Origin of the sequence: Gemmatimonas groenlandica, assembly GCF_013004105.1 — a bacterium.
GTDB lineage: Bacteria > Gemmatimonadota > Gemmatimonadetes > Gemmatimonadales > Gemmatimonadaceae > Gemmatimonas > Gemmatimonas groenlandica.
In genome coordinates this window covers 1,038,086-1,499,458 of sequence record NZ_CP053085.1, presented here as the reverse complement: position 1 = coordinate 1,499,458, position 461,373 = coordinate 1,038,086, and the positions used below count along the sequence as shown (strand labels likewise).

Genomic DNA, 461,373 nt, shown 5'->3' with positions numbered 1-461,373 from the left:
CCTCGAGGAGAACTACCGCTCCACGCCGAACATCCTTGCCCTCGCCAACGCCGTCATCGCCGAGAACACGGAGCGGCGGGGCAAGACACTGCGCGCCACGCGTCCGGCCGGCGAAACGGTCACGCTCGTGGAAACGCTCGACGAGCGCGACGAAGCCGACTTTATCGCCGACACGATCACGGCGCGTATGTCGCGCTCCGATCTTTCGCGGCGTGATTGCGCGGTGCTCTATCGCACCAACGCGCAAAGCCGCGCCATTGAAGACTCGTTCCGCCGTCGCAATATCCCGTATCGTCTCGTCGGAGCCGTGCGATTCTACGATCGTCGCGAAATCCGTGACATCATGGCGTACCTGAAGCTCGTGGCGAATCCGGCCGACGACGAGGCATTCCGCCGTGCCGTGAACGTGCCCAAGCGCGGCCTCGGCGATGCGACCATCACGCTGCTGGTCGAGCGGGCGCAACGGGAAGGCGTCCCCTTGCTCACCATCGCATCACGCATCGATGTCGTGGCCGAACTACGCCCCGCGGCGCGGACCGCGCTGGCCGATTTCGTGTCGCTCGTGCAGCGCCTGCGCACTGCCGCTGTCGATTCCGCCGTCGATGAGCTGCTTCGCGATCTGGCCGCCTCGATCAAGTACGCCGACCACCTGCGCGCCGAGGGGCCCGAAGGGCAGGAGCGCATCGAGAACGTGCGCGAACTGATCGCCGGTGCCGCTGAAGTCGTGGCCGATGAGGGCGGTGAAGTCGGACTCACGCCGCTCGATCACTTCCTGCAGTCGTCAACGCTGGTGGCCGGGATCGACAAGCTCGACCCGAATGCCGACGCCGTTACCTGCATGACGATGCACAACGCGAAGGGACTCGAGTTCCCGCTCGTGTTCGTATCGGGTCTCGAGGATGGGTTGTTTCCTCTGGCGCGTGCCGCCGAGGATCCGAGTCAGCTCGAAGAAGAACGTCGACTGTTCTACGTGGGCATCACGCGCGCCGAGACGAAGCTGTACCTCACCTGCGCCGAGCAGCGTCGGCGGAATGGCGAGATGATGTTCTCCATGCCCTCGCGCTTTCTCAAACAGGTCACGATCTCGCTGGCGGAACGTCAGAAGACGGCGCGCGCCAAGACCGAAGGACGCGGTGGCTTCGCGTCCATCGGCGGCACGCAGTCCTCACGCGACAGCGACGATTCGTGGGGACGCAGCAGCTACAGTGCGGGCGGCGGCGGCGCCAAACGTCCGGCCAGTCAGTATGGCAGCGCGTCGTACGGTGCCGGCAGCACCGCATTCGGCAAGAGTGCCGGGTCCTTCTCGACGCCGGCTCGACGCGACCGCCCCACCGAGCCGGAGGACGAGTCGCAGGATGCGCCCCTGTTCGCGGTCGGCGAGAAGGTGCGCCACGCGAAGTTCGGGTCGGGCACCATTGCCGAGCTCACGGGCAGCGGGCGCGACTTGAAGGTGCGTATTGATTTCGAGGACGAAGAGATCGGTCGAAAGACACTGGTGCTGGCGCAGGCCAAACTTGAACGCGGGTGGGAGTAGGTGTCCGTCACCAACGATGATGTGCTGCACGTGGCGCAACTGGCGCGCTTGGCAATCGACGACGCGCGGCTCCCCGGGCTCGTCGCTGAATTGAACGGCATCCTGCGGCATATCGATGCGCTGCAGCAGGCTCCCATTCCCGCCGACCTCGGTGCGCGAGCGGTCGACGGAATGCCGCTCCGCGACGACGACAGACCGTCGGTCGCGTTACAGCGCGCACGGGAGGCCTTCGCGCCAGCCACGCGTGACGGATTTTTTCTGGTGCCGCGGCTCGCCACCCACGGCGATGCCGGCGCCTCGTCCGAGGGTGACGCATGAGCGCGGAGTCGCTGAAGGCGCACTCCGTCGAATCGGCGTGGGCGCAATACGACGCGGTTGATGCTGGACCGACCGGATTGAACGCGTTCCTTTCCGTGGACCGTGATGGGTCGATGGCTGCCGCGAAGCTCGTGGCCAACGCCGTGTCCTCGCCAGCAGACGGCGGCGATATCGCGGGAGTTCCCGTCGCGATCAAGGACAATCTCGCCACCCTCACGCTGCCGACCACGTGCGGCTCGCGCATTCTCGAGGGGTATGTCAGTCCTTTCGAGGCAACCGCCGTCAGGAAGCTGCGAGACGCCGGTGCCATCGTGATCGGCAAGACGAACATGGATGAATTCGCCATGGGATCGTCCACCGAGAATAGCGCGTACGGGCCCACCAGGAATCCCGTCGATCGCTCGCGCGTGCCTGGCGGTTCCTCCGGTGGCTCGGCCGCCGCCGTCGCGGCGGGCGTGGTCCGTCTCGCGCTTGGCTCCGAAACCGGTGGCTCCGTTCGCCAACCGGCGGCGTTTTGCGGGATCGTCGGGGTGAAGCCCACGTACGGACGCGTCAGTCGTTTCGGCTTGGTCGCCTACGCATCGTCACTCGACCACGTCGGCGTGCTCGCACAGAACGTGTTCGATGCGGCACTCGGGGTCGAGATCATCGCCGGACACGATCCGTACGATGCTACGAGCTCGGCGCGTCCCGTGCCAGCGTTGCGGCAGTCTGCCGTGATTGCTGACCGCTCGCAGCCGCTCGCCGGCCTCGTGGTTGGTCGACCGGTCGAGTACTTCACCGATGCGCTCGATCCGCGTATTCGCGCGCACTGCGACGCGGCATGCGAACGCTTGCGGTCGCTCGGCGCCGAAGTGCGTGACGTCTCCTTGCCGCACACGTCGCTCGCGATTCCCGTGTACTACGTGCTCGCCCCGGCGGAGGCGTCCAGCAATCTCGCGCGCTACGATGGCGTGCGTTACGGGCAGCGTGCCGTGGCCGACGGGCTCCGCGAGATGTACGAACGCACGCGGTCGGGTGGTTTTGGAGCCGAAGTCACGCGCCGTATTCTGCTCGGCACCTACGTGCTCAGTGCGGGCTACTACGACGCCTACTATCGCCGCGCGCAGACCGTGCGCACGCTCATCACGCAGGATTTCGAACGCGTCTTCGCCGAGGGGGTGCACGTGCTCTTCACACCCACCGCGCCAACGCCGGCGTTCCGCATCGGCGAGGTGTCCGATCCGTACGACATGTATCTCAGCGACATCTACACCGTGACGGCCAATCTCGCTGGTATCCCGGCGATGTCGCAGCCCATCGGCCTCGTCGATGGCCTTCCCGTTGGTGGTCAGTTCATGGCGGCGCGTTTCGATGAGGCCACCATGTTCAAGGCGGCGGCCGCGCTCGAGCATGCGATGGCTCAGGAGGGCGGCGCATGAGCACTGCATCGCCAAGCACCGGCGCGCCCATCGACTGGGAGCTCGTGATCGGACTCGAAGTACACTGCCAGCTCAAGACACGAAGCAAGATCTTTTGCGGCTGTGCAACGTCATTCGGCGAGGCACCCAACACGAATACCTGTCCGGTCTGCCTCGGCTTGCCAGGCGCGTTGCCGGTGTTGAACGCGCACGCCGTTGAACTCGCTACGCGCGCGTCACTCGCGCTCGGCTGCACCGTGCACAACACCTCGGTGTTCGCGCGCAAGAACTATTTCTATCCCGACTTGCCCAAGGGCTATCAGATCTCGCAATTCGATTTACCTATCGCGACCGGTGGCACCATTGTCGTCGATGACACCGCCACGCCTCCTCGCGCGATCCGCGTGCATCGCGTGCACATGGAAGAGGATGCGGGAAAGTCGGTGCACGATCGCTTCCGCGACGCGACCGCGATCGATTTGAATCGCGCCGGCACGCCGCTGATCGAAATCGTGTCGGAGCCGGAGATTCACTCGGCGGCCGATGCGGTGAGTTATCTCCGCCGCCTCAAGCAGATCCTCGAGTACACCGAAGTCTCCGACGCGAACATGGAGGAAGGCTCGCTCCGCGTGGACGTGAACATCTCCATACGACCGCGCGGCGTGGAGACACTCGGCACCAAGACTGAAGTCAAAAACCTCAATTCGTTCTCGTCCGCTGAGCGCGCCGTCGAAGTGGAGTTTGCGCGGCAGCGAGCCATTCTCGAGAGTGGTGGTCGCGTCGAGCAGCAGACGTTGCTGTACGACGAGAAACGCAATCAGGTGCGCTCCGCGCGCAGCAAGGAAGGTAGCCACGACTACCGCTACTTCCCGGAGCCGGATCTTCCGCCGCTCGTGTTGGTCGACGAGTTCGTGCAGCGTCAGCGCGAGGCCCTTCCGGAGTTGCCGGCCGCCAAGCGCGATCGCTTTGCCACGCAGTACGGACTTGGCGCGGCCGACGTCGATCAGCTCATCGGGAACCGCACCTTGGCGGTTCGCTTCGAAGCCGTCGCCTCGGCGGCCGGTGATGCGCGCCGCGCGGCTAACTGGATGCTGGGACCTGTGCTGGCGGCGGTGAACGCGTCCGGTGGGTCGCTGCTCGACCATGCCGTCGATCCGGACCGACTTGGTGCGCTCATCAAACTCGAAGCGCGGGGCGACGTCTCGAACACGGCCGCCCGACAGATCTTCACGCTGATGGAGCGGGAATCGACCGAGCCGCTGGCGATCGCGACGCGCGATGGCCTGTTGAAAGTCTCTGACGACTCCGCGCTCGTGGCGTGGATTGACGAAGTCTTTGCCGAATCACCCACCGAGGCCGCGCGCTTCATGGCTGGCGAGCGCAAACTGCAAGGCGTGCTGGTCGGTCAGGTCATGAAGAAGTCGAAGGGCTCAGCCGACCCGAAGAAAGTCAATCAGCTGCTGGCCGCTCGCGCGGAGTAAACAGTGGCGCTGACAGCGAGGCGGCATGCCGGAGATCAGACACCGGCATGCCGAACATGCGATCCGCTTCGAGCGCGGCGCGGACATCGCCGCCTTCGCGCTTGGCCTGGCGGCGTACCTTCTTCGCGTCGCGCAGTGGTCCGTCGCCCGACGGATCGAAGCGAAAGGCATCGCTGGTGTCCCAGCGATTGAGCAGGTCGACGATGTAGTCGAACGAGCGCGCCATGTAGCGACCGACTTCGGCGTCACTCAAGTCCCAGCGACTCTTCTCGGAGACGAGCTGGAAGATGCGCTGCCACGAGTCCGTGTCGGTCACATACACCATACCGCGAAAGATGCGACGGTTGGTGGGCGTGCCGAAAAGCGTCGGGCTGAGAATGCGGTCCAGGTGCTGGTCCGCCGACGAGTGGTCAACCGACAAGAGCTCGCGCGCTCGACGTGGCCATGGATCGCCGAGATGCGTGTCGATCCGGCTCTCCCAGTAGCTGTGACCCAGGGCGGTGGTACTCGATGTCACTGCAAGCTGTCGCGGTACGAAGAAGTTGTGTGCAACCACATCGGCGGCTAGATGCGCGAGATACCCCAGGCCGAACGCGCGCAACGCGGCTGGCTCGGCATCGTCATGAATCTCGAGTCCGACACGCCACGAATGACAATGGCGTCCCACTTCGGCGTACTTCTTGGCGATGCTGGTGTCGGCGGCGATGGACCCGTACAGAAAATCCGTGGGGTAGGCAGCCAACAGCTCGGCGATGTGTGATGGCACGAGCGACAGATTTCGAAGGAGTGCGTCGCCCAGAAACACATGGGTTCCCGGCGTCCACGCCCAAGCATCCGTCGGGAAAAGAATCAGCGCGACGAACACGGCGAGTCCCCCGGCGATCCAAGCGCGTTGGCAGAAGCGCACGGATCGCTCAGGCTTCGTCGTCGTCGGCATCCACAGGGAATGGAGCACGTCGCGGTCGCGGGTGGCTCAACCCCGCAGTCATTTCGCCCGCGCCGACGCGAACGCCGCGAATCGCCGAGACGGCCGACAGCGCGGTGTCTTCCAACTCATCCTGCAGCACATCCAGCACCGCATTCACGTCGTCCACGCGCCGAGCCGTCCGGTCGGCCGCATCGAGCAGCTGCTCGCTCAGTGCTTCCGCCGCACCGGTGACGCGCTCTACATCAGTCCGCAGCATCGAGACGACTTCGCGGGCGTCGCCGACGATGGCGGTCGCGCTCGCCAGCAACGGCTTCGTCTCCGTCGACAGGCGATCGACCGTCTCGTTGAACTTACGCACCCCGGCGCGCATCGAGAGGATCAGCAGAATCGTGGCGATCAGTACGCCGATGCCGAGAAGCAGCACGATGATCTGGAGAACACCACTCGTCCAGTCCAGCATGCCACGCTCGGGGATCGTGCGGGCGATGATGGTGTCCGGGAACGCGGCGGCCTGCAGAAGCCGCGCAGGCAACGCACTGACAAAGGTCATGATGATGATCTAAGGGTTTCCGGCAGGGTCGGGAAGGGGGGCGTGCGTGAGGCTTTCGCGGCTGCTATCCTTCCGATCGCCCGACCGCTCCGCCCAATCGCCGCGCCTAACCCCGAGTGCATGTCCGCCGTCCAGTTCATTGTCGAAGGGGGTCAGCGTATCAGCGGCTCGATCCGTCCAGCAGGCAATAAGAATGCCGCTCTGCCGATCGTCGCTGCCACACTGCTGACCGACCAGCCGGTTCAGCTGCATAACGTGCCTCGAATCCGCGATATCGAGACGCTCGTCGAACTCGTGCGCACCACGGGAGCGGAGTGCGAATGGAACGGGCCGAACTCCCTGCGTGTGCACGCGAAATCGGTGCAAGCGGCCGATCTCGATCCGCAGATGTGCGCGCGGATCCGCGCCTCGATCCTGCTCGCCGCACCACTGCTCGCGCGTTGCGGTACGGTCACGCTGTCTCCCCCCGGCGGAGACGTCATCGGTCGTCGCCGACTCGATACGCACTTCCACGTGCTGCAGGCGCTCGGGGCCGAGTACGAACTGGGCGAGCGATTCCGCTTTACCGCCAAGGCGCTCACTGGCGCCGACGTGTTTCTTGACGAGCCGAGCGTCACGGCCACGGAGAACGCCCTGATGGCGGCCGTTGCGGCGAAGGGACGTACGATCCTCCGCAATGCAGCCAGCGAGCCGCATGTGCAAGACCTCGCACGCTTTCTCGTCGCACTCGGCGCGCGCATCGAGGGGATCGGATCGAATGTCTACACCATCGAAGGCGGCCTGCCACTCGGTAGTGCGACGCATGAGATCGGTCCCGACCATATCGAAGTCGGCTCGTTCATCGGCCTCGCCGCGGTGACCCGCTCGGAGATTCGAATCGAACGCGCGGGCGTCGAACATCTCCGCAGCACGCTGATGGGCTTCGAGCGTCTCGGCATTTCGTGCATCATTGACGGCGACGACCTGATCGTACCCGCCGAACAGTCGCGCGTGATCCAGAGCGACCTCGGTGGACATGTGCCGAAGCTCGAAGATCAGCCGTGGCCCGCGTTTCCCGCTGATGTCATGTCCATCGCCATTGTTACGGCGACACAATGCGAAGGCATGATCCTCATGCACGAAAAGATGTTCGAGTCGCGCCTGTATTTCACCGACAAGCTCGTGAGTATGGGGGCCCGCATCGTGCTGTGCGATCCGCATCGCGCCATCGTGTCCGGGCCCACCAAGCTGCGCGGCAGCACGGTGGAGTCGCCCGACATCCGGGCCGGGATGGCCATGTTGCTGGCGGCCCTCTGCGCCGACGGCACGAGCGTCATCAACAACGCGCAGCAGATCGAGCGCGGCTACGAGCGGATCGAGGAGCGGCTCGGTGCTCTTGGTGCCCGCATCCGTCGCGTCGAGCTGAGTGCGCGCTGAGTCGGGGACAACGATGAGCCTCGCGCCGCTCGGATCGGCCGAATCGGTTCCGGATATGCCCGACGGTGTGTTGGCATGGACAACGACGCGCGCCGACGGCTCGTTCGGCATGGGTTCCCAAGAGCCGGTCGCTGACGTGATGGAGCGGTGGGCGCGTCTGCAGGAGGATCTCGCCTCGCTCCGCATCGACCGACTCGCCACGGCCCATCAGGTCCACGGGGCGGTCGTAGAGCGGCACGATGGCAGCTGGCGAGGATGGCTGCGACTCCGCGGCGTGGACGGGCACGTCACGAACACCCCCGGTACCGCGCTGGCCGTCACGATCGCCGATTGCACTCCGGTATTCGTGGCGCACCCCCGCGGTGCGGTGGCGGCGCTGCATGCCGGCTGGCGGGGAACGGCCGCCCGGATCCTGGACGTGGGGCTCGACGCCCTCACCGCAATGGGGTATCCGGCCGATGAGTGCGTGGTGCACCTCGGTCCGTCGATTTGCGGTGCCTGCTACGAGGTGGGATCTGAGGTCTTGAGCGCGGTGTACGGCATCCCGGCAACGGGAAAAGGACAGCTCGACGTGCGGGAGGTGCTGCGCGAGCAGGCTCGCCGGCGAGGGGTCCAGCAGATTTCCGCCAGTGCCGCCTGCACACGGTGCCACGCCGACCGCTTCTTCAGCCACCGCGGCGGAGATCCGGGTCGGCAGTTAGGCGTCATTGCGCTCCAGTCATCTTGACCTTGTAGGGGGTGGGGCGTAGGTTGCGAGTCTACGTAGTAACTCCTTCGTGACTTTCGCCCGCCTAGCGCGGGTGGGTGAAGTGTGGGGATGGTCCCCACACTTTTTTGTTCTTCGGTGTTTGGTTTTTTTCTGGTTCTTACTGGAGATGTGCAGGTGGGCGAGATCGTCGAACCCATTGTCGCACAAGAGCTTGACACGCTTGGTTTCGATTTGGTCGAGCTGCGGCGCGGGGGCTCACGCTCTCGTCCCGTACTCGAGATCCGGATCGACCGGCGCGACGGCACGAAGGTGACGATCGAAGACTGTGCCAAGGCATCCCGTGCGGTGGAAGCGCGACTGGAAGCCCAGGCGTTGGTTGGAGAGCAGTATGTATTGGAAGTTTCTTCGCCTGGCGCAGACCGGCCGTTGAAAACCGCTGCAGATTGGCGCCGATTCGTCGGACGCCGAGCAACGGTAACGAGCGGCGCGCTGGCGGGGGGTAAACAGGAAGTCGAGATCCTTGCGCTGGATGGCGAGGAAGGCGCCGAAGTCGCGCTGGTGCGTGACCCGAAGGGTCGGGAGTTCCAACTCCCGCTCGTCGAGGTCACCCAAGCGCGATTGGCGTTTCACTGGAAACGATAGGGGAGACGGATGGCCGGATCAGCGGAAATTCTCGCAGCATTCCGTGAACTGTCGAATCTGAAGCAGATCACGCGCGAGGAGCTGCACGGGCTTCTCCAGGACGGCATTCATGCCGCTCTGGCTAAGAAGCACGGGGCCAACGTGCAGGCAGAAGTCGAGATCAACGAGGAGAAGGGCGCTATCCGCATCGTGCTGCTCAAGACGGTGGTGGAAGAAGTGACCGACGCCGCTCGTGAAGTCCCGCTTGAAGAGGCACGGTTCATGGACCCCGAGTTCCAGATCGGGGACGTGATGGAAATCGAGGTCGACTTCAATGAATTCGGCCGCACCGCCGTGCAAGCCGCCAAACAGCGCATCGTGCAGCGTGTACGCGAAGGTGAGCGTACGCGTATCCGCGATGAGTTCGCCGGCCGCGTCGGAGATCTCCTCTCCGGTGAAGTGCAACAGATCGAGCGCGGCAAGCTCGTCGTCATGCTCAACAAGTTCCGCGAAGCGGAAGCGATCATTCCGTATCGCGAGCAGAACCATCGCGAGCACTACCATCAGGGTGAGCCCGTCAGAGCGGTCCTCAAGCGAGTCGAAGACACGCCGAAGGGTCCGCGTCTGATTCTGAGCCGCTCTGATGCGCTGTTCGTGCAGGCGCTCTTCAAGCTCGAGGTGCCCGAGATTCAGCAGGGCATCGTGGAAATCAAGGCGGCCGCGCGTGAAGTCGGCAGCCGTACCAAGATTGCCGTCACCTCCCGTGATGACGCAGTCGATCCGGTCGGCGCGTGCGTCGGCCTCAAGGGATCGCGCGTCCAGGCGGTCGTCAACGAACTGGGCGGCGAGCGCATCGACATTGTGCCCTGGTCGCCCGATCCGGAACGCTTTGCCAAGCTGGCGCTCGCGCCGGCCCGTGTGGCACGCGTGTTCAGTGACGCGATGTCGCGGACGATTCAGGCGGTCGTGGACGAAGACCAGCTGTCGCTGGCGATCGGCCGCAACGGCCAGAACGTGCGTCTCGCCTCTGAACTCACGGGATGGAAGATCGATCTGTACTCGAGCCGTGAGTGGATGGAGAAGGGCGGAGAAGCGCCGCTGTTCGCACCGCTCCCCGAGGAAGAAGAAGCAGATGTGCCGCTGAACGAGATCGAAGGGCTCGAAATCGGAACGGTCGCCGTCCTGGCAGAAGCTGGCCTGACGACGCTCAACGACATTCTCGATCTCGATCGCGATGATCTCCTGCGTTTGCCTGGTATCGCTCCCGAAGAGGCCGATCGGATCATGGCCATCATCGACGAGCTCACCACGGAAGACGAAGGCGAAGCTGGGAGTTCTAGCGAGTGAGTGATGAACCCCGCGAAGTGCCGACGCTCGACGATGCCGTACGCCGAAAGGTACTCGGACTGATCGGGCTCGGCGCGCGCGGCCGGCTCATCGTGGTGGGCGCCGAACGCGTCGCCATTGAAGCAGGAAAGGGGAAAGTGGTGCTGGCGGTGGTCGCGAGCGATGTCTCGCGGCATTCGCTGGAGAAGGTCGTGCCGGTCCTTCGGGCCCGTCGCATCGAAACGTTGGAGTGGCCGAGTGCGGCCGAGCTGGGCGGTGCTGTCGGGCGGGATACGACAGCGGCGATCGGGATAGTAGATCAAGCGCTGGCGCGCGGTATCCGTAGCGCCGTGGCCGGGGCAACCCCGGCAGGCGACGCGACGCGCGTTTCGCGTTAGGAGGACGGGTTGAGCAAGCTTCGTGTGCATGACATGGCGGGTGAGTTCGGTATCTCGGCTGACGAGGTTATCGCGCTGCTGCGCCAGATGGATGTTCCAGTTCGCAGCCATTTGTCGCTGCTGACCGACGATCAGGTTTCCCGTATTCGCGCCCGATGGGAGCGCGAAAAGCGCGTGCGCGCCGAAAAAGCGCAGCCCGCACCGGCTGCCGCACCGCGGCGCCGTCGCACGGGAGCCGCGGCTGCACCCGATGCTCCGATTCCGGTGGTCGAGGCCGAAGCGCCCGCCCCGGCGGTTCGTCGCCGTCGCGCGGCTGAGGTCGATGTGCATGCGCTCGACGCCCATGCGGGTGACGTTCCCGCCGGTGATGTCCCGCATGCGGACACGCATCACGCCGAAGCGCCTCGTGAAGAAGACGCGCACCCGGTAGAAGCGAAGGCCGAGGTAACCCCGCCGTCAGTCGCTGCGCCCGTCGAAGCGCCCGTCGAACCGGCGCCCGAGGTCCGTGCGGACATCGAACACGTGTCGGTCGAGCGCGCGGCCGAGCTCAAGGCGGCCGCGGCCGCCGAGCCCGCTCCAGTGCAAGCGGAAGCGCCCGTCGTCGAAGTGGCCGCCGCCAAGCCGAAGCCCAAGCCTGTCGCCTTCGAGCGTAGGGATGCGGCTCCGGCCCAGCGTCCTGCGCCACTGTCGACGCCCCAGCCGGCACCGGTCGCCGAGCGTCCGGCCGTCGTCACCCCAGCCGCCGCTGCGGTGTCCGCGACGCCAACGGCCGCGACTCCCGTCGCTTCCGACGCGCCGGCCGCACCGTCCGCGCCGTTGCCCGCAGATCGTCCGCGTCCGCGTCCCGTCGTGCCCGGTGCTCCGCGCCCCGGCCGCATGGGCGGGTCGCCGAATTTTGGTGGTGCTCGTCCGATCGCCTCCGCCGCTCCCGGTGGTGGACTCGGTCAGGGACAGCGTCGTGATGACCGACGTCCCGGTGGCCCGCAGGGCGGTCAGGGTGGCGCGCCCGGTGGTCAGGGTGGTCAGCCTGGTCAGGGCACGCAAGGCACGGGTATGGCCGCGAGCGCGCAGAGTCAGCAGCGCCGTGGCAAGAAGGGCAAGCGCGGCGCCGTCGATCAGGAAGCCGTGTCGGCCAATATCACGAAGACGATGACCGCCATGCGCGGCGCGGGAACGCGCGGCCGCGGTGGACGTCGATTCGGTGCCGACATGCGCGCCGAGATGGAGGAGCAGCGCGTTGCCGCGGTGGAGAAGGAACGAAAGACCGTCCGCGTCAACGAGTTTATTACGGTGTCCGAACTCGCCAAGATCCTTGGCGTTTCCGCGACACAGATCGTCGGCTTCGCGTTCAAGACGCTCGGGCTGATGGTTACGATCAACCAGCGACTCGACTTCGATCAGATCGAGCTGATTGCCGGTGAATTCGGCTTCCAGGCCGTGAAGGAAAGCGATTACGCCGCCGATCTGCAGGAAGAGCAAGTGATAGACGCGCCGGAAGACCTCCGTCCGCGCCCGCCCGTCGTCACGATCATGGGTCACGTCGACCATGGTAAGACGTCGTTGCTCGACTACATCCGGAAAGCCAACGTGGTCGCTGGCGAAGCCGGCGGCATCACGCAGCACATCGGTGCCTATCACGTGGAGGTCGCCAACAAGCGCCTCATCACGTTCCTCGACACCCCGGGTCACGAAGCGTTTACCGCCATGCGTGCCCGTGGTGCTCAGGTCACCGACATCGTCGTCATCGTCATCGCGGCCGACGACCAGGTCATGCCACAAACCGTCGAAGCGATCTCGCATGCGAAGAGCGCCGGCGTCCCGATCATCATTGCCATCAATAAGGTCGACCTTCCCACGGCGCAGATTGCCAAGGTGAAGCAGGATCTGCTGCAGCACGAAGTCGTGCTCGAAGAATTCGGCGGAACGGTGCTGCATTCCGAGATCTCGGCCAAGAAGGGAACGGGTGTCGACGAGCTGCTCGATCAGATCCTGCTGCAGGCGGACATTCTCGAACTCAAGGCCAATCCGTCGCGTCGTGCGGTCGGGTCGGTGGTCGAAGCTCAGCTCGACCAGGGTAAGGGACCGGTTGCGACCGTGCTCGTACAGAACGGCACGCTCAAGGTCGGTGACGACTACATCTGCGGTATCTACTCCGGTCGCGTGCGTGCCATGCTCGACGAGCGTGGCAAGCCGGTGAAGTCGGCCGGTCCCGCGATCCCGGTGCAGATTCTGGGTCTCAGCGGTGTGCCGATGGCGGGCGATCAGCTGCTCGTGGTCGAAGATGCGTCCGAAGCGCGCGATATCGCGCAGCGTCGCGAACGTCTCGATCGCGAAGCGAAGAGCCGCCGCAGCACGCGTGGATTGGTGTCGCTCGAAGACTTCATGTCGCAGACCAGCGCCGGCCAGAAGCGTTCGTTGCGATTGGTCATCAAGGCTGACCAGGGCGGTCCGGCGGAAGCGCTGGCCGATGCTCTCGGTCAGCTCTCCAACCCCGAAGTGCAGGTGGAAATCCTGCACCGCGGTGTCGGTGCGATCGCCGAGACGGACATCCTGCTCGCGAAGGCGTCGGGAGCCATCATCATCGGCTTCCACGTCCGACCGGACAACAACGCCCGCGCGGCAGCCGAGCGCGAAGGCGTGGACATCAAGCTCTATCGTATCATCTACGAGGCCGTGGCCGACGTGAAGGCCGCCCTCGAAGGCATGCTGCGACCGGAGTCGCGCGAAGTGGTGTACGGCGAAGCCGAGGTGCGCGAAACGTTCAAGGTCGCGCGTATCGGCACGATCGCCGGCTGCATCGTGCGCTCGGGCAACATGAACCGGAAGGGACGTATGCGCGTCATCCGGGACGGCGTCGAGATCTACGACGGCGGCATCGCGTCACTGCGTCGCTTCAAGGACGATGTGAACGAGGTGAAGGAAGGCTACGAGTGCGGTATCGGCATCGAGAACTTCAACGACGTCAAGATCGGCGACGTCTTCGAATGCTACCGCACGGAAGAAGTGGCTCGTACTCTCGACCAGGCTGCAAAGTCCTGAGGAGGCAGTATGGGCGAACCGCGGCGACCTGACCGCGTTGCCGAATCGATTCGCGAACAAGTGGCGACCTTCCTTGCCGAAGGCGCCAAGGATCCGCGAATTCGTGGCTTCGTCACCGTGACCGCGGTGGAGATGACACGCGACCTTCGGCACGCCAACGTGTTCGTGAGCGTGATGGGAGACGAGGCGGCTATCAAGGCCACCTTCGAAGGACTTGGCAGCGTCGCGTCGCACCTGCGTTCCATGCTGGGGAAGACGCTGCGCTTGCGGAACGCGCCGGAGATTCATTTCAAGGCCGACGAGAGCATTGCGCATGCCTCGCGCATCGAACAGCTCTTGGCACAGATTCGCACCGATCGCGATGCCGTGGCCACCGAGGCCGTGGACGCTGCGGTCGACGACGCGGCGGGAAACAGTGACGCGGCGGCCGGGGAAGACACCGGCCCGCCGGATTCATTGCAAGCGAACACATGACCACGACCCGCTCGGCGTGAAGGTGCGCTGAGGCGGGCGTGGGCGCGATGCCATGATCACGTCAGGATTGCTCTATGTCGACAAGCCGGCGGGAATGACCTCGCACGATGTCGTCAGTGTCGTGCGACGCGCGGCCCGCTCCAAGCGGGTCGGGCATGCCGGCACGCTCGACCCGTTCGCCACAGGGCTACTCGTGTTGGCGGTCAATTCTGCCACGCGCCTGCTGCCGTATGTCGTAGGCGAGCCGAAAGTGTACGACGCGGTGATTCGCTTCGGGTTCGAAACGGACACCGACGATCGCACCGGTGACGTCACCCGGGAAGCGATGTCCCCCCCCGCCGAACTGCTCGCCGATGCCGGGGCATCGCCACTATGCGATGCGATCGCCGCGCTCACCGGCCGGGTGGCACAGGTGCCGCCCGCCTTCTCCGCCAAGCACGTCAACGGCGAACGCGCCTACGCCATGGCACGACGCGGGGAAGTGGTTGAGCTACCGCCCGTCGAGGTGCATGTCCTCGGGTGGGAGTGGCTCGCGAGCACGCCGGATTCGCTCACCGTACGCATCACCTGCGGTGGCGGGACGTACATCCGCGCGCTCGCCCGTGATCTTGGGCGCGCGCTCGGCAGCGCCGCGCACTGTGAGAGTCTACGGCGCATGGCGAGCGGCGCCGCGCACGTCGCCGATGCCACCACGCTCGAGCAGCTCGAGCCGGGAAGTATTCTCGAGGGCCGCGTGCTGTTACGCTCACCATTGTCGGCCCTCGGCGCGATCGCGCATGAATCTCTCGACGAACCGGGCCTGGCCGCGCTGCGCGTGGGCCGCCGGATTCCGGCGATGAAGCCTGGCGAGCGAGGGGCGCTGCTCTGGCATGACACGGTCGTCGCCATCGCCGAGCGCGTCAGCGGAGACTGGTGGCAGCCGCGTGTCGTCATGCTCGGTGACGAGGCGTCGGCATGAGCTCCGTGTGGTCCGATCCGGTCGGCCTGCCGATCGGCGATTCGGGCGCCGTTATTACAGTTGGCACGTTCGACGGCGTACATCGCGGGCATCATGATGTCCTGGCACGACTCGCCGCCTTGGCGGCCGAGACCGACCGACCCAGCGTCGTGGTCACGTTTGAACCGCATCCGCTCGAAGTGGTGCGCCCGTCAGCCGCTCCGCCGCTGCTCACGCTGCACGACGAAAAGCTCGAAATGTTCGCGCAGTCCGGTGTGTCGTACGTCGCCGTGCTCCCGTTCACACCCACGCTGGCGTCGTATGAAGCGGAGCAGTTCGTCGATGCGGTGCTCCGCGAGCGGTTTCGGGTGGCCGAGCTGCTTGTCGGACATGACCACGGATTCGGACGCGGGCGCCTTGGCGACATCGACGTGCTGCAAGCGCTCGGCGCCTCGCGCGGGTTTGGCGTGACGGTGTTGCCGCCGGTGCACGCCCCCGACGGACAGGCCATTTCGTCCACCGCCATCCGAACGGCGATCCTGGAGGGCGATCTGCGCGCGGCCGCCGCGGGGCTCGGGCGCCCGTACAGCATCGCGGGCACGGTGATTCGGGGCGATCAGCGCGGACGACTGCTCGGCTATCCCACGCTCAATCTGCAACCCCCGTCGACTCGGAAGCTGCTTCCTCCCGACGGCGTGTACGCCGTTCGGGTGCAGACGCCGCAGGGACCGTTCAGCGGCATGCTCAATCTTGGGCCGCGCCCGACCTTCGGGGATGCATCGCGACGGATCGAGACCCATGTCTTCGACGCGGCGCACGACTGGTACGGTGCTCCTATCCGGATCGACCTGATGGCACGAATTCGGGACACGCGGTCGTTCGACGGAATCGAGGCCCTGCGCGCGCAGTTGGCCCGCGACGAGTCCGCAGCGCGCGAGACTCTGCAGGGACTGGCTACCGCCACGACGTCTGGACCCCTAAGTTAAGAGGCTAGGCGCATTTTGCGCCGTTTCTCGCGTCTCTCTTCCTGACGCGCTGACATTACCTCTGGCCACCGGCATCGATGGCGAACCTGAAGTACCGCATCCTGCTCATCGTAGGACTCTTCGCGGCCTCCGCGTGGGCCCTCTTTCCGCGCACCGTTGTCGAACGGGTCAAGCGCGATGGCGTTTTCGTTTACGACACCGTGCGTCGCGTGCCGCTCAAGCGAGGTCTCGACCTCCAGGGCGGTATGCACCTCACGCTCGAGGTCGACGAGTCCAAGCAGGCGGTCGCCAACAAGTCTGAGGCGCTCGATCGTGCACTCAAGGTCGTGCGGCAGCGTATCGACGAGTTTGGCGTGTCCGAGCCCGTGGTGCAGAAGGCCGGCACTGAGCGCATCATCGTAGAACTTCCCGGCATCGACGACGCGGAACGCGCGCAGGACGTCGTGCAGAAGTCCGCATTCCTCGAGTTCCAGATCACAGACAAGACGCAGGCGTTCGAGAAGGTCATGCCGCGCTTCGACGAGATCGCCAAGAACGCTGGTCTCTCCACTGCCTCTCAAGCCAAGGCCTCGGGAGACACGACCAAGAAGGTCGGTGTCACTTCGTTGCTCACGCAGAAGTCTGATTCCTCCAAGGACTCGACGGGCAAGGCAGTGGCGACCACGGGAGCAGATTCCGCCGCGACGACGCCGGCTGCCGTGACCGGAGGCTTGTTCAGCAGCAGCGTGCAGGCCGGACAGATCCCGGGTCAGTACATCGTGCCGGAGGCGTCGTATGCCGCCATCGAGCGTGCGTTGGCCTTGCCGGCTATTCAGGGCGCCATGCCGCCGGGCAAGGTGATGCGCTGGGGCGTGGATTCACTCGTGTCTGGTACGCAGCGCTTCTTTGCACTGTATGTGCTCGACTCGCGTCCGATCATCACGGGTGAAGTGCTGACCGACGCGCGTCCGTCCACCGATCCGGTGGAAGGCAACGTCGTTCAATTCACGCTGAACAACGAAGGCGCCCGTCGCTTCAAGGTCGAGACCGGCAAACATGTGAAGGACAACATGGCCATCGTGCTCGACCAACGCGTCGTCACCGCGCCGGTGCTCAACAGCGCCATCGGCCGGAATGGTCAGATCACGCTCGGCGGCGGTACGCTGCAGTCCGCGCAGGATCTCGCGCTCGTGCTGCGCGCTGGTGCGCTGCCAGTGCCGCTCAAGGTGGCGGAAGTGCGCAGCATCGGTGCCAGCCTTGGTGCCGACTCGATCAACAAGGGCGCACTGTCGCTGGCCGTCGCGTTCCTCCTGATCGTCGTCATTCTCGTTGGCTATTATCGCTTCTCCGGTATGCTCGCGGTCGCCGCGCTGGTGCTGTATCTCGTGTACACGCTCGCGGTGCTGGCCGGCTTCAATGCGGTGCTCACGTTGCCCGGTCTCGCCGGCTTTGTGCTCTCCATCGGTATTGCGGTCGATGCCAACGTGCTGATCTTCGAGCGCATTCGCGAAGAACTCGATCACGGCAAGTCCAACCGACTGGCCATTGACGAGGGCTTCCGCCATGCGCTCAGCGCGATCGTCGACACCTCGGCGACCACGATTCTCTCGGGTATGGTGCTGTATCAGTACGGCACCGGGCCTGTGCGCGGCTTTGCTGTCACGCTCATCGCGGGCCTCGTGGCCTCGCTGTTCACGGCGATCTTCGTGAGCAAGACCTTCTTCATGATCTGGCTCAGCCGCACGCGCGGCAACCAGACGCTGAGTATCTGAGGACGCCATGCTGCGAATCTTTCACAACACCAAGTTCGAGTTCGTCAAGCATTGGCGTATGGCGGCCGGCCTCACGATCGCGTTCATCGTAGCGGGCCTCGTCACCTTCGGTATTACCGGCGGTGTGAACTACGGCATCGAGTTCACCGGTGGTACGCTGATGCAGGTTCAGTTCAAGCAAGCCCCGGATGTTGCCGTCGTGCGCAGCACGCTCGACAAGGCCGGAATCACGGGCAGCGAAATTCAGCAGTACGGCACGAACACCGAGTACACGATCCGTGCCCGCGATGAGAAGCAGGTCGAAGCGCAGGCCGCAGGCGCCGAGGGCATCTCCAAGTCGATCGCGTCCGCGCTCGACCAGCAGTTCGGTGCCGGGAACGTGACTATCGTGCGCACCGAGGCGGTCGGACCGAAGGTCGGTAGCGAACTGCGCTCGGGTGCGTTTACGGCCATGATCATCGCGTCCCTCTTCACGCTCATCTACCTCGCCATTCGGTTCGATTGGCGTTTCGGTGCTGCTGCCGTGTTGTCCACGGCACACGATATCCTGGTGACGTTTGCATTCATCAAGATGTTCAACATCGAAGTGTCGCTGACGGTCGTGGCGGCTATTCTCACGCTGCTCGGATACTCGGCCAACGACACGATCATCATCTTCGATCGTGTGCGTGAAGACCTGAAGAAGCGCATCAAGGGCGAGTCGTTGGCGAAGGTGCTTGATCGGGCGATCAATGAGACGTTGCCACGCTCGATCATGACGCACGCGACGACGCTGGCCTCCACGTTGGCGTTGCTCTTCATTGCAGGCGAAGTGATCCGACCGTTTGCCATGGTGATGGCGTTCGGTGTATTCGTCGCCACTTTCTCGTCCATCTATGTCGCCGGTCCTTTGCTCCTGTGGATCGAGTCGAAGTATCCGCGTACCTCGTCCGACTCGACCAGTCGGGCGGTGAACGCGGGCAACGACAATTCGGGCGATACGCGTTCGCGAAAGGCGGAGCGTCTGGCCGCCCGGTAAAGCGCATGACCGTCTTCTCCGACAGTCATGTGCATCTGGCCGATCCCGCGTTCGCTGATGAAGCGGACGCGGTGATCCAGCGGGCCCGCGCAGAAGGTGCGCGGGCCCTTGTCTGTATTGGTGAGTCAGCTGCCACGGCGCTTCGTGCCCGGCGTCTTGCTGAGCGCCATGCGGGTTTTGTCTTCTTCACCGCCGGCGTCCATCCTCATGATGCCGCTGGCTGGGACGATGCCACCGACGCGCCAGCCATTCGTGATGCCGTCGCTCACGGAGCGGTCGCCGTCGGCGAGTGCGGTCTCGACACGCATTACGATCACTCGCCTCGTGCACAACAGAGATACGCGCTCGACGCCCAACTCGCGCTCGCCGAGGAGTTGCACAAGCCGATCGTGCTGCACACCCGGGAGGCGGAAGCAGATACCGCTGAATTCCTGAAGAGGGCCGACGCCGTGCGGGTGCGGGGCGTACTCCACTGCTACACCGGTTCGGTGACGCTGGCAGAGGCCGCACTCTCGGTCGGATGGTTTGTGTCGTTCAGCGGCATCATCACGTTCAGGAGCTGGACCGACGAGGCGCTGCTTCGGTTGGTGCCGAACGACCGGCTGCTCGTGGAGTCCGATGCGCCCTATCTTGCACCAGTGCCGCACCGTGGAAAGCGCAACGAATCGGCGTTTGTGCGTCTGACGTTGGCCCGGCTGGCCGATGTCCGGGGGCAGAATGTCGACGAACTCGGCTGGCAGACGCTGCGTAATACGAAAGAACTGTTCGACCTGCCGGATGCCGTGTTAGCGGCCGCGCCCACGTCGACCTCGTTAACTCATTCCTGATCACCTTCCAGCGCATTACCAACATGTCCATCGAGACGCTGCACACTGACCATGCACCGAAAGCGATCGGCCCGTACGCACAGGCGGTTCGCGCAAATGGTTTCCTCTTTACGGCCGGTCAGATCCCGCTCGATCCCGTTTCGATGGAAATCGAGACCGGTGACGTCACTGCGCAGACCGAGCGCGTGCTCTCGAATCTGTCTGCCGTGTTGAACGAGGCCGGAGTGACCTGGAGCGACGTGGTAAAGACCACCGTCTTCCTGAAGTCCATGGACGACTTCGTCGCGATGAATACCGTGTACGCGCGCGTGCTCGGCGATGCCCGTCCGGCGCGCTCCACGGTGGCCGTGGCCGGGCTCCCTCGAAACGTGAGCGTCGAGATCGAACTCGTCGCGGCTCTCCCCGCGCGCTGAGGAGTATCAGAGACATGCTCCGCCTGATTCCGCGCGCGCTGTTGGTACTGGCTCTAGTGGCGCCCGTTGGCGCGCCTCTGGCGGCGCAGCAGCGCGACTCGGTGACGGCGAAGCCTGTTCCTGCGCCGATCATCAAGCCGGCGGCGCCGATCTCCCCGCTCACCCAGCGCGGCCGATTCACGCCACCGCTCACGCCAAAGCGGGCGTTCCTCTACTCGTCGCTGTTGCCTGGCTTCGGGCAATCGCGCCTCGATCGCGGTACGTCCGGTGCGCTGTTCGCCAGTATCGAACTCGCGGCGATTGTGATGATGCGGCGCAGTCAGATGGATCTGCGGGAAGCGCGTCGATACCAGATCGACACCTTGCCGGCCCAGTATCTTGTCTCTGGCGATTCAGTCATCAAGAATGGCGTGTTCACCAATGGGTTCACGCGCGATCTGGTGAGAACACGGCGCCTGCACGTTGAAGATTGGATCGCCGTCGTCGCCTTCAATCACCTGTTTGCCGGCGCTGACGCGTTCGTCGCGGCGCAGCTCTGGGACGTGCCGATAGAGTTGTCCGCGTACCCGCGCCCGTCGGGCGCGGTGTTCGCCGTGACCGTTCGATTTTAGTTCGCATGGAATCGTCGCGTGGGGCGCCGATCGGGATGTTCGATTCGGGACTGGGCGGTCTCACCGTCGCGAACGCCCTCATGCGTCGACTGCCCACCGAATCTCTGCTCTATTTCGGTGATACGGCGCGCGTCCCGTATGGTCCGAAGAGTCCGGAGACTGTGCGACGCTACGCTCTGCAGATCGGAGAATGGCTGGTTGAGCAAGGCGTGAAGTGCATCGTCGTGGCCTGTAACACCGCGACCGCTCACGCGCTCGAGGCGCTGCAAGTGTCCTTGTCTGTGCCGGTGATCGGCGTGGTGGATCCGGGAGCGCGCGCCGCCGTGCGCGCAAGCCGCATCGGACCGATCGGCGTCATCGGCACGAGTGGCACAATCGCGTCGGGCGCCTACGCCAAGGCGATCGAAGCGCAGTCGGCGAATGCTCGGGTGCTGTCGGCCGCCTGCCCGCTCTTCGTTCCACTCGTTGAAGAAGGATTAGTAGACCACCAGGCGACACGACTCATTGCCCACGACTACCTGGCGCCAATGCGCGAGGCCCAGGTCGACACCCTTGTCCTTGGATGTACCCACTACCCGCTGCTGTCCACCGTGATCGCCGCCGAGATGGGGCAGGGAGTGCAATTGATCGACAGCGCCGAGGAAACGGCGGCGGAACTCGAGCAGATGCTCATCGATCGCGAGCTGCTGCGCGACCCAGATGATGCGCGCGGCCACGAACCCACCCACCGCTTCGTGGCCTCAGATGCGCCGCAGCACTTCCTCGCGCTCGGCGGTCGCTTCCTCGACGTTCCGCTCACCGCTGTGGAGTACCACGTCTTCACCTGAGTCGCGCCACGCGCGCAGCGAGATTCGATCGCTCTCGATGAGCAGATACTGTTGATCGAGATACCACGCACCGGCGTTCGCATACCAACCGGCCCCCGCGCGCCGCAGCATCGGCACGTGCGAGTGGCCGTGGATCACGAGGTTCGGGCCGTCGGGTGCGGATAACGAACGCGTCCCGACAGCCAGCAGGCCACGACCTTCGTCGCCCGCGCGACGCGTACGGCTGGTATGCGATGAGGCGAGCGCAACGCGTGACGCGAGATTGGGATGCAGCATGCCGAAGGCCCGGATCGCCAACGGATGACGAAGGACGCGACGGAGTCGACGATACGGCGCGTCCTCGACCTCGCGAAGGCCGTCCCCGTGGACGAGTTCGGCCCGCCATGGCCCGATCGACCCGATCCAGGGCTGCAGCGTGTACTGTGCACCTGTTTCGGCCATGAGCGCATCGCCGCCCCAGCAATCATGGTTGCCGCCGATCCATAGCACCGGAACCCCGACATCGTGGAGATCGGCCAGCGCCGCCAGCACGCGGAATCCGGTGCGAGGCATAGCGTGGCGCCAGGCGAACCAGAAATCGAACATGTCGCCCATGATCACCAGCGAGCGGGCGCGCGACGGCATGTCTCGCAGCAGACGCAGCAAGGCACGCTCAGCGTCCTTCGAAGCAACGCCGAGGTGCGCGTCGCCGAGAACCAGTGTCGGGGTATTGAGCACGGTGGCAGTCTAACCATTCCCGGACGGCCCCACAAACGCACGGGATCGCCGCGGAGCGGCAAACGCCTGGCGGCAAACGCCTGGCGGCTAACGCGCGGCGACGCTTGGCGGCCGTGCAGGGCAGGGTCATCTTCCCAATTCCCGATTTCCCCGGCCAGTGCCGGTGTCCCCAATGGCCGCTCTCGTGTCCGATACGATTTCCGAACTGCGCGTGCGATACGCGGAAACCGACCAGATGGGCGTCGTCTATCACGCCAACTACCTGGTGTGGTGCGAACTTGGCCGTACTGACTTCATACGCGCATTGGGAAAGTCATACGCCGAACTCGAACGCGACGGAGTGCTGCTGGCCGTCTCCGACGCGACCATGCGCTTTCACGCGTCGGCGAGATACGATGATCCGATCCGCGTGCACACGCGGCTCACGTCGGCCGGGTCACGCGGGCTCGCCTTTTCCTATCGCGTGATGCGCGCTGACACCGAGACGCTGCTGGTATCCGCGACGACGTCGCTGGTCTCCATCGACAAGACCGGGCGTTTGGCGGCCATGCCACGTGATATCCGCACTGTACTCGAGGCGGCGGTCACGCCGGCTGACCATGCACAGTAGACACGCGCTCGATCGGCGACGGATTGCCGCCCTCATCGTCGGCGTCGGCTTGACTGCCGCCGGATGTGCGAGCACCAGTGCCGGTGGCCGTAGTGGTATCGGTGCGGGTACCGTGCGCATGACGGCGCTCGACGTGCGCCACGATGCGCGGCTCATGGCAATGCTCGATGTCCGTCGGGCGGACACGCTGCTGGTCGATACGTTGCTGGTCGACGCCGACCGCGATCGCCGCGCCCGTACGGCCCTCGCGATCGGCCAGCTGCGCATGCGTGCGCGATTCCCGCAACTGCGTCGATTGCTCACCGATGGCGATACGCTCATCGCCGCCAACGCGGCCTTCGCACTCGGCGTGGCAAAGGATACGCAGGCGGTCGCCGCGCTGGCCCGCGCCATCGGTGGTGCGCCGGATCCCGTTGCACGAGAGGCGGCATGGGCCTTGGGCGAGATCGGCGAATCGTCCCGCACCGTGCTTTCCGTCGCACTTGGGGATGGACTTGTAACGCCGTTGCGGGCGAGCTCCGCGTCGCTGCGCAACGCCTCCGTCCGTGCGGCACTGGTCCTCGCCACGGTCAAGCTGCGTCCCGCGCCGATAGCGCTTGTCGTGCCCTGGCTCGCCGACACGTCGGCCGAGGTCGTGCGGTCTGCGTCGTACGTCGTCGGACGGTTGCGAGCGCCGGCCGGCGTGCGGGCCCTTTTGGCCGTGCGCGGCCATGCCGATGATGAAGTGCGGCAGTATGTCGCACGCGCGTTGACGCGGACCACCGTAGGAGATTCGCTCGCCGTGCCGGCCCGCGAGGCATTGAACGCGTTCTTGCGGGACGCTGATTGGCGGGTACGCGCGAACGCGGCCGGTAGCGTGTCGACGTTCGGCGCGTCGGCGCTCGATGCCGTGCAGATTGGCCTCGCCGACTCGGTCGCCAATGTGCGCATCGTGGCGTCTGATAGTCTGTCGGTCGTCTTCGGTCGAGACACCGTGCGATGGCGACGCGCGTGGGAGCGCGACACGCTGCTCGCCGTTCGTCGGCTGATGCTCGCGCATCTGCGTCGTGTCGCGCTGCCGATTTTTGATGCCGAGGTCACGACATGGGAACGACGCGCCGACTGGCGATATCGCATGGCCGCGCTCGAGCACCGTGCGCGCGTCGGCGATTCGGATCGCGTGCTCGCGGCCGAGGCGTTCAGTGCCGATGCCGAGCCGCGAGTCCGCAGCGCCGCGCTGCAGCGCGTCGCGAACATTTCCGACGGTAGCTTGGCGGCACGCGTTCGCGTACTCGCTGAACGGGCCAGCGCCGATCGGGATTCGATCGTCCGCGTCATTGGACAGCGGCTCCTCGCACCGCGGGATACGGCGGTACGCGCGCCGCGACGCGCCACGCCGGATTCGCTCGTGGCGCGACCACTGGTGGAGTACGAGCGTCTGGTCCGCCAGTGGGGCGCCGCTGGTAGCCGTCAGCCCGTGGCCGTGATCGAGACGGACTACGGCGTCGTCACGCTGCAACTCTTCGGACGCGAAGCACCCTTGGTCGTCGAGGCGTTCGTCCGGTTGGCCCAGGAGGGCTTCTACCGGAACGCCGTCTTTCATCGCGTGGTACCCAACTTCGTGGTGCAGGACGGCGACGCGCGTGGTGACGGTACCGGTGGGGCAGGATTCACCCTTCGAGAGAGCTTTTCCCGCCAACGTCACGAGCGCGGCTGTCTTGGGCTTGCGACGTCCGGGCCCGATACCGGCGGAAGCCAGTATTACCTCTGCCACGCCAGCCAGCCGCATCTCGACGGCGCGTACACGGTGTTCGGAACGGTGCTCTCCGGCTTCGACGTCATGGATCGCATCGTGCAAGGTGATCGCATGGTGCGCATCCGCATTCGGTGATCCGCCCCACGCTTCGACTACACGCAATCATGGCCGAACGAGTCCGTTTCGCGATTTGCTCCCGGACCGCCACCGCGGCGATCGCCGTCGTCTCGACGTTACTCGTCGCGTGTGCTCCCGCCGCGCGTCCCCTCGTCGGCTCGCCGACGCGAGCCATCCTGCCACCGACGAACATGGCGGCCGGGTCCCAGATTCTCCGCTTCACCTGGACCTACAAGGACGAAACGTTCGAAGCGAACGGTGACGGAGCCGTTCGGGCGCAGGCACCGGACCGGGCCCGACTCGACTTCTTCCTCAAGAACGGCATGGCCGGCGGGTACGCGATCCTGCTTGGCGACTCGTTGTTCGTGCCGGGGGTCGATCTGGTGAAGCGCCTCCTGCCGCCGGTGCCGCTCCTGTGGTCGAGCCTGGGGCGCTTGGCGTTGCCGCCGGTCCCGGACACGACCGCCCGCGTCGACGGCGATACGCTGCGTGCCGATCTCGGCGTGTTGAGGGGGCGCGATGCCTCTGGGGCCGACGGGCGGGCCTGGCGTCTCGCCTTCGGCGGCACCACTCTAGCCCGGGTCGAACGCATTGAAGACGGCAAGGTCATCGAGTGGATGTCGCGTCGACGTGGAGCCAACGGCCAGTGGCAACTGCAGTATGTTCATGAACGAGGCAAGCGGCGTCTGGCCATTGCCGTGACCGATACCACGACTGTCGAGGCATTCGATGACGCCATATGGCGCCGTCCGTAGGATCGCACGCGCCGCGCGGAGTGCGGTGGCTCTGCTGCTGGCGGCGTCGCTGGTGGGAGGCTGCTACGGGTTCTCTGGCGGCGGCGGACTCCCCAAACAGCTGAAGACCGTCGCCATCGAGCCGTTCGACAACCAAACGGCCGTGCCCGAGTTGCAGCGCGAAGTCTTCGAGCAGCTGCGCGCTGCGCTGCGCGATCGCCTGAACCTGCGCGAAGCACCGGTGGCCCGAGCTGATGTCGTCGTACGCGGTACACTGGTGAAGTACGACGTCGACTTGCCGGCCGGTGTCAGCGCCGATGGCCGACAGACCACGTCGACGCGGCGACGGCTCATCGTCGTGCTCGATGTCGAGATCATCGATCAGACCACGGGTCGCACGCTCCTGACCAAGAAGGGGCTGCAGCGTGAGGGACAGTACGCGGAAGGTGGCGAGGCCGCGGGACGCAAGAACGCGCTCGAAAGCCTGATCTCTGACCTTGTGGAAGGAGTGCAATCGCAATGGTGACGCGCGATGCCCCTCGGTTCCCGTCGTCGAAAGTCATGACGCTCGAGGCAGCCGCCAGCTGGCGGCGCACCGTTCGCGGCGCCGTCGTCTTCACCAACGGCGTGTTCGACCTACTGCATCCGGGCCACGTCGACGTGCTCGACCGTGCGCGTCGCGAGGGCGCGGCGTTGATCGTCGGCGTCAACAGCGACGCCTCGGTGAAGCGCCTCAAAGGCGATGAGCGTCCGATTCGTACGTCGAGCGAGCGCGCCATCGTGTTGGCGGGACTCGAGGCGGTCGACGCCGTTGTGCTCTTCGAAGACGACACCCCGATCGAACTCGTGCGAACCCTCGAGCCCGACGTCATCGTGAAGGGCGGGGACTATTCGCCGGAAACAATCGTTGGCGCGGATCTCGTGACCGAGCGCGGTGGACGCGTGGTGGTCATTCCGCTCGTCGACGGACACTCCACCACTTCTACCATCGAGAAATTGCGTGGCTGACGCTGCCGTGAACGGAACAGATGCAACGAGTGACGAGCGCCCGCTGCTTGCCGCGCGGGTTGGACGCGCCAACGACGAAATGCGATCGGTTCGCTTGGAGCGTGGGGCCGTGCCCTACGCGGAAGGCTCGTGCCTGGTGTCCTTTGGCGAAACGCGCGTGTTGTGTGCGGCGTCCGTGGAGACCGGCGTGCCCGGTTGGCGCCGTGGGTCGGGGGAAGGTTGGGTGACGGCCGAGTACTCGATGTTGCCGCGTGCGACCAAGACGCGCTCGTCGCGTGAACGGCAGCAGGTCGGGGGACGCACGCAGGAGATTCAGCGTCTCGTGGGCCGCAGCGTCCGTGCGATGCTCGATGACTTCCGGTTTGGCGAGTTCACGGTGAAGGTCGACTGCGATGTTCTGCAGGCCGATGGCGGCACGCGGACGGCGGCGATAACCGGCGCCTGTGTGGCGGTGCAGGATGCGTTCACGTGGATGGTGCAGACTGGTCGTATTCCGGCCTCTCCCGTGCGCCGACGCGTGGCGGCCATCAGCATCGGCCTCGTGGACGATCAACCGCGTCTGGATCTCGACTACGAGGAAGACGTGCGTGCCGGCGTCGATATGAACGTGGTGATGAGCAGCGAAGGTCGCTTCGTCGAGGTACAGGGCACGGGTGAGCACGGCACGTTTGCGCGGGAGCAACTGGACGCGCTGCTGTCGATCGCGGTTCGCGGTATCGAGCGCCTCGATGCGATGCAGCTACTCGTGCTGGGCGAGCCGTTCCCGCAGCCACGGTGAGCTCGGCAACGCCGTCGCCGTCGTCGGTGGGCGACGGTGTACTCGACACGCGCCTCGTCCTCGCGACGCGCAGTGCAGGGAAGCTGAAAGAACTGGTGCCGCTCATGGCGGTCGTCGATCTGACGGTCATCACGCTGGCCGATCTCGGCCTGCCGGAATCGCCGGATGAGGATGCGCTCGAAGTGTTCGACACCTTCGAAGCGAACGCGTTGGCGAAGGCCCGCTACTTCGCGCAGCTCACGGGCGCGATCGTGCTGGCCGACGACTCAGGGCTCGCGGTGGACGCGTTGGGCGGACGGCCGGGCGTTTACAGCAAGCGATGGTCTGGTCGGACGGACCTCGCGGGCGTTGCCCTCGATGCGGCCAACAACGCGTTCCTGCAGGAGGCGCTGCGCGTCGCGCAGGCGGAAACCGTCGGTGACACCTCACCGTCAGCGCCATCGTCACGGCGGGCGCGGTATGTGTGCGCGGCGGCGTGCGTGTGGCGCGACGGCACGCACTGGCGCGAGGCCGTGGTGCGTGGAGAGACGTCAGGTACGCTGCTCGCTGCGCCGCGCGGCACCGGCGGGTTCGGATATGATCCGTACTTTCTGTCCGATGATCTGGGGGCGACGTTCGCGGAGGTTGCACGAGACGCGAAAGCGCGTGTCAGTCATCGCGGCCGTGCGTTCACCGCATTGCTGCAGGTCGACGCGGTGCGCGCGCACTTTGTGCACGTTTCGCGACTCGTATCGGAAGATGGTCGTCGCTGAGGTGCGCAGGACGTTGGCGTTCGCGTTGCGAGCGTGTACTGTGTTGGTGTGATGCGCGCAGGAAGTCGCAACGGATTTGCGAGCCCCCGTTGACCTCGGCGCATCAGCGGGATAACATACGCGGCCGTTGATCTGCGGGGCGTAGCGTAGCCCGGTATCGCGCCTGCTTTGGGAGCAGGAGGTCGCCGGTTCGAATCCGGCCGCCCCGATCTCGTGGTAGGATGTGTTAGATGTGGCGGATCCGATGTGGATCCATGTTCGGGACCCCGCGAGGGGGACCAGCGGCAACGCAGGCGCCAGTAGCTCAGATGGATAGAGCGGCAGCCTTCTAAGCTGTTGGTCGGGGGTTCGAGTCCCTCCTGGCGCGTCATGTCGATGTTGCGAGCGGTAGGCTGTTCTGGACCGCACCCTTAGCTCAATGGTAGAGCAGCTGACTCTTAATCAGTAGGTTCTAGGTTCGAGTCCTAGAGGGTGCACTTTTGATGAGCCCGGTGTTATACTGCCGGTGTGGAGTTGGGCGGAATGTCGCAGTCGTTCGATGTTGGTATCGAACGCGTTCCGAGGTTCGGCGCAGTGAAGCTCTCTGAGTCTCACTGTCGTTGTCAGGCTGGTTGGTACTTGGTTTGTTGGTTGCTGGTGGTGTTGTCTGGCAGGCTCCTATGCGAGCCGTGCGCTACACGCTCATCGTTGCATCGACCGAACACGAGTTCTCTTCTGGATGCTGCCGGGTTTTCGACCCGGACCTCCCCGATGCTGAAAAGCGTCGGTCTGCGGCGGCCGCTCTCAGCGGCCGCTTTTTGTTGTCGGTCACTGACGGTCCGCTGAGCGCCAGATAGGTCGGCGAGCGGTTGGGCTGAACGGACTAAAATTGGGGGTTGCGGAATGCGCAGCGAAATCGCATACTTGCGACCCCGCAGTACAAACGGAATCAGTTCGCTGAACGCCGTTGCTGGGAGGAAAGCCGGAGATTGTGCTGTTGTCGGCGCACACAGATTGCGCGACGCGGGCGAGAAAACGGGGTTGACTTTCGGTTCGCTGCATGGTACTGTTGGAGGCTGCCACCTAAACCGTGGCAAACACAAAAAAGGTAACTGACGCAGCCGCAAGCGGTTGCGATCATATAGCAGGGAAGTAGCATCGCTGTTTGACAATCGAAGTTCGAGATCGATGGATGTGCGGGACGGTATCACTGACCTGCGGCTTCTTCAGGGCTGCAGCGAGATATCAAATCTGTTGATTAGTAAGTGATTCGGCGCTGGATCGACTTCGGTCGGTCGCGCTGATGAGCCACTCAAGATTCTACTTAGATTCTTATCTATTGGAGAGTTTGATCCTGGCTCAGGACGAACGCTGGCGGCGTGCTTAACACATGCAAGTCAAGGGGATCCGCAAGGGTAACCGGCGAACGGGTGCGTAACACGTGAGCAATCTGCCTAGATGTGGGGGATAGCCGGCCCAACGGCCGGGTAATACCGCATACGCTCACTACCTGGCATCGGGTGGTGAGGAAACTTTCGAGGCATCTAGAGGAGCTCGCGGCCTATCAGCTAGTTGGTGGGGTAACGGCCTACCAAGGCGGTGACGGGTAGCTGGTCTGAGAGGATGGCCAGCCACATTGGGACTGAGATACGGCCCAGACTCCTACGGGAGGCAGCAGTGGGGGGAATATTGCGCAATGGCCGAAAGGCTGACGCAGCGACGCCGCGTGGGGGATGAAGCATTTCGGTGTGTAAACCCCTGTTGCTCGGGACACAAGCCTTTTCGAGGGCTCTGACGGTACCGAGTGAGGAAGCACCGGCTAACTCCGTGCCAGCAGCCGCGGTAATACGGAGGGTGCGAGCGTTGTCCGGAATCACTGGGCGTAAAGGGCGCGTAGGCGGTCTGCTAAGCGTGTGGTGAAAGCTCGGGGCTCAACCCCGAGTCGGCCATGCGAACTGGTGGACTAGAGCACTGTAGAGGCAGGTGGAATTCCGGGTGTAGCGGTGGAATGCGTAGAGATCCGGAAGAACACCGGTGGCGAAGGCGGCCTGCTGGGCAGTAGCTGACGCTGAGGCGCGATAGCGTGGGGAGCAAACAGGATTAGATACCCTGGTAGTCCACGCCGTAAACGATGGGTACTAGGTGCTTGGGGGAGCGACCCCCCGAGTGCCGGCGCTAACGCATTAAGTACCCCGCCTGGGGAGTACGACCGCAAGGTTGAAACTCAAAGGAATTGACGGGGGCCCGCACAAGCGGTGGAGCATGTGGTTTAATTCGACGCAACGCGAAGAACCTTACCCAGGCTTGACATGTATGAGAAAGCCTCTGGAAACAGGGGCCCCTCTTCGGAGCTCATGCACAGGTGCTGCATGGCTGTCGTCAGCTCGTGTCGTGAGATGTTGGGTTAAGTCCCGCAACGAGCGCAACCCTTGTCTCTAGTTACCAGCGCGTCATGGCGGGGACTCTAGAGAGACTGCCGGTGCCAAACCGGAGGAAGGTGGGGGACGACGTCAAGTCATCATGGTCCTTACGTCTGGGGCTACACACGTGCTACAATGGCAGGTACAGAGGGCTGCGAAGCGGCAACGCGGAGCCAATCCCCAAAGCCTGCCTCAGTTCGGATTGTCGTCTGCAACTCGACGGCATGAAGCTGGAATCGCTAGTAATCGTGGATCAGCGACGCCACGGTGAATACGTTCCCGGGCCTTGTACACACCGCCCGTCACGCCATGGAAGCTGTGAGCGCCCGAAGTCGGTGCCGGAACCCGCAGGGGCCAAGCCGCCTAAGGCGAGCGCAGTGACTGGGGCGAAGTCGTAACAAGGTAGCCGTAGGGGAACCTGCGGCTGGATCACCTCCTTTCTGGAGTGATGAGTAGGTCGGTGGTGCGGGGGATCCCTTCGGGGCAACCCGGCGCCATGGCAGACTGAAAGTCCCAGATATATCGCCCGTTCTGCACATCCTCGATCTCGAATTCGATTGTTGACCGCCGCTCTTCGGAGTGACGGTCTCTAGCGGTGTCTGCGCTATTTGACAACGGAAGTGGGAAGTGATCGTGGGTACTACAGATTCCAGCGGATCTCGTGCGCGCAAGCGGGCGAGCCGGGACGAATCTGCTAGGACGAAGAACCTCAGTGAGGCGGCGACGTTTCGAGGTCTGGGCCCGCAAGGGTGCAGATCGCGTGATGTTTCAGCTTTACGAGTTTTAAAGCGTATGGTTTGCCTGACCAGATGGGAAAGAGTCAAGCGAACGAAGGTATGTGGGGGATGCCTGGGCACATAGAGGCGATGAAGGCCGCGGTAAGCTGCGATAAGCTTGGGGGAGCGGCACACACGCATTGATCCCAAGATGGCCGAATGGGGAAACCCGGCCGGACGCGAGTCCGGTCACCGCGCAAGCGGAGCAAACCAGGGGAACTGAAACATCTAAGTACCCTGAGGAAGAGAAATCAAACGAGATGCCCCGAGTAGTGGCGAGCGAAACGGGTACAGGCCAAACCGGTCTCCTTGTGGGACCGGGGTTGTAGGACCTACGGACGCACACAGCGACGTCAGTCGAAGTCCTCTGGAACGGGGCGCCATAGACGGTGATAGCCCGGTAGGCGAAGATCATGCACTGTGTGTAGTAGAGTTCCTGAGTAACGCCCGACCCGAGTAATCGGGCGTGAAGCCGGGGGGACCACCCTCCAAGCCTAAAGACTCCTATGTGACCGATAGTGGACGAGTACCGTGAGGGACAGGTGAAAAGCACCCCTGTGCGGGGAGTGAAAGAGATCCTGAAACCACATACCTACAAGCGGTAGGAGGCTGGGCATCGCAAGGTGTCACGGCTGACTGCGTGCCTTTTGCATTATGATCCGGCGAGTTACTCCTCAGATGCGAGGCTAAGCTGCTCAGCAGCGGAGCCAGAGCGAAAGCGAGTCCTGTAACGAGGGCGCATGAGTATCTGGGGGTACGACCCGAAACCAGGGCGATCTACCCATGAGCAGGGTGAAGCTGAGGTAACACTTAGTGGAGGCCCGAACCGGTATGGGTTGAAAACCATTCGGATGACTTGTGGGTAGGGGTGAAAGGCCAATCAAGCCTGGAGATAGCTGGTTCTCCCCGAAATCTATTGAGGTAGAGCCTCGAGGCGTGTCAGCAGGGGGTAGAGCGACTGGAAGGGCGCGGGGGGTCGTAGACCCTACCAACCCCTACCAAACTCCGAATACCTGTCTGATGGACCTCGGGAGGCAGTCGCTGAGCGATAATGTCCAGCGGCGAGAGGGAAAGAACCCAGAACCACAGCTAAGGCCCCGAAGTGGCTGCTGAGTATAGCGAAGGATGTCGTCGTGCAGAGACAACTGGGAGGTTGGCTTAGAAGCAGCCATTCCTTGAAAGAGTGCGTAATAGCTCACCAGTCCAGCGTGATGGCGCCGAGAATGGTCGGGATTAAGCAGCCCGCCGAAGCTTGGTCTTCAGACTTTGTCTGAGGGGTAGGGGAGCGTTCCCTGTGCGTTGAAGTGGGGGTGGAAACCAACCCATGGAGCGAAGGGAAGTGAGGATGCCGGATTAAGTACGCGCAAATGCGGGTGAGAACCCCGCACACCGTAAACCCAAGGATTCCTGCGCCATGGCAATCAGCGCAGGGTGAGGCGGACCCTAAGGCGAGGCCCCAAAGGCGTAGTCGATGGATAGCCGGTCAAAATTCCGGCCCCGTCTTGTAGTCGTTGAAGCATCCAGGGACCCTGGAACGAAGCGCGAGCGGCTTTGTGGATGGCCGTTCAAGGGCGTAGGCGCAAGCCGAGACCTGAGTACGAGGCTGCAGGGCAACCTAAGGCCAAGTCGTGTGGAGTCGGCAGGCAAGAAAAGCTGGGTGGGGAGACTATGAGATGTCCGTACCGTAAACCGACACAGGTGGGTTAGGCGAGTAGCCTCAGGTGAACGAGTGAAACGTGGTCAAGGAACTCGGCATAATGATCCCGTAACTTCGGAAGAAGGGATGCCCCCTTTGGTTGCCAGACTTGCTCTGGTTGCTCGAGGAGGCCGCAGAGAATCGGCTCAAGCGACTGTTTAGCAAAAACACAGGTGCGTGCCAAGCCGCGTAAGGCGCCGTATACGCACTGACGCCTGCCCGGTGCCGGAAGGTTAAGGGGAGAGGTTAGCCGCAAGGCGAAGCTTTGAGCCGAAGCCCCGGTAAACGGCGGCCGTAACTATAACGGTCCTAAGGTAGCGAAATTCCTTGTCGGGTAAGTTCCGACCTGCACGAATGGCGTAACGACTTGAGCACTGTCTCGACCACGCGCTCGGCGAAATAGCAGTCTCGGTGAGGATTCCGAGTCCCCGCGACAGGACAAAAAGACCCCATGCACCTTTACTGCAGCTTGTCATTGGCGATTGTATAGGACTGTGTAGCATAGGTGGGAGCCGGTGAGTCGGGGGCGCTAGCCCTCGAGGAGGCACCAGTGAAATACCACCCTGTGCTGTATGATCGCCTCACCGCGGTAGGCAAACCCTATCCGGGACCGTGGCAGGTGGGCAGTTTGACTGGGGCGGTCGCCTCCGAAAGAGTAACGGAGGCGCGCGAAGGTTGGCTCAGCGCGGTCGGTAATCGCGCCTATAGAGTGTAACGGCAGAAGCCAGCCTGACGGTGAGACCGACGGGTCGAACCGAGACGAAAGTCGGCCGTAGTGATCCGGTAGCCCGGTGTGGATCGGCTATCGCGCAACGGATAAAAGGTACGCTGGGGATAACAGGCTTATCGCGCCCGAGAGTTCACATCGACGGCGCGCGGTTTGGCACCTCGATGTCGGCTTGTCACATCCTGGGGCTGGAGAAGGTCCCAAGGGTCCGGCTGTTCGCCGGTTAAAGTGGCACATGAGCTGGGTTCAGAACGTCGTGAGACAGTTCGGTCTGTATCCGTCGTGGGCGTTGGAGAATTGAGGGGAGCGGACTTTAGTACGAGAGGACCGAGTCGGACGATCCGCTCGTGTCCCGGCTGTGGCGCCAGCTGCAACGCCGGGTAGCGATGATCGGTGGCGATAACCGCTGAAAGCATCTAAGTGGGAAGCGCCCCCCAAGATGAATTCTCCCTGGAGCCTTGAGCTCCCTAAAGGGCCGGAGGAGACTACTCCGTCGATAGGCAGCACGTGGAAGCGCCGCGAGGCGTTCCGAGCGCAGCTGTCCTAATCGCCCGTGCGGCTTGACTCCCCCCTGGTTGTTTCAGGGGACCAAGCAACACCAAACAGAATTCGCAAAGCATGCGTACGTCAGGGTCGCCTCGCTTCGGCGACGGCCCACCCAAGATCACTTCCCGATCCGTTTGTCAACGCGCGCGACGCCCTCAGGCGACCGCGGAGCCTTGAAAATCGATGGACCTGTAGGACCGATTTCGCACGCAAGTGCGCACAGAAATCGCTGGCATCTAGAGCGCTTGGGCCACACCCGTTCCCATCCCGAACACGGTCGTTAAGCCAAGCAGCGCCGATGGTACTCCGGTCGAGAGACCGCGGGAGAGTAGGCCGATGCCGGCACCTTGTGAAGCCCCCGTCACCGATCCTCACGGATTCCGGTGGCGGGGGCTTCTGTGTATCACTACCCTTCACTCCCAAGTCGTATTCACCCGAACCTGAGTTCATGACACGGGCTGGTATCGTTACGGTCGCCGGATTCCCCAATGCCGGCAAATCCACCCTGCTCAACCGACTCGTCGGTGAGAAGCTCGCGATCACGTCGAGCAAGGCGCAGAGTACTCGCCACCGCATCCTCGGGCTGCGGACCGAGAATGACACGCAGATGGTCATTCTCGACACGCCTGGTCTGCTCGAACCGAAAGACACCCTGCATAGCGCGATGCGCAATGCGGCGCTCGCCGCGGTGCGCGACGCCGATGTGCTCGTGCATGTCGTCGATGCCACGGCCACCATTCCCGCCGACTTCGCCACCGCGGCCGGTCTCGAGCGCGCACCGCGCGCCAAGGTGCTGCTCGCACTCAATAAAATCGACTTGATCGACGAGCCGAAAAAGTTTGCGCTGCTCGAGCACTATCCCGAGGCCGTACTGCTGTCGGCACACACGGGTGATGGCATGGATCGATTGGTCAACGCCATCACGGAGCGACTGCCCGAGAGTCCGTACCTGTACCCGGCCGATGAACTCTCCACGCAACCGGTGAAGTTCTTCTGTGCCGAGTTCGTGCGCGAAACCGCGCTCGAACAACTCGGTGACGAATTGCCCCATGCGCTCGCGTGTGAAATTGAGGAGTTCCGCGAGGGCTCTACTCCGCTGTACATTCGGGCAGTGTTGCACGTCGAACGCGACAGCCAGAAACGGATTGTGATCGGAGCCAACGGACAGCAGATCAAGAAGCTTGGCCGCGTAGCGCGCGAGAAAATCGAGCGCTTCGTCGGGCAGCCCGTGTATCTCGATCTGTGGGTGAAGGTGCTCCCGAACTGGCGTCGGAATCGCAATGCCGTGTTGCGCCTGGGGTACGGCGACCCGAACGAAAAGACGTGAGACGCGGTCGGCCGTGGATCGAGCGGTGTGTACGTGCGCTTGCCGTCGTCGCGGTCAGCGCGAGCGCCGCGACGTCGGCGCACGCGCAGAATGGTGGCCTATTTCTGTTGGTGCCGTTCGGCGCGCACGCCGTAGCGCAAGGTGAAGCGGTCGTCGCCGATTCCACCTTGGGTACGGAAGCGATGTGGTGGAATGCCGCCGCCCTCGCGCGCATCGGCAAGAAAGAACTGGCCGTGCACCACTCGCAGACGCTGATCGCCACCAGCGACATGCTGACATTTGCGATCCCATCGCGCGTTCTCGGGACCGTGGCAGCATCGGCGTATTTGGTGAACTACGGCGACCAGGCGGCGACGGACCCCGTCAATGGCACCGAGATCGGCACGATCACGAATCGGAACTACCAACTCGCGCTCTCGTACGCGACACCCGTCGGGAAACGATTGAGCGCTGGCGTGACGTACAAGTTCATCATGCTGCGATTCCAGTGCACGGGCATTTGCGGCAACGTGCCGGTCATCTCGGGCTCCACGAGCGCCCTGGATCTGGGCGCACAGTATGTGCTGCCCACGAGTCTCCCGATCACGATCGGCGCGTCGGTGCGCAATCTTGGCCCCGCGTTGCAGGTGAAGGATGCCGAGCAGGCGGATCCGCTTCCTCGCATCATTCAGGTTGGCGGCATGGCACGAGTGCCGGTGCAGTCTCTCACCGCGGCCGGGGCATCGCTCGATGTCACCTTGGACGTGCAGAGCGCCGCCGCCCTGAACGGGGCCGCCGGTGGAGTTGGTGTCGTTCTGGGGTATCGGGATGTCGCGTTCCTTCGCGGGGGCTACAAGCTGCAGCCTGGCGACGCCAAGGGGCCGTCCATCGGCTTCGGCTTTCAACGTGGTGGCTTTGCGCTCGATCTTGCTCGTCGGTTCGATGCGGCATCGTCGCAGCTCGGAGAGCCACCCACGTACATTTCGCTGCGGGCCCGCTTCTGATGCGTCGCCGAATCCGCATCGCGGCGAGCGGTCTGTATGTGTGCCTCACCGCATCCGTCGCGCTGGCGCAAGGCGGGACACCGGTGGCCCTCCGCGTGGCCGTGGCGCCACCGACGGCACGCGCGGACAGCGCCGCCATTCCCGCCGCCGTCAGTCAGGCCTGGCGTCCGGCCTCGGGAGCTCGAGCGCCGTGGTGGGCGCCGGTCCTCTCGGGTGTGGTGCCCGGTGCCGGTCAGTTCGCGATGGGACAGCAGCGCAGCGTGGGTTATCTCGTGGCCGAAGGCTATCTCATCCTGCAGCAGGTCCGCGCGCGACGGGACGCCAATCGGGATCGCGATGCGTATCGCGCCTTGGCATTTGAGGTCGCCAGACAGCCGTTCGGGGGCGAGCGCCCGCGCGGCAGCTGGGACTATTACGAGTCGATGGAGAAGTACCTCGAGAGCGGTGCCTTCGATCGTATTCCCGGTGGTAGCATTGATCCCGAAACCGACGAATCGACCTACAATGGGGCGCGTTGGCTGCTGGCGCGCGAAACGTACTGGCTCAATCCGGCCGTCGCACCTGCCGTCGGCAGTGCGGAGTACCAGCGAGCGCTCGCGTTCTACCAGTCGCGGGCGGTGCCGGCCGCGTTTCAGTGGAGCTGGCGCGACGCGCAGCTCCAGCGAGATGTCTACGCACAAACCATTGCCAGCGCGAACCGGAGTGTACAGCGCGCGGTGAACTACGTCGGACTGATCGGGGCCAATCACTTGGTCAGCCTGATCGACGCGTATGTCAGCGTCCGCGTGCGACGCTTTGGGGGCGCCGGCGTGGTCGGAATGAGCATGGAGAGCATTCACACCGTCGTCGAACCGGTGGGTGACCCTCGCGATGGGCGGCGTCAGCTGCGAACCGCCATTCGTCTCGTCCCCGAGCGCCGCTAGACAGCCTTTTCGGCTCGGGGCCCGCCGTCATCTTCGTTTTGTGACGGTTGATGTGACCGCCGACACATCGTGGCGAACGGGATGAGGTGATCGTCCTTTCTTGAGCGAGGTTCCACACTTCCGCTCGCTCCGAGGGGCTTCCGCCCACCCTCACTCCCGATCCACGCTTCGACGATGACCACACCCGGCTTCAACGAGCACGTCGCGGTTCACCTGACCCTCGGTCAGGATGAACCGTCGTGGTTGACCGCGTGGTGGGTATCGTCAGGCATTCCTCTGCAGCAGACCGCCGATGCCGCGGGCGTCTGCCCCCAGGCGATGAAGTCGCGTCCCAGACTCATCCTGATCGACGCGCGTGGCGATGCCGACTGGGAGGCGCTCGCGGTCGGCACGTGCCGTCGCCTCAAGCGCGATGCCTACACCGCGATCGTCCCGGTACTTGTGATCGTCTCGGCGGGACGCTTCGCCGAGGCGTTCGACGCTGATGCGGACGAGGTGCTTCGTGCCGACGTCAGCGATCAGGAGGCGACGGCGCGACTGTCAGCCATGCTGCGACGCAGCGATCGCGACACCGACGTCCATCCGTCCACCCGGCTACCAGGCACGCGGGAAATCGAAGCGGAACTGAGCCGGCGCGTGGCGTCCGGGGAGAAATTTGCGGCCTGCTACGCCGACCTGGACCACTTCAAGGAATTCAACGACCGTTACGGCTACCATCACGGTGACCAGGTGATCCGGCTGCTGGCGCGGATTCTCCACGACGTGGTGAAGGGCCTGTGTGTCGAGGACGGCTTCGTCGGCCACATCGGTGGTGACGACTTCCTCTACACCATCCCGCTCGCGGCCGTCCCCCGGGTGTGCGACGAAGTGATCCGCGTATTTGACGAACTCATTCCGTGGCAGTATTCCGAGCAGGACCGTCGTGTGGGATATTTCTTCGGCAAGGATCGGCGCGGCCAGTTGCATCGGGTTCCGCTGATGACGCTCTCGGTCGGCGTCGTCACCAATCAGCGCCGGCATTTTACACGGGGCATCGAGGTCAGCGAGTTGGCGACGGAAATGAAGAGTTACGCGAAGACACTGTCAGGTTCCGTCTGGGCGGTTGATCGTCGGCGGGATGAACCCGTGGCTCCGGTGTCTGCCGGGGCGTCCATCGACGCGCTTCGTGCGCGTCAGGGCATTCGCAGTGTAGGGGGCGTCTGATGACGGTGTCGTGTCCGGACTGCAAGTCGGTCTTTCGCGTCGATCCGGCGAAGGTCCCAGCCACGGGTGTGCGCGCGCGCTGCTCCGTGTGTGGGGGCGTGATTGCCATCGGCGGCGGGACGTTGCCGGTGTCGGTGACGCCCGCGTCGTCCAGCGCCGCGGTCGCCCCGTTCGGAAATGGGCAATCGCGCCTGACGCCGATTGCTACGACTCCGGCGACTGCTCCGTTGCCCCAGACGGCCAGCGTCATGACGCCGCCCGCGCCGGCAACGGTGCCCGCCGCCTACCAGCCGGCGGGCGCGTCAACGGCGACGTCAACGGCCACCTTCACGCCGGCGACGACGACTCCGCTGTCGTCGCCGGCCACCGCGACGCCGGCACTCGGGAAACGTCCGATCAATCCGTTCTTGCGCGCGGATCCGGCGCAGCGCGCCCGTCGTCTCGCTCGGGCTCTCGTCTCCGATTTGGTGGCGTATCATCCGCAGAAGCGCGACGAGGGACTGCGCGACGGGACCTTACGTCAGCTCTTTCGCGAAGAGATCAAGAAGAGCTACGAGGAATACGTCGAGCAGGTCGGCCGGGACGTCGCCGAGCACTCGCCGTACTTTCAGGAAGCGCTCAACGAGATACTCGCGGGCGGCCGCCGTCTCTTCTGATACTGCCGCTGGAAGCCAGTGCCGTCTCCGGGTACCTTCCATGTCACTCGAATGCTGGTAACAGCTGGTGACACTACGGGCCGCTCTCCTGCGCGGAGGGCGGCCTGCGTCGTATCTGGAGGCACGGCATGCAGGACGGAGAGCGGCTGAAGGTCTTGACACGGTCGGAAGAGCGGCTCGTGGACATGCGGAGGTATCTTTGACGTCGACGCCAAGCGCTCGACGCTGAACGCGTATGAGAATGAGATGTCCGATGGCGCCTTCTGGAACGATCAGGAGCATGCGCGGGACATCGTACAGCAGGTCAAGGTGCTCAAGGGCTGGATCGAGCCGATTGACTCGCTGAGCGCACGTATCGAATCGGCGCGCGAAATCGATGAATTGCTCGCGCTCGAGCCGGACGCTGCGATGTCCAAGGACCTTGACGCGGAGACCGAGCGCATTGTCGAGGAGCTCGACGCGTTCGAGCTCAAGTCGCTGCTACGCGGGCGCGATGACTTCCGCGATGCGCAGATCGAAATCAGCGCTGGCGCCGGCGGTACCGAGGCGCAGGACTGGGCGGAGATGATCATGCGCATGTACACGCGCTGGGCCGAGCGCAAAGGCTTCGAGCTCGAGATGCTCGACCTCAGCGAGGGTGAAGAGGCGGGCATCAAGGGCGCGGTGATCGAGATCAAGGGCCAGTACGCGTATGGTTTCCTGCGTCCGGAGTCGGGTGTGCATCGCCTTGTCCGCATCTCGCCCTTCGACTCGCAGGCGCGGCGTCATACGAGCTTCGCGTCGGTGTTCGTGTATCCGGTCGTGAACGAAGAGATCAACATCGAGATCCGCGACGAAGATCTCCGCATCGATGTGTATCGCGCCTCGGGTGCCGGCGGACAGCACGTCAACAAGACGTCGTCGGCGGTGCGCATCACGCACATGCCGACCGGTATCGTCTGCGCCTCGCAGGCCGAGCGCTCGCAGTTCAAGAACAAGGCGACCGCGATGAAACAGCTCAAGAACAAGCTGTATCAGCGCGAGTCCGACAAGCTCGCCGCCGCCAAGGCCCTCCTCGATGCCGACAAGCAGGACGTGTCGTTCGGCAGCCAGATCCGCAGCTACGTCTTTCAACCGTACACGATGGTCAACGATCACCGCACCGAACTCAAGATCGCCGATGTTCAGAAGGTCATGGACGGCGGGATCGATCCGTTCATCCAAGCCTACTTGAAGCAGGAAAGCGAAGAGCAGGCGGAGGGGCGCCCGCTGTGAGCGACGATCTGAATTTCCTGATGAAGGCGCGTCGCGACAAGCTCGACGCGTTACGCGCGGCGGGCACCGAACCCTTCGCGTACTCGTTCGACCGCTCGCACACCGCCACCGAGGCCGTCGCCGCACTCGGCGCGTCCGACGAGGGCCCCGAGGTGACGGTGGCCGGTCGACTCACCTCGTGGCGGAGCCAGGGCAAGACGGCGTTCGCGCACTTGGCCGATATGGACGGTCGGGTGCAGCTGTACTTCCGGCGTGACGAGATCGGGGAAGACGCCTGGACGCAGCTCAACGCCTGGGACCTCGGTGACTGGGTCGGGGTACGCGGCTCGATGATGCGTACGAAGACCGGCGAAGCCACCGTGAAGGTGAAGGAGGCCACGCTGCTCTCGAAGTCGCTGCGGCCGCTGCCGTTCGGCAAGGAGCAGATGGTCGACGGGCAGATGGTGCGCTACTCTGGGTTCTCCGATACCGAACAGCGGGCGCGTCAACGGTATGCCGACCTCGCGGTGCATCCTGAGGTGCGCGCGCTGTTCCGTGCGCGCTCGGTGCTCACGCGCAGCATCCGCGCGCATCTCGACGGGTTGAACTATCTCGAAGTGGAAACGCCCGTGCTGCAGCCGCTGTACGGCGGCGCCTCTGCGCGTCCGTTCATCACGCACCACAACACGCTCGACATGCCGCTGTATCTGCGCATCGCGGACGAGCTGTATCTGAAGCGTTTGATCGTGGGTGGCTTCGAGCGGGTGTACGAGATCGGCCATGATTTCCGCAACGAGGGCATCGACCGGACGCACAATCCGGAGTTCACGATGCTCGAGTTCTACGAAGCGTTCGCCGATTACACCACGATGATGGAGCGTGTGGAAACGCTCATGGTGGCCGCCGCCGATGCGATCCGCTCGATTCCGATCGTGGGCGACAAAGTCCCGGTGCTGGTGACGCCGTTCCCGCGCATCGAATGGGTGCCCTCGCTGTCGCAGGCGGCCGGCATTGATGTGATGGCGGCCGACGACGCCACGCTTCGCCAGGCGGCCGAGCGAATTGGCGTGCAGAAGGTGGCGACGCTGAGCCGGCCGAAAGTGCTCGACGAGATGTTCCAGGAACTGGTGGAGTCGAAGATCGATACTCCCACCTTCGTCGTCGACTATCCGATCGAGCTCTCACCGCTGGCGAAGCCCAAGCGCGGCGGGCCGGCTGGTCTGACCGAGCGCTTCGAGCTCTTTGCGCGCGGTAAGGAACTGGCCAACGCATTCTCCGAGCTGAACGATCCGATCGATCAGCGTGAACGGTTCGAGGCGCAGGCGCGCTTGCGCGACGCCGGTGACGATGAGGCGTCGGGCGTGGATGACGATTACCTGCGCGCGATGGAATACGGCATGCCCCCCACCGGCGGAGTCGGCATCGGCATCGATCGCCTGTTCATGTATCTCACGGATACGCAGAACATCCGCGACGTGATCCTGTTCCCCACCATGCGCCCCGAGTGATCATTTCGTGACTGGCCTCGAGTTGTCGATCGCGTGGCGCTACCTGCGCAGTCGCCGCGGGTCGCGCCTCCTATCGCTGATCAGCGTGATCGCCATCGGCGGTGTGCTGGTCGGCGTCAGTGCGCTGATCGTCATCATGGGCGTGATGAACGGATTGCAGCGCGATCTTCGCGAGAAGATTCTCGTGGGCAGTCCTGACGTACACGTGTTGCCGTACGGCGACGGCATGCGCATGACCAACTGGCGCGACACGCGCGAGGCGGTCGCGGCGACGCCTGGCGTCGTGCGGGCGGCGCCATTTGTCAGCACGCAGGGCATGGTCCGCAACCTGTCCGGTTACATGACCGGCACACAGGTGATGGGCATCCAGGCCGACGGCGTCGCGGGAGCTGACGTCACCACGATTCGATCGCACGCGATCCTCGGCGACTTCCGGTTCACGCGTGACAGTGTGTCATTGCCGGGCGCGGTCCTCGGCAAGCTGTTGGCCTCGAAGCTGAATGCGTTTCCCGGCGACACGATCGTCTTGGTGGGCGCGGCGGGGCTCGATATGAACGCCAGCACGGGCGCGATCATTCCCCGTCTCGACAGTGCGGTCGTCTCGGGCGTCTTCGAAACCGGCATGTATGAGTACGACAACGCGTACCTGTATCTCGAGCTGGCGGCGGCGCAGCGATTTTCCGGACTCGGCGACGACGTGACCGGCATCGAGGTGCGCGCCGCCGATCGGTGGCAGGCGCCGGCGGTAGCCGATTCGCTCCGTGCGAACCTCAAGGCTCCCGTGCGCGCTATCGATTGGCAGGAGCAGAACCGCTCGCTCTTCCAGGCGCTCAAGCTCGAGCGGCTCGGCATGGGTGTCATCCTGCTGCTCATCGTGGTCGTCGCCGCGTTCAACATCGTCAGCACGCTCACGATGGTCGTATCCGACAAGACGCGTGAGATTGGTATTCTCCGGGCGATGGGTATGCCGGCCAAGTCGATCCGTCGGATCTTTCTGTATCAGGGAATCGTTGTAGGAGCAGTAGGTACGGGAGGTGGCGTCGCGATCGGGCTCTTCCTGTCGCTACTGCTCGAGAAGTACCAGCTGATTTCCCTTGATCCGTCGGTGTATTTCATCGATCACCTACCTGTCGCCATTCAGTTTCCCGATGTGCTGCTGATCATCGTGTCGAGCCTCGTCATCACGGCGCTCGCGACATTGTATCCGGCGGCGCAGGCGGCCCGGTTGTACCCCGTCGACGCGATTCGCCATGAGTGAGCCGCTGTCGTTGGACGAAGCATCCATCGGTGGCGTGCCGGTCGGCGAACCGCTTGTGGTCCACGCCGTGGGACTCGTCAAGGAGTTCCTCGGCGGAGACGGCGGCGTGATCAGGATCCTCGACGAGGTCTCCATCACCGTCAAGCGGGGCGAGATGGTCGCCGTGGTCGGCGCCAGCGGGGCGGGCAAGAGCACGCTGTTGCACGTCCTCGGCGCGCTCGAGCGGCCGTCGGCGGGTCGTATCGACCTCGCCGGACACAGTGTCGGTGGGCTCGACGACGAGGCCGTTGCCAAGCTCAGGAACCGTGCGGTCGGGTTCGTGTTTCAGTTTCATCATCTCCTCCGCGAGTTCTCGGCGTTGGAGAATGTGATGATGCCGCTGCGGATTGCCGGTGTGGCCGACCGTATTGCGCAGCAGCGGGCCGAGCATCTGCTGGAGCGCGTTGGGCTCACGGCGCGTCGACATCATCGCCCCGGCGCGATGTCGGGCGGCGAGCAGCAGCGCACCGCAGTGGCGCGCGCGCTAGCTGCCGAGCCCGCGCTGCTTCTGGCCGACGAGCCCAGCGGCAATCTGGATCTACATAACGCCGAGCGGCTCCACGACTTGTTTTCGGAGTTGGCTCGTGATCTCTCGTTGGGTCTGGTCGTAGTGACCCACAATCAGTCGCTGGCTGCCCGAGCCGATCGGGCGCTATTGTTGGAAGGAGGACGGTTGGTGGTGACGAACGGTCTCGGGACGGAGGGCTGATGATCTGCGACAACTGCAAAGAGCGCGACGCCGTCGTGAATCTCACGCGCATCGTGGACAACGCGGTCACGCAGCTCCATCTCTGCGAGAAGTGTGCGGCGGAGAAGGGGGTCGAGACCACCGTCGCGGTGGCCCAGCACCCGCTCGGAGATATTTTGCAGGCCGTGCAGCAGCAGGCGTCCACCACCAGTGAGGACGCCGCCGCGTGTTCGTTCTGCGGGGCCACCGCGCGCGATTTCCGCGCAACCGGTCGTCTGGGCTGCCCGCATTGCTACGACGCCATGGAGAAGAGCCTGCGCGAGCTGCTGCGGCGACTGCATGGTAGCTCCCGGCATGTGGGACAGCGCTACGACGCGCCCGTCACCCACGTCGCGACGCCCAAGCCCGATTCGATCCATGATCTGCGCGATCGTCTGCAGCGCGCGGTTGACACGGAACAGTTCGAACTGGCCGCCGAGTTGCGCGACCGCATCAAGGTGATCGAATGACGCCCCCCCGACCGGCTCTCGATCTGTCGCTCCTGCCCGATGGTGGGGTGCGCTGGCTCGACGCGTCCGGCCCGAACTCGGACATCGTGATTTCGACCCGAATGCGGCTGGCGCGCAACGTGTCGGGGTATGCGTTCACCGGTCGCGCCCGTGACGGTGAGCGACTGCGGATGCTGGCTCAGGTTCGCGATGCCCTCGGCGCCGTTCCTTCGCTCAGCGGGAGCTTGCTGGTGCGACTCGAGGAGCTGGCCACGGTCGACCGGCAGTTGCTGCACGAGCGCCATCTGGTCAGCAAGGAGCTGGCCGGACTCGATCCGCAGCATCCGATCCGATCCGGCGCTGCCGTGTTTCTCGGCGAGTCGGTCGGTCTGCTGGTGAATGAGGAGGACCATCTCCGACTGCAGTCCCTTCGGTCGGGATTCGCGGTACCCCAGGCCTTCGAGTCGGTGCACCGGCTGGATCAGGAACTCGGCTCGCAGGTGCCGTTTGCCTTTCACCGGGAGTTCGGCTTCCTGACGGCCTGTCCGACCAACGCCGGAACGGGTCTACGGGCCTCGGTCCTGATTCACCTGCCCGGCCTGGTGCTGACCAAGGAGATCGGGAAGGTGCTGTCCGGGCTGCAGCAGATGGGGCTGACCTATCGCGGATTGTACGGCGAAGGCAGCGAAGTGGTCGGGAATTTCTTTCAGCTGTCGAACCAGACGACACTGGGGCGGTCGGAAGAAGAACTGCAGGACCTTCTGGTCCGCGTCGTACGCCACGTGATCGAACGCGAGGAGGAAGCGCGACGTGTCCTCGTCCGCGACGCGGGCTATATTATCGAGGACAAGTTGTGGCGCGCCTATGGGACGCTGCGGTATGCCCGCAGTCTGACCTTCGACGAGGCCATGAACTACCTGAGTGGAGTACGTCTGGCGGTTGGCCTGAAACTGATCACTGGGCTCAGTGTATACACACTCAACAAGCTCCTGATCTTTGCCCAGTCGGCGCATCTTGCTCATCTCGAGCAACGTACGTTGACGGAAAGCGAGACCAATCTGGCGCGCGCCAAATACGTGCGGCAGGTATTGGTGAGCGAAGGCGGCGGCGTCGAATGATCCGCTTCCCTACGACCCTGAGGGGACGATGAACGGCTACAACTTCACCGAGCGGGTGCGGAAGGTTCTCGCGATGGCACGCGAGGAAGCGGCACGTCTGCATCACGAGTATGTGGGCACCGAGCATATCCTGCTCGGCCTGATCCGCGAGGGTGAGGGCGTTGCGGCGGCGGTGCTGCAAAACCTCAACGTGGATCTCGACGACGTTACCCAGAAAATCGAGGACACCGTCAAGAAGGGGAAAGCGGCTCAGGCCACCGGACCTGATCTGCCGTATACCTCACGCGCCAAGAAGGTGCTCGAGCTCGCGATGGCGGAAGCCCGCGATCTCAATCACAGCTATGTCGGTACCGAACACCTGTTGCTTGGCCTCCTTCGTGAAGAGAAGGGGATCGCCGCGCAGGTGTTGACTGACGCGGGCGTCAATCTCGAAGCGGCGCGCACGGAAACGCTGCGTCTGCTCGGCACGGAAATGCCACAGGGTGGGCAAGCGCCGCAGGCCGAGAAGGCCGGCAGCGTGCCGCCGTCCGCGGCGCCGGCGAAGGGTGACAAGAAGTCGAAGACGCCGGCCCTCGATCATTTCTGCCGCGACCTCACGCAGCTTGCTGCGGAAGGACAGCTCGATCCCACGATCGGACGCGCGAAGGAAATCGAGCGGGTCATGGAAGTGCTGACGCGCCGGAAGAAGAACAACCCGGTGCTGATCGGCGAACCCGGTGTGGGCAAGACGGCCATCGTGGAAGGACTGGCGCAACTCATCGCCAATGGCGATTGCCCGGATTCCCTCCGCGACAACCGTGTGCTGTCGCTCGACATGGCGGCGGTCATCGCGGGCACGAAGTACCGTGGCCAGTTCGAGGAGCGCCTCAAGGCGGTCATGAACGAGATCGCGCAGAACAAGCAGGTCATTCTGTTCATCGACGAGCTGCACACGCTCGTGGGTGCCGGTGCGGCCGAAGGCGCGATCGACGCCAGCAACATGCTGAAGCCGGCGCTCGCGCGCGGCGAACTGCAGTGCGTCGGTGCCTCTACGCTCAACGAGTATCGCAAGTACATCGAGAAGGACGGAGCGCTCGAGCGTCGATTCCAGACGGTCGTGGTCGAGCCGCCCTCGATCGACGAGACCGTGCAGATTCTGCAGGGGCTTCGCAAGAAGTACGAAGACCATCACCGCGTGAACATCCCCGACGAGACGCTGCTCGCCGCGGCCAAGCTGTCGGAGCGCTACATCACCGATCGCTTCCTGCCGGACAAGGCGATCGACGTGATCGACGAGGCGGGCGCGCGGGCTCGACTGGCGGCTCAGGTCCCACCGGCCGAGGTGGCGGAGCTCAAGGAACAGCTGGAAGCGATCAACGCCGACAAGGAAGCGGCGGTGCGCGATCAGAATTTCGAGCGGGCGGCTTCGTTGCGCGACAACGAGCGTGATCTGCAGGCGCAGATCCGTCGCAAGCAGGAGGACTGGGAGCAGCGGCGTCAGTCGCATCGCCCCACGCTGGGTGAGGAGGAGATCGCCTTCATCGTGAGTCGCTGGACGGGCATTCCCGTCACGCGTCTCCAGGAAGCCGAAACGTCCCGTCTGCTCCGGATGGAAGACGAGCTGCACCAGTCGGTGGTCGGTCAGGACGAGGCCATCAAGGCGCTGGCCCGCTCTATCCGCCGCAGCCGCGCCGGTTTGAAGGATCCGCGTCGTCCGATCGGCTCGTTCATCTTCTCGGGGCCCACGGGCGTCGGTAAGACCGAGCTGGCGCGGTCCCTCGCGAAGTTCCTGTTTGCCGATACGTCGGCCCTGATCCGCGTCGACATGAGCGAGTACATGGAAAAGTTCTCCGTGTCGCGGCTCATTGGTGCGCCGCCGGGGTACGTGGGCTACGAAGACTCCGGGACGCTCACGAAGGCCGTGCGTCGCAAGCCGTACTCGGTGGTCCTCCTCGACGAAATCGAGAAGGCGCACCCGGACGTGTTCAACATCCTGCTGCAGGTGCTCGATGAGGGTCACCTCACCGACAATTACGGCCGGGTAATCGACTTCAAGAACACCGTCGTCATCATGACGTCGAACGTGGGCGCGAAGGATATTACGCGGGGCAAGTCGCTGGGCTTTGCCGGCAACGATGCGCGCGGGGATTTCGAGCGCATTTCGGAGAAGGTGAAGGAGGAGATGGGGCGGGTGTTCAACCCCGAATTCCTCAATCGTCTCGACGACGTGATCGTGTTCCACCCGCTCGGGAAGGAGCACATTTCGAAGATCGTGTCGATCCTGTTCGCCGACGTGCAGAAGCGTCTGGCCGAGGAGGAGATCACGATCAAGCTGACCGACGCGGCGACCGAATTCTTGGTCGACCACGGGCACGACGAGCACTACGGCGCTCGTCCGCTCAAGCGGGCGATTCAGCGGTACATCGAGGATCCGCTGTCCGAGAAGATCCTGCTGGGCGAGTTCTCCAAGGGGGATGAGATCGAAGTCGCGGTCTCGACCACGGAGAAGGAGAAACTGGAGTTCCGCGTCCTGTCCCCTACGCCTCAGGCGTAACGCAGGATCAGCGGCGGCCGGACCCATGGGGTCCGGCCGCTTGCCGTTTCGGTGTATATTCAAAGGTTATGCTGAAGAGCGTCCCCCAAAGAACGGCCCGGTTGGTGTTGGCCGGTATCGCCCTGTGTGCGTCTGCGGTAGCCCCTCGTGCGGCGGCCGCCCAAGACGTGACGGGGCGCTGTGCGTCTCCCGACTCCATTGCGATCCGTGGCAACACGCGAACGCCTGATGCGCGAATCCGTGGCGAGATGGGCCTCACGCCTGGGACGCCACTCAACTTCCCGTCGATTCAGCGCTCCATGAAGGGGCTGTACGCGCTGAACCTCTTCGACGATGTCCAGCTGCTCTGCGATCTCGAGAGCGTGCCGGAAAAGGTGCTGACCGTCATTCAGGTACGGGAGCGCGCGATCCTTGGTGAAATCAAGGTCGTGGGCCCGAAGAACGTCTCTGAGCGGTCGGTCCGTGACAAGATCGACCTGCTAATCGGCCGCCCGATCGATCCCATGATGCTCGCCAAGGCGCGGGCACGCATCGACTCCACGTACGAGGCGGCTGGGTACTACCTCGCGCGTGTCACGATCGATTCCGTGAAAATGGACGACGATCGCATTGGCATCACCTACACGGTCGACGAGGGTCGCCGCTTGGCGATCGCCGGCATCGACATCGTGGGCAATACGTCGGTGAAGGAAAAGCAGGTCGTGTCGGCGATGAAGACCAAGCCCGAAGGGTTCTGGTGGTTCCGCAAGGGCGAATTCGACGAAGACAAGTACGTCGGGGACCTCGGCGAGCGGATCCCGGCGCTGTTTTCGCGACTGGGCCACGTCGACATGCGCATCTCGAAGGACACGCTGATCGTCGATCGCGAGAAGGGAAAAGGACTGGTGCAGATCGGGATCGAGGAAGGGCCGCGCTATCGCATCGGCACCTTCGAAGTGGCGGGTAATCGCCGCTTTCCCACGGAAGACTTGAAGAAGTTTTATCCGTTCGAAGGCAATGACCCCACGCTGACGCAACGCGTGAAAGGTTTGATCAAGCGTGAAGCCGCGGCGCCTGAAGGCATCTTCGATCAGCACAAGTGGGACGATGCCATCGAAAAGGTGAACGCCGAGTACCGCAACAACGGCTATCTCTACGCGCGCATCAATCCCGTGCTCGAGCGTACGGTCGAGGGGCCGGATTCAATTCCGACCGTGAACCTGCGTTGGGAAATCGACGAAAAGAATCCGGCGATTGTGAACCGCATCGAGATTCTCGGGAACGACTTCACCGCCGACGACTGCATTCGCCGCCAGATCTTCCTGGTGCCGGGTGGCGTGTTCAATCAGGCCGCGTTGATCCGCAGCTATCAGAGCATCGGCAACATGAACTTCTTCGAGTCGCCGATGCCGTTCCCGGATTACCGTCCGGTGAATGATCAGGGCGACGTCGACATCGTGTTCCGTGTGAAGGAGAAGCGGACCGGCTCGATCAATTTCGGCGCGTCGATGGGGCAGGGCGGCGTTGGATTTGGTGGCTTCATCGGTCTCGAGCAGCCCAACCTTTTCGGTCTGTGCAAGCAGGGCAAGCTGAACTGGCAGTACGGGCGTTTCTTCAACGACTTCACGGCCACCTATACTGACCCAGCGCTGCGCGGCTCCCGCGTGTCGGGCGCGATCAGTGCCTATCGTACGCAGTCCCGCTTCATCGTTGGCAACCTCGGTCAGAATATCCGCACCGGTTCGCAGCTGCGATTCGGTTTGCCTGTGCCGTGGTCTTACTTCTCGACCATGGCCGTGTCGTACAATGGTGAATCGGCCACGTTTACCTCGGGCACGATTCAGAACACCTGTACCAAGAACTGCTTCCGCTCGAACTTGGGCCTGGAGTACACGTACGACACGCGCATCGACCTGCCCTTCGCGACGGGCGGATCGATGCGGACGGTGACGGCGGACTTCAGCGGCGGTCCTCTGGGCGGCACGGTGAACTTTCAGCGCGTCACCACGGAAATGCGCGCATACACCCTGCTTGGGCAGCTCGGTGGAACGAACCCGGGTTCGCAGCCTATCAAGTTTACGATGGGCCTCACGGCGCGCGCCGGCAGCCTGTTCGGCAACTCGGGGCCGTTCTTCTTCCAGCAGCAGTTTGCGGTCGGCGGCGTGATGTTCGGCCAGCAGTTGCGTGGCTACCCGGAGTTCTCGATTACCCCGGTCGGGTTCAATCCGAATACGGATCAGTACCGCTCCGATCCGGCGTCGTTCGGTAACGCCTTCATGACGCTCACCGGCGAGGTCGGCATCCGGTTCAACCAGATGTTCTACCTCAACGCCTTTACAGACGCTGGCAACAACTGGGCGTCGGCGCGGCAGATCAACCCCACCCGGCTCTTCCGTTCCGCTGGATTCGGGGTATCTACCGTTACGCCGCTGGGGCCGCTTGGATTGGATATGGCGTATGGCTTTGATCGCACCACGCTGGACCTGGTAACCGGACGTATCCGGCCCGATCCCAAGTGGCAGTTCCACTTCCGACTTGGTCAGCTCTTCTAAACTCAGGACATTCTATGCGTCTTTCCTCGTTCGTTGGCGCTTGCGCCTTGGTGCTCGGCGTTCCCGCCCTGGCTTCCGCTCAGGGGCAGAAGTTCGCCTACGTGAATTCTGCGGCCATCCTGCAGTCCGCCCCGGGCCGTACCGAAGCCGAGGCCCAGTTCGACAAGGACATGACGTCCATGCGCGCGGCCGTGCAGAAGCTCTCCGATTCGCTGAACACCCTGCAGGAAGTGTATGCGAAAGAAGAAGTGTCGTTGTCGCCGGCCGCGAAGGAGGCTCGCCTGAAGACGCTTCGTGAGAAGCAGGCGGACTATCAGGATCGCGTGCAGAAGATGCAGGAGCAGGCGCAGGCGCGTGAAGCCGAGCTCATGCAGCCGATCATGGACAACGTGCGCAAGGTGCTCGACGACATCCGCGCTGAAGGCGGTTTCGCCTTCATCTTCGACGTGGCGGCGGGTTCGCTGATCGTCTCGGCCGACAAGAATCTCGACATCACGGATCGCGTCGTGTCAAAGCTCCGCCTGGCCGCACCGCGCGCTGCGCCGGCCGCCGCGAAGCCGGCACCCGCTGGTCCGACGAGCGCTCCGGCAGGCCTGAACACCAAGAAGCCGCCCACGGCGTGATCGCCGCAGTGAGCGGCGGCTCCAAGGACCCGCAGGCAGGCGGCGGTGATGGGCGAGAGCCCATCACCGCCGCTGCCGTTGCGGCGCAGGTGGGTGGCGTGCTCGTCGGCGACGGGTCGATCGAAGTGCGGGGTATTGCCCCCCTCGACCGGGCAGGCCCCAACGAGCTGAGCTTTTTGTCGCATCTCCGGTACGGTCAGTGGTTCGCCACTTCACGGGCTGGCGTGGTGCTGATTTCCCCCGAGCTGGCCGAGCTGGCGGGCACGCCGTCGACCCGCATCGTCGTGGCCAAACCGGTCGACGCCATGGTCGCGTTGCTGGCGCGTTTTCATCGCAAGGAGCCGCGCGCCCAAGGAGTACACTCGTCCGCCGTCATAGCGAACGATGTACGGCTTGGCGAAGGCGTGACGATCGATCCATTCGTCGTCATCGGCGAAGGGGTGGTGATCGGTGATGGGAGCTGGATCAGCGCCCACGCCATGATCGGGGCCGGATCGGTGCTTGGCAGGGACGTGCGGGTGCACTCCACCGCGGTCGTGTATCCGTTCACGGAGCTGGGCGACCGCGTGACGTTGCACGCCGGCGCTCGGGTTGGACGCGAGGGCTTCGGCTTTGTGCCGCAGGCGAACGGCGTGGTGCGCATTCCTCACGCCGGGCGCTGCATTCTCGAACATGACGTCGAGGTGGGCGCGAACAGCTGCATCGACCGCGGGAGCGTGGATGACACGATCATCGGAGCCGGCACCAAGATCGACAACCTGGTGCAGATCGCGCACAACGTCCGCGTTGGACGCGGCTGCTTCCTCGCGTCACAGGCCGGCGTAGCGGGTTCCACGCGCATCGGCGACGGCGTGCAGATCGGGGGGCAGGTCGGCATCGGGGGACACGTGACCATCGGCGCAAAGGCGAATTTGGCTGGCGGTGCCGGTGTGATTGGCAATGTCCCGGCCGGCGAGACGTGGTCGGGGTATCCGGCGCGCGCCCACCGGGATCACCTGCGCGCGTCGGCAGCGATTGCCCGCTTGGCCAAGATCGTGCGCCCCCTCGAGCAACTGGTCTCGAAGCCGTTCTCTTCGAGCGACGGAGAGAGCCGCGCCAACAGCCGCGCCGACAGCCGCGCCGACAGCGCGCCTGACGAGAGCGGCACATGATCGCGAAAGCCGGAAAGACGCCTGGCGCAGTCACCGGCTCCGCATCCGAGCCGGCAGGGCAGCGGCGCACGATCGGGGCGGAGGCCGTCGTGGAAGGCATCGGTCTTCACCTCGGACAGCCGTGTCGTCTCACCTTCCGGCCTGCCCGGACGGGAAGCGGGATTGTGTTTCTGCGGACCGATATCGCCGGCGCTGCGCCGATCCCGGCGCGTGTCGAGATCGCGGTGGACGCCGAGCGTCGTACGCAGCTCGGGAGCGGTCCGGAAGCGCTGCACACCGTGGAGCATGTGCTGGCCGCGGTGGGTGCCCTCGCGATCGACGACCTCGAGATCGGCATGGACGGCCCCGAGCCGCCGATCATGGACGGCAGTGCCGCTCCGTTTCTGGAGGCGTTGCGCGGAGCCGGACTGGTCGCCAACGGCGGTCGCCCGGAATGGCTGGTGCTGCGGAAAACAATTCGGGTGGTCGACGGGGATTCGGTCTACGAGGCGCGCCCGTGCATGGGCCTCTCGCTCGACGTGACGATCGATTTTCCGCACCCGCTTATCGGCACGCAGCGCACGCAGTGCATGGTCACGGCCGACAGCTTTACGCGCGAACTCGCGTCGGCGCGCACCTTCGGATTCACGCACGAAGTGGACGCGCTGCGTTCGAAAGGATTGATTCAAGGAGCATCCACCGCCAACGCGGTGGTGCTCGACGCGGATGGCGTGGTCGATACCACGCTTCGCTGGCCCGATGAATTCTCCCGGCACAAGGCGCTCGATTGTGTCGGTGATCTCGTTCTCGCTGGTGCGCGCGTTCGCGCGCACATCATCGCTCACAAACCGAGTCACCGGGGTACGGTCGCCCTGGTGCGCGCGCTCGTGCAACACGCTGTCCGGGAGCCCGCCGTGTATTCCATCGAAGATATCATGCAGGTGCTTCCCCACCGGTATCCGTTCCTCCTCGTCGATCGCATTCTGGAGATCGAGGAAGGGAAGCGGATCGTGGGACTGAAGAACGTGACGATCAACGAACCGTTTTTCCAGGGACATTTTCCGGGACATCCGATCATGCCCGGTGTCCTCATCATCGAGTCGATGGCGCAGGTAGGCGGCATGCTCCTCATGCGCACCATCGCCGACCCATCGAGCAAAGTCGTGTACTTTCTGTCGCTCGACAACGTGAAGTTCCGCCGTCCGGTGAAGCCGGGCGATCAGCTGCGGATCGAAATGGAAGTGCTGCAGATCCGTGGGACGATGTGCAAGATGCGTGGCGTCGCGACCGTGGACGGTCAGGTCGTGACCGAGGCGGACATGGCCGCGATGGTCCGCGATCGATGACTGCGCGTATTCATCCGACGGCACTCGTCGATGCGTCGGCGCAGCTCGGCGAGGATGTAGAGGTCGGACCGTGGGCGATCATCGGTCCGCAGTGCACCATCGGCAACGGCACGCACGTGGCCGCGCGCGCGACGCTCGAGCGCAACGTGCGGCTCGGTGAGCGCGTGCAGATCGGCATCGGCGCGATCCTCGGTGGTGACCCGCAGGATCTCAAGTATCGTGGTGAGGAGACGTGGGTCGACATCGGCGATGAGACGTCGGTGCGCGAGTACGCGACGATCAATCGCGGCACGGCCCACTCGGTCACCACGAGCGTCGGTCGCAACTGCTTCCTGATGAGCTACGTGCACCTGGCGCACGATTGTCATATCGGCGACAACGTGATCATCTCCAACGGCACGCAGCTGGCCGGTCACGTGACCGTCGAGGACAAGGCGACGATCTCCGGCCTGTGCGCGGTGCACCAGTTCTCGCGCATCGGCCGTCACGCGTTCATCGGCGGATGTTCACGCGTGGCGCAGGATGTGCCGCCATTCGTTCGTGCCGTGGGCAATCCGATCAAGCTGTTCGGACTGAATTCGGTGGGACTGCGCCGGACGGGTTTCGACGAGGACGTGGTCCGTGAGCTCAAGCGGGCCTATCGCTTCTGCTTCCGCTCCGATCTCAATCTCGGACAGGGTGTCGAGAAGGCGCGCGCCGAGCTGTCGATGCTCCCTGACGTACAGCACTTTCTCGATTTCATCGAAGCGAGCCAGCGAGGCGTTGGATTCTGAGAACCACGACCATGACTCCGGAGTCGCGCGCCTTCTCGAAGAGCGACGCGCCGCGCGTCGGTGTAGTTGGCGCCGGTGGTTTGGGCGTGCACCATGTGCGCATTCTTCGCGATCTGTGCGGCGATCGGTTCGCTGGATTTGTCGATGAGAATCCAGGACGTGCGGCCGAAGTGGCCACGCAGCATGGCGTGCGCGTGTATCCGTCGTTGTCGGCGATGCTCGACGATGTCGATGCGGTATCGATCGTCGTGCCCACCACGGCGCATCATGCCGTGGCGTCGGCGGCGCTCGATCGCGGCAAGCACGTCTTCGTCGAGAAGCCGTTCACCGTCACGCTCGCGGAAGCGGATGATCTGCTGGTGCGGGCGCGAGCAGCTGGCGTGTTGCTGCAGGTCGGCCACGTGGAGCGGTTCAATCGCGCGGTGCGCGCGGCGATGCCGTTTGTCGACGGGCCGCGATTCATCGAGAGTGACCGCCTCGCGCCGTTCAATCCACGCGGGTCTGATGTGGCCGTCGTGCTCGACCTGATGATCCACGACCTCGACCTCGTGCACACGCTCGTGGGGCTTCGCGTCTCCGATGTTCAGGCCATGGGCATGCCGGTGCTCACGCCGCAGATCGACATTGCCAACGCGCGTCTCACCTTCGCGAACGGTGCCGTGGCGAACATCACGGCGAGCCGCGTGTCCCGTGAGCGGTTGCGGAAGCTCCGTATTTTCCAGCGCAGTGGGTACATCTCGCTGGATCTCGCGGCGGGTACTGGCGAGTTCTTTCGATTGCGCGGGGATTTCGATCCGATGCTCCTCGCTCGCGCGCCACGTGCGCTCGAGGAGTTTGTGGAGCGGGTGCCTCTCGATGCACCGGATGGTGAGCCGCTGGTGCTCGAGCTGTCGCAGTTCCTCGGTGCCATTGCGGGCCGCAATCCCGTGGCCGTCACGGGCGAGGAGGGACGTGAAGCCCTCGAGGCAGCCCTCCGCATCGTGACGGCGATCGAAGCGGCGCAGCAAGTCATGCGTGCCTCCGACGAGTCAGCGCGTGCGTGAGATTCTGTTCGTCGTCGGCGAGGCGTCCGGCGATTTGCACGCGGGAAAGGTGGCGGAAGCTCTACACGCCATGTCGCCTGATCTAAAGCTGGTTGGTATCGGCGGCGGTCACATGCGCGCTGCCGGTGTCGAGATCATCGAGGATGTCGAGAATCTGGCGGTGATGGGGTTTGCCGAGGTCATTCGACACATCCCCAAGCACTACGCCTTGCTCGGCCGATTGCGTGAGCGCATCGAGAGTGGAAGCGTCGCGCTGGTAGTGTTGCTCGACTATCCCGGCTTCAATCTCAAGGTTGCTGACGTCGCGAAGAAAGCCGGGGTGCCGGTGCTGTACTACATCACACCGCAGGTGTGGGCGTGGGGAGCCGGCCGCTTGCCGAAGCTGGCGCGAGTGGTCAGCAAGGCGGCGTCGATCCTCCCGTTTGAAGAGGCGCTGCTGCGCCGGCATGGCGTGGATGCGACGTTTGTGGGTCATCCGCTGCTCGATCGCGCCCAGTCGTTGCCGACGCAGTCCGCCGCGCGCGCGGCACTGGGACTTCCCACCGATGGACCGATCCTCGCGGTGTTTCCCGGGTCTCGTCGTGCAGAGCTGGCACGCCACCTGAAGCCGTTCATGGACACGGCCACGCTATTGCAGTCGCGCATTCCGGGCCTGCATGTGGTCGTGAGCGTAGCGCCGACGGTGCAGATCAGCGCAGCGGATTGTCCGTTCCCACGCGTGCATGGCGCGTCGTTCAATGTGCTGCGCGCCGCGACCGCTGGTCTCTTGAAGAGCGGGACCACCACGCTCGAGGCGGCGGTGGCGGGACTCCCGCATGTGATCGGCTATCGCACCAGTGCGATCACTTATGCCATCGCGCGTCGCGTCGTGAAGATTCCGCACATCGGACTCGTGAATGTGGTCGCGCACCGCGAAGTGTCCCGAGAGTTCGTGCAGGACGCGTTCGAGCCGAGTCGGGTGGCTGATGCGCTCATGCCGTTGCTCGACGTGCACAGTGCGATACGTGCGGAAGCGGAGGCCGGACTGAGCGAAGTGCGCGGCATGCTGGGCACGCCCGGCGCGTCCGAGCGCGTGGCGAACATGATTCGCGAGCTCGTCGACGCCAGGCCGGCCTGATGTCGAGGAACGTATGAGTGCGCAGACGGAGCGAAACGTGCCGGAGCGCGAGCCGGCCGCTCCACGTACGTCGGCGGCCGCCTTCGACTGGCGGACACGCCTCGCGATCACTATCGGCACGTGGGTGCTGTACGCACTCGGCGCGACGTGGCGTGTGAAGGTGCACGGGCGGCAGGCACTGCTCGATCGCACGCCGGAGAGTTCGCGCGTGGTCTTGACGCTCTGGCACGGACAGATGCTGCCGATCCTGTGGGCGCATCGGCAGCCCACGGGCGTGATGATCAGTGAGCACAAAGATGGCGAGATCATCGCGCGCATCGTGGGAACATTTGGTTTCTTCGGCGTCCGCGGATCCTCGTCACGCGGCGGCACGCGGGCGTTGCTCGAAGCGGTGCAGGTACTCAAGCGTGGTGCCGACATGGCGATCACGCCCGATGGCCCACGAGGACCGCGGCACAGCTTCGCCCCGGGTGCACTGGTGCTCGCGCATCGCGCGGGAGCGCCGGTGGTGTCGCTCGTCGCGCATGTCGATCGGAAGTGGAAGTTGCGGAGCTGGGATGCGTTCGAGATTCCGAAGCCATTTGCGCGCGTGACGATCGAGTACGGAGAGCCGGTGATGCTGGACGACGCAGACGTGCGTGCCGTCGCGGCGCGAACCGACGAGTTCGCGCAGCGGATGCGCGACGCGGTTGCGCGCGTGGAAATGCTGGCCGCCACCGCGACAAACATCTGACACGATGAGCCGACGAAGCAGCGGGCGCGCCTTCGTGTCGTACGTCTGGAGTGCTGACGCGATTGGCGCGCGCCTCGTGCGCACCGCCGTGACGCCGCTCAGTTGGGTCTTCGGCGCGATCGTGGCGCGGCGCAATGCGAAGTTCGATGCCCGCGTGCGCAACAACGCGATCGCCGCCGCCGCGCTACCCGCGATGTCAGTGGGCAATCTTACCGTTGGTGGTACTGGCAAGACACCGATTGCCTCGTGGTTTGTCGCGCGCTTGAAGGCTGGTGGTGCATCGCCAGCATTGGTGCTGCGAGGCTACGGCGACGACGAGTGGCGCGTACACGGATTGCTGACGCCGGGCGTGCCGGTGGTGGTCGCGCCCGAGCGAGCCGTTGGGCTCGTGACGGCACGAAGCAAGCACTGCGATTGCGCCGTGCTGGACGATGCCTTTCAGCATCGTCAGGTGGCGCGCGTCGTGGACGTGGTGCTCGTGAGCGCCGATGCATGGAGCGAACGCGTTCGCCTCTTACCGAGCGGACCGTATCGCGAACCACTCGGGAGCCTGAAGCGCGCGTCCGTGGCGATCATTACGGTCAAGGCCGCCGCCGCGGAGCGCGTGCACGCCGTGCGGGAGGCGATTCGCGCGGCAGCACCGGGTGTACCGATCGCGCAGGTACGGTTGGCGCCGGGTACCATCCGCTTGGCCGCCACGATTGCCGGCGGGAACGGTGGCCCACGCGGCCTACAGCACGACCTGACGTGGCTTCGGGGACGAAGACTCTTGCTGGTCAGTGCGATCGCCGACCCCGACGCGTTTCGGCGTCAAATGGAGGCTGCAGGGGCCGTGGTCGTGCGTCACGCGGTGTATCCGGACCATCACGATTTCGGAGCCGGCGACCTTACGGAGATCGTGGCACAGGCAGATCCCTCAGTAGAGGTGCTCTGTACCCTCAAAGATGCCGTCAAACTGGTACCGCTCTGGCCTCGCGCCGGAGCCGCGCTTTGGTATGTTTCCCAGACTGTGGTGGTCGAGCAAGGCGCCGAGATACTGGATCAGGCTATAGCCCGAGTATTGGCGGCGCGCAGGGCCATCACTCCCACCGCCGGCTGAGTCCGGCCTAAAATACCTGGCGAAATGGCTATCGACCTCCTCCGCCTGCCGACGGACAGTATCGTCCGCCCGGACAAGGACAGGTTCCTGAACGAAGAGAATCCGTTCGAAGCGATGATGTCTCGCTTCGACCGTGCCGCCGAGCTGCTCGATCTCGAGCCCGGCATCTACAAGATTCTTCGAAATCCTGAAAAGCAACTGATCGTTTCGGTACCCGTGCAGCTCGACAACGGGGACGTGGAAGTGTTTACCGGCTACCGCGTGCTGTACAACACCTCGCGTGGCCCCGCCAAGGGCGGTATCCGCTTCGACCTGAAGGTCACGCTCGAGGAGGTGAAGGCGCTCGCGGCGTGGATGACTTGGAAGTGCGCCGTGGTGAATCTGCCATTCGGTGGTGCCAAAGGCGGCGTGATCTGCGACCCGCTCACGATGAGCGTCGGTGAACTCGAGCGCGTGACGCGCCGCTACACCAAGGGCATCATCTCCCTGCTCGGCCCAGACACCGACGTCCCAGCGCCGGATGTGAACACGAACGAGCGCGTGATGGCGTGGGTGATGGACACCTACTCGATGCATGTGGGTCGCACCGAGAATGCCGTCGTGACTGGCAAGCCGATCGAAATGGGCGGCTCGCAGGGTCGCCGTGAAGCCACCGGTCGTGGCTGTATGCTCGTGACGCGCGAAGCGCTCGATCACCTCGGACTGCCTATGAAGGGAGCGACGGTGGCCGTGCAGGGCTTCGGCAACGTCGGCTCTACCGCTGCCAAGCTGATGGCGACCGAGGGCTGCAAGATCGTCGGCATCGGCGATCGGGCCGGCTCGTTCTACAACGCGAAAGGCATCGATGTCGACGCCGCCATCGCATATGTGCAGAAGCATCGCTCGCTGGAGGGCTTCACCGGCGCCGAGCTGATCGACGCGGATACGCTGCTCACCCTCGACGTGGACGTGTTGGTGCCGGCCGCGCTGGAAAACGTCATTACCACCAAGAACGCGGCCCGTATCCGCGCCAAGGTGATCTGCGAAGGCGCCAACGGTCCGACGACGGCCGCCGCCGATCCGATTCTCGACGAGAAGGGCATCTTCGTGATTCCGGACATTCTGGCCAACGCGGGCGGCGTGACGGTATCGTACTTCGAGTGGGTGCAGGATCGCATGGGCTATTTCTGGTCCGAGGCCGATGTGAACGAGCGTCTGGGCGGCATCATGACGCGAAGCTTCCAAGATGTCCTCTCGCTCTCGAAGCAGCATCGGGTGAACATGCGGACGGCCGCGTACATGTTGTCGATCAGCCGCGTGGCCACCGTGCATCGTCTACGTGGCATTTACGCGTGAGTGTTGACGCCGTGCCGGATGCGGCGCCATGCGGATCTCGCTGCTGGTAATCGGCCGGCCCCGTGACGCGGGGCTGGCCGACGCCATTCGGGACTACGAAACGCGAGCGGCGCGCTACTGGCCGCTCGACGTCGTTGAGGTCAAAGAGGAATCCGGGCGGGGGCTGACGCCGAAGATCGTGATGGATCGGGAAGCCGATCGCATGGCCGAGCGCATCCCGACCGACGCGCAGATCGTCGCGTGCGATCCGGGAGGGGAATCGATGGACTCTTCCCGATTCGCCGGCTGGCTCCAGGACCAGCGGGAACAGGCGCGTAGTGTGGCCTTCGTGATCGGCGGTGCGCACGGTCTCGGCGAGTCCGTCCGCGGTCGCGCGGCCCGACGGTTATCGTTGGCTCCATGGACGTTGCCGCATGAGGTAGCGCGGCTGGTGCTCTCGGAGCAATTGTACCGGGCGGGCACCATCATTCGAGGCGAACCGTACCACAAGTGAGCAGAGGGCGTGACTGTCCGTGAACCAGTTCCGATGTCGGTAGACGGCGTGATCATTCGCACGGCCCCGCTGGGCGGCAGCACGCTCTCTCAGGCGGTGCAGCGCGGCGATGTCGGTGCGGAGTGGTATTCCCATCGGCCCAGTTCGCCGGAAGCGTGGCGCGCGCATGCGCTGCAGGTGCGTGCCTCACTCGACGGCTTCGACTGGCTTACGACGCTCGCCCCGGCCTTCGCGGCCACGGGAGCCGCCGCCGACCGGCTGGCGCAGGCCGCTGCTCGTGGCGTGGTCGTTACCACCGGGCAGCAGCCCGGCCTGTTCGGCGGGCCGGCATATACATGGAGCAAGGCGCTGAGTGCGCTGTCGTTGGCGGACGAATTGTCGGCGGCGATCGATATGCCCGTGGCACCCGTGTTCTGGGCAGCGACCGATGACGCCGATTGGATGGAGGCCGCCGTCACCCATGTCGCCACCGCGCGCGGTCTTCAATCGCTGTCGCTCGCGGGGCAACCGACGGAAGGCGTCGCGATGGCCGACGTACCGCTCGGCGACCTGACGGCTGCCAGAGCTGCGCTTGCGAGCGCCTGTGGCTCGGCTGCGCAGGCGAGCGTGCTGGATGCCGTCGATGCGGCGTATGTGCCGCACGCTACCGTCGGCGCCGCGTACGCGCAGCTGCTACGGTCACTGCTCGAGCCGCTCGGTATCGCGGTCCTCGATGCGTCGCATCCGGCGTTTCGCGTGGCGTCGGATCGCTTCCTCCGTCATGCGCTCACGGCTGCCGGGGCGGTCTCGGAGGCGTTATCAGCCCGCACGCAGGCGATCGTGACCGCTGGCTATGCGCCGCAAGTCGATGTCATCGACGGCCTGTCCTTGGTGTTTCACACAGGCTTGGTGTCGAGCGGCGAAGGCGTGCAACGCGTGCGGGTGCGCGTGCCCGTCGCAGAGGCTGCCACCGTTGCCCGTGAAGCAGAACCCGGTACGCTCGGCGCGAACGTGCTCTTGCGTCCGGTGTTGGAGCGCTCGCTGCTCCCCACACTGACGTATCTCGCGGGACCGGGTGAGCTGGCGTACTTCGCACAGGTGTCACCGATCGCGTCAGCGCTTGGCGCACCGGCGCCGGTCGCGTCGCCCCGTTGGGCGGGCGAGGTCGTCGACGGCGACGCCTATCGTGCCCTCGATCGGCTTGGATTGTCCGAGACCGTGCTTCGGGATCCGCACGCCGCCGAACAGCAGGTCGCACAGCGTCTGCTCGACGACGGAATCAGCGACACGCTCGAGCGGCTCCGCGTGGCCATCGATGCGCAGCTCCGCGCCTTGCGTGACAGTGTCGACGGTGCTGGCTCGCCGGTCAGCCACGACGTCATTGCCGGACTGTCGCGCGATCTCACGCACCGAATCGACACGTTCGAACACCGCGTGCTGGGCGGCGTGAAGCGCAACGAAGTCGAAGCGATGCGCGAGCTCGCCTACGTGAGGGCGTCGCTTCGTCCGATGGGGAAGTCTCCCGAGCGCGTGCTCAACCTGCTGCCCTACCTTGCGCGATTCGGTGTCGGTCTGTTGCTCCGCCTTCGCGACGCTTCGCAAGCGCACGCGCAGTCGCTCGTGCATGGAACACGCGGCGAATCATGAGTGACGCCGGGGGCGGACGCTCCGCGTTCGTCGTTGGTGCGGGCATCCTGATCAGTCGCGTCGTCGGGCTCCTGCGGAATACCGCATTCGCGTACTACTTCGGATCAGGCGCGGCCTCTGACGCGTACAACGCGGCGTTCAAGATCCCGAATGCCGTGCGGAACCTGCTGGGTGAGGGCACGTTGTCCGCGTCGTTCGTCCCGGTGTACAGCCGAATGCTCGTGCGCGACGACCCTCGGGCGGCCAAGGCGCTGGCGAACGCCGTTCTCGGCTTACTCCTCGTGGCCGTGTCGCTGCTGACGCTGGCCGGTATCGCGGCGGCCCCGATCCTGACCACCGTGCTCGCGCCCGGCTTCGATTCTGCGACACAGGTGCTGACCACGCGCCTTACGCGCGTGCTCTTTCCGATGACCGGCTTGATGGTGCTGAGCGGCTGGTGCCTCGGCATTCAGAACTCGCACCGGCGGTTCTTCTGGTCGTACGCCAGTGCGGCGCTCTGGTCGATTGCCCAGATCGCGCTATTGCTGGTCGGGGGCAAGCGCGCCCCGGATGCGATGACACTCGCCTATTGGTTGGCGTGGGCCACGCTCGGTGGCGCGGTCCTGCAGATCGCCGCGCAGTTGCCCGAGGTGCTCCGTCTTGTCGGATCGATCCGTCCAACGTTGGATCGTTCGGCCGAAGGCGTGATGCAGACGCTCCGTAATATTCTGCCGGTCGTGACAGCGCTTGGCGTTGTGCAGATTTCGTCATTCATCGACCTGCAGATTGCCTCATTTCTGCCGCGTGGCGCCGCCACCAACATGTCGTACGCGAACACCCTGGCCATGTTGCCGGTGTCGCTCTTTGGTGTGTCGGTTGCCGCGGCGGCGTTGCCGGAGTTCGCTCGTGACAGTGGAACGCTCGCGCATGAGGCGCTACTCGATCGCCTCCGTGGTGGGTGGCAGCGCATTCTGTTCTACATCGTTCCAAGCGCGGTCGTGTTCATTACGCTTGGCGACTACTGCGTCGGAATCCTCTATCGCGCCGGGCGGTTCGGCGCGGCCGAACAGCAGTCGGTGCATTGGGTACTCGCCGCGTACGCCGTCGGACTCGTGAGCTTCGGATCCGTGAAGCTGCTCGGATCGGCATACTACGCGCTGCAGGACTACCGTACGCCACTGCGTGCGTCGATCGCGAGCATCGTGGTGTCGGCTGCCGTGTCGATCGGCATCGCGGTCCCGATGCGTTCACTGCCCATGGCCGCCGCGGGTATCGCGCTTGGCTCGGCGATGGGATCGTACGTCAACTTGGCGATCCTGTCGCGTGGTCTACGACAGCGACTCGGTACGCTCTACACACCCGCTATGTGGCAGGGGACGCGTCGGATCGTGTTCGCCTCGTTGACGGCTGGCCTTCTGTCGGCGCTGCTCCGCCTGGCTCAGGAGCGTTGGTTCCCCGGCGTGCATCCGCGGTTGGTTGGCCTGCCCGTGCTCGCGGGATTCGGCGCGACGTATCTGGTGGTCGCCTGGATGATGGGCTCCGCTGAAGCGGCGCGTTGGCTTCGCCTTCCTGTGCGTAAGGCACGCGCATGAGTGCCGACCACGATCAGCGACTCAGCGATGCGCTGCTGGTGCCCGAGGATGACTGGACCAGCGCCGCGATTGCGCGCGGTATGCCGGCCAGTGTCGCGCAGAAGTTGCCGCACCTTCCGGAGTCGCCCGGCGTGTATCTGTGGAAGGATGCCGAGGGGCAGGTGCTGTACGTGGGCAAGGCGAAGCGCCTGCGCTCCCGCGTGAAGAGCTATTGGGCGCAGGACCACTTGAGCAGTCCGAAGACACGCGGATTGATGCGCAAGGTCCGGGCACTCGATACGATCGTCGTGCCGAGCGAAGCACACGCGTTGATTCTTGAAGCAACGCTTATCAAGGAGTATCACCCGCGCTTCAACATCGCACTCCGCGACGACAAGTCGTATCCGTACATCAAGGTCACAGTACAGGAGCCGTTCCCGCGCGTCATCGTGACGCGCCGGCTGCAGGACGATGGTGCCCGGTACTTCGGACCGTACACCGACGTCGGCTCGATGCGTCGTGCGCTGAACGTGGTCAAGCGGATCTTCACCGTGCGGTCCTGTCACTACAACTTGCCGAAGGAAGCGCCCGAACGCCCGTGTCTCGACTATTTCATCAAGCGTTGTCAGGCACCGTGCGTCGGCTATCAGTCCACGGACGACTATCGCGCGATGATCGACGAAGTCGTGTGGTTTCTCGACGGCCGCACGAGTGATGTCGTGCGCCACGTGCGTGAGCGCATGATGGACGCATCGGAGCGACTGGACTTCGAGCGCGCCGGCGAGCTCCGCGACGCGTTGCGCCATCTCGAGAAGATGGAGGAGCCGACGGTCGTGCTCGAAGTCGAGGGCGGCGACCGCGATGTGGTCGGCTATGCGCGCGACGGTGAAGATGCGTGCGTCGTGATCATGCGCATCCGCGGCGGCAAGCTGCTCGCTCGCGATCACCGCCTGGTGGAGCACGCGGAGGACGAGGAAGATGGCGCCGTGCTCGGCGCGTGCCTGGCGCAGTGGTATCGCACAGCGGAGGCGCGCGCGGCGGATTTGCTGGTGCCCTTCGACTTCGAGGACCGTGAGTCACTCGAAGCATCCCTCGACGGCACAAAGATCCGGATCCCACAGCGCGGTCCGCGTCGCGCGCTCGTCGATCTCGCCGACAAGAATGCGCAGCACTTGCTCGAGGAGTTCAAGCTGGCCGCACTCGAGGCGGATGAACGCGCTGTCGATCCCGTCTACGAACTGCAGCGGGAGCTGGGTCTGCCCCGCTTGCCGCGGTCGCTGATTTGCTTCGACATCTCGCACGCCCAGGGCACCGATGTGGTGGCGAGCGCCGTCTGGTTCGAGAACGGACGCCCCAAGCGGGCGGAGTATCGCAAGTTCAAGATCGCAATCTTCGAAGGCAACGACGACTTCAAGTCGATGCATGAAGTCGTCACGCGCTACTTCACGCGCCGCGTGACCGAGGAGTTGGCGCTGCCCGATCTGGCGGTGATCGACGGTGGAAAGGGGCAGCTCGGCGCCGCGCGCGCCGCGCTCGATGCGCTGGGGATCACCTCGATCGGTTTGATCAGTCTGGCCAAACGCGACGAGGAGATTTTTCTGCCCGGTCGCAGCGATCCTGTGCGTCTGCCGCGTCGCTCGCCGGCGCTGCGCATGCTGCAACAGGCCCGCGATGAAGCCCACCGATTTGCCATCACGTTTCAGCGACAGAAGCGTGCGGCGCGTACGATCACGTCGGAGCTGTTGAAGATACCCGGCGTTGGTCCCACGAAGCGCCGGGCCCTGCTCACGGCTTTCGGCAGCGTGCAGGGGGTTCGCGAGGCCACGATCGCGCAGATCGCGGCTGTACCGGGCTTTGGCCCCGGTTCGGCGGCGCGGCTGCTGTCCGCGCTGGGCGTTCCCTCAGTTGAATCTCCGTCGGATATTCCCAGCGATCCGACTTCTGACGTTCCTCTCGACTCGACCTTCGAATGACTCCTGCGTCCTGGACTCTGCGCTGCTCCGCCTGCGACACGGCGGCTGAACGCGATCGCGCCTCCGTCTGCGGTGCGTGTGGACAGCCCCTCTTCGCGCGGTACGCGCCCGTGCCGAAAGGGACCCCTCTGGCTGATCGCTGGGATGCCTGGCGCTATGCGCCGTTCATGCCGCTCGAGGTCGGAGAGGTGCCCGTGTCGCTCGGTGAGGGCCTGACGCCCATGATTGAGTCTCCCGCGCTGGCTGCCGCGACCGGTGTGCGCCGACTCTGGATCAAGGACGAATCGCAAAATCCAACCGTATCGTTCAAGGCCCGCGGCATGAGCGCTGCCGTGACGCGCGCCAAGGCCCAGGGCTATCCTGGCCTCGTGGTGCCAACGGCGGGCAACGCCGGTGCGGCCCTCGCCGCCTACGGCGCAGCGGCCGGACTGCCCGTCCGCGTGTTCGCGCCACGGACCACGCCGCGACCCATTCTCGACACCATCGAGGCGCTTGGGGCGACGCTTGTGCGAATCGAGGGACACATCGGTGACGCCGGCAAGCTCGCGATCGCGTACGCGGCTGAATCGGGCTATTTCAACGTGTCGACGCTTCGTGAGCCGTACCGTGTGGAAGGCATGAAGACGATGGGCTTCGAAATGGCGGAGCAGCTAGGCTGGCGATTGCCGGATGCGTTGGTGTATCCCACCGGGGGCGGGGAAGGGACCATCGGCATTTGGAAGGCCATCAACGAGCTCATGGCTGGCGGATGGCTTCCCGAAGGGGCCAAGCAGCCTCGCTACGTCGTCGCGCAGGCGGCGGGGTGTGCGCCGATTGCCCGCGCCTTCGCGGCCCATGAGGATCGGGCTACGCCGTGGGTTGATCCGGTGACCTATGCCAGCGGGCTTCGGGTGCCGTCGCCACTCGGCGACCGTCTCTTGCTTCGTGTGCTGCGCGAGACGAACGGCATCGCCGACACGGCGTCCGAGGAGGCGATCCGCGACTGGACATTGCGCTTGGCTACGGCGACCGGCATCGATGCCGCCCCCGAGGGCGGCTGCGCGCTGTCCGTACTGCACGATGCGGTGACGGCGGGCACACTCTCGGCCGATGCCGAGGTTGTGGTGTTCAATACCGGCAGCGGCGCGTCGTACCGCGCCTGATCGCGTTCGACACCTATACTTCCCGCGGGCGATCAATTGCACGTGGGACGAGGCGTGCCGTGAACCTGCGCGCGCATCGGGGTACAACGACGGAGTAGTTATCTATGCACTTACGAGGAGAGCAGTGATGAAGGCTCGGATGTGGACAGCGGCAGTGGGCGCGGTGGTCATCAGCGCTGGGATGCCGATGGCGTCGGGCGCGCAAGGCGCGTGCGAAATCAACGACAGCAGCCCGTTCCAGGTGAATGGGGCGAAGCAATACGTGATCGCCGCCGCGGCCGCCAAGCGCGCCGACGAAGTGCCTAAGCACTTGCAGAACGCGATTCGCGTACTCACCGACGACCCGTCGAAGATCAAGAACGAAGCCGGTCGCCAGTGGATGCTGCTGCGCGCGTATGCGCAGTGGTTGCAGCGCGAGAACGCGAGCCTCGTGATGAAGCGCGGCGACGTGGGCTTCACCCAGAATCCGGCCGGCACGCAGAATCTGCTGCTCGGCCTGGATTCGGCCGCGACGGCGATCGAGTCGATGCTGCCGCAGTGCAAGGAGAAAGTGCGCCCCTATCGCGCACAGTTCTTCGGGGAGATACTCAACAAGGCCATCGCGGCCATGTCCGCTGAGCAGAACGATTCGGCGGCGTATTTCGCCAACCTGTCGCTGCAAGTTGCCGGCACGGATCCGCGCCCGTGGAACGTACTGTCTTCGGTGTACCAGAAGCAGAACAAAATCGACAGCGCGATGATCGCGATGGAGAAGGTGATTGCCCTTTCCGGTTCCGATACGCTGTATGCGCGGGTCAAGCAGCAGAGCCGCTACAATCTGGCGGTCATCAGCCTGACGCGGGCCGAGGCGGAAGCTGCGGGCGAAAAGAAGGACGCCGAGATCAAGACGGCTCGTGCGCTGCTGGAAGCATATCTGAAGGACACGCCGGGCGACGCGAACGCGGCGCAGGCCCTTGGCCGGGCGGTTCGCCTTTCCGGTGACACCGCCGCTGTCTCGGCCATCTTCGCCGATATGCTGAATGCGCCGGACAAGTTTTCGGCCGACCAGCTGTTCGAGGCGGCCTCCAACGCCGCAGCCACGGGTCACGACGCGGATGCATCGAAGCTGTTCGAGAACGGGCTCAAGAAGAATCCGTATCACCGGCTGGCGCTGCTCAACTACGCCAACGTGCTCTTCACGCTCAAGGACACCGAGCGCATGGCACCGGTGGTGTCGCGTCTCGTGGAAGTGGATCCCAATTACGACCGTGGCTCTCGGCTCATGGCTGGGCTCTGGCAGCTGAAGGCCCGCGCGGAGTCCGACGCCGCCAAGAAGAAGACGGCCAACGACTCAGTGCTGTTCTATCTCGACAAGCAGACGAAGACGAATCCCCGGGTCGACATCACGCTTGCCCAGAAGTCGGGGAACGCGTATTCGGTGCAGGGCACCGTCAACAACGAAGGCAGCGCGTCGGCCTCGTGGACGATGAAGCTGGAGCTGCTCAATGTCGCCGGCGCGGTCGTGGCGACGAAGGATGTGGCGATCGGACCGGTCGATGCAGGTGGAAATACGACCTTCTCGGTGAAGCTCGATGCGCCGAAAGCGGTCGCGTATCGCTATGCGCCGCTCAAGTAAGTCCATGTTCTAAATTGACTTCGGGCATCACAGTTCGTATATTTTCTCAAGTGGGCGGCAGCGCGTCGGTTGCCGCCCCTTGTCATCCGGGGGAAGGCCTTTGGGCTTCTTCCCCCGTTTTCGTCCCGGGTCATGGTTCGCGTCACACGTGTGCAGCCGGGGAGCATTGCCGACGAGATCGGCATCGTTCCTGGCACTGAACTCCTCGCCGTCAACGAACGGCCGTTGGAAGACTTCCTCGATTGGGAGTTCCTGACGGCCGATGAGGCGTTCATTGTGTCGGCCCGGCTACCGGATGGCTCCGAAGTCGAATACGACATCGAGCGCGAAGGCGGAGAACCGATGGGTGTGGAGCTCGCGCCGCCCACGGTGCGTCGCTGCGCCAACCGCTGCGAGTTCTGTTTCATCGAGGGCCTCCCCAAGGGCCTCCGAAAGGGACTCTACATCCGCGACGACGATTACCGTCTGTCCTTCGCCTACGGCAACTTTGCGACGTTGTCGAACGTGAAGGAGAAGGACATTGCGCGCATTCTCGAGTACCGCCTGTCGCCGCTGTACGTGTCGGTTCATGCGACGCCATGGGAAGCGCGAAAGGTGCTTCTCAACAACCCGCGTGTCCCGAACATTGTGGACCAGCTGACACGGCTGGCCGAGGGCGGCATCCAGTTCCATGGGCAGATGGTCATCGTGCCGGGCCTGAACGATGGCGACGTGCTCGAGCAGTCGCTCACCGACCTCTGGAACCTCGGCGACGCCGTCATGTCCGTGGCGCTCGTGCCCGTCGGCGTGACCCAGTTCTCGCACCTGTACAACGGCAAGTCGATGGACGCGGCAAACGCGCGTCGGTTGCTCGAAACAGTGCACCGGTGGGAAGAGCGCGGTTTGGCCGAGCGTGGCGACCGTTGGGTGTTTGGTTCTGATGAGCTGTACCTGCTGTCTGACGAACCGCTCCCCGACATGGAGCACTACGGCGACTTCTCGCAGATCGAGAATGGCGTCGGCGCGGTCACGTCATTGCGGGCCCGCGTGCGCGACGGACTGTCGCAGTTGCCTCGCCTCGACGGAAAGAAGATCGGAATCGTGACGGGTGTCTCCATGACGCCGTTGATGCCCGAGTTGCTCGACCTGCTGCGTGAAGCCACCGGCGCCGAGTTCTCGCTCATCACGATGGAGAACTCATTGTTCGGTCCGACGACGACCACCGCCGGATTGCTGGTGGGCGCCGATATTCGGAAAGCGCTTGCCGACCGGCACGATCTCGATCTCGCGCTCATCCCCGCCGAGTGCATCAACGACGATGGGCTCTTCCTCGACGAAGAGTCGTTCGTGGCGGTGCGAGAATCGCTGCCGATGCCGGTATATCCTTCGTACGATTTCATAGACGCGCTGGTCCCGGAAGGTGACGCGGCGTTCCAACCAGCCGCATGAGTCTTCCAGTCATAGCCATCGTCGGACGTCCCAATGTCGGGAAGTCCCATCTCTTCAATCGTATCGTCGGCGAAGCGTCCGCGATCGTCAGCGAGGAAGCGGGCACGACCCGCGACCGCCATTTCGGCCAGGCCGATTGGGCCGGCCACCACTTCTGGCTGGTGGATACCGGTGGACTCGTCGAAGATTCGAACGAGCCTATGGACGTCGCCATCCGCAAGCAGGTCATGCAGGCGATCGATGAAGCCGATCTCCTGATGCTCGTCGTGGATGCCAAGGTCGGCGTGCATCCCAGTGATGCGCGCTTGGTCGACATTCTGCGTCTCGCCAAGAAGCCGTGGGTGCTCGTCGCCAATAAGGTCGATGATCCCAACAGCGCCGACTTCTACGATTTCTATCGCCTCGGCGTGACCGACGTGTATCCGGTGTCCGCGGCCAACGGTAAGGGCTCGGGCGACCTGCTCGACGCGGTCGTCGCGGCCATTCCCGAAACGGACGAAGTGCCGTCGGAAGCGGTGCGTATCGCCGTGATCGGCCGGCCGAACGTGGGCAAGTCGTCGTTCGTGAACAAGCTGCTTGGTGAGGAGCGTCTGGTGGTGAACGATGAATCGGGCACGACGCGCGATTCGATCGATGCGCCGATGCGCTACCACGATCAAGATATCATCTTCGTCGATACCGCCGGTTTGCGGCGACAGTCGAAGATCGACGATGGTATCGAGTTCTACTCGGCGCTGCGTAGCCGGCGTGCGATCGACTCGTCGGACGTGTGCATCCTGATGGTCGATGCCACGGAGGGCCTGCAGAATCAGGATCTCAAGATCGCCACCTTGGCGTGGGAAGCCGGGCGCGGTTTGATCATGGTGATCAACAAGTGGGATCTGTACGCCGACAAGACCGACAAGAGCTCGGCCAAGTTCCGGAAGGACGCCGTGGAGAAGGTGCCGTATCTCGGCTTCGTGCCCTTCCTGTTCACGTCGGCGCTCACGGGACAGCGCGTGAACAAGGTGCTCGACATGGCGTTGGAAGTGCAGGAACAGCGCACGCGCCGCATCTCCACGTCGCAGGTCAACGATGCGCTGCAGGAGATCATCGCCAAGCTGCAACCGCCCCAGGCGGCGGGTCGCGAAGTGAAGCTGAATTATGCCACGCAGGTGGAGACGTCTCCGCCGACGTTCGCGTTCTTCGGCAATCATCCTGAGCTGATTCCCGAGAACTACATCCGGTACATCCACAACCAGTTGCGTGAGAAGTGGGGATTCACGGGCTCGCCGATGCGCATCATCATGCGGAGCAAGCGCGAGTCGTGAGTTCCATGATCGCTCAGGTCGCGGCGCTGTTGGCCGCGTACGTCATTGGCTCATTTCCCACAGCGTACCTCGTGGGAAAGGCCAACGGAGTCGATCTACGGACGGTCGGCTCGGGCAACCTGGGTGCGACGAATGTGTTTCGCACGCTTGGGTGGAAGTGGGGGCTGCTCGTGTACATCGTGGACGGTCTCAAGGGCGCGCTGCCCGTGCTGCTGCTGCCCGGCGCGATCGGCGTGGCCACAGGATGGCCGTGGGGCGCAGCGTTTGGCCTGTTGGCCATTCTGGGGCACGTGCGCCCGGTGTTTCTGATGGGCAAAGGTGGCGGGAAGGGCGTGGCGACGGCGAGCGGCGTCTTCATCGCGCTCGCACCCATTCCCGCGCTCTGTGCCATCGTCGGTTTCGCCATCGCGGTGGCCATGACGCGATATGTCTCGCTCGGATCACTGGTCGGTGCCGTCGTCCTCCCTGTGGCGTTGTTGCTGCAGCAGCGGGAAGTCACGCCGCTGGTGTTGCTCAGTGCGGCGGTCGGCGCCTTTGTTTTCTGGACCCATCGCGAGAATATCGGTCGCCTTCGGCGCGGCGAAGAACGTCGCGTCGGTTCGAGCTCGTCGTCTTCCGCTGGAGGTCGCGCGTCGTGACGCATCCACTTAGCTGCGCCGTGATCGGTGGCGGTGCGTGGGGAACGGCGATCGCCGATCGTCTCGTCCGCAACGGGCATCGAGTTACGATCTGGGCGCGTGAGCAGGACGTGGTCGAGGCGATCAACGCCCGTCACGAGAATCCGCGATTCCTGCCGAACGTCGCGCTCGCACCGGGGCTCACCGCCAGCAGCGACATTGGTGTCGCGCTGCGGGATGCCGGTCTGGTGGTCTACGCCGCGCCGTCACATGTGCTGCGTGCCGTCGTGGCGTCCTGCGCCGGTTCGATCGCGCCGGGGGCCGTGCTGTCGGTCGCCACCAAGGGCATCGAGCGGGAGACGCTGGCCCTGATGACGGATGTCGTGGCGCAGGAAGCTATCGGTCATGCGGTCGTGGCGGTGAGTGGGCCGAGCTTTGCGGCCGAAGTGGCGCAGGGGCAGCCGACCGCCGTCGTCGCCGCGTGTGCGTCGCATGACGCGGCCAAGTTGGTGCAGGCCGCAATGAGCGCGGCCGCCTTCCGTGTGTACACCAGCGACGACGTGGTTGGTGTGGAACTCGGTGGCGCGCTCAAGAACGTCATGGCGGTCGCGACGGGCATCCTCGATGGGTTGGGACTCGGCTACAATCCACGCGCGGCGTTGATGACCCGAGGTCTGGCAGAGATGACGCGCCTTGGCGTGTCGCTCGGCGCGCGCGCGGAAACGTTTGCCGGTCTCGCGGGGTTGGGCGATCTCGTGCTCACCTGCACGGGCGCCCTCTCACGTAATCGCGCGCTCGGCGTGGCGATCGGGCAGGGGCAGTCGCTTGATGAGGCTCTAGCCGGGAAGGACAGTGTGGCTGAGGGCGTGCTCAACGCGCAGAGCGCGAAGGCGCTCGCCGACCGTGCCGGCGTCGAGATGCCGATCATCGATGCGACATATCGTATCCTGTTCGAAGGACAGGCCCCGCGTGAAGCGGTGACGGAATTGATGGCGCGCGAACTGCGCGCGGAGCGCGACTGACGTGGCAGCGCCCCGCGGCGAGCCGATTCAGGAGTTCTACTCCATTGGTGAGGTCTGTTCACTCACCGATCTCAAGCCGCACGTCCTGCGATACTGGGAGAGCCAGTTCAAGCTGCTCAATCCCGCCAAGAATCGGAGCGGCAACCGCGTCTACGCTCGTCGCGAGGTCGAGCTGATTCTTCTTGTGAAGCACCTCCTGTACACCGAGAAGTATACGATCGACGGCGCCCGTCAAAAGCTTGATGAGCACCGGAAAGGCGGCTCGTTGCGACCCGCCGCTCGTGCGGCACTCGAAGTCGAAGCGCTCGAGAGTATCGAGCGCGATCTCGCGGAGTTGCAGGCGATTCTCGACGATCGGCCGGTACCCCGTCCTCGCTAAGGCGCCATCCGCTAAGGCGCCATCCGCTCAGGCGCGATTCGCTCAGGCGGATGCTGCCCACTTTCCGCTCTTTGTCTTTCACCCGATCCAATGCGCATTCTCCTCAGTAACGACGATGGCATTCTCGCCAAGGGGTTGGGCGTGCTCGAGCAGGCCTGCCTCCCGCTTGGCGAGCTCAGTGTCGTGGCTCCCGATCGTGAACAGAGCGCGACGAGCCATTCGCTCACCCTGCATCATCCGTTGCGACCCGTGCAACTCGGCGCGCGTCGCTGGCAGGTAGACGGTACGCCGACCGATTGTGTGATGCTCGCCTGCGAGGCGCTGCTCGATGCGCGGCCGGACTACGTGATCAGCGGAATCAATCACGGCCCGAACATGGGCGAAGATGTGCTCTACAGCGGCACCGTGGCGGCAGCGATGGAGGGCCTCGCCCTTGGTATTCCGTCGATCGCGGTCTCGTTCGCCGGCAGTGTGCTACGCGCCGATGCGCTGCTCGAGACGCAGGTCGATGTGCTGCGCGACCTGCTGAAGCACTTGATGTCGCTCACGTCGTTTCCGCGCGAAACGCTCTTGAACGTGAACTTGCCGAACGTGGCCGGCGACCAGATCAAAGGCGTGCGCCTCACTCGCCTTGGCCGTCGCGTGTTCAGCGATTCCATCACGAAGATGAAGGACCCGTGGGGTCGCGAAATCCTTTGGATCGGCGGTGGCAGCGTGGCGTGGAGTGGTCCGGAGGATTCGGATTTTCGCGCCGTCCACGATGGCTTTATCTCGGTGACCCCGTTGCACCTCGACCTCACGCACCGCGATGTGCTCGATACGGCGACGGATTGGTGGCGTCCTCTGTAGAGCCGGAGTTCCGCGGCGCACGTCGACGACTCGTCGAGGCGCTCCAAGATAAGGGTATTCGCGACCTCGCCGTGCTGCGTGCGATCGATCAGGTGCCACGGCATTTGTTCGTACCGCCCACGGTGCGCCATCGCGCGTACGAGGATTCGGCGTTGCCGATCGGCAGCGGACAGACCATCTCGCAGCCGTACGTGCACGCGCGCGCACTCGAGCAGTTGATGCTCACGGGAAAGGAGAAGGTGCTCGAGATCGGCACCGGGTCCGGGTATCAGACGGCCCTGCTGTCGGAGCTGGCGGCGCAGGTGTTCTCGATCGAGCGCTTTCCGGCACTTCTCGACAAGACGCGACCGATTCTGCAGCAAGCCAACGTGCGTAACGTCTCGATCCTGCTGGGTGACGGCACGCTCGGCTGGCGTGAGTATGGTCCGTATGACGGAATCGTCGTCAGCGCCGGCGCGCCTCATGTTCCGCCTGCGTTGGAGGAACAGCTGGCCGAAGGCGGACGCATGCTGGTTCCGATCGGTGACAGGGACGAACAGATGCTGACGCTGTTCATAAAGCGGAACGGAAAGCTGGAAGGTCGTGACATCGTTCCGGTCCGCTTCGTCCCCTTGATTGGGGCCGGTGGTTGGCCGGCCTGACGGACCCGGCAGCCGCGCGCGTTTGCGCTCGACTGCTCCGCAGCGCATCTTCGCCACTCACGGCCTGACCACGCTATGTCCACATCTGACTCGTCTCCATCCAATAGCGCGGACCTGCGCTCGATGCACGCGCCGTACGCGTTTCCGCAAACGGCGAGCGCGTCGGGCAGCCATACATCGAACGTGGCGCGCGTGAAAGTCGGTCCGTACGTGCCGGCGCCGTGGCGCGGAAAACCAGCGCTGAGCGGAACGCCGCTGTCGGTCACGCCGCTGTCGGTCACGCCGCTGTCGGTTACGCCGCTGTCGGTTGTGGCGATGCCCGTGTCGGAGATGCCGCCGTCGTATCCGACGCCGGCCTACTTTACGCCGCTCGGGTCGCGCTCGCAGGATGATTTCGTGACGCCGGCGTTCGACCTGCCGGCCATTGTTGACGAAACCGAAGGCTTGGCAGCCGTGTCCTTCGCCGAACCGGTGGAGTCGTCGCTGCCGGAGACGTCATCGCTCCCCTGGATCGACGCGTTTCTTTCGTCGACGCCGGCGATGCCGATGCGAGTGGTCGATGAGCCGGTCGCGTCATTCACACCTCCCTCATCGGAGACCATTGTCGACGAGGCGGTCGCCGCCATCGAATGGCCGATGACGGCCCCCGCTCCTGAGGCGCCGACGCCATCGGATGCATGGGCCCTCGACGAAGCTGCAGAACAGATGCGAGCCATCGCCGACGAACTGCGCGACCACGAGGGAATCGCAGGTGGATTGGGCGAGGCTGCACGGTTGTTCGACGCGTCACCATCGCCGGACCCGCTGCCGGCCTGGAGCGACGATGACATGATTGACATCATGCCGGTTCAACAGGAGCGCGCCGCTACGCCGAACCGTGCGCCGACACCGGCGTCGAACAGCGCGCTCGAACCGTGGGCTGATCGGGCGCGTCGAGCCGGCGACGAAAGCGCCGAGGCGGCGGCCCGCGCGCTCGAGCTGCTTGCCCGGCGTGTTCGCGATGGCGAGATCTCACTGGCCGGCTACGAGCCTCGTCTCGGTGACGCCGCCGCTCTGGCCGCGGCACTCGCCGCCCTGCTGGGCGTCCGTCGGTAATGGCGCTGGCGGTTCGCCGCTATCGGGTGGAAGGGGAAGTGCAGGGCGTTGGCTTCCGATGGTACGTGCGCGAGCACGCTCGTGCGCTTGGGCTCGCTGGGTGGGTGCGTAATGAGCCCGATGGCGCCGTGGTGCTCGTGGCGCATGGGGAGGAAGCGAGTCTGGACACGCTGGAACGCGGACTCAAAATCGGTCCACGGAACTCGACGGTCAGCGACGTGGTTCGCCGGGAGCTCACCAGCTTCGACGCCGTGGGTCTACCCACGCCGTTCGCGATCGAGCGATAAGCGGCGGTCTGCGATAGTTTGGCACGCATGACTGCCATACTCACCGAACGATTGTCAGCCACACTCCGAGATGTCCCGGACTTTCCGAGCCCAGGCATCCTTTTCAAGGACATCACTCCAGTGCTCGCCGATCCGGCGCTGATGCGCGACGTGATCACGGCGATGCTCGCGCCTCTTCGCGGCTCCGGCGTTACACATGTGGTCGGCGTGGAGAGTCGTGGCTTCCTGTTCGGCGTGCCGATGGCGCTGCAGCTCGATGTGCCGTTCGCGCCAGCGCGCAAACCCGGCAAGCTGCCCTGGAAAACGGCGCGTGAGTCGTACGATCTGGAATACCGGAGCGACGTGCTGGAAATGCATACGGACGCCGTCGGGGCAGGTGCGCGCGTGCTGGTGGTCGACGACGTCCTCGCTACCGGCGGAACCGCTGCGGCGACCTGCCGACTGATCGAGCGGCTCGGCGGTTCGGTCGTTGGCGTTTCAGTGCTGGTCGAGCTCGGTTTCCTTCACGGTCGGGCGAAACTCCCGGATCGCGCCGTGCACGCAGTGGTGACATTCTAAGCACAAGAACCGACGGGCAGACTTGAGCGCGGTGCACCGATCGGCGAGATTCGCATCGACCGCGCGGCGGACACTCCGTGCGGTGCCGTCCCCGTAGCTCAGTTGGATAGAGCGGAAGTTTCCTAAACTTCAGGCCGCAGGTTCGATCCCTGCCGGGGACACCTTCTCGAGTGCAATCCGCACGCCCCCATACACTCCGGGAGCATGCGGCACTATGTTATAAGGCTATCTTCGTCCGTTTCGTTCTTCGCCCCTCATCGCTGGTCTTCCGCATGGCCCAGTCGTCCCGTTCCGCGTCGTCCTCCTCGAGCCTCTCCGACGATCCGATGGAGAAGCTTGGCGACTGGTTCCAGTCGAACAGCCGTCCGATCGGCATGGCAGTTGGCGGCGTCGCCGTGGCTGCGCTCGCAATTTTCGGCTACCGCAGCTATTCGTCGGGCCAGAACGCGAAGGCGTCAACGGCACTGTATGCTGCCCAGGCTCCGATGGCGCAGGGCAAGCTGGACGAGGCCACGAAGGCGCTCGACAAGGTGGCCAAGGGCTATTCGGGTACGGCTTCGGGCCAGCAGGCCTCGCTACTGCTGGCGCAAACGCAGTTCGAGCAGAAGAAGTACGCCGAGGGTATTGCGTCGCTCGAAAAGTCGGTTGGCAGCGCCAGTGCAGACTTTAAGGCGTCGATGGAATCGATGATCGCGGTCGGCTACGAGCTTCAGGGTAAGCTGGCCGACGCGGCGACGCACTACGGCAAGGCTTCGGCGGCGGCGAAGTTCGAGAACGACAAGAACAGCTATAAGGCGTCTGAAGCACGCAGTCTCATGGCCGCCGGCAAGAATGCCGAAGCCAAAACGATTTGGGAGGCCTTGGCGAAGTCGGACAGTCCGGCCGCTCAGGAAGCCAACGTCCGCCTTGGCGAGCTGGCCGGAGCCGTTAAGAACTGAGCGACTGTGGATGAAGCACCGTAGCGCTGATTTGTGAGGAAGTGAGCGGCGGCGGTCCGGAGCGATTCCGGGTCGCCGTTTTTGCATGGAGACGGTCCACACCGACGAATACGACATCAACGCGTCCAGAACACGTCCGAATAGCATCAGTCTGTGGGAAAGGGCGGCATCTACATATGCGCATAATACATGTTATGTAAACCATTGTTGGTGGATAACTGTGGGAAAAGATTTGGGGATTTCTCCATCACGCTGTGGATGAATGCGGTAAACCCTTCCAGATATGTGCGTTAGCCTTTCTCTGCACATCTGGCTCGGCAGTCAAAGCTCACGAACCGTAAAGCTGTCCACCTTCCCACATGGTTTGTGTGATATGGACCGCATGAGCTCGCGCCAACAGCGCAAACTGGCCAGCTCGCCGCACAGAGGCGCGGCGGCCGCTCAGATCGAGTCGATTACGCCGCGGAATACCACGCGGCCCTCACCACGAAGCGTTGGTCGGAAGCCCGACTCCGTCGCCGTCAGACGCACCTCGAGATCGCGGCCGGAGCTGGTGCGCATCGCCACCGTCGATGGCGCAACGAGCCCCCACGCGGTCAGCAGCACCGCCGTCGCGACGGCTCCGGTGCCACAGGCCAAGGTCTCGCCCTCCACGCCGCGCTCAAACGTGCGATACCGCCACTGGCCGCCTACCATCGGCGAGACCCAATTCACATTCGCCCCCGCCGGGCCCGACGCCTGATGCCGGCGCAGTAGCGGCCCGCGACCTTCCACATCCACCGCATCGGCGTCGGCGCACAGGATCACGAGATGCGGAATGCCGGCGATGGCGAAGCCGATACGCTCTTCACCGACGACCAGGTCGATCGGCATGGCAGGTCGGATCCCGCTGACCGGCTGCAGATCGATCTCGGGAAGCCCGTCGCCGACGCGGCTGGCAATGAGGCCGGCCGGCGTGGTGAGCGTCATTCCCGAATCTGCGGCAAGGCCCAGCATGGCCGACATGGACGTCGAGCAGAGCGTCGCGTTTCCGCAGAGATCGGCCGGCGTTCCATCACTGTTGAAGTAATGAATCCGCACATCCGCCTCGGGACGCGCCGGTTCGAGAACGACAATGCCATCGGCTCCTATACCGTTGTGCCTATTGCAGATAGACTGTATCACCTCAGGTGATGTCACACGTTCGAGTGGCACATCACGGCCGTCGAAAAACACGAAATCATTACCCGATCCCGTCATCTTCGCGAAGGGAATTCCGCGTAACGTCGACAAGGGCGCGGTCACGCGTTCCCCGTAATGGCCCACCAGCGGAGGCGCCACACCATCCAAATAGCTTCACGAACGATACGCTTGGACATCTTCGACTCGCCTTCCGTGCGATCGTGGAAGACGATAGGAATCTCAGCAATGCGAAATCCCCGCTTCCAGGCCCTGAAACTCATCTCGATCTGAAAGGCGTATCCGTTGGACCGGACCTGATCGAGCGGGATCGCCATCAGCACTTCGCGCCGAAAGCACTTGAAGCCGCCCGTCGCGTCGCCCAACCGCAGGCCGGTCACCGCGCGCGCATAGATGTTCGCGCCGTACGACAACATGAGCCGCGTCATCGGCCAATTGACGACCGTCACCTTGCCGTCGCGATAGCGGGACCCAAGCACCAAATCGGTGTCGCGGATCGCGGCCAGGAACTCAGGGAGATGCCCGGGATCGTGGGAAAAGTCGGCATCCATCTCGAAGATGAAGGCGTAGTCGCGCTCGAGCGCCCACTTGAACCCGGCCAGATACGCACGGCCGAGTCCCTCCTTCCCTGCCCGATGCAGCACATGCACACGTGGATCGGCCGCGGCCAGCTGATCGGCGAGCTGACCGGTGCCATCAGGAGAATTGTCGTCAACCACCAACACATCGAGCCGCGAGTCCTGCGCGAGGATCAGCGGTACGATGCGGGTGACATTCTCGCTCTCGTTGTACGTCGGGACGATCACGAGGGCGCGCTCGCCCAGCGCGAGTGAACCACGCGCCGGAGTCGGAATTCGGGTCACGTGGGTCGCCTCACGCCGCGAGAACGTTGGCCGGTGCGTCGGCCTTTCGATCGAGCGCGAACCCGATAATCCACCAGAGCAACGCCGCGCCAAGTGCCAGCAAAGTCAACAACTTCCCCGTGTGATATGGTGCGCTGTCGAAGCGGAGCTGCACGGACTTCGCGCCCGTCGGCAGCTCGACGCCGATAAGTGTATAGTCGGCCCGGGCGATCGTGGCAGGTTTGCCATCCACCGTCGCCGTCCAACCCGGATAGTAATTCTCGGAGACAAGCAAAGCGCTGCCGGCTGGCGCAGGTCCGCCCAGTATGATGTCGATCGCCCCTGCCTGATACTTCGTAATCTCGACGCCGAACGGTACAGGGTCAGGCAACGGCGAGTTCACCGGTTTAGCCTGTATGGTCGAAGTCGTATCGAAGATTGCGACGCGCTTTACGTCGAACAACGGGTTGAGCACCGTCGCCTTCGTCGTCGGATCGTCGAGCTTCACGATCAGAGGTGCAACCCACGCGGCCGGGTGATCACCGGGAAGCTCGTAAAGATAGGTCATCGTGCCCGCCGCGTTGCGCACAGGGCCGGCGGCCAACTTCGCCCCTTGGAAGGGCAAACCGGGCGTGTTGGTGTAAAAAAACCGCGCGTTGGTGAGCGACCAGAAGTTGGGATTGGCGATGGACTGGAAACCATCGCTCTTTCCGTAGAGCTCCTGATAGCGGCCGATCTCGTTACCGTGGTATCCGAGGACTCCGCGGATGCCATGGTGCATCAGCGCATCACCCAGAACAAACGGATCATGCGGCGCCATGTTGTCGCCGAGGGGAATGGCAATAACACGGGTCGGTTCTGTTTGCGACTTGAGGAACCGGATGATGTCGTCTTCCGCGTAGAGCTGCTCGGCGCGAGCCGAAAACGTCCAGTAGTGTCGCTCCACACTCCAGAGGTCGAGAGCGACCAACGCGGCAAGCAGCCAGCCGGCTAACGCTGCCTTCAGTGCGCCGCGCGCAACCGCGAGCATCAGCCCGACCAGTGCCAGAACGGCGACGGCCGATCGCCAGGCGCCGCCGACGACGGAGGCTGCGTTGGCTTCGATAAGCTCACCGCGCGCGTCGCCGAGGAGCGACATCGCGACGTTGGTAAAGGCTCCGGTTGTGGCAAGGACTCCGACGAGAAGGGCAAAGCTTCCCCAGCCGATGGCGTACCGGCTCGTACCCTTTCCCGCGAGCAGCCGCTCAGCGCCGAACGCCGCCAGGACCGCACAGGAAAAGGCCGTGACATACAGAATCGTGCTCGGCGCACGGAAGAACTTGGAGCCGGGGACGACGGCGTAGACCAGCTGATAGAATGGCGTGTTGCCGCCCCACGCCCAGACGAGGGAGACGATCAGCGCACCGAGCCAGAACCAGGCGTGCGAGCGATTCCGGTTTGCCAGCCCGCCGCCGAACGCAAAGAGGGCAAGCACAAGCACCGTCGCACCGATGTACTCACTGTGGAAGTGGATGCCGTTGCGTCCCCAGTACTTTTCGAGAATGCCCGAGAACTGCGGCAGGTACATGTTGATTGTCTCCTCGAGAGGAAACGAGAAGCTGGTCGCGTAGTCGTAGCCCTTTCCGCCGGCGCGTGGGGACCATGGCACGTACTCCTGAACTGGGAGATACTGCACCGCGCCGATCACCGCGCCGAGGACGACGGCCCCGAGCGCCAGCGCCAATCGTGTTAGGGGCCGCGACGGACTCGCGTCTCGCCCCGGTGCCGAAGACTCGGCCGGGAGACTCCACGGTCGAAGCGCGAGGAACAGGGCGTAGCCACCGCAGGTGAGCAGCATGTACTGCAGCAACTGCGGATGTGGCGACAGCACTGCGAGACCGACGATCAAGGCCAGCAGTCCCCAGGCGCCGCGCCGACCATCGCGCAGGCCGCGCACCAGCGCCCAGAGCGCGGCCGGCAACAACGCACTGACGAACAGCTTTCCATCGTGCCCCGGTGACGCGTACGACGCGACCGCCCCGCTGAGCAGATAGGCGATACCACCCACGACGGCGCTTTGAAACCGGACACCGGCTGCCCGCAGGAATCCCACCGTGAAGACGCCGGCCAAGAGCATGTGGAGCACAAAGCCCCAGGTCATCGCGATATCGGTCGGGAGCACCAATCGCAAGAGGAACGTCGGATAGAAGATGTCGCCGTGCATGGCCGCGACATACGGCATGCCGCCGAACTGGTATGGATTCCATTGCGGGAATCCTTGTCCGTCGCGCAGCGCGCGTGCCGCGAACTCCCGGAACGAATAGCCCGCGATATACTGATCCGAATTCGGATTGACGAGAAAGGCCCCGCCGAGCGCCGGCCACGCCAGCAGCATCGTCGCGATGACGCAGACGAGCGCCGCCCAAGCGAGCGGAAAGCGAGGTGCCGGGGGCGCTACATTCGTCGCGTCAGTGCGGGCCATCGGGAAGACTGGAAGGGTGATCGGTGAGCGCGTTCCAAGCGGAAGCGCTCACTTCGCCTGCTGCAAGGCAGCGCGCTGCGAGGCGGGGAGGAAGAACAGGCTGACGAGCCCCGGCAGCACCTCGAGCACCGTGAGCCAAACCCGAGACGTGACCCCGAGGATCACGGCGTCCCCCTGCCCTGCGGCGCTCACACCGACCAGAAATACGGTCAGTGCCGCCTCGCGGAATCCCAGTCCTCCTGGAGAGAACAGCACGAGATAGCCGATGAGGTAGGACGCGGTGAATACTGCGATAAATAGGGCTGGATCGCTACTGATCCGCGGCGTCACGCCGCGGGAGAAGAGGGCAAACGCCATCCCATACCCCAACCACGACGCGGCGTTCATGGCGGCTGCCGTCCAAAGCGTCCTCGCCGATAATTGCTTGCTGGCCAGTGGCACGCCGCGTTTGGCCGCGAACCAGGCGAGCACCGGCGGCAGCAGACGCGGCAGCGCCAACACACCGGCGATGAACACGAAGGTCGCGACCATCGCGCCGGTGCGGAAACCGGGATACACCGTGTCGAGTCCCTCGGCACCCATGATCACGGCGACGCCAAACCCGGCACCGATGTTGAGCAGTGTTCCGAGCACGGCCGCACCAGCCGCCGCCGTTCCCGAGACGCCTTCGCGCGCCGCCAACACGCTCAGGGCGCCAACCGACCACACTTTACCGGGAATCCACCGACCAAGATTGGCGATCGTCCAGATGCGCGCGGCCGCGGGATACGACAGTTCGCCTCCCCATCCGCGCAGCAGTACGCGCCAGCTCTGAATCAGCAGCGAGTACACCGCCAGGACCGTGGCGCTGGCCGCCGCCACCCAGCGCCACTCCACGCGGAGGTCTCGCGCCGACGCGCGCATCTCCGTCCACTGACCGTGCAGCGCCCAGGCGATAAAACTGCCAGTGAGCAGCAGCAAGAGGACCTTGAGCGCGGGATGACGCAACACGCCGCGCTCACGCCACGTCCCCGACTGCGTCATCGCGCGGCCTGTCGGTAAAGCGTCAGGTAGCGATCGGCCACACTCGCTGGCGAAAAGCGCTCCAGCATTTGATGCCGCGCGGACATGCCGAGTGTTCGAGCAGTCGTCTCGTCGGCAAGCAAGCGGGCCAGCGCCACGCCGAGCGCCTGAGAATCGCCCACGGTCACCAACGTGCCACCGTGTTCGGGACGTACCACGTCGAGCAGACCACCGTCGGCATACGCGACGACGGGTGTGCCGCACAGCTGGGCCTCGACGGCCACCAGGCCAAGCCCTTCTTCGCGCGACGGGATGGCGAGGGCACACGCGCCTTGATACAGTGGCACCAGTGCCGGCTGTGGAAGGGCACCGTACCAGCGTACGCGATCTGCGAGACCGAGCGCCGCGGCACGCGCCTTCAACGCATCGGCCTCTGGCCCGTCCCCGACGACGTCGAGCGTCGTCGGTTCGCTATCGCGCTGCGCGTCGTACGCGCGCATCGCGGGCGATATCATGGCGTCGAGCAAGTCCGCGAGTCCCTTCTGCGCGTTGAGACGCCCCACAAAAAGGATCCCACTTCGCGCGGACGAGCTGTCTGCTGGCGGAGCGAAGTGTCGCGCATCGACCGGCATCGGTGACACTGCAATCGTCGCGTCGGGTGCGATACGGCGCGCGGTGTCAGCCAGCCAACCAGAGACCGCCGTACACATCGCCGCTTGGCCGAGTACGGCGCGCATGACGGGATGCGCCGGCGCGGTTCGCTGCGCCAGACGCACGTCCGATCCGTGCATCGTGATCACCAACGGCGGATCACCCGCACGTCGTGCATGCCAGAGTGCAAGGGCTGACGGGAACCACCAATGCGCATGCACGATATCGTACGGCGCGCCAGCTCGCGCCGCCGCATCGAGCTGCGCGCGAACCGCACGGCGGAGTGCGCGCAACATCCCCAGCAGCGCCATCTTTCCGCCCCACGATGCCATGACCTGTTCGGCCATGTTGCCAGCATAGGCGAGCGTCATCCGCGCATCGCTGGCGTAGCGCACGCGCCGGATACGCACACCTTCAAGTGTGCCGTCATCCGCCAGTCCGGCAGCACCCGGTGCAATGATGTCGACCGTCGCACCGGCCGACTGCAACGCCACCGCGAGTCGCAGGACGAACGAACCGGCCGCGTCGCCGTCAAAGCGCGGCACATTGTGTGTGACAAACAGCACGCGCGCGGCGCGAGGCACCGAAGCGCCGACCGTCAGCGGTGGTCGCGATCGACGCCGGCGGTCACGCTTGGCGTGACGTCGTCGGCATCCTCGTCGTGCTGCGCGCTCGCGAGCTCGCCGAGTTCGCGCCGCAACTCTCGCACCTCGGAGCGCTGCTGCGCGATTTGCTCACCAAGCAAACCAGTGGCAAAGAAGATCGAGCCGAGCATGAGACATGTCTGAATCACCGTCCACACCCAACGCTGGCCCTGTCCGGTCATGGCCAACCACACGAGCGCGCCAAGTCCCGACAGTACGCCCAAGGCAAACAGCGCCACACCGAGCATGCCGAACGCGAGCAGCGGCTTCTGGCCGAACTTGAGTTCGAACCACACCGCGAGCATGTCGAGCACGCCGATCGGGATGCGCGACAAGCCGAACTTCGACCGGCCGGAATGACGCGCATACAGCGGCACCGGGACTTCGGTGACCGTGAATCCCTGCGCCGCCGCCATGACGATCATGTACCGATGGAAATCGGGGCGCATCGGTAGTGCCGCCATGATTTCGCGACGATACGCCTTCACGTTGTTCAGGTCACGCACCGGCACGTGAAAGAGCGTGCGACTGAGCTTGTTGTAGATGCCCGAGACGAAAGCCTTCTCGTACTTCCCTTGCTTGTATCCCGTGACCATGTCCGACTCACCGGCCAGAATGGGGTTCACCAGGCGCGGGATATCCTCGGGCTTGAACTGCAGATCGGCCGGATAGAACACCAGCACGCGCCCGTGCGACTGGAGATAACCGGTGCGGAGTGCTTCGGCGATACCGCGCTGCGCGCGGTGGCGCACCGGCCGCAGGAACGGATACGACGCGCGAAGTTCCTGCAAGAGCGCCCAGCTTCCGTCGGTCGATCCGTCATCGACGACCACGACCTCGTAGCGGGCGGACTCGTTTCGGAAGGTCGCCTCACACAGCTCGAGGAAGAGCGCGAGATTGCCTGCCTCGTCTTTTGCGGGCACGAGAACGCTGACGTCGACGACAGAAGTCGCCGTCGACTGGGAGACGCGCCGAAGCGGACGAGCGGAGACGGCCATTCGGAATGAGAGAGGAGATCGCGTTCAGTCGCGCGCGGTCAGACGCGCTTTCGCATGCGGGCGGGCAGCACGCCGAGTTGGTCACGGTACTTGGCGACCGTACGGCGCGCAATCTGCACACCCGTCTGCTGCAGGATCTCGACGATGGCCTGATCGGTGAGCGGACTCTTGGTATCCTCGCCCGACACCAGCTTCTGAATCTGATCCTTGATCCCGCGCGCCGACACGTCGTCGCCATCGCTGGTGGCGAGCCCTGACGAGAAGAAGAACTTGAGCGGCAGCACCCCGCGCGGCGTCTGCACGAACTTCTCGTTGGTGACGCGACTGACGGTCGATTCATGCATGCCCACCGCTTCTGCCACTTCACGCAGCGTCAGCGGACGCAGCGCCTGTACACCACGCTCGAAGAAGTCACGCTGCCGATCGACGATGTAGTGCATGACCTTCAGCATCGTCTGACGACGCTGCTCGATGGCCTGAATCATCCAGTTCGCCGAGTTCAGCTTGCTGGCGATGAAGTCCTTGCTCTCGGTATCGAACTTCTTCTTGTCGCGGGCGATCTCCTGATAGGCACGCGACAGCTTGAGCCGCGGCAGATTCCCGTCGTTCAGGAAGATGTGATACGCCTGATCGATCTTGTCGACAACGAGATCGGGAATGATGTAGTTGTCGCCGCCGGCGCTGTAGCGCAGGCCGGGCTTCGGATCGAGCTTCGCGATTTCGTCGGCGGCGCTTTGCACTTCCTGCGCGCTGATGCCGAACCGCTTGGAGAGCTCGCTCCACCGATGGGAGATCAGCTCTTCGAACGATTCCTCGACGAGCCGATACGCCATCGAATCCCGATGGCCGGCCGCACGCAGCTGCAGCAGCAGGCATTCGCGAAGATCACGTGCGCCGACACCCGGCGGATCGAGCTCCTGAATGATCTTCAGCATCGCCTGCATTTCGTCATCGCTGAACGGCGTGACCTCGGCGTCGCGCTCTTCCGCTTCCGCCGCGAGCCATTCGTTCACGCCACGCTGGATGACTTCCAGCGGACAGGCGAGATAGCCGTCGTCAGAAATATTGCCCACGAATTCGTCCGCCAGGATGGCTTCGCGCGGCGACATCTCGATCAACGACAACTGTTCCGTGAGATGATCCGACAGATGCTTCGTGTCGACCGTGACCGGCTCGTACCACTCGCGCTGCTCGTGCTCTTCCCGCTGACCGCCCGTCTCGAAGCCGTCGAGGAGCACGGCCTCCCAGTCGACGTCATCGTCCCCCGTCTTCTCCGGCTCGGACTCGACGGCGGTTTCCGGTTCGGCCAGGTCCTCTGCCTCCGGCACTTCGTCCGCGTCGGCCGATTCGTCGTCCTCGTCCTCGGGCTCGACGAGATCGAGGAACGGATTCGTGAGGAGCTCCTGCTTAAGGTGCTGCTGCAAGTCGAGCAGGGGCATGTATAGCAAATCCATCGCCTGATACAGGCGTGGATTGACTTTGAGCTCCTGCCGGAGTCCGGTGCTCTGTTGGAGACCTGGCCTCATGACGTTACCACCTCTTCATCAGCTTCAGCGAAGCGCGCTCGGAGTCGCGCAGTAAGCGTCGGCCCCAGGTAGATCTCCGCCACCGTATCGTCGAACACTAGTTCACGAACGGTGCCCGAGACTTTCACCTGCCCATCGAACATGATGTACGCCCGATCCACAATGTCCAGCGTCTGTTCAACATTGTGGTCACTGATGAGCACGCCGATACCCCGATGGCGCAGTCCCGCCACGATCGTCTGGATGTCGTGAACCGCAATCGGGTCGACACCGGCAAACGGCTCGTCGAGCATCATGAATTTCGGCTGCGTGACCAGGGCTCGTGTAATCTCCAGACGACGACGCTCACCACCGGAAAGCTGGAAGGCGCGGCTACTCCGGAGATGCTTGATACTGAGTTCGTCGAGCAACGTTTCCAGGCGTTCCTTCCGCTCAGCCGCCGAGAGCGGCAACGTCTCGAGGATCGCGAGAATGTTCTGCTCGACGGTCAGCTTTCGGAAGATGGACGGCTCCTGCGAGAGGTAACCGATACCCTGGCGCGCTCGCTGGTACATCGGCATGCCGGTAATGTCCTGCCCATCGAGCTTGATGCGTCCAGACTGCGGTTCGATGAGGCCGACCAGCATGTAGAAGGTGGTCGTCTTACCCGCGCCGTTGGGGCCGAGGAGTCCAACGATCTCGCCCTGCGCGACATTCAATGCGACGTCGTTCACGACGCGACGGCCGCGGTAGGCCTTGATCAGCCCCTCCGCGCTGAGCACCGAGTCGCCGGTGACGGGCAGAGTGGCGCCCGTGGTGGGCGTACGGCCAACTCGCGGAAACTCGCCGGTCGCCTTCAACTGACGTGCGAGCTCGGCGCGATGCGCACGCAGTGCCGTCCACAGTGCCGGTGAGACTTGGACCGTGGACTCCGGCGACCCCAGGCCATTCGCCGGAACCTCCAACACCCCACCCGCCGCCAACCGTGGCAAGATCGCCGACGCCAGATGCGCGCGGACTTCGTCCATCGGAAGCCGCGGACCGTCGGCGTGTTGCTCGATGTATCGGCTCGCGATGGCGTGAAGGGCCGCTGAGCCGTGCGCGTCTGCCGCCTCGATAACCGCGCCGAGGGCCGACGCCATCGATCGGTCGCCGTGCACGACGCGATCGACCAGCGCGAGGGTTTCCTCGAGCGACGACGGCGTGGGCGAAGCGGAATCGGTCATGACGGTCGGCGAGAGATGGTGACGACGGCGGCGGACATCGGGGCGTACATCGGAGCCGGAGGCTCGGGCAGCGGGGCAACGGGGGCGAGGGGGGGCTTCTTGGCGGGTGGCTTCCGAACGGTGCTGTCGGCAAGACTGTCCGGAGCCGGTTCGAGATACAGTCCCGACGCGGAGGAATCTACTCGAACATCCCGCACAGAGCCCGTATCGAACTGCACGAAGATGCGCTGACCGCGCACGTAGTTGAGGGCCGGCGGTGCCGTCGGTCCCTTCTTCGAGGCAATCTGAAAAAGCGAACTGGCGTTCCCGAACGCGCGGATCTCCTTGATTCGGGTCTGCTTGCTCGTGTCGGCCGCCACCTGCGCCGTGTCGAAGTAGGCGAAGAGGCTGTCACCGCGAAGCATGTCACGATCGGCCGACTTGATCTTGAGCGTGTCCGCAACTCCCTTCGCCACCGCCCCGCCGATTGCGCGTACTTCCCGCGGACGCTGGTCGGTCAGCACGATACGCATCGAGTCGGCCTCGACATCCTGCTGCGGTGTCTTGGCGCGTGCGCGCCCTTTGCCGAAGGCGTACGCTTCGTCGATCTTCTGCTCCTTGAGGCGCAGATCGATACGCTCGGCGTTGATTACCAGGTCCTTGTTGGTGGCGGTGGCGCTGTGCAGCGCGAATACCCGATCGAGCTTCTTGTCGGTGGTGAACAGGTCGATCGTGTCCCCATTCAGCGTGAACGCCTGCGCCGTATCCAGGCTGCGAATACGAGCGGCGCGCACGAGCCGCGCCAGCTGGGTGGTCTTGTTGTAAGCCAGCGAATCCGAACGCCCGATGATCTTCTCGCGGGTGATGATGACATCGCCCCAACCGAGCACGAGGGTGTCGCCGACATCTTCAAACCGATCCGCCGTCACGACGGTGGGCTGCCCCGGCTTGCCCGTGCTGTCCTTCTCGATGAGTTGAGCGGTTGGCCGGTTTGGTGCGACCAGCTTGGCGACAGGACGCCCCGGCATGACCCGGTAGTACTCGATGTTCGGCCCGCTGAACGTGCTGCCGGACGCCAGCTGCGTAGCCACCACGCCGCCGTCGGCAAACAACCGTCCTTCCCGCGTGAAGTAGGTGGCGTGGGCAGCCGTCACCCGCAGCTTATTCGGCTCCTCGTACACCACGTTGCCGTACATGTTGACGATGCCGGCGGACTCGAACTGTTCGGCACTGTCGGCGCTGATCCGGTTGTTCTCACCCTGACAACGACCGACGAAGCCACCGCCGATGAAGGTGTTCGCCGTGCTGTCGGGAAGCCGCGTGTACAGCAAGCGGGTTTCCGGCGGACTATCGGCGAAATCCAACACGCAGTTTCGCGACGTGCCGGAAGACACCGCCTTCTTGGCGGGACGCGACTTGGCGGCCGCCAGACTGTCTCGACGAGCCGTCGCAAGCGCCGAGCTATCGCGCGTCGCGGCGCTGTCCTTTGCCGCCGCCTTCGCAAGCACCGCGAGCGAGTCGGCGCGCATCGAATCGGCACGCACCGAATCCGCGCGTGCGCCGGACCGGCGGGCGCTGTCGGACACGGCCGCCGTCGTGCCGGGGGTGACCGACGTCGCACCACGGCGCGCCCCGCGGCAACCGGCGAAAATCGCCAGCAGCGAGACCGTGCCGAGCACGGTGATGGCGCGAATGCGCGAACGTCGAGGAGTCACGCGTTACTTGGTGGGAATCTTGACGGGCGCGAGGCCCTTGCAGTTGCGGAGACAGCGGAACTTCGTGAGCTGCGGATCCGACTCGAATCCAAGGCCCGTGAAGGTACGCGACGGCTCGTTGAGGACGAACGTGCTGTCGGTGAAGATCTGATTGCGGACCTGATCGTACACGAGCTGCTGGGACGACAGCCGTTTTCCATCATCGCGAACGACCACGACGTCACCGCGCGCGTCGAGGCGGGAGAGTCGCAAGTTGTACGTGCCAGCCTTCGCCGTGAGCACGCCATCCCTGATACCCACCGACGTGTAAAACGTGACGTTCACCCGGCGCAGCTCCATCCGCGTGGCATCGTCATACGACAGCGCAGTGTCGGCGAGTAGCACACCCTTCGAAATGCCTTGGTCGGTCAAGAACGTGCGAAAGCCAAAGATGATCTGATCCGCCGAGTCGGGAATAGCGGATTTCGTGGCCTTGGTCTTGACCTGCGTCTTGCCCTTCGCGTTCGGACAGGCGGCGGCAGACAGCACCAGCGCGCTGAGTCCCAATGCGGCAACGGTGCGCCACTTCATGCCGCGCCCGCACGCATCAGGTCGTGCAGATGCACGATCCCGACGAGACCTTCGTGCTCATTCAGCACTGGCATCGCCATGATGCCATGCGTCTCCATACGGTGCACCACAGCACTCCCCAGTTCATGATCGTGCGCCATCCGCGGCGTGGTCGTCATCACCGACGCGACGGGCACGGACAACACGTCCGTATGGCGCTCCAGCAAGCGCGTCAGGTCGCCTGCGGTGACGACCCCCAACACGCGATCATGTTCCACGACCACGGCGATTCCGCGGCGTTCGGCGAGCAAGACGATGGCCTCGCGCATGGTCGCGGTGCGGTCGAGCACCGGTAGGTCCGACGACACCATGACATCGGCTACCCGAGTGAGCAACCGCCGACCGAGCGATCCCCCCGGATGAAACCGGGCGAAATCCTCGGCGCGAAAGCCCTTCTCTTCCATCAGCGCGACGGCCAGCGCGTCGCCCAGCGCCATCGTGACCGTGGTGCTCGTAGTTGGTGCGAGGTCATGCGGGCACGCCTCCTCGCGGACGCCAAGGTCCAGCGTGACGTCGGCGTGTCGCGACAAGCGTGACGCGCGGTCGGCGGTTATCGCGATCATGCGGACACCGAGCCGCGAAAGCGCATCGATGAGGCCGAGCAATTCCTGACTCTCACCACTCTTCGAGATCAGAATGGCGACGTCGTCCGTGCCAACGATACCGAGATCGCCGTGCACACTTTCCACCGGATGCAGAAACATCGCCGGCGAGCCCGTGGACGTGAAGGTCGCGGCCATCTTGCGGCCGACCAAGCCGGACTTTCCGACGCCGGCAATGATGACGCGTCCGCGGCACGCGGCCAACAGCTGTACGGCACGTGCAAAATCGTCTCCCAGCGTACGCTCGACGTCGGTCAAGGCGGCCGCTTCGAGATTCAACACGCGTCGACCGCGCTCGACGATCAGTTCAGCAGTCATGGGAGCGCGTCCTCACGCGCGTCATCTGGTGTCGCTGCGGGAACACTGCGACTGGCGACATAGCGTTCCACGGCGTCAGTCCACTCCCCTCGAGCGAGCAGCAGTGCCTCCGCAAACTCACGCACGGCGCCATGTCCCCCGGGCGCGTGCAATTGCAGTTGCGCCACGCGTCGTACCTCGGCAACCGCATTGCCTACGGCAACGGGAAGTCCAACGCGACGGAGCACCGAGAGATCGGGGAGGTCGTCGCCGACGAACGCCACTTCATCGAGTGTACAGCCGAAATCGCTGACGATCTTCGTGAGCGCCGTCAGCTTGCGAGCTTCCGGGTCTTGCACGACTGCATCGACCCGAAGCTCTCGTGCCCGCTGCGCGACGCTGTCCGACACGCGACCGGTAATGATGACGACCTTGACGCCGCAGTCGCGGAGCATCTGGATGCCGAGGCCGTCCTGAATGTCATAGCGCTTCAGCTCGAACGGCACGTTGATGCCGCCTGACGTCGCCGCACCGAGATACACACCACCGTCGGTCAGCACACCGTCCACGTCGAGTCCGACCAGCCGAATGCGGCGCGCGAGCGTCGGCGCGATGCGGGGCGAATCGACGACGAGCGGAGGGAGCACATCGACCGCGGACGGAGACGCATCGACCATCACGAACGCACGCGATCCCAGATGTCGACCACGCGCGACATCAGGTCCGCCATCTGATCGAGACGCAGCATGTTTGGTCCATCGCTCGGCGCGTGATCCGGATCCGGATGCGTCTCGATGAACAGCCCCTGCGCGCCCGCGGCGATCGCGGCCAGCGTGAGCGGTGGAATAAACTCACGCGCACCGCCACTCGTGCCGCCGGCGCCTTGTCCGGGCCGCTGCACGCTGTGCGTCGCGTCGAAGATCACCGGGACATCGCACGACTCGCGCATACGCGCGAAACTGCGCATATCCACCACCAGATCACCATACCCGAAGAACGTGCCGCGTTCGGTGACAGCCAACGCGCCCGATGCCACTGCCGCGAGCGCCGCGCCCGCTTCCACCTTGCGCACCGCGCCGCGCATGCCCTCGGGATGCATCCACTGCCCCTTCTTTACGTTCACCGCCTTTCCCGTGGCGCCGGCGGCCAGGAGCAGGTCGGTCTGCCGACAGAGAAATGCCGGGATCTGCAACACATCCACGACCTCAGCGGCGATGGCGCACTGCGACGCTTCGTGCACATCGGTGAGGATGGGCAGCCCTGTCGCAGCCCGGACCCGTTCGAGCGCTGCCAGTCCCGCCTCGAGCCCCGGTCCGCGAACCCCATCGACATTCGAGCGATTCGCCTTGTCAAAGCTGGCCTTGAAAATGACGCCTCCCGGCACATGCTCGGCCAATCGCGCCAGCGCTTCGCCGACGCGCAAGTTGAGCGTGTCGTCCTCGAGCTGGCAGGGGCCGGCAATGAGGAAGAGACGGTCGGCCGGAAAAAGCGACGGAGTCATGGGTGCGTGGTCGTCGGTCACTGATTCACGTGCGCCAGTGATGGCTGCGCCGGCTGTTGCTGCGCATGGTGGTAGCGCTCGGCCGCCGCGACGAAGCCGGCGAATAGCGGATGCGGACGCAGCGGTCGCGACTGCAACTCGGGATGGAACTGACAGCCGATGAAATACGGATGTCCAGGAAGCTCAATCATTTCCACGAGCGAGTCGTCGGGAGACAGACCGCTCAAGCGCATCCCGTGCTCGATCAACGAATCGCGGTAGCGGTTCGACACTTCGTAGCGATGACGGTGACGCTCGCTGACTTCCGGCTGTCCGTAGACTTCGGCCGCCTTCGATCCGCGCTGTAAGCGGCACGGATACGCACCGAGACGCATGGTGCCGCCCATATCGGTCACGTCGCGCTGCGAGTCCATCAACGAGATCACCGGATCACTGCACTCCGGCGCGAACTCGCTGGAGTGACTGTCCTCGAGCTTCAACACGTTGCGCGCGAACTCGATAATGGCCACCTGCATGCCGAGACAGATCCCGAAGAACGGAATCGACAGTTCGCGCGCCGCCCGAATGGCCTCGACCATCCCTTCCACCCCGCGCACGCCGAACCCTCCCGGTACGAGCAGGCCGTGATAGTTCGACAGAATCTCTCGTGCCCGCTCGGATGACGTGAAGAGGTCACTCGAGGTCCAGGCGAGGTCGACGCCGACATCGTTCGCGATGCCGCCGTGTATGAGCGCTTCCTGCACGCTCTTGTAGCTGTCGATGTAGTCGGTGTACTTGCCGACGACACAGATCTTCACACGCGTGTGCGGCTTTGTGATGTGCTGCACCATCGTGCGCCAGTTCGTGAGATCAGGCGTCGGCGCCGTCAGGCGCAGCCGCTCCATCACACGCTCAGCGAACCCCTGCTGTTCGAACGACAACGGGATCTCATAGATCGTCGGCACGTCGGGGCTCTCGATCACCGCACCGAAATCGACGTTGCAGAAGAGCGCAATCTTGCGCTTCACATCGTCCTGCAACGGCTTCTCGCTGCGGCAGATCAGGAAGTCCGGCTGGATACCGATCTCCATGAGCTCGCGCACTGAATGCTGCGTGGGCTTGGTCTTCACTTCACCCGCGGCCGCGATGTACGGAACGAGCGTGAGGTGCACGAAGAGCGCGTTCTCCTTGCCGACTTCGCGACGGAACTGTCGGATCGCCTCGAGGAACGGCAGCGATTCGATGTCACCGACCGTGCCGCCGACTTCGACCAGCACGACGTCGTTGCCCGGCGCGATCCGCTTTACTGCGCCCTTGATCTCATCGGTGATGTGCGGAATCACCTGCACCGTGGAACCGAGGTACTCTCCCCGACGCTCCTTGGTGATCACGTTGGAGTAGATGCGTCCCGTCGTGATATTGTTCGCTTGTGACAGCGGTCGGTCGAGAAAGCGTTCGTAGTGTCCGAGATCGAGGTCGGTCTCGGCGCCGTCGTCCGTGACGAAGACTTCGCCATGTTGGAACGGCGACATGGTGCCCGGGTCGACGTTCAGATACGGATCGAGCTTCATCATCGTCACGCGAAATCCGCGCTCGACGAGCAACCGACCAAGCGACGCGGCCGCGATTCCCTTCCCCAGCGACGACACGACGCCACCGGTCACGAAGATGTACTTCGGCGTGGTCGTCTGGTTCGCGTTCGTGTTCTTGGTGGTCATCAGCGGATTCTCGCGCAGGTGGGACAAGGGAACTGTCGCGTCAGGTGCGTCACGACAGCGTATCTGTTTGGAAAGCGTGCCAGCGCAGGTTCGCGCGTTCAAGATCGTCTTCGGTATCGATACCACCTTCGGCCGCAGGCACGTCGGCCACGCCGATCGCGAGACCGTGGGCGAGCGGGCGCAGCTGTTCGAGACGTTCGACGAGTTCCAGCGGATGCGGCGCCCAGCCGACCCACGACCGCAGGGCTTCGCGCGTGTACGCGTACACACCGACGTGCTGACGGGCCAGCGCCTGCTGCGCCCCGGCGTCGGCCGGGTCGCGCAAGTACGGAATAGGTGCTCGCGAAAAATAGAGGGCGAGGCCGTCATCGCCACGCACGACTTTCACGATGTCGGGTTTGGAGATCGACGACACCGGAATGGGGACTGCCGCCGTCCCGATCGGCGCCCGACCGTCGGTTACGATCGAGACGGCGCCGGCCAACGCTGCACGCGACACGAACGGCTCGTCGCCCTGGACGTTCAGCACCACCGTGAATTGGGCGAATTCCGGCCGGGCGGCGACTTCGGCCACCCGGTCGGTGCCACTCGGATGGTCGTCCCGCGTCATGACCACGGGGATGCCACGCGATTCGCAGGCGGCGAGGACCTCAGGGTGGTCCGTAGCCACGATGATCTGGTCGGCGACGGCGAGCGCGGCGACACGCTCGAAGACCCGGACGATGAGCGGCTCGCCGGCGAGGAGGCGAAGCGGCTTGCGGGGAAGGCGGGTCGCGCCAAGGCGCGCCGGGATCACCGCGAGTACTGACATTGTCCTGTTGGACTGGGCGTGGTTGCAGCAAATTTCACGCCAGTTAAGATACGCAGTTTGGCGCCTGAAGGCAAACAGGTCGTCGTTTCACTCTTTCGTTCCCTGCATGCCGACGACCTGGTGGTGGATCGCGTTCAACGCAATGGTGCTCGCCCTGCTGGCGATCGACCTCGGCGTATTCAACCGGAAGGCGCACGCGGTGAGCGTCCGAGAGGCTCTGGGATGGAGCGCGGTCTGGATCTCCCTAGCCGTGGGCTTCGGGCTCTGGATCGGGTCGTCGCTGGGCCGCCCGTCGATGCTGGAGTTCTTCGCCGGATACCTGATCGAGCAGGCGCTGTCCGTGGACAACCTGTTCGTGTTCATCCTGATCTTCGGCTACTTCCGCATTCCCGCTGAGCTGCAGCACCGCGTGCTCTTCTGGGGCATCATTGGCGCGCTCTTCATGCGCGGGGCCATGATCGGCGCGGGCGCCGTCCTCATCGCCCAGTTCCACTGGATCATCTACGTGTTCGGCGCGTTCCTGGTGTACACGGGGGCGAAGATGGCCTTCGGTGGTGAGAGCGAGATCGAGCCGGAGTCGAACCCCGTCATCCGAGTCGTGCGGCGCTTTCTCCCGATCACCACGAAGTTCCATGGTGAGCACTTCTTCGTGCGCGAGCGCATCGACGGGAAGGCAGCCAGGCTGGTCGCGACGCCCCTCTTCGTAGTGCTCGCGCTCGTCGAAACCACCGATGTGGTGTTCGCGGTCGATTCCATTCCCGCCATTTTCGGCGTCACGCGGAATCCATTTCTCGTGTACACGTCGAATGTGTTCGCGATTCTTGGCCTGAGGTCGCTCTACTTCGTGCTTGCCGGCGTGATCGGCAAGTTTCATCTCCTCAAGTACGGCTTGGCGCTCGTGCTTGCCTTCGTCGGCACGAAGATGCTCCTCTCGGAGATCTGGCCGCTGAGCATCGGTATCTCACTTGGCGTCGTCGGGACGCTGCTCGTGGGCAGTGTGCTGCTGTCCCTGGTGATCACGCCGAAGGAATCGACCGAGCAGGCCGCCGCCAAGGCCGACGCGCCTTAGACCGACGCCGCCCGGAACGCGCGCGACATCGCGAGGAAATTCACCAGCAGGTCGCGACCGTGCTCGGTGAGAATCGACTCGGGATGAAACTGTACGCCCCAGACGGGATGCGTGCGATGCTGCAGGGCATGAATTTCGGTCGCGTCGTCGACCGCGACGGCGGTCACTTGCAACTCGGCCGGCAGCGTCACGCGCTCGACGATGAGGGAGTGATAGCGCATCACGCCGACAGGCGATGGAATGCCGGCAAAGAGACGGGTCCCGTCGTGTACGAGCTTCGACATCTTGCCGTGCATGACCCGGTTGGCCCGCTTGACGACACCACCGTATGCCTCGCCGATCGCCTGGTGTCCGAGGCATACACCGAGCAGCGGAATCTCGCCGCCGTAACGACGGATCACGTCAACCGAGATACCCGCCTCGCGCGGCGAGCAGGGCCCGGGCGAAACGACGATGGCATCGGGTGCCATGTCGCCCACCTGATCGACCGTGAGTGCGTCGTTGCGGTGCACCTCGAGCGTTTCGCCGAGCTCGCCGAAGTATTGCACGAGGTTGTACGTGAACGAATCGTAGTTGTCGATGACGAGCAGCATGGACGTCGAGGTCAGGGACGCGGGTGGAACTGGCGGTGCACACTTCGAAGATACTCGCGATCCACGTGCGTGTAGATCTGGGTCGTGGCGATATCGGCATGGCCGAGCATCTCCTGCACCGCGCGGAGATCGGCCCCCCCCTCCAGCAGGTGGGTCGCGAAGGAGTGCCGCAGCGTGTGCGGGGACACAGGCTTCTCGATACCGGCCATCGTGACGTACTTGCGGAGGATTTTCCACGCGCCCATCCGGGTGAGCGGCTTCCCTTGTCCGTTGAGAAACAGGACGCCCTTTCCTTCGCCGCGCTCCAGCACCGGACGCAGTTCACGGACGTACACCGCAACGGCACCGATCGCGGAGCGGCCGATGGGCACGAGGCGCTCCTTGCTGCCCTTACCCAGCACGCGCACCAAGCCCTCGTCGAGCAGGACGTCCTTGAGCGCCAGCCCGATCCATTCGGACACGCGGAGGCCGGCGCCATAGGCCAACTCGAGCATCGCGCGGTCCCGGAACGCAAGCCGCTCGTCGAGGCCGGGCGCGGCCAGGAGCTTCAAGACGTCCTCGACAGTGAGCACTTCCGGCAGCGTCCGGAATCGCGCCGGCGTGTCGAGTCGCTCGGTCGGGTCGTGCGTTACCAGTCCTTCGGCCAGCATGATGCGGAACCAGGTGCGCAACGCCGAGATGTTCCGGCGGATCGACGTGCCGGCGAGCCCGAGATCCTTCAAGTGGTACACGAATTCACGCAGCGATCCTGGCGTGATCTCGGTCGCTTTGGTGATGCCCTGCTCGCGCATGAACGCCGCACAACGTATCACGTCACGACGATAGGCTTCGATCGTGCGCGGCGACGCCCTTTCCTCGAGGGCAAGCGCATCCTCGAACGCGAGGAGGTGGAATCCTCGACGCAGGGACTGCTCTTCAGGCGAGGGGGTCGGTACAGAAGCCGTCACGGTCGACTGCTCCGCCGTCGCCACCAGATGACCGCGATGGCCAGGACGACGATCGCCGCAGCGACCAGGCCGACCGTCCGTTGCTGTGCCGCGATCCGCGCCAGCAGGGCGTCGGCATTCGCACCAGCGCGAAAGGCCAGGACGCATACCAGTCCATACCACGCACCGGACGCCAGCGACATCGCGAGCAGGGCTCGCACGGCACCTATTCCCATCGCGCCGGCCAGCGGCGGCACCACGGCCCGTACACCAGGAAGAAAGCGGCTCACGATGACGGCCAGCACTCCCTGCGACTTGAAACGCTCGGTGACGCGTTGGGTCGCTCCCGCCGGAAACAGCGAAGGAAAACGCTGCATCAGCCAGGGGAGTCCGAAGTGATGCCCAAGCCCGTACATCATCATGGCGCCACCGATATTTCCGATCATCGTCGCGGTCCAGACGCCGACGGCGCTGCCATTTCCGCGCGCTGCCACGAAGGCACCGAGCGCGATGACGGTATCGGCCGGCAGCGGCGGAAAGATGTTTTCCGCGAAGGCCGCGAGTACGAGCGCGCCGTAGAGCAGCGGCTCCGGCAGCGACGAGAGCCAGGCGAGGATGTCGGTCATTCACCCACCCGTTGCATGGGTGATGCCGGAATCGTGGGGCAGATCAGCGATACGGCAGGACGGTCGCGGTGACCATCACGGCCAGCCCTTCCTCCCGCCCGATCCATCCCATGGACTCATTGGTCTTGCCCTTCACGAACACATCGATGTCGGTGACGTCGAGCAGTTCGGCGAGCCGCGCCCTGATGGCGGCACGATGCGGACCGATCTTGGGACGCTGCGTCACCACGGTGATGTCGACATTGCCGACGCGCCAGCCGGCGTCGTGAAGCCGCGCCACGGCCGCGGATAACATCACGGTGGAATCCTTGCCCTTGTTGGCCGCGTCGGTATCAGGAAACATCTCCCCGATGTCCCCGAGTGCCGCCGCACCGAGCAGCGCGTCGGTCACGGCATGGCAGATGGCGTCGCCATCTGAGTGACCGGCGCAATGCATGTCGGCCGGAATATCGATACCGCCCAGACGCATCGGTCCACCCTCGCCGAATCGGTGCGAATCGTAGCCGATGCCCACGCGCAGGGGCAGCGCCGTGCTCACGCCGCCACCGTCGCGTGCGCCTGTGCACCACTGGCAATCAGCGTGTAGTCCTGGCGGCGCCGGGCCGGCGTGAAACCGGCGTCACGGATCAAGCGATCGAGCTCCTCGACCGTCGTGCGATGTGTGGTGTTGGCCGCAGAGACGACATTCTCCTCGATCATCAGCGAGCCAAAATCGTTGCAGCCGTAGTTGAGCGCCATCTGCCCGACCTTCATACCCATCGTGACCCAGCTCGACTGCAGATTCGGCACGTTGTCGAGCACGATGCGGGACATCGCCACCGTCCGCAGGTACGTGACCGCGTCGGTCTTGGGCATGTGCGACATCGACGGCGTGTTCTCCGGCTGCAGCGGCCACGTGATGAAGGCCGTGAAGCCGCCGGTACGCGCCTGCAGATCGCGCACGCGCTGCAGATGCTCGATGCGCTCGGCGAGTGTTTCCCCGATGCCGTACATCATCGTCACCGAGGTCTTCATGCCCTCGTTGTGCGCGAGCTCCATGATCTCGAGCCAGCGGTCGGCGCCCGCCTTCTTGGGCGCCACGATGTCACGGACGCGCTGCACGAGGATCTCACCACCACCGCCGGGAATCGAATCGAGACCGGCGGCCTTGAGCTCGCGAATCACGTCGCGCGCCTCCATCCGGAAACGCGTCGCGAAGAAATCGACTTCGCTGGGCGAGAACCCGTGGATGTGAATCGGATGATGCTGCTTGATGTAGCGCATCAGGTCCAGATACCACTCGAACGGGATGTACGGATTATGCCCGCCCTGAATCAGGATCTGCACACCGCCGAGCGCCTTGGTTTCCTCGATCTTCTCGCCGATCTGCTCGAAGGACAGGGTGTACCCTTCCCCGTTCTTCGGCCGACGATAAAAGGCGCAGAATCCGCAGTCTGCCACACAGACGTTCGTGTAGTTGATGTTGCGGTCGACGATGTATGTGACCACGCCATGAGGATGCTTCGCCTGACGCACGCGATCGGCTTCCATGCCGAGTTCGAGCAACGGAGCGTTGGTATAGAAATCGAGAAGGTCACGCATAGATGATTCTCTTGCGACCGGCAGCACACAGGAAGTCGATCATGCAGCCGGCAGAAAGGCGAGCGTGCCATCAGGCACGCGCCCAGCCAGTACGAGTCGACGGAAGAATTCGGTGAGACCCGCGAGGTGCGGGTACGACAAGCGGTAATCCAGTCCCGAGAAGTACTCGGCACAGACTTCGCGCGACACGCCGGTAGCCAGGGCCGCCTGCGCCGACAGCTGATCGATGTGTGTCAGACCCCAGTCGCGCGATGCGATCAAGGATGCGTGCGCGGAGAGCGCCTCATGCACCGGTGCGCGACGCTGCGCGACCCAGACGGCAAAGACGAATGGGAGTCCGGTCCACGATTTCCACACACCGCCCAGATCCTCGCGAAACGGATAGCGCACGGCCCACGCGCCGCCACGATTTGCCTGATCGAAGAGCTTGAGCGCGGCGTCCCCGATGACCAAGCGCGCCTCATGCGGCTCATCTTCGAAGCGCTCGACATCCACCAACTCGGCGTCGCCAAGCACGAACTCGGGGCGGCAACGCCACACGTTCTCGAACAACAGCTCAAGCAGTGCGACGGATGTCATGGAGCTTCGACTCACGATCACTTTGCGTCCACCGAGCTCCGCAGGCGGACGCTTGCTGAACAGCATCACGCTTCGCACCGGGCCGTCGCTCGTGATACCGAGCTCCGGCAGCAGCAGATAGCGCTTCGCATCGCGCGCATATTCAACGGCGGACACCACGCTCACATCGAGCTCGCCGTCGGCCATCAACCGGTTGAGCACGGTGGGGATGCCCGTGATCAGACTCCCGTCGAGCGGCACGATCCCACGATCGATCGCGCCGTAGACGGGGAAGCAGTTGATATACGGGATGCGCCCGACGCGCAGCATCTCGCTCAGCCCACCGCGCCAGCGAGCGGCTCGGTCGACGCGTCTGTCGCGCCGGTGTCGTCGGGCTCGAACTCGCGCAGCACGCGATAGAACGAGTCACGTTCGGCCGGAACCTTGCCCGCGCCGCGAATGAGTCCGAGCAACTGCGGCAGCGTCATGCCCTGGGGCGTGTGCGCGCCGACCGCGTGATAGATCTTCTCGCGCACGACGGTGCCCTCGATATCGTTTACGCCGAAATGCAGAGAGATCTGAGACACCGGCGTCGACACCATGATCCAGTGCGACTTGATGTGCTCGAAGTTGTCGAGGAAGAGTCGCCCAACCGCGAGGTTACGCAGATCGTCGAAGCCGGTGGTGGAGGTGCCTTCGCGGCCAAGCGTCTTCCCGAGTTCATTATCGTCGGGGTGGTACGCGAGCGGGATGTAGGCGAGAAAGCCGCCGGTCTCATCCTGCAGTTCACGCAGCATGTTGAGGTGCTGCATGCGATCCTCGATCGTTTCCACGTGCCCGTACAACATCGTGCAGTTCGAGCGGATACCGAGCTTGTGCGCGGTGCGATGCACGTCGATGTAGTCGGCCCCGCCGAGCTTCTTATCCGCGATCACGTCGCGGACAGCGGCACTGAACGTCTCCGCGCCGCCGCCCGGCATCGTGTCGAGGCCAGCCTCACGCAACGCGATCAGCACGTCTTCGCGGCTCATCTTCTCGATACGCGCGATGTGCGCGATCTCGACGGCGGTGAGCGCCTTGATGTGCACCTGCGGGTGCCGCTCCTTGAGCGCACGGAACATCGTCTGGTAGTACTCGAGGCCCGCCTCCATATCGAGGCCGCCGACGATGTGGAACTCCCGGGTGATCGAACCGTCGGCGCGATCAGATTCGGCGAGCACCTGCTCGATGCTGTACCGATAGGCCCCCTCTTCCTTGGGCAGTCGCGCATACCCGCAGAACACGCACGTCTTGCGCAGCACGCAGACGTTGGTGGGGTTGATGTGCTGATTCGACGCGAACGTGACGCGGTCACCGTGACGGGCACGGTTGGCCGCGTCGGCCATGGCGCCCACACCCAGCAGATCGGGCGAGCGGAACAGGGTGACTCCATCGGCGATGGACAGACGCTCACCAGCGCGCAGCTTCTCCCCGATAGGGCGCAGCGCGGGATCGCGGAGTCGATCGAGATCGAACGGAATAGAGACAGGCATCAGGGCGTACTCGGGCAAGTGCGCGAACCATTCGCGCAGACCTTCACCTCGATGAACGCCCCGACCGGCCTAGTCGTGCCACCGTCGGAGTGCAATCGAGACGTTATGACCGCCGAAACCCGAGCTGTTCGAAATCGCGACATTTACCGCCCGCGCCCGCGGCGTGTTCGGCGTGTAGTCGAGAACGCACTCAGGATCCGGAGTCGCGTAGTTAATCGTGGGTGGAACCATGCTGTCGCGCATCGCCAGGGCGCAGGCGATGAACTCCACCGAGCCAGCCGCGCCGAGCATGTGTCCGGTGGCCGACTTGGTGGAACTGATCGACAGCACGCGCGCGTGGTCGCCGAACACCGCCTGGATGCCCTTGGACTCGTTGGGATCGTTCAGCGGCGTGGACGTGCCGTGTGCGTTGATGTAGTCGACATCCGTGGGCGCGAGCCCACCGTCCTTCAACGCGCCACGCATGGCTCGCTGCAGTCCCTCGTGCGCTTCCGGCTGCCCCGTGAGGTGATAGGCATCGCCTGTAGCGCGATAGCCAACGATCTCGCCGTAAATGCGCGCACCGCGGCGCCGAGCGTGCTCGAGTTCCTCGAGCACGACGACTCCCGACCCTTCGCCCATCACGAAGCCATCGCGATCCTTGTCGAACGGACGCGACGCCGTGGCTGGCGAATCGTTGCGCGTAGAGAGGGCGCCCATGTTGGCGAAACCACCGATCGACATCGGCGTGACGGCCGCTTCGGATCCGCCGGCGAACATCACGTCGGCATCACCATACTGGATGATCCGGAACGCATCGCCGATCGCGTGCGCGCTCGAGGCACAGGCGGAAACGGTGGCGTAATTCGGGCCCTTCGCCTGCAGGCGCATCGACACGATGCCCGCGGCGATGTCGCCGATGAACATCGGAATGAAGAACGGCGAAATCTTGCTGGGACCCAGTGTGCGGTAGACATCGTGCTGGTCTTCGAAGCTCCGAATACCGCCGATACCACTGCCTATGATGACGCCCATCATTTCCGGGTCAATGCCACCCGGAGCGATGCCCGCGTCAGCCGCCGCCTGCACCGACGCCGCGACGGCGTACTGCGCATAGACGTCCGCGCGCTTCGCTTCCTTGCGATCCATGTACGAGAGCGGGTCGAACTGCTTGACCTCGCACGCGAACCGCACGGAATACTTGGACGCATCGAACTTCGTGATGTCAGCGCCCCCGGACACTCCAGAGAGCAAAGACTGCCAGGTCGTCGCCACGTCGTTGCCGACAGGCGTAACGGCACCAAGCCCCGTAACGACGACCCGCCGCCGCATTAGCCTGCGACCTTCGCCTCAAGGTAGGCAACCGCGTCGCCGACCGTGCGGAGCTTCTCGGCATCCTCATCGGGGATGTCGATGTTGAATTCCTTCTCGAACTCCATGACCAGTTCGACGATGTCGAGCGAGTCGGCGCCGAGGTCTTCGATGAAGCTCGCCTCGGGCGTGAGCTTTTCGCGCTCCACTCCGAGCTCCTTTTCGATGATATCCTTGATCTTCGACGCGTGATCCGACATAGGAACGATCCTCTGGGATGTTGGAGTAGTTGAGAGTGGGGAACTTAGCCATACAAGGGCGTCGCTGGGAGGGCTTGACGGCAAGAACCGCAAAGTCTGTCCCGAGCAACCGCGACCCTACATGACCATACCGCCGTCCACCACGAACACCTGACCGGTCACATAACTGGTCAAGTCTGAAGCGAGCACAGCCACCATGCTCGCGATGTCCTCGGCGCTGCCGAGGCGCTCGAGCGGAATGCCCGCACTGAGCGCAGTGCGCGCCTCCGGTGTCATCGCCGCCGTCATATCGGTGTCGATGAAGCCGGGGGCCACCACATTCGCCAGAATGTTCCGCGATGCCAGCTCCTTGGCGATCGACTTGGTCATGCCGATCAAGCCCGCCTTGCTCGCCGCGTAATTCGCCTGCCCCTTGTTGCCGATCAAGCCGACCACGCTGGCGACGTTGATGATGCGACCGTAGCGGCGCTTCATCATGCCGCGTGAAGCGGCACGGCAGGTTGCGAAGGCTCCACGCAGATTCGCGTTGATCACGGCGTCCCAATCGTCGTCCTTCAGGCGGATCAGCAGATTGTCGCGCGTCAGACCGGCGTTGTTGACCAGAATGTCCAGCTGTCCGAAGTCCTTTTCGACCGCGTCGACGAGCGCGATGGCCTGCGCCGTCTCCGACACGTCGGCCGCGTACCCGCGCGTTTCGACACCGGTTTGGGCCGCTATTTCCTGCGCGGCGGCGTCGGCGCGGGCCTGATCACGTCCGGTCACCGCCACGCGAGCGCCGGCCGACGCCAAGGTACCCGCGATAGCGCGACCAATGCCGCGGGTGGAACCGGTCACCAGCGCCACGCGCCCGGTCAGGTCGATGCGAAGTCCGCTCATGAAACCGTCGTAAGATTGCAGTTCGTCAACGTCAGGCGGGCACGCTGGCGAGGCTCAGCAACTTTTCGACCTCGGCAACGGTCCCGCACGAGAGAGTTTTCACCGACGGGGCGAGACGTCGCAGCAGCCCGGTGAGCACCGCACCGCTACCGATTTCGACGAACGTGGCGTCGGGGTACTGCTCCACGAGCCGGCGACTGACGCGCGTCCACTGGACCGGCGCAGTGAGCTGCTGCACCAAAAGATCGCAAGCGGCGCTCGCCGACGTGACGGGCGACGCGTTGACGTTGGCCACGACCGGCACCTGCGGATCATTCCACGATTCCGCACGGAGGGCATCGCTGAGTCCCGCGACGGCCGGCTCCATGAGCGGCGAGTGGAAGGCACCGCTTACCGGCAGCGGGAGACAACGCTTGGCGCCGGCTTCTTTGGCCAGCTCCATGGCGCGCGCGACTCCGGAGACCTCACCGGAAATCACGACCTGTTCATCGCTGTTGTAATTGGCCGGCACGACGAGCCCGCGCTCGGCGGTGGCCTGTCGGCAGATGTCGTCGATGGGCGATGTAAGCGCGCCCAAGATCGCGGCCATGGCACCGGGCCGGGCGACCCCCTGCTCGTACATGAGCGTGCCGCGCCGTCGCACGATGCGCGCCGCGGCGGCGACGTCGATGGCACCGGCTAGATGGTAGGCCGAGAACTCGCCCAGCGAGTGACCAGCCGCCGCACGCACGTGGGGGCCGATCGCACTCTTCACGACGGCCCACACCGCGGCGCTGTGCGCCAGCAGTGCTGGTTGGGCGTTCAGAGTGCGGGTGAGCTCGTCCGCCGGCCCTGCAAAGGCGAGTGTGGAGATGGACGCCGCGACGGCGTCGTCGACCGCATCAAACACCTCGCGGGCGACCGGGAAGGCGTCGGCGAGATCCTTGCCCATGCCCACCTTCTGCGACCCCTGACCCGGCAGCAGCAGCACGTATTCCATGTCGTTCCGGATATCGAGTTCGGAGTGCGTGCCGCTCAGAAGCGAGCGACCAGCGATCCCCACGTGAAGCCGGCACCGAAGGCCGCGAAGAGCACGGTCGATCCGTCTTTTACGCGCCCTTGCTCTACCGCATCGCTGAGCGCGATCGGGATCGAGGCCGCCGACGTATTGCCGAAGCGATCGACGTTGACGAACACCTTGTCCATCGAAATACCGGCGTGCTTGGCAGTCGCCTCGATGATGCGCACGTTGGCCTGATGCGGAATGAGCAGATCGACGTCAGCCGCCGTGAGGCGCGCGCTGTCGAGCGCGCGATCGGTGGCTTCGGCCATCGATCGCACGGCGTGCTTGAACACTTCTCGGCCGGCCATGCGTACATAGTGCCGCTTCTGCTCGAATACTTCGGGCGAGAACGGCTCCGCGCCGCCGCCGGCCGGACGCCACAGCAGTTCGGCGAGCGCGCCATCAGAGCGCATAAACGAGGACAGCACGCCCTTGGTACTTCCCCGCTCCTTGTTGCGGCGCAGCACGGTCGCACCGGCGCCATCCGCAAACAAAATGCAGGTATTCCGATCGGTCCAATCGACGATCGTGCTGAGCTTCTCGGCGCCGATCACGAGTACCGTGTCGGCCGATCCGCTCGCGATGAGCGACTCGCCCATGATTGCGCCGTACAGCCAGCCCGAGCAGGCGGCCGAGATGTCGAAGGCCGCCGCCCGCGTGCATCCGAGCGCCGTTTGAATCTCGACCGCCGTTGCCGGCAGTAAGTGATCGGGAGAGGCAGTGCCGAGGATGATGACATCGATCTCGCCCGGCTGCACGCCAGCGCGCGCCATGGCCATACGCGACGCATCGGCGGAGAGCGACGTCAGCGTCTCGCCGTCTTTGGCAATGTGACGCTGCTTGATGCCGGTCCGATCGACGATCCACTCATCATTCGTTTCGAGCCCCATCGCTGCGATGTCAGCGTTGGTCATGATGTTCTTCGGCACGGCGTGACCCGTGCCGGCGATGTAGGCAATCGGACGCTTCATGCGGCGTTCCCGGACGTAGTAGGCATGGTATCAGAGAGCCGACGACCGATCTCGTCGGTCATGCCCGACTCGTAGGCGCGCAGCGCGACCATGATGGCGTTCTCCATCGCGCGTGGCGAACTCTTGCCGTGCGAAATGATGCTGACGCCCCGCACACCAAGCAGCGGTGCCCCACCCTGCTCGTCGACGTCGAGCTGCGTGAGCGAGCGGGCGATTTCGCGAGCGTCGAGCGCGGCAACTTTCGCAACCATCCCGATAAGCATGGGTCCGATACTCTCGTAGAACTTGAGCAGCACGTTCCCCGTGAAGCCATCGCAGACCACGACGTCGATGACGCCGCGATCGCAGCGTCCATTGGGAATGTCACGTCCCTCGACGTTGCCGAGGAAGTTCAGTCCTGAGGCGAGGAGTCGCTGATGCGCGTCTTTCACGGCGGCATTGCCCTTCTCGGGCTCTTCCCCGACGGAGAGGAGACCGACCGCCGGATTGTCGCGGCCGAGGAGCGCACGCGCGTAGACGGTGCCGATGCGCGCGAACTGCACCAATTCCTCTGGCGAGCAATCCATGTTGGCGCCAGAATCGAGCACCAGGATGGGATCTTTCGCGGTCGGGAAGATGGTACCGATGGCCGGGCGCGTCAGTCCCGTGTGCAATTTCAGGTGCACGAGCGAGGCGGCCATTTGCGCGCCGGTGTTGCCGGCCGAGACGAAGCCGTGCGCGTGACCATCGGCGACACGCTTGATGCCGACGACCATGGAGCTGTTCGTCTTGCCGCGGAGGGCAACGGACGGCTTGTCGGTCATGGCAATAACGTCAGGCGCCTCGACGATCGCGATTCGATCACGGACGCGCGCCAGCGGGGCGAAATCGCCGCGCAACAGCGCGTCGAGTTCCGCCTCGATGACCGAGGTCTGCCCTACGAGTTCGATGTAATGCTGCGGGGGCAGCGCTCCAAGCGCTTGGAGTGCGCCAGCGATGGGGGCCCGGGGGGCAAAGTCACCCCCCATGGCATCCACGGCGATGCGCGCCAAACTTACGCTTCCTGCGCAGTTACCCGCTGCTCACCCGCATAAAACCCACACTCGTTGCACACGCGGTGCGGGCGCTTCATCGTGCCGCACTGCGGGCACGACTGAATGACGATGGCGGGCGCGACCTTATGAGTGTTGCGGGCGCGCTTCCGCCGCTTAGATGTGCGGCGCTTCGGTACGGCCATGGGACTCTGACCTGAACGTTCGAGACGAGAAGAACCGTTTAGGCGTCGGAGCCACGCAGATCGCGCAGTCCGGCCCAACGGGGATCAGTTGTTGGAGCACACGTGCATGCCCCTGTATTGCGATCGGCACCACAGGTCGCGCAGAAGCCAAGACAATCTTCCCGACAGAGCGCGAATGCCGGAACGGCCAACAGCCATTCCTCGCGCACCGCCGGACGGATATCGAGCTCTCGCGCCCCAGCGGGGATCGGAAACACGTCCTGTTCGTCTGCGTCATCGAGACCCGACTCCGCAAACAACATATGCACGTCTTCCGATACAGCGACCGTCACTTCGGACAGGCAACGCCTGCACTCGGTGACTGCCGCCCCTTCCAGCCGGCCGCTGAGATAAAAGCGACCGTGACCTGCAGCAGAGAGTCGGCCGGTTACGTGTACACCGGCACCAGCCGGGCGCGTGTCGTCCGCCTCCCACACCGGATCCGATGTGTCGAGCACTCCGTCCACGCTCTCCGCACGGGCTTCCAGACTCCGGATGTCAAAGCACAGCATAGCCGTGTAACGTAGAGCGGGAGCCCCTCAGACACAAGGGCTCCCGCTCCCTTTTCCCACCCGAGTCGGTACGTCCAAGTAACGCGCCGACCGTGAGTTAGCCGATCACGCTGTTCAGCTCGCGAGGACGTCCGTGCCGGCAAAGAAGAACGCCGCTTCGATCGCGGCATTCTCGTCGGAGTCGGACGCATGAATCGCGTTCCGTCCCTTCGATTCGGCGTACAGCTTCCGCACCGTACCCTCAGCCGCCTCGGCCGGGTCGGTGGCGCCGATCACGGTGCGGAGCGTGGCCACCGCGTCGTCGCGCTCGAGCACGAGCGGCATGCACGGACCGCTGGTCATGAATTCGACGAGCTCGCCAAAGAAGCCGCGCTCGCGGTGGACGCCATAGAACTCACCCGCCTGCGCAGTGGTGAGGTGCATGACGCGCGCTGCCTTGATGGTGAAGCCCGACTTCTCGAGCAGCGCGATGATGAGGCCGGCCTTGCCATTGGCGAAGGCGTCCGGCTTGACGATGGTAAGAGTGCGACGACCAGCCATGTGTCAGGATCCGATCAATTTGCGAACGATGTCCCCGCGCGTGAGAAAACCGACTAATCGGTCATCCTTCACGACAGGTACCCGGTCGACGTCCTTGTTGAGCATCAGGGACGCCACCTCGGCGAGCGGCTGCTCAGGCGCCACACACAGGACCTGACGGGTCATGATGTCGCGCACCGTGCGCCGCGCCGCGGCTGGCGGCTGGAGTGCGTTGACACCCCCGGCGCGCGGAAGATAATGGCTCAGGAGATCCCGCAAGAGCTCACGTTCACTCAACATGCCGATGACCCGGTTCGATTCGTCCACCACGGGGAGCCCGCCGAGTCCGGCCCGCAGCATCTCGAGCACGGCGCTCCGGAGCGGTGCTTCGGGTCCGACGGTCCGCGGACGCTCAGACATCAACTCCCGGACAGTCAGTTGGGCCGGAAGCTCCTTCCCGGTGAACTGGGCGAGCGCCACCAGCTGCGCCGGGGTCTCCGCGGCCAGCGCCGCGGCCACGGTCGCGGGATTGGACAGCACGCGGACGAGCGCGCTGACCACCTGGAGATGCCGCGCCATCTGCCTCGGCGGCGCGCACACCAGCACCACGAGGCGTGCCCGCTGTAGTTCGTTGTCGTCGAGCACGCGCACTACATCCTTGGGGGCGACGCCGATGGACACCACCAGGTCCCGAACGGCATCGGTGCGGTAGTGCAGAACGAAGGCGCGGTCCGCGAGCCCCACGATGTCCTCGCTCCGGGCCTCCTCGATCCGCTCGCGCAGCAGGTCGGCATTGGAGAGCGCCCCGCTCTCGTCCAGCGATACGCAGAGGGCTTCCGCCGCATCGGCCACGGTTCCCGCCGTGAGCGGCATGATGACGCGCGAGGCGACGAGGAGATCGGCGAGGCGTTGGGGCGTGATTGGCATAGGTGGAATCTGCGCCCGCGCGGGCGCGCCACGCAGGGGGGCGCGCACAAGAAAGCGGGGCGGATCACGACGCTCGTGATCCACCCCGCTCCGAACCATACGGCTGGCCCGATTACGCCAGACGCGCCTTGATCAGGTCGACGAAGTCCACCGGGCGCTGGGCCACGCCCATCCCGGCAGCCAGGAACGACTCGATCTTCTCGGCAGCCGTGCCTTCCGATCCAGAGATGATCGCACCGGCGTGCCCCATACGACGGCCCGGCGGAGCCGTCTGACCGGCAATGAAACCGACCACCGGCTTCTTCATATGCGCCTTGATGAACGCGGCAGCCTCCTGCTCGTCGGTGCCGCCGATCTCACCCATCATCGCAATGGCCTTGGTCTGCGGATCCGCCTCGAATGCCGCGAGGCAATCGATGAAGTTCGTGCCGTTGATCGGATCGCCGCCGATACCGACGCACGAGCTCTGGCCGATGCCGGCCTTCGTGAGCTGGTTGACGATTTCGTAGGTCAGCGTGCCGGAGCGGCTGACGACGCCGACGTTGCCCGGCATGCAGATACGACCCGGAATGATGCCGACCTTCGACTGGCCTGGCGTGATGAGCCCCGGGCAGTTCGGGCCGATCAAACGCGCGCCGTGTTCCTTCACGTACGGATACACCTTGGTCATGTCCAGCACGGGCACGCCTTCGGTGATGCAGACGATGAGCTTCACGCCCGCCGCCGCCGCTTCCATCATCGCATCGGCCGCGAACATCGGCGGCACATAGATGACGGAGGTGTTCGCGCCGGTAGCCTGCACGGCGTCATAGACCGTATCGAAGATGGGCACGGTGCCTTCGAACGTCTGACCACCCTTGCCCGGTGTCACACCGGCCACGACCTGTGTGCCGTACTCGATCATCTGTTTGGCATGGAACGAGCCGTCACGGCCCGTGATGCCCTGCACGATCAGCTTGGTGCCGTTGTCGATGAAGATGCTCACGCGGCACCTCCCTTCGTCGCAAGTTCCACCGCACGCTGCACGGCGGCATCCATGTCGTTCGACGCCGAGAAGCCGTTGTCCTGCAGGATCTTCACGGCAATCTCCTCGTTGGTGCCGGTGAGACGGATCACGATAGGCACCTTGAGCGGATTCGCCTTGGTCGCCGTGACGATGCCGTTGGCCACGTCATCGGTGCGCGTAATGCCGCCGAAAATGTTGAACAGAATGCACTTCACGTTCGGATCGGACGTGATGATGCGCAGCGCGTTCACGACCTTCTCCGGGTTCGACGAACCGCCAATGTCGAGGAAGTTGGCCGGATCACCGCCGTAGTGCTTCACCAAGTCCATCGTGGCCATGGCCAGGCCGGCGCCGTTCACGACGCAGCCGACGTTTCCATCGAGCTTGATGAACGTGAGGTTCGAATTGCGCGCATCGACTTCGCTCGGCGCTTCTGACGATTCGTCGCGCAACGCGGCGATATCGGGGCGGCGATCGAGCTCGTTGTCATCGATGACCATCTTGCCGTCGACCGCAATCAGTTCGCCCGTCGGCGTCAGCACGAGCGGATTGATCTCAGCGAGCGAGCAGCCGGCGTTCATGAACGCCGTGTACAGCTGCTGCATGATCTTCGCGGCCTGACGCGCGAGCTTGACGTCCTTGAACAGGAAGAAGCCCATGCGCATCGCCTCGAACGACAACAGGCCATACCGTGTGTCGACCGGGTGATACAGGATCAGCTCCGGCGTGCTGGCCGCCACTTCTTCGATGTCGATACCGCCGGCCGCGCTCACCATGAACACCGGCTTCTTGGTCGCCCGGTCGACGATGATACCGACGTACGCTTCAGAGCCGATGTCGGCCGCAACGGTCACGAGGACCTTCTCGACGACGAGATCCTTGATCGTCATACCGAGAATGGCAGTCGCTTTCTCCTTCGCCGCTTCTGGCGTCGGGCAGAACTTCACGCCGCCGGCCTTACCGCGGCCACCAGCATGCACCTGCGCCTTCACCATCACCGCTGCGCCATAGCGCTGCGCGATGGCTTCCGCCTGTTCCGGCGTCGTAGCGATCTCGCCGGGCGGGATCGGCACGCCGGCCGCCCGCAACAGCTCTTTCGCCTGATACTCGTGTAGGTTCACGCGTTCTCCGAATCGAGGAATGTCAGCGGTTCAATGCTAGGTGGTCGTGTCCGACGACAGCAGCCCGCCTGTCGCGCGAAGCGCGCCCGTACGTGCCAGGCACCGTGAACCGGCGATGCCCACCACGGCCGCGTTCATTGCGGCGGTCGTTCCAATACGCGGCCCAGACTATCAAACGCTGCACCGAACTTTGCCCAATCGCCACGTCGAAGTGCTTCGCGCATGGCGGAGTACCAGCGGCGGGCCGCATCCGACGACCCGCCCTCGTCTCCTGAGCCTGCCGTCGGCGCCAGCGGCATCGGGATATCGCCCATCCGTCCCAATGCTTCGACCAATGTGCTGCCGACTCCGAGGCGCACGCCGTCGGAGGCCACGAGGCGGGCGATGATGGCGCTGCCTTCCGCGCGATTCCAGAGCAGAGGCTGCACCAGTAGCGGTCCGGTCGGCGTCATCACCGTGGTGACCCGCCCGGCGCGAATACGCGGTTCACGGCGGGTGCCGTCCGGCATCGTGTTGCGAGCGCTGTCGAGCGCCGCCTGCATTCGCTCGGTCACCGCTCGCCACCGCTGCCGGGGGACCGTGGTCGAGTCCCACCAGGTCTGCCGAGAGATACCGCCGCTCACGGTCACGACACCGCCGATCTGGTCCCCCCCATCAAGGAGCGGCACGCTCCACGCGACCAGTCGTTCGCTGTCGTTGCCGATCCAGTGCGGCGGTGGGGTGCCGCCGACCAGCGCACTATCCGGCAGCTGTCGGAGCACCGTTCCCTCGAGTCGGGAGCCAAAGCGCGCAAACGTCTTGATCTGCGCCACGGCGCTCTCACTTGCCGGCGGTAGCTGCGCCACGAGTGCCGGAGGTAATTCGCCCGGCGTCGCGAACAGCGACGGCAGCCGTGTTATCCACGTCCGTGTCCGGGCGTCCGGCCGGGGTGCTGCCACGAGCCGGACACGTCCAGTGGACGCCTCGACGACGGCGGTCGCGGCGAGGCGGAAATAGCTGTACACGCCCGTCGCCAGCTGCCATTGCTGACTCAGCGGATAGCGATCCGACGCGCTGTACAGCTGTAGCGTCCAGTACAGGCGCCCCTCGTGAACGATCGGTAAGACGTCGTTTCCCTGCACGAAAATCGGCGCAAGACGCTCCACCCGCTCGCGCACATCGCGATGCGTCACGAGCAACGGCTCCACGGCGACGGTGTCCACATTGAGCAACGAGAGGTCGCGGAGCGCCCACGCGTGCGCGATCCGCGCACGCAACGAGGCCAACGATACGCCGCGCACTCCACGGGCGTGTTCGGCATCGATCAGCCGTGCGCCGCGCAGGCCGGGGCCGACAAGCGGCTCGTCGCCGGCGTAGTCGTCGGACGTTTGCGCGAACTCGACCTGGCTGTCACGCACGGTCGGCTTCGTGGCGTCGACCGCCGACACCAGCCAGCCCTCGGAGCTGCCGACGGGTCGACGCACGACGAGCGCGGTGGTACGATCGCCTACGACGGTCCATCCCAATGGCGAGACGTCGACCATCGGCTGATCGGAAGGCGCCTCGTCGCGCGCCTCGCCCTCGGGCGCACGGGACGCCGGCATGGCGCTCGCCAGCGTGCCACGATCCCACAAACTGAGTCGCGTCGGCAGGGCAGCACGGTCCACACGCGTCAGCAACGCCGCACCGCTATCGCGATGCACAACCCGCATGCCCTCGACGTCGAATGCGCGTCGGCTGTACAGCGCGCGGGACGCGAAGTAGTCGAGATCGCGGGTGGCGGGATTACCGAGGAGACTCGTGCGACTCAGCACGGCGGGTGCGGCGTGCCGCAAGCCCAGCGCGGCAATCAAGATCGCGGTGAGCGTGAGAAACGCAGCACGCAGCTGACCGACCCAACCTGTCCGAAACACGACGAGCGCGGCGAGGGCGCTGCCAAACGACAGGAGGTAGTCCATCCGCAACGTGACCCGATGATCGACCTTGAGGAACATTCCGTCAGGCCCACTGCCCTGTCGCAGCAGGTCGAAGGCATCGAGACGGTAGCTCCAAGCCAACAGTAGCAGGACGACGGCACCCAACACGCTGAGGTGACGCCGCACGTGCGTCGACGCAGCCACGCGACGGCCTTCCATGCGAAGACTTCGCGTCAGAGCGTAGAGCACGACGACCAACGCCGTCATCGACACGACGCTCACGAGCGACCAGAGGTAGAGCGTCTCTTCGATTGGCAACCAATACAAGTAGAAGCCGAGATCGCGCCCCAGCACACCTTCGATCTCGCCGAACGGCAGTCCGTGGCGCAAAAGCGCGAGATCCACCCAGTTGGTGAGCGGAACCGCGAGCACGCCACCGACCAGAATCGCCAGGACCACCGTCACAGCGAGCAGCCGCTGTCCCGAGATCATCGCGGTGAGTTCGAGATTCGCTACGCGTGACGGCACGGCGACCGCCACAATCGTCCGGCGTACCGCGTGCAAGTTGGCAAATGCGAACAGCGTACCGACGACCCAGGCCCCGCCCTGCAGGATCGCGGTGTCGATGACCTGCTCCCAGAACAGTGCGGCTAGACCCATCGCGGTGAACCACGCGTGGTCGACGAGCAGCGCCGTGACCGCGCGCCCCAGCAGGAGCAGCGCGGCGGCGATCGCCAGACCCAGAACCAGCCCGCTGCGGGCGCCCATCTCAGCGACCCCTTCGCGCGATCAGAGCGAAACGCCCTGAGTGTGCAGCCATCCTTCCATCGTGTCGCGGATCTCGGCCAATCGTTCGGCCGAGCTGGCTTCGAATCGCGCGACGATCACCGGTTGCGTGTTCGAGGCGCGCAGAAGTCCCCAGCCGTCACCGAACAGTACGCGAACGCCGTCCACGTCGATCACCTCGTGGGTGGCCTTGAAATGCGCGGCCGCCCGGGCGACGATCGCGAACTTGGATTCTTCGTCGGTATCGATGCGCAGCTCCGGCGTGGACACGAACGGCGGAACATCGGCCAGCAGCTCATCGATGCGCGTGCCGGAATCGGCGATGATGCGCAGCAATCTTGCGGCCGCGTACAAGGCGTCATCGTGTCCGTAGAAGCTCTCGGTGAAGAACATGTGCCCTGACATCTCACCGGCGATGGGCGCATGCATCTCCTTCATCTTATCCTTGATGAGAGAGTGACCCGTCTTCCACATGACGGGTATGCCACCGGCCTTCTCAATGCCGTCCATCAACGCCTGCGAGCACTTCACATCGAAGATGATCGGCTGACCGGCACCGGTGCGGGCAAGGACGTCCCGCGCGTAGAGAATGAGAATATGATCGCCCCAGATGATGCGACCGTCGCGATCAACGACGCCGATGCGATCGGCGTCGCCATCGAAGGCCACGCCGATCTCGGCGCCACTCGCCTTCACTGCCGAAATGCAGTCCTCGAGGTTCTCGGGAACCGTCGGATCGGGGTGATGATTGGGGAACGTTCCATCACTTTCGGTGAACAGACCGATCCCGTCGATACCGAGCGCGGTCATCAGCTGCGGCGCGACCAGTGCAGCCGCTCCGTTGCCACAGTCGTACACGACCTTCAGCGTCGATCCGTCGGGGCGCGTGATCCGACCGACCCGCGTCGCGATGTCGCTGACGTAGCGGTCGATGACCGGAACATGTCGCACCGTACCGGCGCCGGACGGAAAGGCGCCGCCGGTGATCAGCCGGTACAGCACCTGGATCTCTTCACCATGCAGCGATCCTGTGCCGACGCACATCTTGAAGCCGTTGTACTCAGGCGGATTGTGCGAACCGGTAATCTGGATGCCGCCGACCACGGGCTCGTGATGCAGCGTCCAATACAACAGCGGTGTCGGGACCACGCCCACGTCCACAACATCGACACCGCACTCGGTGAGTCCGCGCACGAGCGCGTCGCGCAGCGCATCGCCACTCGGCCGGTTATCGCGTCCGACCGCTACGGCGCCCGTGATGCCGTTGGCGTCGAGATAGGCCGCGTAGCCGCGTCCGAGTCCGTAGGCCACTTCTTCAGTGAGGTCGGTACCCACGATGCCGCGGACGTCGTACTGCCGGAAGATCGTCTGACTGATGGACATTATCGTAGAGTGACGAAAGTCGGGGAAGAAATCACGCCGTGCGCAACGACGGCACTCAACGGACGAGGCTCGCAGCCTGCAGTCGTGGTGCGCCGTTCGTCGTCGGCACGCCGGCGGACGCGGCGGTCCCCGGGAGTGCGCGACGGGCGAGTTCGATCATGGGGGTGGGATAGACGCCGAGCGCGAGCAACAGCACACAGGTAATGGTGATCAGCGATTGCGCCATCGGAATGGTGGACGGCACGGGCTGACCTTCGGGACGCGGGCGCATGAACATCGCCGAGATGACGGACAGATAATACGCCGCCGAGACAACACTGCTGAGTACCACGATGACCGCGAGAATAGTCTGCGGCGTCGAGGCCTGCAATGCGGCTTGCAGGAGATACCACTTGGCGAAGAAGCCCATGCCACCGACCAGCGGCATGCCCATGAATGCGAGCAGGAACACCGCCATCGAGACCGCAAGCCACGGTCGGACCAACCACAGGCCGGCGATATCGTCGAGCGTGGGCGACCGGTCGCGCCCAGCATTGATGATGATCAGCACGCCGAAGGCACCCATCGTGGCCAACGTGTAGGACACGGCATAGAAGACCAGCGCCGTCGTGCCAGCGGTCGAGGCCACCACGATCGTGACGAGGAGGTAGCCAGCGTGCGCGACGCTGGAGTACGCGAGCAATCGCACCAGATTCTTCTGCGACAGTGCGAACACGTTGCCCGCGACCATCGTCACCACCGCGAGCCACCACATCGCGGAGTGCCAGCGTGCAGCGGCACCCGGCATCGCTTCGATCATCACCCGTGCGAAGACGGCGAAGGCCGCGGTCTTCACGCAAGCCGACATGAACGCCGTGATCGGCAACGGCGCGCCGTCATAGACGTCGGGCGTCCACAGATGAAACGGAGCGGCCGCGACTTTGAACCCAAAGCCGACGAGCAGGAGACCGATACCGACGATGAACATCGGCCCGAGGCTCTGCTGCGTTGAGACCCACTGCGCGATGTCCACCAGGCGCGTACTGCCCGTTGCCCCGTAGATCAGCGCGATGCCATACAGCAGGAATGCGGAGGACACCGATCCGAGCAAGAAATACTTCACCGCCGCCTCGGCGCCGCGAGCGCTACGACGGTTCACTCCGGCGAGCACGTAGATGGCGAGGGACATCAACTCGATGCCGAGGAACACGAACATCAGATCGCGCGCCGCGGCGAGGACCATCATGCCCGTCGCCGCCAGCAACATGAGTACGGGTACTTCCGGACTGAACGCAGCACTCCTGTGGTGCTCGGCGTCGAGCAAGATGAGCGATAGCACCGTGCCGAGCAGAATCACGAGATCGATCGCCCAGCGGAAGCCGTCGCCGGCAATGCGCTGATCGGGCGTGCCATTCACGCCATCTCCCCACGCGATCATCACGACGAGGCCGACGAGCAGACAGAGCACCACGCCGAAACGGGTCAGTGTACTGGTCTTCTCGGCCCCTTCCGCCATGGCCGCCTCGTTGCTCTGCGGATTCCAGACCGTCGCCAGCAGCAGGACCATCGCGCCGGCGGCGAGCAGAAGTTCAGGGGCCAGCGCGCGGAAGAGCGCGCCGGCCGAAAGGGTAGCGCCCATCAGCGGACCACGGAGACGTTGGGGAGCGAAGTCGCGGCATTCGGACCGAAGCGCACCGACTCGATGATGTTCTGTGAGGCGCCCTCGATACGCTGCAGCATCGGCTGCGGCGACACGCCGAGGTAGATGATCGCGATGGCGAACGCCGCCATCACCACGCGCTCGCGGCCGGTGAAGTCGGTCAGCGCTCCATTCTTGGCGGTGTCGATCCGTTCGAACAGGACGCGCTGCAGCGCTCGAAGACCGTACGCCGCCGCGAAGATCACGCCGCTGGTCGCAATCACTGCGAGTACCGGGCGCTCCGCGTACGTGCCGATCAGCACGAGGAACTCGCCGACGAATCCGTTGGTGCCGGGCAAGCCGATGGTGGACAGCATCACCAGCGTCAGCATGACGCTGAACATGGGGACGACTCGGGCGATTCCACCGAAGCCCGTCATGTCGGTGGTGCCGCGACGGTCCTCGAGCATGCCGACCAGCAGGAAGAGCGCCGTAGTGGAGATACCGCTATTGACGATGCTCAGTACAGCCCCTTGCACAGCCTGCTGCGTGAGAGCGAAGCAGCCGAGCATGATGAAGCCGAGGTGGCTGATCGAGCTGTACGACACCATGCGCTTCATGTCGCGCTGCGACATGGCGAGCAGCGCGCCATAGACAATCGCGATCACCGACAGCACCAGGATCGTTCCACGCACCGTCGGTTCCATGGCGGCGGCGGGAAAGAGCGGAATGGCAAATCGAAGGATGGCGTAGGCGCCGACTTTGATGCCGAGGGTGACGGCGGCAAAGGTCGGCGCAGCACCTTGCGCATCCGGCAACCATGTGTGGAACGGCACCAGCGCCGATTTCACCGCGAATGCGAGGAAGAACGCGCCGAACATCCACAGCTGTGCGCGCGGGGTGAGCGCGAGTCCCATGAGCTGATCGATATGGAACGACGTGCCACCGCCCAACGTCCACAGGGCCAGTATCGCCACCAGCATCAGCAGCGAGCCGACCAGCGTGAACAGCACATACCGCAGGCCGGCACGCGATTGCCCCGCCGCGCCCCAGACGCCGATGAGGAAATACGTGGGAATCAACATCAGCTCCCACGCGAGATAGAAGGCGAGGAGGTCGAGCGTAACGAACACGCCGATCAGTCCTGTGGTGAGCAACAGCGCGAGGGCGCCGAACGCCGGCGTGCGCACGCGTACGTTGTTCCACGACCCGAGCAACGCGAGCGGCAGGACGATCGCCGTCATGACGACCATGGGCAGCGAGAGTCCATCGACGCCAAGACTGATGGTGGCACCGATGTCGGTCAGCCACGGCAGGTCTACGCGCGCCTGCCATCCTGTCGTGGACGGATCGTAGGTCGCCCACAGCACGAGGCTGAGCAGCGCTTCGATGGACAGCGCAGCGAGCGTGAGTGTGCGGGCGTCCGGCCCGCCACTCGGCGCTTCAGTGCCGTCCTCGTTGCGCGACATGTCGCGCCCACCGAAGCGCACCAGTAACGCCGCCGCCATGGGCCAGAGCAGCATGGCCGGCAGCACCCACTGCGAGGCGCCGATTGAGAGAAGAAAATCGCGCATCGGTCAGCTCAGGGTGAGGGCAGCCAGAATCGCGAGCGCACCGGCGGCCAACAGCCAGGCGTATTTTCCCACGTCTCCATCCTGCAACTTGCTGCCCACGAGGGCTGCGGTTCGCGACAACATCGATCCGCCGGCGCTGAACGTGCGATCCACGCCCGTTTCCACGCCTCGCGTGAGCACCACATTGGCGAATGCGGAAATCGGTCGCACGATGATCGCGTCCACCAATCCATCCACGTGGTACGCACGCGCGAGGAGGCTGTCATCAACCGGCGAGTGCGCCTTGTCGGCGATCGGCTTTCGGTAGCGCAGTAGCGCAATCGCGATACCGACCACAGCGACCGTGGTGGCCACCGCGACCAGCAACGTCTCCGTTCGATGGTCGAGATGGCCGGTACCCGCCAGCCGGGTGGCACTGCTTCCAGTCACCGGCTCGAGCCAGCGTTCAAGAATGCCGACCGGGCCGAGCGGGATAAGAGCCGGAAGATTGAGCCAGCCGCCGATCACCGTCAGGGCACCGAGCACCAGCACCGGTGCGGTCATGATAGCGGGCGCCTCGTGCAGCATCTCCTGCTCCGCCTCTCCCGTACGGCTGTTGCCGTAGAAGGCGAGCAGTAGCATGCGCGTCATATAGACCGCTGTGAGCAGCGCCGTCAGCACACCGATGCCGTACGCGAGGTACAGCACGGTGCTGCCGGGAATGCCGAGCAACGAGGCGCTGGCGAGCGGGCTACCGTGCGCGCGCGCGAACACCGACGCGAGGATCTCGTCCTTCGAGAAGAATCCGGCCAGCGGTGGAATTCCCGCGATCGCCAGCGTGGCGAGGGTCATCGCGGCGGCAGTCGCTGGCATGTACTTGGCCAGGCCACCCATGTTGCGCAGATCCTGCGGGTCGTCATCGCGATGCGTGTGGTGATACGCGTGGTGCATGGCGTGAATCACCGAGCCGGCGCCGAGAAACAGCAGCGCCTTGAAGAATGCATGCGTGACGAGATGAAACACGCCGGCGGTGTACGCACCGCTGCCCACACCGACGAACATGTACCCCAGCTGCGATACCGTGGAGTACGCCAGCACCTTCTTGATATCCCACTGACGCAGCGCGATCGTGGCGGCGAAGAGCGCGGTGAGCGCGCCAACGGCCGTGATCACCAGCGACGCTTCCGGAGCACCGGAGAAGATCGGAGCGGCGCGCGCGACGAGATACACACCGGCGGTCACCATGGTGGCGGCGTGGATCAGCGCCGACACCGGCGTCGGACCGGCCATGGCGTCGGGAAGCCAGATGTACAGCGGCAGCTGCGCACTCTTCCCCGCGCAGCCGATGAACAGAAACAGCGCAATCGCCAGCACTACCGGGGTACCGGCCATGCCACCAAGTGCCGCGTGCGCTCCGATGAAGTCGAGCTTCTGCGTGGTGACCCAGATCAAGAACATGGCGACGAGGAATCCGAAGTCGCCAACGCGATTCACCACGAACGCCTTCTTGCCCGCTTCGGCATTCGCCTTGTCGCTGAACCAGAATCCGATCAGCAGGTACGACGCAAGACCGACACCCTCCCAGCCCACGAAGAGCACCGGGTAACTCGCGCCCAGCACCAGCACCAGCATGAAGGCCACAAACAGATTGAGATACGCGAAGTATCGCGCGTAGCTCGCATCGTCGCGCATGTAGCCGATGGAAAAGAGATGGATCAGCGAACCGACGCCGGTGATCACCAGCACCATCAGGATCGACAGCTGGTCAAGCTGGAGGCTCCAGTCGACCACCAGATTGCCGACCGGCATCCACTGCCCATAGCGCACGATGTGCAGCGCCTGCTCAGGAGCACGCTGCATGTCGAGGAACAGCGCGACGGCGATGCCGAACGCGGCCAGAATCACGCCCGGACCAATCAGGGTGACGAGCGGGTGGCGCGCGCTGGTCGCCGTGTCGCCGTCCGGCCGCCTGCCGAAGAACGCGATCGATCCGTTGGCCAGAAAGCCAAGGATCGGCAACAGGATGAGCGCGCCAAGCATGGTCGGGATCATCCGCGAAGTGTCCGGAGCGAGGACAAATCCACCGTTCCAAAATGCCGGTACACCGAGATGAGAATCGCCAGTCCCACGGCCGCTTCTGCCGCCGCGATCGTCATGACCATGACCACGAAGACGTGACCCGTCACGTTGTGCATCTTGGCGAGCGCCACGAAGCTGAGGTTCACCGCGTTGAGCATCAGCTCGGCGCACATGAACAAGATGATCGCGTTTCGGCGGGTCAGCACGCCGACCACACCGATCACGAACAGAATCGCCGACACGATAAGCGCTTCGGAGATCATAGTCGCACCCGCTTCTTGGCGAGGAGGACGGCGCCGACGACCGCCACCAGCAATACGAGACTGGTCAGTTCGAACGCCACGAGGTAATCGGTAAAGAGCGAAGCGGCGACATTCTCCACGACGTTGTCGATCTCGGGTGCCAGCGCCACGCGCGGAATCTTCTGCCGCTGAACAACCAGCAGATTTGCCAGCAACGCCAGCCCGACGGCGCCGGCCCCGAGGCGTGAGCCCAGGGACCGGATGTCGGAGATACCGCTGCGACCAAGGTTGAGCAGCATGACCACGAAAACGAACACGACCATGATGGCGCCGGCGTAGACGAGCACCTGTATCACGCCGACGAACGGCGCATCAAGCATCACGTACAGTCCAGCCAGTGCGAACATCACGTTCACCAGCCACAGCGCGGCCGGCACCGGATTCTTGCGCGTGACGAACAGCAACGCCGACGCGATCGCGAGCAGCGAAAACAGGTAAAACTGAAATTCGTAGAAACCGTTCATTCGCCCTTCGGATCGGCGGGGTCCCAGAGCTCGCTCACCGGATGGGTCTGCGCCATCAGGCGCTCGAGGTCGTACACGAACGACGCGCGATCGAACTCCGCGTTCTCGTAGTGACGACCCAGATGGATCGCCTCTTCGGGGCACACTTCCTGGCAGAATCCACAGAAGATGCAGCGGAACTCATCGATCTCGAACACGAGCGGATATCGATTGCCCTGCTCATCCTCACCGGGCGTGAGCTTGATGCAGTTGGCCGGACAGACCGTGGGGCACAGGCCACAGGCGACGCATTTCGCCTTGCCGTCTTCCGTGGTGAGCATGCGATGCGTGCCGCGCCAGCGCGGCGACAGATCCCACTTCGTCTCGGGGTACTGCATCGTGACCTTGTGGGGATCCACAAGGTGCTTGAGCGTGGTGGCCATGCCTTTCAGCGTCGCCCGCACGTAACTCACGCGCTCAAGAGGCCGATTCATGACCTTCACACCAATGGCCATCAGTCGCCTCCTTCAGCGATCAACGTGGTTGCAACGGGCAGCGCCGTCAGCGACGCCGACAACGCGGGCGCGCTCACCGGCGCTCGCTGCGAAGCGAGCTGGCGACGCGACAGATCGAGCCCACGCGCGCGCAATCGCTCGAGATCGGTCGGACCAACGCGCGCGCTCGACGGACTGATCAACTTGCCCTTATCGAGCCAGGCGAGCAGTACGGCGATGATCACGATGTTCATGCCGAGCAGCGCCAGCGAGAACATCGGTCCGCGAGCGACGCCGAGCATATCGAGGCCCAACGTGGCGGCCGCGATCACCACGATGTAACCCAGGGCGATCGGCAGCATCACACTCCAGCCGAGCGACATGAGCTGATCGTAGCGGAAGCGCGGGACCGTCCAGCGCACCCACATGAAGACGAACAGGAAGAAACCGGTCTTAATCGCGAACATCGACATGGTAGCCAGCGTCTTCAGCGCGCTGTAGGCGCCGACATTGTCCCACTGGGTAAACGGGATGTCCCAGCCACCGAAGAACAACGTGGCTGTGAGACCGCTCACGGTCGCCATGTTCGCATACTCGGCGATGAAGAACATCGAAAACTTCATGCCGCTGTACTCGGTATGGTATCCGGCCACCAACTCGGACTCCGCTTCCGGCAAGTCGAACGGCAAGCGGTTCGTCTCGGCGAACGCCGCCACCAGAAACGTGAACCACGCCACGGTGAGTGACAGCACGTTCCAGCCCATGTGCGACTGCTGCTGCACGATGGTGGTGAGCGACACGTTGCCGGCGAGCAGGATGACCGGGATCGTCGACATGCCCATCGCGATTTCGTACGAAATCATCTGCGCGCTCGAGCGCAGTCCGCCTAGCAGCGCGTACTTGTTGTTCGACGACCAGCCGGCGAGCACGATGCCGTACACGCCAAGCGACGAGATGGCGAGCGTGAAAAGAAATCCGACGGGCAGCGGAGCGACGGCCATATCGATGAGCCCCCACGGCGTCGGCAGCGAGGAGGCGATCGGCAGCACCGCCCATGTGAGCATCGCAGGAATGAAGGCCAGCGCGGGCGCAATGAGAAAGAGCCAGCGATCGGCAGCGGCCGGGTTCGTTTCTTCCTTCATGAAATTCTTGATGCCGTCAGCGACGGGCTGCAGGATGCCGCCTGGCCCTGCCCGGTTCGGACCACGCCGATCCTGAAACCACGCCGCGAGCTTACGCTCAGCGAGCGTCAACAGCGCTACGCCAAGCATGTACAGTCCGAACACCACGACGATCTTGATGGCGCTGGCGAGTACATACGTGCCGATCGCCTTCGGCTGCTGCTGCGGATCGGCCGTCGGAAACCAGCTCACGACATCGAGCAACGGCACGAGCGAAGGACTGATCACGCCGTCACCTCGGCGGTGTCGGCCGGCGTGCCCGACTCGACCAGGGGGAGTCCGCGAAGTCCGAGGGCCTCATAGTCCAATCCGGCGAATGACGCATGTGTGGCAGCAAGGGCCGCGAACACCTCGGCCGGCATAAAGAAGCGTCCGTCGCCACCGACCGCGGCAAGCAGGTCAGCGAGCACGTACCACGTGGGACGCGCCACACCGGGTGCGGCCTTGGCCTGCAGGAAGCGCTGGACGCGTCCCCGCAGGTTCGTCAGCGTGCCCTCTTCTTCCACGATGTTCGTTATGGGCAACACGACCACCGCGCGCGCTTCGAGCGACGCCGGCAGTGCCGTGCCCACGTACACGATCGACGATGCCCGGTCGAGGTCTGCCGAGCCGATCCCGTCGAGTTGATCACCGACGATCAGCAATGCGTCACCGTCGCCCAGCGACGATCCCACGGCCTCGGTTTCGGTGAACCCGAGCAGGCGAGCCGCGGTGGCGTTCGCCGCACGCTCGTTCCGCAGCGCGAGATCCGGCGCTCCAGGGAGCGGCGCTTCGACGCCACGCTCAAGGCGAAACACCCCGGCACCATCGACGGCGACGAGCATGCGCTCCAACAGGAACAACGCTTCGTTCGAAAGATTGGGTGACGCGAGCACAACGAGTCGACGTCCCGATAGCGCGCGCGCCGCACTGGCGATCGCGTCGTCCCACTCGGCGATCGCCAGCGCGTTCCCGCGACGTACGAGCGGCTGATCGGCGCGATCCCGTCGATTGAACTCGCGATACCCCTGACGGCCAACTTCGCACATGTAATACTGGTTGACCTGATCATTGGCGCGCGGCTTGAGGCGCACCACCACGTTGTCGCGCGTCTCCGCGACGGCGTTGCACCCCTGACTACAGCCCGTGCAGACGGTGGGTGCGCGATCAAGCTCCCACGCCCGCGCGCGATTCAGGAAGTCCTTCGAGAGCAGCGCCCCGACGGGGCAGAGATCGACAACGTTGCCGGCCCACGGATTCGTGAGATCATGCCCTTCAGCCTTGCCGATGAACGCGCGATCGCCACGCTCGGAGACGTTCAGCACCGGCTCCTGCGCCACATCCGACATGAAGCGGACGCAGCGCGTGCACAGAATGCAGCGATTCTGCACGTATAACACATCGCCGCCGAAATCCTCGACCGGGTTGAAACGCTTCGGCTCACGGTAGCGGGAGTCGGCGCGTCCTTCGGCAAACGTGTAGTCCTGCAATTCGCATTCGCCGGCCTGGTCGCAGATCGGACAGTCGAGCGGATGATTGATGAGCAGGAACTCGAGCACTCCCTTGCGGGCCTCGAGCGCCTTCGGGGAGTGCACGTGCACGACCTGCCCTTCCCCGACCGACGTGGCGCACGCCGGCGCCAGCTTCGGAAACTTTTCGACTTCGACGAGGCACATGCGACACACGCCAGCCACCGGGAGTCCCGGATGGTAGCAATAGTGCGGAATGAGCACGCCGGCGGTCTTGGCCGCTTCAAGAATCGACATGCCGTCCGGCACGGTGACCGGGCGGCCCTCGATCGTGAGCGACACCATCTTCACATCAGCCATCAGTTCCTCACGCGGCGGAGGCGCGGAACGCCCCCGGTACGGTGACCACCGACTTGTTCGCGGCGATCTTCGCCTCGAATTCGTGTCGGAACTTCTTGAGACCGGACATCACGGGCGTCGCGCAGGAATCGCTCAACACACAGATCGTCTTGCCGCTCATGCCGTCAGAAATGGCGACCAGCGTATCGAGATCCTCGGCCGTGCCTTGCCCGTCGCGGATGCGCTCCATGATGCGCGTGATCCACGCCGTTCCCTCGCGGCACTGCGTGCACTGGGCGCAGCTCTCGTGCGCGTAGAACCGGGTGAGGCGCGCGATCTGGCGCACCATGTCCTGTCGATCGTCGAAGACGATCACGCCGCCGGAGCCCAGCATGGTCCCAGCCGCGACCATTCCTTCATAGTCCATAACCGCGCCTTCCGCCTCCTCACGCGTGAGGATCGGCACCGACGAACCGCCGGGAATCACGGCCTTGATCTCACGACCTTCGAGCGGGCCACCGCAGAGATCGTATAGAAAATCCTTGAACGGAAACCCGAGCGCTACTTCGTAGTTGCCCGGACGGCTGATGTTGCCGCACACCGAGAACAGCTTGGTGCCGATGCTCTTGGGATTGTCCGGACGTCCAAACTGCTTGTACCACTCGGCGCCGTTCTTGATGATGTACGGGACCGTGGCGAGCGTCTCGACGTTGTTGATCGTCGTCGGCTTGCCAAAGAGTCCGGCCACCGCGGGGAATGGCGGCTTGATCCGCGGATTGCCGCGCCGCCCCTCCAGCGAGTTCATGAGCGCCGTTTCCTCGCCGCAGATGTACGCGCCGGCACCACGATGCACGTGCACATCGACGTGCTTGCCAGAGCCCATCGCATTCGGACCGAGTATACCGGCCGCATATGCCTCTTCGACGGCCGCGCACACGCGTGCGTACGGCTCGGTGAATTCACCGCGGATGTAGATGTATGCGGTCTGCGCGTAGATCGTATGCGCGGCAAGCGCGACGCCCTCCACGAGCCCGTGCGGGGTCCAGCGCATGATCTCGCGATCCTTGAACGTGCCCGGCTCCGATTCGTCCGCGTTGCAGCAGAGGTAGTGCGTCTTGCCGTCGGGCTTCATGAACGACCACTTCATGCCCGTGGGGAAACCGGCACCGCCACGGCCACGCAGCCCGGAGTCTTTCACGACGGTCTGCAATTCCTGCGGATCGGTATTCAGCGCCTTTTCGAGCGCCTCGTATCCCCCGCGCGCGCGCCAGCCCGAAAGGGTGCGTGCCTCGGGATCACCGAAGTACTTCGACAGGATTGGCGTCTCACGCGGATGCGACGGATGCGGGTACCCCATTACTTCAGCTCCGACAGAATCCGCGGCACCGACTCCGGCGTCACCGATTCCACAAAATCGTTGTTGATCATGATCGGCGTGGCGAAACCGCAGGCGCCAAGGCACTCGACCTCGATCACGGTGAAGCGGCCATCGGAGCTGGTGAGTCCGAGGTCTCCGCATCCCGTGTGTTCGAGCAGCGACTTCACCACGTCTTCGGCGCCGCACACGTTGCACGGCGTCGTGGTGCACACCTGAATGAAGTGGCGTCCAACCGGATGCTGGTGGTACATCGTATAGAAGCTGACGACCCCCTTCACGTACGCCGGCGTGATGTCGAGCGCAGCGGCGACTTCTTCGATACCACCCTCGCTCACCCAGCCACGGGCGTCCTGTAGCATCCACAAAGCCGGCAGCAACGCGGCCTGTTTGGTGGGATAGCGCGACAGGATACGATCGAGTTCGACGCGCGTGTCTCCGACGAAAACCGGCATATGCGGCTCGTCGTGGTGCGTGCCATGCGGCGGGGCCGCGACAAGCGCGCCGCCGCTGGCTGAAGGGCCATGACTCACCGGTCGATCTCTCCCATCACGATGTCGATGCTGGCGTTGATCGCAATCACGTCCGACAGCAAATGGCCTTCCACCATCTTCGGAATCGCCGACAGATTCACGAACGAGGGCGGACGGATTCGCCAACGCACAGGCTTCGACGTGCCGTCGCTGACCATGTAGTAGCCCTTCTCGCCTTTCGGACTTTCCACCGGTACGTAGCATTCGCCGGCCGGCGGACGCGGGCCTTCCATCACGAGCTTGAAGTGATGGATCATCGACTCCATCTCGCTCGTCGCCTTATGCTTGGGCGGTAGGATGAGACGCGGATCGTTGATGTTCACCGGGCCATCAGGCAAACGCTGGAGCGCCTGCTCGAGAATGCGCACACTCTGACGCATCTCTTCCACGCGCACGAGGAAGCGATCGTACACGTCGCCCGCGGTGCCCACGACCACGTCGAAGTCGTACGTCTCGTAGTCGAGATACGGGAAGTCCTTGCGCACATCGTACGCGACACCCGAGGCGCGAAGCATTGGGCCGGAGAGCCCGGCGTTCACCGCCTCCTGCGCGCTCATCGCCCCCAGTCCAACGGTGCGTCCAGCCCAGATCGCATTGGTCTCGAGCATGCGCACCGATTCCTCCAGCGTCTTCGGGAAGCCGCGGAGAAATGCCCGCAGTCCGTCGAGCCAGCCGTCGGGAATGTCGGCCGCCATGCCACCAACGCGCGTCGCGGTGGTGGTCAGGCGGGCACCGACCCACCCCTCGAGCAGGTTGTACACGTTCTCGCGTTCCTGGTACAACCACAGGAACGGTGTGAACGCGCCGAGGTCGACGGACGTCGTGCCCAGCCACACCAAATGCGAAATGATACGCGACAGCTCCATGAGGATGACGCGCAGCACTTTGCAGCGATCGGTCATCCCCACGCCGAACAGTCGCTCGGCGCCAAGGACAAACGCGACGTTGTTGCCCGGCGAGTTGAGATAGTCCTCGCGGTCCGTCCACGGGATGATCTGGTTGTACTGGCGGTACTCACCGATCTTCTCGAATCCGCAGTGCAGATAGCCGATGTGCGGAATGCAACGCACCACAGTTTCGCCATCGAGTTCGAGCACGAGGCGCAACACACCGTGTGTGGCGGGATGCTGCGGGCCGATGTTGATCAGCATGTGGTCGGAGTCCATCTCGGGCTCCGGAACCATCACCGGTGTCTCGAGCGCGACCGCCCTGCCACCTTGTGCGACCAGCGGCGCGCGCAACGGCATCCCGTTCGCATCGAGTCCGCTGGTGCCGAGTGCGACCTCAATCGTACGGCGTGAACTCATTCGCCCACCTCGTCATTGAGGTCGGTGACGTGGTTGACATCGTGCCGTTCCGCGCGCTCAGCGAGTCGGCGCTTCATGTCTTCCGGTAACGAATCGAAGGCATCGGCGATGGAAAGCTCTTCCATGGAATAGCGCGCTTCCGGATCGGCGGCGAGCGCCTGCTTGAGCTGTTCGGCGCGACTGAACCGGCCCCGCAACGGAAAGTCTTTGCGGAGCGGATGGCCTTCCTTGTACGTCTCCCACATCAGGAGACGCCGCAGATCCGGATGACCATCGAAGCGAATGCCGAACATGTCAAAGCACTCGCGCTCGAGCCAATCCGCTCCGCTGTAGATGTCCATGATCGACGCGACGGACAACGTCGCGCGCTTCACGAGTTCGACCTTGAGCCGCAGAAATCGACGATGGGCGAGCGCACGCAGATGCCACACCACCTCCATCGGACGATCGGCGTCGCGATACTCGACCGCCGTCACGTCGACCAGATAGTCGTAGCGTTCGCTCGGCTCGTCGTGCAGCCAGCGCACGATGTCATGCAGCGCCTCGTTCGTGACGAACACCGTGGTCTCGCCCCACGTGACCTCGGTGCGCACGACGGCGGCGCCGAACCGCGTGACGAGCGCCGCGGCGGTCGGATTCACCGGACCTCCACGATGCGCAATATTCGTGGGCGTGATCGGTGCGCCGTTGGCGTCGGACGCAATCGCGGCCTGCAGCGCCACGGAGGGCGTGCTGGGCTCGACCGCCGGAACGATCGGCGCGGTCACGGCGCCGACCGGGTCTGATGCACCGAGTTGCCGAACGGCTCCGAGAGTTCATCGATGCGCGACGGCGGAATGTAGAGCTGGCTCTCGGTGTCGGGGACGATCTCCACGTGACGCGTGGTGTCCTTCATGCGATCCTGCATCACCTTCTTCTGCAGCATCATGATGCCGTAAATGAGCGCTTCCGGACGCGGCGGACAGCCCGGCACATACACGTCGACCGGAATGATCGTGTCGATGCCCTGCACCACGGCGTAGTTGTCGAACATGCCGCCCGTGGATGCGCACGCGCCCATGGAGATGACCCACTTCGGCTGCGGCATCTGCTGGTAGATACGACGAATCACCGGCGCGAGCTTGAGTGGCACGCGACCGGCACACAGCAGCACGTCGGCCTGTCGCGGCGAGTAGCTGAGTCGCTCCATGCCGAAGCGCGCGAGGTCGAAGCGGCTCGCGGCGGTCGCCATGAACTCGATGGCGCAGCAGGCCGTACCGAAAGGCATAGGCCAGAGCGAGCCAGCACGTGCCCAGTTCACCAGGAAATCGAGACGGGTTGTGATCCAGCCATCCTGCGCGCCGGGATCGACCTGTACGAGGCGGTTATCCGCGGGCGAGATCAATCCCACGTGAGCGCTCCCTTCTTCCAGACATAGACGAAGCCGACGACGAGAATGGCCGCGAACACGAGCATCTCCCCAAGGCCGAAGAACGATAGCTGCCCGACCGGACATGCCCCGGCAACCATCGGGACGTGGCAAGAGAGCTGCCGGTAATAGACGCCCCATGGGATCATGAACACCGTCTCGATATCGAAGACGATGAAGAGCATGGCGACGAGATAGAACTTCACCGAAACGCGTTCACGCGCATCACCGAGCGGGCTCATACCGGATTCGTACGGCTGCGACTTCACCATCGTGGGTTGCGGCCGCACCGTGAGATGCGCGATGCCGAGAATCAGCACCGCGTTGATGATCACGAAGCCCAACAGAAGCAGAACCGGGAGATAGTTTCGTAGCATCGCAGGTGCGAACGGATGGCCGCGCCAAGGCGCGTCCTTTGCTCGTGAAAGAATTCACAATGCAGCATGCGGAAGCTACCAGAAGGACCGCCCGCGCTCAACTGCAAGTCGCACCCCGACTTGGACGAACTAACCGACTAAGCCAGTTTGGCCTGTCGCGCTTCGCGTCCGTATTTTCCGCGGCAGTTTCGACTATGTTTCGCGCCGATCGTGCGCTGCGGAGAGGACCGGGTGGTCCTATCCGGCACGGCTCACCCTCTTCCCTCCCGCCTCATGGGGCTCTGCTCTGACCGCTGGATCACGCGTATGGCGCGTGAGCACGGCATGATCGAACCGTTCGAAGACCGTCAGGTCCGCGAAGGCGTCATTTCCTATGGCGTCAGCTCCTACGGCTACGACATGCGTGTCGCCCGGGAGTTCAAGATCTTCACGAACGTGCTCAGCTCGATCGTCGATCCGAAGGCCTTCGACCCGAAGAGCTTTGTCGAGTTCGAGGGCGACGTCTGCATCGTGCCGCCGAATTCCTTTGCGCTGGCCCGCAGCGTGGAGTACTTCCGCATTCCGCGCAATGTGCTCACGCTCACCGTCGGCAAGAGCACCTACGCCCGTTGCGGCATTATCACGAACGTGACGCCCTTCGAACCCGAGTGGGAAGGCTACGTCACGCTCGAGATTTCGAACACGACCCCGCTTCCGGCGAAGATCTACGCCAACGAAGGCATCGCACAGGTGGTCTTCTTCACGGGGGACGAGCCGCCCGAGGTGTCGTACGGTGACAAGAAAGGCAAGTATCAGGGGCAGCACGGCGTCACACTGCCGCGCATCTGAGCTGACAGGGCTGGGCGGTGGCTGACTTCGCGACGGACTCAGCCGCCGCCGTAGATGTATCGGCAGCCCCGATCCTGCGCCTGCTGTAGCGTCACGATCATGGCTGGCACGACGTCGATGCCGGGTAGGAGACTCGCCCGCGCCTCGTCCGCGAAGGCCGTCCGCAGCGTGGCATCCCCTCGCTGCGCCTCCGGTAGGAAGCGCTGTCCGGACGCGCGGATGGAATTATTGCAGGCCAGAATGATCACGCCGCGCGCGACAAGCTGTGCCACGAGAGCGATGTTTGCGTTCCGCGAGCCAGGCATCTGAAGCGTCTCGCCGATCGGATACTTCCCCCAGAGCACATCATTGAACAGCAGACCGATGGCTCGGCCGTTCAAGCCCACAACCACGCTACTGTCGGCATCGGTGAGGCCATACGCGCTCTTCTGCGTATCGAGAAAGGTCTGCGCCCAGCGCAACGCGATGCCGTCACTCGCCAGGTGCGAATGAAACACCACGCGGTGCTTGCCCTTCAGACGTGAGATCCACGGATCATCCGTCGCCGCGAGCAAAGGAGCACCGGGTGCGAGCGGCCGCTCGAGCGCGTCAGCAGAACGAGGAGCCGCGAAACCGAGCGCGGCACCGACCGTCACCACACGCGAAAGGAACGTGCGACGACCCGAGGTCGAGGGAGTGTCGTGCGTCATAGCAGTGCTCAGCGACGAGAGAGGAGTGAATCGGGAGAAACCCGACGAGCCAAGAGCGGACGATCCGGCGGCATCGGCTTTCCGGCCGCCGCCGCTGCGGTCGTCGCGTACGCCACGTCGACCGGCGGGTCCCCCTTCGGCCAGTCGCGCTCCTTGCCGGGATGATCCTGGCGCGGCCGCGTCAACACGAACGCGGCGATGTCGGCGGCTTCCTGCGCGGTGAGCGTGTCCGCGTGATCGAACGGCATGTTATGGCGAATGAATGTGGCGAGCGTATACTGCCGCGCCATGCCGGCGCCGATGGCGTAGCTCTCACTTCCCCACACCGCTGGCGCCGCCATCGCAGGCACCCCCGCCCCGCCGGCACCGTGGCAGCGGGCACACTGCCCCGCGTAGCCGATGTCGCCGCGCGCCGCGACCCCAACCAGCTTCACGGAATCGACTGGCGCCGGACGAGGTGACGACCGCATCGTCTCGAGATACGCCAACATGTCACGCATGTCCTGACCGTCTTCCGGCAGCATGCGCCCCGCCAAGCTGCGCGCGATGCACTCGTTCACGCGACGCGCCAACGTTTCTTCATAGCCGGGACGTGCGCGATAACGCGGATACCGCGCGGCGGTCCCCTGCCACGACATCGCGGTCGGCCGTGTGCCGTTGTCGAGATGGCAGCTTACGCAGCGCAGCGCATTGCCGCTGTGCTCCGGCAGCGAGTCGCGAAAAGCCGTCACCAGCGCGAGGCCGCGTTCCGCGTTGCCTGCGGTGGGAGCCGGAGCGTGCTCGGCGCACCCGATCAGGAGCGGCGTCAGCAGCAACGAGACGATCGAGCGAAAAAGAGAGGGAGCTCGCATACTCCAACATACGACAAAAATCGGGGGCGCGTTGCCGAAGCGACGCCCCCCCGATCTCGCAGCCACTCAGACCCAAATCGATCAGCTGGCGCTAGCCGCCTTGGGCTCCTGCCGCTTGGCGCTCGCCACGAGATAGTCTCGATTCATCTTCTTGATCACGTCGATACTGATCTCCTTCGGGCACGCTTCCTGACACTCACCGACCAGCGTGCAGTGTCCGAAGCCCTCGATATCCATCTGCTCGACCATGGCCAGCGCGCGCGTGTCACGCTCAGGCTGCCCCTGCGGCAACATGCCGAGGTGCGTGATCTTGGCCCCGGTGAACAGCGATGCCGACGCGTTCGGGCACGCGGCCACGCAGGCGCCGCAACCAATACAAGCCGCGGCGTCCATGGCCTCCTCGACCGTGTCCTTGCCGATCAGAATCGAGTTGGCATCACGCGCGCCGCCGGTATTCACCGACACGTATCCGCCCGCCTGAATGATGCGGTCGAACGATCCGCGATTCACTACCAGATCCTTCACGATCGGAAACGCCGATGCGCGCCATGGCTCGACCGTGATGATGTCACCGTCCTTGAAGGCACGCATGTGCAACTGACACGTAGCCGCACCGGCCCATGGCCCATGCGCCTGCCCGTTGATCATCATCGAGCACGAACCGCAAATGCCTTCGCGGCAATCGTGAGCGAAGGCGACCGGCACCTTCCCTTCCGTCGTGAGCTGCTCGTTGAGCAGATCGAACATCTCGAGGAACGACATGTCCGCGCTGACACCATCGAGAGTGTACGTCTCGAGCTTGCCCGGAGCCTGCGAGGCCGGCTGACGCCAGACGTTCAGTGTGAGCTTCATTACTTGTAGCTCCGGGTGGAGAGGTGCACGTTCTCGTACACCAAGGGTTCCTTGTTGAGAATCGGCGCGTTGCCTTCGCCCGCGAATTCCCAGGCGGCCACGTAGGCAAAGTCGTCGTCGTTTCGCTTCGCCTCGCCAGCGTCCTGGTATTCGACGCGGAAGTGACCGCCGCACGATTCTTCGCGGGCCAGTGCATCGCGGCACATCAACTCACCGAGCTCGATGAAGTCCGCCACGCGTCCGGCGTTCTCCAGCGCCTGATTCAAATTATCGCCACTGCCCGGCACGTTCAGGTTGCTCCAGAACTCCGCCTTGAGCGCCGGGATAAGCTCCAGCGCCTTGGTCAGTCCCTCTTTGGTGCGCGCCATGCCGCAGTACTCCCACATGATCTTGCCCAGTTCCTTGTGGAAGGAGTCGACCGAGCGCTTACCCTTGATGTCGAGGAAGCGCTTGGTCTGCGCGCGCACCGACTCTTCCGCCGCCTTGAACTCGGCGTGCGTGTTATCGACCTTGGCCAGCTTCGTACCGGCGATGTAATCACCGATCGTGTAGGGCAATACGAAGTAGCCATCGGCCAGTCCTTGCATGAGCGCGGATGCACCGAGACGGTTCGCGCCGTGATCGGAGAAGTTCGCCTCGCCGGCGACATGCAGGCCGGGGATGCTGCTCATGAGGTTGTAGTCCACCCACAGGCCACCCATCGTGTAGTGCACAGCCGGATAGATACGCATCGGCCGCTCATACGGATTCTCATCCGTGATGCGCTGGTACATGTCGAACAGATTGCCGTACCGTTCGGCAATCGTGTTCTTGCCAAGCCGCTTGATGGCATCGGCGAAGTCGAGATACACGCCGAGGCCGCCCGGGCCAACGCCACGGCCATCGTCGCACGCTTCCTTGGCGGCACGCGACGAAATGTCACGCGGCGCGAGGTTGCCGAAGCTCGGATACTTGCGTTCGAGGAAGTAGTCCCGCTCCGCCTCTGGGATCGCCGAGGGCTCGCGATTGTCGCCGCGCTTGATCGGCACCCACACGCGGCCGTCATTCCGGAGCGATTCTGACATGAGCGTCAGCTTCGACTGGTGATCGCCGCTGACCGGGATGCACGTCGGATGAATCTGCGTGTAGCACGGGTTGGCGAATGCCGCACCCTTCTTGTACGCGCGCCACGTCGCTGTCGTGTTCGAGAGCATGGCGTTCGTGCTGAGGTAGAACACGTTGCCGTACCCGCCCGTGGCGAGCACCACGGCATCGGCCGCATGCGACGTGATCTTGCCGGTGAGCAGGTTACGCGTCACGATACCGCGTGCATGCCCGTCGACGACGACGACATCGAGCATTTCCTCGAACGTGTGCATCTCCACGCCCTTGAGCGACACCTGACGCTCGAGCGCCGAGTACGCACCGAGCAGCAGCTGCTGACCAGTTTGACCACGGGCGTAGAACGTACGCGAGACCTGGGCACCGCCGAAGGAGCGGTTGGCCAGCAGACCGCCGTACTCACGCGCGAACGGCACACCCTGGGCAACGCACTGATCGATGATGTTCACCGACAGCTGCGCGAGGCGATACACATTGGCTTCACGGGCGCGGAAGTCGCCGCCCTTGATCGTGTCGTAGAACAGCCGACGAATGGAATCGCCGTCGTTCTGATAGTTCTTGGCGGCGTTAATACCACCCTGCGCGGCGATCGAGTGCGCGCGGCGCGGCGTGTCGTGGTACACGAAGCACGACACCTTGTACCCGAGCTCCGACATGGTGGCCGCCGCCGACGCACCGGCGAGGCCGGCACCGACCACGATCACGCTGTGGCGTCGCTTGTTGGCCGGGTTCACCAACTTCATCGAGAAACGATGCTGGTCCCACTTTTCCTGGAGGGGACCGCTCGGAATCTTCGCGTTCAGGTCGAGCATATCAGTGGGTCTCCGCAGCGGGCGTCGCCAGCGCAGTGGCCGCCGACGATTCGGCAAGCGGTGGTGCCGGCGCAAACTTGCCGAGCACGGCGGCAATCGGGATGATCATGAAACCGGCGGCGACGATGATCGCGATGGCCAGCGCCACGCGACGCTTCAGCGGATGTGCCGACGGTCGGGCTACACCCAGCGTGCGCACGACGGCCCAGCTGCCGTGATACAAGTGCAAGCCGAGCGCGGCCATCGCCAGGACATAGAACGCCGCCATCAGCGGATTCGACAATAGGATGCGTACGTTGTTGTACGGATCGAGGTGTGTGAAGTCCGGATGAATCGCGCCGATCGTGAGCTGCAGCAGGTGCGCTACAATGAAGACCAGCAGCAACACGCCGCCCCAACGGATCGTGCGCGCGGCGAACGTGGTGACCTGCGGACGGCGATCCGCGTACCCTTCCGGGCGGGCGGCGCGCGACAGCATCGTGAGCTGGTACGCGGCCACCGCATGGAGAACCACCGCGGCAATGAGCGCCACACGAACCGCCCAGAGCAACGGCATGCTCGTGCGCAGCAGGAGCGCGTAGTGATACATGGCCTCCTGCCCCTTGAACATGAGCAGATTGCCGGACATGTGGCCAATGACGAACAGGATCCCGATGATCCCGGTCACCGCCATCACGATCTTCTTGCCGATCGTGCTTTGCCAGAAACGCGAGAGAACGTACATAGGCTGGGTCAGAAGAAGAAACCGGCGCGTTCACCGTGGTGATCGCGCCGGTCCCGTCAGAATCAGAGGGAGATCACGGACATCGGCTCGCGCACAGCTTGTGCGGAGCGTTCGAGTGCGGCGCGCTCGTCGTCGGTAAGGTCGATTTCGAGGATCTTCTCGAGACCGTTGCAACCGAGCTTGCAAGGCACGCCGAGGAACAGACCCGACAAGCCATACTCACCTTCGAGCCACGCGGCACACGGCAAGATGCGCTTGCGATCATGCACGATCGCTTCGACCATCTCCACAGCACCCGACGACGGCGCATAGTACGCCGAGCCCGTCTTCAGATACTTCACGATCTCGGCGCCGCCATCGCGCGCGCGCTGCACGATCGCGTCGAGCTGCTCGCGCGGCATCAGCTGCGTGACCGGGATGCCGCTGATCGTGGTGTAGGAAATGAGCGGCACCATCGTGTCGCCGTGTCCGCCAAGCACCATCGCTTGAATGTCACGCACCGACACATCGAGCGCTTCGGCGATGAACGACCGGTAGCGCGCCGTGTCGAGCACGCCGGCCATGCCGATCACGCGCTCGCGCGGGAAGCCCGTCACCTGCTTCGCGACGTAGCACATCACGTCGAGCGGGTTCGAGACCACGATGACGATGGCGTTCGGCGACGTGGCCTTGATCTGCTCAGACACCGACTTCACGATGCCCGCGTTCGTGTTCAGCAGGTCGTCACGCGACATCCCCGGCTTGCGGGCGATACCAGCGGTGATGACGACGATGTCCGATCCGGCGGTTTCCTCGTAGCCGTTCGTGCCAATGACGCGCGTATCGAATCCTTCGACGGGCGCCGACTCCCACTGGTCGAGTCCTTTGCCCTGCGGGATGCCGTCGACGACGTCGACCATCACCACCGTGCGTCCAAGCGACTTCTCGGCGATGCGTTGCGCCGTCGTGGCGCCGACATTGCCCGCGCCAACGACCGTGATCTTATTGACCATGTTGTGCCGGTTCTCCGAACGGGTGTCCGAGCGAAGTGAAATGATGCGGAGGGCGAAGCGCGAGCTAAATCGCGGTTAGACGGTTAGTCACACATCGTCGCTGCGAAGAGGACAGCAATCGCAACATAGAGGGCTGCACCGACGCGAGCAACACGAGCGGCCACGCTGATACCGAGAATGCCCGCCGAGCGGTTAGCCGCCGACCTGACTGAGCGCCCGCAGACCGCCTACGCGCATCTGGAGGAGCTCGTGGGCCTTTGGCTTCTCGGCCAACGCCTGGAGAAACAAAGGCGCGAGCGGCGTACCGCTGCGGATCGCATCGCGCAGCAGAACTTCATGGTCGCCGAACAAACAGGTGCGTAGTCTCCCGTCGGCCGTGAGGCGCACGCGGTTGCACCGCTCGCAGTACGTGTGTGTCATCGGCGTGATCACGCCAACGGTGCCGGCCGCGTCGGGATAGCGGTAGTAGACCGCCGGTCCGTTCCCGCGCGCCGGTCCGGAATCCGGCTGCAACGCGTCGACGGCACGAATGCGGGCGAGCACCTCATCCGTCGGGACCACGTGATCGAAGGTCAGCTCGCGCAATTCCCCCACCGGCATGAGCTCGATGAAGCGCACGTGCCAAGGATTCTCGCGGGTCAGCGCCGCAAAGTCGGCGATCTCGTCGTCATTGATCCCACGCATCACGACGACATTGATCTTGATCGGTCCAAGTCCTGCGTCCTGCGCGGCCTTGGCCGATGCGACCAAATCGAAGTGGAGATCGCGACGCGCGATCTTGACCACACGATCGGGACGCAGCGAGTCGGCGCTGATGTTGACGCGATCGAGACCCGCGTCAGCCAGTTCAGCGGCCATCGTCGGCAGCTTTACGCCGTTGGTGGAGAGCGCGATATCCTCGATCCCCGGGATGTCGCGTAACATGCGTACCAGCGTGGCAAGTTGCGGTCGGATCGTGGGTTCGCCGCCCGTAATGCGAAGCCGTCGCAACCCCATGGGCGCGAGCTGCCGCACCACATCGGCGATCTCCTCGTAGCGCAAAATCTCCGTTTTCGGCAGCCACGGGAGTCCTTCCAGCGGCATGCAGTACTGGCAGCGGAAGTTGCAGCGATCGGTGACGGATATGCGCAGATACTCGATCTTCCGACCGAACTGATCATGCGACTCACCGAGCACGGGCGTCGGCATAACGGGTGCGCTCATGCGCGCACCTTCGTCGGATCGATCCACTCGCGATCACCGCTCACGTAGTGCTCGCGCTTCCAGATCGGTACGCGCTGCTTGAGCGCTTCGATCACGTCGCGTGCTCCGTCCATCGCTTGCGCGCGATGCGCGTGCGCTGCGACGATCGCGACGCTTGCCTCACCGATCTCGAGCGTACCGACCCGGTGCTCAACCACCAACCGCAGGCCGGCGGTACGCGCGCACGTTTCTTCCGCGATTGCCCGTAGCTCCGACTCCGCCATGGGCGCGTAGGCCTCGTACTCCATACCGCTTACCGGTCGTCCGTCGTTCAGATCACGCACGGTGCCCAGGAACATCGACACGGCGCCGACACCCGGCGCCTGCGCGCGCGACAACAGCGCTCCCACATCGATCGGCGTCGTGACGATCGCCACATGCAACACACCATGCGCAGACATCGTCATCCTCCCGCCACCGGTGGGATCAGCGCGATCTCATCGCCGACCTGCACGGCCGAGTCTTCGCGCACCCAGGTGCGATTCACGGCAACTAATGGCGCCGCCGGCAGCCGATCCCCACCGGGCATCGTTCGGATGACGCGCACGAGGTCGGCCACTTGGCAGGGCGCCTCGAGAGGTACCTCGAGGCGACGGGCGCCAAAAGCGTCGGCATACGAAGCGAACAGCAGGACGGGAATGCTCATGTCGTGTACAAGATAGCCCTCGGTACCGCGTTCGGTTCCGTGAAACTACACAAACAGCAGCGCCCCGCTCGCGTGACGCGCGGCGGGGCGTTGCATGGCGATGCGATCGTGCGACGACGGCGAGTTACGCCTCGTTCATCTCGTCGCCTTCTTCGTCCTCGAGCATGCTCTCGTCCACGCCGGCCACCATCGCCCGCAGCTCCTTGCTCGGCTTGAAGACTGGGACAGGACGCGCTGACACCTCGACGGGGGAGCCGGTGCGCGGATTTCGCGCCATCCGCGTCTTGCGCTGCCTGATCTTGAACGTGCCGAAACCACGCACTTCGATATTTTTTTGCTCCTGAAGGGCTTCCTTGATCGCGTCAAGAAAGGCGTCAACCACCCGCGCACAATCCTTCTTAGAGATGGTCGGTCCGGCCGTCCGCGCGATACGCGCCGTGACGTTCTCAACCAGATCGGCTTTCGTCATGGACTCTACCAAGGGGTCGACGTGCCGTCCCAGTGTCGGGAGCTGCTGGCACGCATCGAAGATCAAGCGAAGGAAGCGAACGTATGACCTTAGTGCTTATCAGTCAAGCGTTTGGGTCACTTCACTGACGACGATTTCTAAGGGCCTCGAGAAACCGATCGAACAGGGGGACCGCATCGTGTGGTCCCGGCGCCGCCTCAGGATGGTACTGCACCGCGAAGATCGGCAGCGTCCGGTGACGCAACCCTTCGACGGTGCCATCGTTGAGGTTGACGTGGGTAATCGCGAGATCCGGTGCCCCCTCGACTCCCTCGACTGAACCCACCACGGCGAAGCCGTGGTTCTGCGAGGTGATGAGCACCTTGCCGGTTTCCAGATCCTTGACCGGCTGGTTTCCCCCCCGGTGTCCGAACGGCATCTTCTCGGTGCGTGCCCCGAAAGACAAACCGATCAGCTGATGACCGAGACAGATACCGAACATGGGCGTCTTGGTCGCCGCGATCTCACGAATCGCTGCCGGCGCGTAGATCACCGCGTCCGGATCCCCCGGACCGTTGGACAGGAACACCCCGTCCGGGTTCATCGCGAGCACGCGGTCGGCTGGGGTATCCGACGGCACCACGGTCACACGGCAGTCGTGTGCCTCGAACAAGCGCAGAATATTTCGCTTGATCCCATAGTCATAGGCCACGACGTGATAGGTGGCGTCGGGTTTCCCCCAGGAGTAGACCTCCCGGGTAGACACCACCGTCGCCAGATCGAGCCCTTCCATACTCGGGCAGCCTTCCAGCACCGCCAGCGCTTCGCGGGACGGCGTGTCACCAACCCCGATGACGCCACGCATGACTCCGGCGGAACGGAGATGCTTGGTGAGGCGACGCGTGTCGACCTCGGTCAGCACCGGTACCTGATGCTCCTCGAGCCATTCGCGCAGGCCGCCGGTGGCGCGCCAGTTCGAGTAGGTCGGCGAGAGCTCACGAACCACGACGCCCGCGACCTGGGGCTTCGCCGATTCGGGATCTTCGGTGTTCACGCCGTAATTGCCGATCTGCGGAGCCGTCAGCACGACCGTCTGTCCGCGATACGAGGGGTCGGTGAAGACCTCCTGGTAGCCGGTCATGTTCGTAGTGAAAACCACTTCCGCCACGGTGGGCGCTGTCGGTCCGACGAGTCGGCCGAGAAAAAGGGTTCCGTCCTCGAGGAGGAGGAACCCCTTGGGAGGCAACGTGCTCACGCGTCGGTTACGGCTGCTTGGCGGGTGCCGCCGGCGCGGCCGGAGCGGCGGGCTGCTGCGTCAGCGGCGCGGCGGGAGCGGCACCGCCAGCGGGCGCGGACGACGGCGCGCTCGGCGTCGCCAGCTTGTCGAGCACCGACTTGGGCGACGTGCCACGCGAGGACATGATCTGCAGAATGAACGCGAGGCCGAGGAACAGGCCACCACACCACCAGCTCGCCTTCGTGAGCAGGTTGCCCGCCTGACGCGTGCCGATTACGGAGTCAGACGACGAGCTGGCCCCGCCAAAGCTGGCCGCCAACCCACCGCCCTTACCGGACTGAAGGAGCACGGCGATCGCCAGAATGATCGCGTCGAGGATGAGCAGAGTCAGCAGGAACGTGTACATGTCACGAAGCCGGAATCGAGTGCGTTCTGAGTGCGCGAAAGTCGCGCCAGCCTTCAAACATGGCTGAGGAAATGTGCCGAGGCAAGTCCTTCCCCACCCAACAGTTGCGACGAATTGGGTAGGTAGTGGGAAAGACTCAGCTACGAACGATGCTCGCCCAACTGTCGGCGTCGAGCGACGCACCGCCCACGAGAAGCCCATCAACATCCGCTGCCGACAACAGCGTCGCCGCGTTCCCTCGGTTTACCGACCCGCCGTACAGAATGGGAACGCCCGCTGCCGCCTTCTCTCCCAAGCGACTGCCAAGTGCGGCGCGGAGCACACTGTGAATGGCGCTGGCGTCCTCAGGGGTGGCCGTCCGCCCGGTACCGATGGCCCACACTGGCTCATACGCGAGCATGATCCCAGCCGCCTGACTGTCGTCGAGCTCGGCGAGACCCGCGGTCAACTGACGTTCGACGACCGACGCCGTAGCCCCCGCTTCGCGCTCTTCCAGTGTTTCGCCGACGCAGAGCATCGGGACGAGACGCGCCTGGCAGATCAACGCCATCTTCTTGGTCGTCATCTCGTCCGTTTCGCCGAAGACGTGCCGACGCTCGGAGTGACCGACCAGCACCACGCGAGCGCCCACATCACGTGCCATCAGCACCGAGTTTTCGCCGGTGAACGCGCCCTGCGCCTCGGAGTGGACGTTCTGCACGCCCACCCAGATGTCCGGTCGCTCGCGCAGACCATCCACGACCGTCGTCACCGTGATGGCCGAGGGAAAGAAGACCAGCGTGCGGTCGTTCATCTTCGGCGCCTGCGCGAGGAAGCGCTGGAGAAACGCTTTCGCGTCGGTCGGGCCGTGATTCAGCTTCCAGTTGGCGGCGATGACGGGCTTGTGATGCATGAGCGGTAGAAGACCGATGAAGTGTGAAGTAGGGGAGGCGCGCGAATCGCGGATCGGAGATCAGCGAAGGTCGAGCGCGGAGACGCCAGGCAGGTCCTTCCCCTCGAGGAACTCGAGCGAGGCGCCGCCACCCGTCGACACATGCGACATCTTCGACTCGAGCCCGGCTTCGGCGACGGCAGCGGCGGAATCGCCACCGCCAATGATCGTGGTCGCCCCATGATCGGTGGCCACCGCCATCGCCCGCGCCACCGCGAAGGTACCCGCGTCGAACGGCGGCTTCTCGAACACGCCCATCGGTCCATTCCAGAGCACCGTGCGCGCCGACTCGATCAAGGCGCGGTACTGTGCGACGCTGGCCGGGCCGATGTCGAACATAGCCTCGCCGGCCGGAATGGACTCACGACCGACCACGCGCGCGTCGCTTCCCGCGTCCATCGACGGCGCGATCATCGCATCGACCGGCAGCACCAGCTTGTCACCAGCTCGCGCCAGCAAGTCCTTCGCCATCTCGAGTCGATCAGGCTCGACCAGCGAGTTGCCGGTTTCGCAGCCCATCGCGCGAAAGAACGTGCAGGCCATCGCGCCGCCGATCAGCAGGTGGTCGACCTTCGGAAGCAGCGCCTCCACCACGTCGATCTTCCCCGAAATCTTGGAACCGCCGAGAATGGCCACGAACGGACGTGCCGGCGCCGCGAGCGCGCCGCCGAGATAGGCGAGCTCCCGCTCCATCAACAAACCTGCAACCGCAGGCCGGCAGTACTTCGCCACGCCGGCGGTGCTCGCGTGCGCGCGATGCGCCGCACCGAACGCGTCGTTCACGTACAGATCGCCCAACTCGGCAAGCTGCTGCGAAAGCGCGTCATCGTTCTTCTCCTCGCCGGCGAGGAAGCGGGTATTCTCCAGCAACAGGACTTCCCCGTCGGCAAGCGCATGTGTCGCCGCGACGGCAGCCGCACCGATCGTCTCGCCGAGAAAGTGTACGGGGCGCGGGAGCAATTGCTTCAGCCGAGTAGCAACGGGGGCCAGTGAATACTTGGCCTCCGGCGCTCCCTTGGGCCGTCCGAAGTGCGCCAGCAACACCACCTTCGCACCCTGATCGAGCAGGGTCGTGATCGTGGGCAGCGCGGCCGTGATACGGGTGTCGTCGCTGACCGCACCGGCCTCGTCGAGCGGCACGTTGAAGTCGACGCGCACGAGGGCGCGCTTGCCAGCAAGGTCGGCAGCGGAAAGATCGCGAATGGTGCGAGTCGTCATGGCGGGAAATTACGACGGAAGTGATGTCGCGAGCGAACGGCCCAGCGACGCACGAGCCCCGGCACGCAGGCACCGGGGCTCGTGAACGAACACGCGAACAGGTTGAACGAACGACCGCGTGCGAACGCCCGGAGCGCTTAGAGGCGAGCGCCGACGAAGCGAAGCATGTCGACGCATCGCGACGAGTAGCCCCACTCGTTGTCGTACCAGCCGGAGATCTTCACGAGCGTGCCGTCGATGACGATCGTGCTGAGCGCGTCAAGTGTGCACGAATGCGGATCGCCGACATAATCGATGGAGACCAGCGGCACCTCGCTGTAGCCCACGATGCCAACAAGGGAGGTCTCCGAGGCGCTCCTGAACGCCGCATTGACTTCTTCCTTCGTGACCTTGCGCTCGACGACGCACGTGAGGTCGGTGAGCGAGACATCGGGCGTCGGCACGCGCACGGCGATACCATCGATCTTGCCCTTCACTTCCGGAATCACGAGCGACGTGGCCTTGGCGGCACCCGTCGTCGTCGGGATCATCGACACGGCGGCTGCACGGGCGCGACGCAAGTCCTTGTGCGGAAGATCGAGGATGGACTGATCGTTCGTGTAGCTGTGGATCGTCACCATCGATCCGTGCACAAAGCCGAAATTGTCACGGATGATCTTGACCATCGGCACGAGACAGTTGGTCGTGCACGACGCATTGGAGATGATGTGATGCGACGCCGGATCGTACTTGTCGCTGTTCACACCCATCACGATCGTGATGTCTTCGTTCGTGGCCGGTGCCGAAATGATGACCTTCTTGGCGCCCGCGTCCATGTGCTTCTTGGCATCGGCGGCCACCGTGAAGCGGCCGGTCGATTCGAGGACGATGTCGACGCCCATTTCGCCCCAGCCAAGCTTGGCCGGGTCGCGCTCGGCCAGAATGCGGATACGATCACCGTCGATCGTGATGCTCTCGGCATCATGACTGACCTCGCCGTCGTAGCGCCCGTGCACCGAGTCATACTTGAAGAGGTGCGCCAACGTGGCGGTGTCAGTGAGGTCGTTGATGGCAACGAAGTCGAGGTCAGCGACGCCCTGCTGCTTGGCGGCGCGAAGCACCTGGCGGCCGATGCGGCCGAAGCCGTTGATGCCTACGCGAATAGCCATTCGTGTCAGTTCCGGAGGAAGTCGTAGTCAGAAACGGCACGGTCGCCCGGTTCAGGCGCACGTCCGAACGTCACACAGGAGATGATGCGCGCGCCGCCGTCCGCCAGAGCCTGAGCGCACGCGTTGATCGTCGCCGCCGTGGTGATCACATCGTCAACCAGCACGATGTGTGCCCCCCGGAGACGCGTATGGGCGCGACCTACCGCCACGAACGCACCGGAAACGTTGCTTGCCCTCTCCAACGGTGTCAACCGCACCTGCGATCTGGTGTTGCGATTGCGCTCGAGCACGTCGGTCCACACTGGTATCCGCCATTCGTCGGACAGGGCACTGGCGAGTCGTTCCGCCTGATTGTAGCCGCGTTCACGCTGTCGGGTGATCGAGAGCGGCACAGGTACGAGCGCCGAGCGCTCGCGCACCACATCCGGCGGCCATTCCAGACGGGCCATGCGTCGGGCCATCGGCTTCGCGACGGCGTGCCATCCGTCGTACTTGAGCGCGTGGACCAGCGCCGCGCCCGTCCCTTCGTCCATACGGCACACGGAGCGCACGGCACGGATGGTCGGCGCCAGCCGGCTGCACCAACGGCACGGCGGGATCACACCCGAGGGGCTGGCCTCGACCGGCAACGGCATCGACGGCGACAGGCGAGGCTGCCCGCAACGTCCGCACTGGGGCCAACTGAGGCGCACCACCCGGGCCAGGCACGCCTGACAGACGATGCCATCGGCGTCTGCGCGGTGCAACGAACGGCAAATGGCGCAGGCCGACGGCAGCAGCAGGTCCACCATGCCCTGCGCCGTCTCTCGCGCCACACGTGCGACCGCCGCGAACCGGCGTTCGGGACGGCGCCGCGGTTCGTCACGGCCCGTCATGGACTGCCATGGGTCGGTGGTGCGGCGTCGAGCGCCCCCCACATCGTCTCACGCGGAGCCGGTACGTCGAACCACGTTTCGAAAGCCGAGGCCCCCTGCTCCACGAGCATGCGGAGCCCGTCTTCGGCACGATGTCCGGCCTCGCGGACGGCGGCGATCCACGGCGTGAGTCCGCGTCGATACACCAGATCGAAGACGGCACAGCGAGCAGGCAGGAATGCGACCGGCATCGGAAGCGCGTCGTCGCGCAGGCCGATCGGCGTCGCATTGATGACCAGGCCCGCACGGCGAACGACTCGCTCGATCGCGTCGGGCGGCACGATCTCGGCGGGAATGGATAGGCGTTCCGACAAAGCGTGCGCACGCGCGGTGGTCCGGGCCACAATCGTGAGGCGGTGATAGCCCAGGGAGTGGAGCGCAACCAATGTCGCCGCCGCCGACCCACCGGCGCCGAGAAGCACGACGGATGTGTCACCTGCCGCGGAGCTGTCCACCGGGAGGAGCGCACGAATCGTGGCGGCCGCGCCGTCGACATCGGTGTTATGGCCGATGAGATCGCCCTGCTCCGTCCAGAACGTATTCACGGCGCCGGTTCGAAGCGCGACTGGCGTGCACCTCGCGACCAGCGCGGTCGCCGCTTCTTTGTGCGGGATCGTGATGTTCCCGCCTGCCCCCTCCGCCGCGAGTCGTCTCAGCGCGTCGGCCAGCCCATCGGGCGCGACGTCCTCCCGGTCGTACACGAGGGGAATAGCCGTCTCGAGCAACGCCGCGTTCTGGAAGACCGGTGAGAGCGAGTGCGCCACCGGGTGACCGAGGATGACCAGACGCGACGGGCGCTCCGCCGCACGGACCACGCGCTCCTGACGATGCTCCGTCACGGGCAACGACTCAGTGCGCGCTGCGGGAACGATCAGCGACGATCCGATCGAGCACGGGGCCGATGGCTTGCTCGAGCTCCACGAACGTGGCACGGTACACGTCGAGGTCACCACCGAACGGATCACTTACCGGACGAGGCGTGCCACCGGAGAAGTCGGTCAGGAGCCACGATCGGCCCGTGCCGCCAAGCGCCTCCGCCCGATCGAGATGATGCGGGCCCATGGTGAGAATGAGCTGCGCGCCGCTCACGAGTTCTTGCGCGAGCGGGCGCGATCGATGATCGCCGAGATCGATGCCATGCTCGAGCGCGACCAACAGCGCGCCGTCGGACGCCGGCGCATCGGCCCACGCACTGGTGCCGGCGCTTCCCACCGTGAGATCCGTGATGCCACGATCGGCAATCATCCGCCGCGCGATTGCCTCGGCGAGCGGACTGCGACAGGTATTACCGGTACAGACGAAGAGCAGATGCATGCGTAGCGCGCCCCTCGGCGTTTGCTAGGTATCGCCCACGAGATCCGGCACGCATTCACGCAACTGGATCGCTGTCAGTACTCCAGGGCGGATCACACGAGCGCGACGGCCGGTGCAATCCACCACCGTAGACGAGCGCGACGGCGCCAGCCGACCCCCGTCGAGCACGTGCAGCAGTCCGCGATGAATTGCGTCGGGCCACTGCTGTACAATTTCAGCGGCCGTCATCGCCGGCGGAACCCCGGGTCGATTCGCGCTCGTACTCGTGATCGGCTCGCCGTAGGCTGCGAGGAGGCGCTGCAGCCCGACGTGCGGCGTCCACCGTACCGCCACACCACCCTCCGGTCCGCGTAAGCGCGGCGACACGCGCTGATCGCCCCCGCGGAGCACCAGCGTGAGCGGTCCAGGCCAAAAACGAGCCGCCAACGTCGAGGCATAAGTCGGCAGATGTAGATCGAGTCGCGCAATCTGCGCCGGATCGTTGATGAGCAGCAGGAATGGCTTTCCCGGCGGCCGACCCTTCAGCTGCACCAGCGCTTCGACGGACTCGTGGTCGACGGCCGTTCCGAAGCCGTATACGGTCTCGGTCGGGTACGCGAGGACGCGCCGTTCGCTGAGGTGCACAATCGCATCACGTAGCGCCCCCTCGACCTCGACAGGAGACCAGAAGGGCACGGTGAGCGCCTCACGATGCACCGACACGGCCGCCTACTCCGGCAGCAGGCTGAGAGCGTCGGCGCGAGCGAAATCGACGTCCTCGGTGATCTTCATGCCGCGTTCGCTACCACGTACCACAACGACGGGTAACCCGAGGCGCTCACACAGCCCGGCGTCGTCGGTCGCCCCGACGCCATCGCGCCGCGCCGCGATGTGCGCCTGCTCGAGCATCGTACGCGGAAACGCCTGCGGTGTTTGCGCGCGCCACAGATTCGTGCGATCCACCGTGCGTACGATGCGGCCGTCGGCGTCGACTTCCTTCAGCGTATCGACCACGGGAAGCGCCGCTACGGCGCCGTGCCCTTTGCGAGCTTCGGCGATCACCCGGTCGATCGTGGCATCCGTCACCAGCGGTCGCGCCGCATCGTGGACAACGGCGATGACCACCTCCTCGGGGAGATCTTCGAGTCCGTTCACGACGCTTTCGTGCCGCTCGCGACCGCCCACCGATACCAACAACCGGTCCACATCGCACTGGAACAGCCACGGCGGCGGATCGGCCGCGTACGCCTTCGGCAGCACCACCACGACGATCGCCACATCGGGGCGCGCCATGAACGACTGCACACTGTGCAGCAGCGCCGGCTTTCCCGCCACCCAACGGAACTGCTTGAGCTCCGCACTGCCCGTGCGCGAGCCTGAGCCACCGGCCACGATCACCACGCCGACGTCACGAACGACACCATCATGTGCGATGGCCTCGTCGCCTCGTGACGTGATCACTGGCGGCGGAATCACGCGGCGCGGCGCTGCTGGCGACTCACTCATGTTGCATCCTTACCGACCGTTTTTTGTAGCACATCCGCCAACGTCCGCACGCCAACCAGCGTGATGTCACCCGGCACACGTCGCGGGATCGCACGGTCCGAGAGATAGGCACGCGTCATACCGAGCTTTGCCGCTTCGGCCAGGCGCCGCTCAACCTGCGACACCGGACGCACTTCGCCTCCCAGCCCGACTTCGCCGAGGAAGATGGCCTGCGCCGGGAGCGGCTTGTCGACCACGCTCGAGGCAATGGCGGCCACGATGGCAAGATCCACGCTTGGCTCCTGCACGCGCATACCGCCGACGATGTTGCAGAACACGTCGAGATGCGCACACGAAAAGCCGCCACGCTTGTCGAGCACGGCCAGCAGCAGTGCCAGTCGGCGCGCGTCGATGCCGTTCGCGACGCGTTGCGGTGTACCGAACCCGGCCCGCGCAGCGAGCGCCTGCACTTCCACGAGCACTGGTCGCGTGCCTTCCATGAGAGCGCAGACCGCACTTCCGCTGGCCACGTCACGTCGATCGCCGAGAAAGAGTGCCGACGGATTCTCCACGGGAATCAGTCCCGTGCCAACCATGCGGAACACGCCGATCTCGTCGACCGAGCCGAAGCGATTCTTCGTGGCGCGCAGCACGCGATGATCGAGCGTCCCATCGCCTTCGAAGTACAGCACGGTGTCGACGATGTGCTCGAGCGTTTTCGGACCGGCAATCCCGCCGCCCTTGGTCACGTGACCGATCACGAACACGGCCGTCCCTGTGTCCTTCGCAAAGCGCATGAGACGCGCAGCGCACTCGCGTACCTGTCCCACGTTGCCCGGTGCGCCTTCGAGCAGCTCGGTGTGCACAGTCTGAATCGAGTCGACGATCAGCACACTGATGCGCCGACCGTCGGCCGCCGGCTGCGATGCCGTGGCGAGAATCGTTTCGAGTGACGTTTCCGTGAGCAGCGCGACCGACGATGCGTCCTCTGCCAACCGATCAGCGCGCAGTCGCACCTGCAGCGCGCTCTCTTCGCCGGACACGTACAATGTGGCCAGTCCGGCGTTCTCAAGTCGAGCGGCCACCTGCAGCAGCAGCGTGCTCTTGCCGATACCGGGCTCGCCGCCCACAAGCACCATGCTGCCGGGCACAAGGCCACCACCAAGCACGAAATCGAACTCGTTGAGCTGCGTGGTCCAGCGCGGCGTATCTGCCGCCGTAACTCGACCGAGGGTGACCGTCGCGGCGGCGATGCCGGGCACACTCCGCGCTGCCGTGCGCTTGCTGGTCGGCGCGTTGGAGACCATCTCTTCGCCGAGGGTATTCCACGCGTCACAGCTCTCGCAGCGTCCCGCCCACTTGGGAAACTCCGCGCCGCATTCGGTGCAACGATAGACCGTCTTCGCCTTAGCCATTACCGCGAAATCAGAAGGGCGTCCCGCCGAAATCATCGGCGCCCTTCACCAGCTTCGGTCCGCCGAAATCCGACTTCGGTCCACCAAAATCGTTGGGCGCTTGCCGGGCCGAAAAGTTGTCGAAACGCGTGTACTGCTTGTGGAAGTACAATCGCGCGCTGCCGATCGGACCGTTACGCTGCTTGCCGATGATGATCTCCGCACGTCCCTCGAGGTCCGGATCCTTGAGTCGGCCATTCTCGTCGCGCTCAGCGTACACTTCCTGCCGGAAGATGAACATGATGACGTCGGCGTCCTGCTCGATGGCGCCGGACTCACGAAGGTCGGAGAGCTGCGGACGTCCCTTGTCATCACCGGTGCGTTGCTCCGGCGCACGCGACAGCTGCGACAGCGCCACCACCGGCACGCCGAGTTCCTTCGCGAGCGCCTTGAGGCCGCGCGAGATCTGGGAGACTTCCTGCTGTCGGTTCTCGACACCGGCAGGCCCCGTCATGAGCTGCAAGTAGTCGACGATGATGAGCCCGAGGTCGTGTTCGGACTTGAGTCGCCGCGCCTTGGCGCGCATGTCGAGCAGGGTGATGCCGGGCGTGTCGTCAATGAAGATGGGCGCATGGCTCAGGATACCAGCGGCCTGCGCCAAACGTGGCATCGATTCGTCGAGCGCCCTACCGCCTTTACGCAACGCCTGCGCGTCGATGAGCGCCTCCGAGGCGAGCATACGCTGCACGAGCGACTCCTTGCTCATTTCGAGCGAGAAGAACGCCACCGGCACCTTGGCCGTTATGGCAGCGTGCTGTGCGATGTTGAGCGTGAAGGCGGTCTTACCCATGGACGGACGCGCGGCCACGATCACGAGGTCTGCCGGCTGAAAACCGGAGGTCATGAAATCGAGTTCATTGAACCCGCTCGGCACACCGGTGATGGCCGCCTCGCGTTGCGCGAGCAGCTCCAACTTCTCCATCGCCGGCCAGAGCAGCTCCTTGATGCGCGAGAAGCCGGTCCGTTCTCTCGTTTGGCTCAACGAAAAGATGCGTGATTCCGCCGAGTCGAGCAGATCCGACGCAGCCGTGCGTCCTTCGAAGGCCTCCGATACGATTTCGGTCGACACTTCGATGAGTCGGCGCAGCAGGGCGCGCTCTTTGACGATGCGCGCATGATACTCCACGTTCGCGACCGTCGGCACGGCATCGAGCAGAAATCCGAGATACTCGCGGCCACCGGCGTGTTCGAGTTCACCGCGGCGCTCCAGTTCATCGGCGAGCGTGAGCGGATCGATGACGCCGCCGCGCTCCGTTATCGAGATCATGGCGCGGAAGAGGCGACGATGTCCCTCGCGGTAGAACATCGTGTCGTCGACATGCTCCGCCGCACGCATCACGGCGTCGGCGTCGAGCAACATGGCGCCGAGCACGGCCTGCTCGGCCTCCTCAGACCAGGGGGGCCGGCGTTCCTTGAACGGATCGCGCGGGGCCGGGGTGGCAGTATTGGGGACGACGAGACTGGTCATGGAGCGGTTGAGTCCGCGCTGGCAGCGCGCGATGCATCGAGAATGCGACGGGCGAGCTTCACATCGTCCCACGTGGGACGCTTCCACGCTTCGTTGCGCAGCAACGCCGCCGGATGGTACGTGACGATGAGCGGGACGCCGTGAAACCGGTGTATGCGGCCCCGCAGCGCACCGATACCGGTGGTGGTCTGCAGGAGCGTCTGCGCCGCGAATCGACCGAGCGCCAGGATGACGCGCGGGCGCACGAGTTCGATCTGTCGCAGCAGGTACGGCTGGCACGCGATGACTTCATCCGGCAGCGGATCGCGATTGCCTGGCGGCCGATGCTTCAGCACGTTGCAGATGAAGACGTCCTCGCGCGACAGCTGAATCGCCCCAAGAATCTTGGTCAGCAACTGGCCGGCCTCGCCGACGAATGGCCGACCTTGTTCATCTTCGTTTGCTCCCGGCGCTTCGCCCACGCAGAGCAGTTCGGCCTGTGGATTTCCTTCGCCCGGTACGTGATGCTTGGCTGACTTGTACAGCGCGCAGCGCGTGCAGCTGGCCACGTGCTGGGCGATCTCCTCGAGGGTGGGCAGACTGGCCACCTCGGGTGCCGCATCGATCACACGCAGTCGGCCGGCTTCGATCCCGAGTGGGAGTTCAAGCGCCGACAACCACACCGGCAGATCTTTCACCGGCGTATCGGCCATCGTCGTGTTCGCGGCCGGAACTGGATTGGTTGCTCCGGCACCAGCCCCAGCAGCAGTCGCGGCAGACGTCGTCGGCACGATTGGGGGCGGAGCCAACGCATCACTTGGCCGCATTGCGCCGGCATTGCGCAACGCCTCACGCCAGTCGGTCGTCGCGCCTCGATCGAAGCGCACGCCGGGCTCGGGCGGCGGCGCGACCGGCGCCGACGGCAGATCACTCGGCGCTTCGGGCGGTGGCGCGTCGGCGTCCCGCTCGACCGGTGTCCGCACTTTCGATTTTGTAGCCGGCGCTGCAGGCGCGTCGGCAATCTTCGGCGCGGACGACTTCGCGCCGACCATCTTCATCACGTCCTCGACGGAGAGGCTATCCAGCACGAGCTCAGACTCGCCCAGCTCACGGCGCTGCTCGAGATACCGGCGGAGACGATCCTTAGCGTCCATGCAGCAGCACCTCAACGCGGTCGAGAATCTGATCCGCTACCTGCGTTTTGCTTTGCAGCGGAAGCTGTTCTTCGCGTCCGTCCGCGTGCACGATCGTCACACGATTCGTATCAACGCCAAAACCGGCACCGTCTTCGAGCGCGTCATTGGCGACGATGAAGTCGAGCCCCTTGTCGACCAGTTTGCGACGCGCCTCGACCCGGGCATCGCCCGTTTCGAGGGCGAAACCCACGGTCACGCAGGACGCTGGGCGCGACTCTCGGGTTGTGGCGAGAATATCATCGGTGCGCACGAGCGCGAGTGCATCGCCAGCGTCTGCCTTCTTGATCTTGGTGCTTGCCGGCAACGCCGCGGTAAAATCCGCAGGAGCTGCGGCCATGACGAGCGCGGCAGCGCCAGGCAGCGCCTGCGACACGGCGTCACGCATCTGCGACGTCGTCTCGACGGTGATGATTCGTAAACCAGGAGGCGTGGCGACATCGAGTGGGCCAGCAATCAGCGTAACATCGGCACCGCGTCGCCATGCCGCAGCGGCAATCGCCACGCCCATTTTTCCGCTACTCCGATTCGAAAGAAAGCGCACCGGATCGAGGGGCTCACGCGTCGGACCGGCCGTGACGACGATGGAGCGACCTTCCAGCACCGTCGGCGGCTCGAGCAATCGCGCGCAGTACGCCACAATGGTCTCGGGTTCCGGCATGCGGCCGGGGCCACTGCCCTCGCCGACCGCGAGCGCGCCGTTGTCGGGATCGAGCACGTGGTATCCAATTTCCCGCGCCGCGTCAGCGTTGCGCCGCACCTGGGGATGCGCCCACATGCGATCGTTCATCGCCGGAACGAGCAGCGCCGGTGCGCTCGTCGCAAGCAAGCAGGCCGACAGCAGATCATCAGCGTGCCCACCGACCGCGCGCGCGAGAAAATCAGCGGTCGCTGGTGCCACGACCACGAGCTGCGCCGCGCGGGCGAGCTTAATGTGATCGAGCGCATGCCCCGGCGCGATGAGCGCGGTGTGCACCGGCCGGCCGGTGAGGGCCTCGAACGTGATTGCGCCGATGAACTCCGATGCCGCGCGCGTGAGCACCACGTCGACCTCGGCACCAGCCTGCGTCAGCAGGCGCGCCAGCCACGCGGCCTTGTAGGACGCGATGCCGCCGGTGACCCCGAGCAGAATGCGCTGACGGTCGAAAGGACGCACAGGAGCAGGCGAGGGCGCTGAGGGGAGAGAAAAGGCGCCGCGCCGGGACGATCGTCACGGCGCGGCGCGGGGTCCAGCAAGCGGTGTGAACTCAGCCCGGACGTCGGCGCGGCACCACGCGATACTCGATCTCACCGTGAGCGAGCTCTTCGAGCGCGCGCGTCGTCAGCTTCTTTTCGTGCGCCGAGCGATCGCGGGGGAATTCGTTGAGCACGCGCGCGAACTTCGCCGCGATGAGCACGCTCAGATACTTGTTGGCCGCGTGCTTCGACACGTCGGACGGAGTAAAAACCTGCATGCGTCAGTCGCCCTTGCTGAAAACGTGAATTTCCTGTTCGAGCTGCGCGATGAGCGCCTCGACCTGCGCCTCGACTTCATCTACCCGGTCGTGCCGCAGTCCTTCCGCATCGATAATTGCGCTGACCTGATCGACCGCCCGCTCGAGATCATCGTTCACCACCACGTAGTGGTAGCGCCCGACTTCTCCCAACTCCGCACGGGCGTTCCGCAGGCGTACGAGCAACCGCTCACGATTCTCGCTTTTCCGCGCCGAGAGCCGTGACTTCAGCACCTCGCCCGACGGCGGCAACACGAAGATCAGCACCGTATCGGGAAACGCGATGTGGAACTGTCGTGCCCCCTGAACGTCGATGTCCATCAGGACATGCTGCCCGCCACTCAGCACCCGCTGAATTTCGGATCGCATCGTTCCGTAGAAATTGCCGTGCACTTCAGCCCACTCCGCGAATTCGCCCGCATCGCGCGCGGCCGCAAACGCTTCGAGACTGATAAAGCGGTAGTCGCGTCCGTCCACCTCACCATCCCGTGGAGCACGCGTCGTACAGCTAACAGAATAACCCACATCGGCCCGCCGCTCCAGCACGCGACGCGCAATTGTGGTTTTTCCACCCCCGGAGGGGGCGGACAGGATGACCGGAAATGGGCTCACTCGAGGTTCTCGACCTGCTCCCGGATACGCTCCAGCTCTTCCTTCACGCCCACCACGTCGTGAAGGATCGTGGCATCGGCCGCCTTGCTGCCGGTGGTATTCGCCTCCCGGAGCATTTCCTGAAGGAGAAAGCCCAAGCGCTTGCCCACCGGTTCCCCGCCCGCGTCCGCGTCGGCCAGAACGCCGTGAAACGCGGTGATGTGCGACCGAAACCGATCGAGCTCTTCGCTCACATCCATGCGATCGGCCAGAATGGCGATCTCCTGCGCCAAACGGACCTCGTCCACGGCCAGCCCATCGGCCAGCTCCTTCACGGCGGCCCGAAGGCGATCCCGCTGGGCCAGCAGGCGTTCGGGCGCCCGGAGCGCAATGCGCTGCAACGCCGCGTCCACCAGATCCAACCGCTCCCGCAAGACCGCCGCGAGCCGCGCGCCCTCCTCGGCTCGGGCGCGCCCCAGGTGGTCGAGCGCCCGGTCCACGACGGCGATGAGGTCCGCCACGGTGCCGGTGTCCTCCTCCTCGCGCGGCGCCGACATGACGTCAGGCATCCGCAACACCGTGGCGAGATCGATGCCCCCGGAGAGTCCGTGCCGATCGTGCAGATCGCGCAGCTGCGAGACGACCGCGGCGAACCGCTCGTCGTCGATGGCGATGGCCTGGGTGGCCAGTCGCTCGCTCCGAGCGGTCAACGTCACGTGCCCGCGACTGACCTTGAGGCGCATCGCCTCGCGCACCTCGGTTTCCCAGCGCCCATAGGCGCCCGGCAACTTGATGCTGGGCGAGAAGAAGCGATGGTTGACCGTGCGCACTTCGACCAGCACCCGGGAGGTGCCGACTGTGCCTTCCGCCTGGCCGAAGCCCGTCATTGAACGAATCATGCGATCGGCAATGAAACGCGCACGTCCGAGTAGGTCAACCGCATCAGTTCCAGAACTCCCAACGCACGCCGTACATCTGCACGGCAGGCGGCATGGTAATGCCGCGAATCTGCTCGTACGCACCGCCGGTCAGGTTGCGGTACTGGTAGAACAGTGTCGCGCGCTGGATGCGCAGTTCGAGCAAGCCGGTCATGACATTCGCGCGCTCGGTGATGCGCACATCAGGCGTACTGCTGCCGGCCTCCGTGCCGTAGAAGAACGGCACGCCGTCGCGCAACTCATGCCAGATTCGCGCGTTGATCGAGAACTCACCACGAGGGAATCGGCGGCGCCAATCGCTGATCAACGCGATCTCCGTACGCACGTGCAGCTGCGGCCGATTGTACTGCGATCCATCCCATCGAATCGCCTGCACATCGAGGCGCACGTCTTTGTAGAGACGACCGGCGGCCGAGGCCAGGACACCCTGAGCATCGACCGACGACACGAGCGCCGCGGGCGTGCCCAAAATGACTGGCGACTCGAAGCGATTGGCGTTGTCCCGGATGACGCCGCCGCCGATCCACAGTCGGCCGACCTTGAGCGCGGCCTCGGCCCGCAACGTGTTTCCACTCACGCGACCGGTCGCCGAGTCCGGGGTGCGTGTGCTCTGCGCGCCGGTGAGGATCAGCCACGAAAACGGCTGCGCACGGGCCGACAAATCGATGCGACGCGTGGAGTCCGCCCCATTCTCTTCGGCGAATGCACCGATCGCGTAGCGTGAGCCACCCAGTCGACCACGTACCGCGGGCGCATGGAATGCCGTGCCGTCGATCGGTCGCACGCGATCCGTCATCGACACCGACCAGCGCGACGTGCGATACCCTGCCGCCAACAGCTGCTGCGTGCGCCCACGAATCGTGTCCGTTACGACGGCGGGCGTCGAGTCGGTTTCCGCAACCGCTTCGCCGATTCCTTCGAGGCGAGTGCGCACGACGCCGATGATCGCCTGTGACCAGAACCCGCGCAGCGTGTCGCCGTATCCGACGCGCAGATACGCATCCCGACGCGAGCCCTTGTACGCCAGCAGGTCGGTGAATCCTTCGCGCGCCGTGTGCGGATCGCGTTCACGCGCGCTGGCGTTCGCGAACAGATCGACGCTGACGCGACGCTTCGACCAGCCGATGCGCGCCATGAATCCCTGCACCGTTCCGTCACCGCGTCCGGCCGAGCTCTCCGCGCCCGTAAACGCATTGACGCGTCCACTCTGCGTCGCCACCTGCTGTCCACCGAGCTGTAGGAGCACGCCGTTGCGCCATCGGCGGGCGAAGAGCCCGCGGAACGCGTTGGTGTTCAGGTCACCCGTGAAGATGTCGGCCCGTGTATATGGCGTCGTGCGCTCGACGGTCCACGTGCGCATCCAGACGCGCACCTCGCCGGCCGCTCGCTCCACGACCAACTCATCAAGTGTCCACAACGGCACATCGGTGAGATCGATCGTGCCGCCATTGCGCGGCTCGATCGCATCCATCTCGACGCCGTCGACGAACAGACGGAGCCGCCGCGTGTCTCCGGCGAAAGAGGCGGCGTGCACACCGGCGATCCAGCCGCTGCGATACGTCGTGACGCCCGGTACCCGATCGAGGAGATCCGCCAGGTTCACGGCGCCCGACGAGAGAATCTCCTCACGCGAAAAGCGCAGTCTCGGCGACGTCTCGAAATCGTCCGGTCGCTCGAAGCGCGCAAGCGGCGCCTTGATCGTGTCGCCCGCGATCGCGCGTTTGATGCTATCCGTACGCGCGACCTCACGCCGGAAAACCGCCGAGTCGCTGGCAATCGTGCGCTTGGGCAGCGTGTCCACACCGGGCGGCGGTGGCACGGGCACCGATACTCGTACCGTGTCCTTCCGCACCGAGTCGGGACGAACCTGTGCCGACGCGAACGCCGGCACCGCGATGGCCACCAGCAGGCTGGCGGCCATAAGCCGAACGTGGCGGATCACCGACGCGCGCGCGCCCGTACGATTTCGACGAACGTGCCCACGGGCGTACCCGTCGGTCCCTTCGGAATCCAACCGAGATCGACCTGCGAATAGGCCGTACCAGCAACGTCGAGGTGCACCCACGGATAACCGTCCACGAATTCCTGCAGGAAGAGAGCAGCGGTAATGGCGCCCGCCGCGCGGCCGCCCGTGTTCTTCAGGTCGGCCACATCGGATTTGATCTGCTCCTTGTACTCATCCCACAACGGAAGGGGCCATCCGGGTTCACCCGCGGCCGATCCGGCGGCCAGGACTTCGTCGACCGCCGACTGGTCTTTGCCGAAGACACCCACGGCATTCGCGCCCAGACCGATCACGATGGCTCCCGTGAGCGTCGCCGCATCGATCGCGATCGCCGGGTTAAAGCGCTTGGCGAACACCAACAGGTCGGCCAGCACGAGGCGGCCTTCCGCGTCGGTGTTGATGATCTCGATCGTTTTACCGTTCGAGGCCCGCACCACGTCACCCGGCTTCACGGCCGTTCCGGACGGCATGTTGGTGGTCGATCCGATGATGCCCACCACGTTGACGGGCAGCTTGAGACGACCGATGGCTTCCATCGCGCCCATTACACCGCCGGCGCCCGACATGTCGAACTTCATCCATTCCATCTCCGGCGCCGGCTTGATGGAGATGCCACCGGTGTCGAAGCAGAGTCCCTTGCCGATCAGCACCACCGGCTGCTGATCCGGCGCGCCACCCCGGTACTCCAGCGCGACGAGGCGCGGCTCCTCCGGCGTCCCCTGCGCGACGCACAGAAAGGATCCCATCTTCTCTTGCTCCATCTCGGCGCGTCCCAGCACCGTGATGGTCATCCCATGCCGCGCGGCGATATCGCGGCCCACTTCCACGAACGTCTCGGGCGTGCACACGTTGCCGGGCATCATGCCGAGCCGCTTGGCGATCGCCTGCCCCTCAGCCACCGCGGCGCCGGCCGCGAAGCCCGCCCGCACCGCATCGGTGTCGGCCCCGAGCACCGTGACCGACTCCAGTCGCGCCCGCCGATCCTTCTCGGGCGGCTGAGTCTGCAGATCGGGATAGGCCCAGCTACCAGCGGCCGCCCCAAGCGCGAGCCCTTCGGAGGCATCGGCGTCACCGTTCGCGCCAGCGAGCACGATGTGCATGGCGCCCGTTCCCAGCTTACCCGCTTGGCGGGCCGCGATAGCCGCAGCACGCCGCGCCACGGCACGCGTCAGCGGTGCCGATCCGCGCCCGACCAGCAGAACGCGCTGGGCGCCGGTGTCGCCACCAACGAACAGCATGGTCTCATCGCGTCCGCCACGGAAATCGCGTCGGGCGATCGACCGCTGAATCGCGCCAGCCAACGGCGTGTCGACCGCGCGTAGGGCGTCGTCGAGTGACGGGTCCTGAGACAGCACGATCGCCAACAACGGCGAGTCGACCGAGGCCGGAGCGGCGTGACTGAGCTGGAGCGAAAAAGGCATGGACGCAATCGGCGCAGAGGGGGGTGGCGATACCGCATCGTCGCGGATCACCCATGAGTCGTGGGGCGTGCACCATCAGAAGACGGGAAGCTAGGCATTCACCGGCGGGCGCGGCAAGCGAGGCGAGCGGCCACCAGCAACGAATGACGCCCGGAACACAGAACGCCCGGCTTTCCGAGAGGAAAACCGGGCGTTCCATGCAGCAACAACTGGGGCGGTAGGAGTCGAACCTACAACCGCTCGATTAACAGTCGAGTGCTCTGCCATTGAGCTACACCCCATCAACCCAGTACCAGCCCAACACGGACAATATCGACTCCAGCGACGGCCAAAGGCAATGCTTGGTCTGGAAGATTCTTCGCCCAGCGGAGAAGACTCCGAAGGGGCTTTGTCAACAGTCAAACGACGCCAAACCGTCACGCTTGCGGGATTAATCGCAAAAGTGTAGTCTGGACTCGGTTCGAACGCTGGCTGTCTCAGGCGTATGTCTTGTCGGTCGGGGGCTCGGACCCCGACAGTCGAAGGCGCTTTTCACCGATGCGCGTGCTCACGCGCATCGGCGGAGGGCGCTTTTTGCATTTCCGCTGCGCTCACCACGAGAAAGCACGCATGCCCAGAGCAAGTCGACAGAATGGCGGGAGCCAGACATTACTGGCGGATGATTCCGAAGTGCCTGAACAGGCGCTCGAGGCCGAGCGCGACGTCATCGTCGCCAATGGTCCAATCGCCGCGGCGCGCCGGAGAAGAGACCGCGTCGAGCCGACGGATGTTGCGCAGCTCGATCGTCGCATGCTGCTGCTCGCATTACAGAGCATGCGAAACGGCGATTTCTCGGTGCAGCTACCCGGCGACTGGACCGGACTGAACGGGAAGATCGCTGACGCGTTCAACGACATCGTGCTCCAGAACCAACGGATGGCGAGCGAGCTCCAGCGCGTGGGTGAAGTGGTTGGCATTCAGGGCAAGACGCGAGAGCGGGCCAAGTTCGATCAGTCGCGCGGGTCGTGGGGCGAGATGGAGACCTCCGTAAACACCCTCATCGACGACCTGCTCCGCCCCACCATCGAAGTCACCGGCGCCATCGCCGCGGTGGCACGCGGGCATCTGACGCAGACGATTCGACTGGATGTTGAAGGTCGCCCGCTCGAAGGCGAATTCCTGCGCTCCGCGACCATCGTAAACACGATGATCCAGCAGCTCGGCGTGTTCACCTCTGAGGTCACGCGCGTGGCGCGCGAAGTTGGTTCCGATGGAAAGCTGGGCGGTCAGGCACAAGTGCCGGGCGTAAGCGGTGTGTGGAAGGATCTCACCGACTCGGTGAATTCCATGGCGTCGAACCTCACGGCGCAGGTTCGCAATATTTCCGAGGTGACCATCGCCGTGGCCAGCGGCGACCTGTCGCGTAAGATCACGGTAGATGTGCGCGGCGAGATCCTGCAGCTGAAGGAAGCGATCAACACGATGGTTGATCAGCTGCGATCGTTCGCCTCCGAAGTCACTCGTGTGGCCCGCGAGGTGGGCACCGAAGGTAAGCTCGGTGGACAGGCGGTGGTCCCCGGTGTGGCTGGCACCTGGAAAGACCTCACCGACTCCGTGAACGCCATGGCCGGAAACCTGACGGCCCAGGTCCGCAACATCGCCGAGGTCACAACGGCTGTGGCCCGCGGCGACCTCTCTCGCAAAATCACGGTCAATGTGAGCGGCGAAATCCTGGCGCTCAAGGACACCATCAACACGATGGTGGACCAGCTCAACGCGTTCGCCGGCGAAGTGACGCGCGTCGCGCGCGAAGTCGGCACCGAAGGCAAACTCGGCGGCGTCGCCGACGTACCCGGCGTGGGCGGTACATGGAAAGACGTCACAGATAACGTCAACTTCATGACGTCAAATCTCACGGCGCAAGTGCGAAACATCGCCGAGGTGGCCACGGCTATTGCCCGAGGTGACCTCTCGAAGAAGATCACGGTTAGCGTGTCCGGCGAGATTCTGCAGTTGAAGGAAACGCTCAATACGATGGTGGACCAGCTCAATGGATTCGCGTCAGAAGTCACGCGCGTGGCGCGCGAAGTCGGAACCGAAGGTCGATTGGGCGGACAGGCAGCAGTGCCCGGTGTTGCCGGCACGTGGAAGGACCTCACGGACAACGTGAACCTGTTGGCGGCCAATCTCACGACGCAAGTGCGCAACATCGCCGAGGTCACGACCGCGGTGGCGCGCGGCGACCTCTCGCGAAAGATCACGGTTGACGTGAAAGGTGAAGTGCTCGAGCTCAAGGTCACCATCAATACCATGGTAGACCAGCTCAACGCATTTGCCGCTGAAGTCACTCGCGTGGCACGTGAGGTCGGTACCGAAGGAAAGCTCGGTGGACAGGCGCAAGTACCCGGTGTCGCCGGCACGTGGAAAGACCTCACGGACTCTGTGAATTCGATGGCGTCAAATTTGACAGGTCAGGTTCGTAATATCGTAGAAGTCGCCACCGCCGTAGCGCGAGGTGACCTGTCACGAAAGATCACGGTCGATGTGAAGGGCGAGATTCTCGAGCTCAAGGACACGCTGAACACGATGGTCGACCAGCTCAACGCCTTCGCGTCGGAAGTCACGCGTGTGGCCCGCGAAGTCGGCACCGATGGTCGCCTTGGCGGACAAGCACTCGTACCGGGAGTGGGCGGTACCTGGAAGGACCTCACCGACTCCGTGAACTTCATGGCGTCGAATCTCACCGCGCAGGTGCGCAACATTGCCGAAGTAGCGACGGCTATCGCAAACGGTGACTTGTCGAAGAAGATCACCGTCGACGTGAGCGGTGAAATCCTCGAGTTGAAGAACACGCTGAACACGATGGTCGATCAACTCAATGCCTTCGCCTCCGAAGTGACGCGCGTGGCGCGTGAAGTCGGTACTGAGGGGAAGCTCGGTGGACAGGCCCAAGTACCAGGTGTGGCCGGCACGTGGAAGGGACTCACGGACAACGTGAACTTCATGGCCGGTAATCTCACGGCGCAGGTTCGGAATATCGCCGAGGTCACGACGGCCGTCGCACGCGGTGACCTGTCGCGTAAAATCACCGTGAACGTGTCAGGCGAGATCCTGGAGCTCAAGAACACCATCAACACGATGGTCGATCAGCTGAACGGATTCGCCGGTGAAGTGACGCGTGTCGCGCGCGAAGTCGGTACCGAAGGAAAGCTTGGCGGACAAGCCGAGGTGCCCGGTGTTGCGGGAACGTGGAAGGATCTCACCGACTCCGTGAACTCCATGGCCTCCAACCTCACCGCACAAGTTCGAAATATTGCCGAAGTCGCAACCGCCATCGCCAACGGCGACCTGTCAAAGAAGATCACCGTAGACGTCCGCGGCGAGCTGTTGAACCTCAAGGAAACGCTGAACAAGATGGTGGAGCAGCTGCGATCGTTCGCGGCTGAAGTCACGCGCGTTGCGCGCGAGGTCGGTACGGACGGCAAGCTCGGTGGCCAGGCGAACGTGACCGGCGTAGCGGGAACGTGGAAGGATCTCACCGACAACGTGAATCTGCTGGCCGCCAACCTCACCACGCAGGTGCGAAACATCGCCGAAGTCACAACCGCCGTGGCCCGAGGTGACCTGTCTCGCAAGATCACCGTGCAGGTGAAAGGCGAGATCCTCGAGCTCAAGCTGACCATCAATACGATGGTGGATCAGCTGAATGCCTTCGCGGCCGAAGTAACACGTGTGGCGAAAGAGGTCGGCACGGAGGGCAAGCTGGGCGGACAGGCGCAGGTGCCTGGCGTTGCTGGTACGTGGAAGGATCTCACCGACAACGTGAACGTGATGGCGGTGAACCTGACCGAGCAGGTGCGCGGTATCGTGAAGGTGGTGACCGCCGTGGCCAATGGCGACCTCAAGCCGAAGCTCACCGTGAATGCCAAAGGTGAGGTGGCGGCTCTCGCGGAAACCATCAACGACATGACCGGTACGCTGGCCACCTTTGCTGACCAGGTCACCACGGTCGCGCGCGAGGTGGGCGTAGAAGGCCGACTGGGCGGACAGGCCAATGTGCCTGGTGCCGCCGGTACGTGGAAAGACCTGACGGGCAATGTGAATCTGCTGGCCGCGAACCTGACGACACAGGTGCGCGCGATCGCCGAAGTCGCCACCGCTGTGACGCAAGGCGATCTCACGCGATCGATTCAGGTCGAAGCACGCGGTGAGGTGTCGGAGCTGAAGGACAATATCAATACCATGATTGACAATCTTCGCCTGACAACGGAGCGAAACACCGAAGAAGACTGGCTCAAGACCAACCTCGCGCGCTTCACCGGCATGCTACAGGGCCAGCGTGACTTGAGTACGGTGGGTGCGCTGTTGCTCTCCGAACTGGTGCCGCTCGTGAATGGTCAGCAAGGCGTCATCTACCAAGTCGGTACCGGCGACGACGCCACCGCACTCTCGCTCCTGGCGTCATACGCGAACGCGCACGTGGACGGCTATCCCGATCGACTGCCGCTTGGCGGATCGTTCCTTGGCCAATGCGCGCAGGACAAGCGCTTCATTCTCGTGACGGATATCCCGGTTGAAACGGTACGGATCGGCACCGTCTTCCTGGACGCGCTGCCCAAAAGCCTTGTCGTTTTTCCCGTGGTCTTCGAGGGGGAAATCAAGGCGGTGCTCGGACTGGCATCGCTGGGAGACTTTGCACCGGCACACTTGTCGTTCCTTGAACAGCTGACGACGAGTATCGGCATCGTGCTCAATAGCATCGAGGCCACGATGCAAACAGAAAACTTGCTGAAGCAGTCGCAGCAGCTCGCAACCGAACTGCAAACACAGCAACGCGAACTGCAGCAAACGAATGAGCAGCTTGCGCAAAAGGCACAACAGTTGGCCGAGCAGAACGCCGAGGTCGAACGCAAGAACCAGGAAATCGAGCAGGCTCGTCGCGCCGTGGAAGAGAAGGCCACGGAACTGGCGCTTACCTCGAAGTACAAGTCTGAGTTCCTGGCCAACATGTCGCACGAACTACGCACGCCGCTCAACAGCATTCTGATCCTTGGCCAACAACTTGGCGAAAACTCGGAAGGCAATCTACTGCCGAAACAGGTCGAATTTGCGCGCACTATCCACGGCGCTGGTACCGACCTGCTCAATCTGATCACGGACATTCTTGATCTGTCCAAGATCGAATCGGGTACGGTCACCGTAGTAGCCGAGGAAGTCGCGCTGCAGAATCTTATGGAAGCGGTGGCCCGACCGTTCCGCCACGAGGCCGACAACAGAAAGCTTGTCCTCGACGTTGAGGTCGCCGACGAAGTGTCCACCGATTCACTGCCCAACATCGTCACCGACGCGAAGCGATTGCAGCAGGTGCTCAAGAATCTGCTATCGAACGCCTTCAAGTTTACCGAACAAGGAGCCGTACGCCTTTCCGTGGCACCCGTGACCTCCGGGTGGTCGACCGATCATCCAGTACTGAGTCGCGCCTCCGGTGTCATGGCGTTCTCGGTGTCTGACACCGGCATTGGCATCCCGCTCGAGAAGCAGCGTATCATTTTCGAGGCGTTTCAGCAGGCCGACGCCGGTACGAGCCGTAAATACGGCGGCACGGGTCTCGGCCTTGCCATCAGTCGCGAGCTGGCCGCGTTGTTGGGCGGTGAGATTCAGCTACGCAGTACAGTTGGGGTGGGAAGCACATTCACACTCTTCCTGCCGCTCGCGTACGTCGGTCCGACCTCGACGATGTCACCAGCGCCGTCGATGCATGCCCAGCGAGTGCATAGCGCAGAGTTCGCCGCGCTCGGCGCGGGCAACGGTGCCGGTCGGGGAGCCGAACGGATGGTTACCCAGCTCCCTGATGATCGCGACAACATCCTCGCGGGCGATACCGTGCTGTTGGTCGTCGAGGATGATCCGCACTACGCACGAATCCTGCTCGACCAAGGAAGACTTCACGGCTTCAAGGTTCTGGTGGCGATGCGCGGAGCCGATGCACTGGTGCTGGCGCGTACCTTCCGGCCTACGGCCATCACGCTCGACGTGTTCCTCCCCGACATGCTCGGGTGGAGCGTATTGAATCAACTCAAGCAAGATCCATCGCTTCGCCATATCCCCGTGCAGATGGTCACGCTCGATGAGGACCGGCAACACGGCCTCGCACGCGGTGCGTTCAGCTTTCTTACCAAGCCGACGAGTACCAGCGGACTTGATGTCGCCTTTGCGCGCATCAAGGAATTCGCGGAGCCACGGCATCGCCGACTACTGGTGATCGAAGACAACCCTGGAGAGGCCCTCAGCATCCGCGAGTTACTAGGCCACGAAGACCTGGAGATACAGATAGCCGAATCAGGGCGAGATGCGCTGCAACGACTACGCGCCGAATCATTCGACTGTGCAGTGCTGGACCTACGCCTCCCGGATATGTCTGGATTCGCCGTGCTCGAACACATCCGCGATGATGCCCGCCTGGCGGACCTGCCCGTCGTCGTATTTACCGGTCAAGAACTGTCGCCCGACGAAGATGCCCGACTGCACACGCTGGCACGCAGCGTAGTTGTAAAGGGCGTCGAGTCGCCAGAGCGCCTGCTCGACGAGACCGCACTGTTTCTGCACCGTATTGTCGGCGATCTCCCGCCGGAAAAGCAGAGGATGCTGGATCGCCTGCATCGTTCCGACGATGATCTGATCGGCAAAAAGGTGCTCGTCGTCGATGATGACGTGCGCAACATCTTTGCGCTGAGCAGCGTGCTCGAGCGCCGTGGCATGCAGGTGTTGACGGCCGGGACTGGCTACGAGGCCATCGCGATTCTCGAGCGCACGCACGATGTCTCCATCGTGCTCATGGACATCATGATGCCGGAGATGGATGGGTATCAGACCATGCAGGCCATCCGTCACAAGCCCGAGATGCGTCGGCTTCCGATCGTGGCGCTGACGGCGAAAGCCATGAAGGGTGATCGGGAGAAGTGTTTGGAAGCGGGTGCGTCCGACTATCTGGCCAAGCCCGTGAACACCGAGCAGTTGCTATCGGCATTGCGACTCTGGCTCCACCGCTGATGACCATGACGCCGACCGCCGTTCCACCGACATCCGCGTCGAGTTCATTAGACCCGGTCAGCATCCTGCTGGTGGATGACCAGCCGGGGAAGTTGCTCACGTACGAGGCGATGTTGGAGTCGCTTGGCGAGCACTTGCTCAAGGCCAACTCGGGCCGGGCCGCACTCGACCTGCTGCTCAAGCATGACGTCACGTTGATTCTGATGGATGTCAGTATGCCCGATCTGGACGGCTTCGAGCTGGCCGGGATCATTCGCGATCATCCTCGCTATTCAAAAACCGCAATCATCTTCGTATCGGCGGTGCATCTCACCGACATCGATCAGCTGAAGGGCTATGAATCAGGTGCTGTCGACTACGTCTCGGTGCCGGTCGTACCCGAACTGTTGCGGGCCAAGGTGCGCGTGTTCACGGAACTGTATCGGAAGACACGTGAATCGGAACGCCTCACGCGGGAGCTCGAGCAGCGCGTGCTCGAACGCACGGCGGAGCTCGAGGCGGCCATGACACGTCAAGTCGAGCTCACCACGCAATTACGCGACGCCGATCGCAAGAAGGATGAGTTCCTCGCACTGCTGGCGCACGAGCTTCGAAACCCGTTGGCGCCGGTGCAGAACGCGGTGAGCATCATGCAATACAAGCAGATCGAAGACGCGGAGCTGCGCTGGTGCCGCGATGTCATTGAGCGTCAGTCGCATCAACTGGCGCGTTTAGTCGATGACCTCCTCGATGTGTCGCGCATTACGCACGGGAAGATCGTGCTGCGACCCGAAGAGGTAGACCTCTCGGCGCTGGTTACAAGTGCAGTGGAAACCTGTCGACCGCAAATCGACGCGCACCATCATCAGTTGCACGTATCGATGCCCAAGAGACCAGTGCGATTGCTCGGTGATCCGACGCGACTCACGCAGGTTATCGCCAACCTGCTCAATAACGCGGCCAAATATCAGCTTCCGTACGGGGTCATTGACATCGTTGTTGAGCGGGTTGGAGATCGCGCGCAACTGCACGTTCGTGATCGAGGCGTCGGCATGACGCCCGTCACGATCGAATCAATTTTCGAGTTGTTTGCTCAGGGCGAACGTTCCGTGGAACGCTCGCAGGGTGGACTTGGTGTCGGCTTGTCCTTGGTGCGTACGCTGGTGGAGCTCCACGGCGGGACGGTTCGTGCACGTAGCGACGGGCTGGGTATGGGCAGCGAATTCACGATCGAGCTTCCGGCCATCACCACCGGCGTACGGGTAGTCCAACGCGGCCAAACGGCGCTGGCCGATGGTGCAGCTCCGCGCGGGGCACGCGTGCTCATCGTCGATGATAATCGCGACTCCGCAGAAAGCATGGCAGCATTGCTCACGCTGCATGGTCATCACGTGCGCGTGGCTTACGATGGCGAGACGGGGCTGGAAATGATCGACCAGGAGACGCCCGATGTGATGTTGCTCGATATCGGACTCCCGGGCATGGATGGCTACGAGGTGTGTCGCCGAACGCGCGCGCGAGGCCTTGCCGACGTGCAAATCATCGCCATGTCGGGGTTCGGCCAGGATCAAGACGTTCGTCGGTCGCGCGAGGTTGGCTTCGATGCGCACACCGTCAAGCCACTGAAGATCGCGATCCTGCTGGACATTTTGCGCTCGAGGAAATCTCCGGCGGCGCTGGCCATTCCCAATACGTGATCCGCTTAATCCCGCACACTTGCCACGTAACCCACCAACGATGCCCAGACCGAGGGTCGAACTCGGAAGCCCTTGCGGGCGCGGGATTTTGAGTCCCGTGCGTCTGCCAGTTCCGCCATCTGGGCGTACACCATCCCTGCCCGGCTAAGTGTACACGGTTAGCGAAAGCGACGCCACGGGGGGCGATTATATCGGCGGTGGAGTCCCGCGTCGCCGGTAGCCGCGACTGTCAGGCGGGCCGGACGTCGAATCGTCCATACCCATGCGTCGACGCTGCAGGTCCTGCATGCCCCGGCGCAGCTCATCCTGCAGCCCGAAGTAGCGCGCCCGCTGCGTCGGCGACAGGAACTTCGCCAGATCGCGTTGCTCGGACTCCATTAAATCCAGCTTTCGACGCTCCAAGCGAGGCATCTGGTCGAGCAGTTCTCCGACCCTGGACTCGTTCGCCTTGTCGCCGGCTTTCATCTCCTCGCGCAGTGAGGTCCGCAGGACGAACTCCTCACGACGCAACACGCGCCGCGATTCCTCCGCGCGTGAGGCCACCTCGCGCAGCTTGACCTGCTGATCGTCGGTGAGACGCAGACGCGCCTTGACGATCGCATCAATGCGTTCCTTGAAGCGCTTCTCAAGGACCTCGCGCTGCTGATCATTCATGCGAGACGCGCCCGCGCGATCGTTCGCGCGAGGCGGCATGCCCTGCGCGAACGCCACGTCGGGCGAACCGCTCATCGCGACAAGTGCGACGGCGACCAGCCAACGGCATCGCGGCGAAATCATGGTGCGGAACCTCCAGAAGTCGAAACAACAGGCAACGTCGGCAACGGCTCGGCCGAGCTGGTACCATCCCATTTCTCGAGGCGATCGAGCATGCGTTGCAGCTCAGCCTCGGAGTAATCACCGAGATCGCCATACGAGACCGAGACCTTTGTGTCGCGACCAGCGGTGCCGATGTTCGAGGGCGAATCCAGTACCGCCACCGTCGCCGCGGGCAGCGTCGCCGACGCCGGCGTCCGCGCCAAGGCACTCTCGGCAGCTTCCGCCAACTGGGCGTCGCTCGAGCGGGCGCCGGTGAGACTGGTCGGGCTGCTCCGCGAGACGATCAGCGAGGTGCCACCGACGACCATCACCCCGACCGCCGCCGCAACCTGCCACACCGAGGACGACCAGCGACGTCGCGGACGCGACACGATGGCGGCCGCTGTTGCTCGCGACGAGGTGGACTCCGTCGACGCATCGCTGGACGAGCGGACGAGTCTCAACGTCGGCGTAGGCCGCGGCAGATTCGCCACGATTTTCGCAACGTCGACCGTCACGGCCGTTGGGCGAACCGCGCGCGCCAGGCGCAACAGGGCGATGTCGTCGCGACACGGGTCGCAGATCGACAGGTGCTGCTCCACCAATGCCGCGGCGGTCGCATCGAGCGACGCCGACACATAGTCGGGTAACAGGTCCTGCATCTCCGGTGTCCGGCACTCAGTCATCGAGAAACTCCTTCACGGCTCGCATCGCGTTGTGGTAGTGCACCCGGGCGGCGCCCTCGGAACTGTCGAGGATCTCCGCGATTTCCTTGTAACTCCGCCCTTCCTGCACACGCAGCGTGAACACCTCACGCTGCATGCGTGTCAATCGACCGATCGCCGACGCCATCCGCTGCGCCGCTTCGTCAGCCACCAAGGCGTCGAGCGCGTCGTACTCGGTGGCCGCATGACCGTCGTCTACCTCGACCTCGCGTCCCCGTCTGGCCGTCGATCGTCGCCGATCGATGACGAGACGACGTTCGATGGTGAACAGCCACGTGCGAAGCGAACTATCCGACCGAAACGAGCCGAGCGCCGAAAATGCCCTGATGAACGTGTCCTGCACCAACTCGTCGACATCCTCCTCGACCCCCAAACGGACCGCGAAGCGCGCCAGAGCGCCCGCGTGCCGTTCGACTATCGCCGTGGCGGCCCGCTCGTCACCCGCTATCCACTGCGCAATGAGGGCGCTATCGACGGACGCGTCATCGGTCTGTTCGGCTTGGATCATACGCTTCGACCTATTGGACGACGCCCGGCGGGTATCGTTAAGGCCGTGGCACGCCATTGACCTGACGAGGTCGGGCACCGCAGCTTGGCCGCCGGAGCGGTTCGGGCTGGGACTCGGGCAACGACGACGCGACAGGGAGAGCAGACATGCATATACCAGACATCATCGCCCATCGCGGCTCGTCACGCGAGTGCCTCGAGAACACTCTCGCCGCCTTCACCCGTGCCCTCGAACAGCAGGCGGACGGCATCGAGCTCGACGTACACGGCACGGCCGACGGCCACGTGGTCGTGCACCACGACCCGGTGCTCACCCTCGAGCGGGGTGGCGACGCCGGGGGCGCCGCCGCGATCCGAGAGCTGACCCTGCCTGAGCTCCGCCGCGCACAGCTTCGCGGCGGGCATCCGGTACCGCTGCTCGACGACGTGCTCGCGCTGGTCGGGACGAAGGCCACGGTCTACATCGAGGTGAAGGCCCCGCGCATCGAGGCGGCGGTCGCCGCCCTGCTCGACCGCCACCCCACCGTGCGAACGGCGGTGCATTCGTTCGACCACCGCATTCCCGCGGCGGTCCGGATGATTCGTCCGACGACCGAAATCGGGTTCTTGTCCGACTCGTATCTCATTGACCCGGCCGGCATGCTTCGCCCCACCGCGCCGGGCGCACTCTGGCAATACACCCATCTCATCGACGAAGCGCTCGTGATCTCGGCTCACGAACGCGGGACCAAGGTCATCGCGTGGACCGAGAACGATCCGGTGCGCGCGCATCTGCTCGCGTCATGGGGCGTGGATGGCCTTTGCACCGATGTGCCAGCGACCATCCGGGCGGCGTTCTATCCCTGAGTATCCGTCGGCGGCGCGGACTGCTGCACAGGCGGCTGCACGGGGGCCGTCGGCACCGATCCGGCGGCCGTGTCAGCCTCCGTCGTGCCGTTGGCGGCGCGCGCCGCGGCCAGCTCAGTCTCAAGGCGACGTGCCTCGGCATCCAGCGCCCGCATGGCCGCGATGAGCCGCTCGCGCGCATCGGCGGCGAGCTCACCGCCTGCATCAGCGGCACGGAACACAGCGTAGCCGAGCGCCTCGGCCGCCTTATCAGTCTGTTCGCGGGCGCGATAGGCGTCGAGGCGCAGCTTGCCCTCGTCGAAGACGTCCTGCGCGGCCTTGCCGGCCTTATCGATCCCCTGCTTGACCTTATCCCAGATCGCCATGACTCGCTTCTCCGCAAAGTGTGAGTGATGCAGAGAACCTACGTGAAGCGACGCGGAGAAGTTACGCCGGAGAACGCAAGAAGCCCCCGCGAGGCGGAGGCTTCCTGAATACAACGAACGCGCGGTGAGGCTCAGGCCTCGACCACTTCCTCGACGATCATCTCGACGAACTCGACGGGAAGCACGCTGATCTTGTACTTCTTCTTGTTGTGGTGCTGGAACTGCACGACGCCATCGACGAGCGAGTAGATCGTGTAGTCCGTGCCCATGCCGACATTGCTGCCGGGATGCCACTTCGTACCGCACTGACGCGCGATGATGTTGCCAGCCGTTACGAACTCACCACCGTACTTCTTAATGCCGCGAAACTTCGGATTCGAATCGCGACCGTTGCGTGATGAGCCGACGCCTTTCTTATGTGCCATTGCTCTTACTCCGGAAAAGGAGGCGCGACAGTGAGGCGCGCCGCCGGCGATCAGCCGAGGGTGATTTCGTTAATGCGGACTTCCGTGAACTTCTGCCGATGACCCTGCTTGCGGGCATAGTTCTTACGGCGCTTGAACTTGAAGACGATGATCTTGTCTTCGAGGCCGTGCTTCACGATCTCGCCGGTGACCTTGGCACCGCTGAGCGTGGGCACGCCCATGCGGACACCGGTGCCGTCGTTGCCGATAAGGACGTCGTTGAACTCGACGGCCGTGCCGGCATCGCCCAGCAACGAGGGAATCCTGAGGGACTTGCCCGGCTCGGCACGGAACTGCTTGCCGCCGGTGCGAATGATCGCGTAGCTCATGGCTCTATCTGTTAAATCGTATTCTGCAGGCTTCAAACGTAGCCTTAAAGCTTATCCGGCTTCGCTTTAGCTGTCAAGCGCCTGAGACCAGCCTCAGGCGCATGTGGGAACGTGAGTTTTTGGCCGGTTTCAGGCCAGGGCGTACTGCTGCGTGACGTCCCGCTGGGCGCCCCGCATAACGAGCTTCATTTCATCCGGTCGGAGCAAAGGATCGTCCCGCAGCTCGATCGGGAATCCGGCCAGCTTCTCCAAGCGCTTCACGAAGTCGTGTTCCTGCTCGAGCACGTGAAGGGCGACCTCCGGATGGAGCCGGAGGATCACCGGCTCGCGGCGTCCCTCCGCCGACATACGGCGCACGGCCCGCTCCGTCCGCCGGACGATCGTTTCGGGCGTGAACACACGACCGGTTCCGCTGCAGGTAGGGCACGACTCGGTCATGCTTTGCCAGTGGCTCTGCCGCACGCGCTGGCGCGTCATCTCCACCAGGCCCAGGTCGGAGACCGCATGCGCCTTGGTACGGGCGCGATCTCGACCGAGGTGCGTACGCAGCTCGTGAATCACCTTGTCGCGATTCCCCTGCGTTTCCATATCGATGAAATCACAGACGATGATGCCGCCAACGTCGCGCAACCGGAGCTGACGGGCAATTTCACGTGCCGCCTCGGTGTTCGTCTTGAACACCGTCTTCTCGGGGTCACGCTTGCCCGTGTAGCGACCGGAATTCACGTCGATCGAGACGAGCGCCTCGGTCGGCTCGATGATCAGGTAGCCGCCACTCGGCAGGTCACAGCGCCGCTTGAAGATATCGCGGATTTCCGTTTCGATATCCGCCTTGTCGAACAACGGCACCGTATCCTCGTACAGCTTGACGCGCTCGACGAGCTCGGGGGCGATTCCCGTGAGATACTCCGTGATCTCGTTGAAGACCTGACGGGAGTCGACGGTCACGCCCTCGACCTTCGCACTGAACAGATCGCGCACGAGACCGCGGGTCACGTTCGTCTCGCGGTGTACCAGCGCGGGCGCCCGAGTGAACTGCGTTTTCCGCTTGATCCGCTTCCAGTTGTTGATGAGGGTGTTGAGCTCACGCTCGAACACTTCCTTGGTCGCGTCTTCCGAGACGGTGCGGATGATGACCCCGCCCACATCATCGGGCAGCATCTCGGAGACCATCGCCCGCAGGCGCTGTCGCTCGGAACGCTCGTCGATCTTTCGGCTGACGCCGACCTTGGACGCGAACGGCATGTACACCAGGAACCGACCGGCGAGAGAGACCTGTGCGGTCACACGCGGGCCCTTGGTCGAAATCGGTTCCTTTGTGATTTGCACGAGGATGTCTTGGCCGCGCTTCAGGAGGTCCTGAATGGGGCGGACTTCGCGGCGACCGCGGCGACCACCGCCGGCGCTCCCGCCACCGGCATCCTCGCCGGCCTCGTCCTCGTCATCATCTTCGTCGTCGGCCACCGGCGCATCCTCCACCACCACGTCGGCGGCGTGCAGGAATGCGGACTTTTCGGTGCCGATGTTCACGAAGGCGGCCTGAATACCGGGGAGCACGGCTTCGACCTTCCCGAGATACACATCGCCAACCATGCGACGCGCATCGGGTCGATCCACCAGCAACTCCACCAACTGGCCGTCCTCGAGAATAGCGACGCGCGTCTCGCGCGGCGTCGCGTTCACCAGGATTTCTCGCTTCATTCTGACGTGCCGCGCGCCTCGGCGGTGGCGACCCCACTGGACCGATGCGGCGACGAACACGGTGATCGAACAGAGGCTGCCCGAGCGCGCCAGAAGGCGGCGACACGGACGACGTCACGGGGCTCCCCCAGCCAGCACGACTGATCGGACGGGCGACTCGCGCCCGAATACCGCGGACCGTCCCGCGCTTCGATAGCGGCGGGAGGCGCAGGCCTCAGGACAAACGCGATTGCCCGCGATCGACACACGGGGTGTGTCGTGCGGTGGGACGTGTGGAAGGCGTCGGATGGCTGCACGCTGGCGCCGATCCGCCCCCACCACAAACGCAAACGGCCCGTGAGTCGCACGGGCCGCCGGCGCCGGAAGCGACGGCTACGGAAACTGCGGGGTCCTGCCAAAACGAACTACCAAGGAAGAGTACACGGGACCGAACGTCTCCCGCAATACACCCAGGGCGGTCCGTCCCGGTGACTCAGTCCATCAGTCCCTTCAGCAGGTGCCTCGCGATCACCATACGCTGGATCTCGCTCGTCCCTTCGCCGATTTCGCAGATCTTCGCATCGCGCATGTAGCGCTCAACGGGATAGTCCTTCGTGTAGCCGTACCCGCCGTGGATCTGGATAGCCTTGATCGTGGCTCGCATCGCCAGTTCCGAGCAGAACAGCTTGGCCATCGCGGCTTCCTTGCCAAACGGCTTGCCCTGCTGGGCCAGCCACGCCGCGTGATAAACCAGATGGCGGCCGGCTTCGATCTCCGTCGCCATGTCGGACAGCTGGAACTGGATGCCCTGAAACGTGGCAATGGCCGCCCCGAACTGCTTGCGGACCGACGCGTACTTGAGCGACTCCTCGAGTGCTCCCTGCGCAATGCCGATCGAGAGCGAAGCGATCCCGATACGTCCGGCATCGAGCGTCTTCATGAAGTTGATGAAGCCGAGGCCCTCGGTGCCCAACAGATTCTCCGCCGGCACTTCGACGTTGTCGAACAACAGTTCCCGCGTGTCGGACGCGCGCCATCCGAGCTTGTTTTCCTTCTTGCCCGACGTGAAGCCCTTCATCGGCTTCAACGAGTCGTCGTGACCGACGCCTAGCACACGGCACTGCTCGAGATCGCAGCTCTCCTTGTTCAGGATGAAGGACGAGATGCCCTTCGTGCCCTTGGACGGGTCGGTCACCGCGGTGACGACGAACACCTCACCGACACCGGCATGCGTGATGAACCGCTTGGAGCCGTTCAGCAGGTAGTAGCCGTCCTTCTTCTCCGCCGTCGTACGCGTGCCGCCGGCATCGCTTCCGGCGCTCTCTTCGGTGAGACCGAAGCCGCCAAGGACCTTGCCGCTGGCCAGCAGCGGCACGTACTGCGCGATCTGCGCCGGCGTACCAAAATTCACGATGGGCGAGGTGCCCAGCGTCGTGTGCGCGCTGATCGTGATGGAATGCGAGGCGCACACTTTCGCGAGCTCCTCGATCGCGATCATGAAGCTGATCGTATCGAATCCGGCACCACCGACATCCTCGGACCACGGAATACCGAGGAGTCCGAGATCACCCATGGCCTTCACATTCACCCAGGGGAACGTCGAGTCCTCATCGTGTTGCGAGGCGACGGGGGCAACCTGCTCTCGCGCAAAACTGCGGACCATGTCGCGCACGGCGAGATGCTGCTCGTTGAAATAAAGACTATCGTCCATGGAAGACGTCGAGGTCAGAGCGGGCGGGACCGGCCACGATCGGACTGCTTCGTGCTGGCCGGTGGAAGGACTTCAGTGGTGCCCAAGCAACGATCGCAGGCAGCGCACTGGGAGCGCACTTCGGGGTCTCCGAAATAGCGCAGGACGAACGCTCTTCGGCAATAGCGCGTCTGCGCATATCGCTGCATTGCATCGAGACGGTTCAGATCGGATCTGCGCCGCCGATCGATCGCCGTCCACTCGACCGGCAGCCAGTCCGCGCGCTTCGCGCGCGGATCGAGGCGCACAGCTGCCCCCGTTCGCGTCCACGTGACGAACTGCTGCGCTGCCAGCCGCTCCAAAACAGGGACGAGCGCCATCGATCCACCGAGCCCTCGAGATAGCCGGTCGAGGTCAATGGTCGCACCGAGCTCCAGTTTGCTGCCGACCGCACGCCACAGCGCCCGGAGCACTTCCCGATCGAACGCGCGGTCGCCCGTGAGCTCGCCGATGATCCGTTCCGGAGATGCGAGGAGCCGGACGGAGACGCGACCCATAGGTGCCGCCTCGGCTTTGCAGGCGCCGGCTTTGATCAGTACGCGAAGGGCCGCCCCGACTTTGCGCTCGCCTAGTGACGCCGGCGCCCGCTTCGCCAGCTCGTCAACGGTGAATGCGACAAGTCCGTGCCGGTCGACGAGCGATCGCAGCATCCGCCATGTGCGCTCAATGACGGATCGCTCCGGGTGTGCACTGCCGATGAAGAATTCGTGCGTGAAGCGATCGGGATATGCGTGGAGCAACACGCACGTACTCGGCTCGCCGTCGCGACCGGCACGTCCCGCTTCCTGATAATACGCCTCGAGAGAGCCGGGCATGGAGTGATGAACGACCAGGCGGACATCCGGCTTGTCGATGCCCATACCGAACGCACTGGTGGCCACGATCACGCGGGCGCGCTCCTGCATGAAGGCATCCTGCGCGCGCTGGCGCAGCGCGTCATCCAATCCGGCGTGATAGGCGACGGCGCGGATTCGACCGCGCACCAAGACCGACGTCACGCGTTCCACCGCCTTGCGCGTGGGTGCGTACACGATCGCGGGCGCGTCGAAGGTGCGAAGCAGACGGATCGCTGCTCGGTCCTTATCGGGCTGCGTGCGCACCGGTGTCACGTAATACGTGAGATTAGTACGATCGAAACCGGCCACGACCACCTCGACGTCACGGAGCGCGAGTTGACGCACGATGTCCCTCCGGACATCGGGTGTGGCGGTTGCTGTGAGGGCAACGGTTTGCGGTGTACCCAGTCGCTCGCGAATCAGGCCGATTCGCCGATAGCTCGGCCGGAAGTCGTGTCCCCATTCGCTGATGCAGTGCGCTTCGTCGACGGCCAGCAGTTGCACGCCGACCTCCACGAGTTGCTGCAGCACGCGGCCGGCCTCCAGTCGCTCGGGCGCGAGATAGAGCAATTTGAGCGAGCCGTCGCGCGCCCGCGCCATACGGTCCGCGACCTCGCTCACGCTCAGCGTGCTATTGATGAACGCCGCCGACACGCCTTTGCGCTGGAGCGCATCGACCTGATCCTTCATCAGCGAGATCAGCGGCGAGATCACCACCGTCAGTCCGTTTCGGACGAGCGCGGGCACCTGATAGCAGAGTGACTTGCCACCGCCGGTCGGGAGTACGAGCAGCGCATCGCGACCGGAGACCACCGACTGCACCGCACGGATCTGCGGCGGCCGGAAATCCGGATAGCCAAACGTCTCACGCAGCGTGACGCGGGCGAGTTCCAGCGTGCCGTAACCGGCTGATGTGGTGCGTGCGATCGGCATGCCGCACGCTAGCGCATCCCTCCGTCGCGCACGTCATCCAAAGAACGCGCGCGTCATCACGCCAACGCCAACTACTTCTCGTCGGTCGGAATGCGCTTGTTGGTCTCGTACAGCATGTATGCGATGAACAACCACACCAGCACGCTCAGCACTTTGAACGCGCCACGCCCCGTACGTTCAGTCTGGAAGGCCGTAACGGCGTCGATCCCGGCGAGGATCGCCAGCCCGATCGGCAGCAGCGGCATGAGAGTGCGAAACAGTCGCTTCATGTCAGACGGCCCTCGCAAAATGCCCGCGTGTAAACGCGCCGTCGAGCAGGCGGCGGGTCGCGGTCATCTCCGGCAAGACGTTGCCGGCAAGCGCATCGAGCATGTCGCGATAGGCACGAACAATCTGTTGCACGGGATCACCAGGAACGTTGAAGACCATCTGATAGCCGCGCACGCCCTGTGCCCAGAGGTCCGGCAGATACTCAGATCCATCGATGGGGCGCGAATGCAGCAGTCGGTTGCGGCACGCCGAGTCGGTGGCCACCGCGAAGGTGTAACCGGCTGGATCGGTCAACGACACGTTGGTGTGCTTTTGCACGCAGAGATCGCGGCACGTGGTCGGCTCGCGATCGAACGCCGCCGACAGGACGCAATGCTCGATGGTCATGCCCTCAGTACGCCCGTAGACGAGCACGTCGAAATTGCGGCCGCGCCACGGGTCGGTGAGCTGCCCGAGTTCCTCGGTCGTCAGCTCGATCGACGCAACCAGTCGCGACGCCCCGAGCTCGAACAGCAGCTGTGCCGTGTGCTGGTTGAACACGTTCGTCGCGTAATCGGCGATGACATCTCGCCCTGCCCCACCAAACTCGGCGAGCAGGCCCAGATGGCCGGTCAGCAGCGGCAGGTCGAGTGCCAGCCACTTCTCAAGTCGCTTGCGTTCCTCGGGGCGCACGATCGTTGGCGTGCGGAGACGCAGCGTAACGCCAGCCGCGGCGAGTTCCTCGCGTAGCGCGTGCACGCGGGCGAGAGGTGGCGTGGGATGGCGTAAGAACGGATCCAGCACGATCTCCGTTGCGCCACCCGCGGCGGCCTCGCGCGCGGTGTCGAGATCGCACACGATGGCACGCAGCGCAAAGGACGCGTCGGTGACCGCCGACGGGATCGACGACGCAACCGTGTCGACCACCTCGGCGATGCGCGCTTCACGCACCGCCACATCACTCTGACGCGCCCAGCCGAGTTGCTCTTCGAGCTGCGCGACCGCGTCCTGACGGATGCGATTCAGTTCGCTTACCGGCAGGAACAGTCCGTCGGCCAAACCGGCCACGTCAACCGTTCCCAGCTTGAAGGCCGTGCCTCCCAGTCGTCCGAGCTGTTCACGAAGCTGCGGCACATCGAGCGCACGTTTGCTGGCGACGCTCAGCGGGACTTCGCCACGCACCGTGACTTCCATCTCGCCGGAATTCCAGATCGTCTTGAGCGGGCCGCCGCTGTGCCCGAACACACGCACATCAATACGCAGGGCACCGACACGCTCGGGCACCGCTACGCTGGCGAACGATTCCTGTGCCTGCCGAAGCAGGGTGGCATCGCTCGTGCGCACGACGCGCCATCCGTCGGGCACCCGCGATCGTGCGGCGCTCAACCGTACGCTCACGACCTGTCGATGGGTACCATTGCGCGTCCACACGTGCCGAACATTCTGCACCGAGCCGCCCATCGTGGCCGACGATGTCAGCTCCGGCGATTCGAAGCCGAGACCATCACCGACCGCGATCGCGTGCGTAGTCTCGACGATCAGTTCCGCGCCCTCATGGCCGACCACCTTACCGATGGGCAATCCGCGATTGTCCGGCTGCGTGCGCGTGATGTACTCCCGTCCCTCGCGTCCGCCGTACATACCGCCGGTGTTGCCGCGGCTGAAGATCTGCACGAGGGGCTCGACTTCCTCGATCGACGGCGCCAGTTCGCGTTCGCCACGCGCCAGCGCATCGAGCCACCCGCGATAGGCCTTCGTGACGGTCGCGACGTATTCCGGCTTCTTCTTTCGCCCTTCGACTTTGAGGCAGCCGATCCCGAGTTCAGCGAGTTGCTCAAGGTGATCATGTGCCGCGAGATCCTTCGCCGAGATGAGGTACCCGCTGTCGAGCGTGGCGCCGGTCGCTTCGTCGGTGAGCGTGTAGTCCTTGCGGCACGACTGCGCGCATGAGCCCCGGTTCGCCGAGCGTTCGCTGATCATACCGGACATGAAGCACTGGCCGGAGTACGAAATGCAGAGCGCACCGTGCACGAACGTTTCGAGGCCGAGTTCCGGTACCGCTTGCCGGATCGCCCGAATGTCCTCGAGCGTGTTTTCGCGCGCCAGTACGACGCGTTCCACGCCGAGGCGCTGCATGACCCGCGCGCCGGCGGCGTCGTGCACCGTCATCTGCGTCGAGCCGTGCACCTCGAGCTGCGGATAAACCTGTTGGATGAGCCGCACCACGCCCAGATCCTGCACGATGGCCGCATCGATCCCGCGGTCGACGCATTCGCCGAGATAGGCGAGGGCCTCCCCGAGCTCCTCGGGCTTGATGAGCACGTTGAACGTGAGGTACACCCGGGCGCCGCGAGCATGCGCGATCGCGCAGGCGAGTGCGAGCTCATCCAGCGAGAGCTGGGCGCCCTCATCGCGGGCATTGTACATCGAGGCGCCCAGATAGACCGCGTTGGCGCCATTGGCGACGGCAGCGCGGACGGCGTCGAGTGTGCCGGCCGGGGCGAGGAGTTCAGGGACGGGGGTGCGAGACATCCCTCAAACCTAACCACGGTGGCCAACGCGTGATTTCCGACCGGAAGCCCGGCGGTGGCGAACGTGTGGGCGGCGGGGGAAGTACCGGTGGCGACGGGGGAACTGTTCGCCGTAGTACTTCCCGCGCCCCACACACGTTGCCCTCCAAACAGCTTCCGGTGGGCAATCCCGCGTTCGCTACCGCGGCCGCGACCGGAGGCGTTCCACCAACCTGATGATCAGCGCACCTGCGAGGCAGCCGATGCCGACCCAACGGACCCATTCGGTCCCGGTGCGCAGGGCGAAGACAAACGCCATGACACCGGCACCAATAAGAGCCAATCGCAGGGCCATCATGCGAAAGCCGGAAGCCCTGCCGCGACGGCCTCGGCGTCGGGCACGTCGATCACCATGCGCAGAAGCGCGGTCGAGTAGACCTTGCCCTGGGCGTCCGTCTTGAGCGACAGCGTCCCGCCGCCATCAAGGGCGCCATGCAGCAGAAAGTTCAGGGCGTGGAGGTTGGGCAGTTCGAAGCGGTCGACGCCGCCGTTGATCTGTCCTGAGAAGTGCTGCGCTACGCGGTCGCGCGTCACGTACGTCACGAGGGTCGGATACCACTCGGGCTTGAGCGCAATCACGCCGACATTGGCGGTGTCGCCTTTGTCGCCGCTGCGGGCATGTGCGATATCGAGCAAGCGAATGTGCATGGCCGTTACTCCATGATCGTGACGGCGGTGGACACGGCTCGCTTGTCGAGCAGCGCAGGCCAGTAGGCCACAATCTCTTCCACCTTCGGGCGACCGCCAGCAAAACCGGTCACGCTCGGCGGGCCATTCAGCACCAACGGCACGATCTCACGGGTGAACCGCTCGATGTCGGCGCGATTTTCACCGCGCACGCCGATGCGGAACATCACTTCGGGCGCGTCATGGCCGTCGCCCGCCAATGCCCCGTGCGTCGATGTGGCGCCGACAAACTCCGTCAGCACCTGATCGAACTTCAGTCCGAGATTGTCGAGACGTTCGCGGAGAATGCGATCAGCCATCTGCGCCTTCTCCATCGCGTCGGGCCACGAGTACACCAGCGATCCCACGGCCTTGTACCCCGCGCGATACGCGATCGACACCTTGAGGAACGGGGTCGGCGGACCGCCGGTGATGCCGTGCACGCGCACGCGGTTCTCACCATCGGGCGCGAGCTGAATGCTGGTGAAATCGGCGACTACATCGGGCGTGATGTACGCATGCGGATCGCCCATCTCGTACACCAGCTGCTCGGACACGCTCGGCACGCTCACGCGTCCGCCCGTACCGGCGTGCTTCGTGATGACGAACGTGCCGTCTTCGGAGGCCTCGGCGATCGGGTAGCCGACGTTCGCCATGTCGGGGATGGTGCGCCACTCGTGCATGCAATTGCCACCCGACGACTGCGCACCGCACTCGAGAATGTGCCCGGCGATGATGCCAGAGGCCATCTTGTTCCAGTCGTCTGCCGCCCATCCAAATTCATGACGCAGCGGTGCCATCGTGAGCGCCGTATCGGTGCTGCGCCCGATCACGACGACGTTCGCACCCTGTGCGAGCGCTTCGACGATCGGCTCAGATCCGATGTATGCGTTCGCCGACATCACGCGATCGCGAATCGTCGAGAGTGGCTCACCGGTGTCCATGTTCTTGAGTTCATGGCCGGCGGCCATGAGGTCATCGAGCCTGGCGAGAATATCATCGCCCGTCACCACGCCAATACGGATCTTGCCGCGCACGCCGTGCTTCGCGGCCGCATCGAGCAGCGCCTCGGCGCATGCCACGGGATTCACGCCGCCCGCGTTTGCGATGACCTTCACGCCACGTTCGGCGACGGCCGGAAACACGCTTTCCATGGCGCCGATGAAGTCACGCGCGTAGCCCATTCGGGGATCACGCTCTTTCTGCTTCTGCAGAATCGACATCGTGACTTCCGCGAGGTAGTCGAGCATCAGATAATCGACCTGACCACCTTCCACCTGGCGACGAGGGGCTTCGAGCCAATCGCCCCAGAAGCCCTGACCGCTGGCGACGCGCACCACGCGCGATGAATCAGACATCAGTACTCCGTGCCGGGAACCGGCGCGCCGTAGGTCGGCATGGGGGGCAAAACGAAGGCACCGAGATGCGGCCCCGGATTCTGGGCCGCCGCACGCAGCGCAAGCGCCAATATCGTGCGGGTGTCTTCGGGATAGCAGATCGCATCGACGAAGCCACGCGCGGCGGCGTAGCGAGCATCGAGTTGCGTTTCGTAGTCTGCGCGCATCTGTGCGGCCGACTCGAGCACTTCCGCTGACGGATCGACGCCGGCCTTCTTCGCCGCATCGAGCGCGGGGCCATGCACCGCACCAACGGCCGCTTCGCCCTCCATCACCGCCATGCGGCCGGTCGGCCAGCTGAGGATGAAGTCGGGATCGAATCCCTGCCCGGCCATCGCGTAGTATCCGGCACCACTCGCGTGATTGACCGTGAGGACAATCTTGGGCACGCGCGCGCAGGCCATCGCTTCGACGAAGCGCGCGCCAGCGCGGATGATACCTTCGTGCTCGGCGTCGGGACCTACCATGAAGCCCGAGACGTCCTGCACGAAGACGATGGGCAGACCCTGCCGATCACAGCGCTCGATGAAGTACGCGACTTTCTCCGCGCTCTCGGCGTAAATGATGCCACCGAAGCGCGGGCGTTCGCCGGCGCGCCCCTTGATGAGACCACGCTGGTTCGCCACGATGCCCACCGGAATGCCTTCAATGCGCGCATCGCCGCAGATCATTTCCTTGGCCAAGTGCGGCTGGAACTCGTCGATCGCGCCGTCATCGAGAACCGCCTTGAGCACCGCATGCATGTCGTATGACATGCGGTGATCGGCCGGCAGCACGTCGTACAGCGCCGACGGCGGGACCGCAGGCGGCCGATACGTCGCAGGCACACCACGAAACGGCTTGGGCAGTCGCGCCACGAGCTCACGCAGCTTGTCGAGGCACTGCGTATCGTCGTCGAGTGCGTAGTGCGCCACGCCCGAAATCTCCGTATGCGTGATCGCGCCGCCCAACGTCTCGCCGTCGACCGTCTGCCCGGTCGCGCCCTTGACGAGGTTCGGGCCGCCCAAGCCCATGAACGACGTGCCCTTCACCATCAGGATCACATCACTCAAGGCGGGGAGATAGGCACCGCCAGCGACACACTGCCCCATCACTGCGGAGAACTGCGGAATCCGCAGATAGCGCCGCATGATGGAGTTGTAGTAGAAAATGCGCGCGGCACCGAACTGGCCGGGAAACACACCGCCCTGATACGGCAGGTTCACGCCCGCCGAGTCGACGAGATAGATGATCGGGATCCGGCAGCGCATCGCAACTTCCTGCGCGCGCAGAATCTTGGTGATCGTCTCGGGCCACCACGAGCCGGCCTTCACCGTCGCGTCGTTGGCGACGACGACCACCTCACGCCCGTCGACGATCGCAATGCCGGTGATTACGCCGGCACCGGGTGCCTGCCCTTCGTAGCGGTCGTAGGCGACGAGCAGGCCGATCTCGAGGAACGGCGTTCCGGGATCGGCGAGGCGCTCGACACGTTCGCGGGCGGTCAGCTTTCCTTGCTTGTGCTGCTTCTCGATCTTGTCCGGTCCGCCCCCGAGTCGGAGGCGGGCTTCCAGCGCGCGAACGTCGTCAGCGAGCTGGCGTAGCCGCCCGCTCACGCGTCCTGCTGCTGACGGGACGCGAACCAGTCGCGGATGTACTCGACGAGGTCCTGCGTACTGGTCCCCGGACCGAACAGGCGGGCCACGCCGCGCTGCTGGAGGGCATCCATGTCTTCCTTCGGAATGATCCCACCGCCAGTCAGCAGGATATCGTCGCGTCCTGCCTCAACGAGGAGGTCGCGGACACGCGGGAAGAGGGTCATATGGGCGCCGCTCAGAATCGAGAGGCCCACGACGTCCACGTCTTCCTGAATGGCCGCCGAGGCGATCATTTCGGGAGTCTGGTGCAAACCGGTGTAGATCACTTCCATGCCGGCGTCACGGAGCGCGGCAGCCACCACCTTGGCGCCGCGATCATGGCCGTCGAGGCCAGGCTTGGCCACGAGCACGCGAATCGGTCGAGTCATCGGAGGGCAAACGGGAAAGGACCCGGGGTCGGGCGCCGCCGACGCGAGGATTCCGCGCGGCAGCCCTTCAAGCTACTCACCCGTCCTTACGCGCCACCAGCAGCATTTCGCTGGATTTACGTGTCAGCGGGCGCTCGGTCCACGCGTCGAACGCCTGCTCGACCACCAGACCGACCTCCTGCATTCGGGCCGCCAACTCCGACGCCGAATACAGGCGGATGCGGTGCGTGCGCTCCCCGTCTCCCTTTGGACCGCGCCAGGTGGACGTGATCTCAAGGAAGCCCGACAATGGGTCGAAACGCCGTTCCTGACCGAACACGGTCCCGTCCTCGGTGCTCCACCAGTCACGGGACAGAAAGCGCGCCATGACGCCGTCACGACTGCCGCCGTGCCAGATCAGCACGCCCCCCGGCTTCAGGACCCGCGCAAACTGGGCCAGGACCTTCCGGTCATCGTAGGGATCGTCGAAGAACCCGAAGGACGTAAAGAGGTTGAGCACGGCATCGAAACGGCCGGTCCACTTGGCCGGCAACTTCCGCATGTCGCCCTGGGTGTATCGCAGGGTCTTACCAGCGCCTCGGCGCTTGGCGACCTCGAGCAGCGGCTTGGAGTAGTCGAGTCCATCGACATCGAAACCCGCTTCGGCCAGCAGGTGCGCGTGGCGCCCCTGACCGCAGGGGCAGTCGAGCAGGCGCGCGCCCGAGGGCAGCTCGAGCACGTCGAGCAGACGCGATACCTCGCGACGATCCTGTACGAGATTGAACAGGGGTTCGTACTCGTGGAGGTACTGCGCGTCAAAGTGTGTTGCCCACCAAGGGCTGGTCGTCTTCATCTGGACACGCTAGATAACCCCACGGTCCCACACAAGTCGCCTAGCCTCCCGCCGCCGGGGTCGCTGACGGGAAGGACCGATCTCGAACGTGAGTGGGAATGCCGTGCATACAATCCGTCTGATCTATACAAGCGATGCGCGTGAGGACCTGCGCTACCGTGATTTCATCACGATCATGGACACCGCGGCCGAGACGAACCGCGAGCGCGCGATCACCGGCATCCTGTGCTACGGCGGTGGCCAGTTCCTGCAGGCGCTCGAAGGAGAGCGGCTCGCCGTGAACGCGCTGTACCATCACATCGCCACCGATCCGCGACACTCGAACTGCCAAGTGTTGAGCGTCGAGGAGATCAGTACGCGCGACTTCGCGGAATGGTCGATGAAGATCGTGGACTGGAATGACGCCGTCACAGCGGCGCGACAGACGGTGCTCCTCAAACATTCCGGCTCCCGCCACTTCGATCCCGCGAACATGAGCGGTCAGCAGGCGTCGGCGTTTCTGCGCGAAGTCGCCGCGATGGAACGCCTGCTGACCGACTAGTCGGCGCTAGAAGAACACCGGCTCGCGGTACGCACCGAAGACATCTTCCAGCGCGGCGCGAATTTCGTACAGCGTGCAGTATGCGCGCGCGCAGTCGAGAATGCGGGGCACCACGTTTTCGGTGCCCCGTGCCGCGTTCCGGAGGGCATCGAGCCGCTCCGTGACCAGCGCGTTGTCCCGCGAGGCCCGCAGGGCCGCCAAGCGCTCGCGCTGCTCGGTCTCGGCGTACTCGCCGATGCGCAGAATCGGGATCGTGAGTTCGGGTTCGTCGGTGACGAATTCGTTCACGCCCACGACGAGTTTACGGCGTTGCTCGATCTCCCACTGCTGACGCGAAGCGCTCTCGGCGATCTTCTTCTGGAACCAGCCTTCTTCGAGGCCCTTCACGACGCCGCCGAACTCATCGATCTGCGCGAACAGCGCTTCGGCTTCCTGTTCCATCTGGTCGGTCAGCGCTTCCACGTAGTACGACCCGCCGAGCGGATCCATCACGTTCGGTACGCCCGTTTCGTACGCGAGAATCTGCTGCGTCCGCAACGCGACCTGCACCGCCTCTTCCGTCGGCAGCGACAGCGTCTCGTCCATCGAGTTCGTGTGCAGCGACTGCGTGCCGCCCAGAACGGCGGCCAGCGCCTGATAGGCGACGCGCACGACGTTGTTGGTCGGCTGTTGCGCGGTGAGCGTGACGCCTGCGGTCTGCGAATGAAAGCGCATCATCCACGAGCGGGGATTCTTCGCGCCGAACCGCTCCTTGAGGTGACGTGCCCAGATGCGACGCGCGGCGCGCAACTTGGCGATCTCCTCGAAGAAATCGTTGTGGATGTCCCAGAAGAACGAGAGGCGCGGTGCGAATTCATCGACATCGAGTCCACGTGCGACACCGCGCTCGACGTACGTGAAGCCGTCGGCCAGCGTGAAGGCGAGTTCCTGCGCCGCCGTCGCACCGGCTTCGCGGATGTGGTACCCCGAGATCGAGATCGTATTCCAGTTCGGCGTGTGCTTGGCACACCAGTCGAAGCCATCGACGACCAGGCGCAGCGCCGGCTCAATCGGGAAGCACCAGGCGTGCTGCGCCATGTACTCCTTCAGGATGTCGTTCTGCACCGTGCCCTGCAGCTTCTCCGCACTGACACCCTGCTTCTCGGCCGCGGCGATGTAGAAGCACAGCAAGATGATGGCGGGGCCGTTGATGGTCATCGACGTCGACACCTTGTCGAGCGGAATGCCCTCGAACAGGGTCTCCATGTCGGCCATCGAGGAGATCGACACACCGCACTTCCCCACTTCGCCTTCCGAGCGGGAATGGTCGGCGTCGTAGCCCATCAGCGTGGGAAAGTCGAAGGCCACCGACAAGCCGGTCTGTCCCTGCGAGAGCAGAAACTTGTACCGCTGATTGGTCTCACGCGCCGTACCGAACCCGGCGAACTGGCGCATCGTCCAGAGCTTGCCGCGATAGCCGGTGGGATGAATCCCGCGCGTGAATGGCCACTGGCCAGGCAGCTCGAAGGCGGAACCGGCGGTGTCCTCGAGGTCGAGCGCCGTGTACAGCGGCGGCACTTCGTCCGCGGAATTGGTGAACGCGATGTCGCGCTTGCGACCCGTGTCGTACTGCTGCCGCCACTGACCGACTTCACGGCGCAATCCCTCGAGCTCTTCCTGCTGCTGGCGGACTACATCCTCGAGTTCCTGAATGGTCGTCATGCGCTCATCCATCCTGAAGCGGCGCGTATTCGGCGCCGGTGAGAAGTGCTGCACTGCGGGCCCGGAGGGCATCGGCGACCGCAAACGGAACCTGCGTGCCAGCCTCGAGCGCATCGAGTCGTTCATCCACCCACGTGAGGGTGTCCTGATCCTGCCACAATCGCCGACGGAGCTGCTGTTCCACCACTTCCATGACGCGCTCACGCAGGCGAGCCCGTCGACGGGACCGGAGCTCTCCGCTGCTCTCAAGATAGCGCACGTGTCGATCGAGGGCGTCGACGACCTCATCGACCCCCTCGTTCTGGGCGGCGATGACGCGCAGCACGGGCGGGGTCCACTGCTCCGGCTGTTCGGCACTGGCTGCGGCCCGAGCGGCGCGCGCCGGATTCATGGCGTCCCGGAGGGCGTCCCGGTCCGGCAGGTTCCGAAGATCTACGCCATGGTGGGCCGGAACGTTCTGCATCGACGCGCCGGCCCGCAGGCCGAGCATCAGTTCGATGTCGTTGCGCAGGCGATCCGCCCCGGGGCGATCCGCCTTGTTGACGGCGAAGACGTCGGCGATTTCCATCACACCGGCCTTGAGCGTCTGGATGGAGTCGCCCGACTCCGGAACGAGCACCACGAGCGTGGTGTCGGCGGCTCTGGAGATATCCAGCTCGCTCTGTCCCACCCCCACGGTCTCGAGCAGAATCACATCCATACCGAAGCCGTCGAGCACGTCGCACACTTCGCGCGTCGCCGTGGCCAATCCGCCCAGCGATCCGCGCGTGGCCATGGAGCGAATGAACACGCCCGGGTCGAGCGCGACTTCCTCCATCCGGATGCGATCACCCAGCAGCGCACCACCGGTGAACGGCGACGTGGGATCGACCGCCACGATGCCGACGCGCCATCCCGCGTTGCGATAGCGTCGGGCGAGGCGCGTGGTGAGCGTGCTCTTGCCCGCGCCCGGCGGGCCGGTGATGCCGATGCGACGCGCGCGACCAAGCGTGGGATGCACGACGGCGAGAATCTGCTCAAAGCCCGGACGATGATTCTCCACAATGCTGACCGCACGCGCGAGCGCCGCGGGCTTCCCTGCACGAAACTGGTCCATCAGTCGAGCCATCGCTTCAGTCATCATCACTCGTCGTCGTGTTCATCGCGGATGTCGCCTACCAACTCCTCGAGCAGATCTTCGAGCGTCACCAGCCCGACGACCGTTGCGTCATCCTGCACGATCGCCAACTGTCGCCGCGAACGCAGCAGCTCGAACAGCAATTCTTTTGCGGACTTCGTGGACGTGGTGACGGTGACCGGACGAATGGGTGGTAACGTCTCACCACTGCGTACGAACACGTCGAACACATGCACCATCCCGATGATCTGATCGGGCGTGTCGCGATAGATCGGCACGCGACTGTAGCCGGCCTGCGCGACGCGCGACGCCAACTCCGCCGCCGGCAATCCATCGGGCAACGCGAAGATGGTGGCGCGCGTCGACATGACGTCGTGCACGACTTTGTCACCGAACTGCACCACGCCGGAAATGATTGCCATCTCCTCGGTCGTGCTGATGTCGTCGAACGCGCCATCGCGCAGCAGCTCCTCGAGCCCTTCGCGCGCATCGTCGTCGGTGGCCGACGCAGGCCCCGACGTCATCAGGCGGCGTACGAGGTCGGCGACAACGTGAAACGGTGTCAGGAGAAGATCGACGAGGCGCAGCAGTGGCACGAGGACCGGCACGAGTTGCGGTGCCCAGCGACGACCCACGGCGCGCGGCAGCAGCTGCCCCACAAGCACCAACAACGTGAGATACAGCAGGACGTCGACCAGAAACTCCCACGCGCGAAGTCCGTCGGCCATGGCGATCATGGAACCGGTCGCGAATACGGTCAGCATGCTCGCCGTAGCGGCGGCGTGAAGCAGGCGAGCCGGACGCTCGAGGTAACGCGCCATCGCGCCTGTGCCGCCGTGACGTCGCTCGATCCAATGTCGCAACCACAGGCGACTCACGGCGCGTACCGCCGTGGCGGCGAGCGTGAGGGTCGCCACGAGCGCGACCGAGAGCAGCGTGAGGAGGAGTGGCATCAGCTCTCTCCCACGCTGGTGTCGAGCGGATGTACACGCTCGAGGTAGACCCGCTCGATCTTGCGGCGCACGACGCGCTCGACGATCACCTTGAACGGGCCGACCGCCAGTGTCTCGCCGGCGCGGGGCACGCGGCCCAGTAGTTCGAGCACCAGCCCGCCGACGGTCGACACGTCATCGCGCCGGAAGTCGTGCGACAGGGCTTCCGACAAGTCATCGAGTGTGAGGCGGCCCGAAACCCAGAAGCGCACCCCATCTTCACTTTCGACCTGCCGCTCCTCTTGGTCGTACTCATCGCGGATCTCGCCGACCAGCTCCTCGAGCACATCCTCGATCGTCACCAGTCCCGCGGTGCCGCCGTATTCGTCCGCCACTACCGCGATGTGCCGACCGGCGACGCGGAACTCGCGGAGGAGATCCGCGATGCGCTTCGACGGCGGAATGAACGCGGGCGGACGCAGCAGCGTCTGCCATCCACCGTCCGGCTCCTCGTCGGCCAGAACCGAGGGCAGCAGATCCTTCACGTAGAGGATGCCGACGATCTCATCGATCGTGTCCTCGAACACCGGCACGCGCGAATGCTGTGCGCTGCGTACGCGGTCGAGCATCTCCGACCACGCCGTTTCCTGCTCGATCCCGACGATGTCCACGCGCGGCACCATCACTTCTTCGACGGTGGTCTCGCCGAACTCGAAGACGCCAAGCAGCAGGTCGCGCTCGTCACGCGAGACGTCCGCTTCGCTTGTGATCACTTCACGGAACTGGGCCGCCGCTTCCTCCCGGCGCTCGATCGTGGCCTCGGCGTCGGAGACCACCTCGGCGAACGCGGCATCGACCCAATTACCCAGGCGCACAACCGGCGCGAACAGCTTCTCCGCTCCGTTGGAAAACCAGGCAAGGCGATCTTCGGCATCTTCGCCGAGGGCATCGCCGACCACGCGCGCCGTGGTTTCGGCGGCAAGCACCACGACCAAGCCCAAGCCGAACAGCAAGGCGACGGTGGACAGCGTGGCGCGGCCTGACAGGTCGAGGCCCACCGCGATACCGGATCCGGCCGCGAGATGTCCGAGCACCCGCGCGAACGCCAGTGCGCGGTGGGTTCGTTCGCGAGAGGGCACAGGTCGCGGCACCACCGGAGCCGGGGGTGCGAGCGTGGAACGCTCGACCGGGATCGACGATAGCGGCGGCTCGGAGAGCAGCGCACCATCGGCGACGGCGGCGAGTGCGGCAACGACGGCACCGCCTGTCGCCAGCCCCCACGCGACTACACTCATGCGGTACGGGTCGGCGTGATCCAGAAGCGGTGCAGCAATTGCTCCTGGCGCCGCCACATCGGCGACGTCATCCGTGCGTCGCCCTCGGGGTGTTCCCACCCGCAGGCGTGCAGCATTCCGTGTACGACGAGGCGCGCAATCTCCTCTCGTACGCCAACCCCGAAGTCTTTCGCCTGCAGACGCGCAACGTCAGGGCAGATGTAGATGTCGGCGATGACGGTCCCCGCGGGATCGGCGCCCAACGCGAAGGTAATCACGTCGGTGGGTCCACGATGACCGAGATGCCGTCGATTGAGCGTGGCACTGGCGCGCGACGAGACGAATGTCACGCTGATCATGGCGCGCGACACCTTGAGCGCGCGGAGGACGCGGCGCGACAGTTCGGCGAGGCGATCGGCGGCGACCGGTACGCGAACCCCGTCGGCTTGCACCGACACGGCGCGGGGATCCTCACGCATACGGCTCATGCGCCGGCCGCATCGGCGTTGTACGCGCGAATGATGTCTCGCACCAGACGATGGCGCACCACGTCGGCATCGGTGAAGTAGTGGAACGAAATCCCTTCGATGCCATGCAGAATGCGTTCGATCTGCATGAGTCCCGAGTCTTCTCGTCGCGGCAAGTCGACCTGCGTCTTGTCGCCCGTGATCACGATCTTCGAGTTCACACCCAGACGCGTGAGGAACATCTTCATCTGCAGCCCCGTCGCATTCTGCGCTTCGTCGAGAATGACGAACGAATCGCTGAGTGTACGACCGCGCATGAACGCCAACGGCGCGACTTCGATGGTGCGCGTTTCAATGAGCTTCTGAAGGCGTTCCACCGGAATGAGATCATCGAGGGCGTCGTACAGCGGGCGCAGATACGGATCGATCTTGGCCTGCATGTCGCCTGGCAAGAAGCCAAGGCTCTCACCCGCCTCGACGGCGGGACGCGCCAGCACGATGCGCCGCACGCGCTTCCGCATGAGCGCATCGACCGCCGCGGCGACGGCAAGATACGTCTTGCCTGTCCCTGCCGGGCCGACGCCGACCACGATGTCATGCTCGCCGATCTGCTTGAGGTACTCGGCCTGTCCAGGCGTTTTCGGCTGGACGCCGCGCCGCGCTCCCGGCAGCACGAGTGCGCCGTTGGTCGCCGCCGGTGCGTCGGCCGGTCGTTCGGTCAGCGACAACCGCAGCACATCGTCGGCGTTCAGGGACTTGCCCTCGCGCACCAGCGTCACCATCGCCGTCGCGATGGGCTCCGCGCGCGTGACGTTGTCGAGATCACCAGTGATCGTGAGACTGTCACCGCGTAGGGCGACGCGGGTGCCGGTGGCGCGCCCGAGTTCCACGAGATTGGCGTCGTTGGCGCCCGCGAGCACCTGCATATCCGCGCCCTCGACCGAGACGCGCGTGGTGACTGTCTCGGGTGCGCGATCATTGCCCGTCACGCGTCGCTCCCGGTGACGGTAAGGTGCAACTCCGCCAGATCTTCCGGCGGCACGGCAACCGGCGCCCCCTCGAAGAGCGAGCGCGCCGCGGTCGTTTTCGGAAACGCGATGACGTCGCGCAGTGATGGCGCGCCGGACAGCAACATGGCGATCCGATCGAAGCCGAAGGCGATACCACCATGCGGCGGTGCGCCGGCCCGGAGACCTTCGAGCAGGAAGCCGAAGCGCCGCTCCTGATCGGCGACATCACCGATCCCGAGCAGAGAGAACATGCGCGACTGCATAGCAGGATCGCTGATGCGGATGCTGCCACCACCGAGTTCGGTGCCGTTGAGCACGACATCGTAGGCCAACGCACGCCAACGTGCCGGCTGGTCGGGGAACGTCTGCATGTCTTCGGCATGGGGCGCCGTGAACGGGTGGTGCACGGCCGCGAGCGAACCGGTGGTGGGATCTTCCTCGAACATCGGAAAGTCCATCACGACGATGAAGCGCTGCAGCTTGTCGTCGACCAGCTCGAGGCGTCGCGCACACTCCTGCCGTACGCGATCGAGCGCGGGACTGGAGACGCGATCGGGTGCGGCCACGAACAGGGCGAGATCGCCGTCGGCGAGCGCGAAGGCCGCGCGTGCATCGTCGGTGAGGAACTTGGCCAACGGGCCGTCGTAGGCGCCGTCGGCGTGCCGCAGCCGCAGCAGGCCACCCGCGCCCGCGCTCTTGGCGAGCGCCTCCAACTCGTCCACCTGCTTGCGGCTCCAGGCGGCACCGCCCGGCACGATCAGTCCGCGCACGCGCGCGCCGTTGGCGATGGCGCTCGTGGTCACCGCGAAATCGAGGCCGGCAAAGACGGCGGTGTAGTCGGCGAGTCTGAGGTCGTATCGCAGATCAGGGCGATCGCAGCCATAGAACTCCATGGCATCGCGATAGCTCATCCGATCGAAGTGCGCCGGGATGCTGTGGCCCGCCTCGGTCCAGAGCGCGCCGATCAACCCTTCGGCGAGCGCCAGAATATCTTCGCGCTCGATGAACGACGCTTCGATGTCGATCTGCGTGAACTCCGGCTGCCGATCGGCACGAAGATCCTCGTCGCGAAAGCAGCGCGCGATCTGGAAGTAGCGATCGAAGCCGCAACACATGAACAGCTGCTTGTAGATCTGCGGCGACTGCGGCAACGCGTAGAATTCACCCGGGTGCACACGGCTCGGCACGAGGTAGTCGCGCGCGCCTTCCGGTGTCGGCTTGGTGAGAATCGGCGTCTCGAGTTCGAGATAGCCGCGATCGCTGAGAAACCGACGCGAGACCTGCAGCAGCCGATGGCGCAGTACCAGATTCTCCTGTAATTCCGGACGGCGCAGGTCGAGATACCGATGACGCAAGCGCAGTTCTTCGGCCGCCATCTTTTCGCCGCGTCCACGGGCCACCGGCAGCGCCGGCGTGACGGCGGGACCGACCACACGCAGCGACGTCACGCGTACTTCGATCGTGCCGGTGAGCATATCGGGATTCTGACGTTCCGGCTCACGCGCGACGACCTCACCCTCGCACAACACGACCGACTCCACACCCACGGCCGCCGCGATGCGCAACGTCTCCGCATCGCTCCATGCCGGCCCGAAGGCCAACTGCACCAGACCCGTACGGTCGCGCAGATCGATGAACACGAGGCCGCCCAGATCGCGGCTCCGGTGCACCCATCCGCCAAGGCGAACGGTGCGACCCACATCCTGCGCGCGCAGTAGGCCGCAGGTGTCGGTACGAAGGGACGTGGCGAGCACGGACTGTTCTGGCGAAGACGACATTACGCGCGGCGCTCCGGACGGGGCGAATCAGGGAAGTTCATGGGCCGATGAACGGCCGCAAACGGTCAAAGTTAAACGATTTACGTCAGTCTCGGTAGCGATTGGCCATGCGCATTCGCTTGACCCGCCAAGGCGAGGGCCGTTAGTGTCCCCTATGCGACGCCTGCTCATCTGCGGGATGGCCGCGTGTTGCTGGGCCCGCGGGCTCGCCGCGCAGCCAGTACCCGCTCGCGATCTTTGGGAGTTCCCGCTCGGCGCCGTGCTCGAGCCGGCGGCGCTCGCGGCGGAGCCTGGTGCCGGCCTGTGGAATCCGGCGGCGTCCGCGCTCCGACCTGGAGAGCGGATTCGACTCGGAGTGGCGTCGTTGTCGACCGGCGCGCAGCAGGGCGTCGACGGCCAATTGCTCTCCGCGTCCATTCGGCGCGCGTCTGGGACGACGCTCGGTCTGTCCGTGGCCCGAACCTCGGTTGCGGGCCTGGTGCGCACCGAGAGCGATCCGCAGAGCGTCGGTGACATTAGCTACGCCAGCGTGCTGGTCAGTGCCACAGCGGCCAAGACGCTGATGCCGCATGTCACCGGCGGATTGGCGGTGCGCTGGCGCGAAGGTCGTGCCGACCAGGCGGTGAACACGGCGATCGCAGCCGATCTCGGCGTGGTCATCCACGATCTGCCGTGGCAGAACGCGCGCGTCGCGCTCTCGAGCTTTCTGTGGCGTCCGGGTCGTGAGATTGACGATCGACCCGCGTTCGTGGCCGCGGTAGATGCCAGGGTGATCGGCGATTCGGCGTCGCGCGAGCTGCGGCTCGGACTCAGCCAGAACGACGTCAATCGAGGGGCCACCGAGCGCGGACCGTTCCTGTCGGGACGACTGGATCGACTGGAGGCCCGCGCAGCCATCGTACGCGCCTCGGCCGGCGGCAGCACGGTGACGCGTATCCGCTCGGGGCTGGCGGTGTACTATGCACGGTACGTGGTCGGCGTCGCGCGCGAGGAAGGCATCTCCGGGCTCGGACCCGTTTATCAGTTCACGCTCAGTTCGATCCTCAAGGAATGATGTCAGACACGATCGCGACCGAAAACCTGCTCGACCTCTCGCCCGACGCTGCCCTGTCTCGTCTCTTGGCGTGGCTGAGTGATCGTGGTGAGCCGTCGTATCGGGCGGCGCAGATTTTTGCGCGCCTCTGGCAGCGTCCGGTCCGCTCGTTCGACGAGATCACCGAACTGCCCAAAGCGCTCCGAGAAGCACTCGCGAAGTCGTTCGCGCTTCCCCAGCTCGAACTCGCGACGCGACAGACATCGACCGACGGCACCGAAAAGTTCCTGTTCAGAATGGCGGACGGTCAGCTCATCGAGACGGTGTCCATTCCCGACGGCGACCGGATCACCTTCTGCATTTCCTCACAGGCTGGGTGCGCGCTCCAGTGCGCCTTTTGCGCCACTGGCGCGATGGGTTTTCAGCGCAACCTCACGCCATCGGAAATCGCCGGACAGGTCCGCGAGTTGCGACTGCTGTCACCGCCGATCATTCCCACGAACATCGTGTTCATGGGCATGGGCGAGCCGATGATGAATTGGAAGGCGGTTGATCCGACGCTTTCGCTGCTCAACGACCCCCGCGCGCTGGGCATCGGCGCGCGCCACATCACGATTTCGACGGTCGGCGTGCTGCCGGGCATCGTGGCATTGTCCGAGCGTCCCGAGCAGTTCCGACTCGCGATCTCGATTCATGCGCCCAGTGACGAGCTGCGCAAGTCGTTGATGCCGGTCAACACGAAGTATCCGCTTGCTGACGTCATTGCCGCGGCGGCCAAGTTCGATCGACGCGTGACCTTCGAATACGTGATGCTCGGCGGCGTCAATGACCAGCCGTCGCACTCGGCTCAGCTGGCGCAATTGGCGCGCGAGTGCCGCGCGTTCGTGAATCTGATTCCACTGCACCCCGGCGGAACGATGGGCTTCGTCCCGTCGACGGCATCGGCGATTTCGTCCTTCGCACGGGCGTTGCGTGCACGTGGGGTGGAAACCGCCGTCCGTCGCAGCCGCGGACTGGATATCGCCGCGGCCTGTGGTCAGTTAAGGACGGAGCGTCTCGGACGACGGCTTCCAGTCACGACCCACGAAGATGGTGAGGTCCACGTAGCGTAGTGAATCGGGGCGCGCCTCGATGCTGCCGGTCCCTACGGCGCGGCGCAGTCGGTCGGCCCAGTCCCCATGGCCCGTATGCGATACGATCAGCGTGCCATTGCGAGGCTTGCCCCTTTCGGTCTCGTACTCGACGACGTCGAACCCCCGGTCGCGCAGCTCGAGGGTGGCGCGTCGCGCGTAGCCGCGCGTGCCCGATGAATTGAGTACGCGCACGCGCACGCGGCTGTCGTTCGGCGCACGAGCAAGCGAATCATCGACGGCCGCCATCGTGCCGTTCGCGGACGCGACCACGGGCGCGCCCCGATCTAGCCACCACGCCGCGCCGGCGCCGACCACGACAACGGTCAACAGCGCGAGAATCAACCAGCCACGCCGCGTGCGACGCGGCACGTCCGGCGCGGGCATCGACGGCCACCCGGGCGACGTACTCATCGCACCGTCTCCCACAGCGCGACCGTCTCGAGCGCGAGCCCCTTCCCTTCACGAATCGCCCACTCGAGCCGCATCCGAACCACCTGACGGAAGACATCGTCGAAGGCGAAAGGCACCGAGCTGGCGAGAAATGCGCGATCCGCTTGCATGAACGAGCGGCCCGGTTCGAGAAAATCCGCCATGTACAGCGCGCGACCGACGCGAGCCCAGTCGGGCTGCCCAACAGTGTGCCAACGAATCGCGTCGAGGACCTCTTGACGCGCTTCGCCGAGCGCGGCGAGCCGGATCGCGGCCGCCGGGCCGTGCAGCATGCCGAACGGCCGCGTGTGATCGCCGGTCGCTGCGCGCAATATCGGTTCGTCGGCGTCCCGCAATGCGTCATGCCACGTGCCGGCATCCACCCAAGCCTGCACCTCGGCCGGCGAGAGCGCCAGCGCCGCGGCCCACGTACGCAACACGGCCACGACGCGCGCGATGTGCGCACGCCGTTTGTCCGTGACGATCGACCAGGCCGGCAGCTCGAGGTGCGACCCGTCGAGGTGCGAATCAGACGTCACAGCGGTCGTCAGATTTCGTCGATTGCAGCGCGCAGCGCTGCTGTCAGGGCGATGGCGTCCTGCACTGAACGCCCCGCGGCGCGCACGAGCGCGCTTCCGACGACGACGCCATCACCCAACAGCGCCGCGGCCTTGGCCTGCTCCGGGGTCGAGATGCCAAAGCCGATGCAGATCGGCAGCGACGTGGACGCGCGGAGCCGCGCGACCGTGTCCGGCAGATCGTCGGGCAGCGACGCCCGTTCCCCGGTCACACCGAGTCGGCTGATCAGATACACGAATCCGCCGCCGTGTCGCGCGATCTCCTCCATGCGCGGGGCCGGCGTGGTCGGCGCCACCAAGCGCACGAAGTCGAGTCCACTCTCACCAAACCATGCTTCACGCGCGGGATCGGCACCGACCGGGAGGTCGGTGACGAGGACGCCGTCGACACCGGCGGCGCGCGCGCGCGCCAGCACGTCCGGTCCACCGGCGATGATCGGATTGAGATAGCTGAACAGCACCACCGGCACGTCGAGCGCGGCCTCGCTCACGATCTGCAGCGTGCGCTCGAGGCTCACACCGTGGTCGAGCGCTACTTGCGAGCTTTGCTGAATAACCGGACCGTCGGCCATCGGATCAGAGAATGGTACGCCCACCTCGATCACGTCGGCGCCCGCCGCGGCGATGCCACGGAGGAGCGTGACACTCTGCTCGGGGTCGGGATGTCCTGCCGTGACATAGCAGACAAGCGCCCGACGCCCTTCGGCCGCCAGCGCGGCAAAGCGCGCGGACAGCCGTGAGGCGGACGGGACGGAAACGTCAGGCGAAGTAATCACCGATGTTGATGCCATAGCGTTGAGGATCCTCGGTCCGAATGATGGTATAGGAAAATTGGCCCGATGCGTCGCATGATGTCAGGTCATAGATCTGGAGATCCTGAAGACGGTTGCCCTGGGCATCCGTGATCATGCGCACGAGCGGACGCGACAGCGCGGTCGGATCAGGATTGGCCGCGACCACCATCGCGAGCGCGAAGGTGTCGAGGACCACGAGCGTGCCGACCGGATAAATGCCCGTAAGATTGATGAATGCCTTCACGACCACGGGATCGAGTCCGAGGCGCGTGTTGTCCCGCATGCCGCGCAACACGTCCGCCGGCGTCCATGGCACGTCCTGATAGACGCGCGTCGTCGTGGCGGCATCGAAGCCATCGGCCACCGCGATGATCTTGCTGTACAAGGTCAGACGGCGCGACCGAAACGGCTTGGGATAGCCGGTGAGGTCGATGCGCATGTGATGTTCATACGCCGTGGTCATCGCGCGCCACGGACGCGCTGACCCGGTCGGCATGGCGAACATTGAGAGCACGCCCTGCCAGGTATGCGTTTGCAGGATTGCCCGCTCGTCGTCGTCGAGCGAACCTCGTTTGTTGAGCAGTTCGAGCGGGACCCGCGACTTGCCGATATCGTGCAGGAGGGCCGCCAGCCCGAGGTCCAACAGTTGCGGTTTTGTCAGTCCGAGACGGCGGCCGAGTGCCACTGACAGGATACTCACGTTCACACTGTGCACGAACGTGTACTCGTCGAACTCACGAAGGGTGGTCAAGCCGATCAGCGACGCCGCATCGGTGAGGATGGCATCGACAATCCCCTGCACCGCCCGCTTCACGCGCTTGAGTCCGGCGCTGCGTCCGAGTCGCGCCGATGTTATGACATCGCGAGTGACATCGAGCGACCGCACGTACGTTTGCCGGGCGCGCTCCTTCGCGTCGAGTTCCGTCTCCTGCTGGTCGGCTTCGTCGACGGGCGGATAGAACTCGAAGCAGGTGACCCCGGCCTGTTCCACGCGCGTCGACAACTGCTGCAGTCGATCCTCTTCCGGATACTCGAGGGGCGGCGACTGCAGAAACGAGAGCAGCACGACCCAGTCCCGCGGCGTCGTATGGGCGATGACGGCCAACCCGCCGAGCCCCGCTTCGCGGAGGAGACCAAGCACATATGCGACGGCGGCATAATTGTCGAGCGTGAGCCGCAGTCGCGTTTCGTTGACGAACAGGTAGTCGCCAATCCGTCGCAGACGACAGTGTCCGTCGGCCAGTTCGACGCGCTCCGCGGCGTTCCCCAACTCGACGATCGCCTTCTGCACGGCGCTGTTCTCGATGGGATACAGCCGCACCGCGCGCACCGCCCCATGCAACGCCACCACGAACGCGCGCGCGGTCCGTTGCGCCTGGGGATCACCGGCTTGATCATTGCCGGTGGCTGGAAGCGGTACGCTCACGCGCTGCCTCGCATGGCGCGCGCCACGGCGCTGCGCACGACGACATCCTTCGTGTCGGCTGCGCGCTGCAGCGCGGCAGCGGCTTTCGGCGTCGACACCAGGCCGAGCGCGCGGGCCGCGCAGGCACGAAGCTCGGCCGGCTCGCGTGCGCCCAGGAGACCGCGGGCGTTCAGCAACGTGTCGAGCTCGGGCACACCCGCGTCGCCGCACATGCTGCCGAACGCCTCGAACAACGCCATCTTCTCGCTCAGATCCGCCGCGCGAAGCTCTTTGCGCCGCACGGCGTCGAGCAGTCGGGGAAGCGCAGCCGTATGCGACCGCGTCGCAATCACGCGGAACGCGGCGACTCGCACATCGCGATCGCTATCCTCGATGCCACGCTCGACGGCCTGCAGTGCGGCTGGCGAGGCGATCTCGCCGAGTACGCTCAGCGCCTCGACGCGCAGCTTCGGGTCGCGTCCGCGCAGCAATCGAGCCAAGCCAGGCACCGCAGCCGGCGTCGCCAACTGGGCCGCCAGTCGCAGCGCCCCACGCACCACGAACTCGTTCTCGTGTTCGAGCAGCTGTGCGAGCTCCGTCGTGTGGGCCCCGGCCAATCGTGCCGAGGCGCGTTCGATCGATGCGCGCGCCGGCGAGGCAGTCGCGACTCCGAGCCACGCAACAAGCGGCTCAAGCGCAGATGGACGGAGTTCCACGAACAGCCCCTCCAACAGCGAGGCCACCGGCGTGCGCGCGCTTTCATCGAGCGCCTGCAGGAGTTGCGACATCACGGCGGGTTCACTCAGGCGCGCCGGCAGGTCGCGGAGCGCCGTCATCACGCGTTCGTCCGCAGCGAGCCGTCGCGACGCCACGGACGCTTCGCGCAACGCAAACGCGACGAGCTCGTACTCCCCGAGCGTGAGAAATTCGATCAACAGCTGATCGACCGTGCGCAACGCCTCCAACTGCGAATCCGCGACAGACTGTCCTTCGATCACATCGAACAGGCTTGCGAGCACGAGCTTTCGATGGTCTTCGCCGTACTCGCGCTTGAGTTCCTCCTGCAGATACGTCGCCTCACGCGTGTCGAGGAAATACAGCGTGGTGTCGAAGTCCTCCACTCGGACCATGCCTGGGGGCGGCCCCTCGCCGGGCGCCGCCGATTCCGCCGCCGGCACCGCCAGCGGCGCCACACCGCTCGCGAATACCGCGACTCCTGGGCGATCCGTGCCGCTCATGACCGGCATATCACCGATCGCATCGTGCTCGACGTGTCGATACTCGATCGTGGCCAAGTCGGCGACCCAGAGGAGCGTCACGAGATCATCGTCATCCGGTAACGCGGTGCGCGCCTTGTGCAGAATGGCGAGCAGTGCCTCGAGGTCGGTTGTTTCGAATCCGCTGTGGAGGTGCAGCGACCGCAAACCATCGCGATACAACAGCCACGGCAACCCGTCCGTGCCGCGCTCCGCATCGAGGTACACGGTGCGCTCCTCCCACACGAATGACGCGTCTTTGATCTGGATCTCGAGCGGGTTCGCAACCCGCCACACTTTGCCGAACGCCCCCCGGGCCTGTTCGATGGCGGTCGCTCGCGTTGGGTTATTCGGCAGATACAACTGAATGGCACGAAGCGCCTTCGCGAATGCGCGGAGCGCATCCTCGATCGCCGCCACCGCCTGCGGCGAGACGGCCACTTCGTGCCCCGTCGTCGTCATACCTCGGGCAGCGTGTACTGATTGATCGTACCGATGTCCTTGTCACCGCGGCCGCTTACGCACAACAAGACCGGCTCCTGCTCGGACCAGCGCCCCGCTTCCCGTTCGATCCATGCCACGGCGTGCGCCGTTTCGAGTGCGGGGATGATGCCCTCGAGTCGGCTCAGCAAGGCGACGCCGCGCAGCGCTTCCGTATCGTCGATCGACACGTACTCGGCGCGACCGCTGTCATGTAACCACGCGTGCTCGGGGCCGACGCCGGGGTAGTCGAGGCCAGCCGAGATGCTGTGCGCCGGATGCACTTGTCCGTTCGCATCCTGCAGGAGATAGCTGAGCGACCCATGCAACACACCAGGTGTCCCGCGCGTGATCGACGCACTGTGACGCTCGGTGTGCAGCCCCTCGCCTGCCGCTTCGACGCCGACGAGTTCCACACCCGCGTCGCCGACGAAGCCGGCGAAGATACCCATCGCATTGGAGCCGCCGCCGACACACGCCACGACCGTCTTCGGCAACACCCCGGCGCGCGCGAGCATCTGGGCGCGAGCTTCGCGTCCGATGACCGACTGAAACTCGCGCACCATGCGCGGGTACGGTGCCGGGCCGACCACCGATCCGATGATGTAATGGCTGTCGTTCACCGAGCCGACCCAATCACGAATCGCTTCGGTCGTGGCATCCTTGAGCGTGCGCGTCCCGGACAGGACCGGCACCACCGTGGCACCGAGGAGACGCATACGGAACACATTCAGCGCCTGACGCTGCATGTCCTCCTCGCCCATGTACACCACGCATTCCAGGCCAAAGCGCGCGCAGATCGTCGCGGTGGCCACACCGTGCTGTCCGGCGCCCGTCTCGGCGATAATGCGGCGCTTCCCCATCCGTCGCGCCAGCATCGCCTGCCCGACGGTGTTGTTGATCTTGTGCGCGCCGGTATGACACAGATCTTCGCGCTTCATCCAGACCGGTGCGCCAATCCGCGCACTCAGGCGCGGCGCGAACGAGAGCGCTGTCGGCCGTCCGACATACTCACGCAGCAGCGCATCGAGCTCCGCCTGAAATGCTGCGTCGCGCCGCGTCTCTTCGAACGCCGCCTCGAGCGCATCGAGCGCCGGGATGAGCGTTTCCGGAACGTATCGTCCGCCGAACGGGCCAAAACGATCTGTCGGCGCAACCGCGCCGGTCGTTGTATCCACCATGGTCATCGCTGCATCCCTGCGGCCGAGCGTGCGGCCGCGACGAACTGTTCGACTAACACCGAATCCTTGACACCCGTCTCGGACTCCACCCCTGAAGATACGTCTACGACGTCCGGAGAAAGCAATCGAATGGCTTCGATCACATTTCCCGGACGCAGTCCGCCCGCGAGGATGATACGAATCCCCGGTACGGACTCCCGAAGTGCCTCGACCGCGTCCCGAAGTCCGGACCAGTCCAAGGTGACCCCGGTTCCTCCCAGCTGTCCGACCACGTGCGCATCGAGCACCACTGCGCCCGCTGCCGCACCAAGTGCGACGGCATCGACGGGCAGCGTCGTTCCCGCGACACGAAGCACGGGCCAGACCATACGACCCGTTTTCCGACGAATCGTGTCGATTGATGCCACCGAGCAATGGCCGTGTAATTGGGCGATGTCGAGATCGAGCGTCTGCACTGTGACGATCACATCATCGAGATGCTGGTCGCCGAACACAACAACCCGCTGCACGTCGTGACGACGAGGGCCGAGGACCGCACGTGCGCGATCCACGGTGAGCAGTCGCGGACCGCCGGCCATGATCGCGCCCACGTAGGATGCGCCGACGTGCACGGCGTGCGCCGCGTCACGCTCCCGTGTCAGCCCACAGATCTTGACCTCGACCGGCAGGGCGCGATCACGGCCCGATGCGGTTGCGGTGGTCACCGCCGCGTCGAGGCTGATCGTGGAATTGCCGCGAGGGCGCGTACCGCCGATGCCGGATCAGCCGAGGCCGAGATGGCGCTGCCGACGAGAATCGCATCGGCACCGGCGAGCGCAGACGGCGCGACATCATCGGGCGTCTGCATTCCGCTTTCGGCCACGGCGACGCAGTGCGCCGGAATTCGCGGGATCAGCGTGGGCGCGGTGGTCGGATCGATGATGAGCGTTTCGAGGTTCCGATTGTTCACGCCAATCACGGTGGCCCCGACCTCGAGCGCGCGCTCCAACTCCGCTTCGTCGCGGATCTCGACGAGGGTCGCCAAGCCGCACTCACGGGCGGCGTCCATCAGCAGCGGCAGTTCGGATGGCGACAGGGCACGCACGATCAACAGCGCCGCCGCGGCGCCCCGCACCCGGGCTTCCCAGAGCTGCACGGGATGCACGAGAAAATCCTTGCGGATGGCCGGTACGGCCACGCGCGCCGCGACGTCGGCGAGGTCGCCGAGCGCGCCACCGAATCGACTGGGCTCGGTGAGCACGGAGATGGCAGCCGCCCCGCCCTCGACGTAGCGCGCGGCCTGCGCTGCGGCATCAATCCCGAGGTTGATCGCCCCCTTCGACGGCGAGGCACGCTTCACCTCGGCGATCACCCGGATCGTGGGACCGCGGAGGGCCTTGGCAAACAGCTCGGCGGCGTCGGGCGCCGACGGAAGGTCGCGCGCCACGCTCCGGAGCTCCGGTAAGGTAGAGAGGACGGAATGGGCCCGTTCGTGGGAGGCACGGGTGAGGTCGCCGAGGGTCCCTGACGGGAAGGTCCACACCGGTCGTGAAGAAAATGCTTGCACTTCGGCCTGTGTTCGGTTAGCGTGGCGTTTGGTGGATTCGGCCTGCATTCGGGGTCCGGATCTGTAGGTCCCCTTTCGTGGAGCAACCATGCCGCTCACCAAGCGACAGCGGGAAATTCTGTCCTTTCTCTCCGATTACAACGAAGAGAACGGCTACGCCCCGAGTTTCGAAGAGATCGCGTTGCGATTCAACTATAACTCGCTGGCTACGGTGCACGAGCACCTCACCAATCTCGAGCGCAAAGGCTACATCAAGCGCTCGTACAACGAGAGTCGTGCCATCGAGATTCTTCCCTCCGAACTGTTTCAGCGGTCGGTGGAGCTTCCGTTGCTCGGTTCCGTGGCAGCTGGTGCCCCCATCGAGGCCATGCACACGGGTGAAACGATGTCGGTGCCGGATGGTTTCCTGCGTCGCAGCGGAAGCCACTACGTCCTGAAGGTTCGCGGCGACTCGATGATCGAGGAGCAGATCAAGGACGGGGACTACGTGGTCATCAACGATCGCAATGCCGCCGACAACGGCGAGATGGTGATTGCGATGCTCGACGGATCCGGCGCCACCGTCAAGCGCTACTATCGCGAGCGCGACGGCCGGATTCGCCTACAGCCGGCCAACGAAACGATGTCGCCGCTCTTCGTGCACGAAGACGATGTCCGCATTCAAGGCATTGTCGTCGGTGTGCTGCGTCGCTACTGAGGGCGCGACCCGATTACCCTCGGGTCGCGTTGGACGCCACGCGTAGGCGCTGCAGCGCGGCGAGACCGACTCCGTCGGCCATCGCCCGCCGCGTCGTGTCGACAGCGTCCGCGTAGCTGCCAGCCTCACGACTCACGTACAGCGCCGCGGCCGCATTCAGCAACACCGCCGACTGCGCGCCCACCGAGCCGCCGCCGCTGAGGACGTCTTCGATCAGCGTCGCGTTGTGCGCCGGATCACCTCCGGCCAGGTCGTCCAGCGCAATCCCCGAAATGCCATAGGCTGAGGGATCAATCGTCCAGGGCGTCGTGCGACCGTCGTGCACCTCCATGACGTGCGTCGGGCCGAGCGGCGAGATCTCGTCGAGGCCTGGCTCGCCGTGCACGACCATGGCCCGGACCGTTCCCAGTTCAGACAGCGCGTCGGCCAACAGTTCGAGACGTGCACGTTCCGCGACTCCCACGACCTGCCGACCGGCGCGCGCGGGATTGGCCAGCGGGCCCACGATGTTCATCACCGTCGGGACGGCGAGCTCGCGCCGGACGGGGCCAACGTGCCGCAACGCCGGGTGCATCAGCGGGGCAAACATGAAAACGATGCCCGCGTCGGCCAGCGTGGCGGCCATTGCCGGTGGCGTCGTGTCGATGACGACGCCGAGCGCCTCGAGCACGTCGGCGCTCCCTGATCGCGACGTGAACGACCGGTTCCCGTGCTTGGCGACGCGCACACCCATGCCGGCGGCGACGAGTGCCGCGGCCGTCGAGATGTTGAAGGTGGTGAGTGCTCCCCCGCCTGTTCCGCACGTATCGACCAACTCGTGAGGGCGATCAGCCGACAGAACGACCATCGCTTCACGGAGCGCCTCGACGACCCCGGCCACTTCCGTGGGCGTTTCGCCCTTCACGCGCAGCGCCATCAGGAGTGCCGCGACCTGCACCGGCGTGCCTTCGCCGCGCATGATGACACCGAACGCGCGACGCACGCTCTCCGCATCGAGCGACTCGTGCGCGGCCAAGCGTCGAATGGCCTGCGTTAACGCGTCAGCGGACATTGATCGACTCGAGCAGGCGCTCCGGGAGCGCGTTCCGCGACATGATAAGCGAGATCACGAGACCCAGCAGTCGCACGCGCTCGACGTCTTCGTCGGTATAGATGCCACGCTGGGCGCGATTTGTGAGGTTGAGGACGCCGACCAATTCGTCGTGATACACGAGCGGGAAGCTGATGAAGCTGCCGGTCGTGAAGTACTGGTCACGAAGCAGCGGGTGCTGCGACGCTTCTCGGACATCCTGGACAAGCAAGGGTTCTCGTGCCGCCGCGACCCGGCCAGCAACACCCTCACCGATCCGGATTCGCATCCCTTCCACGATGTTCGGCGCGATACCGCGTGCCGCCGCGAGGTAGAGGTAGTCTGGCTCGGGTGCCCGCAGCATGAGGGAGCATCGCTGTGCTTGCATATCATCGCCAACCAACGCGAGCAGACCGTCCACCAGTTTCCGCGAGTCGGTGGTCTCCGCGTCGAGCGAGAGCGCACGGTCCAACAGATACAACGTACGTGTCCGCTGGCGAAGGGCTTCACTCCGCCGATGCAGCTCGACATGCGCCTGCTCGAGTTGACCGACGGCCGACGTCAGTTGCTGATCGGCGAGTTCGGCCCGGCGCAGCGCCCGACGGGCCTCCTCGCCCGACCGGGCGGCGTCCGCTTGAATGGCGATCGCCTCCGCCGGATTCAGCGCGCTGATGTGCTGCGGCGTGTTGCGCACTTCACGCAGCTCCGCTTCCAACGCCGTGAGCTTCCTGACGTATTCCCCATGTACCCGCTGCGTCACGTCCTCGAGCGTACGGACGGCCTCTTCGCGGGCATCGCGCTCAGCGAGGCGCACGTAGGCTAGGTCGAAGAGCGCGACGGCCGGCGCCAACCGCTCGGTTGTGCGGGTCCCGAAAATCTTGCGCGGCTCGTATAGTGCCAGCACGGCGCCCAGCAGCCCCTCCACCTTCAACCCGCGGACGGCCAGAATGCCGCCGTCAAGTGCGGCCGTAAAGCCGCACAGTCGGGCGTAATCGGCGGAGCGGTCGCTCACGTCTACGAACGGTCCGCCAGCCAGGATCTTGGCGCGGGCCGCCTCGGGCAAGTGATCGAAGGTCGTCTCCATCGACGTCCGGACTACCTGCGCGCCGACGGGCGTGAGCCGGTCCTTCAGCATGTCGCGTCGCGCGTCATACTGCAGCAGGGCGACCGACGCGCCGCGATCCAACTCGGCGAGGCACTCACCTAGAGCGATGAGGGCACCGTCGAGATCGGATGTGGCGGACAGCGCGTACGCCAGCGAAGCAAGTGAGCGAGGAGGCATGGCGAGTGGAGGAAACGTCAGCGGACGCGACAGCGCAATAGTCGAGCGCCTTTGAAGGCGAATCAGTTGAAGCGAACGCGTCTGGTGCCTAGCTTCCCCCAGGTCATGGACCCGCGACCGATCCTCCTGGTAACGCAGTATGACGGGGGGCGCTTCGCCGGTTGGCAGCGTCAGCCCGTCGTCCGCACCGTGCAAGGCGATATGGAAATCGCCCTCGAGCGTTTGTGCGCGACCGCGGTTCCCGCCATTGGCGCGGGGCGAACCGACGCGGGGGTCCACGCGCACGGCCAGGGCGTCGGCGTCCGGGTGCCGGAGCGTTGGACGCCAGCGACCCTCCGTCGGGCAATGAATGCCACTCTCCCCGATGATATCTGGGTGGCGGAGGCGCACCGGATGGTGCCGGAATTTCACCCGCGGCGCAGCGCCATCGCGCGTCGATATGGTTATCTTATCGGGACGGATGAGGCGGCACGCTCCCCGTTCCGTCGACGATATGAGTGGTCGATCCGACACCCACTCGATCCGGCGGCACTCCAGGGAGAAGCCGACAGTGTGTTGGGCGAACACACCTTTCGGGCGTTTGCCGTCGCTCACACGGCGCCGGTCGATGATCACCACCGTTGCGTGATTCAGCATGCGCGGTGGGTCGAGCGCGACGGCGGCTGGGTGTTCGAAGTTGCGGCGAACCGTTTTCTCCATCACATGGTGCGTTTTCTAGTCGGAACGATGGTTGAGGTGGCTCAGGGACGGCGACCGCGCGGAACGATCGCGCGGCTCCTCGTCGCACCTGACAATTCGGGCACGCCCGCTCCGGCACCGGCCCACGGCCTGTCGCTGCGCGAGGTCACGTATCCGGCCGAGCTCTACGCCGATGCCTCGTGATTCGAGGATTTCAGTGATCGTGCAACGCTCGACGCTTACCCTTGTGGTCGCGCTTGCCCTGATCGGCTGCGAAGGGGCGAACCCCAGCACGTCGAACGCGCAGGCCCGCACGCTTCCCCCAGCGCCGGTCAAACCGGTCGGTCCCGTTCCCGCACAGACGATCGATGGGTCGCGACGAACCGCGATTACGACGGCCGTGGAACGCGTGGCTCCCGCCGTGGTCACGGTGCAGACGGAAACGGTGCAGAAGGTCCCGGTCGACTTTTTCGAGTATTTCATGGGCGGGCGCACCGGGGAGCGTCGCAATGCCGGCATCGGCTCCGGGTTCGTTGTGCGGAGTGACGGCATCATCGTGACCAACGCCCACGTGATCTCGGGCGCCACGAAGGTCTCGATCGGCATGCGCGATGGCACGTCGTACGACGCCACGGTGGTCGGCATCGATGAAACGAACGATCTCGCCGTGGTGCGGATCAAAGCGAAGAATCTGCCGGTGGCTCCCCTTGGCAGTTCGTCCACATTGATCGTGGGCGAGTGGTCGATCGCGATCGGCAACCCGTTTGGCTTCGTGCTCGGGAACAGCGAGCCCAGTGTGTCGGTGGGCGTCGTGAGTGCCGTTGGTCGCAACCTCGCCGGACGAGGCGATGGCGGCGGCGTGTACGTCGACATGATTCAGACCGATGCCGCGATCAACCCTGGGAATTCCGGTGGACCGCTGGTGAACGCCTCCGGCGAGGTGGTCGGTGTGAACAGCTCGATCTACTCGCCAAGCGGCGGATCGGTGGGGCTCGGATTCGCCATCCCGATCGACCGCACCAAGCGCATCGTGGAAGACCTGCTTGATCACGGCTCGGTGCGGCAGCCGTGGGTGGGGATTCGACTGCAAACGCCCGACGTGCAGAGCGCGCGCGAAGCGGCCGCAGTGGGCGCGATCGTCGCCCGCGTGGTGCCCGGCTCCCCGGCCGATCGCGCCGGAGTCCGAGCGGGTGATCAGGTGATCGCTGCCGGTACGCGCCCTGTGAAGAATCCGTTCGACTGGGAAGCGCGACTACTCGATCTGCGCGTTGGCGAACAGCTGCCGGTAACTGTTCGTCGTGGCAGTGCCGAGCAGCGATTCTCGCTGCAGGTCGCGGACGCGCCGGAAGTGAGCGCGCCCAAGGTCACCGTGCTGCGCGAACTCCAGCTGGTGTCGCTCACCGATGTCATTCGCCAGGAACGCGGCGTCGCGTCGAACGCCGGAGCGCTCGTGTATCGCGTCTCCGATCGGATTCGCGATGAAATCGGGCTACAGGACGGCGATGTGATCGTGCAGGTGGGACAGTCGCGAGTGAATTCGGCCGAGGCGGCGTCGGCTGCCATCGACCGATACGGCGCTCGCGGTCCTGTGTACGTGGTATTCGAGCGCAATCGACAGTATCTCCAGACGTCGTTCTCTCTCCGCTGATTACGTGACCGCACCCGACCGCACCTCGTACGCCTCGCCTCTCGCCGACCGCTATGCGTCGCGCGCCATGCTCACGCTGTGGGGCCCCCAGATGCGGTACGGCCTTTGGCGTCGCCTCTGGCTGGCGCTGGCCGAAGCGCAGCAGAGTCTCGGTATCGCTATTCCTGACGCCGCGATCCACGAGATGCGCGCGCACCTCGACGACATCGACTTCGAGTCCGTCGCCGTTTATGAGAAGAAGTTCCGCCACGACGTCATGGCGCACGTGCATGCGTTCGGTGACGTCGCGCCGGCGGCGCGCAAGTTCATTCACCTCGGTGCCACGAGCTGCTTCGTCACTGACAACGCGGAACTCATTCTTATGCGCCGCGGCTTGCACCTGCTGCGCGAGAAGCTGATTGATTCACTCGAGGCCCTCGGTACGTTCGCGCGCGAGTGGAAGGACGAACCGGCACTCGGCTACACGCACCTGCAGCCGGCGCAGCTGACGACGGTCGGTAAGCGTGCGACGTTGTGGATGCAAGATATCCTGCTCGACCTCGAGGATCTGGAGTATCGCATCGCGCAGCTGCCGTTTCGTGGCGTGAAGGGTACCACCGGGACGCAGGCGAGCTTCCTGTCGCTGTTCGACGGGGATCATGCGAAGGTGCGCGAGCTCGATCGCCTCGTGACGACGAGTATGGGTTTCGCCACGTCCATCCCGGTGAGCGGCCAAACGTACTCGCGAAAGGTGGACGCTCAGGTACTCGGCGTGGTGGCCGGCATTGCGGCGACAGCATCGAAGTTTTCCGGCGACATCCGTATGCTGCAGGCGTTCGGCGAAATCGAGGAGCCGTTCGAGAAGAATCAGATCGGGTCGTCCGCCATGGCGTACAAGCGGAACCCGATGCGCTCCGAGCGGATCGCCTCGCTCGCACGGTTCGTCTTGTCGCTGGAGCCGAACGCCAATCAGACGCACGCGGTGCAGTACTTCGAACGCACGCTGGATGACTCCGCGAATCGCCGTCTGGTGATTCCCGAATCGTTCCTCGCCACCGACGCGATTCTCGTGCTCATGCAGAACGTGGTGCGCGGGCTCGAGGTGCATCCGGCCCGTATCCGCCGCCGCGTCGATGACGAGCTTCCGTTCATGGCGACGGAAGAGATCATCGTGCGGTTCGTGCGGGCGGGCGGCGATCGTCAGGAGGCGCACGAGCTCATTCGCGGCCACAGCATCGACGCGGCGCGTGCCGTGAAGGATGGCGCGCCGCGAAACGATATGCTGGAGCGGCTCGCGGCCGACCCCGCGTTCGGCATTCCACTGGAAGACCTGCAGGCCGTCACGGAGCCCACACGATTCGTCGGTCGCTCGCCCGAGCAAGTGGTGGAGTTCCTCGACGAGCACGTGGCACCGTGGCTGGCGCGTGAACGCGCCGGTGTCGAAGTGGAAGAGGTGCGCGTATGAGTACGCGGCTACCCGCCGCGATGATTGAGACCGCGTTGCCGTTGCCGCTCGTGCGGCGCGGCAAAGTGCGCGACGTGTACGCGGTGGATGACGATCGCTTGCTGCTGGTGACGACCGACCGCGTCAGCGCGTTCGACATCGTCATGAACGAAGCCATTCCGTACAAGGGCGCTGTGCTCACGCAGCTGACCGCGTGGTGGCTGTCCCAGTTGTCGAGCGTGGTGGAGCATCATCTGCTATCAGCCGACACCGACGAGATCGTGCGCGAAGTACCGGCGCTGGCGCCGTATCGCGAAGCGCTTGCCGGCCGCAGCATGTTGTGTGTGCGAGCGGATGTCGTGCCGATCGAATGCGTCATCCGCGGCTATATCACGGGCTCGGCGTGGAAAGAGTATCAGGCGCACGGTACACTAGCCGGCGAGGCATTGGCGGCCGGACTGCGCGAGAGCGATCGTCTCGATCCGCTGATCTTCAGCCCGGCCACGAAGGCGGAAACCGGACACGACGAGAACATCACGATTGCGAGTGTGATTGCGAGCGTCGGCGCCGAAACGGCCGCCACGCTCGAACGGCTGGCCCGAGCGGTGTACGAATTCGGACGCGCCACGGCGGAACCCCGCGGCATTATTGTCGCGGACACCAAGTTCGAGTTCGGCTGGCGTGACGGTCGCCTCTTGTTGATCGATGAAGTGCTCACGCCGGACAGCTCGCGATTCTGGCCCGCTGACAGCTACACGCCGGGTCGCGGTCAACCGAGCTTCGACAAGCAGCCGCTCCGTGACTGGCTCGATGTCGAGCGCCGCGCCGGACGATGGAACGGTGAAGCGCCGGCCCCGACGCTGCCGGACGAGGTCATTCGCGCGACGAGCCTGCGCTATCGGGATGCCTTCGCGCGACTCACAGGCGCGCCGATGGATCTCCACCGACTCGGGCTTCCCGAGGATTCCGTTTGATGTTCGCGCGTGAGGGCTATCCGTTTCTGCTCGGCGTCGCCGTACTGGCCGCGCTGACCTTCGCGGCCGCGCTACGCTTGCGCTCGTGGCCGTGGTGGCTCGCCGGATATGTCCTCACGCTCGTCGCCCTCGTGGCGGCGTGGGCCTCCCGTACCCCAGTCGGAATCCCCACATGAGTCGTCCGGAGACCCGAGGCACCGGTACCGATGGCGTGGAGCGCCCACGCCGTCCGCGCCCGCGCGTGGCCGTCGCCCTACCCAACGGCTTCACGTTGGCCAACCTGTTCTTCGGCATCTTCGCGATCGTCGCCGCCTCGCGCGGGGATTTCGATGCGGCGGCCCGCTTCATCGTGTTCGGCGCGATCGCTGACACGCTCGACGGTCGCATCGCACGCGCCACGAAGTCGGGCTCGCGTTTCGGCGAGGAACTTGACTCGCTCGTGGATGCGATCTCGTTCGGCACCGCGCCCGCGCTGATCATGTACTTTGCGGTCTTCCAGAGTACACGGTGGGAATGGATCTTCTGTTTCTTCTTTACGGCGTGCGCTGTGATGCGGCTCGCGCGCTTCAACGTCGAGCAGGCCGGCACGAAGAACACGCACTTTACGGGTCTGCCCAGCCCCGCGGCCGGCATGACGCTCGCGACGTACTACTGGTTCAGTCAGACGCCGCTGTATACCGAGACGATGATCGGCGACCTGCCCTGGCATCAGATGCTGCGCTGGGTCATGCTCGGCCTTGGCATGTTGATGATCAGCAACGTGCAGTACGCCAAGGTGCCGACGGTGAACTTTCGCACGCTCAACGGCATCCTCGGATTTCTGTTGGTCGTCGGCACCTTTGTCGGCGTCATTTTTCTGCCGAAGAAGTTCTTCTTCCCGGCCCTGATGGCCTATGTGCTGTATGGCATCGGCCGCACCGTTTTTCTCGGGTTACTCGATCGTATTCCCGGCCCGCGTGAGGATGATGACGCGGCCGAGGATGACCTCGACGAACCCCTCGACCCCCGACGTCGTCGTCGACGCCGTCGTCCTTCACGACAGAACATCGCGCCGGACGCCGGTCGCGAGGAGCCCTTGGCATGACCCGTTTCCGCTGCGCCATCCATATCGTTCCGCGTCGCGGGATCCTCGATCCCCAGGGCAAGGCCGTCGCTGATGCACTCCATTCGCTCGGCTTCGCCGACCTGAGCGACGTGCGCGTCGGGCGCCACGTGATCGTGGAGACCGAAGCCGCGACGGCGGACGCGGCGCGTGCGCGCATCACGGCCATGTGCGAGAAGTTGCTGGCCAACCCGGTCACCGAAGACTTCGAGATCGCCTCGGTGGAGCACGCGTGAAGGCCGGCATCGTTCGGTTTCCCGGCTCTAACTGCGACGAGGACGCGTACCACGCGATCGCCGATCACCTCGGTCAGGAGGCGGTGTACCTGTGGCACAAGGATCACGACCTCCAGAACGTCGATCTCGTCATCCTGCCCGGCGGCTTCAGTTACGGCGACTATCTGCGCGCCGGGGCGATCGCACGATTCAGTCCGATCATGCGGGAAGTCATCGCTTTCGCCAAACGCGGAGGACCGGTGCTTGGTATCTGCAACGGGTTCCAGATCGCCTGCGAAGCTGGCTTGCTGCCCGGCGCCCTGCTGCGAAACGCCAGTCTGCGCTTCGTGAGTGCACCCGCGCACCTGCGCGTCGAGTCGATCGCGACCCGCTACACGTCACAGTATCATCTCAATCAAGTCATCTCCATCCCGGTCGCGCACGGCGATGGTCGTTATACCGCGGATGCCGATACGCTGGCTCGCCTCGAAGGCGAGGGTCAGGTCGTCTTTCGCTACGTCAATGGGGACGGCGAAGCCACCGCGGCGGCGAATCCGAACGGCTCGCTGCGCAACATCGCCGGCATCGTCAGCGCCGAGGGCAACGTGCTGGGCATGATGCCGCACCCTGAGCGCGCGCTCGACACGACGCTCGGGTCAACCGACGGCGTGCCCTTGTTCGCGTCAATCCTGGAATCGATGCTCGCCGAGGTGAAGGCATGACCGCCGCGTCCAATGCACGTCCCGTGGAATCACGCCCGGGCGATCCGGTGATCACGCCGGCCATGGTGGCCGAGCACGGCATCACGGAGTTCGAGTACGAGCGGCTGATTGCCATGCTTGGCCGGACGCCCACGTTCACCGAGCTCGGCGTCGTGAGTGCGCTCTGGAGCGAGCACTGCTCCTACAAGCATTCGCGTCCCATGCTCAAGACACTGCCGACCAAGGCGCCATGGGTGCTCCAGGGCCCTGGTGAGAATGCCGGCGTCATTTCCGTCGGCGACGGTTGGGCGGTCGCGTTCAAGATCGAGTCACATAATCATCCGTCGGCGGTCGAGCCATATCAGGGCGCGGCAACCGGTGTCGGTGGTATTCTGCGCGACGTGTTCACGATGGGCGCGCGCCCTATCGCGCTGCTCAATTCGCTGCGTTTCGGTCCGCTCACGTCGAGCCGCGTTCGCTGGCTCTTTGCCGGTGTCGTGAAGGGAATCGGCGACTATGGCAACTGCGTCGGCGTGCCCACGGTCGGCGGTGAAGTTGTGTTCGATCCGTCGTACGAAGGCAATCCGCTCGTGAACGCGATGTGCGTCGGCCTCATGCGCGAGGACGAGCTCATCACCGCCGTGGCGTCCGGTGTCGGCAATCCGATCATGGCTGTGGGTGCACGCACGGGCCGCGACGGTATTCACGGCGCGTCGTTCGCCTCGGAAGATCTGTCGGCATCCAGCGAGGCCAAGCGCCCAATGGTGCAGGTCGGCGATCCGTTCACGGAGAAGCTGCTGCTCGAAGCGTCACTCGAGTTGATCCGCAGCGGGCACATCGTGGCGATTCAGGACATGGGCGCTGCCGGGCTCACCTCATCGTCGGCTGAGATGGCCGAGCGCGGCGATGTCGGCGTCACGATCGACGTGACCAAGGTTCCCGTCCGCGAACAGGGGATGACGCCATACGAGATTCTGCTTTCGGAATCGCAGGAGCGGATGCTCGTGGTCGCGAAGCTCGGGCATGAAGAGGATGTGCGCGCGATTCTGGCCAAGTGGGATCTCGAAGCGGCCGTGATCGGTGAAGTGATCGCGGAACCGGTGTACCGCGTGACCGAAGGCGAGCGCGTGGTGGCCGAGTTCCCCGGCTCGCGCCTGGTGACCGAGTGCCCGCAGTACGTGCTCGAGCCGAAGGAGAGCGAGTCGCTGAAGGCCGCGCGCGGACGCTCAGCACACGCCGTGGTGGCGCTCGACGACGAACGCGACCACGCGTGGACGCTGGAGCGCCTGCTCTCCTCGCCAACGATCGCCAGCAAGAAGTGGGTGTGGCAGCAGTACGACTCGACGGTACGCACCAGCACCATGCGAGGCCCCGGCAGCGACGCCGCCGTGGTGAAGCTCCGTGGCACGGACAAGGCCATAGCGCTCTGTATCGATGGCAATGGTCGCCACGTCGCGCTGTCGCCGCGCAATGGCGGTCGGGCCGCTGTTTCCGAAGCCGCGCGCAACGTCGCGTGCACGGGTGCGCGCCCGATGGCGATCACGAACAATCTCAACTTCGGCAATCCGAAGAAGCCGGAAGTGTATTTCCAGCTGAGCGAAGCGATTGCCGGAATGGGTGAAGCCTGCACCGTGCTCGAAACGCCGGTGACCGGTGGCAACGTGTCGTTGTACAACGAGAACCCGCAGGGGGCGATTCATCCGACGCCGACCATCGGCATGGTCGGACTCATTGAATCACTCTCACATGTCACGCCATCAGGATTTCAGACGGTCGGCGACGACATCGTATTGCTGGGCGATTGCACCGAAGAACTCGGGGCGAGCGAGTATCTGCTGGAAATTCATGGACTCACGATCGGCGAACCGCCCGTGTGTGACCCGAAGCGCGAGCGCGCCTTGATCGACGCCCTGCTGGAGTCGATTCGCGGAGGGGTCGTGCGCTCGGCGCACGATTGCAGCGATGGCGGATTGGCGGTGGCACTCGCCGAGTGCGCGATGGCCGATCGCGATCGCGTATTCGGATTCACCGTCGATCTCTCGCCGTGGGCCACGCTTCCTCACCGCGCGCTGCTGTTCGGCGAAGCGCACGGACGCGTGGTGTTGTCCACGGCGGACAGCGCCGCGGTATTGCAGATCGCGCAACGCCATGGGGTGCCGGCGCGCGTGATCGGCACCGTGACGAGCGCCGAGAGCGGCGCGCAGTTCACGATTTCGGACGACACCTTTTCGGCGCCGATCAACTGGCTCGCGAAGGCGTTTCACGAGGCAATTCCGCTCGCCATGGATGGCGAGACGCCGGCCGAGCATGCGGTGGCCTCATCGCACGCTCCTACCAACGACTGATCGGGAGTTTTCCCATGTGTGGTATTTTCGGCGTCTACGGAGTTCGGGACGCAGCAGCCCTTACGCAACTCGGCTTGTACTCGCTGCAGCACCGCGGTCAGGAGTCGGCGGGCATCGTTGCCGTCGACGACGCGAGGCATGCGCGAGTCAGTCGTGCGATGGGACTCGTCTCGGAGGGCTTCGGTGACGAGGAGATGGATGCGCTCCGTGGACCGATCGCGATCGGGCACACGCGCTATAGCACGGCGGGTGCGTCGGCGATCGAGAACGCACAGCCGATCCTCGCACGAGTGCGCCGGAGTCACATCGCGCTCGCGCACAACGGCAATCTGACGAACGCGGTTGAACTGCGCCGTGACCTGGAAGATGGTGGTGCGATCTTCTCGTCGACCATGGATTCCGAGGCGATCGTCCATCGCATCGCCCGAGCCCATGGCGCGACGCCTGAAGCTCGGGTGGCGGAGGCATTGCAGGGCGTCGAAGGCGCCTACTGCCTGCTGATCGTACTGGACGACACCGTACTCGTCGCGCGTGACCCGCACGGCTGGCGCCCGCTCGTCATGGGCCGACTCGGCGACGGCTGGGTGTTCGCCTCGGAGACCTGCGCACTCGACATCGTCGGGGCGGTCTACGAGCGAGAAGTACAGCCGGGAGAGATCATCGCTGTGGACGCGCATGGTCTGCGGTCGGTGCATGCGCTGCCGCCGGCCCCGATCAATCGCTGTGTATTCGAGCACGTGTACTTCGCCCGGCCGGACAGCGCCGTGTTCAGCGGCTCCGTCGACCGCTCGCGTCGCGCGCTTGGTCGTCAGCTGGCGCGCGAGTGCCCGGCACCGGGAGCCGATATCGTCTTCGCGGTGCCCGACTCGTCGAATTCGGCCGCGCTCGGTTTCGCCGACGAATCCGGCACATCGTACGAGCTCGCGCTCATTCGCAACCACTACATCGGGCGGACCTTCATCCAGCCGACGCAAGCCGGTCGCGACGCCAAGGTCAAGGTGAAGTACAATCCCGTGCGCGAGCTGCTCGAGGGCAAGAGTGTGGTCATGGTCGACGACTCGATCGTGCGCGGCACCACCACGCGTGGCCTCGTGTCGCTCGTGCGGGGGGCGGGTGCGCGCGAAGTGCATATGCGCGTTTCGAGCGCACCGATCATCAGCCCGTGCTACTACGGCATCGACACGCCGCGTCGCGAAGAGTTGATCGCGGCGCAGATGACGCATGACGAGCTGGTCCGGCACCTCGGCGTCGACTCGCTCGGCTATCTGTCCATCGATGGCATGCTGTCTGCGATGCCAGAGGGTCCGGATGGCTATTGCCACGCCTGCTTCTCTGGGAAGTATCCGACCGCCACACCGAGCGAACCAGAGCTGTTACGCGCCGGCGGAGGTGCCGGTCTTTCGATCGGTATCGCGTGATCTTCGTTCCACATACTGCAAGGGAGAACTGAATGACCCGCTCCGTCTATTTCTTCGGAAACGGCAGCGCTGACGGTACGCGGGACATGAAGACGATCCTGGGTGGAAAGGGCGCGAATCTCGCCGAGATGACAAATCTCGGCGTACCGGTGCCCCCCGGGTTCACGATTGCCGCCCATCGGTGTGTCTCATATCTCGCCGATGGGCTGGTGGATGAAGCCTTTCGGGAAGAGGTAACTCGCGCGCTCGAGCGTCTCGAGGAAGTCAGCGGCAAGCGTTTCGGCGATGCGTCGAATCCGCTGCTGGTCTCGGTGCGCTCCGGTGCGTCGGTCTCCATGCCCGGTATGATGGAGACAATCCTCAATCTCGGCCTCAACGACGAGACGGTTGAAGGGTTGGCGAAGGCGAGCGGAAATCCACGCTTCGCGTACGATTCGTACCGCCGCTTCCTGCAGATGTATGCCGACGTCGTCCTCGGTGTACCGATCGCAAAGTTCGAGCAGTTGCTTGGCAGCAAGCGCGTCACCAACGGCGTAACGACGGACAGCGAACTCAGCGCGGACGCCCTACGCGCACTCGTGCACGAGTACCAGCAGCTGATCCGGTTCACCACGGGACACGAGTTCCCGATGGATCCCCAGGTGCAGCTGTGGGGCGCGATCGAAGCCGTATGGAACTCATGGACGCTGAAGAAGGCGGTCGACTACCGACGCGTGAACAGCATTCCGCACACGCTCGGCACCGGTGTGAACATCGTATCGATGGTGTTCGGCAACATGGGCGAGGACTCGGGAACCGGTGTCGCGTTTACGCGTGATCCGTCCACGGGCGAGCGTCGTTTCTACGGCGAGTTCCTCGTCAACGCGCAGGGTGAAGATGTGGTCGCCGGCATCCGTACGCCGCTCCACATCGATGACATGGAAACGATGCTGCCCGCGGCGTACACCGCGCTGATGGCCACGCAGGATCGCCTCGAGAAGCATTTCCGTGACATGCAGGACATCGAGTTCACGGTGGAGCGCGGCACGCTCTATCTGCTACAGACGCGCACGGGCAAGCGGACGACAGCCGCCGCCCTGCGCATTGCACTCGACATGGTGGACGAGGGTCTCATTTCGCAGCGCGAGGCCGTGCTCCGCATGCAGCCGAATCAGCTCGACCAACTCTTGCACCCTGTCATCAGTTCTGACGTGCGGGCCACCGCGTTGGCGGTCGGGCTGCCGGCTAGCCCCGGCGCAGCCAGCGGCATCGTGGTGTTCGACCCCGACGTGGCCGAGCGGCGTCATGCGGCTGGCGAGCAGGTCATTCTGGTGCGCGAAGAAACGACGCCGGAGGACTTCCATGGCATCGTTGCCGCGCGCGCGGTACTGACCGCCCGCGGGGGCATGACCAGCCACGCGGCCGTCGTTGCCCGTGGCATGGGCAAGTGCGCAATCGTGGGGTGCACCGCGCTCGAGATCTCGCACGAGCAGCGATCGATGCGCATCGGTGAGCACGTGATCAACGAGGGTGATTGGATCACGCTGGACGGAGGCACGGGCCGCGTCTTCGCGGGTGACCTGCCCACGCAGCCCAGCGAAGTGATGCGCGTGAACAACGGTGCCCTGTCAGCGGCCGACGCGCCGACTTATCGTGGATTTGCGAAGCTCATGGGCTGGGCCGACGAGGACCGTCGTCTTCGTGTACGAGCGAACGCCGACACGCCGCGCGACGCACGTGTCGCGCGCAACTTCGGCGCCGAAGGCATCGGACTGTGCCGCACCGAGCACATGTTCTTCGAGGGCGAGCGCATCACCGCCATGCGTGAGATGATCGTCGCACGCGACTTGGGTGGGCGTCGTCGCGCGCTGGAGAAGCTGTTGCCGATGCAGCGCGCCGACTTCGAAGGAATCTTTCAGGCGATGGACGGTTTTCCCGTGACCATCCGCCTCCTTGATCCGCCACTGCATGAATTTCTGCCGCATGGTGGCGAAGAGTCGACGATGCTGGCGCAGTCGCTGGGGCTCACCCGCCCCGAACTCGCCCGCATCGTCGCGGCGCTGCATGAGACCAATCCGATGCTTGGGCATCGCGGGTGCCGTCTCGGCATCGTGTACCCCGAGATCACGGAAATGCAGGCGCGTGCGATCTTCGAGGCGGCCGTACGCGCGCATCGTCGTGGCATCGACGTGCGACCGGAGATCATGGTGCCGCTCGTATCAGATGTGTCCGAACTCCGTCATCAGCGCGAGATCATCGAACGGGCGGCCGATCAGGTGATGGGTGTCATGGGTGAGCGTGTGCCGTATCTCATCGGCACCATGATCGAGCTACCGCGGGCGGCGCTGACGGCTGGCGAGATTGCCACCGAGGCCGACTTCTTCTCGTTCGGCACGAACGATCTCACGCAGACCACGTTCGGCCTGAGCCGCGATGATGCCGGCCGCTTCCTGCCGCATTACATCGACAAGGGCATCCTGGCCGAGGATCCGTTTCAGGTTCTCGATCGTAAGGGGGTTGGCAAGCTGATCTCGTGGGCCGTGCGCGACGGTCGCGCCACACGTGCCGATCTCAAGGTGGGCATTTGCGGCGAGCATGGCGGTGAGCCACAAAGTGTCGCCTTCTGTCATGAGGTCGGATTCGACTACGTATCCTGTTCGCCATATCGCGTGCCGGTCGCCCGCCTGGCCGCTGCACACGCCGCTCTCGCCTGAGCATGTTGGCGCGTAGCGCACGCATCGCCGTGATCGGTGCCGGACCATCCGGCATCACCGCGGTCAAGAACCTGCTGGATGCAGGCTTCACTGACGTCGTCTGCTTCGACCGGAACGAAGCAGTCGGTGGCAATTGGCTGTTCCGGCTCGAGACGTCGCACTCGAGCGTCTTTGAAACGACGCATATCATCAGCTCGAAGACGCTGTCGCAGTACCACGACTTTCCAATGCCATCGTGGTATCCAGACTACCCGTCGCACGTGCAACTTGCGCAGTACTTCCAGAGTTACGCCGAACATTTCGGCGTCACGCCGCACGTGCGTTTCGGGACGGATGTCGTTCGGGTGGAGCCGCTGCCCGGCGAGCAGTGGGCGATGACGGTTCGCGTGGGCGAGGTCGAGTCACACGAGCGCTTCGACGCGGTGGTCGTGGCCAACGGACATCACTGGCGCCCGCGTATGCCGTCATATCCCGGCGACTTCAGCGGCACGATGATGCACTCGCACGAGTACAAGCGCGCCGCGGGGTTCACCGGCCGACGGGTGCTCGTCATCGGCGGCGGAAATTCGGCGTGCGATGTCGCCGTCGAAACGGCTCGAGTTTCGACCACCACAGACCTGTCGTGGCGCCGCGGGTACTGGATCGTGCCCAAGTTTCTGTTCGGTCAGCCGAGTGACGTCGTCGGGCAGCGTACGCAATGGATGCCTCGCGCGGTACGTGCGAGGATCAATCAATTTTTACTGCGCCTGTTGCAAGGCGCTAATCGCGACTACGGACTGCCCGAGCCGGATCATGCGTTTGGTGCGACGCATCCTACGGTGAACTCGGAGCTCTTCTACGCGCTGCGCCACGGACACATCACGCCGCGCCCGGATGTCGCGCGTTTCGATGGACATACCGTGCATTTCGGGGATGGCACGCAGGCGGACTACGACATCATCGTCGCGTGCACCGGCTACTGGATCGCACACCCGTTTCTCGCGCCTGACGTTGTCGACTTTTCGCGCGGTCCGGTGCCCCTCTACCTGCGCATGTTTCCAGCGCGGTTTCCGACGCTCTCGTTCGTGGGCCTTTTCCAGCCGCTGGGCTGCATCTGGCCGGCAGCCGAGTTGCAGGCGAAGGTGCTCGCGAGGCGCCTCTCCGGCGCGTGGGTGCCCCCCAGGGACCTCGAAGGGGCGATTGCCGAGGAACTGGCCGCCCCGGACTATCCGCAGCTCGACACGCCGCGCCACACGATCACGGTGGACTACCACAAGTTCAAGGCGCGTCTGCTGAAGCAACTGCCGGCGCAATGGCGCTCGACCACGACGGTCGCGACGGTCGAATAAACAAAAGCGCCCCACCGCGAATGCGGTGAGGCGCCCAAGTGGAGGTGAGGGGAATCGAACCCCTGTCCGAGACTGAATCGACCCCAGCGTCTACGTGCGTATTCTGTTGATTGAGGTCTCTGTCCGCTGGCCAACAGAAAGCCCACGTCCAGACAAGCCTGCTAAAGTTTTGCCCAACGCCCGCAGGCGCGACGTCGGACTAGCCCAGATTTTCGATACTCACATGCCGCCCCGGGCGGGCTGCCTTGTGAGCACTGCCGGTAACCCGAAGGTTAGGCGGCGAGCGCGAGGTTGTTGTTCGCGATTGGAATTTTCCCGAGTGTTTTACCAGGTGCTCGAGGACCTGGGCACGCAACCAGAGCTTCACCAACCCCGTCGAAGCCAGTCACCCCCGGCTAACGGTCCTGCACTACTCCGTACACTAGGGGGGCACGGGCGGTTCCCGCAACTGCCCCCCGGCCACCCGGTACCTGCGGCGGTCAGGCGGCTTCGCAGGTCAGATCCGAGATATCCGGGTCGCTGGCGGCAAGCCGCTGCGCCCGGTACTCCTCATAATGCAGCAGGTAGTTCGAGAAGATCTCCTCGACTTCGCTGAAGTCGCGCACTTGGTGCAGCAGCTTCCGAAGGTCGGCCGAATTCGGGAGCCCCTTCACGTACCAACCGAGGTGCTTGCGGAACTCGAGCGCGGCACCGATCGCGTCGACCTCGTAGCCCTGCACCAGCCGGGCGTGATCGAGCGCGATGGCGAAGCGCTCGTGTACCCCCGGCGTCTCCGGCATGGGCTGGCCCTCGAACAGCGCGCGCGCCTGTTTGAACACCCACGGCTGACCATACGAACCGCGTCCGAGCATGATTCCGTCGGCCCGCGTATGGTCGAGCATGCGCTTGGCGTCGGCCGCCGTCTTGATATCGCCGTTGCCCAACACCGGGATGTCGAGGGCTTCAGCCACCTTGGCGATTTCGTCCCAGTTCGCCTGCCCCGTGTACATCTGCGTCCTGGTGCGGGCGTGCAAGGCAAGCACGCGAGCGCCCGCGTCTTGGCAGCGCAACGCGATGCCAACCGGGTCTCGCATCTCCTCGCTCCAGCCGCTGCGAATCTTGCACGTGACCGGCAGCGGCGTGGCCTTCGAGACGGCCCGGATGATCTCCTGCACCAGGTCCAGATCGCGTAGACATCCCGACCCACCATTCCGGCGCACGACCTTCTTCACGGGGCAGCCGAAATTGATATCGACGAAGTCCGGCATGAAGAGATCGGTAACCACGGCGGCTGCATCAGCCATCGCGGCGGGATCGGCACCGAAAATCTGCACACCGATCGGGTGCTCGTCGGGCGAAAACCGGAGCTTACTGATCGTGGCTTCGTTCTCTCGGCGGATGCCCTCCGCCGAGAGAAACTCGGTGACGACCACGTCGGCGCCGTGCGCGTGGCAGAGACGCCGGAAGGGAGATTCCGACACGCCAGCCATCGGCGCGAGGTAGAGTGGCACCGAATGGGGCACACGGAATGGAAACGTCTTACGGGACATACACTTGAAGTTAGCGGTCCAGCATCGGTCGAGCAACGCGGAGGTTTGACAGCGGCGTCCGCATGGTTAGGATAGAAGGCTATGGAACTGCGCGAGTTCTTCTCCGAAGACGCTGTCCAGCTCGAGCTTCAGGGTACGAGCAAGGACGAAATTCTCAAGGAACTCATCGGGCTGCTCAAGCTCGATGAGAAATCCGAGGGCATGCTGTTCAAGATGCTCAAGCGGCGCGAAAATCTCGGCTCCACCGGCATTGGCCGTGGAATCGCGATCCCGCATTGCCGCAGCCTCGTCGTCAACCGTCTGCGCGTGGCCTTTGGCCGCAAGAAAGACGGTGTCGACTTCAAGGCCATCGACGACAAGCCCGTCAACTTCTTCTTCCTCATCGTCGCGCCGCCGCTCGAGGTCTCCAACCAGTACCTGCCGGTACTGGGAAAGATCGCGCAGTTCAGCAAGGAGAGCGACGTACCGGGCCGCCTGCTGGAGATCAGCTCTTCGGCAGAGTTCATGGCTCTGCTCGAAGAAAAGCGCGTCTGAACGGTGTCGTCGATCAGTTATCAGTGATCGACGACAACGCGGCGGATATCCAAGCGCAGCCGATTCACGACGCGGAGACTCTGTAAGAGTGCGGCAGCGGCCAGTCCGGCCACGAGCCCCATCCAGAGTCCGCGTTCGCGCAGCGGTGTGCGGAATCCCAGATACATCCCCAATGGGATTCCGACGCCCCAGAACGCCACCAGATGCAGGATAGCGGGCACCCGGGTGTCACCGGTTCCGCGCAGCACGCCGCTGGTGACCGCCTGCAGACCGTCGAACACCTGAAACATGCCAGCCAAGGGAATCAACGACACCGCCACCGAAACCGTGGCGGCTTCTGTCGTATATCGGGTGGCCAGCCACTCCGGGGCGAGCATGAAGACCACGCCGCTCACGCACATCACACCGCCGCCACAGGCGATGGCCGCTACCGCATCACGACGCGCCGACGGCATGTCCCCACGACCGATAGCACGACCGACCACGGCGGCAGCCGCACCGGAAATCCCGAGCGGCACCATGAAGGTCATCGCCGCCATGTTCAGTGCGATCTCATGGCCGGCGAGCGACGCCGTGCCCATCCAGCCCATGAAGAGTGCCGTCAGCCCAAAGGCGAAACTCTCGAAGAACCACTGCACGCCAATCGGCACGCCAATGCGTAGCATCCGCATGAACGGCCCCCAATGCAGCGTCTCCCGGCGCCATGGCACAATGGCCGGCCGCAGCTGCGGCCACGCCAAGGCCAACAGTACGAGCGCCATAATCCACGTGGAGATCGCGGTCGCGTAGCCGGCCCCCTCGACGCCGAGCGCCGGAGCACCGGCATTGCCGAAGATCAACAGCCAGTTCACGATCACATTCGCGACGTTCGCGACAGCCGCGGCGATGAGGATGTGGCGCACCGGGCCCATCGCCTGCAGCGTCTGCCGGAACACGTTGAACGCAAAGAACGGCAGAATGGCCAGCGCACGGCGATGGGTGTAGACCGCCGTCTCTGTCACCACATCGGCCGGCTGATCGAGCTTCAGCAGAAACCATTCTACCGGCAGCAGCGCCAGCAGCACGATCGCTGACACGAGCGCCGCGAGCACGAACCCACGCTGCACGCCGCGCGCGACACCGTCGTGATCGCCGGCGCCGACCGCCTGTGCGACGACCGGATCGATCGCACAAAGCAGTCCCAGGCCGAAGACGCTGGCGTTGAAGAAATAGAAGTTGCCTAGCGCAACCGCAGCGATCGCCGCGCCACCAAGCTTGCCGACCATGAGCGCATCCACGACGCCCATGGCCTGAATGCCAAGATTGATGAACACGATCGGCATGGCGATGCGCGCCATGTCACGCAGGTCCCCTCGCCAGTCCCGGCTGGACTCGACCGCGACGCTCAACGGCCGTTGGTACGCTTCGCGGAAGACACCAACTCGCGCACTTCGCGCAGCAGGCGAGGCGCATCGTAGGGAATGCCGTCCTTGATGGTCCACGCCACACCGCCACCGGGCCCCGCCGCCGCATCGGCGCGCGGCGGGTAGAACACTTTGAGGTCTTCGAGCGGATTGCCGTTGATGACGATCAGATCGGCGAGGAACCCTGGGCGCACCCGCCCGAGCCGCGACTCTTCGCCGAGGATCTTCGCGTTGTTCGCGGTGACATGCTGTAGTACGCGCAGCGGCGCGAAACCAGCTTCCTGATGTAGCTCGAGCTCACGAATCAACCCGAAGCCATACACCTGGTAGATGAACCCGGCGTCTTCACCGGCACCAACGACTCCCCCAAGACGTTCGAAGTCGCGCACGGCCTGAAACCAGATCCGGTAGTTCTCCTTCCAGTACGCTTCGTCGGTGCTGCTCCAGTTCGCGAAGTATGAACCGTGGTTCGATGGATCCGGCTTGAAATACTTGTCGAGCGTGGGATGCAGATACTCGGCAAACCACGGCTGCGTTTCCGCGCGCTGCAGGTCGCGGCTGGCCTCGTAGATCTCGAGCGTCGGATTCCACGCGACGTTCGCCTTCACCATCGCCTTCAGCACGTCCTGCAGGCGCGTCGGATCCGCCTCGCGCCACAGCCGCCCCGCGTAGCGGAAGCGCATGCCTTCGTCGGCGTAGTTGAAGTTCGACGGAAAGCTCTGGAGTCCATCGGTGATGGCCGCATCCGGCACGCCGTACCAGTGCTCGATGCTCGTCAGTCCGCCAGCTGCGGCATCCCACGCATTGGTTTCATCGACTGCCATGTGATGAGCCGTGCGCAGTCCAAGCTTGCGGGCTTCATCGAGCACCGCCGGATAGACGTCCTTGTCCATGCCGAAGAGCTTGAGCCCGTCGACACCCTGCGCTTTGAGATCGCGCACACGCTGCCGTGCTTCCACGTCGTTGCGCGGCACCGGCATGTACGCGTAGCGAGCGTACACATACAGACGCGGTCCAAGCAGGTCGCCGCTCAAGCTGCGCGCGCGCAGCTGCAGCGTCTTCGGTGTCTCACTCGAGACATCGCGCACGGTCGTGATGCCCATGCCGAGCCAGAGCTTCATCTGATACTCGAGCGGCTGGGCAATCCCGCCACGCTCATCCTGCACGTGTCCATGCAGGTTGATCAGCCCCGGCATCACATACTTACCGGTCGCGTCGATAATCACATCGCCCGTGGGACGCCGAGCCGTACCGTCCTTGATCGCGACCGGATCGAGCGACACGATCTGCGCAATGCGATTGCCCTCGATCACGATATCCTTAGGCCCCTCGGCGGGTGTACCGTTGCCCTCGATGATCGTCGCGCCGCGGATCACAAGCCGCGTAGGACGGACACCATGTGACGGCGCCGATTGAGCGGCGAGCGCCGAGGTGAGCGCGAGGGTGAGCGTGGCGCTCATCGTCGCGCACAAGAACCGCGTCGAGAACAGTCTGGTCAGGCGCACAGGATTACTCCCACTCGATCGTGGCGGGTGGCTTCGAGCTGATGTCGTATACCACGCGGTTGACGCCATCGACCTCGTTGATGATACGATTCGAGATACGTCCAAGCACGTCATGCGGGAACGAGAACCAGTCGGCCGTCATGCCGTCGGTGCTCGTGACGGCGCGCAAGGCGATCACATGCTCGTACGTGCGGCCATCGCCCATGACGCCCACCGAACGCACCGGAAGAAAGACGGCGAACGCCTGCCAGATCTCCTGATAAAGGCCCGCAGCGCGAATCTCTTCGAGATAGATCGCATCGGCGCGTCGGAGAATATCGACGGCGTACGGCGTCACTTCACCAAGCACGCGAATCGCGAGCCCCGGTCCGGGGAACGGATGACGACCGACCATCTCCTCGGGCAGACCGAGCTCGCGTCCGACGTTTCGCACTTCATCCTTGAAGAGCTCGCGGAGGGGCTCGATGAGCCGGAACTTCATGTCGGGCTTGAGGCCGCCCACGTTGTGGTGCGTCTTGATGGTCGCCGACGGACCGCCTTTCGCACTCACCGACTCGATGACGTCGGGATACAGCGTGCCCTGCACGAGAAACTCGGCGCCCTGCCCCGCCTCCGCCGACGCATCCTCGAACACATCGATGAACGTATGACCGATGATCTTGCGCTTCTTTTCCGGATCACCTTCACCAGCGAGGCCGTTCAGGAAACGATCCTCCGCGCGCACCGTGATCAGCTTGATGCCCAGATGCGCGCGCATGGTGCGTTCCACCTGCTCGCGCTCATGGAGGCGAAGGAGTCCGGTATCGACGAAGATGCAGGTGAGCTGATCGCCGATCGCCTTGTGCACCAGCGCCGCCGCGACACTGGAATCCACGCCACCGGACAATCCGCAGATCACCTGCTTGTCGCCGACCAGTTCGCGGATCTTCGCAACTTCCAAATCGATGAAGTGGCCCGGCGTCCAGTCCGGCGTGCAGCCGCACACGCCGAAGAGGAAATTCTGGATGATCTCGGCGCCGCGCACCGTATGCGCGACCTCCGAGTGAAACTGCACGGCGTGGATCGGACGCGTGGTGTGACGAAAGCCGGCCAGGGTGTGGCCGCTATGCGCCGTCGCGACGTAGCCGGGCGGCACCTGTTCCACATGGTCGCCGTGACTCATCCAAACGGTCGTACGCTCGCCGGCCGCAAATCCACTGAATAGCCCCGATGCCTCGTCGATCGTGACCTCTGCGCGGCCGTACTCGCGCCGACCGCCGCCGACTACGGCACCACCTTCCAGATGCGCGATCAGCTGCATGCCGTAGCACACGCCGAGCACGGGTGCGATGTCGAGCAGTGCGCGGGAGATCGTGGGGGCATCGGCGTCCGTCACCGAACTTGGTCCACCCGACAGGATGATGCCATCCGGCTTCCACGCCCGGATCCATTCGAGCGACTTCGACGGCGGATGGATCTCCGAGTAGACGCGAGCTTCGCGTACTCGGCGCGCGATCAGCTGCGTGAATTGCGATCCGCAATCGAGGATGAGAATACGGCTGTTCATCAGAACTTCCACTCCGGACCGGTAAGCTTGAGAAACTCGACGGCTTTCGTGTCGAGATCGAGAATGGCACCCGTTGGCGCGCCGTGCAGCCAGCCGCACCCTTCGCCCGGATTCACCAGCAGTGAATCACCGCGCGACTTCATCTCGGGGATGTGCGTGAAGCCGTGCACGACCACTTCATGGCCATCGATCGAGCGCTGATGCACGTCGGCGAGATCGTGAATGAGCAACACCGACTTGCCGCCGAGGTCGAAGCTGTGTGGCGATTCGTACAGCTCGGTCGCACCGAAACCGGACTTGGCCGCCGCTTGCAACGCATCATGGTCGCCGTCGTTGCGTCCGAACACACCGAGCAGCGGCACCGACAGGTCGTGGAATGGCTGTAGCGTGAACGGCGAGCAGTAGTCGCCGGCGTGCATCACGATCGACACACCACCGGCGATCATCTGCTCGAGCAGTTCGCGGACGGCAGGCACGCGGTCATGGGTATCCGACAGTAAGCCGATCCGCATCAGGCAGTTCTCCACTGGAGGTGCGCACGCTCGTGGCGTACGAGATCTTCGAGGCGTTCGCGCTCGGTGATCACGGCGAAGCGATCCCCATCCACCATGACTTCGGCGGGGCGCGGACGGGAGTTGTAATTGGACGACATCGTATAGCCGTAGGCGCCGGCGGTCTGCACCGCGAGCAAGGCACCGGCCGACACATCCGGCATCGGCCTGTCCTTCGCGTAGAAGTCACCCGATTCGCAGATCGGTCCGACGACATCAGCCACGACCGTACCCTCGATTGACTCCACGGCGTCGATGCGATGATACGCCTGATAGAGCGCTGGCCGAACGAGGTCGTTCATGCCGGCGTCGGTCACGATGAAATCCTTGCCGGCGGCATGCTTCCGGTAGAGTACTTCCGTGATGAGCGCGCCCGCTTCCGCCACCAGGAACCGCCCCGGCTCGAGCAACAGCGTCAGCCCGGTCTCCCGGGCGGCCGCGAGTACGATCTCCGCGTAGTCATCCACGTCGGCATCGCCCTCATCGGCGTGATACGGGACGGCGAGTCCGCCGCCGACGTCCATGTACGCAATGGCATGTCCATCGGCGCGGGCGGAGGCGATGGCCGAGAGCAGTCGAGGCAGTGCGTCGCGCATTGGGTCGGCGTTGCCGATCTGCGAGCCGAGGTGCATGCCCAGGCCGCGCAGGGCGACATGCGGCAGTTCGTGCACCATCGCGACGAGACGTGCCACGTCGTCACGCGGGATCCCGAACTTCTGTCCCTTCTCGCCGGTCTTGATGTACGCGTGCGGCGTGTCGACCGTCACCTCGGGGTTCACCCGGATCGCGATGGGCGCCACGACGCCCTGGCGGCCCGCCACGGCATCGATCGTGACGAGCTCCGCTTCGGACTCGACGTTGATCAGCAGCACACGTTCCTCGAGCGCCTGCTCGATCTCGCGCACCGTCTTCCCGACGCCACTGAACACTACATCGCGGCCGATGAAGCCTGCTTCGCGGGCGCGGAACAGCTCGCCGCCCGAGACGATGTCGACACCAGCGCCGAGCTCGTGCAGCAAACGCAGCACGGCGAGGTTCGAATTCGCCTTCATCGCGAAGTGAATGCGATGCGGCACGCTAGCGAACGCCTGCTCGAGACGCAGCAGGCGTGCGCGGATGGTATTCGCAGAGTACACGTACGTGGGCGTGCCCACCGCGGCCGCAATCGCCGGAATGGGCACCTGCTCCGCGTGCAGGACACCACCCCGCCGTGGAAACGCCGGTTCGGATCCAGACGATGGCATCGCGTCGTTCAGTACGAGCGCGCCCACACGACCTCATACTTCGCAGGCTCACCCGTCACCATACACGTCGTCGGCGCTTCCGGCGAGCGGTACTCCAGATCCGGAATCACGCGGATCGTCGCCTTCGTCTCTTCCTTCACCTGCTGTTCCACCGCGGGGTCGCCGTTCCAACCGGCATACACAAACGCGCCCGGGCCGTCCATGACTTCCTTGAACTTGTCGTAGCTGATGCGCTCCCGGATCGTATTCGCTTCCACGCGCGCACGGGCGGCCGCCAGCATGTCGGCCTGAATCAAATCGAGCACCACCGGCAGTTCGGTGCGCAGGGTATCGAAGCTGATCGGACGCTTTTCACGCGTGTCGCGACGCGCCAGCATACCGGTATTCGACGCCAGATCGCGCGGTCCGATTTCCATGCGCAACGGAATGCCGCGCAGCTCCCAGTGATAGTACTTCGCACCCGGCTTCACGCCGACGCGGTCGTCGACATGCACGCGAATCCGCTCGTGATCGGGACGCTTGAAGCTGCCCAGGTCATCGGCGATACGCTTCGCCATCTCCACCGTCGCCGCGCGCTCCTCTTCGGTCTTCCAGATCGGCACAATCACCATCTGAATCGGCGTGAGCTTCGGCGGTAACCGCAGGCCCGCGTCATCACCATGCGTCATCACGAGGCCGCCGATCATACGCGTGGAGACGCCCCAGCTGGTGTTCCACGCGAACGCCTGCTCACCCTGTTCGTTCTGGAAGCTGAGGTCGAATGCCTTGGCGAAGTTCTGCCCGAGGTTGTGCGACGTGCCGGCTTGCAGCGCCTTGTTGTCCTGCATCATCGCTTCACAGGCGTACGTGCGGAGCGCGCCGGCAAACTTCTCGGAGTTCGTCTTCTGCCCGGTGATCACGGGCATGGCCATGTAGCCTTCCATGAACTCACGGTAGACGCCCAGCATGCGGCGCGTCTCTTCTTCGGCCTCGTCATGCGTGGCGTGCGCCGTATGGCCTTCCTGCCAGAGGAATTCCATCGTGCGCAGGAACAGCCGCGTACGCATCTCCCAACGCACGACGTTGGCCCACTGATTGTACAACAACGGCAGGTCGCGATAGCTCTGTACCCACTTCGCGAACATCGAGTAGATGATCGTCTCCGACGTGGGGCGCACGACGAGACGTTCCTCGAGCACTTTGCCACCCCCCATCGTGACCACCGCGCATTCCGGCGCGAAGCCTTCCACGTGCTCCGCTTCCTTCGAGAGGAAGCTCTCCGGAATGAACAGCGGGAAGTAGGCGTTCACGTGACCCGTCGCCTTGAACATGTCGTCGAGCGCGCGCTGCATGCGCTCCCAGATGCCGTAGCCGTGCGGCCGGATGACCATGCACCCGCGCACCGGCGAGTAGTCGGCGAGTTCCGAACGCAGGACCAACTCGTTGTACCACTCGCTGAAGTTGTCGGCGCGTGTGGTCAGCTTCTTGTCGTCACTCATGGCTGGTATCCGTTCGATTCAACGTCGACGATGCCCACGTGCTCAGGGCATCAAGGGTCTGCACGATAGCTTCCTGTGCGCCGGCCGCGCGGGCGCGGTAACTCGGCGCGGCGTCGGTCGTATCCACCACGATCGTGGCGAGACTTCCGGCTTTCCGGGCCGCTTCCAACTGCTTTTCCACGCGCTGATCGCGCAACGCAAACTCCACCGCATGACCATCGGCCCGCAGTCGCGCCGCCGTCTGTAACATCGCGGTGGGATACGACGCACTGTCCGGCGCCTGCGCGATCCAGAGCGCGACCGACGGTGCCGGCGCCTTCATCAATCCGCGCGCTTTCAGCAGCTCGCCGAGCACGACGTCGCCCATGCCGAATCCGAGCGCGGGCAGATCGGTGCCGCCGAGCGACTTGAGCAGGTTGTCGTACCGTCCGCCGCCGCAGATCGCCCGGAACTCGCCGATGTTGTCGAAGAGTTCGAACACGATGCCGGTGTAGTACGCGAGCCCGCGCACGATCGTGAGGTCAAAGCGCAGCCAGTCGGCGATGCCCAACGCGTCGCAGTGCGAGACGTACTGGGCGAATCGCTCCACATGCGGTGCAACCTCGGGTGCCTGACCATACCGCGATTGCAACGTGGCGAAGTCGAGTGTCGCGAATCCCAGAATCACCTCGACGGTCGCCGGCGGTAATCCGGCGGCCGCCAGCTTCTCGGCCGAGATCTCCTGCGGCTGACGTTCAAGCTTGTCGAGCACGGCGTACACCGCCGGCCAGGTGGGCTCGTCGATGGCGAGGTGTGCGAGCAGTCCGTTCAGCAATCGGCGATCGCTCACGCGCGCCCGCACGTCGCTGGCCGTCAACCCGAACGCCGCCATGATCTCCACCGCCACCGACAGCAGTTCGGCATCGGCGAGGACGTCGGCTTCACCGACGATGTCGACGTTCAGCTGAAAGTGTTCGCGCAGCCGTCCTTTCTGCGTCCGTTCATAGCGAAACAGCTGCGGCATCGAGAACCAGCGGACCGGCTTGCGCAGCGTTTGCGCGCGCGCGCCGACCATGCGGGCGAATGTCGGTGTCATCTCCGGACGCATGGCGACCGCACGTCCACCTTTATCGACGAAGTCGAACAGCTGACCGACGATCTCATCGCCGCTCTTCTGCGTATAGAGCTCGAGCGGCTCGAGTGGCGGCCCATCATACTCCTGAAACGCATAGCGCCGCACGATGCGGCGCCAGGTCTCGAAGATGTGGGCTCGCTCGGCGAACTGCTCGGGATAGAAATCTCGGAAACCCGGGAGGAGCTTTGGAGGCATCCTTGAAAGTTACCGAGCGAGCGGATCGACCTGCAACCGCTCCATGGCATCGCCGACCGTGTGAAATGATCCCGTCACGAGCACGGTGGCGGCATGTTCACGTGCGCGGTCGAGCGCCAGCGCGAAATCGTCGACACGCTGGACTGGCAGCCCTTCGGCCTCAGCCCATGCCATGACCTCGTCCAGATTCCAGGCACGCGCCACTGGGGCCGTGGGCGCCATCGTCACCACGATGTGCGTGGCCACCCGCGCCACCGCTCGGAGAATTCCTGCCCAGTCCTTGTCGCGCAGCACGCACACGACGGCGCTTACGGGCAGCGGTGCACCGACCTCGAGCAGATTGGCCGCCACCGTGGCGGCGCCGTCGGCGTTGTGCGCCACATCGAACAGCCACGGACCGGCGCGATGAAAGCGTCCCGACAGCCGCACCTCGGGCAGCAACGCCTCGGCATTCCGCTCGATCTCGAGCCATCGCCCGCCGGCGCCTCGCAACATCGCCAACGCCACACCCGCGTTGTGCGCTTGAAACTCGCCGATCAGGGGAGTCGTCAAGCGTCGCTCACCGTCTGCCGTGACCAGCGTGAAGGAAGTGCCGGCGCCACCGACCGAGATATCGCGCACCTGCCAGTCGCGACCGGTTACCAGCACCGGATCCGCCCCCACGGATTCCGCGCGAGCCGCCAGGAGCGCCCGAATCTCCGGCTGCGTCTCGCCGACCACGGCGGCCGCGCCGCGCTTGTAGATGCCGGCCTTCTCTCCCGCGATCGACTCCAGCGTATCGCCAAGAAACTCGAGATGGTCGAATCCGATCTGCGTGACCGCCGCCGCGAGCGGATCCACCGTGTTCGTGGCATCGAGGCGGCCACCAAGCCCGACTTCCACGATGGCCACATCGACCTGCTGGGTCGCAAACCAGTCGAGGGCCATAGCGGTCGTCGCCTCGAAGAAGGTGGCGCCAAGGCGCGTCATCTCGGGCTCCCACCGGCCCAGCCACGTGGTAATGGCCTCATGTGGCATCGGCGCGCCGTCAACGACCACGCGCTCGGCGAAATCCACCAAGTGCGGCGAGGTGTACCGACCGACGCGAAGGCCCGAACCGCGGAGCATCGCGTCGAGCGTCGCGACGGTACTCCCCTTCCCGTTCGTGCCCGCCACATGAAACACGGGGTACGATCGCTGCGGATCGCCGAGTAACCCGAGCAGTTCCGAAACGCGCTCGAGACCGAGACGCCACGCACCGCCAGTGCGCGAGAACAGCCGGCGGAGCGCGTCGTGATATGCCGAATCGGCCATCGAGGCCCGCTCAGCCGCCGAAGGCGGCGGCGGGGCCAGTGGGTTCGAGGTCAGCTTTCCTGCGCGTGCCCCGCCGACGCGGGACGTCCGGTCATATGCCTCATGAGCCGCGAAAGTGTATCCCGCAACTCCTTCCGGTGCACGACCTGATCGACCATGCCCTTCTCGAGGAGAAACTCCGCCGTCTGAAATCCTTCGGGGAGGTCCTGCCCAAGCGTCTGCTTGATGACGCGCGGCCCCGCGAAACCGATGACGGCACCCGGCTCGGCTAGGATCGCATCACCCAGCATCGCGAAACTGGCGCTGACGCCACCCGTGGTCGGGTTGGTCAACACGGAAATGTACGGAATGCGACGTTCGGCCAGCTGAGACAGCACGGCTGACGTCTTCGCCATCTGCATGAGGGAGAGAATACCCTCCTGCATGCGCGCGCCGCCGGAGGCGCAGACGATGACGAGCGGATGCTTCTTCTCGAGCGACCGCTGCCCGAGTCGCGCGATCTTCTCGCCGACGACGGAGCCCATCGAGCCACCCATGAACGCGAAGTCCATGATCCCGATGCCCACGGGGAGCCCCTCGAGGAGCCCCGTCACAGTGAGAATCGCGTCGCTGTCACCAGCGTTCGTAAGGGCGCGCTTGAGGCGGGCAGGATAGTCGGGAAAGCCGAGCGGATCGACGGAACGCAGTTCACTTCCCACTTCAACGGTCGAGCCTTCGTCGAGCAGCATCGCGGCGTAATCCCACGCCCGCACACGGCGATGGAAATCGCACTCGGGGCAGACATTCAGATTCCGCAAGAACTTGTCGCGGATATCCGTATGCCCGCAGGCCTCGCACTTCTCCCACGTGTCGGGGGGAATCTCGAGGCGCTCACGTCGCGGCTGTCGGGGCTTTTTATCCTTCCGGAACCAGGCCATAGACTCCTAATGTTGGCGGTCTGGCCCCCGAAGGCTAGACCTTGCGCACAGCCGAGATCGGTGTCCTGATCGCTCAGAGACCGATCGCGTCGGGCTGACCACGCCCTTCCGCGGAGATTCGGAGGAGCACGGCGACCGCCGTCCAACTGACCAGCAGGAACGAACCGCCGTAGCTGAAGAACGGCAGCGGGATACCGGTAACGGGCATGAGGTTGAGCGTCATGCCCACGTTGACCATGACGTGCACGAACCACGCCGAGACCAATCCGAAGGCGACGAGGCTCGGAAAGGCGTCGTTGGCCCGCGAGGCCACACGGGTCGTCCGCAGGAAAAGCGCGAGGAACAGCGACAGCGCAATACTGACGCCGATGAACCCGAGCTCCTCACCAACCACAGAGAAAATGAAGTCGGTGTGCCGCTCCGGCAGGAACTTGAGCCGTTTCTGACTGCCGAGCGTGAAGCCCTTGCCGAAGAGTCCACCCGAGCCGATCGCCACCTTGCTCTGCGTGACGTGATAGCCGGAGGCCTGTGGATCGACATTCGGATCGAGGAACACCAACAATCGCTTCTGCTGATACGGCTTGAGCTTGTCCCAGAGAATCGGCGCGACGCCACCCATGATGACGTTCATCAACACGATGACGACGCCTTCGAGGAGATATGGGCGGTACCACAGCACGAGCGCGACCAGGATCAGAAACCATGCGCCCCAGATACCCGTGCTGAACGCGAGCACGAGACTGATACCGGGGCTCGCCAACAGCAGCAGCAACGGCCACGGGACCCCGGCCCAGAACAGCATCGCAAAGCAGATACCAATGAAGACGATGCCGGTGCCGAGGTCGGGCTGCGCCATGACCAACAACCACGGCACACCGACAACGAGCAGCGGGCGCCACAAATCCATCAGCGACCGTATCGATTCACGCTGCGCCGCGAGCACGCGCGCCAGCATCAGGGTCGTGGCCAGCTTTGCCAACTCGGCCGGCTGACCGATGCGCACGCCGCCGATACTCAGCCAGCCCTTCACGCTCGCCGCCGTACCGGCGCCAGTGCCCACAAACAGCACGAGCAGCAGCAGCGTGCAGCTCAGGGCGTACAGCGGCCAGGCGCTCCATTCGATCAACCGCACCGAGCCACGCGAGATGATCCATGTGGCCATGAGCGCCGCCCCAAACCAGCCGAGCTGCCGCTTCCACGCATTCTCGATAATTGGTGTCGGGCTGTCGATCTGCCCCGCCGAGAACACCATCGCGATGCCAAAGCCGGTGAGCAGCAACGCGATCACCAACAGCGGCACGTCGATGCTTTGTCGACGCAAGACGGAAATACCGGCCATGGTCTCGCTGCCTCAGTCGTTGACGATGGCGGTCATCGTCAACCGCGTCTTGAGATAGCGCTCCATCATCTTGGTTGCCGCGCGAGCGGCGGTGGACCCGTGAAGTCCCTCCTCGATGATGATCGCCACGACGATCTTCGGATCGTTGGCCGGCGCGTATCCGACGAACCACGCATTGTCGAGCTGGCCGTTCACCTGCGCGGTGCCGGTCTTGCCGGCGATCGTGAGCCCTTGGATTTGCGCACCGGCGGCCGTGCCGCGCGAGACGACGTCGGCCAGCGCGAGTTGAATGCTCGCCAGCTGCGCCTTGTCGAGATTGAGAATCTGCTTGCGTTCCGGGTCGCGCATGACGACTTGGGGCGTTGGGGCCATCCCGTCAGTAGCCATCGCGGAATAGAAGCGCGCCATACTGAGCGGGGTTTGCGCGTTGTCCGCCTGGCCGATCGCCAGACTCAACACGACAGAGCGATTCCAACCGCGTGCGCCGTACCGCTTATCGAAGTACGCGGTCGATTCGGGCCAACGCGGCGTGCGCTCGTTGGGGAGGTCGACGCCGGTGCTGTCGCGGAACCCCAGCGACACGCCACCCGCCAACAAACGTGTGAGCCCAATCTTCAGTCCGAGCTGATAGAAGTACACGTCGCACGACTTCGCGATCGCTTGCGCGAGCGTGACATCACCATGACCACGCTTATCCCAGCACTTGAACACACGACCATAGTAGTAGCCGCCCGTGCACGGCGTCTGCATGCGGGTTTCCATGGTCACCAACCCCAGCTCCATACCAATGATCGCCGTGGCGAGCTTCCACGTCGATGCCGGCGCGTACGTACCCGAGAGCGCGCGGTTCACGAGCGGCCGGTGCGGGTCGACCCGAAGGCTTTCGTAGAAGCTGCTCGACACGCCACCGATGAACTTGTTGATGTCGTAGCTCGGCGCGCTGTACAGCGAGAGCACACCGCCCGTTTTGGGGTCGAGCGCCACCACCGCGCCGCGCAGCGAATCACCGAAGTATTCGTGCGCGAATCGCTGAAGATCGAGATCAATATTCGTGCGCAATGCCGGCGGCGCTTCCGGCTGTTCCTCCGGTCGAACGCCGGCATCTCGCACCACGCGATTGCGCGCATCGACTTCCACGAACCGGCGGCCTTCTTTGCCACGCAACTGCGCCTCGTACTGTAACTCGAGGCCCGTCTTTCCGACTTGCTGGCCGGCCTTGTAGCTCTCGTATTTCGGTTTCGAGAGATCGTCTTCCGCGATTTCACCGGTGTAGCCGATCAGCGCCGCCATGGCGGCGCCGTCCGGATAGTACCGCTTGGGCGAGCTCTGAATGATCAGCCCGGGAAACTCCACGCGACGCTCCTCGAGCACCGACACCACCTGGAACGACGCGTCGTTGAAGATCACCGCCGGTCGCGTACGTGCCCGACGGAATCGCCGCACCGCCAACTCCTGCTGCGCCGAGTCGATCTGGATCACCTTCGACAGCGTGGTGAGCGCCGACCGCAGCGAATCTTCCGTCGGACTCAGGATCGACACCGAGTACCCCGGAAGATTCTCGGCGATTACCTCACCGTGCCGATCGTAGATGGTGCCGCGGGCGCCGGGCAATGGCACCTCGCGCAACCGGTTGTTCTCCGACTGCAACACGTACTCCGCGTTCTGCAGCACCTGCGCGCGAAAGAACGCGCCGCCGAGCGCCACGAACGACGCGAACAGCAACACGCGCGCGAGTCGCGCGCGGCGAAGAATCGCGTTCGGATGGTAGCTCACGACGTCAGTTGGTAAGCGGTCGATACAGCGGGCGAAACACCGTGAGCAACAACACCGCCAGGAGCGCCGTCAACGCGGCCGAGAGCGGCGACCAGAGCAACAGCGTCACCACGAGCGACGCACCGGAGGCCCCGCCGGTCAGCAAGGTCATCGCCACATCGAAGAGCCACTTGCCGGCAAAGACGAACAGTCCGGTGAGCGCCACATGATCGGCGAAGAACACCGCCTTGAGCCACGACGCGCCGAACGCCACGAGCGTAAGGACGAGCGCCGACGCGCCGAACGATCCAGGCGAAAGCGCGTCAACCGCCAGGCCGGTGAGAAAGCCCGTGAGCGCGGCGAGCCCCGGCCGCATACGCACCGCCGAAAACAGAATCGCGATGACGATGAAGTCCACGTTGGCGCGGCCGCTGAACAACGGACGCACGGCGAAATGCGCCGTGAGCAGTAGCGCAAAGCCAAGCCATGCGCGCAGTGCACTGCCGACGCCCGGCGTCTGCTGTTGCGGACGATTCATGCGATGCTCCAGCAGGACGGCACTATCGTCGTCTGCGCCATTACCGCGCGTCCGGTGGCGGGCCCGCACGCGGCGCCGGCGGCGGCACCACGACTCGGGGCTTGGTGGTGTCTGGTCGCGCGCGCGCTCGAGCAAGGCTGTCCGAACGCACGCGCATGCGCACGCTGTCCGCACGCGCGCTGTCCGCCGCCGTGCCGCGAGTGCCCGCCACAAAGGCCAGCGTCGAATCAGTGAGCGTGTCGGCGGCCGCGTCGAGTGCGGCGCGCCGCGCCGCCAGTTCGTCGAGCGCCGCCGCTCTGGCCAGCGAGTCACCAGCGGCCGCCACCGCGCGTGCCGCACTGTCGGCCGCGTTCACGGTGGTCCACACGCCGTTCACACCGCGTTGTGCCCTCGACGACAGCAGGACGAGCACCGGACCGATCGCTTCCGGCAGCACCGACGGCTTCACGAGATAGGTGCGTGCCCACTTCTCTGGCGTTGAGAGCTCGCCGAGTACCGTGCCGACGGGGATGCCGCGCGGATACGTCGCGCCCAATCCCGAGCTTACGATGAGTGTGCCCGGCTCGAGCTTGGCGCGAAACGGTACGCCACGCATCTCAAGCAGCCAGCGCTCGGCACCGGCACCGAGATGCGGCTGCACGATACCGAACGCACCTTCATCCACGCTCATCGCGCTCACACGAAAATCGGGGTGCGCCCACGTGATAGCGAAACTCGTCGCGCGGTCCACACTCTGCACCATGCCGACGAGTCCATCCGCCGTCACGACGGGAAGGAACGGCTGCACACCGGCATCGGAGCCGGTCGCCAACGCGATGGTGAATTCATCGCCGGCGCCGCGCGGCGGAAGCAACTCGGCCGGCACGAATCCATCCTGCAGTCGTGCCGACAGACCGAGCAACTTGCGCAGCGTGAGATTCTCGTCGGCGACCGCCTTCACCTGCAACGCCTGCGTGGCCACTTGGCCACGCGTGACCAGCACATCGTTGCGCGCGACGATCGCCGCGCGTACCGATGAAGCGCGTCCTTCCAGCGCAACGAGCGGCGACAACACCGTCGTGCGTAACGTGGCAGCGAATCCTTCGCGCGTGCGTCGCGGAAGGATCAAAGCAAAGACAGCCAACACGACACACACCAGCGCGAAGCCGGTGTCGAGTCGCCCATCGGATCGGACGCTTCGGGCCACCGCGCGATCAGGTCGTGAGGACGGACCAGTACTTCTCCTCGTCATCGAGGATCTTGCCGGTACCGCGTACCACACACGTCAGCGGATCTTCGTCGACGTGAATCGGCAATCCTGTTTCCTGGCTGAGCAGCACGTCGAGTCCGCGGATCAGGGCACCACCACCCGTCATCACGATGCCGCGATCGACGATATCCGACGCCAGTTCGGGCGGCGTGATCTCGAGCGCGCGACGCACGGCGTCGACGATCTGTTGAATCGGCTCCTGAATCGCCTCGCGGATTTCGCTGGAGTGCACGCGCACGGTTTTGGGAATACCCGACACGAGATCGCGACCCTTCACTTCCATCTCGCGCTCATCGCCGACGGGATACGCCGAGCCGATCTGAATCTTGATCTGCTCGGCGGTGGGCTCACCGATCAGCAGGTTGTAATTCTTGCGCATGAACTGCACGATGCTGATATCGAGCTCGTCACCACCGGTGCGAATCGACGTGTCGCTCACGATGCCGGACAGCGCGATCACGGCGATTTCCGTCGTGCCACCGCCGATATCGATCACCATGTTGCCGGTCGGCGACTCCACGGGTAAACCGACACCGATGGCCGCAGCCATCGGTTCGGTGACCATGAAGACTTCCTTCGCACCCGCACCGAGCGCCGAGTCACGCACGGCGCGCTTCTCCACTTCGGTGATGCCGGACGGCACGCACACAATCACACGCGGCTTCACCTTAAAGACGTGCTTGTCGATCACGAGCGTGAGGAAGTACCGGAGCATCTTCTCGGTCACATCGAAGTCGGCGATCACGCCGTCCTTCATCGGCCGGACGGCCATGATGCCGTCGGGCGTGCGACCAAGCATACGCTTCGCTTCCAGACCGACGCCCTTGAGCTTCTTGGTCTCGCGATCGAGCGCGACGACCGAGGGCTCGTTCAGCACGATCCCCTCGCCCTTCACGTAAATCAGGGTGTTGGCGGTGCCGAGATCGACTGCGATGGCATTCGCCGGGAAGAACGAGTTGGACTTATTAAAGGGCCAGAACATCCAGGTATGTGCTCGACGGCGCGGGGCGCCGGGAAAGGGCATGCTGCGGCAGCAGTGGTCGGTAAGGTACGTGTCGGTCAGAGCAGTTACAAGCTGTTGCGGCAGCGTGACCTAGCACACGTTACCCGATCCGGGATGGAAACGACGAGAGGCCACCGGACGCTCGTCCCGGTGGCCTCCGCTGGTCCCACGGGTCGCCTTACGCGACGAACGTCGCCGGGTCCGTGAAGTCCATGCCAAAGGCATCGGAAACGCCCTGATAGGTCAACTTCCCGTCGGTCATGTTGAGCCCCTTGAGGAGCGCACCATTTTCGCGGAGTGCCTTCTTCCAGCCCTTGTTGGCCAGCAGCAGCGTATAGGGCAGCGTGGCGTTCGTGAGGGCCAACGTCGAGGTGCGCGGCACCGCGCCCGGCATGTTCGCTACCCCGTAGTGGATGATTCCATCCACCGTGTAGGTCGGGTTCTCGTGCGTGGTCGGGTGGATGGTTTCCACACAGCCGCCTTGGTCAACGGCGACGTCGACAATCACCGCGCCGGGACGCATGCGGGAGAGATCCGCGCGACGCACCAGCTTCGGCGCCTTCGCTCCGGGGATCAGCACGCCGCCGATGACCAGATCACACGTGCTGATCTGCTCGAGGATGTTGTGCCGGTTCGAGTGCACGAGCTGCACGTTGGCGGGCATCACGTCGGAGAGGTAGCGGAGTCGCTCGAGCGACAGGTCGAGCACTACGACCTTCGCACCGAGCCCAGCCGCCATCTTGGCCGCGTTCACGCCCACGATGCCGCCGCCCAGGATCACGACCTTAGCGGGCGCCACTCCCGGCACGCCGCCCAACAGCACGCCACGGCCGCCGTACAGCTTCTCCAGATACTTCGCGCCTTCCTGCACCGCCATGCGGCCGGCCACTTCAGACATCGGGATCAGCAGCGGCAAATCGCGGTTCGGCAGTTCGACGGTCTCGTACGCGATGCACGTGGCACCGCTGGCCAGGTGCGCCTTCGTGAGCGTTTCGTCGGCAGCGAAGTGGAAGTACGTGAACAGGGTCAGGTCGCGGCGCAGGAATCCCCACTCCTTCTCGATCGGCTCCTTCACCTTCAAGAGCAGCTCCGCATTGCCCCACGCCGTCGCGGCGTCGGGAACGATCTCGGCGCCGACGGCGCGGTACGTGTCGTCCTCGAAGCCGCTGCCGATGCCAGCGCCCTTCTCGATGAATACCTGATGGCCCGACGCCGTCAGCGCTTCAGCGCCGGCCGGGACGAGGGCCACCCGATTCTCATTGGTCTTGATCTCTTTGGGTACACCGATGCGCATAGTCGCGATATCCGGTTAAGGTGAGGCGTCAGCGAACAGCCTTGGGGCCGAGGCTGACGAGAATCTGTCGATCAGGATCGAAGAACTCGCGCGCGACGTCGCGCACCTGTTCCAGGTCGATGGCATCGACGAGCGCTTTCAGCTCATCAATGCTGCGGTACGGCTCTCCGTACAACGCGGTGAGGGCCGCCCGATACATGCGCGACGACACGCCCTCCATGGACAGCACGAGCTGTCCGCGCAGCTGACGCTTGCCGGCCGCGAGATCGGCCTCAGAGAGGCCGTTCGCGGCGACATCACGCAGCACATCACGGACGGCATCGAGCGCTTCCTGCGCCGTTTCCGGTGCGCTGGCGAGATACACGCCGTGCGCGCCCGTATCGGCGTACGAGCTGCTGAACGTCTGCACGCTGTAGGCGAGCCCCAATTCTTCGCGCACCTTCTGAAATAGGCGCGAGCTCATGCCGCCGCCAATCAACATGTCGAGCAGGGCAAAGGCGTATCGGCGGCTGTCACCGAAGGCGATGCTTTGTCCGCCAAGTACGATGTGCGTCTGCGCAATGTCCTTGCGCGACACGTGCTCGGCGTGCGGCCCGGCTGCTTCGACCGGATCGAGCGGGAACGGCGTCATGTCACCGCGTTCTCGTGTGCTCCACCCCGTGCTCTGCAGCACGTCGAGCAGTTGGTCATGCTCCACGCGGCCCGATGCCGCGACCACGAGCCGGCCGGGATGGTACGCGCGCTCGTGCAGATCGTGCAGATCGGCCACCGAGAGCGCCTTCACCGTGGCACGCGTGCCGAGGATCGGGAAACCATGCGGGTGATCACCCCAGACGGCACGATTATGCACGTCGAAGATGATATCGTCCGGCGTGTCGTCGACCATGCTGATCTCCTCGAGAATCACCTTCCGCTCGAGGGCGAGATCGGCCTGACGCAACAACGGCTCGAAGATCAGCTCACCGATGACCGACGCGGCCTCGGGAAGATGTTCGTCGAGCACGCGGGCCTGATACGACGTGTGCTCGCGCTCGGTGTACGCATCGAGCGAACCGCCCAAGGTCTCGAGCGCGAGTGCGATCTGTTGGGCACTGCGCGTGCGCGTGCCTTTGAAGACCATGTGTTCGAGCAGATGCGACACACCCATCTGTTCGGGTCGTTCATGCAACGTTGCGGCGCGGACCCAGGCCCCGAAAGCAACCGACCGCGCTCCCGGAACGGATTCCGAGAGCACGGTCAGTCCATTGGGCAGATCCGTGCGATGCAACGTGGGCGCTTGCGCGCCCGACGTATTAGCGCCGATCGCGACCACCACCACCGCTCCGTCCACCGCTGCGACCACCACGATCGCCGCTGTCTTCACGACGCGGCGGGCGCTCGCCCGGCGTCTCTTCCGGCATGCCTTCGGGGCGCGGGAGGAGCGCCTTCATGGACAGGCGGAGACGTCCACGCTCGTCGCGATCGACGAGCTTGACCGTGACGCGATCGCCCTTCTTGACCACGTCTTCCGGCTTCTCCACGCGTTCCCACTTCATCTCAGATACGTGCAGGAGTGCTTCGGTACCCGGCATGATTTCGATGAACGCGCCGAACGCGGTCACGGTCTTCACCGTGCCTTCGTACGTCTCGCCCACGACCGCCTCGGCGGTCATGCCTTCGACCATCTTGCGCGCACGCTCCATCGATTCCGCACCGACGGCGGCGATCGTCACCGTACCATCGTCGTCGACCGTGAGCTCGGCACCCGTTTCTTCCTGAATACCGCGGATGTTCTTGCCCTTCGGTCCGATGAGCTCGCCGATCTTGTCGACCGGGATCTGCACCGTCACGATCCGCGGCGCGTACTTCGAGAGATCAGCGCGCGGCGCGGCAAGCGCCTTGTCCATCTCGGCGAGGATGTGCAGGCGGCCAACCTTGGCCTGCAGCAGCGCCTCTTCCATGATCTTGAGGTCGAGCCCCTCGATCTTGATGTCCATCTGGATCGACGTGATGCCGTCCTTCGTACCGGCGACCTTGAAGTCCATGTCGCCGAGATGGTCTTCGGTACCGAGGATGTCGGTCAGGATGGCGTACTTGTCGCCTTCCTTGATCAGACCCATCGCCACACCGGCGACCGCGGCCTTCATGGGCACGCCGGCATCGAACAGGGCAAGCGAGCCGCCGCAGACCGAGGCCATCGACGACGAGCCATTCGACTCGAGGACTTCCGACACGATACGGATCGTGTACGGGAAATCGGCGAAGTCAGGCAGCACGCCCTGCAGCGCGCGTTCGGCCAGGTTCCCGTGGCCGATTTCGCGGCGGCTGGTGCCACGCATCGGACGCACTTCACCGGTCGAGAACGGCGGGAAGTTGTAGTGCAGCATGAAGGAGCGCGTGGTCTCGCCCGCTTCGTTGATCGTGTCGAGACGCTGCGCGTCCTTCGCGGTGCCGAGCGTCGCGGCGACGAGCGCCTGCGTCTGGCCACGCGTGAAGAGCGACGAGCCATGCGCACGAGGCAGCACGCTGTTGTCGATGCTGATGCCGCGCACTTCGTCGGGCTTGCGCCCGTCGACACGCAGATTGGTGCTCAGCACCTGGGCGCGCAGCTCGTTGTACTCGACATCGCCCAGGACGCTGTGAATGTCCTTCGCGTTGTCGGGGAACTCGAGGAGCAGTTCGGCCGCCGCTTCCTTCTTGACCTTTTCGATCGCTTCAATGCGCGTGTGCTTGTCCTTCTGATTCAGCGCTTCGCGAACGCGACCCGATGCATGCGCCTTCGTGCGGGTGATGACGGCGTCGGGTGACTCCGTCTTCGTCCACGCCATCTTCGGCACCTGCACCTTGGCCAGCAACTCGTTCTGCATCGCGATCAGTTCACGGATGCCATCATGCGAGAGGCGCAGCGACTCGAGCACGTCGGATTCCGACACTTCGAGCGCGCCGCCTTCGACCATCACGATGGAGTCCTGCGAACCGGCGACGATCAGCTCCATGTCGGAGAAGGCCAGCTGCTGGAACGTCGGGTTGAGCACCCAGTGTCCCTGCACACGACCCACGCGCACGCCGCCGATCGGTCCCATGAACGGGATCTTCGACGCGTTCAGCGCGAACGACGTGGCGAGCAGCGCCAGCACGTCGGCGTCGTTCTCCTGGTCGGCGGAGATGACGTAGACGAAGACCTGCACTTCATTCTTGAAGCCTTCCGGGAACAGCGGGCGGATCGAGCGATCGATGATGCGGCACGCCAGGATCTCGTGATCGTGGGGACGCCCTTCGCGCTTGATGAATCCACCCGGAATCTTGCCGGCGGCGTAGGTCTTCTCCTTGTACTCAACCGTCAAGGGGAAGAAGGGGAGCGGACTCTGGTTCTCGCTCACGGTGACAGCGGCGAGAACCATCGTCTCGCCGAATTGTACGATCGCGGAACCCGCCGCCTGCTTCGCCATCCGACCGGTCTCGATGACCAGGGGGCGACCGGCGAACGTCCGCTCGATTCGATGCATCATCTGCTGAATAGCCTCATGAGAACGCAAATCGCGCGGGAGGCATGACTGCCCCCGCGCGACGACATGGCGTGGTCCGACTTAGTATCGGAGACCAAGGTCCTGCACGAGCGTGCGATACTGCTGCACGTCCGTACGCTTCAAATAGTCGAGCAGGCGGCGACGCTTGCCCACCATCTTGAGTAGCCCGCGGCGACCATGATGGTCCTTCGCGTGCGTACGAAAGTGTCCCGTGAGGTAGTTGATGCGATCCGTGAGGATGGCAATCTGAACCCGGGTCGATCCGGTATCCACATCGTGGGACCGGTACTTGTCGATCGTGAGTGCCTTATCGAACGCCATCGTCGTAATATTCTCAGCGCGTGTCGTGCGCAGCCTTTTGTGCGCGCAATAGTAGGAAGCACAAAAGCTTAGTCCACCTTGCCCCGCCTGTAAAGGACCTCGACGTGCCCGACCGCTATTTGGGGCAAATAATCAGCAAATATCAGGTCACCCGGCTTCTTGGCTCGGGGGCCTTTTCGTGGGTATACGAGGCGATAGACCAGGATCTGGAGATCCCGGTCGCCCTCAAAATCCTGCGCCCGGAATTTTCGGGACAAGACGTCGCTGAAGCCCGTTTCCGTCGGGAAGCGGCCACCGCCGCCCGTCTCCGGCACCGCAATATCGTCACGGTCCGCGACGTCGGGCAGGTCGACGGCACGGTGTTCGTGGCCATGGATCTGCACCCGCTCACCCTTGGACGCCGACTCGCGCTCGCCGGCCGACTGCCGGAAGCCGAATGCATCCGCATCGGCACCGATGTGGCCGCGGCGCTTTCGATCGCCCACGCCGGCGGCGTCATTCACCGGGATATCAAGCCCGATAACATCCTGCTTAGCACGGACGGCGAGGCGGTCGTCGCCGATTTCGGCCTCGCCCGGGCACTGGCCGGTGCCGCCTCGCTGAGCGCCACGAATCAGGTGATGGGCACCCCCCATTATTTCAGCCCGGAACAGGCGCGTGGACAGGAGATCGACGGTCGCAGCGACCTCTACGCCCTTGGCATTACGCTCTATCGCGCCGCCACCGGACACCTGCCCTTTGAAGGGGACGATTGGTACGCCGTCGCCAAGCACCACATCGAAACGGCCCCGGCACCGCCTCGTACCTTTGCTCCTGAGCTCAGTCCCGAATTCGAGGCCGTCATCCTGCGCTTGCTCGCCAAGCAGCCCGAGCAGCGCTACCAGTCGGCCACGCAACTGCTCGATGCCCTTGGTGCCCTGCCCGGCGCCCCACTGCGCAGCGTATTCACGCCGCATTTGGGCTCGCATACGGTCGATGCGTTTCCCGCGGTTCGCGGCGCCAACGGCCGGACGGCGCTTGTGGCAGCGATGCTCCTCCTCGGCGCCGCGATGACGTGGTTTACCCTGCGAGATCGCTCGGCCTCGACGGCGCTCGGAGGGCCGACGTTGGGCGACTCGGCTCCACTCGCCGCCACGCCGCCGGCCGATACCGGACCGATCGCCGATAGCGCGCTCGGCGCACGCATCGTGTCACTCGCGGATTCGACCGCGGCGCGCACCACGCGCTCGCCGGCACGCGACAGCCTGCGCACGGCCGCTCCGACACGCGCGCCCCGAGCGACGGCGGCGCGCACCGCGCGACTTGAGATCGTGGCGGCGGATTCCGCGCGACTCTACGTCGACAATCGACTGGTGGGCACAGGACGATTCAGCGGCGACTTCCCGGTCGGCGCCAAGCTCGCGGTGCGGGCGGTCATCGCCAATGCTTCGACCTCGTGCAGCACCGCGGTGCGCGACACCGTCGTCACGCTCAAGGCCGGTGACCGCGTCGGAGTGAGCCTGCCGGTACGCGGCTGCGCCGTGGTGAGCTACGACGTGACCCCGCGCGATGCGCGCGTCACCTTCACGTCGCTCGACGGTGGGCCGTCGGTCGAACTGCGCGCCGATAGCGCGCGCGCCCTCTCACTGCCCGAAGGACGCTACGAAGTGCGAATCCAGGCCCCGCGTTGCGTGATGGGCACTGACACGCTCCAAGTGGCATTCAGGGCCGATGGCGCCCCCATTACGCGCCGCTTCCTCCTGATCTGCAGCTGATCGGCGGCTGATCGCCAGCTGACGCCGGCAGCGTCCGGCACCGAACGGTTCCGGACGCTGCGACACCTGTCGCGTCTCTTGCGACACCGGGGTCCGGTTCCAATGCTTCACCCATGACCACGGGCACAGGGGGCGGGATGAGGCTGCACGAGATGTTGCCGGTCGAACGGAGTGCCCAGCGATCCCTCACCGCCGCGTGGCAGCGCGTGATGCGCGACGGTGCGCAGGCGCTGGAGCAGCTCGACACGGTGCGCACGCCGGTCAAGGCCTCGTGGGCACGGGCGCTTCAACGCGGCATTCACCCTTCGCTGCCGCGCGCACCGTTCCAGCTCGACGACCGCTCATTGGCCGCCCTGCGTGACGATGTCGATTGGCTGCCGCACGCCGATCTCGCCGTGCGCGCGCACGCTGGTGGTTCAGCGCTCGAAGGCCATATCCTCGCGTTGTTCGACGCCAACGCCCGTATGCTCGCGGCCACCGGCGACCCGAAAGCACTCGAGGGATTGGCCGACATCAATTTTCGTCCGGGCGCGCTCTGGAGCGAGGAGGCCGTCGGAACGAACGGACCAGGAACCGCGCTCGCACTCGCGCGAGCTGTGCACATCGTTGGCGCAGAGCATTTCTGCGAACGCTGGCAAGGCTGGCACTGTGCCGCTGCGCCCATTCGGGATCCGCTCACGCAGGAAGTGCTCGGCGTGCTCGATCTCTCCGGGCTGCGGGAGCGGGCGCATCCGCACACGCTGTCGCTCGTCAGCGCGATCGCCGTGGCGCTCGAGCAGCGGCTCGTGGCACGGGAATCGGAACGCCGCGTCACCTTGCTGCGGCGATTCGGTGCGCTGGTCGGCCAGTATCCCGGTGACGCAATCCTCGTGGTGGATCGCGCCGGGGAAATCATCGCGTCATCGTCGCCGGCCGAGCGCCTGGTACGTCGGCTAGCGGCGTCCGGTCGCGACGCCACCGACGCCTTGCGCCGCATCAGCACAGAATCCGACGTGGCCCCCCGAGCGCCGACCGGCAGCTCGCGTGCGGGCAGCCGGGAGCTGCCGAGCCAGTCGGTCGTGCGCGATGCGACGCATCCGCTGCTCGGGGTGATGGCCGCCGTTCACGCGATGCGCGATGGACGGACGCCTATCGGCGCTTGCGTCGTGCTCCCGGCCGGTCAGACGCGAGGCCAGCGACCAGCCGATACGCGCCACACGGGCTCGCGCACGCCGTACACGGAGTCGCGTGCTGAGTCGCGTGCAGCCGCTGACACGCCATCGCGTACCACCACGAATCCGGCGGTGCACACGGCCCTCGTGTCATCGCTCGTGCCGCCGCGCGGCGCGTCCGCCGTGCGGTATACGATGGACGCGCTATTCGGTCGCGCCGCGGTACTCGACGACGTGCGCCGGTTCGCCCGCGCCTGCGCCCGGACGGATTTGCCCGTCCTCTTGCTCGGCGAGTCGGGCACCGGAAAGGAAGTGGTCGCACAAGGCATTCATGCCGCGAGTCCGCGGGCGCAGGCGCCGTTCGTTGCCGTGAATTGCGCGGCGTTGCCCCGCGAACTCGTCGAGAGCGAACTGTTTGGCCATGTCGCCGGCGCGTTCTCCGGCGCACGGCGCGACGGCGCCATCGGCAAGTTCGAAGCGGCCGACGGGGGCACGCTGTTCCTCGACGAAATCGGTGAGCTTCCGCCGGCGGCGCAGGCGGCCCTGCTGCGCGTTCTGCAGGAGGGCGAGATCACGCGCCTCGGTGCTACAGCCGGACGCCGAGTGGACGTGCGCATCATCGCCGCGACCAACCGAGACGTCACGAACGCGATCGCCAGCGGTACCCTGCGCGATGACCTGTATCATCGGCTCAATGTGCTCACCATCGCCTTGCCACCGTTGCGGACGCGTCACGGCGACGCCGTGCTGTTGGCCGAGCATTTTCTGGCGCAGACGCACGGCACGCTCGCCCGAGAATTTTCACCGCGGGTCCGGGCGGCGTTCGAGCGGTATCGGTGGCCCGGCAACGTACGCGAGCTCGAGAATCTCGTGAAGCGGTTGGCAGCGCTGGCCGAAGGCCCGACGATTACCGAGGAGCTCCTGCCAGCCGCGTTGCGCGAGGTCGTCGACGCCGCACCGTCAGCGGCGGCTGATTTCATCGAGGCGTCGGCGTTCGATACGCTGGACGACACCTCGGCCGCCGTCGAATCCCATCGGCAGGCGCTCCGTGCGCGCTACGCCACCTTGATCGCCGGGCACGCAACGATGAGCGACGCGGCAAAATCCATCGGGATCACGCGGAGCACGCTTTACCGGCGACTGCAGCGCATTGGTCTTGCCCCTGGTCGTGGTGTGCGCGACTCGTCGTAGAGCGACGATTCAGCGAATCGCCGCGGTCGTGCCCGCGCCGATGGCGCCGCCCACGACCGTACCGATCCAGAACAGCTTCGTACGCCACCACGCGCGGCGTGGCGGCGGAACGAGCAAGAAATGGTCGGTCGTGACGCGTGCCACCTGTGAGGTCACCAGCGCCGTCGCGGTCGTGCTATCGCGGCGCAAGATCGTGAGTCGCGCGACCAGCGCATCGCGATGCACCGGATCGACGGCGTACGCGGAGAGTCCGACCCGTAACCCGCGGCTCTCGAACACGCGAAAGGTCGCCGTACTGTCATCGACGGCATCGATCTCGTAACGGGCGGCATCGCGCGGAATGCGCGGTAGCACGGGCATGAGTGGCGCGGGTGCCCGCTCAGCTCGATGACACCCACTGCCAGCCACGGTCACCAGCGCGACAAGCCCCATCGCCGCGCGACGCACCGCCACCGTGGTGATCATGCAATCACTTCGTGAAGAGATTGCGCAGATCGTTGAACGTGACGAGCACAATCAAGGCAAGCACCGCCAGCACGCCGACGCGAGCGAAGCCCTCCCGCACACGGCCGCTGAACGCGCTCCCCTTGATGCGTTCGGCCAGCACCATGAGGATCTGCCCGCCGTCGAGCACTGGAATCGGCACGAGATTCAGAATGGCGATGTTGAGGCTCAGAAAGGCAATCAACGACCAAAGTGTTTCCGGACCACGCTTGGCCGCCTGCACCGACGTGCGCGCAATCTGAATCGGCCCGCCGAGATTCTTGGCGGATACCTGCCCTGACGCCAACCCGCCGAGTACCGAGGCGACGCTCGTCGCCATCCGCCAGGTCGCATCACCGCCCGCCGACATCGCCGCGACGAAACTCAGTTTCTCGTTGACGGTTTCCGCCCGGACCTGAATGCCGATCCGACCGACCGTCTTCTTGGCGCCGGTCACGGGATCATCGATCACGGCGGTCTGCGGCGTGAGTTCCTTGGTGAAGCGCGCCGCGCCGCGCTGGATCTCGACGCTCAGCGTGCCCGTCGTGACCGGAGCCACTTCGTCGAGCACTTCATCCCAGGCGCGTATCGGATGCCCATTGATACCCACGATACGATCGCCACCCGTCAGGCCGGCGATCGCGGCCGGTGCGCCCGGCACCACCGAATCGATGACAGCCGGCACGTACGTGTTGCCGGCGCGATAGTAGATGCCAGTGGAGACAACGAGCGTGAGCAGAATGTTCATGATCACGCCGGCCGACAAAATGAACACACGGGCGGAGGTGGACTTGTTCTCCACCCGGCGGTCAGCCGGCACAGCCTTGGGGCCGAACGGGGCCATGGAGTCGGCATCCCACAGCGCGGGTGCCACATCGGCCGGGCGCTCCGCCGCAGCGGCGAGCGAGCCACGATCGGTGCCCCCCTCGATACCCGCCATGGACTCGTCATCCCGGCTGGCCATGCGCACAAATCCGCCAAGCGGAATCAACGACACGCGGTAATCGGTTTCCCCGCGGCGCACGCCGAACAGACGAGTGCCCCACCCAAGCGAAAAAACCGGCGCGTAAACGCCCGTGAGTTTCGCCGCGAGAAAGTGCCCGAGCTCGTGGACAAAAACGACGAGACCGAAGACGAGCAACGGCGCGATGTACGGTGTAATCGAGGACATCAGTGTCAGCACCCCACCTGGGCATTCACGTGATCGCGCGCCGCGGCATCCGCTCGAAGCAGTTCCTCGAGGGACGCGCCAGGCGCGTCAGCCAACTCGTGCAGCGCAGCCGACACGCGCTCGGCGATTCCCGAGAAGCTGAGCCGACCGGCCAGAAAATGAGCTACAGCGACCTCGTTGGCCGCATTGAAAACCGCCGGTGCCGCGCCGCCGCGCCGTCCGGCGTCGATTCCGAGCTGCAACAGAGGGAAATCCCCAGAGCGGACGGTTTCGAAGCTCAGACCGCCAAGCGCGACAGGATCGAAGGATGGTACGCCGGAATCGGGAACGCGTTCCGGATAGGTGAGGGCGTAGAGGATGGGCAGCTCCATCGACGGGACGCCCATCTGCGCCAGCACACTGCCATCCACGAACTCCACGAACGAGTGGATGATACTCTGCGGATGCACGACGACATCGATCCGATCGTACGGCACGCCGAACAGATGGTGCGCCTCGATGACCTCAAGCGCCTTGTTTGCGAGCGTGGCGCTGTCGATGGTGATCTTGCTGCCCATCTGCCAGGTCGGATGCTTCAGGGCGTCTGTCACCGTCGCGGCGGCGATGCGTTCCGCCGGCCACGTGCGAAAGGGACCGCCGGAGGCCGTCAGCACCAGTCGACGTACCTCGTGCGGTTGGCGGCCCGCCAGACACTGCAGGATGGCAGAATGCTCGCTGTCGACCGGCACCAGCTCGCCCCCGTGCCGCCGCGCGGTGTCCGTCACGATCGCCCCGGCCACGACCAGCGTCTCCTTGTTCGCCAAAGCAACCCGCTTGCCCATACGCAAGGCGGCAAGGGTTGCGGGCAGACCGGCCGCACCCACCACGGCGTTGATCACGATCTGCGCATCGGGGTGCGTCGCGGCAGCGACGAGGCATTCGGCACCAACCCCCCAGTCGTCGGGCGCGTCGGCATGCGCTTGCACCAGGCCGACGAATGCCGGCATCCACGTCGCTACCTGCTCGGCAAGCGCGGCCACGTTGCCGTTGGCCGTGAGGGCCACTGGCACGAAGCGGTCACGCTGACGGGCGAGCACTCGCAACGCACTGGTCCCGATCGATCCGGTCGATCCGAGAATGGCAACACCGGCGGGCTTCACCGCGGTCCTCGTGGAATTGCCGTCGGGTTTCATGCGCCGGGAGCCGGGAGCAACAGGGCGTAGTACAGCGCGTATGTCACGGGTAGCACAAAGAACAACGAGTCGAGGCGATCGAGCACGCCGCCGTGGCCCGGGAACAGCGTGCCGCTGTCTTTCACGCCGGCTTCGCGCTTGAGCAACGACTCCGTGAGATCGCCGATCTGTGCCGTGACGCTGATGCAGACGGCGAAGACAATCAACCCGGTCGGACTGAAGGCGAGTTGCGCCTGCGGCTTGAGTAGATAGTGCACAAAGGCTGCGCAGGCAGCGACCGTCGCAACCACGGCACCGACCGCGCCGGAAATGGTCTTCGCCGGGCTCACCGACGGAATCAACTTGGGACCACCCACCAGACGACCCGTGAAATACGCGCCGGTATCGCTGGCCCACGTGAGCACGACGGGCATGATCACGACGAGCGCACCAGCTGCGTCACCGACGGCGTAGCCGAAGTAGCGCAGCGCGTAGACGTAGCTGAGCGTGCCGCCGGTATACAGCGCGCCGAAGATGGTGGTGGCCGCTGCACCGAGCGGCTTGCCGCCAACGCCGCGCAACCAGATCGACAGCGCCAGCACGAACAACGGCACCAGGATCCACACGACGAGTGGCACGGCGAATACGCCGAGATGCTGCGCATGGACGGCAATCGGAATGAGCGCCGAGAGCACGATACCGACCACACTCATCGGTGTTGTGCCCCCTTCACGGGCGATGCGATAGTACTCCCACGCCGCGACGCCGGAGAGCGCACCGGCCAGGGTGGCGAGTGGCGCGCCGCCGAGCCAAATAATCCCGAGCGCGATCGGCGCTCCGATGAGGGCGACTACGGCGCGCCGGGCAAGTTCGTTCACGCGAGGGGGGTAGAGAGCGCGTACAAGCGCATCAGGTACTGACGCGCCCGAAGCGTCGGTCACGACGCTGAAAATCGCTAATGGCATCGTACAACGCCGCACGGCCAAAGTCCGGCCAGAGCACAGCGGAGATGTACAGTTCGGCGTAGGCCACCTGCCACAGCAGGAAGTTCGACAGTCGCTGTTCTCCCGAGGTCCGGATCAGGAGATCGGGATCGGGGCAGTCGGCCGTGAACAGGCGTGCGCGGAATTCGTCTTCGGTGATCGCATCCGGTGTCAGTCGACCGGCCTGCACATCGATCGCCATCAGGCGTGCCGCTCGTACCAACTCGGCACGACCGCCGTACGAAATAAACAGATTGAGACCGAGTCGCGTCCCCGTCTCGGTGATACGCATGACGCGCTCGACCGCGGCAGCGGCAGGACCGCTCAGTCGATCGAGGTCGCCATGAACACGAACGCGAACGCCCTGCTTGTGCAGGTCGTCCGCTTCGCGGGCAATGAACTCTTCCAGCAGCGACATGAGCGCCGAAACTTCCGTCTCCGGCCGCTGCCAGTTTTCCTGTGAGAAGGCGAAGAGCGACAACCACTCGACCCCTGCCTCGAGACAACCTTCGACCACGGCGCGCACCGCCTTCATACCGGACCGATGGCCGAACGGCCGGGGCATGTGACGTTCACGCGCCCAGCGACCGTTGCCGTCCATGATGATCGCGATATGCCGCGGCACCGCGCCGTGCACGCGAATGCGCGCCAGCAGATCCGTTTCGGTGTCAGCCATGATGGGCGGGGGCAAGGGGCATATCAGCGAGCGGTCCGCAAAGCGGCCTCAAACCTCCATGATCTCGGCTTCCTTCGTCTTCAAGAGCGCCTCGAGCTTGCCAATGCAGTCATCGTGCGCCTTCTGGAGGTCCTTCTCCGCATGCTTCTTATCGTCTTCGGAGACACCGTCAAGCTTCTTGACCTTGTCGCGAGCGTCGGTACGGGCATGACGGATTGCGATGCGGCCATCTTCGGCAAGCTTGCTCAGCACTTTGACCAGCTCCTTGCGGCGCTGCTCATTCATCGACGGCAGCGGCACGCGAATCACGCCACCCTGATGCGCCGGGTCGAGGCCCAGTTCCGACTCGCGAATCGCCTTCTCGATCACCTTCGCCTGGCCCTTGTCGAAGGGCGTGACGAGGAGAATACGCGGCTCCGGCGCCGACACCTGTGCCACCTGATTCAGTGGCACCAGCGAGCCGTACGCCTCGACCTTGATCGTGTCCAACATGCTCGGCGACGCTTTGCCGGTACGAATGCCGGCGAAGTCGCGCTTCGAGGCCTCGAGGGCCTTGTCCATGCCGCTCTTCGTGTCCTTCAGGATCTGCGCAATGGTGCTCATGAAACCAGTGTCCCCACGCGTTCGCCGTTGATGGCGCGTGCGATCGCGCCCGGCGTGTGAAGGTTCAGCACGATCAGGGGCAACTGATTCTCTTTGCACAGCGTAATGGCCGTCTGGTCCATGACGCGGAGCTCTTCGAGCATCACATCGCGATAACTGATCGACTCGTACATCGTGGCGTTCGGATCCTTCTTCGGGTCGGCCGAATACACGCCGTCGACGCTGGTGGCTTTGATGATGACATCCGCCTTCATCTGAATCGCCCGCAGCACTGCCGCCGTGTCCGTTGAAAAATACGGGTTACCCGTGCCGGCGGCAAAGATGACCGTACGCCCCTTCTCGAAATGGCGCAATGCGCGCCGGCGAATGTAGGGCTCGGCCAACTCTTCCATGCGGATCGCCGTCATGACACGCGTGTCGAGCCCCTTCTTCTCGAGCACATCCTGCATGGCCATGGCGTTGATGACCGTACCGAGCATGCCCATGTAGTCGGCGCCGACACGATCCATTCCCATCTGGGAGAGTTGCGTGCCGCGCACGATGTTTCCGCCTCCGATGACCAGACCGAGTTGCACGCCCATGCGCGCTACTTCGACGATCTGGTCCGCGAAGGAACCGATCCGTTCAAAATCGAAACCGACGCCGCGATCTCCGGCGAGTGCTTCGCCGGAGAGCTTGAGCAGAATGCGCGTGTACTTCCTGTCTGCGGCGCCCACGGCGCTCACTCGGCGCCGAGCTGCAGGCGAGCGAAGCGATCGACCGTGATCGTACCACCGGCACGCTCCGCATGGTCCTTGACCAGCGCCGCGATCGTGATGGCCGGGTCGCGCACCCACGCCTGCGGGAGCAGCGTCACGTCCTTGAGGAACGCTTCGATCTTGCCCGTCGCGATCTTCTCGATCATCGCTTCCGGCTTGCCCGTCTCACGCGCCTGCTCTTCGGCGATCCGCTTTTCGCTCTCGATCTTCTCGGCGGGCACGCCGTTACGATCGACGGCGAGTGGTGCCGAGGCGGCGATGTGCTCGGCAATGAACTTCACCAGCTGCAACGTCGACTCGTGGGCGGCAGCTTCCGGCGTCGAGGCCGTCACCTGCACCAACGTGGCGAGCTTGCCGTTGTGGTGGCGGTACATGCCCACGACGCCATTGGCGCCGGCATCGAAACGCGCGACGTGCTTGACGTTCACGGCTTCACCGGTCTTCGACGACGCGATCTTGACGAACTCGGCCACCGTCTGCGACGAATCCGCCGCGAACGGCTCGGCGAGGAAGCTGTCGACATCGGCGGCGGTGGAGTGCACGCGCTGTGCGACGAGCTTCGCGACGACCTTGCCGAAGTCTTCGTTGCGCGCGACGAAGTCCGTCTCACACGCTACTTCGACGAGCACGCCGGAGCGGCCATCGTTGAAGATCTCACCGCCGATGATGCCTTCGCTCGTGGAGCGGTCGGCACGCTTCTCGGCCTTCGCGATGCCCTTCTTGCGGAGGTACTCGATGGAAGCGTCCATGTCGCCGCCATTCTCTTCGAGCGCTTTCTTGCAATCCATCATGCCGGCGCCGGTGCGCTGGCGGAGTTCCGAAACAGCCTTCGCGGTGATCACCGTGGTCATCTTCGAGCCCTGTATATGCTGAGTGTCAGTATCTGCGATGCGATGCGAGTGCGAACAATTCCGAGCTACTGCGTACGAACGCCGCCGGTGTTGAGCCGGCGGCGTCGCGGTGCTGCAGTGGAAGCCTGATCCGGCGGTCAGGAACCCGACCGAACGTTACTCCTGTCCGGCCGACTCGGCTCCCGCTTCTCCGGCGTCACCAGCGGCTTCCGGGGCGGCGCCTTCAGCGGCCGTTCCCTCGGTGCCCGGCTTCAGGCGTGCCGCGATGGCTTCCGGCTTGGCGCGGCGACGGCGCGGGCGACGACTGTCGCTTCCAGCTCCACCACCCTGTCCACCGCCCTGACCACCACCCTGTCCGCCGCCTTGGCCACCGCGATCTCCACCACGACCGCCACGCTCGCCGCGACCAGCCGGCTCCGTGCCACGATCGCTGGAGAACGTGTAGCTCTCCTGCTCTTCGTCGCTCGGACGCGCGGGCGCCTCACGGCGCGCCTCATCGATCGTATCCGCAATCACCTTCGCGATCAGCTCGACCGACCGGATGGCGTCGTCGTTACCGGCGATCGGCACCGTGATCAGGTCGGGATCGGCGTTGGTGTCCACGATGGCGACGATGGGCACGCCGAGCTTGTTCGCTTCGGAAACGGCAATGCGCTCCTTCTTCGAGTCGATGATGAACAGCAGCCCCGGGAGGCGGTTCATCGTCTTGATACCCGAGAGGTACTTGCCGAGCTTCTCGCGCTGACGCGACATGAGAAGCTGTTCCTTCTTGGTGTAGTTCGCGAGCGTTCCGTCTTCGGTGCCAGCTTCGAGGTCCTTGAGCTTCTTGACCTGCTTCTTCACGGTCTGGAAGTTCGTGAGCATGCCGCCGAGCCAACGCTCGGTGACGAACATGCCGCCACAACGCTCGGCTTCAGCCTTCACGATGGCCGCCAACTGGCGCTTCGTGCAGACAAAGAGCACGTTGTCGCCGCGCAACACGACCTCGCGGACGAGCTTCTGCGCCAGTTCAATCTGGCGGAGCGTCTTCTGCAGGTCGATGATGTGAATGCCGTTGCGCTCGGCGAAAATGAACCGGCGCATCTTGGGGTTCCAACGACGGGTCTGGTGCCCGAAGTGAACGCCCGCGGCGAGCAACTGCTCGAGGGACGGAGTCGTCATCTGAAGAGTACTTGGAGGTTTTGGAATTCGTCCGCTGTCGTCACCGTCGGCTGCGACCGGCTCCTGGAAGGAGCTCGGTACCCGCAGCCGACTCGGACAGCGTGAGAGATACGCAATACGACGCGGCGAACCGCGTGTACTAGCGCTTGGAGAACTGGAAACGCTTACGGGCGCCAGCGCGGCCCGGCTTCTTACGCTCGACTTCACGCGCGTCACGCGTCATGAGGCCGTATTCGCGAAGCTTCTTCTTGTTGTTCTCGTCGATCTTGACGAGCGCACGGGCGATCGCGAGACGCACCGCGCCTGCCTGACCGGCCACACCACCACCGTCAAGGACGGCCTTGATGTCGTACTTGCCGAGCGTATCGGTCAGCGTGAACGGCTGCTGAATCGCGGAGACGAGCGTCGGACGCGGGAAGTACTCGCCGAGCGTACGGCCGTTGACGTCCCACTTGCCCGAACCCGGCGTCATGTACATGCGGCACACCGCACGCTTACGACGTCCGATGGTCTGAATCTGCTCTGACATTACTTGGCCTCGGCGGAGGAGAACGAAAGCGTCTTCGGCACCTGCGCAACATGCGTATGCTCGGCACCCGCGAACACGCGCAACTTGCGGCGCAGTACCTGACGGCCCAGCGCCGTCTTGGGGAGCATGCCGTACACGGCCTTCTCGATCACGCGCTCCGGATGCTTCGCCAACACCGAGGCAAAGGGCGTGTGCTTCTCGTGGCCCATGTAGCCGGTGTGGCTGAAGTAGGTCTTCTGCTCGGCCTTGCGGCCGGTCACCTGTACCTTCGACGCATTGATCACGATGACGAAGTCACCCGTGTCCATGTGTGGCGTGTACATGGGCTTGTGCTTGCCGCGGATGATCTTCGCGACTTCCGACGCGAGACGGCCCAGGACCATTCCTTCCGCGTCGACGATATACCACCGACGGTCGATATCCTTCGGGGTCGCGCTGTAGGTCTTCATGCTAACGTGATCCGTGCGTGATTCGGAGACGCCACCAGAGGCGCTCAGAAAGAGATAAAGGAACTACGAAGGGAAAACAGGCACTGCTTGCAGCTGAATCGCCCGGAAAACGGGACAGACCCGTAGGTTACTCAGCATTGAAGTCTGTGTCAATCCGAGGGTTGAGGGTCTTTCCGGTGGACGGCTTCGAAATCTTAATACCCGAGATCGCTTGCCGGTCGGGTAGTCAGTCAGCCAGACTGATCCCTGCGGGCGACGAAGCCCCCGATCCCCCCTCAAGGAGCTGGTATGTCGATGACGTCGGAGTTCAAGGAATTCGCCATGAAGGGCAGCGTGATGGACCTGGCGATCGGTGTCGTCATCGGCGGCGCTTTCCAGAAGATCGTCGACAGCCTGGTCAACGACATCATCATGCCGATCGTCGGTCTGGCCACCGGCGGCGTGGACTTCTCCAACCGCTTCCTGGCGCTGCAGGGCGGCCCGTTCACGACTCTCGAAGAGGCTAAGAAGGCGGGCGTCGCCACCCTGAACTATGGCCTCTTCATCAACCAGATCCTGACGTTCCTGATCGTCGCCTTCACGTTGTTCATGGTGATCAAGGGCGTGAACCGGATGCGCCGGAACACGCCCCCCGCCAAGGTCTGATCGCCGATCAGGGCCGATTCCCGCCACCGCTCACTCCGACGGGAGCGGCCCCAGTTCCACCAGCAGCGCGCCCTTGTCGACGGCCTGTCCCGGAACCGCCAGCACCGCCGTGACCACCCCGGCCACCGACGCCCGCAGCTCGTTCTCCATTTTCATGGCCTCCACCACCACGAGCCCCTGCCCCGCGCTCACGGTGTCGCCGACGGCCACCGACACACGCACCACGAGCCCCGGCATCGGCGCCATCAAGGGCGCCGGCCCGCTGGCCTCGGCCGCCGCCGCGGTCAGATCGCGGATGGCCCGCATCCGCTCGTCCAGCGCCTCCGCCTCCACGCGCTGACCATCCAAATCGAGCGTCCAGCGCCCCCGCGACAATCCACGTCGCGCGACCAGACGATGGACCTGTTCCCCAATGCGCAGCAGGCGCACCGGCGTCCCCTCGACCGCAGCAAGCGAGGCGGCGACACGCTCGCCGTCGACTTCGGCATACGCACCATCGAGATCCACGATCACGCGCTCGCCGTTCACATCCACGATGTACTTCATACCGTCGTCTCCGGGCGCAGGACGCACACCGTCTCTACGTGCGCGGTCTGCGGGAACATGTCGAAACAGCGCACCGCGTCGATGCGCCACCCCGGCACGCGCGCGAGATCCCGCGCGAGCGTCGCCGGATCACAACTCACATACACAATGCCGCGCACGCCGCGGCTGGCCGCCTGCTCGAGCAACGCCGTCACACCCACCGCCACACCAGCACGCGGCGGATTGAGCACGACCACGTCGGCGGGCAGTGCCGCCGGCAGCGCCGATTCCACGAGCGCCGTGATCACCTTCACGCGATCCGCCAGCCCTGCTTCATCTACGCGCCGCCGTGTGGCGGCCGTGCCCGACGCATCGGCTTCGATCGACACCACCTGCGCCCCATCACGGGCAAAGCGCTCCGTCAGCTCACCGCTGCCGGCATAGGCATCGACCACGCGTTGCGGAGCGAACGCGCGCACCGACGCGAACACGAAATCGCGCAGCGCCGTGGCCACCGTGGGGTTCACCTGCGCGAACGCGAGCGCTTCGCGAGCGTCCGGTTCGTAGCGTCCAGCCTCCGCGGCCTCGTCGAGTGTCGCGTTGCCGGCCGACATGTCCGCCTCGAGCTGCAGCGCGGCGCCCATCACCGCGGCATCCGTCGCCACGTCTCCCGCCAGCCCAACCGGGTCGCCGCCACGCGGCAACCACCACACCGCCCGGACCGGCGCCGACGCACGCAGCAACGCCGCGGCCCACTCGGCGGCGCCGCTCCACGCTTCTCCACCCTGCACCACGACAGCGACGGTCTCCTGTCCTGCCTCGGCCGACAACAGACGAAATGACACGCGAAGGAAGCGATCCGTCGGCATCCCGTGCAGTCGTTCACGCATGTCGCGCCAACATTGCACGAGCACCGGATTCGCGATCGGGCACTCCTCGAGATTGAAGACGCGCGCCGCATCATCGTGCGGATGCAGTCCACCGGTCCAGCCTCGACCGCGCGGCAACAACATCAGCGTCAATCGTCCTCGATAGCCCCAGGATTCACCGGTGACCAGCTCGGGCAGTTCGATCGTCCGCTTCCCAATGCGAGAGAGCGCATCCTGTACGATGTGGCGACGCGCATCGCGCTGCGCGTCGTCATCAACGTGCTGCAACTGGCAGCCCCCACACCGGTCACGCTCATAATGCGCACAGCGGGCATCGACGCGATGGGCCGATGGCGTCACGATCTGCAGTACCCGACCACGACCATGTCGCGCGTGGGCGACATAGGCCACTTGCGCCACATCACCCGGCGCCGTACGCGGCACGAAGCACGCCAAGCCGTTCGCGCGGCCGACGCCGTCGCCCCCCTTGGCGATCCGGTCGATCGTCATGGTGGCGATCTGCTCGACCGCCGGTGCCGCGGACGCGCGGCGCATACGTCGATTCTTCTTCACAAGGACCGCAGCGACTCACGCCGGGCAACATCGCGCCACGACGGACCGTGCGCCGAACGACTTGCCTCGTGGCCGACGGTCGAGCCATCGCTCATCACGGCCGCCGTCGCCGTGCCGCTGCCGGCGCGACGCTCTTCGTGCGCGACCAGGGCCGCCGCGATTGCCGCGAGTCGGATCGATTCCCGATCCGTTGCCGGCGCCGTCAACGCGGGCAGGTTCTGTTCGAGCCACTGTATGGTGATATCGCCACGCTGGAAATCCGGATGATCCATCACCCGAAGATGAAAGCTGCGTGAGGTCTCGATACCGTCGATGGTGAGTTCACGCAACGCGCGGCGCATGCGCGAGATCGCCAGGTCGCGCGTCGGCGCGTGCACGATCAGCTTCGCCAGCATCGGATCGTAGTGGAGGCCGACCTCGCTGCCCGACTCGATGCCGCCGTCCCATCGCACCCCGGGACCCGTCGGCAGATGCAGATACTCGATACGGCCCGTGCTCGGCAGGAAGCCGTTCGACGGATCCTCACTCGTGATCCGACATTCCATGGCCCAACCGCGCGGCGCAAAATCTTTCTGCGCGAACGGCAGCGCTTCGCCGGCGGCCACGCGAATCTGCCACTGCACCAGGTCGAGTCCCATCACAAGCTCCGTGACGGGATGCTCGACCTGAATGCGCGTGTTCATCTCGAGGAAGTAGTACTGCCCATCCTTGTCGAGCAGAAACTCGCACGTGCCGGCATTCACGTAGCCGGCCGCGCGCGCCGCCGCCACGGCCGTCGCCCCCATCCGCGCGCGCAGTTCCGGCGACACGGCAACGCTGGGGGCCTCTTCGATCATCTTTTGGTGACGACGCTGCACCGAGCATTCCCGCTCACCGAGATGAAGGACGTTGCCGTGCGTGTCCGCAAGCACCTGAATCTCGACGTGGCGCGGGCCTTCGATGTACTTCTCGATGTACACCGCATCGTCACCGAATGCGTTCTGCGCCTCGCGCTTGGCGGACGCGAGCGCGTCGGCCAGTTCGGAAGCCGCGCGCACAATGCGCATGCCTTTACCACCCCCACCAGCGGCCGCCTTGAGCAGCACCGGGAATCCGAATGTCTCGGCAATGGCGATGGCTTCGTCGGCGTCGCGTACGCTCTCGGTGGTACCCGGCACGACCGGCACGCCGGCCGATATCGCCAGCTGACGGGCTGCCGTCTTCGATCCCATGGCATCGATCGCTTCGGCCGGTGGTCCGATGAACACGAGACCGGCGTCGCGCACGGCGCGCGCAAACCACGCGCGCTCGGAGAGAAACCCGTATCCCGGGTGAATCGCCTGTGCGCCCGTGCGGAGCGCGACCTCGATGAGTCGTTCACCGACCAGATAGCTCTGACTCGAGGGCGGCGGACCGACCAGCACCGCCTCATCGGCCTCGCGCACGTGCGGCGCACGGGCATCGGCTTCGGAGTACACCGCGACCGTCTTCACGCCGAGTTCCTGACAGGCGCGGATTACGCGCAGCGCAATCTCTCCCCGATTGGCCACCAGCACTTTGCTGAACATCGGCGGCCTCACAGGGGAAGGTTTCCGTGCTTCTTCGGCGGATTGCGATCTCGCTTGCCGCGCAGCGCGTCGAGCGCGTCGATCAGCCGTGGACGCGTGTCGCGCGGATCGATGACATCATCCACATAGCCGCGCGCCGCCGCGTTGTACGGGTTCGCGAACTTCTCCGTGTACTCGGCAACGCGCGCGTCCATCGCCGCCTGCGGATCGCTCGCTTCAGCGATTTCCTTCTTATAAAGAATTTCCACGGCGCCCTTGGGGCCCATCACGGCAATTTCCGCCGTCGGCCAGGCCACGTTGTAATCGCCGCGGATGTGCTTCGAACTCATGACGTCATACGCGCCACCGTAGGCCTTGCGCGTAATCACCGTGAGCTTTGGCACCGTCGCTTCGCAGTACGCGTACAGCAGTTTGGCGCCGTGCTTGATGATGCCGCCGTGCTCCTGCGTCACTCCGGGCAGGAACCCGGGAACGTCTTCGAAGGTCACGAGCGGAATATTGAAGCAATCGCAGAAGCGGACGAAACGCGCGGCCTTCATCGACGCGTTGATGTCGAGCACACCGGCCAGCACGGCCGGCTGGTTCGCCACGATCCCGACGCTGTAGCCGCCCAGATGCGCAAAGCCCACGAGAATATTGCCGGCGTAGTCCGGCTGCACCTCGTAGAACTCGCCGTCGTCCACGATGCGGCCGATGACCTCGTGCATGTCGTACGGCTTGTTCGGATTGTCCGGGATCACGTCGAGCAGCGATTCCTCGCGTCGATCGCGGGGATCGCGTCCGGATCCACGTGGCGGGTCGTCCACGTTGTTCGACGGCACGAAGCGGAATAACTCGCGGATCTGCTGCAGACACGCCAACTCGGAATCGCAGGCGAAGTGGGCGACACCGCTGGTGCCGGCGTGCGTGTCGGCGCCGCCGAGTTGCTCCATGGTCACATCTTCGTGCGTCACCGTCTTCACGACATTCGGTCCCGTCACGAACATGTAGCTCGTACCGCGCACCATGTAGATGAAATCGGTGATCGCCGGCGAGTACACGGCACCGCCGGCACACGGTCCGAGGATCGCCGAGATCTGCGGCACGACCCCCGACGCCATCGTGTTGCGCAAGAAGATGTCGGCATATCCGCCGAGCGATACCACACCTTCCTGGATCCGCGCACCACCCGAATCATTCAGTCCAATGACTGGGGCGCCGTTGCGTACCGCCAAATCCATGATCTTGCAGATCTTGGCGGCGTGCGCTTCGGAGAGCGATCCGCCGAACACCGTGAAGTCCTGCGAGAAGACGTAGACGATCCGGCCTTCGATCCGCCCGTGACCGGCCACGACGCCGTCACCGTAAATCGGCGCTTCGCCTTCGGCGAGCGAACGGGACGTGACGAATCGGTCGATCTCGACGAAGGATCCTTCATCGAGGAGGACATCGAGGCGCTCACGGGCGGAGAGCTTGCCCTTGGCGTGTTGAGCGGCGAGGCGGGCGGCGCCACCTCCCTGCTCGGAGGCATCGCGGGCACTGGCCAACCGCTCGAGCTTCTGGCGCATGGTCGAGGACTGTGACATGGCGCGGGAAGCTAGCGCGTAACCGCAGAAAAACGAGGAGCCGATCCCCGCAGGGGATCGGCTCCTCGACCGTCAGGGATGGAACGTTACGGCTTGTAGATGATCGGAAGGACGACCTTGGTCTTCACGGCGGCGCCGTTCAGCTTGCCCGGCTGAAAGTCGAGCTTGGCGACGACCTTCTTCGCAGCTTCGCCCAGCGCGGTCTGCGTCGCGTCGACCACTTCGACGCTGCCCGCTTCAACCTTGCCCTTGCTGTCGACGACAAACTGGAGCTCGACCATGCCGCCGACGCCGCGGCTCTTCAGGTCGGCCGGGTACGACTCCGAGATCAGACGGGCCGCCTGAACGGACGACGCGAGTTTCGGCGGATTGGTGACTTCAGCAATCGGGTACACCTTGTCGTCCTGAGCCGCCGCAGTACGGGCGAACGGACCGGCGAACAGGAGCGTCGCAATTGCAGGGATCAGGGAACGGCGAAGGGTCAGCGACATAGGAGCGATTCTCGGGTGCGAGATGATGGGCATTCATGGTGCTATCGGCCCCGTCATCGGGGTGATGAGCCATTGCCTCCTGGCCACGCGTGGCGCGCGGCCGGGATCGACACACCCCTTCTATCGGTCCATGGTCTCTGACTCTGAAGTGTTCCTCACTATTTCCGACAGCTCCGTCACACCCACGGCCCTCGCGCCTCGGGCCGGTCCGAGGATATGCTTCCGATGGCCGTTTCGTGACGAGTCGTGTGTGACGGGCTTCACCTTCTTGACGTCCTTGAACAGTATTCGTACGTAGGTGTCGCACCGAGTCATTCAGCTGAGTTTGCTGGAACGCGGTTTGCACTGATATGGTGTCATTGAAGCCTTCCCTTGCCGACGCTCCCACACCCGCCATGGCCGATTTCCTCGATCTTCACGACGACCCCTCTGTCCGCCGCGTGCTGTACCTCGGCGCAATCCTCTTGGTCGCCGTCCCCTTTCTGCAGGCGGGGTCGCAGCTGTGGCCGCTCCAGCTGAGTAACATCCAGTGGCGCTTCGGCGCCGCGAATGCGCTCTCCAGTGTGCTCCTGCTCCCGTACCTCGGCATGTCGCTGCTGGTCCTCATGTCGCGTGCGCTCGACAGTCGGGCATTGGCCCGGACGGTAGGCGTCATCTCCGCCCTGTTTACGCTCGGCCTGCTCGGCTCACTGGCGCTCTTCGCGCTCGACGCCCTGCAGCTCAAGAAGATCGTGAACTCGGCGATGATGAACACCTTCAATACGACGTCGGTTCGTGTCGGTTTGGTGACCACGCTCTTCCTCGTGGCCTTCGCTCTGATGGCGCTCGCGTGCTTCAAGACGCCGCGAACCAGCAAGGCCGCACCAGCCAAGAAGGGCGAGAAGCAGGCGGAAGAAGGCCTCGGCCTGATCGTAGGCCGGTAACGACTGCGCGGGGCGCCTAGCGCCTCCTGTTGCTCGTCCGATGGTATGAGAAGCCCCCGGTGCTCTGCACCGGGGGCTTCGTCGTTTGTGGCCCTGCGTGGTCGTGCGGGGCTCCGGTGGCCGACCGAGCGGGCGTACGGGCGAAGCTGTCACAACCTCGGCAAGCGGCGCGAGATCGCCGTCGCACCGGTCGGGCGAATCCGGTCGCTGAAGGGCCCACGGCGCGGCGCGCAGCTGACAACTGTCGCGCAGCACGGAAGATCATGAAGTGTAGTTCATGTGCAACAGATGAATGCGACAGTTATGGCGCACTCGACGGTGCTATAGGGACGAAACGCGACATATCGGCGAAAATAAGCCGCTTTTCGTTTGTTACGTGATCTTCATCACTGGCATGAAGGCTGCCTCATGTGATGGAAGAAGCAAATCCTTCCTTCACTCCCCAGCGCGCAGCGCAACGTGACTATGAAAAAGATTTCGATGGCAGTCGGTGCGGCGATCGCGCTGGCGAGTGTTACGGCTCCGGCACAGGCGCAAATTACAGCTGTAAACGGCATCAATGCCTGTTTCTCCGGTCAAACAGCAGGAAGCGTAGCTGGGTGCAATTCAAACTCGACGTCGTGGACCATTCCAAACGACAAGTTCATGTTTGATCGCGCACCAGACATTCTGGGACAGGGAGGAAACCAGAAAGCGATCTCGTTCATCGGCAACAATTCCAACGTGTTCAGCCTTGGCTGGTTCCGCCTCGATAATGGGTCGGACGCGACAACGTCGGCAAATCAGACGGCAAAGTTGACGTTTGATCTCTACCTGAACAACAGCGCCGCCGTCGGCGTCTCGTACAACGCGTTGACGGTGAATTGGCTGTACCAAGGAAATCTCGACGAGCGGTACAAGTTCACCGGCGCCGGTTGGTCGAACGCCTTCACAGTCGGTACTGAGCAGTTCGAGTTCGCCGTCGTCGGTTACGATTGGCCGCACCCCGGTAGCTCGTCGGAGTATTGCTCGAGCTACGACGCTGTTCCGACTGCAGCGAGCGCGAACGGCAACACGGGTTCTTACAAAGACGCGACCAGCGGTGCCATCGGCGGAAAGCTCTGCGGCCAGTTCCGCAAAGTTTCGTCCCCGAACATCCAGACCGTCCCCGAGCCGTCCACCTACGCGCTCATGGGCGCTGGCCTCCTCGGCATCTTCGGATTCGCACGTCGTCGCAACCGTAACGCGTAACACTACGAGCTGAGCGAAGTCGTGCAAAAAACCCCGCCGAAAGGCGGGGTTTTCTGCATCCCGCACCGTCGATCTCCCGCATACACAAAGGCCCCGGCATCTCTGCCGGGGCCTTTGTCGTTCTACTCACCGCGTGCGGCTTACAGTCCGATCTCGTCTTCGGAGCTATGCACCTTGCTCGGCTCGGCCGGCTTGGGCGGCTGCTCTTCCGGGACTGACGTCACGGCGAGCACGATACGGCGATGGATGGGATCCACCTCCAACACGCGCATCACCAGGTTCATCGTTTCCCACGCGAAGTCGGCCGGGTTCGTGACCGTGCCTTCGGGGTTGAGCTGGCTCACCGGAACGAAACCTTCGATGTCGTTGCCGAGATCGACGACCACGCCCTTGTCCATCAGGCGGACAACCTTGCCCGGAAGCTCGGTGCCGACCGGATACGTCTCACCGATGCGAAGCCACGGATCTTCCTCGGCCTGCTTGAGGCCAAGCGAGATGCGCTTGTTTTCGCTGTCGATGTTGAGGATCACCACGTCTACCGCGTCGCCCTTCTTCACGACTTCCGACGGATGCTGGACGCGCTTGGTCCAGGACATATCGGAGATGTGAATGAGGCCGTCGATGCCCGGCTCGATTTCGACGAACGCGCCGAACGAGGTCAGGTTGCGGACCTTGCCGTTGATGCGCGTGCCGACCGGGTACTTGAGCGGCAGAATCACCCACGGATCCTGCTCGGTCTGCTTCATACCCAGCGAAATCTTCTCTTCGGTCTCGTCGACCTTGAGCACCACCGCCTCGATCGCTTCGCCGATCGACACGATCTTCGACGGGTGGCGAACGTTGCGCGTCCAGCTCATTTCGGAGATATGGACGAGGCCTTCGATGCCCGGCTCGAGCTCGATGAACGCGCCGTAGTTCGTGATCGACACGACCTTGCCGTTCACGCGAGTGCCGACCGGGTACTTGGCCGCCACGTCCTTCCACGGGTAGCTCTGGAGCTGCTTGAGGCCGAGCGAAATGCGCTCGCGCTCCCAATCGATATCCAGGACCTTGATCTCGAGCTCCATGCCGATCTGAACCATCTCGCTCGGATGCGAGATACGGCCCCACGACATGTCGGTGATATGCAGCAGGCCGTCCACGCCACCGAGATCGATGAATGCACCGAAGTCCGTGATGTTTTTGACGACGCCCTTCCGCACCTGATCCTTCGAGAGTTCCTTCATGAGCTTTTCGCGCTTGCCGGCGCGTTCCTGCTCGAGGATCACACGACGCGACACCACGATGTTGCGGCGACGCTTGTTGAGCTTGATGATCTTGAACTCGTACTTGTGACCGAGCAGTTCGTCGATGTTCGGCACACGACGGAGCGCGATCTGCGAACCCGGCAGGAACGCATCGACGCCCATGAGGTCGACGACCACGCCGCCCTTGATCTTCTTGACGAGCGTGCCTTCAACCGGCATGTCGCTTTCGTAGGCCACGCGGATGCGCTCCCACACGCGCATGAAGTCGGCCTTCTTCTTGGACAGGACGACAGAGCCTTCCTGGTCCTCGAGGTGCTCGAGGAGCACTTCGACTTCGTCGCCGACCTTGAGGTCGGGCATGTCCTTGAACTCTTCGAGCGGGATCGTCCCTTCGGACTTGAAGCCGATATCCAGGACGACCAGGTTCTCGCGAATCTCAAGAACGTGCGCCTTGACAATCTCACCTTCTTCGATCGACGCCAGCGTGCCGTTGTACAGCTCCAGCATCCGCTCATACTCGTCGGACGAGAACTCGTCTTCTTCGTAGAGTTCCGGGCGACGGTTCGCAAGCGGGCGAAGCTGGCTCTTCTGCAGGTCGCGCTTTTCGCGCGCCGTGAGCTTGTTGTGCGCCGGCTCCGCGTCGAGCTCGTCCATGTCCGCGTTGAGGGCGGCGTTCAGCTCGGCGGCGAGCTCAGGGCTCAGTTCAGTGCTCATACTTGTGGGTATCTCCGAATCGCGGAACTGCACTCGCCGCGCCGAGATGAGGGTGGAACGGATTAACAGCGGGAACCCAGAAACGTAGAGGGATCAAGCCCCCGCGGCAATGGGGGTCCTTATCCGTCTCACCGCGACCGCGAGCTCAGTGCCCGCGGATCCGGTCCCGCGTGGCCTTGGCCAGCGCCACGATCCGCTCCACCTGCTCTTCCTGCGTCACCGTCGTGGTGTCGATCGTGATGGCATCCCGCGCGGGGGCGCTCTGGGCGGCGTCGAGGGCGTCACGGGCCACCAACGCCTCGGTTTCCTCGGCGATCTCCGCGTCGTTCGGCCGACGGCCAAGCCGCTGGATCAGCCGGCGTCGCGCGCGCTCCCAGGGATCGGCGACCAGAAACACCTTGAGCGCCGCGGTTGGGAACACGGCCGTCCCGATATCCCGACCATCGACGACGACATCCGTAGCCGCACCGGCCGCCCGGACCTGATCGTTGACCCAGTGACGAACGGCCGCCATCTGCGCGACGCGTGACACCTGCCGGGTGACTGGCGCGTCACGCATCGCTTCGTCATGCTCGGCGCCGTCGACCAAGGGCAGCACCGAGCGCTCGGTCAGGCGCCAGGTGATCCGGTGGGCCTCTGCCAGCACCGCTTGCGACGTCCACAGCTCCGGGGCAACGCCGGTGCCGAGCGCCAGAAGGGTGATCGCACGGTAAAAGGCCCCGGAATCGACGTGGTGCACGTTCAGAAGCTGAGCGACCCACTGGGCCGTCGAACTCTTGCCGCTGGCTGCGGGCCCGTCGATAGCGATGACCAACGGCTTCGGGCCGTTAGCGATGGCCGGGGCGTTAGCGGAGCTCTGAGTGGCCGGACCAACGGCCTGCGCGAGATCACGCCAAAAAGCGGGATATGACACCGACACACAACCCGGATCGTCGATCGTGATGCGATTTCCCGGGAGCGCGCCGAGAATGCCGAAGGCCATGGCCAGCCGGTGATCGCCATGCGTGACGACGTGCCCGGACAACGACGCGTTCGACCCGATGATGCGCATACCGTCGGGGAGCTCCTCGGCGTCCACGCCAAGTCGCCGCAAGTTCTCAACGACCGCACGAATGCGATCACTCTCCTTCACACGCAGCTCACCGGCGTCGGTAATGCGCGTTTCACCCACGGCCCGCGCCGCGACGCAGGCGATCATCGGCAACTCGTCGATACAGCGCGGAATCTCCGCACCGCCGATCGACGTCGCCTGCAGGGACGCCGGAAAGACCACGAGCGTCCCGATCACTTCGCCACCGATCGTGCGTTCATCCTCCACGTCGATGCGCACGCCCATGCGCCGCAGGACGTCGAAGGCGCCGGTGCGAGTCGGGTTGAGGCACACATTCTCGAGGCGTATCTCGCCCTCGTCGGCCAGCGCAGCCAGCGCGACAAAGAACGTCGCCGACGACGGATCGGACGGGACCACGACATCGACCGCATTGAGTGTCTGCGCCGGAGGGAGGAGCACACCGTCGTCGGACACGGTCAGCTGCACGCCACGCGCGATCAGCATGCGTTCGGTGTGATCACGCGAGCGCTGCGGCTCCTGCACCGTAACGCCCGACCCCGACGCCAGTCCGGCAAGCATCAATGCCCCTTTTACTTGCGCGCTCGCATGCGTGTTTACGAAGGTGATCGCCGAAAGCGGCATGCCATGCACGCGCATCGGTAGTCCATCGTGTCCGGTCGCGCCTTCGAAGTCGATGCGCGCGCCCATCTGCGTAAGCGGAGCGGCGATCCGGCGCATCGGACGACGAGAGAGGCTTGCGTCCCCCTCGAAGCGGGCCGCGCGACCGGCGAGACCGGCCACGAGTCCGGCGATCAAACGCGTCGTGGTACCGCTATTGCCGCAGTCGAGCGGCGACACAGGTGAATGCAGCGACGCAACACCGCGTCCGTTCACCACGAAGTCGTCGCTGAGGGCCGGGATGTCAGCCCCCATGGCGCGGAGCGCACCCGCCGTGGCGTGCACGTCGGCCGACGCGAGGATGTCACGAATGCGCGTGGGGCCGCTCGCCATGGCGGCAAAGATCAGCGACCGATGACTGATCGACTTATCACCTGGCGCGCGGATGACACCGCGCACCGCCAACGGCGAGCGGGCCATGCTCACCGCAACCACGCCTCAAGGGCGGTCGCGGCATCGGTCTTGTCATCGCGGTACTTCACGATCACCGGCGTCTGCAGCGACAGCCCCTGCGCTTCGCCGAACGCCGAGCTGACGCGACGCGCCCCGGGTACGACCACGGCGCCCTCAGGAATGATGAGCGGCTGATCGGCAGTGGCGCGATGCACCGTTTCCTTCACGAGATCGTACACCGGCGTGCCGCGCGTGAGAATCACGCCAGCGCCCAAGACGGCCTTCGCCCGCACTACCGTGCCTTCGTACACGCCGCAGTTCCCACCGACGATGACATCGTCCTCGATGATGACCGGCGAGGCATTGATCGGCTCGAGCACGCCGCCGATCTGCGCCGCGGCACTCAGATGCACCCGCTCGCCAATCTGCGCGCATGAGCCGACCAAGGCATGCGAATCGACCATCGTACCGCGACCGACATACGCCCCGACGTTGATGTACATCGGCGGCATGCAGACGACGTTCGGCGCGAGATACGCACCACGACGCACGGTGGACCCACCGGGAACGATCCGCACCTGATTCTCCAACCGGAACTCACGCGTGGGAAACGTGTGCTTGTCGAAAAAGTGAAACGGCGCATGTGAAGGCATCTCCACCACGCGACCGATGCGGAAGCCCAACAGAATGGCACGCTTCACCCACGGCACCGCGTGCCATGTGCCATCCGCATCGCGACGGGCCGCGCGAATCTCACCGCGCTCGAGCAACGCCAACGCGTGATCGAACAAGTTCTGCGCGTCGGACGGAAGGGCCACGCCGCCATCGAGCAGCTGCGGGTCGTTGAAGCGCGTTTCGAGATCGGTCAGCGAGAAAGCCATGAGAGCAGAATCGAGTGGAAGTGAAAATCGTCGAACGTATCGTTACGACGCGAGTGCGCCGGCCTGCACCAGCGCCGAGCGCACCAGCGGATGGTGTGCCGCGAGCATCGGAACCAACGGCAGGCGCAGGTCCTCGCGCATGCGTCCCATCATCGCGAGCATCGCTTTCGCCGGCATGGGATTCGACTCGATGAAGGCGGCGTGCGCCACCGGCGCCAACACGGCATCGAGACGCCGTGCTTCGGTGAGATCGCCGCGCGCCATCGCGTCGCAGAGTGCCGACATCAATGCCGGTACCACATTCGAAATCACCGAAATAACGCCGTCGCCGCCATGCGCCATGACGCTGAGCGTGAACCCGTCGTCACCCGACAGAACGGCGAAGTGCTCCGGGCGCTCTCGCAAGATGTGCGTGATTTGTGCCAGGTTACCCGACGCTTCCTTCACCGCGACAAAACGCGGGTCAGCCGCCAGTTCGAGGCAGCTACGGGCTTCGAGATTGATCGCCGTGCGGCCAGGAACGTTGTAGATGACGATCGGCAGGTCGCAGGCGTCGGCGATGGCGCGGAAGTGCGCGATCATCGCGCGCTGCGGCGGCTTGTTGTACATCGGCGTGACGTGCAGCAGGTGCGTGGCCCCGATCGCCTTCATCTCGCGCGACGTCGCGATCGCGCGTTGTGTGTCGTTCGATCCGGCGCCGGCGATCACCGGCACGCGCCCGTTGACCTGCTCGACGGTGATCTCGACGACGCGACGATGCTCCGCCGGCGCCAGCGTGACGGCCTCACCCGTGGAGCCGCACGGGATCACCATGTGCACGCCTTCCGTCACCTGCCACTCCACGAATGCCCGAAGGGCAACTTCGTCGATGGAACCATCCGCCATGAATGGCGTGACGAGTGCGGTACCGCACCCGAAGAGTCGCTGCGCCATCGTCGTTCCGCGCTGAGAGGTCAGGAAATCGCCTGGCTCGATGCCAGGACGTCACGCATCGTGTACACCCCGGGCGCGCGCGCGGCCGCGAGCCACCGGGCTGCCGTGAGCGCACCGTCGGCAAACACGCGCCGATCGCGCGCCTCGTGAACGAGACGAATTTGCTCGAACGGGGCGTCGAAGATGATCTCGTGCGTACCCGGCACCGAGCCGGTGCGCACACTGGTGATCGGGACATCGCGCCCCAGCCCGTCGCGCAGTCGATCGGCGATCGCGATGCCGGTTCCCGACGGCGCATCGAGCTTCGCGATGTGATGCGTCTCGATCACGTGTGCGTCGAAGCCGGAGACCTCTCGCGCACGCTTGGCCGCGTCTTCCGCCATCGCGAGGAAGAGCTGTACGCCGATACTGAAGTTCGGCGACCACAGGGCCGCACACTGTGCATCACGCGCCGCCGCCTCGATCGCCGGCAGCTGCGCGGACCAGCCGGTGGTGCCGATGACCACGGGGCACCCCGCGTGAAGTAGCAAGATGGCGTTGGCCACCGACGACTCCGGCGTGGTGAACTCGATCGCCACCTGCGCGCCGCGCAGATCGGCGGCCGTAATTCCGTTGGTCATCTCGGCCGCATCGAGACGGGCGACGACTTCGCAGCCGCGCTCGGGGGCCAGCGCGTCGAGCGCGCGCCCCATGCGCCCCATGCCGATGAGGGCAACGCGCACGGGCAGACCGACGGACGGTGCGCCGTTTGTTGGTGCGGCGCTCACGAGGCGTGCTCGAAGAATGCGGCGTGCAGACGCTGCATCGCCGGCACGACCTGCTCGTCATCGATCACGAGCGTGAAGTTGATACCGGTGGCGCTCAGCGACGCCATATAGACCGGAATCGGACCGAGGGCGATCAGCGCGTCGGCGATCGCCCGGCTGCCGTCGGCAATGCCCGCACCGACGATCGCCACGATTCCGCTGCGACGTTCCACCGCCACATCTCCGAAGGCCGCGAGATCCTGCAGAATCGCACCGAGGTTGGTGGCATCGTCGAGTGTGACCGACACCGAGACTTCCGACGTCGTCACCACGTCGACGGACGTGCGATGCGTTTCGAACACCTCGAACACGCGTCGCAGGAAGCCGGGCGCCAACAGCATGCGCGAGGAACGCAACTTCACGAGCGTGGTGCTGCGCTTGCCGGCGATCGCTCGAACCGGAAGGCGGGGCGCGTCGAACGCGATCATGGTGCCCTTTCCGTCCGGCTTACGCGAGTTGAACACGAAGACCGGGATGCCACGCTGGACCGCCGGCGCAATCGTGGCCGGATGCAGCACCTTCGCGCCGAACGCGGCGAGTTCGGCCGCCTCGTCGAAGCTGATGCGTTCAATCAGTTGCGCGCCCGGGATCACCCGGGGATCGGCCGTGAGCATGCCGTCCACGTCCGTCCAGATCTCGATGGCCGTGGCGTCAATGGCCGCCCCGATCAGCGAAGCCGAATAGTCCGATCCGCCGCGGCCAAGTGTCGTGGTGACGCGCCCCGGCGCGGAGCCAACGAAACCACCGAGCACGGGAATCTTCCCCTGCTGTAGCAGCGGCAGCAGGTGCTCCTGTGACGCGAGCGCGATGGCGTCGACATCGGGCTCGGCGCGCGTAAAGAAATCGTTCGTCTTCATCACGTCGCGTGCATCGATCCACACGGCGGGATACCCACGATGCCGGAAAGCCGCGGCGACGATCTGCGACGACAGCAACTCGCCGAGCGCCGCGACAGTGTCGAGTGAACGCGGCGTAAGATACCCGAGCGTTCGGAACGCTTCCGCCAAATGCGCCAGCTCATCGAAGCTCGCACTGATCTCGAGGGCGAGCTCGTCGGCTTCCGGTGCGCTGCCGAGCAGCGCATGCACTTCGCGAAGATGGCGATCGCGCAGCTGCTCGACCATCTGCAGCGCGGCAAGCAACTCACCGGCCGCCGCCTTGTGCGCGAGATCGAGTAGGACGTTGGTAGCGCCGCCCAGCGCCGAGACCACGACCACCGGACCACTGGCCTGCTTGTTGACGATGACGTCGACCACACGGTTGATCGCGGCGGCATCGGCCACCGAAGTGCCGCCGAACTTTGCAACGATCACGAGGCGGCCAATCCGTCGAGCTGTCCGGTGGCGACCAGCAGTTCGGCGTTCAGAATCGAGCCGCCTGCCGCGCCACGCACCACGTTGTGCGCCATCGCAACCAGCCGCAGATCGAACAGATTGTCGGCGCGGACGCGGCCAATGGTCACGGCCATGCCGTTGCCGGCGTTCACGTCACGACGCGCTTGCGGCCGATCCAACTCGTCACGAACGACGAGTGCCGGCACCGGCGCCGACGGCAATCCCTGCACGGCAGCGAAGCCCTTCCACGCGCGCAAAGTTTCGAGGGCTTGATCCGGCGTCGGTGCCCGTTCGAAGGCCACCGACATGCAGACCGTGTGCCCGTGTTCGACCGCGACGCGATTGGCGTGCGCACTCGTGACGATGGGCGCCGCGACGATCGTCTCGCCGTTGTAGGTGCCGAGCAGCTTCACGAGCTCGGTTTCGATCTTCGGCTCCTCGTCGCCGATGTACGGAATGACGTTACCGAGGATGTCGAGGGACGGCACGCCCGGATAGCCCGCGCCGGACACCGCCTGCATGGTGGTGATGAAGACCTTCGTGACGCCGAACGCGGTGTGCAACGGCGCGAGCGCCATCGCGGCGACGGTCACGGCGCAGTTCGCATTCGTGACGATGCCGCCTGGCCATCCACGATTCGCCCGCTGTTGGGTGAGCAGCGCCAGGTGATCCCCGTTCACTTCGGGAATCACGAGCGGCACGTCGGATTCCATCCGGTAGTTCTTCGCGTTGCTGAGCACGAGCCGCCCCGCGGCCGCAAAGGCAGCCTCCACCTCACCAGCGACCGACGAGTCGAGCGCGGAAAAGACAATCGGCGCTTTCACCTGCTCCGGCGTGCACGCTTTCACCTCGAGCGCCGCGACGGCCGACGGCAGGGCGCCTTCGAGCCATCGGGTCGCAGACGCGTACGACTTGCCGGCGCTGCGCTCAGAAGCAGCGACTTCGACCAGATCGAACCACGGGTGTCCTTCGAGCAGGCGGATAAACGCCTGGCCGACGGCGCCGGTAGCGCCGAGAACGGCGACCGGCCAGCGATGGGTGGGAGCAGTCATGCGAGTAGGGTGCGAACGATTCGTTCGTAAGCGTCGACCGACGCTTCGAGTTCGCCGACGTCGATGTACTCGAGTGGCGTATGCGCGACATGGATGGATCCAGGCCCGAAAAGCAGCGGCGTCCCCCAGCGATCGAGCAGCGGGATGTCACTGGTGTACGCAACGGGCTCCACCTCGAACCCGTTGAGCACCTGAAAGTGCTGCGCCGGAATATGCGATCCCCAGATCAGCTCGACCTGGTCACCCGCCCACGCGGTAAATGCCGCCTTCACCGGCGCAATGTCACCGACCAGCCGGATCATGATCTCCGCTTCAGCCAACCCGGGCACGATGTTCGCTTCGGAGCCCGCGCGGAGCACGCCGATGTTGTACGTCGTGGCGCCGAGAATCGGGTCGATCGGCAGCGACAACGTGCGGAGCTTGGGCAATAGATCGAGGAGCGGATCAAGCGCGCTGCGACCGAGATGGGCGTACGCCGAGTGCGCTTCTCTGCCCCGCACGCGCACGATGACCCGCTGAGCGCCTTTGCATCCGGAGGCCAGCTTGCTCTCGGTGGGCTCGCCGTTCACCAGGAAGCGGCTGGTGGGATTGAGCCGGTTCGCGGCACGCGCGCCTGGCGAGCCCTTCTCTTCGCCGACCACGAACAAGAGGTCGATCCGATCTTCACCGGAGTCGACCAATCGCTGCGCCGCCACCATCATGGCCGCCGCTATGCCCTTGGCATCGCAGGCGCCGCGCCCATACAAGCGACCGCCCTCGAGTCGGGGTTCGAGGAATGGCGGGACGGTATCAAGATGTGTAGAGAGGGTCACGCCGCCACCGCGCCGCGTACCCCACACGTTGGAGCGACCTGGCTCGACCTCCTGGAGGCTGACGTTCCAGCCGTGGGCGACGAGCCAGCGGGCGACGGCATCCACCACGTCCTTTTCACGGCCCGTGGTGGAGTCGATGGACAGCAGTTCGGTTGCGAGCGCGACGACGTCAGTCATGGCCGCAAGATACCAAGACGGACGCCGTCAACGACAGACGCTAGACCGTAATCGCCAACCCGCGATAGAGCCGGGCCTTATACCGGCTGTCCGCGGCCTCGGGCAGTGGCGCGCTGGCCAAAAGGACGGCGTGGGCGAACCGCTCCTGTTCTTCCGCCTGTTCCACCGGGTCACGCGGTTCCTCCGAACGCACGCGGCGGGTCAGGTTGATCTGATTGACCGGCACGTTGTGTACCAGTCGCTCGTTCTCCACGCCCAGCGTAGCGGTCAGGGCATGAAGGGTCGTCTTGACGAAGTTCGCGAGCGCGAATTCGGCGTGGGTGGGCCGGATCGGAACGTCGGGCGAGACGAGCACCAAGCGCACGTCATCCATCAGCGACACTTTCCGCGCCACGCGGAAGTGGTGCGTCAGGTGCTGCTCGACGAGGTCCGCGAACCCGGCCGCATCGAGGGAGGACGATCCATCATCGTGAAACAGGCGAGACGGCAGTGGAGAGAATGGCGTCGACACCACGGCGGCGGGCGGACCGGCCAGCTGGAGCGCCCGATCGATCCCGCCCTCCAGATCACCACCAACGACCAGCGATTCCACCCGGTCGGCGCCCAGTACGATCCGGAGCATCTGCTGCACCTCGCGTCCGGCTTCGACCGTCCGGGTCAGCAGCACGATGCGCCCGGCGTGGCCCTGCTCGAGCGCCAAGCGCGCCGCACGCGCGAGATGCGCGGTCAGATACTCGCCAATGAGCCAGATGGTCTGACCTTGCATGCGGGCCACGCGTTCAGGCTTCGCGCGGCCGAACAGCTCGCGCTCCGTGATCGTGCGCTCCTGATGCAGCCCGCCGGACGGCTGAAACGTTTCACCACTCACGGCGCGGTCACTCAAGAAGAACACCGTGGCCAGCGCCACTTCGACTTCCGTGGGCATGTTCCGAAGATGGAGCATGCTGAGCACGCCGTCGCCGATCTTCTTCGCTTCCCGCGCAACGTCGCTGGCCGCGACAAACGGCTGCGGCGGTTCTGGGAATTCCTCGAGCCATGCCTCGGCGAATCGCGACCCGTTGTCCGGCTCCTTCAACAAATGCCCACCGAGTCGAAGCCGGTTCACGAGCCGCAACGCGGTCGAACGCTGCATGAGGTAGCCGCCGCTCGACGCCTCGTCCTCACGCGCGCGCGCACCACGCAGGATCGACTCGCATAACGCGCGCAGGGGCGGCGGGAGCGTCGGCTCGACGGACAGCGCAGGTACGCTATTCACACGCAGCAGATCCAGCACGGCACCGATCGCCGCTCCATTGCGCGTGGCCTCGATCACGGCCGCGTACACCGCATTCAATCGGCGACTCTCCAAGATGAGTCGACCACGACGTTCAAAGAGGCCTGGCTTGCCACCCACGCCGCGCAAACGGTCACCATCGACGGGCCCCGGCGCGATGGCGTTGACCTGAATCTCCGGACCAACGAAACGGGCGAAGTTCTCGGTGATAGCGCGCTGTCCCGCCTTCGAGACGGCGTAATCGGCGCGGTTCGGATACGGCACCGCCACATACTTTTCGCCACCGAAATACGACGAGACATTGAGGATGTACCCACTGCCCTGACGCTTCATGATCGGGACCACTTTCTCGATCAACGAGTAATTCGAGACGAGATTCGCCGTGAGCGTGTTGCGCCAGGCGTCAACGTCCATGTCGACCACCATCTGCTCGGCGCCAGCCACGCCGGCGTTGTTGATCAAGTAGTCGATTCGACCGAACTGCGCGATCGTCGCATCGACCGCCGCGCGCAGGGACGCCTCGTTGGCGACATCGACTTCGGCGAGCATCGCCACGCGATCTTGCGCCGCGTAGTAGCCGATGTCCTCGAGTTCGCGGACGATGCCGGATCGCATACCCTCCAGCTGATCCTGTCGTCGCGCGACGAGCATCACGCGCGCGCCGGAGATCGCCAACAACCGACCCAGCTGACCGCCGATGCCCGCCGACCCGCCGGTGATCAGTGCGACCTTACCAAGATGCAGTCCCATCAGCGACTCCATCCATCCGAAGATGGCGCGCCGCGATCCCGTCGCCTCTACGATCGAGGTCGGCAGGTAGAGATTGACTTGTCGAATGCGACGACGCGTGAAGAGCAGACGGGCCGCCTGCCCCGCCGCGAAAGGAACTTCCTCCGAGTCTCGGTTGCCCCAGCGTACAATCTGATTCGACCACTCGATGACCGGCCGCGCGGTGGCACGATACTGCTGTTCCGCTTCGTCGCGCCAGACGCGGCAGAGCTCCTCGGTCGCGGCGCGGAGCACATCGGCGTACACATTGCCCGCACCATCGTCGCCATTGGAGAGAAACACCACGCGCGGTGCGACCGACCCCGGCGTCGCCTCTCGCCACCAGCGCGACAGGGCGCGCGTCAGCGCCATCATGCCGACAATCTCGCCGTCCAGAAAGGCGTCGAGGTCCGCATCGGCGATGGTGGCAAGGTCTCCGCGGAACCTCCACGCACCGAATGCCGGGAAGAGGATAGCCCCTTGGATCGCTTCGCCCGCCGATCGCACACCATCGAAGAATTGCTCGACGGTGTCGGGACGCGAGCGATCGAGCAGGAAGACGCGAATGCGTTCGTCCATTGGATCGACGCCGAGCGCATCCTTTGCGGTGCGCACGCCTTCCTCGGTGCCCAACGTCAAAAGGACGCGAGCACCACAGGTGGCCTGCACACGCGCGACGGTCAGCGCGTCCGTCACTTGATCGCCGGCCGCGACCAGAATCTGCACGCCAGTTCCATCGACGGTGCGGAGCTCAGGGCGCGACACCCACGTGCTGCGTGACTCCTGTCGCACGCTCATGCCGTGCGTAACCTCGAAGTTGTGTCCGCTGATCGCCGCCGAGTCCTCACTGGCCAGAAACACGATGGTGTTGGCGACGTCGCGAACCGTCGGAAACCCCTTCGGTTGTGCCGGTGTCGTCGCGACCGCCCGCGCCGCGTTGTCCGCGATGTCGAGCGCCGGATTCCGCGTGAGCGCCATAAGGCCCATGAAGTCCACTGCCGTGGTCCCCGCGTCGACTCCGCGAAGGCTATCCATCGCCGCGAACACCGTACGAATTCGCGGCGACTCGATCGGACCGGGGAACACGGTGTTCACGCGGATGCCGCGTGGACCCAGCTGCGCCGCCAGTCCGCGAGAGAGTGCGTTGAGCGCCGCCTTGGGCACCACGTACGCCGACCGCCCATAGTACTGTGTGCGCGAGAAGATGGTGGACACGTTGATGATGCTGGCACCGGACTCCAGATGGGGCGTCAACGCGCGCACAAGATTCCACGAGACGCCAAGGAGATTGCGCGTCGCCGCTCCGACGGTCTCGGACTCCACGATGCCGCGAGCGGCAAGCTCCGCGAGTTCCGCATCGACGAACGGCAAGTCCATCATCGAACACTTGGGGCCTGCCGAGCCCGCATTGTTGACGAGGACGTCGACGCGGCCGACGCGTTCGAACAGCTGCGCGAGGCCGCTGCGCACCTGACCCGGCTCGGACGCGTCCATGGGCAGCACGATGATACGGGAGGCGGCGACGTGAAGCTCGTCACGGAGCGCGGTCCGCGCCGCCTCAAGTTTCCGCTTGTCGCGCCCCGTCATGACGACGGTCGCGCCCTCTTCGAGGAATCGACGTGTGATGTCCGTGCCGATGTTGCCCGCCGCGCCCGTGACGACGGCAACTTTCCCCGCCAGCCGCCCTCGAGGGATGCGACGGCGCTCGCGCGTGCCAGTCACGTCTGCTGCACTGTCTTCCCGACTTGCCATCACGTCTGGCTCCCCTGAGTTGCCCAGGCTTCAAAGAGTTGATCAGCGGATCGCAACCCAGTCATGGGAAGCGCATGATTCACCACGTACGTCGCACCGGCGTGTTGATTGTCCCACATCGCCTGATGTGCCTGCGCAAGATCGTTCCACGGCACCATCGTCGGTGCGGTGACGTCGAGCAGCCCCGCGTCCACCAGTTCGTTCATGCGGACGACCTCGTACGCGTTGCACAGATGCGTGCCGAGAATGCTGGCGGTTGGAAGCAGAATGCGGCGCTGCCTCGTCCAGACTTGGGGCGCGTAGAAGCTGTAGCGTCGCCCCTGCATCGATTCGAAGTACACCACGCGGCCGGTGAACGGCTGCACCAGCGACGTCGACACCGCGAGCGCATCATGGCCAGCGCGCTCGACGATCAATGCGGGTGCCCCCCTCGGATTGTCCGCCGACCGGAGAATCTTGCCGACCGCCGTCCCGAACGGCTTGAGCGTCTGCTCCTGAAAGGCGCGCACGGACTCCCGGAACGCCGCTCCATCGCGGCGGACATCCGGCAGCGGCGGCATGGTGCGTGGCCACGCGAAGTCACCGACACCGCGACGTGCCAGCGTTTCGATGGCGAGAATGCCGCGGAGTCCGTCGCCGAAGCCGAGCGATTGCACGAACTCGCGCTGTGCCTCGGTGCTCGTTGCCACGCACACGCGCGCGCCGGCCGATATGGCCGCTTCAATCGCTTCAAGCCCGGCGTCATCAATCAACGACGTCGAGGCGTCACCCACGCCGTAGTACACGAGCACCGCCTCACCCGCCCGAAGTGCGGCGCGCTCCAGCATGCGCGACGGCGGCTCGGCGCCGGACTTGCCGACGAACGTAAAATGATACCCGGATGACGCGCCGTAGAACGTGAGCGCCCCACCTTCGGCGAGCAACTGAAACGAGCGAGGAAAGGAAAGCTCGCCCGCGTGCGACACCACGTAGTCGGCGAGCCGTCCGTCGTGTTGCGCACGGAATGCGTTGAGCAGTGGCTCACCATCCTGCTCCCACTCGCTGATCTCCGTCGCCGAATCCGGCACCGGTGTGAAACACGACTGAAGCGCCGCATCGCGTCGATTGATGCTCCCGCGTGCGCCGCTCGCGAGAATCGTGTCGGCGCGGTCCGATGTGGACACCATGCCTGTGACCGCGCATCCATGTCGCACGGCGCTCTTCAGCGCTTCGAGACCGGTGCCCGTAGCCGCGCCTTCGACGAACATGGTGCGGCCGCGTTCGATTCGCAGCGTGGTGAACAACGCGCGCACCACCGTCCCCAGATTCAGCACGTACGAACCGGCAGCTTCCAGGGTCAAATCCGTCGGAACCGGATGCAGCTGCGGCGCCTGCACCGTCAAGAACTGCTGATGGCTTCCCGTGCGTGACTCGTATCCCTGAATGCGGAAGTCCGCGGACATCGGATCGCGCGCGGCAAACGGTGACAGTAGCTCACTCTGCCCCGAATAGATCGACACGAGATCCCCCACCCGTAGGCGCCCTTCGCGTTTCGATTCCGCCCCGAGCGCTACCACGAGTCCGACGCCACCCGATCCCGTGACCTGCCAGTCCTGATCGTGGTTGTCGAACGGCGAGACCGGGATGCCGGTGATCGCCCAGATATCGTTGAAGTTCACTTCGGACGCCAGCACGTACACTAGCGCGTCGTTCGCGCCGGGCAGGTCGACGGGAACGACCAGCTCTCGCTCGGCATCACGAGGGAGACCGTGCGCCGGTGCTCCCGTCTGTTCGTCGCGAATGACGCCGTGCCCGTATTGCCACGCCGGAATGGACGTGAACCCCGGATAGAACGGCGCGCCGACCGGCAGCAACTCGCCCTGGGCAATGGCCGCCGCCTGCTCGTCTGCGTCAAACGTCCGTCGCCGACGGGTGGGCAGCGGCGCACTGCGCTTGTCGAAGAACGCCTGAATACCGCGCTTGCCGCCGTCGGGATCAACGACGGCCTCGGCGAACAGGCGCGCCTCGCGGGCGAGGCCCGCGATCAGTCCGTCGCGCCAGCCACACCGCACCGCGTCGAACACACGCGCGATCGCCGGCCCGCGCCCGGCGTGCTGAGACTGCTCCGCCAGTCGCGCGATCGGCGGGAGGGCAAGCAGGGCGTCCACGTCGAGGTGGCCGGGGTTCTCCCATGCCAGTCGTCGCGCGGCGATGCTTGGCATGCGTCGCGCCAGCACGCTCGAGCCGTCGGTTATGAAGGCGCGTGCCAACGCGGTCGCGCGCGAGACCACATCCGTGGCACCATCCACCACTTCATCGACGACGCCCCAGGCAAGGCCGTCAGCCGCCGAGAACTGCCGACCGCCCCCGATGATCTCCATCGCGGTGATAAATCCCTCGTTGCCATCGCGATCGGCGAGCAGCCGCGTAAGCCGCTGTGTCCCGCCGTATCCCGGAAGCAGGTTGAGTCGAATTTCAGGCTGCCCGAACACCGCGGTGGGCTCGGCAACGCGATAGTGACAGGCCAACGCGAACTCGAGTCCGCCGCCAAGCGCGACGCCGTTGATCGCGGCGATGCAGGGCTTGGGCATCTGCTCGATCATGCGGAACGCGAGATGCGCCACGTTCGGCAGCGGTAACGCGTCCTCGATCGTCTCGACCTCGTCGAGCAGCTGCCGCACGTCGGCGCCCGCGACGAACGATGACGTACCGCTGCCGGTGAAGACCACGGCGCGCACTTCGTCTTGCCGACGCAAGTGCTCGACCACGGTGCAGAGCTCATCGAGCGCGCGCTCATTGAGCGCATTCACCGGCGCGTTGGTCACCGTAACCACCGCGATGCGCGCAGAGTCGCTGACGTCGTAGTACTGTACCCGGAAGTAGCGCCAGAGGGAGAGAATACGCTGGCCCTCGGAGATGCGCTGTCGTGCACGCCATGCTTCGATCACCCGGGCGATTTCCGGGATCACTTCCGGATTGCGGAGTGTCGATGTGTCGCCTAAGGGCTGTTCGTCGACCAGCGCGCGCACCATGCGTCGCACGTATTTCCCACTGCGCGTCTCAGGGAATGCCGGAATCTCGAGGAATTCCTCCGGGACGGCCACCGCGCCCTTCTCCTGCCGTACGATCTCGGTCAGGCGTCGCCGATCATCCAGCGTGAGTCGTCGACCCGGCGCGGGCACGATGAACGCCAGCGGTGTCAGCCCCTTCTCACGGTGCGGTGCGCCGATCACGAGCACGTTGCCCACCGGCGAATGGGCGTGCATCTGCTTGTCCCGCAGAATGGCGCCTTCGATTTCCTCGGTGCCCATACGATGCCCCGAGACGTTGATCACGTCGTCACTGCGCCCGTGCAACGAGAAGCTGCCATCGGCGTGACGGATGGCGACGTCGCCCTGCGTGTACGCCCAGCGATCACGCCAGCGCGACCAGTAGGTCTGCTGATAGCGCGCCGCATCGCCACGCCACGTCGGCGCGACCGAGCCGTCGCGAACGACAAAGCCAGCGGCGTCTCCCCAGATGGTTCTGGCGAGATACGGGTACGGTTGCTCGATCACGATCTCGCCGCGCTCGCCATCCGCCGCCGAGCGCGGAACCGCTTGTCCGCGGCTGTCCGCGTCGCCGTCGGCAACCCACACGTCGCCCTGAATCCACGGCAGCGGATAGGTGTGCGCGTCGGCGCGCAACGGAAAGTCCGCATTGCCGAAAAAGTGTGTCCACACCAGGCCGCCGTGTTCGGTGGCCCAGTATGAATTGATGTACCACGGACACATCAGCTGCATGCCGAAGGCTTGCACCGCCGGCGAGACGGGCTCCGCACAGAACGTCGACACCCGGAGCGATGACAGGTCGTAGCGGCGCACGTCTTCCACATTCTGCGGATCAGTCATGACCGCTTTCAGGAACGTGACGCCGGCCTTGAAAATCGTGACGCCGTATCGTTCGATGATCGACGCAAAACGCCCTGCGCTCGGAAACACCGGCGCGCCTTCGGCCAGCACCGACGTGACGCGCGTCGTTAGCGCCGCCGATATCATGTAGCTCTGTCCCGTGATCCAACCGGGGTCGGCTACGACGTACATCACGTCGCCCGGCCGCGCATCGAACGCCACCCGCATCGTGTACGCGACACCAGCGACGTACCCGCCATGGACGTGGACGACGCCCTTCGGCTTTCCCGTCGAGCCGGACGTGTAGATGAAGAAGAGCGGAAACTCGGCGTCGACGGGCACGGGCGGAACCGCCTCCCACACGGCCCGGATGCAGTCGAGATCCGCGACCTTCGCCAGCGCCGCACCCGAGTCAACCTGCACTCCCGCTCGCGCCGCTCCCGCGACGAGTTCGGCATCAGCCTTTGCCAGAAGATCGTGCGCCCAGACATCGCGCCCCTCGCGCCACGGCACGTCGGCCTGCCCCGTGTGGCGCACTACAATGACCGTCGTCACGTCCGCGCCGACCTCAACCAGCGCTTGTGCCAATGTCGTGCGCACGCGACTCGCCTCCGTCGCCGAGAGCGAACTACTCTCGGTGAGGGTACTCAGCGCGCGCCCGACGCCGCGCATGATGTCGCTGCGTTCCACGGTGATCTCGCCCTGCACCGCCGCCTCCGCCGCGTCCACCACGCGCGACCGATCGCCCGCGCTGAGACCGATAGACTCCAGCGCGACTCGCACGGCGTCCAGAGCGCGTGCGACAGGGATGTAGCGCTCCAGCGCGGGATCCGTGAAGGCCGCCTTGAACGGCACGATCTGCGCGTTGCGATAGCCACCGTCTGCCGTGATGACGACCCGGGCACCGGCGTCGAACACACGATCCGCCAGCGTCTTGTCAGAAAAGCCGCCGAACACCGGCGTGTACACGATGCCGAGGCGCTTCGCGGCTTCCGTCCAGGCGATCTGCTCGGGGATGTTCGGCAGGTTGAGAGCGATTCGATCGCCCGTCGTGAGCCCCAACTGACGCAGGGCGATGGCGCACCGTGCGACATCGACGAGCAGCGCGCGCCGAGTCCACGGCCACGCGACGACCGGTGCCCCTCGCCCATGGTCGCGGGATTGATCCCAGCGATCCCCCTCGACCAGGAACGCCGTCTCATCGCCGTGCCCCGACAGCACGTGCCGATCGACCTCATTAAAACAGGCGTTGGTCCGCGCACCAACGAACCACCGGTAGAACGGCGGCTCGCGGTCGTCAAATGCGAGGGACCACGGCCGATAGGATCGCGGCGCGTCGGATGCGACTGGCTCGCCGGTACTCGCGTCGTAGCCATTCCATGTCCCGTCGGCCGCGCACGTCAGCCAAGCGCGCCGGGCGGGATCGAACCAGTGCAGCTGCTGGGCTGCGATGTCGCCGTGAAACGCGCCGGGATCGGCGCGGGACGCATCGTACATGCGTTGCCAATCGGCTCGTGATCGAACCGGATTGCACTCGGCGATCGGCGGCGCTACCGATGGCAGGGTCGACATAGCTTCACTCAGAGTACTGCGGGGCGCGGAGGCGTCACGCCACCATCGGCCACAACGCAAACTCCGCCGTCACCGTACGGACGGTGTCGGCGGGTCTACGATGTTGCGTCGATGATAACGGACACAGTCACACACTGTGTGACCGAGGAATTCCACGCAAATGGCGGTTGGCCGACAATGACTCGGGCGCTTGGCCGCGCGCTACTGAGCGCGCGATCATTTTCGGCCAGCATACCCGCCGCGACTTTAACGCGAATGGGCTGAAATTGTTTCCGAAAGCTCCGCATCACTCATCGTATCGTCCCACCCCGGCGCCACGAGCGCAATGACGCGTTCGGCACCCGAATTGCACTCGATCGCGACCGTTTCTGGTGGGAGTGACTCGGCCGCAGCGCGCTGATCGGTGGGCACCTCTGGCAACTCGAGGCAAATCCAAGTTGTACCGCGCGGATCGCGCACTGTTCGCATGTCTGCTCCATACCGCTAAGAGTCGTGAGGGCGGCCTACTCGCCCGTGCGCACGCCACCGACTCAGCATCCCACGTACCCGGAGCGGGACTCGAACCCGCACGCCCTTATGAGGCAGGAGATTTTAAGTCTCACGCGTCTACCGGTTTCGCCATCCGGGTATCGCATGGGCTGCTGCGGTGTCGGCCGCGTGCGCGCAACGCAGGGAGCATAGCGGTCGCCGGCACGCAACGCAAAACGGGGGCGCCGAAGCGCTCCCGTTTGCGAACCACGTTCAAAATCTCGACCTCGATCAGAGCGGGAAACGGGACTCGAACCCGCGACCCCAACCTTGGCAAGGTTGTGCTCTACCAACTGAGCTATTCCCGCACAGACCGGATTTTAGCAGAGCGGCCTGACCCGGACAAGCGCCGCCGAGCAATCAAGCCCGAAGTCCCAAGGCATGTGCGGCGTACCAGACGGTGTGCGCCAACAAGCCGGCCAGCGCGGCGTCACCGCCATTGCTGAGCGCACGCCCCTCGGCATCCACGAATTCGGCAGCGATTCCGTTGTCGAGTGGTGCCCGACGAAGCCACGCCAGCACCTCCTGCGCCTCCGGACCCAGCAGACGCGCGATCTGCGGCAGCAGCGCCGTCGCTTCGGGGGCGGCGCCCTCGACGCGCAGCGCCCGGACCGAGCGGCGATACAGCGAATCGTCCCGATCAAGCGCTTCGTAGAGCGGTAACCAGAGCAGCGAACCGACGGCATCGTCGTCGAGCGACGCGTTGCCCGTGAGGTCGACCGCGACGGCCAGCCGCGCTTTCTCGCCGCGATCGACGGCGAAATGCCGTCGAATCGCCGCGCGTACGGCGGCCGGGTCTTCGACACCCGCCGCCGCTTCCTCGTCGAGCGTGCGACGGAACACATCCAGGGCGAGGGCAACGACCGCATTCCCGTGCAGCGTGAACGGATACTTGGCGGGCGCGCCCGAGGGCATCACTTCGGTGGAATACAGCGGAACGCGCTCATCGCGACGTGCCGTGATGTCCTCCGATGCGAGATACAGCGTATCCGCCACCACAGGATCCTCGACGATCTGATCGTCCTCCGAGTCGCGGATGTAGCGATCGGTGGCAATGGCGAACGCCGCCGGCCCCTCGATACTGAACCCCGGCTGAAACAGCGTGCCGTCGATGTAGTGCACCCCCTGACCGGGGGCATAGCCATGCAGCTCGCAGGCGCGAACCAACAGTTCACGTGCCAGGCCCGTATCGGCCAACTGGACTGCGGGGAGCGTCCACATCAGCGCTTCCCAGTCGCGAACGGTGCAGCCCATGGAATGCCAAGGCGCCCGCGACCGCACGAGGTAATAGTGGGCATCGTCCAGCCCGCGCCCGACGCCGTAAAAGTACGCGAACAGCAGGTTTCGGTTCACAATGCGATCCATCACATCGCTGCCGGTCGTCTGTTCGAGCGCCGAGAGGGCTTCTCTGGTCGCTGTCAGCAGCGCACGCCATCCGCGACGTCGCAGTACTGCAACCGTCGCCTGCGCGCCATCGCGTTCGGGTCCAACCGCGATGTAGAACGCGACCTGCACCGCCCCGTTGGCCGGAACGACGAGCGCGCGCCGTATCGCAAAGCGTCGGGCATCGCGAGACGCCTCCGAGGGGACCTCGAGCGTCGCGGGACCGTCGCTACCGATCGCGATGGCGGCGAGTCCGGGAATCGCAGTTCCCTCGAGCAATACCACGTCATCGGGACCGATGCTGACCAGATGGTCGTCATCGAAGGGGCGCGGCGTCCGCACGCGCTGCTGGCGATGGCCCAAAGCCCCCTCGAGCGCGATCTCGAGATTGACGTCGGTTGCCCCGCGATTCTCCACCGCGAACGTGTAGACGGCTCCGGCCATATCCGCATCGCGGCCGTACGGCGCGAAGAGCGTCCCGCGCACCACCAAGGAGCCGATCGTGCAGGTGAACGTCGGCAACCATCCGAGGGCTCGCTCCCAGGCGATGCCTTCTGCCGCGAGCACACGAACATTTCCGTCCACACGCAACACCGGTCCCATGAGCGGGGTACCGTGCCCCGACATGAACTCCGGCGAACCGGCGAACTCGATTGCCGCCCGTGCTCCACGATGCAGTACCCCGACCGCGTGAATGGCCCCGTCCGTCGGGTTGATGCACGGCAGGGTCAGCCAGTGGTTGCCGGTGAGTTGCCAAGGGACAGGAGGAAGATGCACAGCACGCTCTCGAGTGACGGGACGAGGGGTTTCGTTGACGCCCCCTCTGATCAGGGCTAATCTAGCCGGTTCGGCGCACGACGCTTCTCACGCGATGCCTCATGGAGGCGTCGGGCGGAAAGGCGCTGTTTCACCTTGCACATGACAACTCGCCTTGGCCCTACACCGATTGCCGTCCGCGCCTCGCTTTTTCGCCTCGCTCCGCACGATGCTCGCCCTCAGCGTGGCGCTCCTGGCCGGCGCTGTCGTCCGACCGGGCACCGTTCATGCGCAGACGGTGGCGGGCCTGGGCGATGATGCGATTCCTCTGCCGAAGGGGAGCAAGCGGTTCCTGATCTCGGGCCTCTGGAACGACTGGGATGCTGTCTATGCCCCGACAGCGGGTGGCGGCACCACGACGCGACCGCTTTTCGCGTCGCTGGCCACGTCGCAAGCGGGCGTCGCGATCTTCCCGCAACTCGTATCCGCCGAGGCAGGTGTCCGAACGCTGACCGGCCAATCGGCGTTCGCCCTCTCGCTTGGCGCGCTCGATGCCGCTGGCGAAGTGCGTCAGAGCATCGCCCCTCTCGGCGTGAGCCTGGGGCTGACGCGTCGCCTGTCGTTGCGGCTCCTCGTACCGTACGTGGAGTCGCGCGATGTGTCGCAGCTCCTGCTCAATCGCGTGGGCTCCACGGCCAACGTTGGGATGAACCCGGCGTACACGACGACTTCGGGCGCCGCGGCCCGCTCTGCCAACGGCGCCGTGCTGTCACAACTCGATCTGGCGCGGACGCAGCTCACCGCCGAGATCACCCGGTGTGCATCACCGGCGGCCACCGGCTGCGACGCCATCCGCGCCAACGGCGCCGCCGCACAGGCGTTGCTGGTGCGTGCCGGAACCACGCGCAGTGCGATCGCGTCGGTCTACGGTGATGCGACGAAGGGAGGCGCGCCGGTGGTCCCGATCGAGAACGGGAGCGCACAAGCCGCGGTGCGGACCACGATCGCCACCCTGCGCTCGGAGTTCGCGGCCTTCGGTATCACCAACATCGTGGAGGGAGCCGCACCCGCTGGCGCCACGGCCGTCTACGGCCCGGGCGGCATGACGCGCATTGTCAGCGACACGGCGTGGAAACTGGGCTACACCCGACTGGGCAACACCCGTCGCGCCGGTATCGGCGACATCGACCTCACCGCGTCGTATCTGCTGTTCGACAGCTTTCAGGCCGATCAGGTGCGGCGACTGCTGACGCCGTCGCGCGGGGTACGCAGCATGCTCACCGCCGGCTGGCGTTTCGGAACGGCCGGCGCTGATCGCACCGATGACCCGTTCGATGTGCCGATCGGCGAAGGTGCCAACGCGCTGCTGGTGCGCAGCACGACGGATTTCGTACTCACGAAGTCCTTCTGGATGAGTGCCACCGTGCGTGCGGTCAAACCGCTCGCCGACGAGATCGCCGTGGCGCTTCCGTTCCGCACAGACGCGAACGTCTTCGACGCGTTCGTCGTGAGCACGGCCACGCGATCGCTGGGCACGCGACTCGAACTCGAAGTCGCGCCGCGCTTGTCCGTCGGACAGTTCTTCGGGATCTCCGCCGCCTATCTGGTTCGCCGGTGGGGAGCCGATCGATACGAGGGCGGCGATCCCACGTCGAGCGCGCCGCTCATGAGCACCTTTGAGCTGCCGTCCCGCACGGTTCAGGCGGCCGCGTTCGGTGCCAGCTTCTCGACCCTCGCGAGCTACGTGCGCGGTCGATCCCGCTTTCCGGCCGAAGTGATCTACTCGCACACCATTCCCGTGTCGGGATCGGGAGCGAGTGCTCCGTCAGCCGTGAGCGACCGGCTGGAACTGCGCGTCTATACGGGCTTTCCTCGACGCTGACGTGTCGGGGCCGTGACCGACGACGCGATGTTGTCCTCGTCCTCACCGCGCTCCAGCAATTCCCGCGCATGCGCTCGGCTCACTTCGCGGTCCGCGTCGCCGCCCAGCATGCGTGCAATCTCGATCACACGCGGTTCGTCGCGAACGACCGTCGTATCGGCTGTCGTCACGGTCCCGATCGCGCTCTTCCGCACGACCACGTGATGATGCGCGCGCGCCGCGATCTGGGCGAGATGAGAAATGGCGAGCACCTGGTGGTGCTTGGCCACGCGTCGCATGAGCGCACCGACTTGCCACGCCACTGCGCCGCCGATGCCGGCATCGACTTCGTCGAACACGAGCGTCGGCACTTGCTGCAGGCGCGCCAGTACGGTGCTGAGCGCCAGCATCACGCGCGCAAGCTCACCACCCGATGCCAAGCGCCCGAGCGGTCGCGCCTCGCTGCCGGCGTTCAGTGCCGCCACGAACGTGACCTGCTCCGCTCCGAACGCGCCGATGTGATCGACGGGCATGAGCACCACTTGCAATCGCCCCTCTGGCATCCCAAGCTCGGGGAGTAGCTGCGTAACGGCGCGGGCGAGCTGCTGCGCGCCCGACTGTCGGCGGCGCGTCAGTTCGGCGGCCGCTTCCACCAACGCGCCTTCCGCTGCCGCCCGCGCGTCGGCGATGGCGGCCAAATCGAGCGTGCCGCCGTCTACGAGCTCGAGTTCGGCGCGTGCCTGCGAGCCGGTATCAATCACTTCCTGCAGCGTCGGCCCGTGTTTTCGCATGAGCGACAGCAACTGATCGCGACGGCGCTCCAGCGTGCGCAGTCGTGCGGGATCGGCCTCGATCGACTCCGCATACGTTTCGAGCTCGCGGACCAGCTCATCGAGCGCATAGACGGCCGCGTCGAAGCCGAGCTGCCAGCGCCCGGTGTCGGGATCGATACGCTCGAGCGAAACCAGCGCACGACGAACGCTGGCGAGGCGCGTGAGCGCCGCGCGCTCATCTCCGGAGATCGCCGTCGCGGCCTGCGCGGCCAAGGTCTGCAGCTCCTCGGCGTGCGACAGGCGCCGGATCTCGCCATCGAGCGTTTCGTCTTCACCAACAACCGGATTCGCCTCGTCGATTTCACGCGCGACGAATCGCAGGTAGTCGGCGCGCTTGGCCGCATCCTGACGACGCACTTCAAGTTCGCGCTCGCGGGCGCGCAGGGCGCCCAGTTGCGCGAACGCGTCGGCGACGCGCGCGCGAATATCGAGCGCGCCGATGAAGGCATCGAGGACGTCGCGTTGATGCTCGGCATCGACCAGCTGCCGCGAGTCATGCTGACCGAGCACGCTCACCAGGCGCGCCCCGACTTCGGCGAGGATGGCGGCGGTGACCGGCGACCCGTTGATCCACGCCCGCGAACGCCCATTGCTGCCGATTTCGCGTTTGAGCACCAATGTTTCCTCGTCGGCGTCGATGCCACGCTCATCCAACATCGCCCGAAGCGCCGGCATCGAGCCGGGCTCGAACACGCCCTCGACCGTGGCCTTATCGGCGCCGCTCCGAACGCGGTCGGTCGCCGCGCGCTCACCCAGCAGCATCCCGAGGGCGCCGACGATCAACGACTTGCCGGCGCCGGTTTCGCCCGTCAGCACATTCAGCCCTGCGGCCAGCGGCAACGCGACGGTGTCGATGACAGCCACGTTGCGAATGCGGAGCTCGACGAGCATGCGCTACCTCCTCAAATCGTCTCGCCGTCTCGCTCGGAGAGTCCACCCCACCCGAGCTTCCGGCGCAATCGCGTGAAGAACGTGGTGCCCGGAAAGCGCACAATCTGCACGGCGTTGCGCGCCTTGCGAACCACCAACGTCTCGCCACCGGTGAAGGTAGTGCCCACCTGCCCGTCGATCGTCACCAAAAGCTCTTCAGGGCCATCATCCGCACGCACCTTGACCTCCACCTGCGGCGGCAGCACCAACGGCCGCATGGCCAGCGTGTGGGGCGAGACGGGCGTCAGTACGATGCTCTCCACCGTCGGCACGACGATCGGACCGCCGGCGGAGAGCGAATAGCCAGTGGAGCCGGTCGGCGTGGATACGACCAGGCCGTCGGCCGAGTACGACCCGATGGCTTCGTCGTCCACGAACACGGTGAACTTCACCACGCGCGCGAAGCCACCCTTGTGCAGGACGACGTCATTCAGCGAGAGCCAGCTGCACCGCTCGATACCGTCGCGATTGAGCGCGCACGACTCGAGTGCCATGCGCGGCTCAGAGACGAAATCCCCAGCCGCGAAACGGCGAACGCCCTGCTCGAACTCTTCGCCGCTACACGCCGTGAGAAAGCCAAGGCGACCGAGGTTGATACCGAGAATCGGCACCGTGCGCCCGTTCAGGAACCGCGCGCCGCGAAGGAGCGTACCGTCCCCGCCCAGCGTGAAGAGCGCGTCGACCTGCTCGGGCGTCTCGAGCTTTTCCCCCTCCTCGGCGATCTCCCAGAGATCCTGTTCGAAGAGCAACGTCAGCCCGAGGCCCGGCGCGATGTCGAGCAGTGTGCCGAGGATCGCAGGAAGTCCGACGTATCCCTTGTGGCCGATGACGCCGACGCGCATCAACCGGCGAGTGCTTCGGATTCGTGCAACGCCCGCACGCGATCCGCGATACCCGCCGGGTCGAGTCCGAGAGACGAGAGCTGCTTTTTCCGCGGTGCGGAGTAGATAATGCGATCGGGCACGCCGTGCACGGCGGTGCGCACCGTCGGTGCCTGTCGGTGAATGACTGTACTGATGAACGCGCCGAATCCATTCACGACCGTACCCTCCTCAACCGTGAGCACGTGCGTGTGACTGGCGAGAATCGCGTTCAGCGTGACTTCGTCATACGGCTTGATGTAGCGGCAGTTCACGACCGTCACGTCCATGCCGTCCGCGGCCAGCAGATCGGCGGCATCGAGCGCGGCATTCACCATCGTGCCGACCGCGAGAATCGCGATATCACGGCCATGGCGCAGCACTTCCCACGTCGCGTACGGCGTGGCAGCGATCTGCGACATCGCGCCCGGGATGTCGGGCGAGGCGTCGCGCGGATAGCGCAACGAGAACGGCCCGTCGGTGTGCTCGACAGCGGCGCGCAAGAGACCGAGCATCTCGGTCCCGTTCTTTGGCGCCGTCACCGTCATGCCCGGAACCGTGAGCATGTACGCGATGTCGTAGAGACCCATGTGCGTCTCGCCATCCTCACCAACGAGTCCGGCGCGATCCATCGCGAACACGACGGGCAGCTTCTGGAGCGCCGCATCGTGAATGATGTTGTCGTAGCCACGCTGCAGGAACGTGGAGTAGATCGTCACGATCGGACGCACTCCGCGCGTGGCGAGACCCGCGGCGAACGTGACGCCGTGTCCTTCGGCGATACCGACATCGAAGAACCGATCGGGGAACGCCTTGGCGAACGGTGCCGTGCCGGTGCCGGTCGGCATGGCCGCCGTGATCACGGCCAGGTCCTTCCGCTCTTCACCGAGTTCGGCGAGTCCCTTGCCGTAGACGGTCGTATACGCGGCATTCGCCGTGGAAACCGCCAGCTGCTTGCCGGTGGCCGGATCGTGACCGGGCGGCAGGGCATGCCACTTCTCCCCGTGATCGCCAGCCGGAAAGCCTTTACCCTTCTTCGTGATCACATGCACCAGACGCGGCGTGTTCATGGCTCGCACCGCCGTGAACGTTTCCAGCAACGCGTCGAGATCGTGTCCGTCGATCGGGCCGAAGTACCGGAAGCCGAGCTCTTCGAACAGCACGCCAGGCGTCAGCAGCGACTTCACACTTTCCTCCCACTTCCGCACGAGCGTGCTCACGCCGGCGAACGGGGCCGGTGCGTTGTCCACGATATCGCCAATACGCGAGCGCAACCGGTTGTAGAGCGGGTTGCGCTGAATGCTCGTGAGATACTTGTGCATCGCGCCGACGTTGGGCGCGATCGACATCTCGTTGTCGTTGAGCACGACGATGATGTCGCGATCGGAGTGCCCGGCGTTGTTCAGGCCCTCGTAGGCCAGGCCGGAGCCCATCGAGCCGTCGCCGATTATCGCGGCCACTTTGAACTGCTCGCCGAGCACGTCGCGTCCAGCCGCCATCCCGAGCGCCGCGGAAATCGCGGTGGCGGCATGACCGGCGCCGAACGTGTCATACTCGCTCTCGGTGCGCTTGAGGAAGCCGGACAATCCGCCTTCCTGTCGCAGCGACTCCATGTCCGAGTTCCGTCCGGTCAGCAACTTGTGCGGATACGCCTGATGCCCGACGTCCCACACCAATTGATCCTTCGGCGTTTCGAAGACGGTGTGTAGCGCGATCGTCAACTCGACGACGCCGAGGCCCGCGCCGATGTGGCCGCCGGTGCGCGAGCACACGTCGATCAGGCGCGTACGCATGTCCTGCGCGAGCGTGCGAAGCTCGTCGCGCGACAGGCCGCGGAGATCCGCGGGTGAGTTGATGCCTTCCAGAATAGACATGACGGAGTCAGGAGGTGCGCTGCGGGAGACAGCCGCGGCGATCAGGTACGACGAACAGGTACGCCGAAATTCGAAACGGCAGCGGTACGGACTTCTCGAACAGCGGCGCCAGCCTACGAACGCCGTTCCACGATATAGCGAGCCAGCTGGTCGAGCGTGGGGGTCAGCAGCCCCTCGTCCGCCAGCGCACGACATGCTTCTTCGACTAACGCCACAGCGCGCTCAATCGCTCCATCCACGCCCAGAAGCGCGGGATAGGTGCTCTTGTGCAGCGCGATATCGCGCCCTGCCGTCTTCCCCAACTGATCGGTGGTCGCCGTGATGTCCAGCACATCGTCGGCGATCTGAAACGCGAGTCCGATGGCCGCGCCATACTGGGCCAGCGCCCGTCGGCGCGACTCGGACGCGAGCGCGGCGCGTGCCCCCAGTGTGACGGACGCCATGATCAGCGCACCCGTCTTGAGACGGTGCACTCGCTCCAGCGCCTCGAGTGTAAGGTGTACCCCTTCGGCCTCGAGATCGAGGAGCTGACCGCCGATCATCCCACCGGCACCGGAGGCGTCCATCAGATCGCGCACGATATCGCCGGAAACGGCATCGGAGAGGCCCATCGCCTTCGAGGCGTGCCAGGCGCTGCGCGCCGCCATCGGCACCATCGCCAATCCGGCGGCCGTCGCCACTGGCACCCCATACACCCGGTGCACCGTGGGTCGACCACGCCGGACGTCGTCGTCGTCCATGCACGGAAGGTCATCGTGCACCAGCGAATACGCGTGCACGACCTCGACCGAGGCCGCGAGGTCCCGGGCGTCGCCGGTGCCGCCACAGGCGCGGTAGGCCTCCATCAGGAGGATCGCGCGCAGTCGCTTCCCCTCCCCAAGGAGCGAGTACCGGATCGCCTCGGCGGTCAGCGGCGCGATGTCGCCGAGCCAGCGCGCGCAAAACGCGTCGAGCGCCTGCTGCACGGCGGCGCGTTCGGTCGCGAACGACGGCGCCGAGGTCTCAGTACTGGTTCCGACCGGCGTCATCGCGTCAGTCGCCCAGCTCGACGACCGAGAACGACCCATCGGCCGCCTCGACCAGCTGCTGTACGCGCGCATCGACCGTCTTGAGCGCCTCGCCCGCCGTGCGCAGATGGGTGATGCCTTCCTCGAAAAGGCGAAGCGCCTGCTCGAGATCGACGTCGTTGCGCTCGAGCTCGCGCACGATCTCCTCGAGGCGGGTCAGTGACTGTTCGAAGCTCATACGCCCTCCTCAGGTGGAAACCCTGGAACCGACTCGGGGAGCGAACGCCCCGTCCCGGCGATCGCCGACACAATGCCGTCCCGGAGCCACAGATCGAATGGGGCTCCCGATACGAACTGATCCCGTCCGCTCAAAGTAGCGCCCGCGGGCGTTCGCGCTACCGCAAAACCGCGCGCTAACGTGCTCAATGGTGAGAGCGCATGAAGCTGACCGGCCAGAGACTCGACACGGGAGCGACGACGCTCCACGATGCGCGTCGCGGCGAGCCCCAACCGCTTCTGCACCTGGGCCAGCGATGCGATGGCGCGCTCCTCACGCCGCCGCGCGGCGGCGGCCAGTCGATTTCCGAGCGACTCGACACGGGCGATGACTTCGCGACGCGACGGCACGGCCAGTTCGGCCGCGGCCGACGGCGTAGCCGCGCGCACGTCGGCCACCAGGTCACAGATGGTGACGTCGACCTCGTGGCCAACGGCCGAGATCGTGGGGATCGGACACGCCGCTAGTGCCCGGGCCACGCGCTCGTCGTTGAACGCCCACAAGTCCTCGCGTGCACCGCCTCCACGTCCGATGATGAGCACGTCGGCGTCCTGCCAACGGCTCACGCGTTCGATCGCGGCCACGAGTGATTCCGGCGCGCCCTCGCCCTGTACCTTGGCGGCGACGATCACGATCTCCACGTCGGCGCTGCGCGCGCGCGCGACGGTGATGATGTCATGCATCGCCGCGCCATCGGGGCTCGTGATCACGGCGATGCGCCGCGGGAACGCCGGCAGCGCGCGCTTGCGGGCGGGATCGAGGAGCCCGTCCTTCTCGAGGCTCAGGCGCGTACGTTCGAGCGCCTTGCGCCACAGACCATCGCCTTCGGCCTCGAGCGCGCGCACGGAAAATTGCAGATCGCCGCGTACCGGCCAGACCGTCATCTGACCGTAGGCGAGCACCTGCATGCCGTCATCGGGCGGCGCCGGAATGCGCTTGGCGGCCGAACTCCAGATCACGCACTTCACCTGCGCCTCGGCGTCGCGCAAGGCGAAATACCAATGCCCGTTCCGATGCGCCTTGAAATCGCTGACCTCACCGCGCACCCACAACGGTGGAAACGCCCCCTCGATCAGATCCTTGGCCGCACTCGTGAGCGTGTGCACGGCGATCGCCGATTCCGGCGCGCTGCCCGGTGCTTCGTCGGAGGGCACCGGCGGTCCGTAGCTCTGATATCCGCTCGCGCGGCGCCCAGCCATGCGACTCAGCTCACCGTGCGTTCGGCCGCACGCACCGTGTTGCGGAGCAACATCGCGATGGTCATCGGCCCGACACCACCGGGAACGGGCGTGATACGTGACGCGACTTCCGCGGCGCTCGCGAAATGCACGTCGCCGCACAAGCGACTCCCTTTCGCGCGCGTGGCGTCGGGCACGCTGTTCATGCCGACGTCGATCACCACCGCCCCGGGCTTGATCATGTCACCCGTGATCATCTCGGCGCGGCCCGCCGCTACGATCAAGATGTCGGCACGACGCGTGTGCGACGCCAGGTCTTTCGTACGGCTATGACAGATCGTCACCGTGGCATCACCACCGGCCCGTGCCTGCACGAGCAGCGCGGCCATCGGCTTACCGACGATGTTGCTGCGGCCGACCACCACTACTTCGGCGCCGCGCGTCTCTACGCCGCTCCGCAGCAGCATCTCGATCACGCCCGCCGGTGTGCAGGACACAAAGCCGTCAGTGTGTCCGATCAGCAGCTTGCCCACGTTCTCCGGGTGGAAGCCATCCACATCCTTGTCGGGGCGGATATGTCGGATCACCGTATCCGGATCGATGTGCTTGGGGAGGGGCATCTGCACGAGGATCCCGTGCACCGCCGCGTCGCCGTTGAGCTGCGTGATGAGCGACAGCAACGCGTCCTGCGTCGTGTCGGCGGGCAGACGAATGGTGCCGCCCGCCATGCCAGCCTCGCGAGACGCCTTCTCCTTGGCTCCCACGTAGGTCGCACTGGCCATATCGTCGCCGACGAGTACGACGGTGAGGCCCGGCACTACACCACGTTCGCGCAGTCCGGCGACGTCGCGCGCCACGTCGGCGCGCACGCTCGCTGCAATCGCCTTTCCGTCGATCAGTTCAGCGCGCAAAATCCACCGCCCGGCTCTCTCGGATGACCACGACTTTGATCTGCCCCGGATACTGGAGCTCGGACTCGATGCGACGCGCAATCTCTTCGGAGAGCGCGGTCATCCGCGTGTCGTCCACCTGTTCCGGCGTGACAACGACGCGGATCTCTCGGCCGGCCTGGATCGCAAACACCCGCTCCACGCCGCGATAGCTCGAGGCGATCTTCTCCAGTCCTTCCAGCCGCTTCACGTAGGTCTCGAAAGCCTCGCGCCGCGCACCGGGGCGCGACCCGGAAATACTGTCGCCGGCCTGCACGAGCACCGACACCTCACTCTCGTGCGGCACGTCGTCGTGGTGGGCCGCAATGCAATTCACCACCAACGGATTCTCGCCGTACTTGGTGGCGACTTCGACGCCGAGCTGGACGTGCGTGCCTTCGTGCTCATGCGTGAGCACTTTGCCGATGTCGTGCAACAGCGCGCCGCGCTTGGCGAGCGCGACATCCAGCCCGAGCTCGGCGGCCATCATGCCGGCCAGCCACGCGACTTCTTTCGAATGCGACAGGATGTTCTGGCCGTAGCTGGTACGCCACTTCATGCGGCCGATGAGCTTGATGAGTTCGGGATGCAATCCCGCCACACCGACGTCGTAGGCGGCTTGTTCACCGGTTTCGATGATCGCGACTTCGACCTCCTTGCGCGCCTTCGCGACCACTTCTTCGATGCGCCCCGGATGGATGCGGCCGTCGCTCACGAGCTTCTCGAGAGCGAGGCGTGCCGTTTCGCGCCGAACCGGATCGAAGCAGGACACCACCACGGTGTCCGGCGTGTCATCGATGATCACGTCCACGCCGGTCGCCAGTTCGAAGGCGCGGATGTTCCGTCCCTCGCGGCCGATGATGCGTCCCTTCATCTCGTCATTCGGCAGCGAAACGGCCGACACCGTGCTCTCGGCCGTCGTTTCGGCAGCGACACGTTGCACCGCGAGCGCCACGATCTTCTTGGCCTCCCGGTCCGCGTTGCGCTTGGCCGACTCGCGAATCTCGCGCAGCCGACTCGCTGCGTCAGCCAGCGCTTCGTCTTCAAGCCGACGAATCAGCTCGGCCTTCGCCTGGTCAGCGCTGAGGCCCGCCAACTGTTCGAGTTTGCGACGTTCGTCCGCGATGAGCTTGTCGAGGTCCTGCTCCTTCGACGTGGCCACCGTCTCTCGTCGCCCGAGCTCGGATCCCCGCCGCTGTACTTCCTGTTCGCGGCTCTCGAGTGACTCGCGAGCACGGTCGAGCTGGGCTTCGCGCTCGAGCACCCGCTTCTCCTCGCGCTCGAGCTCGACGCGACGTTGCCGCACATCCTGCTCGTGCGACTCCCGGAGCTGAAGTACTTCCTCCTTACCTGCGACGATCGCGCCCCGCCTGAGCGTTTCCGCTTCGCGTTTCGCCTCATCAATGACGCGCACCGCGCCCTCTTCGGCGACGACGAGCGCTCGCTGTTGTTCGGTCGTCTCCACCTTACGCCACGACTGTCGTCCGACAACGTACGCGACGACAGCCGCGACAAACCCAAGGGCGCCAACTAGCGCCGCTGCGGGAATCTCGCCCATGAGGATCTATGCTCCACCGCGGTTGAGCGCGGGTTCTTGATCGTTTTCCAGCGGATCTATCGTGCGCACGGCACGGGCGACTATCACGATGCGCCGCGGCCGGCGGAGAGGGAGCGACCTCCGCTGCCGCGGCACAGGGGTGCGCGCATGCCGTTGACTTTCAGAACGTACGGACGCGTCGGGGCACCCGCAACGGGGAGCATCAGACGACGGCCGTCCCGCCCGCTCATTTCCGCGGACGAGCCGTTTCTCAGACCGGATTGCCGTCCTCGCCACGCTTGGCGGGAGGAAGCAGCGGGCGAATGTCAGCGGCCAGCTGTCGGATATCCGTCGACAGCAACTCGACGGCCGCGCGCTCACGGAAGAGCTCATCCGTGATCTGCAGCGCGGCCAGGATCGCCGCCTTCTGCGTCTCCATCGTGGAACCGCCACCCATGATGGCCCGGATCGTTCGGTCCACGTGTTCGGCCACCGCTTTGGTGTGCTCCGGTGATGCCTCAGTGCGGAGGGTGTACTCCTCGCCGACGATCCGGACTTTGACGACAAGCTTGCTGTCGATCACCGCTCCGCTCCGTGCCCGATCTGCTGACGGAGAAAGCGCACCCGCTCTCCGAGTTGCGTGGTTTTCTCCCCGGCCTCGGCGAGGCGAGTCCGCAACCGCTCATTCTCACGGGCCAGTTCGCTGTCGACCGCCTGCGGCGTAGCGGCCTCCGCCGCCGCCGCGAAGGCTGCTTGCACGCGAACCACTTCAGCCTTGGCCAGCTCAGCCTTGGCTTCCAGTTCCCGAACCTTGGCCTCGAGCAGTGCCCGCGCCTGATTCGATCGCTGTCCATCCGCCCGAACCTCGATCAGCGTCCCGTCACGCTCCGCCACCAGCTGCTCGAGCTCACGCGTACGCGACTCGGCCGACAGCGCACGCCGGCGGTACCCCGCCAGCTGGTCGCTGAGGTTACGAACGAGCGTATCGAGTTCGCGAAACGCGGCGGTTTCAGGACGCACGAGGACGGATACCGAGTTCCTTGTCGAGGAGATCCAGCAGGCGGGCGCGCCGACCTTCGATTTCCTTGTCCCGCAGGGTGCGCTCCGGATGCCGGAACGTCAACCGCCACCCCAGGCTCCGATGGGCCTCTGGCACACCGGCTCCACGGAATTCGTCGAACAGCGTGACCTGTTCGAGCAGTTCACCACCGGCACTGCGCAGCGCCTGCTCGACCGTCGCGGCGGCAACGCCGTCCGGTACCAACAACGCGAGATCGATTTCGGCCGCCGGCGTGGTCGGAAGCGCCGAGAAGCGGACGCCCGCCGAAGCCGGGGATTGACGCTCCACCGGACTGGTATCATGCCCGTTGGCGCGCGGCGCCGCCACGTCGGCCGAGGGCATTACACCCAACGTGACTTCGATCCCGAAGGCCTCACTGGCCCACACCGGCCGGTCGAGGGCGACAGTCTCGACACGACCGACCTCTCCCCGTCCTTCGACGGCAAGCGTCCAGATGGCAGGCGTCGATCCGGCCACGACCGTGGCCGACTGGCCGGGGAAGGCCGCCGAAAGCACGCGCACGGCAATCTCCTTCGCGTCCCACAGGTCGAACGCCGGCGGCTGCGGCTCCGTAAAATGGGCCGGACGACGACTGCCCATAATCAGGGCGCCGACACGGACTTCCTCACGCGGGAGTCGGTCCGCTGTGCCGATGAAGACGTTGCCAACCTCGAACAACCGCAGGTTGCCCTGCATCCGCGTGAGGTTGTACTCCGCACGTCGGGCCAGCGTGTCGATGATCGACGCGCGCAAGAACGGTTCGTCATCGGCCAGGGGATTGCGCACGCGCGGCGTATGCTCGTCTCCAGTGCTGGTGAACGGCATCGGTCGCGTCTCGGCGAGTCCCATACCCACCAACAGATCACGGACCCGTCGACCGGCGAGATGCAGCGGATGATCGGGTGCATTGCCCGGCCGGAACGGCCGCAATTCGTCGGGCAGTGTATCGAATCCAACGAGTCGCGCGACTTCTTCGATCAGGTCCACTTCGATGAGCAGATCATGTCGCCACGTGGGCGGCGTGACGACCAAACCGTGGGCGTCTTCGACGACGGTGCAGCCGAGTGACTCCAAGCGATGGCGAATCTCCGACGGCGCCACGACGACACCCAAGACGCGCGCGAGCCGTGACGGACGCACCGTCACCGCACTGCGCGCGGCCATTGGCGCACCCACGTCGATGAACTCGACGACCTGACCACCGGCGACCTGCGTGATGAGCGCGGCGGCCGTGCGCGCCACCTCGAGCGTGTTGCCGCCGTCGATACCGCGTTCGAAGCGATACGAGGCATCGGTAGATAAATTGACGGCGCGACGTACCCGACGCACGAATCGCGGCTCGAAGACGGCGACTTCCAACAGCACGTCCGTCGTGGTGGCCGTAACTTCGCTGTCGAGCCCACCCATCAAACCGGCCAGGGCGACCGGACGTTCGCCGTCGCAGATCACCGTCGTTCCGGCCGTGAGCGACCGCATCGTGCCATCAAGCGTCACGATCGATTCACCATCGATCGTTGGCCGCACCACGATACCCTTGCCCGCCAGCTTGGCGAGATCGAAGGCATGCACGGGCTGACCGAGGCCGTGCAGCACATAGTTGGTGGCATCGACGACGTTGCTGATGCTGCGCTGTCCGATGCTCTCGAGCCGCTGGCGCAGCCAATCGGGACTCGGGCCGACCTGGACGCCGGTAATCACTGCCGCGACGTACCGCGGACAGCTGACGGCATCGTCGATCCGTACCGTCGCCTGCGCGCCGGCGGCACTCGACGGGGCACCGTGCACCGGCACATTGGGCGCGGCCGACGCGATCTCGGCGGGACGCTCGGACATCGGCACGCCAAGCACGGCGGCGACTTCGCGCGCCACGCCGACATGCGACAGCAGATCGGGGCGATTCGGCAACACGTCGAGATCGAGTCGTGCATCGGCAATCGGCAGCACGTCGAGCAACGGTGTGCCCGGCGCGGCGTCGGTCTCGAGCGCGAGGATGCCGTCGTGCTCCTGACCGAGGCCGAGCTCACGCGACGAGCAGAGCATCCCGTTGCTCGTCTCGCCGCGAATCTTACGCTTTTCGATCTTGAGGCCACCCGGCATGATCGTGCCGGTGCGTGCGAACGGATACTTGGTGCCGACCACGACATTCGGCGCGCCGCAGACGACATCGAGCAGCGTCCCGCTGCCATCGTCCACTTTGGTCACCCACAGATGATCGGAATTGGGATGGCGCCCGGCTTCGACGACCTGCGCGACGACGAACGACGCGAGTTCGGCACCGAGCCGCTCGATGTGGTCTAGCGTGACACAGTGTCGGCTGAGCGCATCACCGATGTCCTGCGCGGAACGCGTGTGCGGCACGAACTGTTTGAGCCATTCATGAGAAACGATCATCGCGCGAACTGCTCCAGGAAACGGACGTCGGAATCGTACAGAACACGGATGTCGCTGATGTCGTAGCGCGACATCGCAATGCGCGCCGGTCCCATACCGAACGCCCATCCGGTGAACTTCTCGCTGTCGAGGCCTGCGTCCTCGAGCACATGCGGGTGCACCATACCACAGCCGAGGATCTCGACCCAACGCAGACCCTTGCCGTCGTTCAGATCCACTTCGACATCCATCTGCGCGCCCGGCTCGACGAACGGAAAATACGACGGACCGAAGCGTACGCGACGCGAGGCGCCGTAGAACCGACGCGCGAACTCGGCGAGTGTGGCCTTGAGATCCACGAACGAAATGCCTTCGTCCACGGCCAGTCCTTCCAACTGCATGAACGCCGGCGCGTGTGTCGCGTCGAAGAAGTCGCGGCGATACACCTGCCCTGGTGCGAGCACGCGCACCGGCGGCTTGTACGTCTGCAGCGTACGCACTTGCACCGGCGACGTGTGTGTGCGCAGCAGCGTGTCCTTTCCGAGGTACAACGTGTCGTGCAGCTCCATCGCCGGGTGATCGGGCGGGAAGTTGAGCGCGCCGAAGTTGTACCACTCCGTTTCCGCTTCCGGCCCGAGGGCGATGGTGAATCCGAGCTCGCGGAAGATCTCGCAGATCTCGTCGATCACGAGCGTGACCGGATGCAACGAGCCACGCCACATGCCGCGCGCCGGCATCGTCGCGTCGAACGTCGAGACACCGGCCGCCGAGGCCTGTCGCGCCGCGAAGACGTCGAGTGCTTCCTGGATGCCCTGCTTGAGCGTGTTGAACGCCGTACCGGCGGCGCGGCGATCTTCGGCTGGCAGCGCGCGGAGGGCGCCCTGGAGCGCGGCGAGCCGGTCATCCTTCAGGGCGTTGAGCTGCCCCTTGGCCGCGTCGAGGCGCGTGTCGGGTTCGAGCCCGTCAAGGAGCGCACGCGCGTCCTGCGCGAGGGCATTCGCCTGGGCGAGGTACTCGGAAAGTTGCACGAGACGAAATCGGAAATCGGGGGATCGCGACGGGTGGCGGAGCGAGTCCGCCGCGGATGCACGAAGGGCCGACATCGCGTCGATGCCGGCCCTACAACTTAACCACGAACGGCGCAGCCGTTCACGGCGTGCTGCACGTGTTCGTTACGCGGCAGCCGTGTTGGCCTCGATCGCCTTGCGAACCTGCTCGGCGATGAGCGCGAACGCTTCCGGCTCGCGCACGGCGAGGTCGGCGAGGACCTTACGGTCGATCTCGATACCCGCGGCGTGGAGGCCGTTGATGAACACGCTGTACGACATGTCGTGCATGCGGGCGGCGGCGTTGATACGCACGATCCAGAGGCGACGGAAGTCGCGCTTCTTGTTCTTGCGATCGCGGTACGCGTAGCGCCAGCCACGCTCCACGGTTTCCTTGGCGGCCTTCCAGAGCTTGGACCGGCCACCAAAGGCACCCTTGGCGTGCTTGAGGATCTGCTTCTTCCGCTTGAGGCGGACGACGTTGGATTTTACGCGGGGCATAGTAGGTCCTCAGGCCAGGATAAGACGCTTGATACGCTTCACTTCGCCGTTGGTCGCGACGATCGTCGGACGGCGGAGATTGCGCTTACGCTTCGACGTCTTCTTGGTCAGGATGTGGCTCTTGTAGGCCTTCAGACGCCGCACCTTCCCCGATCCCGTCACGGTGAAGCGCTTCTTGGCGCCGCTGTGGGTCTTCATCTTCGGCATATTCTGCTCACGGCTACGGTCAACCGCTCCGATGCGGAAGCGGCCCTGCATGCGATCACGCGCTGACTACTTCGGCGCGAGAATCATCGTCATCGATTTTCCTTCCATGGACGGCGAGCTCTCGATCTTGGCAAGATCGGCCAGTTCCTGTGACACCCGATCGACCACCTGTCTGCCAAGCTCAGGATGCGCGATCTGTCGGCCACGGAACATCAGCGTCACCTTCACTTTGTTGCCCTCTTCGAGGAATCGCCGCGCGTGGCGGGTCTTCGTCTCGAAGTCGTGATCATCGATGCCCGGCCGGTACTTGACCTCTTTCAGATGAATCACGTGCTGTTTCTTCTTCGCGATCCGAGCCTGCTTGGCCTGCTCGAACTTGAACTTCCCGAAGTCCATGATGCGGACCACGGGCGGCCGCGCCGCAGCCGCCACTTCGACGAGATCCAGCCCCTGCTCGACTGCCTGGGCGAGCGCCACGTCGACTTCCATGATACCGAGCTGACTTCCGTCGGCGCCGATCACGCGAACGGGGCTGATCCGGATCTGCCGGTTCACCCGTGGCGGACGCTTCGTCGAATCCTGAATAGGCCGTGCTCCAGTAGAAGAAACAGAAAACGCGAACCCCTGGAGGAGTCCGCGTCGCATACCGTGCAGCTCCCAGCCCGACACCCAATACGGGCGCGAACGAGAGACACGGTGTCGATCGACTCCAGCAGCACACCTCCGCAGGGCTGAGCCTGACGCGAGGGCCGAAGGGTGGGACCGGCGTCGCTGCCGGCCCGCTTCTCAATTGTGAACACGGAATCGCTTCCACGTTCGAACCTGCCGAATAGCTGCTACGGCAGAGATAACCTCAGAAACGTAGACACCATCGGCACAACGTCAAGGGGCACCGCCGGTTCCGCACGCGATTCACCCTGGATTCAGTCCGAACTCACTCCGCCAGCTGGTAGCTCTTGCCGTCGTGCATCACCCGTCCGAATCCCACCGACGCGTCGTGCTCGAAGATCAGGAGCCAGTCGTCGCGCAGGGCGTCGGCCAACAAGGCCCGCTTGGACTCGAGCGTGACCAACGGCTCCACATCGTACCCCATGATCCAAGGGAGCGGCAGGTGGTGCGAGGTGGGAACGACGTCGCCCAGAAAGCACGCCGTCTCGCCGCCGGACTGCAGGATGACACTTTGATGATGCGGCGTGTGCCCCGGCGTCAGACGTACCGAAATGCCGGGAACGATCTCGCGATCGCCCGTGATGAAGTCAAATCGGTCGGCCGCCACGATCGACGCCCAGTTGGCCGGGAAATAGCTGGCGGAGGTCCGCTCGTTTGGATGCTCGGCGTAGGCACGCTCGCCGGCCTGGACGACGAATCGCGCGTTGGGGAACGTCGACTGCACGTCACCGGCGGGATTCCGCCAGGTGTTGCCGCCGGCATGGTCAAAATGGAGGTGCGTATTGATCACGAGCCGCACGTCGTCCGGCGTGAACCCCGCCTCCCGGATCCCATCCTCCAGGGCCGTGCGTCCTTCGGTGCCGTCGTTCTCAACGCCGTAGATCTCGTGGAACTTCGGATTCTCCTTGTTGCCCAGCCCGGTGTCGATCAGCACCAAACCGTCATCGTGCTCCACCAGCAGACAGCGCATGCCGAGCGGAATGCGGTTCTTGGCGTCGGACGCCAGGCGACGCTCCCAAAGCGTCTTGGGGACGACGCCGAACATGGCGCCGCCGTCGAGTTGCTGGCCGCCGGCCTGAATGGCGTGGATACGCCAGCGACCAAGCGTACGGGTGTCGAGCAACGGATGCGGGAAACTCACGCGATGTAATCCTCGGAAGCAGGAAGCGGGAACGCGCGACGGCGGCGATCGCTCGCGGTGAGTCGACGCTTGGCCGTGGGTGTGGACAACAGGCGCTCGAGCGCGGGCCAGGAGTCGACGCCTTCGTCTGCCGCGATGCGCAGCATCCGGACGAGCGCCTGCGCCGTCGCGACGGCGTCGCCCTCGGCCCGGTGCCTCGCTTCGATTTCGATGCCAAAGTAGCGCGTCACGTGGTCGAGCGACTTACGCGGCAGCGAAGGCAGCAGGACGCGCGCCAGCCGCACCGTGCAGAGCTTCGGGCCGGCCAGCAGATGACCGATGCCGCGGTCGAGTTCTTCGCCGACGAAGCGCCAGTCAAAGGCCGCGTTGTGGGCCGTGAAGACGTGGCCGGCGAGCCGTTCCACCACCGCGGGCGCGATCTCGCGAAACGTGGGCTGGTCGCGCACCATCTCCCACGAAATCCGCGTGAGCTGCGTGATGTACGGCGGAATCGGACGCTGCGGATTGACCAGTTGCGCGTAGACGTCGACGACCGCACCACCGCGCACCTGCGCGATCGCGATCTCCGTGATCTTGTCGCCAGCGATGGGGCTCGTCCCGGTGGTTTCCACGTCGACGACGGCGAAGTTCACATCGAGGAGTGAGCCGGACGGCGCGCTCTCGGAGCCGATGTCGTCGCGCCCGGGGCCGGTCGACACAGCGGACGCCGACGCCGGTGTCGCCGCCAGCGCCCAATGCCCGCTGGGCAGTCGGACGAACTCAGGGTGGCTGGAGAGTAGCGCGACGGCCATGCGTTCGGCGGCGTCGGCCTGCAGGCGATCGACCTTGCAGACGTCGCACATCAGCGTGACGGGGTCGAGGGGACCGGACGCCAATCGCTGAGCGGCGCGCGCCGAGAGCGTCGTGGGGCGAGACATATGGCGGAAGATAGCGAGCGGACGCCGCCCCGCTGGTAAATCGTGCGCGGGCTGTCTAACTTTGTGAAGAATTTCACAAGCCACCGACTCTGCCGTGAAACGCATCGCCGATTCGACCGTCCGACGCCTCTCGATGTACCTGCGGTACCTCGAAGATCTCGACACTCAGGGCCAGCAAACGGCCTCCAGTGACGAACTGGCACATCTCTGCGGGACGACCCCGGCCCAGGTTCGAAAGGACCTGTCGTTCTTCGGGTCGTTCGGCAAGCGCGGGTTGGGCTACCCCGTCCATGAACTGACGGCGCACCTTCGGGAAATCCTCGGCCTCGAGCGCGAGTGGAAAGTCGTCATCGTCGGCGCCGGCAAGATCGGCGCGGCTCTGGCCAATTACCGTGGCTTTCGCCAGCGTGGCTTCAAGATCGTGGGCGTGTACGACAACGACCCCACCAAGATCGGGAAGCCGTGGGGTGAAGCGATCGTGCACGACATGGCCGACCTCGCGCGGGACATTCAGCGGGAAGAGGCCCCCATTGCCGTGCTCGCGATTCCGTCGGACGACGCGCAGGATGTGGTCGATCGTCTGGTCGCCGCCGGCATCCGCGCCATTCTGAATTTCGCGCCGGCCCAGATCACCGTGCCGCCGCATGTGTCACTGAAGTCGGTGAATATGGCGATGGAGCTGGAAGGGCTGTCGTTCGCCCTTACGAACTCGCTGGCGAGTCAGGGCGCGGCGTAAGCACCCGCACGAGCCGAGCGAAGTCCGCCGGCGTGAGCGTTTCCGGTCGCACGTCGTTCGGCAGACCCGCTTCCTGCAGTACCGTCGCCGCGCGTTCGGCATCAAGGGACGCGACCGTGCGCACCACGCGGATGAGTTGCTTGCGGCGCAGTCCGAAGGCCGCCAGCACGAAGCTGCGAAACTTCTCTTCGATCTCGGCCTCCACCGACGGCACGGCGCGCGGCGTGACACGCACCACCGCGGAATCGACGGTCGGCGGCGGGTTGAACGCAGACGGCGGCACTTTTCGCACCATCGCCACGTCGACCACCGCCTGCAGATTCACGCTCAGCGCGCCATAGGTCTTATCACCCGGCGGTGCCGCCATGCGCTCGGCCACTTCCTTCTGCACCAGATACACGGCCACCTCTGGGCGCGGCAGTTCGAGCGCGTGGAAGATGATCGGCGTCGTGATGTAATACGGCACGTTGCCAACCAGCACATACGGTCCGCCCGCGAGCGTCGGCAAGGAGACGGTCAACACATCGGCTTCTACGATCTCGACGTGCGGCATGTCGGCATAGCGCGTCCGCAGGTGCTGCACGAGATCGCGATCGAGTTCGATGGCAATGACCCTGCCCGCGCGCTCGACGAGACGATCGGTCAGCGCGCCGCGGCCCGGCCCGATCTCGACGACCGTACGCCCTTCGAGTGGTCCGAGGGCGTCCACGATGCTGTCGAGCACGCGCGCGTCCTTGAGGAAGTGCTGCCCGAACCGTTTCCGCGCGGCGGGCAGCGCACCTTCAGGACGCGGAGGCCGTGTGCCGCGCGTTCCAAATCCATGTTTCTGACTCACGAGCGTTCCTCGAATGGACGATCCACGATGACGGCGGCGAGATCGTCGCGCAGCGCAGTACGGCGTGTATGTGATTCTACCTGCGCGAACAACGCGTCGAGCATGGCGTCTGGCGATTCGCCATGCGTCATTGTGGCGAGCATGTCGAGCACGGCGTCCTCACCGAGCCGCCGATCGAGCGCATCACGTGCATCGGTGATGCCGTCCGTGAACAGCACCAGCCGATCGCCACGACGCCACGACATCACGCACTCCTCGATGGGGGCGTCACTGAAACCGATGGGCGGCACCACCGCGGTCAGACGCACACATTGCCCGTCGGCGCCGACGCGAAACGCATGCGGATGACCGGCGTTGGCGAAGCGCACCTCACCAGCCCGCGTGTCGATCACGGCATAACACATCGTGATCGACATCTCGGTGGACGTCAGTTCGTCGTCGAGCGACCGCCGTACGGCATCCAGCGCAATTGACGGATCGAAAGCGGCCTGTACGTGAATCGCGGCCGCACTGAGGGCCAGCGCCATCACGAGCGCCGACTGATAGCCGTGTCCGGAGACATCGCCGATCAGCACACCCGTGCGATCTCGATCGAGCCGCGCCAACAGGAAGAAATCGCCACCGACGCTCTCCGCGGGCACCAATCTGGCCGCCGCACGGGCTTCCGGGCCAACGACCGCTGGCTTGGGGAGCAACTTGAGTTGCAGATCGTGCGCCAGCCGCATTTCCCGAACGAGTTGCTGGCGTTCGACGGCCGCGCGCACGAGCGACGCGTTGTGCATGGCGGTGCCGATCTGCGTGCCAACCGCAACCGCGAGCTTGCGATCGCCGGCGCTGAACGGCTGCCCGTTGGCCCGTCCACCCATCACGAGCACTCCGAGTGGGACGGGCGTGCGCGGGTCGACGACATGTCCCCGACGCACGGGCACCTGATGTGTGCCGGTGATGCCGACTCCCGTACTGGGGCGCGTGATCGCCACGGCCATCAAGGCGCCACCGCGCGCCGTGAGCACGGGATCGGACGCACGCGCCGCCGTGCCCTCTTCGGTGATCGCACCGGCGCTGCGGTACGCCGTCACTGCGATATGGCCGACGTCATCGAACGAGATGGTGGGATACTCCACGTCGTCGAGGCCGAGCGTGGCGATCGGCACGAGTGTGCCGGTGTCGCGATTGCTCTGCAGGAATACCGCGCGCGTGGCGCCGACCGTCACCGCCAGCTCGCGAAGCAACGTATCGGCGACATTCTCCACCGACGTCGTGCCACCCAGCAGTTCACCAATCGCGTACAGCAGACTGATCTCTTCGTAGCGCTCCACCAGCTCACCGGTGGCACCGTCACGCTCGCGCGTGAGTCGGCGCACCTGAGGCACAAGACGCGCCAGCAATCGCTCCGCCTCGGGCGAGTTGCCCTTCTCCACGAAAAGCCAGCCGACGCTCTCGCCCGCTGTCACCAGCTGTGCATGCAGCCCGTGCGACTGCGCCCACGCGATCGCATCCCACGCCCCTACGCCCGGTTCACTACGAGCCGCGAAGGTCGACGACGATGCCCCGATCAGCGCCGGTGCCTCGCCTTCGCGTCGTTCCCAAATGGCCGCCTCGCGTCCGGTGGCCTCGAGAAACGCGGCCAGGAGCGCAGCGACCTCGATCATGTCCGATGGAGAATCAGGCGGATGCAATGCCCGGTCTCGGCGTGGGGCCCGGAGCTCTCCACGCGATCCATCAACTTCCGCATGAGAAAAACACCGCGGCCATCCTCGCGCTCGAACCAGTCGGCCTCATCGGGGCTCTGCTGCAGTGACGACAGGTCGAATCCCACACCCTCATCGGTAACGTCCACTTGCAGCGAATGCCCGTCGACCTCAACGCTCACCTGCACCGTTCGCGACCGCTCGCTGCCGTTGCCGCGCAGCATCGCATTGGCCATCGCTTCGGTGACAGCCACCGGCACGTTGAGATTACAGTGACGCGCGGAAAATCCTGCGGCCACGCAGAGCGCGACGATCGTCTCGACGACCGGCTCGATCAAGGTGAGATCCGACGCGACCGTCCATCGCCGGCTCGCTGGCGTCGGAGACTCCACCACGGGCCGCGGCGCAGAGGGGCCGGTCATGGGGACCGTCGCGCCCCCGACTGACCGCGACGTGAGGCGCGTCGCCACGCGGTCAGCGCGCCGCGAGCGCGTCGGCCCGAGTCGCGTAGAGCGGGAAAAGCTGGTCGAGGCGGGTCAGCTCGAAGAGCGTGCGCAGATCCTCATTGAGTCCCGCAAGCCGCAAGTCGCCGCCCGCATCGCGAACGCGCTTGCTCAGTGAGACCAGCGCGCCCAAGCCTGAGCTATCGATGTAGCCCGACCGGGCGAAGTCTATGACGACCGTGCGGGCGCCTTGCTCGACCGCGTCGAGAATCGCCTGCTTGAACTCCTGACGATTCGTCACCACGAGCTGCCCCTCCACATCCACCAGCAGCACGTCGTCGTTGCGATCCAGGATAAAGCTCATGAGGCGCTCAGGAAGCGGTGGAGGAACGAGCGTGATTGCCAGCCTGTAACGCGGTAATCGCCGCAACATGAACAATGTCGTGCGAAGTGGCCCCCCGCGACAAGTCACTGCAGGGGCGCGCCAGCCCCTGCAGGATCGGGCCGATCGCCGTGCCATGCGCCACGCGCTGCACGAGCTTGTAGGCGATGTTGCCGGCGTCGAGTGAGGGGAACACCAGCACGTTCGCGGTCCCCGCGGCGCCTTCGCCCGGTGCCTTCCGACGGGCGATCTCCGGCAGGAGCGCCGCATCGGCCTGAAGCTCTCCTGAAACGATCACGCCGGGTGCCTCGGCTCGAACGATCGAGACTGCTTCGCGCACCTTACTCACGGTCGGTCCGTCGGCACTGCCCATGCTGCTGTAGGAGAGGAATGCCACGCGCGGCTCATCCCCGACGATCCGGCGACGATCGGCGGCGGCCGCAATCGCGATGTCCGCCAGCTGTCGGGCCGTCGGATCGGGAATGACGGCGCAGTCCGTGAACGTGAGCACCTCCGTCTCGCTCCCACGGAAGGGGGGCACGATCAGATAAAACGACGACGACACCGTCCGTACCCCCGGCGCGGCGCCGATCGTCCAGATGGCCGCGCGCAGGACATCGGCGGTCGTGTGCACCGCCCCGGCGACGCATCCGTCGGCCTCGCCCAGCGCGACCAGCGAATCGGCGAAGTAGAGTGGATCGCGCGCCAGCCGCTCGGCATCCTCGCGGCTCAGTCCCTTCGCCCCGCGACGCGCCAGCAGATGCTCGACCACACGCGGCGTGCGCGGATCCGTGAGCGGATCGATCATCTCGACGCTGCGCGACGGTACGACACCGGTCGGCGCATCGTTGCGGCGCACCAGCACCGGCACCACCGATCCGAGCTTGCCGAGCGCGATCACCGCTTCGACCGTCCGAATGTCGGTGGCTTCCGGGAAGAGAATCGTACGCGGAGCGGCCGCCGCCCGTTCATGCACGGATCGGAGGAACGCGCCGGCCGCATCGTCGAATGACGGCACGGTACTCATCGCAACTCGGCGAATCGCGTCACGAGCGCCTTCTCGACCAACGGATGCACCAGACCGCTTACGTCGCCACCGAATCGCGCCACCTCGCGGACCATGCTCGAGCTGATATACGTGGTATCGAGCGACGGCGTCATGAACACCGTTTCCATCTCGGGAAGCAGATGCCGATTCATCAGGGCCATCTGGAATTCGTATTCGAAATCGCTGACCGCGCGAAGCCCGCGGACGTTGACCTGCGCCCCGACCTCGCGCGCAAAATCCACCAGCAGTCCACTGAACGCGCGCACTTCGATCCGACTGTCATGCCCCATGATCTCCGAGATGAAGCGCAGACGCTCGTCCACGGAGAAGAGCGGCTGCTTGCTCACGTTGTTCGCCACGGCGACGATCACCCGGTCGGCGAAGGTCAGTGTACGCCGGATCAGGTCCTCGTGCCCATGTGTGATGGGATCGAAGGAGCCGGCGTACAGGGCGACACGCTCGGCGGAGGCGACTGGGGACGGCGTCACGAAGGGGCGCGGAAGAAGGTCAGAGACGTGGAGCCGTACCGGCGGGTCTCGCCGAGTGCCGGCAGAACCACCGATGACGAATGTTCAATGCCGAAGACGTTGGCGAAAGGGACGGCCATCCAGCAATCGACCAGACGTTGTACCGTCTCCGCGGAATACGGAGGGTCCGCAAAGGCGATATCGTACGCGCCGGCGGAGAGTCGTGCGACGAAATGCACCGCCTCCTCGCGATGCAGATGCGCGTCCGGATGGCCCCCGAGCTTCTCGAGGTTCCCCCGGATGACGGCGAGCACTTTGGGCGACTGTTCAACGAAGTCACAGCTGGCGGCCCCGCGAGAGAGCGCCTCGAGTCCAAGCGCACCGCTTCCCGCACACAGATCGAGTACGCGCGCCTCCGGGAGAATCTGATGCACGATGCTCATCCACGATTCGCGTACGCGATCGCCGGTGGGACGCACCGCTTCCCCTTCGGGAGCGTCGATACGACGGCCTCGCCATCTTCCTGAAATAATCCGCACGTGCTACTCCGAGCAGGGTCGCACGCCGGCGACCCGAAGTTGAAGGCGCGACACGCCACGATACTCATCGCGGTCGAGCCGATAGGCGAGGTCCACCGGGCGCGACACGCTCAGCGTCGGGGCGAGCGCCGCCATTCCCCAGCCGATCGCTTCGAGGGTGCTACGCCCGCCGTCGAGGGACAGCTTGAGCCCGTCGCCGCCGACCTTCCGCGGAGCGGCGGCGAGATGCACGCCGGTGGTACGAAACAGCGGCGAGGGGTTTCCGATACCGAAGGGTTCGAAGTGCCGCACCAGAGCCTCGAGCTCCTCGCCGACGCTGTCGATCGGGACCTCGAGATCCACGCGCAGTTCCGGCACGAGATCGTCGGGCGTGAGTCGCGCACGCGCGACCTCGTCAAATCGTTCGGCGAACGCCGGAAGCTGCGCCGCATCCATGGTGAGGCCCGCCGCCGCCCGGTGCCCGCCAAAGCGCTGGAAATGCATCGCACACTCACCGAGCGCCCCGTGGAGGTCAAAGGCGCTGATCGACCGCCCTGACCCCTTGCCGATGCCATCCTGCACCGCCACGAGCACCGCAGGACGCGCCGTCTGCTCCACGATGCGCGACGCCACGATGCCGATCACTCCGGCGTGCCAGCCCTCGCGTGACAGGACATACGCATAGCGATCGGCCATCCCCGGTGCGTCGACTTGTCGCATGGCATCATCGAGTACCGCGCGATCGAGTTCCTGACGCGCGCGATTGAGCTCTTCGAGTTCCCGCGCGATGACGTTCGCTTCGTCTTCCCGCTCGGCGAGCAGCAGCTTGAGTCCGAGCTTGGCATCCGCGATGCGACCCGCCGCATTCAGGCGGGGGGCCAGCACAAAGCCAACCCGCCCGGCGGTCAGCGGCTTGCCCTCGAGTCCCGACGAGCGGATCAGCGCCCGTAATCCGGGGTGCGTCGTCTCTGCCAACAGCTTCAGGCCGTAGCGCACCATGACGCGATTCTCGCCACGTAGCGGCGCCACGTCGGCGATCGTGGCCAACGCCACGAGATCGAGCTGACGGTGCGCCAGCGCCGGCGACACGTTGAACGCCTCGCACAGAGCCAACGCGATCTTGTAGGCCACGCCGACCGCCGCCAGATCCTTGTCAGCCGACGTGCACTCCGGATGGCGCGGATTGCAGATCGCGTACGACGCGGGCAACGCGTGGCTCGGCAAATGGTGATCGGTAATGATCACATCGATCCCGGAAGCGTTGAGCGACGCCACTGCGTCGCGCGCACTCGTTCCGCAGTCGCACGTCACTACCAAGGTGGCGCCCGCACGCTGCGCCGCTTCCACGCCAGCGTGGCCGAGGTCGTAACCGTCGGTCAGTCGATTCGGTACGAACGGGACGACGTGCTCGGCCCCGAGTCCTCGCAGCACCCGCACCATGAGTGCCGTCGAACTCATTCCGTCGACGTCATAGTCGCCGTGCACGAAGATCGTTTCCTGGGCGCGTACCGCGTCGGCGATGCGCTCGACGGCCCGCGGCAAGTCATGCAGCGTGTTTGGCGCCGAGAGATGCTCGAGGCGCGGACGCAGAAATCGCTTGGCGGCCTCGACGTCTCCGTAGCCACGGGCCACCAAGAGGCGGCACACGGGCTCCGGCAGCAGCAAGGCCTGCATCAGCCCGCGCACGCCCTCGCCAGCGGCGGGGACCGTGGCGATCCACCGCGCCTCCGGCCGCAGCCGCGCCGGCTGGAGCGAGGTGGAAAGGGGGCCGCCTTCGAGGCGGCGGTCGAGTTGAGAACGGGAGGACGCAGTCACACCCGCAATGTACCGGCAGAGCGGCGGGGGATGCACCCAAAACGGTGCCACCATACCCCCGACGCGGCCGACGTACCCGAAATCAGCTCTGGACCGCGACCGGCGGCGCCGGGATGTAGTACAGCAGGCAGCCACACCCTTCACAGGGTTCAATGATCGCACCGGTGGACATCGGCAGACGACGCTGCAGCGGAATCGACGTGTCGCAGCTCCCGCACGAAAAATCATCGTGCAGCTCGAAGACGACGATCGTCCGGCGACGGGCCTGCACGCGATCGTACTTGCTCAGCAGCGACTTGCCGACGCCTTCGGACGACTTGTTCCGCTTGGCCCGTGCCACACCGAGCTCCTTGTCGATGACCGCGATCTCGGCGGCCAGCGTGGAACGCGCCGCCTCCTGGTCGGACGATGTCCGCTCGAGCACTTCGCGGTGCACGGCGAGGGCATTGCGCAGATCGACGATGCGCCGTGAGATCGCCAACGACTCACTTTCCTCGTCTGCGACCACCTTGCGTGCCGCTTCGACCTGCGCGGCGGCGGCGGTGACTTCCTTCAGCTTCTGCGCCGAATTCAAAACCTCGACGTTCTTGTCATGTCGGGCCTTGTGTTCGACGAGGCGTGCTTCGATCGCCCGGTGCTTCTCGAGCTCGCGCTCGAGCGCACCTTCCGTACGGGACACCTCATCGGCCGCGCGCTTGCGCGCTTTGTCGAGCGTCGCGAGCCGAGGGGCCAGCGCATCGCGCCGCGCCTCGATGGCGCGTATGACTTCATCGTCCTGCTGGACGATCAACAGTGCTTGCAGTTCGGTATTCACTACACCTCCAGGAGGGAGATCAGGTCGATGGTCGACCGTCACCCCTTCGGTTTAGCCCGCGGACTGCGGATAGGCAAGAGCCGACGGATTTCGGCCTCGAGTTCAAGGCGCTCCTTCATCAACGCGTCCTGCGCTTCTCGCGTTGCAGTTCGCATCGCCTCACGGATCTCATCGACCCGGAATTCCAACACACGCGCGTCGAGCTTGCTGAGGCTGAGCCCGATGTCCGAAGCCTCCACATTGATCGCAACGGCCCCATCGGTAAGCTCGCGCAGCACCGCGAGCGCGTCCGGAGCCAAGCGGTCGGCGATCTGGTCCAGATCGTCGTTCATCGGCGCGTCGAGTAACGCCGCAAAGAGCGCACCATACTGGGCGTGCCGGAACGAACTCGGGGGATGACGCTCGGCCACGCGTTCGGCGATCCCGCGATCCGCCAACATCGCGCGCACGAGTGACCGCTCCACGGGTTCGTCACGACGTGGTCGAGGTGGAATGTTCGTGGTCTTCCACTCGGGCCCACCGCCATACTTGCTGTTCTTGCGCGACTTCCAAACGGGCTTGTCTCCGTCGGGAGGTGGGAGTGGAGCCGGTTCAGCATCCACCGCCGACCCTTCGAACTCGGGCATCGGCTCGTCGGAGCTGCGCTCCGGTGGCCCACCCGGGGCGCGACGCCGGCCCTGCTCCGTCACCGCGTCCGCTTCGGTCGACAGCGTAACCTTGTCGAGGTGCGACACATCGGCGAGACGCGCCAGATACAGGTCGCGCGTCAACGGATCGCGGGCCGCACGAATAGTGGGCAGCAGCTTATCGATGGCGATGCGACGCCGGCGCAGATCGGAGAACCATCCGAGACGCTCGAGCATCTGGACCTGGCGGTCGAAGAGGTCGATCGCCAAGCTGAGTTGCGTATCCATCGCGGCGCGGCCGTGGTCGCGCACGAACGTGTCCGGATCTTCGTTCTCGGGCAACGTGACCACGCGAACGGTGGCCTTGTGCCCGAGCAACTCCAGACCGGAGCGAAAGGTCGCCTTCTGCCCCGCCTCATCGCTGTCGTACAGCAGGAAGACTTCGGGCGCATATCGCACCAGCAGCTGCGCCTGCTCGTCGGTCAGCGCGGTACCGAGGGGCGCCACGACTTCTTCGATGCCGGCCAGCACCAGTCGTATCGCATCGAGATAGCCTTCCACCACGATGGCGCGACCAGCACGGCGCATCGCCTGTTTCGCGGTATGCATGTTGTACAACGTCTTTCGTTTCTGAAAGACGACCGACTCCGGACTGTTCAGATACTTCGGCGTGTCGTCACCGAGCGCGCGACCGCCGAAGCCCACGTGCCGACCGAGCTCGTCGAGGATCGGGAACATGAGGCGTCCGCGAAAACGCGGACGCGGTTCGGTCTCGCCTTCGCGCACCACGAACAAGCCAGCTTCGATCAGGCGCGCATCATCGGCGCCAAGAGAATGCAGATATCGGCGCAACGCCTGCAGATCGCGCGGCGCGAAGCCCAGTCCGAATCGCTCCCACGCGGCGTCGTCGAGTTGGCGCTGCTGCAGATACGCCCGCGCATCGCGTCCGGTCGCCTCTTCGGTGAGCTGTCGTTGAAACCACTCCGCGGCCGCCGCGAGCACCTCGAAATTCGGCGCATTCGGATCCGACGCCTGCGCGCGCATGGGCACGTCAATGACGTCGATACCGACGCGCTCACCAATCATCTTGACGGCGGATGGCCAATCGAGGCCGAGACGCTTCCGTACGAATGAAAAGACATCGCCGCTTTCGTGGCACACGAAGCAGTGGTAGCTCCCTCGCTTGGGCGACACGGAGAAATTCGGATTCGTGCCACCGTGAAACGGACACGGTCCGCGATAGTCACCACCGGCGCGCTTGAGCGGCACGAACTCGCTGATGATCTGCACGATATCAGCGGCCGTCCGCACGCGCTCGATGATCTCGTCGGAAATCACGTGAGCTCGGCCACGGTCACTCCCGCCCCACCTTCGTTCCACGCGCCCAGCCGGAAGCCCGCCACCCGGGTGTCCTTCTTGAGCATCTCACCCACGCGGGATCGCAGCGCCCCGGTTCCCTTGCCGTGGATGATGCGCAGCTCGCGCATGTCCGAGCGCACGGCCGCATCGAGCGCCTGGAGTACCTGATCGTCGACTTCATCCACGCGCAGTCCGCGCACATCGACTTCGCGCAGCGGATCCGCCTCGGGGATACTGCCGGCGTACGTGACTTTGACCGCCGGTGGCGGCGGTGCGGACGACCGCGTGAGTGTCGACAAGGGCACGGTCACCGTGAGCGAACCCACGACGACGCGCGCTTCTTTACCGCGCACGGAGAGCACCTGGCCGCTCTTGTTGTCGAGCGTCCCCACCAGTACGCGATCACCCTCGGCCAACGGCTGCTGCGCCTTCTGCGGCGTGCCGGGACGCGGCGTGGCCACATCGACGGCCTCACGCACTTGCGTGCGAACCTTCTCGCGCGCAGCGCGTTGTTGTACCGCTTCGACGGCGAGTCCCTGCGCGGCGGCGGCCTCCTCGACGGCGCGTCGCGCCGCTCGTGCGGATTCTTCGAGCGCTTCCGCCTGTTCACCCGCTTTGGCGCGGATCTCCGCGATGGCGCGTTCCACCTGACCGCGCGCGTCCAAGAGATACTTGCGCGCCTCCTGACGTGCCGATTTCTCCGCCTCACGCTCGCGCTCGCGCACCTTCAGCTCGCGATCGGTGACCGTGGCCAAGCGTGCGCGCAACTTTTCCTGCTCGCGGTCCATCACCTGCTCGCGCACACCGAGCGCTCCCTCGCGCGCTTCGACGTCGGATAGCAGCACCGCGAGGTCGCGCTCACCGTGCGGCAACCGCTCTTCGGCGCGCACGATGATGTCCTCGGGCAACTGCAGTCGACGGGCGATGCTCAGACCATAGCTGCGACCGGGAATACCCTTCAGCAATCGATAGGTGGGCGCCAACTGCACCGCGTCGAACTGCAGCGATGCATTCACGACGCCCTCCACCTCAGTAGCCAGCAGCTTGAGCTGTCCCAGGTGCGTCGTCGCGATGGTCGTCGCCGATCGGCGCGTCAGCGTTTCGAGAATAGAACCGCCCAGCGCCGCGCCTTCAGCCGGATCGGTACCCGAGCCGAGTTCGTCGATCAACACCAGCGACTCGGGCGTGGCCGAGCGCAGAATCTCAGCGAGGTTCTTGAGGTGCGCGCTGAAGGTCGAGAGACTGGCCTCGATGCTCTGTTCATCGCCGACATCGGCGAACACGTCATCGAATACCGGCAATCGACTCGTCGCACCGACCGGAACCGGGATTCCCGACTGTGCGAGTGCACTCAGTAAGCCGATCGCCTTCAGCAGGACGGTCTTGCCGCCGGTGTTCGGACCGGAAACGAGCAGCGTGCGCTCCTGCTCAAACAGCGTCAGATCGAACGGGACCACGGGTGTACCGCGCGAGAGCAACAGCGGATGGCGTCCATCGACGATCGCGAGACCTTCGGCCGGCGCGCAAAACGTCAACGGCGCACAACTGGCCTCGATGGCGTATCGCGCGCGGGCGTACAACGCGTCGAGCGCCACGAGCGCATGGAACGCGGCGATCAGCTGATCGTGATACGGGTGCAGCTGCTCGGTGAGTTCGCGCAGCACGCGCTCGACTTCGCGAAGCTCCTCGATCTCGAGCTCGCGCACGCGGTTGCCGAACTCCACCGCCGCGGGCGGTTCGACAAAGATCGTGGCGCCGGTTCCCGAACTGTCGTGCACGATACCGCCAACGTACCCGCGCGCTTCACGGCGCATCGGCATGACCCAACGGCCGTTGCGCATCGTGACCGACAGATCGCTCACCTGATGATGTGATTCGAGCTTGGCCATTTCGCGCTCGAGCAATCGCACGAGCTCGCCCTCGGCCTGTCGGAGCTCTCGACGCACGCGACGGAGCGCCGGCGACGCGTCGTCGCGCACGGTGCCGTCATCGGAAATTGCCCGACCGATCGCGTCCTCCAGCGGGCGCAGGTCGATAAGTTGGTCGAGATAGGCCTGCAGGTACGCGACCGTGATGCGCGGACGTCGCGGATCGCGAAGCGCGTCGCGCACGCGACGCGACGAGCGGATCAGGGTGGCGCCTTGGAGGAGCTCGAGCGCCGTCCAGGTGAGCCCTTCGATGCGCAATCGACGCAGCGGCTCGCCCAGTTCCGGAATCGGCTCGGTCGGCCACCCGAGCTCCGAGGCAACGAGCGCGCGCATCGCGCCCACGCGCGCGTGCTCGGCCTCGATCCATTCACGATCGCGTCGGGGCGCGAGCGTGCGCACGGCGGCGGCGCCGGGACCGGAGTTCGCGCGTCCCGCGACGTGCGCGAGCATACGAGGGAACTCGAGAATGCCGAGGGCGTGCGCGTTCATCATACCGAGGGTGTTCGTCGGTGTGTATCGTGGCTGAAACGGCACGAACCCGGACCGCCGAGGGCGCTAGTCCGGGTTCGAAACCTGCTGTGTGCTGTCATTCGGCTCGCCACGACGTGTCGTGCGTTGTCGTTGTCACCCGCGCGCGAGTTCCTCGCGCACGATTGCGTTGATCGTACCGCCTTCTACCCGTCCCTTGAACTGCGGCATCACCTTGGCCATCACGGCACCGATGTTGACCGCTCCACCCTGCATCGCTGCGCGAACGGCGGCGCGCAATTCTTCAGGATCGACCTGGGCAGGCAAATACACTTCAAGGGCCGTGACCTCGCTCTGTTCCTTCTCGAGGAGGTCCGTTCGCCCAGCTTTGCCGTAGAGTTCGACGGACTCGCGCCGCTTCTTTATGCCCTTCCGGATGACATCGATGACGTCATCGTCGGTGGCATCACGACGGAGTTCGATCTCTCTGTTCTTGACCTCGGAAATGATCATTCCAAGGAGGAGCACGCGATCCTTCAGCTGCTCCCGTCGTGCATTGGCTTGATCACGCTGCAACCGCGGCAGCAACGAACCGCCGGCATCCACGGAACCGCTCACCCGTTACGGGTGCGCCGATTCTTGCGGACGGCCGCGTTCATCTTGCGCTTGCGCTTCTCCGAGGGCTTCTCATAATGACGATGCTTGCGCAGGTCGGACAAAATACCGGCCTTCTCGCACTTCTTCTTGAAGCGCTTGAGCGCACGCTCAAAATTCTCGTCCTCGTGGATGATGACTTCGGACAAACGAAACCTCGTAAATGATGGCGTGACAGACACGTTGCGATAGAACGACAGCCTTAAATCCTACCCAGCCCGAGGAGGGAGGTCAAGGCGCAAAGTACGATAATTCCAGAGGGATACGACCAATTATCCCGGCGGCCACTGCATCGCCCGGCCACCCAGCACGTGCAAATGGAGATGGTGTACGGTTTGACCGCCGTCATTCCCGGTATTGGCCACCACCCGATACCCCGTTTCCGCCAACCCTTCCGACCGGGCAACCTCGGCCGCCAGCAGCAGCAACGCCCCGAGTTCGGCCGCGTCGGTGGCCTCGGCCAGCGAGGCGACGTGACGCCGCGGAATGACGAGCAGGTGCGATGGCGCCTGGGGATGGAGGTCGCGAAAGGCGACTGCGTGGTCGTTGCTGGCCACCAACGTGGCGGGGATCGTTCCACCGACGATGCGGCAGAAGATACAGGCGTCGGACATCAGGACTCCCGAAGCGGAGAAGGAGAGGCGGCCACGGCACCCAGCGCCGTCCGGGCGATGGCCAGCGCCGCGACCGCGGCAGTCTCAAACCGGAGGACGGTCGGCCCCAGTCGAACCGGGCGGAAGCCGGCGGCCACCAGCGCCTCGAGTTCATCCGCTTCGATCCCGCCTTCCGGCCCGATCGCCAACACGATCGGTTCCTGCAGGGCCGCCGCAGCGGGACCAACCATCGGGGCTCCCGCTGGGTCAAGCACAACGCGGTCCCCGGGAGGCGCCGCCAGCAGCGCGCGCTCGAGCGGCGCCTCGGGAAAGGGCTGCGGAAGCCAGGCCCCTTCCGACTGCGCCAGCGCGCTCGTCATCCGAGCCATGACCTTTTGCTGGAAGGCGACGCCCTCCCCGCGCGGTGAGACACTGCGCGAGCGTCGCCACAAGACCGGCCGCCAGCTCGTACAGCCCAGCTCACACGCCTTTTCGGCTAACCACAACATCCGGTCGCGGTCGGCCACGGGCACGAGCAGGTGCACCTCCGGAAGCGGCGCGACGATCTCGACGTCGCTGATCTCGACGTAGGCCTGTGTCTTCGTGAGTCGCACGAGCTGACCGGCTCCGACGTGTCCCTGCCCGTCACGCACGCCGACCACCGCACCCGAGTCGAGCCGCAGCACGCGCATGTGTCGCGCGGCGTGTTCATCCAGCACGCACGTCGCCCCGACCGCAAACGCTTCGGTCGTGACGAAGTTCGGTCGTCCGGCGGCTACGCCCTCGCGATCGAGACCGACCACCAGATGTCCTCCGCATCCTCATCGAGCACGCGCCAGCCCGTGGCAGCGAGGACGCCCAGCATCTCCTCGCGCTCCTCCTGTAGGATGCCGCTCAGGATCGCACCGCCATCCTCCGTGAGCGACTCCGCGATGATCGGCAACAGTTCGACCAAGACGGACGAGATGATGTTGGCCAACACGACCCGGACGGGCGCCAACAGTGGCAACAGCGCACCGGCGTCAGCCTCAAAGACATGCACGCGATCGGCGACGCCGTTGCGAAGCACATTCTGCTCCGCGTCAGGAATGGCTTCGCCGTCAAGTTCGACGGCGTACACGCGGGACGCCCCGAGTTTGGCGGCCGCGATGGCCAAGACGGCACTTCCCGCGCCGAGGTCGGCGACGATATCACCATCGCGCATGACGGTCGGCAGCAGTCGGACCACGCCGCGCGTCGTGGCGTGCTCGCCGGTGCCGAATGCCATCCCCGGCTCGATCACGATCGTACGGGCCGGATCGCGGCCCTCGGCAAGCCACGGCGGCGTGACGGTGAGCGACCCGAGATCGTGCGCGTTGATGCGCGACTTCCACGCTTCGCTCCAATCGATGTCGGGCACCGGTGCCGTCTCGATCGTCACGCCCTCGTCGGCTTCGGTCAGCGCCACATGAACGGCTTCGAGATCGGTCGACGGCGGGAAGTGCGTGACCAGCGACGTTCCGTCTTCATGCACGCCCTGCGCGCCAACCGCGAAAAGCGCGGCAAGGCAGGCCTCTCGACTACCGACTTCGCCCCCCGGGCTGACGCGCACGCTGATCCAGCGTAGCGACGCATCAAGCACCGAGCGCCTCCTTCATCTTCGACCAGAAGCCCTTCTCGCGCTGCGCTGGCGCCTGCCCTTGCAGGGTGCCCAGCCGCTCGATCACGGACTTCTCTTCACCCTCGACATCCTGTGGCGTCCAGAGCTGCACCTTCACGTGCAGGTCACCGGTCCCGGACGCATTCACGCGCGGCAATCCGCGTCCGCGCAGATGAAACACGGTGCCACTCTGCGTGCCCGTGGGGACGCGCAGCGAGAGATCACCCGTCAGACCGGGAACGCGAATGTCGGCGCCGAAGACAAGCTGTGAATACGTGACCAGCGCTTCGCAGAAGAGATCCTCGCCATCGCGATCGAAACGTTCGTCGTCCTCCACCTCGAACACCACGAGCACATCGCCCTTGGTGCCACCTCGCGGCCCGACGTTGCCCGCTCCACGGAGTGTCATGTACTGCCCGGTCGCGACGCCAGCCGGTACCTGAATCTTGAGCGTGCGCTCGGCCCGCGCGCGCCCCTCACCACGGCACTTCTTGCACGGCGACGAGACCACGACGCCCTCACCGGCGCACGTCGGGCACGGCGCGACCGACACGAACTGGCCGAAGAATGAGCGCTGGGCACGTCGCACTTCACCGGCGCCGCCGCAGGTGTTGCACGTTTGCGGCTTGGTGCCCGGCTCGGCGCCAGACCCTTCGCACTTGTCGCACGCCTCGAGCACTTTGAGCACAACGGTCTTCTCGACGCCCGTCGCCACTTCGGTCAGCGTGAGCGGCAGGGGCAGCTTCACATCAGCGCCCGTGCGCGGCCCATTTCGGCGCCCACCACCCTGACCCCCGAACAGGTCGCCGAAACCGCCGAAGTCGCGCATGAAGATGTTCAGCGCCTCCGACAGATCGACGTGTTCGTACTGCTGCTGCTGCGCCCCCCGGAGGCCCGCCTCGCCGTACCGATCGAAGGCGGCGCGCTTCTGCGGATCACGAAGCACGTCGTACGCCTCGGTGATCGTCTTGAACTTCTCCTCGGCCTCCTTCGCGCCCGCATTGCGGTCAGGGTGCCACTGCATCGCCAGGCGACGATACGCCTTCTTGATGTCGTCGTCAGATGCATCGCGCGGCACATCAAGTACCGCGTAAAAATCGGCCATGTCGAAATCCGGAAAAACGCGCTGCCAGTGGGCCGCGCAGTCGAACGACGGGTGCCGGAAACCGGACGCCCGTCGGTGAACTCAAAGTCGTACAGAAACGCCTATCGAAATATCGACCGTTCCGCCCGCTTGAAGCGAGGGGAGGGACGGTCAGCAGAGCAAATCGGACACGAGTCGGGAAGTGTGACCAACCAGCGCGATCACCTTGTCATACGGCATTCGCGTGGGGCCGATCACGCCGATGACTCCACTCAGGGAGCCGGCCTGATACTCGGCCGTCACGACGGTGAACGGCTCCAGTCGCGGGTCGCCATGCTCGTTTCCGATCGTGATCGAAATACCGTTCGCCCCTGGTTTCGCCTCGAGCAGCGAGGCGACCTGTTGCCGGGTTTCCGTGAGCTCGATCAACTGCCGCAGACGCTCACCGCTCGCGAACTCCGGCTGATCGGCTAGCAACGACGGCTGACCCAGCACCACCGTCTCCAGCGGATCGGCCACGCGGCCGAACACCTGCTCCCCCTCCTGAACGAAGATGTGCAGGAGCTCGGCGGTTTCCGGCTTGAGATGCACATCACGGAGTCGTGACGCCAGCGATGTGCGCACTTGCTCGAGCGTGAGCCCGGAGAGGCGCTCGTTGAGCACGATCGTGACTTCAATCAGCGCCTCGTCGGCGATGACGCCCGGAACCTCGACGAACACCGTGCGCACGGCACCGCCCTGCAGGGTGAGCACCATCAGCAGGCGCTCAGACGACATGCGAACCAGCTCGACCTGCCGCAACGTCGCCCGTTCGAACCGAGGGCCGAGGGCGACGCCGAGTTCCTGCGTGAGTACCCCGAGCGATTGGGCCGCTCGACGAAGAATCGCTTCGATCGCCGACCCGCCGGCGGAGATGTCGGCGTGCAAGCGTCGCTGCGCATCGCCGGTGATGGTCTCCACCCGCATGAGCGAGTCGACGTACACGCGGTAGGCCTTGTCGGTGGGAACGCGTCCGGCCGACGTGTGCGGGTGAAAGAGATAGCCCTTCTCTTCCAGATCACTCATCGTGTTTCGGATGGTCGCCGGAGAGATGCCCAGACCAAAGCGACGCGATAACGTGCGCGAACCCGCAGGCTCGGCCGTTGCCACGTAGCTATGGATCACCGCTTCCAGTACCTGCCGCTCCCGCTCGGAGAGCTCCCCGCTAATAGCCATAAGTGTAACGCTACGAACGACTTCGAAGTGCTGTCAAGTCGACGGCCAGGGCATCGAGCCGAAGCCATCCGGAGGCGGTGCACCGGATGTGAGATCCGGCGGTTCCAGGTACAGACTCGATCCACCCCTGCCGACGCCACGTGGCGACGCGGGCTTCCTCACCATCCCGAAGCTCCAGTCCGTCGATCGTGCGTAACCCAAGGTACACCATCTCGGCCTCACGGTTCGGTCTGGTGAGCGTTTCCGCACCTTCCATTGGGTCGAGTCCATCAGACAACGCCGCTTCCCAGGCCACCAACGCCGCGCGATTCCAGCGACGTTCCGACCCGTCGAAGCCGTGCGCCGACGGCCCGATGCCCAGATACGGCACGTTCTGCCAATACGCGCTGTTGTGTCGCGCGCGCCGGCCGGGCCGGGCGAAATTCGAGACTTCGTAGTGCTCGAAGCCGGCGCCCCGCAGTCGCTCATGCGACTCGAGAAACTGGCGCTCGTAGAGATCTTCGGGTGCCTCCTCGAGCTCGCCACGGGCCTGCCATCGCCCAAGCGGCGTGTGCGGTTCGATCGTGAGACCGTACAGCGAAATGTGATCGGGCGCGAGCGCCAGCAGGCGCGTGATGTCGCCGCTCCAATCGCGCTCCAGTGTGGCGGGCGTCGCGAAGATCAGATCGAGCGACATCGCGTCAATGCCGCCGTCGCGCAGTGTATCGACCGCGCGCACCGCGGCATCCGCGTCGTGCACGCGATGCATCCACGACAGCACCCGGTCGTCGAAGCTCTGTACCCCAAGGCTTACGCGATTCACACCGGCTCGACGCCACGCCGCCACGGCGTCCGGTGATACGTCTTCCGGGTTCGCCTCGAGCGTGACCTCGGCATTCGCATCCCATCGAACGTGCTGTCGCAGTGTTTCGAACAGGCGCTCGATGCCCTCGCCGCCCAAACGCGACGGTGTGCCGCCACCGAGATAGAGCGTATTCAATACGTCGCATGACTCGGCGGCGCCTCGAAGGCGAAGCTCGGCGTCCACCGAATCCGCGAAGGCACGCCACGGCACCAGTTTGCGCACCGCGATCGCGAAGTCACAGTAGTTGCAGCGGCGCGCACAGAACGGGACGTGCAGATACAGATGCCGATATCCCACGGGTGTGGCCGGCGCCGCACTCACGAGGCGCCGACGGACGGGTGCACCTGCCCTGATGGACCAAAGTGAACGAGTCCGTCGATTTCGAGCGCGCTGAGAACGGCGGCCGCTTCGCGGGGCCGCAACTGGGCGGCAGCCGCAACCTGGTCGATGTCTCGCGCCCCGCGTTGCACGGCGTCCCAACAGCGCGCGGCATCGCCATCGAGTGCCACATGTGTGGAGCTCGACCGATCGACGCGCAACAAGGCCAGCACATCATCCACGTTCAGAATCGGCTCGGCGTGCATCTTCAGGAGCGCGTTGCTGCCCAGCGACGACACCTGGTCGATTGCATTCGGTACGCAGGCAACTGTACGATTCAATTCGAGCGCGTGATCGGCGGTAATCAGTGCCCCGCTGCCTTGCCCGGCTTCGACTACGACCGTGAGATCGGCCAGCGCCGCGATGATGCGATTCCGACGGGGGAACGTGCCGCCGTGCCCTGTGTCACCAGGCCTTTGCTCGGTCAACAACAGGCCGTCGCGCGCGATGCGTTCCTGCAGGGTGCGATGTGAACGCGGGTAATGCACGTCGAGGCCCGTTCCGAGCACCGCGACGGTTCGCCCGCCTGCTGCTAACGCCGCCTCGTGCGCCGCGCCATCAATGCCGCGAGCCAATCCGCTCACGATGGTCACACCGGCGCGGGCGCATGCGGTCGCAATGGCACGCGCCACCCGCAGTCCGTATGCCGTCGCCGCGCGGGTACCCACAATGGCCACAGCAGGCGGATGCGCGCTGGCCAACGTGCCCTGCGCGTAAATGACCGGCGGCGCATCCGATAGCTCGAGCAGTCGCGCGGGGTACCGATCGGATCCGGCCACGAGCGCCTCTCCACCAATGCGCTGCAGGTCCACGAGGATGCGGTCGGCGGCTCGCCGTGCATCGTCACGTCGCGCCGCGTCCACGGACGCCAGCGCGCGCGAGACGTCGCCATGTCGCGACAGAAGTCGCGCCACGCCGACGTCGCCGAGCCCGGCGACCTGACGCAACGCGATCACATCGCGCGCGTCCGCCGCATCGTCAGGGAAGGAACTGCGCGTCACGTGCCGGCTTCTCGGCTTCCACGCGCATGGCGAGCAGTTCACGCCACCACGCGTCGAGCACCACATCGAGCCCCATACGTCCGGCCGCGCTGATGGCGTACTTACCGAACGCGCCAGGCGCTTCGATGTCCGGCACGTAGTGTTCGCCCAGCAGATCGAGCTTGGTGAAGACGACGCAAAACGGCTTGGCCGCGAGTTCAGTGGAGTACGAAGAAATCTCGTGACGCAGCTGATCGAGTTCCGCCTGCCAGTCTTCCGCGTCGATGGGGATCATGAACGCGAGCATGCGCGTGCGCTCGATGTGTCGCAGGAACCGAAGTCCAAGCCCCTTGCCTTCGGAGGCGCCTTCGATGATACCCGGAATGTCGGCCACCACGAACGAGCGGTGATCGCTGAGCGGGACCACGCCGAGGTTCGGCGACAACGTCGTAAACGGATAGTCGGCGATCTTCGGGCGCGCCGCCGAGATGACCGAGAGGAGCGTGCTCTTGCCCGCATTCGGTTGACCGACCAGCCCGATGTCGGCGATCAGCTTGAGTTCGAGTTCGAGCGTACGGGCTGTTCCTTCCTCACCCGGCTGCCACTCGCGCGGCGACTGGTGCGTGGGCGTGACGAAGAAGGAATTTCCCTTGCCGCCGCGCCCGCCCTTCGCCACGAGAATGGTGTGGCCATCCTCCATGACTTCGCCCAGAAACTCCTGCGTTTCGGCGTCGCGCACGACCGTGCCGGGAGGCACCGGCAGCACGATGTCTTCGCCCGAGCGGCCGGTCCGATTCGACCCTTCGCCGTGCTGTCCGCGTTCGGCCTTCCAGGCATCGCGATACGTGTAGTCGAGGAGCGTGGTCAGGTTCCGATCGCCGCGCACGATTACGTCGCCACCACGTCCGCCGTCGCCGCCATCAGGGCCACCCATCGGCGCGAATTTCTCGCGGCGAAACGAGGTCTGTCCTGAACCACCGGTTCCTGCTTCGACCTTCACGAGTACGCGATCTACGAACATGAATCACTTCCGAAACGAGAGAGGCAGTCGGCCACGGGGGCGCCGCCAAAAGAACTTCGATTGCACTGCATGCTGATGGTCCTGCCGTACCACTGAAACGCCACCTTACTTCCCCTGCACGCGCGCCCAGAGGCCGAGGTAGCGTCGCATGTCGTCATCGCCGATCAGCGGCGAGACCACGTGCAAGGCGGCCGTTACCACGCCGGCCGCGGCTCCCGCGTTCAGCGCACCGTGCAGATGCGAATGCAGCTGACGGTCTTGTCTGGCGATCGCGCACGCGGCGACCACGCACAACTCCCGGCGCGCCAGATCGAGCAACGGTCGGCCGAGCACTTTGCCGTATCCCTCCGTGATCATCCACCGATCCAACGCCGGATGGAGTCCACGAATGTTCATGCGCAGCCGATCGTAGAATTCGCCGTACACCGTGGCGCACGTCGCCTCGCCACGCGCAACAAAATCCAGCACATCACCTTCACCATCTTCGGCCGGCGTGGGTGCGAGGCGACCGGAGATCCGCCGCCAGTCCCGCGCCGCATTGAGCGCTCGCGGAAAACCGGCGAACAGGTACGTCTGAAGAATGACTTCCTCGACCCAGATCGGATCGACGCCGCCGTTCACCTCCGATAGCTCCGCACGAACTTCCGCCTCGCTGCCGCCGGCCAGTACCGCCGCAAGCCGAACGAGCGCCGCGGTCTCCGCATCGAGTGTATCGAGTGTAACCGACACGTGACGGCGCGCTGTCATCGAATCAACGCCGGCGGTCTCGCGGGTACGCAGGTCTCCCTCGCTCATGCGTGCCCCGCCATCATGAGTCGTCACTGCAGGCGGGCGCGCCCAGCGACGCCTCACTCACAAACACTTCGCCGACCTGCTCGCCACGCGTGTTCCGGACGGTCCGCACGGCGACATCGCGCAAGCTCTCCGGCAACGGCAATGGCAATCCGTCGTACTCGGCCAGCATCGCCAGCACGGCGACAAATTGCGCCCGCTGCGATCCGTCTTCGACCTTGAGGGCAAAGCCGATCCCGCGGTCGATGATCGCGAACGTATGCACGCCCTCCGCGCCGACTTTACACAGAACGTTCCCGCCGACCGCCTCCATCAGACGTGTATCGAACCGATCGCTACCACCGACCAGGAACGGATGCGACGTCATGGCGTGAACGATACGCCGGCTGGGTTCGTCGCCGTGAGTCGACGCGTGCGCGAGTCGGGCATAGGAGAGTGCCATATTGGCCAGCGGGAGCGAAAAGACGGTCACGCCGCAGCCGTCCACCGCAACACCGACCTGCTCGGGCATCATTCCCGCCCACGTGGCGACCGTCTCGTGCGCCGCCCGCTGCACCGTATGCGCCGCCTGCTCGTACCCGCTGGTCGGTTCGCCAAGCAGCACCGCCCGCGCCAACATCGCGGCGTGCTTTCCCGAACAATTGTTGTGCAGGCGAGTGACCCGGTCGCCCGACTCGCGAAGCATCCGTGCGCCGCGCGCCGCCAGTGGTTCATGGGCACCACAGGCAAGATCACCTTCTTCCAGACCGATGCCGGACAGCATCGACTCGGCCAGCGTGACGTGCTCTGGCTCGCCACCGTGCGATGCACAGGCCAAGGCCAGCTGGCTCGTTCCCCAGCCAAGCCGTTCCAGTCCGCCCGCACGTACCAGCGGCATCACCTGAAATGGCTTGGCACACGAACGCCACCACGTTTCGGTGTACGGATCGCGTACTCCCTCGAGCAGCGTCCCGTTGGCGTCCACGACGGCCGCATGGACGCGATGCCGTGACTCGACCTTGCCGCCGCGCGTGACCACCACGTCGAAGCGACGTTCTCGAAGCGGGGCGGCAAACACCACCGGCGTCGCCGATGGATACGGCCCCTGTGCGGACGCGCCCTCCATGTCGGCGCGCGGCGCGGCAGCGCCTGAATAAATCGATCGAGTCTCGCTCACCCCCGAAAGATAACCGGGTCGGGGGAGTCGAGTCGGATCAGACGACCATTCGGCCCTGGTCAGCGCTTGGCAGCGGCTTGGGCTCGGGGCGAGGCGAGAAGGACGCCAGCCAGGACGAGCGCCCCACCGACGACGGTGCCGACGCCCGGCACCTCGGCGATCCCCGGGAGGAGCGCCGCCAGGATCGTGGCCCCGATCGGCTCACCCAGCGTCGTGAGATTCACCACAAACGCCGGCAGGTGGCCAAGCGCCCAGTTCATCCCGGTGTGCCCGAGTAGCATGGGGCCGATGGCGAGGCCCGCAAAGATGGAGAGCTCGCGACGCGGCTGCGGCAGCAGGACCTCGCCGCTGGCCAGCGCGATCAGCAGGCAGGTGATGAACGCTGCCCCATAGGCGAGGGAGACGTACGGCCACACCCCAACGCGCTGGCGGAGGCGGCGTCCGATCAGGTAATACAAGGCAGCGGTGACTGCACCCACGAGCGCCAGCATGTCGCCGAAAAGCGCCCGGCCGCCGCCGGCTGCGGCAGAACCGCCGGTGATCGCGGCGATGATTCCTGTCAGTCCTCCGGGGACGTCGGCCAACCCGACCACCAACGCGCCGACCACGGCGAGGACGACGCCAAGCCATTGGCGTCCAGAGGGAGATTCGTGAAGCCACAGCGCCGATACACTGGCGATCAATACGGGCTGCAGATTCACCAGCGCGACAGACGCCGCCACGCTGGTGTAGCGCAGCGACGCATTCCAGCTCCAGAAGTGGAGCGCCAGCAACACACCGGCACCGGCTGCGAGCAGCAATTCCCTACGGGACAGCAGTCGCCACTCTCTCCAAGAGCCCGTGAAAAGCAAGGCCGCCGCGACGATGAGCATCGACAAGCCCAGTCGCCACGTTGCGATTACGATGGCTGAACTCGCGGACAGCCGGATCAGCGGTGCCGCAAAGGAAATACCGATCAGCGACGCGGCCAGAACGAAGACTGGCGAGCGGCGCGAAACGGGGGGTTCGCTGGGAGAGGACGAGGCGGGCATCGCGGCGGGAAGAGGCACGGGAATGGCACGACCGGTGACGAAGCTAATCGGTGCGACTAGCTTCCCCGCCATGACGCCCACCATCTCCCGCGCTCGGCTCGAGGCATTGCTGGCTGACGCCGGCTCGCAGCACGTGGTCATCATCGGCGATGCGATGCTCGATGTGTACCTTCGCGGTGACGTCGATCGCATCTCCCCTGAGGCGCCCGTTCCCGTCGTGCGCGTTCGCGACCGCAAGCTGGCCCTCGGTGGCGCCGCCAACGTGGCGCAGAACGTGGCCGCGGTTGGCGCGGGGTGTGATCTCGTGGCCGTGGTCGGTGAGGACGTGGCCGGTAACACCCTGCGCGAGCGCCTCGAGTCCGGACGAATGGAGTCTCGGTCGCTGGTCACGGTCGCCCGGCCCACCACGACCAAGACCAGGGTGATGGCGCGCTCCCAGCAGCTGGTGCGCTTCGACGAGGAGGATGACGCGGACCTCGACGCCGCGGATGTCGCGCGGGTGCTCGAGGCCATCGAAACGGCCATGCCGCACGCGACGGCGCTCGTCTTCGAAGATTACAACAAAGGCGTGCTTGTTCCGGCGGTCATCGAAGGCGCCATCGCAGCCGCGCGCGCGCGCCATCTTCCGATCGTCGTCGATCCGAAGTTTCGCAATTTCTTTGCATATCGTGGTGCCACCGTCTTCAAGCCCAATCGTCGTGAGCTGGAAAGCGCGCTTGGCGCGGCCGTCGATCTCGAGCATCCTGCCGCGTTGCCGGAGACCTTCGCGCGTCTCGGCGTCGAGCACCTGCTGTTGACGCTGGGTGAACGGGGCATGGCGCTGGTGTCGTCAGACGGCGTGGTGCATCGCGTCCCCACGACCGCCCGAGAGGTATACGACGTGGTTGGCGCCGGCGACACGGTAACCGCGTATCTGGCCACCATGCTCGCGGCTGGTGCTACCGCACTCGAGGCAGCGATCGTGGCCAACTACGCCGCGGGGGTTGAAGTGGGAAAGCTTGGCGCTGCCACGGTCACACCAGCCGAAGTCCTCGAAGCGTACGACGCGCACATTGCGGACGCTTGACGTACATTTGCCATAGGCGGAGGCGGAGGATCGCCACGTTTGGTCCGGTAGCTTAGTTGGTTAAAGCGCTCGACTCATAATCGAAGGATCGTGGGTTCAAGTCCCACCCGGACCATTCGCCTCGGTGCCCTGCACCGGGGCGTTTGTCTTTCGCATCGGAAGGGGCTTCCCACCGCCGTTCCCCTCCGTTACGTTCTTGATCCGCGCTTCGAGTTGTCGAGCGCGGAACGGTTTCGGGCGTGTAGCTCAGCTGGTTAGAGCGCTGCTTTCACACAGCAGAGGTCCGGGGTTCGAGTCCCTGCACGCCCATCGCAACGTGGTTGCAAAGAGAACGGCCGGTCATCATCGCTGATGACCGGCCGTTTCTGCATTCAGTCCCTTCGACGACCGATCAGAACACTTCCGCCGGTGCGACCGGCGCTTTGACCCGTTCGACGCCGCGGATCACGGTGATCCGCGCGCCAGCCTGCCTCAGGCGACCGATTGTGCGGTCGTCGAGACGCGCCCGCAGCACGATCACGTCCTCGTCGGTGCGCTGATCGAGCACTTCGCCATCACGATGCATCTCGGCGATCATCCGTCCGTTGGCCGCCGGCAACCGAACTTCAAGGACCGGACGCTGACGACGCAGACTGTCCAACAGCGAGGCGCGCAGCCCGTCGAGACCGCCCGGCTCAATGGCCGACACGAACAGCGAATTCGGGATGAGGTTCGCCACGCGTTCACGCACGGCCTCTGCTTCGTCGGGGGGCAGCAAATCCATCTTGTTCATGATGTACAGCTTGGGCTGATCGGCCAGCCCGAGATCGGCGAGCACACCGTCCACGACATCGCGCTGTTCTTCCCAGACCGGATGACTCGCGTCGATGACGTGCAACAGCAGATCCGCTTCCTTGGCCTCGGACAGCGTGGCCCGAAACGACGCGACCAGATGGTGCGGCAGCTTCCGGATGAACCCCACGGTATCGGTGAGAAGCACCGTGTATCCGTCTCCGACATCAACCTCACGGGTGAGCGGATCAAGCGTGGCGAACAGACGGTCTTCCACGAACACCTGCACGTCATTCGCCATCTGGCGCAGGATCGATGATTTGCCCGCATTCGTGTAACCGACGAGGGCCACGCGGTAGTGCGACTTGCGTCCCTCGCGCTGGACTTCGCGGGCGCGCTCGACATCGGCGAGGCGCTCCTTCAGTACCCGAATGCGATGCTGAATGAGTCGGCGGTCGGTTTCGAGCTGCGTTTCACCCGGGCCACGTACGCCGATGCCACCGCGAAACTTCTCGAGGTGGGTCCACATACGCGTGAGTCGCGGCAACAGATACTGCAGCTGCGCGAGTTCCACCTGCATGCGGGCCTCGCTCGAGCGCGCCCGCGTGGCGAAGATATCGAGAATCAACTCGGCGCGATCCATCACACGCGTGCCGACGATGGCTTCGACGTTCTTGCCCTGCGCTGGCGTCAGTTCATCGTCGAAGAGCACCAACGTAGCGCCCAGCTCGTTGATGCGAAGCTTGAGCTCCTCGACCTTGCCGCTGCCGAGGTACGTCGCGGGATGCGGGCGATCGAGCGCCTGCGTCAACCGGCCCACCACGATGGCCCCGGCCGTGTCGGCAAGTCGGGCGAGTTCCTCGAGGTGTTCGTCTGATTGATGACGGGCATTGCCACGCTTCGACGGTGCACTGACAAGCACCGCGCGCTCGACTGGCGGCGTGAGGGAGATGATCTCGCGGCTGATGTGCGTCTACCTATCTGAGTGGGCGAAGCCGATCAGCGTCCGTTGCCGGACACTGAGGAGTACCGTCCCGTCCGGTCGTATGGACGGGTAAAATTGCCGAGCGGCGTGGAGACGGTGAAATCGCCGCGGACGCGATAGTTCACTGTGCCCGCGGTCAGCAGTGACCGACCAGCCGCGCCGAGACCAGCGTAGGTGAAACGTACCGGCAAGCGCACCAGCGAGGAGTCCTGCTCCGGCACCACGAACCGTCCATCGAGCGCGCCACTTCCCAGCTTGATGGTATCGACATCGACCTGATACGTCATGCTCAGCGCGTCGAGCTTGTAGCCGTTCGGGTTGTAGACCGAAAGCACAACGTCGACGCTGCCCCCGGTGAGTCCGAGACCAGTCACGTTGAACTCACGCAGGGTCACCACTGGTTCCTTGAACGACGCGCGTCCAAGCGTGGCGCACGCGGCGGCGCCCGTGGTTAACGCCACGACCGCTCCTGCTGTCATCCAGCGCCGTACAGCCCTCGTCATGCGCATCTCGTATCCCCAGAGCTGAAAGGTCTGTTCACATCGTACCGGTGGTGCCAGAATCGACGACGCACCGTGTGCATGAGTGGTACCCGTCGCCTCGATCGTGTTCCGTCACTCGACAACAGGCGGCCCGCCGCGTTCCGCCCACCACGCGAGACGTTTGGCGATCTGCTTCTCTTCGCCGACGGATAACGGATGATAGTAGGTCTGCCCCTGGAGTTCTGGCGGCTGATACGGCTGCGCCACGAACGCTCCGGGGTGATCATGCGGATACTCGTACGGTACGCGGCGATCGGGGTCGGCGCGCAGGTGCATCTCGGAATTCAACAAATGTGCGGGAACCGGTACCAACGGCGACTCGGCGGCGGCGGCACGCGCTGCCGCCCATGCGAGGTACAGTCGATTCGACTTCGGCGCCACCGCGCAGTACACGGCCGCTTGCGCCACCGCCCGTTCACCTTCGGCGGGTCCAAGACGGCGAAACGTCTCCCAGGCGGTCATCACGATGCCGATCGCTTGCGGATCGGCGAGGCCGATATCCTCCGTCGCCATGGCGGCTAAGCGACGCAGGAAGATCTGCGGGTCTTCGCCGGCCTGAAGGCCGCGCGCCAGCCAGTACAGTACGGCATGCGGGTCACTGCCTCGCAGCGACTTGTGAAAGGCCGAGAGCACCGCGTTTCGGTCGACGTCGACGCGATCGTAGCTCACGACTCGAGTCCCGAGCGCGTCCGCCAGGGCGTCACGCGTCAGCGCGGCGCCCGCCGGCAGTACCTGTGCGACTGCCTCCAGCGCCCCGAGTGCACGACGCGCGTCACCGTCCGACTGCTCCGCGAGCCAGCGCAGCGTGTCCGGATCCGCCTGCAAGCGTTGCGCACCCAGTCCGCGATGCTCGTCGGCCAGCGCCCGCGCGCACACGCTGACCACATCGTCGATCGTGAGCGGACGGAGCGCATACACCCGAGACCGAGACAGCAACGCTCCCACCACCGCGAATCCGGGCACCTCGGTCGTCGCCCCGCACAAGGTGATGACACCGTTCTCGACGTGCGGCAGCAACGCATCCTGCTGCGACTTCGCCCAGCGATGGATTTCATCGATCACGACCAGCGTACGACGCCCCTCGTAGCTGCGACGCTTCTCCGCTTCAGCAACGATCTCGCGCAGACGGGGGATACCGTCCGTGACTGCGTTCAAGACGACCACGGTTTGCTGCGTGTACCGACCGATGAGACTGGCGATCGTCGTCTTCCCCGTCCCACTCGGACCGGTCAAAATCACGCTGCCGATCGTCCCGTTCCGGATCGCGTCGCCGAGGGGCCGTCCGGGAGCGAGCAAATGCTGCTGTCCGACGACGTCCTCGAGGCGCTCAGGGCGCATTCGGGCAGCCAGCGGTTCCGGCGAACTCGCCGCGAACAGCGTGGCGCTCATGGAGCGCTCACACGAAGACCCGGCTGCAGTCCGAGTCTCGCCACCGCGGACGTCAACGCGGTGGCGAGCTCCGGCGACGTGGCCAGCGACGTGCGAGACGGCACCCAGACCGCAGCGGGGGGCTCGGCCCGTTCCGAAAGCCCCAGCCCGTCAAGCAGAAAGTACCACCGATCCGAACGCGAGTAGATCACGAGTAGCAACTCGGGCGTAAGCGACAGCTGATCGTCCGGCCCGAACACCGACATTTCCACGCCTCCGTACGTCGCCAACGGAAAGCGCAGCCGACCGAGCGCATCGCGCAGATCTGGCAGCGCCACGTCGAAGCCCTCCCATTCTGTGCCGCTTCGCAGATCGCTCATCACGACATCGACGGCGGGATCGAGATGCAGCGTCAGGGCGTGCATCAGGTCGACGGCGCGCTCAGCCGTCGTCCCGATTCGGGCGACGTACACACCGGCATCCTTCGATGCGACAAACCAATCCGAGACTGGACGGAAGCGTCCGGCCTCGTCATTACCCGACGGCGACATCTCGTTGCGCAGCTGGAGATTCATGCGGCTCGTCAGGCGGATTCGAAGAGTCGGGCGTAGTCGCGAGCTGCCTCGAGCAGCGCATCCCGCGTGTTGAGCGCAGGTTCTTCAATCACCCGCTGCAGCAGGGCATGCAACAATCGCCCCAAGGCCGGACCGGTCGCGATCCCTGCGCTGCGCAGATCATCGCCGTCGAGCGCGAGATCGGCCAGCTCGATGGGTTCGCGGAAGGCGATCGTGAGCATGCGTCGGTGGAGCCGACGAACCAGCGCCGGGTTCACTCCTCCGGTCGCAGTCCAACGAGCGGCCGCCAAGCGCACAAAGGCCGCCACCCGCAATCGCCCGACGCTCGCCGCCAGGCGTCGCAGCTCGGCATCCTCGGGTAAGGTGCCCGCCGCCACCGCCTCGGTGAGCGACGTCGCGAACCGGCTCCAACGATCCACGAGGGCCGACACGTTGGCCGTGTCTTGATTCGAAAAGCGGAGGTCGCGCAGCGCCCGCTCGGCCGGCTTGCCGCCGACCTCGCTGAACAGCGCCGCGATGCGCAGGGTCTTCCGGAGCGGACGACCGGCCAAGCCCGGACGAGGTAGGGCGTCGATGGCGCGCAACGTCTCGTCACCCACATCGGCGAGCGCCGGCACCAGAGAGGCGAACGCTCCCGCGTCTCGCCAGCGAACGAACGCCGTCGACGGGGCGAGTACCTGCTCCATCGTCTTCTCGAGTTCCTGCTTGACCCGCTCAGGAGACAACCGGTTCAGAAACGGTGCACTCTCCACGATCGCCGTCCAAGTGTCGGGCGCGATCTCAAAACCGAAGCGGGCCGCGAAGCGGATCGCGCGAAGGGCGCGCAGCCGATCCTCGCGCATCCGTGCGTCGGCGTCGCCGACTGCTCGTACGACCCGTCGGGCCAGATCGATCTGGCCGCCGAACGGGTCGTGCAGTCGATGATCGATCGGATCGTACGCAATGGCGTTGATCGTGAAATCGCGACGCGCCAGGTCCTCGTCCAGTGAAGCGCCGAACTCCACCACGGCGTGTCGACCGTCGGTCTTTACATCCCGGCGAAAAGTCGTGACCTCATGCATGAGGTTGTCGCGATCGAGCACGCCGATCGTTCCGAACTCGATCCCAACCGGCACGGTGCGACGGAACAGCTTCCGCACCTGGGTCGGCGTCGCGGCTGTGGCGAGATCCCAGTCGAGGTGGGCTTCCCCCAACAGCGCATCGCGCACGGCTCCGCCGACGCACCAGGTTTCGAATCCCGCCCGCTGCAGAGTGCGAGCGATTTCGATGACCTGGCCGGGGGCGCGAAGGTTCGGGTCAGACGCTGAGCTCGCTATCCGCAGAGCACGCTCCCACCGTTCACATTCAGGATTTCGCCCGTCACGTGCCGAGCCAGGGGGCTGGCCAGAAAGAGAATCGGTCCGGCAATGTCCGACGGCGATGCGACGCGCCCCAACGGGATGGCGGCCTCGATCCGGTCGCGACCGGCAGCGAACGGCTTCTCCACGGCCTCCGTATCGACCCAACCGGGCGCCACGGAATTCACGGTGATATCGCGACCGCCGAGCTCGACCGCGAGCGACTTCACGAACGAGATCATAGCGCCCTTGGTGGCCGCGTAGTCGGCGTGCCCCGCCTCACCGCGCTGCCCCGCGGTGCTGGACACGAAGATCATGCGACCACCGTCGCTCATGACCCGCGCTGCCGCCCGCGCTCCATAGAACATGCCATCGAGGTTGGTGGCCATGGTGAAGCGCCACCGGTCGTCGTCGAGCAGGGAAACCGGCAACGGATCCGGCGGCCAAAAACCAGAGTTTCCCACATAGATATCCACACCGCCAAGCAGCATCACGGCTTTATCCACAAAGGCATCGTTCGCCTCTTTTGTGGACAAATCACCCATGTGCGAAAAACAATTCACTTTGTGATTTGTGAGATCGGCGATCACCTGTGCCGCCTCGTCCGCACGACTGCGGTAGGCGATTCCCACATCGGCCCCGGCCTGCGCGAGCAGACGCGCCGCGGCGGCGCCAATCCCTCGAGACCCGCCCGTGACCAGCGCTCGCTTCCCTTTCAATGAAATCACGCCGAGCCTTCCCGGTGAAAGTACATGAGACTATGTGGACTAACTCTTTTTCTGGTAGGACTTAGAACGTATCGGCAAACAGCTTTTCAAAGCGTCTGTTCGATCGCGTCACAGATCGCGTGCTGGATGCAGAGATGAATCTCCTGCGCCCGATCGGTCCGATCCGTCGGTACCACAATCGTGTGATCGGCCAGCAGACGCAGGGCGCCGCCGTCCCGCTTCGTCAACGCCAGCACCGGGATGCCCTTCTCCCTGGCTGCCTCAGCCGCGCGCAGTACGTTCGGAGAATTTCCGCTGGTCGAGTGAATGATCAGGAGATCTCCACGTCTTCCGAGCGCCTCGACCTGCCGAGAAAAAATGTGATCGAAGCCGAGGTCGTTTCCTGCGGCGGTAATCAACGATGTGTCAGTGGTCAGGGCGATCGCCGGGTAGGCGCGACGGCTTCGCATGTACCGGACGACATACTCCGTTGCCATATGCTGGGCATCGGCGGCCGATCCGCCATTCCCGCAAAACAGCAGCGTTCCCCCCTGACCTACCGTTATGCGCACCATCTCCAGCGCGCGCTCGATCTCCGGCGCGAGGTCACGCACGACGCGCTCGGCAGTCGCGGCCAGCTCAGTCAGGGCGGCGAGCAATGGGGCGACGGCCGCGTTTGGCGGGTTCTGAGGGCCTTGATCGGCGTGGGTCATAGGCTGGGTATTGGTTCAGGTATCGATCGCCTCAGCGACCGAATATGCGCTTGATGCGTCCAACCAGGCCGTCCCGAAGGGGCGGGACCGGCAGCGGATCCTCGTCGCCCAGCACCCGCTCGGCGTTCGCCCGAAGCAGTAGGTCCATCTGCTCGTCGGCTCCCCGCTCGGCGAGCCAATCACGTGCCGTGCCCAGCGATCGGCCATCGCCGTGATTATCCGATGCGAGGATGTCGATCAGTCCATCGGCCAGCATGGCCTTTGCCAGATCAGCCGGCACCCCACGTCCCATGAGGACTGAGGCGTCGGTTTGGATGACCACGCCGAGCGCTCGCCACTCCCGCACCAGCTCCAGCGTGCAGCCGAAGTATCGCTCCGGATGCGCCAGAATCGGCGTCCTCCCGCTCCGGGCAATCCGACGGAGCTCGGTCGTCGCCCCTCGAGGCAGTCCGCCGCGGGTGAATTCCACCAGGAGCGCGCGGGAGTTCCCCAGGCAGAACTCGGGAGCCGTCAGGTCGACCCCCGGGCTGTCGAGCATGATCTCCCAGCCCAGGCGAATCTCCAAGCCGACCGGCGCCACGGCCCGCAGCTGCTCCAGCAGTTCGCAGTGACGCGCGTAGGGCGCGCTGGCGGCCTGACTCGCATTGAGATGCGGCGTGCAGACCAGCACCGTCACGCCCTGCGTCGCGAAACGCTGAAGCACGGGGATCGAGACCTCCAGCGACGGCGAACCGTCGTCGACGCCCGGCAGCAGGTGCGAATGAATGTCGATCATGGGGCGTCCCTCCTGCTGACGTGGCGCGGCGATGCGGCGAACATCGCTCGCGGGCGGCGGCTCAGGCGCCCAACGATCCGGGGAGCGCCGCGATTCTGGCGAGTGCGCGAGCGGCACGAGCATCCATCAGCGCTGGTTCGTCGGCGGCCGCTTGGAAGGCGTAGGTCACCAGCGAATCGACCGCGAGCAGGTCGAGCGCGGTCGTTCGTGATGTCGACCCAGACGCGAGCAAGGCGTCGAGCAATCGCTCGCCCGCGTCGAGGCACGCCTCCGGTACCTGCTGCACCGGCAGATGCGCGAACGGTTCCAGCAACGCGGAGAGCCGAACGCGGAGCCCTTCTGGGGGCGCCGGTGTCAGGCCATCAAACCAGCCGCCAACCGTAGTCACGCTCGTGTCCGTGGTGCTCACCGTGCCGTTCGTCGCGCTCACCCGGCGGCTGCCAGGCGAGCGAAGATCTCTGCAGCGGCGGCGATCGCCGCGTCCAGCTTGTCGGCCTCGACACCAGCCTGGGCCATGTGCGGCTTCCCACCGCCACGCCCTCCGACGGTCGCCGCCACCTCACGCACGACGATATCGGCCCGCAGCCCACGATCGCGCGCGTCGTCAGTGGATACGGCGAGCAATGCCCCCTTTCCGTCGGCCAACACGGCGCCCAACACCGCGACACCGCTACCGAGTGCCTCGCGGAGCGAATCGCCGAGCGCCTGGAGTGCCTTCACGTCGACGACCTCAACACGTGTGGCGATGAAACGGACACCGTGCACTTCGGTGGCCTGCGCCGCCAGTTGTTGCGCAACACCTCCGCCGGACGCGCCGCCACGCATCGCTTCATCGAGACGCTTCTCGAGCTGCTTCCGTTCGTCGATCAGCGCGTCGATCTTCTTCTCGATCTGCTCGATGTTGGTGGCCGTACCGGCCATCGGCACCTTGAGGCGCGTCGCCACCTGCACCAGGGCGCGCTCGCGATCGGCGAGGAACTGAAACGCCCGCGGTCCGGTCACGGCCTCGATTCGACGAACACCAGCCGCCACGCCGCCTTCCGACACAATGCGCACCAGGCCGATCTCGGCCGTGTTCTTCACATGCGTGCCGCCGCACAACTCGACGGACAACGCCGGAATCTCCACCACGCGCACCACGTCGCCGTACTTCTCGCCGAACAGCGCCATCGCGCCCTGCGCGACGGCATCCGCGTACGCGGACTCGCGCGTGTTGACGGGCGCGGCAGTCCATACGCCAGCGTTCACCTGGGCCTCGATGGCAACCAGCTGATCGTGCGTGAGCGGACCGTGGTGCGTAAAGTCGAAGCGCAAACGATCGGGAGACACGAGCGAGCCAGCCTGGTGCACATGCTCACCGAGCACATGTCGCAGCGCCGCGTGCAGCAGGTGCGTCGCCGTATGATTGCGCTCGGTGTCGTGACGACGCTCGCGCGGCACCACGGCGTGCGCCGGACCAAACGTGATCTCACCGGTGGCCGTGCCGATGGCGGCGATACGTCCGTCGAGCTTCTTCACCTCGGAGACGCTCACCGACCAGCCAGCACCGGTGATGGTGCCGTGATCCGATACCTGCCCGCCCGACTCCGCGTAGAACGGGGTCTCGCGTAGCATGACCGCCACGCGTCCGTCCGGCAGTGCGCGCACAGCCGTGACCACGGTCTCGGCCTCGGTCACGTCGTACCCGACGAAGCGGCCAAGCTTGGCCGCATGCTGCTGATCGTGCGTCCACTGCGTCGGATCGCCGAAATCATCGGCGCTCACGGTGATCTGCCGCGACTTCCGCTCGTCCTGCGACTGCTTACGCTGCGCGGAGAGAGACTGCTCGAACCCAGCGATGTCCACCAGATAGCCGCGCTCACGAGCCATGAGCTCGGTGAGGTCGATCGGAAAGCCGAAGGTGTCGTACAGCCGGAACGCGTCTTCACCGGACAACGTACCACGCATGGTCGTCGAGCCTTGCGTCGATGCCGCCGGCGCCAGCTCTTCGAAGCGCGTCATGCCCGCGTCGATCGTGGTGAGGAAACGCTCCTCTTCGGCGCGCGTAGTCTCGAGGATGTGCTTGCGACGCACATGCAGCTCGGGATACAGGTCGCGCATGGTCTCAATTACCACATCGACGACATGCACCAGCGTCGGCTCGCGACGACCGAGCAGCCAGGCGTGACGTACGGCGCGGCGCAGAATGCGACGCAGCACGTAACCGCGGCCTTCGTTGCTGGGGAACACACCGTCGGCCAACAGGAACGCGGTCGCACGCGCATGGTCGGCGATCACGCGGAACGACGCCGGATCGATCTCACGGCCGTCCTTTCCGACCGCCGAACCAAGGCCGACCCCCGGACGATACGGGTAGCCGATGCCGACGATCTCCTCGACCTTTGCGATCAGCGGGCGGAAAAGATCGGTGTGAAAATTGTTTGTCACGCCCTGCATGACGGCGGCGATGCGCTCCAGCCCGGCGCCGGTATCGACGGACGGCTTGGGGAGCGGCACCATCGTTCCGTCCTGCTGCCGGTCGAACTGCATGAAAACCAGGTTCCAGATTTCCAGGAAACGACCGGCTTCCGCACCCTCCACGAAGGCGTCGAGCGAGTAGTCCTGAATCTCCGTGTTCGTCCACTCGCCGTGCGCGTCCTTGGGGAACGCCCAATCGGGGGCCATGTGGGCAAGATCGACGTAGATCTCGGTGCACGGACCGCAGGGACCGGTGTCGGCCATCTGCCAGAAGTTATCCTTCGCCCCGAGCCCGTAGATGCGGTTGTCCGGCACGTTGGCGACGTCCTTCCACAGCTGCCGCGCTTCGTCGTCTTCGTGGAAGACGGTCACCCGCAGGTGCTCACGCGGGATCTTCAGGTCTTCGGTGATGAACTCCCAGGCGAAGCGGATCGCATCGCGCTTGAAGTAATCGCCGAACGAGAAGTTGCCGAGCATCTCGAAGAACGTGTGGTGGCGCGCCGTATGCCCGACCTGTTCGAGGTCGTTGTGCTTGCCTCCGGCCCGAACGCACTTCTGCGACGTGGTCGCTCGCCGATTACCATCGGGGGCGTCCTCCATGCCGAGAAACACCTTCTTGAATTGGACCATCCCTGCGTTCGTGAATAGCAGGGTGGGATCATCGGCCGGAACGAGCGCGGAGCTCGGGCGGATGGCGTGGCCGTTCTTCTCGAAGTAGGCCAGGAATCGGGAGCGGATTTCGGACGCAAGCATAGGCGTGCAAATATAGACGACAGCGCGTGCAATGTGCGGGGTCTACTCGCTCTCGATTTCAGATTGCCGTCCGAGCACCTCGCGCAGCACCTGTCCGATCACGCTGCCGCCAAAGCCGCGGCGCTGCAGAAACGCGACCAGACGTCGTCGAAGGACCGCCGGCTCCTTGGAACCGAGGGCGCGCACTCGCTTCTCCGCTAGCGCGCGGCACGCCGCCAGCTCATCGAAGCCGTCTTCACTGATGGCTGCGGTCACGGCGTCGTTTACCGTTCGCCCTTCGACGCCTTTGCGCCGAAGCACCTGCCGCACTTTGGCTGGAGCCTCGCCGCGTCGGAGCCGAGCGGCCGCCTCCGCGTGCGCGACGTCTTCGTCGGACAGTACGCCGATGGCGGTCAGGCGGTCGAGCGCCTCGGCGATCAGCGCGGCATCCGGCTGCACCCGCCGGAGACGAATTTCGAGCTCGCGGCGCGTTTTCCGACCACGGGCGAGCGCACCCACGGCGCGATCGCTCAGGTCCGTGATAGCCGACTCTCGGACAAGGTAGGCCACCGCCTCGGCATCGAGTTCTACGCCGGAACGCGTGGCGCCGGTCTCGGTCAGCGCGCCGATCGCCACCGTGAAGATGCGTCCGTCGGCGAGCGTGAGGACGAATCGTCCCGGCCGACGCGACGATTCCAGCACCGTCTTGACGGTGCCGGGCCCGGTCCCTGGCTCAGGAGCGGGTACGAAAAGAGCCGAGGGGCTACTCACAATGAGCCGTGGTGATCCGGGCACCACTTCACATCGCAAGCCACCCCTCGGCCCTCTTTTCGTTCACACATGCGGCAGATACCGCGTACTACTCCTCGGTCTCTTCAGGCGCGCCAGGTGCTTCGGCCGCCTTCACGCCAAGCAACACCTTGACCTTCTCTTCGATCTCGGCCATGAGCACTGGGTTGTCCTTGAGGAACATCTTCGCGTTTTCACGGCCCTGCCCGATGCGCTGCGTGCCGTAGCTGTACCAAGCGCCAGCCTTGTCGATGATGCCGGCCTCTGAGCCGATGTCGACGAGCAGTGACGTGTGACTGATGCCTTCCGCGTACATGATGTCGAATTCGGCCTGCTTGAACGGCGGCGCGACTTTGTTCTTAACGACCTTCACGCGGACATGCGAGCCGATCACCTCTTCCTTGTCCTTGACGGGTCCGATGCGACGGATGTCGAGGCGCACCGAAGCGTAGAACTTGAGCGCCTTTCCACCGGTCGTCGTCTCCGGATTACCGAACATCACACCGATCTTTTCGCGCAGCTGGTTGATGAAGATCACCGAGGTCTTCGAGCGCGCGATCGCGCCTGTCAGCTTTCGCAGCGCCTGACTCATCAAGCGCGCCTGCAGACCGACGTGGGAGTCGCCCATGTCGCCTTCGATTTCCGCTTTCGGCACCAGCGCGGCGACGGAGTCGATCACGATGACGTCGACGGCACCGGAGCGCACGAGGATTTCACAGATCTCGAGCGCCTGCTCACCGGTGTCGGGCTGGGAGATCAGCATGTTCTCGACATCGACGCCGAGCTTCTTGGCGTACTCGGTGTCGAGCGCGTGCTCCGCGTCGATGAAGGCCGCCACGCCGCCCAGCTTCTGCGCGTTCGCCACCACGTGCAAGCAGAGCGTGGTCTTACCGCTGGATTCCGGTCCGTAGATCTCGGTGACGCGGCCGCGCGGAATGCCGCCCACGCCGATCGCCGCATCGAGATTGATGGCGCCAGTCGGAATCGATTCGACACGCACTTTCGAATCGGTACCGAGGCGCATGATCGAACCCTTGCCGCAGCTCTTTTCGATCTGTGCGACTGCGAGCGCCAGGGCCTTGCGCTTGTCGTCTGACATCACTGTGCCCGCCATAGATACCGCCGTCGTGAGTGGTGAAGCCGCCATGCCCTGGCTCGCGAGAATCTACCGGGAACGCGAGCAGGGCCAAGACCCGAATAAAATACGAAGAACCTTCCATGTGGACAACTCCCCTGCACTGTCTGATTTCAGGGCAGTAGAAACGCATTCTCCACGTGCTGAACTCGGACATTCTGACCGGAAATAAGGATTCCGACCACGTCGAAGCGATACGTCAGCTCCGGAGTACCGTGTCGATCCACCCAAACGCGGGCGCTGCGGCCGAGTTCCCGGCGTTTCCGGAAGTGCACCGCCTCGACCGGCTGTCCGAACGCCTCCCCGCGCCTCGCCTTCACTTCCACGAACGCAATGTCGTTTCCGCGTCGCATGATCAGGTCGATATCGCGATGCCCGCTGCGGAAACGATGAGCGACGAACTCCCATCCATCGCGCCGCATCCACCGCGCCGCGATGCGTTCACCCAACAGCCCGAGCGCCTGTCGTTGTTTCGTCATGGGCGCACGTTACGGTGACCGCCCACATCGTGTGTCACCAGAAGTGCGCCGGCGAGCTCAAACGAACGCGGCGCGTGTGCGCGCGGCGAGAATGGCCGCGGGATCGTCGCTGATGATTCCCTGCGCGCCCTGGGACCAGAGTTGCACCGCCTTCTCTGGCGCGTTCACGGTCCAGATGTGCGTGACCACGCGCGCGCTGCGCACGGCTCGCGTGATCGCTTCGATCGGCAACGGGAAGCCGTTGTAGGTCGGCGGAATGCACAGCGCCTGATACCACGGTGATGGAATAGAACGACGCAGCAGCGACGGCAGCAGCAGTCGCGCCACGTCAGGTGTACTTGCACCAAGGGCGAAGCCTTGCCCGCGCAGCGGCTGGGTACTGGCGGATTCGAAGCCGGCCACGATCACGCGCTGCTGGATGCGATGTCGGATGATGGCGGCGAGCAGCGCCGCCGACGCGGCCGGCGTCTTCAGCTCCACGATCAGCGGCAGCGTGCTCGGCAACGACTCGACCACTTCGTCGAACGAGGGAATCACCACGCCGCGATGACGCCACGGAAAGGTGCGACCACCGTCCGTCGTGAAACGCGCTCCGGCGTCATGTGCACGGAGGGTTGCGTACGTCTGGCTGGCGACGGCTCCACGCCCACTGGTAGTCCGGTCGATGGTCAGGTCGTGCATGAGCAGCAAGACCCCATCGCTCGAGACCTGCACATCGAACTCGACGGCATCGACGCCAAGTGCCACTGCCTCCCGCAACGACTCGAGGGTGTTCTCTGGCGCGTGCGCGCGATTGCCGCGATGTCCGATCACCGGCCGGGCGTTCAGGTCGAGCAGGATCATGCTGCAAGATAGCGCGAATGCACGAGGGGGCGGCGCACCGTGTGCACCGCCCCCTCGTCAACTCCGTGCCGTCTCCGTCGTGCACCGGGCATGTTGCCCGCCCGGTGCACCGCCGGATCAGAAGGAGTACTGCAGACGCGTCATGATCAACCGGCCCGTCTCCGGCACGCCGGGGAACGTGCGCATGCGATTGTCGAACATGTTCTGTGCATTGAGCGACCACATGAGCTTCTGGCTGCCGAGGTCGAAGCGCTTGGACACCTGCGCGTCGACCGTGAGCGCCTCCGGCACATTCTCGTAGCAGAACGTTCCGGCAGGCGCCGGGCTGCAACGATTGGCACCACCCGACGCATTCGCCACGGCGCCGGGCTGACCGGCAGCGATCGGGAATGCGAAGTTCGTGGTGTAGTAGCTCGAGTTCACGGGGTACGCTTCGTTGTAGCGCGTGCGGAGCTCGAAGCCCAGGCCGTTCTCATCGTTCCGATACCGCATGCCGAGCGAACCACGGGAGTTCGGCGAGTTCGACATCAGCGGCAGGTTGTTTCCACCCGGGACGCTGCGGAAGATGTTCTGGCTCTGCCAGCTGTAGGACAGGTCCACCGTCACGCGATCGGTTGCCGAGATGTCGGTCGCGAGGTCGAGTCCGCGCACCCAGATCGACTTGCCGACGCTGGAGTACGTGAGATAGAGATCCGTGCTCGTGCTCGTGGCGTTGTCGAAGGTCACGACGCCCAACGGCGCGGGAGCAAAGCTGCGGCCGAGGCTCGGTCCGAGGGCCGCGCCGATGCCGGTCGCCAGCGCCGTGGCATTACCCACCGGCAAACCGGCCGCCTGCTGCAGCGCCGTCGTCAAATACGACGTCGTCTGACCCGAGATGTAGCCCTTGAGCTGGGTCGTGTCGCCGAAGAAGACGTTCGGCGTGGCGATCGCCGACGCCGTGCCGACGTCCCCACGCTCCTGCCCCCAGAACGACATGTCGAAGCCGACGCGGCTGCCGATGCGACCCTTGTAGCCCACTTCGAACGTGTTGTTGAACGAGGCCCGCAGCGGATCGATGTCGGCCACCTGCGCCGCCTGCAGCGGCGTCGACGTACCGATGATCGAAAGTCGCGTGCTCAGCTCGGCGGACGTCGGCGCGCGGGTCGCGAGGTGCTGGATGAGACCCGTGGCGAGTCCCGGAGCCAGCGCCGCGGCGGTTGCCGCCGGGAAACCGGCCTGCTGCAGCGCGCCCTGAATGCCAGCCGTGACGCTCGGATTGAGCGCGCCGGCGTTGGCACCGATGAGCGGGCCGAACGCAGCCGCCGCGTTGGCACCGACGAACTGACCACCGCCGGCGAGACGCGACTTCATGCACAGACCCGAAACCGCACTGCTGGTGCAGTCGCGACGGAACTGGAAGCCTTCCTTCGGTGGATTGCCACGGGCACGCACGTCGAAGCCCGAGCCACCGACGTTGGGCGCGGCGAGCAGATCGAGGAAGAACGAGAAGTTCGCCGGCGTCGAGAACGCGCGGTTATACGTGAAGCGGAGATTCTGATTCGGCGTGGGGCGGAAGATCAGCGCCGCACGCGGTGAGAAGAACTGTCCTTCGATCACGTTGTTCGCATCACCACGGGCCGCGAGCAGCAGTTCGATCTTCTCGGTCGGCTTCGTCGAGGACTGGAGATACGCGCCGTACTCGGTGACGTTGTCGACGTCCTCGTTTACGCCGTTCGTGGTGTTGCCGGTCTGCGGATTCGTCCAGATGTAATCGAGTCCATAGGTGAAGCTCTGCTTCTTGCCCATTTCGAAGCCATGCTGAAGCTGCGTGGCGACGACGCGGGACTTGTCGACGATCGGCTGACCAGAGCCGAGCAGAAACGTGCCCTTGTCGTCGAGCGCGTTCTCATTGCCGGCGTCGCTGGCGTTGATGAAAGCCTGAGCGAAGAGACGATTCCAGCGGAAACGCTGCTGAAGATTCGTGTACGACCAGTTCTTGATCTGCGCCGTGCCGTTCGTGCCGGTGAGTTCGAGACCGCTGCCGATCTTCGTGTAGCCGAGCGTCGTGATGGCTTCCATGCCCTCACGCGGGCGCAGATCGAGCCGTGCCTCGCCCGTGAAGCGCTGGAGATCGAAGTCACGCTGGCTCGCCTTGCCGCGGCGCGACTCGGGCACCACCAACGACGTGCTGAAGATCTTGGGTTCCTTCAGATCGTTGTACTCCCAATCCTTACCCTGCATGTACTCACCCGAGACCTTGTATGCCGCCTTCTCATTCAGCTTGCCGGCGTGACGCAGGCCGGTACGAATGATGGAGCGCTCGCCGCCATCCACACTGATCGTGGTGCCCTGCGACGCAAACGGGGACTTGGTGATGATGTGGAGCACGCCGTTCGAGCTGTTCGGTCCGTAGAGGGCCGACGCCGGTCCGAGCAGGATCTCCATCCGGTCGATGTCTTCGTTGGTGCCGGTGAACAGGAACGGAACGTTGACGCGCAACGACGGCACGCCGGCGAAGCGATAGTCCTGCAGCATCAGCATGCTGCCGCTGAACGCGTTATTGAAGCCGCGTGCGACGACGTTCGACTGAGCGAGACCACCGCGGCTCACATCGACGCCGGGGCTCGAACGCAGGTGATCCGTTACGGTCACGACCGGCCGTTCGGCGATCTGCTCGCTCGAAACGACGGAGATCTGTGCCGGCGCATCGAGCACTTTTTCCGGACGACTGCGACTCGCCGTAACCACGGTCTGATCGAGTGTGGTCGTGCGCGCGGTCATCGCAATCGTCAGCACCGCACCGGGCCGCACACTGGATGAGGTTTTCGGCGCAAAACCGATGGCCGACACGCTCACGGTGTAGGAGCCGTCGGGAAGATTCACGATCCGGAACGCGCCATCGGCGCCGCTAACGGCACCATACGACATGCCTCCAGCAACGGCGGCCTTGATCGTCGCGTTCTCGATCGGACGGCCGCTCTCGGCGTTGGTCACCTTGCCGGTAATCGTACCGGATTGGGCCGCCAGCCCAGCGGCGACCACGGGCAGCGCGCCGAGCGCGAGCAGGGTCGAAGTAAGTACTTGTCGAACGCGGAGAAGAAACATCTAACACCTCGGGAGGGAGGAAAAACGTCGAGGTCCGGCGGCCCGCGGGAAGGAGAGCGGGAAGAGGAGGGACAAGCCGTATCTATGTTCGCCGGACTGTTGCACGCCGTCAATACGCCGTGACGAGAGTCAACAGAGAATCTGCAGGAGTCAGGAGCCGCAGATGCGGTCTAAATCCTGTACACCCACCAGCACGTCACGTGGACGCGCCGCGCCTTCGGACGGCGCGAGTACGCCGGCCGCTTCCAACTGATCGATGATACGGGCGGCACGTCCGTATCCGATTTTCAGCCGCCGCTGCAACAGCGAGGTAGATCCTTGGCGATGCTGGATCACCACTTCCGCGGCTTCACGAAAGCGCGCATCCCGGTCGTCTGAGGTGCGGTCGCCATCGTCATCGTCGCCGCCATCACCCTTCGCTTCGAGGGCACGCACGGTTTCCAGAATATCCGGTTCCGCCGTGATGCCTTCGCCAGCGTCATGACGGGCGCGGGCATCCTCGTACCATTTGAGCAGTCGTTCCGTATCCTCACTGGAGAGATATGCGCCCTGCAGTCGCGCGGGTTCTGACTTGCCCGGCGGGATGAACAGCATGTCGCCGTTGCCGAGCAGCGCTTCGGCCCCCGCGCCATCGATGATCGTCCGACTGTCCACCTGCGACGCCACACGAAATGCAATCCGGCACGGAAAATTCGCCTTGATCAGGCCGGTAATCACGTTGACGCTGGGTCGCTGCGTGGCCAGAATCAGGTGAATCCCGATCGCGCGCGCCTTCTGCGCGAGCATCGCGATCGGCGTTTCGACTTCGCCCTGCACCGTCATCATCAGGTCGGCCATTTCGTCGATCACGACGACGATGTACGGCAGTACGCCGCCGGTATACGTGCGATCCTCGAAGGCCACCTCGAGGTTGCGCGGCTTCTGCACCGGTGCCCCTTCGCCATCAGCGTGCTGCTGCACGCGACGATTGAACTCCTGCAGGTTGCGACACGCATTCGCTTCGAGCAATCGGTAGCGGTCCTGCATCTCCATCACGGCCCACTTCAACACCGACGCCGCATCGCGATTGTCGGTGATCACCTTGTGTCGCAAGTGCGGTAACGTGTTGTACACGCTGAGTTCGACCATTTTGGGATCGACCATCAGGAAGCGCAGCGTGCGCGGCGTGTGGCGGTACGCAAGGCTCGTAATGATCGTGTTCACACAGACCGATTTTCCGGAACCCGTAGCGCCGGCGATCAGCAGGTGCGGCATCTTCGCCAAGTCGGCGATCACGGCACGCCCCTCGAGGTCCTTTCCGAGTGCGATCGGCAGAGCGGCGCGCATCTGGCGGAACTCGGTCGACTCCAGCACCTCGCGCAGCACCACCATTTCCGGCGTCGGGTTGGGCACCTCGACACCAACCGCACCACGCCCCGGAATGGGCGCGACGATGCGAATGCTCGGCGCCCGCATCGCCAACGCCAGGTCATCGGCCAACGCGGCGATCTGTCGCACTTTCACGCCGGGAGCCGGCTCGATTTCGAATTGCGTCACGGTCGGTCCCGTCGTCCGCCCGACCAATTCGCCGTCGACCTTGAACGTGCGAAGCGTCGACATCAGCTTTTCGCCCGCTAAATCGAGCTCGCGTTTGCCGGCGTCGGCATTGCGGGCCGGCGCAGCGGTCAGCAGATCCGTGGGCGGCAAGTCATCGCTAAAGGGCGACGGTTCCGATGACGCGTCGAGTGCCGCTTCCACGGCGGCGGCTGGACGCGTCGATTCTTTCGCGGCCTTCTTCGCTTTCGCGCTGTCGCGGACGGACTCCGGCGGCGCGTACCGCGCGTCCGGCTTGTCGAGCGCGAGGACATCACGCGCCAACACTGGATCGATTGCCGGCAGCTCCTCTGGTTCCGGTTCGAGCTGCTGCGCCAGCGTTCGGCGCTTGCGGCCAGTAACAGCCGTCCGGTCGCTCGTCTCAGCCTCGCCGCCCGCCTCATGCACGCTCCGTCCGGGGCCGAGCAGTAGGCGAATCGGATTCCAACGTAGGGTCGCTACGGTGAGGGCACTCGTGGCCAACAGAAAGAACACCCAAGCCCCAGCCGAGCCGAGTCCTTTGCGCAGATAGTGCGCGGCGAAGCTCCCCCAGAGTCCGGAAGCATCCGAGGCCGACGGTTCGCCGCCGAGCGCGAGCCCTATCGCCACCGGCACCAACGTCACGGTGCCTGCGAAGAGCACGCCCCAGTCGCTCGCATCGTCGGCACGCGCAATCCGTCCAAAGAGCGTGAGCGCGACCACCAAGCACCCCATGGCGACGATCGCCGCTCCGGGAATGCCGACGGTGCTCACCAGCGCACAGCGCGCCCAGGTACCCGCGGGTCCAAAGACGCCGGTGGCCTCGAGGCACAACTGTCCGGCATCGGGGGCATTGAAGATCAGTGCGCCGGTGAGGAATACCGCGAGCAACGTCAGCGCGATCGCCGAAAGCTCCCGACGCAGCACAGCGGGTTCCATGCTCAGTGGTCCGTGCGAGTCGCGGGCTCGAGCTGAAGCTGTCGATCCTGGTATCGCACCGACCGATCATAGCGATCGAGCGTCAGGCACATGTCCACATCGCGCTCAAAGCCGGCGGCAACCAACGACCTCGCGTGTCCGGCTTCCAGCGCCACCGACGCCACTCCTCCTTGGAACGGCCGCTCCGCCATCTCGGCCACGCGCGCACCATCGCCGCGCGTGACGCTCTCGAGACCAGCGCTAATGCCGCGCACCAGCCGTCCGGCGCAGACGACGTCCTCGAGTGCGACGTGCCGCTCATGGCCGGCGCAGATGATGGTGACGTCCCCGCCCTGTTCGATCGCGGCCCGCACGGAGGCGACGGTCGCCGTCACATTCACGAAGGCGGCAAAGTAGCACGCGCGCGCCCCGTGCGATGCGGCCAACGCCAAAGTGCCGTTGGTCGTCGTATATAGAATCGTCCGCCCTTCGACCGATGCCGGTGTGTACTCGGCAGGAGAATTGCCCAGGTCGAAGCCATCGATCTTCATCATGCGTCGCTCACCCGCCAGCTGAACCTCGCCGCGCGCGTAAGCCTTCGCTCGCGAGGCGGTCTCGTCGACGGTCTCGAACGGGATCACGGCGCGCGCGCCTGCGTCGAGCGCGGCGGCCACCGTGGTTGCCGCGCGTAGCACGTCAATCACCACGACGACACGATCCGCCACATCGGCGGGCGCAACTTGCGCTTCGCCGAGCAGCACATCGATGCGCACTATGTCGGTTCCTTGAGCAGATCGGTCCCTTCCAACTCGAGCCACTTGGTGTGCACCTTGCCGTCCTTGAAGGCAGGATGCTGCATCACGCGGGCGAGGAACGGCATGGTGGTCTTCACCCCTTCGATCACGAAGCTCTCGAGCGCGATCTGCATGCGCTTGAGCGCCTCTTCGCGCGTATTGCCCTGCACGATGAGCTTGGCGATCATCGAATCGTAGTACGGCGGCACGGTGTAGCCGGCGTACGCATGCGTATCGACGCGCACACCAGGTCCACCAGGCTGATGGAAGACTTCCAGCTTGCCGGGCGACGGCTGAAAATTGCGGGCAGGATCCTCGGCATTGACGCGGCACTCGATCACGTGACCACGAAACGCGGGCGTCTCCAGCACCGAGAGGGGAAGTCCCGACGCCACGCGAATCTGCTCCTTCACGAGGTCGACACCCGTCAGCATTTCGGTCACGGGATGCTCGACCTGAATGCGCGTGTTCATCTCCATGAAGAAGAACGAGCCGTCTTCGTCGAGCAGCATCTCCACAGTGCCGGCGCCGACATAGTTGATCGCCTTCGCACCACGCACCGCCGCTTCACCCATCCGCTCGCGCAGTTCCGGCGTCATCACGGGACACGGCGCTTCCTCAATCAGCTTCTGGTGCCGGCGCTGCACCGAGCAATCGCGTTCGCCCAGGTGAATGACGTTGCCGTGCATATCGCCCATCACCTGAAATTCGACATGCCGCGGACGCTCGAGGAACTTCTCGACATACACGTCGCCGTTGCCGAACGCGGAGAGCGCTTCAGAGCGGGCAAGTTGGAATGACCGCAGGAAATCATCGGGATCCCGGGCGACACGCATGCCCTTACCACCGCCGCCGGCCGCCGCTTTGATAATGACGGGGAAGCCGATACCACGGGCGAATTCCAGCGCCTCCTCGGGATCATCGACCGGTCCCGGCGATCCGGGCACGATCGGCACACCGCACTCGGCCATGGCCCGACGAGCAGAGGCCTTATCGCCCATGACGCGGATCTGCTCCGGTGTGGGCCCAATGAAGGCGATGCCGGAGGCGCGACAGGTCTCGGCAAACTCCGCATTCTCGGCGAGAAAGCCGTAGCCGGGGTGGATCGCGTCGGCGCCGGTGATTTCGGCGGCCGCGATCAGTCGCGGGATCTTGAGGTAGGAATCGCGACCCGGTGCGGGTCCGATACAGACATCATCGTCGGCGAAGCGCACATGCAGCGACTCGCGGTCAGCCTCGGAGTACACGGCGACCGTCTGAACATCGAGTTCACGGCAAGCGCGAATGACGCGGAGAGCGATCTCACCGCGGTTGGCGATCAGGACCTTTTTGAACATGCCGTATGGTGGCAGGGTCAAAGCCCTGCCGCCAGTCCCGCGGCCACCAATCAGGTGGCGGCGCTGCCCTGCCGGAATCCGTCCCAGTTCGTATCGCTGGTTCCATCGACCCCCTGGATACGGAGCGCGAACTCCGCGGGGTTAGTCGCATAGAAGAGCGCGTTCTCGTATGAGATCACCCCGCGCGAGTACCAGTTCATGAGCGACTGGTCGAAGCTCTGCATGCCGTACGCCATGCTCCCTTCCTTGATCAGGTCGGGAATATTCAGCGTGGCAGACAGGTCGCGAATCTGGTCGCGGACCGCCTCGGTGTTCACCAAGACTTCGCAGGCGGGCACACGACCCGGACGATCGGCCCGAGGCACAAGGCGCAGCGAGATGACCGACGACAGCGCGTTGGCGAGCGCGAAGCGCACCTCGTTCTGCTGGTGCGGCGGATAGAACGACAGGATGCGATTGATCGTGAGCGTCGCATCGGTGGTGTGCAGCGTCGAGAAGACGAGGTGACCGGTACCAGCCGCCTTGAGCGCGACGTCGAGCGTCTCGAGATCTCGGATTTCGCCGATCATGATGACGTCGGGGTCCTGACGCAGCACACGACGCAGTGCCTGAGAGAAGGACGCGGTGTCCGTTCCCACTTCACGCTGGTTGATGTGGCTCTGCACGTCGCGATGCACGAACTCGATCGGATCCTCGATCGTGATGATGTTCGCGCTGCGGCGTTCGTTGATATGGTGCACCATCGCCGCCAGGGCCGTGCTCTTGCCCGACCCGGTCACACCCGTCACCAGCACCAGTCCGCGCGGCTTGAGCGCCAACTGCTCGAGTACGGGCGGCAGGTTCAGGTCGCGGATCGACGCCGCGGCGTGCGCAATGGCACGCATGGCGAAGGCGACGGTGCCCTTCTGCTGATACACGTTTACGCGGAAACGTCCGATGCCCGGGACATTGATCGCGAAGTCCGACTCGCGCATCTCCACGAACTCACGGAGCTGTGCGGGCGGGAGCAGGTGCTCGGCGAGCGACCGGAGTTCTTCCGGCCGCATCGGCGGCATATCCAACGGGACGAGGTCCGAGTGCAATCGCAGCGTGGGGGGCCGTCCGACTTTGAGGTGCAAGTCGGACGCGCCCTCACGCACCATGCGCTGCAGTGCGGCCTTCAGATCAAGGCCCGAGCCAGGCGCCGTCGAGGTGACGGTTACTGGAGCGGCACCGGAGACCATCGTCATGTCATCGCGTCTCAGCCGGTCGGATCGAGGCGGTAGAGCACTTGTCCGTATTCAACCGCGTTGGAATCGGTGACGTTCACTTCGCGCACCACGCCGTCGAACTCGGACTCGAGCTCATTCATGATCTTCATCGCTTCGATGATGCACACAATCTGACCCTTGCTGATGCGATCGCCGACGTTGACGTACGGCTTCGCACCGGGCTCGGGGGCAGAATAATACGTGCCCACCATCGGCGACTTGATCTCGAGGAGTGCAACCTTCGGTGCCTCGGCCTTCGGCGCCGCCGCCACACCCTCTCCGGCAGGACGCTCCGAACCACCGGCGGGCAACACCGGGGTCATGGCGACGGGAGCGGCCATCTGAGGCGCGACCGTCATGGCCGCAACGCGCTGCTGGGAGCTCTTCGAGATTCGGAGCTTCATCCCCTTGTCGGAGGAGATCTCGATGGAATCCACGGTGGAGCCGTCGAGCATCTCGATCAGCTTCTTCACGTAGCGCAGGTCGATCATGGCGGGAGAGTCAAAGGGGATCATCGGCGCGGAAGGCGCCGAACGTACAGACATCAGGAGAGTTCGTGCAGGTCTCTCGGGAATCCAGTTAGGACCCTCGGACCTAATGCTGACAAGAACACGTCATCCTCGATTCTCACCCCACCCCAGCCCGCCCGATAGATCCCGGGTTCGATCGTCACCACCGTTCCGGCAGCGAGGGGAGACTCGACGACGCGGGCCAAGCGAGGCGCTTCGTGCACTTCCAGCCCGATCCCATGACCGAGCGAATGTCCGAACGCCTCACCAAATCCGCGAGCGTCAATGTAGTCTCTCGCGACCGCATCTGCAGCCATCCCCGTCATGCCGACCCGAAGCGCGCCCGAAGCGCGCACATTCGCCTCGCGCACGATGTCGTAGACCTCTCGTTGCTCGTCCGAGGCACGGCCGAGCACGAAGGTGCGCGTAATATCGGAGCAGTAGCCGGCGGTGACGGCCCCGAAGTCAATCAGCACGAAATCCCCCGTTTCGAGCTGGCGATCGCCGGCGCGGGCGTGCGGCAATGCCGAACGGGGCCCAGACGCGACGATGCTCGGAAACGGAAAGGCCTCGCTCCCTGCCTCCCGGAGGTGGCGCTCGAGAATGCCCGCCACTGCCGTTTCGCTGATCCCAGGGCGTAAGAGCGGGACCGTGTGCCGCAGTGCAGTTTCCGCCATCGCGACGGCGCGTTCGATAAGCGCCAGTTCGCCCGCATCCTTCACGGCGCGAAGTGTTTCGACCACATCAGTCGTCGGCCGCCAAGACCAACGCGCTCCCTGCTCCAAGAGTCGGGCAAAATCCCGATGCAGGAGGTGCATGGATTCGAAGCCAACCCGCTCGACGCTCGCCATGGTCCCGAGCTGCGCCCAAAGCCCGGTCCACAGGTTGGTGCTCTCGATGCGCACACTCGCGGCCGATCCGATCTCTTCCTCGACCTGCGTGGCGTACCGGAAGTCGGTGAGCAGAACGCAGTCCTTGGCCGTGAGAACCAGCAGCGCGTTGCTGCCGGAAAAGCCCGTGACGTAGCGGATATTCGCCAGCGACGTGACCAACAGCGCGTCGAGATCGGCCCGGGCCAAGGCGTCGCGCAGGGCCGTGAGCCGCGCCGGTCGGTTATCGATCGGACTCGCGACCGCCGCGGCGCTCACGCGTTCCGACGCAGGGCGGACACCAGCCCGCGCAGCGCGAACTCGTACCCCTCGGCACCGAGTCCCGTCACGCTGCCGATCGCGGCACTGGCGAGCATGCTGTGATGCCGCTCGGGCTCACGTGCATACACGTTGGACAGATGAATCTCCACGAAGGGGATCGACGTCGCCGTGAACGCATCGCGCAGCGCGAGACTGGTATGTGTGTACGCACCAGCATTGACGACCACGCCCTGCACCGCGCCGCGCCACGCGTGCAGGATATCGATCATGGTGCCTTCGACATTCGACTGCGCGGTTTGTAACTCGACGCCGAGCTCCGCGGCGACCTGCGCGAGCCCGGCGTTGATATCGTCGAGTGTGGCGGAGCCGTAGATGTGCGGCTCTCGCGTGCCCAACAGGTTGAGATTCGGTCCGTTCAGAATCCCGATGATCACGTATTCCCCAATCCTTTCAGCCACGCCGAGAATTGCGCGAGATCGTCGCTCACCTTCGGCGATGGTGTGTCTGGTGTTGGCTCACGGGTCGACGGCTGACTGGGCGACGGCGCGGGTGTGTGTAGTGTCGGCGAGGTGGCTGGATCCGGGAAAAACCGATCAAAGGAGAACGGTCCACCAGCATCTGGCACCGCCGCCGTGGCGATCGGCGTCGCTGAGCGCAGCGGTGTCGCCATGCGCGCGGTGCCGCCGAGCATGGCTTCTTCGAAGGGGAGTTCGCCACCAAAGTGGCTGATCTCGTCGATCGGAGCGAAGGCGTCGGCCAAGGCGCGCGCTGCGAGATCGTCGTGTAGCGGAGCGTCACCGCCGAACAACGACGCCAGTCCGTCGGCCGGCGTTTCGACGGCGACCGAAGCGCGCGGCGGCGTACGCCGCGGAACGCGGCGTGACGCCAGCCGCGCAAAGCGTTCACGTGCCGTGACGCGCTCGATCGACTCCTCGGCAAACACCGAGGCGTCGTATGCCGGCGACGAAATCGGGGTGGCCGAGATCGGCGTGATCGACAGCGGCGTGAGGAACTGCGGCGTCAGGCTCGCGACGAACGCGGGCGTCCCCATCGCCGGCGTGGCAAACGAGGCCATCGGCGCCGCGGGTGTGACAAACGCGGGAGCCGCGGGGACAACGTCGGCAGCGAGGCGCTCCTGGAGCTCGGCCAGGCGCGACGTGAGCACCGGGTCGTAGGGACGGCGACGCACCAGTTCTTCGTACACCGACACGGCGCGCGCCGTGAAGCCCTGCGAGACGAGCAACTCGCCCATCGTTTCGGTGACGAACGCTGGATTGCTTTCCTCCGGCATCACGTCGGCAAAACTCGCCTCGACCGAATCCGACTCCGCATCTGCGTCGGCGGCGTCGGCGTCGGAGAAGACTGCGACGGATTCGGCCCCAACCTCTGGCACCGCGACGTCCTCGACGGCCACCGCTTCGGGCTCCGGCGCCGGCGCGAGCCACGGCAGTTCATCCGCATCCGCGTGCGTCGGCGCGGGTGCCGTCGCAACGATCCACTCCGGCTCCGCATCATCGATCGCGTCGTTCGCGTCGTTCGCGTCGTTCGCGCCCGTCTCTTCGGCCTGAACGAGAGTTCGTGTCTCGACCTCCGTCGCCTCTTCGACCTCCGTCACCTCTTCGGCCTCGACCTCGGCCTCCGCCTCCGCCTCGACCTCAACCGCGTCCATCGCGTTGAGCGTCTCTGCGATCTCGTCGTGCGACTCTACCTCGCTCACGTCGCTGTCGAGGTCGACGATCCCCGCGTCTTCGGGAAGCGTATTCGCTTCGGAGGGGAGTTCGCCGGCGCCCTCGATCACGACCGAGTCGGCGGTCGCCTGCGCGTCGTATTGGCCGAACTGCGCGTCGATATCAGCCAGGAGTGCGTCCTCATCGAGCGCGCGGATCCGCATCGACTCACCGGGCTCAGCGCCGAAAGCGGCGACTGCTTCCGGTGTGAGCGCCGCGACGAACGACGGCGTCACGCTGCGCGGCGTGGCGATGCGAGCGACCAGCTCCGAGGTATCTGGCCATTCCGGCGCGATCAACCCTTCCTCGAACGGGACCTCGGCGGAGGACACGTCGCTGAAGCCGAACGGGTCGTCACTCGCCGTTTCGTCGACCGTCTCTGTTGCAAGCGCTAAGTCCGATGCGACAACATCCTGTGTGACCGCCTCCGGTTCTGTCTCAGCGGCGACATCCGGTTCGACATCTCCCCCGGCAGCTTCGATCGCGTCGAGATCGAGGAGCTCCGGCTCGCGTACGGCGGCGACGTCTGCCGACGAATCAGCCGACGGCTCGGGCGCCCTGGCGGCCTCCGGCGGCGGCATGTCGGGCTCACGGAGTCGGGCGTTGATCTCGTCGAAGTCGACGGCACGTAGCGCGGCATCAGGCGTCGGAATCGCTCCCAGCCCGATGGGCGCCATGGAGAACGCCGGCGTGAATGCGGGCGACGACGCGGCGGGAGGCGCGAAGAACGCCGAGACCGGCGGGACCGCCGGCTCGGGCTCCGGCACGGCCCGCACCACGTGCACCGGCGTCGCGAGCGTCGCCAGTTGCGCCGCGATGTCGTCGTTCCGCGGGTCCGCTTCCAGCACGCGCTCGTACCAGCGGCGCGCGCCAGCGGTGTCCCCTTCCCACTTGGCGATATCGCCCAGGTGGCGGAGGGCCTTCAGATTTTCCGGGTCGAGGGCAAGCGCTTGCTCGAACACCGTACGCGCCTCGGACAGATCGCCCGATTCGTACAGTGCCTGGCCAAACACGATGTACCCGCTCATGTGCTCGGGCTGCTTTGGCAGGAATTCCCGGCAGAGGGCAATTGCCTCCGACAGATTTCCTGCTTTCCGCAGCTCGTTCGCCAAGGGGGCGAAGTAGCGACGCGGGTTTTCCTCGAACTTTTTCCGGAGCTCGTCGATCCGGGCAGCAGTGCTCATCCGTCCAGTGCCCTCGTAGTGATGTTTCCCGGCCCGATGCGAGGCGCCCGTTCCGTCTGTGTGACAGGCCCCACGCAACAACTTATTAGCGGTGGCCGTTCCGGGAAGTCATTCGTGGTGATGTGGTACATCGTCTCCGCTTGTCTTGCTATTCGCGACTCGCGGCGGCTAGCTTGAAAGACTCTGCGGCATACGCCTCTCCCATGGAGGTGCGTGTGCCTTTCTGTTTGTCCAGCTTTTCCGCCCCAAGGAGTCTCGCCCCGTGCTGCAATCGATGCGGAGCGCCGCGAAATACATCTGGATCGTGCTGATCGTGGCTTTCGTCGGCAGTTTCCTTTTGTACGAGACCTCGGGTCTCGCAGGCCGCTCGCCCGTGACGACCACCACCGCCATTGCGACGGTGAACGGCGAAGAGATCCTGCTGACGTCGTGGCAGAATGCCGTGAATTCCCTCGAGCAGCAGCAGCAACAGCAGCTCGGCCGGGGACTCACGCTCGACGAGCGTAAGACGCTCGAAGACCGTGCGTACGACGAACTGGTGACGGAGCTGCTGCTCCAACAGGAATACAAGCGTCGCGGCATCACGGTTACTGACGACGAAATCCTCGAAGCGGCACGACTCGCTCCACCGCCGCAGGCCATGCAGTCTCCGGATCTGCAAACGGACGGGCGTTTTGACCTCTCGAAGTACCAGCGTTTGCTCGCCAGCCCGATGGCGCGGCAGTCGGGCATGCTCGCCGGTCTCGAGGCGTACTACCGCAACGAGATCCCGAAGCAGAAGCTGTTCGACCAGATCGCCTCGGACGCCTACGTGTCTGACGAGCGCCTATGGCAGATCTACCGTGACCGTCACGACAGCGCACAGGTCAGTTACGTGCTCGTCGGCCAGAATGCCCTCACCGATACGGCCGTCACTGTCACAGACGCGGAGATCTCGCAGTTCTTCGATCGGAACAAGAAGCGCTTCACCCGTCCCGGCCGCGCTGTCGTCTCTCTGCTGACCGTGCCGCGTACGGTCACTGCCGCCGACTCGGCCGCCGCCAAGGCGCGCATCGAGACGCTGCGTGCCGAGATTGTCGGCGGTGCGAAGTTCGAAGACGTCGCCAAGCGTGAGTCGACCGATAGTGTATCTGGCGCCAACGGTGGTTCGCTCGGCAAGGGTGGCCGTGGCCGCTTTGCCGCGCAGTTCGAATCGGCCATGTACAGCCTCAAGCCGGGCGAGCTGTCGGCGCCCGTGCTCACACCGTTCGGCTGGCATCTGATCCGCGTTGATTCGAAGTCGGGGGATACGCTCGACGTGCGCCACATTCTCGTGTCGATCGGCCAGAGTGATTCCAGCGCAACGCGCACGGATCGCCGGGCCGACTCGCTGGCCAGTAAGGCCGGCAGCCAGGAAGATCCCAAGACGTTCGACGCCGCCGCCAAGGCACTTGGCCTGTCGCCAGCCTCTGTGGTCGTGTTCGAGAAGGAGCCTCTCTCCTACGCCGGCCGCTACGTGCCGAGCGTCAGTGCGTGGGCGTTCTCCGGCGTGCGGGCCGGTGAAACGAGCGATCTGTTCGACTCGCCCGAGGCCTACTATTTAGCGCGGGTCGATTCGTTGACGCAGGGCGGCCAGCAGCCACTCTCGGACGTCAAGGAAGACATTCGTCGTCGCCTCGCCAAGGACAAGCGTATCGAGAAGCTCCGGCCGATCGCCGAGCAGATCGCGGCCGCCGCGCGAACGTCGACGCTGGAAGCGGCGGCAGCGCAGCGCAGCTTGCAGGTTGAGAAGTCACCGGCCTTCGCGCGCATCGACGCCGTGGCCGGTATCGGCCAGTTCGAGCCCGCCATCGGGGCCTCGTTCACTGTGCCGGTTGGTCAGGTTGGCGGCCCGTTCAAGGCCGTCGATGGCATGGTCGTTCTTCGCGTCGACAGTCGCACCGATGCGAGCCGGCCGGCGTTCGAAGCCGACAAGACGACGCAGCGCCAGCAGCTTCTGCAGTCGCTACGTCAGCAGCGCGTGGACGAGTTCCTCACCAACTTGCGCGAGAGCGTAACGGTCGTCGACAAGCGGCCCACCGTGATGTCCGCGTTGCGTCGCCAGTCCGGCGTCTGATCGCAGACTCCGCACACACGAAGCCCCCGCGATGCTTAGGCATCGCGGGGGCTTTTTGTCACGTGGAGCAAACCGATATTAGTTGAGCAAGCGCTTCGGCTCCGGGCGCTCTTCTTCGGCCGTGGTCTGCTCAGCGGTCCCGCCGCCTACGCGATCATTGCGCGGGGCCGGCTCGGTGATCTGACGCTGCGCATCACTCAGATTTCGCTTGAACTCGTTGATACCCTTGCCGAACGATCCTGCGATCTCGGGAATGCGCTTGGCTCCGAACAGGAGTAGCACGATCACGAGGATGATCATGATCTCCATGAAACCGAAATTCTGTAAACCCATAGGAAACTCCTAGAAGAGGGACCGCGCGATCAGGTAGGCGATCAATACTCCCAGGAGGCTCAAGAGCGAGACATCCAGGGCGACAGGTCCAACAGCAAACTTCAATATAATCAGGTCGATGGGAAGAGGGCCGATCGCCGGCGTAACGCCGGTCGTCAGAAACTCCTTCACCGCCCCGGCCGGCAAGAATCGACGCGCGACTTGAGTGAGCAGGCCACCAGCCACAAACCCGGAGGCGAGCACCAGGACATGGAACACCGGACGGTGCTTAGACGGTCCACGAGCCATCACCAGCGCCGCTCCACGACGTACGCAATGGCGTCCGTCAACGCTGTACGGGCCGCGCAGTCCGGCAAATCAGACAGCGCATCCTCGGCCTCACGCGAAAAGTGGTCGGCGCGGCGGCGGGCATAGTCCAGTCCGCCGTGCGCGCGAACAATCGCGACGACCTCGGCAATCGCTTCGTCTTCCGGCTCGGCGGCCGCGAAAAGCGCATCCACGCGCTGACGCGCCGATGACGGCATCTCGCGCAACGCCGCGATCAACGGAAGCGTGACTTTGTGTTCCTTCAAGTCGAGCCCACTCGGCTTCCCGGTCATCTCCTGCCCTTCGGTATAGTCGAGCAGGTCATCGGCAACCTGGAAGGCCATTCCAAGGCGTTCGCCGAACCGCGCGAGCGACTCGCGATGATTCGGCGCACCACAGAGCGCGCCGACTTCGCACGAGGCCCTGAAGAGAGATCCGGTCTTGGCTCGGATCAGCGTCTCATAATCCCGCTCGGTGAATGCCAATGCGTCGTATGCGGCCAACTGGCGAATCTCACCGAGGGTCATTTCGTTCGACGCCTGCGTCACCGCCTTCATTGCCTCGAGATCACCCAAGGCGACGAGTTCACGAAGCGCGCGCAGATAGAGATAGTCGCCCATGATCACCGACACCTGGTGACTGAACAACGAATTCACCGTGGGCATGCCGCGGCGCAGTGCCGAATGATCAACAGCGTCGTCGTGCACCAGCGTCGCGAGGTGAATGAGCTCGATGATCGCGGCGAAGGTGATCGCGCGAGCGGGGGGCTCATGTTCGACACTACTGGACAGCAGGAGCAAGGTGGGGCGGAAGAGTTTTCCCTTCATCCCCATGAGGTGCTCCTGCACTTCATTCACAAGCGGCACATCTGCGGAAACAATGCGCCACAACTCCTGCGACACCTTGGACAAGTCGTCCTGCACGGGCGCCTGAATGTCGCGCAGGGCCGCCGCCAACGCCGTCGGCGTCCGCGTGGAAAGCGTCATCGCGCTACCTGGTCGAGCGCCGCCAGTCTGGCGGCAGCGTCACGGAAATGGATGTCGGTCGCATACACGCGCTGATAATAGCTACGAGCCTCGTCCCAGCGCTGCAGGGCTTCGCACGAATATGCGAGAAGATAGAGGACACCCACCCGTTGTTCGTCATCCAACCCCGGCTCGTGGAGCGCCCGAGACAGTACCGTTGCCGCTACTTGGTGCCGTCCCTGCTCCACGAAACATTGCCCCAAGGCTTCGTAGGCGGGAAGACGATGGGACCGGCTTCGCAGCGCCTTCTGGAATTCCTCGATCGCATCGTCGAGGAGCCCCATTTCCTTGTAGGCGACGCCGAGGTCATAATGGCTCTCGTGGTCGTCCTCACCTAGTGAACGCGCGACCCCCTCCTTGAAGTGCCTGAGCAGGGCATCAAAATCGGCCTGTTCATCACCACTGATCGCCGGCTCACGCATCCGCATGCGGGTCGACGCGGGCGCGTCGTCGTCGCGCAGCCAGTCGGCGAGGTCGACAAAGTTGGCATCGCTCCCCGGCTTGGGCGGCGGGGGCGGTGCGGCGCTGCCGAGGGCAGCCCGGGCGCGGTCATCATACGGGTCGATCTCGAGAACGCGCGCATAGACGGCACGGGCCCGGTTCTCCTCGCCGATCCGCACGAGCGCATCGGCTAAATCGAGGTAGGCGACACGAAGGCGCCCTTGATCCTGAATCCGGACCGACAACTCGACGCGCTTTTGGTGGAACGCGACGCGCTCCGGCGCAACCTGGACGAGGGTGTCGGCGATATCTGCGCCGGCCGGCAGATCGCCCTGCGCCACGAGACCCTGTTGGGCCGCTTCCAGTTCGGCCAGTCCAGCGTCGCGCTCGCCCGCCTCGAAGAGCGCTTCCGCCAAGCGACGTCGGAGAAGCCAATCTTGAGGCAGCTTCGCCACGGCCGCCCGCAGCGCATCGCGTCGGGACGATGCCACGATCGTCGCCTCCGCGGCCACGGCGGCGATCGGCAGCGACGGGGTGACCATGACGGGCCGGCCGTCTTCGAGGGGCGCCCGGTCCATCTTGTCGTCGACGTCTGCCTCATCGGACAGGTCGATGTCGTCCCCCGACTCGCCAGCCTTCGCGGGTGGCAGTGCCTTATCCGCACTCCCAGCCACATCGACGTCCCCGGCGGTAGCCGGTGCGACGGCAGCAGCCAACGTGTCGCCCGGTACGAGATCGACGTCGGCGTCCACGAACGAGGTGGTCCCCGATCCGTCTCGATCGAACGCCGCAAGGCCCGCCTCGACGAGATCATCCCCGAGCAAAAGCGGTGGCAGCTCACCGGGGAGGATAAAATCGTGCGGATCGATCCGAAATGGCGCGCGTTGCACGGCCGCCGGCTCATCGATACGGAGCACAGGTGCCTCGTCGACCTCGATCGGTTCCTCATCCAACAATTCGAACGGGTCGTCGTCGACGGAAGCCTGTGCCTGTGCCTCCGCCTCGGCGACCAGTTGCTCACCGGCGGCAATCGCCGCATCGAGCTCCGGCACGGCCGAGATCTCGAGCGCCTCGATCTCGTGCGCGTCCACCAGCAAATCCGGCGCCTCCTCGACCTCAAACCACTCGAGCGTCGGTGAATGGAGCGGCGTCTCGGTGTGGATGACGTTCGCCACACCCGGATCATCTTCGGCGTGCGCAAAATCTTCGGCCATCACTTCATCGAGCTGCTGATGCGGATCGGGGATCGCGACTTGTTCGCCCGTGGGCTCGAATCCGCGCTCCTCGTGCACCTCGGCGAGCCCTTTCGCGTCCTGCAGCCAGGTGACGTCCCGCGCATGCACTGTGGGATCGACCACCGCGTCAGCGGATTCCAGCTCGTCGACGGTGAGCCCTTCGAGCGGCGTGGCACCAAAATCCGCGAAGTCGCCGGCGGCCTCCAGTCCGGCGAGTCGTTCCACGACCGGCTCCTCGACCGATGTCTCGACGAGGCCGGGCAGCAACTCCGCGTGCACTTCGTCCGTCGGCGCGGCACGGGGCGGCGATACCGGCGCGTCGGCCGGGGCCGTCGGGTCGAAGATCATGAAGGCTTCGAGGGCCGGACCAACCGACGTCTCCGCCTCGGGCGCGATATCGGGTGCCGCCACGTTCGAGGTCACGGGTGCTTCGATCGGCGCTTCAACCGTGAACGCGGGCACGATCGCCAGCGGCGGCGGCGTAGGCATCCGCGTCTGCCGCACCGGCGTGCGACGCGAGACGGGCGCACCGTAGTCCACCTCGAGGAAGATCAGGTCCTGCGACTTGTCCCTACTCGTCGAGGGCGCACCCTCGTCGCTAAGCGCCATCGAGGCGCTCGACGGTGTACGACGCCGCGGAAGCACAATGCCGGCCCGATCGGCATGCTCGTCAACCAGACGACGCACCTCGGTGAGCTCCGGCATGAGGTCGGCGACTTCAGCGAGCGCACGCATGCCCTCGTCCACACGCTCTTCCTGCTGCATGCGCGTCGCGTACTCGAGGAAGTTCCTCGTGGCGTCGCCGCGCAGTCCCTTGCGCGCGCAGATGCGCCCCAGCGTGAAGTACACATTGGCGCGACCCGGCGCGTTGCGCAGGATCTTGTTGCAGAGCGCGATGGCGTTGTTGAACAGGCCGGAGTTCGCGTAGTGCTCGACGGCCCGCTCGTAGTACGTAATCGCGTCCGGAACACGCCCCTGACGCAGTGCGAGGTCGCCGACCTTGTTCAGGAGCGCGACATCCACGTCTTCGCCTGCCAGCTCGCTCTCCTCGATCGCCCTCACGTACGAGGCGATCGCGCGATCGATCTGTCTCAGCTGCTCGAACTCAGCCGCCTTCTTACGGTGCTTCGCGGCGTTAGACATGAGTGCGAGAATGACTCCGAGTTGCTGGACGAACGACCCGTCGACGGGCTCGCGAGAATAACGTGATCACGCCGGGGCGGAAGGTGCGGAAGCTAGGGTTCACGCGGACAGGTGACAAGCACGCCCGCGAGCCCAAGCCACTCGACACAGACGCTCGCCAAACCAGTAAGGCAACGCCCGGAAATCGTCAGCGGCGTGCACCGCGAGATCGGCACGAAAGCCCTGCCGCAGTTGGCCGGTTTCGCCGGCCAGCCCCAGTGCCGCCGCCCCGTTGACGGTACCGGCGATCCAGGCCTCGGCTGCCGAGAGGCGAAGCTGACTGACCGCGAGCGTGAGCACCAAGGGAAACGACTGCAGCGGCGACGTTCCGGGGTTCAAGTCCGTCGCGACGGCGATCGCGATCCCAGCGTCGATCATCGCACGAGCCGGGGCCTGACGCCCTGTCCCAAGAAAAAGCATCGTCGCTGGCAGCAGGGTCGCCACGGTGGACGACGCGGCGAGCGCGGCTATCCCCTCGGGCGAGATGGCGGCGAGATGATCGGCACTGACCGCCCCCAGCTCTGCGGCCAGCATCGCCGCCCCGCCGTCATGCAGTTCATCGGCGTGGAGCTTCAGATCCATGCCGTGACTGCGGGCCGCCGTAAGCAGCCGCCGGGTCTCCGGCACGGTGAACACGCCCGGTTCGCAGAATACGTCAGCGAAACGCGCCAACCGCTCAGCCGCGACCGCAGGATAGAGTTCGTTGGTGAGACAGTCGATCCACGCCGCACGCCCGTCGGGGCGCTCGCGATACTCGAGCGGCACTTCGTGCGCGCCGAGGCAGGTCGGGACAATGTTGAGCGGACCGGCGTCGGCCAGTCGAGCGATCACCCGCAGGGACCGTAGTTCGTCGTGTACGGTGAGCCCGTAGCCGGACTTGATCTCCACCGTGGTCACGCCGCCCGCGGCCAGCGCGCGAAGTCTCGGCACCGCGACCGAGTACAGCTCGTCGTCGCTGCGCGCGCGCAGGTCCCGGACCGAGGCGTGAATGCCGCCGCCCCGCCGGGCGATCTCCAGGTACGGCACGCCGGTGGCGCGAAGCTCATGCTCCTCGTATCGGGCTCGGCCGAACACAGTATGTGTGTGCGAATCGACGAACCCAGGAGCCAGTACGCCTCGATCGCAGTCGATCTCCACCGCATCGGGATATCGACCGCGCAGCGCCGCGTCGTGGTCCACCGCGACGATACGTTCCCCCTGCACCGCCACACCGACGCCGGCCTGCACCGCCGCATCCTGCATCTCGGTATCGCGTCGCGCGCGCGCCGGACCAGCACAGGTGACGGTCTGCGCGGCATTCACGAACAGCGTGACGGTACCGTCGCTCATGCCATGACATCTCGTACGCGCGACATCAAGCGCAGCGGCGCTTGCGCTTCGCCGCGGCACGCGTAGAAGCACGCATTGCAGTTGATCGGCTCGTACCCCTTGTAGTCCTGCCAGCGTCCGTCCGGCTTGAAGTCGGGACAGCGACGCACCAATCCTTGCGGGTCGATGTGAATCGTCGTCGAACCACTGCGACACGGCTCGGTCATCTCGCCGCGCACATAGCGCGGTATCTGCTCGAGATAGTAATCGGAATTCGTGATGACGCCGCGCTTGCGCTGCTTGTACGCGAGCAACTGCCGCACGACGTTCTCGAGCTCACGCTGTTGCGTATCGCCAAGCAGATAGTCACCGTTGCCGTTCTTGAAATCGGTGTACAGTGAGAAGTTCACACCGCCGCCAAGGGCGGCCGCGCGCTCCACGATCGGCATGATCTGATCGAGATTGTCATTCTTGATCACCGTGTTGAAGCGCACGCTGCCGATCCCCGCGTCCTTCATGCGCGGCACCAGATCGAGAATCTTCGCCGACAGTCCCGGGATGCCGCGCGCGATATCGTGGCGCTCATCGAGGTAGTCGAGCGAAATGTTGAACTGATCGACCCCGGCATCCCACAACGACTTGGCGCGGTCGAGTGACAGCATGGCTCCGTGCGTAATCATCTGCACGTAGGTGTATCGAACGGCCTTCCGAACCGACGCGACGATCTCCTCGAGGTCCTTGCGCAACGTCGGCTCACCACCGGTGAACGTGACGAGCATCGGCGAGAAGCGGCGCGCGATCTCGGCGAAGTCGCTCATTTCGCTGTGTTTCGCCTCGGCGGGCGTCTTCCAATAGTCACAGAATCCGCACTTCGCATTGCAGCGCATCGTGACTTCGAAGTTCAACAGCACCGGCCGGTTTCGCGCGCGCAGCCACGCGTACTTGCCGAGGAAGATCGGCACGTGCCACGGACGATATCGACTCGACAACATCAGCGTTCCAGCATGGGAAGACGAATATGCTCGCGCGCCGCGGTCGCGATCGCGATGTCGTAGCCCGCATCGGCATGACGCGCCACGCCGATGCCGGGATCATTCGTGAGCACGCGCTCGAGCCGCCGACGCATGCGATCAGTGCCGTCGGCCACGATCACCTGGCCGGCATGCAGGGAGTTTCCGATACCAACGCCGCCCCCGTGATGGAACGAGACCCACGACGCGCCACTGGCCACGTTGAGCAGCGCATTGAGGATGGCCCAGTCGGCGATCGCATCACTCCCGTCGCGCATCGCCTCCGTCTCGCGAAACGGTGAGGCGACGCTGCCGGTGTCGAGATGATCGCGTCCGATGACGATCGGCGCCGACACCTCGCCCCGCGCCACGAGATCGTTCAGGGCGAGTGCGAACCGAGCGCGGTCGCCTTGTCCGAGCCAGCAGATCCGTGCGGGCAACCCTTGGAACGCAATCCGCTCGCGGGCGAGTTCGATCCAGCGACGCAGCTGCGCATCATGCGGGAAGAGCTCGAGCACCAGTTCGTCGGTACGCGCGATGTCGGCGGGATCGCCGGACAGCGCCACCCAACGAAACGGTCCTTTCCCTTCACAAAACAGCGGACGCACGTACTCCGGCACGAAACCGGGAATCCGAAACGCATCGTCGATACCGGCGTCGAACGCCACCGTGCGAATGTTGTTGCCGTAGTCGAACGCGATCGCGCCGCGGTCCTGCATCGTGCGCATCGCCCGCACGTGGTCGACGACGGATGCCGTGGAGCGCGCGATGTAGCCGGCAGGATCCGAACCGCGCAACACCGCCGCTTCGGCGAGCGACATACCAACGGGTACGTAGCCCACCAACATGTCGTGGGCACTGGTCTGATCGGTGACCACGTCGGGGGTGATGCCACGACGGACCAGTTCCGGCAACACCTCGGCTGCATTGCCGACCAATCCCACGGAGAGACCACGACGTTCCGCCTGCGCCGCGCCAAGCCAGGCCAATGCTTCATCGAGCGAATACGTCATGCGATCGCAGTAGCGCGTTTCGATGCGCTTCATGATGCGCGAGGCATCGACGTCGACACCGAGAATCGCCGCACCATGCATCGCGGCGGCGAGCGGCTGCGCACCGCCCATGCCACCAAGGCCCGCGGTGACGACCAGACGCCCTTCGAGCGTGCCACCGAAGTGCCGCGTGGCCACGGCACCGAACGTCTCGTAGGTGCCCTGAACGATTCCTTGCGAGCCGATGTAGATCCACGAGCCGGCGGTCATCTGTCCGTACATCGTGAGACCAGCGCGCTCCAGCCGACGGAACTCATCCCAGTTGGCCCAGCGGCCCACCAGATTGCCATTGGCGATCAACACACGCGGTGCGTCTTCGTGAGTACGGAACACCGCCACGGGCTTACCGCTCTGCACGAGGAGCGTCTCGTCGTTGGCCATCGTTCTCAGCGTGCGCACGATCGCGTCGAACGCCTCCCACGAACGCGCCGCCCGCCCGGTGCCGCCGTACACCACGAGGTCGTCGGGCCGCTCGGCGACGTCGGGATCGAGATTGTTCATCAGCATGCGAAGCGCCGCTTCCTGCTCCCATCCACGGCACTGCATCGTACTGCCGCGGGGCGCGCGGACTTCGCGCGGACCACTCGTGGATGACGCCGTCGGCGAGAGGGTCGCAGTTCCGTTCATACGACGAAAGCCTCGGTAATGGCGTCAAGTGCGCCGGCGGCCACAGCCTCTCCCAAGCGCGTGATGTCAGGCGCCGGCGGCCGATCGCCGGTAGCGCGCGCGACGTGCTGTCGAATAATCGCGTGCGCGCGCTCGACGGCCACACTACTGCGCAACGGACGACGATACTCCAGCGCTTCGGCGGCGGCGATCAGTTCGATCGCGATCACGTGCCGGAGGTTACGCACCGAGCGCCGCAGCTTGGTGGCCGCGCCCATCGCCATCGGCACCACGTCTTCCTTGTTGCCGTCGGTTGGGATCGAGTCGACGCTGGCTGGATGCGCCAGACCTTTGCATTCGCTGGCCAACGCAGCGGCCGTGACCTGAGCCATCATCTGCCCCGACTCCAGTCCTGGCGATCCCGCCAGGAACGGTGGCAGCCCTTGATTGAAGTCCGGGTGCACCAGTCGATCGATACGGCGTTCGCTGATCACGGCGAGATTCGCGCAGATGATCGCGAGCAGGTCACTGGCCATGGCAACGGCCTGCCCGTGAAAGTTGCCACCGCTCAGCAACTCGCCAGTGGCCAGCACCAACGGATTGTCGGTGGCCGCATTGAGTTCGCGTGAGATGACGCCACGCGCGAAGCGCAGCGCGTCGAGCGCGGGTCCGTGCACCTGCGGGACGCAACGCAGCGCGTATGCATCCTGTACGCGCGGATCACCGTAGCGATGTGACTCACGAATCTCGCTGCCCTCCAGCAGCATGCGCAGCATCGCCGCCGATTCCATCTGGCCAGATTGTCCGCGCGCTTCCTGAATGCGCGCGTCGAACGCGTCAGGTGTGCCGAGCAACGCCTCGAGGCTCATCGCCGTCGCGACGTGCGCCGCATGCCAGAGCCGAGTGAGTTCGGCGCACGCCAACGACGCAACCGCGGTGTGGGCCTGCGTACCGTTGATCAGGGCGAGGCCTTCCTTCGCCTCGAGCGTGACGGCCGAGAGACCCGCCAGCGCCAGCAGCTCATGCGACGGACCTTCATGCTGCTGATAGCGCGCGGTGCCCTCGCCAATGAGTGTGAGCGCCAAGTGCGCGAGTGGGGCGAGATCGCCGCTGGCGCCGACACTACCCTGCTCCGGTACGACGGGCCACACACCCGCGTTGAGCATCGCGAGCAACGATTCCACGACCACCGGACGCGCGCCCGCGTACGCCGTCGCGAGGACGTTTGCGCGCAGCAACATCATCGCGCGCACCTCACGCTCCGGCAGCGGATCACCCACGCCGGCCGCGTGACTCCGCACCAGATTGCGCTGCAGCGCCGCGAGCTGATCGCCGGCGATCGTGACCTCGGACAGCTTGCCAAATCCCGTATTGATGCCGTACACGGGCTCGGCACGCGCCACGGCGCGGTCGACGACATCGCGCGTGACCTGCATGCGCGCTCGCGCCTCCGGGGCCAATCCGACGGCCAGTGCGCCATCAGCCACCGCCATCACGTCGGCGATCTGCAACGAACGTCCGTCGAGCAGCAGCATGGTGTCCCGTCTCCGCGCCGGCCGAGCCGACGGCTCAGTATCCACTCGTCGACCGGTACGTCTGGCGATCGTAATTGAACTTGAGTTCCGGCTGCGCCTTCAGCGCGATGAAGAAGTTGAAGGAGAAGCTGCCACTGGGCGTCTGCGAGAAAGCGAACACGGCGTTCCAGTCATGCAACTGACGCTGCAGGCCCACCTGCTGGCTGGCGAACCGGGCACGCTCCACGTCGTACTGAGTGCTCCACTGCGCCGACCAATTCTGCGTGATGTCGAACGACATGGTGGCGGAGACATTCTGCGTGGCCGGCTGAATGAACGTCGGCGCGCCGATCGCGCTCTGCCCTGATGTCAGCCCGGTCGCCTGCGCACTTTGCGCGTTGAGCAGACACTGGTCGTACACGAAAAAGCCCAACGCGCGCTGCGGCTCGCAGAACGTGGAGGGATCATTCACGATCTGCGTGCCGCCACGCGGCCGGCGCTGACGGGCCGCGTTGTACTGCAGATTCAAATTCCAACCGCCACCGGTTGGCAGCGCTGCCTGCATTCCGCGCATGTTGCCTCCACCAGCGGCATTCATCTGGCGGCTCTGCTGCGCCACGTTCTGGTCGGACGCATTGCGTGGTGCGTTCGTGCTGTCGATCGCTTCGAGCGCCGTCGACATGCCAAGCAGGCGACCAAACAGGGCGACGAGTCCCGACTTGCCATTGAGGGAGAAGGTGACGCCGAAGTCGGTCCGATACGGACTGAACGTGGCGGTATCGGAGGCTGGATCGCCCTGAAACAGATCGTACGACGTGCGGAAGTCGAGGCCGGGCAGCAGATCGGTGCGCCCCGAAATCGTGAATATCTTGTCGGTGAAGCCGTTGCCGGTGGAGTCGGCGCGGATGAAATCGTACGACAGCGACGAAAAGTTCAACGCCAGCAGTTTGATCTTCTTGCCCGACTCCGGCGTCGAGTCGGAGTCCGACTTGAGCTTCGCTTCCAGGTTCGTCGACAGGTTGAGCGACACGCGGTTCTGCGCAAGTGACGACAGATAGCCGACGCGCGTGCGCCCGAGCGCCTGGAGATACTCGTCGCTGACGTTGGCATTCGGCGAGTAGCTGTAGCTGAGACTGGGGGTGATCGAGTGGCGGATCTTGGCGACTGAACCGAAGCCGGGCAGCATGGCGTAGAGCGTCGGCGACGCCGATAGCGCATAGCTCAGACGCTTCGACTGCTGCACCCACTTGCCGCCGCTCCGTTCGGTGCGGACGAACAACCCGGATGCCCCGTCTACGTTGTTCACCGAGATCGACGGCGACAGGTTCCAGGTGCCCTGAAAGAAGCGCGGTAATCCGAATGAGGTCGTCCAATCGAAGTTCGACTCGTACGTCTTGGCGAAGATCCGCGTGGAGCGGATCGACGTATCACGAACGCCGATGATTTCGCGCTGCTCGGGGAAGTTGCGATACTGATCGGACAACGTGAACGAGTTGTTCCACTGCCAATCGCCGATCTTGATGGGCGTGTCGAAGCCGAACTGCATGTTCCGACGGCTCGCATTGAAGCGCGAACTGTCGATGCCCCCGCCCGGCCGGATGTTGTACACGAACGGGAACTGCAGCCCCTGATCGATCTTGCTCTGTCCCGTGATGGCCAGTCGGAGCGACGGCGTCCACGCGAACGGTCCACCGGCGAGCGTGCCGGCTGTGACGTTCAGCGACGGGAAGTCCATGTCGACTTGCGTCCGCCCGGGATACTGCACGCGGCTGCCACCCACGTTGATCTGCGCCGGACCGACCTTCGTCTGGTAGTTCAGCTGCGACCGGATCGTCGCGTTGGCGGCCGTCGGGTTGATCGTCGTCTGCCGCTGGATCTGCGTGTTCTGGACCCAGTTCAGGCGGGCGGTCAGGCGCGTCTGCCGTGAGAAGTCCTGGTTATGATTCCAGGTGACCGACGTATTGGTCGTGCCGTCGCGCTGCGCCAGATACGACACGGCGGTCTCGCCACTGATGAACCGGTCGAGCCACTTGTAGCGTAGCTCGGCGTTGCCGCGCAGGAAGCCCGGATCCTGAACGGTGCTACGAGCGCCGGAGCGCCAGTCGAACGACGCTTCAGCGTTCATGTAGTCGCTGATCGCCAGGAAGTAGCCGATATTCGAGATACTGCGTCGATACGACGGGCTGTTTCGGAACAGTTCGGCGATGCCGAAGTTCGGCGTGAGCATGCCGCTGCGACGGCCGCTGCGCACGTCCTGGAAGAAGAACGGAATCCAGAACACCGGCACCTCGCCGATGTAGAGCACGCCCGGTCGTGCCACCATCACGTTCTCGGACACGAACTTCATGTCCTTCGTCGTGAAGTGGAAATGCGGCTCGGCATGATCGCAGTAGGTGAACGAGCCGTTCTTGGCGAACACGATATGCCGGCCGCTCACCAGCGAGTCGGAAATGATCGTGCCGCGCTCGGCGCTCAGAAACAGTCTCTGTCCCGACGTCACCGACGTCGAGAAGGCGCCCGTTACACCCTGCTTCGAATTGAGGTCGTACTCGATACGGCCCTTGGCGATGAAATCGTCGGCGTCCTGCTGTTGCGGGTCCCGCAGCAGCACCGTGTCACCGATGGCGACCACTCGCTTGGTGGAGTCGTTGTAGACGATCGAGTCGCCGATGATCATCGTTTCGTCGCGCTGCACCGCCGACGGCTTGCCCTTGAGCACTAAGGCACGCGACAGCGCATTGAAGAACACCGTGTCGCCCTGATACTGGATCTTGCGATAGCCCTCGCGGTCGAGCAGCGCGCGCATGAGCGAGTCGGGAGGCGTCCAGTTGAACACCTCGCGATCCTTGCTCAATGTCGCCAGACTGTCAGTACCCTTGGCCTTCCCGGACGCATCCTTGCCCACAGGCGCCGGTCGCGCGGGAATTGGTCGCTGGGCAGCCGCCGGCACGGCAAGCATGGCGGTGCCGAGCACCAGGCCCAGCATCGCCATCGCGACCGAACGCCACCGGCCGCAGACAGGCAGCGATCCGCTCACTCGTCCCCGGCAGCGATCCGCCGCTCGCGACGACGGCTGATGAATTTCGACACCGTGATCGACACTTCGTACAGCATGTACAGCGGGATCGTGAGCGCGATCAAGGACGTCGGATCACTGCCCGGCGTGATGAGCGCAGCCGCGACGATGCATCCCAGGAACGCGTGGCGCCGAAACTTGGAGAGGTACTGCGGCTGCACGATGCCCATGGCCGACAACAGCGCGATCACGATCGGCAGTTCAAAAATGGCGCCGAACGCCAGGCACATGGAGATCACGAAGCTGACGTACTGATCGACCGTCTGCATGATCTGCACGGACCCGCTCTGGAAGCTCATGAAGAAGCTCAGCGTCACCGGCAGCACATAGAAGAACGAGAGCGCCATGCCGGCCAGAAAGAGCACGGCGGCCCCGATCAGCGCCGGGATCACGGCTTTCTTTTCGTGGCCGTATAGTGCGGGCGAGAGGAATCCCCAGAGTTGCCAGGCCAGCACGGGCGACGCGGCGATCAGCCCCAGGGTAATCGAGGCGTCCATCACGATGTCGAAGAGGTCGCTCACGTGGGTCACCATGAGCGGCTGCTTCAGATACGGCTGGATCGGCAGCGACAGGAAGGCGATGATGTCGACCTGCTTGGTATACAACAGCGCGAAGGCGACGCCAACGCCGATGGCGATGGCTACGGCACATTTGAAAAGCCGCCAGCGCAGTTCCTCGAGGTGATCGAGGAACGGCATTTCCACACTGTTACTGCTGGACATCAGCGAAGTCGTCCTGGTCGCGCCGTCAGCGCAGCGTCTTGAGTTGTTCGGCCGCGAGCTCGGCCTCATCGCTGCGCGGATAGCGCGCGATCACCTGCTCGAGCAGCTGCTTGGCCTGCGGGGTATTTCCCTGCTGCAATACCAGCTGAGCTCGCTTGTAGAGCGCGGTCGGCGCCTTCGCCGACGTCGGATGGGCACTCACCACCGCGGCATAGGCGGCGTCAGCGGCCGGCAGATTCTTTTCCTTCGCGAACGACTCGGCTATCCAGAACTGCGCGTCGGGCGCGTAGTCCGAGGTCGGAAAGTTCGTAAGCAGTTCCTGGAAGTAAATGCGCGCAGTCGCACTGCTGCCGCGCGTGAGCTGATCGCGACCGTCGGTGTAGAGCTGGTTCGGGCCGGGGGCGCGGGCGGCCGCAGTGTCCGCCGCCGGCGCCGGTGTACGCCCAATCGTGGGCGGAGTAACCGGCGGCACTGTTCCGGCGGGCGGCACGGCCACCGGCGCCGAACTGCGCGATTCGATCTCCGAGCGAAGCCGGGCGATCGTCGCCTGACTCTGCCCGAGCAACGTCTGCACCTGGAGCATCTGTTCGCGAATCGCGCGCATCTCACCGCGAAGGTCACCCTGAATGCTGACGGTGCGCGCGCTCACCTTGGTCAACGAGTCACTGGCGACTTGCAGCATCCGCATGGTTTGCGTCAGTGCGTCGCGCTGTTCCAGCTGATTCTTGAGGATCTCCGCGCGCAGCGACGAGATGTCGCTCTGCACGATCCGCACATCCCCGCGGGTGGCGAAGCATCCTCCCGTGGCGACGAGCGCCACGAGAGGCACAAGCCGCCACACCCGGGAGCGCAGCGTGTGCCGAAGTCCGAGTGCGGCGGCGGCTATCACTGGGCGCGCAGCTGATCGCCGCCGGCGATGATCTCGAACTCGTCACGACGGTTGCGCGACCACGCCTCTTCCGTCGTCCCCTGCACCGCCGGACGCTCGCGACCGAACGACGCCGTTTCGATACGTGATGCATCGATGCCGCGATCGGTCAGGTAACGCTTCGCCGCTTCGGCCCGACGACGGCCCAGGGCGATGTTGTACTCGTCGCTGCCGCGCTCGTCGCAGTGTCCCGCAATGCGGATCTTCACTGCCGAATTCGCGTTGAGCACCGTGATCTTGGAGTCCAGGTTGGCCTTCGCGTCGTCGCGCAGCTCGTCGGCGTCATACTCGAAGTAGATCGTCTCGAGCAGGCGCGCCCGCGTGGCCGCCAGCTTCGTGCGATACTCTTCCATCGTGTCGCGTGCGGCGGGAGTGGTATTCGTCGGCCGCGTCGGCTGCGGTTGCTGCGAAACGGGGGCCGTCTCGGTCTGCGGGGCGACCACCGGCTTCTTGCGGCAGGCACCCAGCACGAGCGTGGTGGAGGCCAACACCAGGGTCAGACGAGACAAACGCATCATGTCGGAAAACTCCGAGGGGTAAAGTGAAAAGGGTGGTGATTACTGCGGCGACAAGCGCGGGGACCACGCCGACAATCGCGCCTCAGACCCGAAAGTGAGCTGGCGTGATCGTCCGGTTTCGATATCCACGATCCACAATTGGCGCGTTCCGCTCCGTGTCGACGAAAACACGACGTGCCGGGAATCCGGTGCCCACGACGGGTCGTCATTCCGGCCATCGTTCGTCACGACCTTCACGGTCTGATCGCGCAAATTGATGGTCATGATCTGGAAGGTGCCGCCGTTTCGCGATTGAAACGCGACGAGCCGCCCATCGGGAGACCAATCCGGCCCCGCACGATAGTCGCGATCGCCGAACGCCGCCGCCGTGAGCAACTCCGCGTTCGTTCCATCCAGATCGCTAATATACACTTCCGGGTGCCCCGAGCGATCGGACATGAAGGCAATTCGCTGCCCGTCAGGACTGAAAGTCGGCTGCGTGCTCGCCCGTCCGCGCCCCACCGTGATGCGACGCGGCGCGCCCCCCTCGATCGGCATGGCGTACAGATCGGTACCCGTGTCCGAGCCCCGCGCATACACCACCGTGCGACCGTCCGGCGACACCGACGGCGAACTGTGCTCGATGCCCGCCGACGACGCCAACGTGCGCTGCGAGCCGGTGCTGAGATCTGTCATCATGATCGGATTGCGGACGCCGTCGAGCACACTGTACACGAGCCCGCGTCCACCGGGCAGCCACTGCGGCGACATACCGCTCGGCGTCGCCGGGATCACATTTGCACGATCACTGTCAACTATCCACACGCGGCCGCCCCGTGTGAAGGCGATGCGCGTCTGCGCGATGCCGCGCTGGCCGGTGATCCACTCCTCGATCGCGTCGGACACCCCGTGCATGGCCGAGCGCCACGCCGGAGAGAGGGCCGACGACGGCAGCGGAAAATCCTTGCTGTTCACGACGGCCTTCTTTGACACGTCGTGTAGCGCGATACGCACCCAGCCAGACGGGAGCAGCGTGGGCTGCACGATACCGTCCACGCCGAGCTTGGCAAACAACGCGTAGTTGGGCGGTCCATTCACCACCGGCGCGCTCGACGTGGACACCACGTTGAAGCGATCGCTGTAGTCGAAATCCCGCGACAGGATCGTCGACACCGAGTCGCCGTTCACGCCCTTCACCGGCAGCACCATCAGCGCCGTTTTCTGCCCCGCCACGTAGCGCGTGCTGAGGCTCACGCCGGGCGGCTGCGCCTGCGCGGCGACGCGCGACGGCAAGGCGGTGCCCACGACCAGCAGCAGGCCGGCGAGCGAGGGCAACACCCGAGTCAACACGGAGTGGGACATCATCTGGAGTATGCGGTCAGTTGGGTCGCAAGGCATAGTCAAACGTGAAGTACACGATCAGCACGTCGTCCGTCCATCCCTGAGGAAGCGGGCCGAATCCGCGCGTGGAACCAACCGCTTCAACCGCACCCATCGCATCGAGATCGTAGATACGATCCGCCGATCCCTTCACGACTTCGATGGCGATCACGGAGCCGTCGCGACGGATGGTGAATTTCACCTCCGACACCAACGATGCGGACACACGGCGCGGCGTCCAGTTCAACGTGATTTGCCGGACGATATTCTGCAGGTACCCGGGATACGGAAAGTCGATCCCGCGAATGCTCAGGTTCGCGACATCCGCCCCTTTTCCGCCCTGCGCGCCAGCACCAGCCTTGGGTGCCGCCGTGGCTTTCGACGCCGTCGGCGATGCGGTCTTCGAACCCGCTTTCTTCGTGCGCGAGGTCGAGGGTGTCGCCTTGGGCGACGGCAGCACCTTTTTCGCGGTCGAGGGCTTCGGGATCACCTTCTCTTCCGGCACACGCTCGGCGCCAGCGATATCCGGGGCCTGCGCCGACGGCTGCGCGGCGGGAGTCACCACACCGGCTTGTCGCGGTCCCGGCGGTGCCCCCACCAACTCTACGCGGTACACCGGCGGACGCGGCGCCTCGGCACGCGTGCCCCACCAGATGGCCGCCGCCACGAGCGCGAGGTGCACCACCGCGGAGAACGCGATGCCGCGGCCGAGCGCCGTCGGCCCAGTCGCCGCGCGCGACAGACTCACCGATCGCCGTCCGGTTCAGCGACGAGCCCGACATCCGTGATGCCCTTGGCCTTCATGGCGGCGACGATGCGCACCACGGTCCCGTACGGCACGGCTTCGTCGGCGCGGAGATACACGCCACCGCCGCCCTTCTTGTCCGACAAGGCCTTGATGCTTCCCGCGAACTCGTCGAACGAGAGCTTGGTCTCGTCGATGAAGATCTGCCCGCGCCGATCGACCGTGATCACGAGTCCGTTCTTCGGTTCGAGCGGCGCGACATCCGCCGTCGGCAGTGCGATATCCACGCCGCCTTGCATGATCGGTGCAGTGATCATGAAGATGATCATCAACAGCATCATCACGTCGATCAGCGACACCACGTTGATCTCGGCATTCACGCCAGCGCGCTCTCGACGACGCCCGCGACGCATCCTCAGATCCGCCCTTCGCGCACCATCAGCGCGATCAACTCCGAGCCGAATCCTTCGAGCGCATCGTCGAAGCGATTGAGGCGCGACGCAAACACGTTGTACGCGAACGCCGCCGGAATCGCAACCGCGAGGGCCGCCGCCGTCGCCATTAGCGCGGTACCGATACCCGGCGCCACCGCTTGAATATTGCCCGAGCCTTTCTGCCCAATGCCGACGAACGCTTCGATCACACCCAGGACTGTTCCGAACAGGCCGATCAGCGGACTCACGCTGCCGACCGTCGCCAACCACGGGATGTACTGCCCGAGCTCTTCACGCGCCTTCGATCCCTCGGCGTCGAGCACCAGCCGAAGTGCCTCCACCTGAGAGCCGGAAAGGCGCGCCGTGCGATCGTTGGTCGCGCCGAGCGCCGGCTTAGTGTCGTTCAGGAACGACACCGCGCGCGCGAAGACGGCCGTGAACGCACTCGGCTTGGCGCGCTGCGCGCACAGCATCGCGTCGTCCATACCGCGTGCGCGCTCGAAGTCGGCCACAAACGCCCGGCCGTTGGTCTCGGCCGTCTTGAATCCGCGCCACTTCGAGAACATGATCGCCCATGACATCAGCGACAGCACCACCAACAACGCGAGGACGCTCTTCGTGACAGGATCGCTGTTGATCAGCATGCCCAGCATCGATGACGGCAACGCCTCCTTCTCGCTCGCCAGCTGCAGCAGCGCGAAGAGTCCAACCACCGCCGTCACGCCTGCGTCTCCAGTCGCGCACGACGATCGGCGAAGAACCGATAGGTGTTCTCGAGGCCCTCGCGCAACGTGACCTTCGGCGTCCAACCCAGCACCGCCTGCGCCTTCGTGGTGTTCAGCGCGGAGCGCGCGAGCTCGCCAGCGCGAGCTGGAGCGTAGTCGATCGGCGAATGCGCCGACGACACGGCACGCAGGGTTTCCGCCAGCGTGTTCACCGACGTTTCGATCGACGTGCCGATGTTGAAGGCGCGGGCATCGAGACGGCCACGCGGTGGAAGATCCACCGTCGCCGCCGCGAAGTTTGCCCCGGCCACGTCACCGGCGTACACGTAGTCACGCGTCTGCTCGCCGTCGCCGAATACTGTCAACGCGCGACCATCAAGCAGGCGGTTGCAGAAGATCGCCACCACACCGGCTTCGCCATGCGGATCCTGCCGCGGTCCATACACGTTGCCGTAGCGTAGCGCGACGTTGTCGAGTCCATGTACGCGCCCGTAGTACGCGAGGTAGTACTCGATCGACAACTTCGCGATGCCGTACGGCGCCTCGGGATCCTTGCTGTTCGATTCGGCGCTCGGCGGCGGATCGAAATCGCCGTACAACGCGCCTCCTGTCGACGACAGAATGGTGCGCGTGGGATGACCGCCCGCGCGGACGGCTTCCATCAGGTTCAGCGTGCCGAGAATGTTGCGCGTGGCATCGTAGACGGGATCGAGCACGCTGCGGCGCACATCGATCTGCGCGGCAAGATGACACATCACGTCGAACTTGCCATCACGAATCAGCGCGGCCGCTTCGGGCGTGGTGATATCGCCGCGAACGAAGCGCGCCGCCGACGGGATGTTCTCCTCACGTCCACTCGACAAGTCGTCGAGGATGGTGACCTCCCAGCCTTCGGCCAGAAACCTGTCCGCGACATGGGATCCGATAAAGCCTGCACCACCCGTCACCACGACCGTCTTTGCCATGCCGTTCGTTTCCTCATCCGATGGGGAAATCCGCTGTCGTCGCGTCTCGCCAAGGGGCTGTCTGAGACGCGCAATGTCCCAATGTACACACGCGCCGACGCCCACGGGGGCCTCGGCGCGCGCGAGTACAGAATCGAGTTGGGAACGATGCGACGCCGGTCACGTCGCGCACGGTCACATCAGGCCATGCGTCAGGGCGCCTTGGCCACTCGGCGGGCGGCGAGACCGACGCCGATGTCGGACTGATACTGACGCGTGATCACGGCCGCACTGCCGCCCGATTCGCTGCGCACCACACGCACCGTCGCCACCAGCGACTCCTGCGACGGCTGCTCCTTGCTGCCGCTGCGATAGAGCCCGAATTCGTCGCCGGCTTTCACGCCCTGCGTCGTCCCGGCCGCAAGCATCAGGAAGCTCTGCAGCGTGGGCTGCAGCTCGTGCGGATCGATCCAGCGCACGCTGGTCTTTACATCGGGTTCAGCGAGCTTCTGCACGACCAGCCACGGGGCCGATGAACCGGCCGACGGCAGGAGCCGCTGGCCTTGTTCAACCCGACCGGACTGCCGCGTCAGCACGGCGAGCACCGGCTTGCCGGCCTCCACCCGCACGATCTCGACGATGCCCGTCGGAATAGCAATCATCGACTGCTTGTCAGCGGCGGCGGGCGTCGTGACCGCCACCAGGCGCTGCCCCACCGTGTAGGTGACACCGGCCGGCGGTCGCACTTCGATCTGGTCCGTCTTGATGGCCCGCTGCGGATATTCGCTTTCCAGACTGCCCGGCGAGCCCACGCGCTTGAGGATCGAACCGGACTTGGCCAGCTCCAACTGCATCACGATGAACGGTGCCGCGTCGAACTCGGCCTGTCGGGGCGCGGGCGTGTTGGGACGAAGCACGGCGCGCGTACGGCGTTCCGCTTCCGCGGCGTCGGGGAGATCACGGTGAAAGACCGTCTCCACTTCGCTGCTCTTGCGCGACGCTTCCTGCGCCTCGAGATCGACCAGACCGATGCGCGTGCCCTTCCGCGACATCATCAATTCGCTCGAATGCTGCGGCTGAAAATTCACCCGCGATGTATCCGTCTCGATGGTCGCCTTCGTGACGGTGTCGATCGCCGCCACGGCGGCCGCCTTGGCAGCGGCAGCGGGCGCCCGACCCTTGGCAGCGCCAGCTCCGGCCGCAGCATTGCGCTTACCGGCGGTCTGCGCCGACAGCGAGCCCGACGGGCGAGCGGGCGGCAACGTGCCCTCACCCGCCTTGGCCAGAGCAACACTTGGCACCGTGGAATCCGCGGGTGCCGCCGCCATCGCGGCCGCCTTCGCACCACGCACGGTCGGCGATGCCGGAACACTTAACCGCATGCCGACCTGAAGCGGAGCCGGCCCGCTCGTCGCGATCCGATTGCGCTTCGCGAGCGCGGGCCACTGATGGCCATCGCCGTAGAACAGCGCGGCAATTCCCCAGAGGGTTTCGCCGGCGCGTACCACATGCGTCGTGGTGGCAGAATCCTTGACCTGATCGAGCGTCGAATCGGCAACAGACACGATACGACCCTCGGCTTCCTGACCGTGCACGACGGTTGGACGCCAGACGAGCAAGAGAGCGAGCGTCGACAGGAGTGCCACGAAAATGCGAGACACCGGCTGCAACGCCCGGTGGGATTCGATGGCCGTAGACGACTGCGGCTGGTTTGCAGCGCGCATTAGCGAGCCTCACAGTGGAAAGACTTCGCGCCCCCGCCCGGGGCGCTGGAGGGCCCTCGACTCGCGTGCATCACTGCATGCGAGGTGCCCACACCGGAGACGCCTGCGATGGACGCGCGTAACGGCGGGCGCATCACGGCAATGGTCGACATCATCACATTTGCCGCCGTCGGGTGTTCCCGACGGCGGGCACCATGAATCCTGCGGCGATCTAGAAGGGCAGATCGTCGTCTTCGTCTTCCAGCGCGCCCGGAAAATCTCCAAACTCTTCCTTGCCAGCCGACGGCGCAGCCGCCGTTTTCGGACGCGCTGCCGGGGCCGCCGAGCGACGCGGCGCGCTGTCCATGTCGTCGCCGCCGCCACCGCCGGCGCGACCGCCGAGGAGCATCAGTTCCTTGACCTTGATCTCGGTGGTGTACCGGGTCTGTCCGTCCTTGTCCTGCCACTGGCGATACTCGATCTCGCCTTCGACGTAGATCTTCTCGCCCTTCTTCACGTACTTCTCCACGACGTCAGCCAGACCAGAGCCACGCGCGCTGTTCCAGACGACGCAGCGATGCCACTCCGTCTTCTCTTGCTTCGCGCCACTCTGGTCCGTCCAGTTGCGGCTCGTAGCAAGCGAGAACTGCGCCACGCGCGTTCCAGTGCCGACCGTGCGGATTTCGGGATCTGACCCGACGTTGCCAATCAAAATGGCCTTGTTCAGGCTGCGACTCATGGTGCCTCCTCGAAGTACGATGGTAATGGGTGTCGGATAAGCTAGGAGGGTCCTCTGACCAAACCAAACCCGAAAGCTGCGGGTGGGGCTATTCGAACGCCGTCACGTCGCGCCGCAGCACGAGCGCGTCTTCGAGCGGGCGTCGGTAGTACCCTCGGCGGCGCCCTACGGCCACGAATCCACGGGACGAGTAGAGCGCGCGAGCGGCCGCGTTCGACTCACGAACCTCGAGAAACATCGAGGCGACCCCGGCCTCGGTGCCGGCGGCGATTGCATCGTCGAGCAGGCGCGCCCCCACCCCGCGCCGGCGAATGCCAGGGGCCGTCGCAATATTCGCGATCTCTGCCTCGTCGGCGGCCTGCAGCATGATGCAGTATCCGATAATCCCGCCCGAATCGTCGACGGCGGTGGCCATTCGCGAAAACGGATGCGCCAACAGCTCGTGAAACGACGTTGCCGGCCACGGGTCGCTGAACGCGAGCGCCTCGATCGAAGCCATGGCCGGAACATCGTCGGCCGTCGTGGGCCGAATCGCGAAGAGCGGCGCGGTCATGAAGCGCCGAGGGAGGGCAATGTCGCCCCGTGCGACGCTTCCCATTTGACCTGCGCTTCCGCCAGACGACCGTACTGCGGCTCCCAGCTATCCAACGGCACGGCCTGCGTCCACGCCTGCCGTGCGACGCGCAGAAGGTGCGACGACCAGGGTGTCACCACGAGTGACTCGCGTTCGGGCACGGGCGACGAGAGCACGGCCAGGCGTGGTCGTGAACCGACATGCTCGTCGAGCTCGTGAAGCGTCATGCGTCGGAGCGCGGACTGGGCGTGCACGTGGCCATTCTCGTCGAACATGACGTCCAGGACGTAACGCTCTCCCCGTAGGGCATCGCCGTGTACCACCGCGCGACCGGCAGGGAGCGATTCGCCGGCATCCGACGCAGCCAACAACAACGACGAAACGGCGAACAGCGGCACGGATGCCCCGTGGGCCAGACCCTTCGCCAGCGACGCCGCGATGCGCAACGACGTAAAACTTCCTGGGCCTTCTCCGCAGACGATGCCCAGGAGTTGGTGCGGGACTACGTCGGCCGCTTTGAGGAGCGATTCGACCGCTGGGAAAAGCCGATCCTCCCGCCCGGCACCCATGGCGACGGGGTGCATCGCGACGAGTGCTCCATCGGCGATCAGCGCCACCGAACCGGCCGTCGTCGACGCTTCGAGCACGAGGAGCCAACCGAGCGGGAACGCCGATGACTTCTGAGGAAGAACGGGTTCGGACATACACAGAGTCTAGCGCGCCCACCGAATGTTCCCCAGCCCTTGACTGCGCGCTACGCCACGCTGGCGATGCGGGAGAACTTTGCGGGCTCCTGACGGAGCTGCGGAAACGGGTCCTCGCGTCCCTCTGCCAACACCGCGAAGGTGCCTCGTTCAGCCAGTGCCACCGCCGCGTCGAACACGTGGCTATCAAAGCCGGTGCCCCGATCGCGACGCATGATGTCGAGCACGACCGGCACCTCCAACCCAGCGCGATATGGTCGATCGGCCGTCAGCGCTTCATAGACGTCGGCCACCGCCAGCACTCGGGACAGCAGGCCGAGCTGGGAGGCATCCAGCTTCCAGGGGTAGCCTTTGCCGTCGAGGCGCTCGTGATGCTGCGCGGCCTCCTGAGCGAATCCGTTGAACGCACTGACGCGCTCGAGGATTTCCCACGTCCATCGCGGATGCTTCCGGATCTCGCCGAATTCTTCGTCCGTGAGTTTGGCCGGCTTGTCGAGGATCCGATTCGAGACGCCAAGCTTGCCGATGTCGTGCAGCAGACCGGCGCGGAGCGTATCCCGGCACATGTCAGCGTCGGCCCCCATCGACATGGCGATACCCACCGCGTAGCGCGCGACGTTCGTCGAATGCCGAGCGGTGTACGGCGTCTTTGCGTCGATCACCGCGGCAAATGCATACGCAATTCCGTCGAGCCGCTCGTCGGTGGCGTGGAGTGGAGTACCGCCCGGCTCGAGTGCCAACACCGCCTGGTCGAGGTTCGCGCTGTCGGCAAGCCCAGCCCACCACGTACGATCGCGCTTCCACGTCCCGACCAGATCGACCATCCTCGGATCGAACCAACGGCCGCTTCGCTGCCGCGTCATCTCAATCGCCGCGTCGATGCCGTTCTCGCTCCAATAGGCCTCGAGCGTCTGCGCAATCAGCAGAATACGCGAGAGCATCGGAATTTCGTCGCCGGCGAGTCCGACCGGGTGACCCAGTCCGCACCAGTGCTCGTCAACGTGAGCGATCGCCTCGCTCGTTGCGGCGGGGAACCCGAGTACGAGCGCGATCTGGGCGCCGCGTTCGCATCGCGTCTGGATGATTTCCCGCGTCATGGACGGCGTACGCGCGATGCGCAAAAAGTGCGACACGCGGGCGATCGGATTTCGACCCACGCCGCAGTTCTTCGCGGTGCGCATTGCGAGCTTCCAGCGATCGTGCCAATCGACCAGACGCATGTCGCGCTTCACGTCCTGATCGTCGCTGCCGAACAGCGCCGACATGCGCGCCGCATTGCTGGAGCACCCCGAATCCTTCAAGAGGGCCGCGTAGTACAGTGCCCCCATCGTGTCGCCATCGAGATTGAGCTCGCGACCGAGGCGCATCGCGATCAGCGCGGTGCGGAGCGTGTGTCCAGGGCGCTGTCCCTCGGTGAGGTCGAGCGCGTATGTCAGCGCCGAGATCACTTCGGCGAGACGAATGAACGAGCCGCGTGGGCCGGCGACGGGCATGGCGATGACGCAAGGGATGCGGGAGACACCGACCGACATGCCGTGCCCCACCATTCCTCAGACGACGAGACACGTCGGACAGTCACCGGCGCGAACCCGATCCCGACATACCAGCCGATTCAGCGCATCGTGGGCGCGTGGATGCGGAGTAACCGCCGATCCGCGTTCTCCGGATCATGACCGAGCACCACGTGAATGGTGTCACGCGGCAGCGTATTCACGGCGCGATCGGGCCATTCGACCAGTAACACGGGTGCGCCCTCAACCAGCTCATCCCATCCCAACATCTCCAGCTCCGCGTCCGATCGGAGTCGATACAGATCGGCGTGAATGACGGGGCCTCGCGGTGCGTCGTACTGTTGAATGATGGAGAAGGTCGGACTCGTCACCGCCTCGATGGCAGCGACGCCGATTCCGACGCAGATCGCTCGCACCAGGGTGGTCTTGCCCGCTCCAAGGTCACCCTCGAGCGTGATCACTACCGGACGCGGGAGTACCGCCCCGAGTGCCCGTCCCCACGCCTCCAGCGAATCCCGATCGGGGGCGCGCGGAGCGCCTCGACCAAGCAGGTACCCTAGCGAGTCAGCGGCCACGCTTGCCTCCGGCGCGCCGCATCGGTGCGCTGCCGGGGGGGCGCTTGGGAGCGGCCGTGTTGCCGCGTGCCTGCTCCGGCTTCTCGCCGAGTGCGGTTCGGACTTCGAAGAGCTGGTCGCGCAATCGAGCCGCTGCCTCGAAATCGAGGGCGATCGCCGCTTCGCGCATGGCGACTTCCAGCTCCCCCACGAGTGTCTGCAGGTCCTCGCGCGAGCGCGGCGCACTCTCGGCGCCAAGTCGCTTGGTTGTCGGGGTGGCCTCCTCGTGCGGCGCGCGCGCGTCGGCGACCCGCGTAATTAACCGGACGTCATCGATGCTCTTGAGGACGCCATGCGGTGTGATCCCGTGCTTCTCGTTGTGCTCACGCTGAATCGTCCGACGACGATCGGTCTCGTCGATGGCACGCTGCATCGACCCGGTGATGCGGTCGGCATATAGGATCGCCATTCCGTTCAAATGGCGCGCTGCGCGTCCGATCGTCTGAATCAACGACCGATCGCTGCGCAGGAAGCCTTCCTGGTCGGCGTCAAGAATCGCCACCAGCGAGACCTCGGGCATGTCGAGTCCTTCGCGGAGCAGGTTGATGCCGATCAACACATCGAATTCACCGAGGCGCAACCCACGCACGATTTCCATGCGCTCGATGGCGTCGATATCGGAGTGCATGTATCGCACCCGAACACCCACCTGCTGCAGATAGTCGGTTAGGTCTTCCGACATCCGCTTGGTGAGCGTCGTAACCAGTACCCGCTCGCCCTTTCGCTCGCGAATGCGAATCTCGTGGAGCAGGTCGTCTACCTGCCCCTTCACCGAACGAATTTCCAGAACCGGGTCCAGGAGGCCCGTGGGGCGGATGACCTGCTCGACGACCACGCCTTCCGAGAGCTGCAGCTCCAGTTCCCCCGGCGTCGCCGAGACATTCACGAGCCGCGGAACCAACTGGATGAACTCGTCGAAGACCAGCGGTCGATTATCGAGCGCACTGGGTAGCCGGAATCCGTAGTCGACCAACGTGAGCTTGCGCGCGCGATCGCCGTTGTACATCCCGCGAATCTGCGGCAGCGACACGTGCGACTCGTCGACCACGACGAGATAGTCATCGGGGAAATAGTCGAGCAGACACGCAGGGCGCTCGCCGGCCGCGCGGCCGCTAATATGTCTCGAATAATTCTCGATGCCGGCGCAGGTGCCGATCTCGGCGAGCATCTCGAGATCGAAATTCGTGCGCTGATCGAGCCGCTGCGCTTCCAGCAACTTGCCCTGCGTGCGCAACTCGGCCAGCCGTTCCGCCAGCTCCTCACGAATAGCCACACTCGCCCGTTCGATCGTGGGGCGGTTCGTGATGAAGTGCTTCGCCGGATAGATCGCCATGCGCTCGAGCGTCGAGATCGTCTCGCCGGAAAGCGGGTCGATCTTGGAGATGCGCTCGATTTCGTCCCCCCAGAGCTCGAGTCGTACCGCCTGCTCTTCGTAGGCCGGATAGATCTCCACCGTGTCGCCTCGTACGCGGAACGTACCGCGATCGAATGCGACATCGTTGCGCAAATACTGAATGCCGACGAGCGCGCGGAGGATGTCATCGCGCGCGATCTGCTGGCCTTTCGATAGCGCGACCATGCGCTCACGATACGACACCGGATCGCCGAGGCCATAGATCGCGGATACGGTCGAGACGATGACCACGTCGTCGCGCTCCATCAACGACGACGTCGCCCGCAGCCGGAGTCGATCGATATCCTCGTTGATGCTCGCGTCCTTTTCGATGAACGTATCGCTCGAGGGGACGTACGCTTCCGGCTGATAGTAGTCGTAGTACGAGATGAAGTACTCGACCGCGTTCGTCGGGAAGAACGACTTGAGCTCACCGTACAGCTGCGCCGCCAGCGTCTTGTTGTGCGACAGCACCAGCGTCGGCCGCCCCCACTGCGCGATGACGTTGGCCATCGTCATGGTCTTGCCAGACCCGGTCACGCCGAGCAGCGTCTGAAAGCGGTCGCCCCTCGTCAGCCCTTTAGAAAGTTCGATGATCGCGCGCGGCTGATCGCCGGCGGGGGCGAAGGGACTCTGGAGTCGAAACGGGGCTGACATATCAGCAATATAGCGAGATCGGCTTTTCTTCGGGTAGCGTCCACGCCCCCAGCCGAGTCCGCCGGCTACGGCTCAGCCGTGATTTTCTCGCGTCGGGACACCGCCGCGATACCCTTGACGCGACGAGCCGCCTTCATGATGCGCTCCAGATGGGCGAGGTTCTCGACCTCGACCATGGCCGCCCCAGTGACGCGACCATCGGTCGTCTTCAGTTCCAGGCTCTTGATGTCGGTGCCGGTGGCGCTCACCGCCGCCGCCACGTCCGCATACAGTCCGCGACGATCGGTGCCTTCCATCGCGAGACGCACGATGAACCGCTCCCCTGCCATCTCGTGCCAATCGATGTCGAGCCGTCGCTCGGGCTCGTGCGCGAGCAGCAGCAGGTTCGGACAGTCCCCGCGGTGAATACTGACGCCGCGACCACGCGTGACGTAGCCAACGACCTGATCGCCGGGCACCGGCTGACAGCACTGCGAGTAGCGGACGAGCAACCCATCGGCACCCTGAATGCGGATACCCTTGCCGGTGCCACGCACCCGATCGACGAAGCGCTCGAGCGTACTTTGTTTCTCGACCGGTTCGGCTGTCTCGAGATCGGGGTGCAGCGCCTTCAGCACTTGCATCACGTGCACATCGCCGGCACCGACCGACGCGATGAGGTGCATCGCATCCTTCAGCTTGAGCAGCTTGGCGATCGGCTGCAGTCCATGGTCGTCGATCTTCGGCAGTCGGCGACGGCGCAACTCGCGCTCGATGATCTCGCGTCCAAGGCGCATGGCCGACGAACGCTCCTCGAGGCGCAGCATCTGCCGGATCTTGTGACGCGCACGACCCGTGCGGACATGCGACAGCCAGTCACGACTGGGCTTCGCGTTCGGATTGGTCAGGATCTCGACCGTCTCCGAGTTTTTCAGCTCGCGTGACAGCGGGGCGATGCGGCCGTTGACCTTCGCACCGGCGCAGTGCGCTCCGACCTGCGTGTGAACGGCAAATGCAAAGTCCAGCGGCGTCGCGCCCTTCGGCAACTGAATGACGTCACCGGTCGGCGTGAACACGAAGATCTCGTCCTGGTACAGATCGAGCTTCAGGAACTCGAGAAACTCGCCCGGCGTCTCGGCATCGAGCTGGAGTTCGAGGACCTGGCGGAACCACGCCAGCTGACGATCAAGATCATCAGCGCTGCGTGACGACTCTTTGTACAGCCAGTGCGCCGCAATGCCGAAATCGGCCGTGCGATGCATATCGCGTGTCCGGATCTGGATCTCGAACAGCTGGCGCCCCGGGCCAAACACCGTCGTGTGCAGCGACTGATAGCCGTTGGATTTCGGCTGCGCGATGTAATCCTTGATGCGCTCCTGTACCGGTGTCCAGCCGTCGTGGATCACGCCGAGCGCATGGTAGCACTCGAGCACGTTGGGCACGATCACGCGAATGGCCAGCAGATCGTAGATGTCCTCATACGGACGGTCGCGCTGCTGCATCTTCTTGTAGATCGACCACAAGTGCTTCGGACGGCCGGTGACTTCGACGTCGGCGATGCCGGCATCGGTGAGCCGCTTCTCGAGCGGCTCGCGCATCTGCGCGATGAGCTGCTCGCGCTCTCCACGTTTGGCCGCGACCAGCTTCGCGAGCGTTTTGTATGCATCCGGTTCGAGATGCTTGAAGGCCAGATCCTCGAGTTCCCAACGCACCTTCGCCATACCGAAGCGATGGGCCAGCGGCGCGTACAGGTCGCGCGTTTCCTGCGCGATCCGCCGGCGCTTTTCCGGCGCCAGATAGTCGAGCGTGCGCATGTTGTGCAGACGATCAGCCAGCTTGATCAGGATGACGCGGGCATCCTTGGCGATCGAGAGCAGCAGCTTGCGATAGTTCTCGACCTGCCGCTCTTCGCGGGACGAGAGCGGAAGGTTGGCGATCTTCGTCAGGCCGTCGACGATCTGCGCGATCTCCGTGCCGAACTCGCGCGCGACATCCTCAATCGTGATGTCCGTGTCCTCGACGATGTCGTGAAGCAGCCCGCTGGCCACCGTCGTCGTGTCGAGCTGCAGGTCGGCGAGGATGCGTGCGACTTCGATGCAGTGCGAGACATAGGGCTCGCCCGAATGACGCACTTGGCCCGCGTGGGCGACATCGGAAAACTTGTACGCGCGCACGAGCAATTCGTGGTCGAGCCGATCATAGGAGATATCGGCACTCGGCCCGAATCCGGGAATCATCTCGTGCAGCGCGATCGTTGTCACAGCAGACCTGCCTCCGCAAAGCTCACGTAGCGTCCTCGTCCCACAATGATGTGGTCGTGCACCGGGATATCTAGCAAGCGCCCGGCCGCCACCAACTGTTCCGTCACCGCCCGGTCTTCCGCCGACGGCGTCGGGTCGCCACTCGGATGATTGTGCACCAAAATGACCGCCGCTGCCCGTTCCGCGATTGCCTCGCGGAACACCTCCCGAGGATGCACCAGTGACGAGTTCAATAATCCCCGGGTGATCAGCACGTCGCGTTCGAGTCGATGCTGCGCGTCGAGAATCGCGACGTGGAACTCCTCCACCGGTGCATCCTGCAACCGAGGCGCGAACACCGCCACCACGTCACGGGGACCACGGAGCGGCACCCCCGCCTCACGTGCCTCGCCCGCCATGCGCCGACCGAGTTCGAGAGCCGCGTGCACCGCCGTCGCCCGTGCTCGTCCTACCCCGCGCACGCGTGTCAGAGCCGCCAGCGGCATAGACCCGAGCCGCCCGAGCGAACCACCCGCCTGCTCGAGCACGAGCTGCGCACAGGCGAGCGCCGATGCGCCCTTTCCACCGGAGCCGAGCACTGTGGCAATCAACTCCGTGGTGCTCAACGCCTGCGCGCCGAGACTCCGAAGTCGCTCGCGCGGGCGATCGACGTTCGGCATCTCTTTGATCTTAAGGGCAGCAGCGTGAGACTGGCTAGTCGGGACCGTCACGGATTCACTCCAGGAGAATGGGGAGATGGCTATCCCGACAGGATGTGGATCAGTGGCTGTTGCGACGGTACCGCCGCATCGCGAGCAGGCCCATTTTACCGAATGACCGCTATCCCGAGTGCCCAGACGTCCCCGCTGCCCCCCGGTACCGAGTCGTTCGATCCCGCGAACAGCGAGGCGTGGGAGGCACTTCGCGCACTCGGTCATCGCATGCTCGACGACATGCTCGATATCCAGTCGTCGTTGACGCATCGTCCCGCGTGGCAGGAACTACCGGCCACCAAGCGCCACCTGTTCGACGAGCCCGCTCCGATCGAAGGGATCGGTGCGGATGCCGCGTACGATCGTTTTCGCAGTCATATCCTGCCGTACGGCAACGGCAATTGGCATCCACGCTTCTTCGGTTGGGTGCAGGGTCAGGGCACCCCACTGGCGATGCTCGCTGAGATGCTCGCCGCCGGCATGAACCCGCATCTCGCCGGCTTCAACCATTCGCCACCGATGGTGGAACGACAGGTTGTCAGCTGGCTCGCCCAGCTTATGGGCATTCCGGGCGCTGGTGGGCTTCTGGTGACCGGAGGAACCGCCGCAAACACCCACGCCCTGGGCGTTGCCCGATTCGCCGCTGTACGCGCGCGTGGCGGCAATGTGCGCGAACACGGTCTGCAGCACTGGCCGGAGGGGCCGACCGCGAAGCCCTTGGTCTTCTACGGCTCGGTCGAGACACATGGCTGGGCGCGCAAGGCGGCCGAGTGGCTTGGGCTTGGTGATCGGGCATTCCGGCGCGTGCCGGTGGATGCCGCGTACGAGATGGATCTCGTGGCGCTCCGAGGCATGATCGAGCGCGATCGACAGAACGGCCTCGATCCCTTCTGTGTGATGGGGACCGCGGGCACCGTGAACACGGGGGCCACGGATGCGCTTCCGGCGATCGCGCAGCTCTGCCGTGACGAGTCACTCTGGTTTCACGTTGACGGCGCGTTTGGCGCGCTAGCCGTCCTGGCGCCGTCCGTGCGCGATCAGATGGCCGGACTGGAGCTCGCCGACTCGATCGCCTTCGACCTGCACAAGTGGGGCGCGATGCCGTTTGAATGCGCGTGCGTGCTGGTGCGAGACCCCGCTGTCAATCACGACACGTTCCGGGCGAACGCGTCCTATCTCGCCGAAACCAGCCGCGGCGTCAGCGCCGGGGGCGTGTACTTCGCTGATCGGGGGCTCGACCTGACTCGCGGATTCAAGGCGCTCAAAGTGTGGATGCAGCTGCAGGCAAGTGGGGTGGCGAAGCTCGGCCGCATTATCGAACAGAACGTGACACAGGCACAACACTTCGCGAGGGCGGTACTTGCGCACCCGTCGCTCGAGCTGCTTGCGCCGGCCCCGCTCAACATCGTGTGCTTTCGTTATCGCGCGGATGCGCTCGACGACGATACGCTGAATGTCATGAACGAGGAGCTGTTGCTGCGCCTGCAGGAGCGCGGCATCGCGGTGCCGTCGAGTACGCGCATCGGCGGGCGCTTCGCGCTCCGGTTGGCGCACGTGAATCACCGGACGACCGACGAGGACATGGCGCTCGTGTTGGCGGCCGTCACGGAGATCGGTGACGAATTGGTGGGCGAGTTGGTCGCCGCGCGTGCGCAGCGGGGTCCGTAGGCGCGCGGAGATTCGCGAGGTCTAAACACACAGAAGCCCCCGCCACCGGAATCCGTGAGGATCGGTGACGGGGGCTTCACAAGGTGCCGGCATCGGCCTACTCTCCCGCGGTCTCTCGACCGGAGTACCATCGGCGCTGCTTGGCTTAACGACCGTGTTCGGGATGGGAACGGGTGTGGCCCAAGCGCTCTAGATGCCAGCGATTTCTGTGCGCACTTGCGTGCGAAATCGGTCCTACAGGTCCATCGATTTTCAAGGCTCCGCGGTCGCCTGAGGGCGTCGCGCGCGTTGACAAACGGATCGGGAAGTGATCTTGGGTGGGCCGTCGCCGAAGCGAGGCGACCCTGACGTACGCATGCTTTGCGAATTCTGTTTGGTGTTGCTTGGTCCCCTGAAACAACCAGGGGGGAGTCAAGCCGCACGGGCGATTAGGACAGCTGCGCTCGGAACGCCTCGCGGCGCTTCCACGTGCTGCCTATCGACGGAGTAGTCTCCTCCGGCCCTTTAGGGAGCTCAAGGCTCCAGGGAGAATTCATCTTGGGGGGCGCTTCCCACTTAGATGCTTTCAGCGGTTATCGCCACCGATCATCGCTACCCGGCGTTGCAGCTGGCGCCACAGCCGGGACACGAGCGGATCGTCCGACTCGGTCCTCTCGTACTAAAGTCCGCTCCCCTCAATTCTCCAACGCCCACGACGGATACAGACCGAACTGTCTCACGACGTTCTGAACCCAGCTCATGTGCCACTTTAACCGGCGAACAGCCGGACCCTTGGGACCTTCTCCAGCCCCAGGATGTGACAAGCCGACATCGAGGTGCCAAACCGCGCCGTCGATGTGAACTCTCGGGCGCGATAAGCCTGTTATCCCCAGCGTACCTTTTATCCGTTGCGCGATAGCCGATCCACACCGGGCTACCGGATCACTACGGCCGACTTTCGTCTCGGTTCGACCCGTCGGTCTCACCGTCAGGCTGGCTTCTGCCGTTACACTCTATAGGCGCGATTACCGACCGCGCTGAGCCAACCTTCGCGCGCCTCCGTTACTCTTTCGGAGGCGACCGCCCCAGTCAAACTGCCCACCTGCCACGGTCCCGGATAGGGTTTGCCTACCGCGGTGAGGCGATCATACAGCACAGGGTGGTATTTCACTGGTGCCTCCTCGAGGGCTAGCGCCCCCGACTCACCGGCTCCCACCTATGCTACACAGTCCTATACAATCGCCAATGACAAGCTGCAGTAAAGGTGCATGGGGTCTTTTTGTCCTGTCGCGGGGACTCGGAATCCTCACCGAGACTGCTATTTCGCCGAGCGCGTGGTCGAGACAGTGCTCAAGTCGTTACGCCATTCGTGCAGGTCGGAACTTACCCGACAAGGAATTTCGCTACCTTAGGACCGTTATAGTTACGGCCGCCGTTTACCGGGGCTTCGGCTCAAAGCTTCGCCTTGCGGCTAACCTCTCCCCTTAACCTTCCGGCACCGGGCAGGCGTCAGTGCGTATACGGCGCCTTACGCGGCTTGGCACGCACCTGTGTTTTTGCTAAACAGTCGCTTGAGCCGATTCTCTGCGGCCTCCTCGAGCAACCAGAGCAAGTCTGGCAACCAAAGGGGGCATCCCTTCTTCCGAAGTTACGGGATCATTATGCCGAGTTCCTTGACCACGTTTCACTCGTTCACCTGAGGCTACTCGCCTAACCCACCTGTGTCGGTTTACGGTACGGACATCTCATAGTCTCCCCACCCAGCTTTTCTTGCCTGCCGACTCCACACGACTTGGCCTTAGGTTGCCCTGCAGCCTCGTACTCAGGTCTCGGCTTGCGCCTACGCCCTTGAACGGCCATCCACAAAGCCGCTCGCGCTTCGTTCCAGGGTCCCTGGATGCTTCAACGACTACAAGACGGGGCCGGAATTTTGACCGGCTATCCATCGACTACGCCTTTGGGGCCTCGCCTTAGGGTCCGCCTCACCCTGCGCTGATTGCCATGGCGCAGGAATCCTTGGGTTTACGGTGTGCGGGGTTCTCACCCGCATTTGCGCGTACTTAATCCGGCATCCTCACTTCCCTTCGCTCCATGGGTTGGTTTCCACCCCCACTTCAACGCACAGGGAACGCTCCCCTACCCCTCAGACAAAGTCTGAAGACCAAGCTTCGGCGGGCTGCTTAATCCCGACCATTCTCGGCGCCATCACGCTGGACTGGTGAGCTATTACGCACTCTTTCAAGGAATGGCTGCTTCTAAGCCAACCTCCCAGTTGTCTCTGCACGACGACATCCTTCGCTATACTCAGCAGCCACTTCGGGGCCTTAGCTGTGGTTCTGGGTTCTTTCCCTCTCGCCGCTGGACATTATCGCTCAGCGACTGCCTCCCGAGGTCCATCAGACAGGTATTCGGAGTTTGGTAGGGGTTGGTAGGGTCTACGACCCCCCGCGCCCTTCCAGTCGCTCTACCCCCTGCTGACACGCCTCGAGGCTCTACCTCAATAGATTTCGGGGAGAACCAGCTATCTCCAGGCTTGATTGGCCTTTCACCCCTACCCACAAGTCATCCGAATGGTTTTCAACCCATACCGGTTCGGGCCTCCACTAAGTGTTACCTCAGCTTCACCCTGCTCATGGGTAGATCGCCCTGGTTTCGGGTCGTACCCCCAGATACTCATGCGCCCTCGTTACAGGACTCGCTTTCGCTCTGGCTCCGCTGCTGAGCAGCTTAGCCTCGCATCTGAGGAGTAACTCGCCGGATCATAATGCAAAAGGCACGCAGTCAGCCGTGACACCTTGCGATGCCCAGCCTCCTACCGCTTGTAGGTATGTGGTTTCAGGATCTCTTTCACTCCCCGCACAGGGGTGCTTTTCACCTGTCCCTCACGGTACTCGTCCACTATCGGTCACATAGGAGTCTTTAGGCTTGGAGGGTGGTCCCCCCGGCTTCACGCCCGATTACTCGGGTCGGGCGTTACTCAGGAACTCTACTACGCAGTGTGCATGATCTTCGCCTACCGGGCTATCACCGTCTATGGCGCCCCGTTCCAGAGGACTTCGACTGACTTCGCACTGCGCGTCCGTAGGTCCTACAACCCCGGTCCCACAAGGAGACCGGTTTGGCCTGTACCCGTTTCGCTCGCCACTACTCGGGGCATCTCGTTTGATTTCTCTTCCTCAGGGTACTTAGATGTTTCAGTTCCCCTGGTTTGCTCCGCTTGCGCGGTGACCGGACTCGCGTCCGGCCGGGTTTCCCCATTCGGCCATCTTGGGATCAATGCGTGTGTGCCGCTCCCCCAAGCTTATCGCAGCTTACCGCGGCCTTCATCGCCTCTATGTGCCCAGGCATCCCCCACATACCTTCGTTCGCTTGACTCTTTCCCATCTTGTCAGGCAAACCATACGCTTTTCGAACAAGTAAAGCTGAAACATCACGCGATCTGCACCCTTGCGGGCCCAGACCTCGAAACGTTGCCGCCTCACTGAGGTTCTTCGTCCTAGCAGATTCGTCCCGGTTCGCCCGCTTGCGCGCACGAGATCCGCTGGAATCTGTAGTACCCACGATCACTTCCCACTTCCGTTGTCAAATAGCGCAGACACCGCTAGAGACCGTCACTCCGAAGAGCGGCGGTCAACAATCGAATTCGAGATCGAGGATGTGCAGAACGGGCGATATATCTGGGACTTTCAGTCTGCCATGGCGCCGGGTTGCCCCGAAGGGATCCCCCGCACCACCGACCTACTCATCACTCCAGAAAGGAGGTGATCCAGCCGCAGGTTCCCCTACGGCTACCTTGTTACGACTTCGCCCCAGTCACTGCGCTCGCCTTAGGCGGCTTGGCCCCTTGCGGGTTCCGGCACCGACTTCGGGCGCTCACAGCTTCCATGGCGTGACGGGCGGTGTGTACAAGGCCCGGGAACGTATTCACCGTGGCGTCGCTGATCCACGATTACTAGCGATTCCAGCTTCATGCCGTCGAGTTGCAGACGACAATCCGAACTGAGGCAGGCTTTGGGGATTGGCTCCGCGTTGCCGCTTCGCAGCCCTCTGTACCTGCCATTGTAGCACGTGTGTAGCCCCAGACGTAAGGACCATGATGACTTGACGTCGTCCCCACCTTCCTCCGGTTTGGCACCGGCAGTCTCTCTAGAGTCCCCGCCATGACGCGCTGGTAACTAGAGACAAGGGTTGCGCTCGTTGCGGGACTTAACCCAACATCTCACGACACGAGCTGACGACAGCCATGCAGCACCTGTGCATGAGCTCCGAAGAGGGGCCCCTGTTTCCAGAGGCTTTCTCATACATGTCAAGCCTGGGTAAGGTTCTTCGCGTTGCGTCGAATTAAACCACATGCTCCACCGCTTGTGCGGGCCCCCGTCAATTCCTTTGAGTTTCAACCTTGCGGTCGTACTCCCCAGGCGGGGTACTTAATGCGTTAGCGCCGGCACTCGGGGGGTCGCTCCCCCAAGCACCTAGTACCCATCGTTTACGGCGTGGACTACCAGGGTATCTAATCCTGTTTGCTCCCCACGCTATCGCGCCTCAGCGTCAGCTACTGCCCAGCAGGCCGCCTTCGCCACCGGTGTTCTTCCGGATCTCTACGCATTCCACCGCTACACCCGGAATTCCACCTGCCTCTACAGTGCTCTAGTCCACCAGTTCGCATGGCCGACTCGGGGTTGAGCCCCGAGCTTTCACCACACGCTTAGCAGACCGCCTACGCGCCCTTTACGCCCAGTGATTCCGGACAACGCTCGCACCCTCCGTATTACCGCGGCTGCTGGCACGGAGTTAGCCGGTGCTTCCTCACTCGGTACCGTCAGAGCCCTCGAAAAGGCTTGTTCGTCCCGAGCAACAGGGGTTTACACACCGAAATGCTTCATCCCCCACGCGGCGTCGCTGCGTCAGCCTTTCGGCCATTGCGCAATATTCCCCACTGCTGCCTCCCGTAGGAGTCTGGGCCGTATCTCAGTCCCAATGTGGCTGGCCATCCTCTCAGACCAGCTACCCGTCACCGCCTTGGTAGGCCGTTACCCCACCAACTAGCTGATAGGCCGCGAGCTCCTCTAGATGCCTCGAAAGTTTCCTCACCACCCGATGCCAGGTAGTGAGCGTATGCGGTATTACCCGGCCGTTGGGCCGGCTATCCCCCACATCTAGGCAGATTGCTCACGTGTTACGCACCCGTTCGCCGGTTACCCTTGCGGATCCCCTTGACTTGCATGTGTTAAGCACGCCGCCAGCGTTCGTCCTGAGCCAGGATCAAACTCTCCAATAGATAAGAATCTAAGTAGAATCTTGAGTGGCTCATCAGCGCGACCGACCGAAGTCGATCCAGCGCCGAATCACTTACTAATCAACAGATTTGATATCTCGCTGCAGCCCTGAAGAAGCCGCAGGTCAGTGATACCGTCCCGCACATCCATCGATCTCGAACTTCGATTGTCAAACAGCGATGCTACTTCCCTGCTATATGATCGCAACCGCTTGCGGCTGCGTCAGTTACCTTTTTCGTTTCGCCGCGTTCTCTGCGGCAGATCGTATTAATAAACCGCCGTGCTTCTCTCGTCAAGGCGTCCGGTTGAGCTTTTTTACGAGTTCGAAGCGCGTTCGTGACCAGCACGAATACCGCATCGCTCGCAGCCCGATCGGCCGCAGCGCGTCCACTGAAGGACTGCGCTTGCCGCGCTTCGCACCGGTCCCTGCTCGGCTATGCCTGAGGGACTGCGGCCCGCTGAAGCAACGACACACCAGCCAAAGCCAGTGAACGAGAACCCCCACACCTCCACAGGCATCGAAATGCCATGGTCGAGTCGGCTACGTTCAACCGTCTCGGCGGGTCGGGGATATAAACCCATCCGCAGCCGAGTGTCAACCGTTGAATGACAAATTGTGTCGTAGAGAAACAAAAAGGCGGGCAATCCTGAGGATTGCCCGCCTTTGTACCTCCTGCAGAAGGGAGGCATGTCATGGAAGCACGTTAATTCCCGCCGCTGCCTCGCGGCTTCGCCGTCCGACCAGCGTCACCGCCGCCGGAGCTGCTGCCCGCGCCTGAACTGCTGCCAGCGGAGCCTCCGCTTCCAGCGTTGCCGCCGCTGCGAGACGCACCCGATCCGTCGAACACGACCGGAGCCGGAGACGAAGAGCCACCCGAGTTGGCCCGCGTATATCCGCTTCCTCGGACCGCCCGGCCGGGATTGGAACGCGCCGCAGGGTCAGAATCGCCGCGATTGACGATGATGACGGGCGTGTTGCCCGGGTAGTAGCCGTTGCCGAAGCCGTACGGGCTGTAGAGTCCCCCGTAGCCGTACCGGAGGCTGTACGGGTCGAACGGGCTCAGGCCGTACTGCCAGCCGAGTCCCCACGCACCCAAACCGCCAGGACCGTAGCAGAAATCGTCCATCCGGCGGCAGCCTCCGCGCATGCGAGAGCTCGAGATGCCTCCGGTGAGCACATCGCCAGCCGTAGGCCGGCTGCGATCGGCGCCGGGCGTGCGAACGGCGAACGTTTCGGGATTGGAGATCGCGATCATCAGGTCGATCACGCGCGGCGGCATTCCACCGTCCGCCAACCGAACGAGTTCCTTGCCGCTCACCGCGAACTGTTGCCGTGTTTCGGTGAGCCAGGCTTCCGTGAGCGCGGCGGGAGCCACCTTCGCCACGGCGAGCACGTCGCGATTGAGGAGTGGCGCACCAACCGCGAGACGCAGCGACTGCGTCGACGGGGCCGCGCTGGCACCGAGGCGTGCCCACTCGCCGAGGGAGTCGACAACGTAGCGCAGCGTCATGACCGAGGTCGCAGAATTTCCGCCGACGTCCAGATGCTGTACCTGCATCCACTCGCCGGCGGACGACATTGTCATCAGTCCCGTCTCGAGCCGCTTCGCACCGCGACCGCAGGAAAGCTCCGCCTGCATGAGAAGCCGACGGTCATCCGGCATCCACGTCGCCGTCTCGGTGCCTGTGCAACCGTCGATCGACTTCGGCATGCGCGAACCGGGAAGCGGGACGGCCGCTCGCGTCGCCACATTGGCGCTGTCGAACACCACGAGATCGACGCTTCCGGAGATCGTCGAGGATGGTACGACGCAGGCCATGGAGGGTGGCTTGGGCGTCTGCCCTACCCCAGACCCTGTCGACTGCGCCGACGGTGTCCAGCAGCCCATCCAGGGCTGAAACCGCGGATCGACGGGATTCCCGGCGACCGTCTGTGCCGACAGCACTCCTGCGCACAGCATCGACGCGATCACCGTGACGCGCGCCGAGTGCAGCGCACCGACGTGTTGGATCGAAGTCATAAGGTCGTCCTCAGAAGCGGAAGAGTAAGCCGGCCGTGAGGCCGACACCGGACAGATCGATCGGCGAGAAATCTCGAAAATCGGAGCTGAGCGCACCACGCGCATGCTCGTACCGCAACTCGGCATTGAGACCGACGCGCGGCGTCAACGAGTACGTCGTCCCAACGGAACCGAACGCCATGGCCGACACATCGGTGGACTTGAGCGATGTGCGGAAGACGTCAAGCGTCTGGTAATCGACGAACTCCCCGTCCTGCTTGAACAGGTAGTACATCATCCCACCACCAGCGGCGACGTACGGCGACAACTTGCTGGGTACCCACGCCAACTTGCTGATGCTGCGACCCTCGGGACGCAGATGCAGCTTGAGCCCGGCCGTAATCGGAATGCGGCGGAACGTCGTGCGCTGCTCGATCGGCAAATCGTCGGTGCCAATGAAGTCACGATCCTCGGAGCGCTTCACGCGGGTGTTGATTCCCGTACCGAGCACCAAGTCGACGCGCGAATGAACGCGAAAGGCGAGATCGGTCGCGACCGAGAGACCACTGAAGTCACCGCGATCGACGGTGAGCCGGTCGGTGACGAAGGAAAAGACGTCACTGGAGGCGTTCGCCCGAGAAAAGCCGCCGCGAATGGACCATGTCGCGTGCGGCGGCGAGAACAAGAAACCGTCGCCGCCAGTGGATTGTGCAGGCAGCGAGACAACGGGAGCAAGTACGGCCAATAGGCCGCAGACAAACCTCGTACGCATTGGAGGCGCTCACGGAAAGGGGTTCCGTAAATATACCAGCACTTCACGGTTCCAGTTCCACCAGCCCTAGTTGGCCGATCTCGCCGCCCCCGGCGGCGTACCCGACGCGACCCCCCTCCGCCTCTCCGCTCCGTCGCGCCGGGCCAGGCCCGCTCGTGGGTTGCCCCACGTTGCGACATCCCCGTCAGCCGCCTGTCAGCGGCTGCGTCGGGATGGCCCAACCCGGCGCGGAGCGCCTAGAGATTCACCCCGTGGCACTTCTTGAACTTCTTCCCGGAGCCACACGGACAGGCGTTGTTCCGCGGCGTGGATTCCCACCCCGGCGGCAAGGATCCCCTGCCCACCTCGAGGGACCGCACCGGTCCGGCACCCACCACGGCCGGGGTACCGCGAACGACCGGCCGAGCCGGCGCCGCGCTTCCCTCGTCCGTCGCCTCGTCGAAGTCCTCGTCGAGTTCCTCGTCGATCGCGTCGACGAACTCGAGTTCCTCGGCCGGGATGTCCTCGAGAATACCAAGGGCGTTGTACCGCTTGGTCGGACGCGTGTCCTGCCGCGGGAAGTCGTCCATCGGTGGTGCCGGCTCGAAACTCTCCATCGGCGACGGCTCGAACACCAACTGCGCCTTGAGGAAGCGCTCGGTGAACGTGTTCGCGAGATCGTGCATCAGATCTTCGAACATCGTGTAGGCATCCTGCTTGTACTCGACGAGCGGGTCCTTCTGGCCCCACGACCGATAGTGAATCGAGGCGCGCAACTGGTCGAGATCATAGAGATGATCTTTCCACTTCTCGTCGATCACGTTGAGCGTGACGAGCGAGAGGAGGCGATCGGCGAAGCCCTGCCCGCTCTCGTCGGTGACCGCGTTCAGGCTGTCGAGCTTCTGGTCGAACGCCGCACGTCCAGCCTCGAGGGCGATCGACTGCGCTTCTTCGACCGACGCGGGACGCGCGTCGGCGGCGAAGCCCGGAACCTGAAGCATGTAATGCATCAGGAGATCCTGTTGCACATACTCGAAGTCCCAGTCCTCCTGCCTGTCGAAGGTGGCCAGCGCCTGCTCGACACGACGCTGCACACCGCGGTCGATCATCTTGAGCGCCTCGCCCTTGAGCTCTTCACCGCCCTCGAGCGCGAAGGCACGCAGCGAATAGATCACCTCGCGCTGCTGGTTCATCACGTCGTCGTACTCGAGCAGCCGCTTTCGCGACTGGAAGTTTTGCAGCTCGACGCGCTTCTGTGCCTGTTCGATGGAACGCGAGATCAACGGATGCGCGAGCACTTCGCCATCCTGCGCGCCCATACGATCCATCAGCTTGGCGATCCGATCGGACCCGAAGAGTCGCATCAGGTCGTCTTCGAGCGACAGAAAGAACTGCGACGCGCCGGGGTCGCCCTGACGGCCGGATCGTCCACGAAGCTGGCGATCAATACGCCGTGACTCATGACGTTCGGAGCCGATGATGTGCAAGCCACCGATCTCCGAGATCTCAAGCTCCTTGCCATCGGGATCGGTGACGGTCGAAGCCTTCGCCTCGGTGACGCCGGCCCCGAGTTTGATGTCGGTGCCGCGACCGGCCATGTTCGTCGCGATCGTGATCGCGCCTGAATGACCCGCGCCGGCCACGATCTCGGCCTCACGCTGGTGATACTTCGCGTTCAACACGTTGTGTTTGAGACCGGCACGCGCGAAGAGTCGTGCCAGTGTTTCGGATGCTTCCACGCTGGCCGTCCCGACCAGCACCGGATAGCCGAGCTCGTGGAGTCGCTTCGTTTCGTCGACGATCGCGTTGTACTTCTCGCGACGCGTCTTGTAGACGTAGTCCTGGCGATCATCGCGCGCGATCGGCCGGTTGGTCGGAATTACCGACACCGACAGGCCGTAGATCTCGTGGAACTCATTCTCTTCCGTTTCGGCCGTACCGGTCATACCGGCCAGCTTCTCGTACATGCGGAAGTAATTTTGAATCGTGATCGTGGCGAGCGTCTGCGTCTCGCCCTTCACCTGCACGCGCTCCTTGGCTTCGACGGCCTGGTGCAGCCCCTCGCTCCAACGCCGTCCCGGCATGGTGCGGCCGGTGAACTCGTCGACGATGAGCACCTGCCCCTCTTGCACGACGTAGTTCACATCGCGCTCGTACAAGGCATGCGCGCGCAACAGCTGATGGATGATGTTCAGTCGCTCGCTCTTGAGCGCGTACTCGCGCTCGATCGCGTTGCGCTGTTCGAGACGCTCCGCAGCCGAAATCTCGTGATCACGATCGAGCTTGCCGATCATGAGGGAGATATCAGGCAGCACGAACTGGTCGTGCGCATCAGGCGAGAGATAGTCGAGCCCCTGCTCCGTGAGGTGCACCGTGTGCCCCTTCTCGTCGAGCACGTAGAGCAGATCGTCTTCGATCTCGCGGTAGGTGCGCTTGCTCATCGGGAGCTTCTTGTCCGAAATGATGTCGAGCTCCATGCGTTGCACGAGCTGCTTCACCCCGGATTCCTGCAGCGCCTTCACGAGCCGCTTGTTCTTCGGTCCACCGAGCTGCGCCTTATACAGGTTGAGCGCGGCGCCCTGCTCGTCCTTCGTTTCCAGCGCGCGTTCGCCTTCGCCGACGAGGGTGTTCACCAGTTCGGACTGGCGACGAACGAGCCGTTCGACGGCGGTATTGAATTCCGCATAGCGGCCGTCGCTCTCGTTGCCGACCGGGCCGGAAATGATGAGCGGCGTACGTGCTTCGTCGATGAGGATCGAGTCGACTTCGTCGATGATCGCGAAGATGTGCGTGCGCTGCACGCGCTGCTCGAGCGACACGACCATGTTGTCGCGCAGGTAATCGAAGCCGAACTCGTTGTTGGTGCCGTAGGCGATGTCGCAGCCATACACGGCGCGCCGTTCGTACGTACCCGGCTCGGTGTCGTCGAGACAACCAACGGTGAGACCCAGCCACCGATAGAGGTGTCCCATCCACTGCGAGTCGCGACGGGCGAGGTAATTGTTGACCGTCACGAGGTGCGCACCGCGGCCCGGCAACGCATTCAGATACATCGGGAGCGTCGCGACGAGCGTCTTGCCCTCGCCGGTCGCCATTTCGGCGATCCGTCCGAGGTGGAGCTGGATACCGCCAATCAACTGGACATCGTACGGGACCATGTCCCACGTGAGCTCGTTACCGGTCACCATGACCGTGGAGCCCTTGAGTCGGCGGCACGCTTCGCGGACGGTCGCAAACGCCTCGGGAAGCAGCTCGTCGAGCACGTCGGCAATCGCCGTGCGCAGCTCGCCTTCCACGCCGCCGCGACCGTCGGCGCCCTGCAGTTCCAGGTCGATGCGCTCACGATCGGCGGAGTCGGCAGAGTCGTGCTTGGCCGACTTGAGCTCGGCGATGCGCTGCTCGATCGGTCCGATTCGTTCGGCCAGGATGCCGCGGAACTTGACGGTCTGTCCCTGGATCTCTTCGTCGGACAGCGAGGCGAGGCGCGCTTCGATCTCATGGATCTCGGTCAGCACCGGCTGCACACGCTTCCGTTCACGTTCGTGACGCGTGCCGAACACACGTCCAATCAAGCCCTTCAGCATACGAACCTCATGGCAAGGGCGTCGCGACCGCGAAGTCCCCGTACGCCATCAGGCGCGCGCTGGGCCCTCCGCAGCCGACAACTCCCGGGAATTCTCGAGATACAGTCCGGTGGTCGCTATGTACGTCGCCACGGCGTCAGGAACGAAGCCCCGAATGGAGCGGCTGTCCCGTACCCGTGCCCTGATTTCGGTTGATGACAGGTCGACGCGTCGCGTCGCCAGTCGTCGTGCCGTCGATGCTCCGACGCTCGCCAGCGGGACGGTGAGCGCGGCCACGTCGTGTCCACGGTCGGCGCGGTGCAGCACAATCAGCTGCACCATCGACAACAACCGAGTCACGTCGCGCCAACGCGGTAACGTGGAGACCACGTCATCGCCGACCAGCAGGTGAAGCATCGCCGACGGCCAACGTCGGCGCAAAGACTCCACGGTGTCAACCATGAAAGATAACCCGCCCCGATCAATTTCGATGGGGTCGACCTCAATGCGCGGGATCCCGCCGAAGCAGGCCTCGACCATCGCGAGCCGGTGTGCGGCAGGCGTCTGCTTCCCGTCCTTGAGCGGCTGTTGGGCCGCCGGAACGATGAGCAGACGCTCGAGCGCGAGCTCGTCGAGGGCATCCTGCGCCACCAGGAGATGGCCGACATGCGGCGGATCGAAGCTTCCGCCAAGGATGCCGATGCGCATGGTGGTCAGGCCGTGGGGGTCATCCGCGACGCGCCGGACCGGGGCGTGCGTAGGCGACGGGCGACAAGACCGCCGGCGGCGGCGCCTTGGCCGCGGTGGCAGAGTCGGCCGGTGCGGCGCCGCAGGCGGCTTTGACCAATACATCGCCGGGGTACGCGCGCCACATGGCCGTACACGTTTCGGCGGCGTCTTCTTTCCACCGAATCTTCGTGTACAGCTCGTGCAACCGGAGCCACGACAGGCGGGCCGCCTTCGTGCTCGGGTACGTGGTCACGACGTCCTTGAAGTAGATGATCGCCGGATCGATGGACCGCCGGACACGCACGTAGTGCACGCCGGTGTCGTAATCCTTCTGCGCCATCCACTCTTCGATCTGGACGATGCGCTTCTTGGCGTCGTCCGTTTCCTTGCTCTCCGGATACGACGACAACAGCGCGCGGAGGATCGAGACGGCCTTCTGTCCGTTCTCGGGATCGAGGGACGGCCGACGCCAGAGGCTCTGATAGCTGCGTCCGACCCCCAGCATCGCCGTCGGCGCGAGCGTGTCGTCGGGAAACCCATCGGTGATGCGCTCGAATGCCTGCGCCGCGAGCAGATACTCCTTCTGTCGCTCGTGTGACAGCGCCAGATAGAAGTAGGCCGGAGCCAATAGCGGATCCCGCGCCGACAGATCACTTGTCAGGCGCTCGAAGCCGATCTTCGCGTTGTCCCATTTCTGCCGCTGGAATTCCAGCAGGGACGCCCGGAAGAGCGCTTCAGGATTCGCGTAATCGCGAGGTTGGAAACCGCGAGAACAGCCGGCCAACGCTGCGGCAACGCCGAGCAGCATCAACAGGCGAAATTCAACGCGAGACAGTCGTTGACTCATGCGGACTCTGGTACCCGATCACCCGAACGCGGATCCGTTCCGCCGGCGGGAGCTCGGTTCATGATGTAGCGCCCACCGTCCGAGTGCCGGACGCCAGTGGGATAATACGGGCCCGCCCGGCCTTGAGTCCGGCCGTGACGTTCCGCGTGTCAACGAGCAGAGCGGCGTGATCCACGACGCGCTGGTAGTCGACATTCTTGTGGTCGGTGACGACGACGACCGCGTCCGCCCAACGCAGCATTTCATCGCTGAGTTCGACACCCTTGCGGCTATGCCCTTCCTCACGGAACTCGTGCACGAACGGGTCGTGGAACTCCACGTGGGCACCACGCTCCTCGAGCAGGCGGATCACGTCGAGCGCCGGGCTCTCGCGCACGTCGTCGATGTCGCGCTTGTACGCCACGCCAAGGACCAATACGCGACTGCCGCGCACGGCCTTCCGTACTTCGTTGAGTGCGTCAGCCACCTTCTGCACGACCCACTGCGGCATGTTGGAATTGATCTCGCTGGCGAGGTCGATGAAGCGCGTCTTGTAGTTGAGCGTGCGCATCTTCCAGGCGAGATAGTGCGGGTCGAGCGGAATGCAGTGCCCGCCGATGCCTGGGCCCGGCGTGAACTTCATGAAGCCGAACGGCTTCGTGGCGGCCGCGTTGATGACTTCCCAGACGTCCACGCCCAGTTTGTCACACACAATCGCGATTTCGTTCACCAGGCCGATGTTCACCGCCCGGAAGGTGTTCTCGAGCAATTTGACGAGCTCGGCCGCTTCCGGCGAGGAGACCGGGACCACCACGTCGATGCAGCTGGCATAGAGGGCGCTGGCCACCTCGACGCAGGCCGGCGTCACGCCGCCGACGACCTTGGGCGTGTTCTTGGTCTGGTAGATCGGATTGCCCGGGTCGACGCGCTCGGGGCTGAAGGCCACGAACACATCCTTGCCCACCGTGAGCCCCATCGCCTCGAGGCGCGGCTGCAGCAGTTCGCGCGTGGTGCCCGGGTACGTCGTGCTTTCCAGCACGACACACATGCCCGGATGCGCCTGCCGCGCGATGGCGTCGGCGGCGGCAAGTACAAAGGCCATGTCGGGATCACGCGTCTTGGACAGCGGCGTCGGCACAGCGACCGAGATCGCGTCACACTCCCCGATGCGCGACTCAACGGCGGTGGCGACGAAACTCCCCGCCGCGACCGCTTCCTGCACCACGGCGTTGGGAATGTCCTGAATGTGCGACTGGCCGGCCATCAGGAGGTCGATCACGCGCTGGCTTACGTCGTAGCCGATGACGCGAAAGCCGGCGTGCACAAACTCCATCGCGAGCGGCAACCCGACGTAGCCCAGACCGATCACGCCGATGACGGCGGTACGGTCCTGGATCTTCGAGAGCAGGTGGTCCTTCATCGACGGGGAATCGACCATGTCGTACGCCTCAGCGTCCAAAGAAGGCTCGCACTGCCCCGATTACTTCATCGACTTGCGCAGTGGTGAGCTCGGGGTAAACGGGCAGCGACAGCACTTCAAGCGCCGCGCGTTCCGACTCGGGGCACTGCCCCTGCTGGTACCCGAGATACGCGAAGCACGGCTGCAGATGCAGCGGAAGCGGATAGTACACGGAGCAGCCAATCCCGCGATCCTTGAGATGCGTCTGCAGCGCGTCTCGCTTCGGCACCCGGATCGTGTACTGGTTGTAGATGGACGTGTTGGCGGGATCGATGTACGGCGTGACCACATCGGCCAGATCGGCAAACGCCGCGTCGTAATAGGCGGCGTTCCGACGGCGCGCCGCGCTCCAGGACTCCAGATGCGGTAGCTTGGCGCGCAACACCGCGGCCTGCAGCGCATCGAGGCGGCTATTATAGCCTACGATCTCGTGGAAGTACGTTCGGCGGCTGCCGTGGGTGCGCAGCTTCATGAGCGCCTCGAAGAGCGCCTCATCCTGCGTGACCATCATGCCGCCGTCGCCGTACCCGCCGAGATTCTTGGACGGGAAGAAACTGTAGGTACCGATCGCGGCCGCTTCACCGGCCATCACCCTCGCTCCATCGATCAGCCGGCTCGCGCCGATGGACTGCGCGGCGTCCTCGATAACCGGGCGTCCTTGTGCCGCGGCGTTGACCTGATCGATCGCGGCCATCTGGCCGAAAAGGTCGACTGCGATGACGGCCTTGGTCTGTTCACCAACGGCGGCGCGAACCGCATCAGGCGCGATGTTGAAGGTGCGCGGATCGATATCGACGAAGACCGGACGCGCCCCGACGTTATGCACGGCACCGGCGGTCGCGAAAAACGTAAACGGCGTGGTCACGACTTCATCGCCAGCCCCGACGTCGAGCGCGCGGAGGGCCAGCAACAGGGCGTCGGTGCCGTTGGCGCAGCCCACGGCGTACTTCACCTGCGAGAGGCCAGCGACGCTGCACTCGAGCTGTGCGACGGGATCGCCGAGAATGAACGCCTGCTGATCCACGACGTCCATCACCGCAGCGACGACGTCATCGCGGATGGTGGCGTGCTGCGCCTTGAGGTCCAGAAGAGGAACGGCCATGACGGATGAGTTCAGATGTTGACGCGAAGCGGCAGGGGCACGTCACGACCGGTCTTCGCCGATTCGTAGATCCCCAGAATGAGTTCGAGCGACTTGCGGCCGGCCCGCCCGTCCGTGTCGGGGAGCGCGTTACCACGCAGGACCGACTCGACATTGCGGTAGTACCCCTCGTGCCCGAAACCGTACACGCTTGGCGGATTGGTGTTCGCCTGCTCGACGAGCTTGTCGTCGTCATCGTAATCGGCAAAGGTCCAATGTTCGACCTTGTTCACGGCTGTCCCGCCGATCTTCACGCTGCCTTTCTCGCCCAGAATGGTAATGGACCCTTCGAGGTTCTTGGGGAACGTCAGCATCGTGACTTCGATGACGCCGATGGCGCCCGATCGAAACTTCAGGACGGCCGCCCCGCTGTCTTCCGCCTCGATGCGCCGCGCCATCGTTGCCGTCTTCGCCATGACGCTTTCCACGGGACCAACCAGCCACTGGACCAGATCGACGTAGTGCGACGCCTGGTTCATGAATGCGCCGCCATCGAACTCCCACGTGCCGCGCCACGGCGCCTGATCGTAGTAGTCCTGCGGGCGCGTCCAGCGCACCGTGCAATTCGCCATGTATATCCGACCGAAGCGACCACGATCGATTGCCCGCTTGAGCAGCACGATCGGCGGATTGAGCCGGTTCTGCTTGACCACGAAGAGGTGCACGTGATGATCATCGCAAGCCTGCACGAGCGCATCAGCGGCAGCCAGCGAAATCGCCATCGGCTTCTCGGAGATCACATGCCGGCCAGCCTTGGCGGCCAGAATGCCATGCTGCGGATGCAATCCGGACGGCGTCGCGATGATCACCGCGTCGCTGGGGACATCCGACAACATCTGCTCGTAGCTCGTGAACCATGGCACGTCGTACTGCGTGCCGGCGAGCTGCGCGCGTTCGGCGATAATGTCACACACCGCGACGAGCTGCAGTCCCGGAAGCTTGGCGAGCGCGTCAAAGTGATTCTTGGCAATCCGACCACAACCCAGCAGCGCCACCCGAATGCGCGGTCCGGCCGGGACGTTCTTTTCCGTCATACGGTTCCCTCGAGGCGCACGACCACGTCGCCATGGCGTTCGTATCGCACATCGGTGCCCGGGCAGCGCAGCAGCTCATGCGCCCCTTCCGCACCGGTCAGGCTCAGTGACTCGAGCTTGTGTCCGTCCTCCGACATCCAGCCGATACGCCGTCCCGGCACGCCGGCGATGAGCGCGTAGTCGGGCACGTCACGATTGACCACGGCACCGGCACCAATGAAGGCGAAGCGGCCAATCGTGATGCCACACACGATCGTGGCGTTCGCTCCGATCGTCGCGCCACGACGCACGAGCGTGCGCCGATACTCGTTCTTGCGCGACACTGCACTGCGCGGGTTGTACACGTTGGTGAACACCATCGACGGGCCGCAGAAGACGTCCGCCTCGAGTTCCACGCCTTCGTACAATGACACGTTGTTCTGGATCTTCGCGTTGTCGCCCACGAGGACTCCATTCATGACCACCACATTCTGCCCGAGCGAACAGTGCGCACCGATCTCGGCGCCGCCAAGCACGTGACAGAAATGCCACACGCGCGTACCCGCGCCGATGACCGCACCGGCGTCGACATACGCCGACTCGTGCACGAGCGCGCCGTCACCGAGCACGACGCCCGGTGCGACGTGCCCCTGCCCGGCGGCGGCAATCATGCCCGGAATGGTCACGCCGCCCCAATGGGCGCGGCGTTGGCCGCGAGCGACGCCGCGAGGATCACGTGCCACTCCTGCAACGAACGCACGCCCGGCTCGCGCGACTGCCGCGCGGCAATCGCCTCGGCGGCGGCGCTGGCTGCCGACAACGTGGTCGTATACGGCACGCGGTTGCTGATCGCGGCCTGACGCAGTCGTTCGTCGTCGACCTGCGCGTGCTTACCAAGCGGCGTGTTCACAAGCAGATGAATCTCACCGTTCAAGATCATGTCGACGCCATGCGGGCGTCCTTCGCTGACCTTGAGCACCGTCTGCACGGGAATGTCGCGCTCGCGAAGATACGCGGCGGTGCCACTCGTCGCGTAGAGGGTGAAGCCCAGTTCGTGGAACCTCGCCGCCAACTTCGCGGCGCTCGGCTTGTCGGAATCGTTCACCGTGATGAAGACCGCGCCCGTACGCGGGAGCGCGTTGTCGGCGGCCAGCTGCGACTTCATGAACGCCGTGCCGAAGTCCTCGTCGATACCCATGACCTCACCCGTGGAGCGCATTTCGGGTCCGAGCACGGGATCGAACTCGCGAAACTTGTTGAACGGGAAAACGGCTTCCTTCACGCTGAAGAAGGGCGGCACGATCTCCGACGTGAAGCCGATTTCGGCCAACGTCTCGCCGAGCATCAGGCGGGCCGCAACGGAGGCGAGCGACACGCCGATGGCCTTCGACACGAACGGTACAGTGCGCGACGCACGTGGGTTCACTTCGATCACGTACACCACGCCGTCCTTGTAGGCGTACTGCACGTTGATCAATCCGACGACGCCCAACTTCCTGGCAAAGGCGACCGTGTGCGCGCGCATCTGATCGGCCGCGTCCTGCGGAATCAGATACGGCGGCAGCACGCACGCCGAGTCGCCGGAGTGAATGCCGGCACTCTCGATGTGCTCCATGACCGAGCCGATCACCACGTTCGTGCCATCGGAAAGCGCATCGACGTCGGCCTCGAACGCATCTTCGAGGAACTTGTCGACGAGCACCGGGCGGTCCTCGCTCACGCGTGCCGCGCGTTCGAAGTAGCCACGCAAGGAGCCGGCATCGTGGACGATTTCCATCGCGCGTCCACCGAGCACGTACGACGGGCGCACGAGCACGGGATAGCCGATGCGATCGGCAATCTCGACGGCTTCATCGACGCTGGTGGCCGTTCCGTTCGCGGGCTGGGCGATGCCCAGTTCGCGGACGATCGCCTCGAAACGGCGACGATCCTCGGCGATGTCGATGGCGTCTGGTGACGTGCCGAGGATGCGCACACCAGCGGCCTCGAGCGGACGCGTGAGCTTGAGCGGCGTCTGGCCGCCGAGCTGCACGATGACGCCGAGCGGATTCTCGCGATGGACGATCTCGAGCACGTCTTCGAGCGTGAGCGGCTCGAAGTACAGCTTGTCGGAAATGTCGAAGTCGGTGGAGACGGTCTCGGGGTTCGAATTGACCATGATGGTCTCGTAGCCACGCTCACGTAGCGCCAGCACGGCGCGTACGCAGCAGTAGTCGAACTCCACGCCCTGACCGATACGATTGGGACCCGAACCAAGGATGATGACCTTCTGACGGCCTTCGGTTGCGGCCTCGCTTTCCTCATCGTAGCAGCCGTAGAGATACGGCGTGCTCGAGGGAAACTCACCGGCACAGGTATCAATCATCTTGTACGACGGGCGCACGCCGAGCGACCAGCGCATCGCGCGCGCTTCGTGTTCGGTGACACCGCGCAGCGCACCGAGCTGCCGATCGGAGAATCCGAGGCGCTTCATGCGACGCATGCTGTCGGCATCGACCGACGACTCCTGCTGGTACTCCGACTCGGCAACAATCAGCTCGTGCAACTGGTCGAGAAACCACGGATCGATGCCCGTGATCTCGTGCAGTTCCGGCGTGCCCATGCCCATGAGCATGGCCCGCTTGAGCTGATAGATGCGTTCCGGTGTGGGACGACGAAGCGCGCCGCGCAACTCTTCCTTCGAACCTTCGACGAGTCGGTCGTCTACGAGACGCTCGCCAACCGTCCAGCCACTACGACCGGTCTCGAGCGCGCGCAACGCCTTCTGAAACGCTTCCTTGAACGTACGGCCGATCGCCATCGACTCGCCAACGGACTTCATCTGCGTGGTCAGACCGGGATCCGACGACGTGAACTTCTCGAAGGCAAATCGCGGGCACTTCACGATCACGTAGTCGAGCACCGGCTCGAAGCTGGCCGGCGTCGTCTTGGTGATGTCGTTCGGGACTTCGTCGAGCGTGTAGCCGACGGCGAGCTTCGCACCGATACGCGCAATCGGAAACCCGGTCGCCTTCGACGCCAGAGCAGACGAGCGCGACACACGCGGGTTCATCTCGATGACGATCAATTCGCCATTTTGCGGGTTCACGGCGAACTGGATATTGCACCCGCCGGCATCAACGCCGATCTCGCGGATGATCGCCACGGCCGCATCGCGCATCACTTGATACTCACGATCAGTGAGGGTCATCGCGGGCGCCACCGTGATCGAGTCCCCCGTGTGCACGCCCATCGGATCGAGATTCTCGATGGAGCAGACGATGACGACGTTGTCCGCACAATCGCGCATCACCTCGAGCTCGTACTCTTTCCAGCCGAGCAGCGAGCGTTCGATGAGCACCGACCCCACCGGTGACAAGTCGAGGCCGCGACGCACCATCGTCTCGAACTCTTCGCGGTTGTACGCGATACCACCGCCGGTGCCGCCGAGCGTGAACGACGGGCGGATGATCGACGGGAAGCCCGTCTCCTCAACGCCCGCGATCGCCTCTTCGAGCGTGGTGACCGTACGGCCCGTCGGACACTTGAGTCCGATCTTCGTCATCGCTTCGCCGAAGAGCTTGCGGTCTTCCGCGACGCGGATGGCCCGAGCGTTGGCGCCAATGAGTTCGCATCCGTACTTCTCGAGCACGCCGCTGTCGTAGAGCGCGAGCGCGACATTGAGCGCCGTCTGCCCGCCCATGGTGGGCAACACGGCGTCAGGGCGTTCCTTGGCGATCACTTTCTCAACAAACTCGGTCGTGACCGGCTCGATGTACGTGCGGTCGGCGAACTCCGGGTCGGTCATGATCGTGGCCGGATTGGAGTTCACGAGGATGACCTCGTAGCCCTCCTCTCGCAGTGCCTTGATGGCCTGCGTTCCGGAGTAATCAAATTCAGCAGCCTGCCCGATCACGATCGGTCCAGAGCCGATCACGAGAATCCGGTGCAGGTCAGAGCGTCGCGGCATGGAGGAGATCGTCGATGATGTCGTCGAGAGAGCGCGTGGCGGACCATCCGGTGGCGCGCTGCAATTTGTGCGAATCCCCGATCAGCACGGGGACGTCAACCGGGCGCACCAGCGCAGGATCTTCGACAGGCGTCGCCTGCACATCGGCACGCGCCAGAACCCGGTCGAGAAGCTGCTGCACCGACCATCCGGTGCCGCTGGCCACGTTATACACCTCGCCAGGCGTACCCCGTCGGCAGAGTGAAATATACGCAGCAACGACGTCACTTACATGGAGGAAATCGCGTATCGGTGCACGATTCCCAACCGGCATGGTCGTTCCCGGCGAAGCGCCGCGAAGTTCGACCGCGCGCTGCACCAAGGCGGGGAGCAGAAAGCGCGTCGGCTGCCCTCGGCCGCTGTGGTTGAAGCTGCGAGCGACGACCACTTTGAGCCCGGTCGCCCGCCAAGCCTGGAGTGCGAGAATCTCCTGCGCCGCCTTGGTGGCGGCGTACACCGTTCGCGGGGCCTGCACGGCGCTCTCGAGGAGCGGACCCTCATGGGTCTCGTGACGCCCGTATTGCTCGGCGCTGCCGACGATGAGCACCGTGGGGTCGATGGCGCCGGCGTCGCGAGATTGGCCGAGCGCATGCAGCAGGCGCGCCGTCGCGGTGACATTGACATCCCACGCGAGCGCCGGCTCAGCGGCCGCCGTTGGCACGTGCGAGATCGCCGCAAGATGGATCACGGTGTCCGGCCGCGCGGTGTCCACGACGCGCGCGATGTATGCCTCGTCCCGGAGGTCGCCGTATATCCAGCGGACATCTCCCCCCGGCTCGCTCGGCGAACCGGGGGGATCGGTGGCGAGGGCAAACCGCTCGCCCCCCCCGTTCCGTAGTGCTTCGAGCAAATACGACCCGACGAAGCCGGCGGCTCCGGTGACGAGCACGCGCTTCACGAGTTCGTCACCGCTGCCGTTGGTACCGCGCGAGATCGGCGGCAACCATCATGCTCACCAGCTCGGCGAACGGCACCTTGGGCGTCCATCCAAGCCTCTGCTCCGCCTTCGACGGATCGGCGACGAGGAGGTCCACCTCGGCCGGCCGGAAGAACTTCTCATCCTGCTTCACATACTCGAGATAATCGAGATCCACGGCGCCGAAGGCGGCAACGCAGAAATCGCGCACCGAGTATGTCTCACCGGTGCCGATCACGAAATCATCGGGCTCGTCGAGCTGGAGCATGCGCCACATCGCATCGACGTAATCGCCGGCGAATCCCCAATCGCGGCGGGCCTCGAGATTTCCGAGACGCAGCTCGTGCTGCAATCCCAGTTTGATGCGGGCGACGGCGTCGGTGATTTTGCGCGTGACGAATTCGAGGCCGCGACGCGGGGACTCGTGATTGAACAGGATGCCGGAGACCGCGAAGAGGTTGAAGCTTTCGCGATAGTTCACCGTGATCCAGTGGCCATACACCTTGGCGACGCCGTAAGGCGACCGCGGATAGAATGGCGTGGACTCACGCTGCGGCGTCTCGATGACCTTGCCGAACTGTTCGCTGGAGCTGGCTTGGTAGAAGCGCGATTTCGGCGCGGCCTTCCGCATCGCTTCCAGCATTCGAGTGACACCGAGCGCCGTGAATTCGCCGGTGAGCACGGGTTGGGTCCAGGAGGTCTGCACAAAGCTTTGCGCGGCGAGATTGTAGATCTCATCGGGCTGTGTTTCATGCACGACGTCGGTGAGCGACGTTTGATCGAGCAGATCCGCCGACACGAGTTCGACGCGATCGACCAGATGGGCGATGCGCTCGTAGGGCGTCGTCGACGAACGACGGACGACGCCGACGACTCGGTAGCCCTTGGCGAGCAGCAACTCGGCGAGGTAGGAGCCGTCCTGTCCGGTAATCCCGGTGATCAGTGCAGTCTTCAACAGAGTACTCAGTCGGAAGTCAGGAGTCGTGAGTGGCGACAACGGAAGGCATATGTACAAAGCGGGGAGCCCGGCAACTGCGAGCTCCCCGCTGAGACGTCACCGTACGCGAGTTACGCGACAGCAACCTGACCGCGCGGCGCGCGGGTGATCTTGCCGGCCGCGATGCACCGCGTGCAAGCCTTGACCTTGATGACCTTCCCTTCGCTGAGGGTGCGCACCACCTGGAGATTGGGTCTCCAGGTCCGGCGCGTCTTGTTGTTCGCGTGCGAGACGCTGTTTCCAAAGGCAACGCCCTTGTCGCAGACGTAGCAGCGGTGTCTATCGATAGCCATGTCCGATATCCTCAGCTCTGGACCAATTCGATCCGCGCCATCTCCGCACCGTCACCCTTGCGGTGGCCGGTCTTGAGAATGCGCGTGTAGCCGCCCGGTCGCGTGGCGAACATGGGGCCGATTTCCTGGAACAGCTTGTCGGCCGCCTCACGCTTGTGGACGTGCTTGCCAGCCAGGCGGCGCGCGTGGAGCGTGCCGGTCCGGGCCTTCGTGATCAGCTTCTCAACGAAGGGGCGGAGTTCTTTCGCCTTCGCCTCAGTCGTTTCGATCGCACCCTGCTCAATGAGCGAGGTTGCGAGGTTGCGAAGCAGCGCGAGGCGCTGCTCACTCGTCCGCCGAAGTTGGCGGTTTGCCTTGCGATGGCGCATGGGAATTACTCCTCGTCGTCTTCGTCGTCGGGCGCGTTCTCGGCCGCGCGGCTGGGCGGGGTGCCCATATCGAGGATGCGCACACCATCTGTGCTTTCCTCGTATCGCATGCCGAAATTGAGCCCTTCCTTCTCGAGCAGCGCGGCGATTTCCTGCAGAGACTTCTTACCGAAGTTCTTGACCTGAAGGATTTGCGCCTCGGTCTGGCGAACCAGATCGCCGAGCGAGCGGATGTTCGAGTTCTTGAGTGAATTGACCGAGCGAACCGAGAGTTCGAGATCGTCGATCGGAGTGCGGAACAGTTCGGCCAAGCGGAGCGCGTCGCTGTTGGAGCCGTCGCCACCTGCGCCGGGCTGTGCAGAAGCCGACGACCCGAAGCCCACGAAGTACTGGAAGTGGGTCTGGGCGAGTGCTGCTGCGTAGCTCACCGCTTCCTCGGGCGACATCGTGCCGTTGGTTTCGACGGTCAGCGTGAGACGGTCATAGTCGGTACGCTGTCCAACGCGCGTCTCAGAGACGGCGAAGTTGACGCGGCGGACCGGGCTGTAGATGGCATCGATACGCACCACGTCGACCGAGAGATTCTTGTCGGCGGGATGCTGATCGCTCTCGATGTAACCGCGACCCTTGTTCACGTAGAGCTCGACGTTGAAGTCGCGCTCGTCGGTGATGGTGAAGAGGTGGTGCGTCGGGTCGATGACCCGGGCGCCACCGCTGACCTGAATGTCGGCGGCCGTGACGGTGCCGGGACCCGACTTGGCGATGCGGAGCACGGTCTGCTCGACATCGTCAGGGAGGGCCAGCGTGAGCGTCTTGAGATTACCGATGATCTGGTGCACGTCTTCCACGACGCCGCCGATGGTCTGGTGCTCATGCACCACGCCGTCGATACGGAACGCCCACACCGCCGAGCCACGGAGCGACGACAGGAGCAGTCGGCGCATCGCGTTGCCCAACGTGTGTCCAAAGCCGCGCTCGAGCGGCTGCAGACGGAATTCGGCCAGATTGGGCGTGTCCTCGCGCTTGGTTGCTTCGACAAGCTGCGGACGAACCAGCCCTGAGAGATCGATCGTTGCCATGAAGTTCGAAAATTTGAAGTGGTCACACCGGCGCTGTTCGCCGATGACGCGCTACCCCGCCCCGAACGCGCGGTAGCCCCGTAGAGGGGTTCGGGCCCCGACCGCCGACGGAGGCGCGCCGCGAACGGCGCGCTCTGTCAGCTGAGTACCACGTGTTACTTGGAGTACAGTTCGACGACGAGCTGTTCCTGCGCCGCCAACGGAATCGACTGACGCTGCGGCTTCTCGAGCACGCGACCGCTGAACGACTCCTTGTCGACGGCGATCCACGAGAGCGAGGCACCACGCGCGGCCTGTTCCATGGCCGACATCACGAGCACGAGTTCACGCGACGACTGCTTGACGCGCACTTCTTCGCCCGGACGCACCTGGTAGGACGGGATGTCCAGCAGGCGACCCTTCACTTCAATGTGGCGGTGACGGATGAGCTGACGCGCAGCCTTGCGGCTGGGCGCGAAACCCATGCGGTACACGACGTTGTCGAGGCGCGTTTCGAGCGCCGCCAACAGGTTGTGACCCGCGATGCCCGGCGCGGACGCCACACGATCGAAGGTGTTGCGGAACTGCTTCTCGCTGATGCCGTAGATGCGCTTGATCTTCTGCTTCTCGCGCAACTGCTTGGAGAATTCGGACGCCTTCTTACGACGCGCCGTGGCCTGACCGTGCTGACCCGGGGCGTACGGACGACGCTCAACGGGGCACTTCTCGGTAAAGCACTTGGTGCCCTTCAGAAAGAGCTTGGCGCCCTCACGACGGCACTGACGGCAGCTAGGACCAGTATAACGGGCCATGTCTTAGACCCTCCGACGCTTGGGGGGACGGCAGCCGTTGTGCGGGATCGGGGTGACGTCGCGAATGGACTTCACCTGGAGGCCGGCCGCGGCGAGCGCCTGAATGGCGGACTCGCGACCACTGCCCGGACCCTGCACGCGCACATGCACGCGGCGCACGCCGAGGGTGAGCGCTTCGCGCGCGCACTGCTCGGACGCCACCGTGGCGGCGAACGGCGTGGACTTCTTCGACCCCTTGAAGCCCGCCTTGCCGGCGGAGCCCCACGACACCGTGTTGCCATGCATATCGGTGATCGTGATGGTCGTGTTGTTGAACGTGGCGCTGACGTGGGCGATGCCTTCGGCCTCGACGACGCGCTTGGTCTTCTTTGCGGTAGCCATGGCTTACTTGGTCACCTTCTTCTTGCCCGCGATAGCGCGGCGCGGCCCCTTCTTGGTGCGCGCGTTCGTGTGCGTGCGCTGCCCGCGCACGGGAAGCCCGCGGCGATGGCGCGTGCCACGGTACGAGCCGATGTCCATCAGGCGCTTGATGTTCATCGCGATCTCGGTGCGCAGGGCACCTTCGACGCGAATGTTGCGCTCGATTTCCTGACGGAGCTTGTTGACGTCCGCGTCATTGAGATCGCGGACACGCTGCTCGGGCGAAACGCCCGCGGCAGCGAGGATCTTCTGGGCGGTCTTGCGACCGATGCCGAAGATGTAGGTCAGGCCGATCTCAACCTTCTTCTCACGAGGGAGATCGACGCCAGCGATACGTGCCATGTGTTACGCTTCCCCTCAGCCTTGACGCTGCTTGTGCTTGGGGTTGCGCTTGCAGATGATGCGAGTCACGCCCTGTCGCTTCACGACTTTGCAGTGCTCACAGATCGGCTTTACGCTGCTCCGAACTTTCACGGGTCACCTTGGCGCTCTCGCGCCAACGGAGTCTCCCGCACCAGATTGCTCTGGCCGGCTGGACTCCCCATGCGTCCATCGCTCATGAAGCATCGCATTTCAGCGATTCCGCGCACGAGCGAAGCAAATGTGGCCAGCGGATTGGCCTAGAATCTCGCCCGAAAACGGGCAAGACCCTCATCCTAGTGGACTTAGACCGCTCCCGCAAGTGAGGCGGTCACCTGCCCCATCGCCGCCACCGGATCGGCGGCCCCGGTAACGGCCCGGCCCAGGATCAGCCAGCGCGCGCCGGCATCAGCGGCGGCCCGTGGCGTCATGACGCGCCGCTGGTCGTGGGCGTCGCCACCAGGAAGTCGAATACCAGGGATCAGCAGCCCAAGCGCCGCACCAAACGTGGCATGCACCGCCGCGGCTTCATGACCAGAGCAGACGATTCCGGCACCGCCGCCCGTCGCCACCAGCCCAGCCAGGCGGACCACTTCGCCCGTCACATCGACCCGTTCCCGTCCCCACGCCTCGCCGATCGCGGCGGCATCCATGCTCGTCAGGATCGTGACGCCGAGGATGCCGCATCCCCCCAACGCGCCGGTGGCCGCTCCCTCCTCGGCCCCCTCGCCGGCCGCCCGGATCATGGCCGAGCCGCCCGATGCATGGACGGTGAGGAGCGACGCGCCGTGGCGAGCGACGCTGCGAGCGGCGCCACGCACGGTGTTGGGAATGTCGTGCAGTTTCAAATCCACGAAGACCGACTTCCCCGCGTCGCGCAGCCAACTCACGATGTCGGGGCCTTCGGCGGCGAAGAGCTCGAGCCCGACCTTGTAAAACCCGCAGGAGCCGCCGAGCCGGCTGACGATCGCCTGCGCGGCGCGGCGGTCGGCGACGTCGAGGGCGACGATCGGGGTCACGGGGGGATGGACCGTCGCATCGACGGTCGCGGAAGATGGCAGGGTCATGAAGGCCACTCCAGTGTGCCGATGATCGATCGCAGGTCGCGGACGCCTTCGCGCTGCGCCCAGCCGGCGAGTTCCCGGGCAATGCGCTCCGGTGCGCGTGGATCGCGCAGGGCCGCCGTCCCGACGCCCACCAGCGACGCGCCAGCCAGCAGGTACTGCGCCGCGTCGTTACCAGTGCTGACCCCGCCCAACCCAATGATGGGAACGCCGGGTAGTGCCTGACGGACTCGCCAGGTGGCCAGCAGTCCAAGGGGGAGCAACGCAGGACCGCTCACCCCACCGGTGCCGAATCCAATCTTGGGCTTACGGCGAGCGGCATCGATGACGAGCCCCGGCATCGTGTTGACGAGCGTCAGTCCATTGGCGCCGTTCTCGATCGACACGCGAGCAGCGTCCACTACGCCGGCGCCGAGGGTCGGGGACAATTTTACGAACAGCGGTCGGGACGTGCGGGCGCGAGAGGCACGCACCAACGCCGCGAGCGCGACCGGGTCGGCGCCGAATTCCATGCCACCCGCTTTGACGTTGGGGCAGCTGACGTTGAGTTCGAACGCATCGACGCCCGGCAGATCGTCCAGCCCACCGACGACCGTTTCGAAGTCTTCGACGCTGTTCCCCACCACGTTCACGATGACGCGGGTGTCGGGATACGCCTTGCGTAACCAGGGAAGGTAGTCGGCACGGACCGCCGCAAGACCGGGGTTGGCGAGGCCGATGGCGTTGATCATACCGCCGGCGAATTCACTCACGCGTAGCGGTGGCGCCCCATGTCGCGGAGCGACGCTGACGGCCTTTGTGGCGATCCCGCCGATGGCGGAGAGGTCGAGCACGTCGTCGACCTCCTTCCCGAAACCGGCCGTTCCGGCGGCGAGGACGACCGGATTCCGAAACGCCATCCCGGCCACCATCCACGTCTGCTGTTCACCAGCTGTTGCTATCACGCGATCACCGAGATCCGGCAGGCTTGGGAGGAAGACGCAGCTTGCGTACGCTGTCGGACCAGATGCGGAGCGCATCGGTCCAGTTCAATCTCAACAGCTCGGGCGCCGTCACAAAGTCCGGACGAGTGGCGGGATCGTCGCCACGCAGCCGCGCGGCCACGGCGGACGTGCCGAAGTCCGCGAGCACGCGGCGCTGCCAGGCCGCCGCACTGTCCGGCTCGAGCAGCGCGGCGGCGTACCAGGCGTTGGGCACGAGCGGCGATGCCCCCGACTCGCGGGCGACACGCAGGAACAGCGCGCGCGCGAGGCGCGGCGCACGCAGGGAGTCCCGAGCAATCTCCGCCGCCAGATACAGCGAAGCGCTTTCCGCGTCGCCCCGACCCGCGAGCAACCGGAAGAGCAGCACGCGCTCCGCCACCTGGCGGGCGTAGCTGGTGCGCCACACGACACTGTCCTGTCGCGCGATCAGCGTATCGAGTTCTCGCACCGACGCGACCCGCGTGAGATCGAGCAACGCCAACCGCGCGTTCGCGTCGTGCGCGGTCATCGTGTCGCGCTGCGACAGCGTGCGCGCGGCGTACAGATGCCGTCGAGCCAGCGAATCACGGCCAACGCGCGCGTGCATATCACCCAGCGCATAATGCATCCGGGCGCGGCTGTCGTCGCGGACGCGCGCGGCGTCGTATTGCGCGACGATGCGCTCGGCCCCGTCCACGCGGCCATCGGAGAGCAGATCACGGAGTGCACGGGTTACATCTTCGCGATAGTCACCGAGTCGGGCGCGCTGTACCAGCAGCGACTCCACACGGGCGTACTCACGCGCCGACATCGACGCGCTGATGAGCTCCCATTGAAGGACGCCGGCATCGAGTGTGCCAAGATACGCAGGGACCGCGTCGCGATCCCCCATACTGAGCGCTGCGCGCGCCGCCCAGATGCGGGATTGACGCGCCAGTTCGCGATCGCTGGCGCGAAACATCGAGTCGAGGCGCGGGCGCGCATCGGCGCTGCGACCACCGCGTACCTCGCAGGTGGCGAGAGCCAATCGGGAGCGATCGCGTTCACCGGCATTCAGCGTGGTGCCCGCCAACAGTTGCTGCAAGCGCGGCACGGCACGCTCGCACTGCGCCGCCATCGCGCCGCTCCGCGCCGCGATGTAGAGCGCGCGGTTGCGCCACTTCGATTTCGGATGCCGCACCAGCACCGTTTCGGCGATGGCCGCAGAACGCTGAAAACGCGTCGTGGCCTCGCCGTCGTCATCACGGCGTAGCTTGGCATCGGCGAGCCGGGCTTCCGCCTGGGCGTTGTAGATGCCGTTGTAGTAGACACACCCCGAACCCACGAGCCACGACGCGAGGACCAGCGTCAGTCGATGCGCGGCACGCATCAGCCACCGCCTCCGACCTTTCGCTCATACTGTTCGAGATAGCGCACGACCGCATCGGCGAGCGTCGACGCCAGCTCGCGCTGTCGCTCGATGTCGGTCATGTACTGTGCTTCGAGCTTGTTGGTGCCGAACCCGATCTCCACCAAGACCGCAGGCATGAACGCGGTCACGAGCACGCGAAATCCGGCTTGTTTGACGCCGCGGCTCGGTCCGGGATGCACCTGCTTCATGCCCGCCTGGAGCAGCTCGGCAAGCCGGCCCGACTCCCGAAGATGCTCGTTCTGCGCCATGTCCCGCATGATGAATCCCAATGGATCGTCGCGGGTGACATCGGCGTCGGTCTCGAAGCGGATCGCCTCGTTCTCCATGGCCGCGACACGACGTTCATCTTCGGTCTTGGCCTCGGCGAGAAAATAGGTTTCGAAGCCGCGGGCACCGCCGGGATTCGTCCAGCGGGGATTGGCGGCGTTCACATGCACCGACAGGAAGAGATCGGCCTTGGCCTGATTCGCCATGCGTCCGCGATCGCCCAGCGCGATCAAGGTGTCGGTGGTGCGCGTCATGACCACTTGGATCTCACGTTGTTCGAGGGCAGCGCGCAGCTGCTTCGCGAACGAGAGCGTGATGTTCTTCTCGAACACCTTCTTCGGTACGCCGATCGGTCCCGACATGCCGTTGTCAGGTCCGCCGTGTCCCGCATCAACGACGACGACGCGCTGGCGGAGTGCGGCGCTACGGTTGGCGGGTGCGCTACGCACATTGTCGGCGGGCGCCGGCGGGGCGGGCGTCGACGGGGCGGGCGCACGGGGGGTCTCAGCGCGTGCGCGCGTCGTCGGTGTACGTCGAGCAGCCGTCACCGTGGAGAATCGGCGCAGCTCGGCCTTCTCCTGATCGAAGAGGACGCCGGCACCAAGTCGCGGCAGCAACTCCGTGGCCAATGCGAGCGGCACGTAGAACTGTCCGCCACGCCGGAAGACCCCCGCGCGCAGGGGGATGGTATCACCGCCGACCACGACGAGCGCGTTGCCGGCTTCGAGATCCATCCCGGTGGTTCCCACTTCGAGACGGAAACGCGCGCTGCCGGCGGATTGCGTGACGACCTGTCCACCGAGCGCCTGGGCCAAGGCGTCGGCGCGAACGCCAATGCCACCATCCGGATGCCGTAGCGTGGGTACGGACTGGAGCCGGTCGCCCGCGCGCACCATAAGCGGCGGCAATGGCGGCAGTGACGGTGCGACCGCCGACAGCTGCAGTGTGAGTGCGAGCGCGCCGAGCAGCATCATCGACTCAGGTACTCAACGCTTGTTAAGCGCACGCGCGATCTCACGCTCGGCGTCGCGCTTCTTGAGGTCCTCGCGCTTGTCGTGCTGCTGCTTGCCGCGCACGAGCGCGAGGCGCGCCTTCACGCGGCCGCTCTTGAAGTACAGATCGAGTGGCACGAGGGTGAGTCCCTGCCGCTCGACGGCGCCGATCAGTCGACGAATTTCACGGCGGTGCATGAGCAACTTACGCGTGCGCGTGGGTTCGTGATTGAACACGTTGCCCTGCCCGTACGAACCGATATGCAGGTTGAGCAGGAACACCTCGTTGTCCTTGATCACCCCGAAGGCGTCGGTCAGGTTCGCCCGCCCCTCGCGGAGCGCCTTGACCTCCGTGCCGGTCAGCACGACTCCGCACTCCCAGGTGTCCAGGATTTCGTAGTCGTGCCGCGCGCGCTTATTCCGCGCGATGAGTTCAGTGGGTTCTTCAGTGTCGGTGTTTGCCATACTGTACGGAAACGTAATACCCCGACACGCACGAAGAGTGCGCGAGGGCGTTGACTTCGGGGGCATCTTCGATCTATTCTTTACGGCCCTGCTGTAATCGTGTACGGAACGCTGTTCTCGTGCTCGACGTCAGCAGCTGCCGGAGTGGTGGAATTGGTAGACGCGCTGCGTTCAGGTCGCAGTATCCGCAAGGATGTGCCGGTTCGAGTCCGGCCTTCGGCACTCGATGATTAGACGAAGAAAGGGGAAAGATGGCATCAGCCAGCTTTCCCCTTTTTCGCGTCTGTACGGTTCAGCAGTCCGTGGCGGACGACCGATCGGGTCAGCCGCGCAGCGCGGAGGGCCGGATGTCCTCGGGGAGCGAAGCGACCCCGAATACGTCACGGAGCACGACGTTGGCGGCCCCGCGGGTCTCGTTCACGAATTGAGTCGCCCGAACCAGCTGCTCCGTGGACGGATCGTGAATGCCAGCACCGCCCAGCAGGACTCGAGCGAGCCGTGTGGCCGGCGACTCCACGTTCCCGCGCACCGCCAACGCGGCGGTATAGGCCCGCCAGCGCTCGCCCCATTCACGGCCAAGGCCCACGGTTGCCCGTGCCTCCCGACTGATGACGGGGGCCAGCTGGTGCGCCACGTCAGACGCGGTCCGGTCGTCGAGCGCGTCGCGCTCAGCCACGACCAAACCAATAGCCCGCTTGGCGAACGTGAGCTCCCGCAGGGCGACGGCTTCTGAAACGCCGAGGGACGCGAGCCACGCGATGTCGGTATGCTCGGGCGAACGCAGCAATTGGCCGAGGTACGCGGACGCCCGACGGCTCCGTTCGCGCTGCGCGCGCCACTCCGTCCAAAGACCCATTGGCGTCGTCAGCCCTGCAGAATCGGCAACGCGCCGGGAAGATCCGGCACAGCCGCGTATGGCGGCAGTCCAACGCGGTCCCGGACCGATGCTTCGTCGGTCAAGAGGTCACTGAGTTTCACGCCTTCGAGTACCTCGTCGATACGCTGCTGAAGGAGCAGCCAGACGGGGCGGATGCTGCAATTCTCGGCCGCGGCGCAGCGTTCAGCGTCGACCGGATGACTGACACAATGCAGGTCGAACGTCGTGAGCTCAGAGGCTTGAATCACATCACGCACGGAGATGGCGTCAGGCGTACGGGCGAGCGAGTACCCGCCGCGTGCTCCGCGGGTGCTGTTGACGATTCCGGCGCGGCGCATCCGCAGGAGGATCTGCTCGACGTAGTCGCCCGGCAATCGCTCACGAGCTGCGACGTCGCGTCCCGTGACCGGCCCGGTTCCCGCGCGGCGCGCGAGATGCAAGGCACAAATGAGTCCGTATTCCGCCCACGTCGTAATGCGCATATGTCGAGTCTACGGTTCCCCGGTCGCATGGACAAGTTCTCCGGCGGAAAAGCCACCGGCGGGGGCGTACTCAGCCAGAGGCGGAGGAGCCGTGCTTGCCGGAAGGGACCCCGATCTCGGTCATCTTCCGGAGATCGAGGACGGCGTCGAGCTCGTCGGGCGGCAGGATGCGCTCGCTGGCCACCAGCTCACGAATCAGCGTACCCTCTTTAACCGAACGCTTCGAGATATCCGCCGCGGCCGCGTAACCGATCTGCGGCATGAGCGCGGTGGCGAGCGCCGCCGATCGCTCAACCCAGTACTCGCACATCGCGGCGTGGGCGACGATGCCTTCGACACAGCGCGCACTGAAGATGCCGATCGCGTTCGTGAGGATCTGCACGGAGAGCAGCACGTTGTGCGCGATGACCGGCATCATGACGTTGAGTTCGAGCTGACCGTGTTCGGCAGCGATCGCCACGGTGGTGTCGCATCCGATGACCTGAAAGCAGACCTGATTCACCATCTCCGGGATCGACGGGTTGATCTTGCCGGGCATGATGGACGAACCTGGTTGTACAGCCGGCAGCGCGATTTCGTCGAGCCCCGTGCGCGGGCCTGACACCATGAGCCGCAGATCGCTCGCGATCTTCGAGAGGTCGAGGGCGAGCCCGCGCAGCGATGCCGAGAACGCGGCCGCATCACCCATGCTTTGCATGAGCTGAATGCGATCGACGCCAATGCGGAGGCTGCTGATGCCGGTGATCGCTCGCAGGTGGTCGTTCATGCGCGCGGGATACTCGGGCTCCACGGTTACACCAGTGCCTACGGCAGAACCACCGATTCCGAGGTCATTGAGGTAGTCCGCCGCCTCGACAATCCGCTTGCGGCACCGCGCGAGCGTTCCAGCGTACGCGGTGAACTCCTGCCCAAGCCGAATCGGCATCGCATCCTGCAGATGCGTGCGCCCGGCCTTCACGATACCGTCGAACTCTACACCCTTGCTCGCCAGCGCTGCGTGCAACGCATCGATGGATACCAACAGCGCCGGCAGCTGTCGCAGCACGGCCAATCGGATGTTCGTGGGAATCGTATCATTGGTGCTCTGCGCCATGTTGACATGGTCGTTCGGGTGTACCGGCGCATACGTACCACGCACGCCACCGAGCAACTCGTTGGCGCGATTGGCGAGCACTTCGTTCACGTTCATGTTGTGCGACGTACCGGCGCCCGCCTGATACGGATCTACGATAAACTGGTCGCGGTGCTGCCCCGCCAGCACTTCATCGGCGGCCGCAATGATGGCATCGGCGCGACGAGCATCGAGCCGACCGGTGTCCCGATGCGTCATTGCCGCCGCCTTCTTGATCCACACCTGCGCGATCACGAAGGGCTCGAGCGGGCGCAGGCCACTGATCGGAAAGTTCAGGGCCGCACGAAGCGTTTGCACTCCGTACAGCGCCTCAACGGGCACCGGTAATTCACCAAGGGGGTCCTTCTCGATGCGAGTGGCCACCGGGTTCACCGCGGCAAAGCGATCAGGGGAAGCGTACGATCGTATCGACCGTCGAGACGATGTGCAGCAAGCTGGTGGAGTCGGGACGCGCCTCCTGGGTACGCCAGCGAATCAGCGTCGCCGAGCGCAATGCACTGGGCGATGCGAGAAACGCTCCAAGACCAGATGCAGGGACTTGAAACGCGCCGTCGTCCTTGAGCGCGCAGTAGATCTGTTCATTCTGAACCGTCGACGTGGCCGTCGCCCCGTACCGCACCGACAGGATGATCGCGGCCGAAGGGTCGTTGGTTGCGTTCCAAGTCACGTCGAGGGGCGAACCACTGGCCGGAACTACGAGCCGTCCCGGGATGATTGGTTCGGCCAGCTTGACGGTGATGGCGGCCGCCGGGAACGTTCCGGCCAGTCCGGGCACGTTCAGCGTGGCCGCATCGCCTGCGGCGTAGGTCAGCGCCGCGCCGGTGGCGGGCTCGTAGCGTGAGAAGGCCGTCGAGAACGGCAACGCGACGCTGCTGCCGGCAAAGGTAAGGGCAAGACTCTCGCCGACCTTGAGCGAACCAGTCGCTGCGCCCGTCGTGCTGTCGATGAGGGCATAGGCGCACTGATCACCCTGCTGCAGCGCACTGTTCGGCGCGGTCGCCGAGAGCCCCTGAAAGAACACCGCGTTGATGGTCGCCGAAGCGCGACCCGCGGGGGCGTTTTTCCCCGTGATCGTGACCGCGCCGTACTTGGTGAGCGTCGTGGTGTTCTCGGTGATGCTCGAACACGCGGTCAGCACGGCGGCGCTCAAGAGGGCCACGGCGAGCGGACTGAAGCGAGGAGGCAAAGGCAGCGACATACGAAAGCCGGAAGAAGAAAGCGTGCTCAGGCGCCGAGTGGTCTGGCGGCACCGCGCAGGAAGGGATTGGACGCCAACTCGCGCCCTACCGTAGTAGCAACACCGTGACCGGGAAATACCCGAGTCTCGACGCCAAGTGTCGCCATCCTCATCAGGGACTGGTGCATCGCCGTCGGGTCGCACAACGGAAGATCGGTCCGGCCAATCGAGCCAGCGAACAACACATCGCCGGAAAAGCAGAGGCCGTGTCCGATGAACGCGACGTGACCCGGCGCGTGCCCCGGCAGATGCCAGACGTCGAACTGGTAGTCGCCGAGTCGCACCCGGTCGCCTTCCGCAAGATCGTGGTCGGCCGGCGGCGGGTCGTCGATGACAACGCCCCACCGGGCGGCGTTACTTGCCGCATTCGCGTAGAAGAACGCGTCGGCCGGATGAACCCAGATCGGAACGGGACGCTGGGCGATGATCCCAGCGACTCCGCCGACGTGATCGAAGTGCGCGTGCGTGAGCCAGATGGCATCGAGTGTACACCCGCTGGCATCCACCGCGGCCAGTAGGTGGTCAGCCTCGTCGCCTGGATCGACGAGCACGGCCTTCCCACTCACCGGATCCGCGATCAACCAGCAGTTCTCCTGCAGCGGACCGACGGTGAGCTGCTGCAGCGTCAACGTGCTCACGGAAACGTTGATTCCGGAATCACAGGAACGGGTGCTTCCGCCGTCTCCAGGACGGGCGACTCCCCGATGCCATGATGCGCGAGCCAACGCTCAGCCTCGAGCGCCGCCATGCATCCGGTACCGGCAGAGGTGATCGCCTGGCGATAATAGTCGTCGATGACGTCACCGGCAGCGAACACGCCGGGCACATTCGTTTCCGTGCGCCACGACGAGACTTTGATGTATCCGTGTTCGGTGGTGTCGAGCTGCCCCTGCAAGAACTTCGTGTTCGGCGTGTGTCCGATGGCGACGAACAGTCCCCCGACTTCGATATTGCTCACCGCGCCCGTCACGGTATCGGTGAGTTGCAGTCCGGTGATGAAGTCATCGCCCAACACGTCGGTCACCGCCGTGTTCCAGATGACGCGCACCTTGGGGTGATCGAGCACGCGATTGGCCATGACCTTCGACGCGCGGAAGCTGTCGCGACGATGAATGACGACCACTTCGCTGGCGAACTTGGTGAGATACGTGGCCTCTTCCATGGCCGTATCACCGCCGCCGACGACGGCGAGCCGCTTGTGACGATAAAACGGCATGGCGCCGTCGCAGACCGCGCAGGCGGAGACGCCGCCGCCCGAGACGGCCAGTCGCAGCTCGTTGTCGAGGCCGATCCACTTCGCCGCCGCACCGGTCGCGACGATGACGGTGTGCGCCGTGATCGGCGCCGAATAATTCGGCACAATGCCGAACGGCTTGGACGCCAGGTGCACCTGCTTCACCAGCTCGGATACAACGCGGGCGCCGTGATGAACGGCCTGCGCCCGCATACGATCCATGAGATCGGGGCCGCTGATGGCTTCGGGAAAGCCAGGGAAGTTCTCGATATCGGTGGTCAGCATGAGCTGACCACCGGGAAGCTCGGTGCCAATCGGTTCGCCTTCGAAGACGATCGGATTCAGGTTCGCGCGCGCCGCATAGATCGCGGCCGTCCACGCGGCAGGACCGGAGCCGATGATGACGATGTTTTCGGGACGTGAGTCGGGCATGTCGTCGAGAGAAGAAAGAGACCTCAATCGATCGCCAACACACCCAGTGCGCCGTGACAGTGCGAGACCGTTCCGACGAGCACAGCACAGGGGCCGGAGGCGCCCCATGCGGCGAGTTGCCGATCAGCGTCCGCGATCGTGGCGGCGTCGATCATGCCAACGCCGTACGTGCGGTGAATGCAGTGAAAGATAACGGGACCGCGGAGCGAGGGGTTGTCGTCGACGTATTGCTGCATCATCGGCGGCATGCTCCAGTCGCGTGTACCGCGCGTGTGGGGACAGCGCGCGGGCTCGATGCAATTTACCGGACACATCCATGTGGCGAAGCTCACATAGTGTCGGCCGTCGGGCGACGCCCTCTCCCAGGGGGTGGGCGGGACCTGTTCGAGCGGTGCAACCCGAATACGGCGTTCCGGCCACCGAGCCCGGGCGCGTCCCATCAGCCAATCGAGACAGACGTGGGGCATCAGTGGTGAGGGCACCATCATGTCGTGAGTCAGCGACTCTGGCCCCTGCCCCAGCCATTCCGCGACATACGCGTCCCACTCGCCGCCGACGACCGTGAGTGGTAACCCCTCATAGCTACCAGCGCGCTGCAAGGCGGCCACGCGGCACTCGGGATCGCGGTCGACCACCACGACTTCTCGTGCCTGCAGTGCGCCACGCTGGGCGGCTCGTGTGAGCTGCTGGGCGTACCAGCTCCCGTAGCAACCGCCGCCCATGACGACGATGCGTCCGTAGGTCAGTGGCGCGGCGAGTTCCCCGCTGTGCGTCACGGGGACTCAGCGGCGCAGATGACGCCCACCGTCAACCGGCAGTACGATGCCGGTAACATACGGCGCATCAACCAAGAAGTGGATCGCCTGCGCCACATCGAGCGGGGTGCCGCTACGCCCCAAGGGCACATCGCGCAGGAATCGTTCGATCGTCTCGTCCGAGAGTTCGTCCGGCGGAAGCACCAGCCCCGGCGCCACCGCGTTGACGCGCAAGCGCGGCGCGAAGGCCGAGGCCGTGGTGCGCACCAACTGCGTGAGTGCGGACTTCGTGACCTGATGCGGAATCAAATGCGGGAAGATGGCTTCGAACGCGAGATGATCGGACAACTGCACGATCACGCCGCCGTCACGCATGACCCGAGCGGCCGCTTGCATGAGGAAAAACGGCGCGCGCAAATTGATCGCCGACGTCTGATCCCACTCGTCAGGCGTGACCGCGTCGAAGGGATGCATCATCATGACCGACGCCGAGCTCACGACGACATCCAGCGCGCCGAAGGCACGCATGGCCGCATCGATGATACGCTGCGGCGCGTGCACATCGGCAATATCCTCCTGCACGATCTCGATGCGCACGTCGTGCGCGCGCTGCAGTTCAGCCGTGAGCGCGTTGGCGGCGTCGGGTGAGCTGCCGTGGTGCAGCACGACATCGTACCCGCGCACTGCAAAGCTGCGCACGATCTCCGCGCCGACACGACGCGCGCCACCAGTGACGAGCGCGACACGACGCGCCATTAGGCTCGCCCGGCGGCGGCACGCTCGGCGGCACGCTCAGCGACCCGCGCTTCCTGCCAGTCAAGCCAGATCTTCGGCACCAGCTGCCCTCCAAGACGGCGCGGTCCATCATGCGTCCCGTGCCAATCAGAACCACCGCTGGGCAGCAAACCCGCCTTCTCCGTGTTGTCGAAGAGTCGCTGAGACAGCGACGGCGGATGGCTGGGGTGCAACACCTCGACGGCATCGAGTCCCATGTCGGCGAGTCGCAGAATGCGCGTCGGTGTTGCCGAGTCTCCCGGATGTGCCCACACCGAAAGTCCGCCCGCCTGATGTACCAGCGCAATCGCGTCCGCGACGTCAAAGCGATCTTTCGCCATGTACGCAGGACGTCCGAAACCGATCCAACGATCGAACGCCTCACGGAAATCACGCACCCAGCCGCCCGCGACCATGGCGCGGGCGATATGCGGACGACCAACCGCTCCCTTGTCCGCTTCGGCGAGTACCGCGTCCATCGTTACGGGAATGCTGTGCCGATTGAGCACCTCGACAATCTTGACTGCACGCTCCACGCGACCGGCCTGCAGCTCGATGAGGGCCGACCGCATGGCGTCCTGGTTCGAGAGGTGCAGGCCGAGCAGGTGCAGTTCCTCATCGTCGAAGTGCGAACTGAGTTCGACGCCGGCAATGATACGCACACCGGACTCGGCGCCGGCGGCGATCGCCTCCGGGAGTCCATCGACGGTGTCATGGTCGGTAAGGGCGATGGCATACAGCTGCGCATCGCGCGCCGCTTCGACGACTTTGGCTGGCGAGAGCGCGCCGTCCGATGCGGTGGAGTGCACTTGCAGATCGACGAATTGCGCGGACTCGCCGCGTCCCGAAATCGTCTCCGGGCCCGATGTGCCCGGCGAGCCGGTCACGTGCGGTAGCCTGCCTCTGGAGAGCGCGCGCCCGGCTGCGACGTGCGGAAGAGGTCAACCAGCTGTTCATTCTCGAGCTCGGCGAGCGATTGCTCCCGCGCACGCGTCCCGACTGGCGAATACCGGGTTACCCGCACATCGCGGTCGTCTCCCATACCGGCCACAAAAATCAATCCGAACTCGTCACCCACGTACTGGGTGAGGAATCCGGAGGGGTACACCTGCCATTCGCGTCCATCAACGGTGATGCGTCGCGCGGGCATATCAGCCTCCCTGTACTTCGCGCCACAGCCCCGGCGTCTGGCCTGGCTCATGGGCCGCGGCGATGGCGTCATCGCTCGCGGCCTCCGTGAACTCGACAAAACGTCCGGATTCGGTGGCGTGTTCAAAGACCCAAAAATGTGCCGGTACGGCAGCGGCGCGCGCCCGGCGGATGTCGAGGGCAGCCAAATACGCTTCTCGCTCCGCCTGGGCAACAACGCACTCCTGCATGGCCAGCACGCGTGCCATATCGGACTCAGAACCCGGTTTCGGGAACCGACTCCAGCGTCTTCTTGAGATCGGCCATGAACCGATCCGCATCGGCGCCATCAATCACGCGATGATCGAACGACAACGAGAAATATGCACACGTACGAATCGCAAGCGTGTCTTCGCCATCCGGACCGGTAATCACCTTCGCGCGCTTCTCGATGGCGCCAAGGCCAAGGATAGCCGTTGTACCCACCGGAATGATCGGGGTGCCGAAAAGCGAGCCGAAGACGCCGGGGTTCGTGATAGTGAAGGTCGAATCCTGAACATCGGTCGGGCTGAGCTTCTTGCTCCGCGCACGTGCGGCGAGGTCGTTGGTTCCGCGCGTGAGGCCGGTGAGCGAGAGCTCGTCGGCATGCTTGAGCACGGGAACGATGAGACCGGTCGGATCGAGCGCCACGGCGATGCCGAGGTTGATCTGCTTGCGGAGAATGACGTCGTTGCCCGCGACCGCTGCATTGAGCGTGGGATGGCGCTTGAGCTGCGTACACACGGCCTGCAGGATGAACGGCAGGTACGTGAGCTTCTGGCCCGTCTGTGCTTCAAATTCCTTGCGCATACCGGCTCGGATGCGCGCCACGCGCGTGAGGTCGATTTCGAAGAATGACGTGACGTGCGTGGCCACCTTGATCGCGAGGGCCATGTGATCCGACGTCAGCTTCCGGATCTTCGACATCGGCTCGACGATATCGCCCGCCCACGGCGTGGGCAGCGGTCCGCGGTGTTCGATGCCAGCGGGCACGTGCATAGATGCACCGGCAGCGGGCACGGCGACGGTGGCAGGCTTCGCCGCGAGATACGCGTCAAGATCCTTTCGGGTCACGCGACCGGCGATGCCGCTACCGCTCATACCGGTGATCTCCACACCGTGCTCCGCGGCCATCTTCCGTACGAGCGGCGACGATTTGGTCCGCACGCGCTCCTCGAACGAACCGGCGGGTGCTGACGGGGCGGCCGGGGCCGCGGAAGCGGCGACTGGCGTGGACGGTGCCACGACCGATGCAGCCGTTGGCGCTGCGGCTGGTGTTGGGGCTGGTGCTGCGGCCGGAGCACTTGGCGCCGAGGCCGGCGTCGCAGCCGCTGCCGCCGCGTCTGTCTCAAGGCGCGCGACGACGGTCTGAATCGCCACGGTCTGCCCTTCACCGACAAGGATCTCCATGAGGACGCCGGCAGACGGCGAGGGAATCTCGGCGTCGACCTTGTCCGTGGAGATCTCGAAGAGCGGTTCGTCGCGCTTGACGTTGTCGCCGACCTTTTTGAGCCACCGCGAAACGGTTCCTTCCGCAATGGACTCGCCCATCTGCGGCATGATGACATCTACACGAGCCACTCGATCATCCTCGATCTGAAGAAGCAGCGTCGGCCGCGCGGTCCGCGCGACGCAAACGCCACAAGGCGAGAATCGGCAGCGTTATCGCGCCGAAGGCACCACCGTAACCTGCGTACACCCACCATTCGCAGGCCGGCAACCCCGCCATGGGGGTACAGCGTGCGAAAAAGCCAAGCAACTTCCCGATGCCGACGCCAACCATCGCGCCGCTTACGCCACCTATAAAAACCGTAAAACATCCCACCCCGATATTCCGACCGACACGGTCTTCGGGAAGGGGCGTCTGTGCATCACCAGCTGAAGTCGTCGTCATCAATACGCAGTCAGGCGCCGGACCGCTCGAACGATATCGGCGGTCTGCGGCAACACGTAATCTTCGAGGGCTGGAGCGTACGGGAGCGGGATGTCCGCTGCCGTGACGCGCAACACGGGTGCGTCGAGCCACGCGAAGCAGGTTTCGTTCACGCGCGCGGTAATTTCGCCAGCCATCCCACCGGTGCGCGTGTCTTCGTGCACGATCAGGAGCCGATTGGTCTTCTTCACGGTGCGGAAGATCGCCTCATCATCCATCGGCGCGAGCGAACGCAGGTCGATCACTTCTACGGAGATGCCTTCGGCCGCCAACAGATCGGCTGCTTCGAGGGCCTTCCACACGGTCGACGCGTACGTCACGATCGACACGTCACTCCCTTCACGCGCCACGCGAGCCTTGCCGATCGGCACCACGTGATCGCCATCGGGCATGACGTCTTTCACGCGACGATAGAGATACTTGTGTTCAAAGAAGAGTACGCAATCGTCGTCGCGAATGGCGGCCTTCATCAAGCCCTTGGCATCCGCCGCCGTGGACGGATACACGATCTTGAGCCCTGGCGTATGCAGAAAGCCGGCCTCCGGATTCTGCGAATGGAACGGGCCGCCACGCACGTAGCCACCACTGGGACCGCGCACGACCATCGGGCACGGCAAGAACGCGCGATAGCGTGCAGTGGCGACATAGTTGGTGAGCATGTCGTACGCGTTCGCGATGAAGTCGATGAACTGCATCTCGACCACGGGGCGCAGTCCCATGTGCGCCGCACCGGCCGCCGCACCGACGAGCGCGATCTCACTGATGGGCGAGTCGATCACGCGCTGTTCACCGAACTTCGCAAGCAGTCCTTCCGTGACTTTAAACGCGCCACCGAACGCACCGATGTCTTCGCCCATGCAGAAGACATTGCGGTCACGATCCATCTCTTCGAACAGCGCCTCGCGGATCGCCTCGAGATAGGTGATCTCACTCATGCTCGCTTTGCCCCATCGGCGCTCCAGGTGCCCCAGCTTTCGGGACGTTCCTGTCCGTAGGCGAGCGATTCCGCATCGACATCGCGCCGGAACCACAAAGGCTGCTCGGCAGGCGGTTCGGCGTAGACGCCCAGCAGCGCCTCACGAGCGTCGGGCGTGCCCGACAACTCGGCGAGATCGGTGGCCTCATCGATCTCGCGCAGAATTCGCGCATCGATGGCCGCGAGCTCGCTGTCGGTCGCACCCCATTCGTCGAGCAGCACCCGCACGTACCGGTCGATCGGATCGTTCTCCTCGGCCCACTTCTCGATTTCGCCCGCGGGCACGTACGACTGATTGTCGTGCTCGGCGTGTCCCTTCCGGCGATACGTGATCAACTCGACGAGCGCGACACCGTTGCCCGCGCGCGCATGATCGACGGCAGTCTTGGTCACGTCGTACGTGGCCAGCACGTCGTTACCGTCAGCCTGCAATCCGAGCACGCCGTAGCCGATCGCCTTGTCGACAAAGAATCTCGCCGCCGTCTGCTTGTGCGTCGGCGTGGAGTAGGCATAGCCGTTGTTCTCGACGATGACCACCAGCGGGCACTTCTGCACGGCGGCGAAGTTGATGCCCTCGTGGAACGCTCCGGTGCTGGTGGCGCCGTCGCCGACATACACGAGCCCAACGCGATCTTCACCACGCATCTTGAAGGACATCGTCACGCCGGTCATCACCGGGACCATATCGCCGAGCGGCGAGATCTGTCCGAGAAATCCGCGGGTGACGCCAGCGGCGCCGATATCGCCAAAGTGGATATTGAGCTCGCGACCGCGCGTGGGCGAGTCGGCCTTGGCCATGTACTGCTTCAGCACCTCGACGGGCGTCGCCCCTTTCACGAGCATCGCCCCAAGATTGCGAATGAGCGGCGACATCACGTCACGCTGCTCGAGGGCGAAGCAGCTGCCGACCGCGTCGGCTTCCTGCCCGAGTGAACGAAACAGCCCGCCGACCACCTTGGTTTGCCGATACAGATTCACGAGGCGCTCTTCGAGTTGCCGCGTGAGCTTCATCCAGTAATACAGTTCGAGCTTGCGCTCACGAGAAAGCGCGTCACTGGGACGCGCTCCATTGGCCGGAGTAGCACGGCCGGTGCGCGCCTTCGCCATCAGTAACCGGCCTCGATCGTGTGCCGAGGGTCGGCGGCGCGATGCACGGCGTTGAAGAAGCGCTTCACGTTCTTGTCGAGTCGACTCTCGCCGACCTGATCCGTGTGCACTTCAACGAACGTGTAATGTCCGCCTTCCATCTTCACGGAGAGCGAGAGGGTGCCGAGCGAACCACTGAAACTGCGCGATCTGGCATCGACGGTACCACGAGAAAGTCCGAGCGCTGCGAAGAAGCGATCGGCCGACGCCAGCACCGTGTCAGGTGTCAGCGAGGTCCGATGAAAGTGTCGCATACCTCAGGGTTCCTTGCGCGTGCTGTCCTTTGCGCGCGGTGGTGGTTCGGGCGGGCGCGACGACGCCGGCGGGGAGAAGTCGCCAGGCTCCTCGGCGGACATGATGTCCTGCGTCCAGTCAGGCGTCTTCTGGAGCACCTTCGTAGAATCGAGGCGGAACTGAATCGCCATCGCCCACATGCCGGCCGTGACGAACATCAGGTTGCTGCGATACGTCCCCAACTCCTCGGTGGCCGCGAGGCCGTTGGAGACGGTCTTCCGATCGCGGTTGGTGCCGAAGATGCGTCCTTCGCCGCCCTGAATGGGCAGCCCGCTTTTCACATCGTGCACCATCACGCGCCAGTAAATCGGTTCGAGCGCACGCGTCGGCTTGGTCTCGGGTGACACCCGAATGACGAAGTCCTCCGTCTTGAAACGGAGTTCATTCGTGGGTGGTGGGCTGCCCCCGCCTCCACAGCCGGCCATGACGAGGCCAGCTGCGGCGAGTGCCACCACGCGACGGAGACGACGCGTGCGCTCTGCGATCATTGATAGTATTCCAGCCCGAGGTGCGTGATCTGCTCTTCACCCATGAGGTGACGCAGCGTGTTCTTCAGCTTCGTCTGCTGGATGAAAAGATCATGTTCCGGCTGGAGGCCCGGTGCCGTCTGCGGCGCTTTGTAATAGAAGCTTAACCATTCCTGAATGCCCTTCATGCCGGCACGCATCGCGAAGTCCGAGAAGAGCGCGAGGTCGAGCACCATGGGCGCGGCGAGGATGGAGTCGCGGCAGAGGAAGTTGATCTTGATCTGCATCGGGTAGCCGAGCCAGCCCTTGATGTCGATGTTGTCCCAACCTTCCTTATTGTCGCCGCGCGGCGGGTAGTAGTTGATGCGCACGACGTGCGAGAAATCCTTGTACAGCTCCGGGTACACTTCCGGCTGCAGGATCGTGTGCAACACCGACAGCTTCGACGCTTCCTTGGTCTTGAACGACGCGGGATCGTCGAGCACTTCACCATCGCGATTGCCGAGGATGTTGGTGGAGTACCACCCTTCGAGACCGAGCATACGCGCCTTGAGGCCCGGCGCGATGATGGTCTTCATCCACGTCTGGCCGGTCTTGAAATCCTTACCGGAGACCGGCACGCCCTTCTCGATAGCGAGGTCGAGTAGCGCCGGGAAGTCGGCCGAGAGATTCGGGGCACCGTTGCAGTACGGGATGCCTTCCATGATGGCGGCATAGGCGTAGAGCATGCTGGGTGCGATCGAATCGTCATTCTCTTCCATCGCCTTTTCGAACGCTTCGATGGTCTGATGCTGCGGACCCGGGCTGATGAACGTCTCGGTCGAGCCGGTCCACACCATCACGCCACGGGTCGCGCCACTGCTCTGCATGACGTTGCGGATGTCGGCGCGAATCTGCTCAGCGAGGTCACGCTTGTTCTTGCCGGTCTTGACGTTGGTTGCGCGCGTGATGCGCGTGACGTAGCGGCTTTCGAACACGGCCGGCATCGGCTTGATGCCCTTGAGGAACTCGGCGATCGGCTCGATATCGGACTTCTCGAGCACGCCGGCATTCACGGCAGACTCGTAGGCATTGTCGGGAATTGGATCCCACGCGCCAAAGACGATATCGTCGAGCTTTGCGAGGGAGACGAAGTCCTTGATCAGCGGGCTACGTCCGTCAGTGCGCTTGCCGAGGCGAATGGTCGCCATCTGCGAAAGCGAACCGATAGGCACTGAGAGACCGCGGCGCACGCGCTCGACGCCGGCGATAAACGTGGTGGCTACGGCGCCGAGTCCCGGCGTGAAAATGGCGAGTTTCCCCGTTGCCGGGGCTGGTGACGTGGCCTTACCGAGATTCGAGTCGGACACTGCGTTTATTCTCCAGGGGAAGTGGTCGTGCGATACACGAAGTTGATGCGCTGGAACACGGTGATCCACGCCGTCACGGCCAGCAGGCTAACGATACCGGCGAGGATCCATCCGTTGAGCGCCAGGCCGAAGAAGGCCTGTGGCGCTGAGAGCAGCGTAATGCGCTCCGCGCGTTGCAGCATGCCCACCTTCGCATCGAGTCCGAGCCCTTCGGCCCTGGCGCGCGTATATGACGTAAGGAAGGTGGCGATCAGTGCGGCCAGCGTGACCATGACCATGGTCTGGCTGGCGTGCACCGGGTGCGTCGCGTAGAAGATCAGCAGACCTCCGAGGAGGAAGCCGTCGGCTACGCGATCAAGGGTGGAGTCGTAGAAGGCTCCGAAAACGGTGCTCTGCCCGGTGCGGCGGGCAACATTACCGTCGAGCACGTCAAAGAGCGCGGTGAGGCCCAAGAACCATCCACCAGCGCTGATGTGCCCGGACGCGAAAATCACACCGGCTGTGCACGTGCAGATCGTGCCGATGGTGGTGATCGTATTGGGGCGCACGCGCCGCGCGACCAGCCAGTCGGCCACAGGGGCGATGACTCGCAGGTATCCGCGCTGGACTGCGCTCCACAGTGATTGCATCTCGATCGCGCTGAGGTAACGGAAAGTATCTAGCCGTGGAAAGCTAGAACTCCCCTAGCATCAACGGTAGAGATAAAAGCGTCTGGCGTCCTTTTCGAACGCAATAACTGCCGGCAACTGGCGATCCATCACCGCATCCGGGTCGGCTCCGCCCAGCAACGCCTCGCGGGCACGGGCGGATCCCATGCGCTGGTCGAAGCCGGCCGCCGTGAGCCGGAGCGAGTCTTTGTGCACCCGCGAGAGCGCCCAGAGGATCGCCGCACCGACGCGAGCGGGCTGGACGCGCTCTCGGTCGGTCACCTCAATCCGAATACCTGGTATCGACCGCCCGGCAAACTTGCCATCCCCCGGCTTGTTGGGCGTATACCGCTCTGCCTTGAACTTGACGCCGGTGAGCGAGAGGTCCTCGAGCATCCGGGTCACAGAGTCCGCGCGGAGCCAGGAGGCGCCGAACCGCTGGAACGGTTCATCGGTGCCGCGCCCGACCGACACGTTGCTCGACTCGAACGGCACGAGCGCCGGATACAGCAGCGCACTGGTGATATTCGGCATATTCGGCGATGGCCGCACCCACGGAAGCTCCGTCTCGTCGAACCACATGCCACGGCGCCAATTCCGCATGGGCACGACGGTGAGCCGCGTGCCAAGCTTGAATTGAGCCTGAAACAAGCGCGCCATCTCCCCCATGGTCAACCCATGACGCAGCGGCATGGGATAGAGCGCGAAGCCATTCGTGCGATTGCCGACGACCGGCATCTCGCCGTTGGCCAGTGCCGAGTCGAGCAGGGCGCCTTCGGCCCGGGCGCCGGTGATCGGGTTCGGTCGGTCGAGCACGAGCACGGGAATGCCGCGTTTCGCCCCCGCTTGCATCGAGTACAGCATGACGCCGACGTACGTCCAGGTACGTGTCCCGATGTCCTGGAGATCGACGATCAGCACATCAACGTCGGTGAGCAAACTGTCGGGCGGCGCGATCGTGCGACTCTGATACAGCGAGTGGATGATGAGGCCGGTCTTCTCGTCCTTCTCGTCGCTCAAATTCGGCCGATCGGCGGTTCCCGTGGCGCCGTGCTCAGGAGCAAACAGTCGCACCAACTTCACGCCGGCCCGCTGGGCGCGCGGGTCCGTCGTCAGGAGGTCGATGGACCGACGTCCTTTCTCATCAACGCCCGTCTGGTTGGTCACGAGGGCGACACGCTTGCCGGCGATCAGCTTGATGCTATCGTCCAACAGCACGGTAATACCGGGTCGGACCTTGCGATTCCGGTTTCCGATCGGCATTCCATCGATACCCTCGTCGGGCATCGGGGCATTGTCGGGGCGACCGCCGCGCGCGCATCCCGCCACCAGCGTCCCGACACATACCACAAAGAGCAGCACCAGCGTCTTGATCGCCTTCACGCGTAACCTCCAGAAGATCCCGCTGCGCTCAGGTCGCACAGCATCCCGCCCTACCGCGAACACATGACCCGACCGGATCCCTACCGACCTGCTCTGCTGTCCGGCCCATCCGGCTGCGGTGCCGACTGCACGAACGCACCGAATCACGTGTTTCTCAAGCGGCGCGCCATATTCCTCTTCACACTGGCCGCGACGGCGAGCGTGCTGATCGGGTGTGCAACGCCTGCCGCCGCCGCTCGCGACTTGCCGCCGGTGCCCGGCATCGCGCGCGACCAAGCGCTGCGGCTCGGCGACAGCGTCCGTGCCGTGCTGACGCGGGCGATTGCCGATAGTGCGTTCCCTGGCGCCTATGCGGCCGTCGGTACGGCTGATGGCGTCATCGTCGAATACGGAGTTGGTCGGCTCGACGTGGCCGACGGTACGCGGCCATCGGCCACCACAATCTGGGATTTGGCCTCGCTGACCAAGGTGATCGGCACGACCAGCGCGATGATTCAGCTCGTGGGCTCCGGTCGCGTTGTGCTCGATTCCCCGGTGGTACGCTACCTGCCGGCCTGGAAGGCGCCGGGGGCCGAGCGCATCACGGTGCGCCACCTGCTGTCCCATTCGTCGGGCATGCCGGCTTGGCGTGCCCTGTACAAAGAGGCGGCGACTCCGGAGGAAGCCGAGCGGCAGCTGTTCGCCACGTCGCCGGATACCCTGCCCGGCATTCGGTACGTGTACAGCGATCTGGGCTTCATTCTGCTCGGCAAACTGGTGGAACGGGTCAGCGGCGAACGACTGGCGCAGTATGACTCCGCCCACGTGTTCTCGCCGCTCGGCATGACCGATACACGCTACCTTCCGCCGGCTGCCCTGCTGCCGCGCATTGCGCCGACCGAGCAAGACCCGTGGCGTCAGCGAAAGGTGCGCGGCGAAGTGCACGACGAGAATGCCGTCCGACTTGGGGGCGTTTCCGGGCACGCGGGCCTCTTTTCCACGGGGCAGGACCTTGCGCGCTTCGCTCGCATGTACCTGCGCCACGGAACGCTGGATGGCGTCCGGGTATTCGATTCAGCGGCGGTGGCCACGTTTACGCGTCTTCAGGACTCGACGATCTCGCGCCGGGCGCTGGGATGGGAGACGCCAACAGGGGTTAACTCGGCCGGCACGCGCCTTTCTCCGATGGCGTTCGGCCATACCGGGTTCACGGGCACGTCGCTGTGGATGGATCCGGTTCAAGGGGTGTTTGTTCTGCTTCTGACCAACCGGGTGAATCCGACGAGGGAGAACCGGAAGATCGGCGGTGTCCGTACGGCATTGGCGGACGCAGTGGTGGGTGCGTTGCGTGGTGAATCGGGTCGATGATCATGGTTTTGAGTGGGGCTTTCTTGAACGGGAGCGATTCACTCGCTATTTTTCTCACAGCTAGACGCGACGCTGTCCCGGTTGCCGATCGCGGGTGCGATCGGGTGCGGGCGGCGCGCTCCATCAGGCCGGGGTGTCAGCCGGCCGCTTCGGAGGACAGCAATGAGCACGATGCAGCAGCCGGATGTCATGGTGGTTCTCACGCCCACGGCCGCGACGGAAGTCCGCAAGTTCATGGAAGCGGAAGGCGTCACGCCCGAGCAGGGTGGTCTTCGCGTGTCCGTGATGCCGGGCGGATGCAGCGGCTTCAAGTACGGGTTGGTGATCGAGGACAAGAACGCGGAAGACGATACGATCTTCGAGCTCGAGGGCATCAAGCTGTTCGTCGATCCGTTTTCGGCGCAGTACCTCAGCGGCACCACGATCGACTACGTCACGTCGATGCAGGGGTCTGGCTTTACGTTCAAGAATCCGAACTCAACCGGCGGTTGCGGTTGTGGCAGTTCTTTCTCGGCCTGAGCCGACGACTCGACACCTACTCCAATGACCATGGCCTCCGGTTCTCCGGTGGCCACTGAAGGTTCGCAGGCCCGCACGCTCGAGTCGAGCGGCGGGCCTGTGCGCGTCAGTGGCACCATCTTCGTGCACCCCGACATCAACGGCACTGTGCGCGAGCGCATTCCCACGATCATCATCGATGAGCACGAAGCGATGGCGCGGCTGGTGGCCGGGCGCATTGCGACGCTGATGCGCGAGCGCGCAGCGGCCGGCCGGTCGATCGTGCTCGGGCTGGCGACGGGTTCGACACCGATCGGTGTGTATCGGGAACTCATTCGCCTGCATCGCGAGGAAGGGCTGAGCTTCAGCCACGTGATCTCGTTCAATCTGGATGAGTACTACCCGATGTCGCCGGACAGCATCCACTCGTATCACCGGTTCATGTGGGAGAACCTGTTCTCGCACGTCGACATCGATCCGGGCAATGTGCACATCCCGGACGGCGCGCTGGAGCGCTCCGCGATCGATGACGCTTGCGGGCGGTACGAGGCGGCGATTCTAGCGGCGGGTGGTGTGGATTTTCAGCTGCTCGGCATCGGCAAGACCGGGCATATCGGCTTCAACGAACCGGGATCCGGTGAGCACAGCCGGACGCGCATCGTGCACCTCGATTCGGTCACGCGACGCGACGCCGCGGCGGATTTCTTCGGTGAAGAAAACGTGCCACGCGAAGCGATCACCATGGGCATCGCGACGATCCTGCAGGCGCGCGAGATCGCGATTCTCGCCACGGGCGAACACAAATCAGGTGTGGTCCGCCGATCCGTCGAAGGGGAGATCGATCGGGCCGTCGCGGCGACGTTCCTGCAGCGACATCCGAACACGACGTTCTACGTGGACGATGCGGCCGCGGCAGATCTCACGCGTGTGGCGACGCCCTGGCTGATCGATGAAGTCCGCTGGGACGATGCCCTCGCCGTGCGCGCGGTGACGTGGTTAGCCGGACGCTGCCAAAAGGCGATCCTCAAGCTCACACAACACGACTACGATGAGCACTCGATGTCGTCGCTGGTCGCGCGGCATGGGTCTCCGGGCGCGGTGAACGGCCTCGTGTTCAATGTCCTCGGCGCGAAAATCCGCGGAAAGAGCAAGCTGCCGCGCGGCATGAAGACCCTGTGCTTCTCGCCACATCCCGATGACGATGTGATCTCGATGGGTGGCATTCTCCGCAAGTTCGTGGAGAACGAGAATGAGATGACGGTGGCGTACATGACCAGCGGCAACATCGCGGTGTTCGATCACGACGTTCGCCGCTACATGGACTTTCTGGTGCGACTGGACCAGGAGCGGATCGGCGAGGGGACGGCGGTTCGCACCCTGGCCGACACGGTGCATCAGTTCCTCGAGGCCAAGCATGCCGGCCAGGTGGATATCGCCGAAGTGCAGGACATCAAGCGCGTCATCCGCGAATCCGAAGCCGTGAGCGGTATCGAAGTGATGGGGCTCACGCGCGAGCACGCGCGCTTCCTCAACCTGCCCTTCTATCAGACCGGAAAGGTTCGCAAGGATCCGATCGGTCCCGCCGATGTGGCGATTGTGGCGGAGCTGCTGCGCGAGTTGCAGCCCGAGATCATCTTCGTGGCGGGCGACTTGTCCGATCCGCACGGCACGCATCGCATGTGCAAGGAAGCGATCGACCGCGCCGTGCTCGAGGTGTACAGTGGCCCCGATGCGCCGACGGCCCCGCAGGTCTGGCTGTATCGTGGCGCGTGGCAAGAGTGGCCGGTCACCGAGGCCACGGTGCTCGTCCCGTTGTCGCAGGAAGAGCTGACGCTCAAGATCCAGGCGATCTTCAAGCATCAATCGCAGAAGGATTCGGCGCCGTTTCCCGGACAGGATGCCCGCGAATTCTGGCAACGCGTGGAGCAGCGCAACAAGGCCACCTCGGCGCAGTTGGACCAGCTCGGCCTCGCCGAGTATTTCGCCATGGAGGCGTATGTCATCGCGTGACGCCGGTGTGACCTCGTGACCGGCCGCTTCAATTTGCTCGATCTGCTCGTGCTGCTGCTGTATCTCGGCGGCACCACGGCATTGGGGATGTGGATCGGTCGAACGCAGCGATCAACCAGTGACTACTTCGTCGCGGATCGGGCGATTCCGTGGTGGGCGGTGATGTTCTCGATTGTAGCGAGTGAGACATCGGCCCTCACATTCATCAGCATTCCGGGGCTGGCGTACACCGGGAACCTGGGCTTTCTGGAAGTCGTGGCCGGTTACATCGTGGGGCGCATCGTGGTGGCCTACACGCTCTTGCCGCGCTATTTCGCCGGCAACCTGGTCACCGCGTACGCGCTCCTCGAAACACGGTTCGGTCTTGGCACGCGCCGCTTCACGTCGATCGTGTTCATGATCACGAGAGCGATGGCCGACGCGGTGCGCGTTTTCGCCACGGCGATTCCTGTGGCGCTGATCATCGGCCCTGTCATGCCAAAAGAATACACGATGCCGGCTGCGATCGTGGTGCTCGGCGTGCTCACCGTGATCTACACGTATCGCGGTGGCATGAAGGCGGTGGTGTGGACCGAACTCCTCCAAGCGAGCATCTACCTGATGGGCGGCATTTCGGCGATCGTGCTGATCGGCCAAGCTGTCGACGGTGGCTGGACGACGATCCTCGCGCAAGCGGGAGCGGCGGGCAAGCTGCAGGGGATCGACTGGTACACCGGCTTCGACCGTCCACACACGATGTTCGCCGGCATCATCGGCGGCGCGTTCCTCGCGATGGCGTCGCACGGCACCGATCAGATCATCGTGCAGCGATTGCTGTCGAGCCGTTCGCTGAAGCAGGCGCAGGTGGCGATCATCGGCAGCGGATTCGCGGTGTTTGCGCAGATGGCCCTGTTCCTCATGGTCGGGCTCGGACTGTGGGTCGTGTACGGTGGGCAGACGTTCGCCACGGCCGATCAGATCTTTCCGACCTTCATCATCGAGCGGATGCCGCACGGACTGATCGGGCTCATCGTCGCGGCGATCATTGCCGCCACCATGAGCACGCATTCGGGTGCCATCAACGCATTGGCGGCGTCGTCCACGTACGATATTTATCTACCGTTCACCGGCCGCTCGGCGGATGATCCACGGACGCTCCGCGTGAGCAAACTGTTCGCCTTGGCGTGGGGTGTCGCGCTGACCGCGGGCGCGCTCATGTTCAAGGAACAGGGCACGCCAGTGGTCGTCATCGCACTATCGATCGCTTCGTTTACACAGGGCGGACTGCTCGGCGGATTCTTCCTCGGAATCTTCTGGTCGCGCGCGATTCAACGGGATGCGATTCTTGGCATGAGCGTCGGGATCAGCTGCATGGCATTTATCGTGTTCGCAAAGCAGATCGTGGCGGCGTACCCGTCGATGGAACCCACGCTGCACGGCGTGGCGTCGATTGCGTGGCCGTGGTATGTGCTGATCGGACTTTCTATCACCTTCGTGACGGGCGTTTTGTCTTCTTTCACTCACCCGGCGCCCGCAGCGCCTCGCGCTATTCAGGGGAATCGTTCATGAGTGCCGGACCTCTCGACCCGACGCCACTCGTTGTCGGTGTGGACGGCGGCGGAAGCCGTACCCGCGTCATCCTCGCCGACGCTGCCGGCAACACGCTGGCGCGCGTGGAAGGCGCCGGGACGGCGCTGACGCCGGGACATGAAGGTGTGGCAGCCGACATCATCAAGTCGCTGATCGCCGATGCGCTGGCAACGGTCGATCGCACCGAGACGCGTCCGGCCGTGTGCGTCGTGGGCGTGGCCGGAGCCGGACAGGAGCGCGCTGCACAGGCCCTGTGGTCAGCTCTCGCGTCGCGTCGTGTCGCCGACGATGTCTCGGTGCAGGCGGACGCCACGATCGCGATGGACGACGCGTTCGGCGACTCGGCCGGTGTTCTGCTGATCTCGGGAACGGGTTCCGTAGCCTACTCCCGTGCGCCGGACGGGCGTCTCGAGCGTTGCGGGGGCTGGGGTCCGAATATCGGTGACGAAGGCAGTGGTGCGTGGCTCGGGCGCCGCGCCCTGAGCGTCATCACCGCGGCGCACGATGGGCGCGAGCCCGATACGTCGCTCACCGGGGCCGTTCTCACGGCGTTGGAGTTGGAGTCGCTTGATGACCTGATTCCCTGGGCCGCGGAGGCCACACCGGGACACTACGCGACGCTCGCTCCGGTGGTCGCGAAAGTGGCCTCCACCGGCGATCTGCGCGCGAATGCGCTGATCAGTTTCTGTGTCGAAGAGCTCTCGCTCCACATTCGCACGTTGGCGCGTCGGTGCTTCATGGACGAACGCGCCGCCATTCCGGTGGCGTTCGCAGGTGGCCTTCTCTCGAAGGGGTCGCTGGTGCGGAAGCGACTCGAGCAGCGTTTGAAGAGCGCCGTTCCCGGCGCTACGGTGCGCGCGGAAGACGTTGACGCCGCGCGCGGCGCGGTTCGACGGGCGCGGCGTTTGCTGGGCGTCGAGGTTTAGCGACACAACGGCCGAGTTGCGATCGCGCAACTCGGCCGTTTTTCAAAGAGACAACCGCCAACGCGATCAGGCGTGAACGACGGCTTCCTCGGCCGGGATATTCAGCTCGCCTTCCCATCGCGCCATGACCGCCGTGGCCAGGCAGTTGCCGAGCAGATTCACCGACGTGCGTGCCATGTCCATTATAGCATCGACGCCTAGAATGAGTGCGATGCCCTCGAGAGGCAAATTGAACTGCGCGAGGGCGCCCGACAGGATCACGAGCGAGGCGCGCGGAACGGCTGCCACGCCCTTGGACGTGAGCATGAGGGTGAGCATCATCAGTAGCTGCGTACCGATCGGCATGTCGATGCCGGCGGCCTGCGCCACGAAGACCGAGGCGATGGCGAGGTAGAGCGTGCTGCCATCAAGGTTGAAGGAGTAGCCCGTGGGCAGCACGAAGGAGACGATACGGCGCGGCACACCGAACTTCTCCATGGCCTGCATGGCCTGCGGGAAGGCTGCCTCGCTGGAGGCGGTGGAGAATGCGATGAGCCACGGTTCCTTCACCGTGCGCCAGAAGCGCATAATCGGGATGCGGGCCATGAGCGCGACGGGCACGAGCACCAGCAGCACAAACACGATGAGCGACACATACAGCGTGGCCACGAGTTTGCCGAGGCTGAGCAATACGCCGAGACCGCTCTTGCCGACGGTGACACCGATGGCGGCGCCGATACCGATGGGCGCATAGGTCATCACGATGCCGACGAACTTGAACATCACTTCGCTGAGCGCCTGCAGGCCGTCGAGCATGATCTTCTTGGACGGGCCCTCCACTCGCGAGAGTGCAACGGCAAAGATGATCGCGAAGAAGACGATCTGCAGCACTTCGTTCTGCGCGGCCGCTTCGAAGAAGCTCTGCGGAACGGTGTGCTCGAGGACCGACGCGAACGTCGGCGTCTTGGCGGCCAGCGCCTTGAACTCTTCCGTGCTGCCGGCGGCGGGGGCGATCGAGAGGCCGAGACCCGGCTTCACGAAGTTGACGGCGATGAGGCCGATCGCGAGCGCCGCTGTCGTGACGACTTCGAAATAGATGATCGAGCGGAGCGCGAGCTTGCCGACCTTCTTCATGTCATCACCGTGACCGGCAATGCCGACCACCAAGGTGCTGAACAGCAGCGGCACGATCAACGACTTGATCATGCGCAGGAAGATGTTCGCGAACGGCTTGAGGTTCGGCGCGAAATCGGGCGCGAGCCAGCCGATCAGGATGCCGACGATCATCGAGATGACGATCCACGCCGAAAATCCGATCCCGAGGAAGCCCTTGCTCGTTGCCGCAGGCGACGCGCTGGATGACTGATGAGCCATGATGCTGGTTTGAGGAGTCGTGGTACGGCTGATGACTTATTCGGGAGAGACCGGTGCGTTCCCGCGACGCAGCACCGAGTTCTTGTACCCGTAGAGGAAATACACGGACAGTCCGATGACCATCCACACGGCGAACGCCTTCCAGGCGCTGGACGGGAGCCCGCGCATGACAAAGACGCAGGCGGCGGCGCCGCCGAGCGTCACGAGCCATACGAAGGGGACGCGGAACGGACGATGCCGCTCAGGTTCGCGAATGCGCAGCACGAGCACACCGATGCACACCACGGAAAACGCGGCGAGCGTGCCGATGTTGGTCAGGTCATACGTCGCGGCGTCATCGGCGAGCAGCGAGCCGAGTGCCACCGCGACACCGGTGATGATCGTGGTGACGTGGGGTGTACGCGTCTTCGGATGCAGCTTGGCGGCAAACTTCGGCAGCAACCCGTCGCGCGCCATGGCGTAGAAGATCCGCGGCTGACCGTACTGAAACACGAGCAACACGGCGGACATCGACACGACGGCACCGGCGGCGACGATCCAGCTCGCCGTGGAGAGACCGGCAATGGACAGCGCCTTGGCCAGCGGGTCGCTGCTGCGCAGCTGTTCGTAGGGTACGAGGCCGGTGGCGACGAAACCGACGATCACGTAGATCAGCGTGCAAATGGCCAAGCCGCCGAGAATACCGATGGGCAGATTCCGCTGCGGATTCTTGGTTTCTTCAGCGGCAGTGGAGATCGCGTCGAAACCGATGTAGGCAAAGAACACGATGGCCGCACCCTGATGGATGCCGCGGAATCCGTTCGGCGCGAACGGCTTGTAGTTGGCCGGGTCGATGTGCATGCCGCCCACGATCACGAAGAGCGCGAGCACCAGCAGCTTGATCACGACCATGATGTTGTTCGCGCGCGTGCTTTCCTTGACGCCCTTGAGCAACAGCATCGTGATAGCGACGACGATGCCGAACGCCGGCAGATTCACCAGCACGGGGATGTTGCCGATGTGTGGCGCCGAATCCATCAACGCGCGGATGGCCGGGTCGCCACTGGCTTTCACATTCCAGTAGCCGTGCGTGAGCCATCCGGGCAGGTTGACGCCGAATCCCGAGAGCAGCGAGGTGAAGTACCCGGACCATCCGATCGCCACGGCCACATTGCCGACCGCGTATTCGAGGATGAGCGCCCAGCCGACAATCCACGCGACGATTTCGCCGAGCGTCGCGTACGAATAGGCGTACGCGCTGCCGGCTTGTGGGATCATGGCGGCGAGTTCGGCATAGCAGAGCGCCGCGAGTCCGCAGACGGCACCGAGCAACACGAACGAGAGCACGAGCGCGGGTCCGGCGCCGTATCGGATGACGGTGCCATCGGCGAGCGTTTCTCCCGCCGCGGCGGTGCCGAGCGACGAGAATATTCCGGCGCCGATAACCGCACCGATGGCCAGCATGATAAGGTCGCCAGCGCCGAGCGTTCGGCGCATGCCAGTACCGCTTTCGTCGGCGGTGGCGATCGGTTTACGATCAAACAGCCCCATGGGCCCTCGGATCGGGGGAGGAGCGCGACGTGTGGGGAGTACGGTGGTCGACGCGCAGGTATATCGTGCGCGCAAGCTACTGTCGGGTGACGCGTACTGCGAGCCTACAGCGAGTACGTGATTTCGGCTTTGCCGCGGACAGGGACGCCCTGCGCATTGACGGCGGGGCGAAAGCGGATGGCGACCAGCGCCTCGCGCAGCTTTCGATTGTACGCGCCGTCTTTGGTCGGCGTGAACTGGAGATCGAGCACTTTGCCGGTCGAATCGACTTCGAAGACGACAATAACCGTGCCCTTGGCTTTGTTGGGCACGGGGAGCGGTGGCAGGAACAGCTCCGTCGGCGCCGGTGGATACACGGTGCCCGGACCGCCACCGGTTCCGGGACCGACACTGGTGCCCTTGCCGGTGCCTACGCCGGATCCGACCCCTCCACCACTACCTGGGCCTGCCCCCGCACTTCCGTCGGTTCCGGAGCCTCCGCCCGTGCCCGTGACCGCCGACTTGGCGTCGGCGGCGTCCGTGGCGGACGGTTGCGTGGGGGCTGCTGGCTGTTGCTGCGGTTTGACCACCGGCGGCGGGGGTGGCGGCGGCACGATGGGATTGATCGTGGGCGGCTTCACCGTTGGCGGCGGCGGCGTCGGCGCGGGAGCTACGCGAACGAACTGGAGCCGCTCGTCCTTGGCAATCCCACCTGTCCCGCGGTTGCCACCGCCACCACCACCGGCCGGGCCCAAGCCGCCCGCCCCCAGCACTTCGCGAATCATCTCAGGCGAAGTGAACGGCACGATCAGGAGCAGGATGATCAGCAGGTGAATCCCGATGCTGATCAGCAGACTGCGGACACGACGCTGGTTGCCCACCGGCACGCCGATAGGCGGTCGGTACCGCGGGCGTTCCGGCGGCGGGAGATCGGCGGTATCTGGAAGCGACGGAGGCGTAGGTGTCATTAGGGATAGAGGGGTGAGACCTATACAACGTACTACGGCGGACGATCCCTATGGGTTCGCCCGCCGTAGTCACGACGTGGATCTCGTGGGTGGGCGCGTTCCCGATGCCGGGTCCGCGCCACACATCACTTCGGCGGAACGCCGATGACCTTTACCCCGGCGCCGCGAGCCTGGTCCATAGCCCAGATCACAGCGGAGTACTTCACCGTGGTGTCGCCCTTCACGAAGATGATCTTTTCGGGACGGGGCGCGTAGATCGACGTCAACTTCTCGAGGAGCTTGGACTTCTCGATCGGCTCCTTGTTGACCGCGTACTTGTCGTCCGGGAGGACTTCGAGCACGATCTGGTCGGGATTCACCTGCGTCGACGGCGGCTGCGGTGTCGGATCAGGCAGCTGCGTGTCGATCGCCTTGCGGCTCATCGGAATGATCATCATGAAGATGATCAGCAACACAAGCAGCACGTCGATCATCGGCGTGACGTTCATGTCGTTGTTCAGATTCGAGCCACCGCTCGGTGCGGACATGCCCATGGTTATTTGCTCCCTGGCATGATGCGGTCGCTCTCGACGAGCGATTCCGTATTCGGAGACTGATCCGTGATGAGCGCGGCGACGCGCACACCAGACCGCGAGAGGCGATCAAGAGCATCGACGACCTTCACGTACTCGAGGTCCTTGTGGGCCTTGACGTACATGATGTAATCCTCGCGCTCCTTCAGATAGATCTCGCCGACGAGGGCTTCGAGGTCCTCGTTGCGAATCCGATTCTTGTTGAGATAGTACCGACCCTGATCGTCGATGCCGAGCACCTGATCACCATCTTCTTCCGGGTGGGGCTTGAGGTTCTGCCCTTCCGGCGGGACCGCAGTGAAGCCCGCGTTGATCTGCGGGATCGTGATCATGAAGATGATGAGCAATACAAGCATCACGTCGATCATGGGGGTCACGTTGGGTTCGGCCTTTACGCCGCCCCCGCTGCTGACACTCATTCCCATCGCGCGACTCCTGGCGTTGAGCCTTCCAGTGCGGCGCCCCGTACGGAGCGCCCACCAGAGGACCGATCGTGATTACTGCGAGATCGACTGCTGACCAGCGGTGTTGAACTCACGCGTGAAGCGCGACCGACCGAACTCACCCGAGACACCCTTGATGAGATAGTCGATCATTTCCTTCGACGTGTAGGTCATTTCAGCCGTGAGGTTGTCAATCTTCGTCTGGAAGAAGTTGAACGCCCACACGGCGGGAATGGCGACGCCGATACCGATGGCGGTGGTGATGAGGGCTTCGGCAACACCGGCGGCGATGGCGGAGATACCGCCGGCGCCCGACGAGGCCATACCCGTGAACGAGTTGACGATACCCATCGTGGTGCCGAGCAGACCGACGAACGGCGCGGTGGCGCCGACGGTCGCGAGCACGCCGAGACCACGCTTGAGGTCGACGATCGTCATGAGCATTTCACGCTCGACGGCGCGCTCCGACGTGTTGATGTCCGACACCGTCACCGAGCCATCCTGGATGAGCGGGCGGATTTCGGCGAGGGCACCACCGAGCACGCGAGCGACATGCGACTTCTTGTAGCCTTCGGCGAGCTTGATCGCCTCGATGAGGTTGTCTTCTTCGAGGAACTGCGAGAACTCGGGGGCGAACTTGCGCGTTTCGGCCTGCGCCTTCCGCATGCTCCACCACTTCTGGATGAGCACGGTGAACGAGAAGGCAGACATACCAAGGAGCGTGAACACGATGCCCTTGGCAAACCAGCCCATCGACGAGTACAGCTCCATCAACGACATGTTCATGACAAAAATCTCCGCAGAGCGAGGGGGGAAACCTTAGCGGTTCAACGAGAACTGGAACGGCTGCTGCACGAGCTGCTTGACCTTGCGTCCACCCACTTCGGCGGGGAGGAAGCGCATGCGCTGCAGCGCATTCTTCACGGCGTTGGAGAACAGGTCGTTGTCGGACTTAAGCACCTTGAACGTGTTCATTTCCGCACGTCCCGTGGTATCGACCACGAACTGCGCCAGCACTGTGCCTTCGATGCCCGCGGTGCGGAGCATGTCGGGATACGCGGGACCTTGAGCGCCCGGCGCCATGACGACGGGCTTTTCGACCTGGAAGTCGAAGTAGGGCTGGTCACCTTGGGGGACCGGACCCTTGCCGCCTTCGACACCCTTGGCGATACCACCGGCGACACCCTTACCCGAGAAGTCGGCTTCGTCCGTGACCTTCTTGGACAAATCGATGTCGGGGATGACGTTGGGGATTTCGATCGGGGCCGAAAGCACCTGGAAACCCTTGGGCGGCGGTGGGGCAACCACGGCGTCGGGCGGCGGCGGGGCCTTTTCCGGCTCAGGTGGCTTGGGCTCGTCCTTCTTCACCTCGACGAAATCGACCTTTTCTTCCTTCGGCTTCTCGTTGATGATGCCCGAATTCTTCGTAACGATCACGAGGGCAACAACGATCGCCGTGTGGACGATGATCGAGGTGATGGACCCACCCAAGCGCTTCTGCTTCTGAGCCTGAGACTCAATCAGATTGTTGAACATCTCGCTTGTCCGGGGTGCGGGCTACGGATCGCAGCGCCCGGACAAGAGGCCCGGGAACTGACTACGGCGATTCTACGTCGCGAAGATGATCGAGCAATGGAAAGAACATTAGGATCGGATTAATCCGCAGTTAGCATTCCGCTGGCGGAATCTTCATGGTTGTGACTGTTGACAATCGACTCGTACTCACCAGTCATGCCCGAGCCCGGTGAACCGGCCAGCGGCAACACCACCGTAAATGTGCTCCCCCGCCCCAGGCGCGACTGAACGGTCAGGCTGCCACCGTGGGCTTGCGCGATCCACTGACAGATCGCCAGCCCCAGGCCGAATCCGCCGCGCTCCGAGGCGCGCGAACGTACGCGGTCGGCGCGCCAGAAGCGTTCGAAGATGTACGGCAAGTCGGCCGCCGCAATGCCGATGCCCGTGTCTTTCACCGCGAACGTGACGTCGGCCTCGCCGCGCGTGAGCGTCATCTCGACGCGTCCCCCGCGCGGCGTGTACTTGATCGCATTGGTCACGAGGTTCAAGTACAGCTGCCGCAACCGCGTGAGATCGGCCAGCACCTCGGCGTTTTCCATCAACGGCGCGTCGATGGTCAACCCCGCGTCCTCACCGAGCAGTCGCGCCGTTTCCACCACTTCGCGCATGAGCGGCCCGAGCTCCACCGGTTCACGGTACAGATCGAAGCGTCCTTCATCAGCGCGCGCCAGTGTGAGCAGCGAGTCGACGAGATCGGCCATGCGCGTGACCTGTTGCAACGCCTCCTCGATCGCGATCGCCTGTTCGGTCGGCGTCGAGGTGGGCGACAACGAGCGTTCAATATCCGCCCGCATCACCGCGAGCGGCGTCTTGAGCTCGTGGCTCGCGTCGGCGGTGAAGCGACGCAACGCACCGAACGAGGTTTCGAGTCGCTCGATCATCGCGTTGAGCGTGGACGAGAGGCGGGCCAGTTCATCGCCGGCGGCACCGATGGCCAGTCGCCGATGCAGCGAGCGCCCGTCGGTGATTGCCTCGACTTGATCAATGATGCGATCGATGGGCCGGAAGGCGCGTCCCGCGATGATGTATGCAACGGTCATCGACATCACGAGCAGGAACGGCGCGATGACCAGCATGGTGCCGACGAGCTCCCGGGGCGTGTAGCTGATGCCCGTCGTGCTCAGGGCCGCATACACGCGATATCGCGCGTTCTCGCTCAACGGCACGACGCGCGTGGCGAGCAGCACGTCGTCGGAGCGCATCGCCACGCGCCGGACGGCAGGCGAGGGTGTCGAGACGCGGGCGGCCGTGCTGAAGACATCGCGGTCGGACGACGACAGCTGCTGCACAACGGGCGACGCATAAATGTCGTACTGGCTGCTGTCCTGCACGAGCACGTAGCCTTCGAGCAGCGACAGGAATGCCTGCATGCGAAAGGACACACTCGGACCGGCCAGCGGATCCTTCTGGGCGACGATGGGATCGGTGCCGGTGTTGCGCGCCAGATTGATCGCGCGCACGACCTGATCCGCTTCCGACTGCACGCGCGCCTCGAGCTCGCGGAAAAGGATCTCGCGGCGTACGGCGAGCATCGCGATCGAGAAGATCAGGAGGGTGCCGAGGAAAGCCGCGGTATAGGCGGCCGTGAGGCGTGCCCGGATCGATCCCACGCGCGCGCTCCCCTAGCCGCGAATCATGTAACCGACACCACGCACCGTCGTGATCAGCTTCTTCTCGAACTTGGCGTCGATCTTTTTTCGCAAATGATTGATCACCACGTCGACGATGTTCGTGCCAGGATCGAAGTGATAGCCCCAGGCATACTCGGTGATGAGCGTGCGGCTCATGACGCGACCGGCATGGCGCATCAGATACTCCAGCACCGCGAACTCCTTCGGCGTGAGCTCGATCGATTCCTCACCACGGCGCACGTCGCGCGTGCCCTGATCGAGCTCGAGGTCAGCCACGCGCAGCTGTGGCGATGCCATGGCGCGCGGTCGGCGCAGCAGCGCTTCGACGCGGGCGAGCAGCTCCTCGAAGGCGAACGGCTTGGTGACATAGTCGTCGGCACCGGCTCGCAGCGTCTCGACCTTGGCGTCGACCGCGTCCTGCGCGGTGAGTACGAGAACGGGCCGCTCGAAGCCGCGCGAACGAAGCGTGCGGAGGACATCGAGCCCGTTCCGACCGGGCAGCCGCATATCGAGAATGACGAGATCGTACGGCTGTGACACCGCCATCCGCTCGCCTTCCAGCCCGTTGTTCACCAGATCTGCCTGCCACCGCTGCTCCTCGAGCCCACGCCGCACGAACTCGCCGACGGTGGGATCGTCCTCGATCACGAGAATCTTCATGTGCGTGCTCCGCCCGCGGGGCGCTTGAAGCCATACTCGCGAATCTTTCGATACAAGGTCTTCGCCGAAATGCCGAGCATGTCGGCCGCCCGTCCCTGATGCCAGTGGGTGTGATCGAGAACGCCGGCAATATGCCGCCGCTCGAGCTCCTCGAGCGTGAGTCCGTCGGTGGACAGCGGGTCGACGAACGAGGCTCCGGCGTCACGTGCATCGTCGCGCCGCGATTCCGGCACCGACTCCATCGCCAAGACGGGCGTCGGTCGCGCCGCGCCGCCGACGTCCACGCCCAGCGGCAGATCGAGTGCGCTTACCAGACCGTCAGTGGCCAAGAGCGCGGCGCGCTCCATGACGTTGCGCAGTTCGCGCACATTCCCGGGCCAACGATATCGCTCGAGCACCGACGTCGCGTCGGCGCTGAGCCGCAGCGAGCGCTGGCCGAACTGTTCGCCGAAATGCGCCAGGAAATGCATGGCGAGCAACGGGACGTCGACGATGCGATCGCGTAGCGGGGGCAACGCAACACGGATCGTGTTGATGCGATGCAGAAAGTCGTCGCGGAACGTGCCGTCCTGCACCATGCGCGAGAGATCACGCGTGCTCGAGGCGATCACACGGACGTTCACCTGCACCTTTTGCGTGCCGCCAACCCGATAGAAGCTGCCGGTCTCCAGGGCACGCAGAAGCTTTGCCTGCAACTTGAGATCCAACTCCCCCACGTTGTCGAGATAGAGCGTGCCGCCCGCGGCCAGTTCGACCAATCCGACTTTTCGTTGATCGGCGCCGGGAAAGGCTCCCCGCTCGACGCCGAACAGTTCTGTCTCGAGCAGGGCCTCGGCGAGGGCGGCACAGTTCAAATCCACGAACGGGCCGTCAGGATGATCGCTCCGAGCGTGCAGCAGACGCGCCACGAGATCCTTGCCGGTGCCAGACTCACCGCTGATCAGCACGGTCGATGCACTTGGCGCCACCCGATCGATCAGCGACAACACCGCACGTAGTGGGGCAAACTGGGTCAGGAACTGCGGATCCGCCGTGGTGCGGCGGAGTCGAGACTGCAGATGAAAGTTGTCGCGCGCAAGCATGCGCTTCTCCCACGCGCGCTTCACCAGCACCTCGATCTCCGCCATGCGATAGGGCTTCGACAGGAAGTCGTAGGCGCCGAGCTTCAGCGCGGCGATCGCGGTCTCGATGGTTCCGTTGCCGGTGATGACGATGACCTCTGGAGGCATCGGCTCCTCGCGGATCTGCCGCAGCACTTCCAGGCCGTCGACTTCGGGCATCACGACATCCAGCAGCGCCACGTCGAAGCTTTCGGCGCGCAGCGTCTCGAGCGCCGCGCGCCCGTCGCGCACGATCGTCACGGCGAAACCGCGCGCCGACATGAACTGTTCGAGGATCATGCCAAGATTCGGCTCGTCTTCCGCGATGAGCACGCGAATCGGCGAAGCGGGATCGATGGCGCGGAACGGCGCCGCGCTCATGGCGCGGTGCTGGTTGGCAGTGACACGCGGAAGACCGCGCCTGCGCCTTCGGGAGAGACGAGTTCCAGTTGTCCTCCGTGGTCGTTCACGATGCCATAGCAAATCGCCAGTCCCAGCCCGGTGCCCTGCCCCGGCGGCTTGGTGGTGAAAAAGGGTTCGAACACCTTCGCCTGCAAGGTGCGCGGGATGCCGGGACCGTCGTCCTCGACGTCCAGCTGGGCGAGCGACCGGCCGTCGTCGGCCCGCGCGGTAGACGTGCGGATGACGACACGTCCCCCTTCGGGCGTGGCGTCCAACGCATTCATGGCGAGTGCGATCAACACCTGCACCAGCTGATCGGCGTCGCCGTGCACCATGGCCTGACCGCTCCCCGCGAGCTCCATCACCAGCTTTACCCGCTTGAAGCGCGGATGATGCTGCAAGAGAAACAGGGATTGCTGCACCACCTCATCGAGATCGAAGAGTTCGCGATGCGCCGGCTTCGGGCGCGCGAAGTCGAGGAGGCCGTTCACGATCTTCTTGCAGCGCTGCACCTCGAGATCGATGATGCGCAGCAACTCCGTAGGCGGCGTCGCCGGCGCACCAAGTTCCTGCTGCAGCGCGAGCGACTCGGCACAGGCAGCGATCGTGGCCAGCGGGTTGTTGATCTCATGCATCACCCCCGCGGCCAACTGGCCCAACGCGGCCAGCTTTTCCGACTGGGCCGTGCGATCGAGTGCGGCCTTCCAGTCTGTGATGTCTTCGCCGATGGTGATGACGTGTGTGACCGGACCGCCTCCCATGCGCATGGGAATCTTGGAAATGCGAAAGGTGCGGGGCTCGCCGAAGGCGCTGCTCTCCATCTGAAACTGCTGCAGACGTCCGGAGGCGAAGACCTCGTCGAACTCCCGCTTCAGCAGCGCGGCCGGCTGTCGATGCAAGACCTCGAAAATGGTGCGTCCGATCGCTGCCGTACGCGCCACGCCCTGCAGACCAGTCTCACGCTTGTGGTTCCAGGCGTGAATACGGTAGTCGCGGTCGACCACGTGCAGTCCGTCGGGAAGCGAGTCCACGACACATTCCATGAAGGCGCGCTGGTGCGCGACCTCCTGCACCCGCGCCGTCAACTCCCGTTGGAGATCCTCCAGCTGGGCGTCCCGAGCAAGCGCGACGGCGAAGAGGTCTGCGACCGCGGCCAACTGATGATGCTCGGTCGGACTGAACGGCTGCTCGCGGTGCACCACGAGCGTCGCCACGACGCCCGCCGCGGTGACCACCGGCAGCTGACCGGGTGTGCTCGGCAACGCCGCTCCGACGCTCGTGGGATCGCGCCAGACGATCGGGAGCTTCGACCCATCGGCGAATTCGAGCGCCAGGCGAGCCGATTCGATGGACGGGCCAATACGGTCGAACACGGACGTCACCCCATCGGTGACGTTGGGCGCGCGCGCCAGTAAGCCAAGCACCTCAGGAAGGGTTGGCAGCGCCGCGGCGTTCATCGGAGAGGTGCGGGGTGCGAAGTCACACGTGCAAGGTAGGACCCGTGGTACCATCGGACAAGCTGACCGATCGAACGTGTCGTTACGCGCTGCAGCGCACTCTGCCTTAATTACAGGGCACGCGTCAATTCAGCAGGCGGTCCTTAAAATCTCGCGCGGCGCCGGGCGACCTCGCCACGCGGGCTACGGGTGCAGCAGACCGGTGGCACCGCGCACGGTGCCGGTACTCTGGCGCTGCCACCCCGCTGTCGAAACAGCGAGCCGATTCTCGACCCTGAGACGGCCAAGCTGGACCGTGAGATCCACCAGAAATCGACGGACGTACTGCGGTGGCCGACTGAAACATCGTTCGCCGCCATATTGGTTCGACGTGATGGCGTGCGGTACGAAAACGCGCGCGCCGAATGACCTATAGCGAGGTCAACCCATGGCCCACAGGTTGCAATAGAAGACGATTGCTCGGGTTGCCGTCCGGATCTGTTCGCGACCTTCAGCCGACGCTTTCTGAGAAAGTACATTAGATAGAACAGCGCATCTCGTTATTCAGAAGCATCTTGAGCGAATTCGAATGCGAAGTTTCTGCTATTTTCTATCTTCTGTCGCGAACGCAGTCAGGTGGAGCCCGTGCGTGCGCTTGTGAAGGCCTTGCCGAAATTGCATCGGCTACGTCACATATTCGCCATCTACTAGCAGATGTTGAAAACGTTGGTATCGTTGAGTTGAGCGTGTTCCTTCTCTTGAGCTCGTCGCCCCGAACGCCGTGATGGATCAGACATGAATCATCAAACGCGGGTAGTCACGGATGCTGTCTTGCGCGTCCTGCTGATCGATGGCGACGAGCTGGAAGCGAATCATTCCGAAACGTGTCTTCGGCAGCGACTCGGCGATCGGGTGCACATCACCCGCGTCCAATCGCTGGCGCAGTCGATCCGCGAGTTGATGGAGAGCGCGTTCGACGCGGTCGTGGTTGAACTTGCGATGCCTGACTCCAGTGGCATCGCCACCTTGGCCGGAGTCCGCGGCGCAGCGCCGGCGGTGCCGATCGTGGTGTACACGCGCGATCTCGATGACGCCACCGCGATCCGCGCCCTGCGAGCTGGTGCACACGAGTGCCTCGGCAAAGCTGACGTGCCGGCCGACGCGCTTGCGCGCATGCTTGGCTTCGCCATTGAGCGTCAGCGACGGCTGGCTACGCTCGAGGCCGCCCGCGTGGAGGCGGCCCATCGGGCCACGCACGATCCGCTCACCGGCCTGGCCAACCGCGAGCTGTTTCTGGATCAACTCGACCGCGCGCTAGCGTTCGGGTCCCGTTACAATCGCAAAACGGGA

General features: G+C 64.7%; 406 protein-coding genes, 11 tRNA genes, 6 rRNA genes, 1 other RNA gene and 2 pseudogenes (2 of these 426 only partly in view). 113 read left to right on the top strand and 313 right to left on the bottom strand.

Annotation, left to right across the window (positions count from 1 at the left end; all coding sequences use genetic code 11):
• The 4 genes in view from HKW67_RS06360 to gatB are tightly spaced (at most 29 nt apart) and all read left to right on the top strand, a layout consistent with a single transcriptional unit that may run on beyond the window.
• Positions 1 to 1,534: the 3' portion of an ATP-dependent helicase gene (locus HKW67_RS06360; protein ID WP_171224581.1), read on the top strand. Its footprint begins 854 nt before the window's first position; only the last 1,534 of its 2,388 coding nucleotides appear in the window; its start codon lies off the left edge, out of view; it ends in the stop codon at positions 1,532 to 1,534.
• On the top strand, positions 1,535 to 1,852 hold the full coding sequence (locus HKW67_RS06355) for an Asp-tRNA(Asn)/Glu-tRNA(Gln) amidotransferase subunit GatC (RefSeq protein ID WP_171224580.1): 318 nt from the start codon (positions 1,535 to 1,537) through the stop codon (positions 1,850 to 1,852).
• On the top strand, positions 1,849 to 3,273 hold the full coding sequence (gatA, locus tag HKW67_RS06350; protein ID WP_171224579.1) for an Asp-tRNA(Asn)/Glu-tRNA(Gln) amidotransferase subunit GatA: 1,425 nt from the start codon (positions 1,849 to 1,851) through the stop codon (positions 3,271 to 3,273). The genes HKW67_RS06355 and gatA overlap by 4 nt, the downstream gene beginning before the upstream one ends.
• Before the next feature lie 29 nt (positions 3,274 to 3,302).
• Entirely contained in the window at positions 3,303 to 4,733 is a 1,431-nt protein-coding gene (gene gatB / locus HKW67_RS06345; RefSeq protein WP_171227573.1) for an Asp-tRNA(Asn)/Glu-tRNA(Gln) amidotransferase subunit GatB, read from the top strand.
• Here gatB and HKW67_RS06340 read toward each other — a convergent pair.
• Together HKW67_RS06340 and HKW67_RS06335 are read right to left on the bottom strand one after the other, a co-directional pair.
• The gene (locus HKW67_RS06340; protein ID WP_171224578.1) at positions 4,702 to 5,688 is read right to left on the bottom strand and encodes a zinc dependent phospholipase C family protein; all 987 of its coding nucleotides are present in this window, start codon (positions 5,686 to 5,688) and stop codon (positions 4,702 to 4,704) included. The genes gatB and HKW67_RS06340 overlap by 32 nt on opposite strands.
• Positions 5,648 to 6,211: a hypothetical protein gene (locus HKW67_RS06335; RefSeq protein WP_171224577.1), complete on the bottom strand. Its 564-nt coding sequence runs from the start codon at positions 6,209 to 6,211 to the stop codon at positions 5,648 to 5,650. Before HKW67_RS06335 ends, HKW67_RS06340 begins: the two co-directional genes overlap by 41 nt.
• A 120-nt stretch (positions 6,212 to 6,331) precedes the next feature.
• Here HKW67_RS06335 and murA point away from each other — a divergent pair, with 120 nt between their 5' ends.
• The 15 genes from murA to murI all read left to right on the top strand — a co-directional run bounded on the left by murA (position 6,332) and on the right by murI (position 21,564).
• Positions 6,332 to 7,627 carry a UDP-N-acetylglucosamine 1-carboxyvinyltransferase gene (murA, locus tag HKW67_RS06330; protein ID WP_171224576.1) on the top strand — a complete coding sequence of 432 codons (1,296 nt, stop codon included), beginning with the start codon at positions 6,332 to 6,334 and terminating at the stop codon, positions 7,625 to 7,627.
• A gap of 13 nt (positions 7,628 to 7,640) precedes the next feature.
• Positions 7,641 to 8,354, top strand: a complete 714-nt coding sequence (locus tag HKW67_RS06325; RefSeq protein WP_171224575.1) for a purine nucleoside phosphorylase YfiH/LACC1 family protein — start codon at positions 7,641 to 7,643, stop codon at positions 8,352 to 8,354.
• Between the two features lie 90 nt (positions 8,355 to 8,444).
• Entirely contained in the window at positions 8,445 to 8,978 is a 534-nt protein-coding gene (locus HKW67_RS06320; protein WP_171224574.1) for a ribosome maturation factor RimP, read from the top strand.
• 9 nt (positions 8,979 to 8,987) lie between these two features.
• Positions 8,988 to 10,304, top strand: a complete 1,317-nt coding sequence (gene nusA / locus HKW67_RS06315; RefSeq protein ID WP_171224573.1) for a transcription termination factor NusA — start codon at positions 8,988 to 8,990, stop codon at positions 10,302 to 10,304.
• A complete protein-coding gene (locus tag HKW67_RS06310) occupies positions 10,301 to 10,681 on the top strand; it encodes a L7Ae/L30e/S12e/Gadd45 family ribosomal protein (protein ID WP_171224572.1) in 381 nt (126 codons plus the stop codon). The genes nusA and HKW67_RS06310 overlap by 4 nt, the downstream gene beginning before the upstream one ends.
• A gap of 9 nt (positions 10,682 to 10,690) precedes the next feature.
• The gene (infB, locus tag HKW67_RS06305) at positions 10,691 to 13,720 is read left to right on the top strand and encodes a translation initiation factor IF-2 (RefSeq protein WP_171224571.1); all 3,030 of its coding nucleotides are present in this window, start codon (positions 10,691 to 10,693) and stop codon (positions 13,718 to 13,720) included.
• A 9-nt stretch (positions 13,721 to 13,729) separates the two neighbouring features.
• Positions 13,730 to 14,194: a 30S ribosome-binding factor RbfA gene (rbfA, locus tag HKW67_RS06300; protein ID WP_171224570.1), complete on the top strand. Its 465-nt coding sequence runs from the start codon at positions 13,730 to 13,732 to the stop codon at positions 14,192 to 14,194.
• Between the two features lie 52 nt (positions 14,195 to 14,246).
• On the top strand, positions 14,247 to 15,152 hold the full coding sequence (truB, locus tag HKW67_RS06295) for a tRNA pseudouridine(55) synthase TruB (RefSeq protein WP_171224569.1): 906 nt from the start codon (positions 14,247 to 14,249) through the stop codon (positions 15,150 to 15,152).
• Positions 15,149 to 16,117, top strand: a complete 969-nt coding sequence (locus HKW67_RS06290) for a bifunctional riboflavin kinase/FAD synthetase (RefSeq protein WP_171224568.1) — start codon at positions 15,149 to 15,151, stop codon at positions 16,115 to 16,117. The genes truB and HKW67_RS06290 overlap by 4 nt, the downstream gene beginning before the upstream one ends.
• Positions 16,118 to 16,194: 77 nt before the next feature.
• On the top strand, positions 16,195 to 17,868 hold the full coding sequence (gene secD / locus HKW67_RS06285; protein WP_171224567.1) for a protein translocase subunit SecD: 1,674 nt from the start codon (positions 16,195 to 16,197) through the stop codon (positions 17,866 to 17,868).
• Between the two features lie 7 nt (positions 17,869 to 17,875).
• Entirely contained in the window at positions 17,876 to 18,886 is a 1,011-nt protein-coding gene (secF, locus tag HKW67_RS06280; RefSeq protein WP_171224566.1) for a protein translocase subunit SecF, read from the top strand.
• 5 nt (positions 18,887 to 18,891) lie between these two features.
• Positions 18,892 to 19,713, top strand: a complete 822-nt coding sequence (locus HKW67_RS06275) for a TatD family hydrolase (protein ID WP_171224565.1) — start codon at positions 18,892 to 18,894, stop codon at positions 19,711 to 19,713.
• A 23-nt stretch (positions 19,714 to 19,736) separates the two neighbouring features.
• A complete protein-coding gene (locus tag HKW67_RS06270; RefSeq protein WP_171224564.1) occupies positions 19,737 to 20,126 on the top strand; it encodes a RidA family protein in 390 nt (129 codons plus the stop codon).
• Positions 20,127 to 20,140: 14 nt separating this feature from the next.
• Entirely contained in the window at positions 20,141 to 20,737 is a 597-nt protein-coding gene (locus HKW67_RS06265; protein ID WP_171224563.1) for a hypothetical protein, read from the top strand.
• Positions 20,738 to 20,742: 5 nt separating this feature from the next.
• Positions 20,743 to 21,564: a glutamate racemase gene (gene murI, locus HKW67_RS06260; protein ID WP_171224562.1), complete on the top strand. Its 822-nt coding sequence runs from the start codon at positions 20,743 to 20,745 to the stop codon at positions 21,562 to 21,564.
• On the opposite strand, the gene HKW67_RS06255 is transcribed toward murI, so the two are convergent.
• Positions 21,478 to 22,281 (bottom strand): UDP-2,3-diacylglucosamine diphosphatase, encoded by an 804-nt coding sequence (locus tag HKW67_RS06255; RefSeq protein ID WP_171224561.1) that lies wholly within the window; start codon positions 22,279 to 22,281, stop codon positions 21,478 to 21,480. The genes murI and HKW67_RS06255 overlap by 87 nt on opposite strands.
• 172 nt (positions 22,282 to 22,453) lie before the next feature.
• On the opposite strand from HKW67_RS06255, the gene HKW67_RS06250 reads away from it, so the two are divergent.
• The 53 genes from HKW67_RS06250 (at position 22,454) to HKW67_RS05990 (ending at position 77,369) form a co-directional block, all read left to right on the top strand.
• Positions 22,454 to 22,891, top strand: a complete 438-nt coding sequence (locus tag HKW67_RS06250; protein WP_206044622.1) for an acyl-CoA thioesterase — start codon at positions 22,454 to 22,456, stop codon at positions 22,889 to 22,891.
• Entirely contained in the window at positions 22,881 to 24,761 is a 1,881-nt protein-coding gene (locus HKW67_RS06245) for a peptidylprolyl isomerase (protein WP_171224560.1), read from the top strand. Before HKW67_RS06250 ends, HKW67_RS06245 begins: the two co-directional genes overlap by 11 nt.
• A 29-nt stretch (positions 24,762 to 24,790) precedes the next feature.
• Positions 24,791 to 25,498, top strand: a complete 708-nt coding sequence (locus tag HKW67_RS06240; RefSeq protein WP_171224559.1) for a hypothetical protein — start codon at positions 24,791 to 24,793, stop codon at positions 25,496 to 25,498.
• Between the two features lie 25 nt (positions 25,499 to 25,523).
• Positions 25,524 to 26,003, top strand: a complete 480-nt coding sequence (lptE, locus tag HKW67_RS06235) for an LPS assembly lipoprotein LptE (protein WP_171224558.1) — start codon at positions 25,524 to 25,526, stop codon at positions 26,001 to 26,003.
• A gap of 35 nt (positions 26,004 to 26,038) precedes the next feature.
• Entirely contained in the window at positions 26,039 to 26,485 is a 447-nt protein-coding gene (gene rfaE2, locus HKW67_RS06230; protein WP_230981139.1) for a D-glycero-beta-D-manno-heptose 1-phosphate adenylyltransferase, read from the top strand.
• A 43-nt stretch (positions 26,486 to 26,528) separates the two neighbouring features.
• Entirely contained in the window at positions 26,529 to 27,263 is a 735-nt protein-coding gene (rph, locus tag HKW67_RS06225; protein ID WP_269141398.1) for a ribonuclease PH, read from the top strand.
• The gene (locus tag HKW67_RS06220) at positions 27,260 to 28,015 is read left to right on the top strand and encodes a non-canonical purine NTP pyrophosphatase (RefSeq protein WP_206044621.1); all 756 of its coding nucleotides are present in this window, start codon (positions 27,260 to 27,262) and stop codon (positions 28,013 to 28,015) included. The genes rph and HKW67_RS06220 overlap by 4 nt, the downstream gene beginning before the upstream one ends.
• A 135-nt stretch (positions 28,016 to 28,150) precedes the next feature.
• Positions 28,151 to 28,224, top strand: a tRNA-Pro gene (locus HKW67_RS06215).
• Positions 28,225 to 28,308: 84 nt separating this feature from the next.
• Positions 28,309 to 28,382, top strand: a tRNA-Arg gene (locus HKW67_RS06210).
• Positions 28,383 to 28,419: 37 nt separating this feature from the next.
• Positions 28,420 to 28,491 (top strand) — tRNA-Lys (locus tag HKW67_RS06205).
• Positions 28,492 to 29,330: 839 nt separating this feature from the next.
• Positions 29,331 to 30,854: ribosomal RNA gene (locus HKW67_RS06200) — 16S ribosomal RNA — on the top strand.
• A 378-nt stretch (positions 30,855 to 31,232) separates the two neighbouring features.
• Positions 31,233 to 34,181: ribosomal RNA gene (locus tag HKW67_RS06195) — 23S ribosomal RNA — on the top strand.
• Positions 34,182 to 34,387: 206 nt separating this feature from the next.
• Positions 34,388 to 34,504: ribosomal RNA gene (rrf, locus tag HKW67_RS06190) — 5S ribosomal RNA — on the top strand.
• 103 nt (positions 34,505 to 34,607) lie between these two features.
• Positions 34,608 to 35,486: a GTPase Era gene (gene era / locus HKW67_RS06185; protein ID WP_171224555.1), complete on the top strand. Its 879-nt coding sequence runs from the start codon at positions 34,608 to 34,610 to the stop codon at positions 35,484 to 35,486.
• On the top strand, positions 35,483 to 36,469 hold the full coding sequence (locus HKW67_RS06180; protein ID WP_171224554.1) for a PorV/PorQ family protein: 987 nt from the start codon (positions 35,483 to 35,485) through the stop codon (positions 36,467 to 36,469). Before era ends, HKW67_RS06180 begins: the two co-directional genes overlap by 4 nt.
• Positions 36,469 to 37,392, top strand: coding sequence for a hypothetical protein (locus HKW67_RS06175; protein ID WP_171224553.1), 924 nt, complete (start codon positions 36,469 to 36,471; stop codon positions 37,390 to 37,392). The genes HKW67_RS06180 and HKW67_RS06175 overlap by 1 nt, the downstream gene beginning before the upstream one ends.
• A 174-nt stretch (positions 37,393 to 37,566) precedes the next feature.
• Positions 37,567 to 38,595 carry a GGDEF domain-containing response regulator gene (locus tag HKW67_RS06170; RefSeq protein WP_171224552.1) on the top strand — a complete coding sequence of 343 codons (1,029 nt, stop codon included), beginning with the start codon at positions 37,567 to 37,569 and terminating at the stop codon, positions 38,593 to 38,595.
• Entirely contained in the window at positions 38,595 to 39,251 is a 657-nt protein-coding gene (locus HKW67_RS06165; RefSeq protein ID WP_171224551.1) for a zinc-ribbon domain-containing protein, read from the top strand. Before HKW67_RS06170 ends, HKW67_RS06165 begins: the two co-directional genes overlap by 1 nt.
• Before the next feature lie 128 nt (positions 39,252 to 39,379).
• A protein-coding gene (gene prfB, locus HKW67_RS06160; protein WP_171224550.1) for a peptide chain release factor 2 occupies positions 39,380 to 40,505 on the top strand; the annotation gives its coding sequence in 2 pieces (ribosomal slippage) (positions 39,380 to 39,451 and positions 39,453 to 40,505; 1,125 coding nt in all).
• 20 nt (positions 40,506 to 40,525) lie between these two features.
• Positions 40,526 to 41,992, top strand: a complete 1,467-nt coding sequence (gene lysS / locus HKW67_RS06155; RefSeq protein WP_171227570.1) for a lysine--tRNA ligase — start codon at positions 40,526 to 40,528, stop codon at positions 41,990 to 41,992.
• Positions 41,993 to 41,999: 7 nt separating this feature from the next.
• Positions 42,000 to 43,250: an FtsX-like permease family protein gene (locus HKW67_RS06150; protein ID WP_171224549.1), complete on the top strand. Its 1,251-nt coding sequence runs from the start codon at positions 42,000 to 42,002 to the stop codon at positions 43,248 to 43,250.
• Complete coding sequence (locus HKW67_RS06145) at positions 43,243 to 43,998, top strand: ABC transporter ATP-binding protein (RefSeq protein ID WP_171224548.1); 756 nt, start codon at positions 43,243 to 43,245, stop codon at positions 43,996 to 43,998. Before HKW67_RS06150 ends, HKW67_RS06145 begins: the two co-directional genes overlap by 8 nt.
• The gene (locus tag HKW67_RS06140; RefSeq protein WP_171224547.1) at positions 43,998 to 44,486 is read left to right on the top strand and encodes a UvrB/UvrC motif-containing protein; all 489 of its coding nucleotides are present in this window, start codon (positions 43,998 to 44,000) and stop codon (positions 44,484 to 44,486) included. The genes HKW67_RS06145 and HKW67_RS06140 overlap by 1 nt, the downstream gene beginning before the upstream one ends.
• The gene (locus HKW67_RS06135; RefSeq protein ID WP_171224546.1) at positions 44,483 to 45,583 is read left to right on the top strand and encodes a protein arginine kinase; all 1,101 of its coding nucleotides are present in this window, start codon (positions 44,483 to 44,485) and stop codon (positions 45,581 to 45,583) included. Before HKW67_RS06140 ends, HKW67_RS06135 begins: the two co-directional genes overlap by 4 nt.
• Positions 45,584 to 45,611: 28 nt before the next feature.
• On the top strand, positions 45,612 to 48,116 hold the full coding sequence (locus HKW67_RS06130) for an ATP-dependent Clp protease ATP-binding subunit (RefSeq protein WP_171224545.1): 2,505 nt from the start codon (positions 45,612 to 45,614) through the stop codon (positions 48,114 to 48,116).
• A 68-nt stretch (positions 48,117 to 48,184) separates the two neighbouring features.
• Positions 48,185 to 50,647, top strand: coding sequence for an outer membrane protein assembly factor BamA (gene bamA, locus HKW67_RS06125; RefSeq protein ID WP_269141290.1), 2,463 nt, complete (start codon positions 48,185 to 48,187; stop codon positions 50,645 to 50,647).
• Between the two features lie 14 nt (positions 50,648 to 50,661).
• Positions 50,662 to 51,270, top strand: a complete 609-nt coding sequence (locus HKW67_RS06120; protein WP_171224543.1) for an OmpH/Skp family outer membrane protein — start codon at positions 50,662 to 50,664, stop codon at positions 51,268 to 51,270.
• Entirely contained in the window at positions 51,267 to 52,421 is a 1,155-nt protein-coding gene (lpxD, locus tag HKW67_RS06115; RefSeq protein WP_171224542.1) for a UDP-3-O-(3-hydroxymyristoyl)glucosamine N-acyltransferase, read from the top strand. The genes HKW67_RS06120 and lpxD overlap by 4 nt, the downstream gene beginning before the upstream one ends.
• The gene (locus HKW67_RS06110; protein ID WP_171224541.1) at positions 52,418 to 53,746 is read left to right on the top strand and encodes a bifunctional UDP-3-O-[3-hydroxymyristoyl] N-acetylglucosamine deacetylase/3-hydroxyacyl-ACP dehydratase; all 1,329 of its coding nucleotides are present in this window, start codon (positions 52,418 to 52,420) and stop codon (positions 53,744 to 53,746) included. Before lpxD ends, HKW67_RS06110 begins: the two co-directional genes overlap by 4 nt.
• A complete protein-coding gene (gene lpxA, locus HKW67_RS06105; RefSeq protein ID WP_171224540.1) occupies positions 53,743 to 54,519 on the top strand; it encodes an acyl-ACP--UDP-N-acetylglucosamine O-acyltransferase in 777 nt (258 codons plus the stop codon). Before HKW67_RS06110 ends, lpxA begins: the two co-directional genes overlap by 4 nt.
• 11 nt (positions 54,520 to 54,530) lie before the next feature.
• Positions 54,531 to 55,562 (top strand): Gfo/Idh/MocA family protein, encoded by a 1,032-nt coding sequence (locus tag HKW67_RS06100; protein WP_171224539.1) that lies wholly within the window; start codon positions 54,531 to 54,533, stop codon positions 55,560 to 55,562.
• Positions 55,555 to 56,679: a lipid-A-disaccharide synthase gene (gene lpxB / locus HKW67_RS06095; protein WP_171224538.1), complete on the top strand. Its 1,125-nt coding sequence runs from the start codon at positions 55,555 to 55,557 to the stop codon at positions 56,677 to 56,679. The genes HKW67_RS06100 and lpxB overlap by 8 nt, the downstream gene beginning before the upstream one ends.
• 13 nt (positions 56,680 to 56,692) lie before the next feature.
• Complete coding sequence (locus tag HKW67_RS06090; RefSeq protein ID WP_171224537.1) at positions 56,693 to 57,412, top strand: lysophospholipid acyltransferase family protein; 720 nt, start codon at positions 56,693 to 56,695, stop codon at positions 57,410 to 57,412.
• Positions 57,413 to 57,416: 4 nt separating this feature from the next.
• Positions 57,417 to 58,511, top strand: coding sequence for a tetraacyldisaccharide 4'-kinase (locus HKW67_RS06085; protein WP_171224536.1), 1,095 nt, complete (start codon positions 57,417 to 57,419; stop codon positions 58,509 to 58,511).
• A gap of 24 nt (positions 58,512 to 58,535) precedes the next feature.
• Entirely contained in the window at positions 58,536 to 59,846 is a 1,311-nt protein-coding gene (locus HKW67_RS22410) for a Glu/Leu/Phe/Val family dehydrogenase (RefSeq protein ID WP_171224535.1), read from the top strand.
• Between the two features lie 28 nt (positions 59,847 to 59,874).
• Positions 59,875 to 60,339, top strand: coding sequence for a 23S rRNA (pseudouridine(1915)-N(3))-methyltransferase RlmH (locus tag HKW67_RS06075; protein WP_171224534.1), 465 nt, complete (start codon positions 59,875 to 59,877; stop codon positions 60,337 to 60,339).
• A 9-nt stretch (positions 60,340 to 60,348) separates the two neighbouring features.
• Entirely contained in the window at positions 60,349 to 61,965 is a 1,617-nt protein-coding gene (gene bshC / locus HKW67_RS06070) for a bacillithiol biosynthesis protein BshC (RefSeq protein WP_171224533.1), read from the top strand.
• Positions 61,962 to 63,536, top strand: coding sequence for a murein biosynthesis integral membrane protein MurJ (gene murJ / locus HKW67_RS06065; RefSeq protein WP_171224532.1), 1,575 nt, complete (start codon positions 61,962 to 61,964; stop codon positions 63,534 to 63,536). The genes bshC and murJ overlap by 4 nt, the downstream gene beginning before the upstream one ends.
• On the top strand, positions 63,533 to 65,488 hold the full coding sequence (uvrC, locus tag HKW67_RS06060) for an excinuclease ABC subunit UvrC (RefSeq protein ID WP_171224531.1): 1,956 nt from the start codon (positions 63,533 to 63,535) through the stop codon (positions 65,486 to 65,488). The genes murJ and uvrC overlap by 4 nt, the downstream gene beginning before the upstream one ends.
• Positions 65,485 to 66,630: a threonine synthase gene (locus HKW67_RS06055; protein ID WP_171224530.1), complete on the top strand. Its 1,146-nt coding sequence runs from the start codon at positions 65,485 to 65,487 to the stop codon at positions 66,628 to 66,630. Before uvrC ends, HKW67_RS06055 begins: the two co-directional genes overlap by 4 nt.
• A gap of 127 nt (positions 66,631 to 66,757) precedes the next feature.
• Positions 66,758 to 68,245: a tetratricopeptide repeat protein gene (locus tag HKW67_RS06050; protein ID WP_171224529.1), complete on the top strand. Its 1,488-nt coding sequence runs from the start codon at positions 66,758 to 66,760 to the stop codon at positions 68,243 to 68,245.
• 132 nt (positions 68,246 to 68,377) lie between these two features.
• Positions 68,378 to 69,673: a DUF512 domain-containing protein gene (locus HKW67_RS06045; RefSeq protein ID WP_171224528.1), complete on the top strand. Its 1,296-nt coding sequence runs from the start codon at positions 68,378 to 68,380 to the stop codon at positions 69,671 to 69,673.
• A complete protein-coding gene (der, locus tag HKW67_RS06040; RefSeq protein ID WP_171224527.1) occupies positions 69,670 to 70,983 on the top strand; it encodes a ribosome biogenesis GTPase Der in 1,314 nt (437 codons plus the stop codon). The genes HKW67_RS06045 and der overlap by 4 nt, the downstream gene beginning before the upstream one ends.
• A gap of 5 nt (positions 70,984 to 70,988) precedes the next feature.
• A complete protein-coding gene (gene plsY / locus HKW67_RS06035; protein WP_171224526.1) occupies positions 70,989 to 71,621 on the top strand; it encodes a glycerol-3-phosphate 1-O-acyltransferase PlsY in 633 nt (210 codons plus the stop codon).
• Entirely contained in the window at positions 71,618 to 72,622 is a 1,005-nt protein-coding gene (locus HKW67_RS06030; protein WP_171224525.1) for an NAD(P)H-dependent glycerol-3-phosphate dehydrogenase, read from the top strand. The genes plsY and HKW67_RS06030 overlap by 4 nt, the downstream gene beginning before the upstream one ends.
• A gap of 1 nt (position 72,623) precedes the next feature.
• Entirely contained in the window at positions 72,624 to 73,001 is a 378-nt protein-coding gene (locus tag HKW67_RS06025) for a MerR family transcriptional regulator (protein ID WP_171224524.1), read from the top strand.
• 90 nt (positions 73,002 to 73,091) lie between these two features.
• The gene (gene surE, locus HKW67_RS06020; RefSeq protein ID WP_171224523.1) at positions 73,092 to 73,850 is read left to right on the top strand and encodes a 5'/3'-nucleotidase SurE; all 759 of its coding nucleotides are present in this window, start codon (positions 73,092 to 73,094) and stop codon (positions 73,848 to 73,850) included.
• Positions 73,835 to 74,491: a protein-L-isoaspartate(D-aspartate) O-methyltransferase gene (locus HKW67_RS06015; protein ID WP_230981135.1), complete on the top strand. Its 657-nt coding sequence runs from the start codon at positions 73,835 to 73,837 to the stop codon at positions 74,489 to 74,491. The genes surE and HKW67_RS06015 overlap by 16 nt, the downstream gene beginning before the upstream one ends.
• A gap of 75 nt (positions 74,492 to 74,566) precedes the next feature.
• Entirely contained in the window at positions 74,567 to 75,586 is a 1,020-nt protein-coding gene (locus HKW67_RS06010) for a hypothetical protein (protein ID WP_171224521.1), read from the top strand.
• Complete coding sequence (locus HKW67_RS06005) at positions 75,586 to 75,873, top strand: acylphosphatase (protein ID WP_171224520.1); 288 nt, start codon at positions 75,586 to 75,588, stop codon at positions 75,871 to 75,873. Before HKW67_RS06010 ends, HKW67_RS06005 begins: the two co-directional genes overlap by 1 nt.
• Before the next feature lie 27 nt (positions 75,874 to 75,900).
• Positions 75,901 to 76,431 (top strand): adenine phosphoribosyltransferase, encoded by a 531-nt coding sequence (locus tag HKW67_RS06000; RefSeq protein ID WP_171224519.1) that lies wholly within the window; start codon positions 75,901 to 75,903, stop codon positions 76,429 to 76,431.
• Between the two features lie 87 nt (positions 76,432 to 76,518).
• Positions 76,519 to 76,592 (top strand) — tRNA-Arg (locus tag HKW67_RS05995).
• Positions 76,593 to 76,703: 111 nt separating this feature from the next.
• A complete protein-coding gene (locus HKW67_RS05990) occupies positions 76,704 to 77,369 on the top strand; it encodes a YfgM family protein (protein WP_171224518.1) in 666 nt (221 codons plus the stop codon).
• Between the two features lie 441 nt (positions 77,370 to 77,810).
• On the opposite strand, the gene dapF is transcribed toward HKW67_RS05990, so the two are convergent.
• The 15 genes from dapF to kdsB form a co-directional block, all read right to left on the bottom strand.
• Entirely contained in the window at positions 77,811 to 78,653 is an 843-nt protein-coding gene (gene dapF, locus HKW67_RS05985) for a diaminopimelate epimerase (protein ID WP_171224517.1), read from the bottom strand.
• Positions 78,650 to 79,402: a glycosyltransferase gene (locus tag HKW67_RS05980; protein ID WP_171227569.1), complete on the bottom strand. Its 753-nt coding sequence runs from the start codon at positions 79,400 to 79,402 to the stop codon at positions 78,650 to 78,652. Before HKW67_RS05980 ends, dapF begins: the two co-directional genes overlap by 4 nt.
• A 19-nt stretch (positions 79,403 to 79,421) precedes the next feature.
• Entirely contained in the window at positions 79,422 to 81,851 is a 2,430-nt protein-coding gene (locus HKW67_RS05975) for a YfhO family protein (RefSeq protein WP_171224516.1), read from the bottom strand.
• A gap of 48 nt (positions 81,852 to 81,899) precedes the next feature.
• A complete protein-coding gene (locus tag HKW67_RS05970; protein ID WP_171224515.1) occupies positions 81,900 to 82,874 on the bottom strand; it encodes a lysylphosphatidylglycerol synthase domain-containing protein in 975 nt (324 codons plus the stop codon).
• Complete coding sequence (locus HKW67_RS05965; protein WP_171224514.1) at positions 82,871 to 84,088, bottom strand: glycosyltransferase; 1,218 nt, start codon at positions 84,086 to 84,088, stop codon at positions 82,871 to 82,873. Before HKW67_RS05965 ends, HKW67_RS05970 begins: the two co-directional genes overlap by 4 nt.
• A 14-nt stretch (positions 84,089 to 84,102) precedes the next feature.
• The gene (locus HKW67_RS05960; protein WP_171224513.1) at positions 84,103 to 85,146 is read right to left on the bottom strand and encodes a glycosyltransferase family 2 protein; all 1,044 of its coding nucleotides are present in this window, start codon (positions 85,144 to 85,146) and stop codon (positions 84,103 to 84,105) included.
• Positions 85,147 to 85,184: 38 nt separating this feature from the next.
• Positions 85,185 to 86,672, bottom strand: a complete 1,488-nt coding sequence (gene rpoN, locus HKW67_RS05955) for an RNA polymerase factor sigma-54 (RefSeq protein WP_171224512.1) — start codon at positions 86,670 to 86,672, stop codon at positions 85,185 to 85,187.
• Positions 86,669 to 87,454 carry an LPS export ABC transporter ATP-binding protein gene (gene lptB / locus HKW67_RS22645; protein WP_206044709.1) on the bottom strand — a complete coding sequence of 262 codons (786 nt, stop codon included), beginning with the start codon at positions 87,452 to 87,454 and terminating at the stop codon, positions 86,669 to 86,671. The genes rpoN and lptB overlap by 4 nt, the downstream gene beginning before the upstream one ends.
• A 419-nt stretch (positions 87,455 to 87,873) precedes the next feature.
• Positions 87,874 to 89,571 carry a hypothetical protein gene (locus tag HKW67_RS05945; protein WP_171224511.1) on the bottom strand — a complete coding sequence of 566 codons (1,698 nt, stop codon included), beginning with the start codon at positions 89,569 to 89,571 and terminating at the stop codon, positions 87,874 to 87,876.
• Between the two features lie 3 nt (positions 89,572 to 89,574).
• A complete protein-coding gene (gene lptC, locus HKW67_RS05940) occupies positions 89,575 to 90,141 on the bottom strand; it encodes an LPS export ABC transporter periplasmic protein LptC (RefSeq protein WP_171224510.1) in 567 nt (188 codons plus the stop codon).
• Complete coding sequence (locus tag HKW67_RS05935) at positions 90,138 to 91,100, bottom strand: KpsF/GutQ family sugar-phosphate isomerase (protein WP_171224509.1); 963 nt, start codon at positions 91,098 to 91,100, stop codon at positions 90,138 to 90,140. Before HKW67_RS05935 ends, lptC begins: the two co-directional genes overlap by 4 nt.
• Complete coding sequence (locus tag HKW67_RS05930; protein WP_171224508.1) at positions 91,097 to 91,756, bottom strand: KdsC family phosphatase; 660 nt, start codon at positions 91,754 to 91,756, stop codon at positions 91,097 to 91,099. The genes HKW67_RS05935 and HKW67_RS05930 overlap by 4 nt, the downstream gene beginning before the upstream one ends.
• The gene (kdsA, locus tag HKW67_RS05925; RefSeq protein WP_171224507.1) at positions 91,756 to 92,580 is read right to left on the bottom strand and encodes a 3-deoxy-8-phosphooctulonate synthase; all 825 of its coding nucleotides are present in this window, start codon (positions 92,578 to 92,580) and stop codon (positions 91,756 to 91,758) included. The genes HKW67_RS05930 and kdsA overlap by 1 nt, the downstream gene beginning before the upstream one ends.
• A gap of 17 nt (positions 92,581 to 92,597) precedes the next feature.
• Positions 92,598 to 94,277, bottom strand: coding sequence for a CTP synthase (gene pyrG / locus HKW67_RS05920; RefSeq protein ID WP_171224506.1), 1,680 nt, complete (start codon positions 94,275 to 94,277; stop codon positions 92,598 to 92,600).
• 49 nt (positions 94,278 to 94,326) lie between these two features.
• A complete protein-coding gene (gene kdsB, locus HKW67_RS05915) occupies positions 94,327 to 95,088 on the bottom strand; it encodes a 3-deoxy-manno-octulosonate cytidylyltransferase (protein ID WP_171224505.1) in 762 nt (253 codons plus the stop codon).
• Positions 95,089 to 95,194: 106 nt separating this feature from the next.
• Between kdsB and HKW67_RS05910 the strand changes: the two genes are divergently transcribed.
• A complete protein-coding gene (locus HKW67_RS05910; RefSeq protein WP_171224504.1) occupies positions 95,195 to 96,157 on the top strand; it encodes a TerC family protein in 963 nt (320 codons plus the stop codon).
• Here the strand turns inward: HKW67_RS05910 and HKW67_RS05905 are convergent.
• From HKW67_RS05905 to HKW67_RS05735, 35 genes and pseudogenes are all read right to left on the bottom strand, one after another.
• Positions 96,154 to 96,750, bottom strand: a complete 597-nt coding sequence (locus HKW67_RS05905) for an anthranilate synthase component II (protein WP_171224503.1) — start codon at positions 96,748 to 96,750, stop codon at positions 96,154 to 96,156. The genes HKW67_RS05910 and HKW67_RS05905 overlap by 4 nt on opposite strands.
• Before the next feature lie 11 nt (positions 96,751 to 96,761).
• Positions 96,762 to 97,697 (bottom strand): site-specific tyrosine recombinase XerD, encoded by a 936-nt coding sequence (xerD, locus tag HKW67_RS05900; protein WP_230981132.1) that lies wholly within the window; start codon positions 97,695 to 97,697, stop codon positions 96,762 to 96,764.
• The gene (locus HKW67_RS05895; RefSeq protein ID WP_171224501.1) at positions 97,694 to 98,302 is read right to left on the bottom strand and encodes a DedA family protein; all 609 of its coding nucleotides are present in this window, start codon (positions 98,300 to 98,302) and stop codon (positions 97,694 to 97,696) included. The genes xerD and HKW67_RS05895 overlap by 4 nt, the downstream gene beginning before the upstream one ends.
• Before the next feature lie 43 nt (positions 98,303 to 98,345).
• A complete protein-coding gene (ispF, locus tag HKW67_RS05890; RefSeq protein ID WP_171224500.1) occupies positions 98,346 to 98,840 on the bottom strand; it encodes a 2-C-methyl-D-erythritol 2,4-cyclodiphosphate synthase in 495 nt (164 codons plus the stop codon).
• Positions 98,837 to 99,883 (bottom strand): cyclic dehypoxanthinyl futalosine synthase, encoded by a 1,047-nt coding sequence (gene mqnC, locus HKW67_RS05885; RefSeq protein ID WP_171224499.1) that lies wholly within the window; start codon positions 99,881 to 99,883, stop codon positions 98,837 to 98,839. Before mqnC ends, ispF begins: the two co-directional genes overlap by 4 nt.
• A 39-nt stretch (positions 99,884 to 99,922) precedes the next feature.
• Positions 99,923 to 100,771 carry a menaquinone biosynthesis protein gene (locus tag HKW67_RS05880; protein WP_171224498.1) on the bottom strand — a complete coding sequence of 283 codons (849 nt, stop codon included), beginning with the start codon at positions 100,769 to 100,771 and terminating at the stop codon, positions 99,923 to 99,925.
• 5 nt (positions 100,772 to 100,776) lie between these two features.
• The gene (locus tag HKW67_RS05875) at positions 100,777 to 101,973 is read right to left on the bottom strand and encodes a radical SAM protein (protein WP_171224497.1); all 1,197 of its coding nucleotides are present in this window, start codon (positions 101,971 to 101,973) and stop codon (positions 100,777 to 100,779) included.
• A 69-nt stretch (positions 101,974 to 102,042) separates the two neighbouring features.
• Positions 102,043 to 103,284 (bottom strand): beta-ketoacyl-ACP synthase II, encoded by a 1,242-nt coding sequence (gene fabF, locus HKW67_RS05870; protein ID WP_171224496.1) that lies wholly within the window; start codon positions 103,282 to 103,284, stop codon positions 102,043 to 102,045.
• Positions 103,284 to 103,523 (bottom strand): acyl carrier protein, encoded by a 240-nt coding sequence (locus tag HKW67_RS05865; protein ID WP_171224495.1) that lies wholly within the window; start codon positions 103,521 to 103,523, stop codon positions 103,284 to 103,286. Before HKW67_RS05865 ends, fabF begins: the two co-directional genes overlap by 1 nt.
• 117 nt (positions 103,524 to 103,640) lie before the next feature.
• Positions 103,641 to 104,399, bottom strand: a complete 759-nt coding sequence (gene fabG / locus HKW67_RS05860; protein WP_171224494.1) for a 3-oxoacyl-[acyl-carrier-protein] reductase — start codon at positions 104,397 to 104,399, stop codon at positions 103,641 to 103,643.
• 31 nt (positions 104,400 to 104,430) lie between these two features.
• A complete protein-coding gene (gene fabD, locus HKW67_RS05855; protein ID WP_171224493.1) occupies positions 104,431 to 105,378 on the bottom strand; it encodes an ACP S-malonyltransferase in 948 nt (315 codons plus the stop codon).
• A 35-nt stretch (positions 105,379 to 105,413) separates the two neighbouring features.
• Positions 105,414 to 106,412, bottom strand: a complete 999-nt coding sequence (locus HKW67_RS05850) for a beta-ketoacyl-ACP synthase III (protein WP_171224492.1) — start codon at positions 106,410 to 106,412, stop codon at positions 105,414 to 105,416.
• Entirely contained in the window at positions 106,409 to 107,443 is a 1,035-nt protein-coding gene (plsX, locus tag HKW67_RS05845) for a phosphate acyltransferase PlsX (protein ID WP_206044619.1), read from the bottom strand. Before plsX ends, HKW67_RS05850 begins: the two co-directional genes overlap by 4 nt.
• 2 nt (positions 107,444 to 107,445) lie before the next feature.
• Positions 107,446 to 107,628 (bottom strand): 50S ribosomal protein L32, encoded by a 183-nt coding sequence (gene rpmF / locus HKW67_RS05840; protein WP_171224491.1) that lies wholly within the window; start codon positions 107,626 to 107,628, stop codon positions 107,446 to 107,448.
• A 38-nt stretch (positions 107,629 to 107,666) separates the two neighbouring features.
• Positions 107,667 to 108,179 carry a YceD family protein gene (locus tag HKW67_RS05835; RefSeq protein WP_230981131.1) on the bottom strand — a complete coding sequence of 171 codons (513 nt, stop codon included), beginning with the start codon at positions 108,177 to 108,179 and terminating at the stop codon, positions 107,667 to 107,669.
• Positions 108,180 to 108,293: 114 nt separating this feature from the next.
• Positions 108,294 to 108,719 (bottom strand): nucleoside-diphosphate kinase, encoded by a 426-nt coding sequence (gene ndk, locus HKW67_RS05830; protein WP_171224489.1) that lies wholly within the window; start codon positions 108,717 to 108,719, stop codon positions 108,294 to 108,296.
• 3 nt (positions 108,720 to 108,722) lie between these two features.
• Positions 108,723 to 109,625 carry a CBS domain-containing protein gene (locus HKW67_RS05825; protein ID WP_171224488.1) on the bottom strand — a complete coding sequence of 301 codons (903 nt, stop codon included), beginning with the start codon at positions 109,623 to 109,625 and terminating at the stop codon, positions 108,723 to 108,725.
• Positions 109,626 to 109,737: 112 nt separating this feature from the next.
• The gene (gene sucD, locus HKW67_RS05820) at positions 109,738 to 110,610 is read right to left on the bottom strand and encodes a succinate--CoA ligase subunit alpha (protein ID WP_171224487.1); all 873 of its coding nucleotides are present in this window, start codon (positions 110,608 to 110,610) and stop codon (positions 109,738 to 109,740) included.
• The gene (sucC, locus tag HKW67_RS05815; protein ID WP_171224486.1) at positions 110,607 to 111,752 is read right to left on the bottom strand and encodes an ADP-forming succinate--CoA ligase subunit beta; all 1,146 of its coding nucleotides are present in this window, start codon (positions 111,750 to 111,752) and stop codon (positions 110,607 to 110,609) included. The genes sucD and sucC overlap by 4 nt, the downstream gene beginning before the upstream one ends.
• A 134-nt stretch (positions 111,753 to 111,886) precedes the next feature.
• Positions 111,887 to 114,415: a UPF0182 family protein gene (locus tag HKW67_RS05810; RefSeq protein WP_171224485.1), complete on the bottom strand. Its 2,529-nt coding sequence runs from the start codon at positions 114,413 to 114,415 to the stop codon at positions 111,887 to 111,889.
• A 21-nt stretch (positions 114,416 to 114,436) separates the two neighbouring features.
• Complete coding sequence (locus HKW67_RS05805; RefSeq protein ID WP_171224484.1) at positions 114,437 to 115,816, bottom strand: phosphomannomutase/phosphoglucomutase; 1,380 nt, start codon at positions 115,814 to 115,816, stop codon at positions 114,437 to 114,439.
• A 55-nt stretch (positions 115,817 to 115,871) separates the two neighbouring features.
• Positions 115,872 to 117,434, bottom strand: a complete 1,563-nt coding sequence (locus HKW67_RS05800) for an NADH-quinone oxidoreductase subunit N (RefSeq protein ID WP_171224483.1) — start codon at positions 117,432 to 117,434, stop codon at positions 115,872 to 115,874.
• Positions 117,434 to 119,008, bottom strand: coding sequence for a complex I subunit 4 family protein (locus tag HKW67_RS05795; RefSeq protein ID WP_171224482.1), 1,575 nt, complete (start codon positions 119,006 to 119,008; stop codon positions 117,434 to 117,436). Before HKW67_RS05795 ends, HKW67_RS05800 begins: the two co-directional genes overlap by 1 nt.
• Positions 119,009 to 119,011: 3 nt before the next feature.
• On the bottom strand, positions 119,012 to 121,039 hold the full coding sequence (nuoL, locus tag HKW67_RS05790; RefSeq protein WP_171224481.1) for an NADH-quinone oxidoreductase subunit L: 2,028 nt from the start codon (positions 121,037 to 121,039) through the stop codon (positions 119,012 to 119,014).
• Positions 121,036 to 121,329, bottom strand: coding sequence for an NADH-quinone oxidoreductase subunit NuoK (gene nuoK / locus HKW67_RS05785; RefSeq protein ID WP_171224480.1), 294 nt, complete (start codon positions 121,327 to 121,329; stop codon positions 121,036 to 121,038). Before nuoK ends, nuoL begins: the two co-directional genes overlap by 4 nt.
• Positions 121,326 to 121,832 (bottom strand): NADH-quinone oxidoreductase subunit J, encoded by a 507-nt coding sequence (locus tag HKW67_RS05780; protein WP_171224479.1) that lies wholly within the window; start codon positions 121,830 to 121,832, stop codon positions 121,326 to 121,328. The genes nuoK and HKW67_RS05780 overlap by 4 nt, the downstream gene beginning before the upstream one ends.
• The gene (locus HKW67_RS05775; RefSeq protein WP_230981130.1) at positions 121,829 to 122,326 is read right to left on the bottom strand and encodes a NuoI/complex I 23 kDa subunit family protein; all 498 of its coding nucleotides are present in this window, start codon (positions 122,324 to 122,326) and stop codon (positions 121,829 to 121,831) included. The genes HKW67_RS05780 and HKW67_RS05775 overlap by 4 nt, the downstream gene beginning before the upstream one ends.
• Positions 122,327 to 122,625: 299 nt before the next feature.
• A pseudogene (gene nuoH, locus HKW67_RS05770) lies at positions 122,626 to 123,633 on the bottom strand (NADH-quinone oxidoreductase subunit NuoH); the annotation flags it as partial.
• 77 nt (positions 123,634 to 123,710) lie between these two features.
• Positions 123,711 to 125,294 carry an NADH-quinone oxidoreductase subunit G gene (locus HKW67_RS05765; protein ID WP_171224478.1) on the bottom strand — a complete coding sequence of 528 codons (1,584 nt, stop codon included), beginning with the start codon at positions 125,292 to 125,294 and terminating at the stop codon, positions 123,711 to 123,713.
• A gap of 7 nt (positions 125,295 to 125,301) precedes the next feature.
• Positions 125,302 to 126,630, bottom strand: a complete 1,329-nt coding sequence (nuoF, locus tag HKW67_RS05760; protein ID WP_171224477.1) for an NADH-quinone oxidoreductase subunit NuoF — start codon at positions 126,628 to 126,630, stop codon at positions 125,302 to 125,304.
• Entirely contained in the window at positions 126,630 to 127,181 is a 552-nt protein-coding gene (locus HKW67_RS05755; RefSeq protein WP_171224476.1) for an NADH-quinone oxidoreductase subunit NuoE family protein, read from the bottom strand. Before HKW67_RS05755 ends, nuoF begins: the two co-directional genes overlap by 1 nt.
• Positions 127,178 to 128,365: an NADH dehydrogenase (quinone) subunit D gene (gene nuoD / locus HKW67_RS05750; protein ID WP_206044706.1), complete on the bottom strand. Its 1,188-nt coding sequence runs from the start codon at positions 128,363 to 128,365 to the stop codon at positions 127,178 to 127,180. Before nuoD ends, HKW67_RS05755 begins: the two co-directional genes overlap by 4 nt.
• Positions 128,366 to 128,484: 119 nt before the next feature.
• The gene (locus HKW67_RS05745) at positions 128,485 to 129,255 is read right to left on the bottom strand and encodes an NADH-quinone oxidoreductase subunit C (RefSeq protein ID WP_206044618.1); all 771 of its coding nucleotides are present in this window, start codon (positions 129,253 to 129,255) and stop codon (positions 128,485 to 128,487) included.
• The gene (locus HKW67_RS05740; RefSeq protein ID WP_330998925.1) at positions 129,252 to 129,878 is read right to left on the bottom strand and encodes an NADH-quinone oxidoreductase subunit B; all 627 of its coding nucleotides are present in this window, start codon (positions 129,876 to 129,878) and stop codon (positions 129,252 to 129,254) included. Before HKW67_RS05740 ends, HKW67_RS05745 begins: the two co-directional genes overlap by 4 nt.
• Complete coding sequence (locus HKW67_RS05735) at positions 129,869 to 130,273, bottom strand: NADH-quinone oxidoreductase subunit A (protein WP_171224475.1); 405 nt, start codon at positions 130,271 to 130,273, stop codon at positions 129,869 to 129,871. The genes HKW67_RS05740 and HKW67_RS05735 overlap by 10 nt, the downstream gene beginning before the upstream one ends.
• Before the next feature lie 273 nt (positions 130,274 to 130,546).
• On the opposite strand from HKW67_RS05735, the gene dcd reads away from it, so the two are divergent.
• Positions 130,547 to 131,101 carry a dCTP deaminase gene (dcd, locus tag HKW67_RS05730; protein ID WP_171224474.1) on the top strand — a complete coding sequence of 185 codons (555 nt, stop codon included), beginning with the start codon at positions 130,547 to 130,549 and terminating at the stop codon, positions 131,099 to 131,101.
• Positions 131,102 to 131,139: 38 nt separating this feature from the next.
• Here the strand turns inward: dcd and HKW67_RS05725 are convergent, their stop codons facing one another.
• The 30 genes from HKW67_RS05725 to HKW67_RS05580 all read right to left on the bottom strand — a co-directional run bounded on the left by HKW67_RS05725 (position 131,140) and on the right by HKW67_RS05580 (position 158,913).
• Entirely contained in the window at positions 131,140 to 131,790 is a 651-nt protein-coding gene (locus tag HKW67_RS05725) for a DsrE family protein (protein ID WP_171224473.1), read from the bottom strand.
• 8 nt (positions 131,791 to 131,798) lie between these two features.
• Entirely contained in the window at positions 131,799 to 132,641 is an 843-nt protein-coding gene (locus tag HKW67_RS05720) for a c-type cytochrome (protein WP_171224472.1), read from the bottom strand.
• Positions 132,642 to 132,722: 81 nt separating this feature from the next.
• Complete coding sequence (locus tag HKW67_RS05715) at positions 132,723 to 133,493, bottom strand: succinate dehydrogenase/fumarate reductase iron-sulfur subunit (protein ID WP_171224471.1); 771 nt, start codon at positions 133,491 to 133,493, stop codon at positions 132,723 to 132,725.
• The gene (locus tag HKW67_RS05710; RefSeq protein ID WP_171224470.1) at positions 133,493 to 135,406 is read right to left on the bottom strand and encodes a fumarate reductase/succinate dehydrogenase flavoprotein subunit; all 1,914 of its coding nucleotides are present in this window, start codon (positions 135,404 to 135,406) and stop codon (positions 133,493 to 133,495) included. Before HKW67_RS05710 ends, HKW67_RS05715 begins: the two co-directional genes overlap by 1 nt.
• Before the next feature lies 1 nt (position 135,407).
• Complete coding sequence (locus tag HKW67_RS05705; RefSeq protein ID WP_171224469.1) at positions 135,408 to 136,130, bottom strand: succinate dehydrogenase cytochrome b subunit; 723 nt, start codon at positions 136,128 to 136,130, stop codon at positions 135,408 to 135,410.
• A 62-nt stretch (positions 136,131 to 136,192) separates the two neighbouring features.
• On the bottom strand, positions 136,193 to 137,122 hold the full coding sequence (gene mdh, locus HKW67_RS05700; protein ID WP_171224468.1) for a malate dehydrogenase: 930 nt from the start codon (positions 137,120 to 137,122) through the stop codon (positions 136,193 to 136,195).
• A gap of 192 nt (positions 137,123 to 137,314) precedes the next feature.
• Positions 137,315 to 138,325, bottom strand: a complete 1,011-nt coding sequence (gene moaA, locus HKW67_RS05695; RefSeq protein ID WP_206044617.1) for a GTP 3',8-cyclase MoaA — start codon at positions 138,323 to 138,325, stop codon at positions 137,315 to 137,317.
• Positions 138,322 to 138,765 (bottom strand): molybdenum cofactor biosynthesis protein MoaE, encoded by a 444-nt coding sequence (locus HKW67_RS05690; protein ID WP_206044616.1) that lies wholly within the window; start codon positions 138,763 to 138,765, stop codon positions 138,322 to 138,324. The genes moaA and HKW67_RS05690 overlap by 4 nt, the downstream gene beginning before the upstream one ends.
• A gap of 2 nt (positions 138,766 to 138,767) precedes the next feature.
• Entirely contained in the window at positions 138,768 to 139,010 is a 243-nt protein-coding gene (locus HKW67_RS05685) for a MoaD/ThiS family protein (RefSeq protein ID WP_171224466.1), read from the bottom strand.
• 124 nt (positions 139,011 to 139,134) lie between these two features.
• Positions 139,135 to 139,479, bottom strand: a complete 345-nt coding sequence (locus tag HKW67_RS05680; RefSeq protein WP_171224465.1) for an HU family DNA-binding protein — start codon at positions 139,477 to 139,479, stop codon at positions 139,135 to 139,137.
• A gap of 121 nt (positions 139,480 to 139,600) precedes the next feature.
• Positions 139,601 to 140,713, bottom strand: coding sequence for a glutamine-hydrolyzing carbamoyl-phosphate synthase small subunit (carA, locus tag HKW67_RS05675; RefSeq protein ID WP_171224464.1), 1,113 nt, complete (start codon positions 140,711 to 140,713; stop codon positions 139,601 to 139,603).
• Between the two features lie 7 nt (positions 140,714 to 140,720).
• A complete protein-coding gene (gene secG, locus HKW67_RS05670) occupies positions 140,721 to 141,101 on the bottom strand; it encodes a preprotein translocase subunit SecG (protein WP_171224463.1) in 381 nt (126 codons plus the stop codon).
• Between the two features lie 136 nt (positions 141,102 to 141,237).
• Positions 141,238 to 141,993, bottom strand: a complete 756-nt coding sequence (gene tpiA, locus HKW67_RS05665) for a triose-phosphate isomerase (RefSeq protein WP_171224462.1) — start codon at positions 141,991 to 141,993, stop codon at positions 141,238 to 141,240.
• Between the two features lie 60 nt (positions 141,994 to 142,053).
• Entirely contained in the window at positions 142,054 to 143,250 is a 1,197-nt protein-coding gene (locus HKW67_RS05660) for a phosphoglycerate kinase (RefSeq protein WP_171224461.1), read from the bottom strand.
• Positions 143,251 to 143,387: 137 nt separating this feature from the next.
• A complete protein-coding gene (gene gap, locus HKW67_RS05655) occupies positions 143,388 to 144,398 on the bottom strand; it encodes a type I glyceraldehyde-3-phosphate dehydrogenase (protein ID WP_171224460.1) in 1,011 nt (336 codons plus the stop codon).
• 5 nt (positions 144,399 to 144,403) lie between these two features.
• Positions 144,404 to 145,273, bottom strand: coding sequence for a ComF family protein (locus HKW67_RS05650; RefSeq protein WP_171224459.1), 870 nt, complete (start codon positions 145,271 to 145,273; stop codon positions 144,404 to 144,406).
• The gene (locus tag HKW67_RS05645; protein ID WP_171224458.1) at positions 145,270 to 146,151 is read right to left on the bottom strand and encodes a shikimate dehydrogenase family protein; all 882 of its coding nucleotides are present in this window, start codon (positions 146,149 to 146,151) and stop codon (positions 145,270 to 145,272) included. The genes HKW67_RS05650 and HKW67_RS05645 overlap by 4 nt, the downstream gene beginning before the upstream one ends.
• A 10-nt stretch (positions 146,152 to 146,161) precedes the next feature.
• Positions 146,162 to 146,626 (bottom strand): low molecular weight protein arginine phosphatase, encoded by a 465-nt coding sequence (locus tag HKW67_RS05640; RefSeq protein WP_171224457.1) that lies wholly within the window; start codon positions 146,624 to 146,626, stop codon positions 146,162 to 146,164.
• Between the two features lie 24 nt (positions 146,627 to 146,650).
• On the bottom strand, positions 146,651 to 147,328 hold the full coding sequence (locus HKW67_RS05635) for an L-threonylcarbamoyladenylate synthase (RefSeq protein WP_171224456.1): 678 nt from the start codon (positions 147,326 to 147,328) through the stop codon (positions 146,651 to 146,653).
• A gap of 6 nt (positions 147,329 to 147,334) precedes the next feature.
• Positions 147,335 to 148,111, bottom strand: coding sequence for a 2-C-methyl-D-erythritol 4-phosphate cytidylyltransferase (gene ispD, locus HKW67_RS05630; RefSeq protein ID WP_171224455.1), 777 nt, complete (start codon positions 148,109 to 148,111; stop codon positions 147,335 to 147,337).
• Positions 148,108 to 149,505, bottom strand: a complete 1,398-nt coding sequence (gene radA, locus HKW67_RS05625) for a DNA repair protein RadA (RefSeq protein ID WP_171224454.1) — start codon at positions 149,503 to 149,505, stop codon at positions 148,108 to 148,110. Before radA ends, ispD begins: the two co-directional genes overlap by 4 nt.
• Before the next feature lie 10 nt (positions 149,506 to 149,515).
• Positions 149,516 to 151,012 carry a replicative DNA helicase gene (dnaB, locus tag HKW67_RS05620; RefSeq protein ID WP_171224453.1) on the bottom strand — a complete coding sequence of 499 codons (1,497 nt, stop codon included), beginning with the start codon at positions 151,010 to 151,012 and terminating at the stop codon, positions 149,516 to 149,518.
• Entirely contained in the window at positions 151,009 to 152,145 is a 1,137-nt protein-coding gene (locus tag HKW67_RS05615; protein ID WP_206044615.1) for a uracil-DNA glycosylase, read from the bottom strand. Before HKW67_RS05615 ends, dnaB begins: the two co-directional genes overlap by 4 nt.
• A complete protein-coding gene (coaBC, locus tag HKW67_RS05610) occupies positions 152,135 to 153,340 on the bottom strand; it encodes a bifunctional phosphopantothenoylcysteine decarboxylase/phosphopantothenate--cysteine ligase CoaBC (protein ID WP_171224452.1) in 1,206 nt (401 codons plus the stop codon). The genes HKW67_RS05615 and coaBC overlap by 11 nt, the downstream gene beginning before the upstream one ends.
• Before the next feature lie 91 nt (positions 153,341 to 153,431).
• Complete coding sequence (locus tag HKW67_RS05605) at positions 153,432 to 153,638, bottom strand: DNA-directed RNA polymerase subunit omega (protein ID WP_171224451.1); 207 nt, start codon at positions 153,636 to 153,638, stop codon at positions 153,432 to 153,434.
• Positions 153,639 to 153,641: 3 nt separating this feature from the next.
• A complete protein-coding gene (gmk, locus tag HKW67_RS05600; protein WP_171224450.1) occupies positions 153,642 to 154,289 on the bottom strand; it encodes a guanylate kinase in 648 nt (215 codons plus the stop codon).
• Positions 154,286 to 155,167 carry a YicC/YloC family endoribonuclease gene (locus HKW67_RS05595; RefSeq protein WP_171224449.1) on the bottom strand — a complete coding sequence of 294 codons (882 nt, stop codon included), beginning with the start codon at positions 155,165 to 155,167 and terminating at the stop codon, positions 154,286 to 154,288. Before HKW67_RS05595 ends, gmk begins: the two co-directional genes overlap by 4 nt.
• Positions 155,168 to 155,210: 43 nt before the next feature.
• The gene (locus HKW67_RS05590; protein WP_171224448.1) at positions 155,211 to 157,127 is read right to left on the bottom strand and encodes a TonB-dependent receptor plug domain-containing protein; all 1,917 of its coding nucleotides are present in this window, start codon (positions 157,125 to 157,127) and stop codon (positions 155,211 to 155,213) included.
• Positions 157,128 to 157,144: 17 nt separating this feature from the next.
• Complete coding sequence (locus HKW67_RS05585; RefSeq protein ID WP_171224447.1) at positions 157,145 to 158,632, bottom strand: leucyl aminopeptidase; 1,488 nt, start codon at positions 158,630 to 158,632, stop codon at positions 157,145 to 157,147.
• Positions 158,633 to 158,841: 209 nt separating this feature from the next.
• Positions 158,842 to 158,913: transfer RNA gene (locus HKW67_RS05580), tRNA-Asn, on the bottom strand.
• 508 nt (positions 158,914 to 159,421) lie between these two features.
• On the opposite strand from HKW67_RS05580, the gene HKW67_RS05575 reads away from it, so the two are divergent.
• Positions 159,422 to 165,661, top strand: a complete 6,240-nt coding sequence (locus tag HKW67_RS05575) for a hybrid sensor histidine kinase/response regulator (RefSeq protein WP_171227559.1) — start codon at positions 159,422 to 159,424, stop codon at positions 165,659 to 165,661.
• A complete protein-coding gene (locus tag HKW67_RS05570) occupies positions 165,661 to 167,337 on the top strand; it encodes a response regulator (RefSeq protein WP_171224446.1) in 1,677 nt (558 codons plus the stop codon). The genes HKW67_RS05575 and HKW67_RS05570 overlap by 1 nt, the downstream gene beginning before the upstream one ends.
• A 41-nt stretch (positions 167,338 to 167,378) precedes the next feature.
• Here the strand turns inward: HKW67_RS05570 and HKW67_RS05565 are convergent.
• The 4 genes from HKW67_RS05565 to HKW67_RS05550 all read right to left on the bottom strand — a co-directional run bounded on the left by HKW67_RS05565 (position 167,379) and on the right by HKW67_RS05550 (position 169,365).
• Positions 167,379 to 167,462: transfer RNA gene (locus HKW67_RS05565), tRNA-Leu, on the bottom strand.
• Positions 167,463 to 167,523: 61 nt separating this feature from the next.
• Complete coding sequence (locus tag HKW67_RS05560) at positions 167,524 to 168,114, bottom strand: Spy/CpxP family protein refolding chaperone (protein WP_171224445.1); 591 nt, start codon at positions 168,112 to 168,114, stop codon at positions 167,524 to 167,526.
• Positions 168,111 to 168,818, bottom strand: coding sequence for a zf-HC2 domain-containing protein (locus HKW67_RS05555; protein WP_171224444.1), 708 nt, complete (start codon positions 168,816 to 168,818; stop codon positions 168,111 to 168,113). The genes HKW67_RS05560 and HKW67_RS05555 overlap by 4 nt, the downstream gene beginning before the upstream one ends.
• The gene (locus HKW67_RS05550; RefSeq protein ID WP_171224443.1) at positions 168,811 to 169,365 is read right to left on the bottom strand and encodes an RNA polymerase sigma factor; all 555 of its coding nucleotides are present in this window, start codon (positions 169,363 to 169,365) and stop codon (positions 168,811 to 168,813) included. The genes HKW67_RS05555 and HKW67_RS05550 overlap by 8 nt, the downstream gene beginning before the upstream one ends.
• A 146-nt stretch (positions 169,366 to 169,511) precedes the next feature.
• On the opposite strand from HKW67_RS05550, the gene HKW67_RS05545 reads away from it, so the two are divergent.
• Entirely contained in the window at positions 169,512 to 170,210 is a 699-nt protein-coding gene (locus HKW67_RS05545; RefSeq protein ID WP_171224442.1) for a glycerophosphodiester phosphodiesterase, read from the top strand.
• Here HKW67_RS05545 and HKW67_RS05540 read toward each other — a convergent pair.
• The 13 genes from HKW67_RS05540 to HKW67_RS05480 all read right to left on the bottom strand — a co-directional run bounded on the left by HKW67_RS05540 (position 170,201) and on the right by HKW67_RS05480 (position 184,286).
• A complete protein-coding gene (locus HKW67_RS05540; protein WP_171224441.1) occupies positions 170,201 to 170,575 on the bottom strand; it encodes a hypothetical protein in 375 nt (124 codons plus the stop codon). The genes HKW67_RS05545 and HKW67_RS05540 overlap by 10 nt on opposite strands.
• Before the next feature lie 131 nt (positions 170,576 to 170,706).
• Positions 170,707 to 171,000, bottom strand: coding sequence for a 50S ribosomal protein L27 (rpmA, locus tag HKW67_RS05535; protein ID WP_171224440.1), 294 nt, complete (start codon positions 170,998 to 171,000; stop codon positions 170,707 to 170,709).
• A 50-nt stretch (positions 171,001 to 171,050) separates the two neighbouring features.
• Complete coding sequence (rplU, locus tag HKW67_RS05530) at positions 171,051 to 171,368, bottom strand: 50S ribosomal protein L21 (RefSeq protein WP_171224439.1); 318 nt, start codon at positions 171,366 to 171,368, stop codon at positions 171,051 to 171,053.
• 129 nt (positions 171,369 to 171,497) lie between these two features.
• Positions 171,498 to 173,069: an Rne/Rng family ribonuclease gene (locus HKW67_RS05525; protein WP_171224438.1), complete on the bottom strand. Its 1,572-nt coding sequence runs from the start codon at positions 173,067 to 173,069 to the stop codon at positions 171,498 to 171,500.
• Positions 173,070 to 173,541: 472 nt separating this feature from the next.
• Positions 173,542 to 174,759 (bottom strand): acyl-CoA dehydrogenase family protein, encoded by a 1,218-nt coding sequence (locus HKW67_RS05520; protein ID WP_171224437.1) that lies wholly within the window; start codon positions 174,757 to 174,759, stop codon positions 173,542 to 173,544.
• 14 nt (positions 174,760 to 174,773) lie between these two features.
• Entirely contained in the window at positions 174,774 to 176,567 is a 1,794-nt protein-coding gene (locus HKW67_RS05515) for a RecQ family ATP-dependent DNA helicase (RefSeq protein WP_171224436.1), read from the bottom strand.
• A 71-nt stretch (positions 176,568 to 176,638) separates the two neighbouring features.
• Positions 176,639 to 176,836, bottom strand: a complete 198-nt coding sequence (locus HKW67_RS05510) for a hypothetical protein (RefSeq protein WP_171224435.1) — start codon at positions 176,834 to 176,836, stop codon at positions 176,639 to 176,641.
• A gap of 1 nt (position 176,837) precedes the next feature.
• Positions 176,838 to 179,348: a U32 family peptidase gene (locus HKW67_RS05505; protein ID WP_171224434.1), complete on the bottom strand. Its 2,511-nt coding sequence runs from the start codon at positions 179,346 to 179,348 to the stop codon at positions 176,838 to 176,840.
• A 332-nt stretch (positions 179,349 to 179,680) separates the two neighbouring features.
• Positions 179,681 to 180,034 (bottom strand): AtuA-related protein, encoded by a 354-nt coding sequence (locus HKW67_RS05500; protein ID WP_171224433.1) that lies wholly within the window; start codon positions 180,032 to 180,034, stop codon positions 179,681 to 179,683.
• A 5-nt stretch (positions 180,035 to 180,039) separates the two neighbouring features.
• The gene (locus HKW67_RS05495) at positions 180,040 to 181,410 is read right to left on the bottom strand and encodes an acyclic terpene utilization AtuA family protein (protein ID WP_171224432.1); all 1,371 of its coding nucleotides are present in this window, start codon (positions 181,408 to 181,410) and stop codon (positions 180,040 to 180,042) included.
• Positions 181,410 to 183,044, bottom strand: a complete 1,635-nt coding sequence (locus HKW67_RS05490) for an acyl-CoA carboxylase subunit beta (RefSeq protein ID WP_171224431.1) — start codon at positions 183,042 to 183,044, stop codon at positions 181,410 to 181,412. The genes HKW67_RS05495 and HKW67_RS05490 overlap by 1 nt, the downstream gene beginning before the upstream one ends.
• On the bottom strand, positions 183,041 to 183,454 hold the full coding sequence (locus tag HKW67_RS05485) for a cobalamin B12-binding domain-containing protein (protein ID WP_171224430.1): 414 nt from the start codon (positions 183,452 to 183,454) through the stop codon (positions 183,041 to 183,043). Before HKW67_RS05485 ends, HKW67_RS05490 begins: the two co-directional genes overlap by 4 nt.
• 76 nt (positions 183,455 to 183,530) lie before the next feature.
• A complete protein-coding gene (locus tag HKW67_RS05480; protein ID WP_171224429.1) occupies positions 183,531 to 184,286 on the bottom strand; it encodes a class I SAM-dependent methyltransferase in 756 nt (251 codons plus the stop codon).
• Between the two features lie 103 nt (positions 184,287 to 184,389).
• Here HKW67_RS05480 and HKW67_RS05475 point away from each other — a divergent pair, with 103 nt between their 5' ends.
• Positions 184,390 to 184,827 carry a BLUF domain-containing protein gene (locus tag HKW67_RS05475; protein ID WP_171224428.1) on the top strand — a complete coding sequence of 146 codons (438 nt, stop codon included), beginning with the start codon at positions 184,390 to 184,392 and terminating at the stop codon, positions 184,825 to 184,827.
• A gap of 6 nt (positions 184,828 to 184,833) precedes the next feature.
• Here the strand turns inward: HKW67_RS05475 and HKW67_RS05470 are convergent, their stop codons facing one another.
• From HKW67_RS05470 to aspS, 7 genes are read right to left on the bottom strand one after another with little or no spacing between them, the layout of a single operon-like run.
• Entirely contained in the window at positions 184,834 to 186,528 is a 1,695-nt protein-coding gene (locus HKW67_RS05470) for a methylmalonyl-CoA mutase family protein (RefSeq protein ID WP_206044613.1), read from the bottom strand.
• 4 nt (positions 186,529 to 186,532) lie between these two features.
• Positions 186,533 to 187,636: a methylmalonyl Co-A mutase-associated GTPase MeaB gene (gene meaB, locus HKW67_RS05465; protein ID WP_230981127.1), complete on the bottom strand. Its 1,104-nt coding sequence runs from the start codon at positions 187,634 to 187,636 to the stop codon at positions 186,533 to 186,535.
• A 14-nt stretch (positions 187,637 to 187,650) separates the two neighbouring features.
• Positions 187,651 to 188,598 (bottom strand): CBS domain-containing protein, encoded by a 948-nt coding sequence (locus tag HKW67_RS05460; protein ID WP_171224426.1) that lies wholly within the window; start codon positions 188,596 to 188,598, stop codon positions 187,651 to 187,653.
• Positions 188,598 to 189,872 carry a hemolysin family protein gene (locus HKW67_RS05455; protein ID WP_171224425.1) on the bottom strand — a complete coding sequence of 425 codons (1,275 nt, stop codon included), beginning with the start codon at positions 189,870 to 189,872 and terminating at the stop codon, positions 188,598 to 188,600. The genes HKW67_RS05460 and HKW67_RS05455 overlap by 1 nt, the downstream gene beginning before the upstream one ends.
• Positions 189,869 to 190,339: an rRNA maturation RNase YbeY gene (gene ybeY, locus HKW67_RS05450; RefSeq protein ID WP_171224424.1), complete on the bottom strand. Its 471-nt coding sequence runs from the start codon at positions 190,337 to 190,339 to the stop codon at positions 189,869 to 189,871. Before ybeY ends, HKW67_RS05455 begins: the two co-directional genes overlap by 4 nt.
• Positions 190,336 to 191,307, bottom strand: coding sequence for a PhoH family protein (locus tag HKW67_RS05445; RefSeq protein ID WP_230981126.1), 972 nt, complete (start codon positions 191,305 to 191,307; stop codon positions 190,336 to 190,338). Before HKW67_RS05445 ends, ybeY begins: the two co-directional genes overlap by 4 nt.
• On the bottom strand, positions 191,304 to 193,106 hold the full coding sequence (aspS, locus tag HKW67_RS05440; protein WP_171224423.1) for an aspartate--tRNA ligase: 1,803 nt from the start codon (positions 193,104 to 193,106) through the stop codon (positions 191,304 to 191,306). The genes HKW67_RS05445 and aspS overlap by 4 nt, the downstream gene beginning before the upstream one ends.
• A 154-nt stretch (positions 193,107 to 193,260) precedes the next feature.
• Between aspS and HKW67_RS05435 the strand changes: the two genes are divergently transcribed.
• Positions 193,261 to 194,160 carry a hypothetical protein gene (locus tag HKW67_RS05435; protein WP_171224422.1) on the top strand — a complete coding sequence of 300 codons (900 nt, stop codon included), beginning with the start codon at positions 193,261 to 193,263 and terminating at the stop codon, positions 194,158 to 194,160.
• Positions 194,157 to 195,251 carry a dual-specificity RNA methyltransferase RlmN gene (gene rlmN / locus HKW67_RS05430; RefSeq protein WP_171224421.1) on the top strand — a complete coding sequence of 365 codons (1,095 nt, stop codon included), beginning with the start codon at positions 194,157 to 194,159 and terminating at the stop codon, positions 195,249 to 195,251. Before HKW67_RS05435 ends, rlmN begins: the two co-directional genes overlap by 4 nt.
• On the opposite strand, the gene HKW67_RS05425 is transcribed toward rlmN, so the two are convergent.
• Genes HKW67_RS05425 through HKW67_RS05390 form a run of 8 tightly spaced genes read right to left on the bottom strand, consistent with a single transcriptional unit; the run spans position 195,180 to position 202,821 of the window.
• Positions 195,180 to 195,683, bottom strand: coding sequence for a LytR C-terminal domain-containing protein (locus HKW67_RS05425; protein ID WP_171224420.1), 504 nt, complete (start codon positions 195,681 to 195,683; stop codon positions 195,180 to 195,182). The two genes, rlmN and HKW67_RS05425, sit on opposite strands and share 72 nt — an antisense overlap.
• Positions 195,680 to 196,240 (bottom strand): hypothetical protein, encoded by a 561-nt coding sequence (locus tag HKW67_RS05420; RefSeq protein WP_171224419.1) that lies wholly within the window; start codon positions 196,238 to 196,240, stop codon positions 195,680 to 195,682. The genes HKW67_RS05425 and HKW67_RS05420 overlap by 4 nt, the downstream gene beginning before the upstream one ends.
• Positions 196,241 to 196,248: 8 nt before the next feature.
• The gene (trpA, locus tag HKW67_RS05415; RefSeq protein WP_206044612.1) at positions 196,249 to 197,055 is read right to left on the bottom strand and encodes a tryptophan synthase subunit alpha; all 807 of its coding nucleotides are present in this window, start codon (positions 197,053 to 197,055) and stop codon (positions 196,249 to 196,251) included.
• Entirely contained in the window at positions 197,039 to 198,499 is a 1,461-nt protein-coding gene (locus HKW67_RS05410) for an HD-GYP domain-containing protein (protein WP_171224417.1), read from the bottom strand. The genes trpA and HKW67_RS05410 overlap by 17 nt, the downstream gene beginning before the upstream one ends.
• The gene (locus HKW67_RS05405) at positions 198,496 to 200,196 is read right to left on the bottom strand and encodes a HEAT repeat domain-containing protein (RefSeq protein ID WP_171224416.1); all 1,701 of its coding nucleotides are present in this window, start codon (positions 200,194 to 200,196) and stop codon (positions 198,496 to 198,498) included. The genes HKW67_RS05410 and HKW67_RS05405 overlap by 4 nt, the downstream gene beginning before the upstream one ends.
• Positions 200,193 to 201,401 carry a tryptophan synthase subunit beta gene (trpB, locus tag HKW67_RS05400; RefSeq protein WP_171224415.1) on the bottom strand — a complete coding sequence of 403 codons (1,209 nt, stop codon included), beginning with the start codon at positions 201,399 to 201,401 and terminating at the stop codon, positions 200,193 to 200,195. Before trpB ends, HKW67_RS05405 begins: the two co-directional genes overlap by 4 nt.
• The gene (locus tag HKW67_RS05395; protein WP_171224414.1) at positions 201,398 to 202,099 is read right to left on the bottom strand and encodes a phosphoribosylanthranilate isomerase; all 702 of its coding nucleotides are present in this window, start codon (positions 202,097 to 202,099) and stop codon (positions 201,398 to 201,400) included. Before HKW67_RS05395 ends, trpB begins: the two co-directional genes overlap by 4 nt.
• On the bottom strand, positions 202,096 to 202,821 hold the full coding sequence (locus HKW67_RS05390; RefSeq protein ID WP_171224413.1) for an indole-3-glycerol phosphate synthase TrpC: 726 nt from the start codon (positions 202,819 to 202,821) through the stop codon (positions 202,096 to 202,098). The genes HKW67_RS05395 and HKW67_RS05390 overlap by 4 nt, the downstream gene beginning before the upstream one ends.
• A 208-nt stretch (positions 202,822 to 203,029) precedes the next feature.
• Here HKW67_RS05390 and lexA point away from each other — a divergent pair, with 208 nt between their 5' ends.
• Positions 203,030 to 203,638, top strand: coding sequence for a transcriptional repressor LexA (lexA, locus tag HKW67_RS05385; RefSeq protein ID WP_171224412.1), 609 nt, complete (start codon positions 203,030 to 203,032; stop codon positions 203,636 to 203,638).
• Between the two features lie 13 nt (positions 203,639 to 203,651).
• On the opposite strand, the gene trpD is transcribed toward lexA, so the two are convergent.
• Together trpD and HKW67_RS05375 are read right to left on the bottom strand one after the other, a co-directional pair.
• Positions 203,652 to 204,689 (bottom strand): anthranilate phosphoribosyltransferase, encoded by a 1,038-nt coding sequence (gene trpD, locus HKW67_RS05380; RefSeq protein ID WP_171224411.1) that lies wholly within the window; start codon positions 204,687 to 204,689, stop codon positions 203,652 to 203,654.
• Positions 204,679 to 205,989, bottom strand: a complete 1,311-nt coding sequence (locus tag HKW67_RS05375) for a GAF domain-containing protein (RefSeq protein WP_171224410.1) — start codon at positions 205,987 to 205,989, stop codon at positions 204,679 to 204,681. Before HKW67_RS05375 ends, trpD begins: the two co-directional genes overlap by 11 nt.
• Before the next feature lie 84 nt (positions 205,990 to 206,073).
• Here HKW67_RS05375 and truA point away from each other — a divergent pair, with 84 nt between their 5' ends.
• Genes truA through HKW67_RS05315 form a run of 12 tightly spaced genes read left to right on the top strand, consistent with a single transcriptional unit; the run spans position 206,074 to position 220,514 of the window.
• Complete coding sequence (gene truA / locus HKW67_RS05370) at positions 206,074 to 206,871, top strand: tRNA pseudouridine(38-40) synthase TruA (protein WP_171224409.1); 798 nt, start codon at positions 206,074 to 206,076, stop codon at positions 206,869 to 206,871.
• Positions 206,872 to 206,890: 19 nt separating this feature from the next.
• Positions 206,891 to 208,315, top strand: coding sequence for a trypsin-like peptidase domain-containing protein (locus tag HKW67_RS05365; protein ID WP_206044610.1), 1,425 nt, complete (start codon positions 206,891 to 206,893; stop codon positions 208,313 to 208,315).
• Positions 208,316 to 208,319: 4 nt separating this feature from the next.
• Entirely contained in the window at positions 208,320 to 209,759 is a 1,440-nt protein-coding gene (gene purB, locus HKW67_RS05360; protein ID WP_171224407.1) for an adenylosuccinate lyase, read from the top strand.
• On the top strand, positions 209,756 to 210,712 hold the full coding sequence (locus HKW67_RS05355; protein ID WP_171224406.1) for a phosphoribosylaminoimidazolesuccinocarboxamide synthase: 957 nt from the start codon (positions 209,756 to 209,758) through the stop codon (positions 210,710 to 210,712). The genes purB and HKW67_RS05355 overlap by 4 nt, the downstream gene beginning before the upstream one ends.
• A complete protein-coding gene (locus tag HKW67_RS05350; RefSeq protein WP_171224405.1) occupies positions 210,712 to 210,888 on the top strand; it encodes a hypothetical protein in 177 nt (58 codons plus the stop codon). The genes HKW67_RS05355 and HKW67_RS05350 overlap by 1 nt, the downstream gene beginning before the upstream one ends.
• Positions 210,885 to 211,796, top strand: coding sequence for a CDP-diacylglycerol--serine O-phosphatidyltransferase (pssA, locus tag HKW67_RS05345; RefSeq protein ID WP_171224404.1), 912 nt, complete (start codon positions 210,885 to 210,887; stop codon positions 211,794 to 211,796). The genes HKW67_RS05350 and pssA overlap by 4 nt, the downstream gene beginning before the upstream one ends.
• Complete coding sequence (purS, locus tag HKW67_RS05340; RefSeq protein WP_171224403.1) at positions 211,793 to 212,050, top strand: phosphoribosylformylglycinamidine synthase subunit PurS; 258 nt, start codon at positions 211,793 to 211,795, stop codon at positions 212,048 to 212,050. Before pssA ends, purS begins: the two co-directional genes overlap by 4 nt.
• Positions 212,047 to 212,751, top strand: coding sequence for a phosphoribosylformylglycinamidine synthase subunit PurQ (purQ, locus tag HKW67_RS05335; protein ID WP_171224402.1), 705 nt, complete (start codon positions 212,047 to 212,049; stop codon positions 212,749 to 212,751). The genes purS and purQ overlap by 4 nt, the downstream gene beginning before the upstream one ends.
• The gene (gene purL, locus HKW67_RS05330; RefSeq protein ID WP_230981125.1) at positions 212,748 to 215,075 is read left to right on the top strand and encodes a phosphoribosylformylglycinamidine synthase subunit PurL; all 2,328 of its coding nucleotides are present in this window, start codon (positions 212,748 to 212,750) and stop codon (positions 215,073 to 215,075) included. Before purQ ends, purL begins: the two co-directional genes overlap by 4 nt.
• A gap of 14 nt (positions 215,076 to 215,089) precedes the next feature.
• Positions 215,090 to 216,493, top strand: a complete 1,404-nt coding sequence (gene purF, locus HKW67_RS05325; protein WP_171224401.1) for an amidophosphoribosyltransferase — start codon at positions 215,090 to 215,092, stop codon at positions 216,491 to 216,493.
• Positions 216,494 to 216,525: 32 nt separating this feature from the next.
• Positions 216,526 to 219,186 (top strand): pyruvate, phosphate dikinase, encoded by a 2,661-nt coding sequence (gene ppdK / locus HKW67_RS05320; RefSeq protein ID WP_171224400.1) that lies wholly within the window; start codon positions 216,526 to 216,528, stop codon positions 219,184 to 219,186.
• Positions 219,187 to 219,188: 2 nt separating this feature from the next.
• Positions 219,189 to 220,514, top strand: a complete 1,326-nt coding sequence (locus tag HKW67_RS05315) for a flavin-containing monooxygenase (protein ID WP_171224399.1) — start codon at positions 219,189 to 219,191, stop codon at positions 220,512 to 220,514.
• A 36-nt stretch (positions 220,515 to 220,550) separates the two neighbouring features.
• On the opposite strand, the gene ssrA is transcribed toward HKW67_RS05315, so the two are convergent.
• Both ssrA and dusB read right to left on the bottom strand, forming a co-directional pair.
• Positions 220,551 to 220,907: a transfer-messenger RNA gene (gene ssrA / locus HKW67_RS05310) on the bottom strand.
• Between the two features lie 86 nt (positions 220,908 to 220,993).
• A complete protein-coding gene (dusB, locus tag HKW67_RS05305; protein ID WP_171224398.1) occupies positions 220,994 to 222,043 on the bottom strand; it encodes a tRNA dihydrouridine synthase DusB in 1,050 nt (349 codons plus the stop codon).
• 81 nt (positions 222,044 to 222,124) lie between these two features.
• Here dusB and HKW67_RS05300 point away from each other — a divergent pair, with 81 nt between their 5' ends.
• Positions 222,125 to 222,577, top strand: a complete 453-nt coding sequence (locus HKW67_RS05300; RefSeq protein WP_171224397.1) for a PTS sugar transporter subunit IIA — start codon at positions 222,125 to 222,127, stop codon at positions 222,575 to 222,577.
• Between the two features lie 20 nt (positions 222,578 to 222,597).
• On the opposite strand, the gene HKW67_RS05295 is transcribed toward HKW67_RS05300, so the two are convergent.
• From HKW67_RS05295 to rpsO, 18 genes are all read right to left on the bottom strand, one after another.
• Positions 222,598 to 223,914, bottom strand: coding sequence for an MATE family efflux transporter (locus tag HKW67_RS05295; protein ID WP_171224396.1), 1,317 nt, complete (start codon positions 223,912 to 223,914; stop codon positions 222,598 to 222,600).
• A gap of 47 nt (positions 223,915 to 223,961) precedes the next feature.
• A complete protein-coding gene (locus tag HKW67_RS05290) occupies positions 223,962 to 225,485 on the bottom strand; it encodes an amidohydrolase family protein (RefSeq protein ID WP_230981124.1) in 1,524 nt (507 codons plus the stop codon).
• 4 nt (positions 225,486 to 225,489) lie between these two features.
• Complete coding sequence (guaA, locus tag HKW67_RS05285; RefSeq protein ID WP_171224394.1) at positions 225,490 to 227,031, bottom strand: glutamine-hydrolyzing GMP synthase; 1,542 nt, start codon at positions 227,029 to 227,031, stop codon at positions 225,490 to 225,492.
• Complete coding sequence (locus HKW67_RS05280) at positions 227,031 to 227,543, bottom strand: metallophosphoesterase family protein (RefSeq protein WP_171224393.1); 513 nt, start codon at positions 227,541 to 227,543, stop codon at positions 227,031 to 227,033. Before HKW67_RS05280 ends, guaA begins: the two co-directional genes overlap by 1 nt.
• Positions 227,543 to 228,826 carry a diaminopimelate decarboxylase gene (gene lysA / locus HKW67_RS05275; protein WP_171227555.1) on the bottom strand — a complete coding sequence of 428 codons (1,284 nt, stop codon included), beginning with the start codon at positions 228,824 to 228,826 and terminating at the stop codon, positions 227,543 to 227,545. Before lysA ends, HKW67_RS05280 begins: the two co-directional genes overlap by 1 nt.
• An 8-nt stretch (positions 228,827 to 228,834) precedes the next feature.
• Complete coding sequence (gene proS / locus HKW67_RS05270) at positions 228,835 to 230,304, bottom strand: proline--tRNA ligase (RefSeq protein WP_171224392.1); 1,470 nt, start codon at positions 230,302 to 230,304, stop codon at positions 228,835 to 228,837.
• Positions 230,297 to 231,613 (bottom strand): histidine--tRNA ligase, encoded by a 1,317-nt coding sequence (gene hisS, locus HKW67_RS05265; protein WP_171224391.1) that lies wholly within the window; start codon positions 231,611 to 231,613, stop codon positions 230,297 to 230,299. The genes proS and hisS overlap by 8 nt, the downstream gene beginning before the upstream one ends.
• 9 nt (positions 231,614 to 231,622) lie before the next feature.
• The gene (locus HKW67_RS05260) at positions 231,623 to 232,906 is read right to left on the bottom strand and encodes a bifunctional folylpolyglutamate synthase/dihydrofolate synthase (RefSeq protein ID WP_171224390.1); all 1,284 of its coding nucleotides are present in this window, start codon (positions 232,904 to 232,906) and stop codon (positions 231,623 to 231,625) included.
• Between the two features lie 50 nt (positions 232,907 to 232,956).
• Positions 232,957 to 233,823, bottom strand: coding sequence for an acetyl-CoA carboxylase, carboxyltransferase subunit beta (accD, locus tag HKW67_RS05255; protein WP_171224389.1), 867 nt, complete (start codon positions 233,821 to 233,823; stop codon positions 232,957 to 232,959).
• Between the two features lie 73 nt (positions 233,824 to 233,896).
• Complete coding sequence (gene rodA, locus HKW67_RS05250) at positions 233,897 to 235,162, bottom strand: rod shape-determining protein RodA (protein ID WP_171224388.1); 1,266 nt, start codon at positions 235,160 to 235,162, stop codon at positions 233,897 to 233,899.
• A 12-nt stretch (positions 235,163 to 235,174) separates the two neighbouring features.
• Positions 235,175 to 236,935: a penicillin-binding protein 2 gene (gene mrdA / locus HKW67_RS05245; protein ID WP_171224387.1), complete on the bottom strand. Its 1,761-nt coding sequence runs from the start codon at positions 236,933 to 236,935 to the stop codon at positions 235,175 to 235,177.
• 4 nt (positions 236,936 to 236,939) lie between these two features.
• Positions 236,940 to 237,452, bottom strand: a complete 513-nt coding sequence (gene mreD, locus HKW67_RS05240; RefSeq protein ID WP_171224386.1) for a rod shape-determining protein MreD — start codon at positions 237,450 to 237,452, stop codon at positions 236,940 to 236,942.
• A 40-nt stretch (positions 237,453 to 237,492) separates the two neighbouring features.
• The gene (gene mreC, locus HKW67_RS05235; RefSeq protein WP_171224385.1) at positions 237,493 to 238,638 is read right to left on the bottom strand and encodes a rod shape-determining protein MreC; all 1,146 of its coding nucleotides are present in this window, start codon (positions 238,636 to 238,638) and stop codon (positions 237,493 to 237,495) included.
• A gap of 7 nt (positions 238,639 to 238,645) precedes the next feature.
• Positions 238,646 to 239,683: a rod shape-determining protein gene (locus HKW67_RS05230; protein WP_171224384.1), complete on the bottom strand. Its 1,038-nt coding sequence runs from the start codon at positions 239,681 to 239,683 to the stop codon at positions 238,646 to 238,648.
• Positions 239,684 to 239,882: 199 nt separating this feature from the next.
• Positions 239,883 to 240,998, bottom strand: coding sequence for an alanine dehydrogenase (gene ald / locus HKW67_RS05225; protein ID WP_171224383.1), 1,116 nt, complete (start codon positions 240,996 to 240,998; stop codon positions 239,883 to 239,885).
• A gap of 28 nt (positions 240,999 to 241,026) precedes the next feature.
• A complete protein-coding gene (locus HKW67_RS05220) occupies positions 241,027 to 242,361 on the bottom strand; it encodes a M16 family metallopeptidase (RefSeq protein WP_171224382.1) in 1,335 nt (444 codons plus the stop codon).
• The gene (locus HKW67_RS05215) at positions 242,291 to 244,486 is read right to left on the bottom strand and encodes a polyribonucleotide nucleotidyltransferase (protein ID WP_171224381.1); all 2,196 of its coding nucleotides are present in this window, start codon (positions 244,484 to 244,486) and stop codon (positions 242,291 to 242,293) included. Before HKW67_RS05215 ends, HKW67_RS05220 begins: the two co-directional genes overlap by 71 nt.
• A gap of 78 nt (positions 244,487 to 244,564) precedes the next feature.
• A complete protein-coding gene (rpsO, locus tag HKW67_RS05210) occupies positions 244,565 to 244,825 on the bottom strand; it encodes a 30S ribosomal protein S15 (RefSeq protein ID WP_171224380.1) in 261 nt (86 codons plus the stop codon).
• A gap of 104 nt (positions 244,826 to 244,929) precedes the next feature.
• Here rpsO and HKW67_RS05205 point away from each other — a divergent pair, with 104 nt between their 5' ends.
• Together HKW67_RS05205 and HKW67_RS05200 are read left to right on the top strand one after the other, a co-directional pair.
• Positions 244,930 to 246,579: a serine/threonine-protein kinase gene (locus HKW67_RS05205; protein WP_171224379.1), complete on the top strand. Its 1,650-nt coding sequence runs from the start codon at positions 244,930 to 244,932 to the stop codon at positions 246,577 to 246,579.
• A gap of 113 nt (positions 246,580 to 246,692) precedes the next feature.
• On the top strand, positions 246,693 to 248,921 hold the full coding sequence (locus HKW67_RS05200) for a sigma-54-dependent Fis family transcriptional regulator (RefSeq protein ID WP_171224378.1): 2,229 nt from the start codon (positions 246,693 to 246,695) through the stop codon (positions 248,919 to 248,921).
• Positions 248,922 to 248,930: 9 nt separating this feature from the next.
• Here HKW67_RS05200 and HKW67_RS05195 read toward each other — a convergent pair whose 3' ends face one another.
• The 11 genes from HKW67_RS05195 to rplM form a co-directional block, all read right to left on the bottom strand.
• On the bottom strand, positions 248,931 to 249,386 hold the full coding sequence (locus tag HKW67_RS05195; RefSeq protein ID WP_171224377.1) for a hypothetical protein: 456 nt from the start codon (positions 249,384 to 249,386) through the stop codon (positions 248,931 to 248,933).
• A 4-nt stretch (positions 249,387 to 249,390) separates the two neighbouring features.
• The gene (gene rseP, locus HKW67_RS05190; protein ID WP_171224376.1) at positions 249,391 to 250,575 is read right to left on the bottom strand and encodes an RIP metalloprotease RseP; all 1,185 of its coding nucleotides are present in this window, start codon (positions 250,573 to 250,575) and stop codon (positions 249,391 to 249,393) included.
• 5 nt (positions 250,576 to 250,580) lie between these two features.
• The gene (gene dxr / locus HKW67_RS05185; RefSeq protein WP_171224375.1) at positions 250,581 to 251,747 is read right to left on the bottom strand and encodes a 1-deoxy-D-xylulose-5-phosphate reductoisomerase; all 1,167 of its coding nucleotides are present in this window, start codon (positions 251,745 to 251,747) and stop codon (positions 250,581 to 250,583) included.
• Positions 251,744 to 252,604, bottom strand: coding sequence for a phosphatidate cytidylyltransferase (locus tag HKW67_RS05180; RefSeq protein ID WP_171224374.1), 861 nt, complete (start codon positions 252,602 to 252,604; stop codon positions 251,744 to 251,746). The genes dxr and HKW67_RS05180 overlap by 4 nt, the downstream gene beginning before the upstream one ends.
• 31 nt (positions 252,605 to 252,635) lie before the next feature.
• Positions 252,636 to 253,385: an undecaprenyl pyrophosphate synthase gene (uppS, locus tag HKW67_RS05175; protein WP_171224373.1), complete on the bottom strand. Its 750-nt coding sequence runs from the start codon at positions 253,383 to 253,385 to the stop codon at positions 252,636 to 252,638.
• A 48-nt stretch (positions 253,386 to 253,433) separates the two neighbouring features.
• Positions 253,434 to 253,988, bottom strand: coding sequence for a ribosome recycling factor (frr, locus tag HKW67_RS05170; protein ID WP_171224372.1), 555 nt, complete (start codon positions 253,986 to 253,988; stop codon positions 253,434 to 253,436).
• Positions 253,985 to 254,704, bottom strand: a complete 720-nt coding sequence (gene pyrH / locus HKW67_RS05165) for a UMP kinase (RefSeq protein WP_171224371.1) — start codon at positions 254,702 to 254,704, stop codon at positions 253,985 to 253,987. Before pyrH ends, frr begins: the two co-directional genes overlap by 4 nt.
• Before the next feature lie 5 nt (positions 254,705 to 254,709).
• Positions 254,710 to 255,597: a translation elongation factor Ts gene (gene tsf, locus HKW67_RS05160; protein WP_171224370.1), complete on the bottom strand. Its 888-nt coding sequence runs from the start codon at positions 255,595 to 255,597 to the stop codon at positions 254,710 to 254,712.
• Between the two features lie 156 nt (positions 255,598 to 255,753).
• Positions 255,754 to 256,758, bottom strand: a complete 1,005-nt coding sequence (rpsB, locus tag HKW67_RS05155) for a 30S ribosomal protein S2 (RefSeq protein WP_171224369.1) — start codon at positions 256,756 to 256,758, stop codon at positions 255,754 to 255,756.
• A gap of 139 nt (positions 256,759 to 256,897) precedes the next feature.
• Positions 256,898 to 257,287, bottom strand: a complete 390-nt coding sequence (gene rpsI, locus HKW67_RS05150; RefSeq protein ID WP_171224368.1) for a 30S ribosomal protein S9 — start codon at positions 257,285 to 257,287, stop codon at positions 256,898 to 256,900.
• Positions 257,287 to 257,736, bottom strand: coding sequence for a 50S ribosomal protein L13 (gene rplM, locus HKW67_RS05145; RefSeq protein ID WP_171224367.1), 450 nt, complete (start codon positions 257,734 to 257,736; stop codon positions 257,287 to 257,289). Before rplM ends, rpsI begins: the two co-directional genes overlap by 1 nt.
• Before the next feature lie 294 nt (positions 257,737 to 258,030).
• Between rplM and mscL the strand changes: the two are divergent.
• Positions 258,031 to 258,357, top strand: a pseudogene (mscL, locus tag HKW67_RS05140) (large conductance mechanosensitive channel protein MscL); the annotation flags it as partial.
• Positions 258,358 to 258,411: 54 nt separating this feature from the next.
• Here mscL and HKW67_RS22595 read toward each other — a convergent pair.
• The 5 genes from HKW67_RS22595 to HKW67_RS05115 form a co-directional block, all read right to left on the bottom strand.
• A complete protein-coding gene (locus HKW67_RS22595) occupies positions 258,412 to 258,927 on the bottom strand; it encodes an acyl-CoA carboxylase biotin carboxyl carrier protein subunit (RefSeq protein ID WP_171224366.1) in 516 nt (171 codons plus the stop codon).
• Complete coding sequence (locus HKW67_RS05130) at positions 258,924 to 260,330, bottom strand: class I SAM-dependent RNA methyltransferase (RefSeq protein WP_171224365.1); 1,407 nt, start codon at positions 260,328 to 260,330, stop codon at positions 258,924 to 258,926. Before HKW67_RS05130 ends, HKW67_RS22595 begins: the two co-directional genes overlap by 4 nt.
• Positions 260,331 to 260,344: 14 nt before the next feature.
• Positions 260,345 to 261,895 (bottom strand): acetyl-CoA carboxylase biotin carboxylase subunit, encoded by a 1,551-nt coding sequence (gene accC / locus HKW67_RS05125; protein WP_230981123.1) that lies wholly within the window; start codon positions 261,893 to 261,895, stop codon positions 260,345 to 260,347.
• A gap of 8 nt (positions 261,896 to 261,903) precedes the next feature.
• Positions 261,904 to 263,442: an acyl-CoA carboxylase subunit beta gene (locus HKW67_RS05120; protein ID WP_171227553.1), complete on the bottom strand. Its 1,539-nt coding sequence runs from the start codon at positions 263,440 to 263,442 to the stop codon at positions 261,904 to 261,906.
• Positions 263,443 to 263,546: 104 nt separating this feature from the next.
• On the bottom strand, positions 263,547 to 263,951 hold the full coding sequence (locus HKW67_RS05115; RefSeq protein ID WP_171224364.1) for an energy transducer TonB: 405 nt from the start codon (positions 263,949 to 263,951) through the stop codon (positions 263,547 to 263,549).
• Between the two features lie 359 nt (positions 263,952 to 264,310).
• Between HKW67_RS05115 and HKW67_RS05110 the strand changes: the two genes are divergently transcribed.
• Complete coding sequence (locus HKW67_RS05110; RefSeq protein ID WP_206044608.1) at positions 264,311 to 264,874, top strand: hypothetical protein; 564 nt, start codon at positions 264,311 to 264,313, stop codon at positions 264,872 to 264,874.
• A gap of 645 nt (positions 264,875 to 265,519) precedes the next feature.
• Positions 265,520 to 266,104 carry a PEP-CTERM sorting domain-containing protein gene (locus HKW67_RS05105; protein WP_206044607.1) on the top strand — a complete coding sequence of 195 codons (585 nt, stop codon included), beginning with the start codon at positions 265,520 to 265,522 and terminating at the stop codon, positions 266,102 to 266,104.
• A 140-nt stretch (positions 266,105 to 266,244) separates the two neighbouring features.
• Here HKW67_RS05105 and HKW67_RS05100 read toward each other — a convergent pair whose 3' ends face one another.
• The 13 genes from HKW67_RS05100 to HKW67_RS05040 all read right to left on the bottom strand — a co-directional run bounded on the left by HKW67_RS05100 (position 266,245) and on the right by HKW67_RS05040 (position 288,104).
• Positions 266,245 to 268,065 (bottom strand): 30S ribosomal protein S1, encoded by a 1,821-nt coding sequence (locus HKW67_RS05100; protein ID WP_230981121.1) that lies wholly within the window; start codon positions 268,063 to 268,065, stop codon positions 266,245 to 266,247.
• 145 nt (positions 268,066 to 268,210) lie between these two features.
• A complete protein-coding gene (gene aroA / locus HKW67_RS05095) occupies positions 268,211 to 270,214 on the bottom strand; it encodes a 3-phosphoshikimate 1-carboxyvinyltransferase (protein WP_171224361.1) in 2,004 nt (667 codons plus the stop codon).
• Between the two features lie 2 nt (positions 270,215 to 270,216).
• Positions 270,217 to 271,068 (bottom strand): 2,3,4,5-tetrahydropyridine-2,6-dicarboxylate N-succinyltransferase, encoded by an 852-nt coding sequence (locus HKW67_RS05090; protein WP_171224360.1) that lies wholly within the window; start codon positions 271,066 to 271,068, stop codon positions 270,217 to 270,219.
• 42 nt (positions 271,069 to 271,110) lie between these two features.
• Positions 271,111 to 272,001, bottom strand: a complete 891-nt coding sequence (gene dapA / locus HKW67_RS05085; RefSeq protein ID WP_171224359.1) for a 4-hydroxy-tetrahydrodipicolinate synthase — start codon at positions 271,999 to 272,001, stop codon at positions 271,111 to 271,113.
• 20 nt (positions 272,002 to 272,021) lie between these two features.
• Complete coding sequence (dapB, locus tag HKW67_RS05080; RefSeq protein ID WP_171224358.1) at positions 272,022 to 272,768, bottom strand: 4-hydroxy-tetrahydrodipicolinate reductase; 747 nt, start codon at positions 272,766 to 272,768, stop codon at positions 272,022 to 272,024.
• Positions 272,765 to 274,120, bottom strand: a complete 1,356-nt coding sequence (gene lysC / locus HKW67_RS05075; protein ID WP_171224357.1) for a lysine-sensitive aspartokinase 3 — start codon at positions 274,118 to 274,120, stop codon at positions 272,765 to 272,767. Before lysC ends, dapB begins: the two co-directional genes overlap by 4 nt.
• Positions 274,117 to 275,193, bottom strand: a complete 1,077-nt coding sequence (gene asd, locus HKW67_RS05070; RefSeq protein ID WP_171224356.1) for an aspartate-semialdehyde dehydrogenase — start codon at positions 275,191 to 275,193, stop codon at positions 274,117 to 274,119. Before asd ends, lysC begins: the two co-directional genes overlap by 4 nt.
• Entirely contained in the window at positions 275,190 to 276,182 is a 993-nt protein-coding gene (locus HKW67_RS05065; RefSeq protein ID WP_171224355.1) for a M20/M25/M40 family metallo-hydrolase, read from the bottom strand. The genes asd and HKW67_RS05065 overlap by 4 nt, the downstream gene beginning before the upstream one ends.
• 40 nt (positions 276,183 to 276,222) lie before the next feature.
• Entirely contained in the window at positions 276,223 to 279,975 is a 3,753-nt protein-coding gene (locus HKW67_RS05060) for an SDR family NAD(P)-dependent oxidoreductase (RefSeq protein WP_171227550.1), read from the bottom strand.
• Positions 279,975 to 285,416 (bottom strand): AMP-binding protein, encoded by a 5,442-nt coding sequence (locus HKW67_RS05055; protein WP_171224354.1) that lies wholly within the window; start codon positions 285,414 to 285,416, stop codon positions 279,975 to 279,977. The genes HKW67_RS05060 and HKW67_RS05055 overlap by 1 nt, the downstream gene beginning before the upstream one ends.
• A 543-nt stretch (positions 285,417 to 285,959) precedes the next feature.
• Positions 285,960 to 286,044: transfer RNA gene (locus HKW67_RS05050), tRNA-Leu, on the bottom strand.
• A 135-nt stretch (positions 286,045 to 286,179) separates the two neighbouring features.
• Positions 286,180 to 286,252, bottom strand: a tRNA-Gly gene (locus HKW67_RS05045).
• A gap of 52 nt (positions 286,253 to 286,304) precedes the next feature.
• Positions 286,305 to 288,104, bottom strand: coding sequence for a hypothetical protein (locus HKW67_RS05040; protein ID WP_171224353.1), 1,800 nt, complete (start codon positions 288,102 to 288,104; stop codon positions 286,305 to 286,307).
• Positions 288,105 to 288,312: 208 nt separating this feature from the next.
• Here HKW67_RS05040 and HKW67_RS05035 point away from each other — a divergent pair, with 208 nt between their 5' ends.
• On the top strand, positions 288,313 to 289,965 hold the full coding sequence (locus tag HKW67_RS05035; RefSeq protein WP_171224352.1) for a hypothetical protein: 1,653 nt from the start codon (positions 288,313 to 288,315) through the stop codon (positions 289,963 to 289,965).
• Here HKW67_RS05035 and recN read toward each other — a convergent pair.
• From recN to HKW67_RS04950, 17 genes are all read right to left on the bottom strand, one after another.
• Positions 289,941 to 291,668, bottom strand: a complete 1,728-nt coding sequence (gene recN / locus HKW67_RS05030) for a DNA repair protein RecN (protein ID WP_171224351.1) — start codon at positions 291,666 to 291,668, stop codon at positions 289,941 to 289,943. The two genes, HKW67_RS05035 and recN, sit on opposite strands and share 25 nt — an antisense overlap.
• An 11-nt stretch (positions 291,669 to 291,679) precedes the next feature.
• The gene (locus HKW67_RS05025) at positions 291,680 to 292,549 is read right to left on the bottom strand and encodes an NAD(+)/NADH kinase (protein ID WP_171224350.1); all 870 of its coding nucleotides are present in this window, start codon (positions 292,547 to 292,549) and stop codon (positions 291,680 to 291,682) included.
• Positions 292,549 to 294,441 carry a 1-deoxy-D-xylulose-5-phosphate synthase gene (gene dxs, locus HKW67_RS05020; RefSeq protein WP_171224349.1) on the bottom strand — a complete coding sequence of 631 codons (1,893 nt, stop codon included), beginning with the start codon at positions 294,439 to 294,441 and terminating at the stop codon, positions 292,549 to 292,551. The genes HKW67_RS05025 and dxs overlap by 1 nt, the downstream gene beginning before the upstream one ends.
• 113 nt (positions 294,442 to 294,554) lie before the next feature.
• A complete protein-coding gene (locus tag HKW67_RS05015) occupies positions 294,555 to 295,508 on the bottom strand; it encodes a polyprenyl synthetase family protein (RefSeq protein WP_171224348.1) in 954 nt (317 codons plus the stop codon).
• Entirely contained in the window at positions 295,474 to 295,686 is a 213-nt protein-coding gene (xseB, locus tag HKW67_RS05010; RefSeq protein WP_171224347.1) for an exodeoxyribonuclease VII small subunit, read from the bottom strand. Before xseB ends, HKW67_RS05015 begins: the two co-directional genes overlap by 35 nt.
• A complete protein-coding gene (xseA, locus tag HKW67_RS05005; RefSeq protein ID WP_171224346.1) occupies positions 295,683 to 296,924 on the bottom strand; it encodes an exodeoxyribonuclease VII large subunit in 1,242 nt (413 codons plus the stop codon). Before xseA ends, xseB begins: the two co-directional genes overlap by 4 nt.
• A 5-nt stretch (positions 296,925 to 296,929) precedes the next feature.
• A complete protein-coding gene (locus tag HKW67_RS05000) occupies positions 296,930 to 297,814 on the bottom strand; it encodes a bifunctional 5,10-methylenetetrahydrofolate dehydrogenase/5,10-methenyltetrahydrofolate cyclohydrolase (protein WP_171224345.1) in 885 nt (294 codons plus the stop codon).
• The gene (gene rny, locus HKW67_RS04995; protein WP_171224344.1) at positions 297,804 to 299,390 is read right to left on the bottom strand and encodes a ribonuclease Y; all 1,587 of its coding nucleotides are present in this window, start codon (positions 299,388 to 299,390) and stop codon (positions 297,804 to 297,806) included. Before rny ends, HKW67_RS05000 begins: the two co-directional genes overlap by 11 nt.
• A gap of 250 nt (positions 299,391 to 299,640) precedes the next feature.
• A complete protein-coding gene (locus tag HKW67_RS04990; protein WP_171224343.1) occupies positions 299,641 to 299,952 on the bottom strand; it encodes a cell division protein ZapA in 312 nt (103 codons plus the stop codon).
• On the bottom strand, positions 299,949 to 300,389 hold the full coding sequence (locus HKW67_RS04985) for a hypothetical protein (protein ID WP_171224342.1): 441 nt from the start codon (positions 300,387 to 300,389) through the stop codon (positions 299,949 to 299,951). Before HKW67_RS04985 ends, HKW67_RS04990 begins: the two co-directional genes overlap by 4 nt.
• Positions 300,379 to 302,820: a phenylalanine--tRNA ligase subunit beta gene (pheT, locus tag HKW67_RS04980; RefSeq protein WP_171224341.1), complete on the bottom strand. Its 2,442-nt coding sequence runs from the start codon at positions 302,818 to 302,820 to the stop codon at positions 300,379 to 300,381. The genes HKW67_RS04985 and pheT overlap by 11 nt, the downstream gene beginning before the upstream one ends.
• Positions 302,817 to 303,827: a phenylalanine--tRNA ligase subunit alpha gene (gene pheS, locus HKW67_RS04975; protein WP_171224340.1), complete on the bottom strand. Its 1,011-nt coding sequence runs from the start codon at positions 303,825 to 303,827 to the stop codon at positions 302,817 to 302,819. The genes pheT and pheS overlap by 4 nt, the downstream gene beginning before the upstream one ends.
• Before the next feature lie 144 nt (positions 303,828 to 303,971).
• Positions 303,972 to 304,346, bottom strand: coding sequence for a 50S ribosomal protein L20 (gene rplT / locus HKW67_RS04970; RefSeq protein ID WP_171224339.1), 375 nt, complete (start codon positions 304,344 to 304,346; stop codon positions 303,972 to 303,974).
• Between the two features lie 9 nt (positions 304,347 to 304,355).
• On the bottom strand, positions 304,356 to 304,553 hold the full coding sequence (gene rpmI / locus HKW67_RS04965) for a 50S ribosomal protein L35 (RefSeq protein ID WP_171224338.1): 198 nt from the start codon (positions 304,551 to 304,553) through the stop codon (positions 304,356 to 304,358).
• A 66-nt stretch (positions 304,554 to 304,619) separates the two neighbouring features.
• Positions 304,620 to 305,198, bottom strand: a complete 579-nt coding sequence (infC, locus tag HKW67_RS04960; RefSeq protein ID WP_171224337.1) for a translation initiation factor IF-3 — start codon at positions 305,196 to 305,198, stop codon at positions 304,620 to 304,622.
• Between the two features lie 289 nt (positions 305,199 to 305,487).
• The gene (locus HKW67_RS04955; protein WP_171224336.1) at positions 305,488 to 306,363 is read right to left on the bottom strand and encodes an MBL fold metallo-hydrolase; all 876 of its coding nucleotides are present in this window, start codon (positions 306,361 to 306,363) and stop codon (positions 305,488 to 305,490) included.
• Positions 306,360 to 307,280, bottom strand: coding sequence for a 3'-5' exonuclease (locus HKW67_RS04950; RefSeq protein WP_171224335.1), 921 nt, complete (start codon positions 307,278 to 307,280; stop codon positions 306,360 to 306,362). Before HKW67_RS04950 ends, HKW67_RS04955 begins: the two co-directional genes overlap by 4 nt.
• 94 nt (positions 307,281 to 307,374) lie before the next feature.
• Between HKW67_RS04950 and HKW67_RS04945 the strand changes: the two genes are divergently transcribed.
• Positions 307,375 to 308,016 (top strand): redox-sensing transcriptional repressor Rex, encoded by a 642-nt coding sequence (locus HKW67_RS04945; protein ID WP_171224334.1) that lies wholly within the window; start codon positions 307,375 to 307,377, stop codon positions 308,014 to 308,016.
• On the opposite strand, the gene rsmA is transcribed toward HKW67_RS04945, so the two are convergent.
• The 24 genes from rsmA to HKW67_RS04825 all read right to left on the bottom strand — a co-directional run bounded on the left by rsmA (position 307,982) and on the right by HKW67_RS04825 (position 331,797).
• Positions 307,982 to 308,851 (bottom strand): 16S rRNA (adenine(1518)-N(6)/adenine(1519)-N(6))-dimethyltransferase RsmA, encoded by an 870-nt coding sequence (rsmA, locus tag HKW67_RS04940; RefSeq protein ID WP_206044605.1) that lies wholly within the window; start codon positions 308,849 to 308,851, stop codon positions 307,982 to 307,984. The genes HKW67_RS04945 and rsmA overlap by 35 nt on opposite strands.
• Positions 308,848 to 310,503, bottom strand: coding sequence for a PP2C family protein-serine/threonine phosphatase (locus HKW67_RS04935; protein ID WP_171224333.1), 1,656 nt, complete (start codon positions 310,501 to 310,503; stop codon positions 308,848 to 308,850). Before HKW67_RS04935 ends, rsmA begins: the two co-directional genes overlap by 4 nt.
• The gene (locus tag HKW67_RS04930) at positions 310,500 to 310,964 is read right to left on the bottom strand and encodes an ATP-binding protein (RefSeq protein ID WP_171224332.1); all 465 of its coding nucleotides are present in this window, start codon (positions 310,962 to 310,964) and stop codon (positions 310,500 to 310,502) included. The genes HKW67_RS04935 and HKW67_RS04930 overlap by 4 nt, the downstream gene beginning before the upstream one ends.
• 52 nt (positions 310,965 to 311,016) lie before the next feature.
• Entirely contained in the window at positions 311,017 to 311,349 is a 333-nt protein-coding gene (locus HKW67_RS04925; protein WP_171224331.1) for an STAS domain-containing protein, read from the bottom strand.
• Positions 311,350 to 311,356: 7 nt separating this feature from the next.
• Positions 311,357 to 312,394: a phosphate acyltransferase gene (locus tag HKW67_RS04920; RefSeq protein ID WP_171224330.1), complete on the bottom strand. Its 1,038-nt coding sequence runs from the start codon at positions 312,392 to 312,394 to the stop codon at positions 311,357 to 311,359.
• Positions 312,391 to 312,903: a pantetheine-phosphate adenylyltransferase gene (gene coaD, locus HKW67_RS04915; protein WP_171224329.1), complete on the bottom strand. Its 513-nt coding sequence runs from the start codon at positions 312,901 to 312,903 to the stop codon at positions 312,391 to 312,393. The genes HKW67_RS04920 and coaD overlap by 4 nt, the downstream gene beginning before the upstream one ends.
• On the bottom strand, positions 312,900 to 313,421 hold the full coding sequence (rsmD, locus tag HKW67_RS04910) for a 16S rRNA (guanine(966)-N(2))-methyltransferase RsmD (protein WP_171224328.1): 522 nt from the start codon (positions 313,419 to 313,421) through the stop codon (positions 312,900 to 312,902). The genes coaD and rsmD overlap by 4 nt, the downstream gene beginning before the upstream one ends.
• Positions 313,422 to 313,424: 3 nt before the next feature.
• Entirely contained in the window at positions 313,425 to 315,215 is a 1,791-nt protein-coding gene (recJ, locus tag HKW67_RS04905) for a single-stranded-DNA-specific exonuclease RecJ (RefSeq protein ID WP_171224327.1), read from the bottom strand.
• An 82-nt stretch (positions 315,216 to 315,297) separates the two neighbouring features.
• Complete coding sequence (locus tag HKW67_RS04900; protein ID WP_171224326.1) at positions 315,298 to 316,029, bottom strand: zinc ribbon domain-containing protein; 732 nt, start codon at positions 316,027 to 316,029, stop codon at positions 315,298 to 315,300.
• Positions 316,030 to 316,067: 38 nt separating this feature from the next.
• The gene (dnaG, locus tag HKW67_RS04895; RefSeq protein WP_171224325.1) at positions 316,068 to 317,993 is read right to left on the bottom strand and encodes a DNA primase; all 1,926 of its coding nucleotides are present in this window, start codon (positions 317,991 to 317,993) and stop codon (positions 316,068 to 316,070) included.
• On the bottom strand, positions 317,990 to 320,434 hold the full coding sequence (locus HKW67_RS04890; protein ID WP_171224324.1) for an endonuclease MutS2: 2,445 nt from the start codon (positions 320,432 to 320,434) through the stop codon (positions 317,990 to 317,992). Before HKW67_RS04890 ends, dnaG begins: the two co-directional genes overlap by 4 nt.
• Before the next feature lie 132 nt (positions 320,435 to 320,566).
• Entirely contained in the window at positions 320,567 to 321,028 is a 462-nt protein-coding gene (locus HKW67_RS04885) for a GatB/YqeY domain-containing protein (protein ID WP_171224323.1), read from the bottom strand.
• Positions 321,025 to 321,213, bottom strand: coding sequence for a 30S ribosomal protein S21 (rpsU, locus tag HKW67_RS04880; protein ID WP_171224322.1), 189 nt, complete (start codon positions 321,211 to 321,213; stop codon positions 321,025 to 321,027). Before rpsU ends, HKW67_RS04885 begins: the two co-directional genes overlap by 4 nt.
• A gap of 123 nt (positions 321,214 to 321,336) precedes the next feature.
• The gene (locus tag HKW67_RS04875; protein ID WP_171224321.1) at positions 321,337 to 321,678 is read right to left on the bottom strand and encodes an HIT domain-containing protein; all 342 of its coding nucleotides are present in this window, start codon (positions 321,676 to 321,678) and stop codon (positions 321,337 to 321,339) included.
• Positions 321,678 to 322,460 carry an RsmE family RNA methyltransferase gene (locus tag HKW67_RS04870; RefSeq protein ID WP_171224320.1) on the bottom strand — a complete coding sequence of 261 codons (783 nt, stop codon included), beginning with the start codon at positions 322,458 to 322,460 and terminating at the stop codon, positions 321,678 to 321,680. The genes HKW67_RS04875 and HKW67_RS04870 overlap by 1 nt, the downstream gene beginning before the upstream one ends.
• The gene (locus tag HKW67_RS04865; protein ID WP_171224319.1) at positions 322,433 to 323,278 is read right to left on the bottom strand and encodes a 50S ribosomal protein L11 methyltransferase; all 846 of its coding nucleotides are present in this window, start codon (positions 323,276 to 323,278) and stop codon (positions 322,433 to 322,435) included. Before HKW67_RS04865 ends, HKW67_RS04870 begins: the two co-directional genes overlap by 28 nt.
• Positions 323,271 to 324,401, bottom strand: a complete 1,131-nt coding sequence (gene dnaJ / locus HKW67_RS04860) for a molecular chaperone DnaJ (RefSeq protein WP_171224318.1) — start codon at positions 324,399 to 324,401, stop codon at positions 323,271 to 323,273. Before dnaJ ends, HKW67_RS04865 begins: the two co-directional genes overlap by 8 nt.
• Positions 324,402 to 324,551: 150 nt before the next feature.
• A complete protein-coding gene (gene hrcA / locus HKW67_RS04855; RefSeq protein ID WP_171224317.1) occupies positions 324,552 to 325,595 on the bottom strand; it encodes a heat-inducible transcriptional repressor HrcA in 1,044 nt (347 codons plus the stop codon).
• A gap of 10 nt (positions 325,596 to 325,605) precedes the next feature.
• On the bottom strand, positions 325,606 to 326,760 hold the full coding sequence (hemW, locus tag HKW67_RS04850; protein ID WP_171224316.1) for a radical SAM family heme chaperone HemW: 1,155 nt from the start codon (positions 326,758 to 326,760) through the stop codon (positions 325,606 to 325,608).
• Entirely contained in the window at positions 326,757 to 327,818 is a 1,062-nt protein-coding gene (dprA, locus tag HKW67_RS04845; protein WP_171224315.1) for a DNA-processing protein DprA, read from the bottom strand. Before dprA ends, hemW begins: the two co-directional genes overlap by 4 nt.
• Complete coding sequence (obgE, locus tag HKW67_RS04840) at positions 327,796 to 328,818, bottom strand: GTPase ObgE (protein WP_171224314.1); 1,023 nt, start codon at positions 328,816 to 328,818, stop codon at positions 327,796 to 327,798. The genes dprA and obgE overlap by 23 nt, the downstream gene beginning before the upstream one ends.
• 105 nt (positions 328,819 to 328,923) lie before the next feature.
• Entirely contained in the window at positions 328,924 to 329,613 is a 690-nt protein-coding gene (locus HKW67_RS04835; protein WP_171224313.1) for a carboxymuconolactone decarboxylase family protein, read from the bottom strand.
• A 13-nt stretch (positions 329,614 to 329,626) separates the two neighbouring features.
• Positions 329,627 to 330,766, bottom strand: a complete 1,140-nt coding sequence (locus HKW67_RS04830; RefSeq protein WP_171224312.1) for an asparaginase — start codon at positions 330,764 to 330,766, stop codon at positions 329,627 to 329,629.
• A 59-nt stretch (positions 330,767 to 330,825) separates the two neighbouring features.
• On the bottom strand, positions 330,826 to 331,797 hold the full coding sequence (locus tag HKW67_RS04825; RefSeq protein ID WP_171224311.1) for a DMT family transporter: 972 nt from the start codon (positions 331,795 to 331,797) through the stop codon (positions 330,826 to 330,828).
• Positions 331,798 to 331,867: 70 nt separating this feature from the next.
• Between HKW67_RS04825 and HKW67_RS04820 the strand changes: the two genes are divergently transcribed.
• From HKW67_RS04820 to HKW67_RS04810, 3 genes are all read left to right on the top strand, one after another.
• Positions 331,868 to 332,863 carry a bifunctional heptose 7-phosphate kinase/heptose 1-phosphate adenyltransferase gene (locus tag HKW67_RS04820; protein WP_171224310.1) on the top strand — a complete coding sequence of 332 codons (996 nt, stop codon included), beginning with the start codon at positions 331,868 to 331,870 and terminating at the stop codon, positions 332,861 to 332,863.
• Positions 332,864 to 332,904: 41 nt separating this feature from the next.
• Positions 332,905 to 332,978, top strand: a tRNA-Ile gene (locus HKW67_RS04815).
• Between the two features lie 120 nt (positions 332,979 to 333,098).
• Positions 333,099 to 333,172: transfer RNA gene (locus HKW67_RS04810), tRNA-Val, on the top strand.
• Between the two features lie 82 nt (positions 333,173 to 333,254).
• On the opposite strand, the gene hflX is transcribed toward HKW67_RS04810, so the two are convergent.
• The 23 genes from hflX to HKW67_RS04695 all read right to left on the bottom strand — a co-directional run bounded on the left by hflX (position 333,255) and on the right by HKW67_RS04695 (position 360,576).
• Entirely contained in the window at positions 333,255 to 334,556 is a 1,302-nt protein-coding gene (hflX, locus tag HKW67_RS04805) for a GTPase HflX (protein ID WP_171224309.1), read from the bottom strand.
• Between the two features lie 77 nt (positions 334,557 to 334,633).
• Positions 334,634 to 335,080 (bottom strand): LEA/WHy family protein, encoded by a 447-nt coding sequence (locus tag HKW67_RS04800; protein WP_171224308.1) that lies wholly within the window; start codon positions 335,078 to 335,080, stop codon positions 334,634 to 334,636.
• A 153-nt stretch (positions 335,081 to 335,233) separates the two neighbouring features.
• Positions 335,234 to 336,550: a replication-associated recombination protein A gene (locus HKW67_RS04795; protein ID WP_171224307.1), complete on the bottom strand. Its 1,317-nt coding sequence runs from the start codon at positions 336,548 to 336,550 to the stop codon at positions 335,234 to 335,236.
• Positions 336,547 to 337,104, bottom strand: coding sequence for a hypothetical protein (locus HKW67_RS04790; protein ID WP_171224306.1), 558 nt, complete (start codon positions 337,102 to 337,104; stop codon positions 336,547 to 336,549). The genes HKW67_RS04795 and HKW67_RS04790 overlap by 4 nt, the downstream gene beginning before the upstream one ends.
• Positions 337,105 to 337,112: 8 nt before the next feature.
• Positions 337,113 to 338,354 (bottom strand): CCA tRNA nucleotidyltransferase, encoded by a 1,242-nt coding sequence (locus tag HKW67_RS04785; RefSeq protein WP_269141392.1) that lies wholly within the window; start codon positions 338,352 to 338,354, stop codon positions 337,113 to 337,115.
• Positions 338,355 to 338,416: 62 nt separating this feature from the next.
• Positions 338,417 to 339,169, bottom strand: a complete 753-nt coding sequence (locus tag HKW67_RS04780; RefSeq protein WP_171224304.1) for an SDR family NAD(P)-dependent oxidoreductase — start codon at positions 339,167 to 339,169, stop codon at positions 338,417 to 338,419.
• Between the two features lie 86 nt (positions 339,170 to 339,255).
• Positions 339,256 to 339,861, bottom strand: coding sequence for a D-sedoheptulose-7-phosphate isomerase (locus tag HKW67_RS04775; RefSeq protein ID WP_171224303.1), 606 nt, complete (start codon positions 339,859 to 339,861; stop codon positions 339,256 to 339,258).
• A gap of 31 nt (positions 339,862 to 339,892) precedes the next feature.
• The gene (locus HKW67_RS04770; protein WP_171224302.1) at positions 339,893 to 340,636 is read right to left on the bottom strand and encodes a tyrosine-protein phosphatase; all 744 of its coding nucleotides are present in this window, start codon (positions 340,634 to 340,636) and stop codon (positions 339,893 to 339,895) included.
• A 61-nt stretch (positions 340,637 to 340,697) separates the two neighbouring features.
• Positions 340,698 to 341,066: a hypothetical protein gene (locus tag HKW67_RS04765; protein WP_171224301.1), complete on the bottom strand. Its 369-nt coding sequence runs from the start codon at positions 341,064 to 341,066 to the stop codon at positions 340,698 to 340,700.
• Positions 341,063 to 343,846, bottom strand: coding sequence for an alanine--tRNA ligase (gene alaS / locus HKW67_RS04760; protein WP_171224300.1), 2,784 nt, complete (start codon positions 343,844 to 343,846; stop codon positions 341,063 to 341,065). Before alaS ends, HKW67_RS04765 begins: the two co-directional genes overlap by 4 nt.
• A 42-nt stretch (positions 343,847 to 343,888) precedes the next feature.
• Entirely contained in the window at positions 343,889 to 344,527 is a 639-nt protein-coding gene (locus HKW67_RS04755; RefSeq protein WP_171224299.1) for a regulatory protein RecX, read from the bottom strand.
• 157 nt (positions 344,528 to 344,684) lie between these two features.
• A complete protein-coding gene (recA, locus tag HKW67_RS04750) occupies positions 344,685 to 345,761 on the bottom strand; it encodes a recombinase RecA (RefSeq protein ID WP_330998924.1) in 1,077 nt (358 codons plus the stop codon).
• Positions 345,762 to 345,862: 101 nt separating this feature from the next.
• Positions 345,863 to 346,228: a YraN family protein gene (locus HKW67_RS04745; RefSeq protein ID WP_171224298.1), complete on the bottom strand. Its 366-nt coding sequence runs from the start codon at positions 346,226 to 346,228 to the stop codon at positions 345,863 to 345,865.
• Between the two features lie 57 nt (positions 346,229 to 346,285).
• The gene (locus HKW67_RS04740) at positions 346,286 to 347,071 is read right to left on the bottom strand and encodes a glycerophosphodiester phosphodiesterase family protein (RefSeq protein WP_171224297.1); all 786 of its coding nucleotides are present in this window, start codon (positions 347,069 to 347,071) and stop codon (positions 346,286 to 346,288) included.
• 117 nt (positions 347,072 to 347,188) lie between these two features.
• Entirely contained in the window at positions 347,189 to 350,155 is a 2,967-nt protein-coding gene (locus HKW67_RS04735) for a TonB-dependent receptor (RefSeq protein WP_171224296.1), read from the bottom strand.
• Positions 350,156 to 350,305: 150 nt separating this feature from the next.
• Positions 350,306 to 352,645: an FtsK/SpoIIIE family DNA translocase gene (locus HKW67_RS04730; protein WP_171224295.1), complete on the bottom strand. Its 2,340-nt coding sequence runs from the start codon at positions 352,643 to 352,645 to the stop codon at positions 350,306 to 350,308.
• 2 nt (positions 352,646 to 352,647) lie between these two features.
• A complete protein-coding gene (locus HKW67_RS04725) occupies positions 352,648 to 353,397 on the bottom strand; it encodes a 2-phosphosulfolactate phosphatase (protein WP_171224294.1) in 750 nt (249 codons plus the stop codon).
• A complete protein-coding gene (gene accC, locus HKW67_RS04720) occupies positions 353,397 to 354,755 on the bottom strand; it encodes an acetyl-CoA carboxylase biotin carboxylase subunit (protein ID WP_171224293.1) in 1,359 nt (452 codons plus the stop codon). The genes HKW67_RS04725 and accC (HKW67_RS04720) overlap by 1 nt, the downstream gene beginning before the upstream one ends.
• Positions 354,756 to 354,805: 50 nt before the next feature.
• Positions 354,806 to 355,984: a type IV pilus twitching motility protein PilT gene (locus HKW67_RS04715; protein WP_171224292.1), complete on the bottom strand. Its 1,179-nt coding sequence runs from the start codon at positions 355,982 to 355,984 to the stop codon at positions 354,806 to 354,808.
• Between the two features lie 11 nt (positions 355,985 to 355,995).
• Positions 355,996 to 356,496, bottom strand: coding sequence for an acetyl-CoA carboxylase biotin carboxyl carrier protein (gene accB, locus HKW67_RS04710; protein ID WP_206044604.1), 501 nt, complete (start codon positions 356,494 to 356,496; stop codon positions 355,996 to 355,998).
• A 53-nt stretch (positions 356,497 to 356,549) separates the two neighbouring features.
• On the bottom strand, positions 356,550 to 357,662 hold the full coding sequence (locus tag HKW67_RS04705) for a M24 family metallopeptidase (protein ID WP_171224290.1): 1,113 nt from the start codon (positions 357,660 to 357,662) through the stop codon (positions 356,550 to 356,552).
• On the bottom strand, positions 357,659 to 358,123 hold the full coding sequence (aroQ, locus tag HKW67_RS04700) for a type II 3-dehydroquinate dehydratase (protein WP_230981120.1): 465 nt from the start codon (positions 358,121 to 358,123) through the stop codon (positions 357,659 to 357,661). Before aroQ ends, HKW67_RS04705 begins: the two co-directional genes overlap by 4 nt.
• Entirely contained in the window at positions 358,096 to 360,576 is a 2,481-nt protein-coding gene (locus tag HKW67_RS04695; protein ID WP_171224289.1) for a tetratricopeptide repeat protein, read from the bottom strand. Before HKW67_RS04695 ends, aroQ begins: the two co-directional genes overlap by 28 nt.
• 262 nt (positions 360,577 to 360,838) lie before the next feature.
• Between HKW67_RS04695 and HKW67_RS04690 the strand changes: the two genes are divergently transcribed.
• Positions 360,839 to 362,671: a peptidyl-prolyl cis-trans isomerase gene (locus HKW67_RS04690; protein ID WP_171224288.1), complete on the top strand. Its 1,833-nt coding sequence runs from the start codon at positions 360,839 to 360,841 to the stop codon at positions 362,669 to 362,671.
• A gap of 78 nt (positions 362,672 to 362,749) precedes the next feature.
• On the opposite strand, the gene HKW67_RS04685 is transcribed toward HKW67_RS04690, so the two are convergent.
• From HKW67_RS04685 to radC, 26 genes are all read right to left on the bottom strand, one after another.
• On the bottom strand, positions 362,750 to 363,004 hold the full coding sequence (locus HKW67_RS04685) for a Sec-independent protein translocase subunit TatA/TatB (RefSeq protein WP_171224287.1): 255 nt from the start codon (positions 363,002 to 363,004) through the stop codon (positions 362,750 to 362,752).
• Positions 363,005 to 363,013: 9 nt separating this feature from the next.
• Complete coding sequence (locus tag HKW67_RS04680; RefSeq protein WP_171224286.1) at positions 363,014 to 363,262, bottom strand: DUF4321 domain-containing protein; 249 nt, start codon at positions 363,260 to 363,262, stop codon at positions 363,014 to 363,016.
• 29 nt (positions 363,263 to 363,291) lie between these two features.
• Positions 363,292 to 364,296, bottom strand: coding sequence for a polyprenyl synthetase family protein (locus HKW67_RS04675; RefSeq protein ID WP_171224285.1), 1,005 nt, complete (start codon positions 364,294 to 364,296; stop codon positions 363,292 to 363,294).
• Complete coding sequence (locus tag HKW67_RS04670; RefSeq protein WP_171224284.1) at positions 364,293 to 367,154, bottom strand: tetratricopeptide repeat protein; 2,862 nt, start codon at positions 367,152 to 367,154, stop codon at positions 364,293 to 364,295. The genes HKW67_RS04675 and HKW67_RS04670 overlap by 4 nt, the downstream gene beginning before the upstream one ends.
• A 99-nt stretch (positions 367,155 to 367,253) precedes the next feature.
• Complete coding sequence (hutI, locus tag HKW67_RS04665; protein WP_171224283.1) at positions 367,254 to 368,522, bottom strand: imidazolonepropionase; 1,269 nt, start codon at positions 368,520 to 368,522, stop codon at positions 367,254 to 367,256.
• A complete protein-coding gene (locus HKW67_RS04660) occupies positions 368,519 to 369,493 on the bottom strand; it encodes a radical SAM protein (protein WP_171224282.1) in 975 nt (324 codons plus the stop codon). The genes hutI and HKW67_RS04660 overlap by 4 nt, the downstream gene beginning before the upstream one ends.
• Positions 369,493 to 371,190 carry a urocanate hydratase gene (hutU, locus tag HKW67_RS04655; RefSeq protein WP_171224281.1) on the bottom strand — a complete coding sequence of 566 codons (1,698 nt, stop codon included), beginning with the start codon at positions 371,188 to 371,190 and terminating at the stop codon, positions 369,493 to 369,495. The genes HKW67_RS04660 and hutU overlap by 1 nt, the downstream gene beginning before the upstream one ends.
• A complete protein-coding gene (hutH, locus tag HKW67_RS04650; protein ID WP_171224280.1) occupies positions 371,187 to 372,704 on the bottom strand; it encodes a histidine ammonia-lyase in 1,518 nt (505 codons plus the stop codon). Before hutH ends, hutU begins: the two co-directional genes overlap by 4 nt.
• A 34-nt stretch (positions 372,705 to 372,738) precedes the next feature.
• Entirely contained in the window at positions 372,739 to 375,675 is a 2,937-nt protein-coding gene (locus HKW67_RS04645; RefSeq protein ID WP_171224279.1) for a putative LPS assembly protein LptD, read from the bottom strand.
• A 41-nt stretch (positions 375,676 to 375,716) separates the two neighbouring features.
• Positions 375,717 to 376,481, bottom strand: a complete 765-nt coding sequence (tatC, locus tag HKW67_RS04640; RefSeq protein WP_171224278.1) for a twin-arginine translocase subunit TatC — start codon at positions 376,479 to 376,481, stop codon at positions 375,717 to 375,719.
• A gap of 25 nt (positions 376,482 to 376,506) precedes the next feature.
• Complete coding sequence (gene ybgF, locus HKW67_RS04635; RefSeq protein WP_171224277.1) at positions 376,507 to 377,370, bottom strand: tol-pal system protein YbgF; 864 nt, start codon at positions 377,368 to 377,370, stop codon at positions 376,507 to 376,509.
• Positions 377,367 to 377,927, bottom strand: coding sequence for a peptidoglycan-associated lipoprotein Pal (gene pal, locus HKW67_RS04630; protein ID WP_171224276.1), 561 nt, complete (start codon positions 377,925 to 377,927; stop codon positions 377,367 to 377,369). The genes ybgF and pal overlap by 4 nt, the downstream gene beginning before the upstream one ends.
• A 39-nt stretch (positions 377,928 to 377,966) precedes the next feature.
• A complete protein-coding gene (locus tag HKW67_RS04625) occupies positions 377,967 to 379,271 on the bottom strand; it encodes a PD40 domain-containing protein (RefSeq protein WP_171224275.1) in 1,305 nt (434 codons plus the stop codon).
• A 13-nt stretch (positions 379,272 to 379,284) separates the two neighbouring features.
• Positions 379,285 to 380,034 (bottom strand): cell envelope integrity protein TolA, encoded by a 750-nt coding sequence (tolA, locus tag HKW67_RS04620; RefSeq protein ID WP_171224274.1) that lies wholly within the window; start codon positions 380,032 to 380,034, stop codon positions 379,285 to 379,287.
• Positions 380,031 to 380,444, bottom strand: coding sequence for an ExbD/TolR family protein (locus HKW67_RS04615; protein ID WP_171224273.1), 414 nt, complete (start codon positions 380,442 to 380,444; stop codon positions 380,031 to 380,033). Before HKW67_RS04615 ends, tolA begins: the two co-directional genes overlap by 4 nt.
• A 2-nt stretch (positions 380,445 to 380,446) precedes the next feature.
• Positions 380,447 to 381,187 carry a MotA/TolQ/ExbB proton channel family protein gene (locus HKW67_RS04610; protein WP_171224272.1) on the bottom strand — a complete coding sequence of 247 codons (741 nt, stop codon included), beginning with the start codon at positions 381,185 to 381,187 and terminating at the stop codon, positions 380,447 to 380,449.
• Positions 381,184 to 382,155: an NAD-dependent epimerase/dehydratase family protein gene (locus tag HKW67_RS04605; protein ID WP_171224271.1), complete on the bottom strand. Its 972-nt coding sequence runs from the start codon at positions 382,153 to 382,155 to the stop codon at positions 381,184 to 381,186. Before HKW67_RS04605 ends, HKW67_RS04610 begins: the two co-directional genes overlap by 4 nt.
• Before the next feature lie 191 nt (positions 382,156 to 382,346).
• Positions 382,347 to 383,858: a LysM peptidoglycan-binding domain-containing protein gene (locus HKW67_RS04600; RefSeq protein WP_171224270.1), complete on the bottom strand. Its 1,512-nt coding sequence runs from the start codon at positions 383,856 to 383,858 to the stop codon at positions 382,347 to 382,349.
• A gap of 211 nt (positions 383,859 to 384,069) precedes the next feature.
• Positions 384,070 to 384,576 carry a single-stranded DNA-binding protein gene (locus HKW67_RS04595; RefSeq protein ID WP_171224269.1) on the bottom strand — a complete coding sequence of 169 codons (507 nt, stop codon included), beginning with the start codon at positions 384,574 to 384,576 and terminating at the stop codon, positions 384,070 to 384,072.
• 88 nt (positions 384,577 to 384,664) lie between these two features.
• A complete protein-coding gene (gene rimI, locus HKW67_RS04590; protein ID WP_206044603.1) occupies positions 384,665 to 385,129 on the bottom strand; it encodes a ribosomal protein S18-alanine N-acetyltransferase in 465 nt (154 codons plus the stop codon).
• A complete protein-coding gene (gene tsaB / locus HKW67_RS04585) occupies positions 385,126 to 385,854 on the bottom strand; it encodes a tRNA (adenosine(37)-N6)-threonylcarbamoyltransferase complex dimerization subunit type 1 TsaB (protein WP_171224267.1) in 729 nt (242 codons plus the stop codon). Before tsaB ends, rimI begins: the two co-directional genes overlap by 4 nt.
• Positions 385,855 to 385,904: 50 nt before the next feature.
• Complete coding sequence (locus HKW67_RS04580) at positions 385,905 to 387,347, bottom strand: HD-GYP domain-containing protein (protein WP_171224266.1); 1,443 nt, start codon at positions 387,345 to 387,347, stop codon at positions 385,905 to 385,907.
• Positions 387,348 to 387,466: 119 nt separating this feature from the next.
• Complete coding sequence (gene tsaE, locus HKW67_RS04575; RefSeq protein ID WP_171224265.1) at positions 387,467 to 387,940, bottom strand: tRNA (adenosine(37)-N6)-threonylcarbamoyltransferase complex ATPase subunit type 1 TsaE; 474 nt, start codon at positions 387,938 to 387,940, stop codon at positions 387,467 to 387,469.
• Positions 387,930 to 390,029: an excinuclease ABC subunit UvrB gene (uvrB, locus tag HKW67_RS04570; RefSeq protein WP_171224264.1), complete on the bottom strand. Its 2,100-nt coding sequence runs from the start codon at positions 390,027 to 390,029 to the stop codon at positions 387,930 to 387,932. The genes tsaE and uvrB overlap by 11 nt, the downstream gene beginning before the upstream one ends.
• A 65-nt stretch (positions 390,030 to 390,094) precedes the next feature.
• Entirely contained in the window at positions 390,095 to 392,269 is a 2,175-nt protein-coding gene (locus tag HKW67_RS04565; protein WP_171224263.1) for a RelA/SpoT family protein, read from the bottom strand.
• Positions 392,266 to 392,979 carry a RadC family protein gene (radC, locus tag HKW67_RS04560; RefSeq protein WP_171224262.1) on the bottom strand — a complete coding sequence of 238 codons (714 nt, stop codon included), beginning with the start codon at positions 392,977 to 392,979 and terminating at the stop codon, positions 392,266 to 392,268. The genes HKW67_RS04565 and radC overlap by 4 nt, the downstream gene beginning before the upstream one ends.
• A gap of 102 nt (positions 392,980 to 393,081) precedes the next feature.
• On the opposite strand from radC, the gene HKW67_RS04555 reads away from it, so the two are divergent.
• Positions 393,082 to 394,629: a pyridoxal phosphate-dependent decarboxylase family protein gene (locus HKW67_RS04555; RefSeq protein ID WP_171224261.1), complete on the top strand. Its 1,548-nt coding sequence runs from the start codon at positions 393,082 to 393,084 to the stop codon at positions 394,627 to 394,629.
• An 84-nt stretch (positions 394,630 to 394,713) separates the two neighbouring features.
• Here HKW67_RS04555 and rrf (HKW67_RS04550) read toward each other — a convergent pair.
• From rrf (HKW67_RS04550) to smpB, 27 genes are all read right to left on the bottom strand, one after another.
• Positions 394,714 to 394,830, bottom strand: a 5S ribosomal RNA gene (rrf, locus tag HKW67_RS04550).
• A 206-nt stretch (positions 394,831 to 395,036) separates the two neighbouring features.
• Positions 395,037 to 397,983: ribosomal RNA gene (locus HKW67_RS04545) — 23S ribosomal RNA — on the bottom strand.
• Positions 397,984 to 398,362: 379 nt separating this feature from the next.
• Positions 398,363 to 399,886, bottom strand: a 16S ribosomal RNA gene (locus HKW67_RS04540).
• 702 nt (positions 399,887 to 400,588) lie between these two features.
• Positions 400,589 to 401,905, bottom strand: a complete 1,317-nt coding sequence (locus HKW67_RS04535) for a hypothetical protein (RefSeq protein ID WP_171224260.1) — start codon at positions 401,903 to 401,905, stop codon at positions 400,589 to 400,591.
• Between the two features lie 10 nt (positions 401,906 to 401,915).
• Positions 401,916 to 402,656 carry a hypothetical protein gene (locus tag HKW67_RS04530; RefSeq protein ID WP_171224259.1) on the bottom strand — a complete coding sequence of 247 codons (741 nt, stop codon included), beginning with the start codon at positions 402,654 to 402,656 and terminating at the stop codon, positions 401,916 to 401,918.
• A gap of 236 nt (positions 402,657 to 402,892) precedes the next feature.
• Positions 402,893 to 406,219, bottom strand: a complete 3,327-nt coding sequence (secA, locus tag HKW67_RS04525) for a preprotein translocase subunit SecA (protein WP_171224258.1) — start codon at positions 406,217 to 406,219, stop codon at positions 402,893 to 402,895.
• 48 nt (positions 406,220 to 406,267) lie between these two features.
• Entirely contained in the window at positions 406,268 to 406,906 is a 639-nt protein-coding gene (gene nadD, locus HKW67_RS04520; protein WP_171224257.1) for a nicotinate (nicotinamide) nucleotide adenylyltransferase, read from the bottom strand.
• Positions 406,907 to 406,925: 19 nt separating this feature from the next.
• On the bottom strand, positions 406,926 to 407,774 hold the full coding sequence (locus HKW67_RS04515; RefSeq protein WP_171224256.1) for an outer membrane protein assembly factor BamD: 849 nt from the start codon (positions 407,772 to 407,774) through the stop codon (positions 406,926 to 406,928).
• Positions 407,775 to 407,832: 58 nt separating this feature from the next.
• Positions 407,833 to 409,191 (bottom strand): nucleotide sugar dehydrogenase, encoded by a 1,359-nt coding sequence (locus HKW67_RS04510; RefSeq protein WP_171224255.1) that lies wholly within the window; start codon positions 409,189 to 409,191, stop codon positions 407,833 to 407,835.
• Between the two features lie 10 nt (positions 409,192 to 409,201).
• On the bottom strand, positions 409,202 to 410,314 hold the full coding sequence (locus HKW67_RS04505; RefSeq protein WP_171224254.1) for a DegT/DnrJ/EryC1/StrS family aminotransferase: 1,113 nt from the start codon (positions 410,312 to 410,314) through the stop codon (positions 409,202 to 409,204).
• Positions 410,315 to 410,325: 11 nt separating this feature from the next.
• A complete protein-coding gene (locus HKW67_RS04500) occupies positions 410,326 to 411,387 on the bottom strand; it encodes a Gfo/Idh/MocA family protein (protein WP_171224253.1) in 1,062 nt (353 codons plus the stop codon).
• Positions 411,384 to 412,037 (bottom strand): N-acetyltransferase, encoded by a 654-nt coding sequence (locus tag HKW67_RS04495; protein WP_171227544.1) that lies wholly within the window; start codon positions 412,035 to 412,037, stop codon positions 411,384 to 411,386. Before HKW67_RS04495 ends, HKW67_RS04500 begins: the two co-directional genes overlap by 4 nt.
• A gap of 11 nt (positions 412,038 to 412,048) precedes the next feature.
• The gene (gene carB / locus HKW67_RS04490; protein ID WP_171224252.1) at positions 412,049 to 415,315 is read right to left on the bottom strand and encodes a carbamoyl-phosphate synthase large subunit; all 3,267 of its coding nucleotides are present in this window, start codon (positions 415,313 to 415,315) and stop codon (positions 412,049 to 412,051) included.
• Positions 415,299 to 416,297 (bottom strand): GDP-mannose 4,6-dehydratase, encoded by a 999-nt coding sequence (locus HKW67_RS04485; protein WP_171224251.1) that lies wholly within the window; start codon positions 416,295 to 416,297, stop codon positions 415,299 to 415,301. The genes carB and HKW67_RS04485 overlap by 17 nt, the downstream gene beginning before the upstream one ends.
• Positions 416,260 to 417,225 carry a GDP-mannose 4,6-dehydratase gene (gmd, locus tag HKW67_RS04480; RefSeq protein WP_171224250.1) on the bottom strand — a complete coding sequence of 322 codons (966 nt, stop codon included), beginning with the start codon at positions 417,223 to 417,225 and terminating at the stop codon, positions 416,260 to 416,262. Before gmd ends, HKW67_RS04485 begins: the two co-directional genes overlap by 38 nt.
• 113 nt (positions 417,226 to 417,338) lie before the next feature.
• Positions 417,339 to 417,560 (bottom strand): 50S ribosomal protein L28, encoded by a 222-nt coding sequence (rpmB, locus tag HKW67_RS04475; protein WP_171224249.1) that lies wholly within the window; start codon positions 417,558 to 417,560, stop codon positions 417,339 to 417,341.
• An 11-nt stretch (positions 417,561 to 417,571) separates the two neighbouring features.
• Complete coding sequence (gene rplQ / locus HKW67_RS04470) at positions 417,572 to 417,928, bottom strand: 50S ribosomal protein L17 (protein WP_171224248.1); 357 nt, start codon at positions 417,926 to 417,928, stop codon at positions 417,572 to 417,574.
• 5 nt (positions 417,929 to 417,933) lie between these two features.
• Complete coding sequence (locus HKW67_RS04465) at positions 417,934 to 419,007, bottom strand: DNA-directed RNA polymerase subunit alpha (protein ID WP_171224247.1); 1,074 nt, start codon at positions 419,005 to 419,007, stop codon at positions 417,934 to 417,936.
• Between the two features lie 155 nt (positions 419,008 to 419,162).
• Positions 419,163 to 419,798 (bottom strand): 30S ribosomal protein S4, encoded by a 636-nt coding sequence (gene rpsD, locus HKW67_RS04460; protein ID WP_171224246.1) that lies wholly within the window; start codon positions 419,796 to 419,798, stop codon positions 419,163 to 419,165.
• A gap of 3 nt (positions 419,799 to 419,801) precedes the next feature.
• The gene (gene rpsK, locus HKW67_RS04455) at positions 419,802 to 420,179 is read right to left on the bottom strand and encodes a 30S ribosomal protein S11 (RefSeq protein WP_171224245.1); all 378 of its coding nucleotides are present in this window, start codon (positions 420,177 to 420,179) and stop codon (positions 419,802 to 419,804) included.
• Between the two features lie 3 nt (positions 420,180 to 420,182).
• Positions 420,183 to 420,560 (bottom strand): 30S ribosomal protein S13, encoded by a 378-nt coding sequence (rpsM, locus tag HKW67_RS04450; protein ID WP_171224244.1) that lies wholly within the window; start codon positions 420,558 to 420,560, stop codon positions 420,183 to 420,185.
• Between the two features lie 15 nt (positions 420,561 to 420,575).
• On the bottom strand, positions 420,576 to 420,692 hold the full coding sequence (gene rpmJ, locus HKW67_RS04445; RefSeq protein ID WP_012683466.1) for a 50S ribosomal protein L36: 117 nt from the start codon (positions 420,690 to 420,692) through the stop codon (positions 420,576 to 420,578).
• A 191-nt stretch (positions 420,693 to 420,883) separates the two neighbouring features.
• Positions 420,884 to 421,645: an orotidine-5'-phosphate decarboxylase gene (pyrF, locus tag HKW67_RS04440; protein WP_171224243.1), complete on the bottom strand. Its 762-nt coding sequence runs from the start codon at positions 421,643 to 421,645 to the stop codon at positions 420,884 to 420,886.
• Positions 421,642 to 422,586: a dihydroorotate dehydrogenase gene (locus tag HKW67_RS04435; RefSeq protein ID WP_206044602.1), complete on the bottom strand. Its 945-nt coding sequence runs from the start codon at positions 422,584 to 422,586 to the stop codon at positions 421,642 to 421,644. The genes pyrF and HKW67_RS04435 overlap by 4 nt, the downstream gene beginning before the upstream one ends.
• A 4-nt stretch (positions 422,587 to 422,590) precedes the next feature.
• Positions 422,591 to 423,973 carry a hypothetical protein gene (locus tag HKW67_RS04430; RefSeq protein WP_171224242.1) on the bottom strand — a complete coding sequence of 461 codons (1,383 nt, stop codon included), beginning with the start codon at positions 423,971 to 423,973 and terminating at the stop codon, positions 422,591 to 422,593.
• Positions 423,973 to 425,256, bottom strand: a complete 1,284-nt coding sequence (locus tag HKW67_RS04425; protein WP_171224241.1) for an N-acetylmuramoyl-L-alanine amidase family protein — start codon at positions 425,254 to 425,256, stop codon at positions 423,973 to 423,975. Before HKW67_RS04425 ends, HKW67_RS04430 begins: the two co-directional genes overlap by 1 nt.
• 12 nt (positions 425,257 to 425,268) lie before the next feature.
• Positions 425,269 to 425,739 (bottom strand): SsrA-binding protein SmpB, encoded by a 471-nt coding sequence (gene smpB / locus HKW67_RS04420; RefSeq protein WP_171224240.1) that lies wholly within the window; start codon positions 425,737 to 425,739, stop codon positions 425,269 to 425,271.
• Between the two features lie 138 nt (positions 425,740 to 425,877).
• Here smpB and HKW67_RS04415 point away from each other — a divergent pair.
• Positions 425,878 to 425,961, top strand: a tRNA-Leu gene (locus tag HKW67_RS04415).
• Between the two features lie 100 nt (positions 425,962 to 426,061).
• Here the strand turns inward: HKW67_RS04415 and HKW67_RS04410 are convergent.
• From HKW67_RS04410 to HKW67_RS04320, 19 genes are all read right to left on the bottom strand, one after another.
• Positions 426,062 to 426,595 carry a hypothetical protein gene (locus HKW67_RS04410; RefSeq protein WP_171224239.1) on the bottom strand — a complete coding sequence of 178 codons (534 nt, stop codon included), beginning with the start codon at positions 426,593 to 426,595 and terminating at the stop codon, positions 426,062 to 426,064.
• Positions 426,596 to 426,603: 8 nt separating this feature from the next.
• Complete coding sequence (locus tag HKW67_RS04405; RefSeq protein ID WP_171224238.1) at positions 426,604 to 427,098, bottom strand: RrF2 family transcriptional regulator; 495 nt, start codon at positions 427,096 to 427,098, stop codon at positions 426,604 to 426,606.
• Positions 427,099 to 427,168: 70 nt separating this feature from the next.
• Entirely contained in the window at positions 427,169 to 428,593 is a 1,425-nt protein-coding gene (locus HKW67_RS04400; RefSeq protein WP_171224237.1) for an aspartate ammonia-lyase, read from the bottom strand.
• A 22-nt stretch (positions 428,594 to 428,615) separates the two neighbouring features.
• A complete protein-coding gene (locus HKW67_RS04395; RefSeq protein ID WP_171224236.1) occupies positions 428,616 to 429,428 on the bottom strand; it encodes a hypothetical protein in 813 nt (270 codons plus the stop codon).
• Positions 429,429 to 429,454: 26 nt separating this feature from the next.
• Complete coding sequence (locus HKW67_RS04390) at positions 429,455 to 430,105, bottom strand: MBL fold metallo-hydrolase (RefSeq protein ID WP_230981119.1); 651 nt, start codon at positions 430,103 to 430,105, stop codon at positions 429,455 to 429,457.
• Positions 430,102 to 431,133: a thioredoxin-disulfide reductase gene (gene trxB / locus HKW67_RS04385; RefSeq protein WP_171224235.1), complete on the bottom strand. Its 1,032-nt coding sequence runs from the start codon at positions 431,131 to 431,133 to the stop codon at positions 430,102 to 430,104. The genes HKW67_RS04390 and trxB overlap by 4 nt, the downstream gene beginning before the upstream one ends.
• A 23-nt stretch (positions 431,134 to 431,156) precedes the next feature.
• The gene (locus tag HKW67_RS04380) at positions 431,157 to 431,909 is read right to left on the bottom strand and encodes a hypothetical protein (RefSeq protein WP_171224234.1); all 753 of its coding nucleotides are present in this window, start codon (positions 431,907 to 431,909) and stop codon (positions 431,157 to 431,159) included.
• Between the two features lie 6 nt (positions 431,910 to 431,915).
• Positions 431,916 to 432,644: an SDR family oxidoreductase gene (locus HKW67_RS04375; RefSeq protein WP_171224233.1), complete on the bottom strand. Its 729-nt coding sequence runs from the start codon at positions 432,642 to 432,644 to the stop codon at positions 431,916 to 431,918.
• Positions 432,644 to 433,549 (bottom strand): PHP domain-containing protein, encoded by a 906-nt coding sequence (locus HKW67_RS04370; protein WP_171224232.1) that lies wholly within the window; start codon positions 433,547 to 433,549, stop codon positions 432,644 to 432,646. The genes HKW67_RS04375 and HKW67_RS04370 overlap by 1 nt, the downstream gene beginning before the upstream one ends.
• Positions 433,546 to 433,812 (bottom strand): hypothetical protein, encoded by a 267-nt coding sequence (locus tag HKW67_RS04365; protein WP_171224231.1) that lies wholly within the window; start codon positions 433,810 to 433,812, stop codon positions 433,546 to 433,548. Before HKW67_RS04365 ends, HKW67_RS04370 begins: the two co-directional genes overlap by 4 nt.
• A 1-nt stretch (position 433,813) precedes the next feature.
• On the bottom strand, positions 433,814 to 434,059 hold the full coding sequence (locus tag HKW67_RS04360) for a hypothetical protein (protein ID WP_171224230.1): 246 nt from the start codon (positions 434,057 to 434,059) through the stop codon (positions 433,814 to 433,816).
• Positions 434,060 to 434,066: 7 nt separating this feature from the next.
• Positions 434,067 to 435,410, bottom strand: coding sequence for a dihydrolipoamide acetyltransferase family protein (locus HKW67_RS04355; RefSeq protein WP_206044601.1), 1,344 nt, complete (start codon positions 435,408 to 435,410; stop codon positions 434,067 to 434,069).
• Between the two features lie 312 nt (positions 435,411 to 435,722).
• The gene (locus HKW67_RS04350) at positions 435,723 to 436,697 is read right to left on the bottom strand and encodes an alpha-ketoacid dehydrogenase subunit beta (RefSeq protein ID WP_171224229.1); all 975 of its coding nucleotides are present in this window, start codon (positions 436,695 to 436,697) and stop codon (positions 435,723 to 435,725) included.
• On the bottom strand, positions 436,694 to 437,845 hold the full coding sequence (locus HKW67_RS04345; RefSeq protein WP_171224228.1) for a thiamine pyrophosphate-dependent dehydrogenase E1 component subunit alpha: 1,152 nt from the start codon (positions 437,843 to 437,845) through the stop codon (positions 436,694 to 436,696). Before HKW67_RS04345 ends, HKW67_RS04350 begins: the two co-directional genes overlap by 4 nt.
• Positions 437,845 to 438,138 (bottom strand): hypothetical protein, encoded by a 294-nt coding sequence (locus tag HKW67_RS04340; RefSeq protein WP_171224227.1) that lies wholly within the window; start codon positions 438,136 to 438,138, stop codon positions 437,845 to 437,847. Before HKW67_RS04340 ends, HKW67_RS04345 begins: the two co-directional genes overlap by 1 nt.
• A gap of 3 nt (positions 438,139 to 438,141) precedes the next feature.
• Positions 438,142 to 438,666 (bottom strand): hypothetical protein, encoded by a 525-nt coding sequence (locus tag HKW67_RS04335; protein ID WP_171224226.1) that lies wholly within the window; start codon positions 438,664 to 438,666, stop codon positions 438,142 to 438,144.
• Positions 438,663 to 439,994, bottom strand: a complete 1,332-nt coding sequence (locus tag HKW67_RS04330; protein ID WP_171224225.1) for an inositol-3-phosphate synthase — start codon at positions 439,992 to 439,994, stop codon at positions 438,663 to 438,665. Before HKW67_RS04330 ends, HKW67_RS04335 begins: the two co-directional genes overlap by 4 nt.
• A gap of 5 nt (positions 439,995 to 439,999) precedes the next feature.
• Entirely contained in the window at positions 440,000 to 440,569 is a 570-nt protein-coding gene (locus tag HKW67_RS04325; RefSeq protein ID WP_171224224.1) for a CDP-alcohol phosphatidyltransferase family protein, read from the bottom strand.
• A gap of 114 nt (positions 440,570 to 440,683) precedes the next feature.
• The gene (locus tag HKW67_RS04320; protein WP_171224223.1) at positions 440,684 to 442,024 is read right to left on the bottom strand and encodes an exo-beta-N-acetylmuramidase NamZ family protein; all 1,341 of its coding nucleotides are present in this window, start codon (positions 442,022 to 442,024) and stop codon (positions 440,684 to 440,686) included.
• Positions 442,025 to 442,087: 63 nt separating this feature from the next.
• Between HKW67_RS04320 and HKW67_RS04315 the strand changes: the two genes are divergently transcribed.
• The 5 genes from HKW67_RS04315 to HKW67_RS04295 all read left to right on the top strand — a co-directional run bounded on the left by HKW67_RS04315 (position 442,088) and on the right by HKW67_RS04295 (position 448,374).
• Complete coding sequence (locus HKW67_RS04315; RefSeq protein ID WP_171224222.1) at positions 442,088 to 443,371, top strand: serine hydrolase domain-containing protein; 1,284 nt, start codon at positions 442,088 to 442,090, stop codon at positions 443,369 to 443,371.
• 162 nt (positions 443,372 to 443,533) lie between these two features.
• Positions 443,534 to 443,890, top strand: a complete 357-nt coding sequence (gene erpA / locus HKW67_RS04310; RefSeq protein WP_230981118.1) for an iron-sulfur cluster insertion protein ErpA — start codon at positions 443,534 to 443,536, stop codon at positions 443,888 to 443,890.
• A gap of 30 nt (positions 443,891 to 443,920) precedes the next feature.
• Complete coding sequence (gene nagB / locus HKW67_RS04305) at positions 443,921 to 445,879, top strand: glucosamine-6-phosphate deaminase (protein WP_230981117.1); 1,959 nt, start codon at positions 443,921 to 443,923, stop codon at positions 445,877 to 445,879.
• 15 nt (positions 445,880 to 445,894) lie between these two features.
• Positions 445,895 to 447,427 (top strand): sodium:solute symporter, encoded by a 1,533-nt coding sequence (locus HKW67_RS04300; protein WP_171224220.1) that lies wholly within the window; start codon positions 445,895 to 445,897, stop codon positions 447,425 to 447,427.
• Positions 447,424 to 448,374: an N-acetylglucosamine kinase gene (locus HKW67_RS04295; protein ID WP_171224219.1), complete on the top strand. Its 951-nt coding sequence runs from the start codon at positions 447,424 to 447,426 to the stop codon at positions 448,372 to 448,374. Before HKW67_RS04300 ends, HKW67_RS04295 begins: the two co-directional genes overlap by 4 nt.
• Before the next feature lie 66 nt (positions 448,375 to 448,440).
• On the opposite strand, the gene HKW67_RS04290 is transcribed toward HKW67_RS04295, so the two are convergent.
• From HKW67_RS04290 to HKW67_RS04240, 11 genes are all read right to left on the bottom strand, one after another.
• Positions 448,441 to 449,727, bottom strand: coding sequence for a dicarboxylate/amino acid:cation symporter (locus HKW67_RS04290; protein ID WP_171224218.1), 1,287 nt, complete (start codon positions 449,725 to 449,727; stop codon positions 448,441 to 448,443).
• A gap of 36 nt (positions 449,728 to 449,763) precedes the next feature.
• Positions 449,764 to 451,257, bottom strand: coding sequence for an amino acid permease (locus HKW67_RS04285; protein WP_171224217.1), 1,494 nt, complete (start codon positions 451,255 to 451,257; stop codon positions 449,764 to 449,766).
• Between the two features lie 104 nt (positions 451,258 to 451,361).
• Positions 451,362 to 452,204 carry a hypothetical protein gene (locus tag HKW67_RS04280; RefSeq protein ID WP_171224216.1) on the bottom strand — a complete coding sequence of 281 codons (843 nt, stop codon included), beginning with the start codon at positions 452,202 to 452,204 and terminating at the stop codon, positions 451,362 to 451,364.
• 125 nt (positions 452,205 to 452,329) lie between these two features.
• Positions 452,330 to 452,737, bottom strand: a complete 408-nt coding sequence (locus HKW67_RS04275) for an ExbD/TolR family protein (protein WP_171224215.1) — start codon at positions 452,735 to 452,737, stop codon at positions 452,330 to 452,332.
• A gap of 2 nt (positions 452,738 to 452,739) precedes the next feature.
• Positions 452,740 to 453,201 (bottom strand): ExbD/TolR family protein, encoded by a 462-nt coding sequence (locus HKW67_RS04270; RefSeq protein WP_171224214.1) that lies wholly within the window; start codon positions 453,199 to 453,201, stop codon positions 452,740 to 452,742.
• A 72-nt stretch (positions 453,202 to 453,273) separates the two neighbouring features.
• Positions 453,274 to 454,005, bottom strand: coding sequence for a MotA/TolQ/ExbB proton channel family protein (locus HKW67_RS04265; protein ID WP_171224213.1), 732 nt, complete (start codon positions 454,003 to 454,005; stop codon positions 453,274 to 453,276).
• Positions 454,006 to 454,038: 33 nt separating this feature from the next.
• Complete coding sequence (locus HKW67_RS04260; RefSeq protein WP_171224212.1) at positions 454,039 to 454,755, bottom strand: energy transducer TonB; 717 nt, start codon at positions 454,753 to 454,755, stop codon at positions 454,039 to 454,041.
• 119 nt (positions 454,756 to 454,874) lie between these two features.
• Complete coding sequence (locus HKW67_RS04255) at positions 454,875 to 456,404, bottom strand: sensor histidine kinase (RefSeq protein ID WP_171224211.1); 1,530 nt, start codon at positions 456,402 to 456,404, stop codon at positions 454,875 to 454,877.
• A 12-nt stretch (positions 456,405 to 456,416) separates the two neighbouring features.
• Positions 456,417 to 457,085, bottom strand: a complete 669-nt coding sequence (locus HKW67_RS04250) for a winged helix-turn-helix domain-containing protein (protein ID WP_171224210.1) — start codon at positions 457,083 to 457,085, stop codon at positions 456,417 to 456,419.
• Complete coding sequence (locus tag HKW67_RS04245) at positions 457,082 to 458,566, bottom strand: sigma-54-dependent transcriptional regulator (RefSeq protein ID WP_171224209.1); 1,485 nt, start codon at positions 458,564 to 458,566, stop codon at positions 457,082 to 457,084. The genes HKW67_RS04250 and HKW67_RS04245 overlap by 4 nt, the downstream gene beginning before the upstream one ends.
• Positions 458,563 to 460,044 (bottom strand): sensor histidine kinase, encoded by a 1,482-nt coding sequence (locus HKW67_RS04240; protein WP_171224208.1) that lies wholly within the window; start codon positions 460,042 to 460,044, stop codon positions 458,563 to 458,565. Before HKW67_RS04240 ends, HKW67_RS04245 begins: the two co-directional genes overlap by 4 nt.
• A gap of 774 nt (positions 460,045 to 460,818) precedes the next feature.
• On the opposite strand from HKW67_RS04240, the gene HKW67_RS04235 reads away from it, so the two are divergent.
• Positions 460,819 to 461,373, top strand: the beginning of a protein-coding gene (locus tag HKW67_RS04235) for a putative bifunctional diguanylate cyclase/phosphodiesterase (RefSeq protein WP_171224207.1). It continues 1,284 nt past the right edge of the window; the window shows 555 of its 1,839 coding nt (coding positions 1-555); the start codon lies at positions 460,819 to 460,821; its stop codon lies off the right edge, out of view.

Coding starts and splice junctions, on each gene's coding strand:
- gatA (WP_171224579.1), top strand. CDS start 1,849: ATGAGCGCGGAGTCGCTGAAGGCGCACTCCGTCGAATCGGCGTGGGCG.
- HKW67_RS06335 (WP_171224577.1), bottom strand. CDS start 6,211: ATGACCTTTGTCAGTGCGTTGCCTGCGCGGCTTCTGCAGGCCGCCGCG.
- murA (WP_171224576.1), top strand. CDS start 6,332: ATGTCCGCCGTCCAGTTCATTGTCGAAGGGGGTCAGCGTATCAGCGGC.
- HKW67_RS06325 (WP_171224575.1), top strand. CDS start 7,641: ATGAGCCTCGCGCCGCTCGGATCGGCCGAATCGGTTCCGGATATGCCC.
- HKW67_RS06320 (WP_171224574.1), top strand. CDS start 8,445: ATGGTCCCCACACTTTTTTGTTCTTCGGTGTTTGGTTTTTTTCTGGTT.
- nusA (WP_171224573.1), top strand. CDS start 8,988: ATGGCCGGATCAGCGGAAATTCTCGCAGCATTCCGTGAACTGTCGAAT.
- rbfA (WP_171224570.1), top strand. CDS start 13,730: ATGGGCGAACCGCGGCGACCTGACCGCGTTGCCGAATCGATTCGCGAA.
- truB (WP_171224569.1), top strand. CDS start 14,247: ATGATCACGTCAGGATTGCTCTATGTCGACAAGCCGGCGGGAATGACC.
- HKW67_RS06290 (WP_171224568.1), top strand. CDS start 15,149: ATGAGCTCCGTGTGGTCCGATCCGGTCGGCCTGCCGATCGGCGATTCG.
- secD (WP_171224567.1), top strand. CDS start 16,195: ATGGCGAACCTGAAGTACCGCATCCTGCTCATCGTAGGACTCTTCGCG.
- secF (WP_171224566.1), top strand. CDS start 17,876: ATGCTGCGAATCTTTCACAACACCAAGTTCGAGTTCGTCAAGCATTGG.
- HKW67_RS06275 (WP_171224565.1), top strand. CDS start 18,892: ATGACCGTCTTCTCCGACAGTCATGTGCATCTGGCCGATCCCGCGTTC.
- HKW67_RS06270 (WP_171224564.1), top strand. CDS start 19,737: ATGTCCATCGAGACGCTGCACACTGACCATGCACCGAAAGCGATCGGC.
- HKW67_RS06265 (WP_171224563.1), top strand. CDS start 20,141: ATGCTCCGCCTGATTCCGCGCGCGCTGTTGGTACTGGCTCTAGTGGCG.
- murI (WP_171224562.1), top strand. CDS start 20,743: ATGGAATCGTCGCGTGGGGCGCCGATCGGGATGTTCGATTCGGGACTG.
- HKW67_RS06250 (WP_206044622.1), top strand. CDS start 22,454: ATGGCCGCTCTCGTGTCCGATACGATTTCCGAACTGCGCGTGCGATAC.
- HKW67_RS06245 (WP_171224560.1), top strand. CDS start 22,881: ATGCACAGTAGACACGCGCTCGATCGGCGACGGATTGCCGCCCTCATC.
- HKW67_RS06240 (WP_171224559.1), top strand. CDS start 24,791: ATGGCCGAACGAGTCCGTTTCGCGATTTGCTCCCGGACCGCCACCGCG.
- rfaE2 (WP_230981139.1), top strand. CDS start 26,039: ATGACGCTCGAGGCAGCCGCCAGCTGGCGGCGCACCGTTCGCGGCGCC.
- era (WP_171224555.1), top strand. CDS start 34,608: ATGACACGGGCTGGTATCGTTACGGTCGCCGGATTCCCCAATGCCGGC.
- HKW67_RS06175 (WP_171224553.1), top strand. CDS start 36,469: ATGCGTCGCCGAATCCGCATCGCGGCGAGCGGTCTGTATGTGTGCCTC.
- HKW67_RS06170 (WP_171224552.1), top strand. CDS start 37,567: ATGACCACACCCGGCTTCAACGAGCACGTCGCGGTTCACCTGACCCTC.
- HKW67_RS06165 (WP_171224551.1), top strand. CDS start 38,595: ATGACGGTGTCGTGTCCGGACTGCAAGTCGGTCTTTCGCGTCGATCCG.
- lysS (WP_171227570.1), top strand. CDS start 40,526: ATGAAGGCGCGTCGCGACAAGCTCGACGCGTTACGCGCGGCGGGCACC.
- HKW67_RS06145 (WP_171224548.1), top strand. CDS start 43,243: ATGAGTGAGCCGCTGTCGTTGGACGAAGCATCCATCGGTGGCGTGCCG.
- HKW67_RS06140 (WP_171224547.1), top strand. CDS start 43,998: ATGATCTGCGACAACTGCAAAGAGCGCGACGCCGTCGTGAATCTCACG.
- HKW67_RS06135 (WP_171224546.1), top strand. CDS start 44,483: ATGACGCCCCCCCGACCGGCTCTCGATCTGTCGCTCCTGCCCGATGGT.
- HKW67_RS06130 (WP_171224545.1), top strand. CDS start 45,612: ATGAACGGCTACAACTTCACCGAGCGGGTGCGGAAGGTTCTCGCGATG.
- bamA (WP_269141290.1), top strand. CDS start 48,185: ATGCTGAAGAGCGTCCCCCAAAGAACGGCCCGGTTGGTGTTGGCCGGT.
- HKW67_RS06120 (WP_171224543.1), top strand. CDS start 50,662: ATGCGTCTTTCCTCGTTCGTTGGCGCTTGCGCCTTGGTGCTCGGCGTT.
- HKW67_RS06110 (WP_171224541.1), top strand. CDS start 52,418: ATGATCGCGAAAGCCGGAAAGACGCCTGGCGCAGTCACCGGCTCCGCA.
- lpxA (WP_171224540.1), top strand. CDS start 53,743: ATGACTGCGCGTATTCATCCGACGGCACTCGTCGATGCGTCGGCGCAG.
- HKW67_RS06100 (WP_171224539.1), top strand. CDS start 54,531: ATGACTCCGGAGTCGCGCGCCTTCTCGAAGAGCGACGCGCCGCGCGTC.
- HKW67_RS06090 (WP_171224537.1), top strand. CDS start 56,693: ATGAGTGCGCAGACGGAGCGAAACGTGCCGGAGCGCGAGCCGGCCGCT.
- HKW67_RS06085 (WP_171224536.1), top strand. CDS start 57,417: ATGAGCCGACGAAGCAGCGGGCGCGCCTTCGTGTCGTACGTCTGGAGT.
- HKW67_RS22410 (WP_171224535.1), top strand. CDS start 58,536: ATGGCTATCGACCTCCTCCGCCTGCCGACGGACAGTATCGTCCGCCCG.
- HKW67_RS06075 (WP_171224534.1), top strand. CDS start 59,875: ATGCGGATCTCGCTGCTGGTAATCGGCCGGCCCCGTGACGCGGGGCTG.
- murJ (WP_171224532.1), top strand. CDS start 61,962: ATGAGTGACGCCGGGGGCGGACGCTCCGCGTTCGTCGTTGGTGCGGGC.
- uvrC (WP_171224531.1), top strand. CDS start 63,533: ATGAGTGCCGACCACGATCAGCGACTCAGCGATGCGCTGCTGGTGCCC.
- HKW67_RS06055 (WP_171224530.1), top strand. CDS start 65,485: ATGACTCCTGCGTCCTGGACTCTGCGCTGCTCCGCCTGCGACACGGCG.
- HKW67_RS06050 (WP_171224529.1), top strand. CDS start 66,758: ATGAAGGCTCGGATGTGGACAGCGGCAGTGGGCGCGGTGGTCATCAGC.
- HKW67_RS06045 (WP_171224528.1), top strand. CDS start 68,378: ATGGTTCGCGTCACACGTGTGCAGCCGGGGAGCATTGCCGACGAGATC.
- der (WP_171224527.1), top strand. CDS start 69,670: ATGAGTCTTCCAGTCATAGCCATCGTCGGACGTCCCAATGTCGGGAAG.
- plsY (WP_171224526.1), top strand. CDS start 70,989: ATGATCGCTCAGGTCGCGGCGCTGTTGGCCGCGTACGTCATTGGCTCA.
- surE (WP_171224523.1), top strand. CDS start 73,092: ATGCGCATTCTCCTCAGTAACGACGATGGCATTCTCGCCAAGGGGTTG.
- HKW67_RS06010 (WP_171224521.1), top strand. CDS start 74,567: ATGTCCACATCTGACTCGTCTCCATCCAATAGCGCGGACCTGCGCTCG.
- HKW67_RS06005 (WP_171224520.1), top strand. CDS start 75,586: ATGGCGCTGGCGGTTCGCCGCTATCGGGTGGAAGGGGAAGTGCAGGGC.
- HKW67_RS06000 (WP_171224519.1), top strand. CDS start 75,901: ATGACTGCCATACTCACCGAACGATTGTCAGCCACACTCCGAGATGTC.
- HKW67_RS05990 (WP_171224518.1), top strand. CDS start 76,704: ATGGCCCAGTCGTCCCGTTCCGCGTCGTCCTCCTCGAGCCTCTCCGAC.
- HKW67_RS05975 (WP_171224516.1), bottom strand. CDS start 81,851: ATGGCCCGCACTGACGCGACGAATGTAGCGCCCCCGGCACCTCGCTTT.
- HKW67_RS05970 (WP_171224515.1), bottom strand. CDS start 82,874: ATGACGCAGTCGGGGACGTGGCGTGAGCGCGGCGTGTTGCGTCATCCC.
- HKW67_RS05960 (WP_171224513.1), bottom strand. CDS start 85,146: ATGGCCGTCTCCGCTCGTCCGCTTCGGCGCGTCTCCCAGTCGACGGCG.
- rpoN (WP_171224512.1), bottom strand. CDS start 86,672: ATGAGGCCAGGTCTCCAACAGAGCACCGGACTCCGGCAGGAGCTCAAA.
- lptC (WP_171224510.1), bottom strand. CDS start 90,141: ATGAAGTGGCGCACCGTTGCCGCATTGGGACTCAGCGCGCTGGTGCTG.
- HKW67_RS05935 (WP_171224509.1), bottom strand. CDS start 91,100: ATGACTGCTGAACTGATCGTCGAGCGCGGTCGACGCGTGTTGAATCTC.
- HKW67_RS05930 (WP_171224508.1), bottom strand. CDS start 91,756: ATGGTCGATGCGTCTCCGTCCGCGGTCGATGTGCTCCCTCCGCTCGTC.
- kdsA (WP_171224507.1), bottom strand. CDS start 92,580: ATGACTCCGTCGCTTTTTCCGGCCGACCGTCTCTTCCTCATTGCCGGC.
- pyrG (WP_171224506.1), bottom strand. CDS start 94,277: ATGACCACCAAGAACACGAACGCGAACCAGACGACCACGCCGAAGTAC.
- kdsB (WP_171224505.1), bottom strand. CDS start 95,088: ATGTCAGTACTCGCGGTGATCCCGGCGCGCCTTGGCGCGACCCGCCTT.
- HKW67_RS05910 (WP_171224504.1), top strand. CDS start 95,195: ATGCCGACGACCTGGTGGTGGATCGCGTTCAACGCAATGGTGCTCGCC.
- HKW67_RS05905 (WP_171224503.1), bottom strand. CDS start 96,750: ATGCTGCTCGTCATCGACAACTACGATTCGTTCACGTACAACCTCGTG.
- HKW67_RS05895 (WP_171224501.1), bottom strand. CDS start 98,302: ATGACCGACATCCTCGCCTGGCTCTCGTCGCTGCCGGAGCCGCTGCTC.
- mqnC (WP_171224499.1), bottom strand. CDS start 99,883: ATGCGTGACCTTCTCGATTTCTATACCAACGCTCCGTTGCTCGAACTC.
- HKW67_RS05880 (WP_171224498.1), bottom strand. CDS start 100,771: ATGCTGCGCGTCGGGCGCATCCCGTATATCAACTGCTTCCCCGTCTAC.
- HKW67_RS05875 (WP_171224497.1), bottom strand. CDS start 101,973: ATGCCTGTCTCTATTCCGTTCGATCTCGATCGACTCCGCGATCCCGCG.
- fabF (WP_171224496.1), bottom strand. CDS start 103,284: ATGCGGCGGCGGGTCGTCGTTACGGGGCTTGGTGCCGTTACGCCTGTC.
- HKW67_RS05865 (WP_171224495.1), bottom strand. CDS start 103,523: ATGTCGGATCACGCGTCGAAGATCAAGGATATCATCGAAAAGGAGCTC.
- fabG (WP_171224494.1), bottom strand. CDS start 104,399: ATGAGCGGACTTCGCATCGACCTGACCGGGCGCGTGGCGCTGGTGACC.
- fabD (WP_171224493.1), bottom strand. CDS start 105,378: ATGGAATACGTGCTGCTGCTGCCGGGTCAGGGGTCGCAGAAGGTGGGC.
- HKW67_RS05850 (WP_171224492.1), bottom strand. CDS start 106,412: ATGAAGCGTCCGATTGCCTACATCGCCGGCACGGGTCACGCCGTGCCG.
- rpmF (WP_171224491.1), bottom strand. CDS start 107,628: ATGGCCGTACCGAAGCGCCGCACATCTAAGCGGCGGAAGCGCGCCCGC.
- HKW67_RS05835 (WP_230981131.1), bottom strand. CDS start 108,179: ATGCTGTGCTTTGACATCCGGAGTCTGGAAGCCCGTGCGGAGAGCGTG.
- ndk (WP_171224489.1), bottom strand. CDS start 108,719: ATGGCTGGTCGTCGCACTCTTACCATCGTCAAGCCGGACGCCTTCGCC.
- HKW67_RS05825 (WP_171224488.1), bottom strand. CDS start 109,625: ATGCCAATCACGCCCCAACGCCTCGCCGATCTCCTCGTCGCCTCGCGC.
- HKW67_RS05810 (WP_171224485.1), bottom strand. CDS start 114,415: ATGGGCGCCCGCAGCGGGCTGGTTCTGGGTCTGGCGATCGCCGCCGCG.
- HKW67_RS05805 (WP_171224484.1), bottom strand. CDS start 115,816: ATGTCCATCAGTCAGACGATCTTCCGGCAGTACGACGTCCGCGGCATC.
- HKW67_RS05800 (WP_171224483.1), bottom strand. CDS start 117,434: ATGGGCGCTACCCTTTCGGCCGGCGCGCTCTTCCGCGCGCTGGCCCCT.
- HKW67_RS05795 (WP_171224482.1), bottom strand. CDS start 119,008: ATGCGCGATTTTCTTCTCTCAATCGGCGCCTCGCAGTGGGTGCTGCCG.
- nuoL (WP_171224481.1), bottom strand. CDS start 121,039: ATGATCCCGACCATGCTTGGCGCGCTCATCCTGTTGCCGATCCTTGGC.
- nuoK (WP_171224480.1), bottom strand. CDS start 121,329: ATGATCTCCGAAGCGCTTATCGTGTCGGCGATTCTGTTCGTGATCGGT.
- HKW67_RS05780 (WP_171224479.1), bottom strand. CDS start 121,832: ATGAACGGTTTCTACGAATTTCAGTTTTACCTGTTTTCGCTGCTCGCG.
- HKW67_RS05775 (WP_230981130.1), bottom strand. CDS start 122,326: ATGGCCATTGGTGTGAAGGTCATGAATCGGCCTCTTGAGCGCGTGAGT.
- HKW67_RS05765 (WP_171224478.1), bottom strand. CDS start 125,294: ATGGCTGATGTGAAGATGGTGTCGCTCACGATCGAGGGCCGCCCGGTC.
- nuoF (WP_171224477.1), bottom strand. CDS start 126,630: ATGGGGTACCCGCATCCGTCGCATCCGCGTGAGACGCCAATCCTGTCG.
- nuoD (WP_206044706.1), bottom strand. CDS start 128,365: ATGGTTCCGGAGCCCGAGATGGACTCCGACCACATGCTGATCAACATC.
- HKW67_RS05735 (WP_171224475.1), bottom strand. CDS start 130,273: ATGCTACGAAACTATCTCCCGGTTCTGCTTCTGTTGGGCTTCGTGATC.
- dcd (WP_171224474.1), top strand. CDS start 130,547: ATGGGGCTCTGCTCTGACCGCTGGATCACGCGTATGGCGCGTGAGCAC.
- HKW67_RS05725 (WP_171224473.1), bottom strand. CDS start 131,790: ATGACGCACGACACTCCCTCGACCTCGGGTCGTCGCACGTTCCTTTCG.
- HKW67_RS05720 (WP_171224472.1), bottom strand. CDS start 132,641: ATGCGAGCTCCCTCTCTTTTTCGCTCGATCGTCTCGTTGCTGCTGACG.
- HKW67_RS05715 (WP_171224471.1), bottom strand. CDS start 133,493: ATGAAGCTCACACTGAACGTCTGGCGTCAGCCGGCCTCGCAGGCTCCG.
- HKW67_RS05710 (WP_171224470.1), bottom strand. CDS start 135,406: ATGCTCGACCTGAACGCGAAGATTCCGAGCGGTCCCCTCCAGGAAAAG.
- HKW67_RS05705 (WP_171224469.1), bottom strand. CDS start 136,130: ATGTACGTTCTCTCGCGTTTCTGGCAAAGCACGATCGGCAAGAAGATC.
- mdh (WP_171224468.1), bottom strand. CDS start 137,122: ATGGTCAATAAGATCACGGTCGTTGGCGCGGGCAATGTCGGCGCCACG.
- moaA (WP_206044617.1), bottom strand. CDS start 138,325: ATGAGCGCACCCGTTATGCCGACGCCCGTGCTCGGTGAGTCGCATGAT.
- HKW67_RS05690 (WP_206044616.1), bottom strand. CDS start 138,765: ATGTCTGCGCATGGTGTGTTGCATGTGGCGATCGTCACGACGCCGATC.
- HKW67_RS05685 (WP_171224466.1), bottom strand. CDS start 139,010: ATGAGCATTCCCGTCCTGCTGTTCGCTTCGTATGCCGACGCTTTTGGC.
- HKW67_RS05680 (WP_171224465.1), bottom strand. CDS start 139,479: ATGACGAAAGCCGATCTGGTTGAGAACGTCACGGCGCGTATCGCGCGG.
- secG (WP_171224463.1), bottom strand. CDS start 141,101: ATGTACACGTTCCTGCTGACTCTGCTCATCCTCGACGCGATCATTCTG.
- tpiA (WP_171224462.1), bottom strand. CDS start 141,993: ATGCATCACAAGCCCGTCATCGCCGCCAACTGGAAGCTGAATCACGGC.
- HKW67_RS05660 (WP_171224461.1), bottom strand. CDS start 143,250: ATGACGACTCGCACCATTCGCGATCTTTCCGCTGCCGACCTTGCTGGC.
- gap (WP_171224460.1), bottom strand. CDS start 144,398: ATGGCTATTCGCGTAGGCATCAACGGCTTCGGCCGCATCGGCCGCCAG.
- HKW67_RS05650 (WP_171224459.1), bottom strand. CDS start 145,273: ATGACGGGCCGTGACGAACCGCGGCGCCGTCCCGAACGCCGGTTCGCG.
- HKW67_RS05640 (WP_171224457.1), bottom strand. CDS start 146,626: ATGCATCTGCTCTTCGTCTGTACCGGTAATACCTGTCGCAGTCCGCTC.
- ispD (WP_171224455.1), bottom strand. CDS start 148,111: ATGAGTGAGTCGCCAGCAGCGCCGCGCCGCGTGATTCCGCCGCCAGTG.
- radA (WP_171224454.1), bottom strand. CDS start 149,505: ATGGCTAAGGCGAAGACGGTCTATCGTTGCACCGAATGCGGCGCGGAG.
- dnaB (WP_171224453.1), bottom strand. CDS start 151,012: ATGACCAGTCTCGTCGTCCCCAATACTGCCACCCCGGCCCCGCGCGAT.
- HKW67_RS05615 (WP_206044615.1), bottom strand. CDS start 152,145: ATGGACGCTAAGGATCGTCTCCGCCGGTATCTCGAGCAGCGCCGTGAG.
- HKW67_RS05605 (WP_171224451.1), bottom strand. CDS start 153,638: ATGCAGGTTTTTACTCCGTCCGACGTGTCGAAGCACGCGGCCAACAAG.
- HKW67_RS05595 (WP_171224449.1), bottom strand. CDS start 155,167: ATGATTCGTTCAATGACGGGCTTCGGCCAGGCGGAAGGCACAGTCGGC.
- HKW67_RS05590 (WP_171224448.1), bottom strand. CDS start 157,127: ATGGCCGCCAGCCTGCTGGTGGCCATCGCGGTGCCGGCGTTCGCGTCG.
- HKW67_RS05585 (WP_171224447.1), bottom strand. CDS start 158,632: ATGCCTTTTTCGCTCCAGCTCAGTCACGCCGCTCCGGCCTCGGTCGAC.
- HKW67_RS05575 (WP_171227559.1), top strand. CDS start 159,422: ATGCTGCTGCTCGCATTACAGAGCATGCGAAACGGCGATTTCTCGGTG.
- HKW67_RS05570 (WP_171224446.1), top strand. CDS start 165,661: ATGACCATGACGCCGACCGCCGTTCCACCGACATCCGCGTCGAGTTCA.
- HKW67_RS05560 (WP_171224445.1), bottom strand. CDS start 168,114: ATGATTTCGCCGCGATGCCGTTGGCTGGTCGCCGTCGCACTTGTCGCG.
- HKW67_RS05555 (WP_171224444.1), bottom strand. CDS start 168,818: ATGACTGAGTGCCGGACACCGGAGATGCAGGACCTGTTACCCGACTAT.
- HKW67_RS05550 (WP_171224443.1), bottom strand. CDS start 169,365: ATGATCCAAGCCGAACAGACCGATGACGCGTCCGTCGATAGCGCCCTC.
- HKW67_RS05545 (WP_171224442.1), top strand. CDS start 169,512: ATGCATATACCAGACATCATCGCCCATCGCGGCTCGTCACGCGAGTGC.
- HKW67_RS05540 (WP_171224441.1), bottom strand. CDS start 170,575: ATGGCGATCTGGGATAAGGTCAAGCAGGGGATCGATAAGGCCGGCAAG.
- rpmA (WP_171224440.1), bottom strand. CDS start 171,000: ATGGCACATAAGAAAGGCGTCGGCTCATCACGCAACGGTCGCGATTCG.
- rplU (WP_171224439.1), bottom strand. CDS start 171,368: ATGAGCTACGCGATCATTCGCACCGGCGGCAAGCAGTTCCGTGCCGAG.
- HKW67_RS05525 (WP_171224438.1), bottom strand. CDS start 173,069: ATGAAGCGAGAAATCCTGGTGAACGCGACGCCGCGCGAGACGCGCGTC.
- HKW67_RS05520 (WP_171224437.1), bottom strand. CDS start 174,759: ATGGACGATAGTCTTTATTTCAACGAGCAGCATCTCGCCGTGCGCGAC.
- HKW67_RS05515 (WP_171224436.1), bottom strand. CDS start 176,567: ATGCCGATCGCACGCACCACATCAGCCGGTTACGGCACGCTGGAACTC.
- HKW67_RS05510 (WP_171224435.1), bottom strand. CDS start 176,836: ATGAAGCGACTGTTTCGCACTCTCATGCCGCTGCTGCCGATCGGGCTG.
- HKW67_RS05505 (WP_171224434.1), bottom strand. CDS start 179,348: ATGTCTCGCACCCCCGTCCCTGAACTCCTCGCCCCGGCCGGCACACTC.
- HKW67_RS05500 (WP_171224433.1), bottom strand. CDS start 180,034: ATGCACATTCGCTTGCTCGATATCGCACATGCCCGCAGCGGCGACAAA.
- HKW67_RS05495 (WP_171224432.1), bottom strand. CDS start 181,410: ATGTCTGATTCATCGCGCGTGGTGCGCGTCGCCAGCGGTCAGGGCTTC.
- HKW67_RS05485 (WP_171224430.1), bottom strand. CDS start 183,454: ATGACTCGACCGATTCGCGTGCTCGTGGCCAAGCCTGGCCTCGACGGC.
- HKW67_RS05480 (WP_171224429.1), bottom strand. CDS start 184,286: ATGAAGACGACCAGCCCTTGGTGGGCAACACACTTTGACGCGCAGTAC.
- HKW67_RS05470 (WP_206044613.1), bottom strand. CDS start 186,528: ATGACGACCATTCAGGAACTCGAGGATGTAGTCCGCCAGCAGCAGGAA.
- meaB (WP_230981127.1), bottom strand. CDS start 187,636: ATGGCTCGACTGATGGACCAGTTTCGTGCAGGGAAGCCCGCGGCGCTC.
- HKW67_RS05460 (WP_171224426.1), bottom strand. CDS start 188,598: ATGCCACTCCTCCTCACGCTGCTCTCGGTCGCGCTCGTGGCGACCCTC.
- HKW67_RS05455 (WP_171224425.1), bottom strand. CDS start 189,872: ATGAGTGTAGTCGCGTGGGGGCTGGCGACAGGCGGTGCCGTCGTTGCC.
- ybeY (WP_171224424.1), bottom strand. CDS start 190,339: ATGAGCCGTATGCGTGAGGATCCCCGCGCCGTGTCGGTGCAAGCCGAC.
- aspS (WP_171224423.1), bottom strand. CDS start 193,106: ATGTCGTCTTCGCCAGAACAGTCCGTGCTCGCCACGTCCCTTCGTACC.
- HKW67_RS05435 (WP_171224422.1), top strand. CDS start 193,261: ATGCGACGCCTGCTCATCTGCGGGATGGCCGCGTGTTGCTGGGCCCGC.
- rlmN (WP_171224421.1), top strand. CDS start 194,157: ATGATGTCAGACACGATCGCGACCGAAAACCTGCTCGACCTCTCGCCC.
- HKW67_RS05425 (WP_171224420.1), bottom strand. CDS start 195,683: ATGAGTACGTCGCCCGGGTGGCCGTCGATGCCCGCGCCGGACGTGCCG.
- HKW67_RS05405 (WP_171224416.1), bottom strand. CDS start 200,196: ATGACGACGACGGGGCACGAAGTGGCCGTCTCGCCGCAGGCGGTGGCG.
- trpB (WP_171224415.1), bottom strand. CDS start 201,401: ATGACCATGGTGGATACAACGACCGGCGCGGTTGCGCCGACAGATCGT.
- lexA (WP_171224412.1), top strand. CDS start 203,030: ATGCCGCTCACCAAGCGACAGCGGGAAATTCTGTCCTTTCTCTCCGAT.
- trpD (WP_171224411.1), bottom strand. CDS start 204,689: ATGTCCGCTGACGCGTTAACGCAGGCCATTCGACGCTTGGCCGCGCAC.
- HKW67_RS05375 (WP_171224410.1), bottom strand. CDS start 205,989: ATGCCTCCTCGCTCACTTGCTTCGCTGGCGTACGCGCTGTCCGCCACA.
- HKW67_RS05355 (WP_171224406.1), top strand. CDS start 209,756: ATGAGTACGCGGCTACCCGCCGCGATGATTGAGACCGCGTTGCCGTTG.
- HKW67_RS05350 (WP_171224405.1), top strand. CDS start 210,712: ATGTTCGCGCGTGAGGGCTATCCGTTTCTGCTCGGCGTCGCCGTACTG.
- pssA (WP_171224404.1), top strand. CDS start 210,885: ATGAGTCGTCCGGAGACCCGAGGCACCGGTACCGATGGCGTGGAGCGC.
- purS (WP_171224403.1), top strand. CDS start 211,793: ATGACCCGTTTCCGCTGCGCCATCCATATCGTTCCGCGTCGCGGGATC.
- purL (WP_230981125.1), top strand. CDS start 212,748: ATGACCGCCGCGTCCAATGCACGTCCCGTGGAATCACGCCCGGGCGAT.
- purF (WP_171224401.1), top strand. CDS start 215,090: ATGTGTGGTATTTTCGGCGTCTACGGAGTTCGGGACGCAGCAGCCCTT.
- ppdK (WP_171224400.1), top strand. CDS start 216,526: ATGACCCGCTCCGTCTATTTCTTCGGAAACGGCAGCGCTGACGGTACG.
- HKW67_RS05315 (WP_171224399.1), top strand. CDS start 219,189: ATGTTGGCGCGTAGCGCACGCATCGCCGTGATCGGTGCCGGACCATCC.
- dusB (WP_171224398.1), bottom strand. CDS start 222,043: ATGTCCCGTAAGACGTTTCCATTCCGTGTGCCCCATTCGGTGCCACTC.
- HKW67_RS05300 (WP_171224397.1), top strand. CDS start 222,125: ATGGAACTGCGCGAGTTCTTCTCCGAAGACGCTGTCCAGCTCGAGCTT.
- HKW67_RS05295 (WP_171224396.1), bottom strand. CDS start 223,914: ATGGCGCGCATCGCCATGCCGATCGTGTTCATCAATCTTGGCATTCAG.
- guaA (WP_171224394.1), bottom strand. CDS start 227,031: ATGAACAGCCGTATTCTCATCCTCGATTGCGGATCGCAATTCACGCAG.
- HKW67_RS05280 (WP_171224393.1), bottom strand. CDS start 227,543: ATGCGGATCGGCTTACTGTCGGATACCCATGACCGCGTGCCTGCCGTC.
- lysA (WP_171227555.1), bottom strand. CDS start 228,826: ATGCCATCGTCTGGATCCGAACCGGCGTTTCCACGGCGGGGTGGTGTC.
- proS (WP_171224392.1), bottom strand. CDS start 230,304: ATGAGTGACGACAAGAAGCTGACCACACGCGCCGACAACTTCAGCGAG.
- hisS (WP_171224391.1), bottom strand. CDS start 231,613: ATGCCTCCAAAGCTCCTCCCGGGTTTCCGAGATTTCTATCCCGAGCAG.
- HKW67_RS05260 (WP_171224390.1), bottom strand. CDS start 232,906: ATGGCCGATTCGGCATATCACGACGCGCTCCGCCGGCTGTTCTCGCGC.
- accD (WP_171224389.1), bottom strand. CDS start 233,823: ATGGCCTGGTTCCGGAAGGATAAAAAGCCCCGACAGCCGCGACGTGAG.
- rodA (WP_171224388.1), bottom strand. CDS start 235,162: ATGGCCGGTATTTCCGTCTTGCGTCGACAAAGCATCGACGTGCCGCTG.
- mreD (WP_171224386.1), bottom strand. CDS start 237,452: ATGAATCGTCCGCAACAGCAGACGCCGGGCGTCGGCAGTGCACTGCGC.
- HKW67_RS05230 (WP_171224384.1), bottom strand. CDS start 239,683: ATGTTCTGGCCCTTTAATAAGTCCAACTCGTTCTTCCCGGCGAATGCC.
- ald (WP_171224383.1), bottom strand. CDS start 240,998: ATGCGCATCGGTGTACCCAAAGAGATCAAGACCAATGAGAATCGGGTG.
- HKW67_RS05215 (WP_171224381.1), bottom strand. CDS start 244,486: ATGATGCATCGAATCGAGCGGACGTTCGCCGGTCGCCCCCTGGTCATC.
- rpsO (WP_171224380.1), bottom strand. CDS start 244,825: ATGGCGTTCGATAAGGCACTCACGATCGACAAGTACCGGTCCCACGAT.
- HKW67_RS05200 (WP_171224378.1), top strand. CDS start 246,693: ATGACCACGGGCACAGGGGGCGGGATGAGGCTGCACGAGATGTTGCCG.
- HKW67_RS05195 (WP_171224377.1), bottom strand. CDS start 249,386: ATGATCACCACGGTGGCGGTGCGTCGCGCGGCGATGGGGCTTGTCGCG.
- rseP (WP_171224376.1), bottom strand. CDS start 250,575: ATGTCCTCGATTACACCGTACATCGCGCCGTTGCTCGTCTTCGGTCTC.
- dxr (WP_171224375.1), bottom strand. CDS start 251,747: ATGAAACCCGACGGCAATTCCACGAGGACCGCGGTGAAGCCCGCCGGT.
- uppS (WP_171224373.1), bottom strand. CDS start 253,385: ATGGCTGACACCGAAACGGATCTGCTGGCGCGCATTCGCGTGCACGGC.
- frr (WP_171224372.1), bottom strand. CDS start 253,988: ATGAGCACCATTGCGCAGATCCTGAAGGACACGAAGAGCGGCATGGAC.
- tsf (WP_171224370.1), bottom strand. CDS start 255,597: ATGACCACGGTGATCACCGCGAAGGCTGTTTCGGAACTCCGCCAGCGC.
- rpsB (WP_171224369.1), bottom strand. CDS start 256,758: ATGACGACTCCGTCCCTCGAGCAGTTGCTCGCCGCGGGCGTTCACTTC.
- rpsI (WP_171224368.1), bottom strand. CDS start 257,287: ATGTCAGAGCAGATTCAGACCATCGGACGTCGTAAGCGTGCGGTGTGC.
- rplM (WP_171224367.1), bottom strand. CDS start 257,736: ATGAAGACCTACAGCGCGACCCCGAAGGATATCGACCGTCGGTGGTAT.
- HKW67_RS22595 (WP_171224366.1), bottom strand. CDS start 258,927: ATGAAGTACATCGTGGATGTGAACGGCGAGCGCGTGATCGTGGATCTC.
- HKW67_RS05130 (WP_171224365.1), bottom strand. CDS start 260,330: ATGCGCCGCGCGTCCGCGGCACCGGCGGTCGAGCAGATCGCCACCATG.
- accC (WP_230981123.1), bottom strand. CDS start 261,895: ATGTTCAGCAAAGTGCTGGTGGCCAATCGGGGAGAGATTGCGCTGCGC.
- HKW67_RS05120 (WP_171227553.1), bottom strand. CDS start 263,442: ATGCGCCAGAAGCTCGAGCGGTTGGCCAGTGCCCGCGATGCCTCCGAG.
- HKW67_RS05115 (WP_171224364.1), bottom strand. CDS start 263,951: ATGTCGCTGACCCTTCGCCGTTCCCTGATCCCTGCAATTGCGACGCTC.
- HKW67_RS05105 (WP_206044607.1), top strand. CDS start 265,520: ATGTTTGATCGCGCACCAGACATTCTGGGACAGGGAGGAAACCAGAAA.
- HKW67_RS05100 (WP_230981121.1), bottom strand. CDS start 268,065: ATGAGCACTGAACTGAGCCCTGAGCTCGCCGCCGAGCTGAACGCCGCC.
- aroA (WP_171224361.1), bottom strand. CDS start 270,214: ATGGCCCGCTCGCCGTTGGCGGTGCGCGGTGTCATCCGCGCGCCAGGT.
- HKW67_RS05090 (WP_171224360.1), bottom strand. CDS start 271,068: ATGGCTTTCTCGCTGACCGATCTCGAAACGCGCTTCAACGACCCGCAG.
- dapA (WP_171224359.1), bottom strand. CDS start 272,001: ATGGCGCAGCGACTCTTCGGGTGCGGTACCGCACTCGTCACGCCATTC.
- asd (WP_171224356.1), bottom strand. CDS start 275,193: ATGACTGCTCCCACCCATCGCTGGCCGGTCGCCGTTCTCGGCGCTACC.
- HKW67_RS05065 (WP_171224355.1), bottom strand. CDS start 276,182: ATGACTGACGTCGTCGCGCTCGCAACCGAACTGCTGTCCATCGACTCC.
- HKW67_RS05060 (WP_171227550.1), bottom strand. CDS start 279,975: ATGGCAAGTCGGGAAGACAGTGCAGCAGACGTGACTGGCACGCGCGAG.
- HKW67_RS05055 (WP_171224354.1), bottom strand. CDS start 285,416: ATGTCGACCCTGCCATCGGTAGCGCCGCCGATCGCCGAGTGCAATCCG.
- HKW67_RS05035 (WP_171224352.1), top strand. CDS start 288,313: ATGCTCGCCCTCAGCGTGGCGCTCCTGGCCGGCGCTGTCGTCCGACCG.
- recN (WP_171224351.1), bottom strand. CDS start 291,668: ATGCTCGTCGAGCTCCGCATTCGCAACGTGGCTGTCATCGACACCGTC.
- HKW67_RS05025 (WP_171224350.1), bottom strand. CDS start 292,549: ATGCGCGTCGGCGTCATCGGCCACAAGGGATACGTCGGACTTCCTGCG.
- dxs (WP_171224349.1), bottom strand. CDS start 294,441: ATGTCTATTCTGGAAGGCATCAACTCACCCGCGGATCTCCGCGGCCTG.
- HKW67_RS05015 (WP_171224348.1), bottom strand. CDS start 295,508: ATGGGTCGTTCTCGGTCGTCGAGCTGGGCGACTGACGCGATGACGCCG.
- xseB (WP_171224347.1), bottom strand. CDS start 295,686: ATGAGCTTCGAACAGTCACTGACCCGCCTCGAGGAGATCGTGCGCGAG.
- xseA (WP_171224346.1), bottom strand. CDS start 296,924: ATGGCTGGGCGCCGCGCGAGCGGATATCAGAGCTACGGACCGCCGGTG.
- rny (WP_171224344.1), bottom strand. CDS start 299,390: ATGGGCGAGATTCCCGCAGCGGCGCTAGTTGGCGCCCTTGGGTTTGTC.
- pheT (WP_171224341.1), bottom strand. CDS start 302,820: ATGATCGTTTCTCATGAATGGCTCAAACAGTTCGTGCCGCACACGCGT.
- rplT (WP_171224339.1), bottom strand. CDS start 304,346: ATGCCCCGCGTAAAATCCAACGTCGTCCGCCTCAAGCGGAAGAAGCAG.
- rpmI (WP_171224338.1), bottom strand. CDS start 304,553: ATGCCGAAGATGAAGACCCACAGCGGCGCCAAGAAGCGCTTCACCGTG.
- infC (WP_171224337.1), bottom strand. CDS start 305,198: ATGCGACGCGGACTCCTCCAGGGGTTCGCGTTTTCTGTTTCTTCTACT.
- HKW67_RS04950 (WP_171224335.1), bottom strand. CDS start 307,280: ATGTCTCGCCCCACGACGCTCTCGGCGCGCGCCGCTCAGCGATTGGCG.
- HKW67_RS04935 (WP_171224333.1), bottom strand. CDS start 310,503: ATGATCGAGGTCGCTGCGCTCCTGGCCGCGTTTCTCGAGGCCACCGGA.
- HKW67_RS04930 (WP_171224332.1), bottom strand. CDS start 310,964: ATGACCGGCCCCTCTGCGCCGCGGCCCGTGGTGGAGTCTCCGACGCCA.
- HKW67_RS04925 (WP_171224331.1), bottom strand. CDS start 311,349: ATGAGCTTTATCCTGGATCGCAACGACGACGTGCTGCTGGTGGATGTG.
- HKW67_RS04920 (WP_171224330.1), bottom strand. CDS start 312,394: ATGAGTACCGTGCCGTCATTCGACGATGCGGCCGGCGCGTTCCTCCGA.
- HKW67_RS04890 (WP_171224324.1), bottom strand. CDS start 320,434: ATGATGAACGCGCACGCCCTCGGCATTCTCGAGTTCCCTCGTATGCTC.
- HKW67_RS04875 (WP_171224321.1), bottom strand. CDS start 321,678: ATGTCCGACGCCTGTATCTTCTGCCGCATCGTCGGTGGAACGATCCCC.
- dnaJ (WP_171224318.1), bottom strand. CDS start 324,401: ATGGCCGATTTTTACGCGGTACTTGATGTGCCGCGCGATGCATCTGAC.
- hrcA (WP_171224317.1), bottom strand. CDS start 325,595: ATGGCTATTAGCGGGGAGCTCTCCGAGCGGGAGCGGCAGGTACTGGAA.
- obgE (WP_171224314.1), bottom strand. CDS start 328,818: ATGTTCGTAGATCGCGTACTCGTGAAGGTCGAAGCAGGAACCGGTGGT.
- HKW67_RS04835 (WP_171224313.1), bottom strand. CDS start 329,613: ATGAGCGAGGGAGACCTGCGTACCCGCGAGACCGCCGGCGTTGATTCG.
- HKW67_RS04825 (WP_171224311.1), bottom strand. CDS start 331,797: ATGCCCGCCTCGTCCTCTCCCAGCGAACCCCCCGTTTCGCGCCGCTCG.
- HKW67_RS04820 (WP_171224310.1), top strand. CDS start 331,868: ATGACGCCCACCATCTCCCGCGCTCGGCTCGAGGCATTGCTGGCTGAC.
- HKW67_RS04795 (WP_171224307.1), bottom strand. CDS start 336,550: ATGAGCGCCACGCTGTTCGCGGCGAGTTCGCCGGAACCGCTGGCTGCC.
- HKW67_RS04790 (WP_171224306.1), bottom strand. CDS start 337,104: ATGAATCTCCAGCTGCGCAACGAGATGTCGCCGTCGGGTAATGACGAG.
- HKW67_RS04775 (WP_171224303.1), bottom strand. CDS start 339,861: ATGACCCACGCCGATCAAGGCCCTCAGAACCCGCCAAACGCGGCCGTC.
- HKW67_RS04770 (WP_171224302.1), bottom strand. CDS start 340,636: ATGATCGACATTCATTCGCACCTGCTGCCGGGCGTCGACGACGGTTCG.
- alaS (WP_171224300.1), bottom strand. CDS start 343,846: ATGCTTGCGTCCGAAATCCGCTCCCGATTCCTGGCCTACTTCGAGAAG.
- recA (WP_330998924.1), bottom strand. CDS start 345,761: ATGGCGGCTTCACCACTCACGACGGCGGTATCTATGGCGGGCACAGTG.
- HKW67_RS04745 (WP_171224298.1), bottom strand. CDS start 346,228: ATGACGAAACAACGACAGGCGCTCGGGCTGTTGGGTGAACGCATCGCG.
- HKW67_RS04740 (WP_171224297.1), bottom strand. CDS start 347,071: ATGATCCTGCTCGACCTGAACGCCCGGCCGGTGATCGGACATCGCGGC.
- HKW67_RS04735 (WP_171224296.1), bottom strand. CDS start 350,155: ATGTTTCTTCTCCGCGTTCGACAAGTACTTACTTCGACCCTGCTCGCG.
- HKW67_RS04730 (WP_171224295.1), bottom strand. CDS start 352,645: ATGGAACCCGCTGTGCTGCGTCGGGAGCTTTCGGCGATCGCGCTGACG.
- accC (WP_171224293.1), bottom strand. CDS start 354,755: ATGTTCAAAAAGGTCCTGATCGCCAACCGCGGTGAGATCGCTCTCCGC.
- HKW67_RS04715 (WP_171224292.1), bottom strand. CDS start 355,984: ATGACGATGGTCTCCGGTGCCGCTCCAGTAACCGTCACCTCGACGGCG.
- accB (WP_206044604.1), bottom strand. CDS start 356,496: ATGATCGACCTGCGCTACGTGAAGAAGCTGATCGAGATGCTCGACGGC.
- HKW67_RS04695 (WP_171224289.1), bottom strand. CDS start 360,576: ATGAGCACTGCTGCCCGGATCGACGAGCTCCGGAAAAAGTTCGAGGAA.
- HKW67_RS04685 (WP_171224287.1), bottom strand. CDS start 363,004: ATGGGTTTACAGAATTTCGGTTTCATGGAGATCATGATCATCCTCGTG.
- HKW67_RS04675 (WP_171224285.1), bottom strand. CDS start 364,296: ATGACGCTTTCCACGCGGACGCCGACGGCGTTGGCGGCGGCCCTGCGC.
- HKW67_RS04670 (WP_171224284.1), bottom strand. CDS start 367,154: ATGTCTAACGCCGCGAAGCACCGTAAGAAGGCGGCTGAGTTCGAGCAG.
- hutI (WP_171224283.1), bottom strand. CDS start 368,522: ATGAGCGACGGTACCGTCACGCTGTTCGTGAATGCCGCGCAGACCGTC.
- HKW67_RS04660 (WP_171224282.1), bottom strand. CDS start 369,493: ATGTTGTCGAGTCGATATCGTCCGTGGCACGTGCCGATCTTCCTCGGC.
- hutU (WP_171224281.1), bottom strand. CDS start 371,190: ATGAACGGAACTGCGACCCTCTCGCCGACGGCGTCATCCACGAGTGGT.
- hutH (WP_171224280.1), bottom strand. CDS start 372,704: ATGCTGCTGCTCGACGGACGTTCGTTGCAGATCGCCGACGTGATGGCG.
- HKW67_RS04645 (WP_171224279.1), bottom strand. CDS start 375,675: ATGGCGATGCTGGGCCTGGTGCTCGGCACCGCCATGCTTGCCGTGCCG.
- tatC (WP_171224278.1), bottom strand. CDS start 376,481: ATGTCCAGCAGTAACAGTGTGGAAATGCCGTTCCTCGATCACCTCGAG.
- pal (WP_171224276.1), bottom strand. CDS start 377,927: ATGATGCGTTTGTCTCGTCTGACCCTGGTGTTGGCCTCCACCACGCTC.
- HKW67_RS04625 (WP_171224275.1), bottom strand. CDS start 379,271: ATGATGTCCCACTCCGTGTTGACTCGGGTGTTGCCCTCGCTCGCCGGC.
- HKW67_RS04615 (WP_171224273.1), bottom strand. CDS start 380,444: ATGCGTCGCGGGCGTCGTCGAGAGCGCGCTGGCGTGAATGCCGAGATC.
- HKW67_RS04605 (WP_171224271.1), bottom strand. CDS start 382,155: ATGGCAAAGACGGTCGTGGTGACGGGTGGTGCAGGCTTTATCGGATCC.
- HKW67_RS04600 (WP_171224270.1), bottom strand. CDS start 383,858: ATGCGCGCTGCAAACCAGCCGCAGTCGTCTACGGCCATCGAATCCCAC.
- HKW67_RS04595 (WP_171224269.1), bottom strand. CDS start 384,576: ATGAGTCGCAGCCTGAACAAGGCCATTTTGATTGGCAACGTCGGGTCA.
- rimI (WP_206044603.1), bottom strand. CDS start 385,129: ATGACCGCGCCGCTCTTCGCGATTCGGCCCACGACGGCCGACGATGTT.
- tsaB (WP_171224267.1), bottom strand. CDS start 385,854: ATGTCCGAACCCGTTCTTCCTCAGAAGTCATCGGCGTTCCCGCTCGGT.
- HKW67_RS04580 (WP_171224266.1), bottom strand. CDS start 387,347: ATGCCCGTCGCCGGCCCACGCGGCTCGTTCATTCGTCTCGCCGAAGTG.
- uvrB (WP_171224264.1), bottom strand. CDS start 390,029: ATGTCAGCCCCGTTTCGACTCCAGAGTCCCTTCGCCCCCGCCGGCGAT.
- HKW67_RS04555 (WP_171224261.1), top strand. CDS start 393,082: ATGACCGCTATCCCGAGTGCCCAGACGTCCCCGCTGCCCCCCGGTACC.
- HKW67_RS04535 (WP_171224260.1), bottom strand. CDS start 401,905: ATGACTTCGATCCAACACGTCGGTGCGCTGCACTCGGCGCGCGTCACG.
- HKW67_RS04530 (WP_171224259.1), bottom strand. CDS start 402,656: ATGCGTACGAGGTTTGTCTGCGGCCTATTGGCCGTACTTGCTCCCGTT.
- secA (WP_171224258.1), bottom strand. CDS start 406,219: ATGCTGAAGGGCTTGATTGGACGTGTGTTCGGCACGCGTCACGAACGT.
- nadD (WP_171224257.1), bottom strand. CDS start 406,906: ATGCGCATCGGCATCCTTGGCGGAAGCTTCGATCCGCCGCATGTCGGC.
- HKW67_RS04515 (WP_171224256.1), bottom strand. CDS start 407,774: ATGAGTCAACGACTGTCTCGCGTTGAATTTCGCCTGTTGATGCTGCTC.
- HKW67_RS04510 (WP_171224255.1), bottom strand. CDS start 409,191: ATGGTCGATTCCCCGTCGATGAAGGACCACCTGCTCTCGAAGATCCAG.
- HKW67_RS04505 (WP_171224254.1), bottom strand. CDS start 410,314: ATGGCCGTTCCTCTTCTGGACCTCAAGGCGCAGCACGCCACCATCCGC.
- HKW67_RS04500 (WP_171224253.1), bottom strand. CDS start 411,387: ATGACGGAAAAGAACGTCCCGGCCGGACCGCGCATTCGGGTGGCGCTG.
- HKW67_RS04495 (WP_171227544.1), bottom strand. CDS start 412,037: ATGATTGCCGCCGCCGGGCAGGGGCACGTCGCACCGGGCGTCGTGCTC.
- carB (WP_171224252.1), bottom strand. CDS start 415,315: ATGCCGCGACGCTCTGACCTGCACCGGATTCTCGTGATCGGCTCTGGA.
- rpmB (WP_171224249.1), bottom strand. CDS start 417,560: ATGGCTATCGATAGACACCGCTGCTACGTCTGCGACAAGGGCGTTGCC.
- rplQ (WP_171224248.1), bottom strand. CDS start 417,928: ATGCGCCATCGCAAGGCAAACCGCCAACTTCGGCGGACGAGTGAGCAG.
- HKW67_RS04465 (WP_171224247.1), bottom strand. CDS start 419,007: ATGGCAACGATCGATCTCTCAGGGCTGGTTCGTCCGCAGCTTGTCGAA.
- rpsD (WP_171224246.1), bottom strand. CDS start 419,798: ATGGCCCGTTATACTGGTCCTAGCTGCCGTCAGTGCCGTCGTGAGGGC.
- rpsK (WP_171224245.1), bottom strand. CDS start 420,179: ATGGCTACCGCAAAGAAGACCAAGCGCGTCGTCGAGGCCGAAGGCATC.
- rpsM (WP_171224244.1), bottom strand. CDS start 420,560: ATGGCACGTATCGCTGGCGTCGATCTCCCTCGTGAGAAGAAGGTTGAG.
- pyrF (WP_171224243.1), bottom strand. CDS start 421,645: ATGACCCTGCCATCTTCCGCGACCGTCGATGCGACGGTCCATCCCCCC.
- HKW67_RS04430 (WP_171224242.1), bottom strand. CDS start 423,973: ATGCGTGCCGCGCATCGACTGACGCTGGTCCTCGCGTCGTGGCTCGTG.
- HKW67_RS04425 (WP_171224241.1), bottom strand. CDS start 425,256: ATGATGCTGCTCGGCGCGCTCGCACTCACACTGCAGCTGTCGGCGGTC.
- smpB (WP_171224240.1), bottom strand. CDS start 425,739: ATGGCAAACACCGACACTGAAGAACCCACTGAACTCATCGCGCGGAAT.
- HKW67_RS04410 (WP_171224239.1), bottom strand. CDS start 426,595: ATGGGTCTTTGGACGGAGTGGCGCGCGCAGCGCGAACGGAGCCGTCGG.
- HKW67_RS04405 (WP_171224238.1), bottom strand. CDS start 427,098: ATGCGCATTACGACGTGGGCGGAATACGGACTCATTTGTGCCTTGCAT.
- HKW67_RS04395 (WP_171224236.1), bottom strand. CDS start 429,428: ATGTCGCTGCCTTTGCCTCCTCGCTTCAGTCCGCTCGCCGTGGCCCTC.
- trxB (WP_171224235.1), bottom strand. CDS start 431,133: ATGCCCGACTCACGTCCCGAAAACATCGTCATCATCGGCTCCGGTCCT.
- HKW67_RS04375 (WP_171224233.1), bottom strand. CDS start 432,644: ATGGCGCGTCGTGTCGCGCTCGTCACTGGTGGCGCGCGTCGTGTCGGC.
- HKW67_RS04365 (WP_171224231.1), bottom strand. CDS start 433,812: ATGCCCGCGCGACGCATCACCGTTGATGGACGCGAATGGCAGGTGTAC.
- HKW67_RS04360 (WP_171224230.1), bottom strand. CDS start 434,059: ATGGCACGCGTGCTGGCCATGCAGGAGTGCGTTGTTGCCCAGGCGGAG.
- HKW67_RS04350 (WP_171224229.1), bottom strand. CDS start 436,697: ATGAGTGAGATCACCTATCTCGAGGCGATCCGCGAGGCGCTGTTCGAA.
- HKW67_RS04345 (WP_171224228.1), bottom strand. CDS start 437,845: ATGGCGAAGGCGCGCACCGGCCGTGCTACTCCGGCCAATGGAGCGCGT.
- HKW67_RS04340 (WP_171224227.1), bottom strand. CDS start 438,138: ATGCGACACTTTCATCGGACCTCGCTGACACCTGACACGGTGCTGGCG.
- HKW67_RS04335 (WP_171224226.1), bottom strand. CDS start 438,666: ATGATCGCAGAGCGCACGCGTCGTCTCCGTCGCGTGGTGGCACTCGCC.
- HKW67_RS04315 (WP_171224222.1), top strand. CDS start 442,088: ATGACCCGACCGGATCCCTACCGACCTGCTCTGCTGTCCGGCCCATCC.
- erpA (WP_230981118.1), top strand. CDS start 443,534: ATGAGCACGATGCAGCAGCCGGATGTCATGGTGGTTCTCACGCCCACG.
- nagB (WP_230981117.1), top strand. CDS start 443,921: ATGGCCTCCGGTTCTCCGGTGGCCACTGAAGGTTCGCAGGCCCGCACG.
- HKW67_RS04295 (WP_171224219.1), top strand. CDS start 447,424: ATGAGTGCCGGACCTCTCGACCCGACGCCACTCGTTGTCGGTGTGGAC.
- HKW67_RS04290 (WP_171224218.1), bottom strand. CDS start 449,727: ATGGCTCATCAGTCATCCAGCGCGTCGCCTGCGGCAACGAGCAAGGGC.
- HKW67_RS04285 (WP_171224217.1), bottom strand. CDS start 451,257: ATGGGGCTGTTTGATCGTAAACCGATCGCCACCGCCGACGAAAGCGGT.
- HKW67_RS04280 (WP_171224216.1), bottom strand. CDS start 452,204: ATGACACCTACGCCTCCGTCGCTTCCAGATACCGCCGATCTCCCGCCG.
- HKW67_RS04275 (WP_171224215.1), bottom strand. CDS start 452,737: ATGGGCATGTCCGCACCGAGCGGTGGCTCGAATCTGAACAACGACATG.
- HKW67_RS04270 (WP_171224214.1), bottom strand. CDS start 453,201: ATGGGAATGAGTGTCAGCAGCGGGGGCGGCGTAAAGGCCGAACCCAAC.
- HKW67_RS04265 (WP_171224213.1), bottom strand. CDS start 454,005: ATGAACATGTCGTTGATGGAGCTGTACTCGTCGATGGGCTGGTTTGCC.
- HKW67_RS04260 (WP_171224212.1), bottom strand. CDS start 454,755: ATGTTCAACAATCTGATTGAGTCTCAGGCTCAGAAGCAGAAGCGCTTG.
- HKW67_RS04250 (WP_171224210.1), bottom strand. CDS start 457,085: ATGAAGATTCTCGTGATCGAGGACGATCCCACCGTCGGCGAGTTCGTG.
- HKW67_RS04245 (WP_171224209.1), bottom strand. CDS start 458,566: ATGAGCGCGGCGCCGTTCCGCGCCATCGATCCCGCTTCGCCGATTCGC.
- HKW67_RS04240 (WP_171224208.1), bottom strand. CDS start 460,044: ATGAACGCCGCGGCGCTGCCAACCCTTCCTGAGGTGCTTGGCTTACTG.